We start from the raw sequence: 461,373 nt of genomic DNA on the forward strand, positions 1-461,373 counted from the left end.
CAGTCATCGGCATATCGGGCGAATCGATGTCCCCGTTTCTCCAAAGCCTTATCCACTTCATCGAGCAACACGTTGGCCAGAAGCGGCGACAGCGGCCCGCCTTGTGGCGTCCCCTGTTCTCGCTCCATCACCATACCCTTGGCCATGATCCCGGCTTGTAGATACCGCCTGATCAGCCGTAGAACGGCCTTGTCGGCAATACGTTTGGCAAGCCTGTCCATGAGGATGTCGTGATTAACCAGATCAAAGAATCTCTCTAAATCCACATCGACCACAACCCGGTAGCCTTCTTGCGCGTATTGCTGTGCTTTGAGCACTGCATCATGCGCACTTCGGCCAGGTCGAAAGCCATAGCTGGACTCTGAAAAAGTCGGATCGATCAGCGGCTGCAAGACTTGCAGCAAGCCCTGTTGGATCAGTCTATCGACAACCGTCGGTATCCCCAACTCCCGCGTACCACCTGCCGGTTTTGGAATTTCCACGCGCCGCACGGCTTGAGGCCTATACGTCCCGTTTAAAAGCTCTGACCGGATTCGTGGCCAATGGGTCTTGAGGAATTCCGGAGTCTGCCCGATAGTCAGTCCATCGACACCAGCACTTCCCTTGTTGGCTTTGACGCGTTTCCACGCCGCAGCCATGTTCTCACGCGAGAGAGCCTGAGCAAGCAAGTCCTCCCGCCCCAAGCCTTCTTGTTTATGAAACGCCGGACGTGTTTCATCGCGTGCCGCATCGGCTTGGGCTTCACCCTTGCCGGTCACGACCCGCTCCGGTTTCCCGGACTTCTGATGCAGTACATTTCCAAGATTCATAACTTTTCAGCTCTCCTTCTCGTTTGGCCCTTCGCTGGTCACCCAGCTACTATGGCCTCTGCTGACTTCTCGTCCCGGCTTACGCCGTCGCCCTTTCAGGCGTAAAACGAGATCTCCCCAGGTAAGAACGTGATCCTTCCCCGCACAACCGCCAGATCTACGCCACCTCTCATTGACCACAAAAGCTTCGCAGTAATGTGCCTGCTCGCCTTGATTGGACGCGCCTCATATCTGATTTTTGTTCATCGGCTCACGGTTTCTTTCCACGCTTCCTTCCCACGCTCAGTCACCTTTGCGCAGTTGCGCTTCCATTCGCTCGCTGTGGTCAGCTCACGGGAGGACTTTCACCTCCGAGATCGCGCCCATGCTGGGCGCACACATCCTCCCCGACCTAAAGGACGGGGATTCCTACCGCTAGACGCTTATGCCCAAGCGCGAGAATGTTCATAGCCGCATTCATATCTCTATCATGCGTCGTGCCACACTCGGCACACGTCCATTCTCTTATTCCAAGTCCCGCTCTACCTTTCGGACTACTGGCGCTTATGCAGCCGCAGCACGAACAGGCTTGGGTAGTGTACGACTCGTTGACTTCTATAAACACGCCTTGCGTCGCTATCGACTTATATTCAAGTTGTGTTTTCAGCATCGCCCAGCCTGCATCTAAAACGGACTTTACCATTTTAGTTTTCGCAAGGCCGGACGCGCTGACGTTGCCGACGACGATTAAACTGTTTTCTTTAACTACTTTGTTGCTGAATTTATGGATTGCATCCTTGCGTCGATGCTTAATCTTGGCGTGAATCGCCTTAATGCGCTTTTTATCCTTAGCCCGTTGCGCCATACCCATCTTTGACTCTAAATTCCGGTAGCAGCCTTGGCGCTCCAAAGTATCGCCATTGGAACAGGTGACGGTGGTTTTTAAGCCAAAATCAATGCCTATTTGACCGCCTGCCGCTGGCCTTATGTCAACGTCAACATGAACGACAATATTGAAATACCAGCGACCGCGTGAATCTTGGCTAAAACAGCCGGAACGAAGATCAAACTGACTTAATCCGTAACTATCCCATACCTTGAAATAAAGCCCCGCGTATCTGATTTGACCGTTAACCCATTTGGCCGCGCCGGACTTGAACGGAACCCAACCTAATGCGCGTCTGGCTCCACCAGAGCAGCGCCAATTAAGCTTGTTTTTCTTGAATTGCTTTCTGGCTTTTGCATGAACGGCAATAACTTCTTGAACCGCCGTCGAGTCGATGATCATGCCGCGCTCTTTGCGGATACCTTTCAAGTCTTTCATCAACTCAAACGCCGAGGTGCCACAGTTGATGTGGCCGACTTCCGGCACGAACACCCACGAAAACTCAGCCGAATACGCATTAGCATCATTCCATACTTGATTCACATCAAACGCCATACGGTTCAAAACACGGGCGTGTTTATCGCGAACTCTGACTGCTAAGGTTTTAATGATAGGTTTCATAGCACCCAATGGTACCTCATTCATTTTATGGCTAAACAGCTTAAGCGGTTTCACATTCGGATGATACCCGAACTATTCTCAATATGACATGACCAAGGCCAGCAAAGATCCATTTCAATCGCTAAGTGGATAACATTGGCATTAACGCAATGGCTGCAAACAAAATAGATCAACAGCATCCTTACATCCCCCACCTGAAGGAAGGGGCTTTACGGACTCTTTGGTAACATTTTGCAATGCAATCTGATAAATTAATATTATCCGATAATCCGAGCGGTTTTGCTTTGCTGCTACAAAATCTCAACATATTCATAAGAAAATTCCTTGCAAAGCAAGCCAGGGTCTAACGAACAACAGCAACAGGCCCGCCACACCGCAAGCACCGATAACCGGAATAACACCCGCCTTGTAACGGAACAATGCCAGCAAGGCACTCGCCCCAACCAACGCGGCAATGCCGTCGAAACTCCCTTCGAAACCTTGCGGCCAGAAGACATGATAAGCAAAAAATACCGCAAGGTTGAGAATCACGCCCACCACGGCAGCGGTAATCGCCGACAACGGCGCGGTGAATGTTAAGTTGCCGCGAGTGGACTCCACCAAAGGGCCGCCCGCCAGGATAAACAGGAAGCTGGGCAGGAAGGTGAAATAAGTGACTACGACCGCCGCGACCACGCCAGCCGTTAATAACCCATCGGAACCGAAAGGCAACTGACTCCAGCCTCCCAGAAATCCGACGAAAGTGACGATCATAATCAGCGGACCAGGCGTGGTTTCGCCCAGCGCCAGACCGTCGATCATTTGCGCGGCAGTCAGCCAGTGGTAATGCTCCACCGCACCCTGATACACATAAGGCAACACCGCATAGGCACCGCCGAAAGTCAGCAGCGCCGCCTTGGTGAAAAACCAGCCCATTTGCGTTAGCGCACCGTTCCAGCCGTAGTGTCCACACAAGAATCCCATCATGCCGCCCCACAATATCAACCCTGCCGCTACGATTTTAAGCAAGTGCGTCCAACGAAAACGGGCATGCTCGGGGATGGGCGTATCGTCATCGATCAGCGCGGGGCCGTAGCTTTTTTTGGCCGAGCCATGACCTCCGCCAACAGCAAATTTATCAGGGACGATGCGCCCGCCGACAGCTCCGAGACAGGCTGCAATCAATACGATCAACGGAAACGGCGCGTGCAATACGAAAATAGCGACAAAGGCCAATGCCGCCAAAGTCCACAGCAGGCCGTTTTTTAAAGCCCGCGAGCCGATGCGATACGCCGCGAACAGCACGATGGCAGTGACGGCGGGCTTGATACCGTAAAGCACACCGGCCACCGCCGGAACCTGGCCGAAGCGCAGATAAATCCAGCTTAGCAGGATCAACAGGAACAGCGACGGCAGAATAAACAAAAGCCCGGCGACCACGCCGCCCCAGGTGCGGTGCATCAGCCAGCCGAGATAAACCGCGAGTTGCTGCGCTTCAGGCCCCGGCAATAACATGCAGTAATTCAACGCATGCAGAAAACGCTTTTCGGAAATCCAGCGCCGCCGCTCGACCAGTTCCTGATGCATAATGGCGATTTGCCCGGCAGGCCCGCCGAAGCTGATAAAGCCAAGTTTGAGCCAGAAGCGGAAGGCTGTGCTAAAGCTGACGGGTTGTGGTTGTTCCATGGGGTTTCCCTTCGATCAGGTTTGTACTCCGGTTAATGGAGATTAAGCTCTTTAGCCGCAACCAGCAACTCGTCGATAAAGTGCTGCGTGTACACAGGCAGGTAATTGTTTTTCAGATAGGCGATCTTGGTTTTTGAACGGGGAATAAGATGCGATAAATCCCGCACAACCAGATCATGATCCATGACCGAATCATATGCCATGCCGGCAATAATGCCGACCCCCATCCCCAAACGAACGTAGGTCTTGATCACGTCGGTATCGGCGGCAGCCAGGATAATATCCAGCTCCATATCGGTGTTTTTTAATGCGGTCTCGATATTTGAGCGTCCGGTAAAACCGAAGCTGTAAGTGAGTATCGGATAAGAAGCTAGCCGCTCAAGAGAAATTTCACCCTCACTCAGCGGATGATTTTTCGGCACCACCACCGCATGATGCCATTCGTAGCAGGGCTTGACGATCAAACCGGCATCTTCGCCGACTTTTTCGGTGCAAATCGCAATATCCGCTTTGCGGCTATGCAGTTTATTAATCAGCTGTTCGGGCGACGCTTCCACCATATAAATCCTGACGCCCGGATATTTTTCCCTGAAGCGCAGGATAGGTTTCGGTAAAAAATACTTGGCCTGGGTGTGGGTGGTCGCAATGTGCAAAACGCCTTGGTTGCTGTCGATAAAGTCGGCCGCTATGGTCTGGATATTGTTTTTGGCCATGTTAATGGTTGCGACCTCCTCCATGATGCGGCAACCCAAAGAGGTCAAGCCTATCAATCTTTTACCCTGCCGTTCATACAAGGGGGAACCCAGTTCGGCTTCGAAAAGCTGCAATTGCCGACTGACCGCCGATTGCACGATATGCATTTTTTCCGCCGCTTTTGAAAGGCTGAAATCATTTTCCTGAAGAACGCGAAGCAATTCAATTTGGCTTAAATTCATTGTTGGGGATGTTTCCTTGTCTAAAATATCCGGTAAAAAAATTTACCACGGAGAACACGAAGGACACGGAGAAAACAACCGCATTAATTCGATGCATTAAAACCTTTGTGTTCTCGGCAACTGCTCCTGCGTTGCTCCACCTCCTGCATAATCCACAGGGATGTGGTGAATGCAGATATTGCGTAACGCCATGGATGGCGTGTAGTAGAGCAACGCAGGAGCAGTTGCCGAGGAGCAAATATCTGTCCTTGCAGTCGTCCGTGTTCTTCGTGGTTATTCTTGTGTTATTCGTGGTTATTCTTGTGTTATTTTAAAATTTTTAACCTGACATGGCTATTTATGCATCCAGGCCACTGGCAATAAAAATAGCACTAGGCTATTCAAACTCACGTCCTCTTGCTTGGCTCACACCGCTAATTGCGCATGGATCGACTAGGCACTTGCCGTACAAATTTACCCGATGATTGCGCAATTTTACCGTCAAGACCAGTACTACGCCTAATGAAACCAATGCGCGTGGCGTATCCGCAGCTCAACCTTGTCGCCTCTATTCAGCTGCAAGCGTCTGAACTGGTCATTGGGCATTTCTGCATAAACGCTCGCAGCCTGTCCATTCGCGCCGCTCTTGACCAACTCAATGCGGATCAGGGAGCCCAAATGCTGCCAGTCTTTCAGGGTTACAAAGGTATCGGTACCGGCAGTCGACTTTTCAATGACAATATCATGCGGGCGCACATGGGCAATTTTGCCTTTTTGCTGCGCGGCGGATAAGCCGGCTGTTTGCAGCCAATCGGCATCATGTTCATCCAGATCGAAAACATTGGTTTGTCCGATAAATCGGGACACGAACGCATTGGCCGGATGATCGTAAATATCGCCGGGCGCGCCTTGCTGCTCAATGCGGCCATGATTGAGCACCACCACCTGACTGGCGACTTCCATGGCTTCTTCCTGATCATGGGTGACAAAAATGCTGGTGACATTCAGGTCGTGATGCAGGTTGCGCAGCCATTGGCGCAAGTCCTTGCGCACACTGGCATCCAGCGCGCCGAACGGTTCATCCAGCAATAACACCGAGGGTTCCACGGCCAAGGCGCGAGCCAGAGCGATACGCTGGCGCTGGCCGCCGGAGAGCTGGTCGGGATAGCGGTCGTGCAGCCAGTCAAGTTGCACCAGCTCCAGCAGTGCATGGACTTTTTTTGCAATCACTTCATTGCTTAGCCGTTCGCGGCGCGGCTTGACCTTTAAGCCGAACGCCACATTATCAAACACGGTCATATGCCGGAACAGCGCGTAATGCTGGAACACAAAACCGATTTGGCGGCTTTTAACCGGTTTATCGGTAACCTTGTCGCCTTTCAAAAAAACATCGCCCTGGTCGGCTTGTTCGAGACCGGCAATGATGCGCAGCAAGGTGGTTTTACCGCAGCCCGAAGGCCCCAGTAAGGCAACCAATTCGCCTTCGGGAATGTCGAGGCTGATATTGTCCAGCGCGGTAAAGGCGCCGAAATGTTTGCTGATATGGTTTACGCTAATGCTCATGATGGGTTCCTGATATAAATCTTTAAATACGCGAATTCAAAAAAATTATCCTCGAAAAACACGAAAGAAAATGTATACCAAAGTAAGCTCTTTAGCCGCCACAAAGTTTCATTCTTCGTGTTCTCCGTGCTCTTCGTGGTGATAAGTTTTTTCTTGGCTTTGGTGATTTTGGTGGCTTCTATTTTTACCGGCCACTAAAATTTAATGCACTTCAACCGCCTGCCGGGTCGCTTTTAATTCCTGGTTTTGCTTCCATTCCAGGACGGCCTTAAACACCAACGTCACCACGGCCAAGGCGGCGAGTACCGACGCACCGGCGAAGGAACCGACGAAATCGTATTCGTTGTAACTGACTTCGACATGCAGCGGCAGCGTATTGGTGAGTCCGCGGATATGCCCGGATACCACCGAGACCGCACCGAATTCGCCCATCGCTCTGGCGTTGCACAACAGCACGCCGTTCAGCAGGCCCCATTTGACGTTCGGCATCGTGACTTTGAAAAAAGTTTGCCAGCCGCTGGCACCCAGCGATAAAGCCGCCTCCTCTTCTTCATGGCCGATTTCCTGCATCAGCGGAATCAGTTCCCGGGCAACGAACGGAAAGGTCACAAACAAGGTCGCCAGAATAATGCCCGGCACGGCGAAAATGATCTTGATGTCATGCGCCGAAAACCAGGGCCCCAGCCAACCCTGAGCGCCGAAAATCAGCACATAGACCAAACCGGCAATGACCGGGGACACTGAAAACGGCAGATCAATCAGGGTAATCAACAGGCTTTTGCCGCGAAAGTCAAAACGGGCTATCGCCCAAGCGGCGGACACGCCAAACACGGTGGTCAGCGGCACGGTGACTACGGCAACCAACAGGGTCAAGCGCATCGCTGCCAGCGCGTCGGGATGCGTCAGGCTGGCACTGTAGGCCGTCCAGCCTTTAGCAAAGGCTTCAATGAGTACGGTCAGCAGCGGCAACAACAAAAACAAGCCGATAACGCCCAAGGTGGCTACGATCAAGGCATAGCGCACCCAGTCGGGGTCGGACAGCGTCAGTTTTTTTGAGGCCAGAAAAGAGGTAGCGGAAATGGCATTCATCAGAGTTTCCTCACAATTGTCCTGAACGGCGGCGCACCCACCATTGCAGTCCGTTAATCAATAATAATAATAGAAACGACAGCATCAGCATGGTCAAACCAATCGCGGTTGCCCCGGCGTAATCGTATTGTTCCAGTTTGGTAATAATCAACAGCGGCACGATTTCCGAAATATACGGCATGTTGCCGGCAATAAAGATCACCGAGCCGTACTCGCCGACGCCGCGCGCAAAAGCCAGCGCAACGCCGGTAATGGTCGCCGGCAGAATATTGGGCAGAATCACTTTGATAAAGGTTTGCAAACGGGTGGCGCCCAAGCTGGCGGCGGCTTCTTCCATCGCGGTGTCGAATTCCTGCAACACCGGCTCAATAGTGCGCACCACAAACGGCAAACCGATAAAGATCAAAGCGAAGACAATGCCCAGCGGTTTGTAGGCAATTTGCACATCAAGACTATCCATCACCAGCTTGCCGATCCAGCCGCGAGGTTCGTAGATTGCGGCCAGCACGATACCGGCCACGGCGGTCGGCAGCGCAAACGGCAGATCGATCAACGCGTCGAACAGGCGTTTGCCGGGAAAGGTATAGCGCACCAGCGACCAGGCGATGATAAAGCCGAACACCCCGGCAACAAAGGCGGCAATCAGCGCCGCGCCAAAGCTGATACGGAACGAGGCCTGCACACGCGGGTTGGTCAGTATCGCCCAGTACTCGTCGAGGCTGAGTTCAAACGTTTTCAGCAGCATCGCGCTCAGCGGAATCAGCACGATCAAGGCCAGATAAACCAGGGTAAAACTGATGGCCGGGCGAAATCCCGGCATGATGTTACTTTGCGGCATATCAATAATCTTTTATGTGTTGATCTGTATCGTTTCGCAACCCATCCAACAAATGGTGCGGTAAATTGGAGTGCAAGCTTTGCTTGCGCAGCAGGCGGAGCCCGCACTCCGGTTAACGGCCTTGGGTTAACGGAAAAACCGTTAACCCAAGGCCGCATTTCTTATGGCGCGTAAATTTGATCGAAATAGCCGCCGTCATCGAAATGGTCTTTTTGAGCCTGCGCCCAGCCGCCGAATTTTTCGTTGACGGTAAACAGCTCCAGTTTCGGAAAGCGTTTCAAGTCTTCAGGATCGGCATGTTCCGGTTGGTAAGGACGATAAAAATGCTTCGCCGCCAATTTTTGCCCGACCGGTGAATACAGGTACTGCAGATAGGCTTCGGCCAAATCCAGGTTGCCGGTCTTTTTGGCAACCTTGTCCACAAGCGTTACCGGAGTTTCGGCCTTGATACTGACCGGCGGCACGATGATTTCAAACTCGCCGGAGCCCTGCTCTTTAAGCGCCAAAAACGCTTCGTTTTCCCAGGTGATCAGCACATCGCCGATACCGCGCTGGATAAAAGTGGTGGTGGAGCCGCGCGCACCGGAATCCAGCACCGGCACATTCTTGTAGACTTTTTTGACAAAATCCTTGGCGGCTTCCTTGCTGCCGTAATTCTGTTCGCCAAACGCCCAGGCGGCGAGATAGTTGTAGCGTGCCCCGCCTGAAGTTTTTGGATTGGGCGTAATGACCGAAACGCCTTCTTTGGCCAAATCGTCCCAGTTTTTAACCGCTTTGGGATTGTCTTTGCGCACTAAAAACACGATGGTGGAGGTGTAAGGCAGGCTGTTATTGGGCAATCGGCTTTGCCACTTTTCGGGCAATATGCGCGCTTTTTTGGCGATTTGATCGATGTCGTAAGACAGGGCCAAGGTCAGCACATCGGCTTCCAGGCCGTCGATCACCGCACGGGTCTGCTTGCCTGCGCCGCCGTGGGATTGCTGGACCTTAACGTCTTCGCCGGTTTTATCTTTCCAGTATTTGATGAACTCTTTGTTGAAGTCCTGATAGAGCTCCCGGGTCGGGTCGTAGGACACATTCAGCAGCGTTCTGTCTGCCAGGGCCGCACCGCTTGACAATAAGGCCAGACTGAAAAACACGAGTTTTAAGGGAATGGTAAATTTCATGGTTTTTCCTTAAATTAAAATGATTTAGGTTTTTATCGCAATAGTGCCGAACCAGGGTCATGGTAAGCACCTTAGCTAACTTATGAAAACGATATATTTAGAACTGCTTATCTAAAAATTAGATAACAACTGCGGCAGCCGCATAGCTGCCGCAGTTATCGCGCTAATTTACTTGATCTTGCCGTCGCCAAACGCATTCAGCGACACTTCGAAGTAGAAGAAATTGCTGGCCTCCGACGTGAAGGGGCCGTTGGCCGTGCTGCCCTTATCGAATGACTTGGTAAAGCTGCCCGGTTCGAAGCGGGCATAACTCAAGCTCCAGTCGACATACGGATTGAGTTTATGGCGCATACGAATGTCGAGTTCATGCCCCAGGAAGTTGCCGCTATTACCGCTCCTATCTCTCAGATTGGCGCGGTTCCAGGCATCGGTTTCGCTTTGCACCCAGAAAGCGTTATAACCGGTGTCGACGCGCACATCCTTATACGGGGTGAATTCCAGCCGGGCTTTAGGGGCATGAACGTTATCCCAGGAGAAATAATCGTTGCGCGACCACGGCTGATTAAAGCCGTAAAAAGCATCAAATTTCTGGTTCGTATTGTCAGTGGAATTTTTGTCGCCGGTGCCGTAGCCGTAATACAGGCTGGCCCGAGGCTTCCAGTCATGGTCGAAGGTATAACCGGATTCCAGCGAGTACGCCAGAGCATCATGCTGGCGCAAGGTCTGCGTTGTACCCGAAAGCGAACCGGAGCGGCCAAACTGTTTGTTGATATCCGCGTCAAAATCAAAGCCGCTATCGCCGAAAAGTCCATAAACCCGTAAACCCGGCGCATAAATATCAATATCGGCTTTGCGGTTGGCGGCTACGGTATTGGTTGGATCGCCATTTTGCTTGCGGCCCAAAAAGTACGGCTGGATGGTGACATAATCCGACCACTGGCGAATGCTCAGCACGCCGCCGTAAAACCAGGTGTCTTCATCAGCTTGGTCAAAATCATACTTGGAGCGTTCAACCGGTTGATAGGCGAAGGTGTCCAGGTCCCAGTTGTTTTGCTGTTTGCCAAAACGGACGCGAAAGCCTTCGAAGTTATTGGTGGTGTTGCGGAATTGGTTGCTGCCCACCAGACGCCGATCCAGCAATTCCAAAGCCTGACGGCCGGCGCGGATGCTTAGCGGCCGGTTATGGCCGAGCGCATTATCGAAATACAGCTCGGCGTAACCCTGAATCAGTTCGAATTCGTTGATGTCGGAGTCGGTTCTTTCATACAGGCCGTTGTAACTGCGGGCGTCTTCAAATTCGACCGCAAAGCGTAACGGGTCGAGAATGTCTTTTACGCCGATATAACCGCGCGTTCTCAATAGCCATAGATTGTCGGGGTCGTTGCGATAGGTATTTAGCGTAGCATTGGTTGTAGGATCAGTTCTGCGCCGCAAATCGTTTTCCCGATACTCATAACGGGTGCGAAAATCCAGGCCCACATCCAGCCAGTCAACATCGCGAAACTGCTCGAATTGGGTTTTGCTCAAATTACGCACATAAGCCGGTGGATCGGTGTCCGGCTCGACACGATAACCTTTGGTTTTGACGTAATAATCCTCGGCGCTTGCCAGACCTGGAAACGCCAGCAGCAAGCTCAAGGCACCGGTTACCGACGCAATATTGACGAAATTACGCTTCATAGTTTTACCTTCTTTTAAAAATCTTTTTTGATTAGTAACTTCCGGTGATCCGGTCGGTTCATGTTCACGTTATAGTGTTGTTTTCGCCGCTTTTTTTTGCGGTAGAAATTTATAATTATTATTTATATATCAAAGCGTAACTTCTCCTTACGTTCGATCTGCACCACCTTGTGGTCATGAATGATAATTTCGATTGAACCATAGTTAATTTCTTGCAAAATACTGGCAATCTGACCAGAGATTTCAGTTATCTGTTGTTCTTTGCTGCGGTTTCTCGTATCAGATGCCATAAAAACACTCCTGCAAAACTTACCGTTGATGTTGAAGCGCCGCTTAAATCAGGCATTATCTTCAATAAACCGATAAGCTTAAAATTGAATAGAGAATAAAAAGATTACCAAATAAGCAACACAAGTTGCTCAGGTGCAATAGTAGAGAAGATCAGGGTTTTAATGAAACGATATAATTAGATTATAATATCTAATTATAAGATATTTAGCTTCTGTCGCCAGTACTGACCTTGTAAAATCAGTTGCTTAAACTGCAAATTATTGCAATGTAATGGTGACAGACTGTTTGACGGGACTGAATAAATTAAAATTATTCCGGGCTTGGCTGAGGAGGTTATGCGAAAGGCGGAAAATAACAAATAGCCGGGGAATCGCTATTTTTGCGCAAGTTTTTATGGCATTTTGAGCCACCTAAAAACATGAAAGTCGGTGGTGGGAGGATGTCCTCGTTGTTACGCAGGCGTCGCTCCCACGAAATGTGTGGCTACACTAAACCGGACACACTCTAAAGTAACCTGAAATATAAGAGCTGCGTCGAACATGAATCAAGAAAAACAAAAAGCGAACAGCAAAGCACTGCGTGTTCTACGCGTCCATCTTAACGTTCCCGGCGAGCCAGTCTGCCCAGGCGGAAAAATTATCGCCCTTGGTTGATGACAACTGGATGATGTGTATGTCTGGATTGACCTGCCTGGCGAAGTTAATACAACGCTGTACATCAAAATCGACATAAGGCAGCAAGTCGGTTTTATTGATGATCATCAAATCTGCGGCATGAAACATGTCCGGGTATTTAAGCGGTTTATCGTCGCCTTCAGTCACTGACAGCACCACGACTTTATGCGCTTCGCCCAAATCGAATGAAGACGGGCAAACCAGATTGCCGACATTTTCTATGGCCAAAAAACTGTGGTCTTTTATGCCCAGCGCCTGGAGCGCATGACCAATGCCGTGGGCATCGAGATGGCAGGCTCGACCGGTGTTGATTTGCAACGCAGGTACGCCGGTGGCTCTGATTCGATCCGCGTCATGCTCGGTCTGCTGATCGCCTTCGATGACGGCGATAGGAAACCGGTCTTTTAAGACTTTAATCGTCTCGACCAGCAAGGTGGTTTTGCCCGCACCGGGACTGGAAACCAGATTCAGTGTGAAAATATGATGCTGCTGAAAGTAAGTTCTGTTTTGCTCCGCATAGGCATTGTTTTTACTGAGCAAGTCCTGCTCGACTTTAACCAGGCGCTCTGTTTCGTGATCATGATGGTGATGACCGTGGTCATGGTCATGCTGATGAACTTGCCCGTTTACAGGCTGGAGTTTGTTAATTTTGCCTGGTTGGCTGCAACCGCATATTCCGCACATACATAGTGGCCTGTAAGAGTAAAAGTATTTTATGTTTTACCTGTTTGCTTAAATAACAATCAAGTCTTTAATTTTCATGTCCGCGCCCTGAATGATTTTAACCTTAGGACTTCCACAATGGGAGCATGGATCATGCGAAGTTTCCAGTTCAACTTCTAGTCCGCATTGCCGGCAAATTCCCAGTCCGGCTATATCGGAAATGATCAATTCGGCATTTTCCGCCAGCGAGTCTTTCATCACCACATCGAAACCGAAGCGCAACGCATCCGGCTCAACGCCGGAAAGTTTGCCGATTTCCAGGGTCACTTTGGTGACCTTGCTGAACTTTTGGCTCACGGCATGATTTTCCAGAATTTCCCTGACGTTTTCCAGGAGGGAGAGTTCATGCATGGCTGTCCCTGCCATGCACCCTTCGGGCAAGTGCAAATCTGCTCCCGGCAGATTTGTCATGCATGATAACCCAGCTAGGCACCCTTCGGGCTAGTGCAAATCTGCTCCCGGCAGCTTTGTCATGCATGGCTTGCCTGTTTCAGCCAAAAATCAACATCGGGATTGCCCAATAATTGCCCTGCAAATGAACACGCTTTTGCCAAATTATGTTCAGCGTTAGCACTTAAGCCTTCGCCTAATTCAAATTTCTCGGCTTTGATGCTCAGCAGAAAACACGGCGGCGGCGTTTGCTTTTTTATCGATTGATACACGTCTAAAACCGCCGCAGGACTCATCGCATGCGTCGTGTAGCTTTTATCCCTGGCTGGCTCCAGCACGGTAAAATCAAACGCATCAACGCTGGCTACGGAGGCATCGACAAATAACACTAAGCGCCTGTTTTCCAGATCCAGCGCATGTTCGATTTGTAATTGGAAATCGGTCAATATTTCAATCGCGCCCAAGTCGCAATGAGTTTCGGCGTATTCCAACAATAACGGCCCCAGCGCATCATCGCCGCGACTGAGATTGCCATAGCCGAACAACAACACCGGTTTACCCATGTTCCCGCTCAATCTGACCATCACTGTGTTTGACCAGCTTATCGATCAGCTTGCCGTCAACATCGACCAACTCAAGTTGCAGCGGCATTTTGCCTACCGCATGGGTCGCGCAGGACAAACAGGGATCGTAAGCGCGTATCGCCACTTCCAGATTATTCAATAAAGGTTCGGTCAGTTCCCGGCCGGACAAATATTCCGCCGCCACTTGCCGCACCGATTCGTTCATCGCCATGTTGTTGCTGGTGGTCGAAACGATTAGGTTGGCTTTGGTGACAATGTCGTTTTCATCGACCTGATAATGATGGAACAAGGTACCACGCGGCGCTTCAATCACGCCCACGCCTTCATAGCGTTTTTCACCTTGCGCGACCAAATCATGGCCCATGATGTCCGGGTCATTCAGCAACTGTTTAATGCTTTCGGCGCAATGCAGGATTTCAATCAAGCGCGTCCAGTGAAATGCCAGGGTACTGTGTACCATCGCTTCGCCGCTGTGCGCCTTAAACTCGACTCTGGCGGCTTCGGCCAGCGGCGTGTCGATATAGTCGCAGTTATTGACCCGCGCCAATGGCCCGACCCGATACCAGCCATTTTCCTGACCCAGCGATAACAGGTAAGGAAATTTCATGTAGGTCCATGAGCGGACTTCTTCATGGATATAATCGTTATATTGGCAATAATCGACCTGATCCATAAGGGTTTCGCCGTGCTCATTCTTGGCGCGGATACCGCCGTGATAAAGCTCCAGCGCACCGTCTGGCTTGGTCAGACCCAGATAATTGGTACGTATAGTCGCAAATTCATCGTAATAAGGCAGGTTGGAACAGTGTACTTTCTTGATCAGCGCAACCGAACCTTCCGCCCAGGTTATCATCTGGTCGATATCTTCGAGCAGGTAGTCGCGCTCGGCTTTGGTCAATGATTTATTCATGCCCCCGGCAATCGCGCCGGTGCCGTGTATGCGTTTGCCCGACACCATGCGAATGACTTCCTGGCCGTATTTGCGCAGTTTTACGCCCTGTACGCCGATTTCTGGATACTCGGCCAATACCGCGATAACCGAACGCTTGCTGATGTCGCTTTCAAAACCGAACAGCAAATCCGGGCTGGATAAATGAAAGAAATGCAGGGCATGGGATTGCATGACTTGTCCGAAATGCAGCAAGCGCCTTAATTTGTCCGCTGATACGGGCAGGTTCTCAGGGTCGACACCCACCAGTTGATCTATGGCTTTGGCGGCGGCCAAATGATGGCTGACCGGACAGATGCCGCATAAGCGCTGCACCAGAACCGGCAATTCCCAATAGGGCCGACCTTGAATGAAGCGCTCAAAGCCGCGAAATTCAACGATATGCAAGCGGGCCTGCTGGACTTTATTATTTTCGTCCAGTAGTAAAGTGACTTTGCCGTGGCCTTCAACGCGCGAGACAGGATCGACGACAACACGTTTTAAACTGTCCCGGTTTTCAGCTGTTTCTAAATGTTCGTACATGATAATTCCCGTATTTGTTATTTCTTATAATGATACTTACAGCTAATAACAATCAGCCTATCGGCTTCAACTTTGTACACTAAGCGATGCTCATCATTGATGCGGCGCGACCAATAACCTTGTAACTCATGCTTTAAGGCTTCGGGTTTACCCAAGCCTATGTATGGATTACGCGACGTTTCTTTAATCAAACTAACAAGACGTTTATAGAGTTTTTTGTCCTCGCTTGCCCAGCGGGTAAAATCATCAAAAGCACCTTGTTCAAAAGCAATATCCATTACAGATCGTTTAAATGGGCAGTTATCAATCTACCCTTTTTAACATTGTCTATCGCTTCTAATAGATGCGCCTTGTTAGCAGGGTCACGCAATAAATAATCGGTCTCATCCTGTTCGGCTTGCGCCGTTTCACAAATGGCAATCTCAATCTCTTTATGTTGAAACTGCGCTTTGATGGATGCTATAAAATTTTCGTTTAGCTCATCAGCATTGATTTTATAAACTGTGTACATAGTTTTCCTCTCACTTGTGGGTCGCTCAATCGTAATGAACCAACTCGTAAGGCAATGAAGGTTCACGCCCTTCGATCAAATCGGTCAGGAATTTCCAAAACACGTCCGCTGAAGGCGGGCAGCCGGGCAGAAAATAATCTATTTTGACCACTTCATGAATCGGCCGCACTTGATCCAACAGTAAAGGCAATTCTATATCGCTGGGAATCTGCGGATTTTCCACGCCAATTCCGTCGAGATAAGCCTCATTCAGGCATTCTTCGAGGGGGATATGATTGCGCATCGCCGGCAATCCGCCGTTAATAGCGCAAGCGCCGACCGCAACCAGGATTTTGCAGTTGTTACGAAACTCCCGCAATACGTGGACGTTTTCGGAATTGCACACGCCGCCTTCAATCAGACCTATATCGCAATTGGTGCAATGTTCTATGTCGGTGAGCGGCGAGCGGTCAAACTCGACTACTTCAACTAATTGCAGCATGCGCTCGTCTATATCCAAAAAAGACATATGACAGCCGAAACAGCCTGCCAGCGATGTTGTTGCTACTCTAATTTTATTTGCCATGTTTAGGATGCTCCTTGCCGACTGCCAGGGATGGCGGAAGTGTCGCAACCGGTCGGGAACCGAATGCGGCCAAACTCACTTGATCAATTTGTTGGTGATCGTAAATACGTTCGCCAATCGGCACCCGATAACCGGTACGTTTAACCAGAATCGCGCCGGTAGGACAAATGTGGACAGCCTGATCGTTCACATCCACGTCAGTATCTTTCAGTAACCCGCTTTCAGCATTGACGATCAAATGCTTGTGGATGCCGCGCCCGCTGAGCGCAAATACGTTTTTACCGTCTGTTTGCTGGCTGGCGCGAACGCACAAGGCACAAAAAATACAGCGATTATGGTCAATCATCACCTCGGCATGAGAGGCGTCCACTTCCCGATTCGGGTAAAACAACGGAAAATGGTTGTCGAGCATATTCAAATGATAGGCCACGGCTTGTAACTGACAGTTACCGGTTTTTTCACAGGACGGGCAAAAATGATTGCCTTCCACAAATAACATTTGGGTGATTTTCTTCCGGTCGTCAATCAGCTCTTTAGTTTCACTGAGCACATCCTGCCCGTCCATGGCCGGAAAGGTGCAGGCCGAACAGTTGCGTCCGTTGACCTTGACTGTACACAGTTTACAACTGCCGTGCGGGGTAAATTCCGGCTGATGGCATAAGTGTGGGATATAGACGTCGGCTGCCATCGCCGCATCCATAATAGTCTGCCCCTCTTCAAAAGGAATGGTTTTGCCGTCGATGGTAATGGTTTTACTCATGTTCGTTCACCTCTATTTGAGCCAAATGCGCACCGGCATCATCGCGATTGGCCATGCGCCGCGCTGTTTCCAGTGCGCCATCCAAATCGAATCCCGGTTCATAACTGATTTCTTTTAATCGGCTTTGATACAAATCGGGATAGCGCTCCAGCGTGGTTAAGATCGGATTCGCCGCCGTTTGCCCGAGGCCGCAATGGCTATAATTTTTAACCAGTTGACACAATTCTTCCAACGCAACAACATCGCCCGCCGAACCATGGCCGTCGACAATTTTATCCATCTGTTTTTGCAATAAAGAGGTGCCGACCCGGCATGGTGTACAAAATCCACAGCTTTCATGGGCAAAAAAGTGCGTGAAGTTATGCACCATGTCGAGAATATTGCGACTGGTGTTGAAAATAATGAATGAGCCGCCGGTGGCTAAATCTTCAAAAGCCAGCTTGCGCTCGAACTCCTGATCGGAAATAAAGCTGCCTGACGGCCCGCCAACCTGAACGCCCAATACATCGTCCGCGCCACAGTCATGCAGAATAGTCTGAACCGTTACGCCAAAGGGGTATTCATAGATGCCGGGACGTGCGCAATCGCCGCTGATACTGAGTATCTTGGTGCCTTTCGATTTTTCGGTGCCGATACCGGCAAACCAGTCACCGCCATTGACCGCAATGCTGGCAGCCGCCAGAAACGTTTCTACATTATTGACCACGGTAGGTTTGCCCAAATAGCCCTGGGTGACCGGATAAGGCGGACGATTGCGCGGAATACCGGCCTTGCCTTCCAGCGACTCGATTAGCGCGGATTCTTCGCCGCAAATATAAGCGCCTGCACCTAGACAAATTTCAATATCGAAACTCCATCCTGCCCCCAGAATATTGCTGCCCAGCAAACCGTTTCGGCGACGCTGCTCCAAAATGTTTTGCAGCTTATCGTGTAGATGCAAATACTCTCCGCGCAAATACAAAAAACCCTGTTTGGCTCCGATAATCGCCGCGCACACCGTCATGCCTTCAAAAACCTGATCTGCGTAAGTATTCAGCAATACTCTGTCCTTGAATGTGCCGGGTTCGCCTTCGTCGGCATTGCATACCACATAACGCTCAGCCTGTTGCTCTTCGGAACAAAATTGCCATTTCATCGCCGTTTTAAATCCAGCCCCGCCCCGACCCCGCAAACCTGATTTATCGATTTCAGTCAGCGTTTCCTTGATGCCTCGCGTTAAAACCGCTTTGAGTACCGCGCCTTGCTCAAGCCGCTGATTCAGCAATAAACCGGATTTATGAATATTATCATCCACCTGAAATAATTCGCTAGGCCATTCGCTCAGGGGTTTTTGTTGATTAATCAGCGCCGCGATTTTATCAATTGAAGAATGATCCAGGTGAGTCAACGCATAGCCGTTAACCAAACCGGCCGGGCCTTGGTCGCACATGCCGGTACAGGAAGTATTATCCAAGCTAACCACGCCATCTGGCCTGACTTCGCCAACGGCAACAGCCAATTTATTTTCCAGATAGCCGAGCAGGTCTTTCTTACCCAGCATATGATCGGTTATCGAATCGCTGATCAACAGCTCATATCGCCCTCTTCGGGTCAGATGGAAAAAACTGTAGAATTCAATGACGCTGATAATTTGCGTTCGGGGAATGTTCAGCAAGCCGGACAGCTGTTCTATCGCCTCTTCCGGGATATAATGAAAACGGGATTGAATCTGCCTTAGAATTTGCAACAAATGTGTTGCCTGATGATTATTTTCTACGATATCCTGAACGAATTGTCTCACTTTATCTCCCCGGCTTTATCTTTCTGGATGTTTGTGGATATGATACTAATGAATGATTACATTGCCTATATGACAGTGATTGCTCCGGGCAATTATTCTGTATTCCCTCCATCCATAGAGATCAGATGTCGATAAGGGGCAGGAACTGAAGCGTTAAAATGGCTAATCCCTTACAGAAACTAACTATATCTTACTCTCTTAGATAAACCAATAATTAGCTAACAGAACTTCTCGTCAAGCACTCATGGCAAAAAAACCAACTTCATTTAAAGCGGCCTTGTCGTTCCCAAATCGCACTATGGCTCATTTTTATAGCCAGATTGAGCAACAAAAACAGGTTCTACGGCGTATTCATGACATTTTACCGGCGGCTATAGCTAAACATGCACTGCACTGTGTTATTAACGGCAAGAAACTGCTGGTTTATACCGATACGGCGGCTTGGGCATCGCAACTGCGCTTTTATAACAGCGTAATTCTCGCAGCCATCGCCCCGCTAACCCGGGAATCGGTCTCGATTATGCAGATTAAAGTGAGGGTAGAGATATTGCCTGCAACATCGCTACCGGGCAGGACACCGATCATTCCATCGGCAGAAAAAATAGCGTTCATCCATAACCACAGTCTTACGGTTTCGGATGAACAATTGAAGCTCGCGTTGCTGAGGTTAAGCACAACGTTGGAAAAACTTTCAAATCAGCAAACCCCCGCCTAGTATTCAGTCAGATGCTGACCGCTGCCAGCGGTGTATTATGCCTCTGGCCTAGGGGTTTCCGCTGAACGCATAAAAGAAATTGGGGCGTTTTCTTCATCGTCAAAGGTAACCATTTCCCACGCATCTTTATCATTTAATAAAGCGCGGAGTAATTTATTATTCAAGCCGTGACCCGATTTATAACCGGTAAATTCACCTATTAAGCTGTGCCCTAACAGATATAAATCGCCTATCGCATCAAGAATTTTATGTTTAACAAATTCATCCGCATAGCGTAGACCGTCTTCGTTGATAACCTTGTCATCATCGACCACAATGGCATTATCGAGACTGCCACCCAAAGCTAGGTTGTTTTGTCGCAACATCTCAACATCTTTCATGAAGCCAAACGTTCTGGCTCGACTCACTTCCTTGACAAAAGTAGTCGATGAAAAATCCATCGTGGCGGTTTTAACATGCTCTTCAAAAGCCGGGTGCTCAAAATCAATCGTAAAGGTAACCTTGAAGCCTTCAAACGGCTCAAAAGCGGCCCATTTATCGCCCTCTTCAACTCTTATGCTACGTTTTATACGGATATACTGTTTCGGACAATCCTGCTCTTCGACCCCCGCAGACTGAAGCAAAAACACAAAAGGCCCGGCACTACCATCCATAATCGGAACTTCTGCTGCACTGACATCGATAATTGCATTGTCTATGCCTAATCCGGCAAATGCCGAAAGCAGATGTTCTATCGTTGATATTTTTACGTCACCCGCAACCAGGGTTGTCGAGAGTATGGTTTCGCCAACATTTTCCGGTGTTGCTAGAATGGTCACTGGGGTGTCCAGATCGACTCTGCGAAACCGGATGCCCGTATTCGCTTCAGCCGGGCGTAAAGTTAAATAAACTTTATCGCCCGTGTGTAGTCCTACACCTGTTGCCCTAATTGTGTTTTTTAAAGTTCGCTGTTTAATCATAAAATCAATAACGCTAAGTAAAGAGGGCAAAAGGCGCAAATTTTATCACAATCAGACCCGAAAACTGAATCCATTATTAACTAAACGCGCACTAATCTGCTTGACGCCTTAGAAAGGCTGGAATATCCAGATAGTCTAAATCCATATCTTTCTTTGGTTGAGCCCCAAAACGCGTTTCTCTACTTTCTGTTTTATTTTGGCGCATGACTGTGGGTGTATCCAGGCCTTCATAACTGACTTCGCCTGCCGCATTCTGATTGACGTAGCCTACTGACGCTTTGGGAGCAAGCTTAACCGCCCTGGACGGCAAACCCATTCCTGTAGCCACTACCGTCACTTTAATCTCATCGCCTAAGTCAGGATTAATAGACATGCCGATTTTTATAACGGCATCTTCCGAAGCAAATTCATGAACAATATTACCCACTTCATCGAATTCGGCAATGCCCATATCGGCCGCAGAAATATTAACCAAAATGCCACGGGCACCTTGTAAATTAATGTCTTCCAGTAATGGACAGGCAATAGCTTTCTCAGCCGCCTCCCTAGCCCGATACTCCCCCTCGGCTGTAGCGGTACCCATAATCGCAGCGCCCATACCCGACATCACGGTTCTGACATCGGCAAAATCGACGTTAATCATGCCTGGATGAACAATAAGTTCGGTAATTCCCCGAACGGCATCCAGCAATACATCGTTAGCCGCTTTAAACGCATTCACCAAAGATACATCGTTACCCAGCACCGGAAGTAATTTTTGATTGGGGATAATAATCAATGAATCGACGAACTTTTCAAGTTCTGCTATGCCTTGCTCCGCAGTGGCCAGCTTCTTTTTACCTTCAAATGCAAACGGTTTAGTCACCACGGCAACCGTCAGAATACCCATACTTTTGGCGATTTCTGCAATAACAGGAAGCGCTCCGGTACCGGTACCGCCGCCCATCCCTGCTGTCAGGAAAACCATGTCAGCGCCCTCTAAAACCTCTTTGATACGATCCTTGTTTTCGTCTGCCGCCATTCGTCCAACTTCGGGATTGGTACCCGCGCCCAGACCTTTGGTTAATTCGACACCTAATTGAATAATCGTATCAATGTTTAACTTTCTTAATGCCTGCGCATCGGTATTTGCACAGATAAACTCAACCCCCTCAACAAGACTACCCACCATGTGATTGACCGCATTGCCGCCACCGCCGCCGACACCAATAACTTTGATGACTGCATGTTCGTTGCTCATATCCATTAATTCATATTTCATTGCCATTACCGCTGCCCCTTATTCTATTAATAAACTATTAAAAGTTACCCTGAAACCAACTCTTCATTCTTGAGAACACGCTGGGGCCATTAGAATCAATTCTGACGCCGACGCCCTGATGTTCTTTACCATACATTAACAATCCGACCCCGGTAGAGTGAATCGGATTTTTTACCACTTCCGTTAAACCCGTCACATTTTGCGGCCCACCCATACGCACCGGCATATGGAAAATTTCTTCCGCCAAATCGATCAATCCCATGACTTTTGAACTGCCGCCTGTTAACACTATCCCGGCAGCAATTAATTCTTCATAGCCGCTGCGCCTTAATTCCGATTGAACCAACAGCATTAACTCTTCATAGCGAGGTTCAATAATCTCTGCCAGATTTTGCGTTGAAATCTTGCGCGGCGCTCTATCGCCGATACTAGGTACCTCAATAATCTCATCTACATTCGCCAACTGCGTTAAAGCGCACGCATATTTGCGTTTAATATCCTCAGCATTAAGCGTGGGCGTACGCAACGCAACAGCAATATCATTGGTCACCTGATCACCCGCTATGGGGATCACCGCCGTATGCTTGATGGCGCCTTCGACAAAAATCGCAATATCCGTAGTACCTCCGCCAATATCAATCAAGCAAACGCCCAATTCTTTTTCATCTTCGGTAAGTACCGAATTGCAGGATGCCAATTGCTCCAGCACAATATCATCGACTTCCAGGCCGCAACGCCGAATGCACTTGACGATATTTTGCGAAGCGCTAACACTACCAGTGACCATGTGAACTTTAGCCTCCAGACGAATGCCCGACATTCCGATAGGCTCTTTGATGCCTTCCTGAAGATCAATCACAAACTCCTGAGGTAAAATATGTAAAATCTTCTGATCCGCAGGAATTGCCACAGCGCGAGCGGAATCGATTACTCTATCTATATCATACTGAGTCACTTCCTTGTCCTTAATGGCCACGATGCCGTGAGAATTAAGGCTACGGATATGACTGCCGGCAATACCGGCATAAACCGACTTGATCTGGCATCCCGCCATTAATTCGGCCTCTTCAATAGCGCGCTGGATGGATTGCACAGTCGACTCCAGATTGACCACAACACCTTTTTTCAGACCGCGCGATGGTGTTGAGCCAATGCCTATGATTTCTATATTGCCGTCACTGGTAAGTTCACCAACAATAGCCGCGACCTTCGACGTACCTATGTCCAATCCGACTATCAAATTACGCTCTGTTCTTTTCGCCATTTTATTTACTCTGTATCATTTTTTTATGATTAGCCATCTATTTCACGCTGCCGATTAGCCCATTTTTCCGACCGCCAAGGATGGTGGAAGTGTCGTTATCGGTAAGGAACCGATGCCGACCGACCGCCAAGGATGGTGGAAGTGTCGTTATCGGTAGGGAACCGATGCGACCAGTCAATTTCTTCGGTTCCAGGTTTCCATGAAACCGCATATCCATTGGGATATCTCAAATCAACTATGGCTATTCGCTCAACTTGTTCTTGCCCTAATACTTCCAGCGTTTCCAAAAATCGCTGTAATTTCTTTAATTGTTCATTTCGTCCCAACAGTATTTCCAGTCCTGTTGTTAATTTTATCTTCCATGCCCATCGATCATTAATCGTAAACTCCGCCATTTTCATGGACTGATCCGCTAATGCTGTGTTGACGCCCTTCATAATTTCCAGCGTCTTTGCCTGTTTCAGCTCAGGTCCTTGCAAAATGGGCATATGCTTAAATTGATCTATATTCTTCGGCGTAATGATCTCGCCTCGTACGGTAATCAGACTTTTTTGTCCCCATCGCACATAGGGTTTCTTTTCGCGTATCTTGATGTCTATCGCATCAGGCCAGACCCGTTTAACCGTAACACTATCAACCCAAACTAGTTCGGAAATAGCCTGATGTATAGCTTGCATATCGGCATCAAAAAAGCCGGTCATCACCAAGGGCTGTAAAGCCTCTTTTATCTCGTCTTTCCCGAGGTATTGAAAAACCCCTTCGCTTCTTACATATTTAATCGGTATGCTCTTAACACCTAAAGCTGCCACCCAGAGTAGGCCCGTCATCAGTAAAACAGTGATTATGATTTTTGCAACAGTCATCCACCATTACCCGCAACTGGTTTCCAGAATACGCCAAACCAATTCATTAAAATCGATACCTGCCTGCCTAGCCGCCATCGGCACTAAGCTGTGGTCGGTCATGCCGGGGACAGTATTAACCTCTATCAACTGATACTGTCCCAAGTCATCGATAAATACATCCACTCTTCCCCAGCCTTTAACACCGACTACCTTGCAGGCCGTTACCGCCAATTCCTTCAACGACTGCTCCTGATCGGGACTCAGGCCGCATGGACAGTGATATTGCGTGGTCGTCGCCTGATATTTTGCTTCGTAATCATAAAATGCATTAGGCGTTTCCAGGCGAATAACCGGCAGCGCCTCGCCATCCAGCACCGCAACGGTATACTCTTTGCCAGTAACCCAAGCTTCTGCATAAACATCGCAACGATATTTTTCCGCCACGATTAAGGCTTTTTGCAATTCATCCCGATTACCGGCCTTGCTCATGCCGATGCTGGAACCTTCCTGCGCCGGTTTGACGATAACCGGAAAACCCAATTTTTCAATACAGCCATCCAGATCGGCTTCGTCTTCCAACAAACACCATTTGGGCGTGACCAGACCGAAACCTTGCCAGCACAGCTTGGTTCTGAGCTTATCCATAGTCAATGCCGATGCCATCACACCACTACCGGTATAGGGAATACCCAGCACTTCCAGAACCCCTTGCAGCACACCATCTTCACCGCCGCGCCCGTGGATAATATTAAATACCCGGTCAATCTTTAGTCCGGCCAACGCTTCAATCGGACTTCCGGTGACATCAATGGCAATAACGTCAACACCTTTGCATGTTAAAGCTTCGTAAACGGCTGCCCCGCTTTTTAACGAGACTCCTCTTTCCGCCGCCGACCCACCCATCATGACGGCGACTCGACCGAATTGTTTCGGTTTATTCATCACCAATGCTCTCATATTGCTATGCCTACCATACAAACCTCAGTCTGCAAGACTACCCCCTGCTGTTGTTTAATTTTATCCTGTACGTAATAAATCAGAGCTTCGATCTCCGCTGCCGTTGCATTGCCGGTATTGACAATAAAATTTGCATGCTTTTCCGACACACAAGCACCACCGATTGCGTAGCCTTTTAAGCCGGCTTGCTCTATCAACCTTGCCGCATAATCGCCTTCCGGGTTTTTAAATACCGAACCGCAACTGGGCTGATTAGTCGGTTGCGTTGCCCCTCGCTTTTCCAATAAGCCCTTGATTTTCTGCTGACTCGAGGCCGTATCGCCTTGCTGTAACGTTAACAGACAGGATAGAAACCACTCGTTATTTAAGCCCTTTACCGACCGGTAACTCACCGTAAAATCCTGTGGCTTTTTATGCGTTACCTTACCCGACGCATCCAGCATGTCCACACCGTTAACAATAGCCCAGGTTTCTCCATCAAAGGCTCCGGCATTCATCTTCAAGGCTCCGCCCATGGTTCCGGGTATGCCGGCCAAAAACTCCGCACCCGTTAAGCCCCGTTCCCCACAAAATCGCGCCACATGTGCGCAGGGAACTCCCGCTTCGACATAAACCAAGCCATCGTCGGTCAAGCTCATCTCTTTTAATCGTCCCCTGGTATTAATCACCGTACCACGGATGCCGCCGTCCCTGACCAATAAATTACTACCCAGTCCCATCCAGAACACCGGTTCGGACTCCGGCAAAGCCTTTATAAAATCGATCAAATCCTGCCGGTCTTGCGGGATGTACAGCTGATCCGCCGGACCGCCAACACGCCAACTGGTATACTTCGCCAGCTTTTCATGCTTAAGTAAGCGCCCTTTCGGTAATTGCTCCTGCATTACTGTACCTCCTGCAACCATGCAGTCGTCAGCAACAGCTTTATGCTATCGTCCTGCGCCCTTGCAATCGTTAATTCAATTGTCATTTCTTGTAGAGACCTCACACTGAAAAGTGTGTACTAAGTTCTGTCACTACAAAACAATAATTCGTCAGTATTTTCATAATTTGCTAAAAATAAATTTAATTAATTTTGGCCATTAACTATCAGAAAAACCTACTTTATTTTGTCTATTTCAGGGATTCACCAAAAATGTACAACATGACTTCCTATTTTATTCGTTAAGCAATAACAATGTACGGCATTAATTAATAGAATGACATAAGCAGAACTACATAGACCAGGCTGACAGACTAGGGAGTCACATCAAAACCAATAGCTTATCAATAGGCAAAAATTACTTACCGGGTTTTATTACAGAGAGAGAATTGTTGCTAACAACTGAGGTAACTGTGACGCAATCTGCCCGACATTACCTGCCCCCATGGTCAGTATCACATCCTCAGCTTTTACGATGCCTGCCAATATTTCAGGCAATTCTTCCCAGTCTTCAATAAATACCGGATCGACTTGTCCGCGTACACGGATGGCTCGGCTTAATGCTCTCCCGTCCGCACCGGGAATAGCTGTCTCACCGGCCGGATAAACATCCATTAAAATCAGTACGTCAACGGTTGACAGCACTTGCACAAAATCTTCGAATAAGTCACGAGTTCGGGTATATCGATGCGGCTGAAAGACAACGACCGCACGCCGATCCGGCCATGCCTGATGCAAGGCCTCAAGCGTCGCCGCAATCTCTCGCGGGTGATGCCCATAATCATCTACCAGTGTCAGTTTGCCTTCACCCAGCGGCAAGTCGCCGTTAATCTGGAAACGCCGACCTATGCCTTTAAACGCCCCCAGGCTTTTGATAATGGCCTCATCATCTACCGCCAACTTGGTTGCGACACTAATCGCTGCCAGTGCATTGAGCATGTTATGCCAGCCTGGCATATTTAAAATTATATGCAACGGCGGATAGTCGCCCCTGCGCATGACTTCAAAAGCTGTATGCATGCCCTGCTGTTTGATATTTATTGCACGGACATCGGCATCTTCATGGACTCCGTAAGTCATTACCGGTTTGGATATTTCCGGCAGAATCGCTCTTACGCCTTCATCATCCAGACACATAACCGCTAATCCGTAAAAGGGAAGATGATGTAAAAATTCGATAAAAGTATCTTTTAATCGCTGATAGCTGCCTTCATAGGTCGCCATATGATCCTGATCAATATTGGTAACTATAGCCATCATCGGCTGCAAATATAGAAACGACGCGTCACTTTCATCGGCTTCGGCAACCAAGTAATGGCCTAATCCTAACTTAGCATTACTGCCTGCGCTGTTTAAACGCCCACCAATGACAAACGTAGGATCAAACCCACCTTCGGCCAGAATACTTGCAGTCAAACTTGTGGTTGTAGTTTTCCCATGGGTTCCTGCAACGGCAATGCCAAACCTGAAACGCATCAACTCGGCCAGCATTTCCGCGCGCGGTATGACCGGTATCCTATTTAAATAAGCCTCATCAATCTCTTCATTATTACGATCTATTGCACTGGATGCTACCACCACATCGACCTGCGCAATATTCTCTCGCTTATGCCCAATATTGATAGTCACGCCCAAGTCAGCCAGTCTTTTCGTTACCGAGCTTTCTTTAATATCTGATCCTGAAACGTGATAACCCAGGTTCGACAATACCTCGGCAATCCCGCTCATACCCGTTCCGCCTATACCGACAAAATGTATCCGGTCAATATTACCTAATGCTTGGGTCGGCATCTGATTACTTGGGCGATTCATAGACCCGCCTCCGCCATGCAAATACCGGCAACGATTTTTGTCGCATCCAAGCGTGCGTATTTTTTTGCAGTTTTACTCATCACGTCCAATTGCTTAATTACCTTTGTTATCTGTTCTAACAGCGTTATTGCATTCAAATCTTTTTGCCTCAATAACTGCCCTGCACCGGCATCGGTTAAATACCGGGCATTAGCTGTTTGATGATCATCGATAGCGCCCGGTAACGGTACAAAAATGGCGGGCAATCCTACCGCTGCAACTTCGCTAACGGTCATTGCACCCGATCTGCAAATCACCAAATCGGCCCATTGGTAAGCTGACACCATATCTTCTATAAAAGCACTCACTTCGGCGTTCACGCCTAAGGCTTTATACCGACTCTCGACCTGCTGTTGCATGGCCGCGCCGGTTTGGTGCCTTACTGTTGCATTCTTTAATTCTGCCAGGGCCCCAGGCACGACTTCATTCAATATTTGGGCTCCCTGGCTGCCGCCAACGACTAATATGTTAATGCCCGGATGCGTTTCTCTGCGTGAAGCGCATTCTACGAACTGTTTTCTTAACGGGTTTCCGGTAAATTTAGCATTCAGCTTCTTATCAAAACTACCCGGAAATGCTTCCAGCACCTGATTAGCCATGCGTGCCAACAACCGGTTCGTGGTACCGGGCACCCGATTTTGTTCATGAATAATCAGAGGTATACCTAATAATTTTGCCATCAGTCCGCCCGGTCCGGCTACAAATCCGCCCATACCCAACACCACATCCGGTTTGCGCTTTTGCAATATTATCAAAGCCTGTATGCAGGCCTTCATCAGCAACAATACTGCCGTTATTTTCGACAGCCATCCTTTGCCGCGCACTCCGGCAACAGACAACCAGTCTATATCTATACCCTGGTCAGGAATCACTCGGCCTTCTAAACCTTTCTGCGTACCAAGCCAACTGACCTGCCAACCTTTTTCGATCAGCTCTTGGGCGACTGCCAACGCAGGAAACACATGCCCGCCGGTTCCTCCAGCCATAATAACGATACGCCGCCTATAGGGCATAGGCAAGGCAGATAAGGCTCCTGCTATATCTGCATTCACCGCATCCCTGTGGTTCGGGCGTGAGCAGGAGCTTTTAACCATATCGGTTTCTCGTTCCGCCGCGCCGCGCCGCAGCTGTACCCGCATTTATCTCCATGACTTCACTTTGTACCCGAAATAACAACCCAATCGCACAGCACATGATCATCATGCTGCCTCCGCCATAACTCATCAACGGCAAGGTCAGACCTTTGGTTGGCAAAATTCCCATATTAACGCCCATATTGACGAATGACTGAAAGCCAAACCAAATACCCAATCCATAGGCAATAAATGCGGAAAACCGTTGCCCTGCCTGTTCGGCGGCGACTGCTATTGCAAAAGTGCGCAAGACCAATAACGAAAATAAACCAATAACAATGACCACGCCCACTAAACCCAATTCTTCTGCTATCACTGAGAATAAAAAATCCGTGTGAGCTTCGGGCAAATAAAATAGTTTTTGTACTCCGCTACCCAAGCCTACACCCAACCATTCTCCTCGACCGAAGGAAATAAGCGCCTGGACTAATTGAAATCCGCTGTTCAAAGGGTCGGCCCAAGGATCCATAAAACTGGTAACCCGAATCAAACGGTAGGGTGAAAAATAAACCAGTAATATTGCCAATACGCAAAGGACCGACAATAATCCTATAAATTGCAAAAGCCTGGCCCCGGCCAGAAACATGATGCCCATAGCTATCATTATAATAACGACGGCTGAACCGAAATCCGGTTCCAATAACAGCAACAGGCTGGCAACCGAAAACAGCCCCAACGGTTTGAACAATCCAAAAGGCGCGTTCTGTATTGACTCCTGATATCGAGTGACATAACCAGCCATATAGATGACGGCAAAAAACTTGACTACTTCGGATACTTGTATCCTTACTCCACCTATCGACAACCAACGCATACTGCCGTTAACCTTTACGCCGAGACCGGGTATCAGCACAATAATCAGCAATAGCAATCCTGCGACAAACAACGGCGGGCCATTCCGTTCCCAGACTTTCATTGGCACTGCTGCCACTAAGCCGCCAAAAAATAATCCCAAGCCTATGTGCATTAACTGCCTGACAGGATAATACAAACTATTCCCAGTCATTTTTATGCCCAGATGCAATGATGCGGATGCAACCATTACATAGCCGATCAGTAATAAACTGATACTCACGGAAAGCAACACCGGATCAAAATAAAACCGACCGATCCGGGTTTTCATTGATGCTTTTGACATTGTTGATTGCTCATATCGCCGCCACGGATGGCAAAACCAAAGTAGGCGCTTTAGGCGATGCCGCACGGTCAACCAACGCGAACACAGCTTTGGTGAATTTATCACCCCTATCTTGATAATTTTTATATTGATCAAGACTCGCACAAGCAGGGGATAGCAAAACGCTGTCACCGGCATCGGCAAGATCCGCTGCAATCTGCACGGCTTGCGCCATATTGCCTGCCGAATAAACAGGCACACAATCGTTCAACGCTTGCTTGATCAGTCCCGCATCCTTACCTATCAACACCACGCTTTTTGCTTTTTCTTTGATTGCGGGTGCCAATTCGTTCATATCGGCACCTTTCGCGTCACCACCGGCAATCAAAATCACCTTGCGCGCATAACCCTGCAAAGCTGCAATGCAGGCACCGATATTGGTTGCCTTCGAGTCATTAACCCAGGTAACACCCCGTATTTCTGCGACACGTTGCATTCTGTGGCTTAGCCCTTTGAATTTTCGCAAGGCATTGCACATGACCTGCTCATCCAAGCCCACAGCCACGCCCAAGGCTAATGCCGCCAAAGCATTTGCCGCGTTATGCCGGCCTTCAAGCGGCAATTCAGCCAACGGCATCAACCAGGATTCATTATGCATTAGATACTCTGTGTTCTCCTTAAATGCCAGGTGGAAATCGGCTTTCTTATTAATCGAGAAGGTAAATGTCTTGCTGTCTTTATCCCGCATGGCATAAACAACAGGATCATCCACATTAATGATCATGACGCCATCGCCTCTAAATATCCGTTGCTTTTCTCGTGCGTATTCGGCTAAATCGACATGCCTGTCCAGATGATCGGCGCTGATATTGAGTACCGTCGCGGCAACCGCATTCAAGGCTGAAGTTCGTTCCAGTTGAAAACTCGACAGTTCCAGTACATACATTTGCGCATTTAACTTCAGTAAATCCAAGGCTGGCGTACCCAGGTTTCCACCTACGCCCACTTCTATCCCCGCAGCTTTTGCCATTTCACCCAACATTGTGGTCACTGTACTTTTGCCATTGGAACCACTGATGGCAACGATGGGCGCATCGACGGAACAGGCAAACAGGTCAATATCGCTGACTATTTTCGAGCCATTAGCAATGGCTTTAATAATCGACTGCTCGTTCAGCGACACGCCGGGACTGACCACCAGATGCGTCGCTACTTTAAACGCGGCCTCATCAAAACCTCCGGTAAACACCGGTGTATCGGGCATTTGCTGAAAAAATTCCTCCATCATCGGCGGCTTGGCGCGACTATCGATAATGGCGAATTTGAAATGTAAGCCTTGTAGATAATGCGCAACCGAAATACCCGTACTGCCTAGACCTACGACCAATACTTTGGCCGTTTGCGGATCCAACGCAAAATTCTTTGTTAACAATGCTGTAATTGCTGCGCTATCCATTTCTTATCTCAATTTCAAAGTAGCCAAGCCAATTAACACCAAAATGACGGTAATAATCCAGAAGCGCACGATAACGCGAGGTTCCGGCCAGCCTTTCAATTCAAAGTGATGATGTATCGGCGCCATACGAAAAACGCGCTTTCCGGTCATTTTGAAAGAGGCTACCTGAATAATCACCGATACCGTTTCCATGACAAATACACCACCCATAATCATCAATACGATTTCCTGCCTGACCAGCACCGCCAATACGCCTAAAGCCGCGCCCAGCGCCAGCGCCCCGACATCGCCCATGAACACCATCGCAGGATAAGCGTTAAACCACAAAAAGCCCAAGCCGGCGCCGACCAAAGCCGCACAAAATACGATCAGTTCCCCGGCATTGGGCAAATAGGGTATCGCCAGATATTGTGAAAAAGTCACATTTCCAGATAAATAGGCAAAAATTCCCAAACCGGTTGCTACCATCACCGTCGGCATAATCGCCAATCCGTCCAACCCATCAGTCAAATTGACTGCATTGCTGGTTCCAACTATCACAAAATAAGTCAGAACTATGTACATCCACCCCATATCCAGCATGATGTCTTTAAAGAAAGGGACTATCAACTGTGTTTCTGCCGGCAGAATTGCACTTTTGTATAAAAAAACAGCAGCCAGTAAACCTATGACCGATTGCCAGGAATATTTAGCCTTAGCCGACAAACCGTCACTGTTGCCCTTGATGACTTTTCTATAATCATCGACAAAGCCGATGATGCCGTAACCCAGGGTTACCAACAAAATAACCCATATATAGCGGTTGCCCAGATCAGCCCACAACAGCGTGCTGAATGCAATTGAAACCAGTATCAAGGTTCCGCCCATAGTCGGCGTACCCGCCTTCTCGTAATGCGACTGAGGACCTAGCTCACGAATACTTTGCCCGATCTTATTGCGGCTTAATTTCCTGATCATGACCGGCCCGATAATAAAAGAAATGACCAGTGAGGTTAAGGCCCCAAGAATGGCGCGAAAGGTCAAGTAATGAAATACCCTAAAACCGCCATCAAAGGTCATCAAATAATCTGCAAAATAAAGTAACATTCTATATCCTGAAATTTTGCCTACATGGATGTAGGTGGGGCAGATAAGGCTCCTGCACTATCTGCATTCACCATATCCCTGTGGTTCGAGCGTGAACCGGAGCGAAAATTTTCAACCAGTGCGGCTGCTACGTTCTCCATGCGCTGAGCCCTTGATCCTTTGATCAAAATCGCTTCATTACCTTTGAGTTCATGCTTTAATGCGTCAATCAAATCATTTTGGTTATCAAAAAAATCAGCCCCTTTGCCGAAAATCTTTACCGTATTGCGGGCATCAGAGCCTATAGCGAGGAGACGCACGACACCACTTAATTTAATTAGCTCCCCCATTTCTTCATGTATTTTTAAACTGTCAGGCCCCAGTTCGCCAAAAGCCCCTAAAACTAACCAATGTTCACCGGCGCAGTTCGCCAACACATCCAGACCTGCTTTAAGTGAGGCTGAATTGGCGTTATAAGTGTCGTCTATCACGATATTGCCTAGACGACTTACCAGCGGCTGCAATCGCCCCGTGACCGGCTTTACACTTTCCAGTCCCTGTTTAATCTGTTGCAGATCGATGTCGAGCGCCAGGCATGCGGCAGTCGCTGCCAAGGCGTTGACGACGTTGTGCCGACCTGCCAACTTCAGTTTTACCCTCAACTCGCCTGCCACGGTCACTAAGTCAAAGGCAGTAGCAAACTCATGATCAATAATTTCTGTTTTAACAGAATGCGCCGTTACCGTCGCCGATCTATCTAGCCCAAACGATATGATCTTTCTTGTCCCCGCTACCGATTTCCAGTAGTCAAAATAGGCATCATCGTGATTAAGAACTGCCACGCCGTCCTGTTTAAGCGTCTGAATTATTTCCCCTTTCGCTTTGGCAACACCGTCGATACTGCCAAAACCTTCGATATGCGCGGCTCCCACATTGGTAATAATCGCAACATCAGCCTGCACATATTTGCTGGTATATTCAATTTCGCCCGGATGGTTTGCGCCCATCTCGATGACCGCATACCGGTGCTGTTCGTTCAAACGCAATAAAGTTAAGGGCACACCGATGTCATTATTCAAATTACCTTGAGTAAACAACGTATTGCCTACAGGATGTAGGCAAGGGGCGTGAGTAGGAGCGGAAGCTTTGCCATTGACACTCAATATTGCCGCCACCATTTCCTTGACTGTGGTTTTGCCGTTACTGCCGGTAATACCCACTACCGACACGATCGCTTTTTTTCGCCAGGCGCCTGCCAGTTCGGCCAAGGCCAAGCGCGTATCGTCAACCACGATATACGGTATGGTTGGTCGCATCAGTTCCCCACTGATTGCGACACTTCTGACCTCCAAGGATGGAAGGAATGCCGACGACTGCAGGGAGCAGTCGCGGCCACCATCCCTGGCGGTCGCCTTAATGCCCTTATGAACAATGGCTGCCGAAGCTCCAGCTTGTTCTGCCTTATCTATAAATTCATTGCCGTCAAAGTTATGACCGTTAATCGCAACATAAAGCTGTCCCGACTTTATCGCTCTGGTGTCGATACTGACCGATGAAACCACAACATCTTCGCCGATCAATTTTCCCTGCACACACGCTGCAATTGCACTTAGCGTCATATTCATTCTTGAGCCTTGCGCCTGTCCAATGCTTCCATCACCGCCTGCCTATCGCTAAATGGCTGTTGTACGCCGTTGATTTCCTGATATTGCTCATGGCCTTTACCCGCAATCACAATGCAATCATTTTTAGCCGCAGTTGCTACCACTTTTTGTATCGCCTGCTCTCTGTTTTGTATAACTTCAACCTTTACCGATCGGCATCCGGCCAAAATATCGTTAACTATATCCAACCCGTTTTCGTAACGCGGGTTGTCATCGGTAATCACCACATGATCCGCCCAATATTCGGCAATTTTTCCCATTTGCGGGCGCTTACCCGTATCTCTATTGCCGCCACAACCGAAAACCACCCATAGATCCCGTTTGCAATGCTTACGCAAACTGGATAAAACCTTGTCCAATGCATCCGGCGTATGCGCATAATCCACAAAAATTAATGGATCACTCTCTGTCCCCAGGAGCTCCATACGGCCATCAACCGGCTTTATATCGGCCAATTTTTTGATCGCCGCATACAACGAAATCCCCATAGCCAGCATTACGGTCAAAACAGCCAGGACATTTTCTACATTAAAATCGCCAAACAGAGGGACTTTTACTCGCTGAATCTCAGTCATCCAGCGTACATCAAATTCGATTCCGTCCGCTTTATGCAAGATGTTTTCAGCTCTTACACACTCGCCTGAATGCGCTGCTTTCCCTTTAACACTAAACTGCCACAGCTGTACTGATTTAGGGCAGGAGGCAATAATCTGCTCACCGTATTCATCATCCAAATTCACTACGGCGAAAGCTAAACCTGGCATTTTTAGTAACGCCAGCTTGGCCTGCACATAAGCGTCCATTGTGCCGTGATAATCCAGGTGGTCACGGCTGATATTGGTAAATACCGCGCCTTTAAATACCACGCCATTGACCCGGCCTTGCTCCAGACCATGCGAGGAAACTTCCATCGCCACCGTGCGTTTTTTGTCCTTTAATAATTCAGCCAGTATTTTCTGAATTGCCAGGGCATCGGGGGTGGTATTCAAGGTCTTATTGAGCTTGCCCCACTCGCCCCAGCCGAGAGTCCCTATAATTCCGCAGTCCTCCAGCATCTGCCCCAAAAACTGACTGCAAGACGTTTTCCCATTAGTGCCGGTAATGCCGATAATTGTCATAAACTGGGATGGGTCGCCATAAAATCGCGCAGCCAATTCGCCCAACTTCAAGCCCAGATTTTCCACTGGAATCATCGGTGTTTGCACCGGCGAATTCATTCTCCTTTGAGCGGACAAATTCATCCCTATACGATCTGCCAGCTGCCAACCATCCCCGGCCGGATCAAAAATGACCGCACTTGCTCCATTATTAATAGCTTGCTCAACGTGCGCCAAGCCATGCTGTTTAGCACCGGCTAAAGCAATAAATGCATTACCACCAACAACGGCCCGACTATCCAAAACTAATCCAGTAATCGGTATATCGTCCTGATCAGGAAACGAGGCGAATCCATGTAATAAATCTTTCAGCAAAAACTCACCGTGTCTTGGTTTCTCTGTAGCCGACACGTTAAGACTCTTGCCGTGTTAACAAAATGGGCATGTTGTCCTGTTGGTCAGGAGCAACCTCCAACACTCTCAAGGCTCCTTCCATCACTTTGGAAAATACCGGAGCCGAGACTATACCTCCGTAATATTGCCCTGCAGACGGCTCATCAACCATGACGACGACAATCAATCGCGGATTCTTTGCCGGTGCCATGCCCGCAAAAACAGAAAAATAATTTTTCTCGACATATCCACCCGTACCGGCTTTTTTTACCGTGCCGGTTTTGCCTGCGGCGCTGTAGCCATCGACTCTGGCCTCGTAAGCGGTGCCGCCTTTCATGAGTACAGTTTCCATCATGGCCCTGACTCTCTTGGCAGTCTTGACTGAAAACACCCGTTGCGCATCAACATCCTCATCCCGTCTTAACAAGCTAACCGAGTGCAAAATACCGTTATCCGCTAATGCCGTATAGGCTCTTGCCAATTGCAATGCCGATGCACTCACGCCGTAACCAAATGACAAAGTCGCCGTTTCAAAGTCGCTTCTGTGCTGGTAATCAAGCAAGCTTCCGCTGGCTTCCCCAGGAAAACCGGAACCGGTCGCAACACCAAAACCCAGTCTATGGTAAGCATTCCAAAAATATTCAGGCGGCATGCTCAATGCGATCTGACTTACCGCAACATTACTGGATTTCTTCAGCACTCCGGTCAAATCCAGTGTTCCATAATCATGTACATCCCTAACCACATGGCTACCGATAGGATAGACTCCGTGGGTTTCAAACAAATCATCTGGCTTGATATAGCCTCCGTCTAAAGCGGCGGCGACAACAAATGGCTTGATCGTTGATCCCGGCTCAAATACATCGGTTATCGATCTATTCCTGTACCTGCTTTCCTTTAAACTCTTTCTGGTATTTGGGTTAAATGAAGGCTGATTCACCGCCGCCAGAATTTCTCCGCTCTTTGCATCCAATACCACTAGCGCCGCCGATTTTGCCTTATGAAGATTAAATGCCAATTGCAACTCCCGATACGCTAAGTATTGGATGCGCTGATCGATACTTAACTCCAGATTCCTCCCGGCAATCGGTTCTTTAATATTTTCTACATCCGCAATAATTCGGCGCTGCCCATCCCTGATAACCCGTTTACTGCCAGGAATACCTTTTAATAATTTTTCATAACCTGATTCAAGTCCCGCCTGACCGATATCGTCAATATTGGTAAAGCCGACTAAATGCGCGGAAACCTCTCCTGCCGGATAAAAACGCTTGAATTCCCGTTCAAAATAAATACCCGCAATCTTCAATGCCTTTACCTGATCAGCAATCACCGGACTCACTTGGCGCGCAATATAAGCAAACTGCCTATGCACATCAGCTTTAATAAGCTCGCCGGTTTTCCCCTTAGACAAATTCAGCAACTTTTCCATTTGCCTGATTTCGGATTCTTTTCCCGGCTTAATCTGTTGCGGATTCATCCAAATAGACTCGACCGGCGTACTGATTGCCAGCGGCGCACCATTCCTATCTTTTATCATGCCTCGATAAGCTTCTACCTTCACATCACTGACATGACGAACATCGCCCTGATCTTTAAGAAACTGTTTATTCAGCACCTGTAAATCGAAGGCCCGACCCACCAGCGTCGCCATACAAGCCATTATAAAAACGACGACTATTTTTCTTCGACTGTCATGGATGGCGGAAGTATCGTGATCGGCAGGGAACCGATGCGACTGGCCTGAAAAATTGTTTCCCAACTTTCTTGCCTTATTTTTACCTTGAAAATGTATCATTTACGGCTTTATATAAACAATTCTTTCCCGTAACGGCATAACCAGCTTTAATTGCTCACGCGCCACTTGTTCGACTCGATTCTGTTCTGCCAAGGTTGTCAACTCCAATTGCAATTGCCCCCATTCCACCTCATACTGATCCAGCGCTCTTTCCTGCTTTTGAATATCAATAAAAATTAATCGCGACTGATATTTGCTGTAAATCACTGCCAGAGCAGATACCAACAGCACCAAAATCAATCCGCCTAACCCTAAATAGCGACCTGTTACCACTTAGACTCTCTCGGCTACTCGCATGATTGCGCTTCGCGCCCTAGCATTTTGAGTCACTTCCTGCCGCCCTGCTTTCAAGGCTTTAGCTGTTTTCTTCAAGATACCCTTGGCTATATCGATTTCTTTAATCGGCAACTTGCCCGGATTGTATTTCGCACCAGACTCAGCCCTGATAAAACGCTTGACAATGCGATCTTCCAACGAATGAAAAGAAATAACCGCCAAGCGCCCACCAGGCTTCAAAATCCGTGCAGACTGTTGCAAAACAGCCTTTAACTCATCCAACTCACTATTGATTTCAATACGAATCGCTTGAAAACTTCGGGTTGCCGGGTGCTTATGTTTCTCTCTTATCGGTATGACATCTTCAATTAATTTTGCCAATGCCCTGGTTGTTGCAATTGGCGCCTCAACTCTTTTTTCAATAATCGCATGAGCTATGCGCCGTGCAAACCGCTCTTCACCATATTCAAATAAAACCTTTACCAGTTCCTTTTCATCAACGCTGGCCAGCCATTGTTCAGCTGTAACACCCGCATTGCCATCCATTCGCATATCCAATGGTCCGTCGCGCAAAAAGCTAAAGCCTCTTTCGGGATTGTCCAATTGAGGCGATGACACACCCAAGTCCATCAAAATACCGTCGATTTTTCCGGCTAAACCTTCACTGGTAATTATATTTTCCAACTCAGAAAAATGCGTATGTTTTAACTCAAAGCGTTTATCTTCAAGCATGGTCTGAGCATAATCCGAGTTAATCGCATCCAAGTCTCGATCAAACGCCAGTAAACGACCAGATGAACCCAGTAAATTTAAAATCCCCTGACTATGTCCGCCCCGACCGAACGTACAATCCAAATAAATACCATCTTCTTTAATAGCCAACTGTTGCAAAGCTTCTGCAAACATAACGGGCAAATGTTCCACTAACAAATCTCCCGTGTTAAAAGGATAATGAGCCTAAGTCTTCCAAGCCTTCATTATCATCACTATTCAGCCATTCAGTTTCCTTTAATCCCCAGGCTTGTTCATTCCAGAGTTCAAATTTATTGAGTTGGCCAACCAAGACAACTTTCTTGTCTACATGTGCAAATGTTCTCAACTTTTCCGGCAGCAACAAGCGCCCCTGCCCATCCATCTCGCATTCAGATGCATTACCGATAACAAACCGTCTTAACTTCCCGGCCATTTTATTTAGCGTAGGTAATTTACTGATCGTTTGCTCAAGCCTTTCCCATTCAGGCATCGGATAAAGCCATAGACAACCATTTTCTCCAACACACCGTTCATTGACGGCGACCGTCACGACCATCTGACACTCGCAACAATCCTGTAACTCCTCCCGATAACGGGTAGGAATTGCAAGACGCCCCTTACTGTCTAGATTGACTGAACTAATGCCTCGAAACAAGATTTACCCCAGATATCCTAAAAAATCCTATTTTTCCCACTTTTTTCCACTTATGCCCACTATAGTTTTCTAATAACCCCTAGTCAAGGATGATTTCATTTAGACTTCTTTCTTTTTTGACAACGACTTACACTACAGTCAGGAGGGCCTATAACCACATAAAATATAGAAAAATAATTCCCATTTTTTATCAATAAAGTGTGTAGTCTTAGTGAGAAAATACTTTAAGTATGAAGCCGCCGGAAATTTCCAGTTTTTTTGATCGGAAATGAGAACTAGATCCAGAATACCGCTACTGAAATAACTTAATGTTTTTTACGCGTTTAGGGGCACAGCGACAACGGCATGGATAAGGGGGGACAGCAAAAGCAGGTACTTTACGACTGCATGGATGCAGAAGCAATGCTGGATACCGAGCAGAATACTCGGAAAAAGAAAGAAAGAGTCGGCCTGTAAGCCGGGTTTTGTCGAGAACAGTCATTCATCTAGGCTGCAAGTCACCCTGCAGCTCAAGCAATCTACCCAGGAACCGCGCGGGCCACGCGTCTGTCCCTCTATTTGATCTTGCTCCGGGTGGGGTTTACCATGCCACTTCTGTTACCAGTTGCGCGGTGCGCTCTTACCGCACCTTTTCACCCTTACCGATCACCTAAGTGACAGGCGGTATATTTTCTGCGGCACTTTCCGTAGGCTCACGCCTCCCAGGCGTTACCTGGCACCCTGCCCATTGGAGCCCGGACTTTCCTCCATCTTATCTTGCGATAAAACAGCGACTGCTCAGCCGACTCTTTCAGCGAACAAGTATATCATACATCCACATCATGATGATATGCCCATCGCTTTTTTATTAGCAATAATAAGACCAGAAATAAATCCCAATTCACCTTAACGTGAATGCTAAGCCTCTTTCGCTTTTTCCATATCCAACGCCGCTTGATACAACAGCTTTCTCCTAACTCCGGTAATTTCCACAGCCAGTGCAACTGCCGTTTTAATAGAGCATTCGCCCAGCAACACGCGCAGTATCTTTTCCTGCTCAGGTGTAATAATTTGCTCTTTTTTATCGATGGTAGCGCCATCGACAATCACCACAAACTCGCCTCGCCTCATGTTCGCATCTTCTTCAACCAACTTAAGCGCCTCAGCCAAGCTGGTCTTTACGATAGTTTCGTGCAACTTGGTCAGTTCTCTGGCTATCACGATCTGCCGATCCAACGGCAATATCTCGGCCATATCCTGCAAAGAGGCCAAAATCCGGTGACTGGACTCATAAAATACCCAGGTGGTCGGACGCAATAATCGTTCGCTAAAAAAGGATTTTCTGGCCGATGAAGTTCTTGGCGAAAAACCTTCAAACGCAAACTGCGTAACCGGCAACCCCGCTGCAGACAATGCTGCAATCAATGCACAAGCGCCCGGCACCGGCACCACATCGACCCCCGCTTCTTTGACCATTTTTACCAACGGCATACCAGGATCGCTTAACAGCGGCGTTCCTGCATCGGAAACCAGCGCAATAGATAAACCCTCGCGTAGCTTTTCCAGCAGCCCGATTGAGGCTTTATCTTCATTATGCTGATGCAGCGAAATCAGCTTATTGCTAATACCGTAATGCTGCAGCAGCATTTTTACATGCCGGGTATCTTCTGCGGCAATCAAATCGACCTGTTTTAATATTTCAACCGCCCTGAACGTAATATCTGCTAAATTACCTATCGGCGTAGCAACAACGTATAATTTGCCGCATTCACTTGACATTCGATACACTCACTTGAAATCCTCTAAAAAGATGCGACCAAAATATAAGCCGCCATTATTATTCGTCCTGCTGCCTTTGTTTTTTTCCGGTTGCTCAACCACGCCTGCAAGCAATGCCATCGCTGAACAACCAGCACTGACAACACGACCCTTGATAAGAAACGACCGGCCGGAACAGATGATTGAATTATACCAGCATCCTAATGCCCCATCGTTTTCGGAACAACATCAGCAACACTTACAGGCCATTGAGTCCCTAATCCAGGTCGGCGACGGCACTACGGCAAAAAAGTCTGCCGATACGATTAATCCTGATGATCTGTCGACCGAGCAACGCACTCATCTGAGTCTGCTTTACGCCCAGATCCTGCTCAGCTTCGGCGAGGCCGAACAGGCCATTGAAAGTCTGGCGCAGATTCAGCCGCAACGGCTCAACGCGGACAATCAGATCAAATATTTTCAATCGCAGGCCTTTGCCTATTCGTTGACAGGAAATTTGCTAGACAGCGCCAAATCCAGAATCGAACTGCATAAACTATTAACGTCTGCTGATGAGCTCGAAAAAAATCAGGCTGCCATTCTTGAAGCATTACGCCTGCTGCCTGATACCGACTTGCAGACTGACCAAACAGACGCTTTAGCCGGCTGGATGTCATTAACCCAGATTCTAAAAACCATAAACCAGCCTGATTTTGATAGTCAAATAAGCCAATGGCGCGCAAACTTTCCAACACATCCTGCCGACTTACGTTTTTTAGATAGCTCTCAGGACGTATCGGAAAATGCGCACTCACAACCCAAAGTCATCGCGCTGTTGTTACCCGAATCAGGGGCTTTTGTTCAGGCAGGCAAAGCTATCCGCGCCGGGTTTATGGCGGCTTACAACCATGCAGACAACACCACCAAACCTACTATTATCTTTTACGACAGCGAACAATCGACACACCAAGCCTTATACAACCAAGCCGTATCAGAAGGCGCCGAATTAATCATCGGCCCGCTGGCTAAAGAACAGCTCCAAAGCCTAGCCGATAGCGTTAGCTTTACTATACCGGTACTGGCATTAAATCATATTCCAGGCCTGCAAAAAAACCGACTCTATCAGTTTAGCCTCAGCCCGCTAGATGATGCCGACCAAATCACCCATAAAGCATGGGAGGATGGACATCAAAAAGTGTTGCTGCTCGTTCCTGAAAGCGCGCCAGGCAAACGCATCGCCAGTTATTTAGCCGAAGACTGGGAAAATCAGGACGGCACGATTCTGGAAACACAGACCTATAACCCCAAAGAAAAAGATTTTGCAACACCTGTGCAAAAATTGCTTAACCTGGATGAAAGCGAACAGCGTTACCATAAAATCCGTGCATTGATACCTGAAGTAAAATACAGCCCACGAAAACGGCAGGATGCTGATGCTATCTTGCTAAGCGCCTATAGCTCCGAGGCACGTTCTATCAATCCCCAGCTCCAATTTTATCAGTCTGAAGACCTTCCCGTTTATGCGATGCCTGCTGTTTACACCGGACAAATCAACGTGTCGCTGGATGCCGATCTTAATAAAATAATATTTTGCGACATTCCCTGGTTATTCAATAAAGCCTATCAGGGAGAACTTGGGATCGATGCGCTACAAGAAACCTGGAAGCAATTTCCCCGCGCTTATTTACGTCTGATTGCGATGGGCATTGATGCCTACAGCTTGGCTACCCGCCTGGACAATCTGGAAACCTATCCCTATCCCGGCGCTACCGGGAAGCTATCACTGACCACCGACCAGCGCATCCAGCGCGAACTGACCTGCGCCAAGTTCATCGACGGACAGCCCGAAATAACCGGTTTTACTAATGATTACGGAAACACCGCCCCGACAGCGGATACCGGGCAAAAACAGTCTGATCATGCCGTTTACTAAGCTCAAGGCGAAAGCGGCGCATTTAATTCGCGGCGAAAACGCCGAAGAACAAGCCCACAATTTCCTGATCAATAAAGGGCTTAAACCGGTCAGCCGGAATTTTCGCTGTAAACAGGGCGAACTCGATTTAATCATGACCGACAAGCAGTCGCTGGTTATTGTCGAGGTCCGGTTCCGCAAAACCGATAAATACGGCAGCGCCGCTGAAAGCATCACCCGCGCCAAACAATCCCGCATCATAGCGGCAACGCATATATACCTTGCCTCCCAGAAAACCGACCGCCCGATTCGATTCGACGTGATCGCCATTTCCGGTAATGGCAGCATCGACTGGATACAAAATGCATTTTAACGACAGCAAACCCTCAAGCTGTTGAACTTAAAAAGTGTCGCCGACTGGTACGATAGTCTTTATAATCTTTTATCATGAGCTTACAAAATCGCATAATTAACCATTTCACCCACAGTATTCAGACCCAACAGGATACGCTGACTAACCTCTCTGATCTCATCGAGTTTGCCTCGCAACGGCTGGTCGCCACCTTGCTGAATGATAAGAAAATAGTCACTTGCGGCAATGGCCGTTCGGCCGCCGTCGCCCAATTGCTGTCCTCGGCCATGCTTAATCAATACGAACGTGATCGACCGTCGTTACCCGCTATTGCCTTAACCACCGATACCGCCACCATCACCGCCATAGCCAATGACTATCATTTTGATGATATTTTTGCCAAACAACTCAGGGCCTTAGCGCAAAGCGGCGACATATTGGTCGCTTACACCGACGGCAACAATTCGGCCAATATCGCCAAAGCCATTACCACGGCACACGATAAAGACATTACCGTCATCGCGCTGACCGGCAATAATGGCGGCATGATTGCCCCGCTACTCCATGAAACCGACATAGAAATTCGCGTACCGTCAAATTCCAGCATACATATTCAGGAAGTACACGCAATGGTTACCCATTGCTTATGCGACTTAATCGACCATCAATTATTTGGCGGCTAGGTCATGAAAAAGCTTTTATTATTACTGTTGGCGCAAAGTTTTTTTATTTCCGGCTGTTCGACGATTGCGACGGGCGGTGCGGAAATAACCGGCTTGTCATTATTAAATGATCGCCGTAGCCACGATGCCATTTTGGCCGATGAAGCTATTGAAGATCATGCCGGAGCCCAGCTGAATGCCTATTACGACTTGCGCGAAAAATGTCACTTTAATATTACCGCCTATAACGGCGCGGTGCTGGTCACCGGCGAGACACCCAAAGAAGAATTTCGCGACAGAATTATCGACATCGTTCGCGTCATTCCCGGTGTAAAACTGGTGCATAACAAGTTGATTATTGCCAACCCCAGTCCTTATAACTTCCGTGCCAGTGACTCGCTGATTACCAGCAGAGTAAAAACCGCACTCACTCAAATACCTGAGCTCGATGCTTCCTGGGTCAAAGTTGTTACCGAAAAAAACACGGTTTACCTGATGGGTCTGGTGCATAGAACCGAAGGCGCTGCGGCCATCGAAGCGACCCGATATCAACCCGATATAAAACAAATTATCACGATTTTTGAATACATTGACTAATATTGCCCCCTTACCTGCCGATTTCTTAACCTTGCTGGCTGAAACTTTTACCGCCGGCGACCTGTTAACTGCGCCTGAAGACTGCTGGACTTACGGCTATGACAACAGCCGCCGCCATGTGCTGCCTCAAGCCGTGGTTTTTCCGACTACGCATGAACAAGTCGTCAGCGTCGTTAACGCCTGTAACCGATTTAACATTGCGTTGACGGCCAGAGGACGCGGCACCGGAACCACCGGCGCCACCGTCCCGCTTAAAGGCGGACTGATTGTGTCGCTGGAACGCATGAACAAGCTGGTCGAGTTTTCTCCCGATAACCGCTACATCATCGTGGAACCGGGCATGACCAACCAGCAGGTGCAGGACATCGCCAAAGAGGGGGGCTTTTTCTGGCCGCCCGACCCGACCAGCGCGGCATTCTGTAGCGTCGGCGGCAATCTGGCCTATAACTCCGCAGGCCCCAGGGCGGTAAAATACGGCACGCCCAGGGAAAACACGCTGGGCTTGCGTGCAGTCACCGGCGCGGGCAAGGAAATCCGCGTCGGCGTTCATACCAGCAAAGGCGTGGTCGGCTATGACCTGACCCGGCTGATCCTCGGCTCGGAAGGAACGCTGGCGATTATTACCCAAGCCACCTTAAAACTGACGCCGTTGCCGGAAGCCACCAAAACGCTCAGGGCCATCTACAATTCTGTTTTCGATGCGGCCAAAGCGGTTTCCGCGATCATGTCGCAGCCGGTCATTCCCTGTGCGCTGGAATTTATCGACGGCAATGCGATCAACATGATCCGGCAGTATTCGGAAACCGATCTGCCCGAACATGCAGGCGCAATGTTAATGATCGAAGTCGATGGACAGCTGGAAGGTTTGGATACGGCGGCCGAAAAAATGGCTGCCGCCGCCAGAAACGACGGCCTGTTGGATATTAGACTGGCTCAGACTGACGCCGAAGTCAAAGCGCTCTGGCAAACCCGGAAAGCGCTGTCTCCGGCGTTGCGCAAGGTGGCGCCGAAAAAAATCAATGAGGACGTGGTGGTCCCGGTTACCGAAATGCCTGCGTTAATAGCGGGATTAGGCGAGCTGTCAAAAAAATACGACCTACCCATTATTAACTTCGGTCACGCGGGCAACGGCAATATTCATGTGAATTTATTGCTCGATCCCGATCAACCCGAACAAGGCAAAAAAGCCCACGACTGTCTGGACGAAATTTTTTCTTTGGTGTTGGCACTAAACGGTACATTGTCCGGCGAGCATGGCGTGGGCCTGGAAAAACGGGATTTTGTCGATCGGGAACTGGATGCGAATTCTTTGGAGCTGATGAGAAATATTAAGCGCCAATTCGATCCGAACGGCATACTTAATCCGGATAAAATGTTTCCGCTGGTTTAGCTTATCCGTATAACTCGGCGCTGCCGTCCATGTCGCCGGTCTGGCTATACAATAATGGCTTCCCCTGATTGAGTTTTGCGGCAGCAACGACTTTGCAAACGGCAATTTTATGATCACCGGCATCGGCATAATGGCTGACCTGGCAATCAAAATAAGCCAAACTTTCGGATAGAACCGGCGCGCCGCTTTCGGCTGCCTTCCATTGAAATCCTGCCATCTTGGCTTCCGCTGGTCGGCCAAAATGCTCCGCTAGCGCATACTGATCCTGTGCCAAGACATTAACCGTGCAAACGCCGCTTTCCTGCAACAATTGATAGGAATAATGCTTGGGATTGATGCTGATCGCCAGCATCAAAGGGTCGAAAGACACCTGCATCACCCAGGCCGCAGTAAAGGCATTTTGACGTTCGCCAACACCGACGCCGATCACGTAGACGCCATGACTGATCTGTTTTACCAACATTTCCGCATGTTCAATCATGTTAATGTACCAGTTTAATACGCATGGATAAATCGACCGCCCGGACATGCTTGGTTAAGGCGCCGATCGAAATAAAATCGACGCCGGTCTCGGCAATTGCCCTGATATTGTCCAGGCCGATATTGCCGGAAGCCTCAAGCTCTATGGCTCCGGAGTTTAATTTCACCGCCTCGGCCAACATTTCAAGGCTGAAATTGTCGAGCATAATCCGGTCAGGCTTTGCCGCGACAGCCTCCAGAAACTCCTGCATGGTTTCAACCTCCACTTCCGCCGGAACCGAGGTCAATTCACGCGCCGACCGGATTGCCTGGGCTATGGAACCTGCGGCTATGATGTGGTTTTCCTTGATCAAAACCCCGTCATACAAGCCGATCCGATGGTTATAACAACCGCCGCAGGCTACTGCATATTTTTGCGCATTTCTAAGGCCCGGAATGGTTTTTCGGGTATCCAGCACTTTACAGTCCGTGCCGGAAACCGCATCGGCATATTGCCTGGCAACCGTGGCTGTTGCCGACAAGGTTTGCAGCAAATTCAGCGCGGTACGCTCACCAGTCAGCAATCCTCTAGCTGAACCCTTGAGTTTACATAAAACCGTATCTTTACCGACCGCTTCGCCTTCAGCAGCTAACCAATTGATATTAACGCCAGCATCCAAAGATCTAAATACTGCATCAAACCAGGCCTGACCGCAAAGCACCATGCCTTCCCGGGTAATCACTTCAGCTTCTGCCGTCATGGTTTCAGGAATGATGGCGGCGGTTATGTCGCCGGAACCGATGTCTTCTTCGAGGAAAGGTTTTATGTCGACCCGGTTCAATTGTTCTGTCATAAGCTCATTAACTCTGAAAGTACTCGTTCACTGATTGTTTTTTGGTCAAGTATAACAATGGACGCTTGCCCATGGCGCAGCTTTTCTGCCAACGCGTCTATTTGAATCTCAAACATTTTCCTGATTACCCATAATCCTCAGCCATCTTCAGTAGCCGCATAGGCATAGGTGGTGTTCTGACTGCAACGTAACATAGGCGGGGCAGCATATCCTCAAGGACAAATCGCCGATTGAAGCGATAACAAAATTCTGCCAAATAGCGCGGAAGGTGTTTATGATTGATAGCGTGATAAGTCCTGTCAATCGACCTTTTGACATTACCTATCATCGTATTGACCCAAGTGAAGGGTTCCAGCGAGACACATTCAGGGCCTCCACCGGTTACGATGCTGGTATGCTGGCATCCTGCCTTGGTAACAAGGCCAGTCCGTCCGAGACCACGTGACTGTCGGTGCTAAGATGGCGCTTCGCCCAACGAGTGATTTCTTTGGAGCGGAACCCGTTGACCACAGTCATGTTCATGGCAATAGGATGTCCTTTTTCGTTGACCGACACAGCCGCCACAAAAGGTGTTTTGTTGGGTGAACCCCGTCCACGCTTGCCTCCCCGATGTTCGCCGCCCCAATACACGTCATCCAGTTGGATGACGCCGGATAACGGCTTACTATCATCACGCTCCTTCATTACTTGCATCAGCTTCTGTTTGATGCTCCAGGCGGTATTGTATGAAACACCTAATTGACGGCGCAGTGAAAGGGCAGAAACGCCAGTTTTTGCTTGTGTGGTCAAGTGGATCGCGAGAAACCAAGTTGTTAACGGGAGCTTCGTCGCAGAAAAAATGGTGCCACTAATGAGGGAATGTTGATGGTGGCAGTGATTGCACTGATAAACCACTCGTGTTTTCAGGGAGCAGTAGCTTTGCCCACCGCATTCAGGGCAAACATAGCCTTGAGGCCAGCGCCACTGAAACAAGGCTTTTCGGCATTGCCCTTCACTCCCATAATTTTTCATGAACTCGCCCAGGCTATAGCCTTTTTGAAATTGAACTTTGTTTTTCATGACGTTATCCCATCCGTATGGTAGATACTGTCAGTATAGACATTCTTGTAACATTGGCTGTTCTTTATGGGTAATCAGGAACATTTTTACTCCGTTTTTACCAGAAAACAGCCTATTTTCGGCGTCTTTCCAAATCAGTTTTCCCCATTGCGTTGCTGATCCCCTGGAAAATGCGACCCAGCTATCCACAGCAAGATTTTTAGCCTGCTCCAGGCTGGCATCTGCTAATGTTACAGCTTTTAATTTCTCGCCCTTAATCCGTTGCTCACCCACATCATCCCGTACTTTTTTATCCATTAAAATAATATGCCATACGGCAAGGTCTTTAAAAAAACGCGCCTGTGCAGGTTTATCGTATGAAATTTGCTTCAAGCCTTTTCTTAAGGCTGCAATCAACCCCGGCAACAATGTTAATATCTGTTTTCTTTGATGGTCATCTGCCGGAGGCATGACGCTTACAATCAGCTCATCCATAGCCCGCACCGTTTTTTCCCACTGTTCCGGCAACTCATCTTTACCTGTATAGGCATCTAGCAACACCTCCGACCAAACATCATGCAGAAACTCGACTATTGCTGTCGGCACCTTTTTGCCCATCAAGCTGTTTTCAATAGTTATAGCGACAATTTTTCTGCTCGTCCTTAATGCCTGTTCATTTATCATCAACTCCTTGGCAGTCTCTTCGAGATTCTGACTATGCTGCTTTTGTTTGCTCAGATAAAGCGAAAACTCACTCGCTTCTGCGGTCCAACCGGAAAGCTCGAAACCGCTATCCCGGGTTATTTTTTTAACTGTGCTGGCAATACGCTGTTGAATTAGCCGATCGTCACACGCTTCCGTATTTAAAAACCTCCCGGCTGCAAACACATCATCAAGCAACTGTCTGACCGGATTTTTCGGGTTGAAAAAAATACCGCATCGTCCTAAAGAGGCCGCCGAAAAAGGAATTTCCATCTGTAAAATAGCCATTTTTACAGACTTTTGAAGCGACTCATCTTTGTTTATTTCGCTAAAAATCAAAGCCACCAAATCCAGTGCATCCTCATCCTGTTTGGCCAATATTTTGTCATCAACACTAAAACTCAGTTCCTTCAGTTTTTTAAGGACTTGCCATTTTAACGGCCGCTTGTTTTCCCCCGGATCTGTGTCGTCATTAAACTGTTGAAGTATTTGCAAGGCATTTTTTATTTCAACCTGTTCATAAAACGCATGTCCGGTAACTGAAATTGAACCGTAAGCAGAGGGAAAATGCGCCCATCGCCATAACTCCAGTTTGTCCTGTAACAGGGTAAACTCAGCACTGATCTGCTGAGCGCTCTCGGAAGCAGGCTTGGCGTTTTCCTTGATCTCGCCTACTACGTACAACGGCGCAGGCATCGGGACACCCCTATACGGTTCTACCGCCACTTTCTCTGGGATCACATCAGCTTCACACTGTTTAATCAGTTCACGATAAATAAATCCCAACTGACTAAAGACAGCCACTTCAAAGGTTTTATATAACGCAATCCGGCCATCTGCATTTAATTTCAGCGGTTTAACGACCTCGACCAAGGCTCGAACCAATTTTTCCGGAACTATCGAATTTTGACTGTCGGCAATCGTTTGTTTTCCCGACTGAATTGCCATCAGCTTATTAAGGCTAGTCAGTTCTTCATAAAATAAATGCTCACACTGTCGGATAATTGCAGTAACCGCATAGCCTTCTTTTACCGCATCGCCACTGATTAGCGAGACAGTAGAAAAATCTACTTTCTGGTTTTTTGCAGCTTTCCGATCACTGTCGTCGAAAAACTCATTAACTTTTAGCAAATAATCTTGTTTAATATCTCTACGAACTGAACGAAGATATTCCAGTAATTTTATATACTGCTCTTTGTTCGTTTTTTCGCGATTTTTACCTAACTGCAAGCCGAATTCAACATCGATACACAGACAACAATCATCGACTGCCTGCTCAAAATGCTGAAAAAAATCAGCTTAATTTTGCTTAATATCGTAGTATCCTTCACTTTATCCAAACCTGAATTTAGTTGCTGCCGGTTACCCGTAGCAATAGTTCTGCCGTCGATTAAAGATATAGCCTAGTACTCCCCTAGTATTTTGACTAATAATAGGCATATTCAGCCTAAATACTGTGCGTTATTTCCGTTTTTTACTTTTTTTGCTTAGCCCATGAAAATAGACCAACACTGGTTAACTGACATTAGCCGAATCCCTACACCCAACTTTGATAAGCGCTCCGACCCGGAGGACATTTCATTACTGGTTATCCATTGCATCAGCCTTCCGCCCGGCGAATTTGGCAATCATTATATAGACCAGCTGTTTTGCAATCAGCTTGATCCTGATCAACACCCCTATTTCAAGGTCGTTTATCAATTGACTGTATCGGCACATTTACTGATTAAGCGCGATGGGAATTGTATTCAATACGTGCCATTTGATAAGCGCGCTTGGCATGCCGGCAATTCGGCATTTGAGGGTCGGGAACGATGTAATGATTTTTCTATCGGTATAGAACTTGAAGGCACTGAATTGGTCGAGTATACCGATCAGCAATACCTGCAACTCGCCGCAGTGATCAAGACCTTGCTTGAAGCTTATCCCAAGCTATCGGCACAACGCATTACCGGGCATAGTGATATTGCGCCTGGACGAAAAACCGATCCGGGCGCATCGTTTGACTGGCAAAAACTTTTAGGGTTATTAATGTAACCGGAAAAATAGAACCCCGATTAGACTGATTAACGCTGATAATCCAATAAAAATCTTACACATCATAATTATCTGCGTTATCAACGTTCCATTTTCCTAACCGCTGATTAGTCGCCTCTACAATACATCCGACTCTTTCGAATGCACCAAGCCGAACGACTCTGCCAGCATTAAAATCACTCCCAAGGTAATGGCGGAATCTGCGACATTAAAAGCAGGCCAATGCCAGGTACCGTAATACACATCAAGAAAGTCGATCACATAGCCGTAAGCCAGCCGATCAATCAAATTGCCGACAGCCCCACCCAAAACCAGTGCTAAAGCCACTGCCAGCAAAGTCTCGTGCTTCTTTAATCGAGTCAGCCAAACCGCTATCACCACACTGATCGCCAAAGCCAATCCGGCAAAAAACCAGCGTTGCCAGCCCCCGGCTTCGCTTAAAAAACTGAAAGCCGCACCGGTATTGTGCACATAAGTCAGCTTAAAAAACGGCATAATCTGGATCGACTCATAAAGCTGCATAGAACTCGCTATGGCAAGCTTGCTGCCTTGATCCAGAATTACCGCCAGCAATGACAGCCATAACCATTTCACCATAACGACATCACGCATAGTGTCGAATTTCGCCATCACCCGCTACGTTTTCCACGCAACGGCCGCACAGTTCGGGGTGTTCTACTGCAATGCCCACATCAGCTTGCTGATGCCAGCAACGCACACATTTTTCATGTTCGGAAACAATAACGTTTAATTGAATACCGTCGATTTCCGTCTGAATGGCTGCTGCCGGGGCATCGGGGGCGGCCATAAGCGAGACATTGGACACAATAAAGATAAAATGCAGTTCGCTCGCTAATTGATTTAAAACCTCAAAATATTCGGCATTACAATACAGTTCGAGTTCCGCATTCAGCGATGAACCTATATCGCCTTTGGCTCGACTCTTTTCCAGCTCCTTGCCGACAGCGGCTCGAACGGCCATAATTTTTTGCCAGCATTCGCGATTCAAAACGGCATCATCGTCCAGCTTGACCAAGCCCTGATACCAGGTTTCCAAAAACACCGACTCGCTACGCTCACCCGGCAAATATTGCCAGAGTTCATCAGCGGTATAGCTGATGATCGGCGCCAGCCAGCGCGTCAGGGCTTCAAGCACATGATACATAGCCGTTTGCGCCGAACGCCGCGCCAAACCGTCGGCTTTTGCGGTGTATTGCCTATCCTTAATGATATCCAGATAAAACCCGCCTAGATCAATCACGCAAAAATGATGCACTTTCTGATAAATATGCTGAAATTGATAGGTGTCGTAGGCCGTCTTGACTTCTTCCTGCAACGTGTATGCCCTATCCACCACCCAGCGATCCAATGCCAGCAAATCTTTATCTGCAACCGCATGTTGCGCCGGGTCGAAATCGTCCAGATTGGACAGCAAAAAGCGCGCGGTATTCCGGAGGCGCCTGTAGCCATCCGAGGTGCGATTAAGAATTTCATCCGACACGGTCATCTCACCGCGATAATCGGTCGCTGCAACCCATAAACGCAACACATCGGCACCCAAATTCTTCATCACCGATTGCGGCGCGACCACATTGCCCTTCGATTTTGACATCTTTTTACCTTCAGCATCGACGGTAAATCCATGCGTCAACACGGCCTTGTAGGGCGCAACCTCGTTCATCGCAACCGAAGTCAGTAATGATGACTGAAACCAACCGCGATGCTGATCTGAGCCTTCCAGATACAAATCGGCCGGAAAGCTCAGCTGCTCGCGCTTTTCCAACACGCAGGCGTGAGTAACGCCGGAATCAAACCAGACATCCAGGGTATCGGACATTTTTTCGTAATGCTCGGCTTCATCGCCCAACAATTCAGCCGCTTCCAGTTCAAACCAGGCTTCTATGCCTTGTTGTTCGATGCGCTGGGCCACCTGCTCAACCAATTCGGCCGTGCGCGGATGCAATTCGCCGGTTTCTTTATGGACAAAAAACGTGATCGGCACGCCCCAGGTGCGCTGACGGGAAATACACCAGTCAGGCCGGCCTTCCATCATGCTTTCGATGCGCGCCTGACCCCATTCGGGAATCCAGGCGACGCGCTTGACTTCATCCAGCGCCTGCTCGCGCAGCTTGTTTTTATTCATCGAGATAAACCACTGCGGCGTAGCCCGAAAAATAATCGGGGTTTTATGCCGCCAGCAATGCGGATAGCTGTGCAGTATCGCGACGTGATGCAGCAGTTTGCCTTTTTCCTCTAGCACTTCCAAGACATGGGCATTAGCGTTGAACACATGCTCGCCGGCAAAGATTTCGGTATTCGGCAGAAAAACGCCGTCATTGCCAACCGGGTTGTCGACCGGCAAGCCGTATTTCAAGCCGACGATATAATCGTCCTGGCCGTGTCCGGGCGCGGTATGCACCGCGCCGGTACCGGCTTCGGTGGTGACATGATCGCCCAGAATGATCGGCACTTGCCGGTCATAAAAAGGATGTTGCAATAATTGATGTTCCAGTTCGGAGCCTTTGCAGTAGGCAATGACATGGTAGTCCTCGATGTCGTACCGCAACATTGCATCTTTAAGCAGTGCTTCGGCGACGACCAAGCGCTCTTTGTTGTCGTCTTTTTCGCATTGCACCACCGCGTATTCCAGCTCGGGGTTTAACGCAACGCCCTGATTTGCCGGCAGCGTCCACGGCGTGGTTGTCCAGATGACTACCGATAATGGCCCAGATCCTTCATGTTCAGGCACATGATGACACCGACTCAAGAATCCGGTTTCGTCGACAACCTGAAAACGCACATCGACCGCAGGCGAATGTTTATCTTCGTACTCGACTTCCGCTTCAGCCAATGCTGAGCCGCAATCGGTACACCAATGTACCGGCTTGGCGCCTTTTACTATGTGACCTTTTTGGCTGATTTTGCCCAACGAGCGCACGATGTCGGCTTCAAAGGCAAAATCCATGGTTAAATACGGATGTTCCCAATCGCCTAAAATACCCAGCCGGATAAAAGCTTCTTTTTGGATATTGACTTGTTTTCCCGCATATTCGCGGCAAGCTTTGCGGAACACGGCAGCAGAAACCTTAACCCCCGCTTTACCGATTTTCTTCTCTACCTGCAATTCAATCGGCAAACCGTGACAATCCCAACCCGGCACATAAGGTGCATCGAAACCGCTTAACGATTTCGATTTAACGATGATGTCCTTTAACACCTTGTTAACCGCATGGCCGATATGAATTTCGCCATTAGCATAAGGAGGTCCGTCATGCAGAACAAACTTAGGTCTACCGGCAAATTCTTGCCTGATTTTGTGGTACAAGTCAGCTTCGCTCCATTTTTTGAGGCGTTCCGGCTCGCGCTGAGCCAGATTGCCTTTCATCGGAAACGCAGTATTAGGTAAATTCAGTGTTTTTTTATAATCCATCGTCATAACAGTTAATCTCGGCAAAAATCTTTATCACCAGGGATGGTGTGTATGCCGCTAGCCGGTAAGGAACCGGCGCGGCGATCACCCACAGGGAGGGAGGGTGTGCTGCAATTGCGCAGGGAGCAAAGCGCGGCTTTGGCCTTAGCCACATCTTTTATAATCTGGAATTTAAGCTCATCCAGCGACTGAAAACGCATTTCATCCCTAATTTTTTGTTTAAAATGCACTTCCACATAGCGGCCGTAAATTTCTCTATTAAAATCGAATAGATGCGCTTCCAGTATAACCTTTGAACCACCGTCGAATGTCGGTCGGGTACCTACATTCGCAACACCTTCAAATTCGTTACCATCAATACCGGTCATGGTAACGGCAAACACCCCATTAATAGGCGTATTTTTTCTAAACATCTGTATATTAGCAGTAGGATAACCGATAGTTCTGCCGCGCTTGTCGCCATGTGCCACACGCCCGCAAACAGAATAGCAGCAACCCAGCATTTTTTCAGCCAGGGCTAAATCGCCATCGCCCAACGCATCCCTGATTAGCGTACTGCTTACTCGAAGCCCGGTTACTTGAAAAGATCCGGTATCTTCAACCTCAAAATCGAATAGCTTGCCCTTCTCCTTGAGCATGGCGAAATTGCCGCGCCGGGTCTTACCAAAATGAAAATCATCCCCAACCACCAGATGCTTTACATTCAGTTTTTTCACTAAAATGTCCTCAATAAAGCGCTCCGCATCACAGTCGGCAAAATTTTGATTAAATCGCAATATCAATAAATCATCAACGGGTAATTTAGAAAATGCGAGCACTTTTTCCCGCAAGCACATCAACCGTGACGGCGCATTTTCTCCCAGAAAATATTCCAGCGGCTGTGGCTCAAAAGTCATAACAACCACAGGCAAAGATAATGCCGCGCCTCGTTCAGCTAGCTTGGCTATTACCGCTCTATGCCCTAAATGTAAGCCGTCAAAATTTCCAATCGTCAGTACACAGCCCGATTTTAACGGTTTTAAATGAGGCAATCCTCTAATAAGACGCATGAAATGTAGCAAATTTAAAAAAGCCTGTATTCTACCACGCGGAAGCATGGCTTGAATTCAAAACATGATAACTGAAGCATATACTCAAAAAAAAAGCCCGGTGGAAAATTCCACCGGGCTTTTTATTTTTAAATCAGCGATGATTTATTTCATCATTGATTTTTTGAACATGCTGTCCAGTTTGCTGTTTGTGTCTTGAGCATACTGAGCTGCACGATTAGCAGCAGCTTCAGCAGCAGCAGCTTGTGAAGAAGCAGAGTCAGCAGCGCTTTTTGCGCTAGCTGCATCAGCAGATGCTTGTGCAACAGAAGTTTTCAAGCCATCAACTTGTGATTGCAAATTTTCGATATCGGAAGTGCTTGCACAACCAACAGCCAAACTAGCAACCAGAGCAATCATTGATAATTTTATTACTTTTTTCATATTTATTTTCCCTTCTAAAAGTTATTACACAAAAAAAAAACTCACCAAGTTTGAATTTTGAACTGTTTTCAAACTATTTTCCAGTTTTATTTTTGGAAAGCTGAAATAATAATTCTCCCTACAACACAAACAAATACAAGTCATTGTTTCTTATTTCAAACACACTTTTAACACCAACTTAATAATGGCAGTTTTTTATTTTATTTTATTTTCACTACCGTTCCCTTGCCTAACCATTGGCTTAAATGATCAATCTGTCCGTTAGTTAACGCAATGCACCCATGAGTCCAATTCATAGATTTATGAATTTTCTCATCTGCTCGACCCAAGCCATGAATACCGATTCGTCCACCTAACGCTGTGTTTTGCGGGGGCACTTGATGATACCTGTGAGCAATCATAATACTATTGTAAGCTACCCGATCAATAACGCCCTGTTCCAGGGCTTTTTGAGCATCCTCCGTAGACGGATAAGTTAAACCAAAAAACTTTCGAAAGGAACTTTGTTCGCCAACCCAACCTATTCGGTAACTTCCAAAAGGCGTGACGTTATCTCCCCGATGGTTTTTAAACCCGGCACCTCCTTGACCAATGGCAATATCATTTAAGACCTCAAGCGTTTGCTGGCCTTTTTTTACCTCAATAGTGAGCGCTTTCGTATCTACTAAAAGCCAGACATCATCGCCTGCGATGACAGTAAAAGAAAAAACACTACAACACAACAATAAATAGATTCGCAACATAAATGTTCTACACTAGAGAAGAATTTTGGTGTACTTTAGTCCACCAGGTTAATTGTCGAATTAAGGATCTAACATGCAAATAGAAACTATCACAACGCATCCATACAACGACCAAAATCCAGGAACATCTGGACTCAGAAAAAAAGTTAAAGTGTTTCAGCAGCCCGGTTACCTGGAAAATTTTGTTCAAGCAATTTTTGACTCGCTAGATGGCCTTACCGGGAAAACCTTGGTGCTGGGCGGAGACGGGCGGTATTTTAACAGACCAGCTATACAAGTCATCATCAAAATGGCGGCAGCCAACGGTTTCGGCGAACTTATTATAGGTCAAGGCGGGCTACTGTCTACCCCTGCGGCCTCACATATCATCAGAAAATATAACGCATTTGGTGGCTTGATTCTTTCTGCCAGCCACAACCCCGGAGGGCCTGACGAAGATTTTGGCATTAAATATAATGTTAGCAATGGCGGACCTGCCCCAGAAAAGGACACCAACGCGTTTTATCAGCGCAGCTTGGTTATCGACAGCTATAAAATAGCCTCTATCGAAGACATAGACCTGGATCGCATCGGTACTCACCAAATAGACAACCTTAGCATCACTATCATCGATCCAGTAGCTGATTATGCTGAACTGATGCAGTCTATTTTCGACTTCAATTTGCTTAAGCAAAGTATCAGCTCAGGCTACATCACCCTGCTCTTCGATGCAATGCATGCCATTACCGGTCCTTATGCAAAAAGAATATTCATAGACATATTGGGCGCAACGCCTGACTCGGTCATTAATGCCGAACCGCTGGAAGATTTTGGCGGCCATCACCCCGACCCCAACTTGGCGCATGCTCAAGAACTTGCCGAGCGCATGTTCGGTTCAGCCCCCCCTGTTTTTGGCGCTGCATCTGACGGCGATGGCGACCGTAACATGATTACCGGCAGCAATATTTTCGTAACACCCAGCGACAGTCTAGCCATTATGGCGGCCAACGCGCATCTAATTCCGGCCTATGCCAAGGGATTGCGCGGAGTGGCTCGTTCCATGCCTACCAGCCAGGCGGTTGACCGCGTCGCAGCCCATTACAACATTCCCTGCTATGAAACCCCGACCGGCTGGAAATTTTTCGGCAATCTTCTGGACGCGGGAAAAATCACCTTGTGCGGCGAAGAAAGTTTCGGCACCGGCTCAGATCATGTGCGAGAAAAAGATGGACTATGGGCGGTATTATTCTGGCTGAACCTGATCGCCATAAAACGCCAGTCTGTTGCCGACATTGTCAATGAACATTGGCAAAAATTTGGCAGGGATATTTATTGCAGGCATGACTATGAAGCTGTAGAAATAGATATAGCCAACGACATTGTTGATCACCTTAGAAGTCAGTTACCCACATTACCAGGACAAACATTCGCTGAATATACCGTTAAATATGCCGATGAATTCAGTTATGAAGATTCTATAGATGGCAGCATCAGCAGCAATCAAGGCATACGCATCGGTTTTGAAAACGGTTCACGCATTATTTTTCGTTTATCTGGAACAGGAACAGTCGGGGCAACCTTAAGAATTTATTTGGAACGCTTTGAAGCTGATGCCTCCAAACATAATCAGAGCGCTCAAGTGGTACTAGCAACGTTAATCAACCTTGCCGAGCAGTTTTGTGAAATTAAAAAACGCACCGGCAGGACTGAGCCTAATGTAGTAACTTAAAATAGGCACAAGGGTAATGATCATCAGCGCCATGATATGCTTTGGCGACTTGAGAAACAGAGAATGTGCCATAAACCAGGAGTCTTTCAAAAAGCGGAAGCCGCATCGATCTTTTGTTGTCTTGGCGTGTAGTGGTCCAGCATGTCTTCGTGGCTGAGCTGGGCTTCATCCAGTTGGTTACCGGCGATAGATAATAAAGCAGCTTTTCTGTTGAATTTTGCAATACCGCATGTCGATCATGGAGACTACGCCCACTTCAATACGATAGCTGAGGGCTCGGGAGTGCGGCCTTTACGAGGTCGATCTTGCTGTTGAAATGTTCAATTTCGACGATACCTGAATCGTGTAAGGTGACGAACTTCAATTTCTTTTGCAAGAGTGCCAAGGCCGCTTCGACAGCTGCAATACAGGTAAACGTTCAGATACTGTTGGCGAATTGGTCGCACAATCATAGAAAACAATAGTCTAAAATTATTTATCTGACATTCCACACCTGAAAATTAAGCATTTAGAATCAATCGGTTGAAAATTATACCGCTAGTTAGCAAAAAATAATATCATTTAATTTCAATGAATTGGCATGAGTATGCAGGGGTTTTGATTCAAAATAATGTGAATTATGCACAAACAAGAGAACCGTATTGATCAATCTTACCCCCGAACCACAAAGTCGTTACGTCACCAGTGTTTTGCAGGCGGCTTCGGTAACGCCTGAGCCAATGGGCAAGTTTTTCTACATGTCCGGCATAATCCATCATCTCCCGATGATCATTAAAACAAGTTAGCGTGGCCCGCAAGTCTTCTTTGACCGTTTTGCTCAGGCTATTTTTTGGCTCAATTTTTCCATTTTGCTGATGAGTGCTTCGACGGCACCCGGTGTACGTTTGAGCTGTTTACAGCGTTTATCCAGCAAAGGGTGCGCTTGGGTTTGTCCGTTTTTCCTGGGTAGGCAGCGTAAGAGATGGAGGCCAAATACTCAGTGACGTAAAAAAGTCCAGTAATTGACTGGTGGGTATGTTGCTCTAAGAAGGACCAGTTATTTTTTTCACCATCGGCAATACCTAAATAGAGGGCATCGGGGTAGTGTTTTTTGACCGTGGCAATTTCTTTTTCAAGCGCTGAAAAAAAGCACCCTTTATGTATTCCGGGACTTCACCGATATAAACGGTATGCAGACGTTCGCCAGTCACCGCGTAAAGCGAAATATTACCCACCATGGATTTCTCGATAACCCTCGTCGCGCATTAATACGTAAGCACCATCAAGGACTCACCACGACCGTGGTAATGGCCTCGTCAAGAGCAGGCGTCTTATATTCCCACACTTCTTCTTTGGCTTGGGCAATACTCCCGACACAATCGCTCACGTCTTGCAGGTAGGAAATGGGCAATTTTGCGATGATGATTGTCTGCCAAATCCTGGCAGACAGAGGGCACATTCATATTGGCATATTTATGCGATAGTTATTACTCGAACTTCGGCGTTGCACTTCGGATGATCCGGGTCTGCTGTTCCAGCGGGGCAATAAATCCTGCCGCCTTTTGAGCTTTGATAAACATACCGTTCCACGTCCACACTACCATAAGGGCTATGGTAAGTTTTGTTGTCTTTGCTCCGTGCGGTCATTTTAGTGTCGCCCAATTTTAGGGAACTGCCATCGGTGTCAAATCGTTGCAGCCATCCAATATGATATTCTCCATCTCCAGTAAACTGCCGGTCAGTTTTAGGGCAAAGCTATCCACACAAATATAGTAACAAATTAATATTAATGAGACTTTATTAAAAGCCATCTTTAATAAATTTCAATGCAATCAATTGGCTGTAAAGATGTGTAGATAGCTTTGGTTTTAGGGTGACTTGGAAGATTAATTCATTGTCGTTGCGCGCTACGATTTCTGCCATGGATTTTCATCGTTATGTTTGAAAGGCTAATAGTTTATCTTAAATTCTGACATTATAAAAAATCAGCCCACTCCCCCTACAAAACACTACAGCAGCAAGCTATTGAACCAATTAGGATTTGGTAAGCAATTACTTCCCGAAATTGAGTTGGCATACCGAAGCCAGTTAAGTGATAATTACTGGAAAATTCACCTTGAAAAAAAGTCATCGAGTGACGGCATACCCAAAAGACATTGGGCTAAAAATGCAACGGTTGCTTGCTAGGTTTTCAGGGAAAGATAAGCGAAGTTAAGCGGCGATTCAGTCAGCCAGATTAGGGCATCATGGAATAAAATAGATGTCCGGGCTTTTGGCATTGATCCCAAAACGATGCGGCGTGGATTGTTCGAATTGAAGGAGGAGAATCCGGCGCCTAAACATATTCGAAAAAAAGAGCGGACGGAAAGGTATAAACGGACAGAGTAAATCGTTGGAGAAACGGTAATATTGCCGTACCTGTTGTCAACAGAATCATCCATCATTCACACATTTTTATGCTGGAAGGGGAAAGATATTGACTGAAATTAAAACTGAATAAGTGATTTTTCTCTGGAAAAGTGGCTCAAAATTAATGGCCGAAAATGGCTTAATTCTGCTAGCCATTGACAAACGAAATACTCTGATACGTCGCTTTTAATTTCAGCCCCTTAAAAAAATTTATGGTTTAGGTCAGGGGCTGAAAAAATTAATAAAATACGTACCTTTTACTGATTTAATCTTCAATAAGAGCAGGAGGTCTATCAACTAACTCGACATAAGCCATAGGCGCATCATCACCGGGTCTAAACCCGCATTTCATAATACGTAAATATCCACCAGCTCTATTTTTGTAACGTGGACCAAGCTCATTAAACAGCTTAGTAACCACATCACGATCACGTAATCGTGAAAAAGCAAGACGCCTTTTAGCAACGCTATCTTCTTTAGATAGAGTAATTAATGGTTCAGCATAACTTCTTAATTCTTTTGCTTTTGGTAAAGTTGTTTTTATTAATTCATGTTTAAATAATGAACTAACCATATTACTAAATAGCGCCTTACGGTGACTGCTATTTATATTGAATTTTCTTCCGGATTTACGATGTCTCATTGTAAGAAGACCTAATGTTAGTGTGTTATTGCGTGGGTTTGATCTGCAAGGTTTTCAGGAGGCCAATTTTCCAACCGCATACCCAAAGATAAACCTTTTAAAGCAAGAATGTCTTTTATTTCTGTTAATGACTTTTTACCAAGATTTGGAGTTTTTAACAGCTCAACTTCAGTACGCTGAATTAAGTCTCCAATATAGAAAATATTCTCAGCTTTTAAGCAGTTAGCAGAACGTACTGTTAACTCAAGATCATCTACAGGACGTAGAAGAACAGGGTCAAATATTTCTTCGACTTCTACCTCCTCCTCTGCAAGCTGATCATTAACTTTTTCAAAATCGACAAAAACAGATAATTGATCATGAAGTATAGTAGCAGCAAGTTTTATAGTTTCTTCTGGATCAACAGTTCCATTTGTTTCTAACTCGATTATTAATTTGTCTAAATTAGTGCGCTGCTCTACACGCGTACTTTCAACCTGATAGGCTACTTTAACAATCGGACTGTATGACGCATCAAGTTGAAGAGCTCCGACAACGAGGCTATGTTCGGAATTTGATTTCCTAACACTTACAGGCTCATAACCTCTTCCACGACGCACCCTAATCTTCATATTTAAGACGCCAACTTGTGTCAAGTTGGCTATTACCAAATCAGGATTAATAATTTCTACGTCATGCGGGATTATTATATCAGCCGCAGTTACACAACCAGCACCATGCTTAGAAAGTGTAAGCTCAACTTCATCTTTAGAGTGAAGCACAACAGCTAACTTTTTAAGGTTAAGCAAAATATCAATTACATCTTCTTGAACACCATCTATAGTAGTGTACTCATGAAGAACGCCTTCAATTTCAACATCGGTAACCGCACATCCAGGAATTGTAGACAACAATACGCGCCGCAGGGCATTACCAATAGAGTGACCAAATCCTCTTTCAAGGGGCTCAATAACAATCTTAGAATGATTAGGTGTTTTACTTACAACCTCAACTAAACGAGGCTTCAGCAAGCTAGAAATAGAATTCTGCATTTATATCCCTCAAAACCGCGATTATTTAGAGTAAAGCTCAACTACCAACTGCTCATTTATATCACTACCTAAATCTACACGATCTGGAAGGGAACTAAATGTACCTGTCATTGCTTTAGAATTTACCTCAACCCAAGAAGGAAAGCCATACTGCTCAGTTACAACCAAAGCATCAACAATTCTCTGTTGTTTTTTTGCTTTCTCTCTGATAGTTAGAATATCTCCCGGAGAAACTTGGTAAGAAGGAACATTAATTAATACATTATTTACTTGAATAGATTTATGACTAACCAACTGACGAGCTTCAGCCCGAGTCGAAGCGAAACCCATACGATAGACAACGTTATCTAATCTTGACTCCAAAAGATTCAACAAGTTTTGACCAGTTGCCCCCTTCTTCAAATCCGCCGATTTATAATAATTTCTGAATTGTTTTTCTAAAATGCCATAAATTCTGCGTAAGCGCTGTTTAGCTCTCAACTGAATTGCATAATCGGAACTTCTTGTGCGCTTAGTACCATGTTGGCCAGGACGCTGATCCAATTTACATTTATTTTCTAAGGACTTTCCTCTGCTTTTTAAAAACAGATCAGTTCCTTCTCTTCGACTTAATTTACAGGTAGGCCCAAGATATCTTGCCATAACAAACTACTCCAGATTTTTTATACGCGGCGTTTTTTCGGCGGACGACAACCATTATGTGGTATTGGCGTCACATCAACAATGTTATTAATTTTGAATCCCAAATTGTTCAGAGAACGCACTGCTGATTCGCGACCTGGACCTGGACCCTTAATCATAACATCTAGGTTTTTCATACCAAATTCTAAAGCTACTGACCCAGCTTTTTCAGCTGCAACCTGAGCAGCAAATGGTGTGCTTTTTCTGGATCCACGAAAGCCCGATCCTCCAGATGTAGCCCAAGAAAGGGCATTTCCTTTCCTATCTGTGATAGTTATGATTGTGTTATTAAAAGAAGCATGGACATGAACTATACCATCCACAACTTCTTTTTTTATACGTTTTCTAGAACGATTTTGACTCGCCATTTACTTCAACCTCTTAAAGGAATATCTTATTTTCTGATTGCCTTGCGCGGGCCTTTCCGAGTACGAGCATTTGTTCTCGTTCTCTGCCCTCTTAAAGGCAATCCTCTGCGATGTCTTATTCCGCGATAGCAACCCAGATCCATCAAACGCTTGATATTCATAGAAACTTCACGACGCAGATCACCTTCCACTGTCATCTTGGAAACCACATTACGAATAGCTTCTAATTGCTCTTCAGTCAGTTCTTTTATTTTTGTCGAAGGCAATACACCTACTTCAACGCAAATTTCACTTGCAGTTTGACGACCAACACCATAAATAGCAGTTAAAGCAATCACCGCATGTTTATGATCTGGTATATTTATCCCGGCAATACGTGCCATCTAGATACTCCCCTTGGTAGCACTCTAAAGTAAAGCGCCAAATTATAGCACTGCATTAATTATGACGCAACAATTATTATCCTTGTCGTTGTTTATGCTTTCCGTCTTCACAGATAACTCTAACAACACCATTTCTTTTTACAACCTTACATTTTCTACAAATTTTCTTAACAGAGGCACGAACTTTCACTACTAACTCCTAGATTGCTCTTGTGCAATAATTTATTTTTTTAGATTAGCTTTTTTCATTAAGCCATCATATTGCTGGGACATAACATGCGTTTGCATCTGCGAGATGAAATCCATTACAACCACGACAATAATTAATAAAGATGTCCCGCCAAAATAAAATGGAACATTCCAGTAAACAATCAAAAATTCAGGCAATAAACAAACAAGTGTAATATAAAATGCGCCAATTAATGTTAATCGAGTCATCACTTTATCAATGTAAGAACTTGTTTGAAGTCCAGGTCGTATTCCAGGCAAAAATGCACCAGATTTCTTTAAATTTTCAGCAGTTTCCTTTGAATTAAACACTAAGGCAGTATAAAAAAAACAAAAGAAAATAATAGCTGTCGCATAAAAAATAACATAAACCGGCTGCCCAGGCGATAGCATAGTAGCCACATCCTGCAACCAAGTAAAGCCTTCGCTATTACCAAACCAACCTGCAATGGTCGCTGGAAACAGAATTATACTTGATGCAAAAATAGGTGGAATTACGCCAGCCATATTAAGCTTTAGAGGTAAAAAACTACTTTGCCCCGCATACATCTTTCGTCCTTGCTGCCTTTTTGGGTAATTAATAAGAATCCTTCTCTGCCCTCTCTCAACAAATACCACCAGAGCTGTAACGGAAATTGACAGCAAAAACAATAAAACAATAAAAGCTCCATTCATTTCACCAGTTCTTGCAAGCTCAAGAGTACCGCCTATTGCTTTGGGCAAACCAGAAACAATACCTGCAAATATGATGAGTGAAATACCATTTCCAATTCCGCGCTCGGTAACTTGCTCACCTAACCACATTAAGAAAATAGTACCAGTGACCAAGGTTACCGTAGTAATAACAATAAAGCTAATACCAGGACTCAATACAACTGAGAGACCACCAGCAGTTTGATTCTGCAATGCCAACGAAATCCCAATTGCTTGAAATGTTGCTAAAACTACAGTACCAAAGCGAGTATATTGAGAAATTTTACGCCTGCCTGCCTCGCCTTCTTTTTTTAGTTGCTCCATCGCTGGAATAACAACAGTCATTAATTGCATAATGATTGACGCAGAAATATAAGGCATTATTCCTAGCGCAAACAGACTTAAGCGCATCAAAGCACCACCTGAAAACATGTTAAACATGTCCAGAATTGAACCACCTTGCTGCTCAAACATAACAGCGAGTGCTTTTGGATCTATTCCAGGCACAGGAATATGGGCGCCGACTCTGTATACAAAAAAAGCACCCAAAACAAAAAGTAATCTAGCCTTAAGCTCTGAAAAACCGCCGACTTTGTCAGCCACCTGCGCTCTTGAAGTACTCACTTAAACCTCTACTTTGCCGCCAACAGCTTCTATAGAAGCTTTAGCCCCACCAGTTACTTTTAACCCTTTGATAGTAACAGCGCGGGTTATTACCCCAGACATAATTACTTTTGCTTTTTTAGTAAAAGAAGGAACAATATTAGCATCAATTAATAGTTTAAGATCAATTACGTCAGCTTTTAAGCTGTCAATCTCATTCAATCTAACTTCAGCCGAATACTTACTCATTAAAGAAGTAAATCCAATCTTAGGCAATCTACGTTGCAAGGGCATCTGACCACCCTCAAAACCAACTTTATGAAAGCCTCCACTACGAGATTTTTGACCTTTATGACCTCTTCCACAAGTTTTACCAAGTGTACACCCAATACCTCGACCTACTCTTTTAGATTTTTTTCGAGCCCCTTCACTTGAACGGATGGTATTTAAAAACATTACACTTCCTCAAATTTTAGCATGTATGATATTTTATTTATCATACCTCGGTTTTCAGGTGTATTGAGCACGACAACCGTCTGATTAATTTTCCGCAACCCTAAACCTTTTAAGCAGGCCTGATGGCGAGGTAAACGGCCAAACCTACTTTTTATCATCGTAACACTTATTTTATTGTCAGCCATTACCACTACCCAATAATCTGTTCAACTGATAAGCCGCGTTTTGCAGCTATTTGATTAGCACTATGCATTCCTGTAAGACCGTTAATAGTTGCTCTAACAACATTAATAGGGTTACTAGTCCCGATGCACTTAGCTAACACGTTATGGACTCCAACCACTTCAAATACAGCTCTCATTGCTCCACCAGCAATGATACCTGTACCTTCTGAAGCAGGTTGCATATAAACTTTAGCTGCACCAGTAGTATTCATAATAGCATACTGCAAAGTATCGCCTTTTAAGGAGACTTTACGCATATTTTTACGCGCCTGTTCTAAAGACTTTTGTATTGCAATAGGCACTTCGCGAGCCTTACTTACACCATAACCAACTCGCCCCTCACCATCACCAACTACTGTTAGCGCTGTGAAACCGAAAACCCTACCGCCTTTTACAACTTTTGCAACACGTCTTACATTAACTAATTTTTCTTGCAAACCATCTGCACTAACCTGAGAAGGTGCTGTAGACATATTATTCCCCTAAAATTTCAAACCGGCTTCACGTGCCGCATCAGCTAATGCCTTGACGCGACCATGATATTTAAACCCTGAACGATCAAAAGCAACTTCAGAAACACCTGCGGCAATTGCTTTTTGTGCAATAAACTTTCCTACTGCAGCCGCAGCAGTTATATTTCCAGTATTTTTTAACGTAGATTTAATTTCGGCCTGGGTTGTTGAAGCACTTGCTAGAGTTGTCGTTCCATCAGCACTAATGATCTGGGCATAAATATGTTGCGCAGTTTTGTGAATTGATAAACGTGTTGCACTTAATTTCTTAATTTTACTGCGCAATTTTAATGCGCGCTTCATACGAGATTGTTTCTTATCCATTACGCTACCTTACTTCTTCTTAGCTTCTTTTCTTGCAACATGCTCATCAGCATATCTGACACCTTTGCCTTTATAAGGTTCTGGTGGGCGATAAGCTCTTATTTTTGCAGCAACTTCACCAACTAACTGCTTGTCACTACCTTTGACAACAATTTCTGTTTGCGTAGGTGTTTCGACAGAAACTCCAGCAGGCACTTCAAAATCAACTGGATGTGAAAAACCAAGAGCTAAATTAAGTATATTCCCTTTGGCTTGAGCTCTATAGCCCACTCCAATCAAGGTCAATTTTTTTTCAAAACCTGCTGATACACCAATAATCATGTTGCTTACGATTGCTCTAGCCGTTCCAGCTTGAGCAGTAGCTTTTTTATCATTCTTATCCCACTGGACTTGGATCACGTTATCCGTAATATCTAGACTAACAGCCGAATTAATAACATAAGATAATTGACCATTATTTCCTTTTACAGTCACATTATTACCCACTAGCTTTATATCCACACCACCTGGGACAATTACTGGAGCTTTAGCAATTCTTGACATAACCTGACCTACACCTTAACAAACAGTACAAATGACTTCACCGCCATGTCCAATTGAACGGGCAGCTCTATCGGTCATAACACCATTTGATGTTGATACAATAGCAATCCCTAGCCCGCCAAGAACTTTCGGCAACTCATCCTTAGATTTATAAATACGTAAACCAGGTTTACTAATTCTTTTTATATTTTCAATTACTGGAGCGCCTTTAAAGTACTTCAACTCGATAGTCATTTCTGTATGACTACCAATTGTTTCCATAGAAAATCCCGTAATAAAACCTTCTTCTTTTAATACCTTGGCAATAGAAACTTTTAATTTTGACGAAGGCTGCTTAACAATTTTTTTACCAGCAGATTGACCGTTTCTAATTCGGGTCAGCATATCTGCAACTGGGTCTGTCATACTCATTTTATAATCTCTCTAAACTTGATCTAAAAGATCTTACCAACTTGCCTTTACCAAGCCTGGCACATCGCCACGCATTGTTGCTTCTCTTAGCTTATTTCGACTAAGACCAAACTTACGGTAATAACCGTGCGGACGCCCGGTTAAGTTACAACGGTTACGAACTCTCGATGCACTAGAGTCTCTCGGTAGCTTCTGAAGTTGTAAATGAGCAGATTCTTTATCTTCAAATGAGGCATTCGGATCCCTGATAATTTCTTTCAAAGATTTACGCTTAACATCATATTTTTTTACTAAAATCTTACGCTTTTCTTCACGCGCAATCATTGATTTTTTTGCCATTTTAATGCGCCCTTTAGTTCTTAAATGGAAAATTAAACAGCTTCAACAAAGCCAAACCTTCTTCATTAGTTTGCGCTGTTGTTGTGATAGTTATATCCATACCACGCAGAGTGTCAATTTTGTCATAATCAATTTCAGGGAAAATGATTTGCTCTTTAACACCCATGGAATAATTACCACGCCCATCAAAGCTTTTAGGGCTCAATCCTCTAAAATCGCGAATCCGAGGAATAGAAATACTTATTAAACGATCTAAAAATTCATACATTCTATCGCTACGCAGCGTTACTTTACATCCAATAGGCATATCATCACGGATCTTGAATCCCGCAATTGATTTTCTTGCCAACGTAACAACTGGTTTTTGACCTGAAATTTTTTCCATGTCGCTAACAGCCGATTGCAGGACCTTTTTATCGGCAACAGCACCACCAACACCCATATTCAGGGTAATTTTTGTGATTCGTGGAGCCTGCATTACAGAATTGTAAGCAAACTGCTCTACCAATGCTGGAAGGATTTTTTCTTTATATACAGTTTCTAGTCTAGCCATGATTTTTATCTACACCTTATACATCAACAACTTCATTTGTTGACTTAAAATATCTGACTTTTTTTCCATCTTCTAGAAACTTAAAGCCGACACGATCTGCTTTTTTGGTCTCAGGATTATACAATCCTATATTGGAAATATTAATCGGCATATCTTTGACAACAATTCCGCCCGAAACTCCAGCATTTGGATTTGGTTTTTGGTTCTTTTTAACTTGGTTTATTCCTTCAACCAAAACCTTATTATCCTTTAAAACCTTACTCACCCTACCACTTTTACCTTTATCTTTACCGGTACGAACGATAACTTCATCGCCTTGTTTAATTCTTTGCATTTTAAACCTACCTTATAAAACTTCAGGAGCTAGTGAAATGATTTTCATGAATTTTTCACCTCTTAGCTCACGTGTTACAGGGCCAAAAATGCGCGTACCTAGTGGCTGTAAATTATTATTCAGAATGACTGCTGCATTCCCATCAAAACGAATAAGTGAACCATCGGGCCTACGTACACCTTTACGGGTTCTTACAACTAATGCGTTATACACTTCGCCTTTTTTAACTCTTCCTCGTGGAATAGCATCTTTAATACTGACTTTGATGATGTCACCAATGCCAGCATAACGCCGATGTGACCCACCTAATACTTTGATACACATGACCCTTTTTGCGCCGCTGTTATCGGCGACGTCAAGGTTAGTTTGCATCTGAATCATGATTTATTCCTAATTATATGTTTATTAAATAGCTTAGTAATGCTATTTGTTGGCACTTTCCAAGACCTGAACCAACTTGAACGTTTTATTCTTAGACATAGGCCTACATGATGTAATGGATACTACGTCGCCTTCTTGGCATACATTCTGGTCATCATGAGCCATCATTTTAGTAGAACGCTTAATATATTTACCGTAAACAGGATGTTTAACAACCCGCTCGACTAATACTGTAATGGTTTTATCCATTTTATTACTAACAACCCGACCAGTGATCGTCCGCAACTTAGTTACATTTTCACTCATTTTATGCGCTCGCCATTTCGTTTAATATGGTATGAATACGTGCCACATCGCGCCTAACCTTTTTCACTTGATCCGGCTTTGACAACTGCCCAGTACCCTTTTGCATTTTAAGATTAAATTGTTCACGCGATAATTCGAGTAACATTGACCCTAATTCATCTTTTGATTTTTGGCGTAATTCACTTACTTTCATTACATTATTGTCCGAGCAGTAAAAAGTGTCTTTAAAGGTAACTTGGCTGCACCTAAAGCGAATGCTTCACGAGCTAATTCTTCAGAAACACCTTGTATTTCATACAACATGGTTCCTGGCTTAACCTGAGCAACCCAGTATTCTACACTACCTTTACCTTTTCCCATACGAACTTCTAATGGTTTTTTAGTAATTGGCTTATCTGGGAAGATTCTTATCCAGATTTTGCCGCCACGCTTGACGTGCCGAGTAATTGTTCTACGAGCAGATTCAATCTGACGAGCTGTTAACCTACCACGTTCAACTGACTTAAGGCCAAAATCACCAAAACTCACGGATGAACCACGTACGGCAGTACCGTTATTTCTGCCTTTATGTTGCTTACGGAACTTTGTTCTTTTAGGTTGAAGCATTTTCTCTATCCCTTCAACTATTTCTTAGAATCTGAATTAATAGATGCTATATGCGCATCCATATCGAATACCTCGCCTTTAAATATCCACACCTTGATGCCGATAATTCCATAGGTAGTATGCGCTTCAGCAGTTGCATAATCAATGTCCGCTCTTAATGTATGCAAAGGGACTCGACCTTCTCTATACCATTCACTACGAGCAATTTCAGCGCCGTTTAATCGACCTCCGACATTAATCTTTATACCCTCAGCACCTAAACGCATTGTATTAGTTACAGCACGCTTCATAGCACGACGATACATAATTCTTTTTTCGAGCTGCTGAGCAACACCTTCAGCCACCAATTGAGCATCTAATTCAGGCTTTCTTATTTCCTCAACATTAAGCTGAACAGGAATACCCATTATCTTAGACACTGCTTGTCTCAATGCTTCGATGTCTTCGCCTTTTTTGCCTATTACAATACCCGGCCTTGCAGTATGTATTGTAATATGCGCATTATTCGGAGGACGATTTATTTGAATACGGCTTACAGAAGCATGAGCTAATTTTTTCTTAATGTAGTCCCTGACTGTTAGATCTTGGTGCAGGAAAACTGAATAATCCTGACTATTCGCATACCATCGCGAATTCCAATCTTTTACAATACCTAGGCGTATACCTGTTGGATGTACCTTTTGACCCATTTTCTGCCCCTACTCGTATTCTGCGACTTTAACTGTAATATGGCAGGTTCTTTTAAGGATATGATTTGCATTTCCTTTAGCTCTTGCCTTGAATCTTTTCATGGTCGCCCCTTCATTTACATAAACGGTTGACACTTTTAATTCGTCAATATCTGCGCTTTCGTTATGCTCCGCATTAGCGATGGCAGACTCCAGAATTTTTTTGATAATTGCTGCTGCTTTTTTTGAACTAAACTTCAAAATATTCAGTGCTTTTTCAACTGGCATACCACGAATCTGATCACCTACTAACCGCGCTTTTTGCGCAGATAGCGGGGCATTCTTTAATTTTGCTGAAATTTCCATAACACAACCTATCTAGATTTCTTATCAGCCACGTGGCCTTTATATGTACGAGTTGGCGAAAACTCACCTAATTTATGCCCGACCATATTCTCAGAAATCAGAACAGGTATGTGCAGTCGTCCATTATGGATTGCAATAGTCAAACCCAGCATATCTGGAATAATCATTGATCTTCTTGACCATGTTTTAATCGGTTTCCGATTATTTGTACTTACAGCATCTTCAACTTTTTTAAGCAGATGATGGTCAATAAAAGGACCTTTTTTAATTGAACGCGGCACGCTAATTCCTCTCTATTTGAGCTTACGACGTCTGATAATCATATTATCAGTTCGTTTGTTGTTTCTGGTTTTATAACCCTTAGTTGGCATACCCCAGGGAGATACAGGGTGTCTACCGCCAGATGTACGGCCTTCACCACCACCATGCGGATGATCCACTGGATTCATTACAACACCTCGAACAGTGGGTCGAATCCCACGCCATCTTGATGCTCCAGCCTTACCAAGAGATATCAAATTATGCTCTGAATTCGAAACCTCTCCAATCACAGCACGACAATCAGCCATAATCTTACGCATTTCACCAGACCGCAACCTAAGGGTTGCATGAGCCCCATCTTTCGCAACCAATTGCGCGGACGTACCGGCGCTACGAGCAATTTGCGCTCCCTTGCCTGGCTTCATTTCCACACAATGCACTGTAGTACCCATTGGAATATTTCTCAAAGGCATACAGTTACCTGGCTTAACAGCTGTAGTTTCCGAAGAGAGAATCTCCTGACCAACCACAAGCCCTTTAGGGGCGATGATGTATTTACGTTCACCATCCTTAAACAATATCAAAGCGATATTGGCAGTTCTGTTTGGATCGTACTCCAGACGCTCAACAACAGCAGGAATATCAATTTTATTTCTTTTAAAATCAATGATTCGGTAGTGCTGTTTATGACCACCACCCACATGACGTGTTGTTATACGCCCATTATTATTACGCCCGCCACTTTTGCTATTCTTACTCAACAAAGGCGCATAAGGTTTACCTTTATGCAAATCATCATTTTTGATCCGCACTACAAACCGTGAACCAGGTGACGTCGGTTTAGACTTTACAATAGCCATGCTTTCTACCGTTTCCTATTGATCTTTTAAAACTTAAATTATTAAGCAGCGGAGAAATCTATATCATGGCCAGACTTAAGTTTTACATAAGCCTTCTTCCAATCAGATCGTTGCCCCAATGAACCGCCGAATCTTTTCTGTTTGCCTTTAACGTTTAAAACCTGAACTGAATCAACTTCAACGCTAAACATTAGTTCCACTGCATTTTTAACTTGTTTTTTCGTTGCCTGTTTTTGCACTTTAAAAACAAATTGATTATTTTTTTCTGCAGCAATAGTGCTCTTCTCAGATACAATCGGAGCTTGTAGCACACCTGCTAAGTGGTATTTATTTAAACTCACGCCAAGCGCTCCTCTAGTTGCTTCAACGCACCAGGTGTAGCAATAACTTTATCAGCTGAAACCAATAACACTGGGCTTAAATTAATTGCTTCAATTACTTCTACATAAGGTATGTTTCGTGACGCTAAAGCTAAATTTGCATCCACACTCTCAACTACAATGAGAATACGCTTTGCTTCAATAGCTTTTATTCTTGCATTCAATTCCTTTGTTTTAGGACTGGACGGCAAAATATCATTACTAACAACTAAGCGATCCTGCCTAACTAACTCAGACAATATTGACCGAACACCAACACGAAACATTTTCTTGTTTAGTTTTTGCTCGTAATTTCTAGGCCTTGCAGCAAATGAAACACCACCTGTTCTCCAGATTGGACTACGAGTTGTACCCGATCTTGCACGCCCCGTTCCTTTTTGTCTCCAAGGCTTTGCACCACCACCACTCACATCAGAGCGTGTTTTCTGAGCCTTAGTTCCGGCACGAGCCCCAGCTAAATGCCTAACAACCAATTGATGAACTAAAGTCTCATTAAATGACTGCCCAAATATAGCCTCAGCCACTTCTACACTTCCAGAAGAGTCTTGTTCGTTTAAAGCTGGTATTTGAATACTCATGGCTTAACCTTTATTTCGCATTTTCATAGCGGGAGTAATTACAACATCACCGCCTTTAGCACCAGGAACTGCACCTTTTACTAAAATTAAATTTCTTGCCATATCAATGGAATGAATAGTCAGATTCTGAACTGTAACTTTTTCAGCCCCCATGTGACCTTCCATTTTCTTACCTTTAAAGACACGACCAGGTGTTTGACACATACCGATAGAACCCAAAACCCTGTGTGAGCGCGAGTTACCATGAGTAGCATCTTGCATGCTAAAGTTGTGACGTTTTATACCACCAGCAAAACCTTTACCAATACTTTTCCCTTGAACGTCAACAACTTGACCCTCAGAAAAAATATCTAATGATAACTGAGTTCCAGTTGTTAAACCTTCACCTTCCCCATCATCCAGCCTGAACTCCCAAAGGCCGCGTCCAGCTGTCACATTTGCTGCTGCGTAATGACCAGCCATTGCTTTATTGACTCTAGATGACTTCTTATCGCCCGCCGCTACTTGAATAGAACGATACCCATCAACCTCAATACCTTTAACCTGAGTAACTCTGTTTGAGTCAATCTGGAGTACAGTAACTGGTACTGACGAACCATCTTCACAAAAAACTCTGGTCATACCACATTTACGACCTATAAGACCTATTGACATCTGCCAATTCCCCTGCTTCTTAATTCAATTTTATTTGAACATCAACACCAGCTGCAAGATCTAACTTCATCAATGCATCTACGGTTTTTTCTGTTGGTTCAACGATATCCAATAATCTTTTATATGTTCTTAATTCATATTGATCTCTTGCATCTTTATTAACATGCGGAGAAATAAGAATTGTAAAACGCTCTTTTTTAGTAGGCAATGGAATAGGTCCTTTAACTTGGGCACCTGTTCTTCTTGCTGTTTCTACTATCTCACCAGCCGATTGATCAATCAATTTATGATCAAATGATTTCAAACGGATTCTGATAGTTTGATTAGACATATATATTACTCTATTATTGATGCAACGACGCCCGCACCTACTGTACGACCACCTTCACGGATTGCAAAACGCAAACCATCTTCCATGGCAATCGGTGAAATCAGCTTTACTTTTACTGAAATATTATCGCCAGGCATCACCATTTCAACGCCTTCTGGTAACTCTACCGCACCTGTTACGTCGGTAGTTCTGAAATAGAACTGCGGACGATAGCCATTAAAGAAAGGCGTATGACGACCACCCTCTTCTTTTGACAAGATATAAATTTCCGAATTAAAGTACGAATGCGGCTTGATGGTACCTTTGTGCGCCAATACCTGCCCACGCTCAACGTCATCTCTTTTGGTGCCTCTCAAAAGAATCCCGACATTATCGCCTGCTTGACCTTGATCAAGTAATTTACGGAACATTTCTACGCCGGTGCATGTTGTCGTCACTGTGGGCTTAATGCCGACAATTTCAATTTCCTGCCCAACCTTAACAATACCGCGCTCAATACGACCTGTTACCACTGTACCGCGGCCTGAGATTGAGAATACATCTTCGATAGGCATCAGGAATGCGCCATCTACCGCTCTTTCCGGCAAAGGAATGTAGGTGTCTAATGCTTCCACTAATTTCACCACCGAAGGAACCCCGATTTCGCTGGTATCGCCCTGCAATGCAAGTAAAGCTGAGCCTACGATAATTGGCGTATCATCACCTGGAAATTCGTACATATCCAATAATTCTCGAATTTCCATTTCGACCAATTCGATCAACTCCGCATCATCAACCATGTCCGCTTTGTTTAAGAAAACCACTACGTATGGCACGCCTACTTGCCTTGATAACAGAATGTGCTCTCTTGTTTGCGGCATTGGTCCATCAGCTGCCGAACAGACCAGAATAGCGCCGTCCATTTGCGCCGCACCGGTAATCATGTTTTTTACGTAATCAGCATGACCTGGGCAGTCAACGTGCGCATAATGACGCACCGCTGATTCATATTCGACGTGTGACGTGGAAATAGTAATACCACGCGCACGTTCTTCAGGTGCATTATCAATCTGATCAAAGGCCTTAACTTCTCCACCCTGGAGTTCAGCCATTACTTTTGTTAAAGCAGCAGTTAAGGTGGTTTTACCATGATCGACATGTCCTATTGTGCCGACGTTTACGTGGGGCTTACTACGCGAGAATTTTTCTTTGGCCATGAGTTAATACCTTTAATTATATTCAATTTTATGAAGATTTTTTAATGATCGCTTCCGCAATATTTGCAGGCGCTTCATTATATTTTTCAAACTGCATACTGTATGTTGCCCGCCCCTGTGTTGCCGATCGCAAATCAGTTGCATAACCAAACATTTCAGCCAACGGTACTTCGCAGTTAAGCGTTTTCCCTGATGGAGTATCCTCCATACCCTGAATTATCCCACGCCGCCTATTGATATCACCTACAACATCACCCATATATTCTTCAGGTGTGGCAATTTCAACTTTCATTATCGGCTCAAGTAAAACAGGATCTGCCTTCCTAGCCCCCTCCCTGAAACACATGGACCCGGCAATTTTGAAAGCTATTTCGTTCGAATCCACATCGTGATACGAACCATCAAATAAAGACACCTTAACATCCAGTACAGGATAGCCAGCTAGAATACCACTCTTCAACTGCTCTTGGATACCTTTATCTACAGCGGGTATAAATTCTTTTGGGACAACACCACCAACAATTTCATTTACAAACTCATAACCCGCACCAATTTCTTGCGGCTCAATGCGCAACCAAACATGGCCATACTGCCCCCGCCCCCCAGATTGTCGAATAAATTTACCTTCTTGCTCAACTGTCTTTCGAATTGTTTCTCGGTATGCGACCTGAGGAGCACCAACATTTGCCTCAACATTAAACTCCCTCTTCATGCGATCGACAATGATCTCTAAGTGCAATTCCCCCATTCCCGAGATAATTATTTGACCCGACTCTTCATCCGTATGCACTCTAAAAGAAGGATCTTCTTGAGCCAACTTGCCCAATGCAACCCCCATTTTCTCTTGATCTGCTTTTGTTTTCGGCTCCACCGCAACCGAAATTACTGGATCCGGGAACTCCATGCGCTCAAGAACTATGACACTATTAAGATCACAAAGCGTATCTCCTGTAGTTACATCCTTGAACCCAATTGCAGCAGCTATATCTCCAGCACAAACCTCTCTTACTTCTTCTCGGCTATTTGCGTGCATTTGCACTATGCGTCCAACACGTTCTTTTTTCTTTTTTATTGGATTATAAATGCTATCCCCAGAATTCAGAACACCAGAATAAACCCGAAAAAAAGTTAACGTACCCACAAAAGGATCGGTAGCAATTTTAAATGCCAAAGCCGAAAAAGGGGCGCAGTCGCTAGCAGCACGCACCTCCACCTCAGAACCATCTTCAAGATGACCTTTTACAGCACCAACATCAGTTGGAGCAGGCAGATATTCTATTACCGCATCCAGCATTGCTTGAACACCCTTATTCTTAAAGGCTGAACCACAAAATGCAGGAACAATTTGATTAGCTATAGTCCGCAAGCGAATTCCAAGCTTAATATCTTCGTCTGATAAACATCCCTCTTCAAGATATTTATTCAATAAATCTTCGTTTGCCTCTGCAGAGGCCTCAACCATATATTCTCTCCATTTCTGGCAGAGACCCAGCATACTTGCAGGAACATCCTTTTCCTTAAAGGTCATCCCCATATTGGCCTCATCCCAATATATAGCCTTCATCTTAATAAGATCAACAACCCCTTCAAAACTATCTTCAACTCCAATCGGCAACTGCATTGGAACTGCTTTACCGCCTAATCTCGACTTAATTTGCTCAATGACACGAAAAAAATCTGCGCCACAGCGGTCCATTTTATTCACAAAAACCAATCGAGGAACACTATACTTGTCCGCCTGACGCCAAACCGTTTCAGACTGAGGCTCAACCCCTCCAACAGCGCAAAATATCGCGCACGCACCATCTAAAACTCGCAATGAACGCTCGACTTCAATGGTGAAATCCACATGCCCAGGCGTATCTATAATATTTATACGGTGCAAAGGAAACTGACTTTCCATTCCACTCCAAAAACAGGTAGTTGCAGCAGAGGTAATGGTAATACCCCGCTCCTGTTCCTGCTCCATCCAATCCATTGTTGCAGCACCATCATGCACCTCACCTATCTTGTGAGATACACCTGTATAGTAGAGTACACGCTCTGTTGTTGTGGTTTTACCCGCATCAATGTGCGCCATGATACCGATATTTCGATAAAATCCAATTGGAGTTTTACGAGCCACAACTATACAGTCTTCAATGTAATTCGCTGATTACCAACGATAATGAGAGAAAGCTTTATTTGCTTCCGCCATTCTATGAGTATCTTCACGCTTTTTAGCGGCAGAACCCCTGCTTTCAAAAGCATCCATTAACTCGCCAGCTAACTTTGCAGGCATATTTCTTTCATTTCTTTTTCGTGAAGCATCAATCAACCACCGCATCGCCAAAGCCATACGCCTTGAAGGACGGACCTCAACTGGAACCTGATATGTTGCACCGCCAACACGGCGAGATTTAACCTCTACCCTAGGCTGAACATTTTCCAAAGCCTTAGATAAAACTTCTAATGGTTCACTATGCCCTTTGCTTTCAATTACATCTAAAGCACCATAGACAATCCCTTCAGCAATAGATTTTTTACCACTTTCCATAATCATATTCATAAATTTGGTCAGCATAATACTGCCAAATCTCGGATCTGGAATAATTTCTCTTTTTGTAGCGACTCTTCTTCTAGACATTTATCTCACCAACCAACGTTTAGCCTTTAGGCCGTTTTGTTCCATATTTAGAGCGACCACATTTTCTGTTAGTCACACCTGATGCATCCAAGCTACCACGAACAACGTGATATCTCACACCGGGCAAATCCTTGACACGACCACCTCTTATCAGAACCACGGAATGCTCCTGAAGGTTATGACCCTCACCACCAATGTAGCTACTCACTTCAGCTCCATTAGTCAGTCTAACCCTGGCTACTTTTCGTAACGCCGAGTTTGGTTTTTTAGGCGTTGTCGTATAAACACGAGTACATACCCCCCTACGCTGAGGACAAGCCTCTAATGCAGGAACATTGCTTTTTTCTATCTTTTTAGCACGAGGCTTACGAACCAATTGGTTGATCGTGGCCATAACTTTGTTTACTCCGATGTACAATTTAACTGCCAGACAATAAAATAACCGCCGCACTTAATAAATACAAACGGTTAATTACGATTCGACCCGACCTAAGCATGTCTGCTCATTTGAGCAGAACATAATACTTGCTAATACCTAGCAGGTCAAGTCCATATTTAAAAACGATTTCCTAAATATTCAAAGCCTGCTTAAGGGCTTCTTCCACATCCCCAGCATCCACCGCCAGAGGCGCCTCACTCTCAACCAAATCATGCTGAGCAAATCTGTTTTTTCTGCCTTCATGAAAAGCCAAGCCAGTTCCTGCTGGGATTAAACGACCAACAATAACATTCTCTTTTAATCCTTGTAAGCCATCACTTAATCCACGCACCGCTGCATCAGTCAATACACGGGTTGTTTCCTGGAATGACGCCGCAGAAATAAATGACTCCGTCGCCAATGATGCCTTAGTAATCCCTAACAACACAGAATTGTAACTTGCCGGAATCTTTCCTTCAGCCTCCATCTTGTCATTTTCTTCTCGCATTGCGGCACGCTCAACCTGATCCCCTTTCAGGAATCCTGTGTCACCTGACGCAGTAATCTCAACCTTTCTGAGCATTTGACGAATGATAGCCTCAATGTGTTTATCATTGATCTTAACACCCTGCAAACGATATACATCCTGGATTTCCTTAACCAGATAGTTAGCTAACTCCTCAATTCCTCTTAACCTGAGAATATCGTGTGGAGTCAACTCACCTTCTGCAATCGTTTCACCCTTTTCAACATACTCACCCTCAAAGACCGTAATATGACGCCATTTGGGTATCAGGGTTTCAATTTGCTCACCTGCAGGGTCGGTAATTATGACCCGCTGCTTGCCTTTGGTTTCTTTCCCAAAAGCAATAGTTCCACTGGTCTCAGCAAGGATCGCAGGATCTTTTGTTTTTCGCGCTTCAAATAAATCAGCAACCCGCGGCAAACCACCGGTAATATCTCTCGTCTTACTAGACTCCTGAGGAATCCTCGCCAAAACATCACCGACCTTAACTTCTCCGCCGTCTTTGATCCCGGCAATCGCACCGGCTGGCAAGAAATATTGCGCAGGTATTTCAGTACCCGGCAAATAAATTGAATTCCCATCACCATCAAATAGCTTCACCATTGGCCGTAATTCCTTACCCGCACTTCCCCGCTGCTTTGGATCAGTGACGACCAATGAACTCAAGCCGGTAACTTCATCAGATTGTTTTTGTACGGTGACACCGTCGACAAAATCAACTAACTCAACCACACCATCTACTTCAGTTATTACCGGATGCGTATGAGGATCCCAAGCAACAATTATATCACCGGCATTGATTCGAGAACCTTCCTGTACGGAAAGTACCGCCCCATAAGGAATTTTATAACGCTCTTTTTCCCGGCCATAATCATCAACCACACCGACCTCACCCGATCTTGAGACCGCAACCAGGTTTCCTTCACGATTCATGACCGATTTCAGATTATTAAGACGCACAGTTCCCGCAGACTTAACCTGAACATTACTGATTGCAGCAGATCTAGATGCCGCCCCACCGATATGGAAGGTCCGCATAGTCAACTGCGTACCTGGCTCACCGATTGACTGCGCCGCAATAACACCTACCGCCTCACCAATATTCACCAGATGACCGCGACCCAAATCACGCCCATAACAAGCAGCACAAACACCATGTCTGTTTTCACAGGTAATGATTGAACGAACCAAAACCTGATCAATACTATGCTCATCAAGAACAGCCACCCAGTGCTCATCCAATAACGTACCGCCGGGTACCACAACAACATCTCCAGCCGGATCCATGATGTCATTGACAGCAACTCGGCCTAATACGCGCTCTGACAATGGCTCAACAACGTCACCACCTTCAATAATTGGGGTCATGATCAGACCATTAGTCGTACCGCAATCATCACCGTTAATGACCAGATCCTGCGCCACATCGACTAATCTACGTGTCAGGTACCCTGAGTTTGCAGTTTTTAATGCCGTATCCGCCAGACCTTTACGGGCACCATGAGTAGAGATAAAGTACTGCAATACGTCCAAGCCTTCCCTGAAATTAGCGGTGATCGGCGTTTCAATAATAGAGCCGTCAGGCTTAGCCATCAAGCCACGCATCCCAGCTAACTGACGAATCTGAGCCGCAGAACCCCTTGCCCCTGACTCAGCCATCATAAAGATAGAATTAAACGATTTTTGTTTTACCGTCTTACCTTCAGCATTAACAACCGACTCTTCACCCAGCCCATCCATCATGACCTTAGCTATCTGGTCGTTAGCATGCGACCAAATATCAACAACCTTGTTATATCGTTCGCCGTCAGTTACCAAGCCGGAAGCATATTGACTTTGAATCTCGTTAACTTCAGCATCGGAAGCTTTAATAATATCGATTTTTTTAGCCGGTATTACCATATCTTCGATACCAAATGAAATTCCTGAGATCGTTGCATACCTGAAACCCAGATACATCAACTGATCGGCAAGTATTACCGTATCTTTGTTACCCAAATAACGATAACTGTAGTTAATTAACCGCGATATATTCTTTTTGGTCATATCACAGTTAACCATCTCGTAAGGCATACGATCTGGAACGACTTCCCAGATTAACGCACGACCCACGGTAGTTTCTACGCGATGAGTTTTATCTTCAGTTTCGCCATTTTCATTCACCACCTTTTCCGTGATGCGTACTTGAATTTTAGATTGCAATTCAACTGTTTTAGTTAGCAGAGCCTTATGAATTTCACCGACACTGACGAATATACTGCCATCACCTTTTGCATTAATTTTTTCACGGCTAATATAATAAAGCCCTAGAACCACGTCTTGAGACGGATTAATGACAGGCTCACCATTTGCAGGAGACAGAATGTTATTCGTCGCCATCATTAACGTTCTGGCTTCAATTTGAGCTTCAATTGATAACGGAATATGCACAGCCATCTGATCGCCGTCAAAGTCAGCGTTAAATGCACTACAGACCAACGGATGCAACTGGATTGCCTTGCCTTCAATCAGCGTAGGCTCAAATGCTTGAATACCTAGTCTATGCAAGGTAGGCGCACGATTTAATAAAATGGGATGCTCACGGATAACTTCTTCAAGAATGTCCCAGACTTCAGCGCCTTCTCTTTCAACCATTTTTTTCGCAGCTTTAATGGTTGTGGCCAGGCCGCGAAATTGCAGCTTGCTAAATATAAATGGCTTGAATAACTCCAATGCCATTTTTTTCGGAAGTCCGCATTGGTGCAGCCTTAACGTAGGCCCGACAACAATGACCGAACGCCCCGAATAATCAACGCGCTTACCTAACAAGTTTTGTCTAAAACGACCTTGCTTGCCCTTGATCATATCTGCTAATGATTTAAGCGGCCTTCTATTGGTTCCGGTAATCGCACGACCACGACGGCCATTATCAAGCAACGCATCAACAGATTCCTGCAACATGCGCTTTTCGTTACGAACGATAATGTCAGGCGCATTCAAGTCCAGCAACCGGTTTAAACGGTTGTTTCTGTTGATAACCCGGCGATAAAGATCATTCAAATCAGAGGTTGCAAATCGACCGCCATCCAGAGGCACCAGCGGGCGTAACTCAGGAGGCAATACGGGCAACACTTTCAGAATCATCCATTCAGGGCGATTTTTTGAACTCAATAACGCATCCATAACTTTCAGGCGCTTTGAGTACTTCTTGATCTTGGTTTCTGAATTGGTAGAATTTATTTCTTCACGAAGAATTTCAACTTGTTCTTTCAAGTCAATCGATTTAAGCAAATCATAGATCGCTTCTGCACCCATTTTTGCGACAAAATCATCGCCATGCAATTCAACTGCATCTAAATAATCATCATCGGTAAGCAGCTGCCCTTTATCTAAAGGTGTCATGCCGGGATCTAAAACCACGAATGATTCAAAATATAACACGCGCTCGATTTCGCGTAGCGTCATATCCAATAACAACGCTATTCTGGAAGGCAGTGATTTTAAAAACCAAATATGTGCAACGGGACTGGCTAAATCAATATGCCCCATTCTTTCACGACGAACCTTGGACAACGTAACTTCAACACCGCACTTTTCGCAAATAACGCCGCGATGCTTCAGTCTTTTATATTTACCGCAAAGGCACTCATAATCACTGACCGGGCCAAAAATCTTAGCGCAAAATAAACCATCGCGCTCAGGCTTAAAGGTCCGATAATTAATCGTTTCCGGTTTTTTTACTTCGCCATATGACCAGGAACGAATCATATCCGGTGATGCCAGACCAATGCTGATTCCGTCAAAATCATCGGCACGACCTTGGCGTTTTAGGAAATTCATTAAATCTTTCAAGAACTTGTCCTCTTTAAATGCTTTCTGGCGTATACCAGAACAGGCTGTAGGTTAGGTTGCGACTGCGTAAATGCAGGAGGCAGAGCAATTGCTGAGACGCTTTATTTCTGCATCGCAACCCAACGGGTACGGCATTGGTTTGTCGGATTAGACTATGCTACCAACAGTAGGCGCTTTAGGCGACCCGACCTACACACCTAATCCCGCTGCAATTCTATATTGACAGCCAATGAGCGGATTTCTTTAATTAAAACATTAAATGATTCCGGCATACCGGCTTCCATTTTATGATCGCCATCGACAATGTTTTTATACATGCGCGTTCTACCGGTCACGTCATCAGATTTAACTGTCAACATTTCCTGCAGGGTATATGCCGCACCATAAGCTTCAAGCGCCCAGACCTCCATTTCCCCGAAACGCTGACCGCCAAACTGCGCTTTACCGCCTAACGGCTGCTGCGTAACCAAGCTATAAGGTCCTGTTGACCGTGCATGCATCTTGTCATCAACTAAATGATTCAACTTCAGCATATACATATAGCCAACCGTGACTTCGCGTTCAAACGGTTCGCCGGTCAAGCCATCATAAAGCGTAACCTGCCCATGCTCAGGCAGATCTGCCAACTTCAACATAGTGCGAATTTCGTCTTCACTTGCGCCGTCAAATACAGGAGTCGCCATAGGCACACCACCGACAAGATTAGTCGCCATTTCCAGGATTTCTTGATCGGTAAATGAATCTAAATCTTCTTTACGCCCACTGCTGTTATAAATTTTGTCCAAATAATCCCGGATCGCAGTAACTTTGGCTTTTTCTTGATCATATTGAGCTTCCAGCATTTTACCTATCTTAATGCCCAGACCTTTTGCTGCCCAACCCAAATGCGTCTCAAGCACCTGCCCGACGTTCATCCTCGAGGGTACGCCTAATGGGTTCAAGACTATATCAACCGGATTTCCATCAGCCGTATAAGGCATGTCTTCAATTGGCCTGATCATAGAAATAACGCCTTTATTTCCATGACGTCCGGCCATCTTATCTCCAGGCTGTATGCGTCTTTTAACCGCCAGATAAACCTTGACCATTTTCAGAACACCAGGCGCCAAATCGTCACCCATAGTGATTTTTTTGCGCTTGACTTCAAATTTTTCATCAAAGTCTTTTCTTTGCTGCTCTACCTGACCAACTACGGTTTCCAGCTGAAGATTAATCTCTTCATCCTTCATGCGGATTTTCAGCCACTCTGAATGCTTCAAGCCATTAAGATATGATTGGCTTATTTCGGTTCCCGCTTTTAACTGCCCTGGACCCGCTTGAGCAACCTTGCCAACCAAAAGTCTGGCAACACGCGCAAAAATATCTTCTTCAAGAATTTTCAGCTGATCATCAAGGTCTTTCCGGTAACGCTTGATTTCTTCCTGCTCAATATCCAGAGCTCGCTTATCCTTCTTTACGCCATCACGGGTAAATACCTGAACATCAATAACCGTACCTTCTATACTTCCAGGTACACGTAACGAGGTATCTTTAACATCGGCCGCTTTCTCGCCAAAAATCGCACGTAATAATTTTTCTTCTGGTGTTAACTGGGTTTCACCTTTTGGCGTTACCTTACCCACCAAAATGTCGCCGCCTTTAACTTCAGCACCAACATAAACTATTCCCGATTCATCGAGTTTGGATAACGCTTCTTCGCTGACGTTAGGAATATCTGCAGTAATTTCTTCCGGGCTATGCTTGGTATCACGCGCTACGCAAGTTTTCTCTTCGATATGAATCGTGGTGAAACGGTCTTCTTTAACAACGCGCTCTGAAACCAGAATCGAATCCTCAAAGTTGTATCCATTCCAAGGCATAAACGCAACCAGCATGTTTTGCCCTAACGCTAACTCACCCATATCCGTAGACGGCCCATCTGCCATAATATCGCCGGCATTAACAATATCGCCTGGCCTTACCAGTGGTTTTTGGTTGATACAGGTATTCTGATTTGAGCGTGTATATTTAATAAGGTTGTAAATATCAACCCCCGGCGTACCTGTTTCGGTCTCCGTATCATTTACACGCACCACGATTCTAGCCGCATCAACTGCTTCAATTTTACCGCCACGCGCGGCAACCACGGTCACGCCTGAATCTTTAGCAACTGTTCTTTCCATGCCTGTACCCACTAATGGCTTTTCAGCCCTTAGCGTAGGAACAGCCTGACGTTGCATGTTTGATCCCATCAATGCCCGGTTAGCATCATCATGCTCCAGGAAAGGGATAATGGACGCCGCTACCGATACAATCTGCTTAGATGACACATCCATATACTGCACAGTGTCAGACATGGCCAAGGTAAATTCATCTTTATGCCGACATGACACCAAGCCATCAACCAGCTTTCCGCTTGCATCTACAGCAACACTGGCCTGAGCAATGACAAACTCGCCTTCTTCAATAGCCGACAAATAATCAACATGATCGGTTACTTTGCCATCGACTACCTTTCTATAAGGTGTTTCCAAAAACCCATAATTGTTGGTGCGCGCATATACCGACAATGAATTTATCAAGCCAATATTTGGTCCTTCAGGTGTCTCAATAGGACACACACGACCATAATGCGTTGCATGTACGTCACGAACCTCAAATCCAGCGCGTTCTCTTGCCAAACCGCCAGGTCCCAAAGCCGATACCCGGCGTTTATGAGTTACCTGGGATAATGGATTATTTTGATCCATAAACTGCGACAACTGACTGGAACCGAAAAACTCTTTTACCGCTGCAGAAACCGGTTTTGCATTGATAATTTCCTGCGGCATCAATCCTTCTGAATCGGCAAGTGTTAATCGCTCCTTAACCGCTCGTTCAACCCGAACCAAACCTACACGGAATTGGTTCTCAATCATTTCTCCAACCGAGCGTACACGTCTATTGCCTAAATGGTCGATATCGTCAACATTACCGTTACCATTACGAATATCAATTAATTCTTTGAGTACATCAATGATGTCATCTTTAGTTAAAGTACCGGGACCTGTTATTTCTTGACGCCCCAAACGACGATTAAACTTCATTCTTCCAACTGTTGATAGATCATATCTTTCATCAGTAAAGAACAAGTTCTGAAACAAATTCTCAGCAGAGTCTTTAGTCGGTGGTTCGCCAGGACGCATCATTCTATATATTTCAACCAATGCTTCAAGACTATTGGAAGTTGGATCCAGCCTCATCGCATTAGACATGTACGGACCTTTGTCTAAGTCATTGACGAACAAGGTGTTAAGGTCGGTTATGCCGCTCTCAATGCATCGATCTATTATCGGTAAAGTAAGCTCGTCATTCACATTGGCGACCAACTCGCCTGTAGATCGGTCAATCAGGTTATGTCCTAATATCTTACCAAACAAGTATTCTTTGGGGACTTCGACTTCAGTCAAACCGGACTTGTTCATTTCACGGATATGCTTAGCCGTAATTCGTCGACCCTCTTCAACCAGTACCTGACCATCCGCAGTCTTAATATCAAACGCTGCAATTTCGCCACGCATACGCTCAGGAACGATATGGAAAATACATTTTTGCGTATCAATGGTAAATTTATTCATTTCGAAGAAAATCTTGATCATTTCTTCGTTGTCAAAGCCTAAACCTCTAAGCAAAATAGTTGCGGGTATTTTTCTTCGTCTGTCTATTCGAACAAATACACAATCTTTATGATCAAATTCAAAATCTAACCACGAACCACGATAAGGAATAACCCGAGCATTAAATAACAGCTTTCCTGACGAATGGGTCTTGCCTTTATCATGATCAAAGAAAACGCCAGGCGAACGATGCAACTGAGAGACAATTACCCGCTCTGTCCCATTAATGACAAAGGTTCCATTATCCGTCATCAATGGCAACTCACCCATGTAAACTTCCTGTTCACGGATATCCTTGACTACTTTTGCATTCGCAGAGGCTTCTTTGTCATAAATAACAAGACGAACCAATACCCTTAAGGGGGCGGCGTAGGTTGCGCCTCTTTGTTGACACTCTCTTACATCAAAAACAGGCTCCCCCAATCTATATTTCACATACTCCAGCACCGCATATCCGGAATGGCTTTCAATGGGAAAAACACTAGAGAATGCAGCATGCAAACCCCTGTCTTCACGCTTTTCAGCCGTAACACCTGATTGCAAGAAGCCCGCATATGAATTAATTTGCGTTGCCAGAAGATAGGGAACATCAAGCACCTCAGTACCTTTCCCAAAGTTATTTCGAATACGCTTTTTTTCTGTAAAAGAGTAGGACATATCGCTTCCAAACCTTTTCGTCATAGATAATTTTCTACCGTGCAATTAGTGCAAACAGTAAAAGGCCGGTGACAAGGTTGCCACCAGCCATACTTGGCAGGCGCGTCAGATTTCAACGCCTCTGCAATCGAGTCAAAATTTATTTAATTTATTTAATTTCGACAGTAGCGCCTGCATCAACAAGCAGCTTTTGTGCTTCTTCTGCTTCAGCTTTAGAAACGCCTTCTTTCACTGTTGTTGGAACACCTTCAACAGCATCTTTAGCTTCTTTCAAGCCTAATCCAGTAAGACCGCGCACTGCTTTAATAACTGAAACTTTGTTTTCGCCGAAAGACGTCATAATAACGTTAAATTCAGTTTGCTCTTCAGCCGCAGCCGCAGATGCAACAGGTGCAGCTGCAGCTGCAACTGCCGCTGATACACCGAATTTTTCTTCCATCGCTGAAATCAAATCAACGATTTCCATAACGCTCATCTTTGAGACCGCTTCCAAGATATCTTCTTGCGAAATTGCCATTGTGTATTCCTCTAAAATAATAAGTTTTAAACTGGTTGTAGCACTAGAAACGTTGCATTGCAACGCAATACTATGCCGCTTCTTTCTGTTCTCTAATTGCAGCCAAAGTACGCACAAATTTCTCTGTAGGCGCTCTCATTACTGACATTAACAGAGCAATACCTTGATCGCGAGTAGGCAGACTAGCTAGTCGAGCAAGCTCAGACCCATCAAACGACTGTCCGCCAATAGCGACTATCTTGGTAATTAACTTGTCGTGAGTCTTAGCAAAATTACTGATTAAGCGCGCCGCAGATCCTGGATCTTCCATAGAAAATGCAATCAATAACGGACCTACCAGTCCGCTCTGCATACATTCAAATTCTGTTCCTACTACCGCTCGTTTTGCCAACGTATTTTTTACTACACGCAGATAAACACCTGTCTCTCTCGCAGTTTTGCGCAGCTCGGTTAATTCCGAAACTGTCAATCCACGATATTCTGCTGCAACTGCAGAATGAGCTTTAGCGGCGAATACAGCGACTTCTTCTACGACAGCTTTTTTGCTATCTAAATTTAGTGCCACAGCTTACCTCCGGAATTTATCCCCAGAATTAATAAAAAGCATTCATTCGAATACCCCTTACGGTCCCTTTCCCCAGTTTTTTTAGGTTCCAGCTTCCGTCTACGCAGGACATATTAAGTTTTACAACTCCTGCGGTCTTTGACGGTTACCGAACGGGTCGGCAACCCAAAGTCTTTTACTCGGTAATTGCTCCTGCATTACTCTACCTTCTGCGTCCATGCAGTCGAACGTTAAATTGAAATACTACTCTGATCTATACACAAACCAGGACCCATCGTCGAAGATAAGGTTATCTTTTTAATGTATATCCCTTTTGCAGCAGTCGGCTTTAGTTTTTTTAAATCTGCAATCAACGCCTCCAAATTACCCTGAATAGCTGTTTCATCGAACGCAACTTTACCCAGTGTGCAGTGAATAATCCCTGACTTATCAGTTCGATACCGAACCTGCCCTGATTTAGCATTTCTTACTGCTGTGGCAACATCAGCGGTTACAGTTCCAACCTTAGGGTTAGGCATTAAACCTCTAGGACCCAAAATTTGCCCCAACTGACCTACCACTCGCATAGCATCTGGAGAGGCAATAACCACATCAAAATTCATTTCACCTTTTTTTACTAGATCGCCTAAGTCATCCATACCGACTATATCTGCGCCAGCTTCTCTTGCAGCATCTGCATTAGGTCCTTGCGTAAAAACTGCAACTCTGACTGTTTTTCCGGTGCCGTTTGGAAGCACTGTTGCACCACGAACATTTTGATCGGACTTACGAGGATCAACGCCCATATTAACGCTAACATCAATCGCTTCATTAAACTTTGCAGTACTCAATTCTTTCAATAACTTAACCGCTTCAGCGATTGAATACTGCTTGGTTTTATCAACTTTTCCTTTGATAATTTTCGCTTTTTTTGACAACTTAGCCATTATAATCCCTCCACATTCAGGCCCATGCTATACGCACTGCCTGCAATCGTTTTTACTGCGGCTTCCAAATCTGCCGCATTCAAATCTTCCATTTTTGTTTTAGCAATTTCTTCCAACTGTGCCCGGGTTACCGTGCCCACTTTCTTAGTATTAGGATTGCTGCTGCCACTTTTAATACCCGTCGCTTTCTTCAAAAGAATTGAAGCTGGCGGAGTTTTTGTAATAAAAGTAAAACTACGATCACTATAAACAGTGATAACCACAGGCAAAGGCAAACCCTTTTCTGTGTCTTGTGTTTTAGCGTTAAAAGCCTTACAAAACTCCATGATATTAACACCTCGCTGACCCAATGCTGGACCGACTGGTGGACTTGGATTTGCTTCGCCCGCTTTAACCTGCAATTTTATATACGCAGTTATTTTTTTAGCCATTATTTACTCCAAATATGGGTACAGACGCCTTTCAGCTCCCCTAGACACAAAAAATCACTGCCTTATTCAGACAGTGATTTTGTAAACACAAAATACCTAAATTTAATTAACTTTTTTCTACCTGCCCAAACCCAAGCTCAACTGATGTTGAACGCCCAAAAATAAGGACCGAAATTTTTATTTTACTTTTTTCGTAATTAACTTCTTCAACGACACCATTGAAATCCTTAAATGGCCCATCAATAACTCTAATCACTTCACCAGCCTCAAACATAGTCTTAGGACGAGGCTTATTTATCCCATCTTCTACTCTATTAAGAATTCCCAGCGCTTCTTTTTCTGATATTGGCGCTGGACGATCAGAAGTTCCGCCGATAAATCCCAACACCTTTGGCACATCCTTGACCAAATGCCAAGTTTCGTCGGTTAAATCCATCTGAACCAAAACATATCCCGGAAAAAACTTTCGTTCACTTTTTCTTTGCTGCCCCATCCGCATTTCCACAACTTCTTCGGTAGGCACGAGGATCTTTCCAAAATATTGTTCCAGACCTTCTCGTTTTATCCTTTCCTCTAACGCTTGCTTAACTTTATTCTCAAAATTTGAGTAGGCGTGAACAACATACCAGCGTAGAGCCATTCCTTTATCCTCCTTGACCAGTTAAAAAACGCACACCCCAAAACAGGAACATATCCAGCAACCACAAAATTAAGCCGACAATGAAAACCATTGCAAATACCAGCAATGTAGTACGGACAGTCTCTTCACGCGTAGGCCAAATAACCTTCCTGACTTCCTGCTTGGCCTCCAAAACGAAACCCAAAAGATTCTGTCCCAGTCCCGTAGTGAGTATCAGACCCACCACAACAAGAATCACCACAACTAACCCAAGAACCCGGTATAAAAGTGATATTTCTGAAAAATAATAGAATGCAGCCACACCAGCGACCACAAAGATGACGGAAAATACTTGCTTAACAACATCAGAAACTGATGCCGACGCTTCTACCTGAGTGTTCATGTGTTATTTACTATGAAAATAGATTTGATACGCTTTAATCTGAATGGCAGGCCAGGAGGGTCTCGAACCCCCAACCCGCGGTTTTGGAGACCGCTATTCTACCAATTGAACTACTGACCTATTCAGACAAGCCTTACGTAAACTGCTATACTATACTAAATAATATTATTATTCAAGTATTGATGCAACGACGCCCGCACCTACTGTACGACCACCTTCACGGATTGCAAAACGCAAACCATCTTCCATGGCAATCGGTGAAATCAGCTTTACTTTTACTGAAATGTTATCGCCAGGCATCACCATTTCAACGCCTTCTGGTAACTCTACAGCACCTGTTACGTCAGTAGTTCTAAAATAGAACTGCGGACGATAGCCATTAAAGAAAGGCGTATGACGACCACCCTCTTCTTTTGACAAGATATAAATCTCTGAATTAAAGTACGAATGCGGTTTAATGGTACCCTTATGCGCCAATACCTGCCCACGCTCAACATCGTCTCTTTTGGTACCTCTCAAAAGAATGCCAACATTGTCGCCTGCTTGACCCTGATCAAGCAATTTGCGGAACATTTCCACACCGGTGCATGTTGTTGTCACTGTGGGCTTAATGCCGACAATTTCAATTTCCTGCCCAACCTTAACAATACCGCGCTCAATACGACCTGTTACCACTGTACCGCGGCCTGAGATTGAGAACACATCTTCGATAGGCATCAGGAATGCGCCATCTACCGCTCTTTCCGGCAAAGGAATGTAGGTGTCTAATGCTTCCACTAATTTCACCACCGAAGGAACCCCGATTTCGCTGGTATCGCCCTGCAATGCAAGTAAAGCTGAGCCTACGATAATTGGCGTATCATCACCTGGAAATTCGTACATATCCAATAATTCTCGAATTTCCATTTCGACCAATTCGATCAACTCCGCATCATCAACCATGTCCGCTTTGTTTAAGAAAACCACTACGTATGGCACGCCTACTTGCCTTGATAACAGAATGTGCTCTCTTGTTTGCGGCATTGGTCCATCAGCTGCCGAACAGACCAGAATAGCGCCGTCCATTTGCGCCGCACCGGTAATCATGTTTTTTACGTAATCAGCATGACCTGGGCAGTCAACGTGCGCATAATGACGCACCGCTGATTCATATTCGACGTGTGACGTGGAAATAGTAATACCACGCGCACGTTCTTCAGGTGCATTATCAATCTGATCAAAGGCCTTAACTTCTCCACCCTGGAGTTCAGCCATTACTTTTGTTAAAGCAGCAGTTAAGGTGGTTTTACCATGATCGACATGTCCTATTGTGCCGACGTTTACGTGGGGCTTACTACGCGAGAATTTTTCTTTGGCCATAAAAATACACCCCTAACAATCAACACAATACATGGAGCTCATAACCGGATTTGAACCGGTGACCTCTTCCTTACCAAGGAAGTGCTCTACCTACTGAGCTATATGAGCTTAATTTTACGAATATGGAGCGGGTGATGGGAATCGAACCCACGTGATCAGCTTGGAAGGCTGGAGTTCTACCATTGAACTACACCCGCAGATACTTTAAATAGATGGTGGAGGGGGGAGGATTCGAACCTCCGAAGGCAGAGCCGGCAGATTTACAGTCTGATCCCTTTGGCCGCTCGGGAACCCCTCCGTTATTGAATAACCCGTTTATTATCTTTTATTAACTTACCAGTGTCAACAACCAATTTAATTATTTAACAGCTAAATGCACAATCTTTAATTAATACCATTTTTAAATGATCACCATAAAATGCATCAAATGACATCAACCCCAAATAAATACCGTACAATAATTGTCTTATCCCGAATTCAATTTATTCATCACTACCGACATATCACCCGCCACCATCTGCACTAAATAGCTACGAGCAAGATCAAAAGCTGACGACATTGAATTCAGCTCATTTTTAGAGGGATTTGACAACACAAAATCTGCCACAACTTTTCCAGCCTGAGGCCGCCCGATGCCGACTCTTAATCGATAAAACTCTTTTGACCCAAGATGCGCAATAATGTCCCTCAAACCATTATGCCCGGCGTGGCCTCCGTCTTTTTTTAACTTCACCACGCCAACATCGAAATCCAACTCATCATGAATGACAAGTATTTCCTCCGGAACCAATCTATAGTAGCGAGCAACCTTACCCACAGCCTGACCGCTTCGATTCATAAAGGTAGTCGGCTTTAACAGCATTACTTTATTGCCCGCAACCCTAATTACAGCCAACAAACCATCAAATCTGGACTCATTTACCCAATCACAACCGAAATCGGATACCAATTCATCTAAAAACAAAAACCCGGCATTGTGCCGGGTTTTTTCGTACTGCTGACCAGGATTTCCCAAGCCAACTATAAGTTTTATCATGCTAAATTATTCAGACTCTTCCACAACATCATCTTTACTAGCTTTTGAAGCCATCATAGACGCAATAGGATGATCATGCTCAGGACCTTGCGCCAGAGCCACAATTTCAACGCCTGCAGGCATAACAATATCCGAAAGATGCAACGAGTCACCAATATCTAGGCCAGTCAGATCCACTTCGATATAATCAGGCAGTACAGGCGGCAAACAGGTAACTTCAACATCAATCATGGAATGAGCCGCAATACCGCCCTTTTTGCCGCCGATAGATGTATCCTCATTAATAAAATGCAAAGGCACATGCACTTTTAGCATCTCCGCCATATTTACTCGAAGGAAATCCATGTGCAAGACTTGAAATTTAGCAGGATGACGCTGCACAGCCTTCAGGATTACTTTCTCTGTTTTTCCATCGACCGTCATATCCAAAACGTGCGAATACACCGCCTCACGCGCAAGATGTTTAATTACTTCATTATGACTTAGCACAAGCATTTGAGGCTCGCTATGTCCACCGTATATTACCGCAGGCACATTACCTTTATGACGCGCTCTTCTGGCTGCGCTTTTACCTGATTGCCCACGACTTTCGGCAACAAACTCAAATACGTTAGACATTTTTCTCTCAACCCCGTGCCATTAAGCACAACAAATTAAATTTTTATCAATCTACAGCTATCAATCTACATAGAGCGAACTAACTGACTCGCCAACAGCTATGCGCCTAATGGTTTCAGCCAGCATTTCTGCAACACTTAACTGTCTTATTTTACCTGACACAGCCGCCTCATGGCTCTGCGGAATAGTGTCGGTAACAACTAATTCATCAAGCTCTGAACTATTTATATTTTTTAAAGCAGAACCTGACAACACCGCATGAGTACAATATGCAACTACTTTGATAGCGCCATGTTTCTTCAATGCCTCTGCTGCATGACAGAGCGTTCCTGCGGTATCGACTAAATCATCGATCAACACACATGTACGACTATCTACATCGCCAATTATATGCATAATTTCCGCTACGTTAGCTTTTGGTCGACGCTTATCTATAATCGCAAGATCGGCATCGTCCAAGCGCTTTGCAAGCGCCCTAGCTCTGACAACGCCGCCAACATCCGGCGAAACAACAATCAAATCTTTATATTTTTGCCGCCACACGTCACCAAGAAGAATTGGCGAAGAGTAAACATTATCCACAGGAATATCAAAAAAACCCTGAATTTGATCAGCATGCAAATCAACTGTTAATACTCGATCCGCACCTGCTTGCTCAATCATTTTTGCAACAAGTTTCGCGCTAATGGGGACTCGCGCTGAACGCGACCTTCTGTCCTGCCGAGCATAGCCATAATAGGGCATCACTGCTGTTATTCGTGACGCTGACGCCCTATTTAAAGCATCCATCATCACCAACAACTCCATCAGATTTTCATTTGTTGGCGAACAGGTCGGCTGAATAACAAAAACATCCTTACCACGAACATTTTCTTCAATCTCTACCGCGACTTCTCCATCACTAAATCTTCCGACGGTCGCCATTCCAAGACGCATATTGAGCTTCTTTACTATACCCTCTGACAAAGCCAAGTTAGCATTTCCAGAAAACACCATCACAGAGGTGTCACTCATCAAGCACTCCCAAATAGAATTCAACTTAGCGAGGTAAATGGCTGGGCCGCAAGGATTCGAACCTTGGTATGCGGAGATCAAAACCCCGTGCCTTACCGCTTGGCGACGGCCCAATAATTATGATATTCAGTTACCAGTCTTCAGCTTTGAAAACAAAGGAGATTCATTTACACCCTTCACCAGATAAACCCGCCATTTCTTTTGAAGTGACTGATAGGCACTGACTGCGGCTTTTTCAGAATCAAACTGTGCAAAAACACAAGCCCCTGTCCCGGTTAGCCTTGCCTCAGAAAATTCAGACAAATCAACCAAAGCGTCTTTAACAGGTTGGTAACGTTCGCGAACCACCCCAAGACAATCGTTTTGGTGCTGACCCGCTATAAAGTCGACTATTCTGATTGATTTACTAGTCCGTGTCAAATCTTTAGCTAAAAAAACTTCTTTCGTATCTACATGACAATCAGGCTTTATTAATACAACCCACTGTTCCGGAACATCTATTCTCTCAAGCTTTTCACCAACTCCTTCCGCCCATGATGAATAACCATATACAAACACCGGCACATCTGCTCCCAATGTCAAGCCGAGTTCCGCCAACCTTTCTCTTGATAAATTCAGATTCCATAGCTCGTTCAGCACAACCAAAGTCGTTGCCGCATCTGAACTACCGCCACCAAGTCCGCCCCCCATAGGCAGGTTTTTTTCGACCTCAATGCATACGCCTTGCTCGCAGCCAGTTTCTGCTTTTAACAGCTTTGCCGCCCTGATCGTCAGATCATCGGCTTCAGCTACACCAGGTATTGTTTTCTGCAAACTAACCACCCCGTTACCCACAGGATGAAATGTTATCCAATCACATAAATCTATGAATTGAAATACCGTCTGCAGCAAATGATACCCATCACTTCGTTGTCCGGTAATTCGCAACATTAAGTTCAATTTTGCCGGCGCCGGCCATCTTTCTGTCCAGACAGCCCGATTAATTTTTTTTAACGTCATTTACAACCCAGCGATCGATAATTAACTTTAACTTGACCTGCTTATTCATAACCGTCATTTTGTGCGGCATAGTACCATTATCAACCGGCTGCATTTGCTTATATTCGCTCAGCCATCCGGCCTGATTAAAGCCGGCATCGGTCTCCTTGTATGAGGCCGATGGCTCCGGCAAACCTACCACCCAATACCGCAGAGACAGCACAGGAACAAGCATGCCCAATTGCCGTTTAATAAACTCTTCAGGTTGCGTTGATGATTGCACATCGTCCCCACCTCGATCTATGGTGACAACATTACCTGCTAATGAAATAACAACTGCCCCCTGCCCCATGGGACCGGATAACCTTATTTTCTCTGCATCAGGACTATGCTCCCAGCTTATATTGGCCGACCAGGGATCACCTTCCCCCGTCAATGCCAATCGCCCTTCAAACGACCAAGATTCCAACTCATAGAGATGGAGCATTGCAGCCCTTGAATAACGCGCATCCGGCTCAACAGGAACAACGGAACAAGCCGACAATAAAAATATCAAGCACCCACCAACCAATAATCCTATTTTAAAATGCAGCACCCTATTTTTCACTACTCAATATTCTCTTTTGGAACTCCAGTAAATATTCATCTTCTGGTGCTTTTTTAATAGCCTCATCAAATATTTTTCTGGCCGCCTCTTTTCTATCCAAGTGCCACAACACTTCAGCAAGATGAGCTGCTATCTCACCTTCCTGCTGCTTTGCATACGCCCGCTCAAGATAACTCTTGGCTTGCTCAAGCTTTCCCAGTTTAAACTGTAGCCAGCCAAAACTATCCAAAATTACCGCCTCATCCGGCTGCAATTTAAGCGCATGCAGCAGATATTTTTCTGCCTCGACATAACGACCCGCATTAGCTAGCAAGCTATAACCCAATGCGTTTAAAGCCTCCGCATCATCGGGATATTTGATTAATATTTTTTTCAGGTCAGCCTCCAGTATATCCAACTTATTAATCCGCTCCGCCATTAACGCACGCGTATATAACAAGTCCCTTTGATCTGGCTGACTGGCCAATGCACCACTCAATAACCCAAAGGCTTTTTCATATTGCTTTTGCTGACTGAACAACCCAGCCTGCATCAAAATGATGCGCAGCCTCTGTTTTGGAAACTGACCCGCCAACAGTCCCAACCGCGAATCGGCTTTCTCGAATTCATTGTCTTTTACCAGCAATGATACTGCCGCAATTGCCGAGTCAAAAACCAACGGCCCGTCAGTTACTTTATCAAACCATGTCAACGCTTTTTGCGTATGCCCACGCTTTTCTTCTATTTTTCCCAGATAAAAACTCGCCTGATTTTGCCATTCAGGCTGACCAAGTAATTGTTTAAAGATATCCTCCGCCTTCTCGTCACGATCCAACTGCAAATGCACTAATGCCAGTGAAATCTGACTCTCAGCATCCTTCGGATCAGCCAAAACAATACCCTGATAAACCTCACCCGCCGCCTCGTATTCAGCCGCTTTTATTAACACCTGAGCCAGTAGTTTTTTAAACTTATCATTTTCAGGATATTTAACGGATGCATTTCTCAACAGGATTTTTGCTTTATTCAAATCCCCCGAAATTACCGCTATCTGGGCCTGGAATATTAATGCCTTATCCCAGCCGGGCTGAATACTCAAAGCCTGCTGCACTTTCTTTTCAGCAAGCGCATTATCTTTCATTTCCATAGCCAACAACGACTGCACAAAATAAACCACAGCCTGATCAGGATTTTTCGCCGCCAAGGCATCCAACACCCCATAAAAAAAATTCGTCTTGCCGTCTCTTTGCAAAACAGTGAACAATTCAAGCACTGTCTTTTCAAATTCAGCAGGATCCATTTTTAACACCGCATCCAGATGATCAACAGCAGCCTGTTTATCGCCGGTTCTTAATGCAGATAATGCGGCTATTTTTCTTGCCGTTGGATTCTTAGGATCTTGTTTTAACCATAAAGAAACCGCCTCATCCGTTTTATTGCCATCCCTCATATACATGGCAATCTTTGCCGCTCTTTCAGCAAACCTGGGATCATTAACACGCTTGGCGGCCTCCATGTAACCCTCCAACGCAATGGCATATTGACCTCTTTGTCCCGCAAGCTCTGCCGCCATTAGCATGTACATCACGTCTGGATCTATCGATGTTTTTACTTCACTTTGTTGCGTTTTTTCCTTGGGTTCGTCTATTGTTACAGGTTCAATCACTTCTTCCTGCGCACTCGGCTTCTCAGGTGAACTGGCGCAACCATTAAGAAACACGAGGATTAACACTGAAAACAATCTAAAAATTAACACACAGTCGTCCTATTAATTGCCCACATATATTTTGCCATAGATTATCAGAAAAACCAGTTGAGTCAGACAGCTGGTTTATTCCATTTGGATAAAGCCGTTATATTTCTTAGAATATACTTACATAATACAGTCGTTAAGGCCCAAGGTAAAAGGTTAGCCATTTAAAAAACCAACCTTGACCCTTGATCCTTGGATCTTTTTACCTTGAACCTAATCACATGACACTTCTTGCAGTTGGGATTAATTATAACACCGCGCCGGTCTCAATCCGTGAGCGCCTTTCATTCCCTGCCGAAATCCTTGGATCTTCGTTGCAGGAATTGTGGCACATCAAAGAAATCAGCGAAGCCGCGATATTGTCTACCTGTAACCGCACCGAATTTTACTGCACCTCAACTACAGCAAACAAACAAATCCTGATTGACTGGGTAGCCCAAAGCAAACAAATCAATGCCGACGATTTTATGCCTTATTTGTACTGCTATACCGATAGCGACCTGATCCGCCACATGTTTCGCGTAGCATGCGGCCTCGATTCGATGATTTTGGGAGAGCCGCAAATTCTTGGGCAAATGAAAACGGCTTATCAGACCGCCTATGATGCAGGGACCTTGGGTAAGCGCTTGGGCAGGCTTTTTCAACATACCTTTACCGCCGCCAAAAAGGTGCGCACCGATACCGCTATTGGTTCCAGCCCCGTATCGGTTGCCTTTGCCGCCGTGCAACTGGCACAGCAAATCTTCGATAAACTCAGCGAGCAGACTGCCCTTCTCATAGGCGCAGGCGAAACCATAGAACTGACCGCGCGGCATTTGTCGCAACAAGGCATCGGACGTATTATTATTGCCAACCGCACCTATGATAAAGCCCACGCCTTGGCCTTACAGTTTAACGGCTACGCGATCGACTTAACCGAACTGCCTATGCATCTGGCCGAAGCCGACATCGTTATCTCATCAACGGCAAGTCAACTGCCGATACTGGGCAAAGGCCGCGTTGAAAGCGCTCTAAAAAAACGCAAGCATAAACCGATGTTCATGGTAGACCTTGCCGTACCCCGGGATATTGAGGCTGAAGTTGAGCAACTTAGCGATGTGTACCTTTACACCATCGACGATCTGCAAAACACCATAGATAAAAATATGAATACCCGCCGACTAGCTGCTGAACAGGCCGAAGAAATCATCGACACCCAAGTCGACTACTTCTTAGCTTGGCTGCGCGCCCAAGGCGCTCAATCGACTATCCAGGATTATCGGAAGCAAGCCGAACAATCCCGTGATGCGGCCTTGCAGAAAGCCTTAGGCCTACTAAAAAGCGGCGTCCCCGCCGAACAAGCCCTTAACCGACTAGCCCATAGCCTGACTAACAAACTCATCCATACCCCCAGCACCCAAATCAGAGCCGCCGCCGAAAACCAACGCCACGATTTGATCGCCGCCGCCCGCGAAATTTTTAAATTAACTAACTCTCAATGAAACAATCCATACAACATAAACTCGAAAACCTGTGCGAACGCTATGACGAAATCGCCGCCTTACTTTCAGACCCTGAAGTACAAGGCAATCAAAACAAATTTCGCTCCTTAAGCCAGGAATACGCCCAAATTAATCCGCTGGTTGATTGCTACAAACGCTATCAACAGACGTTGGAAACGCTAGCATCAGCCAAGGAAATGGCCAATGACAGCGACCCGGAATTAAGGGAAATGGCCAAAGAGGAAGTAAACGACGCTGAAAACCAGCGGGATGCAATCGATCATGAAATGCAAGTGCTGTTACTGCCTAAAGACCCTAACGATAATCGCAATATTTTTATCGAAATCCGCGCCGGAACTGGCGGCGACGAAGCGGCGATCTTCTCCGGCGATCTTGCCCGCATGTATCAGCGTTATGCCGAGCGCAAAGGCTGGCAAACAGAAATTATCAACGAAAGTCACGGCGATCATGGCGGCTACAAAGAAGTCATACTGCGCGTTACCGGCAAGGATGTTTATTCCCAGTTAAAATTCGAATCCGGCGCACATCGGGTGCAGCGCGTGCCTGAAACCGAGTCGCAAGGACGCATCCATACTTCGGCCTGCACCGTCGCCATCATGCCGGAAGTCGACGAGGTTGACGCCATCGACATAAACCCAGCAGATCTTAAAGTCGACACCTTCCGCGCCTCAGGAGCCGGTGGACAGCACATCAACAAGACCGAATCGGCAATACGCATTACCCACATGCCAAGCGGCGTAGTGGTGGAGTGCCAAGATGAACGCTCGCAACATAAAAATCGCGCCAGAGCCATGTCTTTATTAGCATCGCGCTTGCTATCCGCCGAACAGGAAAAACACCATGCAGAACAATCGGCCACCCGAAAACTGCAAGTCGGCAGCGGCGACCGTTCCGAACGCATCCGCACCTACAACTACCCGCAAGGACGCTTAACCGATCACCGCATCAACCTGACCCTGTATAAACTCGACGACATCATGCAGGGTGGACTAGAGCATGTCCTGCAACCCCTGATCAGCGAACACCAAGCCGAACTGCTCACCCAGTTGGGCGAAGACTAAATCACATGCGCAGCATAAAATCCGTGCTGACAGACGCCGCCGACACACTGGCATTAGTCACCGATTCAGCCTTACTGGATGCGGAAGTTTTACTGTGCCTGGCAATTGACAAACCGCGCTCCCATCTTCGCGCCTGGCCGGACAAACCACTACAGCCCGAGCAACTGGCAACGTTCAGGGCGTTGCTTGAACAACGCCAACAAGGCACACCCATTGCCTATATCACCGGCAACAGGGAATTCTGGTCGCGGGATTTTCAGGTATCGCCTGACGTATTGATTCCCAGACCCGACACCGAACTGCTTATTGAGCTCAGTTTAAAGCTGATACCGGCAGATGAACCGGTCAAGATCATTGATCTGGGTACCGGCTCGGGCATTATTGCCATTACGCTGGCCGCTGAACGCCCTCATGCACAGATCAGCGCCACCGATATTAGCGTGGCCGCGTTAGCTATCGCCCGACTCAATGCTGACAAACACCACATCAACAATGTTCAGTTTTACCAAAGCAACTGGTATGCCGATGTTCCCGATAGCAAATTCGACCTAATTATCAGCAACCCGCCTTATATTGCAGAAGATGACAGCCATCTTCAGCAAGGCGATGTCCGGTTTGAACCGCAAACAGCCTTGTGCGCCGCAGAGCAGGGACTTGGTGATATTAAAATCATCGCCACCCTAGCTCGAAACCACTTGGAACCAAAAGGACACTTGCTGATTGAACATGGCTACGACCAGCAACAGCAAGTCCAAACCCTATTTAAAAATTTGCATTATGATAAAGTACAAACCTATAAAGACTTATCCGGGCAACCCCGAGTGACTTATGGCCTATGGAACCCTTAACTATCATGACCCAAGAACAGATCCAAATTCCGCGCAAAATCATCAATCAGTTATTGCATCTTGCGCAAATCTCGCCGGATCTTGAAGTATGCGGACTTATCGGCGCTAAAAACGGCCTGCCGTGCAGCTGTTATCCCGTTAAAAATATCGCAGAACACCCGCAGCTGAGCTTCCAGCTTGATGCTGCCCAACAAATCTCAGCCATGGCTAAAATGCGAGAGCAGGATGAACAACTATTTGCTATCTATCATTCTCACCCGACCGCACCGGCAACACCATCAATCACCGATCTAAAACTCGCGTCCTACCCCCATGCGCTGTACCTGATCATTTCACTCGATACTAAAGGTATTTTAGAAATGCGCTGTTTTAAAATTGATCATCAATCAGCCCAAGAAATAGCGCTGTCCTTAAGCGACGATGCGTAAATTATAATAACAAGTCCCACTTTAAGAGAGAAAACACCCGATGGAACCATTTACCAACATACGCGCACTCATCATCGACATGGATGGCGTTTTATGGCACGGCGAGCAGCCGATGCCCGGATTGACTGATTTTTTTCAAACCTTACGCGACCAACAAATACCCTTTATTCTGGCAACCAATAACGCCAGCCTGACACAGGAACAGTATGTCACTAAGCTGGCACTGATGGGCGTAGAAGTAACCCGCGATGAAATCCTAACCTCCAGCATGGCAACGGCCCTATACCTGAACGAGCATAACAACCCGACGAACAGCCGCGTATTTGTGATTGGCGAAGATGGCGCTAGACAGCCGCTTATTGAACGCGGATTTACCCTAACCGGACTGTATGAATTAAATGATGACAAAACCAATCCCAATAAGGGTGCTGACATTGTTGTCTGCGGCATGGATAAAACCTTGTCTTGGGACAAACTGGCGACCGCTACGCTGAATATTCGCGCCGGAGCCCAATTCATCGGCACCAATGCCGATACCACGTTGCCGACAGAACGCGGCCTCACCCACGGCAACGGCGCAATTCTGGCCGCATTAACGGCTGCCACCGGCGTAACGCCGACCATCATCGGCAAGCCCGAACCCATCATCTATCAGCAAGCCCTGACGTTGCTGGGTGCTGACCCTGCGCAAACAGTGGCTATCGGCGATCGACTGGAAACCGACATTCTTGGTGCCGTTCGTACCGGCATACGCAGCCTGATGGTTTTATCGGGCGTGTCCACCGAAGAAGATATTACAGCAGCGGATTATCAACCAACCTGGGTTATGCCCGACATCCGCGCGGTAACCCAAGCGTTGAAAAACTGATGATTAGTGCTCTTGATACGCATTACCGCTAATTGCCCGGACCTACCATAAGCGCTATCATAAAAAAACCTGAATCTACCGGAGCCGCTGCAATGAAAAAATTCATCAATAACATTGATAATCTGCTAGCCGAAAGCCTCTCAGGCTTTGCCAAAGCCCATGCCGATATAGTCCAACTCAGCAGCCAACCTAATTTTATAAGACGCATAAAACCCACTGCGCCTGGCAAAGTTGCGCTGATTTCCGGCGGCGGTTCAGGTCATGAGCCGTTGCATACCGGCTTTGTCGGTTTGGGCATGCTGGATGCCGCCTGTCCAGGCCAAGTATTCACCTCCCCTACCCCCGACCAAATGTTGGCTGCGGCGCAGGCTGTTGAAAACGGCGGCGGGGTTTTGTTCATCGTAAAAAACTATGCCGGCGACGTGATGAATTTCGAAATCGCCGCTGAAATGCTCGACTGCCAAAACGAAACCCTACTGGTGAGCGATGACGTTTCTTTCCCAAAAACCCACAGCACCGGGCGGCGCGGCGTTGCAGGCACGCTGATTGTGGAAAAAATCGTCGGCGCAGCCGCAGAAGCCGGTGCTGATTTGGCCGCCTGCAAAGCATTGGGCGATCGAGTCAACCTTGCCACTGCGTCCATGGGCGTGGCCTTAAGCAGTTGCACTGTACCTGCCTTGGGCAAACCTACTTTCGACATGGGTGACAACGAAATCGAAATGGGGGTCGGCATTCATGGCGAACCAGGACGTGAGCGTATAGCCATGCGCAGCGCCTCCGAAATTGTCGACTATCTGGCAAACATGATTAATGACGATCTGAAGCCGCAAAAAGGCCAATCCGCGTTATTGCATGTCAACGGCTTCGGTGCGACACCGTTAATGGAGCTGCACCTTATTTATCAACTGGCCTCCGAATACTGGGAAAAACGCGGCGTTAACATCTGCCGTTCCCTGGTCGGCAACTACACCACCTCACTCGATATGGCGGGCTGCTCTATCACCCTGAGCCTGCTTGACGAAGAGCTGCTCCGCCTGTGGGATGCTCCCGTCCATACGGCGGCCTTACGCTGGGGCTGTTAAACGCTCCGCAGCACGCCGACCAGCGCACCAATCATTAACTGACTGGTTTTAGCGCCTGCATCAATATGGCCCCGACTGCGCTCCTCCAAAAAAGAAGCGCGCCCCTTGGTAGCCAACATGTCCCGGGTAGATTCCATGCCCACAATGGCTGTCTGTGCGACATTGCCCAAAACATCAGCTAATGCAGCCCCATCAGCTGCGCCCTGCCGCAAGCTTGCCGCTACCGGAATCAACACATCCAGCATCGTTTTCTCACCGGCATCGGCCTTTCCTCGCAGCTTTACCGCATCCACGCCGCTGCTGAATATCTCGGCAAAAGCCTGCAAATCCAAAGTCCGTTCGGCTCTGCTCACGACAGGCCGGTCGCGAGCAGCCTTGCTCATCGCAACAAACAGCGTACCGTATAAAGAACCCGACGCGCCGCCTACCGCCGTCATCATAGTCATACCGATTTTCTGCCAGGCCGCAACCCAATCAAGTTGCGCCAACTCATCGCTTTGCGCGACCAGCGCCTTGATGCCGCGCTGTAGATTAGTCACATGATCGCCGTCGCCTATAGCCTGATCCAGGGCAGTCACTTCTTCGGCATTCGTTTCGATTACCTGATCTATTGCCTGAATCAGGCTGGGTAATAATGCTGGAACAAATTGCATGGCATTCTCCAAGTCAAAAAAGTCATTAGGTGATGCCCATCCCTCACCCGTCTTACAAATCATACCCCAAGGCGCACATCCTAAGTTAGTGCGCATTTATTCGACGGTCATATTCGTCTGTCGACTAATACAGCTTGAATTAATCATCGACAAAAGCTATGGTTTGCCCGCAATTATAACGAACATCCATCATGCCCGATTTAAATGCCTATTTTCTTGATGTGCAAAGTCACTCAGGAGAACGTTAAAATCTGATTACAAACCTGATGTTATGGTTACCCAAAAAAGTCTTGCCTAATGCTGTTTCCGATATAAGGATATTTTCTATAGAGCAATACTTATCTGGATTAACGATACTCTCACCCTCTTATCGACAAGGTTACTATAAATGTCCATTTCACAGACCGTTCTTGAAAACATCATCCGCGAAGCCGGGTCGATTGCGATGACTTACTTTAAAGACCTGAAAAACTTAGAAGTGACAAAAAAAAGTCCCCGCGACCTGGTCACCGATGCCGACGTGGCGGTTGAAGCTTTTTTACAGGAATCACTTGCCAAACATTACCCGCAATTCGGTTTTTGGGGAGAAGAAAGCGGACAAAGCGCCAATCAAACTAACCGCTGGATTGTCGACCCGATTGATGGAACGCACTCATTTTCAAGAGGCCAGTACTTCTGGGGCATCAGCGTCGCTCTGGAAATTGACCAAGAACTCATATTCGGCGCCGTCTATGCGCCGGCACTGGATGATTATTATGCCGCCGAAAAAGACAAAGGAGCCTGGAAAAACGGTCAAGCCATTGCCGTCTCCAACGAAAGCAACCTTGCCGATGCAATGGTCGCAACCGGATTCGCCTGCTTGCGCTCTTACTTAAAAGAAAACAACCTGCAACGGTTTTGCCGGATCGCCGAGATAACAACCGGGCAGCGCCGTTTCGGCTCGGCGGCAATCGATTTATGCCTGGTTGCGGATGGCCAAGTTGATGCTTTTTGGGAACAGGAGTTGAACCTGTATGACGTTGCCGCCGGCGCATTGATTGCCAACGAAGCGGGAGCCACGGTTACCGACTTTCAAGGCAATAAAGGGCTATTTCCCAAGCAAATCCTGGTAACAAACGGCAAGATTCTTAAACAGATACTGCCATTGATGTAACTCCCAGCTAATGCAATGCCAGATTGAAACCCCAAACAGCACGCATAAAAAAACCACCCAACCCCGCGAAAGATTGGATGGTTTGTGCCGGGATGCGATTTGACAGCTTATGCAGTTAATCGCGCGGGCAGGAAACATTGCCCATATATACGCTTACTTTAACTTTTCTTTCAGCATCTTGTTAACTTCGCCGGGGTTGGCCTTGCCCTGCATTTCTTTCATCACTTGGCCGACAAAAAAGCCAAAGACCTTATCTTTACCGCTACGGTATTGCTCAACCTGACCCTGATTATCGGCAATAATTTTATCGATAATGGCTTCTATCGCGCCGGTATCGGTGATCTGTTTCAAGCCTTTGGCTTCGATAATTTCATCGGCTGTCGCTGTACCCTGCCACAGCTCTTCAAACACTTGTTTGGCTATTTTGCCGGAAATAGTGTCGTCGCTGATGCGCATTAACAACCCGGCAAGACGCTCGTGACTGACTGGCGAGTCGATGATTTCCAGACCGGCTTTGTTAAGCGCCGCTAATAGATCACCCGTCAGCCAGTTGGCGCACATTTTTGCTTCGCAGCCCGACTCTTTAACCACGGTTTCGAAATAATCACCGAGCTGCCGCGAGGATGTCAGTATCGTCGCGTTCTCTTCATCCAACGCATAGCTATCTTTAAAGCGCTGTTTTTTTGCTTGGGGCAATTCCGGTAATTGGGCTTTTATTTGCGCTTTAAAGTCTTCATCGACCAGCACCGGCAACAGATCTGGATCGGGAAAATACCGGTAATCGTTAGCCTCTTCCTTGCTGCGCATGGAACGGGTTTCATCCTTGTCGGAATCATAAAGCCGGGTTTCCTGAACCACTTTGCCGCCGCTTTCTATCAGCTCTATTTGCCGCTCGACTTCGTGATTGATGGCTTTTTCGACAAACTTGAACGAGTTGATGTTTTTGATCTCGGCTCGTGTGCCGAATGCTTTCTGGCCTTTGGGACGCACCGATACGTTGGCATCGCAACGGAACGAGCCTTCCTGCATGTTGCCGTCGCAGATACCCAGATAGCGCACCAGTTCGTGCATTTTGCGCATATAAGCTACAGCTTCCTTGGCCGAACTCATTTCCGGTTCGGACACAATTTCCAGCAACGGCGTACCGGCACGGTTTAAATCAATACCGGTCAAGCCGTGAAAATTTTCATGCAGCGATTTTCCGGCGTCTTCTTCCAGATGAGCGCGGGTGATGCCGATGCGTTTGCTGGCGCCATCAACGTCAATATCCAAATGGCCGATGCCGACAATAGGCAGTTCCATCTGGCTGATTTGATAGCCTTTGGGCAAGTCAGGGTAAAAATAATTTTTTCTGGCAAACACCGAATACGGCGCGATATGCGCCTCTACAGCCATGCCGAAGATGACCGCCATGCGCACAGCTTCTTTATTCAATACCGGCAGTACGCCCGGCAAGCCTAAATCGACCGCACAGGCCTGGGTATTGGGTTCCGCGCCGTAAGCGGTAGAAGCACCTGAAAAAATCTTTGATTTGGTGGCGAGTTGGGCGTGAATTTCCAAGCCGATTACTGTTTCCCATTGTGATCTCATCTGTTTACTCCTTACTCGAAACCTTTAGGTATCTGTGTATGCCAATCAGTGACTTGCTGATACTGATGGGCGATATTCAACAACTTATCTTCGGCAAAATAATTGCCGATGATCTGCAAACCAACGGGCTTGCCTTCGGAAAATCCTGCGGGAACCGACATCGCCGGAACCCCGGCAAGATTGATTGCAATCGTGTAAATATCGGATAAATACATTTCAATCGGGTTGTCGATTTTCTCGCCGATGCCGAAAGCGGTGGATGGCGTGACCGGCCCCATCATCACATCGACTTCCGACAGCGCCCTTTTGAAGTCTTCGCTAATCAGACGGCGGATTTTTTGCGCCTTAATATAATAAGCGTCGTAATAACCGGCTGACAGCGCATAAGTGCCCATCAGGATACGACGCTTAACTTCCTTACCAAAGCCTTCGCCGCGTGAACGGGTATACAGATCGGCTAAATCCGCCGGATTTTCACAACGATAACCGAAACGCACGCCGTCAAAACGCGACAGGTTGGCGGAGCATTCGGCCGGAGCAATCACATAATAAGCGGGAATGGCTAGCTTAAGGCTGGGCATGGAAACTTCCGCAACCGTAGCACCTAATTTCCGGTATTCGTTAATAGCAGCTTCAAGCGTTGCCGCCACATCGCTATTTAATCCCTCGCCGAAAAATTCTTTGGGCAAGCCGATTTTTAAACCTTCAAGACTGTTGCTTAAGCCAGCTCTATAATCGGGAACCGGCAAATCGACGCTGGTTGAATCCTTGTCATCAAAACCGGCCATAGTTTGCAGCATGATCGCAGCATCTTCGGCGTTGCGAGTCATCGGACCGCCTTGATCCAGACTGGAGGCATAAGCGATCATGCCGTAACGGGATACTCGTCCATAAGTTGGTTTTAAGCCGGTAATGCCGCAAAGTGCGGCAGGCTGACGTATCGAACCGCCGGTATCGGTACCGGTTGCACAGGCTGCAAGCCTTGCTGCAACCGCTGCCGCCGAACCGCCGGAAGATCCGCCGGGTACGGTATTGGTATCCCAGGGATTTTTGACTGCGCCGTAATAACTGGTTTCGTTGGAGGAACCCATCGCAAACTCGTCCATATTCAGCTTGCCCAGCATCACCGCACCGGCACTATTAAATTTATCCACCACTGTTGCATTATAGGGTGCAATAAAATTATCCAACATTTTTGAACCGCAGCTGGTTTTAATGCCTTCGGTGCAGAAAATATCTTTTTGCGCCATCGGAATGCCGGTTAACAACTCTGCCTTGCCTGTTGCCAACCTTAGGTCCGCGGCTTTGGCTGACTGCAAAGCTTGTTCTTCGGTAACCGTGATATAAGCATTAAGTGAGTGGTGTTGTTTGATTCTGTCTAAAAAAGCCAAGGTCAAGTCCACGCTGGAAAACTCACCGGAACGCAAACCCTTGGCTAATTCTGCAATTGTTTTGTTATACATATGTGTTATTTTTTCCCGTTACTCAATGACTTTGGGTACTAAATAAAGCCCCGCTTCTACTTGTGGCGCAATAGCCTGAAATTTTTCGCGGTCGACTTGCTCGGTGACTACATCGGCACGCAATCTTTGCACTTGATCCATCGGGTGAGCCATAGGTTCGACGCCATCGGTGTCAAGATCGTTCATCTGCGTCATCAAATCCAGCATCCCGGACAAATCTTTTGCATAAGAGCCAATGTCCCGCTCCTCTATTCCCAGTCGCGCTAAATGTGCACAATCTTTGACTTCACTTACGGTTAAAGACACGATTAACTCCCAATAAAAATTTCAGAAACTCTATAATTAATACGTTTATAATACTTTATATCTTGCTCAAATACCCGCTTGATTGATAAAGTAATACAATTTTTATTCCCCAAAGGATACAGCTAAAAATGTTCAAAAGAATTCGCGGCCTTTTCTCAAACGACCTCGCTATTGACCTAGGAACCGCCAATACCTTGATCTACATTCCCGGCCAGGGGATTGTGCTTAATGAGCCATCGGTTGTCGCTATCAAAGAAGACCGAGTTCGGGGCAATAAAACTATTGCTGCCGTGGGCCTTGATGCAAAACGCATGTTGGGCCGCACACCGGGCAATATTACCGCAATCCGTCCGCTAAAGGACGGAGTCATCGCCGATTTTGCGGTCACCGAACGAATGCTGAGATTTTTTATCGAAAAAGTCCACCAAAGCAAGTTACTGCGACCCAGTCCGCGCATTTTGATCTGTGTGCCTTGCGGATCAACACAAGTTGAACGTCGTGCCATTCGGGAGTCTGCGGCTATGGCAGGGGCTCGCGAGGTTTATTTGATTGAAGAACCTATGTCTGCGGCTATCGGTGCAGGCTTGCCAGTCGATGAGGCAGTCGGTTCTATGGTTTTGGACATTGGTGGCGGTACCTCTGAAGTGGCGGTCATTTCAATCAACGGCATCGTCTATTCCTCGTCTGTCCGTATCGGCGGCGATCGCTTTGACGAAGCGATCATTAATTATGTACGCAGAAATTACGGCACCTTAATTGGTGAAGCCACCGCAGAAAGAATAAAACATGAAATCGGCACGGCTTATCCCGGCAGCGAAGTCAGGGAAATAGAAGTAAAAGGCCGTAATCTGGCAGAAGGTGTACCGCGCAGCTTTTCCTTGAATAGCAACGAAATTTTGGAAGCGCTGCAAGAACCGCTATCCGGCATAGTCGGCGCAGTAAAATTAGCCTTGGAGCAAACCCCACCGGAACTCGGTTCCGATGTGGCAACTCGCGGTATATTTTTAACCGGTGGCGGTGCATTATTAAAAGATATAGATCGACTGATAGCGGAAGAAACAGGCCTGCCGGTCTATATCGCTGATGACCCGCTAACTTGTGTCGCTAGGGGCGGTGGCATGGTTCTGGAGATGCTAGATAAAAAAGGCATCTCAACTTTTTCCTTAGAGTAATCAAGGTCATTCTTTAAAGCACTTATTTAGGCGGCGCGTAGGTCGGATTACAACTACACGGACAGATATTTGCTCCCAGGCAACCGCTCCTGCGTTGTTCTAGTGCACGCTATCCATGATGTTATGCCATATCTGCATTGCCTCGTGGATGTAGGCAAGTGGCGTGATCAGGAGCGTAAGCTTTCACCGCATCCGTGTCGATTATGCCGGAGGTACGACCCCAAGGATAGGGAGGTAGAGCCATGCAGGAACAGCGTAACGGTATGCCGAACCTAGTGTAACCCGACAAACTCATGCCGTCCCCCCGTTGGGTTACGACGCAAAAAAGACGCGCCCAACCCAACCTACATAAAGAGGCATCCCGCTATAAAACTTCTATTTGCTACCGGACCTTCGATCAACACCCGCCTGCTTGTAGCCATAATTGCTTCAGTGGCTTTACTGATAACCGAATACAGAAGTCATCGATTGGACTCACTCCGAGCCACATTATCCGTTGTTGTTGACCCGATAAAATATTTGGTCAACTTACCGTCAGTATTGATCGAGCAAACCGCTTACTCGGTCAGCTCATATTCGACTTTAAAAAGCGAAAACATCCGCTTACGCAAAGAACAATTTATCGATAAAACGCGATTACTTAAATTTGATTCTCTGGAAAAAGAAAATATTCGTTTGCGTGCATTACTGGAAAACTCCTTTAAACTGGGCGAACAATTACTGATCGCAGAATTATTGTCCATCAATATGGCACCCTACGAACATATAGTGGTAGTCAACAAAGGTACGCGTTTCGGCGTCCACCCCCAACAACCGGTATTAGATGCAAATGGCGTGGTCGGACAGGTTTTTCGCGCCTTGCCATTCAGCTCTGAAATCATGTTAATTACCGACCCGAATCATGCGATCCCCGTACAGGTCAATCGTAACGGCCTACTGACTATCGCTGTAGGCAGCGGTCAACTGAACCGACTTAACTTGCCTTTTTTACCCAACAATGCGGATATTCGCCCTGGCGACTTGCTGATAACATCGGGTCTAGGGGGTACTTTTCCATCGGGTTATCCAGTAGCCGTGGTCGACGATTTCACCCCGATAACAAACAAACCTTTCGTCAACATTACCGCCACTCCCAAAGCCATGCTGGATCGTAACAGGGAATTGCTGATTGTCTGGGGCGACTCATCCCCGGTTTCGCTGACCACAAAGCCAACACCGGAAGCCTCCGTACTCCGCCCCAATAACCAATCTTCCGGGAGCGGGTTAGTAGGCGAAGCACCCGCAAAGACAGACCGTAAACCGGCCGAGAGCAGATTAACACGCAAAGCGCCCGCAGGGGCACAGACAGGAACAGACAACGATGAATAACTACTCCGGCTTTGGCCGCATTATTTTGACTGTTGTCATGGCAATGTGCTTAAGAATTGCACCTTGGCCGGGTTTTTTGACCAACATAAATCCAGATTGGATACTTCTGGTGCTTATCTACTGGGCAATCGCCGTGCCGGAACGCGTCGGCATCTTTCATGCCTGGACAATCGGATTATTGACAGATGTATTGACGGGAAGAGTTTTCGGTCAATATGCACTGGCCTATTCATTGATCATCTATGTTTGCCTGTTACTGCATAAGCGCTTGCGTCAATTTCCATTACCGCAACAAGGCTTATTTATTTTCTTTTGCTTGCTATTTACCCAAATACTGCTTTTCTGGCTTAACAGCATTCAGCACCCAACTCAACCGCACGCTTCTTTCTGGCTGCCTATTGTTACCGGCACCCTATTCTGGCCTCCGATCTATACAGCACTCCGTCGCGTCCGCTTGTCACGACGCACCCAATAAAACACGCCAAAAACCGATATGTCTCGTATCTATACTGTTAAAAATAAGTTAGTAGAGAGCCGCCTATTTCTCAACCGCATTATCGCTGCATTTATCGTCATATTACTATTAACCTCGGGTCTGATTGTGCGTCTGGTTTACCTGCAAATTGTAGGTCACGAACATTACACAACACTGGCGAAAGACAACAGCATTAAAATAGAGCCCCTGGTACCGACAAGAGGCATTATTTATGACCGACATGGCAAAGTCTTAGCTGACAACACACAATCTTTCAGCCTGGAGCTCATTCCCGAGCAAATCATCGATCTTGATGACACCTTACTACGCTTAAAAAAACTACTCGACATCTCTGACGAAAAAATCGACCAATTCCAGAAACAACGCAAACGACAAAAACGTTTCGTCAGCACCCCGTTACTAATAAGCATGAGCGACGAGGAAATCGCCAAATTTGCGGTAGTCAGGCCCTATTTTCCTGGCGTTGATATTCAGGCTCGTTTGGTTCGACATTATCCCTATACCGAATTAGCTTCTCATGTTATCGGTTACGTCGGACGCATCAACGAAGCGGAAATGAAGACGCTGCCTATCGCCGAATATCGAGGCTCTAGCCATGTCGGCAAAATAGGCATAGAAAACTCCTATGAATCCGAACTGCATGGCAAGACCGGCTATGCAGAAATAGAAACCAATGTACAGGGACGCGCTATCAATGCGGTAAACTCCGTCCCTCCGGTGCCGGGTGAGAATCTTTATCTGACACTGGATATAGATTTACAAAAAACCGCTTATGACGCATTAGATACTTTCAATGGCGCCGTAGTCGCCATTGACATTAAAACCGGCGGCGTGCTGGTCTTCGCCAGTCGCCCCGGATTTGATCCCAATCCTTTTGTGGTCGGCATCAGCAATGATGCTTATCAAGCGCTACAGTCCTCCGACAACCAACCGCTGTTTAATCGTGCGCTACGCGGCTTATATCCGCCGGGGTCAACACTCAAACCGTTTATTGCGCTGGCCGGACTTGAATACAACGCCATAAGCGCCGAACACAAAACCTTCTGCCCCGGCTATTATCAGCTGCCTAATGTCAGCCACCACTATCGGGATTGGAAAAGAGGCGGTCATGGCTCGGTGAATATGACCGATGCCATTACCCAATCCTGCGATGTGTATTTTTACAGTCTGGCATTAACGCTGGGCATAGACCGTATGCATGATTTTTTACAGGACTTTGGTTTTGGCGAAAAATCCGGCATTGATCTGTCCGGGGAAAAGCAAGGATTAATGCCGTCGCGCGAGTGGAAACGCAATCGACGCAATCAGGCCTGGTATCCGGGAGAAACCCTGATCACCGGAATAGGCCAGGGATTTCTTCAGATTACGCCGATACAGCTCGCCAGAGCCACCGCCACATTGGCAAATAAAGGCAAAGTAATCACACCCTTTCTGGTAAAAAAATCTGCCAGCCCGGATTCCACCGCCCCGAACATAGCCACCCAGGAAGACCTTGGGTTTAAACCGGAAAATATTAATAGCATCATCTCGGCCATGGTCAATGTTATTCATGATCCACACGGCACAGCCAAAAGCATCGGTAAAGACATTAACTACCAAATCGCCGGAAAAACCGGGACTGCGCAGGTTTTTAACATCAAGCAGGATGCCAAATACAACGAAAACGACATTGATTTCAAATTACGCGATCATGCCTTGTTTATTTCTTTTGCCCCGGCCGATGATCCCAAAATTGCAGTTGCCGTTATCATTGAAAACGGCGGTCACGGCGGCTCAGTCGCGGCACCCATCGCAGGCAAGGTTATCAAGCAATTTTTAGGAACCAATAATGAAAACTGAAACCCGAAGTGAACAATTTCATCCTCCGTCGGTTCTCGGCAATATCCTCAGAAAACTGCACATAGACATCCCCTTATTTATCGGCTTGCTGCTTATCTCATTGTTGAGTTTCATTATTCTTTACAGCGCAGGCAGTCAGGATATGGATGTGCTGATGCGCCAAGCGGCTAGGGTTGGCTTGGCTTTTCTTTTAATGACCATACTGGCTCATGTTAACCCTTATCAGTTTAAACGTTATTCAGCCCTGCTTTTTGGCTTAGGACTCTTGTTACTCATTGCGGTACTGGTATTGGGCCAATTCGGTAAAGGCGCACAACGCTGGCTGGATTTGGGCATTTTTCGTTTCCAACCTTCGGAAATGATCAAAATCACCACCCCCATGATGGTCGCCTGGTATTTAGCGGAACACGCATTACCGCCAAAACCGAAACAATTGCTGGTAGCCGGCATACTGATCATCATTCCGACCCTATTGATCGCCAAACAACCCGATTTAGGCACCGCATTGCTGGTTGCCAGCTCCGGTGCCGGCGTACTGTTTTTTGCCGGACTCTCCTGGCGCTTCATGTTCGCAATTGGTGCCACACTAACAGGACTGACGCCCATAATCTGGCATTTTATGCGCCCCTATCAGCGCGACCGGGTACTGACCTTCTTAAATCCGGAAGCCGATCCCTTAGGCAGGGGCTACCATATCATTCAATCGAAAATCGCCATCGGCTCCGGCGGCATCTATGGCAAAGGCTGGCTGGGCAGTACCCAGTCAGAATTGGACTTTTTACCGGAAAGCTCTACCGACTTTATATTTGCAGTCTTTGCCGAAGAATTCGGTCTTTTCGGCTGCGTAGGCCTATTGGCCTTGTACTTGCTTATCATCAGCCGCTGCCTGTATATCGCCTCACAAGTTCAGGACACTTACAGCCGCTTATTAGCCGGCAGCCTAGCTTTCACTTTCTTTGTTTATGTTTTTGTTAACATAGGCATGGTTATTGGCGTACTCCCCGTAGTCGGCGTCCCATTACCCTTAATCAGCTATGGAGGCACCTCCATAGTGACGCTGCTATCCGGTTTTGGCATTCTTATGTCAATTCATACCCATAAGAAATTCTTACCACACTAAATTGATACCAAGCCCATGAATCTAAAATCGACTTTAACCCCTATCGTACTCGGTTGCGCTTGCTTATCCGTTATATCCTGCGTTTCTGAGCAAACCACTCCCACTCCTGATTCTTACCAACATCCTGTAGGTGCCGCAGCTTCCACTCCTGCTCACGCGCCTTACCAACGTCCTGTAGGCAAGGAAGCGGAAGCGATGAATATCTTTATTGAGCAGATGGCAACAAAACACCAGTTCGATAAATCCGAACTTGATGATTGGTTTGAAACCGTCCAGATCAAGCAAGATATTCTCAAAAGAATTTCCTCACCCTCGGAAGCCATGCCTTGGTACAAATATCGCAAAATATTCCTGACCGAAGCACGCATCAACGCCGGCGTACAATTTTGGCGGGACAACGCCTCAGCGCTAGCGGCTGCAGAACAACAATACGGCGTTCCCGCTGAAATCATTACTGCGATTATCGGTGTTGAAACCTTGTTCGGAAAAAACACCGGCAACCACCGCGTAATCGACGCTTTATCTACATTGGCCTTTGCCTATCCTCCACGCAGTAAATTCTTTGTTAGCGAACTTGAAAATTTCTTACTGCTCTGCCGCGATGAACACATCCACCCCACCGAGCCCCTTGGCTCTTACGCCGGAGCCATGGGCTTGCCCCAATTCATGCCCAGCAGTTTCAGAGCCTATGCCGTTGACTTTGACAAGGATAATCGTCGTGACATCTGGCACAACAACAGCGATGTGATCGCCAGTATTGGCAATTATTTTGCCAAACATCACTGGCAAGCAGGTAAAACTATTGCTATTCCCATTACAGCTAAAGACCAAAACTATAAGTCAGCACTCAATAAAGACCTTAAGCCGAATTTAAGTCTTACTGAGTTAGAATTACTCAACTTAACAATATCGAGGCAATTACCTTTAGACAGTAAAGTAAAACTGCTTAACTTTGAACTACAACAAGGCGAAGAACTCTGGGCGGCGTTAGACAATTTTTATGTCATTACTCGCTATAACCACAGCCCTTTATATGCCATGGCCGTTTATCAGTTAAGCCTATCTATTTTAAATAAAAAAGGCTCTTACCCATGAGTAAAATCATACCGATACTTTTCATTTTTGTGTTATGCAGTTGTACCACCGAACAATTAAAAACGAACGACATCTCAAGCCTAACATCGGCTACAACCGCATCCACAGCTAGACAACATTTCATATTAAACAGGGGCGCTCCTGATATACCGGACATTGCCGACGAACAAGACCTTTTACCCCGCATTACCCGCTACCTGAAACAAGGCATCGCCTCATGGTACGGCCCAAGATTTCACGGCAGAAAAACCGCATCCGGCGAAATATACGACATGTATGCGATGACCGCCGCACATAAAACACTGCCGCTTTCCTCTTACGCTCGGGTCACCAACCTGAAAAATCAACGTAGCGTTATTGTTCGTATCAATGACCGGGGCCCTTTTTACGGCAACCGGGTTTTGGACCTGTCTTACGCAGCCGCCAAAAAACTGGACATTGAACAGGCCGGATCAGCGAAAGTTGAAATTAAGGCGATAGCACCTGAACAGGCATTGGCTCAACTGCAAAAAACAGCGCAGAAACAAGAAAAAAGCGTCTATTTACAAGTAGGCACTTTTGGTAAAAAGAAAAAAGCGTTGATATTGCAAAATAAAATTGCCGCCCATCATCTACCCCAGCCTGAAATACTACCCTCAACCCACAAAGGCTCTACGCTCTACAGGGTTCAAATGGGGCCTATCAACTCTTCGGCGAGTGCCCACAAGCTGAATGCACAGTTGGCAAAACTGGGTATAACAAAAACCCAATTTGTTACTGAAACTGATCAAAATCAAATCTCCATGATACAATAAAACCATGTTTTACTAAGTCCACCCCATTAGAGAGCAATGATTCTTTTTAAAAATCTCCCCGTTTTTTTATTTTTTAGTTTAATTTTAGCCGCAATCCCGGCAAACGCAGAAGATGCCGGAATCTCAACCCCCGCAGCGCCTACTATTGCTGCCAGTAGCCATATATTACTTGACTACAACACCGGTAAAGTACTGGCGGAAAACAATGCCGATGTTAAGCTCGCCCCTGCCAGTCTCACCAAAATCATGTCTGTTTATGTGGTGTTTCGCGAAGTCGGCAATGGTCACTTACATTTCGACGATATGGTTACCATCAGCAAAAAAGCTTGGGAAACGCCCGGCTCCCGCATGTTTGTCGAAGTCGGCAAACAAGTTAAGATCCAAGATTTGCTATTAGGTGTCATCATTCAATCCGGCAACGATGCCAGTGTTGCTCTGGCTGAACATATCGCAGGCAATGAAACCACTTTTGCCGACATGATGAATCAACATGCCGAACGTCTGGGCATGAAAAACAGCCACTTTGAGGATAGCAACGGACTACCCATCGAAAACCATTACACCACCGCGCGCGATCTGGCCATACTCACCCAGGCGTTAATCAAAGAATTCCCCGACTACTACCGCTGGTTTTCACAAAAAGAATTCACCTTCAACAATATCGTTCAGCATAATCGCAATAAACTGCTGTCGCGTGATGAGTCAGTGGATGGCGTTAAAACAGGATTTACCGATGCCGCAGGCTATTGCCTGGTCGCCTCTGCATTAAGAAATGACATGCGCCTGATTTCTGTCGTCATGGGCGCAGGCAGTCCCAACTCCAGAGCCAGCGAAAATCAAAATCTGCTCAATTATGGCTTTCGTTTTTTTGAATCACACAAACTGTATCAAGCAAAAACGGTCTTATCCGAAGCCAGAGTATGGAAGGGCGACACTAAAAATCTGCAAATTGGCCTAGCCGAAGATCTTTATGTGACTATTCCCCGCCGCCATTACGATGACCTTAAAGCCATCATTACCATTGATAAAAAAATTGTTGCCCCCGTTAAAGCAGGTACCAAACTGGGTAAGGTCAACGTCACACTTAAAGGCGAAGTGGTCGCAGAAAAAGACCTGATAGCGCTAAAATCGGTAGAACAAGGCAATATCTTCCAGCGACTCTATGACAGCGGAATGATGTTACTAGAGAAGCCGGATGGACAATAAAACCGTCTATCTAAACGGTCAGTACCTACCGTTAGATGAAGCAAAAATATCGGTGATGGATCGCGGTTTTTTGTTTGGCGACGGGATTTATGAAGTCATCCCGTCCTACTCGGGTTTGCTGTTTCACTTCTCTGAACACATGAAGCGACTGGAAAACAGCCTGTCTTCCATTCGCTTGGTTAATCCACATGACCGAGCTCAATGGCTGGCAATTCTAACGCCATTGTTGGATACGAGCCTGGATCAGTCTATTTACCTGCAAATTACCCGTGGCGTCGCCGCCACAAGAGATCATGCTTTTCCGGCAAACGTTACGCCTACAGTGTTCGCGATGTGCTCAGACATTGCGCCTTTTGCAAACCAGGATTCCGGCGTGAAAGCCATCAGCATTGACGACAGCCGCTGGGAACTGTGCAATGTTAAAGCCACCACGCTGCTGGCCAATATTTTGCTCCGACAACAGGCGGTAGAAAAAGGTTGTGCCGAAGCCATCCTGGTTAAGGACGGCTATGTGACCGAAGGAGCCGCAAGTAATATATTTGCCGTCATTGACGGCATTCTGATCACGCCGCCGCAAGGTTCCGAAATATTGCCGGGCATAACTCGCGATGTCATTCTGGAAATCGCCCGGCAAAACAACATTCCCTACAGTGAAGACATCATTGCATTGGATGCCTTAAAAACAGCCAGCGAAATCTGGTTAACCAGCTCTACACGGGAAATCGTACCGGTTGTTCAACTCGACAATGAAATCATTGCCAACGGCAAGCCCGGCCCCGTATGGAAAACCATGAATCGACTATTTCAGGCTTACAAGCAATCCCGGCCATGAGTGAAGAAACCCTATTAGAATTTCCCTGCCAATTTCCAATCAAGGCAATGGGCAAAACCGAACTGAAACTCGACCTGCTGATTATAGAAATTGTGCGTCGTCATGTGGCCGACATTAATGAAGGTGCGATAACTACACGCTCCAGCAAAGACGGCAATTACATCGCCGTAACCGTTATTATAGAAGCCTCCAGCAAGCAGCAACTGGACGCTATTTATCAGGATTTAACTGACCATCCGCATATTTTGATGGCTTTGTAGGACGTTATCGTCCCCATGCCGATAACCATCCGAAACCTGGGTATCCAGCCCTATGAATCCACCTGGCAAGACATGCAGCGATTCACCCAAAATCGCGATGCCCAAACCGCTGATGAAATCTGGATTACAGAACACCCTGCCGTTTATACGCTGGGTCTAAACGGCAAGCGTGAGCACCTGCTGAATACCGAGGCCATACCCGTCATTAATTCCGACCGGGGCGGACAGGTTACCTATCACGGCCCCGGCCAGCTGATTATTTATACCCTGATCGATATTAAACGGCTGAATCTCGGCGTCCGCCAACTGGTCACAACGCTGGAACAGGCCATGATCTTTGCGTTGGCACAATACGGCATTATCGCGGTAGCCAGAGCCGATGCCCCCGGCGTTTACGTAGATAACAAAAAAATCGGTTCCATCGGCCTACGCATTAAAAGAAATTGCAGTTATCATGGCCTGAGCATTAACAATCATATGGATTTGCGCCCTTTCGACCACATCAATACCTGCGGTTATTCAGGACTTGAAGTTACCCAACTGGCCGATCTGGGCGTGACTGTCAGCAATGCTGAACTCTCCATTCCTGTTACCCAAGCTATCATTACGGCATTACAAAAATGACTTATCAAGCCCCCTCCCGTTCCACGCCCGATTCTCACCAGCGCAACACCGAAAAGCTGGCAAAAATCCCGATCAAAGTAGAGCCGGCCGAAACTACTTTGCGCAAACCGGAGTGGATACGCATAAAAATATCGGCCAGCGACGAAGTCACCCGCATCAAGCAACTGCTGCGCGAAAACAACCTGCATACTGTTTGCGAAGAAGCCGCCTGCCCCAATCTAGGAGAATGTTTCCAGCACGGCACCGCCACCTTCATGATCATGGGCGATTTATGCACCCGTCGCTGCCCTTTTTGCGATGTCGCGCACGGCAAGCCGCTGGCGCTGGACAAAGACGAACCCCAGCATCTGGCCGATGCGATACAGGTCATGGCCTTGAAATACGTGGTCATCACCTCGGTAGACCGCGATGATTTAAGAGACGGCGGAGCCGGACACTTTGCCGAGTGTATCGAAAAAATCCGTCTGCAAACGCCCTCCACTAAAATAGAAATCCTGGTACCCGACTTTCGCGGACGCATTGAAAAAGCCGTAGCCATATTAGCCGAACATCCGTGCGACGTGTTCAATCACAACCTGGAAACCGTCCCCCGGCTGTACAAACAAGTCCGCCCCGGTTCCGACTACCAAGGCTCGCTGAATTTGTTGCAACAATTCCACCAAGCCCAGCCGCAAGTCCCCACCAAATCGGGCCTGATGCTCGGCGTAGGCGAACAGCCGGACGAAATTCATCAGGTCATGAAAGATTTATTAGCCCACGGCTGCTCAATGCTGACCATAGGCCAATACCTGCAACCCAGCAAAGCCCATTTGCCGGTTCAAAACTACGTCACCCCCGAACAATTCGATGAATACGGCGCAATTGCCAAAGCACTGGGGTTTAAGCAAGTCGCCAGCGCGCCGATGGTTCGATCGTCTTACCATGCTGATCTTCAAGCTAAGGGTGTTATTCAGGTGTGAATGACAATTCCAACGATAAATCGTACTGAACATCGCTAATTTGTACTCTGCATCGCTAAACGCTACTGAGTAACAATTATGCGAAAGGCAATCCCAAGAATCAAGGAATTTCCAGATGATGGGCGTATTTGGCGAGTAGATTGGTTTGGCGGTGTAGAACGTAATCACATGGTTCCCACCGAACCTAAAATTCAGCTCATCATCAGCCCGCTGCTGGACGGCGCAACAGACTACGCCGCCTCTAGTGCGGTCAATCACGAAGAGCGCCATACAATCAGCATCGGAGTTGGCCAACTCCCTATTGTCAGCATCGGATCGCTCTGGCTCAACCGCCACTGCCTCGTTGAGGCGGCGGGCAAAGATAAAATCTTCCATAACCTCACAATTTCGCCTGATACGGTTCGCTTAGTTAAGTCCGATACCAAGGTAGACGGGCATCCTCTCATCCTCAAGCGCTTCCATCAAATCGGAGCTGGACTCGCAGCAAACTGTCTAGCCATCAAATGGCGTGACGACCCCTACGGCATCATTGTACCTATTACCGAGGTTATCCGGTTTTACTATGCCACCTCTACCGAGCTGGCTAAGGCCATCTTTGCTGGCGACTTCCGTCACGACCTTGGCTCAATCGTGAACCCGGCTGAGTATGCTTTCAACGAACAGGAAAATCGCTGTTTGCTTAAACTGCGCAAAGAGTTCGCCGATGCAGACGCTTGGATTATTGGCCGCATTCTGAACAGTCAGGAGGCATTTGCAGGAGCTACTCTTGTGCATGACTCGATGATCAAGGAGGCTGTGCAAAACAAACCACGCTTATATCCCGAGGCCGCATTCCCTTTCATTGGCTCAACCAACATGCGAGCACGGGTGAAGCCAATGCGAACGCCAGATGACCGCAACTGGCGTTATATAATTTTTGCCCTGGAACATTGCACGGGGCCGTTTCCTTTTAATGCAATCACCTGCGATCGAGATAATAGCAACCTGCGCCCAGAAAAGGACGAGGATCTGCCAGACGATCAGAAAAGACCAGCATTCCCGGTCAAACAAGCTTCTGATAAGGACATTACCGATGGGGAATTGCAGAGCGATAACGAACCTTCCAATAACGTGCAATCAGCAGTTGTTACGCAGCCAGAGGAACGTTTTGGTGCATTGGCCAACATGGAACTGGAAAAGCCAGAAAAGGAGATGTGTCATTACATTAGCGCCGATGTTGTTCGACCACTCGCTTTGCCAACAGATTTACTCGGTACTGGTGATGGCACCTATTCGGACATCGGAGTAACCCCAACAGCGATGGAAACTGAACGTGTGCGTCAAGCTCCACTACCGGCCAGCTTCGAAAATTTCGAGGCGATGATACGATACCTGAATGAATTACCAAGATACCAAGCTAGAATCCGGCCAATAAAAGACCCCATAGCGTACATTCCACTAACAAAGCCTCGCTGGACTAGACAATGGAGTTACCTGGATTCTGGACGGAAAATCAAACGCGCAGTCGTAATCGCCGACGTAATTTATGAACAGCGAGTCTACAGTTTGATTGAATTTCAGTGGCGTGAAGGGGAGTCGTTTAAACTTGCCTTGATGTCTTTACCCAATGGCATGAGGATGAGTGATGAACTGATGAACAAATTACTCTATATGCTGGCCAAGAAAAATGGACGCTGGGAAAATGCAGCACCACTGCCAGCAGATGCTTGCCTCGCAACGCTAAAACATACGTGGCCATGTGTGGAAGCATACGCTGATGCAGTGGAATCAAAAATAAAATGCGGAAACAACATTTAGGTCTTTTCGAAGGGAAAAACTATTCTGTTTGAGTGTGCAGTGAACGAAGTTAAATCCAGCCTTATACTTATCACTACCACAACCTTAAAGCCTGTGTCGCCTGATTGAAAGCTTGTTCCGAATTCTTCGTAATTGCTCAATCTGCTCATAAGTAATGTTTGGGAATGAATGCTTTAATATAAACTCATCATACTTTAAACAAATTTTTTCAATTGAGTCTTTATTATCAAAGTTCAGAGCAAACTTAGAAAACTGCGAATTAGTTATTGATACATATGGAATCGGCAGCCCCTTAAACTCACTTGGGGTTAGTTCTAATACACCTCCACCATAATAACGACCATTAAGCTCTGCAAATGCCAAAGTAAGAGAGTTATAGAACGAATGAATAATACTATTTATATCGAAACCGTCACGAGAATTAACAAGATACGCACTGTCAGTTGCTAAAGCAGTTGCTTCATTTTTAATGAATTTTGGATAGTCGTGGCATCTTTTGAAGAAAAGAGCAGGTGCTGGTGTGCCGATGTTAGGAACCTGAAACCACAGTTTTCTGCTAAGCATTTTATACCGAAGATGTATTTGCCTAGAAGTACCTTCAAAAAGATAATCTTGTAAAATTCTATTTTCCTCAACACCTTTTTCATTTAAATCCAAAAGAAAGCATGGAGTATTAGTTTCAAAAAGGGCATTTAATTTTTTTGAGCAGAAGACAACACTCGCATCCACAATCGAAGACTTCTGAATTATTGGTTTTGCATACTTTACCAAGGATAATCTTTCTATTTCAGCTTTATTGAGAATAAAGAAATTATTTGCAGCAGTGACTATCCCAGTCCTAGAAAAGCACACATCATTTATTGTAGGCAGGTTCTTCGCTAATTGTTCAAGCAACCTACGTTCTGAAGAAGTTAATGTATGACTGGTCCACTTTAATGAATCTAATGCTTTGTGATGATTTAGTTTTAAACGAGAAGGGGATTTTCCTAAATCTTTAAGATTCTCAACATTACAAAAAAAAAGACCAGGCGCGGTTGATTTTTTCTCGGCTATCAAAATCAAGGTATCTTGCCCCTTGCACTCATGAAACAATAGCTCGTTAAATGTAAAAACTTCTACTCGTTGAAATTGATTCAATAGTAGTTCTCGAAGCTCTTTTGCATATTTAACCTGAAGCAATTCGGCTGGGAGCACTAAGGCTAGGACTCCATCGTCAGCTAAAAGCCTGATTGACCTGACTAGAAAGGCACTCCAGATATTTTTTACAGTATTTTTAGACAGCTCTGGATATGAAGCATGAATTTTTGCTGATAGTTCTATTTGCCTATCGCTAAGATAATTCCTTTTAATATAAGGTGGGTTTCCAATGACTAAATTGAAATCAAAATCCGTTAATTCGGATTGAAACTCTAAAAAGTCATTGCAAATGACTTCAAGCTTATTAAGATCATTTTCGGCTGAAATCTTCTCAGCTTCAGCTGCAGATATTTCTACAGCAAATAACTTATCTACATTAAATCTGATTCGATCAGATCTCGATAGTGCGCGTATAAATACCCCGTCACCAGCACTCGGTTCAAGAATTTTAAGGGTTCTTCCATCTAACTTTTCCGCTACTCTTTTAACAACAAAATCAGCTATATAAGGTGGAGTATAAAAAGAGCCAGTATATTTCTTTGGGCTCATAGATCCGTACCCAAATACTCAAAATAATTATCAAATTCACTGTCCAGAAGTAGATATGCTTCCAAAAGCTCTGCCCTCGTTGGATGCTGCGAATGAATAGCTCCATTTAGCAACGCCCTGATTTCCATTTTCTTCATGCGTAATTGATCTAGCATCCATATCAAACCATACCGACTCAAACCTAACTTGAGTTTTTTATGCATATAACGTGCTTCTGCACTAGCAGATATTGGTTGAATGTTGCCTTCATCGTCGCGAAAAAAATGCTGATTAAAATCAGTATCGCAAGGATCTAAATACATCCCCTCATCATCACTCTTTTGTATGTTTACATAAGAACATGAATACACCAAGTTTGAATATGATGTTACCAAAGAAGGATGCTTACTTTTAGGTTTAAAGTGGTCAATATGAAAACATCTTTTCCCTCCAAACCAAATATCAGGGCAATCTGTATAGCCACATCTATTATTAAAATCGCTCCTCAGAAAATCCTTGTATCTTCTGTAGTCGTTATAGGGATTACCGACAAATGTTCGCTGGGGAGTGGCTTCTCTAAATTCATATTTAATTTGCATTCTTCACTTTCTCTAGAAGCTCATTAACTGAATTAATAAGGTTATTTAACTGTTTTGAATTCGAACTTTTCTTAAACTCTTCTGGAATAGCTGAAGGAGTATCAAGAGCGCGTTCCAAGAATGAATCAAGCCTTATTAGCTCATCCTCTTCTTTTAAACTAAGATTATTCCCTTGACGTTTGCGAGCATGCAATTGCTCTAGGCTCTCTTCTGCTTCGGTGATACGGGCTCTGTACTTTTCGATCTGCAGCAAAATTTTTTGGGGGAATGTAAGATGCTTGTCCTGATTATCCTTATGATGCTCAATGTCTAACTCTTTGGAATAAACTAGATTAACGTCTTTAGTGGAATTTGATCTGGATGCATCGGAATCAAAAGATGATGCGATAAAACATGGAAAACCTTCTCTAATACGCAAGAACGCTTCGACTAACTCAGATCCATAATAAGAAACATCATAATATCTTGGTAGATCTTCTTTAAAATCGTTCAGACTCCAATCTGAAACTAAAGCATCTGGATTTTCTTGACGAATCCTTTCAATCATCTCATCTAGATCTTCAGCAGGAAATAGCGTTATCACATTCACTTTACCTGCCCGAATAAACTCAGCAAAAGCAGCTTTGAAATCATTTTGCTCATCCCTTTGTTCATCAACAAATATAATTTTATAGCCCATTAGTAGCTTCCTTCACTTTATATTTTGATGGAATAGAAATTCTAAGACCAAAACCACTCTCTTGATCATTATCCGCATTAAATAAAAGTTTTACGTTTCCTTCATACTCATTAACAACAGTTCTTACAATCCACATTCCCAACCCAGTACCAGTTTCCTGTCCTGTATGATCACGCTTAGTTGTGTACATTGGGTCAAATATAACTTCTGGATCAAGGATGTCTTGAGATATTCCCGGTCCATTATCTCGATATTCAATTAGTATTTGGTTGCCGATTTCTTCGCATTTTATCCAAATTCTACGAGGCACTTGCTTTGTTGAAGGGCGCGTGAAAGCATCTAGAGAATTTGTTAAAAAATTAACGAAGACGCTATCAAAATCAATCTCAAAAGCCCTAAGCTCAATATTAGTTGCGCAATCAATCGAAAACTCTATTCCTCGCTCAGACAAAGTACTAAACCAACTTGATCTTAACTGCTGGAAATAAGTTTCTAAAAATAACTGCTTTCGTTTACGTTTATCTTTTCGAGTAAATCCCAACGAAAAACCCAGCCATGTTGATATCTTTCTATCTGATTTCTTCATTTGATCGATATAGACAAAAGGATTTTCATAATCCTCAACACCATCAAAATTTTCTTTAGTTACCTTCAGACTTAATAAGTTTATGAGTTTATCTGACCTTGATTGGAGTTTTCCCTGAATTTTACTTAAATCATGCCCCAAAGCTGCTGAGAGAATTCCACTGCTAGCCAACCCTCTTAAAAGTTTATGTTCACTTGTTAATTTTTCAATTGTTTCTTTTCTCGACTCAGCCAAATGAGCAAGGGCTACAGCCTCTTGATTCTCAATTGATTTTTTCTCATCATTGGCCGGTGAGCCGTCACTTTTATTGCTGTTAGCACTACTAGCATGATTTGTCTTATTTTTCTGACGATCTCTTTCCAAAATAGATTGAGCTAATTTATCTGCCTTCTCAAGATCTTTTTCCGCACCGAATTTTTCATTGTCATATTTACTAAGTTCCCTAGCCATGAATGATCTATCTTCCTCAAACTTCGCTATTACTGCCGTAATTATCTGTTTGAGCAGTTGAAATGCCTGGGTTTCTTGCAACCCCTCACGACTAGATTTATCCACAAACTCAAGGTTTGTTAAGCGAGATATTTTAATCACACCTGCTATATTCTCTAACTCAACTCGATAACCACCTTCTGGTTTACCAATACCTGCAGGGCTAGCCGCTTTCCTAGATCCTAGACCAAGCCAATCAAATGCAGGCTCATTTACTTCCCCATACGGACGTACCCGAAAATTATCTCGATAAATCTTTATCCCACCAAGCTTATCTAACCACTCCTTTCGGGTATGTGACGTGATTGGCTTATAAAAGAATCTGGCAGAATCAACTGAAGTCGTGGTTTTTTTTAAAAAATAAAAAATAAACTCAAATGGACCTATCTCGCTTAATAAACTATTGTCATGATTACTTGGTATTAGCTGACTAAAGGTTAAATGTTGAATATATTTCTTAGTTAAAAACACCGACCTATTTGCAAAATTAGAGTTCTTAACCATATCCCGCTCAAAAAAATCATGTGGAATGATGGATGTATCGTACTCTTCTCTCTCAATTGTAATTACCACATTTTGATCTGAGTCAGCTTTAGCCGTTAGCTTATAATCAAAATCATCACAAACTGAGCTTAAGACTTCACCATAATCATTAGGCTTCAAGCGAGAAATCATATGTATTGAAAACTCTTCAGTATCTCTGGGCGGCACTAAGACTTCCAAATCAGTAAAAATCTGCTTTACAAGATTATCATTCCAAACATCATGTAATTTTGATATTTTTAAAATTGTGCCATGAGAAAACGTTTCATTTAACATACTAGGCTGCAAGCCATTTATTTCTGAACTGCTACGCTCGCGTACTATTTTTGCTATGTTTACCAGATCGAATGAAGGGTCAACTGCATTTGAGTTCTCCATCAACCCACCAGACTGGATTATTTCGAGATTGGCTTCAACCTGACTAATAGTTATATTTTTCTTTTCGAAATCAGCCCAATTGACATGCCAAACAGCACCTATACCATCATCACTTTCTGATAAATTGCTATAAACCTCAGGATCTGCAATTGTAACCATTCGACATTCTCGTCCAAGTTTATCAAGAGCAAATCGACCAATACCTTTTGCGCCTGACTTTACTCGCTTGGAATTGGTCATATAATCTTGTAATTTATTATCTGTACCAATAGTCATCCAATGTTTTTGAATGATTTCTTTGGTCATTCCATCCCCAGCATCAATTATGTATAAGACAACTAGGTCACGTAGTCGTTTTTCAAATGCTTTAAATATCAATTGTCGAGGCGAATTAACTAGCTCATACCTACCGCTATTCAGCGCATACAGCCTCTTTATGTAGTTCCAACTAATTCCTTTCTTTATCAGTTTATCTTGCTTTTCAATTGCTAAATATTTTGGAACTTCTGCGAATTCATTATCTATTTTAACGATGCAAAAAGGCGAATCAGCATCATAACAATTTTTGACAAGCTCAATAATTGCTCCTTTCGAATTTGCAATATTTTCCCGTCCAATTAGTATTGCTGCCCTTGCGGAGACAGTAAAAGGGATTTTAGTCATTATCATTTCCAGATGAGGTTGGCCTCAATGCATACCATTGTTAAGTCACGCACATCCACTTGTTCCAGTTATAAAATCGACTAGCTGTGTACTTGGACATGTTGCCTACTATAAGCGAGTTAATTCATTCACTCATTCATTATAATTATTTGTTCACTTACTCCCTAGTCGACTCTGTAAACAGAATCGAAGGCAAATCCAGAGCACTTCACGAAGCCTGAGACGCTCATATGACTCAGTTACCACTAATTAGTCGCTTAACTTCAGCGAGATACCACTCAGGTGCGCTATCAAAATCCTTCCCGAGCACATTGTAACGCACAACCTTATGTTTCCAGACGTTTCGAAGACGAGAAGGCCAACGGCTGATCAGCCACCAAGAGAGTCCCAGAACATGATGCCGTTCTATAAGCGGTCGTAGTTCGAAGGCTATATGCCCTTTGGCCAGAGGGATTGATGATTGGTTAGTTCTTTCCTGGACATAGGCCATCAGTTTTGGCGCACACCTCCTTGAAACCATCAAAGCACAAAATTGATGTAACACGGCAAGCTTGGAATAGTCGAAAACCGCCGAGTCAACGTCTCCCCTATCAATCAAACGCAGGGTTCTGCTCCAAGATAAAAACGTGCGGTCATTCCATTTATTTACCGGCACGGCTGACGCACAGCACAAATCAAATCCACAAAACCAACAGCACCGCAACGACGGCCCATCAATTAAATCAGGCCTGCCCAGTTCAAGTCTATGAAGGCAACACCGTTCCCACAGTTTGGACAACGATCCAACAGCATCACATCATGCTTCGAACAGAAGGTGTAAAGCGCCACACGCCACGATCTACGATAGTAAGGTTCCCATCCCTCTGCCAAGCACTTTGGGCAAAATTGGAGACCGTATCCTCGCCGTTTCCGATGGTATATCTGTAACGGCAGTATCCAACGCAACTGTCCGGCCGCATGGTACTTGTCGTATAATTTCCCTTCGTAACCTAGCAACGTTGTTTCCCAGGCCCGCTTTAGCGGTGTGCCTGTTTTCGCACTCATGCTTTCAATTAACCAAGCTGGAGCCAAGCGGTCGATATCACGATTCCAAAGCTGGCGGTTGTTGCCGAACTCTTGAGCGCAGAAAGTTTGAACCTTGAGTCCGTTCGCATGCGCCACTCGCACCAGCCACGACGACAACAGCTCTTCACGGTAAGGATGTGGATGCGCTGGCCATAACTCACCAGAAAGCATGCTCAACCGCCTCGATCGATTTGTCGCTTGCGGTCGGAAGGCGATACCCAATCAATGGCATTGAGAACTTTCTCGTCGATACGCTCCTTTCCTGACTCGACAGCGTATGCACCAGCCATAGTCAGCAACCGCGACAGCTCGCCGATATAACCTTCGCACATCGAGAACAATTTTGTGGACAAGGTCGTATCGTGTAATAAGGATGGTTCGCGCAGAGGCAGCATGCGTTCAAAGCTCGCAAGCAGGCGCAGAAAATCGGTATCGAACTCCCATCAAGGCAACAGCACTGGTTCGAAACGATTGGCCAGTTGTGAATCGGTCTGGAGAGCACGAAAAGCATCCCGCGTTCCCACTGTCACGATTGGCACTTGCAATTCGTTGCCCAAGTACTTAAGTACATTCAGAAACGTACGCTGCTTGTTCAGGTTACCTGCCATGATGTGGTGGATTTCATCGATCACCAACATACGCAGGCCAACATATTTCAACAGCTTGATGACTTGGAATTGCTTTCTGTCCACCCGGTCGTTCGGTTTGTAAGGCGCAAATAGCAGCTCAAGGATGGCATTGTAGAAGCGGCCTTCATCCGGGACTGGCGGTGCCTGCACGAAGAGCACAGGTACGCGCACACCATCACCATTGGGGTTATTGTCGGCCGGGTGGAGAGCACAGAATCGCTGCACCAACATGGTCTTGCCGTTATTGGTATCCCCAACCACCAGCATGTTAGGCATCCGATGTGAGCGGGGATAGACCAACAGATCTTCCAGCTTGGACAAGACGACCTTGGCCCTTGGATAACCGATCCAGCGGGGAGATCGAATCTTTTCAATTCTCTCTGCATTGCTCAATTCCAACTGCTTGGCTGCCGAGTCGTTCAAGTGGCTCACGTCAAGTCATCCATCTCGTCGAAAGGCTGAATGACAGGAATCGTGATCGGTGCCGGTGCGGGCTCAGATTTGTCCAACGCTTGGGTGATACTTGGGCGGATTACCTCTTGCCCAAATTTGCGGCGTTGGGCTGTCCGTCGAACCGCTACGGTCTTGGCTTGGGCACTCTGCTCAATTTCGCGCATCCGCCCGTAAGCATCAAAGATCGTCCGCTCATCAACATGCCTGCACCCATCTGCTTTAACCTGGCGTTTTGCTTCTCGTAGCTCCCAAATACTGATCGGCGGGTGGGATGTATTCCGGTATGGCACTGGGTAATAGACATTGACCTCGGGATCATAAAACCAAATGGTGCTGATATCGCGCGGGTCACGCCTGAACATAAATTTACGTTTATATTTTGAGGCCGCCGGATCTGGAGCATTGATCCAGCGCCGCAAAACATCGTGGTAGTAGTGGATTTCATCGATCACCACGCCATAGTCCTGAATCGTTCGCTCTTCGAATGGCATCAAATCGAGTCGCAAACGATCCTCATCCATAACCCGTGTGGGCAGCCCTCGCCCCGGCATATCCTTAGTACCAAACACACCTTGCCGGTACTTTTCCAGGGGAGGCATGTTGATGCCCGAATGGAGACGCTGGTGATAGACGTTTACGATAAAAATCACAAACCATTCCTCGAACTCTGTCAGAGTCAGAACTGCCTTGGCTTCGGAATCGTAGTCGCCGCGCTCACGCGGATTAGAAAATGTGGTGCCAGGCAACGTATGTATTTCTTGAGCAAATGAGCCAAGCAATCGTTCGATATGCCCACCAAAATGCGGCCGGGCTACCGGACGCCATTCGATATCAATGCCATACTCCAGGCAAGCACGCTGAAGCATGTTGCCACGAAATTCGTGGGCATTGTCCATGTGCAGTTTTCCTGGCATACCCCAGCAGGGCCAGTCACCCTTGATATCATGTTTCGATAGCCAGACATCTTTTGGCAAAATTGCATTTGCCAGACATTGGCCCGCAGACAAAGCACCTGGAGGATCGAACGACACGTAGAACCCAGCGACCATCCTGCTGAAAACATCAATTGCCAGAGTGATCCAAGGCTTGCCTACCGGCCGTCGATAGACGTCATCCACTAGAATAATATCTAGTGGGGTGTGATCGATCTGCAACACTGCGAATGGCCAATCAGCGCCCGGAAACTTCCCTTCGACTGGCGAGTAAGTTTGGTCGGCTGCTTTCCAGCCTTTCCGCTTGACCATTACAAATTCGTCAGCTAACGCCTTGAGGCGGTTGCGTACGGTATTGTTATGCGGAGGATTGATGCCCGCATTAACGCAACGCCGCCGAATTTCATCACAAACCTTTTGTTGGGATTTGCGCTATTTAGTTAGATAGTCACTTCCGACCACAGCCTGAATGATGGTTTCAACTTCGGCCGTCAGTTTAGTCGTACCCTTATCGTTCCGGCTGCGCGGCAGTAGCGACGTGAGCAACCCGGTGGCTTCATAACGCCGAATCCAGTCATAGAGCGTGTTTTCATGGCGCTCGAATGCTTTAGCCCGAGCAACGACATCCTGCCGACTGCGATTTGGCATATCAAGTAACGGCCGAATGATCTCGAAGCGCTTGGTTGCTTCCTCCCACGCCTCATCTTGAACCAAAACTAAATCAGGCCTGGCTTCCGGTGGCGTAACAACAACTGCTGGAGCGAGATCACCTACTTTGGCGTGGCTAACTTGCCGAGTCTCATCGTCCACAACAAGCACTTCATTTAGATCGATAACATGAGTAATCCGGTGTAAACGATCTCGATAAAGAACGGCGGCACCGGGCTGAAGCTGCAACAGCTGATGTGACGTACTCATTTGTGCAAGCTCCAAATTGGACTATTCATGGTGAGCTTGGTATCCATGTCAAACCCTATTTGCCGAGTTCCTACCATATACCAAAGTGATGGCAATAACCTTGCTTGGTTCCATTCGTCTTGAAATACCCTGCCAAGCAATTCCGCCGGGGTCGTATTGCGCAACTGTCGTATCTGTTCATCCAGCATATCCATGTGCGCTTCCTCAGCCGGCCCTTGTCTTACAAAAGAAAGTAGGAATTTCGCATTCTCCAGATAAGGCGTACGGGTTTCAACTTCAGTGATAATCTTAAACCGCCATCCATGAGAACGAGCGAATTTTACTGCTGCGCGGAATTTTGGCCGCAGCTCAGACCAATGCTGTACCAGTTCAGAACGGTATTTGACCTCGTACAACACCTTGCTGTGGTAGTCATGCAATTTGAACGTGGCGAGGACATCGGGCGTATAACGATGCGCACCACCGGCATCATCAATCCAGCTCACAACCAATGGTTGAACTTCGAACGTTTCAATAGCGGGGTCAAATTCCAGTAAAGCGATAAAGTCACGTTCCAGCGTTGATTCGAACATTGCTTGGCCTTCGGCCTTACGATGTGCCGCGATACCGGTCACGTTGCGATAGTTCTTGGGGATTTTGCGCACGGGCATGTCATACCTCACTGAGTACACTATAGCACTGTAAAATGCATTCTAGTACGAAACATCGGTGTGCGATAGTAGCGCTGATCGTTGTAAAAATAGAAGAATAATGGCTCATCAGTACAATTTAGCGTTGGAATTCACAGACTGACGCACCCGACTCTGCTTGTTATTCGCTATCGATAAAGTGATAAACCTAAAATCCACAGTTGGTTCGTGCGGAATAGTTGAGTAACAAATGCCGGTCCGATTCTCTGATTTGTATGGCAGGCCAGCCTTGATGCCGAACCCGCCAAGCGGGACAAGCAGTTCGAACACTTCGTCAAATGGTTTCTCAAAGCTGATTCTGAATGGGCAACGCAAGTTGACCCAGTGTGATTGCGGGATGAATGGTCACTGCCATTATGTTAAGCGCTGTAGGAGCGGACCATGCCCGCGATGAAGAGGCTACAACTTTGCAATCGCTGCCCAAATGTCGCGGGCATGGCCCACCCCTTACGGTCTCTTGTACTGCTTAACGTAATGGCAGTGACGCGCTACGTGGGAACGAGAAACCGATAGCTGATAAGTACATTGAGAAAAACATCTTGAGTTATCTGGGATGGTCTCAGTCAAGCTAAAAAACTTGAACTCGAGTATCAGGATATTGAATCAATCCGACTAATAATCGCACTAGACGCCAACTCCAGGCCCTGCTTATAACATTCACTGGCTCTGTCTTTATCGCCTTGGGCAAACAGCAAATCGCCGAATAGTTGATAAGCCGGAACGGTAGGCTCTATTGAAATACTTTTGGTCAGGTAGGTCTCGGCTTTTTGCTTATCGCCACATTTCATGCTCAACTTACCCAGTACGGCCAGGAATACGGCATCCCTAGGGTGCATAGGCAACCACTGCTCGGCAGTTTCAAACTGTCTTGAATTATTAAGCGACTGTACATTACCAAATAATACCACCAGCGTTTGATCCCAGGTTGTCGACAAGGCTCTGGCCAAGCCGCCTTCAACCTTTGCGCCCGCTCCTGCGTCTATCATCGCGGCAAAATAGATAGCCGAAACGCCTTTCATCTGTCTGATGTAATCAGGAATTTCCGACCATAGCAATTCAATGTCCTCAACACTGCCTCGCTCGGCTGCCTGCTTTAACAATTTACTGAATGCTTCGGTCTCCAGCAGTTTTATCTCGGCTTCCATCAACACTTTATGGGTATTCAATGACGGAATCAGTTTACGAATGCCTTCCCAATCACCGGCTTGTTGATAAGCTTGGTGTAACAATCTTAATACGCTGGCATGAGTTGGATTGATGGAATGCAGTCGCGCAAGCGTTTCCAGGGCTTGTCCGAACTGTTTTTCCGACAAATGCAATTCTGCCTGTGTCAGGCCTATCGCCACATCGGAACCCGGCGCGCCATCTGCTGCCTTTTTTAGATATTCATCCCTTTTGTCAAGCGCACCGCGAGACTGTGCGGCTCTTGCTGCGGTCAAATAGTGAATTAACGGAGCACCGCTTTGCGAGGCATGCTTAATCAATACTTTTTCGGCTTTTTCCCAATTACCTTCTGCAGAATCCACTAGACCTGCAATCAGGGCTTCTTGGGAACGGTTAAATTTTATGTTTTTGCCGCGATTTTTAACTTGGCCCGGCAATCTGAACAGCCAGCCTAAAAATCGGAAGGAGACATAAAACACAAAAAACGCCATGATCAAGCTAACCGAAAAAACGATTAGCGATGTTTCCAAGGACCAATGTCCTATGCCTATCAAGACATAACCGGGATTCTCAAATCCGCCCAGCCATTTATTGGCTAAAAAAGCAGCAATAATGGCAACAAGCAGCGAACCCAGAAAATACATTATATTTTTCATCATGTACTCTCTGGATTATTGCGCGGCAGGTGCGGCTTCAACCGGTGGTCGCGCCGGTTCCTTCGGCAACTGCTCCTCCTTGCGTTGCTCTACCTCCTGCTTCCGTGCAGTCGTGCCGGCTTCGACACTTCCGTCATCCTTGGCAGCCGGTGGCTCAGCGGGCGGAGCTGTCTCTGCGGGTTTTACCTTTTCGGCTGGTTTTTCAAGTTTAACGGGTTCGATTTTTTCAGCCTGCGGCATCGCTTTATCAGCGTCCAGTCTCAGCTTGGTAATATCTCTAAGCATTTTCAGCGACAAACTGATGTCGGGAAACTGGCTGCGGATCTTAATGGCATTAAATTTGTCCAGTTCGGCAATAAAATTATTCGTCTGTGTGTCCTGGGCAAAATTTTTCTCAGCCCATTTTTTTGCATCAGCCAGACTGGATTGATAAAGTTGCTCATGTTGCTGAACGAGGGCAATTTTGACCATTTCCAGCTTTACTCTTAACTGCTCACGAATAAACTGGGCTTGTTCCGGTGTTAATATTTCCTTAATGGGATGTTCGGTGTGCCTAATAGTGACTATCCCTTCCAATTCCATCATTGCAGAATCCAGCAGATTGTGGGCTGCCTTATCGGTCGGTTCTTGTACCGCTTCGGGTTGAGTCAATTCTTTTCCGGTATACGGCAAAAACAAGACCAATGAATCGACCTGGGTTTGCAGTGATTGAATCGAAGCATAAATACCCACAGTATCGGCGACGGCAACACTACGGATTGCCGCGATGTCCTTGGCGATTTGTTCACGTATTTTAAATACTCCGGCATCGCCACTTTCTCTCAGGCGTTGATCCGCCGCTTCCAACGCTTCGTAGGTGGTATTCACATCGCCGACTAAATGCAGGCGTTGATTGGCTACGCTTAACAGATATTCCGCATCGGCAATTAACCAGTCGCTGCGGGTCTTGCCCAATTGACGCTGTACTTGCGAAATTGCGCTGTTTAATTCATTCCGTGTGCTATCCAGTTTTTCGCCATGCAGACGCGAAAAATCTGCCAGTGTTTTGGTAAAATGGGCATCTTTTCCGGCAACATCAGACTCTACTGTTGCCAATTGCGATTGCATAGCGGCAAGTTGCATCTGATAGCCGCTAATCTGTTTTGACAGCTCGATTAGATGCATATCGCCTTTATTAACTTCACCACCTAAATTATCCTGTTGAGAGCGTAATTGCTGAAACAGATAAAAACCGGCACCAACCACACTTATTATAATGAGCAGCACAATAATGCCAAGCCAGAGTCCGCTACGCGACTTGCGAGGGGCGTTAGCAGGAACGGAAGTTTTGCTGCTATTGTCACTCACATTTTGTTCTTGTTGTTCACTCACTTCGGCCACTCTATTCCCCTGTCACACACGTTATTACTGTCTCAAGAATTGCTGTATCGATAGGTTTATCGGTCACAGTAATTCGATTAAATCCTATATCGGCGGCTATACGCCTGATTCTATCGCTAACTACCACCAAGGGTATTAAGGACAATAGCTCGTTGTTTTCTTCACCCAGCATGAAATGCAGGTTTTGCAAGGCTTCTGCACTGGTTACGGTAATAACATCCAGTCGATGTTGCTCAAGCAACTCGACAACCGGTGAGTTATCAATACGGGGAATTATTCTTTTATAGACTTCCAGATAGTTAACGGTTGCGCCTCTGCTGCGTAACGCAGTTGCCAGCTGCTCGCGTCCGCCTTCACCACGAACGATTAAAAAATTCTGTCCTTCGACCTGCTGTAGTTGTGGCATTGCCAGCAATGCTTCACTGTTATAACCTGCTTCAGGCACTAAATCGACGGGCAACCCGGCCATTTTCATGGCTAGCGCCGTTGACTGCCCTACTGCGGCAAAACGCACAGATTCCATAAATCTTATTTTGCCACCATTCGCCTTTAGAGCAAAATTTACTGCATTAGCACTGATGAAAATAACCCAGTGAACGCTATCCAGATTCTCCAACGTGGTTTTTATCGGTTCGGCATTATCCAGCGAAACAATCTCCAGCGTTGGAAACCGAACGGCGATGCCACCCCGCTGTTCAATTAAACGACTCAGGTTTTCCGCCTGATGCTCAGGCCGAGTTACTAAAACATGCACGCCGTTTAAAATCATAATTCGTTAAACAGCGCCTGCAGAATTTTATCTGCGCCTTGAGCTAATAAGTCTTCGGCAATCATTTTGCCGATAGCTTCAGCTTGGTCGCGTCCGCCTGTTCGCTCAGACCGATAGATCACACTACCATCAGGACTGCCGACCAATCCGCGCATGAACAATTGCTCACCCTGCAGCTCTGCGAAACCGGCAATCGGCACTTGGCAACCGCCATTCAATCGCGCGTTCATGGCTCTTTCTGCCGCCAAACACAGCCCAGTTTCGCTATCATGCAACACGCTCAGCATCTGATTGAGTTCCCGATCATCAACCCGGCATTCAATGCCTATGGCTCCCTGGCCGATCGCAGGCAAACTGATACCGGTATCCAGGCATTGGCTAATGCGCCCTGCCATGCCCAGTCTTTTTAAACCGGCTGAAGCCAGAATAATGGCATCGTATTCCCCTGCGTCCAGCTTGGACAAACGGGTATTCACATTCCCCCTTAACGACAATATCTCGGCATCAGGGTAAAGCTCTTTAATTTGGCATTGTCTGCGCAAGCTGCAGGTACCGATTCTGGCATTAGCCGGTAAATCCTGTAAGGTCGGATAATGATTGGAAACAAAAGCATCGGTCGGATCTTCACGGGGCAAAATAGCCGCCAAATGCAAACCCGCTGGAAATTCTACCGGCACATCCTTCATGGAATGCACCGCAATGTCGGCAGAACCGTCCAACATGCCTTGCTCGAGTTCTTTAACAAACAAACCTTTACCGCCAATTTTGGCTAAAGGCGCATCAAGGATCTTATCGCCCTGAGTAGTCATTTTAACCAGCTCAGTCCGGCAACCGGGAAACGTCCGCTCCAGCAGCTTTGCAACGTGCTCCGCCTGCCACAAAGCCAGAGGACTCCTCCGCGTTGCAATACGAATAATTTTTTCAATCAAAAGAACACCATTCATTATTCAACAATAAATGCCATTATTGTAACCCGTGTCAGTTAATGACGGTTAATCGAAGTTGAATTCGACCGTATCGATGCGGGAGCTTTGCCTACAGGGATGTAGGTAAGGAGCGTTAGCAGGAGCGGAAGCTTTAGAGGTATAATTTTGCACAATAGCCAACTTACAATGAAGCCATCATGACCAACGTTAACGCCGACAAACTTTCCAGCGCCCGATTTGCCCAAGCAACCGATGCCTTTGTCGAGGTATTCACCGCCTCTGTCGACTTTGACCAGCGCATGGCGCAGCAGGATATTGAAGGATCAATTGCCCACGCAAAAATGCTTTGCTCTTGCGGAATCCTGACCGAACCGGAACGTGATGACATTATTAATGGCTTGACCCAAATCAGCCAGGAAGTCATTAAGGGTGAGTTTGTCTGGTCGATCAAACAGGAAGATGTTCATATGAACATTGAAGCCCGCCTGACTGATTTAATCGGCATTGCCGGGAAAAAACTGCATACCGGACGCTCCCGCAATGATCAAGTGGCAACGGACATTCGTCTTTACCTGCGCAGTGAAATTCAGCAGATCACTATCCAGCTTACGCGCTTGCAAACCGCCATTCTGGATTTGGCAGAACAACATGCCGACACCATCATGCCGGGCTTTACGCATTTACAAGTCGCTCAGCCGATAACCTTCGGCCATCACCTGATGGCATGGTTCGAAATGCTAAGCCGCGATAGGGAAAGGCTTGAGGATTGCTACAAGCGCGTCAATATTATGCCGCTGGGTTCAGCGGCGTTGGCGGGAACCAGTTACCCGATAGACCGTCAGATGACTTCTGATTTACTGGGTTTTAGTCGTCCGTCAGCTAATTCGCTGGATTCGGTCAGCGACCGTGATTTTGCGATTGAGTTTACCGCAGCAGGCAGCTTAATCATGATGCATTTATCGCGTTTTTCTGAAGAATTAATCTTATGGTCCAGCGCCCAGTTCAACTTCATTGAAATGCCTGATGCCTTTTGCACCGGCTCTTCAATTATGCCGCAAAAGAAAAACCCCGACGTACCCGAATTGGTTCGAGGCAAATCCGGCCGGGTAACCGGCCACTTAGTTTCATTGCTGATGCTGATGAAAAGCCAGCCATTGGCTTACAACAAAGACAATCAGGAAGATAAGGAGCCGCTATTCGATACTGTCGACACCTTAATTAATTGTCTGCGGGCCTATGCCGACATGGTCCCTCACATCGAAGCCAAAAAAGCCAATATGTATAATTCAGCTAAACGCGGCTTTGCCACGGCAACCGATTTAGCCGATTATCTGGTACGTAAAGGTATGGCTTTTCGTGATGCACATGAAGTTGTCGGTCTGGCTGTGCGCCTAGGATTAGAAACACAACGCGATTTATCCGAACTTCCCCTGTCAGAACTACAGCATTTTTCGAGCTTAGTTACTGATGATGTTTTTGATTATCTAACCCTGGAAGGTTCGGTCGCAGCGCGTAAACATATTGGCGGCACGGCTCCCGATACCGTCAGACTCGCCATTCAGACGGCAAGACAAAGCATTCACTTCTTGCCTAAAGTTCTGTAGGCAATATTTAACTTGCCTAGATTTATTTCCTCGGCTACATCCGTTGGCATACTCAACAATCAACAGTCGCTTTCCATGTCAATAGACTAATCATCATAGTTTTTGGTACAATTGCCAAGTTTCTCGGAAGCTTTAGGGCTATCCGTTTTTGTAAGTTTTCTTTTCATCAATCTGGAGAATATCTATGCCAATTAAAGTTGCAATCAATGGTTATGGTCGTATTGGACGTAATATCGTTCGCGCATTATACGAATCAGGCCGCACCAACGAAATTCAAATTGTTGCAATCAATGATTTAGGCGACGCTGCAACCAATGCTCACCTGACTCAATATGATTCAGTGCATGGAAAATTTCCTTTCGAAGTCAGTGTTGATGGCGATTACATCGTTATTAACGGCGATAAGATCAAGGTTTTCTCAGAAAGAGACCCATCAAAACTGCCATGGAAAGACCTAGATATTGATGTCGTTCATGAATGTACTGGTTTTTTCACCAGCAAAGCCAAGGCATCTGCTCATATCACTGCCGGCGCAAAAAAAGTTATTATTTCAGCACCCGGCGGCAACGATGTTGATGCCACTATCGTCTATGGCGTCAATCATGATGTGCTGAAAGCGTCCGATACCGTTATTTCCAATGCGTCATGCACAACTAACTGTTTATCGCCCTTAGTTAAGCCGCTACTCGACACCATTGGTGTGGTCCATGGCTTAATGACCACGATTCACTCTTACACCAACGATCAAGTTTTAACTGACGTTTATCACAGCGATTTACACCGCGCTCGTTCAGCCACACAATCCATGATTCCTACAAAGACCGGTGCCGCTGCCGCTGTTGGCTTGGTACTACCTGAACTGGTTGGCAAAATGGACGGTTTCGCTATGCGTGTGCCGACGATTAACGTTTCTGTTGTTGATTTAACTTTTCAAGCGGGCAGAAATACCACCAAAGAAGAAGTTGACCAAATTCTGAAAACAGCCTCTGAAAGCTCATTAAAAGGCATTCTGGAATTCAACACTAAGCCATTGGTTTCAATTGACTTTAATCATAATCCTGCGTCATCTATTTATGAGTCGTCATTGACCAAGGTCATGAATGGTAACTTTGTAAAAGTTCTAGCTTGGTATGACAACGAATGGGGCTTCTCAAATCGTATGTTGGACACCACAATTGCTTTAGTCAACGCTAAATAACGGATTTTCCACATAATGTTAAGAAGAACCAAAATTTTAGCCACACTAGGTCCCGCTACAGACAAGCCCGGCGTACTCGAAGGCATGTTTGCAGCGGGCCTTGATTTTGTTCGCATGAACTTTTCACATGGCTCTGCTCAAGATCACATCAACAGAGCCAACGCTGTCCGTGAACTTAGCCTGAAAACCGGCAGACTGGTGGGTATTTTAGCGGACTTGCAAGGCCCTAAAATTCGTATTGCCCGCTTTAAAGACACCAAAGTGTTTTTAAATGAGGGACAGGATTTTGCTTTGGATATCAACCTGGATCCACTGGCTGGCGATAATACTCAAGTAGGCATTACCTATGAACCCTTAGCCTTAGAAGTTAAGCCGGGAAGCAGGCTGCTACTGGATGATGGCCGTATCGTACTTGATGTGGTCAACGTTGAAAATATGCGCGTTAACTGCACGGTTATCGTGGGTGGCGACCTGTCTAATAACAAAGGTATCAACCTGATGGGCGGCGGTCTTTCTGCCGCAGCATTAACCGACAAGGACAAGGAAGATATTAAAACGATTGCGATAATGAAATGCGATTATGTCGCCATTTCATTCCCGCGCACCGCTGAAGATCTTCATGAAGCACGTCGTCTGTTAGTGGCTGCAGGTTGTCATGCCGGCATTGTGGCAAAGGTTGAACGGGCTGAAGCCCTCGATGTTATTGACGAAATCATTTTGGCATCGGATGCCGTCATGGTTGCTCGCGGCGATCTTGGCGTCGAAATTGGTGATGCCAACCTACCTGCCGTGCAAAAAATGTTGATTAATCGTACCCGGTCGCTGAACCGTGTTGCGATTACCGCCACGCAAATGATGGAATCAATGATTGATAACCCGATTCCTACTCGCGCTGAAGTTTTTGATGTTGCCAATGCGGTTTATGACGGTACCGATGTCATCATGCTATCGGCAGAGACGGCCTCCGGCAAATACCCGATTAAAGCCATTGAAGCCATGCATCGCGTTTGCGTTGAAGTGGAAAAACAATCCCAAGTCCGTGTTTCAAAACATCGTGTTGACCTCCAGTTTGAGCGCGTCGACGAGGCCATTGCCATGTCTGCAATGTACCTGGCTAACCACTCCAATATCAATGGCATTGCTGCGCTAACCGAATCAGGCTCAACACCCTTATGGATGTCCAGAATTAGCTCAGGTATTCCAATTTTTGCGTTCAGCCCTCATCAAGAAACGCTGGGGAAAGTCACCTTATATCGTGGAGTTTTTCCAATACTTTTTATCCATGACCTCAGTGATCATGCCGAAGTAAACCGAGCAATCCTAGCTGAATTAAAAAGGCGCGGCGTAGCTGCGGATGGTGATACATTTATCATCACTCAAGGCGATCTGGAAGGGATACCGGGCGGAACCAACGCTTTAAAAGTCATCACTGTTGGACCTGACACAACCGCTTAAAGCCTTATTGCTACTGGATAGCAGCTCTCTCCGAGAATAACGCTTTTCAGCAGATAACTCACCTAAATGGCCTGAAAAAACTTTACTTTTTCAGGCCATTTTTTTAATAGCTTACCTCTGTCAATAGCCATTTTTGGATTGCTTATTAGCATAATAAATATAGCGATTCAATAAGATACGCGATTAATAAATATCCAATAATCGTACCTACTCAGCCATCAATATAATGATAGAACGCAGCTTCCGCTCCTCGGCAACCGCTCCATGCGTCGCCTAAAGCGCCTACTTTTGGCATCTGCGTTCTATTTTTCTAACTACTGAGTAGTTACGCCAAATCTTAGCCTTTCAAAAACCGCAAGGTCTCATGTTCAACATCCACTTTTATGGTATCCCCGGCGACAAAGTTACCGGCCAATATATCCTGCGCCAGCGGGTTTTCCAGCTGCTGCTGGATAGCCCGTTTCATCGGCCTTGCTCCGTAAACCGGATCAAAACCCGCCTCGCCTAATAAATCCAGCGCTTCTTCGGTTATTTCAAAGCCGATTTCTCGATCCAGCAAACGTTTACGCAAGTATTCGATTTGAATGCCGGAAATAGCGCGAATCTGTCCGCGACCCAAGGAATGAAACACCACCGCTTCATCGATCCGGTTGATGAATTCCGGGCGAAACTTGGTGCTGACGATGTCCATGACCGCCGCTTTCATCACCGAATAAAGCGCTTCGCCGGACAGCGATTGAATAATGTCCGAGCCCAGGTTAGAGGTCATCACGATGATGGTATTCCTAAAATCAACCGTTCTGCCCTGTCCGTCGGTCAAGCGGCCGTCATCCAGCACCTGCAACAGGATGTTGAACACATCGGGATGGGCTTTTTCAATTTCATCCAGCAAAATGACCGAATACGGTCTGCGCCTGACCAGTTCGGTCAGATAGCCGCCTTCTTCATAACCGACATAACCCGGAGGCGCACCGATCAGCCGCGCCACCGAATGCTTCTCCATAAACTCGGACATATCGATGCGCACCATCGCATCGGGCGTGTCGAACATAAACTCGGCCAGCGCCTTGCACAGCTCGGTTTTACCGACGCCGGTCGGCCCCAGAAACAGGAATGAACCATTGGGACGATGGGGGTCGGATAATCCGGCTCTGGAGCGACGGATCGCGTTACTGACCGCTTTCAGCGCTTCTTCCTGACCGATCACCCGCTTACCGAGTTGCTCTTCCATGCGCAACAGCTTGTCGCGCTCGCCTTCCATCATTTTCGACACCGGAATGCCGGTCCATTTTGACACCACTTCGGCGATTTCTTCTTCGGTGACCTTGTTGCGCAACAAGGTCATTTTCTGTGCTTCAGCTGGTACGTCTGAATGCAGTTGCTTTTCCAGCGCCGGAATAATGCCGTATTGCAACTCGGACATCCGCGCCAGATCATTGGTACGGCTGGCCGCTTCCAGCTCGGTTCTGGCCTGTTCCAGCTTTTCTTTGATCGATGCCGAACCCTGCAACGAGGCTTTTTCGGCTTTCCAGATTTCTTCCAGATCGGAATATTCTTTTTCCAGATCGGCGATTTCTTTTTCCAGAATTTCCAGGCGTTTTTTCGAAGCGGCATCTTTTTCTTTTTTAAGCGCCACCTGCTCAATCTTTAATTGAATCAAACGCCGATACAGTTTGTCCATTTCCTCCGGTTTGGAATCGATTTCCATGCGGATACGGCTGGCCGCTTCATCGATCAGGTCGATGGCCTTATCCGGCAACTGCCGGTCGGCGATGTAACGGTAGGACAGGTTTGCCGCCGCGATGATGGCCGGATCGGTAATATCGACGCCGTGATGCACCTCATACTTTTCCTTCAAGCCGCGCAGGATGGCGATAGTGTCTTCAACTGAAGGCTCATCAACCAGCACCTTTTGGAAACGGCGCTCCAGGGCCGCATCTTTTTCGACATATTTGCGGTATTCATCCAGCGTCGTGGCGCCCACGCAATGCAATTCGCCGCGCGCCAGAGCCGGTTTGAGCATATTGCCTGCATCCATTGCGCCTTCGGCCTTGCCCGCGCCGACCATAGTGTGCAGCTCGTCAATAAACAAAATCACCTGACCTTCCTGTTTGGCAAGATCATTTAACACGGCTTTCAGACGCTCCTCGAATTCGCCGCGAAACTTGGCTCCGGCAATCAGCGCCGCCATATCCAAAGCCAATACCCGCTTGCCTTTGATGCCTTCCGGCACTTCGCCGTTGACGATGCGTTGCGCCAGACCTTCAACAATAGCGGTCTTGCCCACGCCCGGTTCGCCGATCAACACCGGATTGTTTTTGGTGCGCCGCTGTAAAACTTGAATGGTGCGGCGGATTTCATCATCCCGTCCAATAACAGGATCAAGCTTGCCTTGTTCCGCGCGTTCGGTCAGATCAATGGTGTATTTTTTCAAGGCCTGACGCTGCTCTTCGGCATTGGGATCATCGACCGGCTGACCGCCGCGCATCGCATCAATGGCTTTTTCCACCGCTTGTTTAGTAACTCCGGCTTTTTTAAGCAAGTCCTGAAGCAGGCCTTTTTCTTCAAAAGCCGCCAATAAAAATAGCTCACTAGAGATGAATTTGTCATTGCGCTTTTGCGCTAATTTATCGGTTAAATTCAGCAAGCGGTTTAATTCATTGGAAAGCTGCACGTCGCCGCCGGAACCGCTAACCGTTGCAATACGACCCAATTCCCTGACCAGCTCGGTGCGCAGCAACTGCGTGTTGATGCCCATCTGGGTCAGCACCGGCCTGATACTGCCGCCTTGCTGATCCAGTAAGGCCAGCATTAAATGGGTCGGCTCGATGAATTGATGGTCTTTGCCCAAGGCCATACTCTGTGCATCTGCCACTGCCGTTTGAAATAGGCTGGTTAATTTGTCCATACGCATAATAGTTGCCTCATCTGTGAGTTTTTTAAGATATGACTAGCATGGGGGATAGTGCGATTGTTTTCAAGCCGAATGGCTTGGACAGAGCAAATAACAAACCGTTGAGGAATGAGAATTAAATAACTCATACCTTTGCGCAAGGGGAGATCGGCCCGCGTCTCCCTTGCAATTTATTGCGTGGTAGCAACAAAAGCTCTAAAGTGGCCCCTGAAATCCGAACAATAGTCTAAGCCATGCGTAAAGGGGAAGCTCCAAAAGCTTCTTTTTATCCCAAATATCCAGGAGGAGCAATGACTCCAATCCATAATCGAAACAAACAGGCTGTTGTCCGGCTAAATGACGTACGCACAGGCGTCATTAACAAGGAGAGCGCCTATCCTGCAGTCAGCCTAGAGGTCACGGATTGAGCCTGGACTATGCCACCCTTGATCTGCTACGCCAGAGCCACCCGGCCTGGCGGCTGCTGAATTCGCCGCATGCGCCGCTGGTCGCGAGCTTTCTGCAACGCGTATTCATTGCTCCCAATGTCAGGGTAATGGCGCAAGCGGATTTAGCCGAAACACTGGAAGACGAACTGTTCGCCCTGCGCGAACGGTTGGGTGCAGAAGTATTCCCGAAACCGGCGCTGGACTACCTCAACGACTGGGCGGCCACCGACAAGGGTTGGCTACGTAAAGTCTATATCCACGGGTCGGATGAACCGCATTTCGACCTGACCCCGTCCACCGAAAAGGCGATTGCCTGGCTGGCAACGCTCACCGAGCGCAGTTTCGTGGGTACCGAGTCGCGCTTGCTGACGCTGTTCGACCTGCTCAAGCAGATGAGCGAAGGCAGCGAGACCGACCCGGAGGCGCGTATTGCCGAATTGCACAAGCGCCGCAATGAAATCGATGCCGAGATTGCACGCATTCTGGCAGGGGACATTCCGTTGCTGGACGACACGGCGCTGAAAGACCGCTTTCAACAGTTCATTCAACTCGCGCGCGAGTTGCTGACCGATTTCCGGGAAGTAGAGTATAACTTCCGCCGGCTGGATAGACGTGTGCGGGAACGTATCGCGCTGTGGGAAGGCTCAAAAGGCGCATTACTGGAAGACATCATGGGCGAGCGCGACGCCATAGCGGACTCCGATCAGGGCCGCAGTTTTCGCGCATTTTGGGATTTCCTGATGTCAAGCAGCCGCCAGGAAGAACTCTCAAGTTTGCTTGACCGCGTCCTGGCCCTGCCGCCTGTTGCCGAACTGAAGCCCGACGCCCGCACCCGGCGTGTGCATTACGATTGGCTGGAAGCCGGAGAACACACGCAGCGCACCGTGGCCCAGCTTTCGCAACAGTTGCGCCGCTTCCTGGACGACCAGGCCTGGCTGGAGAACCGCCGTATCATGGATATCCTGCACGGCATTGAGGCCAAGGCGTTGGCGCTACGGGAATCACAGCCTCCGGGAATAATAACGGATATTGCCGATACCGCTGCCGACATCGAGTTGCCGATGGAACGGCCGCTCCACATGCCGACCGTTAAACCGTTGATCGCCGATATAGAACTGGAATCAGGCGATGCCGATATGGACGCAGCAGTGCTGTATTCACAGATCGTCATCGACACAGCGCAATTGGGCAGGCACATCCGCCACGCCTTGCAGGATCGCGCGCAAGTAACCCTGCATGAGCTATGTAAGATGCAGCCGCTACAACATGGCCTAGCAGAACTGGTGGCGTACCTGCAACTCGCAGGCGATACTTTCAAGACAGTCGTGGATGAAGGAACAATCGATACCATCGCCTGGAAACGCACAGGAACAGATGGCCTGGAATATGCGAAACAGGCGCGTTTGCCGCGCGTAATCTTTATGAGGTAAAAATGACAGAACAAGAACTTGAACCCCTCGCAGCAATGCATGACGTGCATGGATGCACTAATGTCGCGGCGGCAGGATGCCGAGGAGCGACTGACTTGTCGGCCCAAGTCATACTTTTGCTCAAAGGCGTGATCTATCAGGAAGCGGACGCCGACCTTTGGAATGCCTTGCTCAACCTGCAAGCGCGGGTGCGCGACTATGTGGCGGTACTGGACCTGGAGCTCGTGCTTGACGAGGCTGAGGGCTATGCCTTCCTTCGTTCGCGTCAGGAAACTCACGATGACGCAACGCCAAAGCTTCCCCGCCTGATTGCCCGACGTCCGCTGTCGTTCCCGGTCAGCTTGTTACTGGCATTGTTGCGCAAGAAACTGGCCGAGTTCGACGCAAGCGGCGGCGATACGCGGCTGGTGCTGTCGCGGGATGAAATCGTCGAACTGGTTCGGGTGTTCCTGCCCGAAAGCAGCAACGAAGCCAAACTGATCGATCAGATCGAGACTCATCTGAACAAGATCGTCGAACTGGGCTTCCTGCGCAAGCTTAAAGCGGCTGCTGGACAAACTGCCGCGTTCGAGGTGCGGCGCATTCTCAAGGCCTTTGTCGATGCGCAATGGCTGGCGGATTTCGATATGCGGCTGGCGGCCTATCAGGCCCAACTCAGTACGGTCATCGCAGAAGGCGGCCCAAACAGTGACAAACAAGGAGCTGCCGCATGACAAATCGACAGGACAGCCGATTTGCACCGCGAAGTGGCCCGAAGGGCGCCGCACAAGGAGGTGCGACATGAATGATCAGCAATTGAGCCTGGATTTCATGGACGATGATGCGCTTTCCGGCTTCCGCCTGCATCGTCTGGAAGTCTTCAACTGGGGCACCTTCGACGGCCGAGTGTGGGTACTCAATCCTGACGGGAAAAACGCCCTTCTTACCGGCGATATTGGCTCGGGAAAATCGACGCTGGTAGATGCCGTCACCACGCTACTGGTGCCGGCTCACCGCATCGCCTACAACAAGGCCGCCGGGGCCGACAGCAAAGAGCGGTCGCTACGCTCCTATGTGCTGGGACATTACAAGTCCGAGCGCAACGAGGTAAGCGGAACCGCCAAGCCTGTGGCGCTACGAGACCACAACAACTATTCGGTGATACTGGGCGTTTTTCATAACGCGGGCTACGACCAAACGGTAACGCTGGCGCAGGTCTTCTGGATGAAAGATGCGCAAAGCCAACCGGCACGCTTCTTTGTTTGCGCGGAACGCGCTATGTCGATTGCGACAGACTTCGCGCAGTTCGGCTCGGACATCGGAGGACTGAGGAAGAAACTGCGAGGCTTAAACGCCGAGCTGTTTGACAGCTTTCCGCCCTACGGCGCCTGGTTCCGCCGCCGTTTCGGCATCGATAATGAACAGGCACTGGAACTGTTTCATCAAACCGTGTCGATGAAATCGGTCGGTAACCTGACCGACTTTGTTCGCAGCCATATGCTCGAACCTTTTGATGTTGCGCTGCGCATCGCGGCCTTGATCGGTCACTTCGATGACCTGAACCGAGCGCATGAGGCGGTGTTAAAGACCAAGCGACAAGTGGAATTGCTCACGCCGCTGGTTACCGACTGCGAACACCATTCGTCTCTTGCGGCGCAAGTCGAAGAACTGCGCACCTGCCGCGAGGCATTGAGACCCTACTTCGCGAATCTGAAACTGGTTTTTCTGGAGAAACGCATCGCCGGCCTTGCCGATGAATGGAGAAAACAGGATGCCCACGTCAAGCGCCTTGAACAGTTCCGTGACGCACAACGAATCGAAGTGGATGAACTCAAGCACAGCATTGTCGATAACGGCGGCGACCGTCTTGAGCGCTTGACGATAGACATTCGCAATAAGGAGCAGGAACGCCAAACGCGTGAACGTAAAGCACAACGTTACACCGACTTGGTGCGCGCTGTCGGCGAAAACCCGCCCGGCGATGAGGCCGGTTTTCTCGGTCAGCATCAGCGTTTTTTGGACCTGGCCGAAACCGCTCGGACACAAGACGACCGGCTGCAAAACGAGCTGACCGAACACGGCGTAAGCTTGCGCCAAGGCATGCAAGAGCACGAAGGCCTGACCGCCGAAATCAACAGCCTGAAAGCCCGGCGCAGCAACATTCCCGCCGAACAGGTAGCCATGCGCGCCGCATTATGCAACGCCCTCAAGTTGCCCGAAGCGGATATGCCATTTACCGGCGAACTGCTGCAGGTGCGTGACGATGAGCGCGACTGGGAAGGCGCAGCCGAACGGCTGTTGCGTAACTTCGGCTTGTCGCTGCTGGTGCCTGATCAACATTACGCTAAAGTCGCTGAGTGGGTCGATAGAACGCGCCTTAAGGGACGCTTGGTCTATTTTCGGATACGCCAAGGCGCTCGCGGCGAATTGCCCAACCTGCACCGGGATTCCCTGGCGCGCAAACTGGCCATCAAACCCGACTCGCTGTTTTACGATTGGCTGGAACGCGAACTGGCACACCGTTTCGACGTGGCCTGCTGCGCGACGCATGAACAATTCCGCCGTGAGGCGCGCGCCATCACGCACGCGGGCCAAATCAAGGCACCCGGCGAACGCCACGAAAAAGACGACCGCCACCGGCTGGATGATCGCAGCCGCTACGTGCTGGGCTGGACCAACGCGGCAAAGATTGCCGCGCTCGAAACCAAAGCAAGGCAGTTGGAGGCAAATCTGGCTGGACTGGGCAGCCGCATCGGCAAAATTCAGGCCGACAGGGACGCGCTCAAGGACCGTCTCGATGCGCTGTCGAAACTCGACGAATACGCCGATTTTCGCGAACTCGACTGGCAGTCCCTTGCCGTGGAAGTGGCTAAATTAACGGACGAGAAACAGAAGCTGGAATCCGCTTCCGACGTGCTCAAGCAACTGACCGAACGGCTGAATGAGGTCATTGCAGCATTGAACAGCGCAGACGCCCAGCTGGAGGATCGCAAGGACTACCGTTCCAAGGCCGAGCAGAAGAAATCCGATGCGGAAACCCTGTATGCCCAAACGCAGGCGGTTATCGATGAACCGGCCTATGCAAGCCACTCTGCATATTTCGAATGGCTTGAAAACATAAGGGCTGAAGCGTTGGGAGAGCATCAACTCACCGTCGAATCCTGCGATAATCGCGAACGCGACATGCGCGACTGGCTGCAAAAGAAAATTGATGGCGAAAACAGGAAACTCAGTAATCTGGGAGAGCGCATCGTCAAAGCGATGACCTCATACAAAGAGGAGTTCAAGCTGGAAACAGCAGAGGTCGATGCCGCTATTGCCGCGGGTTTCGAATACCTCAGCATGCTCGACAAGCTGCAAGCCGACGACCTGCCGCGCTTTGAAGCACGCTTCAAAGAGCTGCTGAACGAGAACACTATCCGCGAGGTAGCAAACTTTAATTCGCAACTGAACCGGGAAAGAGAAACCATCAAAGAACGTATTACCCGCATCAACGAGTCGCTGACCCAGATCGACTATAACACCGGCCGTTATATCGTGCTGGAAGCCCAGCCGACGCCGGATACCGACATCCGCGATTTCCAGACCGATTTGCGCGCCTGCACCGAAGGGGCGTTGACCGGTTCCGACGACAGTCAATATTCCGAGGCCAAGTTCCTTCAGGTCAAACAAATTATCGAACGCTTTCGCGGGCGAGAGGGACAATCCGAACAGGATCGCCGCTGGGCCGCCAAGGTCACCGATGTACGCTACTGGTTCGTATTTGCCGCCAGCGAGCGCTGGCGCGAGGACGACAGCGAGCACGAGCACTATTCCGACTCGGGCGGCAAATCGGGCGGTCAAAAAGAGAAACTGGCCTACACCATCCTGGCCGCGAGCCTGGCCTATCAGTTCGGCCTTGAATGGGGAGCGATGCGTTCCCGCTCTTTCCGTTTCGTGGTGATCGACGAAGCGTTCGGGCGCGGTTCAGACGAGTCCGCTCAATACGGTCTGCGGCTGTTTGAACAACTCAACCTACAACTCCTGATCGTCACGCCCTTGCAGAAAATCCACATCATCGAGCCTTTCGTCTCCAGCGTGGGATTTGTCCACAACGAAGAAGGCTGCGCATCCAAGTTGCGTAATCTGTCGATTGAGGAATACCGCGCCGAGAAAGCGCGGATGTCCTGATGACGCGCGTCAACTGGACCACGCCGACCGATTTGCGCGCCCAGGTGCTCAAGCTGTGGGATCGAGGCGAATTGCCGGCCAGTCTTGTCACCGGCGCACCACTATTCCCGAAGCGTTTGGCGCTTAAATGCCCTACGTCGGCCCAGATGGCCTCCCGCTTTGACGAGGTGCGCGCCTGGATCGGCGAGCTTCGAATGATGTCTCACTGCCGGGTAGAGATGCGCGAGTTCAAACACAGGGTATTCGGCGCAAATACGGTTCCCCAAGAGGCATGGATTGATACCCTGGAAGACGCCTTGGCACTGATTGGTAAGCGACGAGACGTCGCTCGCTTCACTGCATTGATTGATATGACATGCGAGAAGCAACCGTACGCACTGAAGTGGCTGGCCAAAAGGCCAATGCGCGCACTGGAGCTGTCCGACGACTGGAGCCTGCTATTGGAAATCGTTGCTTGGCGGCTGGCTCATCCATGTCCTGACGTGTACCTAAGGCAGATAGATATTCCGGGCGTACACAGCAAGTTTATCGAAGCCCATCGCGCTGTGCTCGCGGAATTACTGGACATCGTCTTACCGAAAGAGGCAATCAATCAGACGACATCCGGCGTAAACCAATTCGCCAAGCGTTACGGGTTTCGCGACAAACCAGAGCGTATCCGCTTTCGCGTTCTTGATGCCGAGCAAGCCTACCGGGTAACCGAGTACAAGACATCACTCTGGATGCCGAGAGCTTTGCCCGGCTTGAACCTAATGTCACGCATGTATTTATCACCGAGAACGAGATCAACTTTTTGGCTTTTCCAGAGATCAAGGACAGCTTGGTCATCTTTGGAGCGGGATACGGGTTCGAGATGTTAAGTAAGGCCGAATGGCTTTCACGCTGCCACATTCATTATTGGGGCGATATTGACACCCACGGCTTCGCTATTCTCGATCAGCTCCGCAGACGGTTCGACCATGTACAGTCGTTCCTGATGGATCGCGCCACCTTGCTGGCATTCGAATCGCAATGGGGTGAGGAAGAGAAACAGGCATTGCGTGATTTGTCCAGACTAAACCCTGCGGAGATGGGACTTTATGATGATTTACGGGACAATCGGATAGGCAAAAATCTGCGTCTTGAGCAAGAAAGAATAGGCTTCGGTTGGATAGAATCCGTGTTATCGGCGCTTATATAACCTCATTCAATAGATGTCAGATACCCACTTATTCACAGTCGACCTCTACGCAAATCGACCCATTTCATGAGATATTTCCACAAATTAATCTTCCTGTTATTGCCTCAAACTAAGCGTAGCACCGGCTTATCGTACTAATGACAAACCCGCTTAGCCGGAAAATGACAACTGAATCGACTGCCCTTGGCCAATTCGCTGGTAATGTTTAGCTTGGCATCGTGCCGCATCAACACATGTTTGACGATAGCCAAGCCTAGCCCGGTACCACCCACTTTCTTGACGCGTTTGACTTCAGATCGGTAAAAGCGTTCGGTAACACGGGGAATATCGGCAGCCGCAATGCCTTCGCCCTGATCCTCAATATCCAACATGATAGTATCGTTGGACCGATACCAGCGCACTTTTACCACGGAATCATCCGGCGAATATTTAAGTGCATTGCCCAGCAGATTGGTAAAGGCACTACGCAACTCCTGCTCTTCACCCATTATATTCACGTCGCTTTCCAGGCTTAATTCGATCCGGGCAGAAGCGGAAGCTTTGCCATGTATCGTCTCTGCCTCCTTGCAAATCTGATCTAATAAAACCGGGACATTAACGCACTCGGTTTTCTTCTGCTGAGTTTCCAGGCGGGTCAACAACAGCAAATCATCAACCAGATGCTGCATGCGCTCAGTCTGCCCCTGCATTTGCTGAAACGAAGTGGTTAATAGCGGCGACTCGCCGTCATCCATGTCCTGCAAGGTTTCCAGATAGCCTTTCAATACGGTCAAAGGTGTTCTGAGTTCATGCGACACATTAGCGACAAAATCCTTACGCATCCTTTCCATTTTTTTCAGCTGGGTAACGTCCTGAGCCAATAACAGCCGCAAGCCCGCGCCATAGGTGATAATTCGAACCGCCAGCGTTATGCGATTGTTTATCGGGGAAGGCAATATGACCGGCTCGTTATAATTTCCGGATTTAAGGTAGCGGATAAATTCAGGGAATCGAATGAGATTGGGAATGCGTTGGCCTTTATCCGATTGCTGCAAGCCGAAAACTTCTCTGGCCGCTTTATTCGCCCACTCAATCTCGTCGTTGGCACCCAAAACGACTGCCGCATCCGGTAACGCTTCGGTGGACTGGCGAAACTGGTCAACCATTTTTCCCAGTTTCTTTTTGCGTTTTTTTTCGTTCTTTTTAATGCGGTAAACATGGTAATAAATTTCTTCCCAAACGCCGGATGTCTTGGGATATTTGGCCCTGCCCCCTGTTCGTATCCATCTTTCAAAGCGATTAATCTGGTACAGTTGGCGCATTAACATGCCCAGTGTCAACACCAGCACCAAGGGCATAAATAACCCGGTCATGCCACCCATTATCGATACGGCTAAAAACAGCAGCAGTCCTATAATGAGTTCTTTTTGCCAGATACCCATATTATTTGGTTACGACCGCATGAACAAATATATCGCCTAAAGCGCCTACTTTGGGCGCTTCTGCAATATTTGCATTGCCTACAGGATGTCGATAAGGGGCGTGAGCACGACTTGCATTGACAGGAAATGATCCATTCATTTCTCTGCGTTCTCCACATCCCTGTGGGTCATGCAGGAGGTACGACCCCACGGATGGGGAAGGTAGAATCGCGTCTGGAACAGCGATCGAGAGCAACGCAGGAGCAGGAGCAGTTGCCGAGAAGCGGAAGCTCTCACCACAACCCTGTGGATCATGTAGAAACGGTTGCTGAATCCGCTATGGAAAACCGGTAGCCAAAGCCGCGCACAGTTTGTACTAGCTCTTCCCGCCCGTATTCCGCCAGAATTTTTCGTAACCTCCGTATATGTACGTCAACGGTTCGTTCTTCAATGTAGACGCTACGTCCCCAGACCTGATCCAGTAATTGGGTGCGATTGAAGACTTTATCGGGATGGGTCATAAAAAACTGCATTAAACGGAATTCGGTCGGACTGACATCCAGTTGTTTATCGCCGATACTGAGCCGGTGCTGTTCGGTATCAAGAACCAGATCGCCTACGGTGATTTGCGCCAAATCGTTTATTTTTCCGCTACGGCGTAAAACTGCGCGGATACGGGCCACCAGTTCTTTGGGTGAAAAGGGTTTGGTCATATAATCGTCGGCGCCGATTTCCAAGCCTTTAACCTTATCTTCTTCCTCGCCTCGCGCGGTCAGTAAAATAATAGGCAGTCCCCGATACATGGGATCTTTTTTTAAGCGTCGGGCCCATTCGACACCGCTGACTCCCGGCAACATCCAGTCCAATAAAATCAAGTCAGGCAAGGCATCATCCAGAACTTTTTGCGCGTCTTCCGCATCCGCTGCCGCAATCGACCTAAAGCCGGCCTGCTCAAGAACCATCACCAACATCTCCCTGATGGCATCTTCATCTTCAACAACGAGAATATTTAAACTAGACATATATCAAATAGCATAATAATAAACGGGATATTTTAACAAACCACATGTTACCCTTTTATGACAATTAGGATTTGCTTATTATATGTTGAAATTGACACTCTCCCTGTAAAAAAGCCGTTAAAATAAATTCCAATACTCAACTATTACGGGTATCATTTGGCCCGCTTATATCTACGTAATAATACTTACCTTATTGATAACCGTAGCTTAATCCGCCAACCTCAGTCGCAGAGCTTCGACCTATCATGATTGCAATTTTACGCCGATATAGCTTCATAACGCTGTTGCTGATGTTCAATTTTTCTGCTTTTGCTGACGCGCCGCCCTTGGAAGCCTTAGCAGACAACGCCAAGACGACCGCCCCAGTATCTAAAATCGATTCCGCGTCTCAAGAAACAACTATCACAAAAAAGTGGCAATTATTGTTGAGTTTCCCGTTACTTGCGGGCTGGAACAAACAGGCCGATGACATTTATAAACCCAGCTTCAGCGCACACAGTAGATCTAACGCGACCAAATATGTGATTGGCATCCATCCCTTGCATAACCCCAAACGGCTGTTTGAAGTTTACGGCCCCATTGTCGATTTTCTTAACGTAAACATACCCGAAGCCAATTTTACCCTGGAAGCATCGCGCAATTATGAGGAGTTTGACAAAAAACTCTACAGCGGACACTTTGATTTTGCAATGCCCAATCCTTATCAAACCGTCAACGCGCTTAAACATGGCTATCGCGTATTTGGCAAGATGGCCGATGACGATGATTTTCGCGGCATTATTCTGGTACGTCGCGATAGCGGCATTAACGCCGTCACCGACCTCAAGGGCAAAGCAGTATCCTATCCTGCCCCGACTGCGCTGGCTGCGACCATGATGCCCCAGTATTATCTGCATACCCACGGCATTGATATTAACCACGACATCGAAAACCGCTACGTCGGTTCCCAGGAATCATCGATCATCAACGTGTTGCGCGGACATGTCGCGGCGGCCGCAACTTGGCCGGTGCCATGGAAAACATTCAGCAAGGAAAATCCCCAACTAGCTAGCCAGCTTGAGGTTAAATGGCAAACCGAGCCGCTACAGAACAACGGCTGGGTGGTGCGTACAGACCTGCCGACGCAGGTAGCAGACAAGTTTGCTACACTGCTGTTTAATCTCGACCAACATCAGCAAGGCCGGAAAATGTTAGCCCGGATTCCGGTTACTCGTTTTGAACCGGCTAATGATGCCAGTTACGAAGCTGTGCAGGCATTTATTGCGGCCTTTATAAAAACAGTGCGGCCTTTAGAATAAATGAATCATCATCGAAGCAAAGCGAAGCGGGCTTTTTTTAGCGGCTCCATTCGGCGTCAATTAGCATGGTCTTTTGGCAGTGTTGCGCTGATCATAATGGTAGGACTTGCCGGCCTTTTATATGACCGACAACGCAATTTTCTTTATAGCGCCGCATTGCAGCAAAGTAAATCGCTCACTATGTCGCTGGCCAGCAGCACATCATGGGTATTAGCTAATGAGACTGAGAAAGAATACAAAACACCAACTTTCCCTATAAATACCCCGGCGTTTTTTAAAAAAATGGTCAGTACTTTAAATTTCATTTGGATTAGTTAGCCCACTATTCCGCATCTTTATAGCCATGCTCCAGTTGGGTTCTAGATTAGCCGCATTACGGAGCATTAGTCGACATTATTCTATGCGCACCCAAGAATAATTGCCTTATTTTCACTGCGTTGGACGCAATAATCCCTTAGGGAATCCATGCCAAGGATATTCAATACGCGCGTAAAGTTATAGCCCAGCACCATTAGGCTGAATTCTCCTTTCGATTTTTCCAATCCTCGCATCAAAAAATGATCCCATCCTGCCCTTCGCTTTAACGTGCCGAAAGGATGCTCAACCAGCGCACCGCGTTGACGCATGATGCCTTTGCTGTTTTGCATGCGGACTTGGCGACGCTCGGCAACTTCCTCATGCTCCCAGCGCATCAGTTGTTTAGCGGCGGCTTTGTCGGTTAAACACTGGCTACGCACCGGGCATTGTTTGCAAGCGGAAACTTTGCTTTTGTATCGGTCGTAGCTTTTGTTATTGATCTGGTGTGGTGTGCCATAGCGAGTGAGCGGCATACCTTGCGGACAGGTATAAATGCCCGTTTCTGCATTAAAATTGAATTGATCCCTGGTGTAGCGGCCTTGCGCCTTAATGCCTTTGGATTTATCGGGAATGGCGACGTAGGCGATGATCTGCTGGTCTTCGCATTGCTTGATTTGGTTGCCTTCGTAATACCCGCTGTCGGCCAATACGGTTAACTTCGTTGATTCCAGTATGTCCTGGGCTTTGTCAATCATGGGCGTGAGTTGTTGGGTGTCATTACCGTCTTGTCACCGCTTCGGCAACAATGAGTTTATGTTTCGCATCAACGGCAATCTGTACGTTGTAGCCGGCAATGGTTTGTCCGCGCTTGCTGAGTAGGCGGGCATCCGGATCAACTGTGGACAGCTGTTTACTGTCATTTTCTTGCAAGCGTTTTTGCAAGGCTTTCTTGATCGCTTGTTTTTCTTTTAGCGCCGTTATTTTCTCGTTCAGTTGCTGGTCTTCAATCAAGCTGCCAAGCCCTGCTTGGTTATCGGCTTCATCCTGAAGGGCAAGTTGTTCCTGATAGGCATTGATTTTTTGTTCCAGTTGCTGAAGTTGCTTTTCCAGTTTGCCTTCGGTGTAGATGCTGTCTTTGCTGGCATCGGCCTTGAAGAAACGGCCATCGATACCCAGCGTTTCACCGCCAAAAAGCTGCAATTCTTTGCACAGCAAAACGAAATCACGGTTCGTGGCTGTTAATGCTTTGCTGTTGTTTTTGCGGAAGTCGGCAATGGTTTTATAGCTGGGGCGAAGGGCTTCCACTAACCGGATAACGTCGAGATTGCGATAGGTTTCACTTTCCAGCCTGCGACTGCTGCGGACTTTGTTGATGTAGCCATAAAGGTACAATTTGAGCAGAGCTTCGGGCGGATAGGCCGGTTGTCCAGCAAGAATAACGCCCGAGGTGTTTTGAAAGCCCTGTTTTGCCAAATCCAATGTGCTTACATAAGCATCAATGGCGCGTACTGGATTTGTTTCTTGTACATAGTCTTCTATGCTGGGCGGCAGTAGGCTGATTTGGTGTCTGTTTGAGACTGCTTTGTAGCGGCGCGGTGTCATTATTTTATATAAAATATTATATTTATCAATCAGATGCATTGTATCACACTTGTGATAAATATTACTTTCACAGTCTCTATCGCTACCAACACCGATTCCCCTTACTTCAAAGGCGGCAAAGTCGACGCTTTCTACGATCGTAAAGATAACGGCGATTTTCAGGTCAACAGCATTTTATGGAGTCCGAGTTTTAAAGGCGGCTACGGCGTGCAAGTCTCTGAAACAGGCGGCCAGGATACCCACTATTTAGGCGGTTTTGTCCGGCTCTTACTGACCCGACCCGAACTTGGCGATTTAATTCTGGGCGCTCAGGAGATTCTTCGCGGCGATGCCAAACAAACCGAAGTGCAAGGCGAATACCGCTTGCCGTCGGGCTTAGGCTTTGGCGGCGGCTTTGTCGACAGAAGCCTCAGCGACCAGGATATTACATTCGCCAAAATTTCCTACCGGAACCAATGGCAGTCCATTAAATACATCGTGTCCACGCAATGGCAGCGCTTTCAGGAACGGGATTACCCCGGCGGCTACCTCGCCTTGTACAACAAACAATTGATGGCGACCTGGGGCAGCGATGGCGAACAATGGCGCGGCACTCTGGGCTATGTGGCACCCGATCAAGGGGCAAGCGAACTGAGACCGGCTCTTGAAGTGTTTTATATGGATAATACCCTAGGCAAAATCAACGGCTCCAAAGATGTGTGGGTAACCGGTAGCCTGGGCTTTCGCAAAGGTTTTTTAGGTCATGAATCCCGACTGGGACGAGGCATGGGACCGACCGGTGTGGAATTCGCCAATCCGATAGGCTACCTGAATCCCAACTTCAACCGTCGTCTGACCGCATGGGAAGTTGGCGATTTTGTCAATTTCCGTTTTATTCACCGAATCCTGCCGAATGGCGCTCACGAACAAACTCTGGAAACCGCCGTTTATCCCGGCCAATTTCTGGGAACCGACAGCCTGATCAACGCCCTATTTATCGGCCTCGGCGTACCAGTCCGAATCCGGGACAAGACGGCATCAGCGGCCTATTGAGTTACCGCAAGCGCATTGATAATATTGAATCGAGCTTTAGGCTGCAACATGATTTCGACCGCGACGACACGTTGCTTTTTTTCAGCTTGATACACTGGTTGTGAGTCAAAAAAACTGTCGCAGCCAACTTTTGCTAAAGCATCACTAGGTATTTTAACTTATTGAAATACGATTAAATACACCTAGAATGACAGATGTTATTTTTCCGTTCGTCAATAACAATACTTTTGCTTCTTTAGACCGTTAATTGCACATACAATTGACCCTTAACCCCCCCCATCAATCTAACCAAGGTGATCCCGATGAAACATCTCTATAAATCAACTGCTGTGCTATTACTATTGCTGCCCATAAGCATGATGAGTTCCGCCGCAGATCCGAAAAAAGCCGATAAGCCAACGCAAGAAATGGGCATGCATCAAGGCATGGGCATGATGGGCGGCATGACCGAAGAACAAAAAACCGAAAAGATGCGCTCCATGCAGGAACATATGCTGCTAATGCATGACCTCTCAAATCAGATCTTGTCAGAGAAAGACGCCACCAAAAAAGAAGCGTTAAAAAATCAGCAATTGGAGCTCATGAAAGGGCACCATGCTCAAATGATGGAGCACCACCAACAAAAGATGGAACAGCATCAACAAAAGAAGCAAGAACTTAAAAAATAACCGGAGTGGAGGCAGTAGTACTTACGTTATAGCCTTCAAGCCAAGGAAAAGCTGATGTGTCCAGCTACTGATTTCCAGGCTTTCTATCTGGGGAACTCAGGCCAAAAGTCGCCTCGCGGGTACCGTCAGAAAATAAAGGAGATGAATTATGGGTATGTTACAAGAATTTAAAGAATTCGCCATCAAGGGCAATGCTATAGATATGGCCGTGGGCATTATTGTCGGCGCCGCATTCGGCAAAATCATTTCATCCCTGGTTGCCGATGTGTTTATGCCGCCGATTGGCGTATTAATCGGCGGCGTAGACTTTAGCAAGCTGGCATATACCCTAAAAGAAGGCGCTGAAAACGCGCCTGCCGTGACGCTTAATTACGGCAATTTTATTCAAAGCATGGTTGATTTTACGATTATTGCCTTCGTTATTTTCATGGCCATAAAATTCCTCAACAGCCTTAAGAAAAAAGAAGCTGCGGCTCCCACAGCAGTTCCAGAACCTTCCAAGAAAGAGCTATTATTGACCGAAATTCGAGATTTACTCAAAGACAGAAAATAATAATTACCTCTGCCGGATGGGGCATGTTGCCCCATCCGGCATGTTGAGTGTAGCCTCGTAGTTCAGGCATCATAAAAACGTTAAGGAATGAAATTACAGCGTTTTCAAATTCAGTTGATGACTAAATATAGGCACGCTGGGAGTGCAAGCTTTGCTTGCCAGAGCAGGCAAAGCCTGCACACCAGCGGCAATATTTTGTTGATGGCTACCAACATTGAAACCGCTGTCAATAACCCATGCCTTTACGCAGGTCGACCGGCCGGTCGACACTACAATTTATCTTAAATTTCCATACTATGAGCAATGCCGTGCAAGGTGCAGATCAGCAATACACCCATAGCAATCAAGCTGATCTGTTGCAACGATGTCTTCATATCGGTCTTTTTATGTAATGACGGGATCAAGTCGGCTACCGCGATATAAATAAAGCTTGAGGCCGCCAACGTCAGGAAATACGGCAAACTATCGTGCAAATCTTCCAACCCGAAATACGCCAACACGCCTCCCAAAACCGTAGTTAGACTGGCGAGCATATTGTAAAAAAGTGCTTTCTTTTTGGAATAACCGCTGTGCAGTAAAATCGCAAAATCGCCTACTTCCTGCGGAATTTCGTGCGCGGCAACGGCCAGACTGGTGACTATGCCCAATTGTACATCGGTCAAAAACGCTGCCGCGATTAAAACCCCATCGACAAAATTATGGATGCCGTCACCCAAAATAATCAATGCGCCTGCCGACTTAGCCGTGCCGTGACTGTGACTATGCTCGTGATCGTGATCGTCTTCATCGCCATGCGCCTCACAACTGCCGGAATGGCAATGCCGCCAAATCAGTAATTTTTCCAACACAAAAAAACCGAGTATGCCCGCTAAAATTGTCCCGGATAAGGCTTGGAATTGCTCAGGTTTAACTTGCTCAAATGCCTCGGGAATTAACCCCCAAAAAGCGACCGCCAATAAGGCGCCAATCGCAAAGCTGATTCCGTGCGGCAACACCGCATTCCTGAGATGATCAGGCAACAACAAGAAAACTGCAGCTGCCATAACGCTTAATACGCCGCCAACCGCGGTAAAGATGATAATTAATAGCAATAAATCCACTAGCTTATGCTCTCCAAATTAGCGTAGCCATACGCCCTGTTTGTTTATCCCTACGATAGGAATAAAAACGTTCCTGTTCGGTGACCGTACAAAAACCGCCGCCGTAAACTTTATCTATACCCAACAGACCCAGATCAATTCGGGCCAGTTGATAAATATCTGCCAGCCACTTGCCGTTACTTTGCGGTTTAAAAGCCGGAATGAATATTGCCGATTTTGCCAAAAAAGCATCCCTGACTTCAGCGCCAACTTCAAAACAGTCCGGGCCGATTGCAGGGCCCAGCCAAACCAGTAAATCGCTCTGTTGCATTGCACTGACAGTATTGCTAATCACGCCTGTCAGCAAGCCGCGCCACCCTGCATGAACGGCTGCTACCTGGCTTCCGTCAGTCGAACACATCAACAACGGCAAACAGTCCGCCGTCATCACCGCACAAACAATTCCGGACTCGGAGGTATAACTGGCATCGGCTTGTTGCAAGGGTTCGGATGTCACCGCCTGCACTGCCCGATGACTGTGGATTTGATCCAGCCAAACCGGATCGCTAGGCAATCCCAACAAGCCCTTAATAATCTGCCGGTTTTGCGTGACAAGATCAGCATCATCGCCCACATGCATGGCCGGATTAAGGCTACTGTATGCGCCGACACTCACCCCGCCGACACGCAAGGTAGTCGCCGCATGAATATTTGCCGGTGCAGGCCAATCAGGGGTCAGCCAGTGCTTAATCCCGCTCATTTTTCGCTAAGGCGTCCAGCAGTCGAGTCATATCATCGGGCAACGGCTGCTCCCACTCGATATATTCATCGGTAACGGGATGCTGTAAACCCAGCTTTGCCGCATGCAAAGCCTGACGCTTGAAACTGCGCAATTCTTTTTCCAGTTGTTCACCGCAATCCGGCGGCATTTGAAACCGACCGCCATAAACCTGATCACCCAGCAGCGGAAAACGGATATACGCCATATGAACCCGGATCTGATGGGTACGACCGGTTTCCAGCTTAACCTGAACCAGCGTATGGCGAGTAAAACGCTGCCCAACCCGGTAATGGGTCACGGCATGCTTGCCGTTCTCCCTCACTGTATAGCGTTTGCGATCCGTAGGATCTCTGCCAATCGGCTCATCCACTGTACCTCCGGCGGTCATACGGCCTCGGGTAATCGCCTGATATTCTCGCGTAATTGTCCTGTCCTGTAGCTGCTGCGTCAGACTGTTATGAGCTTGCAAGGTTTTTGCAATCATCAACAGTCCGGTGGTGTCCTTATCAATTCTGTGCACGATACCGCCTCTGGGCAAAGTTTCCAGATGCGCATCATGATTCAGCAAGGCATTTAATAGCGTACCGTTCCAGTTTCCTACCGCAGGATGTACCACCAAGCCTGCCGGTTTATTGACAATGAGCAGACTGTCATCTTCAAACACAATTTCCAATGGAATGGGCTCCGGTGCGGCGGTTATCACTATTTCCGCCTCGGCATCCAGTTCTATCGTTTCGCCCCCGACCAACTTGTCTTTTGGCTTGAGTGTCAGCCCATTGACCCGCACCCGACCGGCTTTAACCCAAGTTTGCAGTTTGCTGCGTGAATAATCGGTAAATAGTTCAGCCAGCACCTGATCTAAGCGCATACCAGCCATTTCAAATGGCACTTCTTCTTTCAATCTTGTCATCAAGTTCTTCTGATTAACCCATTGTTAAGTTATACTCGCGGGATATTTCCAGCCATTTCAAGTATCGCAGTTATTTCCAGCGAGAAAACTCACAATATTACAACGTGTCGTTAATACTATGCGATTAATTTTAATTAAATTTTTATTTATCTGTTGTTTAGGCCTATCTCTTCAAGGTTGTGAGACGCTTAAAAGCCTCGGTCTCGGCAGCAGTGATTCCGAAACCGAAGACGAATACGCCGACTGGAATGCCGAAAAGTTTCGCGACCAGGCCAAGACGGCGCTGGATAGCGGCAATTATGACAAAGCCATCAAAATTTACGAAGCGCTTGAATCGCGCTATCCATTCGGCGATGAATCCGCTCAAACCCAGCTGGATATTGCTTACGCTTATTATAAAAATAGTGACCCTGAGGCCGCAATCGCCGCCGCAGACCGTTTTATCAAAATCAACCCACGCAGCTCTAGCGTCGATTATGCTTACTATTTAAAAGGCCTGGCTAATTACAATCGCGGCATTGGCTTTATCGATCGCTTCCTGCCCACCGATACTTCGCAACGCGACCCAGGGACAGCGCGTGATGCTTATGACAATTTTTCCGAACTGCAGCGCAGATTCCCAAACAGCAAATATGTAGCCGATGCCCAACTACGCATGGTTGCGCTTAAAAACAACCTGGCTATGTATGAAGTCCACGTCGCCCGTTTTTACATGAAGCGCAAGGCGTATATTGCCGCCATCAACAGGGGCTCTACCGTCGTTGACAAATACCAGCGCACGCCGGCAGTGCCTTATGCCTTGCAAATCATGCAAGAGGCATACACTAAACTTGAACTGCCGGATCTTGCCAAAGATACTGCCCGGGTTTATGAGCTAAACTATCCTGATGGTCCGCCGGTGCCCGAACATAAAGACGCAACCCTTTCGCATAAGATTTGGGATTTTATCGGCTTGGAAAAATAGCAGAGCTGTCCACAAAGAGCAACCCAAGCTCAATACAAATCCACCGGATCAACATCCAGCGACCAGCGTACTTTGTTTGCCTGCTTAAGTTTTTCAATTTTCGGCATCAGCACATTGAGCAAGGCATGTAACTCCGGCCGCTTGCTGCTCTGAAACAGCAACTGATAGCGATAAAACCCCGCACGCCTGGCCATAGGCGCCGCAACCGGCCCCAAAATATGGGTATGTCCCTTGCTGTGCTCCTGCGCCAACTTGACAACCGCATCCAGAAACAGCTTCGGCATCTCGGCATCTGCGGCCTGCACTCTTAATAAGGCCTGATAACTGAACGGCGGCAATGACGCATCCTTGCGCTCCGCCAACGCGGTTCTGGCAAAACAGCTGTAACCCTGAGAGATCAGCGTTGTTAATAAAGGATGCTCCGGCTGCCGGGTTTGCATGATGACTCTGCCGGGTTTTTCCGCACGACCGGCGCGACCTGAGACCTGCACGATCATTTGCGCCAGTTTCTCGGGCGCATGAAAATCAATGCTGAACAGGCCGCTGTCCACATCCAGTATCGCCACCAAAGTCACATTGGGAAAATGATGGCCCTTCGCCAGCATTTGCGTACCCAGAATAATATCGACTTCACCCTGATTGATTCGCTGCAAATAATTTTCCAATGCGCCTTTGCGCTGAGTGGAATCGCGATCCAGGCGAACAATCGTTTTATCGGCAAATAATTCCGCCAGCACTTTTTCCACCCGCTCGGTACCCAATCCTAACGGCGTCAGCGCCCCTGTTCTACAGGCAGGACATTGCCTGATCAAACGCTGCTCTTGTCCGCAATGATGACAACGCAATATCCCTTCATCCTGATGAATCACCAGATTGGCATCGCAGCGTCGGCAACGTGCAACCCAGCCGCAGCCATGACATATCAGCGTGGGCGCAAACCCTCGCCGGTTCAAGAATAATAAGACTTGTTCGTTTTTGGCCAGGGTTTTATGCATCTCGGCAACCAGCGCTTCGGACAGACCTTCCTGCATCCTCTTGTTTCTGATGTCCAATAGCTGCAACACCGGCGCGGTGGCATTCCCCGCCCTTTCCGGCAGATGCAGCAAGCGGTAACGCTTGTTATCGACGTTATGCAGGCTTTCCAGCGCCGGCGTTGCCGAACCCAGCAATACCGGAATATTTAACAGCTTGGCGCGCACCACCGCTACATCGCGGGCCGAAAAACGAAAGCCTTCCTGTTGCTTGAACGAGGCATCATGCTCTTCATCGAGAATAATCAGGCCGGGCTTTTTTAACGGCGTAAACAGCGCCGACCGCGTGCCCAACAAAATCGAACATTCACCGCTCTGCAGGTTAAGCCAGGCACTGGTCCGCTGCCGGTCGGTCAGCTTGGAATGGGAAATGGCAATGCTGACGGTAAAGCGTTGCCGGAACCGCTCTTCAAGCTGGGGCGTCAGCGTGATTTCCGGCAACAACACCAAAACCTGCTGCCCCCGTTCCAGCACGCTACGGATAATCTGCATATACACTTCGGTTTTGCCGCTGCCGGTGACGCCTTCCAGCAAGAACACACCAAACTGTCCCAGACTGTCGGATACGGCATCTATCGCCGCTTGCTGTTGCGGATTACAGTGCAGAGCACCATTCCTGATGATCGGCTCTCGGCTATTAATCCCGAGCGCTGTTGCGGCAAGCTGTAGTAACTGCTTGTCCATCAGTTGCTTTACAGCGCTGCGCCAGTTTTGATTCCATGCGGAAAGCTCCGCTTCGGACAAGCTGTTGGGATGGGCTTGAAATTTTTCCAGTACGCTTTTTTGTTTGGGCGATCGCTTCAATTGCTCGCTAGCAAGCGCCTTACCCAGCTCGGTCAAGGCATAGCGTTTTTCTGTTTGAATAACAGCCGATTTGCCCTGGCGTAACGCCACAGGAAATGCAGCACTGAAAACTTCGCCCAACGGATGATGGTAATAACGACTGGCCCAATGCAGCAAAGCCAAGTCTTTTGTTGATAACAGCGGTTTTTCGTCGAGTATCCGTTCGACGCGTTTTAATTTACTGATGTCTATATTGCTATGTTGAACGCACTCAACCAGAAAGGCTATTTTTTTAGTATTGCCAAAAGGCACTTCCAGACGAATACCCGGTTTGATAGCCGTCATCTCGATATTATCCGGCGCCAGATAATCGAATTGTCGATAAACAGGCAGTGCAATAGCCACCCTGAAAATCAACTCGCTCCCACTTTGCAACTTAGCCATAATATTTGAATTATTTGTGATGTTTTAAGACTAAGTGGTTATACATATTAAACAATTTAAGTTAGCCACAGAAGCCGTGGATAACTTTGTGGACAAGTGATTCTTAACAATCCTTACTAGCGGTTTTTATTACAGTTTTGTTACATTGAATCATTTTTATACATTAATTAATTTCCTTTTACTTTCAATTGCTTATTATTTTTGCATGGAAAATAATGTCCGTCCTATCGATTATATTTTAACTTGACTTACAGAAAATCCATATTGTGGATTAGCCGCGCCAAGTTGAACGCCATCTTTTGCAATCCAACACCTTGACGCCCCAAGCGACTGTTCAGTAACGCCCATTTTATTGCGGTTTGATAAATTTAATCGTCATTCTATCGCTTTCGCCGATAGCCAAATATTTCTTTCTATCCTTATCCTTGAGCCTTAAAGCAGGCGGCAAAGTCCAGACGCCTTCGGGATAATCCTTGGTGTCTTTGCTATTGGCATTGATTTCGGATTTATCCAGAAACTCAAAGCCCGCATTTCTTGCCAGCGCAATCACATAGTCCTCGGTGACGTAGCCTGATACGGCCTTGGTATCTTGCTGCCTTAACGTTGAATTTCTATGCTCCACGACGCCTAAAATCCCACCGGGCTTTAATGCCTTGTACATCGCCTTAAATACTGCGGCGGCCTGATCGTTTTTCATCCAATTATGCACACTACGAAAGGTTAAAATCCTGTCGGCCGAGCCATCGGGAGCTATTTGCAAAAACGTAGGCGGCTGCAATACGCTTAGCTCAACTTTACCGTAAACTTTCGGCCGACTTTTTATCTTTTTAACAAATTCATGCAGATTTTTTTTGAAATGAGGCTGCTCGGCATCGGCTGAAAAATGTGCGGCATACAACTTGCCGTGATCTTTTAAATACGGAGCAAGGATTTCTGTATACCAGCCCTCGCCCGGCCAAACCTCAACCACCGTCATATCGTTCTTCACATCGAAGAATTCCAAGGTTTGCCGTGGATGCCGATATTTATCCCGATTCTTATGCTCGACAGAGCGCTGCTTTTCGGCAATGACTTGCGGCAGGGATGTTGATTTTTCTACCGCGTAAGACGATGAAAAACTGCTGACCAGCAACAGTGCCCATAAAATATATTTCATGCTATTTTCCTAATGAGTGATTTTTTATGACAAGACGATAACCTGATTTTCAGGCGCTACGCGTGGAAATGCGAAAAACCCTGAACTCTGAAGCATGATCCCTGAACCTCAACTTAACACTCCTGAATCAGTACCTTCAACCGTTCAAGAAAAGCATCGCGCAAACTGTAGAGTTCGCCTAAGCGCGCCAGCGCTTCAGCTGCCCGATTGCATCCACGAAGTTCATATAACTCTGTCGCCAGTACATGCACCTGGCAGTGTAGCGCTTCGATGCTCTGAAAAGCAGGTCGCCCGGCATATCGGGGCAATCCCGCTGCATCCAGCCACTGGCCGAAATGACACTGCTGAAGATCCAGCGACGGTGGAAAGTTGCGCCTGCCTTCGAGAAAAGCCTCTATGGCGATAATCCAGGCACGATGCTCCACGCCGACGAAAAGCAGCGGCAAATCATCGCGACTCAACGAAGACAGGTTCGCCCAGCGCGGATCAGGATGCCAGTCGGTCAACCAACCAGGCATGTTATGCGCCGGCATGGGACGGGCTATGCTATAGCCCTGAGCCAGCTCGCAGCCGAGTTGCAGTAGCATTTCGCCATGCTCAATGGTCTCTACACCCTCGGCGATGACTTGCCGCTGAAAGGCATTAGCCAACCCAATCACACCTTGCAAAATAGCCAAATCATCGGGATCGTCGAGCATGTCGCGGACAAAGCTCTGGTCGATTTTAAGCAGGGTCACCGGCAATTGCTTCAGATAGGTCAGCGACGAATAACCGGTACCAAAGTCATCCAGCGCAAACTTCACGCCGATTTCACGGCAGGCCTTGATAACCCCGGACACATGCGCCAAATCTTCCAGTGCACTGGTTTCCAGCACTTCCAGTTCGAGACAAGCGGGATTCATGTCCGGATGCGCCGCCAGAATCCCGCGTAGTCGCTCGACAAAGTCGGTTTTCTGTAATTGATGCGCGCCAATATTAACGCTGACCGGGATGTCGACGCCAACTTCATGCCAGAGTGCCATCTGTGTCAATGCGGTGTCGATAACCCATTCACCGATTTCGATAGCCAGCGGATGATCTTCAATCGCCGGTAAGAACAGCATCGGCGGCAATAAGCCTCGCTCAGGATGCTGCCAGCGAATCAAGGCCTCGGCACCGATAATCTCTCCGGTGCGCATATTGACCTTAGGCTGATAATACAGCACAAATTCGCGATTGATCAGACCTTGGCGGATATGTTCCAGACTTTCATGATGCCCACGAATGCTGCGATCCGCCTCGGCATCGAAGATGTAATAGCGGTTCTTGCCGGCCTGCTTGGCTTTATACATCGCCTGATCCGCCTGGCGTTGCAGTTGATCCGCATCAAGGTCTTCCGCCTGCGGGTAAAAAGTAACGCCCAGACTGGCCGAAATCCGTAGGGTAATGTCGCCTAACTGCACCGCTTCGGCGGCAGCGGCAAGCAGCCGGGTGAGCATCGGCACACAGGCCTCAATATCGACCAGATCAACCAGTACCGCAACAAATTCGTCGCCGCCAATGCGGGCCAGCGTGTCGCCTTCGCGCAAGGCCTGCTTCATACGCCCGGACAGGGCAATCAGCAACTGGTCACCGACTTCATGCCCATGGTGGTCATTAATATCCTTGAAGCCGTCAAAGTCAAGAAAGGCGACCGCCAGCAATTGCTTATGCCGTTGCGCCTGAACCATCGCTTGGCGCAAGCGGTCAGCTAACAGCACACGGTTGGGCAGATTAGTCAGCACATCATAGTTAGCGATGTATTCGAGATATTCCTGGCGCTCCTTGAGCGCCGTAATGTCGGAGAACAGAGCCATGTAATGCTGAGTATTGCCTTGCGCATCACGCACCGCACTGATGGTTTGCATTGAGGCATAGACTTCGCCGTTCTTGCGTCGGTTCCAGATTTCACCGTACCAGTAGCCGTGCTTGATCAATGAAGCCCAAAATGCGTCATAGAACTCTTTACTATGACGACCGGAAGTCAACAAGCGCGGATTTTCTCCCAGGACTTCGTCGTGACTGTAGCCGGTAATTTCGCTGAACATAGCGTTGACATCGACAATCGTACCGTCCGGTTCGGTTATCATAATACCTTCGCGAGCATGAGTGAAAACGCTGGCGGCAAAACGTAGTTTCTCCTCGTCTTGTTTACGCGCAGTGATGTCAATATCACAGCCACGGTAGCCGCGCACGGTACCATCGGCATTTAACAGGGGCATGCCGCTACTCGAAACCCAAATCAAGCGGCCGTCCTTGGTGAGTATTTGATTTTCCAGATTAACCGACATTTCCTTGCGTTGGGTCATTGCAAGTCGCCTGTCTTTTATCTGCTCGCGCTCCTGTTCAGGGTGCAGATCATAGAAATATTTCTTACCTACCAGTTCGTCAGGATAAAAACCTAAAACCGCCTCGGAGACAACACTGGCATAAGTGTACCGCCCTTCTATATCGACATCCCAAGTAAAGGTTCGACTCTGTCCTGCCAGCTGATCAAAACGCTGTTCGCTCTCTCGCAGTGCGGCTTCAGCTTTTTTGTATTCGCTCCGGTCGCGTAAAATCCCGAGCATAAGTCCGCCCTCAATTAAATGCGCACTTACCTCTACCGGCAATTCGGTCTTGTCTTTGCGCAGATGAATCCATTCGGCCTGATGCGTGACGCCCGCCTTCAGCTGGCAAATAACCGCGCTCAATCTAGGATGTTCGTGTACTGCCAGAATATCGGACAAACTCAGCTCGAACAACTGTTCACGGCTATAACCGAGCATACGCAAGCTGGCGGGATTGGCCTCGACAAAGCGACAATCCTGGTTGACCACCAATACCCCGTCTTCCGCCAGCGCGAATAATTGCCGGAACCGACTCTGCGCACGCGCTCCCCGTGTCAACAAAAACCAGGTCATTACGCTTAAGACCAGCGTCAACACAACACCGACGACACCAACCAGAATGAGGCGCTGGTGAGATGATACCCGGGCTTCAAAAGCCGGAGTCGTGCGCATCGACAAGATCCAGCGACGACCGCCAATAGCCAGCTCGCGGCTGATTTGCAGCAGACCCTCGGCACTGCTGCTGTCGTGCGACCGGTACAAAGGGGACTGGCCTAACTGCGGCTCGGCGTCATAAATTTCGAGAACAACATCAGAGTTGACTTGATCGCCTAGACCCGCCATCAAGTCATTGATACGAAAAGGCACATCCACCCAAGCGGCAATGGCAGCACGGCGCTGGGCCAAGCTGTCGGGTTTGCTGCCGCCTTGGTAAATAGGCAGGTACATGACAAAGCCGCTAACATCCGGTTTGCCGGCATCTTGCGCCAAAGTAATGCGTGCGGTGATCGCGACATCGCCGGAATCTCGAGCCCGCGCGGCCGCAGCGAGGGGTTCAGGAAAGGCCAGGATATCCATGCCCAGTACCTTGAGGTTCTCCGCATTTAAAGGCTCCATGTAGATGATCGGTGAGTAATAAGCACGCTCGCCTTCCGGTTTGATGCGATAACCCGGTAATTTTTCCTGCTGACGCATGTCGGCAATATGGTGGTCTTTATCGACATGAGCGATTATCTTAGCCAAGCCGATACCTTGTGCACCTGCCTTATGATCAAGATGTAAAGCCTGAATGTAAGTCCGGAACTCATCGGCTGAAATATGTTTTGAACTATCGATAAAACCTTTGACCCCGCGCATGATCGTCACATAAGCATTGAAACGGCTGCGGATATTACTGATGGCTTGATCGGCGGCAAATCCGAATGCAGTATGCAGGTGCTCTTTATCTTGTTGCTGAAAACGCCGACATACATCGGCCGTAATGCCCAAACCAACCAGCAATATGAGGCCTGAAAGCAGCCAAGGTGCAAAGCGCGGGCGACATAAACCGGCTAAGTATTTTAGGCGTTGAAAATTCATAAAGTAGCGATTAAGTAAGTTCTTAGGGCTACCCACCTAAGCCGGAACAGCCATTTAAATTCGATAGCACTGATGTGATATCAATGTGGGAGCGGCAAATAGTTTCGCTGAATTAATATCCGCGAATAATAAGAGTTACTTCGCCTGTTTGTCATTCCAGATTTGCAGCAGACTTAAGCTTGCCAGCATTAAAAAAGCCAGCAATGTCCAGGCAGGCATACTAAAACCCAACAGCGTCCAATCCACTTTAGCGCAATCACCGGTACCGCTAAGCATTAACTTGACTGTTTCAAACAACGGAAAATTTTGCAGCACATAATCCAGGCCGGGGCCGCATTCCGGGACTTTATCAGGCGGCAAATGCTGTATCCAGACATGGCGGGTTGAAATCGCCGCTCCGCACAAAGCCGTTACCGCGCCTGAAATGGCATAAGCGGTTACCCCAGTTTGTCCCGGATTATGAATGGCGGCGCTTAAAAAAACCAAGCCGGTCAGCAAAATGGCAATGCGCTGGGAAATACACAACGGACAGGGATCGAGGCCGCCGATAAACTGGAAATAAGCGCCCATCGACAGCAAAAAAACACAACCAATAAAACCCAGAAAAAACCAGATTCTCGAATTAAATTTTAACCATGCCAACATAATCGACTGTCCTTTTTAAAAAATTCATTGTAACTATTCAGCTCCTCGTTCCCGCGTAGCGCGTCACTGCCATTAAGTTTAAGTTAGGCAATTGAGTCTATTCTGGGGTGGGCGCGAATTTATTCGCGCTTTTAATATCTACCGCGCGAATAAATTCGGGCCCACACATAGACAATCCCAATATAAGGTTAGCTCAGTCTTTCGCCCTTTGCTTTAGTTTATTTTACAAGCCTTGTACATTCCATCCAGCACCAGCGAATTAGGGCTGACCATACCGATAATTTTGCCATGCTCAATGACCGGCGCTCTGACCAAATTATACTGGGCAAATAAACGCGAACAATAACGGATGTCCATATCAGGGCGTACCGAGATCACCGGCTTGCTCATCACTTCGTAAACGTTAACCCGATCCGGCGCACGATCCTTGGCCAACACATGGCGAGCAATGTCGCCGGAATTAATCATGCCGTATTCGTCGTCGTCATGACGCTTATTAACGATAAGTACGGCGGTTTTAAGCTTTTTCATCTTTTTCAGAGCATCTTCTATGGTGGCAATACCGTCGATGGTGCCAAAATCGGTTTTCATCACATCCCTAACGCGAACGATAATACGTGGCTCAATCATATTTTTTATCCTCAAGTTCTTGGGTTAATTGTTCAACCTGATGCATAACGCCGACGGCATCTTCAACGTCAATCTGGATGGCAATGCCGGTACCGGGTTTGCTGTCGAACTGCGCGACCTTGGCAATGGTTTCCAGAATTTGCCGACTAAGATGTTCTTCAACCAAAAACAGCAGCACATCGCGCTGGGTCTCCAAGCTCAAGCCAAAAAAAGTTTTCGATTGTTTCATGCCTTCGCCGCGAGCATTATTGACCACGGTTGCGCCTTTAGCGCCATTTTTGCGGGCAGTCTCAAGCACCAGGTCAGTTTTGTCATCTTCGACAAAGGCGATAATTAATTTGAAATGCATAGTTTTCCTCAGGGTTTGGATGAAAGACTGCTTTTATTAAGCCATTGCGCAATTTGCGCATAAGCTAAGACAGCAATAATGGGCGATAAACAGGCAAAAGCGATCAAGCCAAAACCATCCAGCAACGGGTTGCGGCCGGGGACGGCAGCGGCCAGTCCCAAACCCAATGCAGTCACCAGCGGCACCGTGACCGTTGACGTGGTGACCCCGCCAATGTCATAAGCCAGACCAATCATCAGTTTTGGGGTAAACAGGGTTTGCACAATGACAATGATATAACCCGCAATTATAAAATAATAAAGTTCAATACCGACAACGATTCTATAGGTACCCAAGGCCAAACCTAAGGCGACGCCGATAGCAACGGTAATGCGCAAGCCCCAAGCACGGACAGTGCCGCCGGAAATCTGTTCGGCTTTCATCGCCACCGCAAGCAACGAGGGTTCGGCCAAGGTGGTCGCAAAGCCGATGCTGGCAGCAAAGATATACACCCAGTAATACGTCTGCCAGGCTACGTTTTGCTCAGTCGGGGATATACCCAAAAATTCTGGCGTCGTCAGCTGATTGGCCATCAGCGTCCCCAACGGAAACAGTGCCATTTTCAGGCCTTCCAGAAAGAATGCAATACCGAGCAACACATAAATAAAGCCGATCAGCATTTTTTTCGGGTGCGCCACCGGTTTACGGATAACCAGCAGCTGAAAGCCGATAATAATCGCGGCAATCGGCAAAATGTCCCGGCAGGTTTCCAGTAATACCTGCCCAAATTGGTTCATCCAATTCATCATATGATCATCCCATATGCCATCACAAAAATAATAGGCATTAATGAGGCAAAGGCAATCAGCCCAAAGCCGTCAGTCATCGGATTGCGTCCTTTAATGGCGGTGGCCAAACCCACGCCCAGCGCAGTCACCAGCGGAACGGTAATGGTCGAGGTGGTGACGCCGCCGGAATCGTAAGCGATGCCGATAATTTCAGGCGGCGCAAACGGCGTTATCACAATGACTCCGCAATAACCGCCGATAATCAGGTAATACAACGGCCAGCCCCGAATAATTCTTAATACGCCGATCAAAATAGCAAAGCCGACCGACAACGCCACAGTAAGGCGCAGTCCCAAGGCATAATCGTTAATCGCCTCATCGCTGGGTTCGATAATGTTGGCCTTACCGGCAATATTGGCCGCTTCCTGAGCGACGGCGATCAACGCGGGTTCTGCCACCGTGGTGCCAAAGCCCAAACAAAAGGCAAACGCCAGCAGCCAGAACACACTGCCTTTGCTGGCAAACGCATAGGCCATCGACTCGCCAATCGGGAACAGGCTTTGCTCAAGCCCCTGAATAAACAGGGTAAGACCGAGAACAACGAAAAGAGTGCCGACGATTAAGTTGCCGACATCGGGAATAGGCTGACGGATCACCAAAACCTGGAACACCAAAACAACCGCGAGAATAGGCACTAAGTCTAAAAAACTGCTGAACAGTTGTTTAATAAAAGCGTTTTTTAACATTCAATCTCCTTGTTTGACTCGTCTTTGCCAATCCCAGCATTACTCACTCTCTCTTTTAAAATCGAATTTCATCATATAGTGTAAGTTTGATTATTTCAATGTTGAGGTGGCTGTTGGTAGTTGAACTCAATTTGCCGTGTAAGGTAAGGTTTTCTTTTGAAATACGACGACTGGGTATATTTTTAATTTTTCACTGGCTTTGCACCGGCAGTATTTTGAGTAGGCATGATGCATTCATCAACAACATGGTCATGCGGACAATCATGCCTTATATTAAGGGCTGTTATGAATAACGTTATGCTTTAATCCTGCCTGAAACTGTTTTGTGTACACCCATCATTAAGGAGAACACCATGAATTTTTCACGTTTAGCGCTACTGGCCTTTATCGTCGCCCTGATTGTCGCTTTTTTTGCCTTCGACTTGGACAACTACTTGACTCTGGAAGCACTGAAGGCTCAGCAAGACGCTATCGGCAGTTATCGCAGCACTCATCCCGTTATGGCCGTTGCCATTTATGCGCTGATTTATATCGCCGTAACCGGCCTGTCTTTGCCGGGCGCAGCCATTCTTACGCTGGCCGGTGGCGCTGTGTTCGGTTTGCTATGGGGAACATTGATCGTTTCTTTCGCCTCGTCGATTGGCGCAACCCTGGCCTTTCTGGCCGCCCGCTTTCTGTTTCGCGATGCGGTTAAAGCGCGCTTTGGCGAGCGTCTGCAAGCCATCGATGCCGGTGTGGCTAAAGATGGCGCTCTGTACCTGTTTACCCTGAGGTTGGTGCCGGTTTTTCCGTTTTTCGTAATTAACCTGGCGATGGGTTTGACCCATCTAAAAACCCAGACTTTTTATTGGGTCAGTCAGGTGGGTATGTTGGCCGGTACCGTGGTTTATGTGAACGCCGGTACCCAGCTGGGTCAACTGGAATCCTTGTCGGGTATTTTGTCGCCCGGCCTGATCGGCTCTTTTGTGCTATTAGGCATTTTTCCGTTGATCGCCCATAAAATCGTCGAAGCCATTCAGGCCAATAAGATCTATGCCCAATGGCCTAAGCCTGCCCGGTTTGACAACAACATCGTGGTGATTGGCGCCGGTTCCGGCGGCCTGGTTACGTCTTACATCGCCGCCGCCGTCAAAGCCAAAGTTACCTTAATCGAAAAACATAAGATGGGCGGCGATTGCCTGAACACCGGCTGTGTGCCGTCTAAAGCCTTGATCCGTTCCGCCAAACTGCTGGCTCAAATTCGTAACGCGTCGGATTTCGGCATCAAAAAAGCCGACGCTGAATTTGATTTCGCCGAGGTGATGAACCGGGTGCAAGCGGTGATCAAAACCGTCGAGCCGCACGATTCCGTACAACGTTATTCAGACCTGGGCGTGGAGGTCGTCGAAGGCGAGGCTAAAATCCTTTCTCCCTGGGAAGTCCAGGTCACCGCAGCCGGTGAAACCCGCACCATCACCGCCCGTTCCATCGTGATCGCCGCCGGTGCGCGTCCGTTGGTACCGCCGATTCCGGGTATCGAGGACATCGCTTATCTGACCTCCGACAACCTCTGGGCGTTGCGCGAACTGCCCAAACGTCTGGTTATACTGGGCGGCGGGCCTATCGGCTGCGAACTGGCGCAAAGTTTTGCCCGGTTCGGCAGCAAGGTGGTGCTGGTGGAAATGTTGCCGCGTCTGTTAATCCGCGAAGACAGTGATGTTGCGGACATCGTCATCGCCAAGTTCCGTCAGGAAGGTATCGAGGTGCTGGTTGAACATACCGCCAAACAGTTCATCATCGACAACGGTGAAAAAATTCTGCTGGCCGAGCATCAGGGTCAACAAGTGCGCATTGCGTTCGACCAAGTGCTATTGGCGCTTGGCCGGGTTGCCAATACCCAAGGTTACGGCCTTGAAGAACTGGGCGTCGAACTATCGCCCAAGCGCACTATTGCCATTAATGCGTTCCAGCAGACTAATTACCCGAACATTTTTGCCGTCGGCGACGTATCCGGCCCGTTCCAGTTCACCCATACCGCCGCCCATCAGGCCTGGTATGCTGCGGTGAATGCCTTGTTCGGCGGCTTTAAAAAATTTCGTACCGATTACTCGGTGATTCCCTGGGCTACGTTTATCGATCCTGAAGTCGCCCGGGTCGGTCTGAACGAGCAGGATGCCACCGAACAAGGCATTGCCTATGAAGTCAGCACCTATCACCTTGACGATCTGGATCGAGCCATTACCGACGGTGTAGCGCAGGGCTTTGTCAAAGTGCTGACCCAGCCCGGCAAAGACCGGATACTCGGCGTGACTATCGTTGGCGAACATGCCGGAGAGTTGCTGGCTGAATTCGTGCTGGCGATGAAGCACGGCCTCGGCTTAAACAAAATTCTGGGCACCATTCACATCTATCCCACCCTGGCCGAGGCCAACAAATATGTCGCCGGCGTCTGGAAACGCAACCATGTCCCGGAAGGCTTGCTGCGTTGTGTTGGCCGTTTTCACGCATGGCGCAGGGGCTGAGTCGCGGTTGGGCAGAGCACCGCGAAGCTCAACATGTTAGTCCTTGAAAAGGCGATAGCTTTAATGGCACGTTGCGTGCTGAATAACATGACTGCAGAATCAACCCATCCTGTAGTCATCCTCCAGCAATTTCGCATGGGCCGCAGCCAGCCTGGCGATGGGTATGCGTGGCGCCGAACAGGACACATAATCCAGTTTGATATGATGGCAGAAGCGAATCGATTGCGGATGGCCGCCTTGTTCGCCGCAGATGCCTATTTTGATATCGGGCCGGGTAAGGCGTCCTGAATCAGCGGTCATTTTCATTAATTGGCCGACACCTTTGGCATCAAGCACTTCAAACGGGTTGTCTTCAAGTAATCCGGTTTCATTGTAAAGCGGTAGAAATTTGTTTTCTGCATCTTCGCGCGAAAAGGAGAAGGTCGCCTGGGTTAAATCATTGGTACCGAACGAGAAAAATTCCGCCACTTGCGCTAATTCGCCGGCACGGGTACAGGCCCTGACAGTTTCCACCATGGTACCGAATTTAAATTCCAGCGCAATACCGTACTGACTTTCGACTTCCTGTTGAATTTGATCGACGAAAGATTTTACTTTGATCAACTCTTGCAAGGTAATCACCTGAGGCACCATGATTTCAGGCAGAATCGGTGTCCCTTGTTGAGTACACAGCGCCACAGCCTCAAGAATGGATCGAATTTGCATCTGGTAAATTTCCGGATACGACATGCCAAGGCGCACACCCCGGTGACCCAGCATCGGATTGACTTCATACAATTCCTTGACTTTCTTCAGCATCAATTCCTTTTTAGCAATCGCTTTATTGATGACGTCCTCATTCAGATAATTGAACGGTGTCGGCAATAACGCCTGTAGACCCAAGGTCTCCAAGGTGACCTGCTGACCCTGTATCATCAGCTTATAGAGATTCAAAGCTTTGATGTCATCTTCAAGCTGATGCTCACTGGGCAAGAATTCATGCATCGGCGGATCCAGCAGTCGGACGGTCACAGGATAAGGCGACATCGCCTCAAATAGCTGTTTAAAGTCATCACGCTGAATCGGAAATAACCGCGTCAACGCTTGCTGCCGAGCTTCCTTGTTGTCAGCCAGAATCATGTCAATCACTAAAGGCAGGCGGTCGGACGCATTAAACATGCGCTCGGTACGGCACAGACCAATACCGGTTGCGCCATAGCTGAGCGCCATGCGTGCGCGTTCCGGCGTATCGACATTGGCGTGAACTTCCAGTTCGGCAAACTCATCGGCCCAAGACAACAAGATTTTTAATTCTTCGGAAAATGAAGGTTCAATCATGGCGATTTCGCCTAAATAAATGAGTCCGGTACTGCCGTCAATAGTAATGGTATCGCCTTCGCGAATATGCAGATCACCGATAATTGCCTGGTGGGCGCGCACATCTATTTGCAGGTCTTCGGCGCCGGCGATGCAGGCTTTACCCATGCCTCGGGCAACCACGGCCGCATGCGAGGTTTTGCCGCCGCGACTGGTCAAAATACCCTGGGCGGCAAAAAAGCCATGAATGTCTTCGGGTTTGGTTTCTTCTCTGAGTAAAATGACCCGCTCTCCGGCACGGCCCATTAATTCAGCGGTATCGGCATCAAACACGCATTTACCGAAAGCGGCGCCCGGCGAAGCCGGCAAGCCTTGAGCCACAGACTGGGCTTTATTTTCAGGATCAAGTTGCGGATGCAGCAGCTGTTCCAGCAACTCGGGGTTGATGCGCAACAACGCCTGTTCCTTGCTAATCAGGCCTTCGGCCATCATCTCCACGGAAGTACGCACCATCGCCGTCGCGTTCATTTTACCGTTACGGGTTTGCAGGCAGTACAAGACGCCGCGTTCGATGGTGTATTCGTAATCCTGAACTTCCTGGTAATGTGCTTCGAGTCTGTTACGCAAATCGACCAACTGCTTGTACAGATCCGGCATTTCCTGAGCCAATTCTTGCACCGGTTTTGGCGTGCGAATGCCGGCGACCACATCCTCGCCTTGCGCATTAACCAGGTATTCGCCATACATTTCATTAACGCCGGTGCCCGGATTGCGGGTAAAGCCGACACCGGTTGCGCAATCGTTGCCCATATTGCCAAACACCATGGCGACTACATTAACGGCGGTGCCGTTGGCCATTTTCGGCGTGATATGGAATTCGCGCCGGTAATCGACTGCGCGTTTGCCCATCCAGGAATTGAATACCGCTTTAATAGACAATTCCAGTTGTTCATAAACATTTTCAGGAAAAGGCTTGCCGGTTTCTTCCAGAACGACCTGGAGAAACAGCTCGCTGATTTGGCGCAGATGTTCGGCATCCAGACCCACATCGGATTTTATCCCTGCCTGTTTTTTGACCGCAGCGAAATGCAGATCAAATTTTTGATCATCAATGCCCAAGGCTACCTTGCCGAATAACTGAATAAAACGGCGGTAGGCATCATAGGCAAAGCGCGCATCGCCGGTCTGCTCGATCAGGCCGGTCAGGGTTTGGGCATTAAGCCCCAGATTGAGAATAGTATCCATCATGCCGGGCATTGAGATAGCCGAACCGGAACGTACCGATACCAGCAATGGATTACGGCGGTCACCAAACTGTTTACCCGAGAGTGTTTCAATTTCGCCAATATGGGCTTTAACGTCTTCCAGCAAACCGTCGGGCAATTGATGGTTTCCGAGATAATCCAGACAAGTTTTGGTAGTGATCACAAACCCCGGCGGTACATTAAGCCCAATCTGGGTCATTTCGCACAGATTGGCACCTTTGCCTCCCAACAGTACTTTATTTTTTCCGTCGCCTTTTTGGAATGAATAGATATATTTTTCAGTCATGTTTTTTCCCAAAGTTGAGTAGATGCATAGAACAGAGCTATTTTACGGTTTGCGATTCAGCCTGCTTTTTTGCAGTATTGCTTGCCGTGCGCGGATTGATTCAGGCATGACAACTTGCTTTGCCTGCACGCTCAACACCCTTTGGCCTGTTGGAATCAACATTTTATTAAACTGATAGTTTTTAAACCAAACTGCAAGACGAAAACCCAATAATAAAACGACTATGATTAAATAAAATAAAGGTTCCGCCAGATTACCTTTGAGTTGCCAGTAATAATGAATAATGGCGGCAACCGCTGCAATATAAATAAAGCGATGGAGTTTTTTCCAGGTTTTACCCATGCGCTTTTTAGCCCATTTTGGCGAGCTAAGTGCTAATAAAAAAACAATGCTGTAAGCCAGTAGCCCAAACCAGATATAAGTACTTTCAATAATATCAATGCCAATAATGCGCCAGATTAGGGCATGATCTACCAGCAAATAAGTGAGTACATGCAAGGTTGCATAAAAGAAAGCATACAACCCCAACAGTTGCCGATAATTCGCCATGCCCCGCCATTTTGTCATCGTTTGAATCGGCGTAATAGCCAGTGTCAGCCATAAGAAACGTAATGACCAATCCCCTAGGCGAATATGCAGCGCTTGAATGGGATTGGCTCCGAGATGATTAAAAGCAATGTCGATCAATATCCATAGCAAGGGGATTAAGCAAGCGACAATAGTTAAGGACCGCAAACTGTTAAATCGTAGAACCATCAGAAAAAATGCCGTAAGTCCATGCCGCTATACAATGACGCTACTTGCTCGCCATAGCCGTTAAATAATTCAGTTTCTCGACGCGGAGTAAAAAAACCGCTGCCTAATTGGCGTTCGCTGTTTTGGCTCCAGCGTGGATGGGCAACAGCCGGATTTACATTGGAGTAAAAGCCATATTCGTGGGGTGCAAATTTATTCCAGGTTGTGATTGACGGTCTTTTTAACAACTCAATTTTTACAATCGCCTTAATACTTTTAAAGCCGTATTTCCAGGGCACAACCAAACGCAAGGGGGCGCCATTTTGTTTTGGCAGAATATCGCCATACATGCCAACAGCCAATATTGTTAAAGGATGCATGGCTTCATCAATGCGCAAACTTTCAACATAAGGCCATTCCAGCATCGCATGATGCTGTTGCTTGGGCATTATGTCGGGTTGATACGTAGCCGTAAATTTCACAAAGTGTGCCGTTGATAAAGGTTTAACCGTTTTTAATAAACTGCCCAGAGAAAAACCAACCCAGGGTACAACCATAGACCAGGCTTCCACACAACGAAAACGATAGATAGACTCTTGTAGCGTCTGCTGACGCAGAATATCTTCCAAATAATAGCTACCCGGTTTTTCGACTTCACCGCTTATCTCTATAGACCAAGGATCGGTCGTTATATTTTGCGCCAGCACCGTTGCATCTTTTTTATTAAATGAGAACTCATAATAGTTGGTGTAATTTTTAATGAGCTCAGCAGGCGTAAGTGTTAAAGCGTCGACAGAAAAATCGCTTTTTGGTATATCCGCCCAAATCGACTCATTGTTATTAGCCAATACAGGCGAAATACCCGCACCGGTAAGCGTAGTCGCCAACATAGCTTTAATTATCTGACGCCGCTTCTTAAAAACCAAAGGGTCGGTAATCTCACTGGCAGGAATATCTTTTGTTGTTTTAATGATCATCGCTAACGTTATCTAATGGTTAATCAATGCGAGCAAACCGACACCTATCTATTATCTTTTTCCCTTAGGAATCCAGCTAAATAATTTTCTGATTTTAAGTTCAGTAATAAAGGCCAGTGAAAACAGCTGGATAAAATTTTCAGCTTCAATTAAATCGAGTCCAATATATTCAGGAACCCGTTCTTTTCGAGTTCCGAACACACGATCCCAGAGTGAAAAAACAACGCCATAATTACTATCGTGTTCTTGGCGTAAGGTCGAATGATGAGTTCGGTGTAATGAGGGAGTAATAAATACTTGCGAAATAGTCTCTTCGTTCGGAACGCGAATATTGGCATGATGAAAAAATATGAAAAACAGCTCAACAATCTCAATAGAAAGTACCAGATACGCGTTCACGCCAATAACGACAACAAATACGCACTTGTAAATAACTTCCAGCAATAAATCGAAAACGTGGAAGCGAAAGCCGGTAGAAACATTAAAGCCTTTATCACTATGATGCACTTTATGAAATCGCCATAAGCACTCGTATTTGTGACTGGCAACGTGCCAAATATAAATGGCCAGATCAAAAAAAGCGAACGCCAGCAACCATTTGACCGGGCCATTATCTAAACCGCTTAATAAGCCGTAAGAGGCAAATTGTTGGGCGACAAGAAACAATGATGATGCCCTTAATACCGTCAGAATCACATTATTAACCAAAAAAGCCGTGGTATTGGTCACCAACGATTCTTTATAAACCTTCTGAGGAAATTGACGGTAAGGATGACGCTTCTCAATGACTAACAATAAAATAAAAGCCAGTATCGCAAGACCGAATAAGGCTTCATTAAAAAACAGGCCATCACTGGTATTCACATTTTCAGTCGAGCTCATAAACGTACCTTTATCTATTGCATCATAGTATTCAAGCGAGGTTATTTTTTCGGCATGGCATTTAATAAATCGTTTAATTCTTTAATTTCATTGTTAGCATTAACCTGCTCGGTTATATCGTACTGTACGCCCAGATAATAAATAACCCTGTGTTTTCTATCGAACAAAGGTGTTATTTTCAAGCGATTGAAAAATAACGTACCGTCTTTTTTATAATTATGTAACGTGACTTCAACGGACTCATGATTTTTCATGGCTTCGGCAATTTGATAACGTCCGGCTTGTTCTCTATCTTCGCCTTGAAGAAATCGGCAATTGTGACCGATGATTTCTTCTTGGTTATAACCTGTTAAACGTTCAAAGGCTTTATTGGCATAAACAATGGGAGAATCGTCTAAATCAGGATCAGCTAAAGTTACACCATTAACACACTCATCTAAAATAGCGGAAAGCACTTGCGGAATAAGGCCACTATCTTTTTCAACAATAAAAGGCATAATTAAACTCCAATGTTTTTGATAATTACAAATAAACTATAGGTTAATGAGTATCAACGTCGACTAAATTTTTAATGTTTTCAACGGTATTTTCTGCGCCCTCTTCAATCGCAGAACGTATTAGTTTCTGAAATGGACGCATAAAGACGTCAATTTCAGATAGTTCAAAACGGAAAGTCAAACGCGTGGCTTGTTTTTGTTCGCTACTTTCTAATAGATAACTGTGTATATACGGCTCAGTCAGTCCTTTAAAAATAAGTTTCATCGAGGGTTGATAATCGGTAATCTCAAAAATAGATTCGACTTTTGAGCCGTTGTCTTCACGAATTTGCTTGGCTTTCGAACCGACAAAAACCTCTTTACCGTCCAAGGGTTCAAATTCAACAACTTCTACCGCCCATTTAGGATAGTTATCATAAAAATGTTCACCAATATAAGAAAAAACATCTTGAATCGATTTGTTGATCTCAATGCTCGCTTCACCAGCAATTGGCTGGGATGAATCAAACGAAAATTTAATTTGCACTGCAATACCACTCCCCGTTGAAATAATTATTCAACTTAAATGTTGTTGTTTTCTGAAGCTATCTGCGGCGATAATATTATTACTATAGGTTTTTTGTAAATGAGCCTTTATTTCAGGTCAATTTTATTATCTTGATACCAAGACTTATTGAAACCATAGAGATAACCATAGGCTAAATTAGATATCCCCATATACAGAAAAAACCAGCGATAATTTTCATCTATCGATATCTGGTTAATCATGCCGTAATATTCGATAGACCCCATCAGCATCAACCAGAATAGGCCTACCAGGATTAATAGGCGGTAGCTTTGACAGTAGCTGCAAAAACAGTACACCGCAAATTGGCTGAGCGTCAAATAAATCAGCATCAACCGCAAGTTGCTGGCCAAGGGGCCATAAAGATCGCTGTTATTGTCAAAAATTAGGCTGCTACCGGTTGCTGAAATAACGCTGATAACCAACAGAAAAATAACAGCGGCATTAAAATTGATTGCCGATAACATCGTTAATGAGGACAGTATCTTCTGATTAAAGATTGTAGCATTCATAAGATCTCTCAAAAAATTCCCTTCAATAATACAGATTTTGAAGGGAGTATAGAGGAGTAGGAAATAGTCGTGGCTCAACCATCGACCTAATAAGTTAGCCTCAATTAACGCTGAGTTTTGACGTTTCTTGATTTTTACTGCTGCCATCATCCAACGCAATCTCGCTGACAAAAGCTATATCTGCATCGACGATCGGCTCGGGCAAGGCAATTATTCGGCCTTGCATCAACTTATCGATCTGATACTTATCCAAGGTCTCCCAAGCCAGCAAGGCATGTGCCATGTTATGTAGAATATCGATATGGTCTTTCAAGAGTTGTTCGGCACGCTGATAATTGGTGTCGACAACATGACGGATTTCCTCGTCAATTATTTGCGCCATTTTTTCTGACATCGGCTTGGCTTGGGGTCCCATGTAACTGCCTTCGTTATCGCCGTAATCCATAGGGCCGAGACGATCCGACAGGCCCCACTTGGTCACCATGTTGCGCGCCAACTGCGTAGCACGCTCAATATCGTTGGAAGCGCCGGTGGTGACTTTGTTTTTACCGTAAATCAACGCTTCCGCCACCCTGCCGCCAAACAGGCTGGAAATTTGGCTCTCGAGCTTATCCTTGCTGGCACTGTATTGATCGCGTTCCGGCAGAAACATAGTGATGCCCAGTGCGCCGCCGCGCGGCATGATACTGACTTTATACACAGGATCATGGTCGGGTACCACCCGGCCCACAATCACATGCCCGGCCTCGTGATATGCGGTCATCAACAGGTCGTCTTTGCTCATGACCATGGTATGTTTTTCTGCGCCCATCAGCATTTTGTCACGGGCCTTGTCCAGGTCGTTCATGGTGATCTCGGTCTGATTGTAGCGTGCAGCAAACAAGGCGCCCTCGTTGATTAGATTGGCGAGTTCGGCACCGGAAAACCCCGGCGTTCCACGCGCCAGATCGTTGATATTGACATCATCGGCCAGCGGAACCTTGCCCGCATGAACTTTGAGGATTTGTTCGCGGCCCTTGATGTCGGGCAAGCCAATCTGGACCTGCCGATCGAAGCGGCCGGGTCGTAATAAGGCTTTGTCGAGCACATCAGCCCGGTTAGTCGCGGCGATCACAATAATGCCTTCGTTGCCGTTGAAGCCGTCCATTTCGACCAGTAGCTGGTTCAGGGTTTGTTCGCGCTCATCGTTACCGCCGCCCGCGCCGCCATTGCCGCGATGTCGGCCTACCGCATCGATTTCGTCGATAAAGATAATGCACGGCGCCCGCTGTTTGGCTTGATTGAACATATCCCGCACCCTGGAGGCGCCGACGCCGACAAACATTTCCACGAAATCGGAACCGGAGATCGAGAAGAACGGCACGCCGGCTTCACCGGCAATTGCCCGCGCTAGCAAGGTTTTACCGGTTCCCGGCGGCCCTACCATCAATACTCCGCGCGGTATCTTGCCGCCCAGCACCTCATATTTCCCGGGATTTTTAAGGAAATCCACCATTTCCACCACGTCCTGTTTGGCTTCTTCGACCCCGGCGACATCGGAAAAACGCACCTTGATCTGATCCTCGGCCATCAACTTGGCGCGGCTTTTACCAAAGCCCATTTGCCCGCCCGGTCCACCGGCTTGCTGTTTGCGCATGAAGTACGCCACCACGACAATGAATAACACCATCGGCGCCCAGGAAATCAGGATCTGCATAATGGTCGAAGACACTTGCGGTTTTTCCACCTTGATCTTGACGCCATACTCCAACAACTCGTCGATCAGGCGAGGATCGTTGGGGTTGTAAGTGGTAAAGCGCTCGCCGTTGCTGCGACGGCCTTCTATATGGGTGCCACTGATCACCACCTCGGAAATACTGCGACTGCGTATGCTCTCGATAAAATCGGAATACGGCACCGCATAGTTTTCTTCGTAATCGGACGAGGTTCGGTTGAAAACGCTAAACAATATGGCGGCGATTACGCTAAGCGCCACGATACGAAAAATATATATTTTCATGGTTTTTGCTGCTCCGCTTAACGGTCAATTTTCATGGTTAAAATATTTAAAAAAATCGGAATCCGGCTTCAGCACCAAGGTATCCTGAGTTTTTTCGAATGCGACCTGATAAGCCTGCAAGCTACGGTAGAAGGCGTAGAACTCAGGATTTTTACCGAAACTTTTTGCATAAATATCGGCAGATTTGGCATCGCCCCGACCCCGGATATTGTCGCCGTCGCGATGGGCATTGGCCAGCATCACCTGTTTTTGCTTGTCAGCCTCGGCGCTGATTTGCTCGGCGCTTTCTGAACCTTGCGAGCGAAATTCTCTGGCCACCCGTTCACGCTCGGCGCGCATACGCTGATAAACCGAACTGCTGACTTCCTGAGGCAAGTCAATGCGTTTGATACGAATGTCGATCAGCTTAATGCCAAACTTACTGGCCATCGGCGACAATTTGTCCAGCAAGGTACGGCGCAGTTCGCTTCGATCTTCCGAGATCAGCTGTTTGATGGTGCGTACGCCGAATTCACTGCGCAGCGCGTCCTTCATGATTTGATCGAGGCGTAAATTAGCTTGATATTCATCGCCACCGACCGTGGTGTAAAAAAGACCCACATCACCGATTTGCCACTTGGCAAACGAATCAACGATTACATTCTTCTTTTCGGAGGTAAGAAAACGCTCGGACTTAGCATCCAAGGTCAGCACACGCGCATCAAATGTACTGACTTTATTGATGATGGGGGTCTTAAAATGGAGTCCGGGCTGAAAGTCTGATTCGATCATTTCACCCAGACGAAATACAATCGCTTTTTCATGTTGATTGACATAAAAAATTGACATATAAGCCAGCATTAACAAGCCGAAACTGGCGGGCAACACTATTTGGGTTCTGCTCATGATTTGCTCCGACTGGGACGTAAAGCGTTACTGTTGATATGTTGATCGTTGTTTTTTTTGATTTCGGCCGCTTCGGTCGTGGTTTCTGCTGCCGGCGGTTTGCTCTCCGTGGGCTGGTGCGAAACGACATTTTGCAAAGGCATATACAGTTGCGGTGCGCTTTGACCGGCTTCCACGATGACCTTGTTGGTGCTGCTAAACAGTTTTTCCTTAGCTTCCAGATACAAGCGTTTACGGGTAATGGCCGGGGCTTTTTCATATTCGGTCAGCAATTGCTCAAAGCGCTGGGTTTCGCCGGTGGCCTTAGCGACTTTTTCCGCTTCGTAGGCTTCCGCTTCCAGCAACAATCGAGACGCGGCGCCTCGCGCTTTCGGGATAATCTCGTTACTGTAGGCTTAGGCTTCATTAATTAAACGTTGCTTGTCTTCCCTTGCGCGTATCGCGTCTTCAAAAGCGCCCTGCACTTCTTCGGGTGGTTGCGCATCCTGCAGGTTAACGCTGGCAATGGTAATTCCGGCTTTGTAGTCATCCATCCCGGACTGAATGTCCTGTTTGATCTGGGCGACAATATCGCTGCGCCCTTCGGTCAATACATAGTCCATATTGTTACGGCCAATGACCGCGCGCTGAACGCTTTCGGTCAGCTGCTTCAGCGTTGCCTCATTGTCCCTGACGTTAAAAAGATAATCGCCGGCATTATTAATCTGATATTGCACCGCGAGACGCACGTTGACGATATTTTCATCCGTCGTCAGCATTAATGACTCTTGCGGAATCAATTCCGGCTTGCTGCCTCGGCTATTGCCACGATAGCCCAGCTCAATAAAACGTTGCTGCTCGACATTAATGACGGCCACCTTCTCGATCGGCATGGGGATGTGCCAATTCAGCCCAGGCGTGGTGGTCTCGCTGTAGGCGCCAAAGCGGGTAACCACGCCGCGATTACCCTGGTCGATAATGTAAATGCCGCTTGCCAGCCATAGCAGCAAAGAGCCGCCACCCACAATACCGCTAATATTCGACAGCGAGAATTGCTGTTTATGCTGGTGAAAATAGTCTAGCGATTTCTGGCAAGCCGCTTTCCATTGTTGGTCAAAGTCAAACTTCCAGTCTGGCTGTGGGCTTTGTTCGCTGGCGTTGTGTTTTTCTGATGACATAATCACTCCTGTTGGCGATGGGCTGGTGCAACCTTGTTATTATTCGTTTTCGTAGCTGTCATTGGGTTCAAGGAACAGCGCCAGGTCGCAACCAAACTGGTTTTTAAGTTTTTTTAACGCTTCATTTTGTATTTGTCGGACGCGCTCACGACTGACCTGCAGTTGATCGGCAATGACTTGCAAGGTGGTTTCGGTGTGATTTTTCAGTCCAAAACGCATATTCAGAATGGCCGCTTCCTTTTCCGGCAAGGTCGCAACAACCCGATCAAGATATTGGCGCAAATTGCGCTCAATCAAGTCATCCATCGGCAGTGCAAATTGTTGTTGTTTCATGCGCGCCATTAACGCCTGGCCTTCCTCTTCCTGGTTATCCCGAACCTCATCCAGGGAATGGGTCGCCTGATAGTAATTTCTGATGGTTTTGATCTCGTCTTCGCTTAAATCGCAGAGTCGCTTCAATTGCTCAACACTGGGCCAGCGCTCGGTTTGCTGATAGGCGTTGCGCATCGCTTCAAACACCGCACAGGCTCTTTCGGCCAAAGCCACCGGCAGGCGCACGATTTTTTCCTGTTTAACAATCAACCGCGAGATCGCCTGTTTGATCCAGGGAATCGCATAGGTAGAAAACTGAAAGCCGCGATAAGGGTCGAAACGGTCTACGGCTTTGATCAGGCCGATCACGCCTTCCTGCAGTAAATCGTCAAAACTCAGCACCGTGGTTTTTTGTTTATAAGCAACAAATGCAACCAAGCCGGTATTGCCGGCAATCATTTTTTGCCTGGCAACTTTCAAGGTTTGAGCGGCTTGGCCAAGCTTGTGCAGATAGCTGTTAAAGGCGGGGTCATGATAAAGAATCGACTGACACAAGCCGGAGACTTCAATTAAAAAATTGGATAAAAAACGCAGACTGAGTAACGAGGATCTGGCAACAGGATTGTTCAGCAAAGATTGCATAGTCTGAACAAGATTAGGCTGTACAAAATCTACACCTTGTACAATAATTTGAGGGGACGCTTTATCGCTGACCATTTCCCAAATATCCAGGCCATTATCTAACTGAGACAGGCAATGCTTCAGCAATAACACCGTCGCTTGATCTTCTTCCAGCAACAGCAGATGCAGATTCTGCCTGGCCTGTTCCAGGTTCATCGCCAGCGCAAGCGGTTCGGCTTTGCTTAGCGTAGCGGTTGGAAGAGCTCGATTGGGTGCTGTTTCTATCATGGCTGGCCCTGTTAATTTTTTTTAACCTGGCGATAAAATTACGCTGATGTATAATTATTGTCAATATATTTTCTGTACAAAACATAAACAATGTATTCAATTAAAGCCATTACCTTATTAACCGGACTGCCTGCAGAAACCCTGCGGGCTTGGGAGCGCCGCTACGCTTGCGTCGCCCCGCTGCGTAGCGACAATAACCGCCGTCGCTATTCGCAGCTGGATCTGGAAAAACTGACGCTACTCTCACAACTGACCAGCAGCGGCCACACCATCAGCAAGATCGCCAATTTGAATGGCGATGCATTGCGCGACCTGCAACAACAAGTACAAGTTTCAGCTAAAGACAGTCAGCATCCGCTGCTGAAGCAGATTATTGACGCCGTCATGGACTATCGCATTGACCGTTGCGAGTTGCTGTTGAAGCGGGCTCTGGTGGCTAGCGAACCCTTGGAATACGCCCGTGACATCTTATTGCCGGCGCTAAAAAAAGTCGGTGAACTTTGGCATGAAGAAAAATTGAGCATCGCCCAGGAGCATATGTTTACCTGCTGCGTTAATCGTATCGTGTTCAGCATGGTCAACAACCTGCACAACGCCTCAGCGAATAGTCCGGCGATACTGTTCGCCACCCCGAGTGACGAACCCCATGAATGCGGCATCCTGTTAAGCTGTTTGCTGGCGGCCTCGCAGCAATACCGCTGCTATTTCCTGGGCGCGAACTTGCCCGGCAAGGATATTGTCGAAGCGGCCCAGCATTTACAGCCCGACATCATCGTGATCGGTTTGGTTAAAACACCACCGGAACCGACAACGCTTGAACAATTGCGCATTATCGCCACGGCGCAACAAACGGCGACTTCGGCTATCTGGATAGGCGGTAGCGGAGCCACATACTGCCACCCACAGTTGCTACCGACCTTACCACGCTGCGAACTGATCACCGACATTACCCATTTTCACAACAAGGCTCAGCAGTGGATGCTATTAGACCGCTCAGGCAATCAAACCTCCTCATGAAAATTTATCAACTCTATCGCCGACAACAGCTCAATCTGACGGTCCAGGAAGCCTGGGAATTTTTTTCCTCGCCCTATAACCTGAATGACATCACTCCGGCATTTTTTCATGTGGCCATCACCGCTAAAGTGCCGGAAAAAATTTATGCCGGTTTGCTGCTCAGTTATCAAATGCAAGCCGTATTGGGCATTAGTATGACCTGGCTATCCGAGATCAGTCACTGCGACGAACCCAAACGTTTTGTCTATGAACAGCGCATTGGCCCATTCAAATTTTGGAGTCATGAAGTGTGTTTAACTGAAATGCACAATGGCATCGTGCTGGAAGACATCATGTTCTACGCCATGCCTTTCGGCTGGCTGGGGCAATTAATAAACTCAGTCCTTATCGCCAGTAAACTTGAATGCATATTTGATACGCGGCGCGACTATTTGCAACACAAATGGGGAGATAACGGTTAAATGGCAGCCTCTAAACCCAAAGTCACCTGCTTTCATGATGGCGAATGCCCTATCTGCACGATTGAAATCAAGGCGATGAAAAGACTCGATAAACACGGCAATGTGAATTGGGTAGATATTACCCGGGACAAAACTGCATTGGCGCAAGCGGGCTTAACCTACAAACAGGCAATGGAGCGCCTGTATGTCATCGACGAGAATCAGCAGCTGCAATCTGGAGTGCTCGGGTTTTTAACCGTGTGGAAACAGCTCCCTTATTACCGGCGCGTGGTGCCAATGATAGAAAACCTGCCCTTGGCGGTGCCGATCATGGAGTTTTGCTATCGCATTTTCGCCCGCTATCGTTTGCCGCTGACCGGCAAACCGCCAATAAAGGAATAGCCATCATGTTTCAATCCACATCCGACCTCATCCGTCGAATGACACCCGCCGACGGATAGAGGTCGGTGGATTGTTCCTCCCCGTGAACGAGGAGGTTACCAAAAAGGATAACGATGCCAGTGCATTGTTGTCAAACTCAAATAATCCCCCTGAAGGGGGAGGTTTCAGACCAGCGAAGAAATTTGATGAATCGAATAAATCCGCATAAACTACTGCTGTCAAAATGGACGGCAGTAGAACCCAAGCAAAAAGAACGTCATTTTATGGTGACCAAACTGATTCGCGCAGAAAATGACGATATTATTGCTTGCGAGTTGGAAGCCGTCATCAACAACACTATCTACGAAATAGAGTGGCAGGCGCTTAAAGATTCATCTTGTTGGCTGATGGGTTGGCAATGAATTGTTTATTTTAGCAGCGGGTTTGTCACGTCAAAAACCTAATCGCACGTCTAACCCGGCGATAGCTGATGGCGACTAAGCCAACGTTAAATCAATATGCCTGCCTAATGCTTTGGCTGCGGCCTCAAGCTGATCGAGCCGAGACGCATGGCCTAGATCGAACAAGCGGTCAACTTGTGGCGCCTTCCATCCTAAGCGCCTTGCAAGATCGGCTTTACGGATGCCTTGCAGTGTCATTTCACGGTATATAGCCAACTTAACCCCCTCCAATACTGATGGCCTAACGGTGGGTAAATCGGCAATTATAGACGGCTCTGGCAATTGTTTGCGCGCATCGACATAGAAAGATAGCGCAGTTTCAAGTGCATCAATGGCGTTAAGCATTGCGTCTTCTTTATTGGCGCCAAAGGTTAGCGCTTCGGGAATATCAGGAAACGTCACTAACAGTGTGTCGTCGTCAGGAGTCAGGATAACGGGATAATCAAACATGAGTTTTCCTTATTTTACATCAAGTTGTCGTTTAATAGCGGCTTCCAAGCCCTTACCAAGCCCTGTTGTGCCGTGCATTGGTAGTGTGGTTTGCTTACCGTTTAAAAATACTTTCAAGTGTGAACCCTTGCCCGGCTGAAAAGTAGCGCCTTGTTGTTCCAACCATTTTTTCATTTGTTTTGAGTTCATGGTTAAATTATAACGGTTCTGTTGTGTTTTTCAATAAAACAAAACAGTTGTGTTGTTTTTATTTTTAGGCCAAATATCGGACAAAACTACGCTTAATCATAATGTCTCAAATTTTTTTTAACGATCGCAGTTCAATAACTTAACCCTGCTCTAACGACTATTCTGGACGCCTGTCGAGCAGGCAAATAAGCCGCCAGCAATGCCAGAATCAGTACAAAGCCTAACCAGAATCCTACCGATACCAGGGAAAAAACAAAATCCAGCTGTATGCCCAGCATCGTAGTTCCCAGTTGTTTGGCTAACGGTTCGGCAAGCACAAAGGCGAGCGGAATGCTGATGAGCCAGGCCAATAAGCCATGAAATAAACCTTCGAGCATGAATAATTTAAAAATAGCTGACGAGCTTGCGCCGATGGCGCGGAGTACGCCTATCTCCCGGGTGCGTTGCAATACGCCTATAGCCAAGGTTCCTGACAGGCCAATCCCGCCGACAGCGGCAATCATGACCGCCAGTCCCAGCAACATGCTGGTCATCGGACGGAATTGATTTTCGGCAAACTGGCGTTGTTCCAGTTTGGCCAGCGTGGTGTAAAAATCCAGTCTGATGTGTTGCTGTTCGAAGGCGGTTTTTAACGCATCGACATAGGTTTTTTCTGCCGCCAGGGAATGAATGTCGGCGGACAGCAGCGCAAACGCATGCTTGTGTGCGTTCAGGCTATCCGGCTGCATCGCGCTTAAGGGAGCATAAACCGCTTCCACCGCATAGCCGGAACCGGCAAACCCGCGATATAAACCGATGACCTGCCATGCGCGGGCCGGTTGTTGCATCAATTTGGCGTTAACTATGTCGCCAACCTGTATGCCGTTGAGTTCGGCGGTTTCGGCATTGATAACCAGCCGGTTTTGTCGGTCGTCGCTTGGCTCGAACCAGCGTCCGGCGACGATCAGCGGGCGGTACATCGTGGTGTCTGCAGGCAGTCCGATCATTTGCAGGCCCAGACTGCCGGATTGCCGAATCAACTTGTCGCCCTGTAACAGTTCGGCGGGCAGGCGATTCCAAAATTCCACAGCGGCGGTGGGCGGGATAGTGCGCACTATGTCGTTGACGAGATCGGCAGACTGGTCTTGGGCAAAGCCGATACGGACCGCATAGCGGCTGCGCGCCAGTTCGTTATTCAGGGTCAGGTTAACCGAGGCAATCAGGCTCATGATAACGATGAACAACACGCCGGCAATAATCAGCACGCTTTGCGTCCAGAGCAATCGCGCTTTACGGCGTAACAAATTGCCCAGCGCGACCGCGTAAAGTGTCGGCAACCAAGCGGCTACGGTGTGTTCAAGCCAGCGGTCAAAGCCGTGGCTAACAAAATCCGCGCCTAAGCCGTAACTGGCAATGGCCTGGCGCACCGACATCGACGCGCCTTTCCAGATAGGCCACAATGCCGCCAGCAACGGTGCGACTAATCCGCCGGCAATCATCAACGACAACGCTTGCGCTGAATAGACAAAGCCGTTCAGCTCGATATTGAACACATCCAATAACCAGCGACTGCTGTAAAAAGCGCCCGCCCAGCTCAACGGTATCGCGATCAGCAACGCGATTAGCGACAGGATAAACACTTCGGATAAATAGAGGCTGGCTATGGTTCGGCGGCGCGCGCCCAGTGATTTCATAATGCCGATCTGGTCGGTTTGCTGGGTAATTAAGGCGGCCACGGTGTTCAGAATCAGTACCGAACTCAAGGCCAGCGATGCCCATGCCATCACGGTCAATACCAGGTGAATGCCGGAAAAAATCGCCCGCCCCCAATGCCGGTCGGGATGTTGCAATAAGGTGGCGTTGACGGCTATGCCCGATACTGCCAGTTGTGCGCGAATTTTACCGGCGATAGATCGGGCTTTTTCCTCGCTGTACGGCGGTTTTATTTGCACTAGCAACTGTCTAAACGTGTGCGCGGGTATGCCGAAAATGGGTGCCGATTCCTCTGCGATAAAAAAATGCAATTGCCCGCCAAACGCAGGCGGTTTAACGAACGGATGCCGGATAATGCCGTCGATAACCCGTTTTTCGCTACCGTTCGCGGTGCCAAATTCGATGCTGTCGCCAGCGTTAAGCCCGGAAAATCGTGCCGACAGGCGTTCGATGGCAATGCCGTTGTCGCGTGGAAAACTGCCTGACACCAAGGTCATCCGGTCGTAGGCTTGATCCTGATAATCGGCCCGGAACAACACCGTTCCGGTTTGCCATTGCGCCGATGGAGACGTTTTAAATTGCGCGGTAAACTGCGTCAAGGTGTCAATATCGGCAACGCCGTCGATATTTTTGATGGTTTTGGCAACGGCAATATCGGCGTCCTGTCTCAGTATCAAATTAATGTGCGAGGGTTGCGATTGCCGATGCGCGTTATCCATGCTGCCCAATTGCAAGTCCATCATGCCCAGCAAGGTGCCGATCACAAACAGGCCTATCGCAATGCTCGAGATTGCCAGCACGCTGCGGGATTTATGGATCAGTAAATCGGCGCTGACTTTTTGCCAAAGATTGGAGTTGAAAAACATAGTGTTTATTGCTGTTTGGACAGGTACTGATCGTCATGAATGCGTCCGGCATGAATGGCGATGCGGCGCGACGCGGATTGCGCGAGGTCTTCATTATGGGTCACGATCACCAGCGTTTTGCCTTGCTGCTGCAAGGCTGAAAACAGCGCGAACACCGCATCGGCAGTGGCAGAATCGAGGTTGCCGGTCGGTTCGTCGGCGACAATCAACGCCGGATCATTGGCCAGGGCTCGGGCAATGGCGGCGCGTTGCTGTTGTCCGCCCGATACTTGCCCCGGCAACTGTTTGGCTTGTTCGTCCAAGCCGACCAGGTTAAGCAAATAACGCGCCCGTTCCAGGCGTTCCCGTTTGGGCAGTTTGCCGACAAAATCCATCGGCAGCAGGATGTTTTGCAATAGGTTCAGCGAAGGCAATAATTGAAAAAACTGGAACACAATGCCGACATGGGCGCCGCGCCAAATCGACAATTGTTCTTCGCGCAAGCGGTGCAAGGCGCTGCCGTTCACCATGACTTCGCCCCGGCAAGGACGATCGATGCCGGTCAACAGATTCAATAAAGTCGATTTGCCGTTCCCGGAAGGGCCGACGATGGCGACAAATTCCCCGGGGCTAATGGTCAGAGAAATGTCATGCAACACCGGCTGCTTTAATTGCCCCAGCGTATAGGCTTTATGAACGTGAGTGAGTTGGATGATATTGGGCATGGCAAGAAGCGTTTATAATTGGCGTTATCCAAAAAAGAGGGTAGATTCTACCACGCACTGATTTTAACCGCTGACACACAAGAATGACTTCTATACAACAACTTTGGCTGCTGCTCGGTAGCAGTTGGGCGATGCTGGAAATGGCTATCGTTTATAAAACCCGCGTGCCTTGCAACCGCCCAGACCGGCAAAAATACCGTTCGGAACAGTTGATTTGGCTGGTTGTCATCGCCTCGCTGATCTTGGCCTTGGGGGTTAAACAACTGCATCTGGCGGTGTTGCCGATGGCTTATCTCCCGCGTCAGGCTATCGCACTGGTCTTGTTGGCTATCGGTCTGGGATTACGCTTTTATGCGGTCGCCAGTCTGGGACGTTTTTTCAGTACCACGGCAATGACGCAGTCTCGGCATGTTTTGATCGACTACGGCCCTTATCATGTCATTCGTCATCCGGCGTATACCGGGCTGCTAATCAGTTTTTTTGCGGCGGGACTGGCCATGGGCGATCTATTGGCGATAGCGTTGCTGCTGTGCCCGCTGACTTATGTGTTAAATCAGCGCATTCTCGTTGAAGAACAGGGACTCATCGAGCATTTCGGCCAAGTCTACGGTGCTTACTGTCATCGCACCCAGAAGCTGATTCCCTGGCTTTATTAAGATTTTTTAGCTCTATACTAACCCCACCCGTTAAACCTTAAAAAACCCTACCCATGCCTGAAAAAAAACATATTGTCATCATCGGTGCCGGACCCGGCGGCCTGTGCGCAGGAATGCTATTGAGCCGACGCGGCTTTAACGTCACTATTTTCGATAAAAATGCCGAAGTCGGCGGACGCAATCGCCCCATTCGCCTCGGTAAATTCGTCTTCGATACCGGCCCTACCTTTTTGTTGATGAAACATGTACTCGATGAAATGTTCGAGTTATGCGGCAAAAACAGTGCCGATTATCTGGACTTCATCAAACTCGATCCGATGTATCGCTTGTTGTTTTCCGACCGCGCCGTCAATGTCTTTTCCGACCGCGATAAAATGCGCGCCGAATTGACCGAGGCCTTTGCTGAAGGCAGCGCAGGCTATGATTTTTATTTGCAGCAGGAAGGTAAACGCTTCGAAAAACTTTATCCGTGCATTAAGCGCGATTACAGCAGCCTGAAAGCCTTTTTTTCGCTGGACTTGCTACGCGCTTTGCCGAGTCTTGCGCTCAATCACAGCGTCTTTTCCAATTTGGGCAAGTACTTTAACGAAGAGAAAATGCGCCTGGTATTTTCTTTCCAATCCAAATACTTAGGCATGTCGCCCTGGGATTGTCCGGCGCTATTTACCATGCTGTCTTATCTGGAGCATGAATACGGCATTTACCATGTCAAAGGCGGCCTGAATAAAATTGCCGCCGCGATGGCGAAAGTCATCACCGAGCAGGGCGGGCTTATTCATACCGGCACGGCGGTTGAATCGCTGATGATTAAAAACAAGGTGGTAACAGGCGTGCGTTTGCACGACGGCAGCGAGATTATCGCCGATGAAGTCATCGTCAATGCCGACTTTGCCTACGCGATGACCCATCTGGTCAAGCCGACTGAATTAAAGCAGTACAGCCCGGAGAAAGTCAAAAATCTGGAGTATTCATGCTCGACGTTTATGCTGTATCTGGGGTTGGACACCTGCTACGATTTGCCGCATCACAGCATCGCTTTTGCCGATGACTACAGCACCAACATCAGCAATATTTTCCATAACAAAATCCTGAGCAAAGATTTCTCGTTTTATGTGCAAAACGCCTGTGTCAGTGATGAAACCCTGGCGCCTGCCGGAAAATCGGCACTGTATGTGTTGGTGCCTATGCCCAATAACGACAGCCATATTGACTGGCAAACCGTCTGTGCCGACATGCGCGAGCAAGTGCTGGATACGCTGGAAACGCGGCTGAATTTAACCGGTATTCGCGAGCATATCGAATGCGAAAAAATCATCACCCCCCAGACGTGGGAAACTGACGAGCATGTATTCAAAGGCGCGACCTTCAGTTTATCGCATAAATTCAGCCAACTGCTGTACTGGCGGCCGCACAACCGGTTTCAGGAACTTGGCCAGTGTTATCTGGTTGGCGGCGGCACCCATCCGGGCAGCGGCTTGCCGACCATTTACGAATCGGCGCATATTTCTGCGAAATTGATTTGCCGCAAGCATGGGGTCAGTTTTGGCTTGGCTTCATGACCGGTCAGCTAAGCGCTATCTCGGCGCTCAATGAACAGCCATTAAAAAACTATCCGATCAGCAGCAGCGCAGAGATCAGCGCGGCAATCGCCAGCGCCAGGCGTGTCGCCGCTGTCTGGGCACAAACCGATGTCAAGCAACGCGTTAAGCAGTTGGCGCCATTAGAAAGCGTCATTCTGGCTGAGATTGACCACATCACCGACGTGATTATGGCCGCGACCGGCAAGGTAAAAACCGAAGTCCTGCTCGGTGAAATCTATCCGGTGCTGGCCCTGTTGCGCTATTACCAAAAAAATGCCGGACACGTGCTTGCTCCGTGTCCGGTGCAGACCCCGCCGCTGCTATTTCCACAAGCCAGCGCCGAGATTGAACGCCGCGCTTATGGCGTGGCGGCGATTATTTCACCGTGGAATTTTCCGTTTCAACTGACCTTAAGCCCGTTATTGACCGCGTTGATTAGCGGTAATGCCGGTATTGTTAAAATGTCCGAACTGAGCCTGCCGGTCGGCGAACTGATCATGCACTTACTGGCGCGTCTGGCCTTGCCCGAGGGACTGGTGCAGCAGGTCATCGGCTTGGCGGCAGCCGGAGAGCAATTAATCGATGCCCGACCCGATTTGGTTTTTTTTACCGGCGGGGTAAGCGCAGGTCGGGCGGTGATGGCAAGGGCCGCGCAACATCCGATACCGGTGATTCTGGAACTGGGCGGCAAGGATGCGATGCTGGTGTTCGCCGATGCCCATCTGGAACGGGCGGCGAAAGCGGCTATGTATGGCGCGTTCAGCAATAGCGGGCAAGTCTGTGTAGCGGTCGAACGCTGTTATGTTGAAGCCGGTTGTTACTTGGAATTTGTCGGCATGCTAAAAGACGCGGCGGCTAATGTCACCGTCGGTCATGACGCCATCGGCGATTTAGGCGGACTGACCACATTGAAGCAATTCGCCGTCATCGAAGCCCACTACCAGGATGCGCTGGCCAAAGGCGCGCAAGCCTCATCGCCGTTGCGTTTAGAAGGCCGTTATTTGCATCCGGCGGTGTTATGGAATGTGACCCATGACATGCGCATTATGCGTGAAGAAACGTTCGGGCCGCTGTTGCCGGTGATGGCGTTCGACTCGGAACAACACGCCGTAGACTTGGCTAACGACAGCGATTACGGCCTGAACGCCAGTGTTTGGAGCCGGGACATCAATAAAGCCGAACGCGTCGCCAGACAATTACAGGTCGGCAACTGGGCGGTCAATGATGTGATCAAAAATATCGGTCATGCCGGCTTGCCGTTCGGCGGCGTTAAAAACAGCGGTTTTGGCCGCTATCACGGCGCCGAAGGCTTGCGTCAATTTACCTACACCGTCGCCGGATTGACCAGCCGCAGTCGTCTAAGCGACGAACCCAACTGGTTTCCGTATTCGGACAGCCGCTACCTTGAAATACGCGGCTTTATTGATTTCATGTTCGGCAGCGGTTTGTTACCTCAAAGAATTGCCAGGAATTGGCGGGCATTGCAGGCGTTTCGAGGCTATGCGTCGTTGAACTTGCGCCAGCACTGGCATAATTTACTGATTTTGATAGTTAAAAAATCTGTCGGCTGAGCGGGATAAACTCAGGCTTACGCTTTCTACAATGAGAGGATTGAATGAACAACAACAATAAACCCCATGTCGTCGTTATCGGTGCCGGACTGGGCGGCCTGTCTGCCGCCATTTCACTGGCAACCGAAGGCTTTAGCGTCGATTTGCTGGAGAAAAACGACAAAGTCGGCGGCAAGCTGAATGTGCTGGAAAAAGACGGTTTTAGCTTTGATTTAGGCCCGTCGATCCTGACTATGCCGCATATTTTCCGCAAGCTGTTTGAGCGCGCCGGTAAAAACATGGACGATTACGTCAGCATAGAAAGCGTCGAACCGCATTGGCGCAACTTCTTTGAAGATGGCAGCACCCTGGATTTAAGTTCAGACTCGGCGCGGATGAAGCAGCAGCTGGACCGGCTTGGCCCGAATACCGCCAAGGAGTTCGAGCAGTTTTTGGCCTATTCGAAAAGGCTGTGCGCAGTAACCGAGGAAGGTTATTTTGCCCAAGGCCTGGATTCATTCTGGGAATTGCTCCGGCATTATGGCCCGGTAAAAAGTTTGCAGGAATTTGATGTATTCCGCTCTATGGATCAGGGTGTCAGGCGTTTTATCAAAGACCCGAAGCTGGTCGATGTGCTGAATTACTTTATTAAATACGTGGGTTCTTCGCCGTATGATGCGCCGGCATTAATGAATTTACTGCCGTATATCCAGTTCGGTTATGGCCTGTGGTACGTCAAAGGCGGCATGTACGGCATGGCGCAAGGCTTGCAAAAGCTGGCGCTTGAGTTGGGGGTGACTATCCGGGTTAATGCCGAAGTCGCGGAAATCCAGCATCATGCCGGACGCGCGACTGCGGTGCGCTTGGCCGATGATAGCGTGATTGCCGCCGATATTATCGTCTCTAATATGGAACTGATACCGGCTTATCAAAAGCTTTTTACCGGTCAGGATAAAGAAATCCGGCGGCTAGAAAAATTTGCGCCGAGTTGTTCTGGACTGGTGTTGCATCTGGGTGTCGATAAAATTTACCCGCAACTGGCGCATCATAATTTCTTTTATTCCGCTCATCCGCGCGAGCATTTTAAGGCGATATTTCACCAGCACCGCTTATCGGAAGACCCGACTATTTATCTGGTCGCTCCGTGCAAATCCGACCCTGAGCAAGCGCCTGCCGGTTGCGAAATCATTAAAATTTTGCCGCATATTCCGCATCTTGATCCTGAGCATCCGCTACAGCCGGAAGATTACGCGGCGATGCGCGAGCGGGTGTTGCTTAAACTGGAACGGATGGGTTTGACCGATTTACGCCAACATATCGTCTGTGAAGAAACCTGGACGCCGGTTGATATACAACAGCGCTATTATTCCAATCAAGGTTCTATTTACGGCGTTGTTGCCGACCGGTTTAAGAATCTAGGCTTTAAAAATGCCCAGCGCAGCAAGGTATTAAAAAACCTGTATTTTGTCGGCGGCAGTGTCAATCCGGGCGGCGGCATGCCGATGGTGACCTTATCCGGGCAGTTAGTGCGGGATAAAATCCTGGCTGATCTGGGCAAAGAGTGAAAAAATAGCTTTCGTCTTTTGCCTTGCACCTATAGATCAAAAAGCGCCTTACATCCTCGCCGGGTTTTGCGCTACAGTCGGAAAATGGTAGTCCTTCGGAATGACGGTGATGCCGGATTCCGAGACAGTGAAGCGGACTGCATCGGCGGTGGCGTCAAAGCCAATCCGCTCGCCAGGCGGTATCTGCACGTTTTTGTCGACGATGCAGCGTTTCAACTGCGCACCCGTTCCGACATGTACCCCGTCAAATAAGATCGAATCTTCGACTACGGCAGTTTCATCGACCTGGACTTGGGAGAACAGGATCGAATGCCTGACCGTACCGCCGGAGACAACCGTCCCGCTGCCGAGTAGCGAATTGAGCAGTTGCCCTTCGTGTCCGAGAGCTCCGGGGGCCATCCGAGCCGGCGGGTTTTGTCCATGGTAGGTGCGGATGGGCCAGTCGGACTGATACAGGTTCAGCGGCGGAACCTGAGCCAGTAGATCCATGTTCGCGGCGTAATACGAATCTATCGTACCGACATCGCGCCAGTATTGATCCGGGGTGACGCGTCCCGTTTTTCCGCCGAACCGGTATGCGCATACACAATAGGTTTCGATCAGACGCGGAATAATGTCCTTGCCGAAATCATGGCTTGATGCGGCGAAATCGGAGTCGGCTTGCAATTCGCGACAGATCAGATCCATGTTGAAAATGTAGATACCCATTGATGCCAGTGCACGGTGCGGTTCGTCCGGCATGGGCTTTGGATTTTTCGGCTTTTCGTGGAACTCGCGAATTCGATAGGCGTCATCCACTGACATGATACCAAAAGAGCTGGCACTGGCGAGCGGCACCGGCATGCAGGCAATCGTCAGCTCCGCTCCCTGGTCACGGTGAAACTGGAGCATGGCGGCATAATCCATCCGATAGATATGGTCTCCCGACAAAATCAGCACGGTGTTGGCATTGCTGCGCTCAAGCAGGTACAGATTTTGGCGGATGGCATCGGCTGTGCCGGAGTACCAGGATTCGCCGGTTCGCATCTGTGGCGGCACCGGCGTGATGTATTCGGAGATTTCCGGATTGAAGATGGACCAGCCATCGCGCAAATGCTTTTGCAATGAGTGCGACTTGTATTGCGTCAGCACCAGCACACGTCGCAATCCGGAGTGGAGGCAGTTCGTCAGCGTAAAGTCGATGATTCGGTAATTACCGCCGAATGGCACCGCCGGCTTGGCCCGGTCGGCCGTCAGCGGATGCAGCCGCGAACCCACACCGCCGGCAAGAATGATAGTTATGGTTTTATCGAGCATCAGTCACCTCGTCAATTCGATCGATAAGCATCAGGCTTTCCTGCTGGATTGAGGCAGCCCAGTCGATTCATTTACCGCGACAATAAAGAATCAGCATTATTTATGCCAATAATTGACTGTAAAACTCGGCTATTGCTAGCCCATGACGGCCATGCTTTTGTAACAATGACTCAACAATCGCAAGCCTGGATATTCTGAAAAATTGAACCAAAATAGTATTTTCGACTGCCACTCTGCACTAGAGCAGTGCAGAGTGACGCTTGCTCAGCAAACCGCCAAAAAACCGGAATGACACCCCTAAAAAAACCACCCAAGCCGATGAAGGATTGGATGGTTTGCGTGGGCGCGATTTGACAGCTTATGCGTTGTGCCCGTGGGCAGAAAAACGTTGCCCACCCTTATATCTACATGACTTTTATTTATCGGGAATATCAGCGGACCGATCTTGATCTGTCGAAATCGCTGCACGGGGAAACCAATGCTTTGTCCGCTTGCAAAAACCCACCAAAGCCAACATTAAAGGCACTTCGATCAATACGCCGACGACGGTTGCCAGCGCAGCGCCCGACGACAAACCGAACAGCATCACCGACGTGGCAATCGCGACTTCGAAATGATTGGACGCGCCGATCATCGCCGCCGGCGCGGCATTTTCATAGGAAAATCCCCAAAATTTGGCGGCCACATAGGTCATCGCAAAAATCAATAGGGTCTGTATCGCCAGCGGTATCGCAATCCATACAATCGTCAACGGATTGGCGGTGATCACGTCGCCCTTAAAGGAAAATAGCAACACCAAGGTCAGCAGCAATGCAATAATCGTAATCGGGGTCAGCAGATGCAAAAATTTCTGTTCGAACCAGATCAGACCTTTATGGGCGACGATCCATTTCCGCGAAAAATAGCCTGCGAATAACGGCAACGCGACATAAATACTGATCGACAATAACAAGGCTTCCCAGGGCACCGGCAATTGCCCGACGCCGAGCAAAAAGCCGCCGATCAAGCCGTACAAAAACAGCATCGCCAGCGAATTGATCGCAACCATGACCAGGGTATGGCCGGCATTGCCTCCGGCCAAATAACCCCAGACCAGCACCATCGCGGTACATGGCGCCACGCCCAACAGGATACAACCGGCCAGATAGCTGCGCCATAACGGCACCTCCAGCATTTTGACGCCTTCGTGCATGACTACTGTGCCGGAGCCATAGCCGCTACCGAGCGGCAAATCCAGACCGAACGGCATTTTGACCAGATCGACCGCATCAACGCCGATCAATTGCTGAAACAGCACGCCTAAAAAAAGATAAGCGATGCCGTACATCGTGAAGGGCTTGATCGCCCAGTTGACGATCAAGGTCAGCGTCACCGGCTTGATGCTTTTACCGGCCTTGACGACCTCGGCGAAATCAATCTTCGCCATGATCGGGTACATCATGAAGAACAGGCAGACGGCGATCGGGATCGATACCACCGGAGCGCCGTTGACATCGATGCTCATGCCGTCGAGCGTCCTGGCAAATTGCGGCGCATAAGCCCCGAGCAGAATGCCAATGACGATACACAAGCCCACCCACAGCGTCAGATAACGCTCAAAATAACCCATGTCATGTTTATTTTCAGTCATGCTGTCCTCGCTGGCTTAAGCCGTCAATGTGCCGATGGCGTTGAGCTCGGCGGTCAATTCTTCGGGCGGCATCGTTTCCAATGGCAGAGCCAGCATTGCGTTAATGCGTAGTTCCAATGTCCGGTAGGTCTGTTCAAATGCGGCAATTTTTTCTTCCTCGCTACCTTCCGCATGCCCAGGGTCCGATACGCCCCAATGCGCCCGAACCGCCTTGGTCAAATAAACCGGGCAGGTTTCACCGGCAGCGTTGTCGCAGACGGTAATGACAATATCCATCGGCTGGTGTTCAAATGCCTCCCAGAACTGGCTTTGATAACCTTCCGTCGGCAAACCATGATGCTTCAGGGTAGCCAAGGCGCCTTGGTTGATTCTGCCGAGCGGATGACTGCCGGCCGAAAAGGCTTGAATACGGCCTTGCCCCAGATGGTTGAATAAGGCTTCCCCTATCACACTGCGGCAGGAGTTGCCGGTACAAATCACAAATACAGTTAACATCGTGGATTCCTTATCATTGAAGGTTTTTTAGGATCGTCTTGATTTCCCCGGGCGACGAGGTTTTGCCGGAAAGCACCGCGGTATCGTTAATGGCCAGCGCGGGCGTCATCATCACGCCCATGTCGGTTATTCTGCCAATATCGGTAATTTTCTCGATCTCGTAGTCTATGCCCAGCTCTTTGGCAGCCGCTTCGGCATTTGCCGTTAACAACCTATACATTTTTTACACGTCGCCGCAGCACGATGAAGCTGTCTTCCCGGCTGTAGGACAGCAGGCCGTTGTTGTCTCCTCGGCAGGACGGCAGGCAAACGGATTTTCGCCGTCGGACAGGGCTTTTTTATCGTTAAAGGTGGGCACTTCGGTCAACGAATGAAACGACTCCCAGGCAATGCCTTGCGGATCGGTAATCCAGTATTTGTCGGAACGCATATAGCAGCAAGCCGCCTGTTCCTGAGTTTCGATAGGCTGTTGCGTGGCGTCCAGACGCTGTTTGATCGTCTGCAACTCCTGATCGTCCTCGGCCTGAATACCCAGGTGATCAAGGCCGAGTTTGGCGCTACGATTGGAAATCGCAAAATTCACTCGTGGATCGTCCAACATCCATTTTGCATAATCGTCATGCTGTACGGTAGGTTCGCAGCCGAACAGCGTACTGTAAAAATGAATGTTCTGTTCGAGGTTTTCTACCGCAAGGTGAATGTGAAGTCTTTTCATGTTAATACCTATAAAGTGATATGCGAATAAGTGAATATATTGGCGCTAAAAAATCAGCCACAAGCTGCCATTTCAGGCCGGTTTTCCATGTGATGCAAACGTTCCAAATCGTTTTGAAACTGGCCGGTTATTTCAATAGCCGTTAAGGCGTTTGCCAGTATCGGAAAAGCCCAGTCAGGCAGTTTCGGGTTGATTTGATAGAAAACCCATTGACCCTCACGACTGTCCAGCAATAAACCGCATTGACGCAGCAACGCTAAATGTCTGGAAATTTTAGGCTGAGACAAATCCAGCGCCGCCGTTAATTCGCAGACACAAAGCTTACCCTGCTTCTGCAGTAACGCAACGCAACGCAGGCGCGTTTCATCGGACAAGCATTTAAAAAATTGAGCCGGAGACATTATTTTTAACTCGGTTATAAATATATGCATAATCATATATAAGAATAGTTAACTATTCAACTTGTTTCAGTCTTCCTGATTTCGCTAATCGGATTGGTGCGCCTAAGTCGGCGCGGATTTTGGCTGGATGCTGATTCTTTTCCCGTGGCTATTCCTTGCCATCAGGTCATCGGAAATAACGGCGCTTTGTCTGGACAAAGACCGGTGAAGCTGGGATACCCTAAATTAACAGACAAGATCATTCGTCATAATCTTGAGTGCCTCGTGTTTTCTTAAATTGGCGAGATCGCGAGGCAAAAAAAAGCGCCCTAGTCGAGAAAATAGGACGCCAAAAGGACCAGCTCAGGAGAGCAACAATGTTTCAATCCACATTCGACCTCATCCGTCGAATGACGCCCGCCGACGGATAGAGGTCGGTGGATTGTTCCTCCCCGTGAACGAGGAGGTTACCAAAAAGGATAACGATGCCAGTGCATCGTTGTCAAACTCAAATAATCCCTCTGAAGGTCGAGGTTTCAGACCAGTGAAGAAATTTGATAAGATGATATGCCTATAAAATATAAAGCATTAACAGTGCCAACAATTAATGTTCTTATTTTTCAATGACTCAGTATTTTTTAGTTGCTTTTATCGTTCATACTTGCACCAAAGATATGCATTGATACGATTTGAATGTACTAACGCAGTGCATTTTCTATAGGTTTCGTCAGATTTATTCCTGAGCTTATTTAGCACAACTTATGGACCCGGCACGTTATTGTGGATACGGGCACAAGTGCCTGTTACTTGAGCTCGTTCAAGTATTTTTCGGCCACGTCTGCAGGCAGAGGAATATAACCGCCCTTGATCACGATTTCCTGACCTTCCTTGGATAACACCATTTTCAGGAATTCCCTTTCGGGCTGCGGCAACGCCTGATTAGGCTTCTTGTTTACATAGACGAACAAATAACGAGTCAACGGATAAGTGCCCTTCAGCGCATTTTCAGCCGTCGGTTCGACGTAATCGGTGCTGCCTTTTGGGGCTAATGGCAGTATTCTGACACCGGAAGTCGAATAACCGAGACCGGAATAACCGATGGCGGTTTGATAGGCGGAAAGACTCGAGTCAACCGTCAACTTGTCCGCTTGGCTGCCTAGAGGCGCCAACGACATTGCCCCTAGGGCCAAAACCAGCGATGTTTGTTTAAACGATAATTTCATATTAATTCTTAAATGGATTTATCAATCAATCCGAAAACGCCTGGTTGACCAATAAGCAGAAGGTTAAAATAGCGCTCAACCGCATTTTCACTATTTAAGACTTAACGTCTAACACATCGGACCGAATCATCGCATGAAAATAATTTCCTGGAATGTCAACGGCATTCGCTCGATACAAAGCAAAGGCTTTGCCGATACGCTCGCACGGCTTGATGCCGACTGCATTCTGCTGCAGGAAACCAAGGCGCAAGCCGACCAGATCGATAAGGCACTTGAAGGAATCCACGGCTATCACATTTATTCCAACTGCGCCGAACGTAAGGGCTATTCCGGCGTTACGATCCTATCGCGACAAGAGCCGCTGCAAATCATTAACGACATCGGCATTGCCGAGCACGACCTTGAAGGTCGCGTGATCGTCGCCGAATTCGAGCAGTTTTTTCTGCTCAACGTCTATGTGCCCAATTCGGGCGCAGAATTGGCCCGCCTGGATTATCGGCAAGGCTGGGATCTCGAATTTCTAGCCTATTGTCAGCAACTGCAAAGCAAAAAACCGCTGATCGTCTGCGGCGATTTCAATGTCGCGCATCGGGCAATCGATATCGCCCGTCCGAAACCGAATTACAATAAATCGGCCGGTTATACCCAGGTCGAAATTGATGGTTTCAGCGGTTTTCTCGACGCCGGACTGGTCGACACCTTCCGGCATTTCCATCCCGATACCGTCGCCTATAGCTGGTGGAGTTACCGCGCCGGGGCAAGGGCAAGAAACGTCGGTTGGCGGATCGATTATATGCTGACCAGCAAAGCGCTGGTCGATAAAGTCAAGCAGGCCTTTATTCTGCCGGGCATTACCGGATCCGATCATTGTCCGGTCGGCATCGACATCGATTTTTGAGGGTTCTTAAGCATGCCTACACGCGAACAAATTATGCGCGACCACCGCGCTGCATTGTCGAATTGCACTAAATGCCCCGCGATGATCGGCCCGGTTGTAAGCGGAAATCCGGTATTGTCGCCGATTTTATTGATCGGTCAAGCGCCTGGCGATAAGGAAGGGGGCTTTGGCAAACCCTTTGCCTGGACAGCCGGTAAAACCCTGTTCAAATGGTTTGAGCGCATTGGGCTTGATGAAGAGGCTTTTCGGCAGCGTGTTTACATGGCTGCGGTGTGTCGCTGTTTTCCGGGGAAAAAACCCAAGGGCGGCGATCGTGTGCCGAGTCCGGCCGAAATCGGTAATTGCGCGGGCTGGCTGCAAGCGGAAATCGATTTGCTTAAACCCGATCTGATTCTGCCGATCGGCAAACTGGCGATTGGCCAATTGATGCCGGTCAATAGACTCAACGATGTGATAGGTAAACTTCACCCTATTACTTTTCACGGCCACCACACAGAAGCGATACCGCTACCCCATCCGTCCGGCGCGTCGACCTGGCACCGGACCGAACAGGGTTACGCGCTGCTGGAATCGGCATTGACAACCCTGCAGCACCATCCGGCCTGGCAACAAATTTGCAAAGCACGTTAGCAATAGTGCAGTGGCGTTAAGATTAAGCGAATATTTTATTTAGTGTTACAAAGTTCAAGCTCATTCTTTTGATCAATCTATATAGCCCTAGCTATTTGCTGCTTTCTGACGATGGAAAAAATGCAGACAACGATAACAGCGCCAAAACTATCCGCCAGCCAATCATCAAAACCGGGTGAGCGCCCCGGTAGTACCATTTGGTGTAACTCATCTACCGCGCCCAACGCAACTGTCAACATAGCGGCATATTTGAGTGGCATAATATCACTCATTACTATAAGGAAAGTGAAGGTCGCAAAGTAGAAAAAATGTACCAGCTTATCAACAGGGGGCTCAAACAAACCGACGGCTTCCGGCTGTGAACCACCTATAAACAACGCCAGAACCAAACACAGAAAAAATATAATAAAGCCAAATCGATAAATATACGTTATTGTCATAGGATAGCAATTGCCTCTCGCATAAGGTTATGATTTAACAACGTTAAAAAGTTAACCCTAATTTTTAGGGATTTTATGTTGCAATGTATTTCCATAATGAGAACTGCTGATCAAATCCCTATTTAATGTTAAATAGGGGGTTGTTTCGGTGATTTGTCATTTATAGTTGCTGAAGAATCTCCAGCGCATTGCCGTCCGGGTCGCGACAAAATAATGCTTTTCGTCCTGATTTGCTCAAGGTGTAGGCGATACCGTTTTTGTCCAGCACCGCCTTAACCGGTGCCAATTCCTGCACACTTAAGGCGATATGCCGATCACGGCCGCCATGTTCGGGGCGACCGGTTGTCGGATCGAAATTTTTCAGTTCCAATAAATGTATCTGCTGAGCCCCTAACTGCAACCACGCGCCGGGAAAGCCCAGATCAGGCCTGTCGACCTGTTGCATGCCGAAAACATCGCAGTAAAATTTCAGCGATTCTGCCGTATCGGCAACAATAAGGCTGGCATGATGGATAGTGAAATTAAAGTTTGTCATTGCTTACAAGATTTTCACTTTTTCCAATATTTCTTGAGCATGACCTTCAGGCGTGACGCCATAGGCTGCTTCAACCAATACGCCTTGCTTGTCGATAATGAACGTGGAGCGAAGCATAGCCATGCTTTTTACGCCATTTTTTTCCCGCTCCTGCCATACGCCGTAGCTCTCGCAGAGTTCGCCATCGACATCCGCCAGTAAATCCAGTTTCAAATCGAATTTGTTAATAAAATCAGCATGGCTGGCGCAGGAGTCCTTGCTCACACCGATAACCACGGTATCCGCTTTGGCAAATTCTCCGGCTAGCTGGGTAAATTGGTTGGCTTCTATGGTGCAGCCCGGGGTGTCGTCTTTGGGATAGAAATACAAGACTACGTTGTTTTTCCCGAGGTAATCAGACAAATTAACCGATTCATTAAATTGATTTTTTGAGCTGAACTGGGGGGCTTGTTGGTGTTTTTCTAACATGGGAAGTTCCTCACGGACAGTTAAAATATGATCTTGCAGTGTAAGCGCATCAAAGCTTCACTGCAAGCTACCCTCTCGCACATCGCGCTGGTCTTTTTGAGCGGCGACGGTGGCGAGTTTGTCGGCAGAAGCTTACGCTTTATGCTCGCCGCCGAATAACTCCAGCAATCGCGGCAGGAAGTTTGCCAGTTCCAACGACATAATCGAAAAATCGACATCGAATTGCTCGGCTTCGGAGTCGGTATTCATATCGGATGCCTGATCCTGAATCAGATCAAGAAACTTCAGGCGCTTAACGGCCAGATTCTCATCGAGAATGAAAGAAAGACGGTCTGACCAATTCAGCGCCAACTTGATGACTTCTTTGCCGGTATCCAGATGGTTTTTAATTTCAGGCAGACTCAGGTCATGGCGTTTACAACGGATAATACCGCCTTCTTCTTCCGGTGAACGCAATTCACATTCGTCTTCAATAGTGATGTCGTCCGGCGCCTGATGGTTGATCAGCCACTCGGTCATAACTTTAACCGGTTTTTCGAGGGTATTGAGCGGAACAGCCGGCAGCGAGCCTAAGCATTTGCGCAAATTGCTCAGCAAATCTTCGGCTTTTTTGGCAGAAGCCGCATCGACTACCAGCCAGCCGCCTTTAGGGTCGATATAGGCGTAAGTCTTGTTCGAGAAGGTGAAGGCTCTGGGCAATAACTCAAAGATAAGTTCATCCTTGATCGCGTCGCGTTCTTTTTTGGCTAATTTACGCCCTTGTTGTTCTTCGGTTTCAACAATTTTTTCCTGCATCATTTCATTGACGACAGACGCAGGCAGGACTCTTTCTTCTTTTTTTCCGCACAGCATTAAAAAACCGTTCGCGCTATGCACCAGCTGATCGGACGACTTGCCCAACGGTGAAGCCCAACCGAAAGTAAATTCTTCATGACTGCCGCAAGGACGAAAAGCCATTTGTTCAAGTTTGAGTTCCAGGTCTTCTGGAGCCAAAGTGAATTCTTCAGTAAGACGGAAAATACTTAGATTTTTAAACCACATGTGCAACGGAACCCTTGTCAGTAAAATGATTGTGCATTATCGCAAATTTGGCGGGATAAAAATAAAGTAAATTTTATGGCAACCGGTGTTCAAAACCAGATCAACTTGGCCGCCATCACAAACAGCAGCAGCGAGAAATAGCGTTTTAATTTTTCCGCAGGCAGTTTGTGAGCCAGCTTTGCGCCTATCGGCGCGGTATACATGCTGGGCAGCACTATGCCCAAAAAGGAGGGCATATAGATATAACCCAAACTCCAGTCCGGCAGCTGCAACGCATCCTTGCCCAATATCGCATAGCCTATCGTTCCGACTACGGCTATCGGCAAACCGCAGGCGCTGGCCACGGCTACGGCATTGCGCATCGGCATTTGAAAATGGACTAAAAAAGGCACTGTAAGCGTGCCCCCGCCTATTCCCAGTAATGACGACACCAGCCCCATTATGCCGGATGCAGCTAAATCCAAGGTTTTGGAAGGTTGCTGCTGTCCGGGTTTGGGTTTTAGCTGTAAAGCCATTTGTATGCCCACGCCTAGCAGATAGATGATAAATATAACCCGCAATACGCCGCTGGACAGATGATCCGCGATGACGGCCCCGACAGCTGCACCGATCATGATCCCAGGCCCCAGGGCCAGTATTCTATTCCACAAGACGGCATTCAAGCGATGGTGTGCCAGCACCGAAGAGATAGAGGTAAAAATAATGGTCGCCAGTGAGGTTGCCACCGACATGATCATGATCAGTTCCGAGGGGAATCCTTGCGCCGCAAATAATAGGGCTAATACCGGCACAATAATCAGGCCGCCGCCTATTCCGAAAAGTCCGGCCATTAATCCTCCTGCCGCGCCCAATAAAATACTGGCTAAAAAAATGACGATCACTTGATTCTCCTGATAATGTGCTGATTGCCTGTGTCGGCATTATGCCTTTTTTTGCCTACGGCTGTGCTATTCTAGGCGCACTTTTAAACGACTGAGAGACTCTGTGGAAATATACCTTGTCGGCGGTGCGGTGCGCGATAAATTACTAGGGCTTCCGGTCAAGGAGCGGGACTGGGTGGTGCTGGGCGAAACCCCGGAATCCATGGTGAAGCATGGCTACAGGCCGGTGGGCAAAGATTTCCCGGTGTTTTTACACCCGAAAACGCATGAAGAATATGCACTGGCCAGAACCGAGCGAAAAACCGCACCCGGCTATAAAGGTTTCACCATACACGCAGCCCCCGATGTCAGTCTGGAACAGGATTTGATTCGCCGCGATCTGACCATCAATGCGATGGCAATGACGCCGGAAGGCCGGCTCATCGATCCTTACGGCGGTCAGATCGATCTTGAGAAACGCATTTTCCGGCATATTTCACCAGCCTTTGCCGAAGATCCGGTGCGGATTCTGCGTATCGCCCGCTTTGCCGCCCGCTACGGGCATTTGGGTTTTACGCTGGCCGAAGAAACCCGAAGTTTGATGCAGTCGATGGTGACCGCAGGGGAAGTGGATCACCTGGTTCCCGAGCGGGTCTGGGCAGAACTGTTTAAGGCACTGAATGAGAAATCGCCCAGCGCTTTTTTCTATACCTTAAAAGCTTGCGCGGCACTGGATAAAATCTTCCCGGAAATACAGTGCTTATTTGGTGTGCCGCAGCCGGAACACTATCATCCGGAAATCGATACCGGCATTCATGTGATGCTCTGTTTGGAGCAGGCGGCGCTGTTGTCATCTAGCCCCGAAGTCCGGTTTGCGGCGCTAGTCCACGATCTGGGCAAGGGCGTAACGCCCCGTACTAATTGGCCTCATCATTACGGGCATGAAACCCAGGGGCTGCGGATTCTGGAACAGCTATGCATGCGTTTGCGTGTGCCGAATTCGTTTAAAACCTTGGCTATGCAGGTGATGCAATACCATACGCATTGTCACCGGGCTTTTGAACTACGCGCCTCAACAATAACCGATATGCTGGCCGCTCTGGGAGCCTATAAGCCTAGGCATAAATTGTCTGAATTTTTGCAAGCTTGCGAGGCCGATGCCAAAGGCAGAACCGGATTTGAAAATACGCCCTACCCTCAGGCCGAACTGCTGAGCGGCGCAGCCAAGGCCGCGGCATCCGTTGACACCTCGTCTATCCTGAATGGCGAACTTAAAGGTTCGCATATCGGCGAGGCGATACGCCGCTTGCGCATTAAGGCCGTCGCCGAGTTTATTAAAGCCGAATCAGCGCCGGCTGAAAGTTGAATAATGCTTTAAATACCCTTATAGTAAAATTTCTTTGTAATTACCCAGTAGCTAAAAAAATGGAACGCAGATGACGCTGATCATTAAGATCGAATAAGATTTTTTTCGAGTTATCTGCGTTCTATTATTATATTGATGACTGAGTAGCTACCTTTCTTTTTACCTTATTTCTTAATGATAACCATGCCTACTTTCGACATAATTTCCGAATTCGACAAGCACGAGATTAAAAACGCCGTCGACCAAGCCAATAAAGAAGTGACCACGCGCTTTGATTTTAAAGGCACGGACTCCAGCTTTGAATTGACCGACGATAAACTGATTATGGCCTCCGAATCGACGTTTCAGTTACAGCAAATGTTCAGTGTGGTCTGCTCAAAACTCAGTCGACGCGGCGTCGATATTGCCTGCATGGAAGTTGGCGATCCCAAGCCCGGCGGTAAATCGGTACGCCAGGAAATCATCATGAAGCAGGGCCTGGATTCGGTGCTGGCCAAGAAAATCGTCAAATTGATTAAGGATAAAAAACTGAAAGTCCAGGCGGCTATTCAGGGCGATCAGGTCAGGGTGACCGGTAAAAATCGGGATGACTTGCAGGAAGTGATTAAGATGCTCAGAGAGGAAAAACTGGAAATGCCGTTGCAGTTTGATAATTTCAGAGACTAGGGTCAAGCCCGATAACCTTACCCCGAACCTTTTTATACACAAAATAGCCGACGATGGCGAGGCTGAGCCATCCTGTGACTAAAGGCCCGACAACATGATTATAACTGCTGACCAGATAAAGATATTCCGAGCTAAAATCGGTATTGAACAGGCTGCCGTTCATTTTTATTTGCCACACCCAACCGGCATGGCAGCCGATACATAAGCCCAGACTTTCCTTTACCTGCGTCCTCAGCACCGCAAGAAAAATACCGACCACCAACAAGGAAAGAAATGCCGATAGATTTTGCGGATTCAGCACATTGATAAATGCGTTACCCAATAAGATAAAGCCGCTGAATACAGTAAATTCCTGCGCGGGTATTTCGGTTTTGCTATCCAGAAAATGCAGCGCTGCAAAATAAGCTGAGCTGATTACAATGGCGGCAATCGTCGGCAGCTTGTTTTTTAAACCGGCCAACAGCATTCCTCTAAAAACGGATTCTTCGACCACTGCAATTAACAGCGCCAGCAACAATGAAAGCCCTGTTTTTTTAGCCAGGAAACCGATTGTCCATTGCTGCGGCTGATCAATAATATTGACTCCCAGAGCATACAGAATAATAAATACCGGCAGCAAGGTCAGCAATCCCAGCCCTAATCCTTGCGGTAACTGTTTTAAAAAAATCGAGCTTGCGGTATATCCTAAGTCCTCTTTTTTAAAGTTCAGATAAGCCATTGCCGGAAAAATGCTCAACAGCAGACATATTTGCGTCAAGCGAATAATCAGTTTTCGTAACATCGACTGATCATCCAGTCCCAGCGCGATCAAATAGCCTAGCAGACAGGCGATTGACGTCACTGTCAGCAATACCAGCATGGGCACTATTGAATAAATAAGGTATTTTTTCATCATTAACTTCCCATTTCCGGATTAGGCACCCGGCCAAAATCGCCCCATAACAGCTGTACGGCGGCTAAGGCGGCAATCGATGCGGTTTCGGTTCTTAATATGCGAGCGCCTAAACGGACCGGGATAAAGCCGGAAACTTTCGCCAGCTCCCGTTCCTGATCGGAAAAACCGCCTTCGGGGCCGGTAAGCAAGGTCACCCTTCGACTGCGCTCAGGACAGGCTTTCATCGTTTCGGGTTTTAACTCGGTTAATGTGGTTTCTGCATAAGGGTCGAGAAACACCTTTAGCCCCTGTTGCTTGCCTACCCAGTTTTGTAGCAGCTCAACTTCCGGCAAGGCAGGCAAGCTGGTTCTGCCGCTTTGTTCGGCCGCATGTTGAACGATTTTTTGCCAATGCAACAAACGCTGCGGCTTTTTTTCGCCTTTAAATTGCACCAGGCAACGCTCGGTTAATAACGGCGTGATCTGATTGACGCCTAATTCCACGGCTTTTTGTACGGTCAAATCCATTCGGTCGCCTCGTGAGATACCCAGCCCCAGGATGACCTGCAACGGCGATTCCACGCTACGGTCAATCCATTGTTCAACGGCAACCAGCACGGCTTTCCGGCTGACCTCGCTAACCGTACACAAATATTCGCCGCCCTGACCGTTAAATAAAATGACTTCGGCGTCTTTTTTCAGTCGCAACACGGTTCTGACATAATGGCCGTTGTCATCATCCAGTTCGATCAGTTTGCCTGTAACCAGGGGCGCGGGTGTATATAATCGGGAAACTCGCATAATCAGTCCTTAACCGCCTGTTGTATGCCTTGCCAAGCGACCTCGGCGATTAACAAAAGCTCATCCTCGGTCGCAATGTAGGGCGGCATGAAGTAAATGACGTTGCCCAAGGGCCGCAATAAGACACCTTTGGACAGTGCGTATTGATAGACTCTAAGCCCGCGCCGTTCCTGCCAGGGATAAGGTTCGCGGGTGTGTTTGTTTTTGACCATTTCAATCGCCAGGATCATGCCGGTTTGCCGGACTTCGGCGACATTGGGATGGTCATGAAAACGTGCCGCCACTTTCGCCATGCTATCAGCCAAGAATTTGTTTTTTTCAATGATGTTATGGCGCTGAAAAATCTCTATCGTCGCTAACCCTGCCCGGCAAGCCAGCGCGTTTCCGGTATAACTATGGGAGTGCAAAAAAGCACTCATGTTCTGATAATCCGCATAAAAAGCCTGATACACCTGATCGGTGGTCAATACCGCCGACAACGGTAAATAGCCGCCGGTCAAGCCTTTGGACAAACAGATAAAATCGGGGCTGATTGCCGCCTGTTCACAGGCAAATAAAGTTCCGGTGCGTCCGAAACCAACCGCAATTTCATCGGCGATTAAGTGTACATGGTATTTATCGCAGGCTGCTCGGAGCAAGGTTAAATAGACCGGATCATACATGCGCATATTACCGGCGCATTGCACCAATGGCTCGATGATGACCGCGCAAACCGTATCGCTGTGTTGTTGCAGTGTCTGCTCCATCAAGGCAAAACGGCGGGTGGAATAATCCGCCCAGGATTCGCCGGGTTCACACTGATAACAGTCCGGACCGGGCACGGTGATCACGTCCATTAATAACGGCGCGTAGGTTTCTTTATACAGCGGCACATTGCCGACGGCCAGCGCACCCAAGGTTTCGCCGTGATAACTGTTTTCCAGCGTGATGAATCTGGTTTTTTGAATTTGTCCAAGGTTGCGCCAATAATGAAAACTCATCTTCAGCGAGACTTCTACCGCAGAAGAGCCATTATCGGCATAAAAACAACGGTTCAGCCCTTCCGGCGTTATTTCGACCAGTTTTTCTGCCAGCTTGACGGCCGACTCATGGGTGAATCCGGCAAAAATCACATGCTCCAGGGTATCGAGCTGGTCTTTTAATGCCGCATTGATGATGGGATTAGCGTGTCCGAATAGATTCACCCACCACGAACTAATCGCATCAAGATAGCGATTGCCGTCAAAGTCTTCCAGCCAAATACCCTGGCCTTTTTTGATCGGAATAATCGGGAAAGTTTCATGATCTTTCATTTGTGTGCACGGATGCCACAAAACGGAAAGATCTCGATTGGAAAGGGATTGATTAGACACAGGCGACATGGTGAAAGGTTAAATGAAAGCTGAGCCCTTAGGCGATATCCGGTAAAGAATGTACCCTGCATATCCGGTTCTGTTATTCACCACGAAGACACGAGGGACGCGAAGTTTATATTTTTCCTTCGTGTCTTAGTGGTGAATATAATACTTTTAATCGCCTGTTTATCGGTATTTCGCACTTAAGCAGTTGGGTTCTGATGCCACCTGTGGGGTATCAGAAGTTATTTCAGGTTCTCCAAAATCGCCAAGGTAGGCGCGGCCTGATTCATCGTATAAAAATGCAAGCCCGGCGCGCCGCCATCCAGCAAACGCCGACAAAGTTCGCTGACCACCTCCAGGCCGAATGCTTGTACAGATTCCCTATCATCGCCAAAGCTTTCCAGGCGTTTGCGCAGCCAGCGAGGAATGTCCGCGCCGCACATTTCTGAAAAGCGGAACAATTGCGTATATTGGGTAATCGGCATAATGCCGGGCACGATAGGAATCGTTATGCCGCTTTTCTCACAGGCATCGACAAAATAAAAATACGCTTCGGCATTGTAAAAATATTGAGTGATGACCGCATCGGCACCCGCAGCGACTTTACGCTTGAAGTTTTTAAAATCTTCCGCGCCGCTGGCGGCTTGCGGATGTATTTCTGGATAGGCGGCAACATGAATCTGGAAATGATCGCCGGTTTCCTGGCGAATAAACTCGACCAGTTCATTGGCATAGCGAAATTCTCCGGCTGACATCATGCCGGAAGGCAAATCGCCTCTTAACGCGACAATTTTACTAATACCATGATCCTGATAGTCTTTCAGTATCGCGCGAATATTGGCTTTGGTTGAGGCAACACAGGATAAATGCGGGGCGGCGGCGATACCTTTGGCTTGAATATCGATGACCGTAGTGAAAGTTTTATCGCGGGTCGAGCCCCCTGCGCCGAAGGTAACGGAAAAAAAATCGGGATTGAGTTTGGCCAGTTTGCTATGGACAAGCTGCAAGTTTGCCGCGCCTTCTTCGGTTTTTGGCGGGTAAAATTCAAAACTGAATAATTGGGGATGTGTTTTTTGTGATTGCATTTTTTGGGTCTCACTGACGGGAATCTATACTGTATCGTTCCCACGGTTTTTGTCGATACCGCTGTGGGCGCGAATTTATTCGCGCAGTGAGTTAAAAAGCGCGAATAAATTCGCGCCCACACTATAAAATCAGTGACAGTGACTATAGGGAACGATGATTAATCAATAACGATAATGATCGGCTTTAAACGGGCCTTCAACCGGAACATTGATGTACTTGGCTTGCGCATCGGTTAAGACCGTCAAATTCACGCCCAATTGTTTCAGATGCGATCTTGCGACCTTTTCATCGAGTTTCTTAGGCAGGATATAAACTTTGTTTTCATACTGCGCCGCATTTGCCCAAAGCTCCATTTGCGCCAGAACCTGGTTGCAAAATGAATTAGACATCACAAAACTTGGATGCCCGGTACCGCAGCCCAAATTAACCAGACGGCCTTCCGCCAAAATGATCAGGCGTTTGCCGTCAGGGAAAATCACATGATCCACTTGGGGCTTGATATTTTCCCAGGTATATTGACGCAATGAGGAAATTTCAATTTCCGCATCGAAATGGCCGATGTTGCAAACAATCGCCTGATCTCTCATCGCAACCATGTGTTGATGAGTAATAATATTAAAGTTGCCGGTCGCGGTCACAAAAATATTAGCCAGAGGTGCCGCATCTTCCATGGTGACTACGCGGTAACCTTCCATCGCCGCTTGCAGTGCGCAAATCGGGTCGATTTCGGTAATCAATACCGTTGCCCCCAAGCCGCGTAAAGACTGTGCGCAGCCTTTGCCGACATCGCCGTAACCGCAAACGACGGCGATTTTACCGGCAATCATCACGTCGGTGGCGCGCTTAATGCCGTCAACCAGGGATTCGCGGCAACCGTACAGGTTATCGAATTTTGATTTTGTGACCGAATCGTTCACATTAAATGCAGGAACTTTTAACGTACCTTTGGCGACCATTTCATACAGACGCAATACGCCGGTAGTGGTTTCTTCGGACAAGCCTTTAATATCGGCCATTAAATCAGGATATTTGTCATGCATCATAACGGTCAAGTCGCCGCCATCATCCAGGATCATGTTCGGACGCCAGCCATCAACGCCGTCAATGGTTTGGGCGATACACCATTCGGCTTCTACTTCGGTTTCGCCTTTCCAGGCAAAAACAGGAATTCCAGCCGCCGCCATTGCCGCCGCGGCATGGTCTTGGGTAGAAAAAATGTTGCAGGAAGACCAACGCACAGTTGCGCCCAATGCAGTCAGGGTTTCAATTAATACCGCTGTCTGAATAGTCATGTGCAAACAACCGGCAATACGCGCGCCTTTTAAGGGCTGTGCTGCGCCGAATTCTTCACGCAATGCCATCAATCCCGGCATTTCAGTTTCGGCGATATTAATTTCTTTACGGCCCCATGAGGCTAAAGTAATATCGGCAATTTTATAATCTGCTTGGCTCATTATATTTCCTGTATTTAGTTAAAGGCCGACTGCATCTTTTAATGCGTCAACTTTGTCGGTTTTTTCCCAACTAAAGGAGTCTTCGGTGCGACCAAAATGGCCATACGCAGCCGTTGTTTGGTAGATAGGCTTCAACAAGCCCAACATGGAAATCAGGCCTTTGGGTCTTAGATCAAAAATATCTCTGACAATTTCCACCAGTCTGTCTTCACTGACCTTACCGGTACCAAAAGTTTCAATACTGATCGACGTAGGTTCTGCAACACCAATGGCATATGAAACCTGGATCTCGCAGCGCTCAGCTAATTCGGCTGCAACAATGTTTTTTGCTACATAGCGTGCCATGTACGCTGCAGAACGATCAACTTTTGATGGATCTTTGCCGGAAAATGCACCGCCACCGTGTCGTGCCATGCCGCCGTAAGTATCAACGATAATTTTACGCCCGGTTAAGCCGCAGTCGCCGACGGGACCGCCGATAATGAATTGACCGGTTGGATTAATGAAATATTTGGTCTCTTTATGCAGCCATTCTTTGGGCAGAACCGGCAAAATAATTTCGTCCATCACCGCTTCATGCAAGGCTTTTGCACCAATGTCAGGCGAATGCTGAGTCGACAAAACAATCGCATCAATAGCGACGGGCTTGTTGTTTTCGTAGCGAAAGGTAACCTGACTTTTGGCATCAGGACGCAGCCAAGGCAGGGTTTTATTTTTACGTACTTCGGCCTGACGCTTGACCAACAGATGAGCGTAGGTAATCGGAGCCGGCATCAGCACATCGGTTTCATTGCTGGCATAACCGAACATTAAGCCCTGATCGCCTGCACCCTGCTCATGATTAGCGGCCTCGTCAACACCCATCGCAATATCCGCCGATTGCTTGCCGATAGCATTTAAAACCGCGCAACTTTGGCCGTCAAAACCGATGTCGCCGTGATCATAACCGATGTCGCAAACAACTTTGCGTACCAGGGCTTCAAGGTCAACCCAGGCATCGGTAGTGACTTCTCCGGCCAAAATGACCATGCCGGTTTTTACCATGGTTTCGCAAGCGACACGTGAATGTGGATCTTGAGCCAATAAAGCGTCAAGTACCGCATCTGAAATTTGATCGGCAACTTTATCAGGATGCCCTTCTGACACTGACTCTGATGTGAAAGTATAATTATTGCTCACGATACCACCTTTAAAATGTAAAACCCTGATGTACAAAAGGCTGCCGAGGCAGCCTTTCTTATGTATGGTGGGCCCTGTAGGACTTGAACCTACGACCTGCCGATTATGAGTCGGACGCTCTAACCAACTGAGCTAAGGGCCCTTATGTTTATTTATTCACCATCAAGGAAGCATCTTAATTGCTCCGATCTTGATGGATGCCTGAGTTTTCTCAATGCTTTGGCTTCAATTTGACGGATTCTTTCACGCGTCACATCGAATTGTTTGCCTACTTCTTCCAGCGTATGATCGGTATTCATATTGATACCGAACCGCATGCGCAGAACTTTAGCTTCTCGTGCCGTTAATCCCGCCAACACGTTTTGTGTCGATTCGCGTAAGCCGGCAATCGTTGCTGCTTCCACTGGGGACAATACTTTAGCATCTTCTATGAAATCTCCCAAATGAGAATCTTCATCATCACCAATGGGGGTTTCCATAGAAATAGGCTCTTTGGCAATTTTCAATACCTTACGAACCTTATCTTCAGGCATTTCCATGCGCTCAGCCAATTCTTCCGGCGTTGCCTCCCGTCCTAATTCTTGAAGTATCTGCCGAGAAATTCGATTCAACTTATTGATCGTTTCGATCATATGCACCGGAATACGAATAGTTCTGGCCTGATCCGCTATGGATCGGGTGATCGCCTGTCTGATCCACCAGGTTGCATAGGTAGAAAATTTGTAGCCGCGACGATATTCAAACTTATCGACCGCCTTCATTAAACCGATATTGCCTTCCTGAATCAAATCCAGGAATTGTAATCCGCGATTAGTGTATTTTTTAGCAATGGAAATGACTAGCCTTAAATTAGCCTCAATCATTTCTTTTTTCGCGCGTCTCGCTTTAGCTTCACCGATAGACATGCGCCGATTAATATCCTTTAATCCGCTAATGTTCAGGCTATATTCCGCCTCTATATCGCTTAATATTCTTTGCGCTTTTCTGACTTCTTTTTCGCGCTCTTTCAATGCAGCCGAGTACTTGCTTCCGGCATTCAAATACTGATCGAACCATTCTAAACTGGTTTCCTGTCCAGGAAAAGAGGCAATAAACTCCTTACGAGGCATCTTTGCATGATTGATGCAAACATCCATAATGAGCCTCTCCTGCTCACGCACAGCAGTAACGCCATTAGGAATAATAGCTGTCAATTTCTTTAAATACGCGGGAATCCATTTAAACTCCATAAACAGATCAGCTAACGCATCAAGCTCATGCCCTGCTTTGTCACTCGAATAGCCATGCTTTTTGATCGTAGCAGCAGCCGATTTCAACTGTTTTCGGAGCACTTCTACTTTTTCTTTAACTTCCTCGTAATTAAGCCCCTTCGGCTCTTCTTCAGCATCAGTCTCTTCGGCATCGTCGGTCACAGGCAGTGCGGCGACAAAATCTTCGGGCTCAGATAAATCGACAAAACCGGAAATTAAATCCGTCAGGCGAATACTGCCTTCTTCACCGGTAATACTATCAAATGATTGTAAAAAATTTTCAACTACTATGCAGGAACGAGCAATGGCTTTAACCAGTTGCTGCTGACCTTCTTCAATACGTTTAGCAATTTTTAATTCGTCTGCGCGAGTCAGTAATTCCACTGAGCCCATTTCCCGCATGTACATGCGCACTGGATCCGTGGTTCTGCCGAACTCACTATCAACAGAGGCTAAAGCGGCCACTTCTTCAGCATCTTCATCGTCCGCAGATGCGGCCGCTGAATCAGTAATAAGGGAGTCTTCATCTGGAGCAACTTCGTAAACCTGAATCCCCATATCATTGATCATGCCAATAATATCTTCAATTTGCTCAGGATCAACAATATCACTAGGCAAGTGATCATTAACCTCGGCATAAGTCAGGTAACCCTGCATTTTGCCTTTGGCTATCAATTGTTTAAGTTGGGACTGCTGTTGTTCTTGATTCATATTTACTCACGTAAGACTCTGCTCGACCTAACTTCGCCGAACCGAAAATTATACTACAAATTCCTGTTATTTTGCACCACAAATCTGTCTGAAACAGATTTGCATTTACCCGAAGGGTGTCGGGCATGAAACTATTTACCTGTAAGCATTTTACGCAACAGCTCTTTTTCCTGTGCATCCAATCCCTTGGTCTTGTCTTTATCCAGCAATCTAGCTAATCCAGCCTCCCTGGCTTGAATTAGCAACCTGTTTACTGCGTCACAAAATACGACATCTACCTTGTCATCGGAAATCTGCAGATCCAAAAAAGCCAATGCTTTTATGGATTTTTCTTCAGCAGCATCTCGATAACACTCCATCAAAACAGCTGCATTTGCCGGATGTTTACCCGCAATCATGTTTAAAATATTTTTAAACAGAGGCGCCCCTGAAAATTCAAGCCCACTCCAGTCTATTTCTCGTTGATCAAGCAACTCAGCTAGCCTGGGATTCTGAACCAGCAAGGCGACTGCAACGCGCGCCGACGACAATCTGCCATTATCCTGAGGCCGCTTTCCACCTATTTTTGACGGAGACTTAAGAGCAAGTGTAGCTGCATTCTCCAAAATATCCAGGCGATCCCACCCAGACAGTTCTTTTAGTCGTGCAAACATCATCTCTTTAAAAACACTCTCCGGCAGCTTCTCCAGATAAGGCTTAGCCTTACTGACTAATTGCGCTCGACCTTCCATTTCGGACAGATTTAACTCATTCGAAAAATGCCCGAAAAAATATTCCGACAAGGTTTCGGCTCCCTGTACGCGACCAACAAACCCATCAACCCCTTGCTCTCGTATTAGCAAATCAGGATCATAATTTTGCGGTAACAGCATAATACGAATCTGTCGCCCATCTTTTAAGCTGGAAAAAGCGGCATCCATCGCTCTCCATGCCGCTTCCCTGCCTGCCTTGTCACCATCGAAACAAAATACCAGTTCCGAGGAAAACCGGAACAATAAATCCAGATGCGCCTGCGAAGCCGCCGTTCCTAGGACTGCAACCGCGTAACGAATGTCAAATTGAGCTAGGGCGATAACATCCATATAGCCTTCAACAATCAAAATCCTCTGGGGCTTGGCATTTTTTTCCAGAAGCTCATACAAGCCATAAACTTCTTTGCCTTTGTGAAATAGGGATGTTTCTGGAGAATTCAAGTATTTGGGCAAAGAATCGTCAAGTACCCGTCCGCCAAAGCCAATAATTCGGGCACGCTTATCCCTGATAGGGAACATGATTCGACCGCGAAAACGGTCGTAGGTGTGCCCGTCTTCTTTACTGACTAGCAATCCAGCATCGAGTAATAATTTTGGGTCAAATCGAGACGCCAAGGCGTTCCATTCGTCTGGCGCATAGCCCAGCATAAAATCACCGGCACAATCGCCGCTGACGCCTCTATTTTTTAAATACTCAACGGCTTTTTTTCCTTCATCGCTGATCCGCAGCTGCTCTGCATAAAAATTAGCTACCTGCTCCATTAGCAAATACAAACTATTTAAGTCTTCTTTCTTCTGCCCTGGTTGATATTCGATTGATTCCCTGGGCACTTCGACCCCGGCAAATCCGGCCAAGTCTTCAACCGCCTCAACAAAATCAAGATGGCTAAAATCCATCAGAAAGCTAATCGCGTTACCGCTAGCGCCGCAGCCAAAACAATAAAAGAATTGTTTCTTTTGGTTTACAGAAAAACTGGGCGTTTTTTCAGCGTGAAAAGGGCAGCGAGCGACAAAATTGTTACCCGTTTTTTTTAGAGGGACGTGCGAATCGATTAAGTCGACAATATCAACTCGCACCAAAAGCTCATCAATAAACTCGCGAGGGATTCTACCGGACACACAATGCTCCCACTGCCGATCTAATGGAGAAGATTGGCAAAAGCAGGCGCTTTACGACTGCATGGATGCAGGAGGTAGAGCAACGCAGGGAGCAGTTGCCGAGACGGCACAAGAGTCGTTGCCGCACAAAGTCAATAAAAAAACTATCCAGCTAGTGCAGCCTTAATTTTGACACTCACAGCCGACATATCCGCGCGCCCTTGCATTTTTGCTTTAAGCAAAGCCATGACCTTGCCCATATCCTTAACCGATTCTGCACCGGACTCTGCAACCGCGTCTTTAACCATTAAGTCAACTTCGGCTTCAGTCAGAGCTTGCGGCAAAAAATCCTGAATGACTGGAATTTCAGCCTCTTCAATAGAGACCAAATCTTGTCGACCCGCATCAGCAAATTGACGAATGGATTCGCGACGCTGCTTGAGCATCTTATCAAGAACCAGGATAACCCGTTCATTATCCAAAACAATGCGCTCGTCGACCTCAACCTGCTTAATGGCAGCCAAAATCAAACGAATCACCCCTAGTCTTGCCTTATGTCCACCTTTCATGGAGGCCTTCATATCTTCCTTGATACGATCTGTTAACAAATCCATCGTATTAACCTTAATATTTACAGTGCAGGACGTCCGCGACGTAAGTTTTTCAACGCATAACGTTCACGCGCTAATTTTTTCAAGTGACGTTTAACGGCAGCAGCGCCTTTACGTTTGCGTTCTGCAGTGGGTTTTTCATAAAACTCACGACGACGCACTTCTGCCAATACACCGGCTTTTTCACAAGCGCGTTTAAAGCGACGAATTGCAATATCAAAAGGTTCGTTTTCTTTGATTTTTACTGAAGGCATTATAATGACCTGAATATGTTAATATTTAAAAAGTTAGGATTTTTCAATCCACTGAACAAACAGAACCCTTAATTATACCTTTACTTTTATAAAATTCAAAAACTCAATGTACGTTTTAGGCATAGAAACCTCTTGCGACGAAACCGGCGTCGCTATTTATCACTCCGAACACGGCCTGTGCAGTCACCTTTTATACAGCCAAGTCGAAATGCACAGCGAATATGGCGGCGTTGTTCCTGAGCTGGCATCACGCGACCACATCCGTAAATTAGTGCCGCTGATCAAGCAATGCTTGCAGGAAAGCCAGCTTGCCAGCAGTGCGATTAACGGCATTGCTTACACCGCAGGACCCGGCCTGATGGGAGCGTTATTGGTTGGTGCGGCCACAGCCAGAAGCCTGGCTTGGGCATGGCAAGTTCCCGCAATTGCCGTTCATCATATGGAAGGGCATCTGCTGGCACCGATGCTGGAAGAAAATCCGCCGGAATTTCCTTTTGTTGCGCTGCTGATTTCAGGCGGACATACCCTGCTGGTACAGGTTGAGGGTATTGGCCGCTATCAACTATTAGGCGAATCCTTAGATGATGCCGCCGGCGAAGCTTTTGATAAAACCGCGAAAATGCTGGGCTTGGGCTATCCAGGCGGACCAAGACTGTCCGCACTCGCCGAACAAGGCACAGCGCAGATTAAATTTCCTCGTCCGATGACCGATCGCCCCGGATTGGACTTTAGTTTTAGCGGCTTAAAAACATTCACCATGAATACCTTTAACGCTTCCGGCAAAACCGAGCAGGACAAAGCCGATATTGCCGCCGCATTTCAACAGGCAGTTGCGGAGACGCTGAGCATTAAATGCAAGCGGGCTTTACAGCAAACCGGCCTAAAAAGACTGGTTATTGCCGGCGGCGTCAGCGCCAATCAGCAAATTCGCGCCAGTTTGGCCCAAATGGTTGCCAAGGAGAATGCCCAGCTCTATTTTCCGAGACTCGAATTTTGTACCGATAACGGCGCGATGATTGCCTATGCAGGCTGTCAGCGTTTAATGGCAGGCCAGCAGCAAGGACTGGAAATTTATGCGCGTCCTCGCTGGCCGATTAGTGAATTAAATTAAATCAGGCGAAAGTCAAAATGTCGGGCAACGAAAAGATGTTGCCTGACCTATTCAATTATAGCGGCTTGTTTTCAGGAATTCCATTTCGTGCTATCCATGTTAGATATTCTACGCCTTTGTTTGTAATATGAATTTGGTTGCTTTGAATGGTGATAAGTGAATGTCCAAACATAAAATTGAGATATTGATTAACTGACCAATCATCAAACGTATCTGGATATTGCAATTTAATGCGATCAAAATGGTCATCAACAAAAGATGAAGCTCTGCCTTGCCCAGCAACTTCATTAAGCTTTTTAAGTAGAAAAATTTGGCTGCCAAAAATTAGATTGTGAATTTGTTCAAAAGATAAAAGTAGTTGGGTGCCTGCTAAATGTCTAATGAGAACTTCTATGCTGTCTCCATCCGTACTTAATCCTTTTGTTTTTAATTCATCCTTAATACAATCTTCAATCGCTGTGATTACTATTGAACTACCTATAGCATCAAGAAGTTGCTGTACCGCCTCAGGTTTTTGTTTTTCACGCTGAGCTTCAGGAGCTGAAATAGCAGTTACTCCGTCTTTATCGATTTTTATGGTTCGGTTAATAAAGCCTGAAATTGGTTTATGGAATAATAGAGCTACACCCCCACCAAATATTGGCCACGTTAGTGTTTTTGTTATGTCTGCAAAAAAAGTTAACCAATCCATTCTAGTAAGCCCTATATTTTTTATGATTTTGACAACGATTGCGGTATTTACGAGGTGGAATATTGACTAAATCATTTTCCAAAAGGGATTAGGTTATCGATATGATTTTTAGCCTTTAGCCTTGCTCGACTCTTCCCCAGCCAGCAGCCGCTGAATATTGCCCTTATGCCGCCACAACAAGAAAACCGTCATAATCAATGAAGCGGCAACGATAGCCTCGTTCCCCGCTATAAGCCAGGCAAAAACCGGCGACAGGATCGAGGCGATTAAGGCAGACAAGGATGAAATCTTGCCCAGCTTGTAAATCAGAAACCAGGTTGCCATGAAGGCAAAGCCGAGCATCCAGGAAAATCCGAGCAACACGCCGACCGAGGTCGCAACACCCTTGCCGCCTTTAAAGCCGAAAAACACCGGATAAAGGTGACCTATAAACGCCGCCAAGCCGGTCGCCGCAACTAATTCGAAAGGCAGTCCCAATGCATTCGCGGCATAGACCGGAATTAAGCCTTTCAGCGAATCGCCCAGCAGGGTAATCGCTGCCGCTTTTTTCCCGCCTATGCGCATTACATTGGTCGCGCCGGGGTTTCCCGAGCCTTGCTTTCTAGGATCGGGCAAACCCATCAGGCGACAAATTATAATTGCACTGGAAATTGAGCCTATCAAATAGGCAGCCGGAACAAACAACCATTCAATCATTAGGTAACCTTTTCATCATTTTGAACTTGTCAGCAGGGGGCGTTTCCCTGATACTGAGCGCTTTTTAAAAAACACGCATCATAACCGGAAATCATTATGGACATCATATTTTTAGGCGGCTTGGAAGTTGAAACCATCATCGGTATTTTTGACTGGGAACGAGTGACCAAGCAAACCGTCGTCCTTGATATTGAGATGGCTTTTGACATTCGGAAAGCCGCGGAAACCGACGATATTCAATACACGCTTGATTACAAAACAGTTTCTCATCGCATTATTTCTTTTGTTGAAGCCAGTCAGTTTTTGCTGGTTGAAAAATTAATTTCAGAAATAGCCGATATTATCCGCAACGAATTTAATGTGCCTTGGGTGAAAATAACCCTGAATAAAAAAGGCGCTATTAGCGGCGCCAGCGATGTCGGCATTGTGATTGAACGTGGAGAATTGAATCCATGACCCGAGGCTACATCAGCATAGGCAGTAATATAGATAAGGATAAATACATTCCTGCCAGCCTCAGAGCGCTTGAGCAAGTCTTTGGCGAACTGACTATTTCAAGTATTTATGAAACCGAAGCTGTGGGTTTTACCGGCGACGCTTTCTACAATCTGGTGGTCGGTTTTGATTCCGATTTGGAGGTAAAGGCAGTCACTAAACTGCTGCGGCAAATCGAGCTGGATAATGGTCGTACCCGCGACAGCCGGAAATTTGCCGCACGCACCCTGGATTTGGATTTGATTCTATACGGCGACCTGATTATCAACGATGGCCGCCTGCAAATACCCCGCGATGAAATTGAGCATTACGCTTTTGTGCTCGAGCCTTTGGCGGAAATCGCCCCAGCTTTAAAGCATCCGATCAGCCGGCTTAGCTACGCCGAGCTTTGGGAACAATTCGACAAGACCGATCTTAAACAAAAACGCGTCACGCCATTCTGGGCCTCAACAAAATAGGGTGCGCCCGCCATCGACAGTCAGTATTTGACCGGTGATATAGTCGGCATCCTTAATCAAAAACAGCACTGCTTTGGCAATATCAACTGGCTCACCGCTACGCTTTAAAGCCACTCGTTGCAGGATCTCCGATTTGACCGGTTCGGATAAATCGTTATCCGGCCAGAGTATAGCGCCCGGAGCCACCCCGTTGACCCGGACTTCCGGCCCCAATTCTTTGGCTAAAACCTTGGTCATGGCGACCAATCCGGCTTTGGCGATACTGTACACCGGATAACCGCTTAAGCCCCGTTCGGCATGGATGTCGACAATATTGACGATACAGCCCTTATTGTCGACTAAGGTCTTTGCCAAGGCTTGCGCCAGAAAAAACGGCGCTTTTAAGTTACTGCCCAATAACTCGTCCCATTGCTGTTCGCTTACATCAGCCATAGCCGTTGGGTAAAAGGACGAGGCGTTATTGACCAGCACATCTATGCCGCCCCAGGCCAGACTGGCCGCTCTGGCAACAGCCTTCAACTCGGCCATGTTCAGCAAGTCGGCCTGCATGATTCTTGCCGAGTCGGGTCGAAGTCGATTCAGTTCATCGCAAAGCTGCTGCGCTTCTGCGACCGAAGACCGATAATGCAAAAAAACATTACAGCCCTCGCTATGCAGCAGCTTTGCGCAAGCTGCGCCTATGCGCTTGGCGGCACCGGTAATCAATACATTTTTTGCAGCAACATTCATTGATTTTGTAGGGGCGACCGGCCGGCCGCCTCTACGGCCAGACTTTTACTCGCCACTTCGTAAACATCTTTGGAAATTGCCTCGGTGGTCATGATCCGTTCCAGTTGGGTTTTGATCAGGGCTTGCCTGCCTTCATCAAATCTGCGCCAAGACGTTAACGCACCGACCATACGCGAGGCAATCTGCGGGTTCAAGGTGTTCAGCGCGATAATCTGATCGGCGAGGAAGCGATAGCCTCGCCCGTTGGCGGCGTGAAAATGCAGCGGATTGGACTGGCTGAAAGCGCCGATTAACGACCTGACCCGGTTCGGGTTTTTTAAATCGAATGCCGGGTGTTGCATTAACGCCTGCACAGTTGCAAAGGTTTCGGGCATGCTGCTGGAGGCTTGCAGCGCAAACCATTTGTCGATAACCAGCGCTTCCGCTTGCCATTGATGGTAAAAGCTGTCCAGACACTGTTGTTTGGCAGGATGCGGGTTATTGACGATAACCGTTAATGCCGCCATTTGGTCGGTCATATTTTTAGCTTGGTTAAATTGCTGTTGGGATAATTGATAAATAGGCTTATTTTCCAGCTTACTGAGATAGCTTAAACAGGTGTTTTTGATGCGTCTGCGGCCGATTGCGCCGGAATCAAACTGTCCGGACTCATCCCGATGATTATTCCGATATAAAGCCTGAAATTGCGCCTCAAGTTGTTCGGCTAAGGTCAGTAGCACAAATTCGCGGGCGGCATGAATCGCTTCAACATCGACAACCTGCATTTGTTCGGCCAGATAGGTTTCCGAGGGCAGACTTAATAATAAAGAGAAATACGACAAGTCATCCCAGGGTTGCTCCAGCACCTGTTGAATGGCGGCGACCATGATAGGACTGACGTGCATGTCTCTGCCGTTTTGCCAATCGGCAATCAGCCCTGAAATAATCTGTCCGGCCAGTTGCTGCCCGGCTTCCCAGCGATTAAAGGTGTCGCTGTCGTAGCTTAATAAAAACGCCAGCTCATCCAGACTGCGTTCCATGACCAGTTTAACCGGCGCTGAAAAGCCTCTTAGGATAGACACCACCGGCGGTTCGGTTAAGTTTTCAAAGGTAAAGGCTTGTTCGGATTCGGTGAGTTGCAGTATGACTTCGTCAGTCTTTGGGCAACAACCAACAGCAGGCGCTTTAGGCGAAGTCTCTCCACAACCCTGTAACTTGCAAGGCGCTACAGAGCCGTCTTTATTGAGCAAACCCACCGTTACCGGAATATGCAGCGGCTCTTTAAGAGCTTGTCCAGGCGTTGGCGGGCAGTTTTGGCTCAAGGTTAACGTCAGGGTTTGTGCGGATGGGTCATAGTGCTGTTGAACGGTCAATACCGGCGTTCCAGCCTGCGCATACCAGCGGCGAAATTGGCTTAAATCAATATTATTGGCCGCTTCCATCGCGTTAACGAAATCATCGCAAGTAACCGCCTGTCCATCGTGACGCTCAAAATACAAATCGCTGCCTTTGCGAAAGCCGTCAGCCCCCACCAACGTGTGGATCATGCGCACCACTTCAGCGCCTTTTTCATACACGGTCAAGGTGTAAAAATTGTTGATTTCTATATAGGCGTCAGGGCGTATAGGATGCGCCAGCGGTCCGGCATCTTCGGCAAACTGGCGGGTACGCAGCATGTTGACGTCTTCGATGCGTTTTACCGCTTTTGAGGTGCGGTCGCCGGTAAACTCCTGATCGCGAAACACGGTAAAGCCTTCTTTCAGGCTGAGCTGGAACCAGTCCCGGCAGGTGATGCGATTACCGGTCCAGTTATGGAAATATTCATGACCGATCACGCCTTCGATATGTTCATAATCGGAGTCGGTTGCGGTATCGGGCCGTGCCAGCACAAATTTGGTATTGAATACGTTCAGCCCCTTGTTTTCCATCGCGCCCATGTTGAAGTGGCTGACCGCGACGATCATGTATAAATCCAGATCGTATTCGCGGCCATAGACCTGTTCATCCCAAAGCATGGCGTTTTTCAGCGACTGCATCGCATGGTCGCATTTATCGACATCGTGTTTTTCGACAAAGATTTGCAGGTCGATGTCGCGACCGGATTGCGTGGTAAAGCGGTCTTCAACGCATTCCAGTTGTCCTGCAACCAGCGCAAATAAATAACAGGGCTTGTTGAACGGATCTTCCCAGGTTACCCAGTGGCGATTATCCGGCAATTCGCCTTGGGCGACTTTATTGCCGTTGGATAACAACACCGGATAACGGTCTTTGTCGCCGACCAGCGTTGTGGTGAACAAGGTCATTACATCGGGCCGGTCCAGAAAATAAGTGATTTTTCTAAAGCCTTCCGCCTCGCACTGGGTGCACAACATGCCGCTGGATAGATACAGTCCTTCCAGAGCGGTGTTGGCTTTCGGGTTGATACTATTTTCGATCGTTAAGACAAAACGTTGCTGCTGCGGAACCTGGTTAATGATTAACGCATCCTGGGTTTGCAGATATTGATCTTTGCTTAAGTCATTCACTCTGGGCTGTCCTGCCCAGAGCCCTTCGGGTAAATGCAAATCCGCTCCAGACGGATTTGTGCCGTCATCCAGATTGATGCGGATGAGTTTCATATTTTCACCCGATAAGGTCAGCGTTGTGTCTTTGGACTGACTGGCAGGGTTGCGGCTTAGAGTGAGCCGTGAACTCACCCTGGTGTTTTCATCATCCAGCGCAAAATTCAAGCCTACGCTATGAATCAGGTATTCGGGTACGGTGTAGTCTTTCAGATAAATGGTTTGGGGATTTGCGTCGCGCATTATTGTTACCTGTTGTGGTGATCGGAAGCCCTGATGTTTTTGGCTGCGAAAATTGTGATGAGTAACCAGGCTGTTAAAAAACAAACACCGCCGATGGGGGTGATCATGCCTAGCCATTTAAGATTAAGGAAAGCCAGTAAATACAAGCTGCCGGAAAATAGCAGTATGCCGGTGAACATCAAGCGACCGGCCCAGTGCAATAATTTGGAATCGGGTGCTTGCCGGTTGATCAGAGCAACGCCGATCAGGCCTAGTGCATGGTACATTTGATAGGTCACGCCGGTTTGGTAGACAGCCAGCATCTCCGGGCTGATGACGGCTTTTAAGCCATGAGCGCCGAATGCGCCCATGCCGACGCCGATTAAGGCGCTTAGCGCGCCGAGCAATAAAAATCTCATCTACTTTTCCAATAGTCTGGGCATTAGCTGTACCAGATTGCAAGGGCGGGTACGATGATCCAACTGCTCTTTAATTAATTCATCCCAAGCGGTGCGGCAGGCTCCCGATGAGCCGGGCAGGCAAAAAATATAGGTCGCATTGGCGACGCCGGCAATGGCTCTGGACTGGATGGTTGAGGTTTTAATGTCCTGATAGGAAAGCATCCTGAAAATTTCGCCAAAACCGTCCAAAACCTTGTCCAGCAACGGCGCAACCGCCTCAGGCGTACCATCCCTGCCGGTGACGCCGGTGCCGCCGGTGGCGATCACGACATTAACCTGATCTGCGGCAATCCAGTTTGAAACAGCCGCCCTGATTTGATAGATGTCGTCAGCGACTATTTTCTTTTCGGTAACCTGATGTCCTGCATCGGTTGCGCGTTCCGCCAGTATTTTTCCGGATACATCGTCGGCATCGGTGCGGCTGTCGGAAACGACCAGGATAGCGATGTTTAGAGGAATGAATTTTCTGTCTATAGTCATATTTAAATAGAGGTCAAAGGTTCAAGGTTCAAGGTTCAAGGCCCAAAACTGAGAAGCACACACCTTGAACCTTGTATCTTACTACTTTAACACAACAAAGAATCCTTCCTGTCCCCGCTGAATATTAATCAGCAGCGCGCCGTTTGGGTCAATAACCCGTTTTAACTCTTCAATATTACGAACGCGATAACGATTTGCCGACACGATAACGTCACCGGGACGCAAGCCTAGCCGCCAAGCATTGGACGTCGCGTCGACTTTTTCAATTAAAACACCTTCGTTCTGAGTCTTTAGCGGTACGCTTAACAGCGTACCCTGTAAGGTGCGATGCAGTTTATCCCCGGCCAATTGCGGCAACTCCTGCTTGCCTATTGTCGCCATCACTCGTTTTTTCTCATTGCCACGAAAATATTCCAACTCCACGTTATCGCCAATCTGCATTAGGCCGACAATATTGCGCACATCATGACTGTTTTTAATGGCGCGGCCATTAGCGGTAACAATAATATCGCCCGGCTCCAGTCCGGCTTTTGCTGCTGGCGAACCGCTTTCAATCCGGCTAATCGCAGCGCCATGCTTGTTTTTTAAATTAAAAGCCTTGACCAGTTCAGACGTCAAATCCTGCGTGGTAACGCCTAACAATCCACGGCGGACTTCACCGTGCTTAACCAGCGACTCTTTAATGGTCATGACCATATTGGATGGGATTGCAAAGCCGATACCGATATTACCGCCGCTGGGGGCGAGAATTGCAGTATTCATGCCGACAAATTCACCGCGTAGATTAACCAGGGCCCCGCCTGAATTGCCAGGGTTAATGGATGCATCGGTCTGAATAAAATCTTCGTAGCCTTCTATGCCAAGGCCGGAACGACCCAAAGCGCTGACTATGCCGGAGGTAACGGTTTGTCCCAGGCCGAATGGATTACCGATGGCGACAACAAAATCACCGACTCTCAGTTGACTGGAATCAGCAATAGGCAGCATGGTTAAGTTTTCTGCAAGAATCTGAATGATAGCGACATCCGCTTCAGGATCGGCGCCGATTAGTTTAGCCGAAAGCTGACGACCATCATTCAAGGTCACCATAATTTTGTCGGCTTTATCGATAACATGGTTATTGGTCAGAATATAGCCTTCGCTGCTGTCAATAATGACGCCGGAACCCAAGCTGTTCCTTTGTTGCTGACGCAGCTGATTGGGAATATTAAAAAACTGGCGAAAAACCGGATCCTGCATCAGTGGATTTTCACTGACCATAATCTGGGTCGACGTTGAAATATTAACCACCGCCGGCATGCTGCGCTCAAGCATAGGAGCCAGAGACGGTAATGGCTGACCGTCAATGTAGGACGGCAAGCCAGTTTGCGCAACAGAAGCCGTACAAAAATAAGCAGGTAGCAACGTTATACCTATAAATAACAGCTGTTTTACTAATTTTGTGCTCATCATGATTTTCCGGAACTTGTTAAATAGACACAACCAATAATATACGTGCAAAAATGTTTAATACAAGGTGTGTTAAAGTAGTTTTTTAAACAATCAACACTGTCATTTAACGCTGATCTTGCATAGAATATTCAAATGGCCGTAGACGTCAATTCTGAAGATGGACTGATTATTCGCAAGCTAATCCCGCTCGCAACCTTACCCGGCGTTCAGTTTGCTGCGTTATGCGCTGAAATGACCGTCGAAGAAGTTCAGGACGGTTTTTTGTTTAAAAAAGGCGATATAGCCCCCCATTTTGTTTATCTGCTAAGTGGCGAGGTTACGCTTCAGGCAGCCGGGTTGGTTGTCGAGGTGATTGCCGCGAGTAGCGATTCTGCGAAGTTTGCATTGGCGCACCAGATCCCAAAAAAAATTGATGCAGTCGCGAACGGAAAAGTACGTTTCTTGCGCCTGCACACTGATATTGTTAATAATCCCCTTCCTATTGCTTACCACGAGAACCACAGTTACATGGTCATTGACGAGACTAAAGATGATCCAGAAGATTGGATGACAGCGTTATTGAGATCGCCTATTTTCCAACGTCTCCCCCCCGCCAATTTACAAAAAATATTGATGAGTTTGGAGGCCATTCATTATAAAAAGGGCGAGCACATACTCGAGCAAGGCGGCACAGGAGATTATTATTACCTGATTAAAAATGGACGATGCCTGTTAACGCGTAAACCATCACCTAATGCCAAAGAGATTACATTAGCTCAGCTGGCAAACGGCGACACTTTTGGCGAGGACTCATTGCTTTCCGGCGCGCCCAGAAACGTAACGATTACGGCAGCGACCGATATTACTTTGTTACGCTTGGACAAAAAACAATTTGTATCGTTAATAAAAGAGCCCTGTTTAAAGTTTATTGATTATGCGGAAATGCAGGCGGCGATAATAAAAGGCGCTGTTTTGTTGGATGTCCGCTCGCAGGATGAATATGACGCTCAACATCTTGACGGCAGCATCAATGCGCCTTTTTTCTCCTTAAGAATACAGATTAAAACCTTAAGCCATGAAAAGCTTGTCGTTGTTGTTTGTCGAGATGGCAAGATTAGCGAGGCGGCCGCATTTTTACTGCTCAGGCATAAGATAGAAGCCATGATTTTGAGAGGCGGGATGGAAAGTCTTGCGCCTAAACCGGAAAATGAAGCGCCTATTTCTGCTGATGCTGATCCGGAAAGCTCTGATCAACAACAAGCTGTCGATAATTCGGCAACGGCGTCTTCATCAATACAGTCGTCAGCAAACGCCTCTGTTAGTATCCTCGAAGATCAAGTCAACACGCTTAAAGTGGAAAATGAAGCCCTGAAAAACACCAACCAACAGCTTAATGATAAGTGTATGAAGCTGGAATTTGACCGGCAAAATGCTGAAAAACAATGTCGAGTATTGCACAAGCAAGTGGAGAAGCTAACCCAGGTGCTGGATAAACTAAAGCAAGCGTGAGGTAGGGCAGGTGAGCTTTGTCCACAGGGAAAAATGCGGCAACCTAACCCGACAGTCAAAATTACTGACGTCGGGCCATGCTACGCGTGGCTTGAGCTCGTAGAGTACAAGCCGGAAAAGAGCGTTTAAATCAACTAATTATTTGATTTTAGCTTCTTTATAAATAACGTATTTACGAACCACAGGATCAAATTTTTTGATCTCCATTTTTTCGGGCATAGTCCGTTTGTTTTTTGTAGTAGTATAAAAGTGCCCGGTGCCTTCGGTCGAAACCAATTTAATTTTATCGCGCATTTTTCTATCCTCTTAAGCGTTATAGCCGGATTTACGCAAGTCGGCAAGAACGGCATCAATGCCATTTTTGTCAATGATACGCATACCTTTGGTGGAAATTCTGAGGCGAACCCAGCGGTTTTCGCTCTCTACCCAGAATCTGTGATGCTGCAGATTCGGACAAAAGCGTCTTTTAGTTCTGTTGTTAGCGTGTGAAACGTTGTTACCTGTAACCGGGCGTTTTCCTGTTACTTGACATACTTTGGACATGATTAACCCCTAATGCGTGCCTAAATTCAAAAGTTAGCCGGTCTTTATACCAAAAATTCTTTTCAAGGTAAATAAGAATCTATAAAATGAATAAGATAAAAGGCGCAAGGCGAAGAGCAAAAGACGCCTCATTTTTTAGCCTTGCGCCTCAAACAATTACCAGGAAAAAATAATGCCCATTAAACTCGGCATGGTCATGGACTCCATAGACCATATCAACATAAAAAAAGACACCAGCTTTGCGATGTTACTTGAAGCACAGGCTCGAGACTGGGAGCTGCATTATATGGAGCTCAACGATTTATTCCTGAGAAACGGCAGGGCTTATGCCAGAACACGAACGCTTAAAGTTCAGCGAGATGAAAAAAGCTGGCACGAGTTTACGGCCGAGCAGGACATTCCTTTGGATCAGCTGGATGTCATTATGATGCGCAAGGACCCCCCTTTCGATCAGGAATATATTTATGCCACCTATTTGCTGGAACGCGCGGAAAGTATGGGGGTTTATGTGGTTAACAAACCGCAGTCGTTGCGGGATGCCAATGAAAAGCTTTTTACCGCCTGGTTTCCGCAGTGTTGCGCAGAAACTTTGGTCGCTAGAGAGCCGGCCAGAATCAGGCGTTTTTTGCTGGAGCAAGGCGAAATTATTTTAAAACCGCTGGATGGCATGGGCGGCACTTCTATTTTCCATTTGCGCCAAAACGATCCCAATCTTAGCGTGATTCTGGAAACCATGACCCAGTACAACAGCCGCTATGTGATGGCGCAAAAGTATCTGCCGCAAATTGTAGACGGCGATAAACGCATATTGCTGGTTAATGGCGAGGTCATACCCTACTCTCTGGCACGCATTCCTGCACAAGGCGAAACCCGCGGCAATTTGGCGGCGGGTGGGCGGGCCGAAGGCCGGGAACTCACCGAGCGAGATCGCTGGATTGCGGGTCAGGTCGGACCTACCTTACAGAAAAAAGGCCTGGTTTTTGTCGGAATCGATGTGATTGGCGATACGCTGACCGAAATTAATGTGACCAGTCCTACTTGCGTTCAGGAACTGGATCGCCAGTTTGGCTTGAATATTTGCGGTCAACTCATGGACCATATTGAAACCGTCCTGCTGCCGCACCTGCTCCCGGCAGGTTTGCGGCATACACACCATCCATGATGATAATGAGCACACATCAGCCAATATTTGATCCACCTGCAGAGTTGTCTACCAATGATTCATTATTGATTGCCTTATTTGTAGCGACTGTCATTCATGTTGTTATCGGACTGGGCATTAATTTCACCGCGCCGCAACCGGAGAAAGTCAGCCGTGCTATCGATATTACCCTAGTCAATATACCGACACCAAAAGTGCCTGAAAAGGCGAAGTTTTTAGCGCCGGAAAGTCAGCTGGGCGCGGGTGAACAAAGTAAGAAGCCGGAACAGCCGCCACCACAACAACGGCCCAGCCAGGGCAAAAACCCGCCCAAACAGCTAAAAAAGAGCGTAGCGGAACACAGCGAGCCTAAAGCAGCGAAAAAACTGATCACCCAAAAAAAGGCAGAAAAGAAAATCGTTACTGCAAGCAAGCCGGATACAAAGCACCCGGCTGAAAAGCACCCGCAATTGTCGCCTGAGTTGCTACAGCAACAAATTGCGCAATTGGGTACCGAAATCAGGCTAAACCAGCAAAGTGCCGAGCAAACTAAGATAAAATTTGTCAACTCGGTGAGCGCCCATAAATACGTCGCCGCCCAATACATGAAAGATTGGGAATCTAAGGTGGAGCGTACCGGCAATCTTAATTATCCGGAAGTGGCCATCAAGAAAAACTTTTCCGGCATCTTAACCATGGATGTCGGCATTAAAGCCGACGGCAGCATTTACAGCATACGCATCAACCAGTCGTCGGGAAATCCGGCATTGGATGAGGCGGCTAAAAGAATTGTTCGGATGAGCGCGCCATTTCCACCGTTACCTGCCGACTTGCTGAAAGAGCTCGATGTTTTGGTCATTACCCGGGTTTGGAAATTTTCTGATGAATCGGGTATGACCTCGCGATAAACAGTTGCTTAAGTGACTATAAACTTTGATACTAAGATCCATGAACCAAGCTACTTACTTAACCAACCAGTTTATTATCGCCATGCCCAATCTGGCGGATCCCAATTTTTTTCATACGGTTACCTATTTGTGTCAACATAATGAAGACGGTGCACTGGGTATCGTCATTAATCGATCAACGGACATGAAACTGGGCGAAATTTTTAAACAGATGGGTATAGACGTCACCTCGCCCGCTGCCGCCGAAATGCCGATTTTTGCAGGTGGCCCGGTGCAACAGGAACACGGCTTCGTGATACATACTTCCGGTGGCGATTGGCATGCAACCATAGCCGTTTCAGAGACCATTTCCCTGACAACTTCACGTGATGTACTTGAAGCCATTGCCACAGGCGTAGGCCCAGAACAGTATCTGGTCGCGTTAGGCTATGCCGGTTGGGGCGCCGGGCAATTGGAAAAAGAGATCCTGGATAATGCGTGGCTTAATACGCCTTGCGGTAAACAAGTTATATTTGATACGCCCGTTAACTTGCGCTGGAGTGCGGCAGCCGACCAGATCGGCATTGATATTAATCAATTGACTGCCCCGGCAGGACATGGCTAATTTTGGGTAACTGTATTGCCTGTGACCTTCAGCCAAATCTTTCTTTGAATACCAATCAGACGCCGCACCTGCTCCCTGCAGGTTTGCGGCATACACACCATCCCTGGCGATATAAATTATGCAAGACCCCTTACTAGCCAAAACCAACATCGATACCTATTTGGGTTTTGATTTTGGCACTAAAAAGATAGGCGCAGCCGTCGGCCAAACGACCACAGTTAGCGCAAGTCCGCTGCAAACCATACGCTCGATCAATCAAATCCCTAACTGGGAAATCATCGGCAAGCTGATACAAGAATGGCGGCCGGCCGGTTTAGTGGTCGGCATATCAAAGCAGGCCGACGGCTCGGACAACCCGGTGACGCCGCGTATGTTAAAATTTTGCCGGCAGCTGGAAGGCCGTTATCAACTGCCGGTTTTTCAGCAGGATGAAACCCTGTCGACCTATGAGGCCAAACAACTGCTGTTTGATGAAGTCAGCGTCAGTGCAAGCAAACTCTGGGAAGTGCAAGATCAACTCGCCGCCCAGCTTATCTTGCAAACCTGGTTAAATGACCGTACAAGAAAGGACTATTAAGTGTTAGCAATACCCGAATTATTAAGTCACCTGGAAGCTGAGCTAAAACGCATTATCGATGAACGACAGCTGGTTAATCCGCTGATGATAGGCATCCGTACCGGCGGCGTCTGGATTGCCGAGCACATGCACCGCCGTTTAGCTATCAGCGAACCTTTGGGGCTGCTGGATATCTCATTTTACCGGGACGATTTTTCGCAAATCGGCGTTAACCCCAATGTAAAGCCGAGCCAGCTGCCGACTCACATTGAAGGCCGCGACCTTATCCTGATCGATGATGTTTTTTATACCGGCAGAACGATACGCGCGGCAATGAATGAAATTTTCGATTACGGCAGGCCGAACCAGATCGTGCTGGCGGTACTGATAGAGCGCGACGGCAGGCAAATCCCGTTAAATCCCGATTGTGTTGGTACCAGTATTACCTTAGATCCGGATCAACGGATTAAATTGACCGGGCCGGAACCCTTGGCCGTTCACCTGGAAACTATTGAAGCAGTGGCATAAGCAATGACTGATAACCTGCAATTAAATACGGAAGGCAAGCTCAAACATTTTTTGACCATCGAAGGCCTGAGCAAGAGCTTATTAACCGAAATTCTCGATACTGCCGAGTCATTCGCCGGGATGTCCGAGCATCAGGTTAAAAAAGTTCCGCTATTGCGCGGCAAAACCATCGTCAATCTGTTTTTTGAAAACAGTACCCGCACCCGAACAACCTTCGAATTGGCAGCGACGCGTCTGTCCGCCGACGTGATCAATATGAATATCGCCACCTCGGCCACGTCAAAAGGCGAAAGCCTGCTCGACACCATCCGCAATCTGGAAGCCATGTTTGTCGATATGTTTGTGGTGCGCCATGCACTCAGCGGCGCGGCGCATTTTATCGCCCAGCAGACCGCGCCGCATATCAGCGTAATCAATGCCGGCGATGGGCAGCACGCGCACCCGACGCAGGCGATGCTGGACATGTTTACCATACGCCAGCTCAAACCGGATTTTTCCAGTCTCAGAGTCGCCATTATCGGCGATATATTGCATTCTCGAGTGGCGCGCTCGGAGATCCAGGCCTTAAATACCCTGGGTGCCGCCGAAGTCAGAGTGATCGCGCCCAAAACCTTATTGCCGACGCATGTGGAAAGTTTAGGCGTGAATGTTTCCCATAATTTAACCGAAGGGCTTAAAGATATTGATGTGGTGATGATGCTGCGCTTGCAGAAAGAACGCATGAGTTCGGCGCTACTGCCCAGCGAAAGCGAGTATTTCAAGTGTTTCGGACTGACCGAAGAAAAACTCAAAATCGCCAAACCCGATGCTATCGTGATGCACCCAGGCCCGATCAACCGGGGCGTAGAAATTGATTCCAAAGTCGCGGACGGCCCACAGTCGGTAATACTCAAACAAGTCAGCAACGGCATCGCGGTGCGCATGGCAATCATGGCAATGGCGATGCAAATCGCACCGGCTCCCGTCAGGCTTAGCGGCATACACGCCATCCCTGGCGATAAATCAGGAGTTGCATGATGAAAATTCACATCAATCACGGCAGGATCATCGATCCGGCCAACGACATCGACCGCATCGGTTCCGTGTATATCAAAGGCGGCAAAATTGTGTCGGTGACTGACGAACCGGCTGGATTTAAACCGGATACGGTTATCAATGCCGAAAATCAAATCGTCTGCCCCGGTTTTATCGACTTAAGTACGCGTTTGCGGGATATGGGACACAGCCGCAAAGCGACCTTTAAAAGCGAAGTGCGTGCCGCTGCCGCTGCCGGTGTTACCACCCTGTGCCTGCAACCGGATACCGTGCCGGTCATCGATACCACCGCCGTGGTCGAGCTGATCAAGGAGCTGGCGGAAAAAGCCGATTACCCGCAAATTTATGTCATTGGCGCCCTCACCCAGAAACTGGAAGGCACCGAACTCAGCTCGATGCTATCGCTGAAACAAGCTGGCTGCATAGCGGTCGGTAATGCCAATCGGCCGGTGAAAAATCTGTTGATCTTAAGACGAGCCATGGAATATGCAGCCAGTCATGATTTGTTATTGATGTTCCGGCCTAATGATTTTTGGTTGGGCAATAACGGTTGCGCCCATGAAGGCGTAGTCGCCACCCGCTACGGTTTGCCCAGCATTCCCGAAGCCGCCGAAACCATCGCTCTGGCACAATGCCTGGAACTGGCCGAGCTGACCGGCTGCCGGGTACATTTTGGCCAGTTAAGCTGCAAACGATCCGTGATTAAAATACATCAGGCCAAAAAATATGGCTTGAAAGTCAGTGCCGATGTCTCCATCCATCAACTGCATCTGACTGAAAACGACATGAAGCCGTTTGACAGCGCTTATCATGTGTTGCCGCCATTGCGTACCGAAGAAGATAGGCAGTATTTAAGACGAGGGCTAGCCGTCGGCACGATCAACAGCATCTGTTCCGATCATCAGCCGCATGATCTGGACGCCAAGCTGGGGGCGTTCCCGGAGACCGAACCGGGGATGTCATCCTTGGAAAACCTGTTGCCGTTAATGCTGAAACTGGTCACACGGCACGCGATAACCCTGAAACAGGGCATCGCCTGCTTAAGCGCCAATCCGGCGCGGGTGCTGCGCTTAAACAGCGGCGCGTTAACGCCCGGTTTCTCAGCCGATGTGTGTATTTTCGACCCGGAACTCGACTGGCAAATTAATGCGGAAAACTGGAAAAGCCAGGGCGTTAACACGCCGTTTTGGGGGCAAACCCTGAAAGGCCGGGTAACCCATACTTTGCAGGCAGGCAAAATCATTCACCGACTATAGAATGAGAAGCTATTTATCCACATAAAATCAATTAATAACGGAAAATTAACATGATGCAAAAAAGAACCGCTCACCAGATAGCCGATGTGCTGATTGAGGCTCTGCCCTATATTCAACGTTTTAAAGGCAAAACCATCGTGGTTAAATTCGGCGGCAATGCGATGATTGATGAAGAACTCAAACATAGCTTCGCACGAGACATCGTATTGATGAAACTGGTCGGCTTAAACCCGATAGTGGTTCACGGTGGCGGGCCGCAAATCGGTCAGTTGCTGGAAAAACTGGGTAAAACCACAGGCTTTGTCGACGGCATGCGCATCACCGACAGCGAAACCATGGATGTGGTTGAGATGGTGCTGGGCGGACTGGTCAATAAAGAAATCGTCAATTTAATCAACATGCACGGCGGCAAAGCGGTCGGCTTGACCGGCAAAGACGGCAATTTTATTCGGGCTAAAAAACTGCATCTTACTCCTCGCGAGGCCTTGCCTGGAGCGCTGGCCCCGGAGATTATCGATCTGGGCCATGTCGGCGAAGTCAGCAGTATAGATCCGGCGGTACTCGATATGCTCGGCAGCAGTGATTTTATTCCGGTTATCGCCCCGATCGGGGTTGGTGAAGACGGTCATTCCTATAACATCAATGCCGATCTGGTTGCCGGAAAAATTGCCGAGCAGTTAAAAGCCGAGAAACTGATTTTGCTGACCAATATACCGGGCATCCTGGACAAACAGGGCACGCTGCTGACCGGTTTATCGATCAAAAAGACCGAGGAACTTATCGCTGACGGCACCATTTCCGGCGGCATGATCCCCAAAACCCGCTGCGCTACCGATGCGATAAAAGGCGGCGTCACCAGCGTGCATATTATTGACGGTCGCGTCGACCATGCGGTGCTGCTGGAACTGTTTACCGATCAGGGGGTTGGGACTTTGCTGCTGGATGGGTGATTTTTTAAGAAGATTTATCACGAACGACTATATGGATGCAGTAGGATGTGCTGAACGCAGTGAAGCGTATCAATACCAACATTCATCACGCGAGCGATGCGCTTCGTACCAGCGCATCCTATGGCTCTCCCTTTATTCCGTTTTTGGGTTTAATTATCTGATGGGCGGGAATTTGTTCAGCAATTACCGGATATGAAACTTAATGATTTCAACAATACGGGAAAGGCCTTGCGCTTGGGCCAGTTTTTCTGCCGTATTGCCTTGATAATCGGCTAAATCCGGTTTAGCTCCATGTTCCAACAACAGTTTAATAATAGCTTCCCTGCCAAACAGCGATGCCATCATCAATGCGGTTTGGCCTGCCTGATTTTGATGATTGACATCGCATTGAGTATGTTCCAATAGCCATCTTACCGTTTCATCATATCCTTTAAAAGCAACGCCCATAAAAGCATTACTGCCCTTTGCATCAAGGGCGCAGGGATTTGCACCCTGCTGTAACAATGTTTCCAAAACCTGATTATGACCATAATAGGCTGCCAGGATAAAAGGCGTGTAAAAATCACTGTTTGTCGAATTCACATTACAACCTGCTAAGACACAGGTTTTAATTGCATTGACATCACCTTCCCGTGCTGCTGTAAAAATGTCTATTTCTTCAGCGCCAACGGGTAACGCTACCATTAGCGACCATAAGGTAAGAAATATTGCTGTGCTTCTGTTCATTGTGTTACCTCATCCATCACTCAATCTAAAATCCGGGTGGCGGAATTTCGTTCCGCCACCCGCCGTACCTTATTCCTTATAGCTTTCGGCCCTCTGTTTTACATCATCAAAATTAACATCGACCTGGTCGGCAACGCGCTTACCGTATTCACTATCGGCTTTATAGAGAAAACTGGTGATAATGGTGCGGATTTCGCGGTTCGCGACCGTTTTTAAATCGCCCGCAAACGCATTGACCAAGAGGGTTTGATCGGCTTCGGAAAATGAACGATACAACTCACCTGCTTGCGTGAAGTTTTGCGTTTTCTCAAACGGGATTTGCTGAGTGCTTCCCTCTAATGGCGACTGGCAATATTCATACTGTTTATCATCAACAAAACCTTCACCGCTGCGGCTGGGTTGATAATTAACCGTACTTGTTTCCGGCGTGGAGTAACCGGCCCCGTCCTGATTATGTGAATTCACCGTCACTTTGGGCGCATTAACAGGCAAACTCAAATGATTAATGCCCAATCTATAGCGCTGGGTATCGGCATAAGAAAACAATCGCCCTTGTAGCATCCTGTCTTCTGACGGCTCTATACCTGGAATCATGTTACTGGGCGCAAACGCCGACTGCTCGGTTGATTGGAAAAAGTTGTCCGGCACCTTGTTTAACGTCAATTCACCCACTTTACGCGAGGCAACCAATTCTTCCGGCCAGATTTTAGTGTCATCCAACGGATTAAAATCAAAATCATCCAATTGTTTAGGCTTCATGGTCTGGATATATAAATCCCAAACCGGATACTTGCCCTGCTCGATGTGGCTATAGAGGTCTGCGGTCAGGTGATTAAAATTTTTAGCCTGTATCGCCGATGCCTGTTCAGGCGATAAGCCTTTATTACCTTGACGTGACTTCCAGGTAAATTTCACATAGGTTTGCCGGCAGTCCGCATTGGTAAATTTAAAAGCATGAACACCGGCACCATCCATTTCCCGATAACTTGCTGGAATGCCTAACGGTGAATACAGCAGCGTTAAGGTTCGCGTACCTTCCGGAATATGAGAAAAAAAGTCAAAAACGCGCGACGCTTCCTGAATATTGGTTTTGGGGTTCGGTTTAAACGCATGCACCATATCGGGAAACTTGATCGCATCACGAATAAAGAAGGTAGGGAAATTATTACCGACCAAATCCCAATTACCTTGTTCGGTATAAAATTTCACGGCAAAACCATGCGGGTCGCGTAAGGTTTCGGGTGAATGCTTGGAATGCACGACCGAGGAAAAGCGTACAAAAACCGGCGTTTCCTTACCCGTTAGCTGAAAAGGTGCAGCGCGGGTAATGTCGGTCAAATCCGCAGTAGCCTTAAATATCCCAAACGCTCCGGTTCCCCGCGCATGGACAACCCGCTCAGGAATGCGTTCACGATCAAAATGCGCCAATTTTTCTATCAGCTGATGATCCTGCAACAAAGTCGGCCCCAATGGCCCGGCAGTTAATGAATTCTGGTTATTGCCTACCGGCGCACCGGTAGAGCGTGTCAAAGTAGACTCTACCGCTAATGCCGAACCCGTTATAGCGATGCTAACGCCAACTGCAATGGTATTGGCTATCAATTTATATTTGGATTGCTTTTTCATAATGACCTCCTGAGGCCTTGGTTTTCTTTATTTGACTGATAAAGACCGAATTTTGATCTTTAGCCGATAGAAAATAAGCTGGCTTTCATAGATATTTTTCTGACTTACCTCTATTGATTTCAGAATAACAATTGATGCCATCAATGTATAATTGATTGTTTATATCTCATCAATTGACTTGGCCTATCGTAAGGAGCTGTTATGAACCTCAGAGATTTACATTATTTGGTTGCCGTAGCCGATTTGCGCAGCTTTATTCAAGCGGCCGACCAATGCTGCATTAGTCAACCGACGCTTAGCACGCAAATAAAAAAAGTGGAGGAACGCCTGGGCGTGCAGATTTTTGAACGCACCAATAAAAAAGTATTGCCGACCGAATTAGGCGAGCAGATTATCGCCTCAGCCCGACGTGTCTTGCTGGAAATCGATACAATCCAACAGCTTGCCGGAAACGCCCAAGACCCCCTGACGGGTAATTTCAGGCTGGGTGCATTTCCGACACTTTCAACCTATATTTTTCCAGGGTTGGTTCCGTTAATTAAACAAGCGCTACCGAAACTACGACTGATCCTGATTGAAGAAAAAACCGATATTCTTGTTGCGCAGCTTAAACAAGGACAACTTGACGCCGCTTTGTTGGCATTGCCGATACACGATGACACTCTGGAAACCAGACAGTTGTTTGAAGATGAGTTCTTCCTGGCCGTAGCCATTGATAACCCGTTAGCCGAGAAAAAATCGATTGCGCAGTCGGACTTATCCCATCAACAGTTATTGCTGTTGGATGAAGGGCATTGTCTGCGCGGACAGGCTTTGCAGATTTGCCAGTTGAACGGCGCGGAAGAACAGCAGGATGTCAGAGCTACAGGACTTGAAACGTTAAGACAAATGGTCAGAGCGGGAACCGGTATAACGTTTATGCCCAAAATCGCCATTCATGAACCTGAAGACGGTATTCGCTATATTCCGTTTGAGGAACCTGTCCCCAAACGTACTATCGGTATGGTTTGGCGTAAGACCAGCGCGCGAAATGAATTGTTTGATCTGCTAACAAAGCTAATATCTGATTAAGGGCATCTCTACTCCCATCTTACTCTAAAACCGTTTAACTTTAGAGCGAGCTATAAAGTCAAGTAGTCTGCGCATTTGCAAATCGGTCATGGGCGAACCTCGTGCTAGTTGATTCTGAATACGCACGGCCTTTTCCTGTACTGATAATGTATAGGGCACGTTATATAAACCCTTTCGCCGTACTTCGTGAATAAGGTATTCAGCCGGATTGAGTTGAGGCGAATAGCTGGGAGTATGCCAAAAGCCAAGGCTAAACGCTGGCAGCGCCACATGCTGTGCGATTTCGGCAAGCAACTCATGTACTCCTGTTTCCATTCGCTTGCCGTGAATTCTGGCATTATCAAGCAAAAAAGTTAACTGGCTGAAGCCTTTTTGCAGGTAAACCAACACAGTGAGTACAACGACCCTTACGGCTTCTTCAGTTGTGCTTTGCCCGTTAAAGTCAACACGCGTGGCTCCTCGTTGTACATCAACGGTCAGGAAACCGTTGAGTTTTTGCCGGTGGCGCTCATCGCTCGGTATTCTGGGCTTGGTATTTTTCTTAGCCCAAGCGTAATGTGTGTAAGGCAAGCTCTATTCATCCAAAGCAATCAACGCACTATCTTCACTGAGCAGTGCCGTTTTTTTTTAAGTCAGTGATGCATTGAGCCTGTTCATGTGCATCAGTAGGGCCATAGTCGCGATGTGCTTTTTGTAACGACAGGTCCCAGTGATCAAACAATTGATACAGGCGAGCACTGCTAATCTTGATCTGCCACTTTTGCTCAATCACTGTACGCATTCGATCAGCAGTCCACTGATAGCTGTCAATGCCATAATCAGCCGGTGTTTTATGTAACATCATATAGCGCACGATACGTTGCCGCTGTTCAGACAAAAGCTGCTTCCGATGCACGGATGCTTTTTTAAGCAATTTATCAAAGCCACCGTGTAAATAGCTGTCAAGCCAATAAACCAGCGTCTGCCAACGTACCTTTTGTTGGCTGCAAACTTCGGACAGGTTCTGTCCATCCCAAATGGCTTTCAGTGCCAAAAGCCGTCTGCGCTGCCATTGCTTTTGATGCTCATAATACTGCTTTTGCCAAGCTTTCCGGTCTTGAGGCGCTAGGCGCTGAAGGCGTATTCTGCGAATCATGTCTCCCCCTTAAAGTTTGCTGTTTCACTAACTTAAAGATAGACGATTTTTTAATCAAATGGGAGTAAATAAATGCTCGAAAGTCTGATAAACGGTTTCTCTTTTCTCAATAATCGCAATTAACAGTAATTTATCCTGAAGCGTATAAATAAGCCTGAATTTCCCAACTCGAATTTTTTTAAACTTACTGTAACCTTGTAAGCTTTCGCCAAAGATTAAGTCTTCTCTTAAATTTTCTATGACTTCTTTTAGTTTTTTTGCTGTTTTCGGGTCATTTTTTGCCAGCGCGGTTAACGTTTTAAAGGCCTACTTCGTTAATCTATACGCTCGCATTTTTACAGGCTATCAAGTAAATCTTGCGCTTCTTTATCGGAGGCAAATCCTTCTTTAATAGCCAGTTCTGCCGCCTTGGCATATAAAATATCTTCCAGCCTTGCTAATTCTTTATATCTGGCCGACGATAAAATTACGGCGATACTTTTATCTTGTTTTAAGATGGTGACAGGTTCTTCATCTACTGCCGAGATAATAGCGCTAAAATTCTGTCTGGCTTCTGTTGATGTGATGGTTTTCATGGTAAGTGACCCGTATCAGCTAAAAATGTACAAAACTACAATCATTTTGTACATTAATTCTAGTGTGTTTTTGGGCTATGTCAAATTAAGCATGTGGACGAGGCAGAGATTTTCTGCCTACCATATCAATTACTCTTCGTGTGTTCGTGATGAATTTACAGAATGTCGCCGCACCCGTTACTCACCCACCGCAGCCTCAATAAACGGCCTGAATGCCGTCCTTATGTCACGCACTTTCTGGCTGGCGCAGAGTTCAGTGCCTGCCGATGATTCCCAACAGCGAATGTTGAGAAAAATCTGCTGTTTTTTGTTTTCATCTTCTATTTTTGAAATCGCCAAGCTCAGGTCGCTGTCGGTTGCCGGTGCCCTGCCCAGAATCAATTTGTCAGTATCGGTATCAATCGGTGTTGTGGCATGCGTTTTGATGAACTCATGCGCGCTCATCCAAGCCTTTACGCAAAGCTCATCAGTCCGGCAGGTGTATAAACCCATGTCATCGGCAACTTTATTCTCTGCAATCTTGTCAGATTCTTTAGAGGGGTCTTTATGATCCCGGGTTAAAAATGTAAAACGTTCGATGTCGGCTTCAAATTCGGCCTTGGCCCGATTCTTTTTTTCGATCTGTTTGTTTATTTCGGCATAAGCGACTTGTATCTGTGCTTCTGTTTGTTTGATGTCACTCAGCAAATCTTTTGTCATTTTTTTGCCGTTACGTTCGAGTTCTGCGGCTTTCTTTTGCTGTATTCCCAGTTGATTTTCTACCCGTTTTAAATTGCCCTGAGCCACGTTTCGTTGAGCATCCAGAGACTGTAGGGTTGCGTCAATGCTCTCTTCCATGTCCTTCACATTACGGAAGGTGCTGAGCAGCACTTTGTCGTTAGCTTGTTGCTGGGCGATGATTTCTTCCTGAGCTTTTTTCAGGGTACTCAGTCGTTCATCCATCGCCTGCTGTTCTTTTGTTTTTGCCTTTTCGGTGACGGCAAGAACCCGGCCTTTGTCGCTTAGCGATTCTCGCCGATATTGAGACTGTTCCGGCGGAACCTGATCGGAGAAAACGGTTTCGCCATTTTCATTTACCCAACGGTACATTTTTTTGGCAAGTGCAGACTGGCTGCCACATAAAAAAAGAAAACAAACCAGAAAAATACTGGCTGAAAAAGTGCGTGTTTGCATGGCTGAGGTGTGGTTTTTTCCAGGAAAAATAAATGATAGGGCAACGATACTGGAAGAGCAGGCAAAAGGTGCAAGACAAAAAACCTTGGCTTCATCATGGCCGTTTTTTAGTCTTTAAATCGCCATCGTAACAAGGAAGGATCGAATGGCAGCGCATCAGACAGGTATGGGGATTTCTTTGGCGAACTCATCGGCTATAAACCCGATCAGATACGGATGACTTTGCCGTCGACTGGCGCCGCCTTGATCCTGAGTTTTAATCTGTCGCCCTGCAGTCCCGACCATTCATCCTTGCTGGCCTTGGGTTGAACAGGGAGCTTCTGCGTCAAAACGCGATGTTGCCAGCGGTACCCGTTCAACCGATCACCGGTTTAACCAATCAAATTGGCTAATTGATGCAGCGGCGGCAGCACCACCATTTTTGCCAGTTGCAATAGCATTAACGCGGCTAAAGGCGACAAGTCAATGCCGCCCAGATCGGGAATGAATTTGCGGCAAAGATCAAGCACAGGTTCGGTCAGGCTGTTCAAGATAGACGATGCGGCATTAAACGAGCCGGGATTCAGCCAGCTGAGAATGGCTCTGGCAAATACGGCATAGATGAAGATGTTGATCAGCAACGAAACCAGCTGGGTCAACGATAAAATCGTCAATGCGCCGATACTGATAGCGATGCCTTTCAGCAGTAATATGGAAAAATCGGCCAGCATTTGCAGGCCAAAGACCAGAACCAGCGACGACGTATCTATTTTTCCGATAGACGGAACAAAGCGGCGTAGCAGTTTTAACGGCGGGTGCGTCACTTTGACCAGAAACTGGGAAATTGGGTTGTAAAAATCGGCGCCGCACCATTGCAATAAAAAGCGCAGTAACACCGCTAAAATATACAGAGAAAACAGCGAATCGATGATAAAAATAGCCGGATCGGCCATGTAGCTTGAACCCATTAGAAATTCTCCATTTGTTTAGACATTTCAATAGAACGGTCTCGTGCCGCATGTAAGGCTTTTGCAACCAGCTCGGTAAAACCGCCTTGCTCAAACGTTTCTATAGCCTGCTGGGTCGTGCCGCCGGGAGAGGTGACGCGCTTGCGTAACTGTTCTGGCGATTCGGCCGATTCCAGCGCTATTTTGGCCGCGCCCAATGCCGTCTGTTGTACCAGTAAACGCGCGGTCTGTTCGCTCAAACCCAGCTCTAATGCGGCTTTTTCCATGGCTTCCATCAGTAGAAAATAATAGGCGGGGCCGCTGCCGGAAACAGCGGTCACCGCATCCAACTCGGCTTCATCCTTAACCCACAACGCAATGCCGACCGACCGTAAGATGTTTTCCGCCAGATCGCGTTGTTCAGCCGTCACCTTGTCGTTGGCATGCAAGGCGGTAGCGCCGGTCAATACCAGCGCCGGAGTGTTGGGCATGCAACGCACTATCGCGGTATCAGCGCCTAACCAGCGGCTTAAACTGTTCTGGTTTATACCGGCGGCAATAGAGACCACCAGCGATTTTTTTTGCTGAATCAGCGGGGCGATGCTTTGCGCTACAGCGCTCAGTATCTGCGGCTTGACCGCTAAAACCACGACATCGACCGCATTAATGATGTCGTCATTGTTAACCGAAGTATTAATGTGCAGTTGTTTCGCCAGGTCAGTCAGCGTGTCCGGGTTAATATCCGACACCCAAATCTGCTCCGGTGTATGTCCGCTGGCAATCAATCCGCTAATCAAACTGGATGCCATATTACCGCCGCCGATAAATCCTATTTTATGTATTTTCATGCTGGTTAATGTGTTGGTTGAGTTGAAAGTATTTTACCCTATATGAGGTCGGCATAATAAATCACAAGGCTTTTGATCTGGCAAGCTGTGCTACATTACCCGTACCAAACGATAAACAGAACTTATGATTGAAACCATTTATATAGAACAAGCTATCTTGCAGCACCCACGTGTTCTCGATATTGTGGCGCGATTTCCCCAAGCCAGAAAAATAACCTGCGGCCGTTACGGCGAAGTGTTTAACCCCAAAGCGCAAAACTTTCGCCTGCAAAAGCAACAGCCTGCCCTGATACTGGCGGAAAAATATAAAAACTTTGCGCTGCCTGCCCCGCTGGGTTACGGCATCGGGGCGACAAGAAATTATTATTTCTCGCACATGCTCAACTGTCTGTACGATTGCCGCTACTGTTTTTTGCAGGGCATGTATCAGTCGGCCAACTACCTGCTGTTTGTCAATTACGAGGATTTCCAACAAGACATCCGGCAACTGTGCGCCGGGTCGCCGAACGAAAACCTGCATTTCTTTTCCGGCTACGATTGCGACAGCCTGGCTTTGGAACCGGTCACCCGGTTTGCCGAGCAGTTTTTGCCGTTTTTTGCGACACTGCCCAATGCCTGGCTGGAACTAAGAACCAAAAGCACCCAGGTCAGAAGCCTGTTAAATCGCGAACCGCTTCCCCGCTGCATCGTGGCATTCAGCCTGTCGCCGGATGAAATAGCCGCAAAAGTCGAAGATAAAGCGCCATCGGTACAGCGGCGTCTGGATGCACTGTGCAAGCTTCAGCAACAAGGCTGGCAAATCGGACTGCGCTTCGACCCGTTGCTTTATCAATCCGGCTACCAGCAGCAGTATCGGCAATTATTCGAGCAGGTTTTTTCCCGCATCGATCTAAACCTGTTGCACTCGGTCAGTCTGGGCGTGTTCAGACTGCCGGAGAATTTCTTTAAAAAGGTACAGAAACTTTATCCCGAAGAAAAACTTTTTGCAGGCCCCTTGGTGAGTCAACAAGGTATGGTTTCGTATAAACAAGAACTGGAGCAGGAGATGATGCATTACTGCAGCAAACAAATCTTAACTTACATACCATCCGACAAATTTTTTCCATGCACGCTATAAAACGTACCATTCTGGTGACCGGGGCCAGTTCCGGCATAGGCCGAGCCATCGCCAGGCATTTATTGCAACAGGGGCATCGGGTGCTCGGCGTATCCCGCGATAGCGCCAAGTTTATCCGACCGATGGATAACTTCACTCCCGTGCAACTGGATTTAAGCCGGTTAACCGATATAGCGCAAAAAATCGGCGAACTGGAACAAGCCTTTCCCGAAATCGATGCGGTGGTTTTTTGTGCAGGGAGAGGACAGTTCGGCTCAATAGAGGAGTTTTCCTACGCTCAAATTGAAGAGCTGATGACGCTGAACTTTACCAGCCAGGCCTTTTTGGTGAGAGCGTTACTGCCTGCGTTAAAACGTAAAGAGCACAGCGATTTGGTTTTTATCGGCTCGGAAGCCGCCTTAAAAGGCAGCCGCAAAGGGGCGATGTATTGCGCCAGCAAGTTTGCGCTGCGCGGCTTTACCCAAGCCTTGCGCGAAGAATGCGGCAAAAGCAAGGTGCGGGTTTGCCTGATTAATCCCGGCATGGTCAAAACGGCATTTTTTGAACAACTGTCTTTTGAGCCGGGCGACGAGGATAGCCATTTTATAAAGCCGGAAGATGTCGCCGAAGCAGTCTCCTATGTGCTTAATTCGCGAGCCCATATCGTGGTCGATGAAATCAATCTGAGTCCTTTGAACAAGGTGGTAAAATTCAAAAAATCATGAGAATTTTTAACCCAGCTAATCGAGGATGAATTGAGCAGTTTGCGGGACAATGGCTTGAATATGCTTTCTCGTGAGATGTATTCCGGGCGCGGCGGGTTAGTCGAGAGCGGCTCTGCAACCCGCTTACTCAGCGCATTATAGACAAAAAAGACATTCGATTAGTCGGCAACGGCCTCTGAAATCAACTCATAAGCGCCATCAGCATTGTGTACTTCCTTACCGCTCAAAGGAGGATTAAACACACAGGCCGGTTTCATTTCCTTAAAAGCACGCAATATATGCTTATCGTGTTTATCCAGGATATAAATCGTACCCGGAGTAATGGCATGTTTGTTACCGTCAGTCAGGGTTTCAACCTCACCTTCCCCGGAAATGCAGTAGACAGATTCCAGATGATGTTGATAATGCATCTGAAAATCAGCGCCCCGGTAAATCGTGGTGATATGAAAGGAAAACCCCATATTGTCATCTTTCAATAACAACCGGGTACTTTCTCAGTTGTTATCCGGTGATACGATACGGCGTCCGGTTTTTTCGGCTCTTCCCGATTTCGTGGGGTGACCACTACATATAGTGTTAGGCATAGCCAAATAACCGCCTACCTTCGACATCAAGCCAGATATGCTGGAATAACCGACCTAAGTCATATATCCCATAACAACGCCGCTTGATGACTTTGATTTTGTTATTGAGACCTTCGACAAAACCACTCGATTGCCGTTGAATGAAATAATTGGTGATTTCATCCATCCACTTCCGTAATGTTCCCACAAACGAATCAAAGCAACTCAGTTCCAGTTTTTGTACCTGCTTAATCCAGGCCTCCAGTTCTATTACAGCCTGCGCTTTAGTCAAGGGCCTATTAAAAATAGAGGTCATGACTTCTCTGAAAATATAAACTTGCTGAAGCATGGGTGAATAACGGAACAACATTAACAGCGGCACCTGTTGCTCCTCGGTTATATCCGCCCAACGCTTCCGAAATATCCACATCACGCCTTTGAGTTCGGCATACTCTTTATCGGACAGGGTCTTTTTAAGGGCACGTATTTCCTGCTTTCTGGCCTTGTCTGCGCAGCCTCGGTAGTTCTTAGCAACATGAAACCGATCAACGATGACCACAACCCCTGATAAAGCCTCGTACACAGCATTGCTATAACCTTCATACATATCAACGCAGACCCGCTGGATCGTTGCTTTTTGTAATACTGGAATAGCCGCCAAAAAAGCTTTGACGGTGTCTTTCTTTCGATCAGGTAGTACCGCCAATATGTGTTTTTCTCCCTGCTCATTAATGGCTGAGACAATCACGACAAAATCCTTGTGGCCTTTCTTCAACGCAATCTCATCAATGCCGAGTAACGGTATGGCTTTAATAGTCTGCCAGTAAACCTGCTGATGAATATGGCGGTTGATGATCCCTTCCACAGCGGCTTCACCGATACCACGCTTCATGCTGACATCGGTAATCGTGCTATTAATCAAGTCGCGCAATAGCCATTGTTCATAGGCCTTGGTATGCGGACTTTTACTGTCATACCAGCTGCAGGTCTGCGTGGTCGTGGGACCGTTATCGCAATCAGGGCATTGATAGCGTTTAGGTTTTATTTTAAGCCAAACGGTTTTGTCTAATATTGGCAAATGCCGTAACGTGATCTCTTTGCTGTACCCATAAAATTTATCAATCGGTTTGCCGCAGCACTTACAAGTTGTGCCTTTTAGCGTACTGGTAAGCGTTAGCACAAAACCTTTTTTTGAGGACGTATCCAGTTTTTCAATTTGTACATCAGGAATATCCAGGGGAATTTGTATTAGCATGGCTCTCTTATTGTCTATTTCCTGATTACAGGTAGGTCGGTAAGCTTGTTGGCGTTCAGCTATCTTATACTACATGTAGTAGCTACCCCACGAAATCGGGAAGAGCCAAATTCATCAGGCAAAATTTGGGTTGGATTGCCGGAAATACGGCAATTTAATCTACGCAGCCAGGTTTGATGATAAAGAGGGAAACGGGAGAAATCAAAGGCACATGATGACATCTGTGCCGTAAAGGCAGCCAGACGGTCGCCTTTACGATGGAACTTGTTGCTCCGACAGTCTCAAGGACTGCCGGTAAAAATCAATTAATTTGGCAAGGCAGCTAATTTTTGTTGAACTTGAGCCGTGACATCAATTTGGTCGCTGGCATAAATAACACCATCAGTAAGCAGCAAATCATAGCTTTGATCTTTGGCTATGCCGCGAATAACTTCAACAATACGATTTTGCAACTTACCCAATTCTTCATTACGACGAACATTAAAATCTTCGCTAAATTCTTGTTGAGCTCTTTTTGCATCCCTTTTCTTGTTGAGGATATCTCTTTCCATGTTTGTTCGCTCTGACGCACCCATTACGGCGGAATCTTTGGCTATTCTATCATCCATGCTTTGAATTTCTTTTTGCTGAGCAACTAACTGCTTATCGCGCGGTGAAAACTCTTGTTCCAATCGTTTTTTAGCTTTTTCAGCTTGGGGGGCTTTTTCAAGAACGGCAGGTATATTGACAAAACCAATCTTTAAATCAGCAAAGCTCACATTGGTAATGAGCAACAATCCTAAAAATAGAGCAATTTTCATTTTCATTGTTAAACAGGTCTCTGGTTGTAGTGAAATAGGGGGAAATAATAAAAAACGTGGACGTTTTGACGAATTATAAGTGGGAGAAGCTATTTAACCAAAAAGATTTGAAAAAATGGCCTTGCAACCTCCGTTTTTCATCCTAAAACGTAACGATTCAGCCGTTAGAAAAATAGAACGCAGGAGTAAATATCTGTCCCTGTAGGCGACACAGATAAATAGGATAAACGCGGATAGTTTAAGAAAAAAATCTTATTTTTATCTTAAACTATCCGCGTCGCCTACAGGGATATAGATGCTTAGCGTGAGCACGACTTGCATGGACGCAGGAGGTACGACCCCATGGATGGGGGAGGTAGAATCGCGTTGGGAACAGCGATCGAGAGCAATGCAGGAGCGGAAGCTGTATCTGCGTTCGACTATATTGATGGCCGAGTAGTGACCCTAAACCGACTTTTATTGCTTAGCGCCCACTTGGCTGGCGCACTTTATACACAGAGTGGAATAAGGTATGGCTTTTAATCGCTCCTTACTGATCGGTTGCCCACAAACCTGACACAACCCGTATTGGCCCTTATCTATTCTGGCGATAGCCTGCTTGACCATTTCTATTTCCGTTCTGGCCGCATTGCCCAAGCCATCCAAAACCTCATCATTTTCCGCTTGGGTCGCCTGCTCTTCAAAGTCTTTATCTAAAGGCTCTTTAACATCATGCGTAATCTTAGTCAGTCGATCATCAAGATCTTCCAGCATGTCGATTAGACTGTGGCGTACTTCTTCATATTCTTTCATAAAAAACGTCCTTTTTTGTCCGGCCTTAGTGGCGTATAAAGCCGATTTTCATTGATAACCTATAGCATCCTATCACTCACCCTGTAAAATGCAATTCGTCAGCCTTTAGATTCAGCCCATCAGATCATATTCGGCAACCTTATCAGGTTCGGCTTGCATTTTGTTGTCTGCTGGCCCTATAAAACACCGGAATGAGCTAGAGCGAGCGTATGGAAAGCGCTATGCTGAAAAATATAACCCATGCCCGTGTGCAATAGACATCTTTCCCAAATACCGCTATGTAGGCAGGAATAAGACTACCCAAGCGTAGTGCGTGATAGCGTTTCCGGCAGATTCGACGTGTGTTTGCCGGAAATACGGATTCTTGCTATCGCTTCAACCCGCTTATTTCGGTCTGCATAACCGTAGCGACTATTTAGGAAAGATGTCTAACATAGTTCAATTATCAACCTCAAATCATGTCTACCTTCCGCTTTCAGCAGTTTTCAGTCTTACAAAAACACTCGGGCATGAAAATATGCACCGATGCCGTTTTATTCGGCGCAATGGCTCCGGTCAAACAGGGCGACCAAGTGCTGGACATCGGCGCAGGAACCGGCGTGCTTACACTAATGGCCGCCCAACTGGGCGCGGCAAAAGTGACTGCCGTGGAGTTGACCCAAGAAGCTTATCAAGAGGCCAATATTAACGTCAGCAACAGCCCGTGGGCCGAACGACTTGAGGTTGTGCATCAGGATATTCAAAGCTTTGCCTTAACCGCCGACCGGCAATACGACCTCGTCATCAGCAATCCGCCGTTTTTCGAAAATCATCTCAAGACCGCCGATACCCTGAGAAATACCGCCCGGCATACCGATCAACTGCCCTTTGCCGATCTGATCAGCGTTGCAGGAAGTTTATTAGCCCCGCAAGGTTTGTTTTACCTGTTGCTTCCCGCCCATGCGGCAGCAAAGTTTTCCGCTCAGGCATTAGCGTCGGGGCTTTATTTGATCAATCAAACCGATTTTCGAGGCTATGCGCATAACGAAGCCAAAGTATCCGCGCTGACATTCAGTCGCACCGCGGCTGGGCTGCAAGCAAGGTTGTTGACGATCTATGAAGCCCACAACGTTTATAGTTCAAACAGTGCGGCTTATTTAGCGGATTTTTTATTGAGGTTTGCTAGAGACCGACTTAAGCGGCCAAGCTAAAAGACGAATCAAAACAGCAAGTAGCCTGGATGGAGCTTGCAAAATCCAGGGCTTGGTGGCGCCGATCGCCGGTATTCCGCTATGCTACATGCGGGCTACGAGATTTTCATACACGTTGATAGTGCGGCTCTGGCCTCCCTTTATACAACCTAAGCAAACACGTCCCTGTGTTGCAGTGTTGCAGATTTTGAATGTTAATCAAATTATCTGACAACGTTGTGTCCGCGGCCGCTCATGCAGTTGTTATAAGCATTCTTGAATTTATCTTCCGAACTAACTCCTTTGACTGCACCGCCACCAAAACCACCCGCCGCAGCGCCTATGGCTGCGCCCGTGCCCGGATTTCCAGTGAATGCGCCAACAATTGCACCTCCGGCCGCTCCAATTAAACCGCCGACTCCCGCACCGATAGCGGTTTCTTTTGCAGTGCCACCGGAAGCATGACTAGCAAGCTCTTTACATTCAGCCATATCCTGATTAATTCGATAGGCATTACGATCATTAGAGGAATCGACTGTGGGCGTCCATCCTCCGTAGCTGTAGCAACCTGAAATTAATGTGCTGCCTATCAAAACGATGCTGGTTGTTAATTTTTTCATATCAATTTTTCCTTTAGTAGTGAGATTTTCTGCAATGGTAGTTCAATGTTTATGAATAAAAAATGAACAGAGACCACTTCTAAAACCAACCATATTATAGTTCTCTTAAGACTTGTAGTGGAGATTTATTCACCACATCTTTCACCCCCCAACATCCGGCCAGACCAACAAATACAGCGCCGGTTAATGGAATAAGCCCCCACAAATAAACATTGATACTGTAATCCAAATGCATAACTTGTGTATATAGAGCATAGAGGATCGCTTCTGCAATGATTACGGCTAACAGACCGGAAATCAATCCGAGCAGGCTAAACTCAATAATATGGGTTTTTCTTAAAAATGAGCGATTAGCGCCCAGCGTTCTCATCAAAGCACCCTCATAAATCCGGTTATCCAACGTGGAATAAACAGCGGCGAACAATACCGTAAATCCGGCCATTAACGCGAAGTAAAGCAGGTAGTTTATGGCTTGGGTCAGTTGGGTCAGAATGGTTTTAAATTGCTGCAAAATTAAATCGACTTCCAGAATGGTGATACTGGGATATTTTTTTACCAGCGTGTTTAGGACGTTTTTTTGCGCTTTGGGCAAATAAAAACTGGTGATAAAGGTGCTGGGGTAGGCATCCAGCGTGCCGGGCGAGAACACCATATAAAAATTCGGCTTCATCGTATCCCACCGAAGTTCGCGGATACTGGATACCGTCGCTTTAATCTGTTCACTGCCAACGGTGAAGGTCAAGTGATCGCCCAGCTTTATTTTTAAGCTTTTGGCCAGTTTCTGTTCAACAGAAACCAGTCCGGTTTGGTCATTCTGCCACCAGTTTCCGGCGGAAATTTTATTATCTTCAGGCAAATTTTTAGTCCAGGTAAGGCTTAATTCGCGATGCGTGGCGCTTTCTCCCTGCGTTTCCTTACTGACCACCTGTTGCACCGGCACGTTATTAATTTCTACCAGACGGCCTCTAATCACAGGATAAAACTGACTGCCGTTGATGTGCTGCTGTTGCAGTTCTTGCTGAAAAGCGGGTTGTTGATCGGGAAAAATATTCAGCGCGAAATGGTTGGGTGCATTATCAGGCAACTGCTTTTGCCAGTTATCGATTAAATCGGTGCGCACGGTAAAACTGAGCACCATAGCCACCAGCGTAATGCTGAAAGCCAGTATTTGGCTGACGCTGGCGCGACTGTTTCTTAACAAGCCTTGCAAGCCAAAACGCCAGGTCAGGCTCATGTGCGGCAGCAGTTTATGGCTTACCCTTAGCAGGCCATAAACCAGCAAGCCAAGCAGCAGCATGGTGCCCAAGCCGACACCAAGAATAGTCGCCGTCATGTTAAGATCATCGGTATAGCGCCAGATTAATACCCCAATAATGCCGACTGCCAAGCCATAAATCAGCCATGCGCTGCTGGGTAAAGGTTCCAGTTCGCGGCGCAACACCCGTAACGGCGAAACTTTTTTAAGGCGCAATAACGGCGGCAGCGCAAAACCCAACAGAATAGCCATGCCGACAATAAATCCGAATGAAACCGCCAGTAGACTTGGATTAGCGACTTGCTGGGGCAATAACGATCTTAATAAATGGAACAGGGCTTCCTGCGCAAACCAGCCCAACACGCAACCGATGGCGCTGGCCAATAAACCCAAGACAACCAGCTGACTGCCATAAAGCCAAAGAATTTCCCGCTGTTTACAGCCCAAGCAACGCAGGATAGCGGTGGCGTTAAAGTGCCGTTCGGTATAACGCCGGGTCGCCATCGCAATTGCCACGCCGGAAATTAAAATAACGACAATGCTGGACAAGCCCAGATACCGTTCCGCACGTTCCAGCGCTGAACCCAGTTCCGGCCGGTCATCATGTATATCCATGATGCGCTGAGACGGATTCAACTGCGGTTTGATCCAGCGATTGAATTGGGTTAATGCTTTGCTGTCGCCGCTAAACTGAAAGAAATAATGCACATGGCTGCCCGGCTGCACTATGCCGGTCGCTGGCAAATCGTCTGCATTCATCATCACTCGCGGGGAAAAGCTGTAAAAATCCCCGCGTTTGTCGGGTTCGTAGGTGATGATGTGACTGACGATGAGATGTTTTTCTCCGACCTGTAAAGCATCGCCCAGGTTGAGTTTAAGCGCTGACAAAATGCGTTTTTCAACCCAGGCATTTCCAGGTTTTGGGCCAGTGTGTGTAACAGTTTCTGTCAGATAATCCGCCGTCGTGGTTTTTAAAAAACCGCGTAAGGGGTAAGCGGAACTGGCGGCTTTAATACCCGCCAATAACAACTCATTATGCTCAATTAACACGCTGGAAAATTCAACCGTTTGCGCTTGAGCGAGATTAAGTTGCGCTGCCTTGGCCAGCCATTCGACTGGAATCGTGGTCGGGCTTGAGATCACCAAATCCGCCGCCAAAAACTCTGCGGCCTGAGTGCTCATGGTGCGTTGCAGGCGATCTGCAAACAGCGATATGGCGGTTGAACTGGTGACCGCAATAATCAAAGCCAATACCAGTATGGTTAATTCGCCGGAACGGCTGTCGCGCCATAACAGCCGCAATGCCAAATGAAAACGTGTCATAAGTTTGCCCATACAAATTTAGTTACTATATTTTCGGTTTTTATACATCGTCAAGTTCCTGTGGGAGCGACTTCGCCCCCACAATTCGTAGACTATGCTTTTTCATTGGACGTGACTGCCACTATGCGTCCTGCATCCAGTTTAATAGTACGTTGGCAACGTGCAGCCAAAGCCTGATCATGCGTCACCAGAATTAATGTGGTGTGGTTTTCCTGATTAAGTTCGAACAATAAATCAACAATACACGCGCCGGTTTTGCTATCAAGATTGCCGGTCGGCTCATCGGCAAATAAAATCGAGGGCCTGGTCACAAAGGCTCTGGCCAAGGCGACACGCTGCTGCTCGCCACCGGAAAGTTGCTGCGGTGTATGCGACAAGCGATGCGACAAGCCGACTCTATCCAATAATGCCGTAGCCGAGGCGTTGGCGTTTTTATCGCCGCTTAATTCCAAAGGCAACATGACGTTTTCCAGTGCGGTCAGTCCTTGCAGCAATTGAAAAGACTGGAAGACAAAGCCTATCAGCTGATTGCGCATTGCCGCCCTGCCGTCTTCGTCCATCGCGGTTAATGATTTTCCGTTCAAACTGATGGATCCGGAAGTTGGCGTGTCTAATCCGGCCAGCAGACTGATTAAGGTAGATTTGCCTGAACCCGACTCGCCGACAATCGCAATACTCTCACCGGATTTGATTATCAAATCTATGGATGACAAGATATGCAATATTCCATCGGAGGTAATAACCGATTTACTCAGCTTTTCCGTTACTATATCGCCAGGGACGGCGTGTATGCCGCAATCCTGCCGGGAGCAGGCGCTGTTAATGTTGTTTAATGATTGAGTTTGCATAATGACCCGTTTTTTATTTGCTGTAATTGTTTCGTTAATGTCGATGACCGCTACGGCCAAATCCATTGTGGTATTGGGTGATAGTATCAGTGCCGGTTACGGAATTGAAGTGGCACAGGGCTGGGTGGCCTTATTACAGAAAAAATTGGCTGAAAAAGCTGCAGGCTATACTATCCATAATGAAAGCATTAGCGGAGATACCAGCGCCGGCGGTTTAGCGCGGATAGACCGGGCCTTGACCCTGCATAAGCCGGATATCGTCATCATTGAGCTGGGTGCCAATGACGGCTTGCGCGGTTTGCCGCCGACATTGATAAAAAGCAATCTTGCCGAAATTGCCCATCGCGTACAGCTTGCCGGTGCAAAGGTGTTGTTGCTGAGCATGAGAATTCCGCCCAATTACGGCAAGCGCTATACCGATCTTTTTTACACTATTTACCCGCAATTAGCTACGGAGCTGGGCGTCCCGTATGTGCCTTTTATTATGGAAGATGTCGCCCTGACCAAGGATATGATGCAACAAGACGGACTGCATCCCAATGCCAACGGGCAGCCGGTCATTGCAGATAAAGTATGGCCGCAGCTGCTGCCGCTATTAAAATAACAACGACGTCAACAGGAAGAGAACGATAGATGAAATCACTAACACTTGAAAAAGCCAATATCATTATCAATGCCGCAACCAACAAGGCCCGTAAACTAAACATGGCGCCGCTTACCGTAGTGGTTCTGGATGAAGCCGGGCATCTAAAAGCCATGCAACGGGAAGATGGCGCGACCATGATCAGACAGCAAATTGCCACCGCAAAAGCCTGGGGCGCGGTCAGCATGGGCATATCATCGCGAAGTTTAGCCAGCGTTGCCGAAAAACGGCCCGATTTTATGAATGCCTTGATCGGCATAACCGGTGGAAACTTAATGCCGGTTCCGGGCGGCGTTTTGATTCGTGATACCAAAAACAATGTTATCGGTGCAGTAGGTATTAGCGGTGACAGTTCCGATCAGGACGAACGTTGCGCCATTGAGGGCATCGAGGCCGTGGGATTTATTGCCGGAGTTTGACGTTGGCATCGGTGCAGCTGGTTTTGATGGAAATATCTGATCGCGCCTAAAAAGCTACAGCCGGTAGCAAAAAAGTTTTGTGCTGCGTCGATCATCGATCTGTACTATCGATTCCGGATTCCAGCCTGGAATCGGGAAGGATGAAGAGATGAATAAGCTTCCGGAGCGCATTTCAGCTCCGACCTTTTCGCCAAGCTCCGCCATGACCGCCGGGGAAAGAAACGCAAACACCACATCATAACCGGCAAGATTGCATCCCCATAAACTGGCGCGATTTACGTACGCATTCGGCAGTTTGCGGCAGCGACTAGCGGCGATCAGCCACGGTAGCGGCGCGCGTTCCCACGCATCGACCCTAACGGCTCGACGTTGCGCCAGCGGCACTGCCACCGAGCCGACTCCGGCGCCGAGGTCAGCAAACGCATGGGCGTTTTCCTGTTCGACAATGCTCGCTACCGCATCAGCTACCGCGCTAGAAGACAGGAACAACGGCACATCGCCCTTAACCGTACCCCAGAACACCAGCGCCAGCAGCAGCACAATCGACAGATACAGCCAGGAAGACAGCTGCAAGGTGAGCATCGCGATTGCCATGGGCAGAAACAGCAAATGGATAGGAATCCACCAGTACCGCTGGCGCAAAACGGTTGACCACAACGCAGCCGCAGCGCCTTGTATCAGTGCCAAACGCCATGCGCCGTGAAACAACGCAGGCGACATCCAGGCCAACGTGATGGTAACCGTCAAACCCATCGTCTGTGCCGCAAGCGCTTTCAATAAAGTTGCCAAGCCATCCTCCCTGAGATTTTGACATAGTAAGAGGCCGGGAATATCTGCAGCGAGGTAAATCACTGCCATTAAGTTACGATGAAAATAGTGATGATTGAATGCCGTGGGCGCGAATTTATTCGCACGGTAGGCGTTAAAAAGCGCGAATAAATTCGCGCCCACGATAGACTAAATCCTTAACTCAATGGCAGTGAGTTGAGTGGATGCGTTAATTTTTTGGAGAATCTGGTTTGCTCACAGGCGCCGACATAGGTACAGGCACAGGTACAGGAACGGGAGCGGAAGCCGGATCGAAGCTTTCAGCAGCAGCGGGTTTAGGAGCCTGTGCCAGCTTGGCTTGCCGGTTGCCTTCACCGTAAAGCGTAGCGGAAATCATAAATAGGATGGTCGATATAATCAGAATTTTAAATCTGTCCGGTTTTTTCAAAAAGAATAAAGGCCATCTTGGCTTAATCATTCCGACAATAAAAAAAACCAGGGCCCAAATCCCAGTGTGAAAAGCGGCGTTTATCAGCATTATAATTACTCGTTAACTTACATTTAGATAGATTTATATTATTATTAGTTATGCGGTTGTTTGCAATACGCCGCGATGTTATTTTAACGGTTTTACTTTAATTGTTAGCATTGCTTTTTTCAGTCAGCCGATAAAATAAGATTTGTTAGCTGTTTATTGACACATTCCGTGTCAAAAAAACTCTTACATATAGAGTTTTTTATATGAAAATCAGGGACTTGTATGGATAATTTTGTTTTAGCATTGTTAATTTTCGCTGTCTTGATGGTGTTTATGAGTGTCAAATCGGTTCCCCAGGGCATGGAATACACCGTTGAGCGTTTTGGTAAATATATCAATACACTGACGCCCGGCCTGAACATTATCGTGCCGATTATTGACCGTATCGGCAACAAAATGATCATGATGGAGCAAGTGATGGATGTGCCGTCGCAAGAAGTTATTACCAAAGATAACGCGATGGTCACCGTAGATGGCGTGGTTTTTTACCAGGTAATGGATGCTGCCAAAGCCGCTTATGAAGTCCGCCAACTGGATTGGGCCATTCTGAATTTGGTGATGACCAATATTCGTACGGTCATGGGTTCCATGGATCTGGATGAATTACTGTCGCGCCGGGATGACATCAATGCAAAGCTGCTGTCCGTTGTCGATGACGCCACTACGCCGTGGGGCATCAAAGTCACCCGGATCGAAATAAAAGACATTGCGCCGCCTAAAGATTTGGTCGAAGCCATGGGCAGACAAATGAAAGCCGAGCGCTTGAAACGCGCATCGATTCTGGAAGCCGAAGGTTTAAGACAATCCGAGATTTTACGCGCAGAAGGCGCGCAACAGGCCGCCATTTTGGAAGCGGAAGGCCGCAAAGAAGCCTCCTACCGTGATGCCGATGCCCGTGAACGCTTGGCTCAGGCCGAAGCCAGAGCGACGTTAATGGTGTCGGAAGCCATCGGTAAAGGCGATGTCCAGGCGATCAATTATTTTGTCGCGCAAAAATACATAGAGGCGTTAAAAGATATTGGCGCATCTAGCAATAGCAAACTGGTTTTTATGCCGCTGGATTCATCCAGCGTGATTGGCGCCCTTGGCGGCATTGGCGAACTGGCTAAAGAAGCCTTGAGCAAAAAAAGCTAAGATGACGGAGCTGGAGATTTTCTTTTGGAATTGGTGGGAGTTAGCTTTAGTCCTTCTGGTTATAGAACTGTTAGCCCCCGGCTTCTTCTTTATGTGGTTGGCGGCTTCAGGCTTTGTAACCGGATGCCTGCTGTTACTGATACCCTCAATGAGTGTCGAATTGCAGGCATTGATTTTTTCCGTACTCTCTATTTCTGCTATCACCTTCTGGCGACTTTATGGCAAAAAATACCCCGTGATAACAGATCACCCGTTGTTAAATAAACGCGGACAGCAATACATCGGCAGGGTTTTTAGCCTATATAAGCCGATAGAAAATGGCGAAGGCAAAATAAAAGTCGATGATTCTATCTGGAAAGTTCATGGACAAGATTGCGATATTAACACCAAAGTAAGAGTTATTGCGGCTCGCGGCACCGTGTTTGATGTCGAACGAGCCGAGTAACGTCGAATAGCACTATTTTACGAGTCCTTCGCTTTCCAGAAATTAAAATATAGGAGCGGGCTTTTGCCCGCTCCTATATTGGCGATAATGTTTAATGCTCATCATCGGCTAGCCATTTATCTTCCTGCTCAACAACTACCGCTTCCTTCTTAGCTACGCTTTTATGCCAAAGCCCGTTATTTGAAAAACACGCCCAACCCCATTTCAGCCAGTTGAGCAATGACACCGCCAACCATAGCGACCAGGCCAGCATCAATAACCGGTACACGATCAGCGGAACCGAGATCAGCGTCGCAATGGGCAACGTCGCGGGGCTTCTATCCTGGTACCAGTTCAGGTTGAACGCCGAGGACTGGTTGCCGATGATCTGCATATCGGGCGAACCCAACAAACCCTGCTCGACCGCCAAAAACAGCAGGCTCAGCGAGACCAAGGTTAAGCCGCCGATAATAATTTGCACGGCATTAAAATAACGCAAGTCCGAAGCCTGCTGGGTCTTACGCCAGCCTAACAGCATTAACCACGCAATCACCAGACCTGCCGACAGCAGCGGAATCTGGCTAAGCCCTACCAACAACAAAAACCAGTGCCGGTTTCTTAAAGGCGTCAGCGGGATTTTGCCCAAACCTAGCGACACCATAAAAATAACCATCAGCACACCCCAAAATAACACAGCAGGCCCCATTTTCGGCCCCAGCGTAAATAATACCCAACGGTCCTGACCCAGGCCGATAGTCAGGTTGGCGTTGACACTCGCCGTTCCCAAGTCGACCTGCGGCGTCCTCATGATGCCGCTTATGCCGGTCGCTTCCCGCCAGCTGATTGAGACTTGCTGCTTTCCGGGATTAATCGGCAGGGTGAGCTTGCTGCCGTCCTGCCTGATCGGCTGAATCTGTCCATTGATGGCGACACTTTGCAATACCGCATTATCCGGCAGGATCAGCGTGTGCTGCGAGCCTTGCGAGCTTCTTAAGTTAAGGTTTAATTCGGCTTCCTGGCTGCGCTGTCCCGGCTTGATGCTTAAGCGGCTGTTGTCGATGGTTAGGGTTTGCCCTTCTACCGCCTCCGGCCTGGTTATTTGCAGAGTGATTTTCTCTCCGGGCCAGGGATGCCATTCAGGCAGCCACTGCCCTTCGTTATTCAGGTGGATCATCGCGATGCCGGAAGTTTCAATATGCCAGATGGGGCTTATATCCGCTTGCAACACTTCTATCCATTGCTCGGTTCGAGTGGCGACAACATCGATTTGTTCCGATTTTTCCAGCGTGGATTCCCATTGCAGTTCGGTTTGCCGGGCAGGGATATTGACCTCGACTTTGCCGTCTTTAACGCGGACGCCTGCACTGGTAACCGACTCGCCCGGCAACAAGGGCACGGCCAATACCACGGCGGAATCGGCCGGCGAAACCCGGATGATCCGGGTGATAACGCGCCAGTCCAAACCCAGTTGCAGGATGCGCTCAATCCTGACAAACGGCGGCAACGCGCCCGGCTCCAGGACGAATTCGCTTATGCGCTCTAGCGGGTCGCCTTGTTGCTGGGTTTGATTTATCCGGCTAAATTGCAGTTGATCGTCAACCTGGCTGTTTTCCTGTAGGCCGATGACTTGCCAACCGCTATTCTGAATGCTGACCCAGTTCGGTTTTAACGGTAACGGCAGCGTGAATTTGCTTAATAAGGGCACAGCTCCGCTCAGCACAACCTGATGTTCGCCTTCGCCTAAGTTAATCCACAAGCCGTTATTATCGCGATACAGCCCTGGCGCTGTTTTGCCGTCAACCAGAATTTGGTTAGGAAACCATTGCTCATATTCGGCCGGTAACGGAATCGCCACGGATTGCTGGGCATGAATCTGCAGGGCAATAGTCAGTTCCTTGTCGGTAATGGCTATTTTCATCTGCGGGATTTGCGCGCAACCCGGCAAGCAGTCGGGCGGCAGCGGTTTTTCCAGCAGGCGGCTTCTGAGTTCGTCCAGTAAAGCCTTGTCCGGAAGTTCGGCATAGGTTTTAGCTGACGGCAACGACAGCATCGGCAACAGCAAAAACCACAGCAGCAGCGGCGTTGCTGTTTTGACGGTTTTAAACTTGAATTTTTCGGCAACGCCGAACATCAGCAAGGCCAGCGCAGCGACTAGAATCACGCGGACGAAGTTCAGCAGCAGGGTCAGCGTCGGCGTTAAATACCATAAGTGCAGCTGTTGCCGGGCATCAACCGAACCGTTCCATGACAACATGACCTTGTTCCATTGCCATTGCGGCAAGCCGGGGCCGGTCTGCACTTTGGCTTTAGGGTCGATGCGGTCGAAATCGACCGCTTGGTCTGTAGCGCCGTAATGCGCTGCGGAATCGGATGGCATCGATCTTCTTAATACTTTTGCTTTCATCTCGTTAATCGCTTCAGAGGCTGGTGCCGGTACACTCATTTGTGCCACCCTTCCAAGCATACCGCTATCCTGGAAGCCGGGCATATTGATCGCTTGGTCGGATTTTTCCAGTTGCGGGTAAAGTCCGGTACGCACCTGCGTCACCATAAAAGGCAAGGTGATCATGATTAACGCCAGCCAGAAAGCATAGCGATACCAGTTGATGAATTTTAAGAACCTGCCTTGCGGTAATACCCTAATCAATGCGGTTGCGGCCAGAATATTCAGCCAGACGAATTGAGGCGCGCCCGGCTCATGCCAGATCAATACCAGTGTTACCAAGGCGAGAAAGCCCCAATAGGGATTCCACAGCCTGCCTGTTGCCAGCGCGGCAATTAACACCACAAACAAGTCCAGCAATGTCCAGCGGGAAATCCAGCTGTCAGGCACATTGTCCACGCCGCCGGCCGCCAGCAAACGCCAACCCGGCGGCAGGTTCAGTTCGGCGCTGACCGTGTGAAAATCCTGCTCCCAACCCACCGCGCTGACAGAGCTGACGGCACCGACGGCGCGGCTGTCGGCATCCAGCGTTATCGTGCCGCTTCTGACTTCAATACCTTGCTTGCCGGATTTGTCCTGGGTAATAAACTGGTTGCCGCCGTTTAAAGTCACTCTTCCCAACTGCGTTTGCGGCAGGGTATTCAGCCGCCAGCCGCGGGTCATGTTGCCGGTGATGATGTCATTGACGGTATAACCTTCGCCGTCAAAATCCAACCATAGCTTTCTGCTTAAATTGAGTTGATTCGGTTCAGGCTCCGGATCGCCACGACGTATAGTTTTAAAACCCATAGTCTGCCCTTGGTTGATTTTATAGGCCGGGAGGTTTTTCCAGTCGTCAGGCAAATTGGTCAGACTGGGATCTATGGCGCTGAGCTGTTCGATTTCAACGACGCGCAGTTGCGGACGGGCTTCAAACGACCAGATTTCCGACTCCGGCCAATGGATGCCTTGCTCAGTAGCAACGACCGGCGGTTCGGTAGAGGCGACCGGTGGTTCGGTAGAGGCGACCGGTGGTTCGGTAGGGGCGACCGGCTGGTCGCCCTTGAGCGGGAGTTCATTCAGTTCCTTGCTGTTTCTGGCCAGTATGTCGATCTGCCAGCGGCCGGGTCGCAGCTGAACCAATAACTGTCCGTCAGGTTCCAATCGGGCGGGCAACGGACTTTGCAAACTCAGCGGGATAAAACCGTCCAGCAGGGGCCTGGGCAATTTGACTTCGCGCTGCTCGCCGGAGACTTCCAGCACCAGCCGGGTTAAAACCTGCACGGGCACTTCGTCGGTGATTTTCCGAAATACTTGTATATCCAGATTGTTCTGGATATTTTCCGGTTTTTTTAGGCCTATATCGCTTTCTTTTAGCCACAGCTGTCCGTTTCTTATGGTCGGTGTCGGTATGATCGCGCCATGAATACGCAGCTCAATCAGCCCGATATCGCCGGGTACTTTTAAGTTATCAGGAATAGCGGCCCAGAAGAACTCGCCTTTAATTTGGTGCTGGCCTGCCGCCAGTTTAATCGAGGGGTCGCCGTTTTTATCCATGACCAGCGCGGTTTTGTTATCAACCGTCACATTCAGCGGCCAGTGGTTTTTATCGCCCGGCAAACTGATCCAGCTGTCCTGGTAGACTAGCCAGCTTATCGAAAAAACGCCTTTTTCGGCCGTTAAATCCAGTTGGGTTTGAGTCGGCCAGCTACAGCGTTTTTGCTCGTAACTGTTGTAGATGAAAGGGCAGACGGGTTCAGGGCTATCCTGCAACACCCAGGCTATCCAAGGTTTAAGCGGTTCCGGCACCTGTTCCGGGGTTAACGGTTTTGCCTGAGCGGCGGATGTAAAGAATGCTACGCTTAAGAATAGCCAGATTATTCGATTCATGTTGCGTTCCTGATTAGTTAATCGCGAAGACACGAAGTTTTTCATATCTTAAGTCTTAAGTTGATGCCTCCTTGCCATGGTTAGGGACTCTTTACACAATTATCTATGTGGTGCTACTCACTACCCACATTCCACTCAAGCCCATTCATTGACCCCATTTCAACAACCAGTGGGTGTGCATCAACAGGTTTTAGCAGTTGACGAATTTTTTGTTGCACATCCACAGGATTAATGGCGCGTGGACGGAGTTTTGAATGCTTCGCCGGTTGCTCAAGATGCAAGACTACTCTCAACTTACGTGAAGCCGATACTGCACGGGCTAATTGCTTTTCATCAGGGTCAGTTGCATGAATTTTTGCCGGAATGATTGCCGCCAATGTATCAAAAACCTTGTGTGCTACTTCTATTCCCAACTCGGATGGTTTTGTGCGTGGATGAAGGCGATAATCTTTAACTTCGATTAACCAAGCGGTTTTATTCAAGTCAACTGCCAGCAAATCCAACGATTTGATGCCGTTTTTTATTGTTATAAATTGATTTCGATAAAATGACCTGTCATCGTATTTGCTGACCAGCCAATCATCAGGAAAATCAAAATTTAATCCATCCACGTTAAAACGTTGCATGATCAATCGACCGCCAGAAAGCGGTCAGATTGTGCCAACTCTTCGTCTAATGCAGCTATATCGCCTATGTCGTCAACAGTAGATCCTTGATCAATGCTAACGCCATCCTGGGTTTTGTGAAGCCCAAAGAATTTTGTTTTAACCTTTTTATGGTTTTTATCAGATAGCAATATTTCAAGCTCTCGCAGCAAGAAAAGGCTGTGTGTAGCAATAAAAACTTGGATACCGGAATCGCACAAATCCAAAATACTTTTTGCTACTTGTTTTATGAGTATGGGGTTGAGATTAGCTTCAGGTTCGTCCCAGAACAGGTAGCCTTTATCCAAAAGCGCTCCCGTTGCAATCAAGCGCGCAAGCATCCCTAATTTACGCAAACCCTCGGCAACTAATGGCATTTCCATGCGACCGCTATCATTTCTTAAATAAAATCGTCCGTTTTTATCAAGTTCTATTGCTCCACCCATTGCTGATTCTAAAGGTTCAAGAAGCTCACGAATTCGTTTTTCCTTAGGGCCTCTTTGCATTAATGCACCGAGTAAAAGACAGGTATCCCGCCAGGTTTCTTCAAACTCAAGATAATGCCCTTCGTAAACCGAAATGAAATTAGGGTAGATGGTTAACAATTCACGCGTTGGCAGATACACTGGAGAAGCGTCTATCCAGGTCTCCGGTAACGTTTCAATATTGACTTCAGATTTACTGTTGGTGGCAAAATTGAATGCTATGTCCCACTCACTCTGCTCAAACGCTAAGCGAATATCGCAACGGTCACGTCCTTGTTTTCGCTTTACTAAACGGCCTAGCGATTCGGGGCGAAAATTATTGACCAACTTATCAGCCAGTCGCGATTGTAAAAATGATTTAGTGGGCGCTAACGACGTGGATTGAGCAAGCATTCCTCTCGGTTTACGTCCTTCTTCTGCGCTTACGGCTAATACCGAATAAATCATCTTAAGCAAATGGGTTTTACCGGCTCCGTTTTCGCCGATAATCACATTCAAATTCTGCCCGAATTCGAGATATGCCTCTGTAAAAACAGTCAAATTTTTGAGGGTCATCCGTTTTAGCATTGCTTTCTCTCCTCAGAAATAAACATAATTTTAACCATTTGTGGCTCTCTAATCGAGGGATAGGGCAAACACACTCACCTTTCCAAAAAATTCCTCAACAAATCATGCCCATGCTCAGTCAAAATCGACTCGGGATGAAATTGCACGCCTTCGATATCCAGCTGTTTGTGCCTTACGCCCATGATTTCATCCAGCTTTCCCGCTTCGTCCTGCGTCCAGGCGGTTATTTCCAGGCAATCAGGCAAGGTCGCCTGTTCGATGACCAGCGAATGATAACGGGTGGCTATAAACGGGTTATTAAGCCCTTTAAATACGCCTTGATTCTGATGATAAACCGGCGAGGTTTTACCGTGCATGATGCTTTTGGCATGGACGATATTGCCGCCGAATGCATAGCCGATACTTTGGTGTCCCAGACAAACACCCAGGATAGGAGTACGTCCTGCAAACTTTAAAATCGCTGCAACCGAGATACCGGCTTCCTTGGGGGTGCAGGGGCCGGGGGAAATCACCAGTTTATCGGGCGCAAGATTTTCTAGGTCTTCGATACTCACCTGATCGTTACGCACCACGGTCACGTCAGCGCCTAACTCGCCGAAATATTGCACCAGGTTGTAAGTGAACGAGTCGTAGTTATCGACCATGACCACTTTAACTGCACTCATGATTGCTCTCCGTCCAAACCTGCTTCGACCATACTCACAGCGCGGAATATTGCGCGGCCTTTATTCATGGTCTCATCCCATTCGTTTCTGGGCACTGAATCGTAAACGATACCGGCACCGGCTTGTATATGTAACATGTTGTTTTTGATGACGGCGGTTCTGATCGCGATAGCGGTATCTAGGTTGCCAGACCAGGCTATGTAGCCGACTGCGCCCGCATAAACGCCGCGCTTGACCGGTTCGAGTTCGTCGATAATTTCCATCGCGCGTATTTTCGGCGCGCCGCTGACGGTACCGGCGGGAAAAGTCGCTGCCAGTACGTCAAAGGCGTTGTCGCCTTGCTGCAATTGTCCGGTGACGTTGGAGACGATATGCATGACGTGCGAATAGCGCTCGACGATCATTTTATCGGTCAACTGCACCGTGCCGATTTCCGCGACCCGGCCCACGTCATTTCGGCCCAAGTCGATCAGCATTAAATGCTCGGCCAGCTCTTTGGGATCGGCCAACAGGTCTTTTTCCAGGGCAATATCCTGTTCCGGCGTTTCGCCGCGACGGCGGGTGCCGGCAATCGGGCGAACCGTGACCATATTGTCTTCCAGCCTGACCAGGATTTCCGGCGACGAGCCGACGATATGGAAATCGTCCAGGTTCAGGTAAAACATGTACGGCGAAGGATTCAGGCAGCGCAAGGCCCGGTATAAATTAAGCGGCGAGGCTGTGTAGGGGATGGACATGCGTTGCGATAACACCACCTGCATGATGTCGCCGTCGGTGATATATTCCTTGGCTTTCAATACCGCATCTTCAAAGCCCTGTTGGGTAAAGCCCGAGATAAAATCGGACTCTTCGACTTTTTTGTGCGTGTGGTTCTTTGTCGGCTTGACTTGCAATTCGCGCAGTTTGACGGCCAAATCATCCACCCGTGCAACCGCACGGTTATAGGCATCGGTTTCTTCAGGATTGGCGTGAGTCAGCAGCAGCATTTTCCCGGACAGGTTATCGAACACCAGCATTTCTTCCGACACCATCAGCAGGATGTCGGGATTGCCCAGCGGGTCGGGTTTTGCCGTGCCACGCAGCTTCGGCTCGATATAGCCGATGGTTTCATAGCCGAAATAGCCGACCAAGCCGCCGTTAAATCTAGGCAAGGTGTCAATATCGGGAACGTTGTAGCGTTCTTTAAACTGCTCTATCCAGATCAGCGGATTATCGTGATTGAGCGTTTCCAGCAGCTCGCCGTCTTGTTCCAGACGGATTTGATTGCCGGTAATTTTGACGATGGTAAGGCAGGGCAGGCCGATGATCGAATAACGACCCCATTGTTCGCCGCCATGCACCGATTCAAATAAATAGGAATAAGGGCCGTCAGCCAGTTTCAGGTAGGCGCTCAAAGGCGTATCCAAATCGGCCAGCACTTCGCGGCAAACCGGGATGCGGTTGTAGCCCTGCCGGGCATAATGATTGAATTGTTCTGGGGTCATGGTGTTAGGCGAATAATTGTATGTCTTCAATCACCTTGTTTAAAAGGTGAAAATGCTTGTCCAGTGAATAAATCTTACAATTCTGTTGTTTTGAATTTTGAGCAATCAGCAAATCAGGAATGCCGACGCCATTATGACCATTACTTAAACACATAGTTTGCCAGCCAATAATTTCAGCCCAGTCTATCTGTAAGGGCAATAACGTTATGTTATTGAGCAATTCAATAACTTTATATTGCTTTTTGAGGGCTAAAAAAGGAACCAACTCTGCAAGAATAATATTGTTGATAACAACCAAATTATCATCCAGCAAGCCATCTAACCCGCTCGAATTGGCGCCACTTTTAAAATAGTCTATCCAAACAGACGTATCAATCAAAACGCGCATTACGGTTTCTTAGCGTATTTATGTCTATGTCCAAATCAAATGCGCCCTTATATGATTTCAAATCCGCTACTTTATTTTTTTTAATAAGCTCCTGCAATGCTAAAACAATGACTTTAGTTTTTGTTTTAACATCGGTCAACTGCATGGCTTCTTTGATTAACTCATCGGGTAAATCAAGCGAGGTTTTCATAGACATAACTCCATATAGTGTAATTGGAATGTTGGGTTACGTTAAAGGCAACCCAACCTATAACCAATTTTTAAACTGCCTTAGCCAATTCAGCGCGCATTTCATCGATCACTTTCTTGTAATCCGGCTGGCTAAAAATCGCCGAACCGGCGACGAAAGTATCGGCGCCGGCTTCTTTAATCGAACGGATGTTGTCGGTTTTAACGCCGCCGTCGATTTCCAGACGAATATCCAAACCGCTGTCGTCAATTCTTGTTCTGACTTGACGCAGTTTATCCAGCGCTGAGGGTATGAACGACTGACCGCCAAAGCCCGGGTTAACCGACATCAACAAAATTATATCCAGTTTATCCATCACATAATCCAGGTAATGCAACGGTGTGCCTGGGTTAAATACCAGTCCAGCCTTGCAACCGCAATCTTTAATCAATTGCAGGGTGCGGTCGATATGCACAGAGGCTTCGGGATGGAAAGTAATGATACTGGCACCGGCTTTGGCAAAGTCGGGAATAAGACGGTCAACCGGCTCAACCATTAAATGCACATCAATCGGCGCGGTAACGCCATGTTTTCTCAGCGCTTCGCAAATCAAAGGCCCGATAGTCAGATTGGGCACGAAATGGTTATCCATCACATCGAAATGTACAACGTCGGCGCCCGCGTTTAAAACGTTATCAACTTCTTCACCCAGTTTTGCGAAATTGGCTGACAAAATGGAGGGAGCAATCCAGTTTTCGTTCATCTTCTGATCCTCTTAAAGTAAAAATTATTAATTATATCTTTTTTTTGCACAAACTCTTACGTTTACACTTGAGTTTATAATAGGTGCACTTGAAATCGTACGGAAAAGCTTAACTGATGAAACTGGTAACCTTTACTCATAATCACGAAACCCGCGTCGGCGCTGTCGTTGATGGCCTTGTAGTTGACGGCAAAAATAATACTAAAATCCCGGTAACCCTGCTTGAATTTCTGGGCGCAGGATCCAGGGCGCTGGATGCGATGCAGCAGCAAATCGACAGTGGCAACGACCGTATCGCGCTGGATCAGGTCAAGCTGCATGCGCCGGTGCCCAGGCCGGGCAAGTATCTGGGTATCAGCCTGAACTATGCCGACCATATCGAAGAAACCGGTCGGGATAAGCCGGAATATCCCAGTTTTTTCACCAAACAAAGTACCTGCGTGATCGGGCCTGGCGATGCGATACACCGGCCTAAAGTCTCCGATAAGCTGGATTATGAAGGCGAACTGGCGTTTGTTATCGGCACACGTTGTCGGCATGTGCCTGTCGATAAGGCTCACCAAGTCATTGCCGGATTTACTATTGCCAATGATGTGTCGGTGCGCGACTGGCAGTTTCGTTCGCCGACCTTTACGCTGGGCAAATCATTCGATACCCATGGCCCGCTGGGGCCGTGGCTAGTGACTTCCGATGAAATCGCCGATCCGCATAACCTGGATCTTAAAACCTGGGTTGGCGACGAACTGCGGCAACAGGCCAATACCGGACAGATGATTTTCAACTGCTATGAAATGGTCGCCTATTTATCGCAAGCGATGACGCTGGAACCGGGCGATGTGATTGCCACCGGCACACCGGCCGGGGTCGGCGTAAAAATGAAACCGCGCGGTTATCTGTTGCCGGGACAAACCGCCCGAATCGAAATTGAGGGCATCGGAACGCTGATTAATCCGGTTATTGAGGAACCGGATGATTTTAGTTAACGCCTACATTTGCGAATAATCACGCTCGCCAAACAACGCGGTGCCGATTCTGACGATGGTCGAGCCTTCGGCTATCGCGGCTGTTAAATCGCCGGTCATACCCAATGAGAAGGTATCCAACTCGGGTTGCCCCAATTTTGCAACGGCCTGATAAAGTATTTTATAGGGCCGGCGTTGTTGCTCAAAATCCTGTTGCGGCGCGGGAATGGCCATGACGCCGCGTAATTTGAGATTCGGCAGTTTGGCGACTAACTCGCACAATGGCGGCAATTCGGCCAAGGTAATGCCGGACTTGCTGGGTTCATCACTGATATTGACTTGCAGGCAAATATTTAACAGCGGCAAATGAGACGGGCGCTGTTCGCTAAGGCGTCGGGCTATTTTTAAACTGTCCACACTGTGTACCCAGTCAAAGTGGGTCGCCAACGCCTTGGTTTTATTGGATTGTATCGGGCCGATAAAATGCCAGGTAATAGCGTAAGCACCCAGTTCCTGTTGTTTTTTCAATGCTTCCTGCAAATAGTTTTCGCCAAAATGACGCTGCCCAAATTGATAGGCACAGGCAATCGCTTCGGATGGCTTGGTTTTGCTGACCGCCAATAACAGCACCGATCCGGGCTGACGGTTATAGGCTAGTTCGGCATCGTTGATTTGCGAGCGTATTTGTTTGAGTCTTTGCGCTAGGGTTGCCATGGTTTTTCCTCGGTTATTCGTCGGTTATTATAGTGTTTGCTGTTCATTGTCGGTTTTTTTAATCATTATTTCATGGCGATCTATCGGTAAGCGGCTGGCTAACAGCATTTGCCAGACGGCTAACACAACATCACCGTTTCAAAAAAACAACCCGATGATCTATGGTATAAAGATATTTTTATTTTTTGTCTTCCTGAGGATGTTATGGATATTGCCGAATTACTGGCTTTTTCAGCTAAAAACAAAGCGTCGGATTTACATTTATCGGCGGGACTCCCGCCTATGATCAGGATTGATGGCGATATTCGCCGGATCAATATTCCTGCTTTGGATCATAAAGAAGTGCATGCGCTGATTTATGACATTATGAATGACAAGCAACGCAAGGATTATGAGGAGTTTTTGGAAACCGATTTTTCATTCGAATTACCCGGTGTTGCCCGGTTTCGTGTTAACGCATTTAATCAGGAGCGTGGCGCCGCCGCTGTATTTAGAACGATTCCCTCGGTCATCATGAGTCTGGAAGAGTTGAAAGCGCCCAAGTTTTTTGAAGAATTATGCCAAAAACCACGCGGCATGGTTCTGGTGACCGGCCCTACCGGCTCCGGCAAGTCAACGACGCTGGCGGCGATGATTAATCATATTAACTGCAATGATTATGCGCACATACTGACCGTAGAGGACCCTATCGAGTTTGTTCATGAGAGCCAAAAATCGTTGATTAACCAACGGGAAATCAAGCGCGACACCCACGGCTTTGCTGAAGCGTTGCGTTCAGCGCTACGGGAAGATCCCGACATTATTCTGGTCGGTGAAATGCGCGACCTGGAAACCATCCGTCTGGCAATGACGGCGGCGGAAACCGGCCACCTTGTGTTCGGCACTTTGCATACCACGTCTGCCGCAAAAACCATCGACCGTATTATCGACGTATTTCCTGCCGCCGAAAAAGACATGGTTCGATCCATGCTGTCTGAATCATTACAGGCGGTTATTTCGCAAACCCTGCTGAAGAAAATCGGCGGCGGGCGTGTTGCCGCCCATGAAATCATGGTGGGTACAGCGGCGATTAGAAACCTGATCCGTGAAGCCAAAGTAGCGCAAATGTATTCTGCGATTCAAACCGGCCGCAAGGACGGCATGCAGACGCTAGACCAAAATATGAAAGAGCTGGTTGATAAAGGTATCATTACTGCAAAAAGCGCCATGGATAAAGCGGTGAATAAGGATATGTTCCGTTGAGGAATGAAAATTAAATAACCCGAACACATGATAAAATTATTCTATTTGACACCCAGCGAGAACCTATGACTGCTCCAGAAGCGCTATACCAATCAACACTGTCGTCTTTAAAGCTCAGAGCACGCGGCAAAGTGCGCGATATTTACGACATTGACGACAAACACATGCTGATTGTGACCACCGACCGGCTGTCTGCATTCGATGTGATTTTGCCTGACCCTATCCCTGGCAAAGGCCGGGTTTTAACCAGCGTATCCAATTTCTGGTTTGAAAAAATGAAGCACGTTATGCCCAATCACCTGTCTGACATTCCGCTGGAACAAGTCGTTCCCGATGCCGCCGAGCGCGCACAGATTGAAGGCCGCGCTATCGTCGTTAAATTGTTAAAACCGCTGCCGGTTGAAGCGATTGTGCGCGGTTACCTGATCGGCTCCGGCTGGAAAGATTATCAAAAGTCAGGCGCTATCTGCGGCATTAAACTGCCCGAAGGTTTACAGCAGGCACAGCAATTACCGGAACCCATTTATACGCCGTCCACAAAAGCCGAAGTGGATCAGCATGATGAAAACGTCTCTTTTGACAAAACCGTCGAATTGATGGGCCGGGAGTTGGCCGGAAAAGTACGCGACGCCAGCCTGAAGCTGTACAAGGAAGCCGCCGCCTACGCCAAAGAACGGGGCATTATTATTGCCGATACTAAATTTGAATTCGGCGTCGACGATGACGGCGTTTTATACCTGATCGATGAAGCTTTAACACCAGATTCATCACGCTTCTGGCCTGCCGATCAATATCGGGTCGGCATCAGTCCGCCCAGTTTCGACAAGCAGTATATCCGTGATTACCTGGAAACGCTGGACTGGGATAAAACCGCGCCAGGCCCGCATTTGCCTGCTGAAGTGGCCGAGTACTGCGCGGCAAAATACCGCGAAGCGGAAGTCAAGCTAACGCAGGGATAATTTTTAAACAGGCACTCAAGCTCCCCATTCGTGGCTGGCCGCGCATGGGGAGATTATCAGCCGGATATTGATCCGGCAACATCAAAAAATGGTCTCAATTGAAGCCGACATTGACCGTCCTGTTTCGACCCGAAACCACCCTTCAGAAGTAATTCCTAATTGTTCGTTTTATAGAGCGCCCTGCCCCACGCCCGTCGGCGGCTAAAGCAGTGGCTGTCCTATCTATTTAGAGACCGTTAAGAAACCATTAACAAAACACTTTTAAGATTGATCCTGCTCGTTTGAAGCTGTCATGAATGAAGGGCTAATAAAAGCTCAATTCAAAACAATTTAATACATCATATCTCCGGATCAATATCATGAATCGTAACCACATTTTTAACAAAGCGTTAAATCTGACACATCAAGAAATCAATAGGAAAGTTGCTATTCATGAAGCTGGGCACGCAGCAGCTATTTATCTCGGCAACAAACAAAAAAAATTACCACCGATCTTTTTTCAGATTTTTATAACTTCGGTGAATGATGATTTTCAATCATCACGGTTTTCTAGTAAATCTGACACTAAATATATTGCCAACATAGACGGTGGCCGCTTAATTCATACATTGCCCTCATCAATTGAAGAAACAACAGACGGCTTTTCTTTAGCCCAGAAAATTGCTTATCAATGCGCTTTTGAAGCGGATATGATCAATATCCTGGCCGGACCTTTGGCTGAAGCAAAATATATCGCACAACGGGACAGAGAACTGATTAACTCTGGTCTCATACAGTTAAATGACCTGCATTACTTTGGCGGCACTTCCGATTTAGAAAAAATCCGCGAATATCTTGAATGCTTTATTGCAAATTCAGCGCTGAGAGAACAAAAAATCACCGCGTTATTTTTGGCGGCATTCAGCTTCGTTAATGAAAGGTCAAATTGGCGGGCAATTACCGCGTTGGCGGACTATATTGTCAGTGAAGGCAAAAGCGTCATAGAATGCAACGAAATTATCGACGTTCTGGAAACGGCTAATAATGAACCAACCGTTTAGGTTTTCGATCTAGCTCCGGTTAAATTCAAACTATTGAGCTGTGCGTACGACCGGTCAAATGCTTTAACCTTAAGCCCGTTACCAGCAATGTTGCGCCGTAAATGGCCAAGCCTAAGCCTATCCATTTCATCAAATTGATCACGCGCGCTGTCGAATCCCAGTCATTCCACCAGGCCGTATCGACAAAATAAAAGAGGCCTGCCGCCATGGCTGCACCGGCCAGAGAGATTCTGGCAACAAACAACCACCAGCCGTTAGCCGGTTGATACACCTTGTCTTTGTGCAATTTTATCAGCAACAAGGCCGCGTTAAAAAAAGCGCCCAAGGATGTCGCTAAAGCTAGCCCCGCATGTGCCAGCGGGAAAACCAGCGCTAGATTCAGGCCTAGACTGACTAGCATCGCGTAAACCCCGTAGCGTACCGGCGTTTTCATGTCGCCGCGCGAGGTAAACCCCGGCACCAGTACTTTAATCAGAATAAAGCCCAGCAAACCCAATGCATACGCCTTCAGGCTCTGCCCTGCCAAATGCACATCGCTGACGCCGAATTCATTATATTGGAACAGTGTCGACAGCATTGGCTCAGCCAGTATCACCAAGCCAATGGTGGCGGGCAAGCCTACCAGAACAACCCAGCGCAAGCCCCAATCCAGCGCATTTGAAAAAGTTGCCGTATCTTCTGCTGCATGACTTTTGGATAAATTCGGCAAAATAACCGTTGCCAGCGCAATACCCAAAATGCCTAATGGAAATTCCACCAGTCGATCGGAATAATACAGCCAGGACACGCTGCCTACGGTTAAGAATGAGGCTATCAAGGTATCCAGCAACAAGTTGATCTGCGTCACCGAGACGCTAAATATCGCCGGTAGCATCAGACTTATAATCCTTTTAACGCCCGAGTCATCAAAACCTAATCTAGGTCTAGGCAACAGACCCAAGCGCATCAACGCGGGGAACTGAAACAACAGCTGCACGATGCCCGCCGCAAAAACGCCCCACGCTAAAGCCGTAACCGGCACCTCCATCAACGGTGCCAGCCAGATGGCGGCGGCAATCATGCAGATATTCAGAAAAACCGGCGTTAATGCGGGGATCGCAAATTGTCCGTGCGCATTTAAAATGCCTCCGGCAAAAGCCACTAACGCGATAAAAAACAAGTACGGAAAGGTAATTTGTAACAGTTGCACGGACAGCTCGTGCTGAGTTCCTTGCCACATAAAACCGGGGGCCAGCAGCATGATAAGCACCGGAGCGGCAACGACGCCGATCACCGTAATCAGCAGTAAAAAAACGGACAGGGTTCCGGCGGTTTTATCGATAAACTGTTTCAATGCGACTTTGCTGCCACGTTCTTTGCAATCGGACAGCACCGGAACAAAAGCATGTGCAAAAGCGCCCTCGGCAAATAATCGCCGCAAAAAATTGGGAATCTTGAACGCCACAAAAAAGGCATCGGTTGCCGAATCCACGCCGAAAATATGCGCAATCAACATATCTCGGATAAATCCGAGTATACGCGAGATCAGAGTCATGCTGCCGACAGCTACTGCGGATTTGAAAAGTTGCCTGCTCAATGCTACTCCTGCTGTGTTGCGTTAAAAACGTTTGACAAAATTACCACTTCTAATGATAATACACGGTTTAATTAACTTACCACAAGAATCGAGACACTATGGCTAATACAGCACAAGCTAAAAAGCGTGCGCGACAAGCGGAAAAAAGCCGTATTCGCAACGCAGGACAACGTAGCAACTTACGCACCTTCATTAAAAAAATCATTGCCGCAGTTAAACTTGGCGACAAAGAAAAAGCGCAAGCCGCATACAATACTGCCGTTCCGATTATCGATTCAGCAGTTACCAAAGGCATTATTCACAAGAATAAAGCCGCACGCGGTAAAAGCAGACTGAATGCAAAAGTAAAAGCTATCGCTTAACAGCTTTAGCCTTACTCAATAAAAAAGGCCGGACTCATTGAGTTACGGCCTTTTTTATTGCCTAGCTAATCACACTAAATCAGCACCAGATTATCCCGATGTATCAGCTCTGCGTCATCGAAATAGCCCAGAATACCTTCAAATTCAGAACTGCTCCTGCCCGCTATTAATTGGGCATCGCCATTGCCGTAGTTAACCAGTCCACGCGCAACTTCAAAACCGGCTTCATCGACACAAGAAACCAACTCGCCACGCCCGAACCGGCCCGACACTGCTTTAACGCCGACCGCCAGCAGGCTTTTGCCTTCGTTTTTTAACATCATGACTGCGCCCGCATCCAGAACCAATCGCCCTTTGATCTGCAACTGCCCGGCAAGCCAACGTTTTCTGGCCACCATGGGCTCTATGTCAGGTAATAAATAGGTGCCCAACTCGGCCCCGGCAATTACCGCAGTAATAACATTATCGACCGCGCCCGCAGCAATCACTGTTGCCGCTCCGGATCGGGATGCCAGCCGCGCAGCTCGAACTTTGGTGCACATGCCGCCTCGACCCAAGCCGCTGCGACTATCGCCGGCCATGACATCCAGCCGGTCATCGTTAACACTGATCTCGGAAATAAGTTTCGCATCAGGATGCAAGCCGGGATCGCCGGTAAACAAGCCCTGCTGGTCGGTCAGAATAATCAGCAGCTCGGCCTCGACCAGATTCGCCACCAATGCAGCCAGCGTATCATTATCGCCAAAGCGAATTTCTTCGGTCGCAACTGCATCATTTTCATTAATAACCGGCACTACACCAAACTTCAGCAAGGTCAGCAACGTGCTTCTGGCGTTTAAATAGCGCTGCCGGTTCGATAAATCGTCATGCGTTAATAGCACCTGCGCCGCATGCAACTGATGCCGCTGAAAATTATCGTCAAAAACGCGCACCAAGCCCATTTGCCCCACCGATGCCGCAGCCTGTAGCTCATGCAAGGTCTTGGGTCGCACTTTCATGCCCAAGCGACACATGCCTTCTGCGACGGAACCCGAAGAAACCAGTATCACATCGATAGATTGCCGCCTTAAACCGGCCATCTGCTCAACCCAGGCTGCAATGGAGGCTTTATCAAGCCCCCGTCCACCCTTGGTTAACAAAGAGCTGCCTATTTTGACGACAACCCGCTTAACCTTGGCAAAATCAGCCCTGCTCACTTTTTTCCCGCCGCTGCTGTTCCAAAAAGCTCATGATGGCGAACATCAGCTCTCGGGTACCGCTGCCGTTAATGGCTGCAATTTTAAATACCGGACCAGTCCATTCCAGCTCATCGACAATAGCCTGGCATCGCTCGTCGACGTCATCAGCAGGCAGACGGTCTATCTTATTCAGCACCAGCCAACGTGGTTTGGCGGCCAGTTCATCGCTCCATTTTTCGACTTCATGAATGATTTTTTTAGCCGCCTGTACCGGCGACTCCATGCTTTCGTAAGGTTCGACATCAATCAGATGCAACAACAATCCGGTACGCAGCAAATGCTTTAAAAACTGCAAGCCGAGACCCGCACCTTCAGCCGCACCTTCAATCACACCGGGAATATCGGCAATAACAAAACTGCGCAAATCGTCAACCCTAACCACGCCCAGATTGGGATGCAAGGTTGTAAAAGGATAGTCGGCAACCTTGGGCGTTGCCGCCGATACCGAGCGTATCAAGCTGGATTTCCCGGCATTGGGCATACCCAGCAAACCGACATCGGCAATCAACGTCAGCTCCAGATTAAGCCTGCGATGCTCGCCCTCACTACCTTTACTGGCCTTTTGCGGCGCTCTATTAATACTGCTTTTAAAACGCGTATTGCCTAAACCATGAAACCCGCCTTGAGCAACCAGCAGCGTTTGATCGACTCTGGTTAAATCACCTATGACCTCACCTGTTTCCGCATCAGAAACCTGGGTCCCTAGCGGTACCGGCACATAGCAATCATCGCCTTTTCTGCCGGTGCAATTTCGACTCATCCCCCTTTGTCCGCGCTCCGCCCTGTGTACGGCATGATAGCGAAAATCCACCAGGGTATTTACATTCTCTGCTGCAATCAGATAAACACTGCCGCCATCGCCGCCATCGCCGCCATCCGGACCGCCCATAGGAATGTATTTCTCGCGCCGAAAGCCGATAGTACCATTGCCGCCATCGCCCGCTTCTACGCGAACTTCTGCTTCATCAACAAATCTCATAAATCACACGCCGCCAAACTTAAAACTCAACCGATAAAAACAAAAAAAGCCCCGCCATGAACGGCGGAGCTTTTTTAAGTTGCCGGGTTAAACTAACCCGACCTAACTGCCTCGCCATATTATAGCGCGATACAGCCGTATGTCTTATGCAGCAACAATACTGATAAATTTGCGGCTATGAGGTCCTTTGACCTGAAAAACCACTTTGCCATCAGCCGTTGCAAACAAAGTATGATCTTTTCCGCAACCTACATTATCACCAGCATGAAACTTAGTTCCACGCTGACGAACAATAATATTGCCTGCCGTCACACTCTCACCACCGTAACGCTTAACACCTAATCTTTTCGCATTAGAGTCACGTCCGTTACGAGTACTACCACCAGCTTTTTTATGAGCCATCTGTAACTCCTAATATCTTAAGCAGAAATACCAGTAATCTGGATTTCTGTATAGTACTGACGATGCCCCATTTGTTTCATATGGTGCTTACGTCTTCTGAATTTAATAATTTTGACTTTTTTATGTCTACCTTGAGACAGGACAGTCGCTGTAACTTTTCCGCCTTCGATAAAAGGCATCCCGACCTGAACAGCATCGTCTGACTGAATCATCAGTACTTTATCGAATTCAATGCTGTCGCCTTCGCCTAGCTCCAGTTTTTCTATTTTTAAGTAAGTACCTTCTTCTACGCGGTACTGTTTACCACCTGTTTGAATTACCGCATACATCGGCGCAAGCTCCATCAAGCATTAATCTGTTTAAAGTGAACAAAAAATTATATTTATAAATCAAAGCTAAGTCAATCTAAATTAAACTTACACCCTAAATATCTTTTAAAAATAATATAAAAAAGCCATTATCATCAACCTACCACGTCAATAGCATGGGCGATTAAGGTTTTATTAAGCTATAATAGCGTAGCAGAATTTGATTTTCATAGCTATCGCCATGAAAAGTAACCCAAACTTACACGCAACACGACATGATGGCATCGCACTCACAATCCCCCGCTAACACGCTCGCTCCCATTGATTTTGACTCAATTAAGCAATTAACTACCGCTGAGGCAAAAGCCGTCGACCAGCTCATTATTGGCGAGTTAAGTTCAGATGTTGTCCTCATCAACCAGATGAGCCATTATATCGTCAGCAGCGGCGGCAAAAGATTACGCCCCATGCTGCTGTTATTGGCAGCCAAGGCCTTAGGTGGTGCCAGCGACAACCACCTGCTGATGGCTGCGGTCATTGAATTTATCCACACCGCCACACTGCTGCATGATGACGTTGTTGACGACTCCGACCTCAGACGCGGCAAAGAATCCGCCAATGCCGTCTGGGGCAATGCGGCCAGCATATTGGTAGGCGATTACCTTTATTCCAGCGCGTTTGAAATGATGGTGCGTACCGGCAATATGCGGGTAATGGAAATCCTGTCGAAAACCACTACCGCCATTGCCGAAGGCGAAGTGCTGCAACTGTTAAACTGCAATAATCCCGAGACCACCGAACAAAAATACCTCGAAGTTATTGCCAGAAAAACCGCTATTTTATTCAGCGCCGCGACCAAATTGGCCGCCGTTATCGCTGGAGCGTCAGCCGAAACCGAACAAGGCCTAGCGCTATACGGCCAACATCTGGGCATCGCCTTTCAGCTGATTGATGATGCCCTCGATTACAAAGCCAGCAAAGATGAACTGGGAAAAAATCTCGGCGATGACTTGGCAGAGGGAAAGCCAACCTTACCGCTGATTTACGCGATACAAAACAGCAACGAAAGCGAGGCCAAAATCGTTATTGATGCAATCAAAAATGGCGATCGCGATGCCTTCAACGAAGTTTACGCGATCGTGCAACGCACTAAAGCCATTGATTACACAGAACAACGTGCCGATGAGGAAGCTCAAAAAGCGATCAGTGCATTAAGTGTGCTGCCTGACTCCGAATACAAACAAGCATTGACTTTATTGGCGAAATTTTCTGTCCAACGTAATTATTAAAACCGCACTCGCCTAGCTTTTAAGCAGCGCATTATAAGCATGCGCTTTTTCAAGCAGCCGGTTATATTTACGCTCAACCTTGTCCATGACCTCGGTTAAAAACTGCGTGACCTCGGCATCTTCTATACCTTCTGCCGCCGACAGCATATAAGCCTCCAGCTCACTCACCGCATCGGCATCGACAATCTCATCAAGCAGCGTCGACGCCTCGGAAGCATTAACAGCCCTGGCCAACTTATTGGCATCCAAGCCTTGTTGCAATAATTGTTGCAACATATCAACCGCCTGAGCCATTTCCCGCGCTTTTTCATTAACCGACTGAAGTAGCGTTAAATTTTCAGTGAACTCAATAAAATCGTTCACCGCTTTTTTAAGCTCATACAAGCGCAACTCGTGTTTTGCCTTAATTGCTTGCCGCATAGTTATTCCAATTCGCCAAAAATTACGTCAATTATAATTCAAATTGGATTTATCGATCGATTGCCGATGCAGTAGGCAACAAAGATAGTACCGCTTAAATTGTCTTGTTGTGTTCATTTTAACTTGGGATTATTATCAAAATCGGTCAGGGCTAACCTTAAAAATACCGTTGGATATCTGCTTGACCGTTTACCTTATAGGTCGCTGCAAGTCACCGGCAACAAAACACCTATAAACCACCCTAACAACACGATGAGGCATGATGATGAAACAACGCTATAACTTCTTGTGGATTTTAGTTTTAATGATTGTAACTAGCACTTCATGGGCTTACGGCAGCAGCAGTAGCTCAAAATCCTGTACCAAACCTAAGTTTGCCGATTTTACTCCGACTGAAAATACCGAAGTTGCAGCAGGCTCAGACTTTTCTTTTTTAGCGTCTGCAAACACGTTGCCAAATACCATCAAAGTTACCGTAAAAGGCCTACCCACCAACCTCAAAGTCACCGCAAACAAAGGTGGTTTTCAGGCAAGCGGAACCATTCCAATGTCGTTAAAAGGCGTATACGCCAGAATTGCTATCACTGCTGAAGGACAAAACAAGTGCAAAGGCGATGACGGCTGGCTGGTAAAAATTGCCGATTAATATTCAAAAGCTCACTGCCGGTGTTCAACCCTCTCGTTCCACACCGGCCATTACCTTTAGCTTACACAGCAGTCTGTTAAGCTACAGACTCTTTTAGACTAGCCAAATCGATAACAAAGCGATACTTCACATCGCTTTTCAACACGCGCTCGTAGGCTTCGTTAATCTGCTGGATAGGGATGATTTCGACGTCTGAAGTGATCGCGTTTTCAGCACAGAAATCGAGCATTTCCTGGGTTTCTTTCAATCCGCCAATCAAAGAACCCACAATACGGCGACGCTTGAAAATCAAGTTGCCGACAGCAGGCGACGGATGCGGGTGGTCAGGCACACCCAGCAGACATAACGTACCATCACGTTTCAGCAAGGCGGTGTAATTATCCAGATTATGCGGTGCCGCCACGGTGTTCAGGATGAAGTCAAAACTGGCAAGATGCTGTTGCATCTCATCGGCATTTTTGGATATGACTACTTCATCAGCACCTAGCCGTTTGGCGTCTTCTGCCTTGCCGGGTGTTGTGGTAAAAAGCACGACGTGTGCGCCAAACGCATGGGCAAACTTTATTCCCATGTGGCCCAGTCCGCCCAAGCCGACAATGCCGACCTTGTCTCCTTTGCCTACCTTCCAGTGCCTCAACGGAGAATAAGTGGTAATTCCCGCGCATAACAACGGGGCTACAGCCGCCGGATCAAGTTTATCCGAAACATGCAGCACAAAATCCTGATTGACGACGATCTGCCGGGAATAGCCGCCGTAGTTACTACCGCCGGTATGCTTATCGGGACTGTTATAGGTAAATACTGCGTTATCACAGAATTGCTCCAGATTATCATTGCAATCAGGGCACGCCTTACAAGAATCAACCAGACAACCGACACCAACGGTATCCCCGGGTTTAAAATTGCTGACCTCACTACCCACTTGGGTCACTTTGCCAACAATTTCATGACCGGGCACCATCGGAAATACCGAACTACCCCACTCGTTACGCACTTGATGAATATCGGAGTGACAAACCCCGCAGAACAAAATCTCAATCCGGACATCGGTAGCCGTAGGATCACGCCGTTCAAAACTGAACGGCACCAGCGGCGTATTGTGATTATGGGCCGCATAACCCAGCGTTTTTTTCATGATAAACTCCGTGAATTAATGTTTCAATGCGCACCCGACCTCAGCCATCGAATGACAGCCGCCGACGAATAGAGGTCGGCGGATTGTTCCTCTCCGTGAACGCATAGCTATCTACACAAGTTAAATTGTAGGGGCGATCCGGCAGGTCGCCCATTATCACCTTAGTCTGATATGGCGCAGCATCTCGTTTAGTGGGAGCGACGCCCACGTCGCGATAAAGGCGCGTGCCAACTTAGCCATGAAAATTAACTAAACTATAGCGTTACACGATGGGCGACTTGCCGGATCGCCCCTACCCTTTATCGCGACAACGGGCCAATAACTTGTGTAGATACCTATGCCGTGAACGAGGAGGCTATCAAAAAGGATAGCGGCGCGGGTGCCTCGTTGTCAATCCCAAATAATATCCCTGAAGAGGGCGGTTTCAGACCAGCAAGGAAATTTGATGAACCATATCGACTTTTTAACGTCCGCTTACGACGTACGGATACCCCGGATCATTTACCAAAGCTTCTGGACGCTGACCGGCAATTCCCAGGTTTTGGCACATGCCGCTGTTCAATCTCTAGCGGCAAAATACCGGCGCAGCGCGGCCCAAGTATTTTTCCGCTACCTGAGCCAAACCGACATCATCCCCTTAACCGGCACTACATCGGCAAGCCATATGCGAGAAGACCTTGCGATCTTCGATTTTGAATTGACCGCTGACGAGTGCAACGCTGTGGCAACGTTGCTTTGATTAGGCAACCGTCATCCTCTCCGTTGGCCTAAATCCCCTCCTCCTTATCCTCCTCATCCGTAGCCATGTCCGAAATCTCTTTCAACCTTGAGATAGCTTTAAAATTAATGCTGTCTTCCGGATACAGGCCTTCGCTATCTAACGCACCAGCCGGTTTCCCGGTCAATAATTCCAGCGTTTCATCGACGCTGGACACAGCATAAACCGCAAACAGCCCCTTTGCTACCGCATCGATCACTTCCTGTTTCAGCATCAGGTTGCGCTTGTTGGCTGCTGGAATAATAGCGGCGTGTTGTCCGTTAAGGCCTCGCGCCTGACACAACCTGAAGAAGCCTTCTATTTTCTCATTAACGCCGCCTACCGCCTGAACTTCGCCGTACTGGTTGATCGAGCCGGTCACCGCAAAAGTCTGCTTAATCGGCGTCCGGGTCAGCGCCGAAATAAGACAGCAAAGCTCGGCCAGCGAGGCGCTGTCGCCGTCGATATAGCCATAGGATTGTTCTATGGCGATGCTGCCCGATATGGCGAGCGGAAATTGCTGGGCGTAGGTGTGTCCCAGATAGCCGGTCAAGATCATCACGCCTTTGGAATGAATGGATTGCCCCAGTTCTACTTCCCGCTCGACATCGACAATGCCTCTGGAGCCGGGATGAACGCTGGTGGTTATACGCACCGGCGCGCCAAAGCTGCTGCCGCCGACTTCCAGTACGGTTAAGCCGTTGACTTTACCTATTGCGACACCTTCGGTATCGATCAGAATGGTGCCGACCAGCATTTCTTCGAGGATATTCTCGGGCATTCTGCCGTTGCGATGCTCTCTTGCGGCCAAAGCCTGTTCGATATGCGCCCGGTCGCACACTGGCTGATTGTCGCGCTGACAAAACAGGTTGGCTTCGGCGATAATTTCCAGCGAATCTTTGATTCGGGCGGAAAAATGATGCTGATTTTCGGCAATGCGACAGCTGTGCTCAATCAGGCATCCAATAGCTGTCCGCGTTAACGGCTTGACACCGGAATCTGCCGCCTGCTTGATCATCAGCAGTATAAAGCGTTGCATCGACTCGTCGTTACGCGGAATGTAATTGTCAAAGTCGGCAAGGATTTTGAACATCTCGTTAAACTCATCATCCAATTCTTCGAGCAGATAATAAATATCTCTGGAACCGACCAATATCACCTTGACGTTTAACGGGATGACTTCGGGCTTGAGGGTGATGGTGTTAATGCCTAAATCCGAATAGGGCGATTCGATTTCGATGCGTCCGGATTGCAGGGCGCGTTTAAGGCCTTCCCAGACGAACGGATAATTCAGCAGTTTTTCGGCATCGAGAATCAAATAACCGCCATTGGCCTTGTGCAATGAACCGGCGCAAATCCGCCGATAATTGGTGACCAGTGCGCCCTGATCGCTGACATATTCAATGCGCCCGAACAGGTTCTGATAAATCGGATGCGGCTCGTAAACAACCGGCGCACCGCTTTCCTGCAGGTTATCGACCAGAATATTGGGCGCATACAGCTCGGTCAGCAACAGCCGTTTTGCGGTGTTATCCTGGGGTTCCGGCGTTCGCCCGGGCATCAGATAATCGGCAATGGTGTTGCTGAGGCTTTTTTTAATTTCCACTAAAAAGGTAATCACGTCATCGATATTTTGATAACTGTCATTCAGTTCGGCAAACAACGGCTCTATCGCCAGACTGATGGTGTCAGTATCCAGCTGCTTGATTTTCTCGACCATGGCTCTGCGCCACTGCGGTAATTCCAGCAATACGTCGCTCAGATATTCTTCCAGTTCCTCAACATGCTTATGAAAGATTTCCCGTTCCGGCAGCGGCAATTGGGTAAACTGATCTTCATTCAGCGCCTTGTTGTCCTGGATAGGTGCAAAAGAAATCGATTCGCCTTCCCTGAATAACGCAATACTCAAGGTTTGAGCCTTTTTATCGACCAGATCGATGGCATCGTTATAGTACTGGTTGTAATGGCGCTCAATAGCCCCTTTTTTTTGTTGATAAGTAGGGCTTTCAAAGACGGCAGGAAAGGTCGCCAGCAGGTTATCGATTAACTTTTCAATATCCTTGCTGAGCGTCAATCCATGCTCTGCGGGCAGCTCAACGGCCACCGGCTCTCTCGGGTTAGTAAAGTTATCGACATAAGCATAGGACGGCGGCGCGGGCAGCGTTTTTGCCTGAGCATTCAGATGGTTGGTAATCATCGACAACCGCCCCAATCCCGGCTCGCCCATCACAAAAACATTGTAACCTGGGTTGCGCATTGCAACGCCAAACTCCAGCGCCGACTGGGCTCTGGACTGTCCTAAAATGGTAGTGGGCAGTTCAGGTGCTGCTGGGAACTCAAAGCCCGTTAGATCGACATTTAGTTTCAGTAACTCAAGGGGGAGCTTCAGGGAATTAGACATGAATAGGGGATGTTCTCGGATTACACAAAAACGGCAATTCTACCATTTTTTACCGCGTTGTCCGATTATCCCCAAAATGGGGCTTGAGGCCCGTAGCCAATAAATAACAGGGTTGATGATCCTACTGTCATATAAATTTAATCAAGTTGTTGCATAATCGGCAACAAGCTAACAAAACAACAAGGTGTTCTGATGATTATCAATTGGGTTGCAGCCAAGGCACAACAACTTTTACCGGCACAAGATACCGGACTCGACGAATGTAGCGCCAACTTTGACGTTGCGTTGAGCGTTGAAATTAGGCGTTTTTTGTATACACAAAATGACGACTGCACGGATGCAGGAGGTAGAGCAATGCAGGGAGCAATTGCCGACGACTGCACGGATGCAGGAGGTACGACTCCATGGATGGAGGAGGTAGAGCAACGCAGGGAGCAGTTGCCGAGAGCAATGCAGGGGGCAATTGCCGACGACTTCATAAAGCAGCGAAGCGGGATGCCGAGAGCACCTCAACAGGCTGAAATAGCCAATGTAACGACTCTAGCCCAACCTGCATTAGACGAGCATGAACTGGCATTAACCTGATGTAGATGTACAAATAGACGACTGTCTGGGCAGATATTGCGGGAATAATATCTGCCCAGACACCCCTGCTTACTTCACAACTAAGCTATTATTAACCGACTTGACTCCCTTAACCTTTCTTGTCAGTTCCACCGCTCTGGTGGCGGCGTTCTCAGAGTCCACAAACCCACTTAGCTGAACGACGCCCTTGTAGGTTTCAACGCTGATTTGTAGCAGCTTAAGCCTGGAATCACCTAATATAGTGGTTTTAACTTTGGTAGTCAGCACAGAATCGTCTAAAAATTCCCCGGTGCTTTCATGTGTAGGCCCTCCAGCACATCCGGCAATTAGCATGGCGCATACAAAACCTATTATCAACTTGAACTTATTCATAATGTTTAACCCTTATAGTTTAATTAGGCGTAAGTTTTAAAAACGATTATTTCTGGCGTTAATAATGACAACACCGCTACCCGATCGACTCATACTGAAACAATCCCTACATTTTAATCATACAATATTATCGAACAGATGTATTCCTCACACTCCATGCTGATGACTGCGGGATTTTGACGAGGCGAACAGTATTCTAAAGTCAGACTGATTTTCTTCCTGCTGAAAAACTTCAAATTCTGATGCAAAGTCCTTGCGGGCACGGTATCGATGAGCATCAAGATCTTGAATCAAGACGCCCATGGCTAAAAAGGTATTGGCAGGGATATTAAGCGCCATCATTTCTTCGCTAAACAGCTTTAGGGTGTGTTCTTGAACGGCATAATCCTGAAAGTCACCCAAAACTTCTTGCAGGCCTTTCAAGTTTTTAATCAGGTGTTTTATTTGATGCTCCGAATAAAGGCTTTGGAAAAATTCCATCAGGTAGCGCAGTTTTTTACAGGATTTTCTTAAATCATGTAATGCTTCATCCGCTGATGAGCCGTTAATCGCTTCACCTTCCTGCAATACCCGGGTAAAAGTTTTCCATATTCTCCTGTCGGCAAGTTCTTTAATGCTCAGCTTAGCATTTTCCTCAAGCGGTTTTTTATATGAGGGCTCTTTAAGGTACAGCTCCCATTCAGCCAGGGTGGATAAATACTGGGTTGACTGCAGTTTTTTTGCCAATTCCTTCCGGGCTTTTTGCTGTTTGATGAGTAAGAAATCATATAACGGATTGAGGTCTTTCCTGATTGAGTCCGGCAGACTGCTTTTATAGCGGTCAAAACTCAGCAGATAAACGTCCAAGTCTCGAGCCGGTCCGGTAATCTGCCCCAGCCAGCAGAAAAAATCGGCATAATGCGCGCTGATATTTGGAGGTAGTATGCCCTTGATCTGGCTGAGCCCCGCGCGGGTTCTTCTGACCGCAACTCTAAAGTCGTGCAAAAACTCGCTGTCGGTATGGGCAATAGTCCCCTGTTCGTTGACTTTAATGGCTTTTAACAGGTGACTGTAGATATATTTGCCGGCAATATCGGCACGCATTTCGGGGTCAAGATTGATATTCAATTTTGATGAGTAATCTTTAGGCTTGCGGCCCTGAATCTGCAGAGCTGTTAACAAAACAGATTTATCCGTCGCTGTTAAGCCCAGTGTTGCGGTCAATAGTTCGGCAATATGTTCGGCGGCCTTGTCGTAGCCTTTTACTGGCTGCAGAAGAACGCGGCTATTGAATTGACTGTATGCTTCGATTAACAGCCGGACTATGATTTTTTCATTTTTATTAACGATATTGAGGTGATAAACTTCATATTCCAGCGTGCAAACCGGCAATAATGCGCGCATTTCCAACAGCGGCGCCACGATATCGTGTATTATTCCGGGTTCGAATTCTTTGCTGAATAAAGGAACTGTCTTACGCTCTGATTCGGCAATAACCGAACCATTTTTAATCGATCTTAATGTTAAGGATGAAGCCGATTTTGCTTGGTTAAACTCGCCAGTGATGTCGTTTGAATACAATCGCCAGTCAAAGCTGTCGTAATAGGTTTTGCAGGATGACTGCCTTGAAGCCAGTTGCGTGTCGACCTCATGACTTAATGCGGCAATAAAATTTTCAGCCGTTAAATTCGCGGGGAATTCAAATTGTAAGGACATATTTATCACAAAGTAGGGATTCAGGAGTCATTTGGCGGTTAATTTTTTAGCATAACAGCTTAGTATTAATGTTTAATGACACGGCATAAGGATAGATCAAAAAAGCTGCATCAGCGGATATTCGCCGAAAAAATAAGTTAAGATAAACAGCCATTTTGCGCTGAAGCCTTAGCATAGCAAAAAAAACCGCACTGTAATATTGTTGTCATATTCTATTTACATAATAGAGCCACTTTAATTTATTTGAGAGTTAACCATGAAAGTATCTTTTAAAACTAAATCGTTGGTGACTGCGATCGGTTTTGGTATCGCTGCATTAACCAGCAGTGTTGCTGGTGCCGTACAGACTGTTGATGCCGGTGTTCCCGAGTATCAAAAAGCCAGCGGTATTTCAGGCAACCTGTCCAGTGTCGGCTCCGATACGCTGGCCAATCTGATGACACTGTGGGCTGAAGAATTTAACCGCGCTTATCCTAATGTAAACATTCAAATTCAAGCAGCGGGCTCTTCAACAGCGCCTCCTGCATTGACTGAAGGCACATCAAACCTCGGGCCTATGAGCCGCCAAATGAAAGATGACGAGCTTGAAGCCTTCGAAGATAAATACGGCTACAAGCCTACCGCTATTCCAGTTGCTATTGATGCGTTGGCGGTCCTTGTCAACAAGGACAACCCGATTAAAGGTCTGACCATGGAACAGGTTGATGGTATTTTCTCTTCCACCAACAAATGCGGCGGCACAAACATTGAAACCTGGGGCGACGCCGGTGTTGCCGCTTGGGGAGCAAAAAGCATCCAGTTATACGGACGTAACTCGGTTTCAGGTACTTACGGCTATTTTAAAGAGCACGCTTTATGCAAGGGTGACTTAAAAAGTAACGTAAATGAGCAGCCTGGTTCCGCGTCGGTTGTTCAATCAGTCACTTCCTCGGTTAACGGCATCGGTTACTCCGGCATGGGCTATACAACGTCGGGCGTTAAGATGGTGCCTTTAGCAGCCAAGGGCAGCAAGACATTTATTGATCCAACACCCGAAAATGCAGTTTCCGGCGCTTATCCTTTGACTCGCTACTTATATGTTTATGTCAACAAGAAGCCAAACCAACCTCTGGCACCGTTAGAAAATGAATTTATCAAAATGGTGTTGTCAAAAACAGGTCAGCAAGTGGTTATAAAAGACGGCTATATTCCTCTGCCTGCAAAAGTGGTTGATAAAGTATTGGCTACGCTTAAATAGGATAAGGATTTAATATCGCGCAGGGATGGGTAGGACAAGGATGTCAGTCCGAATGTGTTATTATCTTCCCCCTCAGTAAGTAAAAATGCATCTGACAAAAAACGGCCAAGATTTGCTTTGTGAGTCTTGGCCGTTTTTTGTTTTTTTGTTATATCATTGTTCTATTTAATTTCTAGTCTCTTTAGCATGTCAGAAATAAACGCCCCCATAAAACAACCTCCCGCGACTGCCAAGGATGGCGGAAGTGCCGCAAGCGGTATGGAACCTAAGCGACCCATAAAAATCAGTTCCGGTGAATATCACCAGCGCTGGCGACTTATTAAAGATGCTCTGGCTCGCTATGGCGTGGTGGCGGGCGGCCTGGGTGTCATCGTCGCCATCGTACTGATTTTCTTCTATTTACTGTATGTGGTGTATCCTCTATTTATATCGGCTAGCGCAACGCCGGTCAGCGAATACCCGGTGCCCGAGCAGGCACTGGGCAATACCTTGCTGCTGGCAATAGAAGAACAAAATGAGGTCGCAGCCCGGTTTACCGACAGCGGGCAAGTGGTGTTTTTTAATGCCGCTACGGGTAAAACCCTATTGACACAAGCTGTAGCAATACCCGAAGGCGCACATATCACCAGCTTTGCTCAGGGCAGCCCTATCAAAGAAGGCGCAGTCATTTACGGTTTATCCAATGGCCGGGCCATCATCGCTAAACAGCAATATAAAGTCACTTATCCGGACAATGTTCGGCTTATTACGCCGTCGCTTAAATACCCATTGGGCGAGCAACCTTTGGCACTGGACGAGTCCGGCGCCGCTTTGGAGACAATCGCGGTTAAAGTGGGCTCTGATTCAACGACTATCGTTGCCAAAACGGCCGATAAAATACGCCTGATCAATTTTAAAAAAGAACAATCTTTATTTGCTGATGAGGCGGCTTTAACGCGTACGGATTCGGTTCTGGATCTGCCGACTGCGGGTATTGCCGAAATTTTAATCGACAAGGATGAGTCCAATCTGTATCTGATCAACAACGACGGACAGTTGGGCTATTTCGATATTAGCGACAAGAGCAGTCCAGACCTAAAGCAGCAACTGAATGTGGTTGATGCGGGACAAAAGATTACCAGCGTGACTTTTTTAAATGGCGATCTTTCGTTGATGATAGGCGACTCCAGCGGCTTAGTGTCACAGTGGAGCATGGTTAGAGACAAACTGAATCGCCCTGCCATGCAAAAAATCAGGTCGTTTAAGGTCTCTGATAAAGCGGTCATTGCGATCAACTCAGAACAGCGTCGTAAAGGCTTTATGACCACCGATGCCGACGGCATCGTAGGCATTTATCATTCAACCGCTGAACGGGAAATGATTAAAGAACGGGTCAGCGATGCCTTACCATCGACAGCGATTTTGTCACCGAGAGCCAATGCATTGTTGTTGCAGTCGGCAGCCGGCAACATGCATTTCTGGCAAGTCGATAATGAACATCCCGAAGTTTCGATCAAATCGCTTTGGCAGAAAGTCTGGTACGAAAGCTATCCGAAACCCGATTATATCTGGCAATCCTCTTCGGCAAATAATGATTTTGAGCCTAAATACAGCTTAACGCCATTGGTTTTCGGTACCCTGAAGGCGTCATTTTATGCGATGTTGGTCGCCATTCCACTGGCACTGATGGGGGCGATTTACACCGCTTATTTTATGGCTCCGGGGATGCGACAGTACGTAAAACCCTCTATTGAAATTATGGGTGCGTTGCCGACGGTTATTTTGGGCTTTCTTGCCGGCCTTTGGCTGGCTCCGTTTATGGAAGAGCACCTGACCGGAATCTTTGCCCTATTGATGATCGTTCCTGTCGGCGTGATGCTGTTTGCCTTCGCCTGGCAATTTCTACCCAAAACCATTGCCGAAAATCTCCCTGAAGGCTGGGATGCAGCCCTATTAATCCCGGTTATTTTACTCAGCGGCTGGCTTGCCTTTCAGGTAAGCGTGCCATTGGAAACTTACTTGTTTCACGGCACCCTACAGGATTGGTTGAAGGCTGAAATGGGCATAGGCTACGACCAGCGCAATTCCTTGGTGGTCGGCGTGGCGATGGGCTTTGCGGTGATTCCGACTATTTTCTCAATCGCCGAAGATGCGATTTTTAGCGTGCCCAAACATTTGACCGTAGGCTCACTGGCATTGGGCGCGACGCCCTGGCAAACCATGATCAGGGTAGTGCTGTTAACCGCAAGTCCGGGAATTTTTTCTGCGGTGATGATCGGTTTCGGCCGAGCCGTCGGCGAAACCATGATTGTATTAATGGCAACCGGAAATACACCGGTCATGGATTTAAGCGTTTTTCAGGGCATGCGTACCCTGGCTGCCAATATCGCGGTGGAAATGCCGGAATCGGAAGTTGACAGTACCCATTATCGAATCCTGTTTTTAGCGGCTCTGGTTTTGTTTATGTTTACTTTTGTTTTTAATACGCTGGCCGAAGTCATTCGTCAGCGCTTACGTGAAAAATACAGTTCATTATGATGAGTCTATTATGATTAAAGCATGGTTTAAAAGCGGTACTCCCTGGGTATGGCTCAATGCGGCGGCAGTCAGTACCTGCCTTATTATGGTAGTCGGTGTGCTGGGCTTAATTGTCGTGCGCGGAGTCGGTCACTTCTGGCCTGCCCAAGTGGTGCAGTTCAGCTATCAGGAACCGGGCGGGCCAGTCCAAACCATTATCGGCGAGCATATCGATACCAGTATTACGCCAGCCGCGATGGCAAAATCAACGGGTTATATCATGGCCGATGACGAAGACACGCTGGTGCAATACCTGATTAAAACCGGCAACCGGGATATTACCGGCGCTGATTTTCGTTGGATATTGGAGCGCAATATCCAACGGCAACAGACGCCTGCCGAACTGATGGTAGTGGAACGACGTGAATGGGGTAATTTCTACGGCCAATTGCTTGCGGTCAAGGAAAGCGGCAAGATTATCGCTGAAGGCGATCAAGCTTGGCCTGCGGCTCAAACCCGAATAGATCAAGCTTTAGCGATTTTTAAGGAAATAGCCCACCTGGAAAAAAAGGAAGTCGGTGCGATCAACTACAGTCTGGAACAGCTAAGGCTTGAACAGAAAAGGCTGCAACTGAACAATCGCTGGGATGCGGCAGCTGAGCAACGGTTGGCCGCCAAAAAAGCGGAGTTGGAAATTGACTATAAAAAATATCAAACGCAGTTAAGCGAACTGTATCGACAAATAAGGCGGGATAGCCTGGTCGCAAAAACTGAAGGCGGCAAGGAAATTGAAATACCCGTGTCCAAAGTCGTCAGGGTTTTCCAGCCGAACACCATGAGCCGGTTCGATAAAATCTGGCATTATGGCGCTAAACTGGTTGAATTTTTAACCGATGATCCGCGCGAGGCTAATACCGAAGGCGGTATTTTTCCGGCTATTTTCGGTACGGTGATGATGGTCATCATGATGTCGATTATCGTCACCCCGTTCGGCGTTATTGCGGCAGTGTATTTACGCGAATATGCCAAACAGGGATTTATCACCCGCTTGATCCGAATCGCAGTCAACAACCTAGCAGGCGTACCCTCGATTGTTTACGGGGTATTCGGCTTGGGCTTTTTTGTCTATATCCTGGGCGGCAATATCGATCAGCTGTTTTTCCCGGAAGCGGCTCCTGCCCCAGTCTACGGTACGCCGGGATTGCTGTGGGCTTCCATCACCTTGGCTTTACTGACCTTGCCGGTGGTTATCGTGTCAACCGAAGAAGGCTTGGCGCGTATCCCCAAATCGATACGCGAAGGCAGTCTGGCCTTGGGCGCTACCAAACTCGAGACCCTGTGGCTGACGGTATTGCCGATGGCAAGCCCGGCGATGATGACCGGCTTGATTCTGGCTGTGGCGCGGGCGGCCGGCGAAGTGGCTCCGTTAATGCTGGTGGGTGTGGTAAAAATGGCGCCCACATTGCCGCTGGACGGCAATTATCCGTTCTTGCATTTAGACAGAAAATTTATGCATTTAGGATTTCATATTTATGATGTCGGTTTTCAAAGCCCGAATGTCGAGGCGGCGAGACCCTTGGTTTATGCGACATCATTATTGTTGGTACTGGTCATTGTTGGGCTGAATTTATCAGCCATTTTAATCAGAAATCATCTGCGAGAAAAATACCGGGCACTGGAAGGTTAAAGAAATGACAGATCAACACGTACGTACACATGCCATTGATGTAAGTTCAGTTTTACGCGATCAGAAAAAAACGGGTGAGCTGAATGAGACCTGTATCAAAGTAGAAAATTTAAATCTTTTCTATGCGGACAAGCAGGCTTTGCATAACGTTAATATGGAAATGCCGAAGAAAAAGGTAACCGCTTATATTGGCCCCAGCGGTTGCGGCAAATCGACACTGCTGCGCTGCATCAACCGAATGAATGACTTGGTGGATAACGTCACCATCGAAGGCAAGGTTCTGCTCGATGATGAAAATATTTACGATAAATCCGTCAATGTCGCCGCTTTACGCAGGCGCGTCGGCATGGTATTTCAAAAGCCGAATCCCTTCCCTAAATCCATCTTCGAGAATGTCACTTACGGCCTTAGAATTCAGGGCATTAACGACAAACGGGTTTTGGAAGAAACGGTTGAAAATGCGTTGCGCGGCGCAGCGCTGTGGGATGAAGTTAAAGACCGCTTGAATGATAACGCCCTAGGCTTGTCAGGCGGACAGCAACAGCGACTGGTGATTGCCAGAGCGATTGCGATAGAGCCGGAAGTCCTGTTACTGGATGAACCCGCATCGGCGCTGGACCCTATTTCAACCTTAAAAATTGAAGAACTGATCAACGAGCTTAAAGAAAAATACACGATAGTTATCGTCACGCACAATATGCAGCAGGCCGCACGGGTTTCGGACTACACCGCATTTATGTATATGGGCGAATTGATAGAGATGGGTACGACCAGCGAGTTGTTTACCAATCCTCAAAAGAAACAAACCGAAGATTACATTACCGGTCGGTACGGCTAACCAGGAGCAAGCAATGGACAACAGCAAAATAGGACACCACATATCAGGCCAGTTCAATAAAGAACTGGAAGACGTGCGTAACAAAGTTTTAACCATGGGCGGACTGGTTGAACAGCAAATAGAGCTAGCCGTTACCGCTTTTGCAACCGGCGATATGGAAATGGCCGAACTGGTCATCAAACAAGACAATCAGGTCGATGCGCTGGAAATGGCTATCGATCAGGAATGCATGCAAATCTTAGCGTTAAGGCAACCTGCCGCATTCGATTTACGATTGTTAATTACCGTCATCAAAGTGGTTAATGAGCTTGAACGCGTCGGCGATATGGCCGAACGCATCGCCGAGATGGCCATACAACTGGCCGGAGCCGACAGCAACAAACATGACCAGTATTACGAACTGGAACACATGGCCGAATTGGTTCAGGAAATGCTGCACGGTGCACTGGATGTATTTGCCAGGATGAACATAGAAGGCGTCACCACAATTACCGGTTTGGATGAAAATGTCGATCGCGAATACGGCAGTATCATCCGCCAGTTGATCACCAAGATGATGGAAGACCCAAGAAACATTACCCGGATGTTGGATGTGCTTTGGATTGCCCGTTCATTAGAAAGAATCGGCGATCACGCCTGTAACGTCTGCGAACATTTGGTTTATATGGTCAAAGGCGAAGATGTGCGGCATTTGACCCAGGAAGAACTGGAAAGGAAGATGAAGCAGTAACAGCCATTTCCGGCGCAACTCCCTTATAATCAACCGGTGATTATTGCAAGACAAAAGCCATTCACCTGTTTGTGAGATTGTCCGACACCTGCTGTCTGGCGCAATCATCGGTTGTATTTATCATCAGTAGCGTAAAACCCCGCCGTTTTCGGTAACCGCTCCTGCGTTACTCTACCTCCTGTATGACCCACAGGGATGTGGGGAATGCAGAGAAATGAATGGATCATTTCCTGTCCGTCGAGGGCGGGAATGTAAGCGGCTCAATTCGGTAGTGCTCCGCTATCTTCGATATTCGTTTAAATTTGTTTAGCAAAACAAGCCCCCTGTTGGTAAAATTTTGTCAACGGTAAAAGCCTTATCCCCATCCCAAAATATTTACACGGCAATGAGTCTATAACTTGTTTTTATCTACCGCTTACTACCGAAAGGTATCGATGTAAAGCAGGTTAAAGACTGGTTTCAAGATGAGACGCGAGTCGGACAACGTGGGACAGTCAGTCGTATTTGGGCACAAAAAGGCACTCGCCCCGTATTGTTCAACAGCAACAATTTACAGCGGCTTATATTTTTGGCGGCGTATGTCCTAAGAATAGCAAAACCGCAGGCTTGATCATGCCAAAAACCAATACTGAAGCTATGCAGCAGCATCTTGATATTATTTCGGCGGCGGTGACTGTGGATAAACAGGCATTGCTCATTGTAGATCGAGCCGTTTAGCACTTAAACATGCCGACTAATATTACCCTGAGCCACTGCCCTTTATTCGCCAGAACTCAATTCAGTCGAGCAAATTTGGCAGCAATTACGGCGTACAGACTTCTCGAATCGGTGTTTTGAAAACTATAATGGAATTGTAGCGGTATGCGGCCAAGCATGGAATATTTTTGCTAAACATCGCGAGGCTACTCATTCTCTATGCTCCCGCCAGTGGGCATCATTGAAGTAAATGTTTATTTGGATGGGTATTACTCACAAACCTTACCTGCTTTTTACCCAGGCTTTCGATGTTGACTGTAATAATGAACGTGTTCACCGTATCAATCTCTAAGAGGAAGCAGCGATGAGTTATTGGATTCCCAGACAATGGGGCTGACCTACCTGGTCTACGGTCTGGCTTTTTTCGTGCTGGGTGTGGTTGCCTTGATGCTGCCCAAGCGCAATACGACGTGGTACCACTTCGCCCCGCAGTTGTCACTGCTGGCCGCATTCGGCATTCTGCACGGCATCGTGGAGTTTGTTGAACTGCAGAAGCTTAGCCATTCAGCCGCGTGGTTAACTGGGTTAAGCCGTTTGTTGCTGGCCGCTTCCTATCTGTCGTTACTGGAGTTTAGTCGGCGCACCTGGATAGCTATTTCGGGATCGACCCGCCTGTCTGCGCCTTGCGTGCACGGCATTGCGATCCTCGGGGTGGTAATGCTGTCGCAATGGACAAGCGACCCCTTTATAGGTCTGGCGATAGGAGCGCGTTGGTTTATCGGCGCCCCGGCTGCGATGCTAACCGGTCTGGCACTGTTCGCCGTCCAGCGGAAAATAAAAACAACCGGCCGCCAGGCCAACTGGCTGCACCTGGTTGCGCTGGCATACATCTGCTACAGCGTGCTTAGCCTGGTTCCGTTACAGAGCGACCCGTATCTACCCTCATGGCTGCCAACACAAGCGAGCTTCCTCGCGCTGTTTGACATTCCCATCCTGTTGTTGCGCACGCTGTGCGCAGTGGCGGCAACCTTTGGCTTAGTGTCGCTGGTACGACTAGCCGGTGATAACAGCCAAGTGGACGCTACCATCTTCGAGTCGCATGAACCGATAGTCATCACCGATGCCAATTCGGTCATTTTACGCATCAACAAAGCCTTTACCGCCTCCACCGGCTACACTGTCGAGGAGGTGGTAGGCCGTAAAATCAACCTGCTCAAATCAGGGCGCCATGACCACGCCTTTTATGTGGCAATGCGGGAAAGCATCGATCAAACCGAAACCTGGCACGGGGAAATATGGGATCGACGTAAGAATGGCGAAATCTTTCTCAACCAGTTAGCTATCTCTGCGGTAAAAGATGCCGCCGGTACAGTCATTTATTACGTTGGCATGTATCTTGACATCACCGAACATAAAAAAATACAGCAACTGTTACAGGATAAAGAGCAGATGTTGTCCGAAGCGCAGCGCGTCGGCCATGTTGGCAGCTGGTCTATGGATTTGGCAACCGGTTATCTTAGCTGGTCGGAAGAATTGTATCGAATTTATGGCGTTACGCCGGAAACATTCGGACACTCCGAGCAAGCATTTCTCAATTTGATTCATCCCGATGACCATGCCTTGATGAAAAGGTGGGTCAGTGACTCCAAGTCCGGAAAGGAGTGGCGGGAACTGGATTTCCGCATTATTCGGTCGAACGGCAGCGTTCGTTTTATTCGCGGTAGCGGCGGATTGCAAGGCGATGAAATGAACCATCCGCTACGCATCGTCGGAGTCTCGCAGGACATCACCGCGCGCAAACGCATGGAAGACGAGCTTAAATCCAGCGAGGCAACATTCCGTTCGATTATCGAGGTTTCCCCGGTGCCGATGGTGTTGGATGATGAGCGGCTTAACATTACCTTTCTGAATCCGGCGTTTGTGCAAACCTTTGGTTACAGTTTTGATGATATCACGACCATAGCCGACTGGTGGCTAAAAGCCTGTCCTGACCCGGACTATCGACAGTGGGCCAAGGATACTTGGTACACGGCACTGAAAAAATCCAAAGGGGAACAAACCGACTTTCCGCCTATGGAAGTCACTATTCACTGCAAGAACAGCAGCATTAAAACCGTATTGGTATCTGTCGCTGCTGTTTATCATAATTCTGCTAATTTATATTTGGTCATACTGTATGACATTACTCAACGCAAACAATTTGAAGCCAAGCTCAACGCCATTTTTAATGCGGCAGCGGAAGGTATTATCACTATGGATATGGCAGGCAATATCGTATCGGCTAATACTGCAGTAGATACTATTTTCGGTTATAAGCCGGAAGAGCTGCTGGGTTGCAGTGTTAACACACTCATGCCGTCATCGCCAAGACTCATAAATGATGGCGGTTTGTCTCCTACCATGCAATCTGCCGGACAAATTCTGGAGATTGAAGGTCAACATAAAAATGGTTCTGCGGTACCCCTGGATTTATCCGTGGCAGAATTTTCAATCGATAATACGCAATATTTTACCCATATTGTGCGCGATGTGAGTTTGCGTAAATATCAGGAGCAACAAGACAAAGCGCATCTTGACGAACTCGCCCATGTCACTCGTCTCGGACTGATGGGCGAAATGGCTTCGGGCATTGCTCATGAAGTCAACCAACCTTTGACCGCGATTTCCAGCTATACGCAAGTGAGTTTAAACCTTGTTAACACCGAAAATCCTGATCTGGTAAAACTCACCGAGATCTTATCCAAAACTCAGCAGCAGGCTTTAAGAGCAGGAAAAATAATTCATCGGATGCGGGAGTTTGTTAAATCTCATGCTAAACATCGCTCAACCGTCGACATGAATAGCTTGATTCATAATACTGTCGATATGTGTATTGCCGAGCTTAAACAGAGCGACATAGAGTTGACAATTGAACTGGAACATAATCTGCCGCCTGTCTATGTCGATCATATTCAAATTGAACAGGTGCTCATAAATCTGATCCGAAACAGCGCTGATGCCTTAAAAAGTTTACCCGCAAGACAGCAACGTCAATTAAGCATCCACAGTCACTTGGTTCCCAACCAAGGCATACGGGTCAGGGTGAAAGATAATGGACCGGGACTTGATAAAGACCAACAACAAAAAATATCAACGCCTTTTTACACCACCAAGACAAACGGCATGGGCATGGGACTATCTATCAGTCGCTCACTGATCGAAGCCCATGAAGGTACGTTGCACTTCAACAGCGAACCGGGGAAAGGCACGACTTTTTATTTCACATTACCGACAGCTGATCATCTATGAATTTTTTGACATCCTCCCCGACCTAAAGGCATAGCTATCTACACAAGTTATTTGCCCGTTGTCGCGATAAAGGGTAGGGGCGATCCGGCAGGTCGCCCATCGTGTAACGCTATAGTTTAGTTAATTTTCATGGCTAAGTTGGCACGTGCCTTTATCGCGCTGTGGGCGTCGCTCCCATTAAGCGAGATGCGGCGCCATATCAGGCTAAGGTGATAATGGGCGACCTCCCGGATCGCCCCTACAATTTAACTTGTGTAGATAGCTATGACCTGAAGGACGGAGATTCCTACAGCTAGACGCTTATGCCCAAGCGCGAGAATGTTCTTTGCCGCATTCATATCTCTATCATGCGTCGTGCCACACTCGGCACACGTCCATTCTCTTATTCCAAGTCCCGCTCTACCTTTCGGACTACTGGCGCTTATGCAGCCGCAGCACGAACAGGCTTGGGTAGTGTACGACTCGTTGACTTCTATAAACACGCCTTGCGCCCTGATGGACTTATATTCAAGTTGTGTTTTCAGCATCGCCCAGCCTGCATCTAAAACGGACTTTGCCATTTTAGTTTTCGCCAGACCGGACGCGCTGACGTTGCCAACGACAATTAAACTGTTTTCTTTAACTACTTTGTTGCTGAATTTGTGGATTGCATCCTTGCGTTGATGCTTAATCTTGGCGTGAATCGCCCTAACGCGCTTTTTATCCTTAGCCCGTTGCTCTATGCCTAGCTTGGCTTCGCTATTCCGGTAGCAATCCTGGCGCGCCAAAGTATCGCCATTGGAACAAGTGGCCGTTGTCTTTAAGCCAAGGTCAATGCCTATTTGACCGCCTTCCGCTGGCCTGATGTCAACGTCAACATGCACTACGATATTGAAATACCAGCGACCGCGCGAATCCTGGCTAAAACAGCCGGAACGAAAATCAAACTGGCTCAAGCCGTAGCTATCCCAGACCTTGAAGTAGTGACCGGCATAGCGGATCTGACCGTTCACCCATGTAGCCGCGCCTGATTTGAATGGAACCCAGCCTAATGCGCGTCTGGCTCCACCAGAGCAGCGCCAATTGAGCTTGTTTTTCTTGAATTGTTTTCTGGCTTTGGCATGAACCGCAATGGTTTCCTGAACCGCCGTCGAGTCGATGATCATGCCGCGCTCTTTGCGAATGCCTTTCAAGTCTTTCATCAACTCAAACGCGGAGGTGCCGAAATTCATGTGACCGACTTCCGGCACGAAAACTCAGCTGAATACGCATTAGCATCGTTCCAGACTTGATTAACATCAAACGCCATATGATTTAACGCGCTAGCGTGTTTGTCGCGAACTCTGACTGACAAGGTTCTGATTACGGGTTTCATGGTCGCCACGATACGGCCTGTCGATTGCGCTGTCAAAAAAAATCAAAAGCACACCTTACATCCCCGCCCTCGACGGACAGGAAATGATCCATTCATTTCTCTGCATTCCCCACCTCCCTGTGGGTCATACAGGAGGTAGAGTAACGCAGGAGCGGTTACCGAAAACGACGGGGCTTTACGGTGCTCTTTGGTAAAAAAATTTATTCTTTGCTAAAAATAAGGCGATGTCACCGTTAGCTGTGGAATGTTAAAAAACTTATGTTCCATTGCTTATCGATGGGGATTTAGAGAAGGTGTTGATGTAATAGAGAGCAAACGTAGTATGGGCAAAGCGATAGCATGCCCATCAATTAAGGGTATCGGCATTGCAAGAGTGATTGCCAAGATTGAGCATAAAATAGGCGCTTTTTGGCAATGCATGAAGTAGCGTGGCTGTGAGGCCGAGAAATACAGGCACTTCCGTGTGCCAAAACCCGCATCTGCCGTTTACGGACGGACGCTGGTCTCTATATCTCGTTTAGAAGTGGTAATGCGCGCCCAAGCCGACATATTCCACCTTATCTTTATAAAATTGGCCGCTAGGCGTGTAGCCGTTATAGTATTCCGCCAGAATTTGAAGTTTCCGGCCCAATACCGTCAAATTTTCAAACTCAACGCCTGCTCTGGCTGATACGTCGGTACTCCAGTTATTTTCGTCATAATTCTTGATGTCAGCTGCAACGATAGGCCGCATTGACCCGAAATCTATACGCCAAGGGCTTCGAAACTCAATACCGTATTGCGCCGACCATACCTTAAGGTCTGCGGGTTCTCTGTGGAACAGTCCGCCGCCGCCGCCATACAAGCGCACGCCATAGGGAAGTTCATAAGACAGTTTTAAATCCGCACCTTCGTAACTGAGGTTCACCCGTTCAAATTTAGAATTTGCCTGGCGCAGCAGAAATTCGTCGCCAAGATGTGAACTTTGGTGATAAATACGGCCAAACGCGGAAAACTGACCGACGCGCGCACTTGAATACATTGCTGCAATAAAATCGGTATTAACCAGATCAGACGATGAGGCGCCCAGATTGAAGTCACTAAAGACTCCGGCTTGCAATCCTGCTTCCCATTGCGCAGTAGATTTTCCGAAGTTACTGCGGTAGAAGGGTATCGTTTCACCGAAGCTGACAGAGCCTATATCTCGGCCATCGAAATTGTCGCTCTGGTAATTGCGGTAAGCAGCAGAGAAATGAGCCCAGCGTGTATCTGCCAATAACGGCTTGAATAAATGCCCATTGGGTAGAAGTCCTGTTGGTAATATGACTGATTCAGTTACTGACGTAGTCCCATCATCGGAAACCTGAACAGCGGTTAAGGTGTTGTCCGTAGGCAGCTCGCTAGTGGTTTCCGCTGTCTTTACAGAATTAACACCAGGAATTTCCCATAATAACTGTACCGCTTTGGCTCTGTCAGCATCTTCCAGGCCAGCTACCGGCAAAGTAATTACGCCATCTTTCACCGTTACCGGTATTTCAAGCTTTAAATTTTGTTTTAACGCGCCAGCGGCGTAACCGGCAATATAAGCGTCATCCGACGGTGCGGCATAAGCTAAAGATGTCGACGCCAGCATAACTGCCAGAACAGCCGTAAACCGTAAGTAAACCATTATTATTCGCCCGTTGTACTGGTATTGACAGTCAGATCAGATTGTACTGATTGCACATTTTCCTGGCTACCGGCTACTTCCATCGCTCTGGCGATGTTTTTCTCGGAATCAACTGTGCCGCTCAGCTTCACGATGCCTTTATCTGTAGTCACTTCGATATGAGATGAGTAAAGAAAGGGATCGTTTAAAATTGCTGTCTTAACCTTTGTGGTAATAACCGAGTCATCAATGTATTTTCCAGCGGTTTCGGCTTTATCAACAACTGACTCTTGTGCACCTTCAATTTGTTCTGCTGCTTTTTCTGTCGCCTGATCAAGTTCTTTTCCAGCCTTTTCTAACGCTCCTTTAGAGACGTCAGTTGACTCATCGATGTATTCTCCGGCTTCGTCGGCTTTTTTATCCAATGACTCCTTTGCAGCTTCAATTTTTATTTCTGCTTTCTCAGTCGCTTGTTCAATCTTCTGCTCAGCATTTTCAGCGGCACGATCAATTTTCTGCCCTGTCTTTTCTGCTGTGCCTTCTTGTTGGCAACCCGCCAACCCGAGTACAGCGGATAAACAGGTAATGACAAGAGCTCTATCTACTAAAATTGTTGTTTTCATAGGTTATTCCTTAAGGTGTTGATTTTTTATAAAAGTGTACCAGGTGACATAGTGGCAAGCACGATAGAGAAATAAATATCTCTTTGCAATAAGCGTAACCAGTTTGAAGGTCATTCAAATTCTAACGACAAGATCAGGGTCGGTCTGTACGGTATCGTACATAAGACCCAAGTGACTGCTAGTTGAGGCCGGTTTCAACGCTGGTATGCCCCTAAACCTCAATGTCCTTTTTCTGAGGATAGGGAACATCGTCAGCGCACCCTGTCTGAATGTGCGGTACCGTACCGATTGAGACAAGTTTTGCCGTTAAAGTGTTCCAAGGTTTTAACGCGATCCCGTTTCGCCTCGTAACAAGACTCTTAAGCTAAGGTGACTTGCTGTTTGTCAGCAAATGGCAAATATTCAGCACCAGACATATAACCGTTGCGGGAACAGCACCTGATCGTTAGTCGAATCTTAGCTGGCTGGTTTTTGTATTTAGAATCTATCCCAGTAGACCGTTTACCCTAAAGCCTGTCCTGAGCCTGTCGAAAGGTAGCGAAAGGGTTCTTCAGCCTACCGGAGTAGACACTTAAATTGAAGATCAAGTCATAAAACAGCCTATTAAATTTTTCCCATTAATTGGAGATTTACTGATGAAACACCTTATTAGATTTTTTGCTGCATTTTTTCTGGCCCTGACATTACTAACTGCCGCAGGTTGCGCATCGGTGGAAAAGCGCGAGGGAACAGGGGAGTATGTTGACGACAGTGTCATTACCACCAAGATCAAAGCCCTGTTACTCGATGAGCCCAACCTGCGATCTGGTCAGATCAATGTTGAAACCTTCAAGGGCGTGGTGCAATTGAGCGGCTTCGTGAACTCCAGCGCCGATATTGACAGAGCAATCGAAATCGCACGCAGCGTCAAAGGCGTGGAATCGGTAAAAAATGACATGCGGCTTAGATAAGCAGGAAACCAAAAGTTTTTTAACAAAGCGAAAAAAATATTTACCACGGAGGACACGAAGAAAAGCAGTAACTTCGTGTCCTCGGCAATTGCTCCTGCATTGCTCTACCTCCTGCATAATCCACAGGGATGTGGTGAATGCAGATATTGCAAGGAGCAAATATCTGTCCTTGCAGTCGTCCGTGCTCTTCGTGGTGAATAAGAAAGGTGAAAAGACTTTTGAACGGCCACTTAGACGTGGGGCGATATTTTTGCCGTAAAGCTTATTTTGGGGGAGTCCATCCAAGCAAGCGTAAAAATCAATCAACCAATTAGGGATGAAAATTAAAACTCAACCCTTTGCGCAATGGGCGACCGACCGGTCGCCCCTACAATTTATCATGCACTCAAGTTATTTAGGCTTCATTCACTTGAGACGCATTGCCCGCCTATCGCCGACAGCGGCTTTATGTGTGACAGCGTACAGACAACGTTCGACTTTTACACTAAGGTTTTTATTCTTATAAGTTAATATCGTAAATGCGGCGATCGAGTCCGCAGTAGCGCTTACTGATTTTGAATCTTAATTTTACCGGTATCAAGGTTTTCAAACTATTTCGTCGCAACGTATATAAAGTTAATAGCCATCTTTCCTAAATGCAGTCGTAGCGCAAGTTAACAGCGGTCGCCACTAAATTCGATGTCGGCGAATAATATGGCTGTCCCTGTTTTTAAAGGTCGATTTGCTGATTTAATCCTATCAACAGATTAATCCTGTATCGTCTATTTAGGAAAAATGGCTAATGCACCACAGTCTTACGTGGGAGGTGATCCCAAGCGTTAAATCCGCCAACATAAGCTAATGAGGTTAGTCAATGTCCACGCTCAAGAATCTTCCCGTGGAAGCAGTAGTTCATGCCAGCCTGCTGACGGATCTCGATATTTATTTGTTTAAACAAGGCAGTGATTTTCGCCTGTATGAAAAACTCGGCTCGCACAGCATCACCGTTGATGGCGTAAAAGGGACTTACTTTGCGATATGGGCGCCCAATGCCGCCGCCGTTTCGGTCATCGGCGACTTCAATCAGTGGGATGCAACAGTGAACGCCCTCTATCTACGTGGCGACGACTCGGGAATTTGGGAAGGATTTATTGCCGATGTCACGGTCGGGGCACTCTATAAATATCGACTTGTTTCCCGCGACGGGAACATAGCCGACAAAGGCGACCCCTTTGCGCTCTGTTGGGAAATGCCGCCGTTAACCGCTTCCCGTGTCTGGGACACTGGATTATGCCTGGAATGACGAGGCATGGATGACGCAGCGCGGCGAGAAAAACCGGCTGAACGCGCCTTGTTCCATTTACGAAGTGCATCTGGGTTCCTGGCGCCGTATTCAGGAAGACGGCAACCGCTTCCTCAGCTACCGCGAGCTGGCAAAATCGCTGCCAAGCTACGTCGCAGCGTTGAATTTCACCCACGTCGAGTTCCTGCCGCTGACAGAACACCCTTTTTACGGCTCCTGGGGCTACCAGACCACCGGCTACTTTGCGCCGACGGCACGCTATGGCACTCCGCAGGATTTCATGTTTCTGGTGGATGCCTTACATCAGCAGGGTATCGGCGTGATCATGGACTGGGTTCCTTCGCATTTTCCCGACGATGCCCACGGCCTTGCGCATTTCGATGGCACCTTTCTGTTCGAACATGCCGACCCGCGCCAGGGCTTTCAACCGGACTGGCATAGCTTCCTGTTCAATTACGGTCGGCACGAGGTACGCGCATTTTTGACCAGCAGTGCCTTGTTCTGGCTTGATAAATATCATATCGATGGACTACGCATGGACGCTGTAACGTCGATGCTTTATCTGGATTATGGCCGCAAGGACGGCGAATGGATTGCCAACCGCAATGGCGGCAGGGAGAACCTGGACGCGGTTACTTTCCTGCGCCACCTGAACGAGGCTATCTATCGGGATTACCCCGATACCCAGACTTTCGCCGAAGAATCGACTGACTGGCCGATGGTCTCCCGTCCCACCAATACCGGAGGCCTGGGCTTTGGCCTGAAGTGGAATATGGGTTGGATGCATGACACGCTGCAGTATTTTGCAGAAGATCCGCTTAACCGGAAATATCACCACGCACAGCTTATTTTCAGCATCTGGTATGCGTTCTCGGAGAACTTCGTGCTGCCTTTGTCGCACGATGAAGTGGTCTATGGCAAAGGTTCGCTGATCGGAAAAATGCCGGGGGATGAATGGCAGCAATTCGCCAATCTGCGCTTATTGTATGGCTATATGTGGGGGCATCCGGGCAAGAAGCTGTTGTTCATGGGTTGCGAGTTCGGCCAGAAACGCGAGTGGCAGCACGACCAGAGCCTGGAATGGGAGCTGCTGCAACAGCCTCAGCACGCCGGACTGCGGCTCTGGGTCGAGGATCTGAACCGTGTTTACCGCAATGAAGCGGCGCTCTATCAACAAGACTTCAGCCGCGACGGCTTTCAATGGATGGATTGTCACTACGCGGAAAAAAGTATAGTGAGTTTTATACGTCGTGGCTACAACCCTGCAGATACGGTGTTGGTAATCTGCAATTTTACGCCTATCGTCCGCGACAATTACCGGGTCGGAGTGCCGAGCAGCGGTTACTGGCATGAACTGCTCAACAGCGATACCGAACTCTATGGAGGCAGCGGCGTGGGCAATTTTGGCGGCGTTGAAGCGGGCCCTATCTCTGCCGGTGACATGTTTTATTCACTGATGCTGCGTCTTCCGCCACTGGGCGTGTTGTTCTTCAAACGGGGCCGGAAAGCATGACCGGCAGCATGCAACCGCTCTTGACGGCAGACGACGCGTCGTTAACTGCGGAAAGCGTTTTCGATAAATTGCGGCAAGGGGATTCGACAAGGTGTATTTATCGCCCATTCATCCTATCGAACACGACTTCGATTATTTTTTGTAAGAGAGCTATGAACAAAACCAAAGCCAACAATTATGGCCATATTGATTCATCACCCCAAACGGTGAAAGCAAACCCTTGCAGAGGCGAATTCATTCGCCCAAGCGTGAGATGCCGACCAAACAGGGCGAATGAATTCGCCCCTACGGGAAAGAGAAAACCATGAACGAAACAAAATCCAACGAGATAAAAAAACCGCTCGTGGACAATACACAATGGATGGAAGACCCGCTCTGGTTTAAAGATGCCGTTATTTACGAACTGCACATCAAAGCTTTTTTTGACAGCGACAATAACGGCACTGGGGATTTCGCCGGGTTGATCCAGAAGCTCGATTATCTTCAGGACTTAGGGGTAAACACGCTGTGGCTGTTACCCTTCTATCCGTCGCCTATGCGCGACGACGGTTATGATATAGCCGACTATCGCAATATCCATTCCGAGTACGGCACCATGGCCGATTTCAGGCAATTCATGAAGGAAGCGCACCGCCGCAGTTTCAAGGTCATCACCGAACTGGTCATCAATCACACTTCCGATCAGCATCCGTGGTTTCAGGCGGCGCGCCGGGCGCCTGCCGGATCGAGCAAGCGTAATTTTTACGTATGGAGCGATACCAACCAGAAATTTCCCGAGACGCGCATTATTTTCGAGGATGCCGAAAAGTCCAACTGGACCTGGGACGATGAAGCCCATGCCTATTACTGGCATCGTTTCTTCTCCCATCAACCGGACCTCAACTTCAATAACCCGCAGGTGGTCAAAGCGGTTATCAAATTGATGCGCTTTTGGCTGGATCAGGGTGTGGACGGCATGCGTCTGGACGCTATCCCCTATCTGTGTGTACAAGAGGGAACCCAAAACGAAAATCTGCCGGAAACCCACGCCGTGATCAAACAAATGCGTGCGGTGGTCGATGCGCATTACCCTCACTGCGTGTTTCTGGCCGAAGTCAATCAGTGGCCGGAAGACGTACGCGACTACTTCAGTGACGGCGATGAATGTCAAATGGCTTACCATTTCCCGCTGATGCCGAGGATGTACATGGCCATCGCCCAGGAAGATCGTCATCCGATCGTCGACATCATGCGCCAGACGCCGACTATTCCGGAAACCTGCCAATGGGCCATTTTTCTGCGCAATCACGACGAGCTTACCCTGGAGATGGTCACTGACAAAGAACGTGATTACATGTACCAGATGTATGTCGGCGATCCGCGTGCGCGCTTGAACGTCGGCATTCGGCGCCGATTGGCGCCGCTGATGGACAATGAGATAGACAAAATCAAGCTGATGAACAGTTTGCTGCTGTCGATGCCGGGTTCGCCCATTATCTATTACGGCGACGAAATCGGCATGGGCGACAATTTCTTTCTGGGCGATCGCAATGGCGTGCGTACGCCGATGCAATGGAGTCCGGACCGTAATGCCGGTTTCTCGCGCGCCGATCCGCAGCGCCTGTATCTGCCGCCTATCATGGATCCGGTGTATGGCTACGAATCAGTCAATGTGGAGGCGCAGTTGCGTGATAGAGCCTCACTGCTGAACTGGATGCAGCGTGTGCTGGCGTTGCGTAAAAATCACCACGCATTCGGTCGCGGGACACTGGTTTTTTTGCATCCCGGAAATCGCAAGATACTTGCCTATTTCAGATTATACCAAGACGACATTATTTTGTGCGTTGCCAACCTGTCGCGTGCCGCACAAGCAGTCGAGCTTGATCTTTCCGCTTATAAGGGCTGCGTGCCGGTGGAATTGATGGGCCGCGCCGCTTTTCCGCCTATTGGCGAATTGCCCTACCTGCTTACTTTGCCCGGCTATAACTACTATTGGTTCCGGCTGGCAAGTAGCGAAGAAGTTCCGGCGTGGCATGAGCAACATCTATTACCGGAGGAATTGCCGATGCTGGTGCTGTTCGATGGTTGGCATAGCTTTTTCCGTCATCAGCTTGAATCCTGGCGTATTGCGATGGCGGAAAAGGCGCGTACCCAGCTCGAAGAAGGCGCATTGCCGCGTTTTGTCGCAGCGCAACGCTGGTATGGCGGCAAGGGCGAGGCGATAAAACGGGTGATCATGACCGACTATGCCGAGTGGGTCAATGCGCAGGATAAGTGGCTGGTAGCCCTGTTCGCTATTGAAGGCGCCGGAGGAAAGCCGCTTACCTGTTTTTTGCCCCTCGCACTCGCGTGGGAAAATGGCAACGAGGATCACCTGCACGCCATGTCGCCTGTCACTGTTGCCAAAGTGCGCCAGCAGTCTCAAGTCGGCATTCTGGGAGATGCCTTTGCTGACGGGGCATTTTGTCGGGCGGTGGTACAGGCCATCGGTGCGCGTCAAACACTAGCCTGCGAGCAAGGCACCATTCGCTTTTCCCCCACCGACGCTTTCGCTGCACTCGACGGGCAGACCTTGGCCAAGCTACCGGTACGACCAACCGCTATTCAGGGCAGCAATACCTCGATGGTGTTGGGTGAACAGTTATTCCTGAAAGGCTATCGGCATCTGCACATCGGTGCACGCCCGGAATTTGAGATCGGACGCTTTCTAACCGATGTGGCGAAATTCCCCAATACGGTGCCCGTGCTCGGTGTCGTCGAGTATCAAGGCAACGACGGCAACATGACGCTTGCGTTACTCCAGAGCCATATCGAAAACCAGGGCGACTGCTGGAGCTACACCCTGAATTACCTGGGGCGATTCATGGAAGAATGCCGCACCGCAGTCGAACCGGCAACAGAAGCGCATAGCGCCTATCTGCTGCTAATGCACACGCTCGGTCAGCGTACCGGTGAACTGCACAATGCGCTGGCTAAGGCGACCGGGGATTCGGCCTTCGATCCCGGAGCGGTTACCGACACCGATCTCGCCGACTGGGTACAGCAGGTGCAGGCAGAGGCGGCAACCACGCTGGATCTGCTTGAGCATCGAATGGAAGGACTTGCCGGGACGGCTCGCGAGTTAGCACCGCTCTTGCTCACGCAACGCAATACCCTTAAGGATCGTCTCAACGCCTGTATTTGCGGACAGCTTAACGCGGTCAAGACCCGCTACCACGGCGATTTTCATCTGGGACAAGTGCTGCTTACCCAGAATGATTTCGTGTTTACCGATTTTGAGGGTGAACCGGCACGCCCGTTCGCCGAGCGTTGCCGCAAACACTCGCCCTTGCGCGATGTGGCCGACATGCTGCGCTCGTTCAACTATGCCGCCCATACCGCGCTTGGGCAGGCTACCGCAGAACGACCCACGGATTTGGCAAAGTTTGAGCCTTGGGTCTGCGACTGGGAAGCCGAGGTTGGACGCGTTTTCCTCGCCGCCTATGATGAAGCAGTACCCAGCTCCAGACTGCTCGCAGCGGATGCATCGCTACGCGGCTTACTCGACCTGTTTCTGTTGGAAAAAATGCTTTGCGAGCTGCGCTGCGAACTTGACGGCCGCCCGGATTGGGTAAGCATTCCGCTGCGCGGCATCCTGTCGCTACTGCAACCGGTAATCTAGCGATAGACAATAAAGCGGGTCGGGGATTGTAACCCCAACCGAAATATTTTTAAGACATCAACGGTTACAAAACATGAGAGACAGGGGTTGCAATCCCACTACCATTAAGCTAAACCGACAAAAGTTAGGGTTGAATATCGTGGGCGCGAATTTATTCGCGCGATAAGTATTAAAAAGCGCGAATAAATTCGCGCCCACACTATATTAAATCCTTAATTTAATGGCAGTGGCTTACAAACCCCGATTAACTTCAGATGTAATGGGCGACCAACCGGTCGTCCCTACAATTTATCGCGTGTTCACGTTATTTAGATTTCATTCCTTAACGTGAATATGTCAAACCAGAGGACTCAACATGATTAAACCGATAACTTCAGTATGGCCGGGCCGTCCCTATCCGCGCGGGGCCTATTGGGACGGCGAAGGCGTGAATTTTGCCATTTTTTCCGAGCATGCCGAAAAATTCGAGTTGTGCCTGTTCGATGCCAAGGGCAAGAGCGAAGTCCAGCGCATCGAACTGAAAGAGCGTACCGATATGGTCTGGCACTGTTATCTGCCCGAGCTTCGTCCAGGAATGCTTTATGGCTTCAGGGTGCACGGGCCTTACCGACCGCAGGAAGGACATCGGTTCAATCCGCACAAGCTACTGCTAGAACCCTATGCGAAAGATATCGTCGGAACGCCGCGCTGGAGCGACGCCCATTTCGGTTACAGCATCGGCAGCAAGCACGCCGATCTTTCTTTCAGTCGCCGCGACAATGCCAGCGTGATGCCGAAGTGTCGGGTTATCGACCAGACCTTCACCTGGGGAAACGATCAACCCCCCGATATTCAATGGCAGGATATGGTGATTTATGAGCTGCATGTCAAAGGCTTTACCATGCAACATCCCGATATTCCGCCCCAGTTTCGCGGCACTTATGCCGGATTGGCGATGGCTCCGGCCATCGAACACCTCAAGCGCCTGGGCGTGACCACGGTTGAACTGATGCCGGTGCATGCTTTCATCGATGATCGCCACCTGGTTGAACGAGGGCTGCGCAATTACTGGGGATATAACTCGATTGGCTACCTGGCGCCCGATTCCCGTTATTCGGCGAGCGGCCAAATAAGCGAGTTTAAAACCATGGTCAAGGCGCTCCATAAGGCGGGCATTGAAGTCATTCTGGATGTGGTCTACAACCATACCGCCGAAGGCAATCAGCTGGGGCCGACGCTGTCCTTCCGCGGCATCGACAATGCTTCCTACTATCGCCTGGAACCTGATAATCCTCGCTATTACAAAGACTACACCGGCTGCGGCAACACCCTGGACATGCAACAATCGTGCGTACTCCAGTTGATCATGGACAGCCTGCGCTATTGGGTGCTGGACATGCATGTGGACGGCTTCCGTTTCGATCTAGCTTCTACATTGGCAAGAGAGTTGCACGAAGTCAACCAGTTGGGCACCTTCTTCAATACCATCCGTCAGGACCCTGTGCTGAGCACCATCAAGCTGATTGCCGAACCCTGGGACCTGGGCGAAGGCGGCTATCAAGTGGGCAATTTCCCGCTGGGTTGGTCGGAATGGAACGATAAGTATCGCGATAGTACTCGCGCCTATTGGAAAGGCGATGACGGATTGCTTGGGGAGATGGCGCAACGGTTGACAGGATCCAGCGACCTGTATGAACGCAGCGGGCGGTCTCATGCCAGCATCAATTTCATCAGTGCGCACGACGGCTTTACCTTGCATGACCTGGTGACCTACGACACCAAGCACAACGAGGCCAATCAAGAAGCTACCCCCAATGGTAACGACAATAACCAGTCATGGAATTGCGGCGTCGAGGGAGAAACCGACGATCCGGAGATTAATGCCTTGCGTGCCCGCCAGAAACGCAATCTTCTCGCGACCCTGCTGTTTTCACAGGGAGTTCCCATGCTGCTTGCAGGCGACGAGATGGGGCATACCCAGCAGGGCAATAACAACGCCTATTGTCAGGACAACGCAATTAGCTGGCTGTCGTGGGAACTGAAGCAACAGGATCAGGATTTGCTTGCATTCACCCAACGTATTATCAGTTTACGCAACGAGCATCCCTTGTTCCGGCGACGTTATTTCTTTCAGGGACGCCCTATTCGCGGCGCCGAGGTAAAAGATCTCGTCTGGCTCAATCCGGATGGGTCGGAAATGAGCGGTGAAGACTGGAATCAGTCATTTTCGCGTTGCCTGGGCGTGCATTTTGTCGGCGATTCCTTGTTTGAAACCGACGGGCGCGGACGGCGTTTAATCGACGATAATTTACTGTTGCTGATCAACGCACATCATGACGACATTGCCTTCACGCTGCCGGAATTCGATGGGCATCACGCTTGGGATGTATTGCTGGATACCTTTGATGCCACCGGTAAACCCGAATCTTCCCGCTACCAAGCCGGACAAGGCTACCCCGTGCATGGACGATCACTGGTGCTGTTGAAACAAGGCAAAAATCGATGAGAAGAGCGCACGCTATGCCTTTTGGCTCCTGCCTGCTGCCAGATCGCAGCATACGTTTCCGCCTGTGGGCGCCGGCGGTACGGCAGGTCGAGCTCATACTGGAAAATAACACCGGCAAAGAAATTAGCTTACCGATGCAGTCGCTTGCAGACGGCTGGTTCCAGCTCGAGACTTCGCCGCAACTGGCGGCCCCCGGAACCTTATATCATTACCGCCTGGACGGCGGGCTGATCGTACCCGACCCGGCATCGCGCGCCAATCCCCAAGACGTGCACGGCCCCAGTCAGGTAGTCGATGCGACCGCCTTTATCTGGCGGGACGATAGCTGGCAGGGCCGTCCCTGGCATGAAGCCGTCATCTATGAACTGCATCTGGGCACCTTCACCGATGAAGGTACCTTTAGCGCCGCCATCCCGCGCCTCGACTATCTGGTGGAATTAGGCATTACCGCCATTGAATTAATGCCGGTGGCGGATTTTCCGGGAACGCGCAACTGGGGCTACGACGGCGCACTGCTGTTTGCGCCCGACCACAGTTACGGCACTCCGGACGCATTGAAGGCGCTGGTGCAGGCGGCGCATGCGCGCGGCTTGATGGTGCTGCTCGACGTGGTGTACAACCACTTCGGGCCGGACGGCAATTATCTCCATACCTATGCGCCGCAGTTCTTTAGCGAGCGCCATCACACGCCGTGGGGCGCAGCCATTAATTTTGACGGCAACGACAGCCGCATCGTGCGCGATTTTTTCATTCATAACGCGTTGTACTGGCTTGAGGAATACCATTTCGACGGGTTGCGGCTCGATGCCGTGCATGCCATTGTCGACGACAGTCGGCCGGACATCGTCGAAGAACTGGCGGCAAAGGTACAGGCGGGGCCTGGGCAAAGCCGACAAGTGCACCTGATACTGGAGAACGACGCCAATGCAGTCGGCTATCTGCAACAGGGAACCATTGCCGCCCAGTGGAACGACGATATCCACCATGCCCTGCACCTACTGCTGACCGGCGAACGCGACGGCTACTATGCCGATTATGCCGATCGGCCGACGCACCATCTGGCGCGCTGTCTGGCTGAAGGCTTTGCCTTCCAGGGCGAACCGTCACTATGTCGCGAGGGTCGGCGGCGCGGCGAGCCAAGTAGAGATCTGCCGCCCGGCGCTTTCATCAATTTTTGCCAAACACACGACCAAATAGGCAACCGCGCTTACGGCGAGCGCATTGCGATGCTAACACCACAAAAGCCGTTGCAAGTTGCGCTGGCTGTGTTGCTGCTGGCGCCGTCACCGCCCTTGCTGTTCATGGGCGAGGAATTTGCTGCGGCAACGCCGTTCCAGTTTTTCTGCGATTTCCACGGTGAGTTGGCCGACGCCGTCACCGAAGGGCGACGGCGCGAATTCGCCGGTTTCCGAAAATTTTCCGATCCCGCCGCACGGGCGCATATTCCCGATCCTAACGATCCGGCTACCTTTGTGCGCTGCAAGCTTAATTGGGACTGCCTGGACGAGCCGCAACACCAAGTTTGGCTTGAGCATTACAAGAATTTACTGACGCTACGACGTACCCATGTGGTACCGCGTTTGCCGGGCATAGCCGGCGGCGAATTCGAATTAATGGGAACTTCCGGACTGGTGGTGCGCTGGCGTCTGGGTGACGGTGCCCGGCTGACGCTGTTGGCCAATCTGGGCGATAGCCCGGTCGAAGGTGTCATCGATTTTGCCGGTACGGCTTTCTATCTTAGCCAAGCCGACCTGCCGGAAATTTTTGCCGCCGGGCGTATGCCGCCCTGGTGTGCGGCCTGGTTCATTGAGGAAGCCGCTAGATGAAATATCCCAAGACGCCTGAAAACGCACCGGCTGCGCTGCCGTCTGCACTGTCGGATAGCGGCTCTCGCTGGCTATTGGCACAAGAACACAGCGAGCATGAAAAGACCTTATCCCAGCCGCCCGAACCGCGCATTCCATTATCCACCTATCGTTTGCAATTCAACCGCGATTTCACTTTTAATCAGGCGCGCGACATTGTTCCCTACTTGAGCGCGCTGGGCATTTCGCACCTGTATGCCTCGCCCTATTTTAAGGCGCGGCCGGCCAGCCGGCACGGCTACGACATCATCGATCACAATACGCTGAATCCCGAGATCGGCACGGACGAGGAGTTTGAGCAGCTTTGCGCCACCCTCGCCGAGCACGGCATGGGGCAGATACTCGATGTGGTGCCTAATCATATGGGCGTACAAGGCGGCGATAATGCCTGGTGGCTGGACATACTGGAAAACGGTCCGGCATCGGTGTATGCCGGGTTCTTCGATATTGACTGGGCGCCGATCAAGGCTAAGCTGCATGGCAAGGTGCTATTGCCGGTGCTGGGTAACTCTTATGGTGCGGCGCTGGATAATGCCGAATTACAACTGCGCTTTGCTGCAGAACACGGTGAATTTGCCATTCATTACCACGAGCACCACTTTCCGGTAGATCCGGCCAAATACCCGCATATCCTGGCCTATCGCATTGATGCCTTGAGCGCAACCTTAGGTCGGGACAATGCGTTACTGATGGAATACCAGAGCCTGGTAACGGCATTCCGTCATCTTCCGCGCCGTGACGAAGTCTTGCCTGAACGTCAGCTTGAGCGCAGGCGCGACAAGGAAGTGTATAAGCGTCATCTTGCCGGTCTCGTTAAGCAATCTGCCGACATCGCCGGTTTTCTGCAAGAAAATCTGTACCTCTTCAACGGTACGGCAGGGCAATCATCCAGTTTCGATCAGCTCCACCACTTGCTTGAGGCTCAAGCTTACCGACTGACGTTTTGGCGGGTAGCCGCGGACGAAATTAATTACCGGCGGTTTTTCGATATCAACGATCTTGCCGGGCTACGCATGGAAAACGACGACGTTTTCGATGCAACCCATCAGTTAGTGCTGCGACTGGTTCGGGAAGGCAAGCTGGAGGGTCTGCGTCTGGATCATCCGGATGGACTGTACGATCCGGAGGCGTATTTTTGCCAGCTGGTCGAGCAATGCCGTCGCGTCGGTCACACGCCTTATCTGGTGGTGGAAAAAATCCTGGCGGTACGCGAGGATTTGCGTAACAGTTGGCCGGTGCAGGGTACTACGGGCTACGAATTCACTAATCTGCTCAACGGGCTGTTTGTGGTTACCGGCGCCGCCGAGCGGATGACGCGCCTGTATAACAGCTTCATCGGGGAGCCTATCAATTTCGATGATCTGCTCTACCGTTCCAAGCAGCTTATCATGAAGACCGCGCTGTCTGCGGAGCTGAATGTGTTGGCCAACCAGCTCTCGAAAATCGCCGAAGCCGACCGTCATACCCGCGATTACACGCTGAACGGATTGCGCTCGGCATTGGCTGAAATAGTCGCGTGCTTCCCGGTTTATCGTGGTTACATCAGCGGCAGCGACGTGGGAACGGAAGATCTTCGTAACATCGAACAGGCAACCTCAGCGGCTAAACGCAGGAGTACAACGGCAGATACCAGCATCTTCGATTTTCTGCGTGAGGTGCTCACCCTTGCCGCAGCCGAGCGGAAATCACCGGCGTACTATCAGCAGGTGCTTGCCTTTGCGATGAAATTCCAGCAATTCACCAGCCCGGTTATGGCGAAAGGACTGGAGGATACCAGTGCCTATATCTATCACCGCTTGCTGTCGCTCAACGAAGTCGGCGGCGACCCGCGTCGGTTCGGGGTGACGCTTACCGCATTCCATCGAGCTAACCAAACGCGGGCAAAACACTGGCCGCATGCGATGGTAACCACGTCCACTCACGACACCAAGCGCAGCGAGGATGTGCGTGCGCGTCTCAATGTGCTGTCTGAAATACCGGCGGCCTGGCGACTGGCGTTACGACACTGGAGTCGCGCCAATCGCAGTCTCAAGCTCACGGTGGACGGGATGCCGGTGCCTACGCCGAACGATGAATATTTCATCTATCAAACCTTGTTGGGTATCTGGCCGCCCGGCGAACCGGACGCCGATGAAATGGCGCGTTTTAGCGTCCGGATGGCGGAATATCTGGTTAAGGCGGTACGTGAAGCTAAGGTGCATACCAGCTGGATAAATCCCAATACGGCGTATGAAGATGCCGTCGTTGCCTTCGCCGATAGGCTGATCAATGCGCCTGAGGACAGTGCGTTTCTGGCCGATTTTCTGCCTTTTCAGCGGCGGATTGCGTGGCTCGGGCTATTCAACAGCCTGTCGCAGACCTTGATCAAGCTCACCGTGCCGGGGGTGCCGGATATTTATCAAGGTTGCGAATGTTGGGATTTCAGCCTGGTCGATCCCGACAACCGGCGACCGGTCGATTTCGGTCACCGCCGAGGCTTGCTTGATGTAGTGCAGACGCTTGCCGCGCAGACACCGGAACAACGGAGAACAGGGATGCGCGCATTATGCGACACGCTGGAAGATGGCAGGGCAAAATTGCTGGTGGTCAGCACGGCGCTGGCGTTGCGACAACGCTGGCCGGAAGTGTTTTTGCAAGGAAGCTATGTGCCGCTGGCCGTCAAAGGCGAGCATGCGACTCATGTGTGCGCCTATGCACGCCTTGCCGGTGAGCGTATCGTCATTACAGTGGCGCCGCGTTTCTTTGCGCGGCTGCTGGATGACGCCGACAGGCTGCCTCTGGGAGAAAAGATTTGGGGCAATACCACAGTGGACTTACCTTTTCATCGGCCCGATAGCCAATACTCATGCGCCTTTACCGGGAAGATGCTGAAGCCGCAACCGCATTTATCCGGATGGCGCTTAGCCGTTGCACAACTGCTGGCAGAATTCCCGGTAGGGCTGATCACCGGTGAAACGAAGTGAAGTCCAAGGGTATCGGATAAATGCTGTACCTCATCAAAAACGCCGGAACAAATGGGTATATCACTATCCTATGACCCCGTTCGGTCATGCAGTCATGATCAACAAAGCGTAACTGGCCGCTGTATTGAGGAACAGTCGGATTCGCTGGATTGTTTTCTGACGGCTTTATCGCCATAAACCATCCGGATAATTTCTCTTTTGGCTTCCAGCCAGTCACGAAGCTCGTTCCCAGGTGCAAAAGCGCGTTTTTCCGCTTTGTAATAGGCCGCTTCGGCGATCATCGATTTAAGGCTCAGGTCAAGTTCGTAGACAGGAACGGGATGCTCCGGTGTAAACCCAAACTTAACAAGGCCAAAAACGGTTTGCGGCGAGTCGTTTTTAATGCCGATTTCCGCAGGCTCCAACTCGGCCAAGGTGCCGAAAAGACGATCCCATAACGAAAAGACTGCGCCGTAGTTAGTATCATGCTCGTTACGCTCGGTCGAATGGTGCGCGCGGTGCAAATAGGGTGTGATGATGAGCTGCGCCAAACGCTTCTCACCGCGAAATGAAATATTGGTGTGATGAAACATGATGAACAAGGTCAACAGAGCTTCATTAGTGAGTGCCATCGTTTGGTTCACGCCCAGGATGATAATGTACGCCGATTTCAGCACGGTGATGATGACCAGCTCCACAATGTGCAGCCGGAATGCGGTTGAAACATTCAAGTACGGATCGTTGTGGTGCACTTTATGAAACATCCACAGGCAATCGAAGCTGTGACTGGCTTTATGCCAGCAATAGAGCATCAAATCGAGCAATAGAAACGACAGCAGGGCTTTCCATGCAGGATTGGCGATATAACTTAGCAGCCCCCGATCTGAATAATGTTCGGCCACCATCAACAAGGGTGTCGCCGACAGTAACGAAATAACGATACTGTTAAAAATGAACAATCTGACATTGGTTTGATAAGATTGACGCGATTGTTTAAGGGACAATCTGCGCTTGGGATAATTAAGCTCAATAGCCGCTAGTACGACAAAGGCAATAAGCAGGATAAATGCTGCCAATTCTCCTGACATGCTGGATAGCCATGTTAAATAGGACTTAACCAAGGTGATTAATGACATAATTTCGCTGGACATTGACTTTTCCTCGAGATAAAACCGCATAAACCTAATGCAACGATATTCTAAGTGCGGCTAGTGACAATTTGATGAAAAAGGGTTGCTGATAATGGCGATATGCTCTGCTTTTTTACTTAATCATCACTTAAGAACATGCTGTGATTACCTTGATTAAATCACAGCAAAATCCACGCCATAAACTTTTTTAGTCGAGCAAAGTCGTAAGGCGGCTGCCAAAATGCCTCTACAGGTCATAACTGTCAAAGGTTTTTAGTCTGCGAAGAGGACGGGGGACGGCAAAACAGCGTTGGGGAAAGTGACTTTTTCAGCCCCTGGATTGCCTCAGCCCGGTGCAATTGTTGTTTTCTACGCACCTTTTCAGCACCAAAACAACAAAAGCAGGTGAATTAGCCGTTACACATTAAATTTATCTTCAATTTTTTGTTTGTAGTTTAAATAATGGATGGTTTGTAGTTGCTCGGGGTTGTCGATTCGGAATGCGGAAAGAGGCAAGTCTATATCGGTGATGTGAATGGGATAATGACTGTTAGCGTTCCTGAATTGGAGTATATGTTGATAAGCGGCATAAAAGATTTGATTGCCGTGATCCAGCGAAGAGAACTCTTTTTCATTGCAGTAGATGGTATAGGAGATGCCCTTGTCGGTATCTTCCCCCGTTATGCGTAAGTTTAATTCCTGATTTGAAGAGCTTGTATTCAGTTGCACCGGATTAGATGAAAAGATGCCGTCAGGACTTTTCTCGATTGCGTAATATTCAAGGCTCAAAAAATTTTCAAACAGGGCGCGACTGATGATCGACTCTAAAAAAATGGCGTATTGTTTTAGCAGATGACAGGCACTAGCCTTGCTATGCAGCTGGGTATACAAGGCGCCTTTTTCATCAACGATATAGACGCTAATATCGGCATTATATTCATAGTAAAAAAGCTGGATGACTTGCGGCCTATTCAGCGAGTAAATAAGCGGGATCGGCGTATTTTCGAGAACCACGCGGTCAAAATGAAGGGTGCTAAATTGCTCCTGCGGACGGGCTAATTCGTTTAACAGTAGCTTTTCAGAGGCTAGTGCTTTGTAATTTAGCGTTCTATTCACCGACTGAAAGACATAAAACGAGGTTCCTCCAGGCAAAATATAACGGGGCGAAAGGTTATGCTGCGGCGTGGAGAAAAGTTTAACCAAGATGCTAAAAAGCACCTCAACGCGGAAGACAATGTCTCTAGCCCGATTCGGCGTGTGACAAACAAACTTGACGTTGCTCAAAGACAGTGGTTTTTGATGGGTATTAATGATATCGGTTAAACACTTAAATAAGCCATCCAAGCCGTTCTCATGACTGGTGGTAATCTCGCTCCAACTGGACAATGAAACCCGACTGATGGTTTGAATAAAGCACTGTCGGGTTACGCCATAACTCAGCGGGTCAGAGCGCTCACTCATCACGCACAGGCGCTCGTTATCTGAGATTCCCATGTTGATCAGGATCATGGAATGTAGAGGAGTCTTTTGGCTTTGGTAGACATCCAGCGGCGCGTCGAAAATAAAGTTCTGGGTTAAAAATAGGTTGATCTGCCTCAAGATTGAACGCAGTTCTGGGTCCGACATGTTAAGCGAATGTGAGCTGAAATTGATCAGCAAATGTTTGTGATAGAGGCCATTGATGACCAACCAGCAAAGCGTCTCTATTAAAGTCCGGCATTTTTGTATCGGCTCAAAATCTTTAGCCGTCGCCGTCTGCACGTATTTCAGATATAAAGCCCACCCACTGTTGTTGCCTATAGGGCTGTTTTCTACGATAGATAATGCATTTTCTTTTGAGTGAACCTCAGAATGGGTGGTAATGATTTCAATCTTACCCGGTTTTTTTTCTAAAACTGAATGCAGCTTCCTGCCTAGCAATTTAAGATCATCGCTATTTTCCTGGTTTGGCTTCACATGCTCCCTGGCGAAACCCATGATCATGCGGTAGCATTGCGTCAATTGCTGCACAATAATGGCATGTTCTGCTGTGGCTTTTTGTATATCCCATGACCGTATATGCTTAAGGCCATCAATCGTAGTTATGGGCCAACTCCAGCATTTAGCAATATGCTGGATGTATTGCTCTCTGGATGCACGGATTGATGCATCCAGAGCGTTATCGGATGAGCCCATCACTTTTAAATAAAAATTTTGGCGAGCCAAGGCTAATCTGTCGTGACTATGCGTTTTTTGTAAATATTTTTCGACTTTCTGATAAATGAGAAAATACGGATCCAGATCGGTTATTAGAAAAGTGCCCTGAAAAACGGCTTTTTTGATGTCTCGGCATAGCCATTCGGTCACAGGGTATTCGCTGGCATAGCATTCCATTAATAGCAGTTTCAATAACGACTTGTGCGGAGAATGTAAGGCTTTATAAAGATGCCAAAGGGTTGCGCTGATAAACTCCTCGGCCGGGACTGCTTCGAAACCGCCAAAATCGATAAGCTCATGTTCGGGAATGAAGCGATTACTGGTCAGATGTTCGATATAGCGAGTGTAATTGCCTTCTTCATGAGCAGGAACCAGCCACCATGCCGGACTTTTTCCGGCAATATAAATTGCCGTTCGGTAAAATTCTTCAAGCAGCAGATAATGCTGCGATTGACCACTGCTTTCAGTAGAAATCGGCGTGTTTTGGCCGAGTCGAAATTGTCTACTGTCCATTAGGAAAAAATGGACTTCCAGCCCTAATGATTCGGCCCAGATTTCTATCGCCGACGCTTTTTGTTGCAGCTCATTAATGGCGCTGGTTGCTAAGTCGGATTGATGACATAACCAGATGTCCATATCGCTGGTTTTTGAAAAGGCAACGCTACCGACACTGCCCATTAAAAACAGCCCTTCAATAGAATAAATATGGGCTGGTGCCCAACTATAATTGAAATTTCTTGCAAACTGCCTAGCGGCATTTATTGTCTGAATATCCGGTTTGTATTCCGATATACCTGCGGGGGTAGTTGAGGAAATAAATCCCGGCAACATGGCAAAGTTACCATGAAAAAGCAAGGGCAATAACTCTAAGAATATTCGCTGACGAGGCTGCAAAAATTCTTGAATACGCTGTGCACGAAGCTGATTCAGCTGCTTAAAGCGTTTTTTTATCGTTTGGAGGTCTTGTCTGCTGATTTCTTCGCCGGGCGAACCTAAATGGATGACCGGCTGTTGGTGAGATTTGATCATGGTGAAAATAAAAATATAGGCTAGATTTTTACGGTTTTCTATCTGAATTATAACGATAAGCCGAGCTCTGATTAAGCATAATGTCAGGCGAGAACATCAACGAACGCGTTTAAATAAGATATCTGCAGAGACTACGTGCATTCGCCGATGTCTTCAAACCAAAGCTGCGGCGATTGCTCGATAAAGCGCCGCATCAACGCGACACAATCCGCATCGTTCATTTCGATAACCTTCACGCCGGCATCTTTGAGCCAATCCAAATGACCTTCAAAATTGACCGACTCTCCGACCACGACGGTACCGATAGTAAATTGCCGGATCAAACCCGAGCAATACCAGCAAGGTGCCAAGGTCGTCACTAAAATCTTGTCGCGATAATCGGTTTGACGACCGGCGTTACGAAAGGCATCGGTTTCACCGTGGGCGGACGGATCGTTGTCCTGCACCCGGCGATTGCGCCCGCGTCCAAGCAGCTTGCCGGTAGCATCGAACAATGCCGCACCGACCGGTACGCCGCCTTCAGCAAAGCCGCTTTGCGCTTCGGCAAACGCCACTGACAGCATGTTTGCATAGTTCATCGAGAGTTCTCCACAGTGGGGTTATCGGCACAGGACAGCGATTCTACAGTGAATCGGGCTACCCCAACAAAATACCGAGCAACAACTCTAATAGAAAATAAATCGCCTGTTATAATGGGCAGCTTTTTAGACGCATTAAAACAAGGGTTAGTAAGATGAATTGGGGATATTCTGTTGCCGGTTTTGCCGTAGGAATTTTGGTCGGATTGACTGGCGTAGGCGGCGGGTCATTGATGACGCCGTTACTGGTGTTCCTGTTTGGCTTTAAGCCTGCTATCGCGGTGGGTACCGATCTTTTGTTTGCAGCGATCACTAAAACCGGTGGCGTGTGGGTGCATCACAATAAACATAGCTCGGTTGATTGGAAAATCGTCGGTTGGTTGGCGCTGGGCAGCCTGCCTTTTGCGGTGGCTACCTTATTTGTACTGAAACATTTAAGCGCAATCGGCAAGGAAACTTCGGGGGCGATTACTTTCACCTTGGGGGTCGCGCTGCTGCTGACCGCTTTCTCGCTGATCGTGCGCAGCGTGTTATTAAACCGGGCGGCAAAGCTTAAGCCTATTGAGGACGAGCAGAGCACGCCCGAAAATGCCGGACGCTTCAAGCATCTGCAAATACCCGCCACCGTATTGATCGGCGCAGTGCTGGGCATATTGGTGACGCTGTCGTCTGTGGGCGCCGGTGCGCTGGGTACGGTCGCGCTGTTATTTCTTTACCCCAGAATGACCACGCTGAAAATTGTCGGCACCGATTTGGCTCATGCTATTCCGCTCACCGCAGTCGCTGGATTGGGTCACCTTAGTTTAGGTAACGTCGATCTGATTTTATTGGGCAGTCTGCTGATCGGCTCATTACCCGGGATCTGGATCGGTAGCCACTTGGGTGCCAAAATTCCTGAAAGAATTTTACGGCCGATTTTGGCGATTATTCTGATATTAATCGGGCTTAAATTTGTGTTGCAGTAACAATGTGTAGAAACTACATTTTCCGCTGAACAATAAGAGGATCAGACCATGACCGACACTATCCGTCCACCCCTGCCGCCCTTCACTGCCGAAACGGCAGCGCAAAAAGTACGTGCCGCCGAAAACGCATGGAATAGCCGCGACCCGGAAAAAATCGCGTCGGCTTATACCATTGATAGCCAATGGCGTAACCGTGCCGAGTTCCTGACTGGCCGCGACCAGATTGTGCAATTTCTACAGCAAAAATGGGCTAAAGAACTGGATTATCGCCTTATAAAAGAGCTGTGGGCTTTTCATGAGGCACGTATTGCCGTGCGTTTTGCCTATGAATGGCACGATGCTTCCGGCAACTGGTTTCGCTCTTACGGCAATGAAAACTGGGAATTCGACCACAATGGCCTGATGAGGCGGCGCATAGCCAGCATCAACGACTTGCCGATAGCCGAGGCGGAGCGAAAATTTCATTGGCCGTTGGGGATCAGGCCCGCTGACCGCCCCGGACTGTCCGAACTGGGTTTTTGAGCTTATTTGAAGCATAAAATGAGTTCGGTGCCAGTTGATTTGCCTGTATTAAGGCGTATATCTAAACGTTAAAGACCGCCGCTAGTCGCGGTTGTCATCATTAAAAATTAACAGGTGGGTGAGTTATGAAGGATAAATTAACCAATCAAAGTGACGCTGAAAAATTACAGCCATTAAAACGTCTGACAGCTATCGTCTATCTGTGTCAGGTGCTGGCTTTCGCATTTGCCGGGTTGCCATTGCTGATAGGAGTGGTTATCAACTTTATAAAGCGAGCCGAAGTTCAGGGAACTTGGCTGGAATCCCATTTCGACTGGCAGATCATAACCGTTTGGATCGCTCTGGCCGGTTTCGCCTTGGCTGGATTAACTTTTGAGTTCGGTGTCGGATTTTTTATTCTGATTGCCACGTTAATACTGATGGTATACAGAATCGTCATCGGCTGGACTGCTTTAAATGCCGACCGGGCGGTTAAGGAATAAATACTGTTGCGCAAGGGCGACCGGCCTGTCGCCCTTACAGTGTATCGCGTGTTCGGGTTCGCTCGTTGCCCCGTATTTAATCATTTCTTAATATTCCACTCGTTATACTGGGCGTTTGTCACCCTACGCGTAGCTTATGTATATGACTAGTCAAGAAAACTTCACTATTAAAAAGTCAGCCCTGCCGCTTATGCTGGCGTTTGGATTAATGTTGCTTAGCGGCTGTCAGACTATGTCGTCACTTTTCTCTGATCAAGAAACAACGGCAGCCATCAAGCTTCCTGAGCCTCAACCCGAAACTGTAGCCACCCACGAATTCGAGCTGACTGACGATGACAACATGGTTGGCACGATTGCCGCAATCGACACCCGCGAGAATGATGCGTTGCCGGATATTGCCCGTCATTTCGGCCTAGGCTATAACGACATCAGCATAGCCAATGCCGCTGTATCCCCGTGGACACCCACGCCGGGCAGTCGGGTTTTGTTGCCGGTACAATTTATTCTTCCCGATTCGCCTCATCAAGGCATAGCCTTAAATCTGGCGAATATGCGATTGTTTTACTATCCTAAAAAACAGTCGAGCAAGGTTTACACCTATCCGGTCGGCATTGGTCGCCAGGGATGGAGTACGCCGATGGGCTTGACCCGCATCGTCGCTAAAAATGCCAATCCAAGCTGGACCGTTCCCGAATCCATTCATCGCGAACACGCCAAAAAAGGCGATGCATTGCCTAAGGTCGTCGGCGCCGGGCCTGATAACCCGCTGGGGCTTTATGCGATGCGCCTGGCTATTCCCGGTTATTTAATCCACGGCACCAACAAGCCTTACGGTATCGGCATGCAGATCAGTCACGGCTGTGTACAGATGTATCCCGAGGATATTGAAATGCTGTTTAAAAAAGCGGCGGTCGGCATGCCGGTGCGGATACTGCATCAGCCTTATCTGACCGCCTGGCATCAGGGCATGCTCTACCTTGAAGCGCACGAACCGTTACCAAAATGGGCAAAAAATAAAGCCCCGTTAAAAAAACAGCTCCTCAAGCAATTGCATGACCTCAGTGACCAAAAAAATGCGGCAGTCGATTGGGATAAAGTCGAACGCATACTCCAGCTTGCAAATGGTGTGCCCACGCCGATACTGATAAACAGCGCCGATGTGGCGGAAATTTCGGCAAACGCTGTGCAACTGAAACATCCCGGGCAGTTCTACGATCAGCCCGTTGTTGGTGCATTAAAAGACAGTGACTGGTCCATTTTGGTGGCCAGTTTTAATGATGAAACTCAGGCACAACAGCTGGCAACGATGTTGAATCATCAAGGGCCGATCATACCTGCCCGTAAAATCCAAAAAAATGATGCCTATCAAGTTATCGCCGGGCCTTTTAAAAATAAAACGGAAATGAAAGCCGCCGCAAAGCGTATCAAAATGGATTTTGAAATTAATGCTGAGCCGGTAAAGCCTCGCGTGACTGCGGTGAATTAGGCTAAAAAAATTATTTACCGCTGAGAATCATTCAATTCACTGGCTTTTCTAAATCTGCATCAATAAGCCATTGGCCTACACATTTAAACCATAGGTATCTACACAATAAGCTTGACAGTTTTCCATCGTTACGACTTATTGCAACGGGAGTGCAAGCTTTGCTTGCGCTTGCAGGCGAAGCCTGCACTCCAGATGCTAAAATTCAGGACGACTGGTATGCATTCCCACGCGGGAGCGATGAGGGCATCGCTCCACAATGGTCTATCCTCAAGTGCTATGTTTCAATCCACATCCGACCTCATCCGTCGAGTGACACCCGCCGACGGATAGAGGTCGGTGGATTTTCCTCCCCGCGAACGAGGAGGTTACCAAAAAGGATAACGACGCCAGTGCAGCGTTGTCAAACTCAAATAATCCCTGAAGGGGGAGGTTTCAGACCAGCGAAGAAATTTGATCAAATTTCAAATGACCGTCACGGCTTAAATCAGCAAGCCAGCCATTGAAAGCAGACTGCCACAGCTAACGGCGACATAGGCTTTTTGTTCGCTTTATTCACACTCGACTAGCCCCCGCATTTTTACGTGCGTTACCGTACCGACGCCACTAAGTTTTACGATTAGACTATTTTTTAGCGTCTGAAATGATGCAGTGATAACCTAAGCGGAGGCATACAAATGCTGAAATTACAGGAGCATAGACGAAAAAAAAGGCTTGCTGACCCCGGTGGCGAGGATCACCCAATACGCTTTGAGTTGTTTAGCAACGAACGCCTGGCGCAGCATGCCGTTAGTTTAGCAAAAGCGCAAAAAGCCGAGATCCGTCCCGATGGACTCAAACTGATGCCAAGAGTCCGCGAGAATTCGAGGGTGTTGTTTGAGGCTTACAAAGCTACAGGTAAGGCGGCGCGTGAACATCGCGCCATTACACCGGCCGCAGAATGGCTACTTGACAATTACCATGTGGTTGAAGAGCAGATCAATAATATCAACCTCTACCTGCCTGAAAAGTTTTATCGGCAATTACCCAAGTTAACCGATGGCTTCCTTATCGGTTATCCGCGTGTTTATGGCATTGCCTGGGCGCTGGTCGCTCATACCGACAGTCGTTTTTCTCCTGAACAGCTGACTCTTTTCCTGAGCGCCTATCAGGAAGTTCAGCCGCTCAGTATTGGCGAGCTTTGGGCCATACCGATCACGCTACGTATCCTGATGATCGAGAATTTGCGCCGCTTGGCATTAAAAGTCATGCGCTCACAAGCCGGGCGACAGCTGGCTGATGACTTTATTAATCAAGCCGACAATCCCGATTTTTCGGCCAAGACCGCTGTACTACCCGCCGCGCCTTTGCGCCAGGCCTTTGCGGTTCAGATCATACAGCGCTTGCACGAACCGCATCCCGGTACCGCACCTGCACTCGACTTCCTGAATCCGTGGCTGAGCGAACTGGGCGTTACCCTGGATGAAATCGTACACCGTGAACACGCCGGTCAGATTGCAGCCAATCTGACCGTACGCAATATCATCACCAGCCTGCGAGACATATCGGCGTTCGATTGGCCACAATTTGTTGAAGAGTCGAGTCTGGTGGATAAATGTCTGCGCACTCATCCCACTTACAACGCGATGGATTTTCTTACCCGCGACCGCTACCGTCATGCGATTGAAGATCTTGCCAAACGTTCGTCGTATTCCGAGGTAGAAATAGCCGCTAACGTCATCGACAAGATTGATCGTGTCGATAAAGAATCTGGCGCTGGCCGGCAAATACTCGAGCCCGGCTATTATTTGATTGGCCCCGGTCGGCGCGAATTCGAACAAGAAGTCGGCTTTCGTCCTACTTTCAGCCAGAAACTACTGCGTATTTATATCGCCCATGCGGCCTATACGTATCTGGGCAGTCTCACTGTGGCTACGCTGATGTTGCTGGCCCTGCCTCTGAGCGCCGCTTTTGAGGCTGGACTAGGCAGCTTGCCGCTTGCCCTGATGGCGCTGTTTGCATTATCTCCTGCTTCGGATATTGCCACGAGTTTGGTCAACCGCTTCGTTATTAGCGTGGTGCCGCCACGCCATTTACCCAGACTCGAATTGAAACAAGGCATTGCTGATGCCTTACGCACCTTTGTGGTGGTACCGACCCTGTTTGTCAACGAACAGAACGTGAAAAAACAATTCGATGAATTGGAAGTTCACTACTTATCCAATCCGGGCGGCGATGTTCGTTTTGCGCTGTTATCCGATTGGCTGGATGCGGATCAGGAAACCCTGCCTGAAGATGATCTTTTGTTGAGCGTTGCCATTACCGCCCTTGATGCGCTTAATGCCAAGTATGGAGAACAGCGGTTTTTTCTGTATCACCGCAAACGTAAATGGAACCCAAGCGAAAAAAAATGGATGGGGTGGGAGCGCAAGCGCGGCAAGCTGCATGAATTTAATCGACTGCTGCGCGGTGCAGACGATACGTCTTTTATGCCGATTCATGGCAAACCTGCGTTTGCTCCTCCGGGTGTCCGTTATGTGATAACCCTGGATGCCGACACCAAATTGCCTATCGATTCGGTGCGTCAATTGGTGGGTACAGCCGCACATCCGCTCAATTGGCCTGTCATTGATCCGGTCACGAATTGCATTATCAGCGGCTACAGTATTCTCCAACCTAGAGTGACAGCGACCCTGCCCCACCGGCGGGAACACTCGTTGTTTCATCGACTTTTTTCCGGTGCGTGCGGCATGGATGCTTATTCGACCGCAGTGTCCGAAGTCTATCAGGACCTGTTCGGACTCGGAACCTATAGCGGCAAGGGCTTATATGAGGTTGATTCCTTTGAAGCCGCTTTGGCCGGACGCATTCCCGAAAATACCTTGCTCAGTCACGACTTGCTTGAGAGCGTGTTCGCCCGCTGTGCCTTTGTCAGCGATATTGAGTTGTTTGAAGAATTTCCTTCGCATACGGAAGTTGCCGCGTCTCGCTCGCACCGCTGGGCGCGTGGCGACTGGCAGTTATTGCCCTGGATTTTCGGTGCCCTCGGCCAAGGTATGCCGCTGATCGGACGCTGGAAAATGCTCGATAACTTACGCCGGACTTTCTCCGCGCCTGGCGCCTTTTTTACCCTGTTGGCGGCTTGGGCTATTCCAGCCGCGCCACAATGGATACTGATGGGTATGGTATTCGTTGCGCTGAGTATTCCCGCCTTACTGGCTATCGTCGCCGGAATAAGACTGCGCGCCGACATTCCGTGGCGTAATCAGCTGCGTTCCACCGCAGAAAATGTCGTCATGGGCATAAGCCATAGCCTGGTCTCGTTAACCCTGCTGGCGCAACAGACTGCGTTGATGACTGACGCGATCGTCAGCACCTTGGTGCGGCTGTTTATCACCCGACGAAAATTGCTTAGCTGGGTTACTGCGCTGCAAGCCAAAACGGCGGCGGGGCAATCGGTGAAAAATCTTATTCGGCCCATGATTAGCGTGACTATCGTGGTCGTTTGCGCGGGCTCGGTCGTGCTGTTATTCAATCCCGCGTCGATGGAGCTTGCAGCGCCGTTCCTGCTGTTGTGGTTATTGTCTCCGGTCATTGCCCATATCCTGAGTCTGCCGCCTAAACCGGATCAGGCTGAAGCATTACTTCCTGAGGATGCTTTGCAGTTACGACAAGTCGCCAGACGTACCTGGCGATTTTTTACCACGTTCGTGACCGAGCAGGAAAATTATCTGCCGCCGGATAACTTTCAGGAAGATCCTGATCCGGTTATCGCTCAGCGCAGTTCGCCGACAAATTTCGGCCTTTATCTGTTATCGGTGCTCGCCGCCCACGATTTTGGCTGGCTAGGGCTTATAGATACCATTGACCGGCTGGAGGCAACCCTAAACACGCTAAACAAACTGCCGCGACTGCATGGACATTTTTATAACTGGTACGACACGCGCAGTTTGCACCCGCTGGAACCCAGGTATGTATCGACCGTGGATAGCGGCAATTTGGCAGGACATCTGCTGGTGCTGGTGCAGGGATGTAAGGAGTTGACGCAGCAACCGTATCCGTTTGCCACCGTGTTAAACGGTATTGCCGATACTCACCGACTGCTCATATCTGCACTTGCCAAAACCAACGATGACCAGCGTATGCTGATAGTGACGCAGGAAGAACTGCAGAAAAAAGTAGAAAAACTTGGCGGCTTGTTGGCCGACAGTCCTGTCGGCCATGCGGAATGGCTAAGTTTGTGGCGGCTAATCACGCCATGCGCCGATAACCTGTTGGATTTGGCGCGCACTTACGCCGCTGAACGCGGCGAACTGCTGGATGACAGCGAAGTGCTGGCATGGGCGACTATGCTGCACGATGACATCCATTCTCATCAACGTGACCTCGAAAACCTAGGCTCATCGATACCTGTCGGGCTTCCGCTTGATGACCACCCGCAAGCGGAAGTGCAACGCTGGAAAGTACTGGTTCGGCGGATACATGCGCTGGAAGAACAAGCGCATCAACTTTTCGTCAACATGGATTTTCGTTTTCTCTATGATCAAAACAGGCACTTGTTTTCGCTTGGCTACCGCGTTGAAAGCGGTGTTATCGATGACAGCTATTACGATCTGCTCGCCTCGGAAGCGCGCCTGACCAGCCTTATCGCTATCGCCAAGCGTGAAGTGCCGAGTATTCACTGGTTTCACTTAGGACGGCGGGTGACACGTACCGCGAACGGCACCGTATTGCTGTCCTGGTCCGGCTCGATGTTCGAATACCTGATGCCGTCACTGGTGACTTATACGCCGCGCTACAGCCTGCTCGATCAGACTTGTCGTCTGTCCGTGCAAAGCCAGATTGAATACGGGGAAGAACACAATGTGCCGTGGGGCGTCTCCGAATCGGCATTTAACGGTCGCGACCGTTGGTTCACTTACCAGTATTCCGCTTTCGGCGTACCCGGTCTGGGGATGAAACGGGGACTCGCCTTTGATCTGGTCATCGCTCCTTATGCCACAGCCTTGGCGGCGATGTACCACACGCATGCGGCGGCGATGAATTTCGAGCGTCTGGAACAACTGGGCGCTTTGGGGCGTTACGGCTTTTTCGAGGCGCTCGATTTCACGCCGACGCGACTGGCGGAAAACCAAAAGGTAGCGTTTGTGCGCTGCTATATGGCGCATCATCAAGGCATGTCGTTGGTGGCTTTGGCTAATGTCATGCTTGACGCGGTCATGCGCCGCCGTTTCCATCGTACCCCGATGATTCAGGGCGCTGAAATGTTATTGCAGGAACGGGTTCCGCAGGGTTCTGACAGCGGCATTCCTGACTTTACCCAAGCGGAGGCTGAAGTCAAAGAAATAGTACAACCGTCAGTGCGCCGCGAGCCTTCGCCGATGTCTCTCGTACCCTCAGCGCAGTTGCTTTCCAATGGCCGTTACGGGGTGATGGTCACCGCCGCCGGTTCCGGCTACAGTGTTTGTAAAAAGCTGGCGGTAACCCGCTGGCGCGAGGATGTGACGCGCGACTGCTGGGGCAGTTATGTCTATTTGCGCGATATGGCTAGCGGCAGGATTTGGTCTGCCGGATACCAACCGACGGCGGCGGTTCCGGATCAATACGCGGTAGTTTTTCTCGAAGACCGGGTGCGCATCTCTCGCGAAGACGGCGCTATAGCCAGTCACTTGGAAATCATTGTGTCGCCGGAGGATGACGCAGAAATCAGGTGTTTAAGCTTGACCAATAACGGCTCGCATACCCGGGAAATTGAGCTGACTTCCTACTCGGAAATTGTGCTGGCGCCACCTCTGGCCGATAGCGCTCATCCCGCATTTTCCAATTTGTTCATCCAAACCGAGTTCCTGCCGCAGGCATGCGCACTCATTGCGCAACGGCGGCCTCGGGCAGCACATGACCCTCAAATTTGGGCGGCTCATGTGCTGGCGTGTAGCGACATCGGTGAAGGCGTTCAATATGAAACCGACCGGGCAAAATTTTGCGGTCGCGGTCAAACATTGCGCGCACCTGCGGCCGTGATCGACGGTCGTCCGCTCAGCAATACGGTCGGCGCAGTGCTTGATCCGATTTTCAGTTTGCGTACTCGGGTCAGCATCGAAGCGGGCGCGACGGTTCATGTGACCTTTACCACCTTGGTTGCACCGTCACGGCAAGCCGTTGAAGAGTTAGCCGACAAGTATCACAACGCGGCTACATTTGACCGGGTTTCCAATCTTGCCTGGACCCATGCGCACATCCAATTGCGGCATCTGCGCATCAAGCCTGACGAAGCCCAGTTATTTCAATCCCTGGCCAATCGCTTGCTGTATGCCGATCCTTGGCTGCGAGCGAGCAGCAAGCTTATGCAGCTGAACCGGTTAAATGTCACCGGTTTATGGCGATTCGGTATTTCCGGTGACCGTCCGCTAGTATTGCTGCGGGTAATGTCAACCGATGACCGGGCTATTGCCGATCAGTTATTGCGCGCCTACGAGTATTGGCGCATGAAGCGTTTATCGGTCGATCTGGTGATTTTGAATGACAAAGAAATTACCTATGCCAATGAATTGCAGACCTTATTGGAAAGTATGGTTCGCGAAACTCAAGCGTTTACCGCGATTCATGAATGCGACGGGCAGGGAGAGATTTTTGTGCTGCGGGCCGATCAGATCTCAGAGGAAGAGCGTGTGCTGTTGAAATCCTCGGCTCGCGTGGTGCTTTTGAGTAGCCGCGGCACCTTGGCCGAGCAATTGATGCGGCATCCTAAACCAACGCCGGAGTTTATCCCAAGCAAAGCCTTGGCAGCATCCGGCGTTGACAGCAGTGGACCGTTAATCGCGCCTACAGAGCTCGAATATTTTAACGGGCTGGGCGGCTTTGCCGACGGCGGGCGCGAATATGCGATCGTGCTGGGTAACGGGCAATGGACGCCGGCACCCTGGATTAACGTGATCGCCAACGCCGAATTCGGCTTTACGGTCTCGGAGCTGGGCAGTGGCTGTACCTGGAGCCTTAACAGCCGGATGAACCAGTTGACCCCGTGGTCGAACGATCCGGTCAGCGATCCGCCCGGCGAAATATTTTATCTGCAAGATGTCGAAACCGGCGATTTGTGGAATCCGACAGCGTTACCGATTCGAGTGGATAATGCCCGTTATGTGATTCGCCACGGCCAGGGCTACAGTCGTTTCGAGCATGCCTCTCACGGTATCCATAGCGAGCTGCTGCAATTCGTCAGTCCGGACGATCCGGTTAAAATTTCGGTTCTGACCTTGAAAAACACGTCCGGTCGCCCGCGTAAACTGTCGGTTACCGCCTATGTGGAATGGGTGCTCGGCGCTTCTCGAACCAGCACCGCGCCTTATATTGTTACCGAATTGGATCAGGCGACCGGCGCCCTGTTTGCTTACAACCGCTTGGATATGGATTTTGGCCGGCGCATTGCTTTTGTCGATATGGTCGGCCTGCAACCTACCTGGACGTGCAATAGAACCGAATTTATCGGCCGTAACGGCAGCCTGGATGCGCCGCTGGCCTTGAGCCTAGCCAAAGCGCTTAAACACCGCGTTGGCGCAGGTCTTGATCCGTGCGCGGCATTAACGACGCCGATAGAACTGGCAAGCGATCAATGCATCGAAATCGTTTTTCTGTTGGGGCAAGGCAATGACCGCGACCATGTTCGCGAACTGATCACGCGTTATCGGTCTGCGGATATGCAAAAAACTTTCGTTGAGGTGAAACAATTATGGTCCAAGACACTCAGAAAAATTCAGGTAAAAACGCCGGACAGAGGCTTGGACTTGATGCTGAACGGTTGGCTGCTGTACCAGACCCTGAGTTGTCGAATGTGGGCGCGAGCCGCATTTTATCAGGCAGGCGGGGCTTTCGGTTTTCGCGATCAATTACAAGACAGCATGGCGCTTGCGGTAGCCCGGCCCGATCTTGCCCGCGCTCATATCCTCCGTGCGGCGACGCATCAGTTTGTCGAGGGCGATGTGCAGCATTGGTGGCACCCGCCTTCCAATCGCGGTGTGCGCACCCATTTTTCCGATGACCTTGTCTGGCTGCCTTATGTGACATCCCACTATGTCAAGGTGAGTGGCGACAGCGCGGTACTCGACGAAATAATGCCGTTCCTGGAAGGGCCTATACTCATGCCGGAACAGGAAGATGCCTATTTCGAGCCGACGCAATCGGAGCTGCAAGCCAGCCTGTTTGAGCACTGTGCGCGGACGCTGGATTTGAGCTTACAAGTCGGCGCACACGGTCTGCCGCTGATGGGCAGCGGCGATTGGAATGACGGCATGAACCGCGTGGGTCATCTGGGTAAAGGCGAGAGCGTCTGGCTCGCCTGGTTCCTGATAGCTACGTTGACGGAGTTTGCCGATCTGGCCCAAGTGCGCGGAGACACCGAGCACGCCGCACGCTGGCGCGAACACGCTGCCAAGCTAAGAGTCGCAGTGGAAGCGGAAGGCTGGGATGTGTCTTGGTACAAGCGCGCCTATTACGATGACGGCACGCCGCTGGGGTCTGCGGCCAACGCCGAATGTCGCATCGACTCGCTGGCGCAAAGCTGGGCCGTTATTTCCGGCGCCGCCGACCCCGAACGGGCGCGGCTGGCGATGAATTCGGTTCGTGAATATCTGATACGCTATGGCGACGATCTGGTGTTGCTGTTCACGCCGCCTTTCGATAAGACCCTGCTGGACCCCGGTTATATCAAAGGCTATTTACCGGGCGTACGGGAAAATGGCGGACAATATACCCATGCGGCGATCTGGTGCGTTATCGCTTATGCGATGCTCGGCGACGGCGATCAGGCGACCGATCTTCTGCACATGCTGAATCCGATCAATCGCACCGCTAACCGGACCGGCGTCTATGCCTATAAAGTCGAGCCTTATGTGCTAGCGGCCGATATCTATGCGGTACCGCCTCACGCGAGGCGCGGCGGTTGGACTTGGTACACCGGCGCTGCGGGATGGTTTTACCGTGCCGGTCTGGAATGGCTGTTGGGCCTGAATATCCGCGCCGGCAACATGCATTTCAATCCATGTATTCCGCGTGAGTGGCGCAGTTACCGCTTAAGCTATCAGCATGAAGAAACCGGCTATGAAATTACCGTCAACAATCCCGACGGAGTGTCGAAGGGCATCGTGTCGATTGAGTTGGACGGCGTAGCGCAAGCAGAGGGTGAGGGTATCCCGCTGCTGAACGATGGACAGAACCATCAGGTGTTGGTGCTGATGGGGTGATTACCGTTCCCACACAGCGCGTCACTGCCATTAAGTTAAGCACAATAACGTCGTAGGAGCGGGCCGTACCCGCGATGAAGCAGCTGCAATTCTGCAATCGCAGCCCAAATGTCGCGGGCACGGCCCGCTCCTACAACACTTAGCTAATGGCAGTGATACGCTGAGTGGAAACGAGGTAAGGTAACGTTTAGCCTGCAACCAACAGCTTCTCGAATTCATCAGCGGCCACCGGTCTGGAAAACAGATAACCTTGCCCGTAATCGCAACCGGCGGCCATCAGTAAATCGCACTGCTCCCGGGTTTCTATGCCTTCTGCGATAACCTTGATGCCCAATTTATGCGCCATCACGATTATCGCTTCGCACAGCGCCAGCTCATTGGCATTGGGACCGAGGTTGCGAGTAAACGACTGGTCAATCTTCAGATAGTCGATATCGAATTTTTTCAGGTAGGATAATGAAGAATAGCCTGTGCCGAAGTCATCCAGCGATACCTGAATACCGGCATCCCGAAAAGCCAACAATTGGTCGATAATCAGGGTTCCGGCATCCATCAGCAACCCCTCGGTAATTTCTACGACTATGCTTTGTCCGGGCAGGCCGAGTTCGCGCAAATATTCGAACCAGGCAAGATGTCCATTGCCCTCTTTTTGAAATTGTACCGGCGATTTGTTAATACTGACCTGGAAATCGTCATGGTGCTTTCGCCATTGCGCCGCCTGTTGCGCCGCCTCGCGAAACACCCACTCGCCGATGTCGATGATCATGCCGGTTGCTTCGGCGACCGGGATAAAGTCAGCCGGGCTGATCAATCCGCGGGTCGGATGCTGCCAGCGAATCAGCGCCTCCGCTTTGCGGATAAAACCGGTTTTCAATTCCACAATCGGCTGGTAAGCCAGCCAGAACTGGCGTTCGGCCAGCGCATGACGCAAATCATTGATCAGCCGCATTCGGGTCAGTGCGGCTTCCTGCATGGAGAGGGTAAAGTAGTGACGACAGTTGCGGCCCTGATCCTTTGCCGCATACATGGCCTGATCGGCATTTTTGATCAGCACGTCGATGTTATCGGTATCTTCAGGATATAAGGTGATACCGATACTGACCGATACATAGGCAATTTCGCCCGCTAACTCGAACGGTTTGGTCAGTTGATACAGGATGTCCTGAGCGATGCGTTCAATACTGTCTTGCTCTTGCAATTCAGCCAGAATAATGGTGAATTCATCGCCGCCCAGACGTGCGACGGTGTCGGTATTGCGTACGCAATTGAGCAAACGTTGCGCCATCTCCTTAAGCAGCAGGTCGCCTTTGCCGTGTCCCAGGGTATCGTTAACATCCTTGAAATGATCGAGATCGAGAAACAGCAATGCCAGCGGCAGGCCCACCCGTCGGGATTTCTTCATTTCCTGCGCCAGTCGTTCGTAAAACAGGTGGCGGTTGGGCAGTCCGGTCAACGAGTCGAAGTTTGCCTGCTGCCAGATGGTTTGTTCCGCATGTTTCTGATCGGTGATATCCGAGAACATCGCAACCCGATGCCGTACCTTGTTTTGGTCGTCGTAGACAGTGTTAATCGTCAACCATTCAAGGTAGGTTTCGCCATTCTTGCGCCGGTTCCATATTTCACCCTGCCAATGCCCCGTTGTTTCCAGTGTATGCCACATGATCTGGTAGAACGCTTCGTTTTGGTGTCCTGACTTGAGCAGCGTTGTGGATTGACCGATAGCCTCCTGCAATGAGTAACCGGTCAGTTCTGTGAAAGCCGGGTTGACGGTGACAATCCGGTTATCGGCATCGGCCACCATGATGGCCTCGCCAATCGCCTGATAAACCAGGTTCGCGAGTTTCAGTTTCTCTTCATTGACTTTACGCTCGGTAATATCGACGAGTATCACGCGACAGGTCTGGTCGTCATCGTTGGCAATGGCTTCGAACTGTACAATCAGCATCGGGCTCCGGTCGACAGGGAGCAGGGTCAGCTCACAGTTTTGAGCCGTTCTGCCGACAAATACGCCGGATAGGAAATCGTTAAAAACGGGCAAGGAATCAACGCTGATGAAGCTTGAAAAGCGTTGCTGTTTTAGCTGTGAACGGAATATGCCCAACTGCCTGGCGGCCTTAAGATTGGTCTGCAAGATAGCGCCATCGCGCCCCAGCGTAAGATAGCCGACCGGCGCCATGTCATAGAGTTCGGTGTAGCGTTCCAGGCTCGCTTCCGCTTCAAGCTGCGCTACCAACAGCTCCTCATTTTGCATTTCCAGCTCGATCTGGTGAACCTGTAATTCGTGCAGCAGTTTTTTTGCGTCCATTTCAATGCCGGATACGCTTGACTGTTGTTGGGCAAGCTGTTGATTGGCGCGGCGGCGCAGCTTGTCGGTATCGGTAAATGGTTGGTTTGTTTTTGTCACACGTTCTCTCTGTACATTGTGAATATCCCAATATTTTTGCAAGGTATTATAGACTGATGTCACTCACGCCAAGTGCGTAGTGCGTAGGTCGGGTTAGCGATAGCGTAACCCGACATTTTACGCGTGTGTGTCGGGTTACGGCTAGCGCCTAACCCGACCTACGCTTTTACAAATAAATGCCGTGCGTGGAATTATTATTCGCCTCCGAATTCCCCTGCCGTACCGAGCCGGCTTTCTGCTTATGGTGGGTAATGACCGTGCGGATAGCGACATATTGATACGGCTTGCCTTTCGCATTAAGAAAAGGAACGATGGTGGTGTCTACCCAATAAAGCGAACCGTCTTTGGCGCGGTTACGGATTTCCCCCTTCCAGATATGCCCGTGGGCAATGGTTTGCCACAGGTTGCGCATAAACTCTTTGGAGTGATACCCCGAATTGATAATACGGTGATCCTGTCCGAGCAGTTCGTCGCGCGCATACTTGGAGATGGCGCAGAACTTGTCATTCACATAGGTGATCTCGCCTTTCCGATTGGTCATCGCTACAATCGCATGTTCGTTTAGCGCCAGCTCAAGGTTTTTGGCGAGACTGATGTCGACAAAGGTGATAACCACGCCGTCTATGACATTATCCATGGTGCGGTAAGGCATGATGCGCACATCAAACCAGCGACTGTCATGAGTCTGGATTTGCTTATCCGAAACCACTAGCGTGCGCAGTACATCGATTGCATCCTGCTGTAGCAGAGGATAGTCCAGATCGGTCGTAATGTCGGATAACGGCCTCCCTTCGTCTTGCGGCAACAGCCTGAATATCTGCGAGGTATGGGCGGTAAAGCGCCGCAGATGCAATTTGTTGTTCAGAAACACGGTGGCAATTTCGGTGCTGTTAAGCAGGTTCTTCATGTCGTTGTTGACCCACAGCAGCGCATCCAGTTTGGCTTGCAGTTCCGCGTTCACCGTCAGTATTTCCTCGCTCATTGACTGCATCTCTTCCTTGGAAATAAGCATTTCCTGATTTGCCAACTGGCGCTCTTCATGGCTGGCTTTGAGTTCTCCCTGCAAAAACTGTATTTCATCGCGCAAGGTCTGTATTTCCAGCTGGGCCTGTTGCAGTGCCTCGGGCTGAGGGAGCTTGGCGGTGCGTTTGCGGGTGCGCGCTGTGGCGACGTCGGTAAACACGATAATGACCTTGCCGCGCAATGCCTCGACCTGCTCGATAGCTTGCACGGTCACATTGACCGTATGCGTGCCGCTTTCGCCTGTTATCTGCAAGCCGTCCAGGTGTACCGCTGTTAATCGCTGCAACGCTAGGCGCACCGAACCTGTCAGCGCCTGACGCAAGCCCTCGCGCGCCATCGCATGGATATTCAGGTTAACTTTACCGGCAGAAGGCTCCAGGTATTTGCCGGTGTGACCGCTGAAATAAAGGATGTCGCCCCCGGCGTTAACCAGCACCGCTGCCGGAGCATAATGCGCAAGCAGTGTGTGATCCATCAGTTGTTGCAAATTGATCGGTAGACCCGCGTCATCGACTGTCTGCCTGACAGCAGGCACAGCGATAAAATTTTTATTTGGAAAATCCACTTCGGGTTTCGGCAAAGGATTGTCAATACGCCGGTAGAGCCGTACCTTGGCCTTCAATGGCGTGAACAGATAGCTAAAGTTGCCGGTGCTTTCGGCAGTACCCAGCAACAGCAGGCCATGCTGGTTTAACGCATAGTGAAACAACGGCAACAGTTTTTTCTGCAAATCAGCGGAAAAATAAATGAGCAGGTTACGGCAACTTATGATGTCCAGCCGGGTAAACGGCGGATCATTGATGATGTTCTGAGGTGCAAAGGTGATCATCTCGCAAATTTCATTTTTTATCCGGTAACCGTTATTTTCGGCGTTAAAGTAGCGGGCCAAATGCTCCGGTGAAACATCGGCGACGCTATGAACTGCGTAAAATCCCTGGCGTGCATGAGCTATCGCATCTGCATTGAGGTCGGTAGCAAAAATCTGCAGCAAATAGCGGGCGCGAGGCTTGGCCTGTTCGATCGCTTCGATGAAGATGATTGCCAGCGTATAGGCTTCCTCGCCGGTAGAACAGGCCGGCACCCAGGCTCTTATAGTCTTGCCCTCCGGGTAGTTTGCCAGCAGCGCGGGTATGGCGTCGGTCTTTAGGTAATCCCATGCCAACTGATCACGAAAAAAGCCGGTAGCGCCGATCAATAGTTCCTTGAATAGTAAATCCTGCTCATGCGGGTTTTCGCGCAGATAACGGACATAACTGGCGATATGATCGAGCTGGTGCAGTTCCATACGACGCTCAATACGGCGATATAGCGTACTTTTCTTGTACAGCGAAAAATCATTGCCGGTTTGAGCGCGCAGCAGCACGGCAATTTTTCCGAGAGCGCTCAGGGAATGGTCTTCCAGTATCGGCTCTGAACAGGCGAAAGCTTTTCTGGGGGAATGTTGGAGATAATTGATGATGTGCAGAGGCAGCTCTGCCGCAGTGCCGATAATGTCAGCTACTCCGGCATCAATAACACTGCGCGGCATACTGTCGTATTTGGCATCGGCAGGATCCTGTACCAGTACCAAACCGGATTTTTCCTTGATGGCGCGCAGGCCCAACTTACCATCCGAACCCATCCCCGACAGCAGGACACCGATGCTTTGATCGCGCCGGTCTTCGGCCAGACTACAAAAAAAAGCATCGATAAGCAGGCGCAATCCGCGCGGTGCAACCGAGTCGTGCAGGTAAAGCGTGCCATGCAGGATGGACAGCTCTTTATTCGGAGGATTGACATAAATACAATCCGGTTTTATATGCATGCGGTTTTGGGCTTCTAATACCGTCATCGCCGTCGTGCGTTGCAACAACTCGGGCATCATGCCTTTGTGGTTGGGATCGAGATGCTGAATGACGACAAAAGCCACACCCATGTTATCAGGCACATGGCTGAAAAAATTTTCTAGCGCTTCAAGCCCTCCGGCCGAGGCTCCGATACCTACGATCGGCAGTAACCTGTCCACGCAGAGGTAAGCGAGATCGGTCGTGATGTCTGGAGAGAATGGGCTGTGGGCGGCAGTTGATTTATCCATGCAGTATTCCTAATATCTTTATGATTGTATGGCTGCTAATGCTTATGCCGGTCAAAACCCGGTTTTTTAGATCGCCCCTTCTGAGGCTGTTTAAAAACAGGAAACTCAAGCTCGCAATAGTTTCACTGAACCCAGAAAATCATGCCTATTAATGCCCGCCAAAAGCCATGTCAACTTTACCGTCGATCAATTTCAGCTTGGCTTCAAACTCTGCGGATTTAAAGCCTTTCAGTATCAACGGTGCGGGGCAGTAGGCGATCGAACTCCGTTCTGACCACCTGGTAGCATTCACAGACTCTCGCTTCCAATCCCGGCCTATCCAGTACCGTGATATGTCCACGGCTGTAATCAATCAACCTGGCTTGCTGCAATTTTCCTGCGGCCTCGGTTACGCCTTCCCGGCGCACACCCAGCATATTAGCGATCAATTCCTGAGTCATGGTCAACTCATTCGATGTGAGTCGGTCGATGCTTAACAGCAACCAACGGCAGAGTTGTTGATCCACGGAATGATGCCGGTTACAGACGGCCGTCTGTGCCATCTGGGTAATCAGTGCCTGGGTATAGCGCAGTAATAAATTATGTAACGTCCCGTAGCGACGTCCACCAAAGCGGTCGAATTCCAGCATGAGTTGCGGCGCCCGCAACCGATAGGCGTAACCTGCGCTTTGTACGACGGCTCGATTAGGCATGGTTCCTCCGCCCATGAAAAGAGCGACACCAATAATGCCATCGTTGCCAACTACGGCGATTTCTGCTGAAGCGCCATTTTCCATGACATAAAGCAGCGATACGATGCAGGTCGTCGGGAAATAGGCGTGATGCAACTTATCACCCGACTCGTAAATGACTTCGCCCAGCGGCATCTCAATCAGTTCCAGATCGGGGCAAAGGCGCTCATATTCATCTGAGAGCAAGGTATCGAGGAGGTAGTTTTGTCGAGGACTATGTGAGACAGTCATAAGTAATCTTTATATATTTATGGTTAGCCGGTAGCGGGTGAAATTTGTAATGACAGCATTTCAGATTGCATCTGTAACGTTAACTCCAAATTAAATCGATATTGAAAACCCTGTATATGCAACTATTGAGCCCAAATCCGGCCTTATTACTCGGTAAGCCGATGCCCCTGTCTCGTATCAATTCGAGTTTCGCAAAGCAAATAGCGTTGCATAATGGGACTATTGATAGATTTTCCTCGCGCGACGTAATAGAAAACAGTGATTAAATATCTGTAAAAAATGAGCGACTAGACCCTGTTAGATATTTAGGTTTGTCATCTTTCCGATTATAAACTGATTCGATTTATCAAAATATGGCAAAAACTTGCAGTTTATTGCATGACTGTGCTTTTATCCACGAGTATAGCGTAAAACCCCGCCGTTTTCGGTAACCGCTCCTGCGTTACTCTACCTCCTGCATCCATGCAGTCGAGGGCGGGGATGTAAGCGGCCCAGCTTCGTATTTCTCATAGTATTAAATCTTTCCATAGTGTTAAAATGGACCTGTTGCTACCAGAGGACGCTATCGGCTCGCTCCATGACGGCAACTTAGTTTTAAAAAAGACTTCAAATTCACTTTCAGCGAAAACCAAGCAACCAGTGTGAGGTCTTGAATAAGCGCTTAAAAAGTACAAAACAACCGTCGGGCTGACGGGGCTAGTCTGTGAAGTGAGCGATGCAACAATGTCGCCAGCAGCAGACGGCATGCTCCATGACGGCAACTTAGTTTTAAAAAAGACTTCAAATTCACTTTCAGCGAAAACCAAGCAACCAGTGTGAGGTCTTGAATAAGCGCTTAAAAAGTACAAAACAACCGTCGGGCTGACGGGGCTAGTCTGTGAAGTGAGCGATGCAACAATGTCGCCAGCAGCAGACGGCATGCTCGAATTGTTTCATGGCAGCCTCGATAAGGGATCAATTTAATATCAGTACGGTGCGGTAGCGTACAGACTGGAACGACAGATACTGTATGTTATTCAGAAAGTTGTTCTTGCCTATAATTTAAGGAATCATTCTTATGAAACGAATACACTTAACGCTTATCTTTCTCTGTATTTTGTTCAGCTTCCCTGCTGTTGCAGAACAGGAGCTGATCAAATCACAAATCCAAGGCGAGGTTACGTTCATCAGCGGTGGAATAGGGAGCGATGAACAAAATGCGCTGCAAGCCATACGGGCCGACTATAACTTGCACCTGCTATTTTCGATAAAGGATACCGGGGAATATGTCAGTGACGTGAGGGTTCGTATCACCGACTCAAGCGGTAACATTTTGATGGAAACAGTAGCTGACGGCCCTATGCTATTCGCCAAACTCAAGCCCGGCCGTTACACCGTTACCGTTGAACGCCGAGGTCAGGTAGCCAAACAGTCGGCAACGATCGGAAGTACAAAGAGAACGTCTCTGTCGTTCGCCTGGCCTCAAGAGCAGGATAACTAGCTCGTCAGTAACCGATGTTACGCACCGACTACAAACTATCAATAACTTACGGTCATTTTTTTGTTTCGTAAGTTATTGATTTTTTGATTTACTGCATAACATCAGTCAGTGTATCGAACACTATCAATACGACGGTATTTTTATCTACTTTTGGCCGCTGCCTAATGATTCACTGTTGACCTGACCATTCTTTTGTAAGGGCATGTAAGATGTCAATGAAGTCTGTTGGCGATAGCAATGCAGACGATCGAATTCTGTTTTGACCACATGGTAGCATTCACAGGCACGCGCTTCCAATCCCAACCGATTCAGTACCATGATGCGTCCCCGGCGGTAATCAATCAACTCTGCTTGCTGCAATTTCCTGGCAGCCTCAGTAATGCCTTCGCGGCGCACGCCGAGCATATTGGCGATCAATTCCTGGGTAACGATTAATTCGTTCGAAGGCAGTCGATCAAGGCTTAACAGCAGCCAACGGCAAAGCTGCTGATCGATGAAATGATGACGATTGCAGGCCGACGTCAATGCTATCTGAGTAATCAGTCCCTGGGTATAACGCAACAACACATTGTGCAGCGCTCCTTTGCAGCACCCTCCAGAGCGACTGAACTCCTGCATAAGGTAATGCGCCCGCAACCGATAGGCGTAACCAACGTTCCGCACCACCGCCCGATGAGGCATGGTTCCGCCGCCCATGAACAGGGAAACACCTATGATGCCATCGTTGCCGACCATGGCGATTTCTGCTGGCGCGCCATTCTCCATGACGTAAAGCAGCGATACGATGCTGGTCGTGGGGAAATAAGCGTAACGCAACTCGCTCCCGGGCTCGTAAAGAACCTTGCCGAGCGGTAATGCGACCAGTTCTAAATGGAGGGAAAGGCCCGTGTATTCGGGGGTCGGCAGGGAGTCGAGAAGATGGTTTTGCCAAGAGTTATGCGGTTCAATCATAAGTCATGTCCAGGGGATAAGCATTAAATAGCACCATCAACCATAAAAGAACAGCTGGAGCTACCAAGGAACATGAAGCATAAATTGTTCAGTTTATTGAATCAATAAGTGTGAATACTTAACGATACGGCGATCAATCGCGACCGTATCAGGACGCACGGTTATGCTGACGTGCAGCTAATTGCCGCCAACGATGGCGGCTAATCGTCAATTGAATCGTCGCGTGGAAATAATCCTCTCCAACGAAAACACCCACATTGATCCACGCCAGGCATGATCGGTCTTCAGCAAAGACGTTTTTTATGTTCGATGCCGTACAGACCCTGTTCAATCTCGCCGATAGACTTTTATTTGGCTTACTGACTGATGTTACGCAAGCCTTCACAGGAATGGGCAGGCGTAGCCAATTGCAATATTTGTAACGCCTTGAGTTTTCATTATGGGTACGTAACATCCCATTTACCCTTTTCAGGGAGCATTTTATGTCGACAATTTTCTTTGCAACCAACCGTAATCCTAATAACGCCGAACCGCCGACCGACTTCGGCAAAGGTTTTTCAGATACCGGATTGGGCGATCTTCGTTTTGGCCAGGCGAAAGTTAAAAAAGGCGTGTTAGACCACAAATCTATTGAGGTATTGCCGGATAATTCGGCTCAAGGATCGGAGGCTCTATTTCAGCAATTACGCGACTCAATGAAGACCCAGTCGCTAGATTCCCTACTGTTTATCCATGGTTTTAATGTCTCTTTTAAAGCGGTTGTCGAATCGGCTGCAAAAATCGGTGAGCGATACGCAAAACTTTCCAATAAAGCCTATCAACCGAACATGTTTGTATTTTCTTGTCCATCGGATGGTGAAGTGATCAGTTATATTAACGATCGCCATGATGCCGAAGCCTCCGGCTACGCCTTCGCTCGCGGCTTGATGAAATTGGCGACATTTTTGAAAAGTGGCCATCCAGACGAAGCCTGTCAGCAAAAAGTGAATCTTATGGCTCACAGCATGGGTAATTACGTGTTGAGACATGCGTTGCAACAGGCCCAAAAAATTGCCAGCGGAAAATCGTTATCACGTATCTTCGATAACATCATCTTAACGGCCGCCGATGAAGACAATGACACTTTTGAGTTCGATCATAAACTGGCAAAGTTGCCAGAACTTGCGCAGAGAATTACGGTTTACTTCAACAACGGTGATTTAGCGCTTACAGTCAGTGATGTAACGAAAGGCAACCCTGATCGCTTAGGGCATGACGGCCCAAGCAAACCGCATCAAATAGCCGCAAAAGTAGTTATCGTCGATGCAAGCGATGTAGTGAAAGGCATTAGCGAACATTGCTACCATGTAGAAAATGATACAGTTGGCAAAGATATTGTTGCGGTATTACAGGGTGAAAGCTCGGATACAATCCCCTCTAGGCTGTATGTGCCGCATGCCAATAAATTCAGACTGCTCTGAGATTGCAATAGCGTCGGACCTTTTCGGTCTGTTCCTTGCCGGACACACAGGGTTCAAAAAATTGCATTGCTAAAGCTTCTCTATTATCTATGTGCGGTGCCGCACCGACTGCGTTTAGTTTTACTCGTATCGTTATATATGAGCAATGGGGAATATTTTCCTTGCTTTGTCCATAAAAAATTAATTATCAGGAGACGCTCATGAATAAAGATCAAATAAAAGGTCGAGTCGAAGAAGCCAAAGGTAAGGTCAAAGAAGCTGCCGGCGTGATACTGGACGATGAAGGTTTAGAGGTAGAGGGCAATGTCCAAAAGAACGTCGGCAAGGTACAAAAGGGCTTTGGTGATCTCAAGGAAGATGTCAAGGATGCCGTTAACAAAGACGACTAAAAGGGGGTGCTGTTGAGCCGTACAGCCGAGTCCAGACAAACTGGCCTGCTGTACGGTTGCAACGGGATGCTCTTAATTATCTCCGATGTTACCTTTTTAACAGAAGATGATCATAATCTCGCCGTTTATGGGTTAGCGTCGCTTTAACCTTTGGTAACCTCCTCGCGTTCACGGAGGAGGAACAATCCGCCGACCTCTATCCGTCGTCGGCGGGTGTCATTCGACGAATGAGGTCGGATATGGATTGAAACATCTGTTTATCTGTGGTTTATTTCGTTGTCATATTAACGGCCTATTAAACGGGCTATTAAGGAGAAGCACACATGTTAGAAACTCTCGCAATCCTCCTAGTCATCCTTTGGATACTGGGCTTGGTCTCATCATACACATTGGGCGGGTTCATTCACATTCTGTTGGTTATCGCGATTATCGTGATCGTGTTACGTGTCATTCAAGGCAGAAGAGTCATGTAAAGACACGGGGATGCGTTTATACAACGTATTATCAGCCGACGCTGATCGGTTCAGGCATCCTGGAAACCCTCAGTCAGACTTTGTAATAACGGTTTCCGGGCTTGTCTTTAGGCTACATTGCTAGGTTGCAGCAGTGAAAATTTATGGAGAGACTAAATGAACACAGTCAAGATTGTGGCAATTATGCTGATCGTAGCCGGGGTATTAGGATTGGTCTATGATCGTTTCAGCTATACCAAGGAAACCCAGGAAGCTAAGTTAGGTCCGTTGGAATTAACGGTTAAAGACACACAGACAGTTTATGTCCCGGTCTGGGTCGGTGTAGGGGCGATAGTGGCTGGCGGCGGACTCCTGCTTTTTGCTGGCAGAAAGAATTAGCAGCTGCGTCTGATGAGACGGTCCGGGTTAAGCGCTACGGTGGTTTTTTAGCCACTGGAGCGTTCACGTTCCAGCGGGCGATAGCAGACAAGACGAGAGTGGCATCAATCAATGCGATATAAATCCCCCCATTCTTGGTAATAATTTTCACGGCTCCAGCTTTCAGTCAGCGACTCTCATTATGATTATAATCTACAGATTGAAGCCATTACCCAAACATCGAACCACATAATAAAAAACCGGCAGTCCCAGAGAAACTACCGGTCGCTTAAAGTACCTACCAATAATCTACTTGGCTTTTTCGCCTGTCTTTTTATCCGCGATTACGGCATCGCTTAACAAGATATCGTTTTTGATTTTTTCAAGGGATTTCTCACCGATACCCTCAACATTAACCAAATCTCCCGCAGTTTCGAAAGGGCCCTTTGCTTCCCTGTACTTAACAATGGCTTCAGCTTTTTTAATACCTATGCCCGACAGGGCTTCCCCTATGGTTTTTGCATCAGCGGTATTGATATTTACAGGAGAGGCAATGACATTGAATGAACAAAAAACGGCCAATACTACTAATAATCTTTTCATCTTTATTTTCCCGTTGTGAATAATTATAGATTTATGAATAGTTTTTTATAGATAGCCAAGTAATTATTAACCATTCGCCCCTAAGTTTAGACGCTTGCTCTGCAAATACAACTTAATTTATCGCCCTATCGCGTATAGACCTATCCGCTACGCTTAAAACCCTGTCTGGTTCATATCGGTAATGCCCGTCAAAAATGACTTTATGCTCACCCTATAAACATTGTGAGCAATGATCCATTGCGGAAAGTGGAGCTTGGCTTGCTTGCAACCTAATTATTGCGATAAAAACTTGTGTAAATACTTACGCCCGTGTGGGCAATGATTACTTGTTAGATTAACCGGCATTGACCTATCATAACCGCCAAGTTTTTAAATTATTGACTAGCGTTTGATGCAAAAAAATACCGAGCCCAATAAACAACTTTTTAGCGGATTTTCTGCTCCCGATACCGAACAAATAAATCGGGCACTGGCGATTATCGCCAAAATCCCTGAAGATCCGCAATACTTTCGCCCCAAGGGAGTTGAGGTGGCGGCCATTTTGATGGACTTTAATGTCGATCTGAACACCATCTTGGCTGCGATCTTAAGCGATCCGCGCTTAGCCTATTTACATCCAAAGCCTGACATTAAAGAACAGTTTGGCGAAACCGTTGCAACGCTGGTTAACGATGTTAACTGGCTGAATAAGTTAACCGTTTATTCTCTGGAAATGACGGATCAACCCAGCCAAACGGAAACCTTGCGTCGAATGCTGCTGTCTATGACCCAGGATGTCCGCGCCGTGCTGATAAAGCTGGCTTACCGGATTCAACGACTTAAGGTTTTACCCAGAGAATCTTATGAGCTCAGACGTTTTATTGCCCAGGAAACGTTGGATATTTATGCGCCGATTGCCAATCGTATGGGTATTCACCAGTTAAAATGGGAACTGGAGGACATGGCTTTTCGCTATCTGAAACCCCAATCCTATCGCCGTATTGCCAAGTCTCTAACCGATAACCGTATGCAGCGGGAAAACTGTATTAACAACTTCATTGCTCTGCTACAGAAAAAACTCGCCGAAGAGGCGATTTCTGCCCAGATTCACGGCCGCCCTAAGCATATTTACAGCATCTGGAAAAAAATGCGGCGCAAACAATTGGACATAGACGAGCTTTATGACCTGTTAGCGATACGCGTTATTGTCGACAACCTGACCGCTTGTTATGCCACTTTAGGTATCGTACATAGCCTGTGGCAAACCATTCCCAAGGAATTTGACGATTATATTGCCAATCCCAAAGAGAACGGTTATCAGTCTTTGCATACCGTCATTATCGACCCCGACGGCAATCGTATCGAGGTACAAATCCGCACCCAACAAATGCACGACTTTGCTGAACTCGGCGTCGCTGCACACTGGTCTTACAAAGAAGGCGGCAAGCATGATTCTGCGATAGAAAAAAATATCGCCTCGTTGCGTAAATTATTGGAAGAAACCAGTCCTGAGCATAGCCGGAAGGAAGGCAGTGACGAAGCGCTGTCCGAGAGTTTCCGCAGCGAATTATTTAATGATCGCGTCTATGTTTTAACGCCGGCCGGTAAATTAATGGATATGGTTAAAGGCTCTACGCCTCTGGATTTTGCCTATGCGATCCATACCGAAATTGGACACCGTTGCCGGGGGGCAAAAATCAATGGTCGTATTGTACCGCTGACCTATACCTTAAAATCCGGCGAACAGGTAAAGATTTTAACGGCAAAAGACGGAGGCCCCAATCACAACTGGATTGATCCTAATCTAGGCTATTTAAAGACATCGGCGGCGATCAGCAAAGTTAAAAGCTGGTTTAAAAATCAGCAACAAGCCCAAAATATTGCCACAGGCAAAACTATTCTGGATAAGGAAAGCCAACGCCTGGGCTTAAAAATGCTTAACTTAACGGAGTTGGCTAAACATTTTCATCAGCCGGATACCGATAGATTACTTGAAGCCATAGGCCGTAGCGATATTAATAGCCGTCAGCTTGCGGCGTTTTTCAAAGTGCCTGAATTGGAAGCCCCTGCCCCCATTCAGCGCAAAAAGCCCGAAGCTAAATCCGTCATTTCTGTAGCCGGCATTGATAATGTTCTGACTTCTTTCGCTCACTGTTGCTCCCCAGTTCAGGGCAATGACATTATCGGCTATATTTCCCACAAAAAAGGCATTACCATCCACCGCAAAAATTGCGAAAACATCTTGCACCTTGACCACGAAAAGCAGGCTCAGCTTATTTCGGTGAGCTGGGGCGCAAAAAAGGTCAACTACGCTGTTCCTATTGTTATCGATGCTTTTAACTCTCATAATTTGCTGACTGATGTTACCCAGATTTTGGCACAGGCTAAAATCCATATTTCCAATGCCGCACTGGATACCCATCCCGATTTTTCAGCGCGACTCAATTTGACCATTCAGATTGAAAATACCGATCAGTTAAGTCAAGTGCTTAATAAAATTAATCAATTGCCTAATATCGCGGATGTTAAGCGTAAAACCTAACGCCGGGGCAATTGTTGCTCATGTGGGCGCGGATTTATTCGCGCCTAGTCAACAACGCGAATAAATTCGCGCCCACAGCCTTTAACCTTTAACCTTGCACCTAATTTTATGCCCCTACAAACCCAAACCTGCCCTGAGCCTAGCCAAAGGAAACGCCTGATTCTGGTTGACGGTTCCTCTTTTTTATTTCGCGCTTATCATGCCATTCCACCGCTAACCAGCGCCAATGGCGAACCCACCAACGCCATTCACGGCGTAACCAGTATGTTGCGCAAACTGATCGCCGACTATCACAGCGACTACATCACCGTAGTCTTTGATGCGCCCGGTAAAACCTTTCGCAATGAGCTTTATGATCAGTACAAAGCCCATCGTCCGCCCATGCCTGATGATTTGCGGGTACAGATTGCGCCGCTGCACAACGTGATCCGCGCTATGGGTTTGCCGTTGATTATGGAGTCCGGCGTGGAAGCCGACGATGTGCTGGGAGCTTTGGCTCAACACGCCGAACAACAAGGCCTAGATGTCATTATTTCCACCGGCGACAAGGATATGGCGCAGCTGGTTACCGAGCATATTATTCTGGAAAATACCATGTCCAATACCCGCATGGATATTCAGGGGGTTTACGACAAATTCGGCGTCAAGCCGGAGCAGATTATCGATTATCTGGCCTTAATCGGCGACACCGTCGACAATATTCCCGGCGTACCCAAAGTCGGCCCTAAAACGGCGGCAAAATGGCTGGCGCACTACCAGACCTTAGAGAATCTGGCGGTCCACGCCGATGAAATCACCGGAAAAATCGGCGAAAACCTGCGCGCCAGCTTGGATCAACTGCCGTTATCCAAACAACTGACCACCATAAAATGCGACCTTAATTTACCCTACAGCATCGAAGACCTGAAACAGCGACCGATGGACAAGGCGGAACTGAAAAATTTATTGGCTGAGCTGGGCTTTTCGTCCTGGTTAAAAATGCTGGATAATCCTCCGGCTACCAGCAGGACAAGTTCCATTGAAACGGCAACCGCTCAAATTGATGATAAACCCGCACCCATTGAATCCAGTTATGAGACGGTATTAACCGAACAGCACTTTAACGACTGGCTGGCTCAACTGGAAAAAGCCGAATTGTTTGCCTTCGACACCGAAACCACCAGCCTGGATTACAGCAAGGCGCAGATAGTCGGCGTATCGTTTGCGGTAACGCCGGGAAAAGCCGCCTATGTGCCTTTGGCTCATGACTATCCCGGCGTACCGGATCAACTGGATAGGTCTGAAATACTGGAAAAACTCCGGCCTCTGCTGGAAAATTCGCGCAAAGCCAAACTCGGGCAAAACCTGAAATACGATATGCATGTATTGGCTAATCACGGCATCGCCTTGCGCGGCATTAGCCACGACACCATGCTGGAATCCTACGTGTTAAACAGCACCGCGACCAAACACAATATGGATGATCTGGCTAAACACTATCTGGGCGTTGAAACCATCCATTACGAAGATGTGGCCGGTAAAGGCGTAAAACAGATAGGCTTTCAGCAAGTGCCGATAGAGCAAGCCGCCCCTTATGCCGCAGAAGATGCCGACATTACCTTGCAACTGCATCGGGTGCTGTCGGCAAAACTGGCACACTATCCAGAATTGCACACACTGTATACGGAAATGGAAGTCCCGCTAATCAGCGTACTCGCCCGCATTGAAAACAATGGCGTATTGATCGACACCGCGATGCTCGCGCAGCAAAGTCTTGAGCTGTCCAGTCAGATTATCTCCCTTGAACAATACGCTCACGATTTGGCCGGACAGACCTTTAATCTGGGTTCGCCCAAGCAGATCCAGGACATACTTTACGATCAGCAAAAACTGCCGGTGTTAAAGAAAACCCCTAAAGGCCAACCCTCAACCGAAGAATCGGTACTACAAGAATTGGCTATCGATTACCCGCTGCCCAAGCTTATCCTGGAGTACCGCAGTTTAAGCAAGCTGAAATCGACCTATACCGATAAACTGCCGCAACAGCTTGACGAACAAACGGGACGGATTCATACCTCATACCATCAGGCAGTAACCGCAACAGGCAGACTGTCTTCATCCGATCCCAATTTACAAAACATCCCGATACGTAGCGAAGAAGGGCGAAAAATTCGACAAGCGTTTATCGCCCCCGAAGGCAGGAAAATAGTCGCCGCCGATTATTCGCAAATTGAGTTGCGTATCATGGCGCATTTATCGGCTGATTCAGGCTTGGTAAAAGCCTTTAGCGAAGGACAAGACGTGCATAGAGCCACAGCGGCTGAAGTGTTTGGCGTTGCTCCCGAGCAAGTCACCAGCGATTTGCGGCGCTCAGCCAAGGCGATCAATTTTGGGCTGATCTACGGCATGTCGGCCTTTGGTCTGGCACAACAATTAGGCTTGTCGCGCAACCAGGCGCAATCTTATATCGATTTATATTTTACCCGTTACCCCGGCGTCAAAAATTATATGGACAGCATCAGGGAGCAAGCCCGCGAACACGGCTATGTTGAAACCTTATTCGGCAGACGGCTGTATTTGCCGGAGATCAACTCACGCAACGCGGCGCGCCGCCAGTACGCCGAGCGCACCGCTATCAACGCACCGATGCAGGGAACGGCGGCCGACATCATTAAACGTGCGATGATTGCCGCCGACCGGTGGTTATTTAAGGAAACCCCGGATGCTAAAATGATTATGCAAGTGCATGACGAGCTGGTATTTGAAATTGCAGCAGATCAGGTAGCGGACTGCGCGGCGCATATCAGAACCTTGATGTGTGCGGCCGCCGATCTTGACGTGCCGCTGATTGTCGACATAGGCACGGGTAATAATTGGGACGAAGCCCATTAGAAATAAAAATTAAATAACTCATGCCTTTGCGCAAGGGGCAGACCAGGCCGGTCGCCTCTACAAATACTCTATTTTTTTTGTTGATTATTGCTTAACGACACACAATGCTAAACTCAAAAAACGAAAAACTTATCACTCTCGTTGAAAAAATGCCCGCTTTTCCTAAAAGCGTCCAACAGGTGATGCAATTAACGTCAGACATCAACGCTTCGGCAAAAGATATTGTCCGCGTTATAGAATGCGATCCGGTCATGACCGTTAAAGTCCTCAAGGCGATTAATTCATCTTTCTACGGCTTGCCGCAAAAAATCACCTCGGTGCAACGAGCCGTCGTCCATATCGGCATGAACACCATAAAGAACATAGCGTTAGGTGTTGCCGCAATGGGCATGCTGAAGGCCACCAACAAGGCCAATTTCAATACCTCCGATTTCTTGCTGCATTCTTTAACCACCGCCGCAATCAGTAAGCTGCTTGCTGAACGCCTAGGTCTATCTTCAACACAATGTGGCGATTGTTTTGTTGCCGGGTTACTGCATGACTTTGGAAAAGTGGTCTTCGCCGAGTTTATGCCTGATGAATTTAAACTCGCCTTGGAAAAGAGCAAGGATCAACAACTGCCCCTGCATCAGACCGAACTCGAATTTATCGGTTTGAGTCATTCACAGGCCGGTAAAATGCTGGCCGAGAAATGGGAGTTGTCTGATGAGCTCATTGATGCCATCGCTCATCATCATAATCTCGACCCCAGCCAAAATGTCTTAAGGGACTGCGTTTTTGCCGCCAATCAAATCAGCAAACAGATGCAGTTCGGCGATGGCGGAAACCCGCTGACAGAAGACTTTCCCGAAGCCATTAGCACCCGTTTTGGCTTGTCGCTCTCCGCCATGTGCGAGGCATTAGGGGACTTAGCAGCCGTCAAAACAGAAGCACAATCATTTATTCATGTGTAGTGTTCTGCTTGTGCTCCTACATCTACATCCACGCAGTCGAAGGGCAAACAATGAAATTTAAATTCTGGGGCGTTAGAGGATCCATACCCACACCGGGACCCACTACGGTTAAATATGGCGGCAATACCACCTGCATAGAAATCAGAACCGATGACCATGATTTGATCATTCTCGATGCCGGTACCGGCATCCACGCTTTAGCACAAAATCTGCTGAAAGAAATGCCGATTAAGGCGCATATCTTCATTACCCACACCCATTGGGATCACATACAGGGCCTACCCTTTTTTATCCCCATTTTTATCCCGAACAACCAGATTACCATTTACGGCGGAATTGACCCGATAACCAATGAAACCATCAACAGGGCACTTTCCGTACAGTTGCAATACAGTTTCTTTCCGATACGGGAAGCACAGTTAAATGCACGAATTGAATACGCTACAGTCAAGCCGGGTGTACCGGTCAAGGTTGGCAGCGCCACTATCACCCCCATTATACTCAGTCACCCGGTACTCAATTTCGGCTACCGAATCGATTGTGACGGGCAGTCGCTTTTTTTTACCGGCGATTACGAGCCGCAGCTCAACATCTATAATCCGGAAGATGATGAATATGCCGAATTCCAGTCCTTTGTCGATGAAAAATGGGACGAAGTGGTCCTGGCCATGAAAGATGTCGATGCGTTGATTGTCGACTCATCCTATACCAACGAGGAATATGCCTCCAAACAAGGTTGGGGGCATGGCACTTATGATTCAGGGATAAAACTGGCTATTGCCGCAAACGCAAAAAAACTGTTTTTCACCCACCATGAGCCTACCCGTAACGATGCAAGCCTTGAGGTCATTTATCAAAGCTTATTGCAAAACAACCCAAAAAGCCGCTGCGAATTATTGCTCGCTCAGGAAGGTGTCGACATTTCACTCTGATCCGGCTCAACCGGGGTAAACAATTGATCAAGAGCCGCATGCACCTCATCAACACCGGTTTTTTTCAACGACGAAAACAGCTGTATCGTCAAAGGGAAATTCGCATCCCTTAGCTCCTTTTGTATCTGCAACAAGGTATTTTTAGCCGCGCCGTAATTCAACTTATCCGCCTTGGTTAACAATATATGTAGCGGCAACCCGGTATGTTCGCACCACTCTATCATCTGCCAGTCAAATTCGGTTAACGGATGGCGGACATCCATCACCAGAATAATGCCGCATAATGATTTGCGACTGGTTAAATACGTTTCCATCAACTCATGCCATTGTTTCTTCACCGCTAAAGGCACTTTGGCATAACCGTAACCCGGCAAATCGACAAACCGTTGGCGTTCATTAATTTCGAAAAAATTGAGCATCTGGGTTCTGCCCGGTGTTTTACTGATCCGGGCCAATCCGTTTTGCCGGGTTAGGGTATTAATCGCACTCGATTTACCCGCATTAGATCGTCCGGCAAACGCGACTTCCATGCCCTGATCCTGCGGCGTGTCACTGAGATGTGGCGAACTGTTAATAAATTTTGCTTGATGATAAACTGGATTCATCGTTGTCTCGCTTAGAATTACTATTTAGAGTAAAATTTAAAACTATAAAGGCAGGCACAATGCCTACTTCTACGTAAAACTGATTAACCATTCCGAAGGGGAACTTGATGAAGAAAAAATTGCAGATACTTTCAATTTCTCTGGTGTTGACCAGCGTTACCAGTATTTTACATGCAGAAGGCAATATTAACGCAGGAAAACAAAAAACAACTACCTGCACCAGTTGTCACGGGGACAACGGCAACAGCATAATGCCAACATTTCCCAAGCTTGCACAGCAACACGCATCCTATCTGCAACAGCAGTTGCATGCATTTAAAGACGGCAGCCGCAATGACCCGATGATGTCTGCGGTGGCGCTGGCATTAACCGATGAAGATATAGCCGACATTTCCGCATACTACGCCGCACAAAAGATTTCTGAAAACGCCTTGCCTGTTTTAAACGCTGACGATGAAGACGAAAAACCGACCGCTAACAAAGACATTCAGACCCTCATTGCTCAAGGCAGCGATCTGTACCGCAACGGTGATCTGCCCAGAGAAGTCTCAGCCTGCATAGCCTGCCATGGTCCTTTTGGCGAGGGTAACAAACCGGCCTCATTTCCAGCACTAAAATCGCAACACGCCGACTATTTAATTAAAGCGCTCACTGACTTTAAATCCGGTTCTCGCGGTAATAATCCGGAAAGCATGATGCACATGATTGCTAAAAAAATGACCGATGAGGAAATAAAAGCCGTTTCTTATCGTATATCGATGATGAAATAAACCTCATCTAAGGCATACCAAAACTCCGCAGGTTTGATTACGCTCTAGTCCTCGCGGGCAAAATCGACCTGCAAAACCTTATAGAGAACCTTAGCCATGCTTAAAAAAATCGCCCAAACCAGTTTATTAATCTTGTTGTTTTCCTGCTCAACCTTGTTAAAAGCCGAATCGGTTGGTTATGAAACCCTGTCGCCGGCACAACCTACCCATAATCCCGATAAAATTGAAATCATTGAGTTCTTTTGGTACGGCTGTCCGCATTGCTACAGCCTTGAACCGCTACTGGAAAAATGGGTAAAAAGCTTGCCTAAAAATGTTGAGTTTATCCGTCAACCCGCTGTATTTAGCGACCTTTGGGGCAAGCATGCCAAAGCCTATTTTACCGCTGAAGCGCTGGGCGTAGTCGATAAAATTCATGCCGACTTTTTCGATGCCGTCCAAAATAAAAAACAAAATCTTGAGACCGAAGATCAGCTGGCTAAATTCTTTGTTGCGCATGGCGTTAATAAAAATGAATTTCATGATACTTACCATTCATTTCTAGTCGACGCCAAAATGCGTCAGGCAACCACAATGGCCGGTCGTTACGACGTAACCGGCGTTCCTGCCGTCATCATTAACGGCAAATACAAAACTAACGGCCCGATTGCCGGTTCTCATGAAAAAATGCTTGAAGTCGTTGATCAACTGATTAAACAGGAAAGTGCTACAAAATAATCGCGCCCTATCTCAACAGATGACATCCTTGCTCACTATTTGATAGCTTGAACAAACCCTACCTAGATGCGGCGGCTTGCAGGCCGCCGCTTGCACAAAATAGTCACAGTTTAATCATTGACAAGGTCTATCATGAGTTTTTTTAATAAGGTAGCCGAACAGGATAAATGGAAAGAGAAATATTTAAATCTACTTGATGAGCAGGAACAATCTGAACAAGCCTATAAAGAAACAGAAGACCTGCTTGGTAAAATCATCATACGCCTGACTATCGCAACTACTGGGCTAGATCCTCTTCTTGACCCGCATTTGCTGAGTATTCGCGATCAAGTAAAAAACGGTATAAACAGCCCTGCACTTAAAGATGAGCTTGAGAAATTTACCCATTCCGTCACTCAAATCAGACACGCTCCACCTAAAAACCAGCCAGTAGAAGCAGAACTGCTACTTGATTTTCTGCTTCAGCAATATCGAACCGAGCAACATCAAAATGCACTAAAACAGCTAAAGAATAAAGCTGAGACCGTAAAATTTGAAACCGCCAATCAATTATTTATCGCCATACTTGAAATTATCGAGCCTGACGACGGCATTTCCCCGACCAATATCATCGTCAACCAGATTGATATAGACATTGTCAGTCGACAGTTATTGCTGTTACTGGAAGGCATCGAAATCCCCAGCATCTTTGATCAACAGGCTCAAGCCGCAAAACAGTTGCTAGCCGCATCCAATCGAACTGCAACGGCTTTTGAAGCCATTCTGGACAAGTCCTTTAAGTTGTTGCTTAAAATCAAACAACACAACCAATCCGAACAGCAAGACATTGATAAATTTCTCGCTCATATTACCGAGCAACTGGCTGCACTGGATGTGAGCCTGATCGGGGCCAGTACGGCTGCCATTGAATCGGCCGAAAACAGAAGCAAATTCGATCAATCCGTTTCTGAACAGATGGAAGCATTAAAGTTAAGCTCGACCAGCGCTACCAAACTGGAGCCTTTAAAGGGAATCATCAACAGTCGCTTAGCCAATATTGCCAAAGAAATTCAGGACCACAGCCAAAAAGAAGCTATCCAACGCCAAAAGACACAACAGCAACTGGATGATTTAGCGAATAAAATCAAAAATATGGAAGCGGAATCCTGCGATCTCAAATCAAAACTAAAAATTGCCAATACCCAGGCATTACGCGACACCTTAACCGGCCTGCCAAATCGCCATGCCTATAACGAATGCCTGGAAACCGAACTAGCTCGCTGGAAACGTTACCATTCACCTTTAAGTCTGATCGTCTGGGACATTGATCATTTCAAAAATATCAACGACAGTTATGGTCATAAAGCCGGCGATAAAGTGTTGCAGTTAATCGCCAAACAATTATCCGAGCATTCCCGCACAACTGATTTTATCTCCCGTTTTGGCGGCGAAGAATTTACTATGCTGTTACCCAACACCGACAGCCAATCGGCGTTAATACTGGCCAACCAACTACGTCAAACTATTGAGAAAACCGGCTTTAACGCCAGCGGCACCTCCGTTGCCATCACCGTTTCCTGCGGGATCACAGCGTTCATCACTGACGACACCGATGAAACCGCATTCGAACGCGCTGACCAAGCGCTTTATCAGGCTAAACAGCAGGGCCGGAATCGGTGTTGCGTTTTTTAAAGACCTAACTTCCGATTATCCACAAGCAGCATCAAACTCAAATTGATTGAGTGCAGCACACTGATAAACCCGCGAGGAATTCAGCGACTCGGGTTTGAGCAAATTAATGCCTTTTCTTGCAATTGGGCTTATTATATTGACCATTCTTGCTATGAGTGTAGGAATGACCGGTCGCCATTACACTCATGCTTAGCCACGATGATTTATGATAACGCGCCATGAAACCTTATAAAATAGTAATCCTTTTGCTGCTACATTCAGCTATCGTCGGCTGCGGACAGCCCGGTCCGCTTTATTTACCGAATCAAGCGGCACCGGTTCATGTAGAGCCGGTACCCGCCCAAAAACCAGAACCCAAACCCGACTAATCTGCCAGGAAGCAGATTTGCATTTACCCGAAAGGGGCATGGCAGGGATGGCCATGCATGACTAAAATGAATAACTATGGATTACTTTAATTACCGAAACGGTGAGCTGTTCGCCGAAGACATTGCTGTTTCCGATATCGTCTATAAATACGGCAGCCCATGCTACATCTATTCACGCGCCACGCTGGAGCGGCACTGGAAGGCTTTCGACCGAGCTTTTGGCGATCAAGCGCATTTAATCTGTTATGCGGTCAAAGCCAATTCTAATATTGCGATACTCAATCTGCTATCCCGCTTAGGTTCAGGTTTCGACATTGTTTCTCTGGGCGAATTAGAACGGGTGATTGCCGCCGGCGGCGAGCCTGAAAAAATCGTGTTTTCCGGTGTCGGCAAACGCGAAGATGAAATTCTGGCTGCGTTAAAAATCGGCATACGCTGTTTTAACATTGAAGTCAGCGGCGAACTGGACCGGATTAACCGGCTGGCCGGGCAATTGGGCGTTATCGCGCCGGTATCTTTTCGGGTAAACCCGGATGTCGATGCCAAAACTCATCCTTATATCTCTACCGGTTTAAAAGAAAACAAGTTCGGCATAGACATTGAACAGGCTTTGACCGAATATCGCCGTGCTGCGGCCATGTCCAATATCAAGGTGATCGGTATTGATTGCCATATCGGCTCACAACTGACCGAAACCCGGCCTTTTCTGGATGCGTTGGATAAGATTCTCGATCTGGTTGCCTCGCTTGCGGCCGAAGGGATTAAACTGCATCATCTGGATCTGGGCGGAGGCTTGGGTATTTGTTATAAAGATGAACAGCCGCCTGAACCTGCCGACTATATCCAGGCGATTTTGGCACGACTGGGCCGAACCGATATTGAAATTCTACTGGAACCGGGCCGCGCTATCGTCGGCAATGCCGGCATTCTGGTCACCCAGGTTGAATATCTTAAACCGACGGCGAATAAAAACTTCGCTATCGTCGATGCGGCGATGAATGATCTGGTGCGGCCTGCTTTATATAACGCCTGGCAGGCTATTATTCCGGTAAATCTGCAAAGTGATGCGCTAGAAACAACCTGGGATATCGTCGGTCCGGTCTGTGAAACCGGTGATTTCTTGGGCAAAGACCGTACGCTTAAAATTGCTCAGGGCGATTTGTTGGCGATACGTTCATCCGGCGCCTATGGTTTTACCATGAGTTCGAATTATAATTCCAGACCACGCCTGGCTGAACTGCTGGTTGATGGCAGCAGTCTGCACCTGATCAGGGAAAGAGAAACGATTGCCCAGCTTTGGGTAGGCGAGCATTTATTGCCATGATCAATTTCACAAAAATGCACGGCCTCGGTAATGATTTTGTGGTCATTGACGCGATCAATCAGCACATCGCCTTAACCCCAGAGCAAATCCGACGGCTGTCTGACCGGCACTTCGGTATTGGCTTTGATCAGCTGCTGCTGGTTGAAAAAGCGGTAAGCGTCAATGCCGATTTCAAATACCGGATTTTTAACGCAGACGGCAGCGAAGTCTCCCAATGCGGCAATGGTGCGCGCTGCTTCGCCCGTTTTGTCCGCGATAAAAAGCTGTCGGATAAGAATGAAATCCGCGTCGATACCAATTCCGGTCAATTGTTGCTACGTTTTGATGACGACAACCAGATCACCGTCAATATGGGCGTTCCAAGACACGCCCCCGCCGAAATCCCGCTGCTGACGGAAGAAGAATCCCGCTTTTATACGGTGCTGGTTAACGATACTGAAAAGGCCTTCGGCGCGGTTTCGATGGGCAATCCGCATGCGGTTATTCAGGTTACCGATGTTAAATCCGCACCGGTGGCTGAATTGGGCAAAGCCCTGGAAAGCCATGCTTTTTTCCCGGAACGGGTTAATGTCGGCTTTATGCAAGTCGTAGACCGCCAACATATCAAGCTGCGCGTGTATGAACGCGGCGCTGCCGAAACTCTGGCTTGCGGCAGCGGCGCTTGTGCTGCCGTGGTCATCGGCATCGAACACAATCTGCTGGATCATACAGTCTGCGTTGAGCTACCCGGCGGAACGCTAACCATTAACTGGCCTGGCCGTGGCGAACCGGTTTTAATGACGGGGCCTGCCATTTCTGTTTTTGAAGGACACCTACTGCTATGAATGAATTAATCACGGAACTCACTCCAACCCAGGTTGAAAATTATCTGCGCAAACATCCCGAGTTCTTTCACCAACACTTGAATTTGCTGGAACACCTGAGCATCCCTCATCCCTCCGGCACTGCAGTCTCACTGATTTCAAAGCAGCTGGAACTGTTTAGGAGTCGGCATCATGACATGGAAAACCAGCTCACTGCGCTGATTGAAATAGCCAGAGACAACGATGCTTCCCTGATCCGTATGCACAAGCTCACTCTGGCACTGCTGGAGGCTACAACGCTGGAAGACGCAGTGGCTAATCTTGATGTCGTCCTGTCAGAATATTTTCTGGTCGACTTTGTTGCGGTACGCATCATCAAACATCACCCAGACTCCGCGACTATGACTAATCTGTTTATTGAGCCGGACAGCAAAGACCTGGAACCGTTTGCCAGCGAACTGGCCGGAAATCAGCCTAAATGCGGTCGCCCGACTCTGGCTCAAGCAAAGGTTTTATTCGGCGAATCAGCATTTGAAGTGAAATCTTGCGCGATTATCCCGCTGGCTTTTACCGAATTGGAAGGTATTTTAGCCATCGGCAGCCGAGAGGACGGCCGCTTTCATTACAGCATGGGCAATCTGTTTTTAAACCACATGAGCGAAATCATAGGTACTCGGCTGATCAACTTGTTACAAGAGCGCAAGCTTAACCTACAGGACGTAGCCGAGGTGCGCGAAGAAGCCGAGGCCTTCAATTGATTCCCAGCAATGAATCGACTAAAAGTATGGTCGACGAAAGACACAAACAGCACCAACAACGCCCAAAATTTTATATTTCCCCTGGCTTTCATCGATGCTATTTACCCCCATCGGTCAAATTTTTGATGGGCTATTTTTACTCGGAAATCGCCTATCATGCACGCTGATGCGGAGTTAATACTGGCTGACTTTTTCACCCAGCTTACCGTTGAAGTGCGTGCTTCGGAACACACTATAAAAAGTTATCGGCGGGATATTAAGCATCTATCCCGTTATTGCACAGACAAAGCCATAGCCCAGTGGGCAGACCTGCAACATACCGATATTCGTGCCCATATAGCCGGTCGGCACCGGAAAGGCCTGAGCAGTAAAAGCCTGCAGCGCGAGTTGTCTGCGATACGCAGTTTTTATAACTACCTGTTAAAAAAAGGTCAGGCCAGCGCCAATCCTGCCCAACATATTCAAGCACCCAAACAAGATCGAAAGCTGCCCAAAACACTGGATGTCGATCAGTTATCCGGTTTATTGGAAGCAGGAGCAAGTTCGCTGCTCGAAATCCGCGACCTGGCCATGTTCGAATTATTCTATTCATCCGGCCTGCGATTGAGTGAGCTATCGGCGCTTGATGTAACCGACCTGGACTTGCCGGATAACACCCTGACTGTCCGCATCGGTAAGGGCGGTAAATCCAGAGTATTACCGGTGGGCAGCAAAGCCGTTACCGCTATTGAAAACTGGTTACAACAACGCGCCATAAAAATACCCACCATCGATTCCGCTTTATTTGTGTCAACGCGCGGAACTAGGCTCGGCCAACGCAACATCGAATTAAGGCTGGAACAGTGGTGCAAAAAAAAAGGTATTGCCGAACATATCCATCCGCACATGCTCAGACACTCTTTTGCCAGTCATTTACTTGAATCCAGCCAGGATTTAAGGGCCGTCCAGGAACTGCTCGGCCATAGCAATATCAGTACCACCCAAATATACACCCATTTGGACTTCCAGCATCTGGCTGAAATTTATGATAAAGCCCATCCAAGAGCCAAAAAAAAACCCTTATAGCGGCTTGTACCATAAGCAAATCGCTAAAAAACCTGCTACTATGCAGTTAATTTTTCATATAAAAAGCAATAGGGTGAAAATTTTTTCAACCCTACAAAAAACCTCTTTACGGGATTTCAAAAATGGCGGCAAATGAAGCACTGAACGATTTAAAATCGAAAGGAATACTCTGGGGATTTGGTGTTTTCATCCTCATCGTAGTAGCCATCTTGCTCTTGTTAGGCGCCTGGTGGGGCAGTGAACCCGGACAATTTAATATACAAGACGAAGCGGTAAAGCGCGCGGAAGAAACCCACACCACGGAAAATATGCCTGTCGGCTATGTTTACACCAACACCCTGGCCCATATCGCCGAGGTTCTGCTGCATAAAAGCGGCGGCTATATTACTAATGATGTCGCGCCTCCAGGCGTATTTTTGGACAACATTTCCAATTGGGAATATGGCGCGTTGGTGATGCTGCGCGATGCCACTACCGCATTAAGAAATCACTTTGCCAGAGACCAGTCGCAATCCGCCGAAGATCCAGACTTGGCGACGGCTGAACCCTACTTTTATTACGAACATAACTCCTGGGCTTTACCTTCAACGGAAGCTGAATATCAAAAAGGTATTGATGCCCTGCATAAATACATGGAGCGCCTGCAAAAATACGGCGGTCCAGTCAAAAAGGCGCAATTTTATTCCAGAGCCGACAATTTGTGGCAGTATACCGAAGTGGTGATAAAACGCTTGGGCGGTTTGTCTACCCGATTGAGCGCAAACGATTCCAGTAACTATGGGCCGGGACTAACCAAGCTTGAGCAACAGGCCGCTGAAGAAAAAGGAACGCCCATAGCTAAAGTGACATGGCTGGAGATTGACGATGTCTTCTATGAAGCGCGCGGTGCAAGCTGGGCGTTATTGCATATCCTCAGAGCGATCAAACATGATTTTGCTGACATTTTGTTAGATAAACGGGCCATGCGTACCGTTGACATCATGATTAAGGCGCTGGAAAATGCGCTGACCCCTATTTTAAGCCCGATGATTTTAAACGGTAGCGGCTATGGCATTTTCGCCAACTACTCCCTGTCGATGGCTAATTATATAGCTCGCGCCAATGCAGCGGCGCTTGATTTACGCGATATTATGAACAGAGGCTAATGACGATGGACGAACAAATTAACTACAACTTGAAACAACTATCCAGCTGGAAAAGAATTTTCTTTATGCTGATTTTTGCGGCGATCGGCAGTCTGGTCAGAATGTTGCTTTGGGCCGTTATTATCTTGCAGGTGGCCTCAACGCTGATAACCGGCAAAGCCAACGTCAACACGCTTAACTTTGGACGCAGCCTGTCCATTTATACGTACCATATTTTATTGTTTCTGACCTTCAATACCGAAATCCTGCCGTTTCCTTTCTCCGACTGGAATATGACCGCAGAACTAAACCTGCCGGAACCGAAAAAATCCGCAAAATAATACGGCATGAATGCTACCCGAAAAATCATTCATATCGATATGGATGCATTTTTTGCGGCAGTAGAGCAGCGCGATTTTCCACAATACCGTAACAAACCGCTGATCGTCGGCGGCGCTCCAAACTCTCGGGGCGTAGTCGCAACTTGCAGCTATGAAGCAAGGCAATACGGCATCCATTCTGCGATGCCTTCGGCTCACGCATATCGTTTATGTCCGCAGGCTATTTTTGTAAAACCTCGCTTCGACGCTTATCAACAAGCGTCAATGTCCATTCGAAAAATCTTTGCCGACTATACCGACCTTTTTGAGCCCCTTTCTTTAGACGAAGCCTATCTGGATGTCAGTCAGTCATGCTTGCATCAAGGCTCAGCCACATTAATCGCCAAAGCCATCAAGGCGGCGATCAAGCAAGAAACCCAGCTGATCGCTTCGGCCGGCATTTCTTATAACAAATTTCTCGCTAAAATCGCCTCGGATATCAATAAACCGGACGGGCTTTATGTCATCACCCCGGAACAGGGCGCAGACTTTGTCGGACGCCTTACGATCGACAAATTTCATGGCATAGGCAAGGCGACTTCGCTAAAAATGCGAGCGTTGGGCATCAACACCGGCAAGGACTTAAAGGCACTGCCGCTGGCAATGTTGCAGCATTATTTTGGCAAGGCCGGGCTGTATTATTACAGTATTTCCAGAGGCATAGACCACCGCCCCGTCAACAACTGCCGCAGCAGAAAATCGGTAGGCGTGGAAATGACTTTTCAACAGGATATTCAGCTTAAACAAGAGGTCATTGCACAACTGCAAAGCCTGCTGGAAAAAGCCTTAAATAAAGTCGCCGAAAAACAGCTGGTCGCCCATACCCTAACCATAAAGATTAAATATCATGACTTTGTCCAAATCACCCGCAGCCGGACATTGCCGCATATCATTACTGCGGCAACGACTATAGGTGCCGTTCTTGAAGATTTGGTAAAAAACACCGAGATAGGCAGGCGCAATGTCCGACTGCTGGGAATTACGCTGTCGTCACTGGATGACAAGTCTGGACAGACTGATTACCAGCAACTGGATTTGTTTAGCGATTGCTAGGCTGATGGAAGGGCTACCGCCGGTAGCCCCTACTCTATCTCCTGCTCATCCTCCAATCCTGATTCATCATCCAACTCGCCTTCAACCTGAAATAATAATTTCAGTTGACGATATAATTGACGGGAAGATTTGGGCGGTTTACCGGCTTCGGCTTCTTTTTGAGCATTACGTGATAATTGCCTTAATACTTGCCGATCAGCCTGCGGTTGCTCGGCAAGCAATGCCAGCAATGCATCATTACCCTCGCTAATCAGCCGATCTCGCCAACGCTCTACCGCATGATGCTCGCGGACGGCATGAGCGCTTTTATTTTTAATGCGCGACAGTTTCTCTAAAATAGGCTCTAGGTCTATCTTATGAAGCTGGCTGGTAATGAATTTAAGTAGCCGCTTTCTCGCGCCTTTATGCGGCATACCCGATACTTCTATAACCGCTTTATTGATGATCTCAGGAAGCTCAAGCGTTTTTAATTGCCCCGCAGGCAGCTCTGACATTTCTTCGCTTAACGCAAAAAGAACGGCCATATCTTTCTTTATTTGTGTCTTATTCGGCCGGATTGCATAAAATTCTTCGGCCTCATCATCGTATTCGTATTCTTCACTCATTTTATATCAAACCATTGCGATTAAAAAACAACCCATCTCACTACGCCTGCACTCTACGTCCAATCCGCTGTTACTTTTTGCTCCATTGGAAAGCCAGGTTGTATTGGTAACACCCTATATCGCACCCAGACTCGTTGTCTTTGTGGTGAATTAATTGCCAACTTCTATAACGAGCACATCAATACCATTGCCTCTTAATCGGGCTCGAATGGTACTAACGCTGGCCATCTGAGTATAAGGCCCCATTTTGACCCGATTCCAGACCGTATTACCGACTTTTGCTTTCTCAACTTTCGATTCAATCCCCATTAAAGCCAGCTTGGCTCTTAAGGCATCGGCATCTTTAAATTCCTTAAACGAGCCGGCTTGCAAAATATAATTAGCGGTTTTTGCCTGTCCAACCCGTTCTTCTCGGGTACGCGTGTTAATTTCATAATCCGGTACGATGACTTCTTTTTCAGGCAGGATAGTATAAAAATCAAATTGCGGCAGCATCGGTCCCGGCTCAGGATTTTTCTCCTGCTGGGGTACTTCAGCTTTTGTTGCCTCAGGCTTTGTCGATAACGCCGGCGAAGGGGACGTTTGTTTCGATCCGGTGCTACTCAAATAAACCAAAAAGACTACAAACGAAATAATCAATGCCGTCATCAGCATCCATCGCCACAGACTAAGACTTTCTGGTTTTTTTCTGTACGATGTGGACGCAGTATTCTTATTCTGCGTTCTGTGTTTGTAGTCTTTAGCCATTACATTGCTTCAGGTGTGTTGATATTCAGCAAGTCCAAACCGTTTGCCAATATCTGTTTTACTGCGCAAATCAGATTAAGTCTTGCATTACGAATTTTTGCATCATCAACTAAAAATTGATGCGCGTTGTAGTAAGTATGAAACTCGTTGGCCAATTCGCGCAGGTATTGAATCAGCTGATGTGGTTCGTATTGCAATGCAGCACGTTCCAGCATTTCAGGATAGCGCGCCAGTGTACTCAGAAGATTGGTTTCGTGCTCTTCGGTCAATAGCGTTAGGTTTGACATGCCCAACAGCAAATCCCGATCCCAGTTTTTTTCATCCAGTTGGCGTAATACGCTACATACTCTAGCATAAGCATACTGCACATAAAATACCGGATTTTCGTTGGATTTAGAGGTCGCCAGTTTCAGGTCGAAATCCATGTGCTGTTCCGATCGACGCATCACATAAAAGAAGCGCGCCGCATCTTTACCCACCTCATTGCGTAATTGCCGTAAGGTCACAAATTCGCCGGAGCGGGTCGACATGGATACTTTTTCTTCTCCGCGCCAAAGCGAGGCAAACTGCACCAGTAGCACTGTTAACTTGGATTCATCAGCACCTAAGGCCTGAAGGGCCGCCCTGACTCGGGGAATATAACCGTGATGATCGGCCCCCCAAATATTGATGATCTGGTCGAAACCACGGTCCAGCTTATTCATGTGGTAGGCAATATCCGACGCAAAATAGGTGGACTGCCCATTATCGCGAATCACCACCCGGTCTTTTTCGTCGCCCAACTTGGCGCAGGCAAACCAAGTCGCGCCATCTTGCTCATACAGGTGCCCGGCAATACGCAAACGCTCCAATGCTTGCTCTACCGCACCGTCGTCCATCAATTGCCGCTCTGAAAACCACTCTTGATAGTCAACGCCAAACTCGCTTAAATCAATCTTGATGTCTTCGAGAATATTATTCAAACCTATTTGAAAAAAGTCCTGGTATAACGATTTTCCCAGCAAGGTTTTAGCGCGGGCGATCAACGCATCGATATGTATTTCTTTATCGCCGCCTACAGGCGCATCAAGGGGTATGTCTTCAAACACAAGCTCAGAGGGTCTACGATAGTCATTATTGGCATTTTTATGAATGTCATTGGCAATCTCGCGCACATAGTCGCCTCGATAGCCATTGCAAGGAAAATGCACCACTTCGCCGCATTCTTCCAGGTATCTGAGCCAGATACTGGTGGCGAGTATATCCATCTGCCGACCGGCATCATTGACATAATATTCACGATGCACCTCAAAACCGACTGCCTCCAATAGATCGGCAACGGCCGAACCATAGGCAGCGCCACGCCCATGACCGACATGCAAAGGCCCGGTAGGATTGGCGGATACAAATTCGACTTGAATTTTTTTACCGGCACCGACATGGCTTAAACCAAACTCTCGACCTTGATCGTGAATTTTCTGGATGACCTGATATTGGGCTGTGGGATCGATAAAGAAATTGATGAAGCCGGGACCTGCCAGCTCAACTTTAGTAATTGCGGCATCTTGAGGCAGCGCGGCAATCAGTTTTTCCGCCAACTGGCGTGGGTTTATATTGGCCGGTTTTGCCAGCATTAATGCCAGATTAGAAGCAAAATCGCCGTGCTGTACGTCACGGGTACGGTCAATAGTAATATTCGGGGTAATTTCCTGAGGGAGAACACCATCTGATTTAAGTGTTTCAACGGCTTGCAGGATAAGTTCCTCTATCTTTTTTTTCATTGCTTCGCTGCGTAGGTTAGATCAACTAAATAGACGTGCATTATCCATTAAAATCATTCGATTATCCATTCAACCTAAAAAATCATTTGATCCACGAAAATCAAACGTAGGCGGCACGAAAAGCAGGAAAATTATCAAAGAGATAACAAGTTATAGGTCGTCACCCAAAACGCGAATGATCACATCACCACAACATACTCATTTATTTCGTGTATTTCTTGATTTTCGTGGGCTGACTGTTGTTTTTAGGATAAAGCGTGTCGGCTCAATTCAACGGCGTGACGAGACTTAAAGGATAAGTCTCATCAGAGAGGAAGGGTAAACTTACTTTTTGATAAAATACATATAGGTTCCGTACTTATTATCTTTAAGTACCATAGACTTATCGGTTTTTTCCACTAATGAGTAAACGTCAAACTTACCCGCTCTGCCCAGTATGCTGACTTTTAAAGTGCCATCTTCCACAATATAATCAACCGCAGGCGCATCATAAGAAGCGCCTCTAACTTGCGGAATGTCTTTTTGGGTCAATTGATTATTATTAAGCACCCAGGTCATGCCCATAGATTTTTTTGCAACATCTTCAGGTGATTTTTTGGTATATTCCAAAAACCAGCTACCGATAATGTCCTTATCAGAACTCAGCGCATCGGCAAATACAGCCGAACTTGACAAGCCAAACAACAAAGAGAGCGTGAGTAATATTTTTATTTTGTTCATTATTTTTTTCCCTGGATTAAGAAACCGGATATAAACCACTATTTTATTAGTGTAATGCTATTGTACAAGAAACTGAAGATTGCTCCCCGCTTTAACTTTATAGGGTCGCTCTGGCGAGACCTTTAGTCAGCTTCTTGCCGACGACGCCCCGACTATCGTAAGCCAGAAAAAAAATGCCTGTCTTCGCTATTTTTTGTTTACCGACTGAGGCATGTCAAAGGAGTCGAGTACGGCATGGTCAACTATTTCCAGCTTGGCGGGTTGAGTTTTTTCCGTAACAGCTTTATTAAAATTAACGCCTTTGATTTGAACTCCTGCGGTCACCAAATACTCAGGCTCATCGAAAAAACGACTCATTTCTAAATCAATAGCATTATTGCCACTGATCACATCGTCGCCCTGATTATCCATAACCCGTTTAAACTGCACCAGCGTTGAAACAACCGCATTCATTTCAGTCAACTTAACGGGGTAAGTACCCTGTAACTTATTCTTCATCATATCTTTATAGGCTTTCAGCACACTGCCCAGATCTTGTGTCAGCAGACTTGAAAGCTTCCGGTATCCCATAAAAAAAGCCAGCAGCGCCAGTAAGGCAGGAACAGCGATCATCCCGACGATGAAAGTCAGTCCAGTAGAACTTGCACTGTCGGCAACCTGGTAATGCAATTCCCAGCCGGTGTTAGCTACTTTTATTTGCGCGTCATCGCTCAATGCTTCACTGACCGGTTCACCGGCTGCACCTAATACCAGTGCAGCCTGTCTTAATTCAAGGTGCCCATTTTTTAGTTCCGCTGCCTGTAAAGCTTTACTAATAAAGTCATAGTTCAAACTGGCCAGAATGACGCCAACCACCTGATCATTGTGCATAATCCTGCGTGTTATCGCCAGATGCCTGTCAGGCCCGTTATCGCCTTGTATTGCCGGCAATTGATTGTTGATAACGGTTTCCCGTACCATATCCAGATCGGCATAACCCATTTTAGGGATGTTTTTATCATCAAGCTCACTGACGCCCGGCAATAACAGCCGCACTTTCAGGGCATCGGGCAAATGCTTTTCAAGTGTTGCGGCCACTGCGGTTAATTCGGTTGTTTCTGCACGAATAACCGCAGCCGACACGACCGGATCCAGCGCCATTTTTTCAAGCGTATGGGTCAGCAAATTGACCTGTGCGCTAATGCCTACTGCGACACTTTTTGCAACGGCCGTCGCTGAGTCCCGCTTTGCTTGGGCGATTTGGGCCGCACTGATCCAGTAAACGCCCACACCGGCAGTCAGAACCATTAACACAGCAAACGCTGACAATAAAGAAAATAGTCGTACCATGTTTATGCCTCTATCCTCAAGAACAACAGCTTAATGACGACCGGTATGACCAAAGCCGCCGGAGCCGCGCAAACTTTGATCAAACTCGGCGACTTGTTCGAATTCCACCTGCACCACCGGCACAAAAACCATTTGGGCGATGCGCTCGCCTATATTAATGGTAAAAGCAGTGTCGCCTCGGTTCCAGCAGGAAACAAAAACCTGTCCCTGATAGTCCGAATCGATCAGCCCGACCAGATTGCCCAAAACAATGCCGTGTTTATGTCCCAGACCTGATCTGGGCAATAAAACGGCCGCTAATTGGTGATCGTCAATATGGATGGCCAGACCGGTTGGAATTAACAGCGTTTCACCCGGCTTTAACTCGATCGCCTCATCCAGGCAGGCGCGCAAATCCAGCCCTGCTGAACCCGCTGTTGCATAGTCCGGTAACGGAATGTCTTTGCCTAAGCGGCCATCCAGGATTTTAAGCTGTATTTTTTTCATGTAATTTTGTATTCCATTCTCTCTGAAATCAAGCGGATTAATTGCTCGGCCAATTGGTTTTTAGTCGTCATTGCCAGGTTTTTTTGGCCTTGTTGCCAAAAAACCTGCAATGCATTTTGTTCGCTATCGAAGCCGCCTATATCACGCCCTACCCAGTTTGCCGCAATCATATCCAGATTTTTTCTCGCCAATTTATCTTGCGCATAGTGTTCAAGGTCATGGGTTTCAGCGGCAAATCCGACCGTGAACGGACGAGGAGTCAGTTGTGCCACTTCCGCCAAAATATCTCGGGTCTTTTGTAACGTTAGCGTGATTTGTTCGCTTTGTTTTTTTATTTTCTGCCGTTCCAACATGACCGGGCTGTAATCGGCAACAGCCGCGGCCCCTATGTAAATATCATATTCTGCGGCTTTGGACATAACCGCCGTATACATTTGCGCCGCAGTCTCTACGTTCACCAGATCGACATTATCAGGTGCTGTCAGCGCCACCGGGCCGCTGACCAGCGTTACTTTTGCCCCGGCTTTTAAAGCCGCATTGGCCAGCGCATAACCCATTTTCCCGGAACTGCGATTGGTGAGGTAACGCACCGGGTCTAAAGGTTCGCGGGTGGGTCCGGCACTGATTAAAACCTTAAGCCCGCTTAAACACCGAATGCCGGGGTCAGCCAGTAAACATCGGCAAATTTCCGCAGGTTCGGACATTCTGCCGAAGCCGGTTTCACCGCAAGCCTGCTCGCCTGGTTCGGGGCCGATCACGGTAACGCCGTGGCTGTTGAGTTTATGAATATTTTCCTGAGTGACGGTTTTATGCCACATAGCTTGATTCATGGCCGGGGCCACGTAAACCGGACAGGTCGCCGCCAGATACAGCGTTGATAATAAATCGTCAGCCAAGCCATGACTGCATTTTGCCAGCGTATTGGCCGTTGCCGGAGCAATAATCAACGCATCGGCCCAGCGCGCCAGACTGATATGCCCCATCGCATGCTCTGCATCCGCATCAAGCAATTCGCTATGCACGGGATTTCCGGAAAGCGCCTGAAAAGTCAGCGGACTCACAAACTGCATGGCGGAATGGGTCATCACCACGCGCACCTCTGCACCTTGCTTGCGTAACAACCTGACCAGCTCAGCCGACTTATACGCAGCAATGCCGCCGCTGACAGCCAATAAAATATGCTTGTTAATAGTAAGGTCCTGAAACGTGAACAAAGCTGGTATTATGGCAAGTCTACAGCAATTCTTCTACGCTTAAATCGCAACCCTATAAGGTAAGACGGATGTCCATTAAGGATTGGTCGGCAGAAGATCGGCCCCGAGAAAAATTACTGCGCCGTGGCTCAGCCGCTCTAACCGATGCAGAACTGCTGGCTATTTTTCTGCGCACCGGATCCCCCGGCAAATCGGCGGTTGACTTGGCGCGTGAGCTGCTAGCCGATTTTGGCTCACTGGGAGCCTTATTGGGTGCCGAACAGCAACGTTTTTGTGAGGCCAAAGGTTTGGGCGATGCCACTTATGCCCAGCTCCAGGCCGTATTGGAAATGGCCAGACGGCATTTTAAAGAAGCGCTGCAACGCGGCGATGCGCTAACCAGCCCAGAACTCACCCGCTCTTATCTTAGCGCTCAACTGCGCGGCTACAGCTACGAAGTCTTTGCCTGTTTATTTCTTGATAATCAGCACCGGGTCATACAACTGGATGAATTATTCAGAGGCACCATAGACGGCGCCAGCGTTTATCCCAGGGAAGTCGCCAAGCAGGCGCTGCGCCACAATGCGGCAGCAGTGATCTTTGCCCATAACCACCCGTCCGGTATTTCCGAACCCAGCCAAGCCGATAAACACATAACGGAGAAACTTAAGCAGGCATTAGCCTTGTTCGACATCCGGGTGCTGGATCATTTTATTATCGGTGACGGGCAACCGTATTCGTTTGCGGAACATGGCTTGCTGTGAGACTGGGCTAATCGTCTGATTTGCCGGTGCTGATTATTACTTTCAGCCTATTATTTCGGCCTGGTAGCGGTAAATGCGGATATTTTTCGACCAGTAGTCGGGCGCTAATCCGGCTTTTTGTTTTAAATGCCGCAAAAATTGCTCAGGCTCCGGCAATGACTCCCATACCGACGGCAAAAAAGTGCCGCGCCGATGACCTTCTTCTAAAATCAGACCATCAATGCCGGGCCGCAATTGGGCTAGCAAGTCCCGTTCGGAATCAAACGTTACCGGTTCAGCAGGCGTGAGTATCGATAAATGGATGTCCAAATTATCCAGTTCATCAGCCTCCACCGGCGGGAATCGCGGGTCTTTAAAGGCGGCGGAATAGGCATTTTCGGCAATATCTTCAGCCAGCGGCCTGACCGCTTCCAGCATGCCGATACAGCCGCGCAGTTGATGGCTTATTTCCAAGGTCACAAAGGTAGCGCGCAGCTCTGTTAATTCTCTAGGATAGTCCGTCAAGTCGATTTTTATCGGTCGACCGGTTTGCGAACCCTGCCGAATGGAGTTTTTCGCCAAATCCAGCAGCCGTTGCTGATTTTCCTTATTCAATGACATAAGCACCGTAGCCTACCACGCTGGCTTTATCGCCTGCGGTATCGCCGGAATTACGCAGGTCGATGGTTTTAACCGACAGCGATTTTTCCCGTGCCAGTTTTAGCAGTCCGCTGACCGGCACTTTACCGCAGGCGGATTCGGAGGCGAGATGCTCATATTGCAACTTTTCTATCAGTCGGCTGGTGGCTTTATCCATCTGCTGAGCGCTTGCATAATCATGATAATGGCTTAGGTCGGAACTGATCACAATCAGCGTTTCATCGCCGCCCCACAGCATATCAAGCACTTGGCTGACTTGTCCCGGCAAGGCGTCACCGGCCACAATGGGCACGATTTCAAAGTTATCCAGCACTTCCTGTAAAAAAGGCAGATGCACTTCCAGGCTGTGTTCAAAGGTGTGCGCCTGCTCGAGATATTCAACAAAAGGCAGTTGGACTATGGTTTTCACTGCCTCCTGATCTACCGGGACGTTACCCAAAGGCGTGGTAAAGGTTTCCGCTCTGCTGACTGCCAAGCCTCTAAAAGCGACGCGATGAGAGGGGCCGATCAGCACCACGCGGGTTATTCGGTTATGGGCTTTTATTAACCGGGCATAGGCGCTTGCGGCAATCGAACCGGAATAAATATAGCCGGCATGAGGCACGATGATGGCTTTTGGAACCTTTTCACCGCTTGCGGCATCGTTTAAATACTGATCCACCATCAGATGGAGCTGTTCTGGATTTGCAGGGTAAAAAGAACCTGCTACGGCGGGCTGTCTATTCATTAGCTTGTCCTGTTAGTTAATCCGGACAACGGCATTAAGATAGCCATTGCCGGAAAGTTCTGGCGGCAGTTCCGGTGCTTCAGACCGCAAAATAGTAACACTTAAGTGTTATTGACTGATTAACAAACCATTCAATCGCGAAAACGCTTTACAGCGTCAACCTTCACCCTATCAATGGCACAGGATAATAGAGTCAAAGCCATCTGACAGCTATACGTAGCATTACTTAAACCGACGAAAATCATTTATTTTATCCCGTTGATCAGTCATGCTGAATGATGAAACTTTTATAAAAAAGTAATACCCACAGCTCGCCCCCTGAATCAAAATAGTTGCCGCATCAGTAGAGCGGCGTTTATCAACGAAACCAGGAGAATAATGATGACTGAATTTGTTAGCAAAGATACCGTAAAAACCCGTTACTGGCATACTCTGGACGATGGTCGCGTGCAATGCGACCTTTGCCCCCGGTTTTGCAAACTGCATAAAGACCAGCGCGGCCTGTGCTTTGTCAGACAGAATCTGGACGACCAGATTGTGATGACCAGTTACGGCCGTTCCAGCGGTTTTGCGATTGATCCTATCGAAAAGAAACCGCTGAACCATTTTTTACCCGGCACCTCGGTGTTCTCTTTCGGTACCGCCGGTTGCAATCTGGCCTGCAATTTTTGTCAGAATTGGGACATCAGCAAATCGCGGGAAATGGATACCCTGATGAGCAAGGCATCGCCCGATGCGATAGCCCAGTCGGCATTTGATCACGGCTGCGACAGCGTCGCTTATACCTATAACGACCCAGTAGTTTTCCATGAATATGCGATTGACACCGCGCAGGCATGTCGGAGCCTGGGTATAAAATCAGTTTCAGTATCCGCAGGTTACGTCTGCGCTGAACCCAGGGCCGAATTTTACCAATGGATGGATGCGGCGAATATCGATTTAAAAGCCTTTACCGAGCATTTTTATTACAAGATTGTCGGTGGGCATCTGGAGCCGGTCTTAGAAACGCTGAAATATATCAAGCATGAAACCTCGGTCTGGCTGGAACTGACGACGTTGATTATTCCTGACGAGAACGATTCAGAAGCCGAGTTGGAAGCCATGACCCAATGGGTCGTAGAGAACCTGGGCCCGGATGTGCCGATGCACTTTACCGCGTTTCATCCGGACTGGAAAATGCGCGACAAGCCGCCTACGCCGCTTTCATCCTTATTGCAGGCGCGAAACATCGCGATAAAAAACGGCGTGCGTTATGCCTATGTCGGCAACGTGCATGACAAGTCCGCAGACAGCACCTATTGCCACAAGTGCAAAAAACTGCTGATAGGCCGCGACTGGTACGAATTGTCCGAATGGAATCTGGATGCGTCCGGAAATTGCCGTTTTTGCGGTGAACATTGTTCCGGAGTGTTTAAGCCAAAGCCGGGAAACTGGGGGGCGAAGCGGCAAGCGGTGGTTATGGGCTGAGTTGCGAACCCCATTAGCCACGTTTTCTAAACGATTTCTGAAACAAGGAGTACTGATTTTATAGCACTGACTTCTGCTGACGAATCACCGCCAAAGCATTCAGATAACAAGACATGATCATATCTAAAAATCCATCAAAGGCGACAAGAACCGTTAGCCATGACCGAAATTATACTCGAAGCGATAGCCCTTGGTTTTCAGTGTATTATTATTCTCAGAGGCCATCCAATGTAACCTTGTAATTTAATATACAGAATCGGCTAGCTAAAGAATACATTGCATCCAGTAACGGATTCGCCTCGTTCATTCATCAAACCCTGCCAGAAGCGCCGCGCACTTTCTTGGGTTCGGTTAAAGTGGAGTTTTAATCGGCAATTAGCCGTGTCGGGTTGCCTGTTTTTCGCAACCCAACATTTTGTCCTCTGGGTTTGTTGGGTTAGCGATTCTAACCAGAAGGCGCTTTACGATTGCATGACGCTATGCAATATCTGCGCCCCCTTCAACTCCATCTTTCGAATCCCTCTTTGTTGAATTATCCGTACTCACGCTTAACGTACCCATTCGGTTCAGATTAATTTTAACTTGAAGGTGCGGATTTCTGCATCTTCAAACGTCTTATTAGTGATGCTTGTTTGTAGCACACAAAAGCTTGATTCAATGTACGGGAAAAACATGAAACGATTTGCCATTGATTTGCCACGCGGGGAGGCATTTAACGGAGCAGATGCCGGGCACCAACGCCTGTTACGCTTAAAAAAACGCCGTAAACTTTGGCTCAGCGTACATTTGTGGCTGGGCTTGCTGTTGGGTTTTTTCCTGACGGTGTTTGGACTCACCGGCAGTATTTTGGTGTTTTACGAAGAAATCGATAATGTCTTGAATGCCGATTTAAGAATTGTCCAGGCACAGGCGCAAGGCGAGACGGCTTACCATGCTCTTGCGGAAGTCCAGGCTGCGGCTATCGCTGTCATGCCTCCGCAGGCTAAACTGGGCTTCGTCGATTATCCTGCCGATGCGACGTTTTCGTATAAGTTCGGATTTAACATACCTACCGCGGTTGCGGATGAAAAAGACGAATGGCAGGTGCATGTTAATCCCTATACCGCGCAAGTGCTGGGCAAGCATTTGATCAAGAAGGCTGAGAATATTTTCCCCAGCGCCTTTATTCCGTTTGTTTTCCGGCTGCATTTTGCGTTGCTGGCCGGCGAAACAGGCGGGATTATCGTCGGCATCATGGGTGTCATCCTGTTGTTTTCGGTGCTTACGGGCCTGATTGTGTGGTGGCCGTTAACGGGGCGCTGGCGACGTGTGTTGAGCATTAAACGCCGCGCCAGTGTCGAACGTTTTAATCATGATCTGCATCAAACCTCGGGGTTTTACATCTTCCCGATTCTATTCGCGGTGTTGCTTTCAGGCGTTTACATGAATCTGCCAGATCAGTTTATGGCGCTGGTCAAGCAGCTTTCGCCCGGCACTGAAGGTTTTATGGATAGTCCGCATTCGTTGCCGGCGCACGATAAACAGCCGATAGCTTTGACGCAGGCGCTAAGTATCGTGCAAAGCCAGTATCCTGAAGGCCGCATCGATTGGCTGAGTCCTCCCGCTGACGAAACCGGCGTTTATCGCATCAGCATCAGCGACGTGCCCAAGCTTAGCCGGTTTTGGTCGGAGCGGCAGGTTGTTGTCGATCAATACCAGGGTACGGTTTTAAAAGTACAAGACCCCAGCACCCGCGCCACCTTCGGACAAACCTTTGTCGAATGGCAGTGGCCGTTACACAGCGGCAGGGCGTTCGGTTGGACCGGGCGGATTTTAGTGTTTTTGTCCGGTCTGGCGTGTCCGGTGCTGTTTGTTACCGGCGTGATTCGCTGGCTGCAAAAACGCCGGGCTAAATTACATCGTTATATAAATTAATACGTGCAATAACCAGCTCTGGCGGTAGGGGCGACCGGCCAGTCGCCCCTACAAGACTCCGAAAATCAGTTTAAAACTTACTTTGCCTGCATGGCGCGCCAGCGCTGTCGCCAAAACTAGGTGATATGCCACAGTGCCTAAGGCATATAACACAGCAGTCCGAATCCATTGGCTGCACCACAGTCTACCTTAGTCCCCGACAGCACCGGCCTCAACGCTGCTGGCATAAAGTTTGCTTTTAGACTTGATTACAAAAAGCCTAACTGCCTTCTTTTACCCTATGAGCAACGTTGCCGCCATCACCCAACTTATCAAAATCTATGATCAGGAATTGCGCCGAGTGATGTACAAGCGCTGCGGCTGTATTGAAACGGCTGCCGACATTGTTCAGGAAACTTACCAACGCATGATGACGGGCAACCTTTGGCAACAAGCGGAAAATCCCCGCGCCCTGTTACACCGCATCGCCGCCAATTTGGCAACCGACCATGAACGTCGCTACAAGGTTCGCAATCGCTATGTCGATAACGTCGATTTCCTTGATAGGGAGCTACAGTCCAGCAACGGCATTGATCCTGAACAAATTATCGCGGGGCGTCAGCGTCTGGATCGGCTGGTCGAGGCTGTCAACCTGCTGCCGCCCAAATGCCGAACCGCATTTGTATTGCGCAAGTTTGAAAATCAGAGCCATGCCGACATCGCAGAACGTCTGGGCATATCCCGCAATATGGTGGAAAAGCATTTACGCAGCGCGATGCAGAAATTACAGCAACTTGATGATCTGTAACCGGACGAGCTCCTATTTTTATAGGGTCATGCGTCCTATAATAGTAATTGCTTGAATCCAGGACTTTCTCAGATGAAATCAACATCAAATGCTACCGATAACCCCGCGATCAAAGCAGCCGCCAATGCATGGTGGGTCAGGCTGGATAGCGATACGGTCAGCGCCCGGGAACGTGTCGAATTTGCAGATTGGCTAGACGCCGATCCGCAGCACCGGCAGGCTTTTGATGCTGTTTGCGCATTGTGGGACGAGCTGGATGCTGTCAAACAACGAATCGTCAAACCTGAAATCATTGCGCCCAAAACACCGTGGTTCCGTAGATTATGGGCTGCGCCGACTTTAACAATGTGCTGCCTGGCGTTGTGGCTGTTCAGCCCGTTACCAATGTTGTTGCGGGCCGATTTCCATACCGGTTACGGCGAAATGCGCGACATTCGCTTGAGCGACGGTTCCATCGTACATCTCAACAGCCATAGTGCGCTGTCGGTACACATCGACGGCAACCAACGGCAATTGACTCTGCTACAGGGCGAAGCCTGGTTCGAAGTCAGTCCCGACTCGACCCGGCCTTTTCAGGTACATGCCGAACACGGCACCGTTACCGCATTGGGAACCGCTTTTAATATCCGCTTGCGCAATAGCCAAGCCGAAGTCAGCGTCACCCAGCACAGCGTTGCCATCGATGTGGAGCAGACTGAAGGTCGGGGGCTGCATGCAGTGGTCAACGAAGGTCAGCAGCTTGTTTACGATCAGCAAACAGGCCTAGGGCGCATTAAAGCTATCGATAGCCAGACGGTGACCGCCTGGCAACGCGGCAAACTGGTGTTTGAAAACCAACCGCTGGGCGAAGTGATGGCCGAACTCAACCGCTACCATCGCGGCTATCTGGTCAGCGATGACAGCATTACCCAACGGCGCGTCAACGGCGTGTTCCGTACCGATCAGCCGCTGGCTGTCATCGACGCCTTGGAAAGCTCGCTGTCTGTGCATTCGACCCGAATCAACGATTATCTGATTTTGCTGCATCGCTAGGATTTTACTGTTGGGCTAGCAACTTAAGACTGGGCAGCACGGGTTGAATCTCGTCCATTGCTCCGCTTTAAATTAGCAATCTAATATTTTATCGTTCCGACACCGGAGCGCGGGAACGATGCTGATAACAGTCTCTTACGCCGTAGCAAAATAAATCTCTCTCCACCTCCTGTTTTGCGCAGTCCATGCGTCACATTACTGTTATTCACAAAACAACAGCATAGAGAGACATATGATCTTGAAAAAATCAAAGGCATGCGGTAAACGCCGCATTGCCAAGCACGCATCGGCGGCGCTGCTGCTCGGCGCGGCGATTGCCGTTTGCGTATCCGGCGTCGCGCTGGCCGATAGCCAGCAATACAACATCCCGTCCGGCTCGTTGGCGACCACGCTGAACAAGCTGGCGGAAACCGGCGGCCTGCAACTGGTTTACGACACGGCAATTGCCGGAGACTTGCAAAGCAAAGGCCTGAATGGAAAATACAGCCCGGAAGCTGCACTGCAACAGTTGCTGGGCAACAGTGGTTTAAGCTACCGGATGACCGGTAATAATGCCGTTGTGATTGAAAAGCTGCCGCCCTCGTCTAAACAGGAGCCTACTATTTTGAAAGCGATGACGGTGGCTGGGAACACGGTTAAAGACGTGAATGCTCCCGATAACAAGGACTATAAAATTACCAACGCCATTACTGCGACCAAAACCGACACGCCGCTTATGCAAACGCCGGTGTCGGTAAAAGTGGTGTCGCGGCAAGTGATGAAAGATCAGCAAGCCATCACCGTCGATCAAGTGTTGAGAAACGTCAGCGGCGCGGTTAGCGGTGTAGGCGGATCCGGGACGTTTTTTCTTCGAGGCTTCGGTAATTACAACGTTTACAGAGACGGCTATAAGAATCAGAGCCAGTGGGCGCATACCGAAGATCTCGCCAACGTGGAGCGGGTGGAAGTTTTGAAAGGCCCCGGTTCAATACTGTACGGGCGAACTGAGCCCGGCGGACTCATTAATTTCGTTACCAAGCAGCCGCTGGATACGCCCTACTACAGTTTAAGCCAACAATTCGGTTCCTTCGATTTATATCGCACCAATGTCGATGCCACCGGCCCGCTGACTGCGAACAAAGATCTCGCCTATCGCTTTAATCTGGGCTATCAAACCAACAACACCTTTCAGGAATTCGGCAGCGAGGAACGCATCTTCGTTGCGCCGAGCTTGCGTTGGAATATTTCCGACCAAACCACCTCGACCTTGAAAGTCGAGTACAGCGACATTAAAGAAAATGGCCGCGGCATGGTGCCTTTATTAGGTAATCGCCCAGCCAATATTCCGCGCGAACGGAATTTGGGCGATCCGTGGAATTTCCAAGAAGACGAATATACGATGGTGTCTTTAAATACCGAACATGCCTTTAACGATGCCTGGAAACTGCGCCATCGCTTCAATTTCAGCAATTACGCTTTAACGATGTCGGGTAGGATGGCTGCCGGCGGCGGTACCGGTAGCGCTGCGCCGGCAACAGGGAATGTGTTTCGCGCTTTCTTCGCTCAAAATATTGACGGCGACGATTACCAACATAACTTTTTTAATGCACTGGAATTGACCGGCAAATTCAAGACAGGTTTTGCCAAGCATACTTTATTGGTGGGCGGCGATTACTATCGTTCCGATTATCGGGCGACATCGGCGGGTTTTAGTCTGGCTACCCGTGATACGACTAATCTCTACACTCCTGTTCACCAGACTGGTGCTCCGACAATTTTGCCCGCCACCGTTTCCACCGCAAACTTCACATTACCCTGGTTCGGTCTTTATGCGCAAGATCAAGTCGAGCTGCCTTATAACTTCCATCTTTTGGGAGGATTGCGTTATGACAATGCCGAGACTTCCGGAACCAGCATCGGCCCCGATGGAGGGCCGGTTAAAGAGACCAGCTATGACCAGGTTTCGCCGCGCGGCGGACTGGTGTGGCAACCGATTCCTGAATTATCCGCTTACGGCAGCTATACCGAAAATTTTGGCGCGGCGAATAATTTTTGGACAGCTCAGCCCCTGCCGCCGCAAACCGCCCAACAATGGGAGACAGGCATCAAGACCGAACTGTTCGACGGTCGTTTCAGCGGCACTATCGCTTATTTCGACCTGAAGAAGCAAAATGTGCCTGTCCAAGTGGACCCGCGGACCACGCTGGCGATTGGGGAGGCCGAAAGCCGAGGGATCGAGCTGGACCTAACGGGCGAAATTCTCCCTGGATGGAACATTATCGGCGCTTATGCGTACACGCCTTTTGCCAAAACTCTAAAGGGTAGCGTTGGGGCCGGAATGGATGGCAAGCGTTTGCATAATGCGCCGGTGAATAATGGCAGTTTATGGACGACTTACGAATTTCAACAGCCGCTGCTACATGGGCTGAAAGTCGGCGCAGGCGCGCAAGCGGTGGGCCAGCGTGAAATCGGTTATATCGAAACGGCGCAAGCTCCCGGTTATGTAACAGCCAATCTGATGGTCAGTAAACTATGGAAAGTGGGAGCCTCCCGCCTCACCACCCAACTTAACGTCGATAATCTGCTCGATAAGACCTACACCGCCAGTACGCAATCAAATGGGCTAAGTTCATACGGCGCGCCGCGCACGTTTATGGGGTCGATTAAGATTGAGTATTGATGTATTAGCTGCATCGGGTTGTCGTATTTTGCACAATCCAATATTTACGACTGCCAGCCGGGTTGATGCTGTTTTCAACCCAACATTTACATCGCCAATGTATTGGGTTGCGAAAAGAGCAACCCAACCTACGACCTGCCAGCCGGGTAGGTCGGGTTAGCGATAGCGTAACCCGACATTTTTGCGCGAATGTGTTGGGTTACGGCTAACGCCTAACCCAACCTACGGACCTTATTTATATTTTTTTTATCTTTTAGGTGAGGATTTATTGCCGCTGAAACGTCTTATAGTAGAAGCTCGCAATTTGTTGTTTTTCCCTTAAAACCGGCCGTTCAGTTAGACGCTGCAAATTCTGGGCTTCGTTGTCTTCCTCATTAAACTTGTCAGGTAGGACGAACTTATTCCAGGGATGGTTTTTTTAACGTGATCATGATAATTGAAGACTTGTTTACAAAGACAACGCCGTTTAGTCCAAGTGAGGACTTATGGCGCTTATTTTGTCTTTATCACCCAGAGTAAAGACGGATGCAAAATAAACTAACTAAATAAGGAAGGAAATATGAAAGCATTAAAACTGGTACAAAAATATAAGACTGAAAAGATCACGGCAAAGACGCCTAAAGATCGCAGTGTTAAGAAAGATGACGATTTAATTGATTTATTTCCGCTACCCCGCTATTTTCAGGTGCATTTTCAGCATGTTCATGAAAACACCCATGACCTTAAGGGCGAGCTGGCTCAACTGAAAGATTATGTGGCAAAAGTCGATGATAAACTTGAACGTATGATGACGCTGTTAAGCCGTCCTCCAGAACATGCGCTTTGATTGGCAAACGATATTCTCTATGTATTTATTCAAAAGCCCCAAAGGCGGCCTGACTGTTCGGGGATTAACGCCTTTTGTGGGCGCGAACTTATTCGCGTCTACAGCAGCAACGCGAATAAATTCGCGCCCACTGTTTACATTCTTAACCCGTCAAGAAAAGCCGTACTCAATAGGCGGTTTGTTATTGATTTTAGTGCTGTCACTGCATCTATGGGCAGCTATCTGGATGCTGCAACCTGCCGAAGCCTTTACCAAGGCCCAACCGATGATCATGGAAGTGTCGCTGATTTCTGCGCCGAGTCAACAGGCAGCAGCTGCGCCGATTGCGCAACCCAAACCGGTGGAGCCGAAAAAACAGCCCGTAAAAAAGCCGGTCAAGAAAAAAAAGCTGGTTACCCGCAAGCAAATGGAGCTTCCCAAACCGCAACCTATGGCCGAGGATATGCTGCCTGCGCCATCGACTGCCGAATCCGCACCGGCTCCGGTAGCGACTAGCGCTGCCGCGAATACCTCAAGCAAGGCGACGGCAGAGACCGCACCCTTTACCGAAGCGAATTTCAACGCCAATTACGGCTCCAATCCCAAACCGAAATATCCCGGCATTGCCACCAGCCGCGGTTGGGAAGGTACCGTGCACCTGCGGGTGAGAGTATCCGTCGAAGGCGATAGCGAGGATGTCACCGTGCAACGCAGCAGCGGTCATGACGTACTCGACGAGGCCGCCATCGAAGCGGTCGAAAAATGGAAATTTATGCCCGCCAAACGGGGCGGCACGGCGGTGGCCAGTTCGGTGATCGTACCTATTGAATTTGTTTTGAATAACTAAAAAGGAAACTTAAATGCCCTACCATATTGAGCCGAAAGTCATCATCGACGGTACCTTATACACACTGCTGGCTTTCTCGGTGGCCACCTGGACGGTGCTTCTTTTTAAAATCTGGGAGTTCGCCAATAACAGTTATCGTAACCGACATTTTAACGCCGCGTTCTGGGAGGCATCCGATCTGGTTCAAGCCCAATCGCTGCCCGCAGATACCGCCATCGGTCCTCAGGCTCGAATCGCACAGCAAGGTTTTTCCTGGCTGAACGAAAGCCAACAAGCTGACGGTAAACGCCTTAAATATATCGGCTCTCCGGCCGAGTTGCTGGAACACTCGCTGCTGGTGCAAATGCAGAAAGAGCAACACCTGATGGAAAGCGGCCTGACACTGCTAGCCAGTATCGGCAGCACTGCGCCGTTCGTCGGCCTGTTCGGCACGGTGCTGGGTATCATGCATGCGATGCATGAAATTACCGCCAGCGGTTCGACCAGCCTGGATGTAGTGGCGGGTCCGATCGGCGACGCGCTGGTCGCCACCGCAATCGGTATCGCGGTCGCCGTACCTGCGGTGTTGGCGTATAACTTTTTCCTGCGCCGGGTCAAGCAACACCGTGCCGGCTTGGAAAACTTTGTCGCCAGTTTTCTGCATATCGCGTTAAGTGCTGACAGCAAGGCTAAGGTATAAACATGGCTTTTAAACCGCAATCGGAAGACGAAGGCGCGATGAGCGAGATTAATGTCACGCCGCTGGTCGATGTGATGCTGGTGTTGGTGATTATTCTGCTGGTGACCGCGCCGCTGCTCACGCAATCGGTGCATGTGACCTTGCCGAAAACCGCCGAGACCACGGCGGATGTTAAGGAACAGCCGCTACAGCTCGGTGTCGATGCTCAGGGACTTATAACGCTGAACAAACTGCCGCTGGTCGATCTGGCTGCCCTGGAAACGGCTTTGAACGATGAACTGTTGAAAAATCCTGAAATAGGCCTGCATTTATACGCCGACCAGGACGTGGTTTATTCAAAGGTTGCCGAAGTGATGGCGACCGTTCAACATGCTGGAATTGCCAAAATAGCCTTTGTGAGCATACAGCAGTAGCGTGATTGCATAGCTTTGAAATCCATATGAAATCGCATCCCGCTTGGCGGATGACCCAATTAAGGCTAACGCGATTGAAAATAGCTGAGGAGTGAAAATGATAAAACGACTATCGCTTACTGCGACAATGATGCTCACTGCCGTCTCCGCTGTGGCGGGCACTATCACCAACGGGATCTGGTCGCCAAGCGGTTGTGGCGCCGAACCCTCGGTTCCCGTTATTGATCAGGCGAGCGTTGATGCTTACAACAAAAGCGTCAACGCAATCAATGACTGGCAGCAAAAGGCCAATGCCTATAACAGTTGCATGATTAACGAGGCCAATTCAGATAACGCAATTATCGCCAATGCCGCAAATAACCAACAAGCCCGATTGAAGGCAGCCATAGAAAAAATTCAGACTGAAACTACCGCTATCAAAGCCAAACTGGATAAAAAGTAAACACTTAATAAGGCGACACCTTACGCTGAATATTGGAGCTGGATATTTTTTATAGACCACACATCCTACGTGCTTTTTGCTGCATGGTAGTTTTGTTGACGGCAAGCTGCGCGACGACACCGGAGCGTAACGCCATCGACATCACGAAGTCGCCGCCGCAATGGGCAACCGCCAATAACCCCATCGCAACACAATGGCTAAGCGCTTTTGCCGACCGCACGCTCAGCGCATTGGTGCAGGACGCACTGAACCATAACTATGATCTGAAAGCCGCCGCCGCACGCGTGGATTCGGCTCGGGAGCAAGCGCGTATCGATGGCTCGATGCGTTGGCCGCAGTTATCTTTTGCGCCGGGATACCGTCGCGACACCCTATCAGCCGACAACACAAGCGCGTTTGAAGCGCTGTTCACCATGAGCTGGGAAATCGATGTCTGGGGACGCATCAAGGCTGCACAGCAAGCAAGCGCGCAGGAAGCAGAAGCCGTAGCTGCCGATTATCACGGCGCTAGACTGTCCCTGGCGGCGCGCACCGCGCAAAGTTATTTTGAGCTGCTGGAGGCCAATCTTCAGGCCGAGGTCGCCGAACAATCGATCAAGGATCGCCGCGTCATTGTCGAACTGGTGCGCGGTCGATTTGCCCGGGGATTAACTCGCGGCCTGGATTTGCGTCTGGTGCTGACCGATCTGGCGAATGCCGAAGCGCAACTTGCCGCCTCCCGTAATCAGGTGCAAATCGTCACCCGCAGGCTGGAAGTGTTGCTGGGCCGCTATCCGGGCAATAGCCTGAAAAACCTTTCAGCATTGCCGACACCGCCGAGCATTTTAGCCGCCGGATTACCCTCGGAGCTGCTGGCACGGCGACCCGATCTGGTCGCCGCGTTGTCGCGACTGCAAGCGTCCGACTCCCGCGTGGAAAGCGCGAAGAAAACGCTCCTGCCCCGGATCACCCTGACCGCCTCTGGAGGCACCGGCAGCCCGGCATTGATGGAGCTGATCGATCCTCGCGCCGTGGCCTGGAATTTGGCCATGGGGCTGGTGCAACCCGTTTTTACCGGCGGTCGCCTGAAGGCGGGCATACGCCTGAATGAGGCGCGCACCGAAGAAGCCTTTAACCACTATCAAAGCGCCGCGCTTAACGCTTTTCGGGAAGTGGAACAAGCGCTGGCCGCAGAATTTTGGCTAAGGGAGCAGGAGCAGGCGCTCAGGGAGGCCGTGGAGCAAACCCGAGCCAGCCGCAAGCTCGCGGTCTACTCGTATCGGCAGGGCCTGATCGAAATTCTCACCTTGCTGGACAGCTACCGCAGCACCCTGAACGCCCAAAGCGCGCATCTTTCCGTGCAACGGCAACTGCTCAGCAATCGTATCGATCTTTATCTGGCCTTAGGAGGCGGGGTTTGATGATGGAAAAAAGCCGGTTGAAAATCCTCCTGCCTATTGCACTGTTGCTGACCGGCATTGCCTGCGCCTGGGCGGTTATTGCCACGCGTCCGCAACTGGTGCCGCAAACGCCGAACGCCGAAGTGCCGCTGGTTACCGTGATTCAGGTCGAACCGCAAACGCTACGGCTCAATGTGCATTCTCAGGGTGTCGTTACGCCGCGTAATGAAATCGATTTGATACCGGAAGTTTCAGGCAAAATCATCCAGCTTCATCACGATTTTGTCGCAGGCGGTTTTTTTGCCCGCAACGACGTGTTGGTGTCCATAGACCCGCGCGATTACGACTACGCTATCGCACTAGCCCAGGCGCAAATCGCCGAAGCCAAACGTCAACTGGCGATGGAAGAAGCCCAGGCCGACCAGGCGCACAATGAATGGCAAGCCTTGGGGGAAGGTATCGCCACGTCGTTGGCGATGCGCGAGCCGCAACTGGCCGAAGCGCGCGCCAAACTCAAAGCCGCCGAAGCCAACCTGCTGCAAGCCCAAATCAAACGCAGTCGCTGCGAATTGCGCGCGCCTTTTACCGGACGCTTGCAAACCAAGCTTGCGGGCTTGGGGCAGACTATCCAATCCGGCGAAAAACTCGCCCATATCTATTCCACCGACCTTGCCGAAATCAGGTTGCCGTTGCCGACCGACCAGCTGGCCTATCTCGATTTGCCGTTGGGAGCGGGAGGCAAACAATGCGGTGCAGCGTCCCTGCCCTGCCCTAAAGTCACGCTCACCGCCGATTTCGCAGGAGCCTTGCAATCAATCCTGGGAAGGCCGCATCGTGCGTAGCGAAGGACAGCTGGACGACACCACCGGCGTGCTCTATGCGGTCGCCGAAGTCATCAACCCCTACACGCAAAAAGACGATCATCCGCCACTGCTTGCCGGGCTGTTTGTGCAGGCGCAGGTACAGGGAAAAGAGCTGCAAAACCTGTTCGTGCTGCCCCAAAATGCAATCAATGCCGCTCAGCAAGTGTTGACGGTCGATACCGAGCGACGCCTGCACATCCGCCATCTTGAGGTGCTGCGCAACGAGCCGGATCGTATTCTGGTGAAAGAGGGATTGAACGCAGGCGACCGGATTGTGACCTCCGGTATCCAGGTGCCTGTGGAAGGCATGAAGGTTAGAGTTGAATAATCGATGAATTCATCACAATATCGCGCTACCGGCCTGTTGGCCTGGTTCGCCTCCAATCCTGTGGCCGCCAATCTGTTGATGATACTGATCATTATCGGCGGCATCGTCGGTTTTAGAGTGATGGACAAAGAGGTATTCCCCCGTTTCAGCCCTCAGCAGATCGATGTTATGGCAGCGTATCCGGGTGCAGGCCCCCTGGAAATCGAGGAATCGGTGTGTGTCCGTATCGAAGAGGCTATCGTCGATATGCCGGGCATCAAGAGGCTGAACAGCGAGATTCGCGAAGGCGAATGCACCGTCAAGGTATCGGTGTTGCCGGATTATGATCAGGAGCAGATCATTAACTCTCTGCGCGGGCGCATTCAAAATATACCCCGATTACCGAAAAATCTGGAAAAAATAGATATTCAACCGGCTACCCGTAATGGCGATGACGGCGTAATCTGGGTGGCCTTGCACGGGCCCACCGATCCGCTCACTTTGCAACGCTTCGGTGAGCATATTCGCACAGACCTTGAGCAGATTCCCGGCGTGCTAAGGGTGCGCAATTACGGCGAAATTTCTTATGAAATCGTTATCGAGGTGGCTTCCGCCAAGCTGAATCAATATCACCTGTCCTTGCACGATGTCACCGAAGCCGTGCGCCGCGCCTCGCTGGATCAATCGGGCGGACTGGTAAAAACGCCGTCGGGCGAATTGCAGCTTAGAGTCAAGGGAAAAGCGCAGGATGCGGCAAGCATCGGCAACCTGGTGCTGCGCACCCATGCCGACGGCACGCGACTGCGCCTTGGCGAAGTCGCCGTGATCCGCGACGGCCTGGAAGAGCGGTTGTCGGAATGGCATCATAACGGCGAGACCGCCCAAGGCTGGGAAATCCATACCAAATACAGCGCCGTCGAAGTGGCGCGCCGCGTTAAGGACTATGTCGCCGACATGCAGCCGCAACTGCCGGAAGGGTTGCTGATGACGACCTGGTGGGATGATTCGCAGGCTTACGACGAACGGGTGCGCACACTGGTGGAAGACGGCCTCGGCGGTTTTGTGCTGGTGTGTTTGGTGTTGACCTTGTTTTTGCGGCTGCGTGTGGCTATCTGGGCCGGTGTGGGCATTTTTACTTCCGTGCTCGGCGCATTGTGGCTAATGCCCGCACTGGATGTGTCGCTCAACATGTTGTCGTTGTTCGGCTTTCTGCTGGCGATGGGCATCTTGGTGGACGACGCGATTATTATCGGCGAAAGCGTATATTCGCATCAGCAGGACGGCCAAGATGCCGAGGCCAGCCTTGCCGGTGCGATTCGCGGCGTACAGGCGGTGGCTTTGCCGGTGATTTTATCGGTACTGGTGGCGTTGGTGGCATTCTTGCCGGGGCTGTTCCTGCCCGGATGGGCGGGGCAGATGATGAAGCCTATCTGTCTGGTGATGATTTTGACCCTGGTCTTTTCGCTGATTGAGGCGCTGCTGATTCTGCCTTCGCATCTGGCTGCGCCCAATCGTGTTGGAACAGCTGCTTCCGGACTGGAACGTTTGCGGGAAAAGCTTAATCTCGGCCTGGAGCGATTTGTCGACCGCTACTACCGCCCGTTTTTACAACGCGCGCTGGACTGGCGTTACCTGACCGTCACCGTTTTTATCGTGTTATTGCTGTTGTGCGGAGCCTGGCTGGACAGCGGACGATTACGCATGTCCCTACAGGCCGACGTCATCAAGGACAGTTTTTGGGTTTCCCTGGCCTCACCGCAGGATATGCCTTACAGCGAAGTACGCAACCGGGCGCAGCAGGTGGAACGGGCGTTTTTTGCGTTACGCGATGAACTGGATGGCATAGGCGAGGAAAACCATAAACTAAACCATGACAGCATCGTGGTCGGACTGGAAACCATGATCTATGAGCATGGCGCCGGTTTCTGGACCGAATTTTCAGCAGAAGGGCGGCAACGGATAGTCGTCGAGGATTTTATCAACGAGTGGCGCAAACGGGTCGGCGACTTGGGCCGCACCAAGATCGATTTTCTGTACAAGGAAGGCGATGTGCCTTACGACATCGAGTTTGATCTGGGTGCCGTCGACTCCGAGCTGCTGCCCAAAGCCTCAGCTGAACTCAAGCGCACGCTTGAAGGCTATCCGGGCGTTTACGATGTGGTCGATTCCAGCGAACCGGGCAAGCCGGAAATCCGCTTGACCTTAAAGCCGGAAGCGGAACGCTTAGGGCTACGGCTTGAAGATTTATCCGAGCAAGTCCGCCATGGCTACTATGGCGATGAAGTGCAACGCTTGCAGCGCGGGCGCAATGAAGTCAAGGTGATGGTGCGTTATCCGCGCGAGGAACGCCAGTCGCTGGACAGTCTGGCGGCGCTGCCGGTGCAATTGCCGGACGGCCAACACGCGCCTTTGGGCACGCTTGCCAAAGTGACCTTAACCCCCGGCGTCGCCAAGCTGATCCGGCAACAAGACCGCCGCCGGGTGCTGAAAGTGCAGGCGAGGGTCGATCCGCAAAAAGCCGATGTCAACGCCATCTATGCCGGACTGGAAACCGGGGAATTGAAAAACCTGCGCTTGAATTACCCCGGCTTGAGCATCACCATCGGCCAGGAACAGCAAGCTATGTTTGAGGCGCTAAAACAAAACACCCTGATCTCGCTGTTGGTGATCTACGTGCTGATTGCGGTGCCGTTCCGCTCGTATTTAAAACCGCTGATTTTCCTGCTGGCCGCACGGTCGCTTGGTGCGGCGCGGTCATCGCGCACGGGCTGGCAGGTTTGCCTTTGTCGATGGAGTCGTTGGTCGGGATGATCGCGGCGAGCGGCGTGGTCGTCAACGACAGCCTGGTGCTGCTGGATTATATGAAAGAACACCACGACCCGAAAAAGCCGATTGCGGAACTGATTTGCGAAGCCTGTACCTCACGATTTCGACCGATATTTTTAGCCTTCCTGACCAATTTCGCCGGATTTTTACCGGCGCTGCTGGAAACCAGCCCGCAAGCGCAATTCTTGGTTCCAATGACCTTGTCCCTGTCGGCAGGCCTGTTGCTGGGCATGACCGCCAGCCTGATATTAACGCCGGTTTGTTATGCTATTTTGGGTGATTAAACTTTCGAACAGGACGCGGTCGAACTGAGCCGACGGTAATACCCCGCAAGCGTATCAGTTCAATCTAGACCATTGCGATAGAGCAGGTATACTATTTCCGTTAAACTTTCTTTCGGTTAGATTATGAAAAAAATCATGCTTTCGTGCTTGGCTGTCGTCCTGATCATCGAAGAGTGGCTTTGGGATGCTCTGTCGGCATTTGGACACTCGCTAATCAGATGGCTGAACCTGGAAACCGTCGAACAATGGCTCAGTCAAACATCGCCGCCTCTAGCGTTGGTGGCGTTCAGCATTCCGCTCATCATTGTCACGCCGATCAATCTCGTCGCCTTCGGATTGCTAGCCCACGGCTTGATTCTACAAGGCATTCTGCTGGAATTATTGGCAAAATTACTGGGCACCGTGCTGATAGCCAGAGTATTTGCGTTAACCAAGCCCCAGCTTTTGACCTTTACGTTCCTGCGGGTTATTTACACCACCGTCACCGGTTGGCTGCAATGGGCGCATCAGAAAGTCACTGAAACTCCTGTCTATCGCTGGTCGAAGCAATTCAAAGCCGAGGCTAAAGCGAGATTCGCTGCCTGGCTTAACTAACCTTCAATCCCTGTAGATTAAATCGCATAAATCAGTTATTTCAATGAGTAACTGATGTTACGCAGCCAGTAATTTTTGCAACTCTTCATAAGCTATCTGGTTCGCTTTGATAAACAGCTTAGTTCTTAGCGCAAAATGATTGGCCTTGTGTTTTATCTTCAGACATTCCAGCTTGAACACCGCATAGATCGACATGAAGACATGGTTGTTCTGGGTAGTGACCGTACGGGTTGGTGATTTTGCCAACCCCGCATTGGATTTTAATGACTTGTGGAACTCCTCAACTTTCCACCGTTTTTGGTAGATCGTGGCGGCTTGTTCGCCATTGCACGCTAAATCACTGCATACCAGATTCAATAGGCCGATGCTGCCGTCTTTGTTTGTAAAGACCCGGCGGACGAAAAGCACTTCCTGTTGAAAGCCTTTCATCCAACCGCGCACCGCCTGCTGATCCGCCAATTCCAGCTGACTGATTCGTACAAAACGGCCTTCTTTCTTGTCTTCTTCTGTTAAAGCCACCAAGCGGTTATCCTTTAGGGCGCTGATGAAGTGCTTGCCTTTCTTCAGGATAAACTCAAAGTTCTCCTTGCTGGCAAACCAACTGTCCGTCAACACATAGCGGAACTTGATGGCATTCGCCACACTGGTCGCTATCATCTCCCGCATCAGCTCATTTTTGGTGAACTCACTGGCCCGCTTGACCTTGCGGGTCTTCACATCACTGAACTGGTAAGGCTTGCGCACCACTTCAAAGGCGACGGGAATTGAAACTTCCCCACTATAGTATAGGGCGTTCAGCAAATTGATTCCTTTGACCGAACGCCCTTTGCAGTGATCATAGTGCCAGCACATGATTTCGTTCTCATCCGTCCAGGTCTTCTCCTGAATGGTATCGTCAAATATCAAGCAACCATCTTCCCGTTCTATCTGGCGTACTGTCGCTTTAACTTGCCCCCACAGGTCTTTGGAGGTAAATGCTTTCGATGCCAGAAAACGCGTCATCTGGTCATGGCTTATATCCCCTTCCATCATTGCCGACAATCCGGTCGCCGTCGCAAACCCGTTATTGCAGATCAGGTAGTCTGTGTATAATTCTAGTTTTATTTTTTCCATCCCGAAATAATACGCTTTTTGAGGGGTGGGTGCGTAACATCAGTGAGTAACCCCAATACATAGGGATATATCCATGACAGCAACAAACCACTCTACATCGCTAGACAGCGGCATTGCCGTGATTCATTCCAATCAGCTCGAAGAACTGCGTGATGTCGTCGAATACTGGCTGAAACAACATCCTTTATCACCCCTGGAAAATGATGTATTTCTGGTGCAAAGCAATGGTATGGGGCAATGGTTGAGGCAAAGCCTGGCGCAAAACAATGCCTTGGGTATCGCGGCGGCGATTGACCTGAAATTGCCCTCGTTGTTTATCTGGAGTATTTATCGTGCGGTCTTGGCCCAGAAAATCCCCAAAGAACAATTATTAGCAAAAGCCCCGCTCACTTGGCGCTTGTACCGTTTATTGCCTACGCTCATCACCCAATCAGAGTTTGAGACCCTGGCGACATTTTTGGCTGACGATAACAACAGTCGGAAACGCTATCAACTTGCGGAACAACTGGCTGATCTTTTTGACCAATATCAGGTTTATCGTTCGGATTGGCTTTCTGATTGGGCAAATGGGACGGATAGTTTGCGTAACGCACTGGGGAAAATACTGATTTTGCCCGAACAGCAACGCTGGCAGTCGGCCTTGTGGCGGGCAGTGCTGGCCGATTTGGGCGATGCCTATACCGCATCTGCCAGCCGCGCATCGGTGCATGCGCAGTTCATGGCGAATATTGATGATCTGGATCAGCCTCCTGCTGGCATACCGCGCCGGATCATATTGTTTGGTTTATCGTCTTTACCGCAGCAATCTCTTGAGGTGTTGGCTAAATTGGGCAAATTTTGTCAGATCGTGTTGTTTGTTCATAACCCCTGCCAGCATTACTGGGCGGACATTATTGAAGATAAAGAGCTGTTAAAAGCCGAACGCCATCGCCAAGCCTATAAAACAGGAATGACCGCCTCATTGACCGAAGAAGAGTTGCATCTTCACGCACAACCCTTGCTCGCTGCCTGGGGCAAACAAGGCCGCGATTATATTCGTTTGTTGGATCAGTTTGATGAAACTCAAGCCTATGCAAACTGGCATTGGCCCGACAGCAAAATCGATCTGTTCAAGGATTACGGAAAACCGGGTCAACGTAGCCTGTTGCAACACTTACAACAATCGATCCTGGATTTAGAGCCCATACCCGCTGAACCCCTGGTGCTGGCTGAAGCCGATCAATCCTTGGTGTTTCATATTGCCCATAGCCCGCAACGCGAAGTCGAAATCCTTCATGATCAATTGTTAGCCCGCTTTAATAGTGCCGCCAAAAACGGCAACTCCCTGCATCCGCGCGATGTCATTATCATGGTGCCGGACATCAATAAATACGCGCCGCATATCCGAGCGGTATTTGGCAACGTGAAGCCCGATGATCCTCGCTACATCCCCTACAGTTTGGCCGATCAGCAACAGCGCGGGCAAAATCCATTACTGGTGGCGGTTGAAGCTTTACTCAATCTGCCTGATTCGCGTTTTACCGTCAGTGAGTTTCTTGCCCTGCTGGAAGTACCGGCATTAAGACAGCGCTTTGCGATTGATGAAGCCGCTATCCCCACATTACATCAATGGGTAGAAGAAGCCGGAATCCGCTGGGGTTTAAATGCCGAGCAACGTTCTCAGTCAGTGGATATGCCGAAGGATTTGGAAGCCAATACATGGCAATTTGGTTTACGGCGAATGTTGCTGGGTTATGCGGTCGGAGCCGGTGCCGCCTTCAAAGACATCGAGCCTTACTCAGAAATTGGCGGGCTCGATGCGCAATGGGTTGGCGGCCTGTCATACCTGCTGGAAACGCTTGAACGCTATGCGACATTGCTGCGGCAAGAGCAAAACACGGATAACTGGCAACAGCTGCTGTCTGCTCTACTGGAGGATTTTTTTGTTATCGGCGACGAGCGGGACAGAAAAATGCAGGAGACGCTTACCCGCTCTTTAACAACCTGGGGTCGATGCTGCGAACAAGCCGGATTAACCGCAACGGATACCTTGCCCTTGTCTGTGGTCCGGGAAGCCTGGTTATCTGAAGTGGACGAACCCAGTCTTCACCAGCGCTTTCTCAGTGGCCGGGTCAATTTCTGCACACTGATGCCGATGCGTGCCATCCCCTTTCATTTGATTTGCTTGTTGGGCATGAATGACGGTGATTATCCACGCAGCCAGCAACCACACAGCTTTGATTTGATGAGTCAGCGAGGACATTATCGTCCCGGTGACCGCTCACGCAGACACGACGATCAATATCTGTTTCTGGAAGCCTTACTTTCGGCACGGCAACAGCTCTATGTCAGCTGGGTAGGCCGCAACATTCGCGACAATAGTGCGCAGCCGCCGTCGGTGCTGATCAGCCAACTGCGCGATACGCTGACTCAAGGCTGGCAACTGCCAGACAACTCTCCTGCGCTGCTGCAAGCGATAACGGTTGAACACCCGCTGCAACCTTTTAGCCTGCAATATTTAGCAAAAAACCGTGATGTCCGCTTGTTCACTTATGCGCGGGAATGGTTCGAAGAATCGGATGCAATCCGCTTAACCGACCCAATCATGATAAGCGCGGATGAAAAATCCTATACGCTAACGCTAAAATCTTTAGCGCGTTTCCTGAAAGCGCCGGTCAAAAGCTTCTGTAATCACTCGCTCAAATTTGGCTTCGATCAAGAAACGGTCACCAGTGAAGATAACGAACCGTTTGGTTTTAACGCACTCGAAAGTTATGGGCTGCGTAACGACTTGCTAGATGCGTTGCAGAGCGAAAAACCGGATGACACCCGGACGTTTTTTGAACAGCAGCGCTCGGCAATGGCGCGTAAAGGCAAACTGCCACTGGGCGGCTTTGCTCACGCGGCCTATGCGGGCATTGCCGATCCAGTCAATCAGGTCTGGCAGCAGTATCAGGAACTGTTTGCTTTCTGGCCTGCTGAAATCGACGCGCGTGTCGTTGACTTGAGTTTTTCGTTCGCTGACAGCATCACCGTCCAGTTAGCCGGCGATCTGAGTAATTTGCGGCAAGGTAACGATCATCAACACAACGCTATGATTCATTTAACCGCACAAGCTCTGCTCACCAACGCGAAAAAAATAAAATACCCTAACCTGTTGCTGTACTGGGTGCAGCATCTGGCCGGCTGCGCCATCGGCATGGATCTGCAAACTCGGGTGATCGGTTCAGATACCGTGATTGAAATTGCCCCTATAGTTCAAGCAGAGGCGATAGCTCAGCTCAAAACGCTGGTCGAAGCTTGGTATCTAGGTATGCAAGCTCCGTTGCCTGTTGCTTGCAAAACGGCATTCGCCTGGTTAAGTGCAACACCGGACAAGGCGATGGAGACCGCCCAAGCTCAATACGAAGGCGATGACTGGAACAGTGGCGAAGTCGATTATGATGCCTACCTGGGACGTTTTTTCCCCCGTTTTGCCAGCTTAATAGCCGAGGCGGCAGAACCGGATTTTGTGACCTGGACCCACACGATTTATCGGCATGCGTTTAATCAAATCAAGCAACAAGCGGCGCAGGGAGCGCCAGCATGACGTCCGCCCAGCCATTAAATACACTCGATTTTCCGTTATCAGGCAGCCGCCTGATTGAGGCCAGCGCCGGTACGGGCAAGACCTATACCATTGCGGCCTTATATGTACGCCTGATTCTGGGTCATGGGTCGGATAATAACGTGCCGGGGCGTGAATTATTGCCTCCCGATATTCTGGTCGTGACCTTTACCGATGCATCGACCAAAGAATTACGCGATCGCATCCGGGCCCGTCTTATCCAGTCGGCACGCTATTTCCGTCAACAACCGGTAGCAAGCGATGACTTTCTGGAACCGCTGCGCGACAGTTATGACCCCAGTACCTGGGACGGTTGTGCCCGCCGACTGGAACTGGCCGCCAACTGGATGGACGAGTCCGCCGTGTATACGATACACAGCTGGTGTAATCGCATGTTGCAACAACATGCTTTTGATAGTGGCAGCCTGTTTCGTCAACAAGTAAACACCGACGATGCAGAGCTTTTGAATGAAGTGGTGCGGGATTATTGGCGCACTTTTTTTTATCCGCTCACTGAGATCTCGTGCCAGTCAGTCGGTAAACTGGCAAAGTCGCCGGAAGACTTGACCAAATTACTCAAACCGTTGCTGTCAGAAACCGAAGCGTTGGGGCTTGAATGCGCTGACGCCGATATAGCGGTTGTCTTCAAAATCTGGGAGGACTGGGAAAAACAACGGCGCGACCTGGAAACCCAAGCGCGCAGTCTTTGGTTCAGCAACCAGGTACAGATCGAGATGCTGCTAAAAAATGCCTCAGGGTGTGGTTGGCTAAATGGAAATCAATACCGAGTAACGACTTTCAACAGCAAATTGGGGGAATTGGCACTATGGGCGAAAATTGGCATTAGCCTGGATAGTGATTCCCTGGCAAAGTTCGGCCAACAAAAATTGCTGTCGGGACGGGTCAAAGCCCATCAAGACAAAGCCGGTGAATTGCACCACGAGGCTTTTCAGGCCCTCGATGACTTAGCCAGCCATGCCCAACAAGAACCGGACATCAGCGAAAAACTCACCTTGCACGCCATCCACTGGATTAGAAACGGCTACGACACCGAAAAACAACGCTTGGCGCAGATGACTTTCGATGACATGCTGACGCGTCTGGATAAGGCGCTGCTGGGCCCAAATGGCGAGCAACTGGCAAGCGTGATCCGCCTGCAATACCCAATCGCATTGATTGATGAGTTTCAGGATACCGACCCGGTGCAATATCGGATTTTCGAGCGTCTGTATGCTGACCCGTCCAATACCGACCTGGGCTGTTTCATGATCGGTGATCCCAAGCAGGCGATCTATTCGTTCCGGGGCGCCGACATCTATACCTATCTCAAAGCCCATAAGGTCACGGCGGGGCGGCATTACACGCTGGATACCAATTACCGCTCCACCACAGCGCTGGTGGACGCCGTTAATCAGGTGTTTGTTCGCGCGGATCAGCAAGACGAAGGTGCTTTTCGTTTCAAAAGCGGCAATGACAATCCGCTGCCGTTCATTCAGGTCAAGGCCCAAGGCCGTAAAGATGAATGGGTGATCGACGGACAAGCGGCTACCGCCTTGACGCTGTGGCATCATGAAACACCAGAGCCCCTCGGCATGCCCGTCTACAGGAAAGAGATGGCCGAAGTTACCGCTAGCGAGATTGTGCGCTTGCTGAATTTGGCCAATCAGGGGGCAACCGGGTTTAAAACTCAAGCTGGCGTTATTCAAGCCTTGCAACCCGCCGACATTGCCATTTTGGTGCGTACCGGCACTGAAGCTAAAGTCATGCGCAATGCTCTGGCAAGCAGGCAACTACGTAGCGTTTACCTGTCCGAGCGCGAGTCAATTTATCAAACCGGCGTAGCCGACGACCTGTTAATTTGGATTAAAGCCATGGCCGAACCGCGCAACGAACGCAAGGTTCGGGCCGCACTAAGTACTGCCACTTTAGGTTGGCCCTACCAAACGCTGCATCATCTCACCCAAGATGAACCCAACTGGGAGCAGCAGTTGGAACGTTTTATCGGCTACCAACAACGTTGGCAACAGGACGGCATCCTGCCAACCTTGCGGCAGATGATCAGCGACTACGGCTTGCATCGGCAACTAACGCAAGCCAATGAAGGCGAACGCTATTTAACCAATCTTCTGCACCTGGCCGAACTGCTCCAACAGGCCAGCAGTCAACTAGAAGGTGAACAAGCTTTGATCAGGCATTTGGCGGAAGCCATTGCCGATCAAAGCAATCAGGCCAGCGATGAAAAGGTGATCCGCCTGGAAAGCGATGCGAATCTGATCAAGATTATCACCATTCACAAATCCAAAGGCCTTGAATATCCGCTGGTGTTTCTGCCCTTCATCTGTAGTTTCAGGGAAGTCAGCAGTCGCAACACTTTCTATAGATACCACGATGAAAACCGGCATTTAGTCATTGATTTGAGCAAGACTGACGCGATTAAATCCCTGAGTGACAAAGAACGGCTGCAAGAAGATTTACGTTTGCTCTATGTCGCTATGACACGAGCACAGCATGCTTGCTGGTTAGGTATTGCACCGATTAAAGTCGGCAATGCCAAAGACTCTCATTTGGAAAAAAGCGCCTTTGGCTATGTGTTGGGCTGGCAAGCCAAAACACCTTCCAGTGCATTAGCCGGGCATCTGACCCAACTGAAAGGTGACTGTGCGGCAATCACGCTTGCCGAATTTCCTGCTCCCAACCAGGCGCATTATCTTCCTGCGCAACAGCCGGAAACATTGGATTTACCCAGCGCGTCAACGGTCAGGGTTGCCGATAACTGGTGGATAGCCAGTTACAGCGCCTTGCAGACTGAAGATAAAATTATCATCCAGGGTGATTTTTCCAGCACTCCCGAAACCGCTCAGGATGATAAGCAGAGCGACGAAGCGGACACCTACATTAGGTCATTAACCACAACGCTGTCCGGCATTCATAGTTTGCCAAGGGGCGCAGGCCCCGGGGTGTTGATCCATGCGTTATTGGAACAGTGCGCCTATCAGGGTTTTCAAGTCGTGAAGGAATCGCCGGCTCAACGCCAACAATTGATCAGCAAGATTTTTAATCACGATGTCTGGGATGACAAACGCGACATCATTGCTGCGGCCTTAACGCAATGGCTAACTTTGCCATTACTGGAAGGCAGCGATTTTTGTTTAGCGGCTCTTGGCATTGACCAGTATCAAGCTGAACTGGAATTTCTTATCGGTGCCGACGACGTCAATGTTCAGGATTTGGATCGCTTGGTCACCGACCATACCTTTTCCGGCAAACCGCGTCCTCGCTTGTTATCCGGTCAAATGAATGGTTTATTGAAAGGCTTTATCGATCTGGTATTTGTCCACAACCAGCAATACTATATCGCCGATTATAAATTTAATGGCCTTGGCAACAACGATGCCGCGTATACCGAGGAAGTCATGGAAACTGCAATGCTGTCCAAACGCTATGATCTGCAATATGCCCTGTATCTGTTGGCCTTGCATCGTTTACTGAAAGCACGGCTGGGGACGAGTTACGATTACGATACCCATGTCGGCGGCGGTCTTTATCTGTTTTTGCGCGGTTCGCAAGCGACAACGGGTGGCAGGGTGTTAGCTAAACCGCCTAAAATCTTGATTGAACGCATGGATAGCCTGTTTTCCGGCGCGGTCCTTAACGGAGAGCACGCATGACATCAGCATCATCGGTACTTGAGAGCATTAAGCTATGGATCAGCCAAGACTGCTTAAGCCAACTGGATCGGGCTTTTGTGCGCTTTTTGCTGGAGCAAGATCCTGCTGCGAGTGACTTAGTACTTTGGGCCGGTGCACTGGTCAGCCATCAGCTGGGCAGCGGCGAAGTCTATCTGGATCTGGAAAAACTCTGTAAACAACCCGAGCTGACGCTGGCTATTTCCGGTTACGAGGCTTTGCAGCCCGAAACTGACGAAGCGCTGAACGGTTTATCTTCGCTAAAAGCCTGTACCCTGGAACAGTGGCAAGCGGCTCTGAGCCAATCATTACTGGTTGGTTCAGGCTACGGCAATACACCCCTGGTTCTGGACGGCAACCGCTTATATCTGCGACGCTATTGGCAATATCAACAAACCCTGAATATCGCCATTCAGCAACGTTTGCAGCCGGTCAGAGACAATCTTCCCGCCGCTTTGCAACAACCATTACAGGTCTTGTTTCCTGCCAGCCCAGAAAATCCCGATTGGCAGAAGATTGCCTGCGTGCTGGCACTGCGCTCTCGTTTTGCCATTATTACCGGAGGTCCTGGCACCGGTAAAACGACTACCTTGACCAAGCTGCTGGCCTTGCTGATTGAGTTGGCTAACGATGAATCCAACAATAGCCGATGCCTTACTATTTTACTGGCTGCACCGACCGGCAAGGCGGCCGCCCGGGTCAGTGAGTCCATTAGCCAGGCTTTGGGGAAACTGAATATCGCTGATGACATTAAACAGCACATCCCAAAAAAGGCCAGCACCCTGCATCGCTTGCTGGGTAGCCGTCATGACTCACGAAGCTATGTCCATCATCGGGATAATCCCTTGGTCGCCGATATTGTGATCGTTGATGAAGCCTCCATGATCGATTTGGAGATGATGTCGGCCTTGCTGGATGCGCTGCCGGAATCCGCCCAATTGATACTGCTGGGTGATAAGGATCAATTGGCTTCAGTCGAAGCCGGATCGGTGATGGGTGATTTATGTCACGGCGCCGAAAACGCGGCTTATGATGATCAAGCCAGGGAGTGGATCAGACAACATGCTGGCGTAACGCTTAGCAATCCTGTCACCGCGGGCTCTGCGCTAAACCAGCAAACCATCATGCTTCGTTATAGCCACCGCTTTGATGAACATAGCGGCATCGGTCAATTAGCCAAGGCCGTCAATAACGGCAATGCTACACAAGCACTGGCTATCTTAAATGATCCCGTTCAATATCAGGATCTCAGTCACCTCGTATTGAACCATCCAGCCGATAAGCTATTAAAACACTTGGTAACGGCAAATGTCGGCGTGTCAGTCGATGGCAGGCCTAAACAACGCCAAGGCTATGGTTATTATTTTGACGTTATCAACAAAAAACGACCCACGGATAATACGCAATACCATCAATGGGCGAAACAGGTGCTGGAAGCCTTTGACACCTTCCAGGTTCTTTGCGCCCTGCGTCAGGGTCCCTGGGGTGTAGCAGGCTTGAATCAGCGCATAGAGCAGTGGCTGTTTCCCAATCAAAAGCCAACGCTTTGGTATGAAGGTCGACCGGTCATGATTACGCGCAACGATTACAACCTGGGCTTGATGAACGGCGACATTGGTATCGCGCTTAAAGATAGCAGCGATAAATTGCGGGTGGCGTTTCCTAGCGATGAATCGGGTGACGAGGTGATGATTCGCTGGATCTCACCGATGCGCCTGCCGGATGTGGAAACGGCGTTTGCGATGACGGTACATAAATCCCAAGGCTCCGAGTTTAACCATGTCGCCATGGTTCTACCGGAGACCAGAAGCCTAGTGTTGACCCGGGAACTGGTCTACACCGGTATTACCCGTGCAAAAGAAAATTTCACCTTACTGGAAAGTCAAAAAAATGTTTTTAATCAAGCCGTATTGGCTACTTGCCAATAAACCAGTTAAAAACATTTTAAAATTTGATAGCACTGATGTTATATCAATGTGGGAGCGATGCCATCATCGCTCCCACAAGGGTCTCAACTGTCCCGATTTAGGTTAGAAGCCAGCTTTGACAACTCATCTGACTGAGTTGTGGGTGCGAATTTATTCGCGCCCACTACCAGATCAAATCATCAGGAACCTGATACGCCGCATAAGCATCATCTGCCACATCTGCCGCTTTATTTTGCTCATTAAAAACAATCACACTGGCGGCATCACGCTGCTGTATTTTTCTTGCCGCATCGGCTGGAATCACTTCATAGTTTGTGCCGAGCTTTACAATAGCCAGCCGTCCCTCGGCAATTTGGTCGCGCATTGTCTCAGAAACATACAGCCGCTTGACCTTGTTACTATCGGTAAAATTATAGGCCAGTCCTTCAGCGTCTCTGGGCAGCCGGTTTAACTCAATAATCTGTTTTATTTGAGCGACCAACTGTTTTTTCTCGTCCTGCTGCTGGCGCAACTGATTAAGCTCCCTGTCCCTTTCGATTTTCTCAGCCTGGGCTTTTTGAGCCAGATTTTTAGCCTCATCAACCACCTCGACATTATTCTTGCGCTGCTGCTGGGTTTGTTTGCGCTTATCGGATTTAACGCTTTTGGCTTGAGCAGAGCTGACTAAGCCGGATTTTAATAGTTGCTCTTGCAGTGATAATTTTGCCATTATCTATTCCACTGTAACCGACTTCGCCAGATTCCTAGGTTGATCGACATCCGTGCCTTTCAAAACGGCGACATGATAAGCCAACAGTTGCAAAGGAACGGTGTACACGATCGGTGAAGTTTCATTGTCGACTTGAGGTACTCTCACAATCTGTATATTTTCATCATTGACTGTGGCTAAGGTCTCATCCATAAAAACAATCAATTGCCCACCTCTGGCGCTAACTTCCTGAATATTTGATTTCAGTTTTTCCAGCAGACTGTCGTTGGGCGCTACGGTCACCACCGGCATGTCGGCATCGATTAAGGCCAAGGGACCGTGCTTTAACTCGCCAGCTGGGTAAGCCTCTGCATGGATATAGGAAATCTCCTTTAACTTTAACGCGCCTTCCATGGCTATCGGGTAATGAGTACCCCTACCTAGAAACAAGGCATGCTGTTTTTCGGCAAATTGCTCAGCCAAAATCCTAATTTCATCATCCAGCTGTAACACTTGTTCAATTTTTCCGGGCAGGCTGAATAATTCCGAAGTAATTTTTTGCTCGGCTATTTCGGTTAGGTGAAACCGTCTGCCGACAGCAATGACTAACAGCATTAATGCTGTCAATTGTGTAGTAAACGCCTTGGTTGATGCAACGCCAATTTCAGGGCCGGCGCGGGTCATTAGCACCAGATCGGATTCCCTGACTAACGAGCTTTCCGGCACGTTACAAATGGCTAATGAATATCTTGCGCCCAGCTTCTTGGCCTCCAGCAATGCCGCCAGCGTATCTGCGGTTTCGCCTGATTGCGAGATCGTGACTATCAGCGTATCCGGTGCCAATACCGGATTTCTGTAGCGAAATTCACTGGCTACTTCGATATTACAGGGGATATGGGCTAACTTTTCAAACCAGTAGCGCGCCACTAAACCGGCGTGATAACTGGTGCCGCAGGCTAAAATCTGGATGGCTTTTATGTTATCGAACACTTCAGCGGCGTTATGTCCGAATGCATTTTCCTGCAGGCGATTGTTGACGAATCGACCTTCCAGGGTTTGTGAGATAGCAAACGGTTGCTCATAGATTTCTTTGAGCATGTAATGGCGGTATTCACCTTTATCAACCGCGTCTGCGGTCAATTGGCTTTGTTTGATCGGACGTTTGACCAGTTGATCTTGCGCATCATAGATCAACAATTCATTGATACTGATCTTGGCGATGTCGCCTTCTTCGAGAAAGATAAAGCGTTGCGTAACCGGCAATAAAGCAGCAACATCGGAGGCAATAAAGTATTCACCAAAGCCAACGCCTATCACTAACGGACTGCCTTTTCTGCAGGCTATTAAAGTATCGGGTTCATCAACACTCATTATTCCCAGAGCATAGGCGCCTTCCAGTTTTTTAAGGGCCTTTTTAACGGCATTCAGCAATCCATCTGTAGATTCCATCGCATGATTGATCTCATGTACGATAGCTTCGGTATCCGTTTCTGAAGTGAATTCGTAACCATTTTTCTGCTGTACTTCGCGTAAATGCTCATGGTTTTCAATGATACCATTATGAACCACTGCGATTTTGTTTCGACTGATATGAGGGTGCGCATTAGCCGTGCTGGGTTTTCCGTGAGTAGCCCAACGGGTGTGCGCTATACCAATAACACCCGAGACGGGATCGGCCTCCAGCAACAATTCAAGGCCTTTTACTTTGCCCAGCTCTCGTTTCCGATAGATTTGCTGATTGTTGATGACCGCAAGTCCTGCCGAATCATAACCGCGATATTCCAGACGCCTCAAACCCTCCAGTAAAATAGGGACTACATTTCGTTGTGCTATACCACCTACAATTCCACACATATTATTTCTCCAATTTAACGGGTCGTTGCCATCCTGTAACAGAAATCTGTTTGGCTCGGCTTAAGGTCAGCTGATTTTCAGGGCTATCTTTGGTGATGGTTGATCCCGCGCCTATTGTGGCATTTTTGCCTATAATAACCGGGGCGACCAACTGGCTATTTGAGCCTATAAAAGCGCCGTCTTCGATAATGGTTCTGAACTTATTAACGCCATCATAATTACAGGTAATGGTCCCTGCGCCAATATTGACTTTTGCGCCCACCGTGGTATCGCCGATATAACTTAAGTGATTTATTTTGCTGCCTGCGGCTACCGATGATTTCTTGATTTCTACAAAATTTCCAATATGGACATTTTCTGCCAACAGGCTTTCAGGCCTTAATCTGGCGTAAGGACCGATCCGGCTGCCTTGCCCAATGACTGCATCCTCAATAACACAGTTTGCAAATAGGGTTACATTATCGCCAATAATAGAGTTTTTTATATGCGTATTAGCACCTATTTTGACATTGCTGCCAATACTGTTGTTCCCTTCTAAAATCACATTAATATCGATTATTATATCTTGCCCCAGACTATCTATTGAGCCTCTTTGGTCAAAACGCATCGGATCTTTCAGGGTGACGCCTTGTTCCATCAAGCTATTGGCTTGCTCTTGCTGATACACGCGCTCCAGATGACTGAGCTGTATACGGTTATTAACCCCCAGCACTTCATCTTCGGTTTCCGGCTGGCTGGTAACGATAGTGATGTGATCGGCAACCGCCATTTCAATCACGTCCGTCAAATAGTATTCGCCTTGGACGTTGCTATTATTTAACTGGCTCAGCCATTTTTTTAATTGCTGGCCCTGCACCGCCATGATGCCGGTATTGACTTCATTAATCTGTTTTTCAGCCTCTGTCGCATCTTTTTCTTCGACAATTTTTACAACCTGCCCGGCCGTATTTCTGACTATTCTGCCGTAACCGGCCGGATTAATCAGCTTGACGGTAAGTAAAGCCAGAGACCGGTCGTTGACATTGTTGATCAGTAACCTCACGGTTTCTAATTTCAATAAAGGCACATCGCCATACAGTATCAACACATTATCAGAATCGGCAATTTGATCGCTCACTTGTTGTACTGCGTGACCTGTACCTAACTGTTGCGTTTGTTCTACCCAATCGGCATCCAAATTCTTTAAGGCTTCAGTGACCAGCTCTGCACCGTGACCGACAACAATCTTGATAGTATTATTTTCCAGGTGTTTAGCTGTATCGTATACATGCTGCAACAAGGGTCTATTGGCAATTTCATGCAAAATTTTGGGAAGTTCCGAGCGCATACGCGTTCCTTTACCCGCAGCCAGAATAATAGTCGTTATTTTCATTTGATATTCCGTTAAACCAAAAAAGCCCGACAGCGTATGAATACGTTACCGGGCTTTCAAAAAAGGTAAAAATGTGGCGCGCAATATCTCAATTACCCACCGCGTTTTCTAAGTCTATCCAAAGTTCTTAATTGCATCACAGCTTGCTGCAATTGCGCCTGAGCCGTCACAAAATCAATTCGACCCGATTTGTCTGCCAAGGCTTCTTCAGCTCTGGTTTTGGCCTCTATTGCGGCCGCCTCATCAATATCTTTCGCTCTTATCGCCGTGTCCGCCAGGATGGTAATCAAATGCGGCTGTATCTCCAGCATACCTCCTGACACATAGAACGAATAAATTTCCTTGTCGCTGACTTTTACCCGAACTTCGCCGGGCTTAAGTCTGGATATTAATGGCGCATGCCGAGGCGAAATGCCCACTTCGCCAAGTTCGGCAGGAGCAAATACCATTTCCGCCAATCCGGAAAATATTTCCTTTTCTGCACTAACGATGTCTACATGTACGGTCATGGTCATAATTATTGCCTACAAGTTTTACTTCATGCCTTTTGCTTTCTCAAGCGCTTCGTCTATGGTACCTACCATATAAAAAGCCTGCTCAGGAATAGCATCATACTCACCAGCGATAATACCTTTAAAACCGGCAATGGTATCTTTCAGTGACACATACTTGCCGGGAGAACCGGTAAATACCTCGGCAACGAAGAAAGGCTGGGACAGGAAGCGTTGCATTTTGCGTGCTCTTGATACGGTTAATTTATCTTCTTCAGATAACTCATCCATACCCAGAATCGCGATAATATCGCGCAATTCTTTGTAGCGTTGCAAGATGCCTTGAACCTTACGAGCGACGTCATAATGCTCTTGTCCGATGACCAAAGGATCCAGCTGACGGCTGGTAGAATCCAATGGATCAATCGCAGGGTAAATACCCAATTCGGCAATTTGACGAGACAATACCACGGTCGCGTCCAAATGCGCAAAAGTCGTTGCCGGCGACGGATCGGTCAAGTCATCCGCTGGTACGTATACCGCTTGGATAGAGGTAATAGACCCCGTCTTGGTTGAAGTAATACGCTCTTGCAACACGCCCATTTCTTCGGCCAGTGTTGGCTGATAACCTACCGCTGAAGGCATACGACCTAACAACGCCGATACTTCAGTACCCGCCAATGTGTAACGATAGATGTTATCAACAAAGAATAGTACGTCACGGCCTTCATCACGGAAGTATTCCGCCATGGTTAAACCGGTTAACGCTACGCGCAGTCTGTTTCCTGGCGGCTCGTTCATCTGGCCGTAAACCAGCGATACCTTGTCGATTACGTTTGAATCGGTCATTTCGTGATAAAAATCGTTCCCTTCACGAGTACGCTCACCCACGCCGGCAAACACCGAATAACCACTGTGTTCAATCGCGATATTTCGAATCAGTTCCATCATGTTAACAGTCTTGCCAACACCGGCACCGCCGAACAAGCCGACTTTACCGCCCTTGGTAAACGGGCAGACTAAATCGATAACCTTGATACCGGTTTCCAATAACTCGGTTGCCGCAGCCTGTTCAGCATAACTTGGCGCATCACGATGGATACCCCATTTTACTTTTTCGCCGATAGGGCCTTTTTCATCGATAGGCTCGCCCAGGACATTCATAATGCGGCCTAGAGTTTCCTGACCGACCGGTACGGCAATAGGCGCGTTGGTATTACTAACATTTAAGCCTCGGCTTAAACCATCGGTAGTTCCCATAGCAATAGTTCTGACCACGCCATCGCCTAATTGCTGCTGAACTTCCAGCACCAAGCCTTTGCCTTGTACATTTAAGGCATCATATACTTTGGGCAGGTCTGCACGTGAAAATTCCACGTCAACGACCGCGCCGATAATCTGAACGATTTTACCCGAACTCATTGAGTTGTCCTCTTGTGTTGTGTCATTTTTAACTTGGGTCCTTCGACTAGCTCAGGAACGCCTTAAACAGCTGCGGCACCGGCAACAATTTCTGAAATTTCCTGAGTGATCGCAGCTTGTCGGGCTTTGTTATAGACCAGCTGTAACTCGCTGATAATATTTCCGGCATTATCCGAAGCACTCTTCATCGCCACCATTCTGGCCGCCTGTTCACAGGCATTATTTTCAACCAGTCCCTGGTAGACGATGGATTCGACATACCGGGTTAGCAGGTGATCCAAAACTTCCTTGGCATCAGGTTCATAAATATAATCCCAATGACCGTTCAAGCTTTCGTCCAGCTCACCGGCTACGACAGGCAATAATTTTTCGACAGTAGGCTTCTGAGTCATGGTGTTAACAAACTCATTGCTGACTACATGCAATTCATCGATTCGACCCTGCTCATAGGCATCCAGCATGATTTTAATAATGCCGACAATGTCATGCTGGTGCGGAGTGTCACCCAATTTAGAAACCTGACCTATTAAATTAATTTCTTTCAGATTACCAAAAAAACCAAACGCCTTAGTGCCTATCGTACAAATGTCTACTTCAATATTCGCTTTGTCCCATTGAATTATTTGGGCCAGCGTTTTTCTGAATAAATTTGAATTCAGTCCGCCGCACAAGCCCCGGTCGGAACTAATCACAATGATCCCAACCCGCTTAACTTGGCGTTCAACAAGAAAAGAGTGCTTATACTCAGGATTTGCTTGAGCCAAATGTTTGATAATCTGGCCAATTTTTTTTGAGTATGGCCGTGTTGCCAACATTCTGTCTTTTGTTTTACGCATTTTACTCGCGGCAACCATCTCCATTGCCCGGGTGATCTTCTGAGTGTTTTTGATACTCCCGATCTTGGTGCGTATTTCTTTACCAACAGCCATCTTAAGACCCTTTTACCAGCTATGCGTTTTGACGAAAGTCTGGATAGCACTTAGCAGACCCTTTCTTATATCATCACTAAAATCGCCAGTTGCATTAATATTGTTCATTAATTCAGAATGCTCTGACGTCATGTACGACTGTAAAGCAGCTTCAAAATCAAGTACCTTGTTAACTTCCAAGCTATCAAGGAAACCTTCATTGGCAGCAAACAATGAAACCGCCATTTGCGCGACTGACATCGGCGAATATTGATTCTGTTTCATCAGTTCGGTTACGCGTTGACCGCGTTCGATCTGCTTACGAGTGTTTTCATCCAAGTCGGATGCAAACTGGGCGAAAGCCGCCAACTCACGATATTGCGCCAAATCAAGACGCGTACCGCCACCCAATTTCTTGATGATCTTGGTTTGAGCTGCACCGCCTACACGGGATACCGATAAACCGGCATTCACCGCAGGGCGTATGCCGGAGTTAAACAAATCACTTTCCAGGAAGATCTGACCATCGGTAATGGAAATTACGTTAGTCGGTACGAAAGCCGAAACGTCACCGCCTTGCGTTTCAATAATTGGCAATGCAGTTAATGACCCTGTTTTACCTTTTACCTTGCCGCCGGTTAATTTCTCAACTTCTGCGGCATTAATGCGTGACGCTCTTTCCAGCAAACGGGAATGCAAATAAAACACGTCTCCTGGGTACGCTTCGCGACCTGGCGGACGGCGCAATAACAGGGAAATCTGACGATACGCCCAGGCTTGCTTGGTTAAATCATCATAAATGATCAACGCATCTTCGCCACGATCCCTGAAGAATTCGCCCATCGAACAACCGGTATAAGGCGCGATAAACTGCAATGCCGCCGATTCCGATGCTGATGCCGCGACTACAATAGTGTGTGCCATTGCGCCATGCTCTTCGAGCTTGCGAACCACGTTGGCAATCGATGCGCGTTTTTGGCCGATAGCCACATAGATACATTTAATGCCTGTACCTTTTTGATTGATAATCGCATCAATCGCGATAGCCGTTTTACCGGTTTGTCTATCGCCGATGATCAACTCGCGTTGGCCACGGCCTACAGGAATCATCGCATCGATAGATTTCAATCCCAATTGAACGGGCTCGTCAACTGATTGACGAGCAATTACACCGGGTGCAATTTTTTCAATCGGCGAAGTTTCGGTGGTATCAATAGCGCCTTTACCGTCGATTGGATTACCCAGCGCGTCTACAACGCGACCCAGTAATGCTTCCCCAACAGGTACTTCCAGAATTTTACCGGTACACTTTACGGTGTCGCCTTCGGAGATATGCTGGTATGAACCTAATATCACCACACCCACGGAATCTCTTTCCAGGTTAAGCGCCATGCCGAAAGTATTGCCGGGAAATTCCAGCATCTCGCCTTGCATCGCTTCCGAAAGACCGTGTACGCGTACAATACCGTCAGTCACGCTGACTACGGTACCTTCTGTATGAGCCTCAGCGCTCAGGTCGAAGTTTTCGATCTTCTTTTTAATCAGATCACTTATTTCAGATGGGTTTAATTGCATGTTCTGTTTCTCGCTCTAGTTTAGAGTCGTTTTGCTAATTGTTGAAGCTGGCCTTTAATGGAACCGTCAATCACTCTGTCGCCTGCACGTACCAGCACGCCACCAATTAATGATTTATCCACGGTCACATTCATATGGACTTTTTTGCTTAGCGTTTTTTCCAGCGTTGAAGTAAAACGTTGCTTTTCTTCTTTGGAGAAGGCGTAAGCCGTAGCGACTTCAACATCGACATAACCTTCACTTTCTGCCTTATAGACTTCGAATAGCTTCGCAATAGTCGGCGCCAAAGTGAGTCGGTTGTTTTGAACCAGTAATTTCAGAAAATTTTCACCTTCTTCATCTACCTGCCCCTGACAAATATCGAGCATCAGCGCCGATAACTTCTCTTTACTAACTTTGGGGTTATCCACTACAACAGAAAATTCTTTGTCATTCAGGACAGTCGATATAAACGCTAAACCTTCCGACCACTTTCCAGTCGTACCGGTTTCTTGGGATCGTTTAAACACCGCCACTGCATAAGGCCTTGCCAATGTTGCCAGTTCGCTCATTATGCTTAACCCAATTGATTAGAGATTTTGCTCAGGATGTCCTGGTGCTTGGTTTTATCGATTTCCGCGCTCAGAATCTGTTCCGCTGCCCGCAAAGCCAAGGCGGCAACTTCTTTACGCAAACCTTCTTTAGCCTGCTGTTTTTCTTGTTCAATTTGCGCCTTTGCCACAAGAATCAATCGATCACCTTCTTTTTTAGCAGTGTCTTTTGATGCTTCAACAATTTCAGTGGCACGTTTTTGCGCAAGATTGACAATCTCTGAAGATTGTTCTTTGGCTTGTTTTAAAACACCCGTGGCTTTTTTCTCTGCCAAGTGCATTTGTTCCTGACCTTTTTCAGCCGCAGCCAAACCATCAGCAATTTTCTTTTTACGTTCTTCTAAAGAGTCAAATAAAGGCGGCCAGATGTACTTCATGGTAAACCATACCAGAAGTGCAAAGGTAATCATTTGCCCAATCAGAGTAGCATTGATGCTCACGATGCGTTCCTCTTGTTGCTAGTAAAGTTAAACAGCCTATTAACCCGCTGCTGCAGCTGTTACCGCAGACAGGAATGGGTTAGCAAAAGTAAAGAACAATGCCAAACCAACACCGATCATGGTTACCGCGTCTAACAGACCGGCAACAACAAACATTTTTACTTGCAGCATAGGTACCATTTCAGGCTGACGAGCTGCGCCTTCCAGGAATTTTCCACCTAACAGACCAAAGCCTATCGCTGTACCTAAAGCGCCCATACCTAGAACTAGACCCACTGCAATAGCAGTCATGCCTTGTACATCAGCAATTAATCTTGCAATTTCCATGAAACCTCCAAACGGTTAGTTAATGATAAAAAAGTTAAAAAATTAATGGTCTTCGTGCGCCATGCCCAGATAAACAATGGTCAATACCATGAATATAAAGGCCTGAAGCGTGATAATTAAAATATGAAAGATAGCCCAGGGGAAACTCAACACCGGCTGAATATACCACGGCAATAAAGCAATCAAAATAAAGATCAACTCACCCGCATACAGGTTTCCAAATAAACGAAGCGCCAATGAGATCGGCTTGGCAATTTCTTCGACCAGTTTCAATAGTAGATTGAACGGCAACAACCAAGGGCCAAACGGCTGAAACATCAGCTCCTTGGCAAAGCCCCAAGGGCCTTTTATTTTGATGCTGTAGAAAATGATCAAACAGAAAACCGAGATAGACATCGCGAATGTTGCATTTAAATCGGTACTTGGCACCACGCGCAAATACTCAATGCCCATCAGCGAACCGACTAACGGCAATATATCGACCGGGAATAAATCCATGAAGTTCCACAGAAACACCCAACAAAAGATAGTCAATGCCAAGGGGGCAATTAACTCATTTTTACCGTGGAAACTGTCTTTAACCTGATTATCGACAAATTCAATCAGCATTTCTGCAAAATTTTGCACCAAACCCGGCACGCCCGCTGTGGCTTTGTCTGCAGCCATCTTAAAAAACCAGACAAACAGGCCGCCCAAGACTGCGGAGAAAAACAAAGTATCCAAATTCAACGCCCAGAAACCCTCGCCCACCGTCAGCGGAGTTAAATGGTGAATAATATAACCGGTTGCACCTTCGGCGGCATGAACTTCGGTAGCCATCGTTCCTCTCTAAATATGTGTATGTCAGCGCATCAACAGCGCAAACCAAAAAACCGATAATGCTGCTATGTATACTGCCAGCAGCGGTAATATTTCTATGTTTGGAAGTTGGAAAATCATAAAAAACAACGCGACGGTTAGCAATAACTTGCCTGACTCCCCCACATAGAAAGAATTTACAATCTTTCTTGCTTCCTGCCCTGCGGATTTATGTATACGCAAGGCAAAATACAGGTTGGGAATAAATGCCGCCGCCCCGCCTAAAGCCGCCGATAGGGCTCCAGACTGCCCCTTTGCCAGAGCAAATCCTGCCGTCATAATCACTGTCATTAGAACTTGATAACTCATGATTTTACTGACAGTAGAGCGTTTTCTATCTACCACACCCAACTCCATGCATAATAGCTCGGGGATTATAGCTAGCGACCTTCATTAAATCAAGGAAGATTAAATTCAACCCACGCCTTTTGTTGCCCTTCATCTGTCAGCGCCTTACCTATTACCCTATTTAATTTGCTCAAGAATCCCATCCAGCTCTTCTAAACTGGAATAAGCGATGACCAGCTTTCCGGTGCCGTTTTCTTTATGATCAATCAGCACTTTTGCACCCAGTTTTGCAGTCAAGTCTTGCTGCAAACGTAAGGTGTCGTTATCAACTTCCCTGGCTTTAGTTATTTTAGGTTCGGACTGACTGTCTTTAACCAGACGCTCTGTCGCCCTTACCGTTAAACCTTCTCTGACAATCTTGTTAGCCGCTGCCACCTGTTTTGAGCCGTCCAGAGGCAACAGCGCTCTTGCATGCCCCATTTCCAATTGCCTAGAGATCAATAGTTTTTTCACTTCAGGGTGCAAATCTATCAAGCGCAATAAATTAGTCACGGTAGCGCGCGACTTGCCAACGGCATCGGCAACTTGTTGATGGGTCATTGCAAACTCTTCCAGCAACCTTTTTAAGGCTTCCGCTTCTTCCAAAGGGTTCAGGTCTTCTCTTTGGATATTTTCTATCAGCGCTATCGCCATCGCGGCGCGATCGTCTATTGCTTTAATGACCACCGGAACCTGCTGCAATCCGGCTAATTGCGCAGCACGCCAGCGGCGCTCCCCTGCCACTATTTCGTATTGATCCAAGGCAATCTTGCGCACCACAACCGGCTGTATGACCCCCTGTGCTTTTATAGAATCCGCCAACTCCTGAAGCTTTTCAGGGTTCATATCTTTTCTTGGCTGATACTTGCCTCGCTGCAAATACTCGATGGGCAAGGTGTGCAGCTGATGGATTTCACCATCGTCTCCGTGATTGCCTTTATCGGTAATATTGCCTAATAAAGCATCCAGCCCTCGATTTAATCCCCGTTTTTTCACAGCCATAACTTTTAACTTTTCTCTTTATTTAATCATTTAACCGGCTAATGCCACTTGCGCTGATTTATGACTGATCAGCGCGAAGTATCGATTCAAACTCTTCAATCAATCTTTTTAAAGCTTCCGCCTCCTCCAGTAGAAGCAGGTTTTCTCTTTGAATATTTTTAAATAACGCAACCACCATTCCCGCTTGCCCATCCACTGCCTCGATTATCTCAGGCTTAGACTGCATTTCATCTTTAGCTGGCCGATTATCAGCCGATGGCTTCGTTTGCGGCGGATGCGTTTCTTTTTTAGCAGAATCATCCGCTAGCAAGGCTTCAAGCCCACGACCTAACCCACGTTTTTTTAAATTCATGCGCCGTCGTGCTTTTCTTTTCTGATCATTTCACCCGCCAAGGTAATATAGGCTACAGCTCCTCGCGAGGACTTATCATAGCTCAGCACTGGCAGACCATGGCTCGGCGCTTCGGCCAAGCGGACATTTCTGGGGATACAGGTTCTAAAAACCTTATCGCCGAAATAGCGAATCAACTGCTCCGAGACGTCTTTGGTCAGCCGATTCCTGTCGTCATACATGGTGCGCAGGATGCCTTCCAAATACAGCTCCGGATTGACGGTGTCCTGAATATTTTTCAAGGTACTCATCAATGCCGACAAACCCTCGAGGGCATAATACTCGCATTGCATCGGAACCAGCACACTGCTTGCCGCGACCATCGCATTTAAGGTCAGCATATTCAATGAGGGAGGACAATCAATCAGGATATAATCGTAATCCGATTTTATCGGGATTAAGGCATCGGCAAGCCGCCGCTCCCTGTGATCTGCCTGCATTAACTCCACTTCAGCCGCAGTAAGGTCGCCATTACCGGGAATCACCGAAAAACCGATATCCGGAATCTTAATGACTGTTTCCGACGCAGGCACTTCTTCCATCAACAAATCGTAACTGGAATATTTAACCGTCTGTTTATCGACACCGCAGCCCATAGCCGCATTGCCCTGCGGATCAAGATCTACCAGCAACACGCGCCGGTTAGCCGCAGCCAGTGAAGCTGCCAGATTTACGCTGGTGGTGGTCTTTCCTACGCCGCCCTTTTGATTGGTTATTGCAATTACTTTTCCCACTACCTTACCTCTGCCTCTTCAGGCAATTCTATTCGCACTAAACATCTGTCAACATCAGTTCCCGGAACACTGACCGGGATAACCGATTTTTTTTCTGCTATCAGTTCCAGCTCCGCATCCAGATTCTGCCCCTTCATTGCCAGCAATACACCCTTCCTGGCCAACAGGTGAGAGGTCAACCTCACTATATCGGATAAGCTGGCAAACGCCCTGGTAAGGACGGCATCATAGGCTTTTTCGGGATGATAATTTTCCACGCGACTGTGAAGAACCTGTACATTTTTAAGCTTTAATTCCAAGACAACCTGCTGTACAAATCGAGTCTTCTTGGCATTACTATCGAGCAAGGTAAAGTGGATTTCAGGCAAGCATATCGCCAACGGAATACCCGGCAATCCTGCGCCAGTGCCAATATCGATGACCCGCGCGCCTTCAATATAAGGAAGAATCGCCAAGCTATCCAGTATATGCAATCGCGCCATTTCCTCCCTATCCCGTATCGCGGTCAGATTATAGGCTTTATTCCATTTTTCAATCAGCTTTATAAAACACAGTAACTGTTCTATCTTCTGATCGGTTACGTTTACATTTAATGCTGCTATCCCGGAAACCAGGATTTTTCGACATGCTTCCATCAGGCGCTTTTCTTCTTTAAATAAACCAATAACAGGGAAATAGCCGCCGGTGTAATACCAGGGATACGTGATGCCTGACCCAAAGTTTCAGGCCGCTGTTTTTTAAGCTTTTCACTCACTTCATTGGAAAGACCGGGGACGCCGTTGTAATCAATAATCTCCGGCAAGCGCAGGTGATCGTAACGCAAGGCCCTGTCTATCTCGGTTTGCTGCCGGTCTATATAGCCTGCATATTTGGCTTGAATCTCAACCTGTTCGGCCACCTGCAGATCCATATCCTCAACGCCGACCATAAATGACAACAATTGCTGAACATCGACTTCCGGCCGACGCAGCAAATCCATCAAATTGGCTTCCCGCAATAACGGCTTACCCCAATATTGCTCGACCTGAGTTGCCTCTACCGTTTCCGTTCTGACCCATTGCTTTTTCAGATCGTCCTGCAATTGGGATACGGCTGCCCGTTTAATTTCGAAAGCCTGCCAGCGTTGATCATCAACCAAGCCCAATTCCCGGCCTTTTTCGGTCAGGCGCAAATCGGCATTGTCTTCCCTTAGCAGTAGCCGGTATTCAGCGCGACTGGTAAACATCCGATACGGTTCCTGAGTGCCCTGGGTAATCAGGTCGTCAATCATCACGCCGATATAGGCCTGATCGCGTCCAGGACACCAACTGTCCAGCCCCTGAACCAAACGCGCCGCATTCAATCCTGCGATTAAGCCTTGCGCCGCCGCTTCTTCATAACCGGTGGTGCCGTTGACTTGCCCGGCAAAAAACAGCGCATTCATGTGCTTGGTTTCCAGCGATGATTTCAAATCTCTGGGATCGAAAAAGTCGTATTCAATCGCATAACCGGGGCGCACGATTTCGGCATTTTCAAAGCCCAGCATCGAGCGCACAAACTCATACTGCACATCGAAAGGCAGGCTGGTTGAAATGCCGTTGGGATAAATTTCATGAGTACTCAAACCCTCCGGCTCGACAAAAATCTGATGCGAATCCCGGTCGGCAAAGCGCACAATTTTATCTTCAATAGACGGACAATAACGCGGCCCGATACCCTCAATAATCCCCGAATACAGCGGCGAACGATCCAGGCCGGAACGGATAATATCGTGAGTTTTACTGTTAGTGCGCGTTATATGACACGGAATTTGTCGGGGATGCTGCTCCCGTTTGCCGATAAACGAAAACACCGGCACCGGATCGTCGCCATGCTGCTCTTCCAGCTTGCTGAAATCAATCGTCCGTCCGTCTATACGCGGCGGCGTGCCGGTTTTCAAGCGGTCGATTCTAAACGGCAACTCCCTTAAACGCTGGGCCAGCGCAATCGAGGCCGGATCGCCGGCACGACCGCCGCTGTAGTTTTCCAGGCCGATATGTATTTTGCCGCCTAAAAAAGTGCCGGTGGTTAACACCACGGCTCTTGCGGTAAAATTCAAGCCCATTTGGGTTTTAACGCCGACAACCCTATCGCCCTCGACCATCAAATCGGATACGGTTTGCTGAAATAAAGCCAGATTGGGCTGATTTTCCAGCGCAGTCCTTACCGCCTGCTTGTAAAGCTGACGATCCGCCTGAGCGCGAGTCGCCCTGACTGCAGGGCCTTTGCTCGCATTCAAGGTACGGAACTGAATACCGCCATGATCGATAGCCCTAGCCATCACCCCGCCTAAGGCATCGACTTCTTTAACCAAATGGCCCTTGCCTATGCCGCCAATGGCAGGATTACAGCTCATTTGTCCCAGCGTGTCGATATTTTGCGTCAGCAACAGGGTGTTCGCTCCACATCTTGCCGATGCCAGCGCGGCTTCTGTTCCCGCATGTCCGCCACCCACCACAATGACATCAAAGTCTTTTCTAAATTTCACTAGCGCTATGTACCCTTAAAAAATGATATATTACTGCCGTGTGGATTCACACAAACTTGTCCTATTATAAGAGGTAAATGATGAAAAAACGTAAAAATCAAACAGCAACCGATGGCGCTCCCAACCAAAACCCGGTCGCGAAGTACGCGCACCTGTTTAATAAAGCGCAAACTTTTTGCGATAAAAGCAAATACAGCCGTAAAGCAAAACACACAAGGCAGGAGGCTACTCCAAGGGTTCCGGACAGAATTATTGGAATAGCTTCTTGTTTTATCGTTCAGGCCTGAGGTATCCAACAAACTCTGCACACTATATCTGAAGCCATATCCGATCATCAATAAATGAACCAGCCGACTGATTATCCCTAAGCTGAACAGGAACAAATAATCGTTATTATTCTTTCGGATAAAATTTTTTCTACCGCACTCTTTAGGCATCAGCCTTCTGCGCACATCGCAAGTAAAGATAAAAACCTCGACGATATCCTTACGTAAACAGCTTAGTTTTAACGCTGAAAGATAGACCGTAGCGCAGAAAACCAGCTAATGATCTATTGACGGATAATAGCAACAATTGATGGTGAAAATAGCCGATGACAATAAATATAATTCATTTTATTAAAGACGATATTTGGCTGCTAACCGAGCATGAATTCCCCCTACTTAAAGCAACCTTTATAAAGTCGTTAAAAATAGTTTTACTGGCTATTCAAGACTTTATGCGCGACCTGTGCCCGTTGCGCGCCTCCGCTCTAACACTTTATACCTTACTTGCCGTTGTGCCGGTAATCGCCATGCTGTTTGGCATCGCCAAAGGTTTTGGTCTTGAAAAAATGCTGGAGCAACAGCTGCTTGAACAAATACCTCATCAAGATACCACCGTACTTAAATTAATTGGCTTTGCTCGGAATCTCCTGGAAAAAACCCAAGGCGAAGTCATTGCGGGGATTGGCGTGGTTGTGCTGCTCTGGTCGGTGACCAGCATGATTGGCAATATCGAGGATTCGTTCAACCATATTTGGAAAATCAGCAAAGGCAGGCCATTGAGTCGGAAATTAAGCGATTACATTGCGTTTATGTTGCTAGGACTGGTCTTATTAATATTATCGAGCAGTATTACGGTATTTTTAAAAACTAAAATAACCGGATTGAGCACGGTCATTGCCTTACCGGAATTCGGTGAAAGTTTATTGCTTAGCGCCTTGAGCTTATCACCCTTGTTGCTGATGATAAGCTTATTCTCGATTACCTTTATTTTTATGCCTAATCATAAAGTCGCTGCTGTTCCCGGTATCATTGCCGGTGTGGTAACGGGGGTTATGTATCATGTTCTGCAGTGGCTCTATCTAGGCCTGCAGATTGGCGTATCCAGCTATAACGCAATTTATGGCAGCTTGGCCGCGCTCCCGTTATTCGTGATATGGGTGCAAATAGGCTGGATGATTGTTTTATTCGGTTGTGAACTGGCTTTTTATATCCAGAATTACCCGAGTTATCGGCATAATCATACATTTTCGGAATTCAGTTTCGCCTTAAAAAAAATCGTCGCGCTACATGTCACCTACCTGATTGTTAAGAATTTTGTTAATTTAGGCAAAACGCTAACGGCTGATGCAATCGCTTTAGAATTATTGCTCTCCAAAGCCATTGTGCAAAGTCTTTTAGACTTTCTGGTGGCCAGTCATATTGTTATCAGGCTAAAAACCGAGGATGGCGATGATGTTTATTTGCCCACTGTTGGCACCAATAAGTTGACAGTTGCTTTTGTGATTAATGCCTTGGAACAGTGCGGTCAAAACAATCTTCCGAATTTCAAGCAAGAACCTGTGTTTGTCAACATGCTTAACAATTTCGGACAATGGCTGGAAACTTCAGAGCAAAACCGTTTGCTGAAAGATATTTAACAAAATATATGCTGGCAACAGTAAAAGCAACAGCGCCTAGAATAAATAGGCTAACCGTAACGCATCAATCTTGGGATGTCTCCGCACCCAAAGTATTCACTTGGCCTGATTATTTTCATTTCAGCGTTGACAGACCTGCACTATATTTATTCCCGTTTTTCAGTCAAGACCTCTAAATCATTACGAACATTTTATTGGATGTTAGAATACGATTAGAAATGTGCATTGCATCGACTTATCCCCTAAAAAATGCACTAAACGAATTAAAAATATTTTTATATAAGAGGACACTATGCGGAACCTGAAGCCTTTACCCGCGCTGATTGGAACGACACTTGCAATTGCTATCATTATATATGTCGCTTTCTACTTCATATTTCTTGATTTATTTGTCGACTTATGGTGGTACAAATCATTAAAACTTGAAGCCTATTTCTGGCTACGATTGCTGTACAAATTTTTCCTTTCCGGCGGGGTAACCCTGGCGTTCTTTGGTATTTTCTTTTTTCACTTTTGGATCGCCTCACGTTATCTGGGCTTAAACCCGCCGGATGAGATTCTCAACAATGCTGATAAACGCCGACGCTTCCAACGCTTTGCCGATATTTTCATGAGCGGCTCGGCAAAAATATATACGCCGGTTTCTTTAATTCTAGCCTTTTTTATCGCCATTCCTTTTTATCATCAATGGGAAACCGCGCTGCTGTATTTTTTCGGTAGCGCTTCGGGAGTGACCGAGCCGGTTTACGGTCAGGACGTCAGCTTTTATCTGTTGTTCTACCCGATCTACATGCTGATCCAACAAGAACTGCTAACGACTGCCAGCATGATCTTCTGCATGGTTGGCGTATTGTATTGGCTGGAACATATTTTTGTACCCAACCAGAGCAAAGAATTCCCTCTGGGTGCAAAAATTCATTTGGTCATTCTCATCGGCTTTGTGGTTTTATTCGTGGTCTGGGGATTCATGCTGCAACGCTTTTCGCTGCTGTATACCGACAGCCACGAGCCTATATTTTACGGCCCCGGTTTTACCGAACTGCGTTATCAATTGCCGTTGATTTGGCTAGGCATCATTACCTTTCTGGCGGCCGCCATTTCCGCTGGTCTGTTTATTTTTTCAGAAAAACACCGCATTAAAGCGCCGTTGTTAATATCACTTGCTGTTTTTCTCGTTGTCCTGGGCCTACCCAAGGTTCAGTTTATCCCTAATTTAATCCAAAAATATATTGTCAACCCGAATCCGGTTAGAACGGAAAAGCCGTTCATGCAGCACAATATCGATGCCACCATCGATGCCTATGATTTAAAAAACATCAAAATCATTGACCTCCCGATCAAACTCAATGCCTTTGACGACATTGAAACATGGAGTACGCAAAAACATTTTGAAAACATTCCGGTTTGGGACAGGGAAATCCTGATTGATACTTATAAACAGTTGCAATCGATAAGGCCCTATTACACCTTCCTGTCTGTCGACGAGGATCGTTATTTCCTTCGCGACCACGTCAGACAGGTCAACCTTGCCGCCAGAGAAGTCAATATATCGAAATTGCCGCCTGAAGCGCAGAACTGGGAAAACACCCATTTGCGCTATACCCATGGCTACGGCGCCGTGGTCACGCCTGCCGCACAAGATGCAGGTCGGCCTCTGCTCTGGTATTTGCGCGATTTAAACCTGAGCTCAAATGTCGACTTAAGCGTTAAATATCCGGACATTTATTATGGCCAGGAAGAATATAAATACGCCATCGTACCTAACAAGCTGAACGTGGTCGGCATTTCCAAATCCCTGTCGGATCCCGGCATGGAAGGCCCTTATAAAGGCAAAAGCGGCATACCGATTCCTTCACTGTTCAGAAAGGCGTTATTTGCCTTCTATTTCAAGGATCCAAAAATATTCTTTTCCACCAATATCTCGAAAGAAAGCCGTGTATTAATACGCCGCAATATCACTGAACGTATTAATACCGTGACCCCCTTTCTGCGCTTGGATAGCGATCCCTATCTGGTCATGACCAACGACCGGTTTTACTGGATACAAGACGCCTATACCTTGTCTAACCGCTACCCCGTTTCCAAGCCTGCAGGCGACGATTTCCTGGACGGCAAACAGGAATTCAACTATATCCGCAATTCTGCCAAAATAGTGGTAGACGCTTTTGATGGCGATATTCAATATTATATTTCCGATCCTTCAGATGTCATCATTCAGGCCTACAACATCGCCTATCCCAGCCTATTTAAGGACATTGAGGAAATGCCCGCCGACCTGAAATCGCATTTGCGTTATCCCAGGGATCTGTATTATCTACAGATGAAGGTGTATGCCAAATACCATCAACAGAAACCCGAATTATTTTACGAACAGGCGGAAACCTGGCAATTTGCTAAAGTCCGAGGTGAACCGGTAAAACCTTATTATCAAACTATCGATTTTGGCAACTGCAATAACCAAGAAGAATTTGTCATGCTGAACCCAATGACACCGGTCAACAGTAACAACCTCAGCGTGATAGGCGTCGCCGGCATATTGGATAGCCAGACCTGCAGCACCGACTATAAACCCGGCATCACGCTGTATAAATTCCTTAAGGACGTCCAGGTCAACGGACCGGCGCAGGTTGAATCGCTGATCGAGCAAAATCCGGAGATTTCCGCACAATTCACGCTCTGGGACCAGGGCGGCTCTAATATTCGCTTGGGCCGCATGATCATTATGCCGATGGGCAACAGCGTACTCTACGTGCAGCCGGTTTACATCGTCTCAATCACAAATGGCATCCCCGAGCTCATCAGGATTATCGTTTCCATCGGGAATGAAGTGGTCATGGACACCAACTTCTGGTCGGCGTTTAATCGGTTGAAACAAATTCATTTCAAAACCGCCGCCGAAAGTGACGGAACAGGGACTTCTAAAGCCGTTATAGAGCTGAAACAGAACGAATAAACACAGATGAAATACCCTGCGCAAGCAGGTGAAATAATTTTTCGGTGTAGTTGCGAATTTATTCGCAACTACAGTTATTGGCTACCCACTTAAATCGTGACAGTTGAAACCATTGTGAATTGCTAGAGCCTCTGAATATTTATGTTGGATAGATTTGTTTTCTGGGCGATGGGTTTATGCGTCAGCACTGTGAGATTGAAACCGAACTTGACACCCTGATGGCGTCGGGTCTAGTAATGGCTACCTTTGACGTGTTGACCAGCCGATGAAGATCAACAAAGCTGGCAAGTTACCCGAACATTCAACATCTGGTGCTTCACGGCGGTAATTGGACTGTTCAGGGTTTACTATTTTTCAGATTTTCGAATATTGAGATTGTTTGAACGGCGGACTTTTCAGTATAACGCTAGTCATTTTGGCAAAAAATATGCACTTAAATTCATTTGATTATTTTAGAGGCTTGGCAATATTATTTATAGTTGCGGGTCATTCTTCTGCCTATTGGCCTATGGAATCGTTTTACGAAAAAATATTTGTCAACTTAATTACAGGCGGCACCACTTTTTTTGTTTTTATTTCCGGCTTCTTTTTTCATCATGTTTTTTATCCTAAGTTTCAGTATAAGCAATTCATGTTGAAAAAATCGACCTATGTTTTGTTGCCGTACACCCTGCTCTCCTTCACCGCAGTTGCGTGTTTTGTTTTTTATTTGAATCGCCCGCCTTATGCAGAATTTTTTATCACCGACCCCATAAACAATTGGTATCAATATATCTGGCTAAGCGTTCAGTACTGGTGGGCAGGAAGTATATTGGATGCTTATTGGTATATTCCTTTCATCATGATTATTTTTGCTCTTTCCCCCTTATTCATCAAACAGATACAACTACCGATAAAGGTTCAGGTAGGACTGTTTATTGTTCTGTTATGCATTTCTGCCGTTGTTCATCGACCCGCTCACAATTTATCGCCCCTACATTCTGTCATTTATTTTATGCCTGTTTATATGTTGGGCATTATTTGCTCTATAGAAAAAGTTCGGGTATTAACCTTTATAGGAGGAAAGAGCATTATTTTAGGGCTTGGTGTTGTTTTTATGTCCGCAGCACAAATTTTAATCTATAACACGCATGGCAACTTTCATAAGGAAGCCCTATTTTCATATGAAAGGATTGATATCATCCTTTTCCAAAAAATACTGATGTGTTTTTTCCTGTTATCTGTAATACAGAAATTTGAGCATAAAGATATGTTTTTTTTAAAATATATAGCGTCGACAAGTTTTGCCATTTACTTTATACACCCCTGGATTCTTTATTTTTTTGATTATTTATCAGTGTTTAAACACGTCAATTTTCTTCCCGGATTTCTGGGTTTCATGATTACCGTACCGTTAGTTATAGCGATAAGTTTGTCCATAGCAGCCATGCTTAAATGGGCTCTCGCGAGTAAAAGCCGCTTTGTTATCGGCTGGTAAGATCATGATTTATTTGTAGTTTGGCTCTGGCGGTTACTTTCGAGCCGATCAAGTCAGTCAACATGGCTTACTAGGCGAAACGGTGTTAGGCGAATCGAATCTGTAGACGTATATCTACTCTTTTTTTGACTCAAACAGCATGTGTGCCATTTTTTTTGCTTTGGTTTTTAAATAACCGATGTTGTCATCGTGAGCCACGGACTCAACCGGAATTCGGCCTGTCACGTTAATGCCGAGTTTCTTTAACTCTTCGATTTTATTGGGATTATTGGTCATTAATTCGATGGACTTTATCTGCAGGTTTTCCAGCATTAAAGCGGCGATGCTGTATTCTCTTTCGTCGGCAAGATGCCCCAGATGGATATTGGCATCAACGGTATCCATGCCCTGATCCTGCAAATTATAAGCCTGTAGTTTTTTCAACAAGCCGATACCGCGTCCTTCCTGGCGCAAATAAATCAATACGCCGAAACCGGCTTTATTGATAAGTTGCAGCGCCATCTCCAGCTGTTCGCCGCAATCGCAACGCCTTGAACCTAAGACGTCGCCGGTAAAACACTCTGAATGAATGCGTACCGGCACATTTTTTTTGCCCGCAACATCGCCTTTGACTAGGGCGACATGCTCCTTTTCATCAATGGTATTGCTGTAGTAATGCAGGATAAACTCGCCGTATTTGGTCGGGATCGGCGTCTGTACCAGATTTTCTAATTGTGGCTTCACGTAAATAACTAATCCAAAAAATCATTCTATTTTACCCAATTCAACAGCTAAGCCGTTAAATAATTTGCCTATCCCTGGCCCGCTCGGCAATTGTTCCTGCATTGCTCTACTCGCTGCGTCTATGTAAGCGTTTACGGAGAGGGCCGATAAAGTTGCCGAATTTTGGCGTGCAATGAGCCTATCCAGCCGCTATTTTCGGGCTTCAATCAGTTTGATAATATCGCCGCTACGTTCGTCGACATGCACCGAGATAAATGCGCAGGCTTTAATGTTTTTAACGGTATTCCGGTTAATGTTCGCTCCAAACAGTCGGACAACAACCGGATTAAGGAAATTCATCACGGCGGCAATCACCGGATTTGCACTGCCGACATGTTCCAGCAATAACACTTGTCCGCCCGGTTTGCATACCCGATAAAGCTCTTTTAATCCCTTGACTGCTGACGGCACCGAACAAAAAACAAAGGAACCAATCACCGTATCGAAACTGTTATCGGCAAAGCTCAACGACTGAATATCCATCAGTTCCAGCTCAACAGGAATATTTTTTCTGTCGCGCTTGCCCACCGCCTGCTTTAACATTTGCTCACTAAAATCAATCGCCGTTATTCGGACATCCTTGGGGTAATAGTCAAAATTTTTACCCGTGCCTACACCGACTTCAAGAATATGATGGCCCTCAACCTTAGCCCATAATTTTTTCCGCCAGCTTTTAAAAAACAGCCCTTCCATCACCGCCTCCATGCCCTCAAAAAACGGAGCGATCCGGTCATATCGTTTTTTAATCGCGGCACTGTCTGGCTTCATAATGGCTTCTGGTAGTTAATCAACTATTGCATAGTACAGTGCAAACTGGGCTGTTATCAACCTTAACTGAAGGTAGTCATGGCAGCCCATCCGGCACGATTTTAATGCCCATGGGCATTATGGATATTAAACCGGCACAGGCACAGGCACAGGATCCAACTTCCAGATGTCCCTGTTATAGTCATTAATAGTTCTATCTGTGGAAAATTTGCCGCTGTTTGCGCAATTTAATATGCTCATCCGGGTCCAGTGGTCTTTATCCTGATAGGCGGATTCCACCCGTTTTTGCGCATCGATATAGCTTCTAAAGTCTGCAATAGTCATCCACGGGTCATACTTGCTTTTAATGGATGCAATAAGGTCGTCGAAAATCCCCGGTTCAAACTGATTAAAATGCCCGCTTTCGAGGAGGTTCATCACCCGTTGCAAATCTTCATCCTGATCAATGATGGTAATAGGATCATAATGCTGCCGCCTTGCCTCGATCTGCTCTTCGGTCAGGCCGAACAAAAAGAAGTTTTCATCGCCGACTTCTTCCCTTATTTCAATATTAGCGCCATCCAGTGTTCCTATAGTTAACGCGCCATTCATCATCAGCTTCATATTGCCGGTACCGGACGCCTCTTTGCCTGCGGTAGAAATCTGCTCGGAAAGATCGGCCGCAGGGCAAATCATTTCCATGCCTGAAACCCGGTAGTCGAGCAGAAAAAACAGCGTCAATTTGTCGCCGACATCGGGATCCGAGTTAATAACATGGGCGACGTTATTAATCAGTTTAATGGTTCTTTTTGCCATCGCATAACCGGGGGCAGCCTTGCCGCCGATCAACACGCACCGCGCAACCCAGTTGGTGCTCTCGCCGCGTTTAATGCGATCGTAAAGATGAATCACATGCAGCACATTTAAAATCTGCCGCTTGTATTCATGAATGCGCTTAACCTGTATATCAAACAACGCATCGGGATTTAAATGGATATCCAGATATTGTTTTTTATGTTCAATCAGGCGCTGCTTTGCGCTTTGTTTTATCTCCCGCCAACGATTTCTAAACTCGGCATCTTCGGCAAAAGGCTCCAGTTTTTTTAATTCGTCCAGATGAGTTATCCAACCATCGCCGATGGTTTCGGTTATTAATGAGGCTAACTCAGGATTGCACGAAGCCAGCCAGCGACGCGGAGTTACGCCGTTGGTCTTGTTGTTAAACTTGTTCGGCCATAATTCATAAAAATCGCGAAACAGGCCTTGTTGCAATAACTGGGAGTGTAATTGAGCAACGCCATTGACCGAAAAACTGCCGACGATGGCAAGATAAGCCATACGCACCTGCTGTTCCGGGCCTTCCTCTATAATCGACATTCTACTCAATCTGGCTTTATCGCCGGGCCAATGCGCTGCAACTTCCGACATAAAATAGGCATTGATTTCAAAGATAATCTCCATCAATCTCGGCAACAAGCTTTGCATCAGTTTGACCGACCATTTTTCCAGTGCTTCAGGCAGCAGGGTATGATTAGTGTAAGCCATGGTTTGCCGGGTAATTCCCCAGGCAGTAGTCCATGACAGGCCGTGCATATCGATTAACAGGCGCATCAGTTCGGCAATAGCGATGCTCGGATGGGTGTCGTTTAACTGAAAGCAGCTTTTCTTGGCAAAATTGCCGAACTCATGGCCATGTTGTCTGATCCAATGGGCGAAAACATCCTGTAAGCTGGCAGAAGCCAAAAAATACTGCTGGCGTAGCCGTAATTCCTTGCCGTTTTCATTCGCATCATTCGGATACAGCACCATGGTAATATGCTCTGCGGTGACTTTTGCGGCCACCGATTCGGCATAATCGCCGGCATTGAATTCGTCCAGGTTAAATTCCTCAGTCGCTACGGCTTTCCATAATCGCAAGGTATTGACGGTATTGTTTTTAAACCCGGGTATCGGTGTGTCAAAAGGAACGGCCAATACATCATTAGTGCTGATCCAGCATACCCGCTGATTGCCTTGTTCATCGGTCTGTATTTCGGTATGGCCGCCAAGCTTGATACGTAGCGAATACTCCAGCCGCTCAACTTCCCAGACATTGCCGTAGCGCAGCCAGTGATCCGGCTTTTCGACCTGTTCGCCATTGACGATAGTTTGAGTAAACATGCCGTATTCATAACGCAAACCGTAACCTACGACCGGCAATTGCAGTGTCGCACAACTGTCGATAAAGCAGGCCGCCAATCGCCCCAACCCGCCATTACCTAAGCCGGCGTCGAGTTCCCTGTCAACCAGTTCTTCGATTTCAATGCCCAAATCATGCATAGCCTGAGTGGCTTCATCAGTTACACCCAGATTAAGCATGGCATTGCTCAAGGTTCTACCCATCAAAAATTCCATTGAAAGGTAATACACCCGCCTGCTGTCCATTTTGTTATAGGTTTTATAAGTGGTTTTCCAACGCTCCATCAGTCGGTCACGAATAGACAGCGACAACGCCTCGCAGGCATAGAAAGGCGATGAACGAGAATTCTCGTCCCGGCCCATTAAATGAACGTAATACCGTTTAAAATCATTAATAAAATCTTCTTTTGTTATGCCCAATTTAGGGACATCAGTGATTGAAGATTTAGGCTTGCTCGTAACAAAGCGTTTATTAGGCATGATTTACTCCAAGAGCTTGAGCGGATAAAGTGATAAGTACGTTTGTTATTGTTTGTTATATTTATGAGCCACGCGAGCCAGAATTTCTTGCCACAAAGCATCGTAAGCGGCCAAGGATTGGCTTTTCTTGATATAGCCTCCCAGCGGCATACGTTCCAGGCCCATGCGTTCAATGTCGCTGGCATAAGGAATCGCGGCTGTTAAGATCTCAGGATAGCGGTTACTCAGGCCCTCCATGATGTCCCTGTGCATTTTTTTGCGCCGGTCGGCCATCGAGAAAAACGGAATCAGCGCCAGTTTATTCAAGTCATTATCCTCGATAAACTTTTCCAGTTGTTCCAGTGTCCTTAACGATAACGTGGTAGGAATTATCGGCGACAACACTATATCTGCGGCCTCAAAAATGGCTTCGGATAATAACGAAATATTGGGCGGACAATCCAGAAAAATAAAATCGTATTCTTCTGCCAAGGGCTTCAGGAGTTTTTTAAGCTGCTGGGTCGGCTTTTTCTTGGCATCCAGAACCAAATCCAGATTTCTGAAAGAGAAATCGGCCGGTAATAAATCCAGATTTTCAAAATCAGTGCCTTTAATCAGGCCGTCCAGTTCGCGTTTTCCGGCGATTAAGTCTTTGCTGCCGCCTTTGATCTTGGGCTTGATACGAAAATAATAACTGCTGGCTCCCTGCGGATCAAGATCCCAAACTAAGGTACGGTAACCGTTGCGAGCGGCCATGTAGGCCAGGTTGACTGCGCTTGAGGTTTTACCAACACCACCCTTGATACTATAGACAGCTAATACATTCATTGTATAGTCTCACGCTTATACCGATAAAATTGGAACACGATAACACAACCGCTGCTATTGACAAGACGTGGGGAATGATCTCGAATTCATCCAACCCTAGGAGAATAAGGCAAAGCTTCCGCTCCTGCTAACGCTCCTTACCTACATCCCTGTAGGCAAAGCTTCCGCTCCTCGGCAATTGCTCCTGCATGGCTCTACCTCCTGTGTAATCCACACGGATGTGGTGAATGCAGATATTGCATAACGCCATGGATGGCGTGTAGTAGGGTAATGCAGGAGCAATTACCGAGGAGCAAATATCTGTCCATACAGTCGTGCTAACGCCCCTTGCCTACATCCCTGTAGGCAAGCTGTACACCGTTACGATTGCCCTGCTTAACCCGATATAACGCATCATCAGCCCATTTCATCAATTCTTTCCAGCCTGGCTTAGCGTCCAAAGAACCTGCCACGCCAATACTGACAGTGATCGGTCGAGGTAATACCAGTCCCCCGAGCTGGTTTTTTTCGATGGCGTTGCGGATGCGTTCGGCCAACAACAAAGCCGTGGCACCGTTGGTGTTGGGGGCGATGACGAGAAACTCTTCTCCGCCCAATCGGCAGACAATGTCGTTGCTGCGCACGTTTGTCCGCATCAGTTTGGCAGCATGGGTCAGCACCTGATCACCGACCTCATGACCCAGCGTATCATTGACTGACTTAAAATAATCCAAATCCAGCATTAACACACTCAACGGTTGCTTGGTGCGTAGCGCGGCCGCCGACTCTTGTTCCAGGCGGCTTAACGCATAACGCCGATTGGGTAAGTTAGTCAAAATATCCGTATGCGCCATTAGCTTAAGACGGCGGTTAGCTGTCGCCAGTTCGGCAGTATAGCGCTGGATGTCCTGACTCTCTTTTTCCAGTTCATGTTGCAGCGTGACGATACGCTGTCCGGCCCGAATACGCGCCAGCAGCACACGCAAGCTGACCGGTTTGGTCACATAGTCATCAATGCCGGCATCGAAGGCTTCAACCAGAGCATCCTCATCTTCCGTGGAGGTCAGCATAATAAGATAAATGTTTTTGCCAAAGGCCGATGCGCGTAGCGTCTTACAAAGGGTTAGTCCATCCATGGGTTTCATGCGCCAATCGGTAATCACCAATTGAGGCCTGCGCTCAATCACATGCTTCAGCGCGGATTCACCGTCACGGCATACCGCAACCTGATGCCCCGCCGCTGCAAGCTGCTTGGAAAGACGCGCCAGCATCATCGGGTCGTCATCGACCAGCAACAACTCCAAGCCAGACAACGCCGATCTCAGGGTAGCGACAGTTTTTTGCCATGCCTGGCGCGCATCCGTTTTCACATCACACACTTTCCCCCATTCGTGCCAAAGCTCGATGATTTGATCGACAAACGTGAGCAGCTCAGCTTCGTCCAGAGCATGAAGACTGGCCGCTGCGATTAAATTCGGCAACAACGCGGCTTGTTGGGATTCATCAGCCACGCAGTAGTTGCCGATCAATCGGGCAAAAATGAGTTGCCTGGCAAATTGATCGGTTCGATTAATGCCGGGTACTTTTGTCTCAAAACTCAGTTTCAGGGCATTCAGGAATATCACCGGAAATCCCCAGTCTGCGAGCAATAGCAGGCTTAACGCGTTATGGTCGATGGCAAAATGCTCACGCTCCAGTTCAAGAAGCTGCCTGCCCTCTGCCGCGCCAAGACATTCGCCATAGATCTCCGACCAAGCGGTTGCCAAAGCCAGGCTGCCGATTTCACCAAGCAGTCCTAAGGTAAAGGATTCTGCAGATACCACCGTGACTTCTTTGGTGGTGATCGCGGAGATAGCCACCGATATTGCTAAGGATCTCGACCAGTACGCGTCGTAATCGAACCCCGGACAATGTCCCTTGCTGTGGTTGCCAATCAGCGAAAGGCTCAGCGCGAAGTTGCGCACTGCCTGCATCCCCATCATGATCACAGCCGTTTGCACATCGGCGACAGGCCGCCTGGCGCCGAAGGCGGCCGAATTGGCGAAGCGCAAGATACGTCCGCTTAAAGCGGGATCGACTTTAACCAGTTCGCTTACTTGGTGGACGGTGGCATCATTTTGCTGCACGAGTTGCATGATAGCCAAAGCCGTACCCGAGGGGGAAGGCAGGCGGTCTGCGGCTTTTAGCTCATTAAGATTGAATTCAATATTCATTTATCAGTTTGTCCGTAAAACCCCTTCCTTCAGGTCGGGGATGTAAGAATGCTCTTGATTTTTCTTTTTCAGAGTTGTATGCTCATTTCGTGCTGATGGCGCTAGTCGCCCTAAGTTAGCATGATACTTCCATAGCGGCGGGAATCGCCGGTACTGCTAGCTGAGGCACTGTTAGCCAAGTCAGGGGACGTAAATCCTCTGTTCTTGCTCGTACCGTTGACGTTAGAAGCTCCGTCCTTTAGGTCGGGGTAATTCACTGTGTTCTTTTCTTACCTGCAGATTTTTAACTAAATCCACAGTGGCCTGGGCCAGGTTACGGGTCATCAACTGAAAATCAACCTCTGCGGCATTGCCTACAGGACGTAGGCGAGGGGCAGGAGCGGAAGCTTTACGGGCAGAGTGATCCAAGTTTGCCGCCAAAGTCATTATTTTTTCAGCGCAAAAATGTCCGGCCATGCCTTTAATCCCATGAGCCGCCTCGGCCAATGCCAGGAGATCGGAGCAAAACAGGGCGGCGTCCAGGGCCGCTAATTGTACAGACGCCTCTTCGAGAAATAAATCGATCATCTCGGCCAGTAAATCATGGTCGTCATCCAGCTGCTTAAGTGCTGCCGCTTCATCCCAGCAAACTGTTAACACCGCCCCGCCTGTCTCCTTTGTCAAACGTGGACTCAAAGGGATTTCACTGCCAAGCGCATTATCATCGGCTATCGGTGCAACAGACGGCAACCCCAGCCAGCGCGCTAAAACCGCTACCAGCCCGGTTTGACTGACGGGTTTACTCAGATAATCGTCCATACCGGCGGACAGGCACTTTTCACCCTCGCCTGCCGATGCATGGGCGGTAAGCGCAACGATCGGCGTAGGTGAATGGCCTCCTGCGGCCGCTTCCCGTTCGCGCAAAGTTTGCGTAGCTTCATAACCGTCCATGATGGGCATTTGGCAATCCATCAGCACCAGGTCGTAGGTCTTTCGTCCCAGCAACTCAAGCGCCACTTGGCCGTTATTGGCCAGGTCGGGCTTAAGCTGGAACTTGGCGAGCTGGGAAAGTATCACTCTTTGATTGACCTTATTATCATCAACGATCAACACCCGTTTGCCGCTGTAATCGGGCAAGACTTGTTCTGGCTTGGCTGCTATCGCAGTTTTCTGGCCGGGAAGCTGCAACGCATCGATGATGGCATCAAAAAGCTGCGATTGCCGTACCGGTTTTAACAGGCTTTGCGCGTATCCAGCCCTGCGTCTTTCGGCTTGTGAACCTATGCTGCCTGAAGATAAAAGAATACGCGGTATATCGGCAATGGTGGGTTGTTCGATCATGGCGCGAGCCAGGGCAAAACCGTCCATATCCGGCATTTGCCTATCCGACAGCAGTAAATCATAGGGTTGGTTTCGTAGCACCGCAGCTTCAAGTTCGACAAGCGCCGCAGGTCCGCTGTCTGCGTCGCTTAAAGTAAAACCCCAGTTGCTTAGGTAATGCCTCAAAATCATACGGTTGGTGGCGTTATCATCAACGATTAAGACACGCTTGCCGACAAAGTCAGCTTGCGGAACCGGAGCATCGCTATCCACCGCCATCAATGGCAGAGTAAACCAAAAAGTCGAGCCCTGCCCCAAAGTGCTTTCAACGCCAATTTCGCCGTCCATAAGCGTCACCAGATCCTTGCTGATCGATAGACCCAAGCCGGTGCCGCCATAACGCCGGGAAGTGGAGCTGTCAGCCTGGGAAAAAGCAAGAAACAGGCGCGCTTGCGTCTCAGCGGTAATGCCGATACCGGTATCCACTATCTCAAAACGTAATGTGGGTGCGGCTTTAGCCGCGCTTGTCGAGACTAAAGTCTCAGCCACAGATAATGCCGAGACTGTTACCGAAACCTCTCCCTGCTCGGTAAATTTAACGGCATTGCCAATCAGGTTGGTCAACACTTGCCGAATGCGGGTGGGATCGCCCTGCCAACGTAGCGGTAAATTCGACGGAAGAAAGCAGTTTAATTCCAGGCCATGGGCGTGGGCGCGGCTGGACAGCAGCGTGCAAACTTCTTCGACCAAATCCGCCAAATTAAACTCAAGCCGTTCCAACTCGACTTTACCCGCCCCCAACTTAGAAAAATCCAGAATATCGTTGATGATGGTTAACAAGGATTCTGCCGAATTTGCGGCGATATGTATCAAATCCGATTGCTCGCGAGATAGCTCGGTATCCAGTAAAAGATCCAGCATGCCCAAGACACCGTTCATCGGCGTGCGAATCTCATGGCTCATATTGGCCAAGAACTCAGTCTTGGCATGAGCAACCTGCAAGGCCGTATCACGCGCCGCTTCCAACGAAGCTTTGGTGCGTTGTTGTAACAGCACAAGAGCCATCTTTTCGCCCACTTGCTGAAGCATAGCAAGACGGGATTCGCTTTGTATCGGATAGGGGTCGGTGTAAAGAAACAATACACCGAGGATATCCTCGCCAAAAGCAATGGGGACAATGTAATGCCCATGGGCTTGCATACCGTCAAATTGATGTTCGTGCCGTGGATCGCAAAAGCAATCGTCGGAAACCAGCATTTTTCCTGAAATGGCTGCACGCCCACATAGGGAGGCTCCCAAAGCAATGCGTTGTTCTTTACGAATAAACTCATCGCTGAACTTGCCGTGCAACACAAACATGTCCAGATAATCCTCATCTTGCGCTCTTAAAAACACACCGCCTTTGCGCTGCAAATTGAAGGTCTTGAGATCAAATAGAATATCCAGAACCTGAACAAAGCATTCTTTGATTGACTGAGGTTGATGCAGTGCTTCAAAGATAGCCAGTCGGGCGGCAGTATCGTCAGCTTCAATTTGCAAGGCCGCCTCCTCGGCGACCAGTTTGCTGACGTCGTGCTGAATCTGCACGTACCCGGACAGTGTGCCGTTTTCCATAAAAATCGGTGTAATATTGGTCTTGGCCCAGTATTCCAGCTTGTCCAGAGCGGCTTGTCCTGAGCGGCGTCGGCATAGCAGTCGGCCGGACCAGGCTTGGCTACAACGGAGTCTGTTTTGCATCTCGGACAGGACTTGCTGATCGGCCGCAGGGCTGTCCAATAAATAGGGGTTTTGCCCCACCAGCGCATCCTCGGTCCAGCCAGTAAACAGACACAGTGCCGGATTGGCGTATTGGATGAGCCCCTCGGCATTGGTGATCAGTATCATCTCGGTGCTGGCATCGAGCGCACGCTTTAATGCCGTCAGTTTTAATTCATTCATTTTTCGGGTGCTAGTATCCTGACGTATAGAAATATATTGCTTAGGCTTGCCGGTTTTATCCAGCACAGGCGCGATCGTGCTATCCACCCAGTACAATTCCCCGTCTTTGCGCCGATTGCAAAACTCCCCGCGCCATACCTGTCCCCCGGCGATAGTACGCCACATGTTGCGGATGTAATCCTGATCGTGATGGCTGGAATTGACGACGCGATGATCCTCGCCGATAAGTTCATTCTGGGTATAACCGGAAACTTTACAGAACATATCATTAGTATAAACAATACGCCCCTGAACGTCAGTGATACTGATCAGCACATGGTTCTCCAGCGCGGCCAGCAGCTCTCTATTCGATGTTGTCTGTTCCTGAGCGATCTGCAAGGCCAGTGGTCGCAACGCCAGAAACCACAACAATGGTGAGCTGAGTACCGTCAGCAAGGTGATGCTAAAAACGGTATCCTGCAAGGGTGACAATATAATCCCCGATTGATGAGTCGCATCAAGCAGCCATGTGACCAGCATTTCGGAAAGACTAACGACGGCAATAACGATGCCTAATGAACAAAGGAAATTACGTTTCGGATATTGCGACGGCGACAATGGAGTTGACATGAATCTCTTCTGGTTTTATCTGTTTATCACGCTGCAGGATGGCTAGAGGCAATAGCCGAACCCATCAATCCAGACGATTATTGCTGGGCTTCACTGCGTTCTACCCTACGCACTGGCATATGCGTCATTTCGGCAGTCATCGAATAATAGCCGGACGATCCAACTTTTTCATATTTGCCATTATCCACACTAGAGCGTAGCTTTAAAGCCATCCTATTTCAAGGGTATTATTGAATAAGCAACGATAAGCTTTCAATCGAGGCAAAGTTATCCTATCCTTTACGCCATTCAATTAAATTTAACTTTTGTCGCAGCTACTCCCGGTAGGCTTGTGACATATACACCCTCTCTGGCAATAAAAAACACATCATGACTGAAGCAACCACGTTATTTTCCGATGCAAAACTTGTCATTCCAGGCGGCGTGAACTCGCCGGTACGATCCTTTAGCGGCGTAGGCGGCACCCCGGTTTTTATCGATCATGCCCTGGGCGCTTATATCTACGACAGTTCCGGCAAGCGTTATATCGATTATGTCGGTTCCTGGGGACCGATGATTTTAGGGCATGCCCACCCGGAAGTCATTGCGGCGGTCAAGCAGGCATGCGACAAAGGCCTGAGCTTCGGCGCACCGACCGAAATTGAAACCCTGATGGCCCAACGGGTTTGCGAGCTGATGCCGTCGATCGAACTGGTCAGAATGGTCAGTTCCGGCACCGAGGCGACCATGAGCGCGATTCGCTTGGCCCGTGGCTACACCGGCAGGGATAAAATCGTTAAATTCGAGGGCTGTTATCACGGCCATTCCGATGCCTTATTGGTCAAGGCCGGCTCCGGCGCGTTGACTTTCGGCGTGCCCAGCTCTCCCGGCGTACCGGCCTCGGTCGCTGAAAACACCATCACCCTGACTTACAACGATAGCGAGTCGGTCAAAACGCTGTTTTCAGAATGTGGCGAGCAAATCGCCTGCATCATCGTCGAGCCGGTCGCCGGCAATATGAACTGCATTCCGCCTGTACCGGGTTTTCTGGACAGTTTGCGTCAGGTTTGCGACCACTATAATAGTGTGCTGATTTTTGACGAAGTGATGACCGGCTTTAGGGTCGGCTTAACCGGCGCACAGGGACTTTACAATATTAAGCCTGATTTAACCACACTAGGTAAAATCATCGGCGGCGGCATGCCGGTCGGCGCTTTCGGCGGCTCGCGCAAGATCATGGAATGTCTTGCACCGCTCGGCCCGGTCTATCAGGCCGGTACGCTTTCAGGCAACCCGGTCGCCATGGCCGCCGGTTTAAAAACCCTGGAATTGATAGCACGACCCGGTTTTTACGAGGCGTTGAGCGCAAAAACCGAAAAACTGACCTCAGGCCTGAAAGAACGTGCCGCTCAGGCCGGTATCGCGATGACCGCGAACAGCGTCGGCGGCATGTTCGGACTGTTTTTCAGCGCAGAACAGCAAGTTACCCGCTTTGCTCAAGTCATGCAGTGCGATCAAAACCGGTTCAAGCGCTTTTTTCATGCGATGCTGGAACAGGGTGTTTATCTGGCGCCTTCAGCGTTTGAAGCCGGTTTTGTTTCGGCCGCGCACAGTGATGAAGACCTGGAAGAAACACTGGATATTGCAGAAGCCATATTCAAGCGCTTGTAACTGGGTGGGAACCATGACCGATGACATTCGCTAACAACAGCGTTTTGATAATATGAACAAATATTTTTTTCCTAAAGCGCTCCCTGACCAAAAAAGGGACATTACTCATGATTCGAATCCTCTACTTTAGCCGGTCCACGAATGCGCTATACGATGACCAACTTGAGGATATATTGGAGTCGTCGCGACGAAATAATAGTGCTCTTGGCATCACCGGCATTCTTGTGCACGCCAACGGCATGTTCATGCAAGTTCTGGAAGGGCCGGAGCAGCCGACACTCCGTACCTATGTGAAGATTCTGGACGATCAAAGACACAGCGATTGCCAAATTGCTTACATTGCGCACACAGACAAGCGAATCTTCGAGGGTTGGTCTATGGGGGCCATTGCCCGTAACGATCCGTTGGATTTTGAGAAAATCATAGCGTTGCAAAAACAGCACCGTAAAGCAGTGGTTGAGCCGAAGATTTTCATACAAACCATACGTGAATGGCTTACAATTTTAAAGGATAAGCATGGCTAATCAAATCACCTGTTTAGGTAAGCGACAGCGACCTGCAATAACTTCAGAGCCCCACGTATCGCCGCATAATTCTCAGCTGCAATTCAAATATCCAGTATCCGCAGGCGTCTCAGGTGGACCGGTAAATCAATGTTAAATTCAATTGAGACTGTTTTTTAAAGCCGTCAGGTCAACCATGAACGGATACAGATGAATTTTATCAATAACATGCCCCCGCTGGTCTGGATCTTAATCGGTTTCTTCGCTGGCGCATTCGCCATCCGCCTGTTGAGCGGCAAAGATAAAACCCTGATCCGGCAACTTTCGACCGACTTGGCTGTTTTGGCAGAAAAACTCAAGCAGTTTCAAAACCGCGACAGCGAATTCAAACAGTTGCAGCAACTGTTTATCGAGACCAAATCCCAAAATATCGAATTGCAGACGCGCATGGATGAGCAGGTGAAAAATACCACAGAAAAATTGAAATTGCTGCTGGATGCCGAACTGCGCCTGAATACCCAATTTGAAAATCTGGCCGGCAAGATTTTCGACGACCGCAGCAAACAATTCACCGAACACCATAAAACCAGCCTGGATCATATCGTCACGCCGTTACGGGAACAGCTGGGCGAGTTCAAACAACGCATCGAAACGGTTTACGACAACGAGAACAAGGATCGCAGTTCCCTGCGCGAGGAAATCGTCTCGTTGCGTCGCGATACCGCACAAATGAATCAGGAAGCCCTTAACCTGACTCGCGCATTAAAAGGCGACAAGAAAATTCAGGGCAACTGGGGGGAAATGATCCTGGAAAAAGTGCTGGAAAAGTCAGGATTACGTAAAGGTATCGAGTACGAAACGCAGGGCGCATTCCGCGATGAGGATAACCGGCTGTTCAAGCCGGATGTGATCGTTCGTTTACCCGAGAACAAGGATGTGGTTATCGATTCCAAAGTCTCCTTGCTCGCTTATGAGCGCTATTGCTCAAGCGAAGATGACCAGGAGCGCATCACCGCATTAAAGCAGCATACCGAAGCGGTGCGGGAGCATATCAAGGGTTTAAGCAACAAGGATTATTCCGGCTTGAAAGGTCTAAGATCGCTCGATTTCGTGCTGTTATTCATGCCGATTGAAGCGGCCTTCATCGCCGCTTTTCAGGCGGATGAAGGCTTATTTTCCGATGCCTTCGAGCATAAAATAATCGTAGTCACCCCGACCACGTTATTAGCCACCTTACGTACTATCGAAAACATCTGGCGCTATGAACGCCAGAACGAAAATTCCCGGGCCATCGCCGATAAGGCCGGGATCGTTTACGACAAAATCCGTGGCTTTGTCGATGACCTGGATAAACTGGGCAAACAGTTAAGCACCGTCAACACCACGTATGACGGCGTGATGAATAAATTAACCCAGGGCAACGGTAATTTGATCCGTCAGGCTAGCAGTTTTGTTGATCTTGGCGTAAAAGTTAAAAAGGCCTTCCCTAAAAGCATCGCCGAACGGGCCGGTATCGATAGCGATGAAATCTAGAAATTGTGGGCGCGAATTTCTTCGCGTCTATCATGACAGCGCGAATAAATTCGCGCCCACATAATTTATGCGATACTACGCGGCTTAAATTTATTACCTGCTTAATTAGGAGTAACACATGACCGCACTGGTTGGCATCATCATGGGCTCGACGTCCGATTGGGAAACTATGCGCCATGCAGCTGAAACGCTGGAACGACTCGGCATCCCGCACGAAGTTGAGGTCGTTTCGGCGCACCGTACGCCGGATAAATTGTTTCATTATGCCGAAACGGCCGAAAGCAAAGGCCTGGAAGTGATTATCGCCGGAGCAGGCGGAGCGGCGCATTTGCCGGGCATGACTGCGGCAAAAACCGTTGTGCCTGTATTGGGCGTACCGGTACAGTCCAAAGCACTCAATGGCATGGATTCCTTATTGTCGATAGCACAAATGCCCGCAGGCATTCCGGTCGGCACCCTGGCAATAGGTAAAGCGGGCGCGATCAATGCGGCGTTATTGGCAGCAGCCATCATCAGCAACAAACATGCCCAATACCGGGGCGCATTAAACGATTTCAGACGCGAGCAAACCGAATCGGTGCTTGCGCATTCCGATCCGCGAACAGACGACTGCATGGATGCAGGAGGTACGACTCCACGGATGGAGGAGGTAGAGCAATGCATGGAGCAATTGCCGAGAGCAACGCAGGGAGCAGTTGCCGAGGACGATTTATGATAGTCGGCGTATTGGGCGCAGGCCAGCTTGCCAGAATGATAGCGCTTGCCGGCATACCTTTGGGGCTGGACTTTATTTTTCTCGATCCCTCCGCCGATGCCTGCGCCAACAAGCTGGGCGAACCTTTAATCGGCGACTACAACGATCCGAATTTGCTGGCGCAACTGGCGGAGCGCGCCGATGTGGTCACTTACGAATTCGAGAATGTTCCGGCTGAGGTCGCAGAGTTTCTGGCCTCTCACACCCAAGTGCATCCATCACCCAAAGCCCTGGCCGTTGCCCAGGATCGATTAGTCGAAAAAAGCTTTTTTCGCGACCTCGGCATCCCTACGCCGGATTATGCGGCCGTAGACAGCTTCGAAAGCCTGGAACAAGCCATGATCACCCTAGGCTATCCCGCCATTTTGAAAAGCTGCACCCAAGGCTACGACGGCAAAGGCCAGTCGCTGCTGAAGTCGGCGGACGATTTAACCTCAGCCTGGGAACTGTTGCAGGGCGTTCCGGCTGTCGGTCGCATCGGTTCCCTACCGATTGCGACACTTCCGCCATCCCTGGCAGTCGTCGAAGCCTTCGTTCCGTTTAACCGCGAAGTGTCCATCATTGCCGTGCGCAGTGTTTCAGGGGACGTTGTTTTCTATCCGTTATCGGAAAACCTGCATCGCGGCGGCATACTGCGCGTTTCCGAATGCCGGGCCGATGACCCCATGCAACAACAGGCCGAAACCTATATTTCCCGCTTGCTGGAAGCGCTGGATTACGTCGGCGTGCTGGCCCTGGAATTATTTGAAGTGGACGGCAAGCTGGTTGCCAACGAGTTTGCGCCACGGGTGCATAATTCCGGCCATTGGACGATTGAAGGCGCGGAAACCAGCCAGTTTGAAAATCACCTGCGGGCGATTTTGGATTTGCCTTTAGGCTCGACAGCGCCGGTAGGCAATGCGGCCATGGTCAATTTCATCGGCGGACTGCCTAAGACTGAAGAGCTATTAGCAATTACCCATGCGCATTTGCATCTTTACGACAAATCCCCGCGCAAAGGACGTAAAGTGGCACATGCGACGATACGGGCGGAAAATCAGCAGCAATTATCGAAATTGATCAAGAAACTGACCGCGCTGGCCGATCAGGTTGATGATTCGTAATACCTGTTTAGCGGTTAGAAAAGTTTAAGCCGCCTCACGCGGCAAAACCTCTTTCTCGATGATGGCCAAGGCTTGTTGCTCCGCCACGCGCAAGTCGTAAGCGGTTTGCAAACTCAGCCAGGATTGAGCATCGCCGCCGAAATAACGCGCCAAGCGCAGAGCCGTATCGGGCGTAATGGAACGGCGTTCTTTGACAATTTCGTGCAGGCGAGTAACCGGAACGCGAAGTGCATTAGCCAATGCGTTTACGCTCAGGCCAAGCGGAATCAGATAATCTTCCCGCAGAATTTCACCAGGGTGAATGGGCCGCATACCGTTACCTGATTACCCATAAAGAACAGCCAATGTTACAAGAATGTCTATACTGACAGTATCTACCATACGGATGGGATAACGTCATGAAAAACAAAGTTCAATTTCAAAAAGGCTATAGCCTGGGCGAGTTCATGAAAAATTATGGGAGTGAAGGGCAATGCCGAAAAGCCTTGTTTCATTGGCGCTGGCCTCAAGGCTATGTTTGCCCTGAATGCGGTGGGCAAAGCTACTGCTCCCTGAAAACACGAGTGGTTTATCAGTGCAATCACTGCCACCATCAACATTCCCTCATTAGTGGCACCATTTTTTCTGCGACGAAACTCCCGTTAACAACTTGGTTTCTCGCGATCCACTTGACCACACAAGCAAAAACTGGCGTTTCTGCCCTTTCACTGCGCCGTCAATTAGGTGTTTCATACAATACCGCCTGGAGCATCAAACAGAAGCTGATGCAGGTAATGAAGGAGCGTGATGATAGTAAGCCGTTATCCGGCGTCATCCAACTGGATGACGTGTATTGGGGCGGCGAACATCGGGGAGGCAAGCGTGGACGGGGTTCACCCAACAAAACACCTTTTGTGGCGGCTGTGTCGGTCAACGAAAAAGGACATCCTATTGCCATGAACATGACTGTGGTCAACGGGTTCCGCTCCAAAGAAATCACTCGTTGGGCGAAGCGCCATCTTAGCACCGACAGTCACGTGGTCTCGGACGGACTGGCCTGTTTTGCCGCTGTTACCAAGGCAGGATGCCAGCATACCAGCATCGTAACCGGTGGAGGCCCTGAATGTGTCTCGCTGGAACCCTTCACTTGGGTCAATACGATGATAGGTAATGTCAAAAGGTCGATTGACGGGACTTATCACGCTATCAATCATAAACACCTTCCGCGCTATTTGGCAGAATTTTGTTATCGCTTCAATCGGCGATTTGTCCTTGAGGATATGCTGCCCCGCCTATGTTACGTTGCAGTCAGAACACCACCTATGCCTATGCGGCTACTGAAGATGGCTGAGGATTATGGGTAATCAGGTACCGTTATGTATCATGTTTTTTCTCCTCAATGGTAATCGACAATCTCAACATCAAAAGCATCGCCGTCCACCCAACGGAAACAGACACGCCATTGATCGTTGATACGAATGCTGTATTGCCCTAAGCGGTCGCCTTTCAGTGCTTCAAACCCATCCTACACGCTTTACTCTGCTGAGTTATCCAATAAAATTAATACAGTGGCTAAAATTCCTGTCAGCATAAAGGCTGATTTTTCATCTCGTATCAATTCCTTGTCCAGATAAGTGTGGTGTGCAAAATAGTTTCTTGCTAAAACACAGCACAAAAAAGCTTGTGCCAGATGAATGTCTTTTTTACTCCATTTCTTGCATTGAATTTCCATAATCTCACCAATCGGATTTGATGGCATATCTCGCAATTGAGTAAAATTATTCACATTTTCATTAAAATATTCAATCACACGGTTAGAAATCTTTTTTTGCTTGGCAAGTTCCACAATATATCCATCCAGTTTTTGATCCTTATTATCGATGTTTACCAAAGAACCATCTTTTTCCAAAGCATAACGCAGACAAACTTCAGCGCGAATCGCTAATAATGAATAATAATCGAGTGGACGTAATACACGAAAATCCAGACTGCCTTTTTGTTTTGGGTTATACACTAAGTTTTCATGTAATTGGCGAAACGCATTTAAGAAGCTATCAAAGGGATAATTAGTTGCTTGCAGGCCGCCTACTAATTGTTTAAGTTTTTCATCAGCCGGCAGCATACCTTTATACAATTTTTTATTATAAATGGGTATAAAACGCAAAAGATATTGCCGGTCTTCAAAAAACTCATAGGGTAGAACTTCATGTAATTCTGCCCAGTCGTGCCGTTCAAAATCTAACCATTTCCACTTATCCAGGTAAAAACTTAATTTTTTATCATTAAGGACACAAAGCCAGTTCAGAGCAAACATAATATCTTTTTGAAGATAAGGCCAAGCACGGAGTGTCCATTCACAGTAATGCTCATTTGCCATAACCAATCGCTTGCCAATATCAATAGTTTTTCTTTTATAGCCTGTTCCAGTATTTCGGCATCAATACCGAAATACTCCGCCAATAGTTTTGCGCCTTTATCATGTAAAACTTGATCTTCGCTATCAGGCAGCGCATCTCGAAACGCACGATAATGCGAAAGCCAAGTCATTGGTTCTGCAAGCTCTCCCCATTTATTAGGTAAACTGAGTATATGGCTCGGTTTTCTTTTATGCTCTTTGACTCTTGCGGCAATGCGCACAATACCTTGTGCTTGCTCTTCGACATCTGGCGTATCAAGAATGGGCAGAATACAATCGGCTGAGCGCATAACATCAATCAATGCGTAAGCTTGCCAATGAAAGCAATAGTCGGCATAAGGAATGACCCGATAGGAGCGAGGGTGAACAAACTCATCAGGGATAGGTGCTAAGGTTATTGCATTATCCGCTTTACGTAGCCTGTTGCCGCAGGCATCGTTGGGATGAAAAAATGGATGCAAAAACCAGAGAGGTTTTTGGTCATCATCAATGCACCATGTTGAATCCCATAAAAAATCTTCAACACCGAAGCATTGTCCGTCAGAACTTCCATACGGAAAATCTTGCCAAGTTAAAAAATAATCAGAAGGAAAAACAATTCGATATTGTGGTACAAGCCAACCCCATTCAACCAGTTTTGGCAATGAATAACGGCTTATGAAATCTTTAAGGCCAAGGGTTTCCAGCCAAGATACAAAAGTTCCTTCTTTTCCTTGCTGAACGGTTAGTAGTGGGGATTTGGCAAACATATTTGTTTTGGGGGTTGGAGTAAAATGCAAAATGCATAGGATGGGAGAAACACCATGCAGCCCATCTATCGTGGACTGTGATTGCTGGGCTTCGTGCCGCAGCCTATCCTATCGCACTAACTGCGGTTTTTTACGCTCGTTCCCAATCTCCAGATTAGGAACGCGGTCTTGGAAGCCCAGCTCCCTGTACTGCGAATTTCGTGAAGCTGGAACTTGGCAGTCGGCGAACACAACAATCCGCCTCTCAATAATTGCAGCCACTCAGGCTTGATGCAATTCCTCGCGAATGGTCTCGCGCACGACATCGGCCAGCGTTATGCCTTGGGCAAACTGCCGTAACGCCTCGTTCATCAAGGTTTGATAATTGCCGCCGCTCATTTCGGCACGGGCTTTAAAAATAGCCAAGGTGTCATTATCTACACGCATGGTTATCCGCGACTTGCCGCCATGTTCGGCTTGTAGTTTCGCCAATGCCGGAATTTCAGCGACAGGCTTGGCATCGCTAAAATCCATCTCGGCATAACGGTCAAACAGGGGATCAGAATTGTTGCTCATAACGCCTCCTTTGGGGTTGGTTGGCTTTCCAGGCAGAAATAAGACGCACCGTCTGTTCGCGTTGCGTCCAAACCACTATTAATATTCGACCTTTTGCACCCATGCCCAGCGTTATAAAACGATGTTCATTGTCTGCATCACCATTCTCTCGTGTCAGGGCGTAAGGGTCTAGCAATACTGCTTGAGCTTCATCAAAGGTCACGCCCTCGTGATTCAAAGGATTAGCAGCAGCTTTGGCAGGATCGAATTCAATTTTCATGATTTTATTATATGTACAATTGTACGCACAGACAAGAAGGAGCCGCTCGCTTTCTGTTTGTGAGTTGGTCATCTACATGGATGAGGGGAGTGCATAGGATGGAGGCTTACATTGTGCATTCCTTATTATTCACAATACAAGACTCCGTATTTCCTTTCTTGAATCGACCCAACCAAACTGACGGCGATTATTCTTGAAGCTTGGCAAACTTGGTAAGGTCTAGGGCGTAGGTTGGCGTTTCTGTTGGAAGACGAGTAAAACCGTAATGCAAATAGAAGGCTTCCGTTTCTGGAGAAATGGCATGTGCAATCAAAAGACGGGCGGATGCTTCTTTAGCCGCACGGGCCGATCTTTGTACTGCATCTTGAAGCAAGGCTTTGCCTAATCCTTGGTCTTGCCAATTCTGGTCAATGGCTAAGCGTCCAAGTATTACCGCTGGAATCTGGCGGGGCATATTCCGACGCATAGAACCAATAACCTCTTGGCTGTAAATCTGTCCCATGCAAATCGCGTAGTAACCAATAACCTTATGCGAACCGGACGGACAAATAATATAAGTTCTGCTTGCCGATGCTTCCATATTGGCGAATGCCCGCTTATGCAACCAAGTATCCAGCGTTTCCTCGCCCGAGCGGAAGCCCTCTGTATCATGCTGTACGGTTAAATGAACAGGCGCACAGATTTCCTTATTCCCACTCATCCGACCAAGGGGATTTTATTGTCCGTAATCGGTTCATCCCATCAATCTGTTCTTGTGTTGTCGGCGTGTCCAGCCACTCCAATACGTTTTGGAATGTCTTGTTGTCGACATAAATAGAGGTTCGGTCAAGGATCACATTCTTGGCTTCCTTGAGCGCTGAGGCCATCATAAATTGCGAACGATTTGAACCAAGCAACTCTGCTGCCTGGTCAATAAGCAACCTGTCATGCACTTTCGCGCGCAAGTGAATGTTTACTTCTGCGGGGGTGTGTTCTGTTCTCATAGCCTTTAATGCCAATTAACTAATTTCATGTTAAAAGTATCTGCTAAATGTGTTACACATGCCAACACAGCACTGCATGCCTTTTAATCCTGCTCAGCATTGCTTGTCAATACCGACTGATCCATTAGCCGACTCAGCCAAGCCTCCGCCGTTGTTTTGTTGATTTTCAATACACTATTCGGAAAGAAGCCGATTCCCAATATCAGCAATGCCGACACGCACAACAATGCCAGTTCTCGGGGACGCAAATCCTGCACCTGCTTGACGCTAGACTGGGTGATCGGACCGAAGAAGGCGCGACGGGTGAAGGACAGCATATAAGCCGCGCTGAGCACCGCGCCGATCAGGGCCGCGATGCTGATGCTGGGATGTGCCAGCATGGTGCTGACTATCAGCAATAATTCGGCCGGAAAACCGCTGGTGCCGGGCAAACCCATACTGGCCAGCGCAAATAAAAAATAAAAACAGGTCAGTCGGGGCATCACTTTAGCCAGGCCGCCCAGATGGATAACCTCGGTACTGCCCAGACGATGCTGGATAAAACCGGCCACCAGCATCAGGGAACCGGCGACCATCGTGAAGTTCAGCAACTGGAAAATCGCCCCCTGTATGCCCTGCATATTCAAGGATGCAATGCCGACGATAACCAGTCCCACATGGCTGACGCTGGCATAAGCCAGCAAGCGGCGCAAATTGGTTTGTTGCAGGGCGATCAGTGCGCTGTAAACCAGCGTAATCGCGCCGAGTATGCCCAACACCCAGCTGTATTCAACCGCAGCGGACGGCGCCAGCGGCATGGTAAAACGAATGATACCGAAAGCGCCGAGTTTCAAGCCGGTCAATAAGGCTGTCATTTGCGTCGGACCTTCCATAGCGACAGTCGGCAGCCAGGTATGGAAAGGCACTAAAGGGGCTTTAACAGCAAAACCGAGCAGTAATAAAATAAATACCAGCGTCTGCAAGTTATCCGGCAAGGCCGTTGCCAACAATACCGGCAAGCTGAAAGACAAGTCCTGCGGAATACTGCCGCCCACCGCAGTGGCGTGATTCATCGCCAGGATGATAATCGCAAACAATAACGGCACGCCGCCAAACAGCATAAACAGCGTGTATTTGATTGCTGCACTACGCCGTTTTGAACCTATGCCCCATAAACCGATTAAAAAGAAAATAGGCGGCAGGGTCAGTTCCCAGAACAAAAAGAACAGCGCCATATCCAACGCCGAAAATACGCCGATAGTCACGCCTTCCAGCGCCAGCAACAAGGCTAAATGAAGTCGGGGCATCGTTTGCACCGAATTCCATGACGCCACGATCACCATGAAGGTTAACAAGGCGGACATCGGCAAAAACAACACGGAAATGCCGTCTACGCCAAGCAGATATTCAATATTCAGGCCGGGTATCCAGGCATAACGCTCGACAAGTTGAAAACCATCGCCTAGGTCGGCATTAAATAGTTGCACCGCCATCAGTGTTGCGATCAATTCCAGCAGGGCAACCGATAGCGCAATGTTTTTGGCCAGTTGGCTATTGCGAATAACCGTTACCGCAATCGCGCCTGATAAAGGCAGCAAAATAAGCAGGCTTAACAGGGGGAAACTGGCATTATTCATCTGGGTCGTTGTCGTCGGTGGAGGGTACGCCGTGCATCGGATATTGCTTGCCGATTTCAGCCGCGTCCTGGTCGATAAAATTCAGCCACGGCGTCGTGTAAAATCCGGTGCCGATCAGCAGCAGACAGATCATCGCGGCGATAATGCGCTCGGTCTTGACTGGATGGTGCACGCAGCTGTAAGGCTGTACCGCACGTTTGGACGCCGCCATAAAAATTCGCTGAAAAGCCCATAACAAGAACGCGGCAGACAACAGGTTGCCGACCAAAATAGCAATGGCCAATAACCAGCCATATTCCTCAATAATGCCTTCAACGAGCAAATGCGCCGCATCAAAACCGGTGGTACCGGGCATCACCATCGTACTCAGTGCGGACAGCAAAAACAGCAAGGCCAGCGTACCGTTGGTGTTAAATAACCCGCCCAGTCGAGGAATAAAAGCGGTGCGGGTACGCTCGTAAATCAGACCGATGCTGAACAACATACCCGCCATCGCCAGGCCGTATGCCACGGACAGCAATAGGCTGCCTTCCAGGCCGTTCGCATTAAAGCAGAATGCGCCAATGACCAGCATCCCTGTTTGGCTGATGACCGCAAAAGCCAGTAAGCGGCGAATATTGATCTGCATTAATGCCAGTAAGGCGCCGTAAAAAATACTGATCAGGCCCAGTGTTACCACAAAGCCGGCCCATTGTTCTACAACCCCGGGCACCATCGGTAAGATGAAGCGAATGGCTGCATAAATGCCCAGCTTCAAGCCGACCAGAAACACCACAGCACTGGCGACCGTGCCTTGTTCGGCCAATACCGGCAACCAGCCGTGAAACGGAAATAACGGCATACGGATCGCAAAGCCGAAAAACAGCAGGATAAAAATCAACACTTCATCATGCAAATAGGCATTATTCTGTTTTAATGTCACCCAGTCGAAAGTCAATGCATGGCTGGAATCGATTAAGCCGAAAGCCAGCAGCAAAAAACCGGCCAGGGTCAACAGCAAACCGCTGACCCAATATTGCAGCAATAAGACCACAACCCAGCGCCGGTTTTGCCCGGTTCCGGCATGCACCGTCAACAGCACGACGGGAATCAATTCCAGCACACACCAAAACCAGAACTGCAAAACATTCAACGCGACAAAAGCGCCGATCAATATCGTTTCATAACCCAGCAGGCAGGCAATAAACAGCCGGTCGGTCACATGCCGGGTAATCAGCGTATAAATTAACGCCAGCAAGGTTAAGATGGCAGTCAGCGGGATAAATAAAATATTGGTCCCGTCAACGCCGACGCGATAACTGAGACCGGCAAAATGCAGCTGTTCAACCAGATGAATGCCGGGGAGACTAGAATCGAAAACAGTCAGCAGATAGAGACTCAGCAATACCGTCAACAGCGCTCCGGCAAAACCAAAACGCAACGCAACCCTCGGTGAGCGCGAAAACAGGATAGCGATCATGGCCAGCAGAGGAACCAGCGTCAGCGTAGTGAGCAGCGGAAAGGCCACAGATTCCGACCAGGGAGTCACAGTAATATCCATCAGAACCTCAAAAGGCAACGAGCAATGTTATCAACACAAACAACACCAGATAGCGGGGTCTAAGCACAGATTGCTCAAATTTATTGGCGATATGTCCAAGTTGGCGGCCATACTTAATCGTATCTTTACCGATGCCGCGCAACACAAGACGGTCTTCGAACCAGTGCAGGATGGCTGCCGTCCATTCGGTGAGTTTCCCTGCCAGTCCGCTGCCTTGGGCAAATCTGTCGGAGTCATTACCCAGTTGCGCGCCAATCATCCGTTCTTCCAGTTGCGCCAGTGACGATATCGCCTGGATAGCCGGGGCAGCTCCGCCCATAACCCGGTCGACGATATGATCGTCAAAATAGCTCAGATCGTGCGCCAAGCCACGCACCGGCTTGACCAGCGCCCAATCGGTAATCGGATCCAGCCAGAAACGCTGTACCGAGGCCACATATTTCCAGGCTGGGGTGTCGCCTACAGAAGCTTTGCGCTGCGAACTGTCTACACTCAGACCGTGCACATTATGCATCAGCGATGGCGCAGTCAGAAACAGATAACCACGCACCACCGCATGAGCGCAAAGATGCCAACCGGCCAGCTGCCAAAACCCCAGGCCGCATTCCAGAAACATCAGGCCCAGTTGGCCGGAGGTCGCAAAAATTAACGAACTTTTAACGTCGGTCTGGGTCAGCCCAACCACAAAACTGTAAACAGCGGTAATCAAACCTACGACAGCGAGCACCGCCATTGCCAAGGTTGAATATTCAAAAACCGGCCTTAACAAAATAATCAGATAGACGCCGGCATGCACCATGACCGCGCCGTAAAATACCGCACTCGACGGCGTAGGCCCTTCCATGGCTCGACCCAGCCAGGAAGTGAAAGGCAGTTGCGCCGATTTGGCAAAGGCGGCGACCGAAAAAGACAGCGCAATCGCGGTCGCTTCACCCGAGCTCAACTGGGCCGCAGCAGTATTCAAATCATTCCAGTTGATGCTACCCACCCAGGCATAAGTTAAGCCGATCCCCAGAATAAATCCGGCATCGCCGATACGATTGGTCACGAAAACACGCGTCGCATTAGCGGCGGCAACCGGGCGATCGTAAGCATAGGCAATCAAAAAATAAGAACTTAACCCGACAATTTCCCAGCCGATAAAAGTGCCGACCGCATTACCCGATAACACCAGCAGCAGCATCGCCGAAGAAAACAGGCTCAGCATAAAAAAGAAGCGGTGATAACCCGCTTCCCGGTGCATGTAGTTCATTGAAAAGCGGATAACCAGGGCTAGCAGGACTGCAAACAACGCCGCCAAACGCACATGAAAACCGGTCGTGATAAAGTTTACCGGTATGTCCAGCGTGTCGCTGTTCAGCCAATGTCCCAGCGTGTATATGCCGGTATTTTTACCCAGCAAATCGGCGCCCAGCAGGGCCAGGGCCAATAGGCAAGACATGGTAATCGCCCAGCCCACAATATCGGCGGTTATGCTTTCGCCGGTTTCGCCGTCGATGAAACCGAATAGATGTCCCAAGCCGACAGCCGCAGCTGCGGACAAGGGCATTAAGGGAATCAGAATGACTAATGCATCCATTTAGTAAGCTCCAAAGCGTTCAGGCTGTTTGATCAACATCGGCGCTATCGGTAACGTTTGATCCTGATAACAATCCGGCGAGTTATCGCCAACCGGCAAGTCTTTTGTCTGGGCTTGCCACCGCACAAAGCCCTCGCCAGGCTGGAATAAGAAAATCTCACCGCTATCGGGGTCTTTAGCGCTCAGATGCACCCAGCCGCCCCCTACCAGCTCCCGTATGCTTTCCTGGCGCTGATAAATGTGTTCCAGCACCGATGTTTTCGCCTCAACCAGCATTTGCAAGCGCATCGCTTCGTGCGTTTCAACCATCTGCTTAGGCAGACCGGTGCGCAAATCACTGGCAGTGCCCTCCATAACCCCGAACAAACCGGTTACGTTATGCGGTACTTTGGTGCCGCAACCGAAACGTTCGTTGTCGATCGAGGAAAAATAATATTCCAGATTGATGCCGGCGCCGACTGGGCCTGCGCTCAGTAAAATCGACTCGAGGATGCTGCCGTCAGGGTCTTGAGTCGGATCGTAGGAAATCAGGAATACACGCCGATCCAGAAACAATCCCTGGGTCAAGGCGCGCCGACCGATTACGGCCGCCGCATTGGTCGCATGACCGAACTCGGGACGAACCTGGCTTAAATCTTGCGCTCTCAGCGTCACATGATGAAAAGCTTCCGCTGGCGAGGCCGAGCGCTCGGCCGAGAAAAATCGTCGGCAACGCTCATGCGCGGATAATTGTTGCGCTCGACTGATACAGTCCCTGAAACGCTCGAAATCCTCACGCAGCAAAGCCGGTATCGCGTCCAGATCGTACCAGATCATGGCATCGCTACAGGTATCGTGCTGCATAGCAACGAACCAGCAGTCGTCAGGAATAACAATACCTTGCAGCGCCAGCGATGCACGCACTTCAGGCCGGTTGGCCATGGCCGCGACTACCCGCGCATTAGGTCCGCCCTTGCCGCCGCCGCAGGCGCCGCAATTATGCGCGGCTTCATGCGGGTTGTTATGACTGGTCGAGCCGTGACCTGCTAACGCGACAATCCGCGCAAAACCGGCGGTGAGCCCTAAAACACGCAGCAGCGCCGCTACCCGTTCGACTTGTTCGCTATCGGTAAATCCCAGTTTTGGACGTTCCGGAACGGCAACCGCCTCATCCGTAGCGGTAAACAGCAGTTGCGTTTTAACCTCAGGCGTAACCCGCTGAGCGATAAAGGAAACCAGCTTTTTCTGCAGCTTGGGAAACAGCGATTTAGCCAATAATCCGGCGAAGGTAAGCGGCGAAATCGCATCAATAACCACATGCGACAACAACAGATTATGGCGCAAATCCTGATGCACCTGCTTGGCAAGCCACAGGCTTAACTTACGGCCCCGGTTATGCTTGAGTAACGCCGGTCCGCTGCCGGATTGAGGCAGTTCCTGAACCTCATGAGCCGGCGTCACCACCACCGGACACAACGACATCGCCTTGCTGTCATCCAGACCTTTATAATTCATCGCAACGCCAAAAAATCCGGCTGCCCCCAAGGTTTCGATAGCCGGATTCAGCTCTTCCACATGGCGGCGAAAGCTTTCCTCTCGCTCATCCATGCAGACGATAATCTGCGCTTCGGAGCGCTTAATGCGCTTGAACCAACCGCCACGCTGATGATTGGCATGCAGCGCCTGGAAAAAGCCTTCCCGATAATGATGCTCGTAAGCGATCAGCCAGACTTTACTGCGCTCGGTCAGCGTGAACTCATCCAGCACCGCCAACATGGCCGGTAAATCCTGGGCGTCCAGCTGTTGCAGGTCGGAAGCGCTAAACCCCAGATGCTGGCATAAACGGAACAAACGCCAGCCGCTGTTGTGTGCCGTATGTTGTTCCGAATGCGTTGCCGCCGGACTGCATTGCCAAGTCCAAATCAGGTCGGCGAGTTGCTGCCAATCGCTACGGTCGTAACGCTCGGAACCGGCATGTAAGGTCAAGGCTTCGGCACGGTGAACCAGATATTCAGGCAGGTCGCCCTGATACAGGCGGCTGCGTACCATGAATTCCGACAGGTTCTTACAGAAATAACCGTGTATGGCGCTGAGCTTGGCTTCTATTTTCCAGGTATCACGGCAGACCTGATTCAACCACAGTCGATCCAGGGTCAGGCGTATCGCCAGATAATCGGCCAACGTTGGTGCTGCGTCATTGGCGGACTGATAATTGGGGTGCTGCTGCCGCCAGTTGATCAGGCCCGACCAGCCGGGTATTTCCAGCGCCAGTCGGCGAAGATAGGGGTTCCATTGGCTTTGCGGTATTTCCAGATGGCTCAGTTGCAGGATGATGGTATCGACTGCATCTTCGGGCAATTCGGCGATAATCTGTTGCCAGTCAAGCAACTCATGCAAAAACGGATTGGCATCATACCGAGCCGTTGCCCGCCAGGCGGCATAAAGACCTAAGCGGCTGCGCCCAGGCAACTGCCATGCGGCTACGCCTTCATCCAGGCCTGATGCGCAAAAACGTATCAGCTGGGGCCGAACCGAATCGAGGATGTCTATGCCGGTCAATGCCAGGATGACTCCGCGCAAACTGATGTCATTGCCGACCTCGCCCAGCAGTTGATCCAATGCCGCGCGTGCCTGTTGCTGCATTTGCTGGTGCGTTATCGCCAGGGACGGTGTGTATGCCGCAGGCCTGCCGGGAGCAGGCGCGGCGGATGCGCCAGGCTCCTGCGTGGGAATGCTGACTTGCTCCAGCCATTCTTCAGCCTGTTCCACCGACAAATCCAGCATATTTTCCGGATGCAAAGCCGCCTGCTCCAGTCCGAGCTTGGTTAAAATACTTTCCCATAAAGACCGGATAACCTTGCCATCGGCTGCAAGCAGAACCGATTTAGGCACATCGGCTTGCACCGCATCCAGCGCCCCCAACTCTTCTATTTGCCAGTTCAACAGGCTGACACTGACCGCCTGTAGATCGAATAACAGCGCAATCCGGTAAATAGCCTGCCGGGTAATGGCCTTATCTTTTACGACGCAAACGATTTGCTCTGCCTGCAAGTTCTGGCACTGCGCAAATGCAGCGGACAGATCACCGTCATCGATACGCCCCTGCCGGTAAAAATCCCGGTTTTTGGTTTCGGGAGCATAACCGCCAATACCGGTCAAGGCTTCGAACTCGGCTAAAGCCTGAGCAAACGGCAGATGCTGAAAACCATGTAAGGTATTGTGATGCACGAAATCGAGGATAGGCCCCTGCCCCGGCAAAACGTGATCCAGATGATTTAACGCGGTAATGATTTGTTCGCGTAATAGTAAACCAGTCTCTTGCATGGCTAAACCTATAAAATCCGCTGACTGATTAGGCCGTTCATCTGGCTGATGGTGGCTGCAGACAAATCAAGCAGCGGCGCGGGCAGCAGACCGAACAACACAATACCTGTCACCAGTATTCCGGCAGCCAATAACTCCGGCGCTCTCAAGTCTTCAAGCTGTTGCATCGACGACTTTACCGGGCCGGTAAATAACAGGCTGATGGTGCGTAGCGCGTAGGCGGCGCCGATTAAAATGCTGACGCTGAAAAACGCCATCAAGCCCACCCCCATGCCGACACTTGAGAACACGCTAAAACCGCCAATCAAGGTATGCAGTTCGGCAACAAAGCCAACCGAACCCGGCAGCCCCATCGCCGCCAACAAGGTTAAGGTCATCAATAAAGTAAAGCGCGGCATCACTCGAATCAGCGAGCTGTAATCCTGAATGTTGCGGCTATGAGTGCGCTCATACAGCAGGCCGACCAAAAGAAACAACGCACCGGCAATCAGACCGTGAGCGCTCATTTGCAACACTGCGCCGGTAATGCCGGCCTCGTTCAAGGTTGCGATACCCAGCAACACGATGCCCATATGGCTGACTGACGAATAAGCCACCATGGCTTTAAGATCGCTTTGCCGCCAGGCCAGCAGTCCGCCGTAAAGCATCCCGAACAGCCCCAGAAAAACCAACACCGGTTGCAATAATTTTGCGGCCTCCGGCAGCATCACTACCGCCCTGATCAAGCCGTAAGCGCCCATTTTCAGCAAGATGCCGGACAGCAAAATACTGACCGGACTGGGCGCTTCAACATGCGCCAGCGGCAACCAGCCGTGCAGCGGGAAAATCGGCATCTTAACGCCGAAGCCGATCACAAAACCGAGCAGCACCAAGACCTGCTCAACCCTGGGCATGTCTTGTGCCGCCTGGTGCATGGAGGACATTAAAGAGCCGCCATGTTCAAGATCGTACTGACTGATCGCCAACAAGCTGATCAGCATAAAAATCGAGCCGCCCATCGTATACAGCACGAAGTTAAGACTGGCGGTGTGCCGCCGTTTGCCGCCCCAGCGGCCAATCAGGAAGAACAGCGGGATTAAGGTCACTTCCCAGAAGATATAGAACAACGCCCAATCCTGAGCCAGGAACACGCCCAACATGCCGAACTCAAGCAACAAGATGCAAATGTGATAGCCCTTGACGCTGCTGGATACGGTGAATGAGGCCAGCAATGCTATCGAGGTAAGCAATGTCGCCAATACCAGCATCGGCATCGACAAACCGTCTATGCCCAACGCATAAGCGCTGCCTAACTTAGGGTTAAGCGGGAAATATTCATTAAACTGTAAATCCGCATCGTGCGCGTTATAAATGCTAAGCAGCCAGCAGACCAATAAAAAGGCGATAGTGGTAAACAGGTTCGCGATATAGCGGATTAGCTGAATGTTCTGCCCAGGAGTCAAGGCTAGCAGCAAGACCCCGGCAGCCGGAGTCCAGAGCAGTATACTGAGTATCCCCATGATTTTAGTCTTCCTTATGCTCTGTTGTTTGCTAGTTTCAAGGGTTAGCAATTGTACGTTAAGGCCGAGGCAGTGCAAGCATTAACCTTGCAAACTAACGCTGTTATTTCACCCGCGCTTCAAAAGCGTTTTGCGTCGGCCAGTCTACCATTGCAACCTTTCAGTATCCTTTCAAAGCAAATGCGGGGCACACTTACAGCGGTTTCATGTCGGTTAGCAAGCAACATAATATTGTCGCTGGAGTGCAGGCTTCGCCTGCTCTGGCAAGCAAAGCTTGCACTCCCTGTGCGCCTATATTTAGCAATCAACTGAATTTGAAAACGCTGTAATTATGGACTGCGTAGCGTTGATAGGTAGAGGGGATACCTCATTGACCTTTTACCCGGTTTATAGCTTGTTTTCTTGTTTTATGACGTCCTCTCAGAAAACAAAGTTGCGCTTTAATAATGCTTCAAACTGCTCAATCGGTACCGGCTTGCTGAACAGATAACCCTGCATCTCATCACAACCCTGTTCGCGCAGGAACGCCAGTTGCGCTGACGTTTCCACACCTTCGGCAATGGTTTGCAGGCCGAGGCCCTTTGCCAGACTGATAATGGCGCTGACAATAGCCTTGTCTTCAGGGTCGATATTGATATCACGGACAAAGGATTGGTCGATCTTGAGTTTGTACACCTTGAATTTCTTCAGATAGCTCAGCGAGGAATAGCCGGTACCGAAATCATCGATCGACAGACGAATACCGCGCTCGTGCAGATTGTTCATTACCGCGATGGCGCCTTGCGGATTGTGCATCGCCACGCCTTCGGTCAACTCCAGTTCCAGATACTCGGGTGGCAAGCCTTCTTCGTCGAGGATGCGGGTAACCAGCTCGGGCAAATCGGGATGACGAAACTGCACCGCTGACAGATTCACTGCCATAATCAGAGGGCCGAAACCCTCATCCGCCCAGGCTTTCGCCTGACGCACAGCGCACCTTAATACCCATTCCCCAATCGGCAAGATCAACCCACTGCCTTCCGCGACAGGAATAAATTCTGCCGGAGATACCCTGCCCAATTCGGGATGCTGCCAGCGCAATAAGGCCTCCGC

The 461,373-nt window shown here is 48.2% G+C and carries 425 protein-coding genes, 6 tRNA genes, 1 other RNA gene and 3 pseudogenes (2 of these 435 only partly in view); 152 read left to right on the top strand and 283 right to left on the bottom strand.

Features of this window, described 5'->3' with window-relative positions:
• From ltrA to ABXJ76_RS16505, 19 genes are all read right to left on the bottom strand, one after another.
• Positions 1–809: the 5' portion of a group II intron reverse transcriptase/maturase gene (gene ltrA / locus ABXJ76_RS16415; RefSeq protein WP_432741898.1), read on the bottom strand. Its footprint begins 562 nt before the window's first position; 809 of the gene's 1,371 nt are visible here — the first part of the coding sequence; it begins with the start codon at positions 807–809; its stop codon lies beyond the left edge, outside the window.
• Positions 810–1,200: 391 nt separating this feature from the next.
• Positions 1,201–2,295, bottom strand: coding sequence for an RNA-guided endonuclease InsQ/TnpB family protein (locus ABXJ76_RS16420; protein ID WP_432742059.1), 1,095 nt, complete (start codon positions 2,293–2,295; stop codon positions 1,201–1,203).
• Between the two features lie 309 nt (positions 2,296–2,604).
• On the bottom strand, positions 2,605–3,960 hold the full coding sequence (gene chrA / locus ABXJ76_RS16425) for a chromate efflux transporter (RefSeq protein ID WP_432742061.1): 1,356 nt from the start codon (positions 3,958–3,960) through the stop codon (positions 2,605–2,607).
• A gap of 32 nt (positions 3,961–3,992) precedes the next feature.
• On the bottom strand, positions 3,993–4,895 hold the full coding sequence (locus ABXJ76_RS16430; RefSeq protein WP_432742062.1) for a LysR substrate-binding domain-containing protein: 903 nt from the start codon (positions 4,893–4,895) through the stop codon (positions 3,993–3,995).
• A 498-nt stretch (positions 4,896–5,393) separates the two neighbouring features.
• Positions 5,394–6,437: a sulfate/molybdate ABC transporter ATP-binding protein gene (locus tag ABXJ76_RS16435; RefSeq protein WP_432742064.1), complete on the bottom strand. Its 1,044-nt coding sequence runs from the start codon at positions 6,435–6,437 to the stop codon at positions 5,394–5,396.
• A gap of 201 nt (positions 6,438–6,638) precedes the next feature.
• Positions 6,639–7,526, bottom strand: a complete 888-nt coding sequence (gene cysW / locus ABXJ76_RS16440; protein ID WP_432742066.1) for a sulfate ABC transporter permease subunit CysW — start codon at positions 7,524–7,526, stop codon at positions 6,639–6,641.
• 10 nt (positions 7,527–7,536) lie between these two features.
• Positions 7,537–8,364 (bottom strand): sulfate ABC transporter permease subunit CysT, encoded by an 828-nt coding sequence (cysT, locus tag ABXJ76_RS16445; RefSeq protein ID WP_432742068.1) that lies wholly within the window; start codon positions 8,362–8,364, stop codon positions 7,537–7,539.
• 161 nt (positions 8,365–8,525) lie between these two features.
• Positions 8,526–9,530: a sulfate ABC transporter substrate-binding protein gene (locus tag ABXJ76_RS16450; RefSeq protein ID WP_432742070.1), complete on the bottom strand. Its 1,005-nt coding sequence runs from the start codon at positions 9,528–9,530 to the stop codon at positions 8,526–8,528.
• A 168-nt stretch (positions 9,531–9,698) separates the two neighbouring features.
• Positions 9,699–11,210 carry an alginate export family protein gene (locus ABXJ76_RS16455; RefSeq protein WP_432742072.1) on the bottom strand — a complete coding sequence of 504 codons (1,512 nt, stop codon included), beginning with the start codon at positions 11,208–11,210 and terminating at the stop codon, positions 9,699–9,701.
• Positions 11,211–11,332: 122 nt separating this feature from the next.
• A complete protein-coding gene (locus ABXJ76_RS16460) occupies positions 11,333–11,500 on the bottom strand; it encodes a DUF2292 domain-containing protein (protein WP_432742074.1) in 168 nt (55 codons plus the stop codon).
• A gap of 585 nt (positions 11,501–12,085) precedes the next feature.
• The gene (gene hypB, locus ABXJ76_RS16465; RefSeq protein WP_432742076.1) at positions 12,086–12,859 is read right to left on the bottom strand and encodes a hydrogenase nickel incorporation protein HypB; all 774 of its coding nucleotides are present in this window, start codon (positions 12,857–12,859) and stop codon (positions 12,086–12,088) included.
• Positions 12,860–12,907: 48 nt separating this feature from the next.
• Entirely contained in the window at positions 12,908–13,309 is a 402-nt protein-coding gene (gene hypA / locus ABXJ76_RS16470) for a hydrogenase maturation nickel metallochaperone HypA (protein ID WP_432742078.1), read from the bottom strand.
• A 59-nt stretch (positions 13,310–13,368) separates the two neighbouring features.
• The gene (locus ABXJ76_RS16475; protein ID WP_432742080.1) at positions 13,369–13,851 is read right to left on the bottom strand and encodes a hydrogenase maturation protease; all 483 of its coding nucleotides are present in this window, start codon (positions 13,849–13,851) and stop codon (positions 13,369–13,371) included.
• Positions 13,844–15,343 (bottom strand): Ni/Fe hydrogenase subunit alpha, encoded by a 1,500-nt coding sequence (locus tag ABXJ76_RS16480; RefSeq protein WP_432742082.1) that lies wholly within the window; start codon positions 15,341–15,343, stop codon positions 13,844–13,846. The genes ABXJ76_RS16475 and ABXJ76_RS16480 overlap by 8 nt, the downstream gene beginning before the upstream one ends.
• 17 nt (positions 15,344–15,360) lie before the next feature.
• The gene (locus ABXJ76_RS16485; RefSeq protein WP_432742084.1) at positions 15,361–15,621 is read right to left on the bottom strand and encodes a Txe/YoeB family addiction module toxin; all 261 of its coding nucleotides are present in this window, start codon (positions 15,619–15,621) and stop codon (positions 15,361–15,363) included.
• Positions 15,621–15,854 carry a hypothetical protein gene (locus tag ABXJ76_RS16490; protein ID WP_432742085.1) on the bottom strand — a complete coding sequence of 78 codons (234 nt, stop codon included), beginning with the start codon at positions 15,852–15,854 and terminating at the stop codon, positions 15,621–15,623. Before ABXJ76_RS16490 ends, ABXJ76_RS16485 begins: the two co-directional genes overlap by 1 nt.
• A gap of 25 nt (positions 15,855–15,879) precedes the next feature.
• Entirely contained in the window at positions 15,880–16,419 is a 540-nt protein-coding gene (locus tag ABXJ76_RS16495; RefSeq protein ID WP_432742087.1) for an NADP oxidoreductase, read from the bottom strand.
• Positions 16,409–17,179, bottom strand: coding sequence for a 2Fe-2S iron-sulfur cluster-binding protein (locus tag ABXJ76_RS16500; RefSeq protein WP_432742089.1), 771 nt, complete (start codon positions 17,177–17,179; stop codon positions 16,409–16,411). The genes ABXJ76_RS16495 and ABXJ76_RS16500 overlap by 11 nt, the downstream gene beginning before the upstream one ends.
• Positions 17,172–18,959, bottom strand: coding sequence for an NAD(P)H-dependent oxidoreductase subunit E (locus tag ABXJ76_RS16505; protein ID WP_432742091.1), 1,788 nt, complete (start codon positions 18,957–18,959; stop codon positions 17,172–17,174). The genes ABXJ76_RS16500 and ABXJ76_RS16505 overlap by 8 nt, the downstream gene beginning before the upstream one ends.
• Positions 18,960–19,203: 244 nt before the next feature.
• Here ABXJ76_RS16505 and ABXJ76_RS16510 point away from each other — a divergent pair, with 244 nt between their 5' ends.
• Entirely contained in the window at positions 19,204–19,674 is a 471-nt protein-coding gene (locus ABXJ76_RS16510) for a DciA family protein (protein ID WP_432742093.1), read from the top strand.
• 35 nt (positions 19,675–19,709) lie between these two features.
• Here ABXJ76_RS16510 and lpxC read toward each other — a convergent pair whose 3' ends face one another.
• The 19 genes from lpxC to rsmI form a co-directional block, all read right to left on the bottom strand.
• A complete protein-coding gene (gene lpxC / locus ABXJ76_RS16515) occupies positions 19,710–20,633 on the bottom strand; it encodes a UDP-3-O-acyl-N-acetylglucosamine deacetylase (RefSeq protein ID WP_432742095.1) in 924 nt (307 codons plus the stop codon).
• A gap of 91 nt (positions 20,634–20,724) precedes the next feature.
• Positions 20,725–21,894: a cell division protein FtsZ gene (gene ftsZ, locus ABXJ76_RS16520; RefSeq protein WP_432746552.1), complete on the bottom strand. Its 1,170-nt coding sequence runs from the start codon at positions 21,892–21,894 to the stop codon at positions 20,725–20,727.
• Positions 21,895–21,931: 37 nt separating this feature from the next.
• A complete protein-coding gene (gene ftsA / locus ABXJ76_RS16525) occupies positions 21,932–23,158 on the bottom strand; it encodes a cell division protein FtsA (RefSeq protein WP_432742096.1) in 1,227 nt (408 codons plus the stop codon).
• 95 nt (positions 23,159–23,253) lie between these two features.
• A complete protein-coding gene (locus ABXJ76_RS16530) occupies positions 23,254–23,985 on the bottom strand; it encodes a cell division protein FtsQ/DivIB (RefSeq protein ID WP_432742098.1) in 732 nt (243 codons plus the stop codon).
• Between the two features lie 42 nt (positions 23,986–24,027).
• Positions 24,028–24,945: a D-alanine--D-alanine ligase gene (locus ABXJ76_RS16535; RefSeq protein ID WP_432746554.1), complete on the bottom strand. Its 918-nt coding sequence runs from the start codon at positions 24,943–24,945 to the stop codon at positions 24,028–24,030.
• An 11-nt stretch (positions 24,946–24,956) separates the two neighbouring features.
• Positions 24,957–25,844: a UDP-N-acetylmuramate dehydrogenase gene (murB, locus tag ABXJ76_RS16540; RefSeq protein ID WP_432742100.1), complete on the bottom strand. Its 888-nt coding sequence runs from the start codon at positions 25,842–25,844 to the stop codon at positions 24,957–24,959.
• 413 nt (positions 25,845–26,257) lie between these two features.
• On the bottom strand, positions 26,258–27,694 hold the full coding sequence (gene murC / locus ABXJ76_RS16545; protein WP_432742102.1) for a UDP-N-acetylmuramate--L-alanine ligase: 1,437 nt from the start codon (positions 27,692–27,694) through the stop codon (positions 26,258–26,260).
• Positions 27,691–28,746, bottom strand: coding sequence for an undecaprenyldiphospho-muramoylpentapeptide beta-N-acetylglucosaminyltransferase (gene murG / locus ABXJ76_RS16550; protein ID WP_432746556.1), 1,056 nt, complete (start codon positions 28,744–28,746; stop codon positions 27,691–27,693). The genes murC and murG overlap by 4 nt, the downstream gene beginning before the upstream one ends.
• Before the next feature lie 73 nt (positions 28,747–28,819).
• Complete coding sequence (gene ftsW / locus ABXJ76_RS16555) at positions 28,820–30,004, bottom strand: putative lipid II flippase FtsW (protein WP_432742104.1); 1,185 nt, start codon at positions 30,002–30,004, stop codon at positions 28,820–28,822.
• Between the two features lie 10 nt (positions 30,005–30,014).
• On the bottom strand, positions 30,015–31,439 hold the full coding sequence (gene murD / locus ABXJ76_RS16560) for a UDP-N-acetylmuramoyl-L-alanine--D-glutamate ligase (RefSeq protein WP_432742106.1): 1,425 nt from the start codon (positions 31,437–31,439) through the stop codon (positions 30,015–30,017).
• 3 nt (positions 31,440–31,442) lie between these two features.
• The gene (mraY, locus tag ABXJ76_RS16565) at positions 31,443–32,525 is read right to left on the bottom strand and encodes a phospho-N-acetylmuramoyl-pentapeptide-transferase (RefSeq protein WP_432742108.1); all 1,083 of its coding nucleotides are present in this window, start codon (positions 32,523–32,525) and stop codon (positions 31,443–31,445) included.
• Between the two features lie 20 nt (positions 32,526–32,545).
• The gene (locus ABXJ76_RS16570) at positions 32,546–34,129 is read right to left on the bottom strand and encodes a UDP-N-acetylmuramoyl-tripeptide--D-alanyl-D-alanine ligase (RefSeq protein WP_432742109.1); all 1,584 of its coding nucleotides are present in this window, start codon (positions 34,127–34,129) and stop codon (positions 32,546–32,548) included.
• Positions 34,126–35,676 (bottom strand): UDP-N-acetylmuramoyl-L-alanyl-D-glutamate--2,6-diaminopimelate ligase, encoded by a 1,551-nt coding sequence (locus ABXJ76_RS16575; RefSeq protein ID WP_432742111.1) that lies wholly within the window; start codon positions 35,674–35,676, stop codon positions 34,126–34,128. The genes ABXJ76_RS16570 and ABXJ76_RS16575 overlap by 4 nt, the downstream gene beginning before the upstream one ends.
• Position 35,677: 1 nt before the next feature.
• Positions 35,678–37,456 (bottom strand): peptidoglycan D,D-transpeptidase FtsI family protein, encoded by a 1,779-nt coding sequence (locus ABXJ76_RS16580; protein WP_432742113.1) that lies wholly within the window; start codon positions 37,454–37,456, stop codon positions 35,678–35,680.
• Complete coding sequence (gene ftsL, locus ABXJ76_RS16585; protein ID WP_432742115.1) at positions 37,457–37,729, bottom strand: cell division protein FtsL; 273 nt, start codon at positions 37,727–37,729, stop codon at positions 37,457–37,459.
• Positions 37,730–38,656 carry a 16S rRNA (cytosine(1402)-N(4))-methyltransferase RsmH gene (gene rsmH / locus ABXJ76_RS16590; protein ID WP_432742117.1) on the bottom strand — a complete coding sequence of 309 codons (927 nt, stop codon included), beginning with the start codon at positions 38,654–38,656 and terminating at the stop codon, positions 37,730–37,732.
• Between the two features lie 16 nt (positions 38,657–38,672).
• A complete protein-coding gene (gene mraZ, locus ABXJ76_RS16595; protein WP_432742119.1) occupies positions 38,673–39,140 on the bottom strand; it encodes a division/cell wall cluster transcriptional repressor MraZ in 468 nt (155 codons plus the stop codon).
• A 437-nt stretch (positions 39,141–39,577) separates the two neighbouring features.
• An RNA gene (gene rnpB, locus ABXJ76_RS16600) (RNase P RNA component class A) lies at positions 39,578–39,929 on the bottom strand.
• A 108-nt stretch (positions 39,930–40,037) separates the two neighbouring features.
• On the bottom strand, positions 40,038–40,898 hold the full coding sequence (gene rsmI / locus ABXJ76_RS16605) for a 16S rRNA (cytidine(1402)-2'-O)-methyltransferase (protein ID WP_432742121.1): 861 nt from the start codon (positions 40,896–40,898) through the stop codon (positions 40,038–40,040).
• Positions 40,899–40,929: 31 nt separating this feature from the next.
• Between rsmI and ABXJ76_RS16610 the strand changes: the two genes are divergently transcribed.
• The 5 genes from ABXJ76_RS16610 (at position 40,930) to ABXJ76_RS16630 (ending at position 45,790) form a co-directional block, all read left to right on the top strand.
• The gene (locus ABXJ76_RS16610; RefSeq protein ID WP_432742123.1) at positions 40,930–42,810 is read left to right on the top strand and encodes a penicillin-binding protein activator; all 1,881 of its coding nucleotides are present in this window, start codon (positions 40,930–40,932) and stop codon (positions 42,808–42,810) included.
• Positions 42,797–43,162 carry a YraN family protein gene (locus tag ABXJ76_RS16615; protein ID WP_432742125.1) on the top strand — a complete coding sequence of 122 codons (366 nt, stop codon included), beginning with the start codon at positions 42,797–42,799 and terminating at the stop codon, positions 43,160–43,162. The genes ABXJ76_RS16610 and ABXJ76_RS16615 overlap by 14 nt, the downstream gene beginning before the upstream one ends.
• Positions 43,163–43,236: 74 nt before the next feature.
• On the top strand, positions 43,237–43,824 hold the full coding sequence (locus ABXJ76_RS16620) for an SIS domain-containing protein (protein ID WP_432742127.1): 588 nt from the start codon (positions 43,237–43,239) through the stop codon (positions 43,822–43,824).
• A 3-nt stretch (positions 43,825–43,827) separates the two neighbouring features.
• Positions 43,828–44,400 carry a BON domain-containing protein gene (locus ABXJ76_RS16625; RefSeq protein WP_432742129.1) on the top strand — a complete coding sequence of 191 codons (573 nt, stop codon included), beginning with the start codon at positions 43,828–43,830 and terminating at the stop codon, positions 44,398–44,400.
• A complete protein-coding gene (locus ABXJ76_RS16630) occupies positions 44,393–45,790 on the top strand; it encodes an FAD-binding oxidoreductase (protein ID WP_432742131.1) in 1,398 nt (465 codons plus the stop codon). The genes ABXJ76_RS16625 and ABXJ76_RS16630 overlap by 8 nt, the downstream gene beginning before the upstream one ends.
• Before the next feature lies 1 nt (position 45,791).
• Here the strand turns inward: ABXJ76_RS16630 and ABXJ76_RS16635 are convergent, their stop codons facing one another.
• The 4 genes and pseudogenes from ABXJ76_RS16635 to ABXJ76_RS16650 form a co-directional block, all read right to left on the bottom strand.
• On the bottom strand, positions 45,792–46,271 hold the full coding sequence (locus ABXJ76_RS16635) for a flavin reductase family protein (protein WP_432742133.1): 480 nt from the start codon (positions 46,269–46,271) through the stop codon (positions 45,792–45,794).
• Position 46,272: 1 nt separating this feature from the next.
• Positions 46,273–47,103, bottom strand: a complete 831-nt coding sequence (gene nadC / locus ABXJ76_RS16640) for a carboxylating nicotinate-nucleotide diphosphorylase (RefSeq protein WP_432742134.1) — start codon at positions 47,101–47,103, stop codon at positions 46,273–46,275.
• A 124-nt stretch (positions 47,104–47,227) separates the two neighbouring features.
• A pseudogene (locus ABXJ76_RS16645) lies at positions 47,228–48,162 on the bottom strand (IS1595 family transposase).
• A 30-nt stretch (positions 48,163–48,192) separates the two neighbouring features.
• Entirely contained in the window at positions 48,193–50,073 is a 1,881-nt protein-coding gene (locus ABXJ76_RS16650; protein WP_432742136.1) for a DUF1631 family protein, read from the bottom strand.
• 264 nt (positions 50,074–50,337) lie between these two features.
• Between ABXJ76_RS16650 and ampD the strand changes: the two genes are divergently transcribed.
• Complete coding sequence (gene ampD, locus ABXJ76_RS16655; RefSeq protein WP_432742138.1) at positions 50,338–50,880, top strand: 1,6-anhydro-N-acetylmuramyl-L-alanine amidase AmpD; 543 nt, start codon at positions 50,338–50,340, stop codon at positions 50,878–50,880.
• 117 nt (positions 50,881–50,997) lie between these two features.
• Here the strand turns inward: ampD and lspA are convergent, their stop codons facing one another.
• From lspA to ABXJ76_RS16680, 5 genes are all read right to left on the bottom strand, one after another.
• Complete coding sequence (lspA, locus tag ABXJ76_RS16660) at positions 50,998–51,477, bottom strand: signal peptidase II (RefSeq protein ID WP_432742140.1); 480 nt, start codon at positions 51,475–51,477, stop codon at positions 50,998–51,000.
• A 7-nt stretch (positions 51,478–51,484) separates the two neighbouring features.
• Entirely contained in the window at positions 51,485–54,316 is a 2,832-nt protein-coding gene (gene ileS, locus ABXJ76_RS16665; RefSeq protein WP_432742142.1) for an isoleucine--tRNA ligase, read from the bottom strand.
• Positions 54,317–54,321: 5 nt separating this feature from the next.
• On the bottom strand, positions 54,322–55,359 hold the full coding sequence (ribF, locus tag ABXJ76_RS16670; protein WP_432742144.1) for a bifunctional riboflavin kinase/FAD synthetase: 1,038 nt from the start codon (positions 55,357–55,359) through the stop codon (positions 54,322–54,324).
• A gap of 144 nt (positions 55,360–55,503) precedes the next feature.
• Positions 55,504–55,782 (bottom strand): Lpp/OprI family alanine-zipper lipoprotein, encoded by a 279-nt coding sequence (locus ABXJ76_RS16675; RefSeq protein ID WP_432742146.1) that lies wholly within the window; start codon positions 55,780–55,782, stop codon positions 55,504–55,506.
• A 200-nt stretch (positions 55,783–55,982) separates the two neighbouring features.
• Positions 55,983–56,525, bottom strand: a complete 543-nt coding sequence (locus ABXJ76_RS16680) for a L,D-transpeptidase family protein (RefSeq protein ID WP_432742149.1) — start codon at positions 56,523–56,525, stop codon at positions 55,983–55,985.
• A gap of 73 nt (positions 56,526–56,598) precedes the next feature.
• On the opposite strand from ABXJ76_RS16680, the gene ABXJ76_RS16685 reads away from it, so the two are divergent.
• Positions 56,599–58,233: an alpha-D-glucose phosphate-specific phosphoglucomutase gene (locus tag ABXJ76_RS16685; protein WP_432742151.1), complete on the top strand. Its 1,635-nt coding sequence runs from the start codon at positions 56,599–56,601 to the stop codon at positions 58,231–58,233.
• Between the two features lie 1,061 nt (positions 58,234–59,294).
• On the opposite strand, the gene ABXJ76_RS16690 is transcribed toward ABXJ76_RS16685, so the two are convergent.
• The 55 genes from ABXJ76_RS16690 to ABXJ76_RS16960 all read right to left on the bottom strand — a co-directional run bounded on the left by ABXJ76_RS16690 (position 59,295) and on the right by ABXJ76_RS16960 (position 98,035).
• The gene (locus ABXJ76_RS16690; protein WP_432742153.1) at positions 59,295–59,450 is read right to left on the bottom strand and encodes a hypothetical protein; all 156 of its coding nucleotides are present in this window, start codon (positions 59,448–59,450) and stop codon (positions 59,295–59,297) included.
• 44 nt (positions 59,451–59,494) lie between these two features.
• On the bottom strand, positions 59,495–59,623 hold the full coding sequence (locus ABXJ76_RS16695) for a hypothetical protein (RefSeq protein WP_432742154.1): 129 nt from the start codon (positions 59,621–59,623) through the stop codon (positions 59,495–59,497).
• 389 nt (positions 59,624–60,012) lie between these two features.
• Complete coding sequence (locus ABXJ76_RS16700; protein ID WP_432742156.1) at positions 60,013–60,135, bottom strand: hypothetical protein; 123 nt, start codon at positions 60,133–60,135, stop codon at positions 60,013–60,015.
• Between the two features lie 751 nt (positions 60,136–60,886).
• Entirely contained in the window at positions 60,887–61,264 is a 378-nt protein-coding gene (gene rplQ / locus ABXJ76_RS16705) for a 50S ribosomal protein L17 (protein WP_432742158.1), read from the bottom strand.
• 17 nt (positions 61,265–61,281) lie between these two features.
• Complete coding sequence (locus tag ABXJ76_RS16710) at positions 61,282–62,295, bottom strand: DNA-directed RNA polymerase subunit alpha (protein ID WP_432742161.1); 1,014 nt, start codon at positions 62,293–62,295, stop codon at positions 61,282–61,284.
• 21 nt (positions 62,296–62,316) lie between these two features.
• Positions 62,317–62,937, bottom strand: coding sequence for a 30S ribosomal protein S4 (gene rpsD / locus ABXJ76_RS16715; protein WP_432742163.1), 621 nt, complete (start codon positions 62,935–62,937; stop codon positions 62,317–62,319).
• 20 nt (positions 62,938–62,957) lie between these two features.
• Complete coding sequence (rpsK, locus tag ABXJ76_RS16720; RefSeq protein WP_273454154.1) at positions 62,958–63,344, bottom strand: 30S ribosomal protein S11; 387 nt, start codon at positions 63,342–63,344, stop codon at positions 62,958–62,960.
• 26 nt (positions 63,345–63,370) lie between these two features.
• A complete protein-coding gene (rpsM, locus tag ABXJ76_RS16725; RefSeq protein ID WP_340121049.1) occupies positions 63,371–63,727 on the bottom strand; it encodes a 30S ribosomal protein S13 in 357 nt (118 codons plus the stop codon).
• A gap of 76 nt (positions 63,728–63,803) precedes the next feature.
• Positions 63,804–63,917: a 50S ribosomal protein L36 gene (gene rpmJ / locus ABXJ76_RS16730; protein WP_081466878.1), complete on the bottom strand. Its 114-nt coding sequence runs from the start codon at positions 63,915–63,917 to the stop codon at positions 63,804–63,806.
• 32 nt (positions 63,918–63,949) lie between these two features.
• Positions 63,950–65,251: a preprotein translocase subunit SecY gene (secY, locus tag ABXJ76_RS16735; protein ID WP_432742166.1), complete on the bottom strand. Its 1,302-nt coding sequence runs from the start codon at positions 65,249–65,251 to the stop codon at positions 63,950–63,952.
• A gap of 21 nt (positions 65,252–65,272) precedes the next feature.
• A complete protein-coding gene (rplO, locus tag ABXJ76_RS16740) occupies positions 65,273–65,707 on the bottom strand; it encodes a 50S ribosomal protein L15 (RefSeq protein WP_432742168.1) in 435 nt (144 codons plus the stop codon).
• Complete coding sequence (gene rpmD / locus ABXJ76_RS16745) at positions 65,707–65,892, bottom strand: 50S ribosomal protein L30 (protein WP_432742170.1); 186 nt, start codon at positions 65,890–65,892, stop codon at positions 65,707–65,709. The genes rplO and rpmD overlap by 1 nt, the downstream gene beginning before the upstream one ends.
• 5 nt (positions 65,893–65,897) lie before the next feature.
• Positions 65,898–66,404: a 30S ribosomal protein S5 gene (gene rpsE, locus ABXJ76_RS16750; RefSeq protein ID WP_273454145.1), complete on the bottom strand. Its 507-nt coding sequence runs from the start codon at positions 66,402–66,404 to the stop codon at positions 65,898–65,900.
• A gap of 9 nt (positions 66,405–66,413) precedes the next feature.
• Positions 66,414–66,767 (bottom strand): 50S ribosomal protein L18, encoded by a 354-nt coding sequence (gene rplR / locus ABXJ76_RS16755; RefSeq protein ID WP_432742173.1) that lies wholly within the window; start codon positions 66,765–66,767, stop codon positions 66,414–66,416.
• A gap of 9 nt (positions 66,768–66,776) precedes the next feature.
• Positions 66,777–67,310 (bottom strand): 50S ribosomal protein L6, encoded by a 534-nt coding sequence (gene rplF, locus ABXJ76_RS16760; protein ID WP_432742175.1) that lies wholly within the window; start codon positions 67,308–67,310, stop codon positions 66,777–66,779.
• Positions 67,311–67,325: 15 nt separating this feature from the next.
• On the bottom strand, positions 67,326–67,721 hold the full coding sequence (gene rpsH, locus ABXJ76_RS16765; protein WP_340121055.1) for a 30S ribosomal protein S8: 396 nt from the start codon (positions 67,719–67,721) through the stop codon (positions 67,326–67,328).
• 33 nt (positions 67,722–67,754) lie between these two features.
• Complete coding sequence (gene rpsN / locus ABXJ76_RS16770) at positions 67,755–68,060, bottom strand: 30S ribosomal protein S14 (protein WP_340121056.1); 306 nt, start codon at positions 68,058–68,060, stop codon at positions 67,755–67,757.
• 13 nt (positions 68,061–68,073) lie between these two features.
• A complete protein-coding gene (rplE, locus tag ABXJ76_RS16775; RefSeq protein WP_006890477.1) occupies positions 68,074–68,613 on the bottom strand; it encodes a 50S ribosomal protein L5 in 540 nt (179 codons plus the stop codon).
• A gap of 16 nt (positions 68,614–68,629) precedes the next feature.
• Positions 68,630–68,947, bottom strand: a complete 318-nt coding sequence (gene rplX / locus ABXJ76_RS16780; RefSeq protein WP_340121058.1) for a 50S ribosomal protein L24 — start codon at positions 68,945–68,947, stop codon at positions 68,630–68,632.
• 12 nt (positions 68,948–68,959) lie between these two features.
• Entirely contained in the window at positions 68,960–69,328 is a 369-nt protein-coding gene (gene rplN, locus ABXJ76_RS16785; RefSeq protein WP_273454135.1) for a 50S ribosomal protein L14, read from the bottom strand.
• Positions 69,329–69,370: 42 nt separating this feature from the next.
• Positions 69,371–69,634 (bottom strand): 30S ribosomal protein S17, encoded by a 264-nt coding sequence (rpsQ, locus tag ABXJ76_RS16790; protein WP_273454133.1) that lies wholly within the window; start codon positions 69,632–69,634, stop codon positions 69,371–69,373.
• Position 69,635: 1 nt separating this feature from the next.
• Positions 69,636–69,827, bottom strand: a complete 192-nt coding sequence (gene rpmC, locus ABXJ76_RS16795; protein ID WP_006890481.1) for a 50S ribosomal protein L29 — start codon at positions 69,825–69,827, stop codon at positions 69,636–69,638.
• Positions 69,827–70,240, bottom strand: coding sequence for a 50S ribosomal protein L16 (gene rplP / locus ABXJ76_RS16800; protein WP_006890482.1), 414 nt, complete (start codon positions 70,238–70,240; stop codon positions 69,827–69,829). The genes rpmC and rplP overlap by 1 nt, the downstream gene beginning before the upstream one ends.
• Before the next feature lie 17 nt (positions 70,241–70,257).
• The gene (gene rpsC, locus ABXJ76_RS16805; RefSeq protein WP_340121060.1) at positions 70,258–70,929 is read right to left on the bottom strand and encodes a 30S ribosomal protein S3; all 672 of its coding nucleotides are present in this window, start codon (positions 70,927–70,929) and stop codon (positions 70,258–70,260) included.
• A gap of 9 nt (positions 70,930–70,938) precedes the next feature.
• Positions 70,939–71,274 (bottom strand): 50S ribosomal protein L22, encoded by a 336-nt coding sequence (gene rplV / locus ABXJ76_RS16810; RefSeq protein ID WP_432742179.1) that lies wholly within the window; start codon positions 71,272–71,274, stop codon positions 70,939–70,941.
• A gap of 8 nt (positions 71,275–71,282) precedes the next feature.
• Complete coding sequence (rpsS, locus tag ABXJ76_RS16815) at positions 71,283–71,555, bottom strand: 30S ribosomal protein S19 (RefSeq protein WP_006890485.1); 273 nt, start codon at positions 71,553–71,555, stop codon at positions 71,283–71,285.
• Between the two features lie 12 nt (positions 71,556–71,567).
• Positions 71,568–72,395: a 50S ribosomal protein L2 gene (gene rplB / locus ABXJ76_RS16820; protein ID WP_432742182.1), complete on the bottom strand. Its 828-nt coding sequence runs from the start codon at positions 72,393–72,395 to the stop codon at positions 71,568–71,570.
• Between the two features lie 41 nt (positions 72,396–72,436).
• Entirely contained in the window at positions 72,437–72,736 is a 300-nt protein-coding gene (gene rplW / locus ABXJ76_RS16825; protein WP_340121062.1) for a 50S ribosomal protein L23, read from the bottom strand.
• The gene (rplD, locus tag ABXJ76_RS16830; protein ID WP_340121063.1) at positions 72,733–73,353 is read right to left on the bottom strand and encodes a 50S ribosomal protein L4; all 621 of its coding nucleotides are present in this window, start codon (positions 73,351–73,353) and stop codon (positions 72,733–72,735) included. Before rplD ends, rplW begins: the two co-directional genes overlap by 4 nt.
• A 3-nt stretch (positions 73,354–73,356) precedes the next feature.
• Complete coding sequence (gene rplC, locus ABXJ76_RS16835) at positions 73,357–74,007, bottom strand: 50S ribosomal protein L3 (protein WP_432742185.1); 651 nt, start codon at positions 74,005–74,007, stop codon at positions 73,357–73,359.
• 19 nt (positions 74,008–74,026) lie between these two features.
• Entirely contained in the window at positions 74,027–74,338 is a 312-nt protein-coding gene (gene rpsJ / locus ABXJ76_RS16840; protein WP_006890490.1) for a 30S ribosomal protein S10, read from the bottom strand.
• A gap of 5 nt (positions 74,339–74,343) precedes the next feature.
• Positions 74,344–75,534, bottom strand: coding sequence for an elongation factor Tu (gene tuf, locus ABXJ76_RS16845; RefSeq protein WP_432742187.1), 1,191 nt, complete (start codon positions 75,532–75,534; stop codon positions 74,344–74,346).
• A 28-nt stretch (positions 75,535–75,562) separates the two neighbouring features.
• The gene (gene fusA, locus ABXJ76_RS16850) at positions 75,563–77,659 is read right to left on the bottom strand and encodes an elongation factor G (protein WP_432742189.1); all 2,097 of its coding nucleotides are present in this window, start codon (positions 77,657–77,659) and stop codon (positions 75,563–75,565) included.
• A gap of 30 nt (positions 77,660–77,689) precedes the next feature.
• Positions 77,690–78,160 (bottom strand): 30S ribosomal protein S7, encoded by a 471-nt coding sequence (gene rpsG / locus ABXJ76_RS16855; protein ID WP_006890493.1) that lies wholly within the window; start codon positions 78,158–78,160, stop codon positions 77,690–77,692.
• A 19-nt stretch (positions 78,161–78,179) separates the two neighbouring features.
• Positions 78,180–78,554 carry a 30S ribosomal protein S12 gene (rpsL, locus tag ABXJ76_RS16860; RefSeq protein ID WP_006890494.1) on the bottom strand — a complete coding sequence of 125 codons (375 nt, stop codon included), beginning with the start codon at positions 78,552–78,554 and terminating at the stop codon, positions 78,180–78,182.
• A 175-nt stretch (positions 78,555–78,729) separates the two neighbouring features.
• A complete protein-coding gene (gene rpoC, locus ABXJ76_RS16865) occupies positions 78,730–82,923 on the bottom strand; it encodes a DNA-directed RNA polymerase subunit beta' (RefSeq protein ID WP_432746557.1) in 4,194 nt (1,397 codons plus the stop codon).
• A 209-nt stretch (positions 82,924–83,132) separates the two neighbouring features.
• Positions 83,133–87,227 (bottom strand): DNA-directed RNA polymerase subunit beta, encoded by a 4,095-nt coding sequence (gene rpoB / locus ABXJ76_RS16870; RefSeq protein WP_432746559.1) that lies wholly within the window; start codon positions 87,225–87,227, stop codon positions 83,133–83,135.
• Between the two features lie 148 nt (positions 87,228–87,375).
• The gene (gene rplL / locus ABXJ76_RS16875) at positions 87,376–87,744 is read right to left on the bottom strand and encodes a 50S ribosomal protein L7/L12 (protein ID WP_432742192.1); all 369 of its coding nucleotides are present in this window, start codon (positions 87,742–87,744) and stop codon (positions 87,376–87,378) included.
• Between the two features lie 70 nt (positions 87,745–87,814).
• On the bottom strand, positions 87,815–88,309 hold the full coding sequence (gene rplJ, locus ABXJ76_RS16880) for a 50S ribosomal protein L10 (RefSeq protein WP_432742194.1): 495 nt from the start codon (positions 88,307–88,309) through the stop codon (positions 87,815–87,817).
• A gap of 230 nt (positions 88,310–88,539) precedes the next feature.
• On the bottom strand, positions 88,540–89,235 hold the full coding sequence (rplA, locus tag ABXJ76_RS16885; RefSeq protein ID WP_432742196.1) for a 50S ribosomal protein L1: 696 nt from the start codon (positions 89,233–89,235) through the stop codon (positions 88,540–88,542).
• Complete coding sequence (rplK, locus tag ABXJ76_RS16890; protein WP_340121071.1) at positions 89,235–89,666, bottom strand: 50S ribosomal protein L11; 432 nt, start codon at positions 89,664–89,666, stop codon at positions 89,235–89,237. Before rplK ends, rplA begins: the two co-directional genes overlap by 1 nt.
• Positions 89,667–89,772: 106 nt before the next feature.
• On the bottom strand, positions 89,773–90,306 hold the full coding sequence (gene nusG, locus ABXJ76_RS16895) for a transcription termination/antitermination protein NusG (protein WP_432742198.1): 534 nt from the start codon (positions 90,304–90,306) through the stop codon (positions 89,773–89,775).
• A 4-nt stretch (positions 90,307–90,310) separates the two neighbouring features.
• Positions 90,311–90,688, bottom strand: a complete 378-nt coding sequence (gene secE / locus ABXJ76_RS16900; RefSeq protein ID WP_432742199.1) for a preprotein translocase subunit SecE — start codon at positions 90,686–90,688, stop codon at positions 90,311–90,313.
• Positions 90,689–90,732: 44 nt separating this feature from the next.
• Positions 90,733–90,808: transfer RNA gene (locus ABXJ76_RS16905), tRNA-Trp, on the bottom strand.
• Between the two features lie 48 nt (positions 90,809–90,856).
• Entirely contained in the window at positions 90,857–92,047 is a 1,191-nt protein-coding gene (tuf, locus tag ABXJ76_RS16910) for an elongation factor Tu (RefSeq protein ID WP_432742201.1), read from the bottom strand.
• A 32-nt stretch (positions 92,048–92,079) separates the two neighbouring features.
• Positions 92,080–92,155: transfer RNA gene (locus ABXJ76_RS16915), tRNA-Thr, on the bottom strand.
• A 15-nt stretch (positions 92,156–92,170) separates the two neighbouring features.
• Positions 92,171–92,244 (bottom strand) — tRNA-Gly (locus ABXJ76_RS16920).
• Positions 92,245–92,260: 16 nt separating this feature from the next.
• A tRNA-Tyr gene (locus ABXJ76_RS16925) sits at positions 92,261–92,345 on the bottom strand.
• Between the two features lie 168 nt (positions 92,346–92,513).
• Positions 92,514–93,083, bottom strand: a complete 570-nt coding sequence (gene pth, locus ABXJ76_RS16930; protein ID WP_432742203.1) for an aminoacyl-tRNA hydrolase — start codon at positions 93,081–93,083, stop codon at positions 92,514–92,516.
• A gap of 6 nt (positions 93,084–93,089) precedes the next feature.
• Positions 93,090–93,701, bottom strand: coding sequence for a 50S ribosomal protein L25/general stress protein Ctc (locus tag ABXJ76_RS16935; protein WP_432742205.1), 612 nt, complete (start codon positions 93,699–93,701; stop codon positions 93,090–93,092).
• A gap of 60 nt (positions 93,702–93,761) precedes the next feature.
• Entirely contained in the window at positions 93,762–94,715 is a 954-nt protein-coding gene (locus ABXJ76_RS16940; RefSeq protein ID WP_432742206.1) for a ribose-phosphate diphosphokinase, read from the bottom strand.
• A 38-nt stretch (positions 94,716–94,753) separates the two neighbouring features.
• A tRNA-Gln gene (locus ABXJ76_RS16945) sits at positions 94,754–94,828 on the bottom strand.
• 13 nt (positions 94,829–94,841) lie between these two features.
• The gene (ispE, locus tag ABXJ76_RS16950; RefSeq protein WP_432742207.1) at positions 94,842–95,714 is read right to left on the bottom strand and encodes a 4-(cytidine 5'-diphospho)-2-C-methyl-D-erythritol kinase; all 873 of its coding nucleotides are present in this window, start codon (positions 95,712–95,714) and stop codon (positions 94,842–94,844) included.
• Complete coding sequence (gene lolB / locus ABXJ76_RS16955) at positions 95,695–96,300, bottom strand: lipoprotein insertase outer membrane protein LolB (protein WP_432742209.1); 606 nt, start codon at positions 96,298–96,300, stop codon at positions 95,695–95,697. Before lolB ends, ispE begins: the two co-directional genes overlap by 20 nt.
• Complete coding sequence (locus tag ABXJ76_RS16960; RefSeq protein ID WP_432742211.1) at positions 96,290–98,035, bottom strand: tetratricopeptide repeat protein; 1,746 nt, start codon at positions 98,033–98,035, stop codon at positions 96,290–96,292. Before ABXJ76_RS16960 ends, lolB begins: the two co-directional genes overlap by 11 nt.
• Before the next feature lie 218 nt (positions 98,036–98,253).
• Between ABXJ76_RS16960 and hemA the strand changes: the two genes are divergently transcribed.
• The 6 genes from hemA (at position 98,254) to dhaK (ending at position 103,821) form a co-directional block, all read left to right on the top strand.
• A complete protein-coding gene (gene hemA, locus ABXJ76_RS16965; RefSeq protein WP_432742213.1) occupies positions 98,254–99,513 on the top strand; it encodes a glutamyl-tRNA reductase in 1,260 nt (419 codons plus the stop codon).
• Positions 99,510–100,595, top strand: coding sequence for a peptide chain release factor 1 (gene prfA, locus ABXJ76_RS16970; protein ID WP_432742215.1), 1,086 nt, complete (start codon positions 99,510–99,512; stop codon positions 100,593–100,595). Before hemA ends, prfA begins: the two co-directional genes overlap by 4 nt.
• Positions 100,596–100,600: 5 nt before the next feature.
• The gene (gene prmC, locus ABXJ76_RS16975; protein WP_432742217.1) at positions 100,601–101,443 is read left to right on the top strand and encodes a peptide chain release factor N(5)-glutamine methyltransferase; all 843 of its coding nucleotides are present in this window, start codon (positions 100,601–100,603) and stop codon (positions 101,441–101,443) included.
• Between the two features lie 5 nt (positions 101,444–101,448).
• Complete coding sequence (locus ABXJ76_RS16980; RefSeq protein WP_432742219.1) at positions 101,449–101,871, top strand: Mov34/MPN/PAD-1 family protein; 423 nt, start codon at positions 101,449–101,451, stop codon at positions 101,869–101,871.
• Positions 101,872–101,911: 40 nt separating this feature from the next.
• Positions 101,912–102,739, top strand: coding sequence for an HAD-IIA family hydrolase (locus ABXJ76_RS16985; protein WP_432742221.1), 828 nt, complete (start codon positions 101,912–101,914; stop codon positions 102,737–102,739).
• 92 nt (positions 102,740–102,831) lie between these two features.
• Entirely contained in the window at positions 102,832–103,821 is a 990-nt protein-coding gene (gene dhaK, locus ABXJ76_RS16990; RefSeq protein ID WP_432742223.1) for a dihydroxyacetone kinase subunit DhaK, read from the top strand.
• Here the strand turns inward: dhaK and dhaL are convergent.
• Entirely contained in the window at positions 103,818–104,474 is a 657-nt protein-coding gene (gene dhaL, locus ABXJ76_RS16995; RefSeq protein WP_432742225.1) for a dihydroxyacetone kinase subunit DhaL, read from the bottom strand. The two genes, dhaK and dhaL, sit on opposite strands and share 4 nt — an antisense overlap.
• 388 nt (positions 104,475–104,862) lie before the next feature.
• Here dhaL and ABXJ76_RS17000 point away from each other — a divergent pair, with 388 nt between their 5' ends.
• Entirely contained in the window at positions 104,863–105,627 is a 765-nt protein-coding gene (locus tag ABXJ76_RS17000) for an inositol monophosphatase family protein (RefSeq protein ID WP_432742227.1), read from the top strand.
• Between the two features lie 153 nt (positions 105,628–105,780).
• Here the strand turns inward: ABXJ76_RS17000 and gatB are convergent, their stop codons facing one another.
• Genes gatB through gatC form a run of 3 tightly spaced genes read right to left on the bottom strand, consistent with a single transcriptional unit; the run spans position 105,781 to position 108,986 of the window.
• Positions 105,781–107,217 carry an Asp-tRNA(Asn)/Glu-tRNA(Gln) amidotransferase subunit GatB gene (gene gatB, locus ABXJ76_RS17005; protein WP_432742229.1) on the bottom strand — a complete coding sequence of 479 codons (1,437 nt, stop codon included), beginning with the start codon at positions 107,215–107,217 and terminating at the stop codon, positions 105,781–105,783.
• Between the two features lie 11 nt (positions 107,218–107,228).
• Entirely contained in the window at positions 107,229–108,680 is a 1,452-nt protein-coding gene (gene gatA, locus ABXJ76_RS17010; RefSeq protein ID WP_432742230.1) for an Asp-tRNA(Asn)/Glu-tRNA(Gln) amidotransferase subunit GatA, read from the bottom strand.
• Between the two features lie 18 nt (positions 108,681–108,698).
• A complete protein-coding gene (gene gatC / locus ABXJ76_RS17015) occupies positions 108,699–108,986 on the bottom strand; it encodes an Asp-tRNA(Asn)/Glu-tRNA(Gln) amidotransferase subunit GatC (protein ID WP_432742232.1) in 288 nt (95 codons plus the stop codon).
• 128 nt (positions 108,987–109,114) lie between these two features.
• On the opposite strand from gatC, the gene ABXJ76_RS17020 reads away from it, so the two are divergent.
• The 13 genes from ABXJ76_RS17020 (at position 109,115) to ABXJ76_RS17080 (ending at position 122,548) form a co-directional block, all read left to right on the top strand.
• Entirely contained in the window at positions 109,115–110,158 is a 1,044-nt protein-coding gene (locus tag ABXJ76_RS17020) for a rod shape-determining protein (protein ID WP_432742234.1), read from the top strand.
• A 408-nt stretch (positions 110,159–110,566) separates the two neighbouring features.
• On the top strand, positions 110,567–111,526 hold the full coding sequence (mreC, locus tag ABXJ76_RS17025) for a rod shape-determining protein MreC (protein ID WP_432746561.1): 960 nt from the start codon (positions 110,567–110,569) through the stop codon (positions 111,524–111,526).
• The gene (mreD, locus tag ABXJ76_RS17030; RefSeq protein WP_432742236.1) at positions 111,519–112,001 is read left to right on the top strand and encodes a rod shape-determining protein MreD; all 483 of its coding nucleotides are present in this window, start codon (positions 111,519–111,521) and stop codon (positions 111,999–112,001) included. The genes mreC and mreD overlap by 8 nt, the downstream gene beginning before the upstream one ends.
• Positions 112,002–112,019: 18 nt before the next feature.
• The gene (mrdA, locus tag ABXJ76_RS17035; RefSeq protein WP_432742238.1) at positions 112,020–113,861 is read left to right on the top strand and encodes a penicillin-binding protein 2; all 1,842 of its coding nucleotides are present in this window, start codon (positions 112,020–112,022) and stop codon (positions 113,859–113,861) included.
• Positions 113,851–114,981, top strand: a complete 1,131-nt coding sequence (gene rodA / locus ABXJ76_RS17040; RefSeq protein ID WP_432742240.1) for a rod shape-determining protein RodA — start codon at positions 113,851–113,853, stop codon at positions 114,979–114,981. The genes mrdA and rodA overlap by 11 nt, the downstream gene beginning before the upstream one ends.
• Positions 114,982–114,996: 15 nt before the next feature.
• Positions 114,997–116,076, top strand: coding sequence for a lytic murein transglycosylase B (mltB, locus tag ABXJ76_RS17045; RefSeq protein WP_432742242.1), 1,080 nt, complete (start codon positions 114,997–114,999; stop codon positions 116,074–116,076).
• Positions 116,073–116,870: a septal ring lytic transglycosylase RlpA family protein gene (locus ABXJ76_RS17050; RefSeq protein ID WP_432742243.1), complete on the top strand. Its 798-nt coding sequence runs from the start codon at positions 116,073–116,075 to the stop codon at positions 116,868–116,870. The genes mltB and ABXJ76_RS17050 overlap by 4 nt, the downstream gene beginning before the upstream one ends.
• A 36-nt stretch (positions 116,871–116,906) precedes the next feature.
• Complete coding sequence (locus ABXJ76_RS17055; protein WP_432742245.1) at positions 116,907–118,076, top strand: D-alanyl-D-alanine carboxypeptidase family protein; 1,170 nt, start codon at positions 116,907–116,909, stop codon at positions 118,074–118,076.
• The gene (locus tag ABXJ76_RS17060) at positions 118,066–118,908 is read left to right on the top strand and encodes a D-amino acid aminotransferase (protein ID WP_432742247.1); all 843 of its coding nucleotides are present in this window, start codon (positions 118,066–118,068) and stop codon (positions 118,906–118,908) included. Before ABXJ76_RS17055 ends, ABXJ76_RS17060 begins: the two co-directional genes overlap by 11 nt.
• Entirely contained in the window at positions 118,905–119,168 is a 264-nt protein-coding gene (locus tag ABXJ76_RS17065; RefSeq protein WP_432742249.1) for a YbeD family protein, read from the top strand. Before ABXJ76_RS17060 ends, ABXJ76_RS17065 begins: the two co-directional genes overlap by 4 nt.
• A gap of 15 nt (positions 119,169–119,183) precedes the next feature.
• Positions 119,184–119,792 carry a lipoyl(octanoyl) transferase LipB gene (gene lipB, locus ABXJ76_RS17070; protein ID WP_432742251.1) on the top strand — a complete coding sequence of 203 codons (609 nt, stop codon included), beginning with the start codon at positions 119,184–119,186 and terminating at the stop codon, positions 119,790–119,792.
• Complete coding sequence (gene lipA / locus ABXJ76_RS17075; RefSeq protein ID WP_432742253.1) at positions 119,789–120,751, top strand: lipoyl synthase; 963 nt, start codon at positions 119,789–119,791, stop codon at positions 120,749–120,751. Before lipB ends, lipA begins: the two co-directional genes overlap by 4 nt.
• Before the next feature lie 78 nt (positions 120,752–120,829).
• Positions 120,830–122,548 carry a hypothetical protein gene (locus ABXJ76_RS17080; protein ID WP_432742255.1) on the top strand — a complete coding sequence of 573 codons (1,719 nt, stop codon included), beginning with the start codon at positions 120,830–120,832 and terminating at the stop codon, positions 122,546–122,548.
• An 84-nt stretch (positions 122,549–122,632) separates the two neighbouring features.
• On the opposite strand, the gene ABXJ76_RS17085 is transcribed toward ABXJ76_RS17080, so the two are convergent.
• The 14 genes from ABXJ76_RS17085 to hemC form a co-directional block, all read right to left on the bottom strand.
• On the bottom strand, positions 122,633–124,234 hold the full coding sequence (locus ABXJ76_RS17085; RefSeq protein WP_432742257.1) for an Eco57I restriction-modification methylase domain-containing protein: 1,602 nt from the start codon (positions 124,232–124,234) through the stop codon (positions 122,633–122,635).
• Positions 124,231–124,812 (bottom strand): hypothetical protein, encoded by a 582-nt coding sequence (locus ABXJ76_RS17090; RefSeq protein ID WP_432742259.1) that lies wholly within the window; start codon positions 124,810–124,812, stop codon positions 124,231–124,233. The genes ABXJ76_RS17085 and ABXJ76_RS17090 overlap by 4 nt, the downstream gene beginning before the upstream one ends.
• Positions 124,802–125,491, bottom strand: coding sequence for a hypothetical protein (locus ABXJ76_RS17095; RefSeq protein WP_432742261.1), 690 nt, complete (start codon positions 125,489–125,491; stop codon positions 124,802–124,804). Before ABXJ76_RS17095 ends, ABXJ76_RS17090 begins: the two co-directional genes overlap by 11 nt.
• Positions 125,481–128,150 (bottom strand): sensor histidine kinase, encoded by a 2,670-nt coding sequence (locus ABXJ76_RS17100; RefSeq protein ID WP_432742263.1) that lies wholly within the window; start codon positions 128,148–128,150, stop codon positions 125,481–125,483. The genes ABXJ76_RS17095 and ABXJ76_RS17100 overlap by 11 nt, the downstream gene beginning before the upstream one ends.
• A gap of 717 nt (positions 128,151–128,867) precedes the next feature.
• Entirely contained in the window at positions 128,868–129,386 is a 519-nt protein-coding gene (locus tag ABXJ76_RS17105; protein ID WP_432742265.1) for a TniQ family protein, read from the bottom strand.
• Between the two features lie 2 nt (positions 129,387–129,388).
• Complete coding sequence (locus tag ABXJ76_RS17110) at positions 129,389–129,568, bottom strand: hypothetical protein (protein ID WP_432742267.1); 180 nt, start codon at positions 129,566–129,568, stop codon at positions 129,389–129,391.
• Between the two features lie 90 nt (positions 129,569–129,658).
• Positions 129,659–130,276, bottom strand: a complete 618-nt coding sequence (locus tag ABXJ76_RS17115) for a TniB family NTP-binding protein (RefSeq protein WP_432742269.1) — start codon at positions 130,274–130,276, stop codon at positions 129,659–129,661.
• A complete protein-coding gene (locus tag ABXJ76_RS17120; protein WP_432742271.1) occupies positions 130,273–131,541 on the bottom strand; it encodes a Mu transposase C-terminal domain-containing protein in 1,269 nt (422 codons plus the stop codon). The genes ABXJ76_RS17115 and ABXJ76_RS17120 overlap by 4 nt, the downstream gene beginning before the upstream one ends.
• A gap of 120 nt (positions 131,542–131,661) precedes the next feature.
• Positions 131,662–132,147 (bottom strand): helix-turn-helix domain-containing protein, encoded by a 486-nt coding sequence (locus ABXJ76_RS17125; RefSeq protein WP_432742273.1) that lies wholly within the window; start codon positions 132,145–132,147, stop codon positions 131,662–131,664.
• On the bottom strand, positions 132,144–132,797 hold the full coding sequence (locus ABXJ76_RS17130) for a heteromeric transposase endonuclease subunit TnsA (protein WP_432742275.1): 654 nt from the start codon (positions 132,795–132,797) through the stop codon (positions 132,144–132,146). The genes ABXJ76_RS17125 and ABXJ76_RS17130 overlap by 4 nt, the downstream gene beginning before the upstream one ends.
• Before the next feature lie 629 nt (positions 132,798–133,426).
• Positions 133,427–134,659, bottom strand: a complete 1,233-nt coding sequence (locus ABXJ76_RS17135; RefSeq protein ID WP_432742276.1) for a heme biosynthesis HemY N-terminal domain-containing protein — start codon at positions 134,657–134,659, stop codon at positions 133,427–133,429.
• Positions 134,660–134,671: 12 nt separating this feature from the next.
• On the bottom strand, positions 134,672–136,027 hold the full coding sequence (locus tag ABXJ76_RS17140) for a uroporphyrinogen-III C-methyltransferase (RefSeq protein WP_432742278.1): 1,356 nt from the start codon (positions 136,025–136,027) through the stop codon (positions 134,672–134,674).
• Between the two features lie 10 nt (positions 136,028–136,037).
• The gene (locus ABXJ76_RS17145; protein ID WP_432742279.1) at positions 136,038–136,805 is read right to left on the bottom strand and encodes a uroporphyrinogen-III synthase; all 768 of its coding nucleotides are present in this window, start codon (positions 136,803–136,805) and stop codon (positions 136,038–136,040) included.
• Entirely contained in the window at positions 136,802–137,749 is a 948-nt protein-coding gene (hemC, locus tag ABXJ76_RS17150) for a hydroxymethylbilane synthase (protein WP_432742281.1), read from the bottom strand. Before hemC ends, ABXJ76_RS17145 begins: the two co-directional genes overlap by 4 nt.
• A gap of 179 nt (positions 137,750–137,928) precedes the next feature.
• On the opposite strand from hemC, the gene argH reads away from it, so the two are divergent.
• The 3 genes from argH to pyk all read left to right on the top strand — a co-directional run bounded on the left by argH (position 137,929) and on the right by pyk (position 141,988).
• On the top strand, positions 137,929–139,335 hold the full coding sequence (argH, locus tag ABXJ76_RS17155; RefSeq protein WP_432742282.1) for an argininosuccinate lyase: 1,407 nt from the start codon (positions 137,929–137,931) through the stop codon (positions 139,333–139,335).
• Positions 139,336–139,519: 184 nt separating this feature from the next.
• Complete coding sequence (gap, locus tag ABXJ76_RS17160; protein ID WP_432742284.1) at positions 139,520–140,533, top strand: type I glyceraldehyde-3-phosphate dehydrogenase; 1,014 nt, start codon at positions 139,520–139,522, stop codon at positions 140,531–140,533.
• A 15-nt stretch (positions 140,534–140,548) separates the two neighbouring features.
• Positions 140,549–141,988: a pyruvate kinase gene (pyk, locus tag ABXJ76_RS17165; protein WP_432742286.1), complete on the top strand. Its 1,440-nt coding sequence runs from the start codon at positions 140,549–140,551 to the stop codon at positions 141,986–141,988.
• A 337-nt stretch (positions 141,989–142,325) separates the two neighbouring features.
• On the opposite strand, the gene clpB is transcribed toward pyk, so the two are convergent.
• Positions 142,326–144,902, bottom strand: a complete 2,577-nt coding sequence (gene clpB, locus ABXJ76_RS17170) for an ATP-dependent chaperone ClpB (RefSeq protein ID WP_432742288.1) — start codon at positions 144,900–144,902, stop codon at positions 142,326–142,328.
• Positions 144,903–145,305: 403 nt separating this feature from the next.
• Between clpB and ABXJ76_RS17175 the strand changes: the two genes are divergently transcribed.
• From ABXJ76_RS17175 to ABXJ76_RS17195, 5 genes and pseudogenes are all read left to right on the top strand, one after another.
• A complete protein-coding gene (locus ABXJ76_RS17175; RefSeq protein WP_432742290.1) occupies positions 145,306–146,760 on the top strand; it encodes a DUF3375 domain-containing protein in 1,455 nt (484 codons plus the stop codon).
• A gap of 2 nt (positions 146,761–146,762) precedes the next feature.
• Positions 146,763–147,473, top strand: a complete 711-nt coding sequence (locus tag ABXJ76_RS17180; RefSeq protein ID WP_432742292.1) for a DUF4194 domain-containing protein — start codon at positions 146,763–146,765, stop codon at positions 147,471–147,473.
• 67 nt (positions 147,474–147,540) lie between these two features.
• Positions 147,541–150,909: an ATP-binding protein gene (locus ABXJ76_RS17185; RefSeq protein WP_432742294.1), complete on the top strand. Its 3,369-nt coding sequence runs from the start codon at positions 147,541–147,543 to the stop codon at positions 150,907–150,909.
• A pseudogene (locus tag ABXJ76_RS17190) lies at positions 150,909–151,415 on the top strand (DUF3322 domain-containing protein); the annotation flags it as partial. The gene ABXJ76_RS17185 and the pseudogene ABXJ76_RS17190, both read left to right, overlap by 1 nt.
• A 212-nt stretch (positions 151,416–151,627) precedes the next feature.
• Positions 151,628–152,089: a Wadjet anti-phage system protein JetD domain-containing protein gene (locus tag ABXJ76_RS17195; RefSeq protein WP_432746563.1), complete on the top strand. Its 462-nt coding sequence runs from the start codon at positions 151,628–151,630 to the stop codon at positions 152,087–152,089.
• 134 nt (positions 152,090–152,223) lie between these two features.
• On the opposite strand, the gene phoR is transcribed toward ABXJ76_RS17195, so the two are convergent.
• From phoR to phoB, 3 genes are all read right to left on the bottom strand, one after another.
• Positions 152,224–153,510: a phosphate regulon sensor histidine kinase PhoR gene (phoR, locus tag ABXJ76_RS17200; RefSeq protein WP_432742296.1), complete on the bottom strand. Its 1,287-nt coding sequence runs from the start codon at positions 153,508–153,510 to the stop codon at positions 152,224–152,226.
• 1 nt (position 153,511) lies between these two features.
• Entirely contained in the window at positions 153,512–153,649 is a 138-nt protein-coding gene (locus ABXJ76_RS17205) for a hypothetical protein (RefSeq protein ID WP_432742297.1), read from the bottom strand.
• Positions 153,650–153,800: 151 nt separating this feature from the next.
• Positions 153,801–154,511 carry a phosphate regulon transcriptional regulator PhoB gene (gene phoB, locus ABXJ76_RS17210; protein WP_432742299.1) on the bottom strand — a complete coding sequence of 237 codons (711 nt, stop codon included), beginning with the start codon at positions 154,509–154,511 and terminating at the stop codon, positions 153,801–153,803.
• Between the two features lie 245 nt (positions 154,512–154,756).
• On the opposite strand from phoB, the gene ABXJ76_RS17215 reads away from it, so the two are divergent.
• The gene (locus tag ABXJ76_RS17215) at positions 154,757–155,809 is read left to right on the top strand and encodes a phosphate/phosphite/phosphonate ABC transporter substrate-binding protein (protein ID WP_432742301.1); all 1,053 of its coding nucleotides are present in this window, start codon (positions 154,757–154,759) and stop codon (positions 155,807–155,809) included.
• Complete coding sequence (locus ABXJ76_RS17220) at positions 155,810–156,127, top strand: hypothetical protein (RefSeq protein ID WP_432742303.1); 318 nt, start codon at positions 155,810–155,812, stop codon at positions 156,125–156,127. It begins immediately after the preceding gene.
• Positions 156,128–156,207: 80 nt separating this feature from the next.
• On the opposite strand, the gene ABXJ76_RS17225 is transcribed toward ABXJ76_RS17220, so the two are convergent.
• Positions 156,208–156,861 carry a transposase gene (locus ABXJ76_RS17225; RefSeq protein ID WP_432742305.1) on the bottom strand — a complete coding sequence of 218 codons (654 nt, stop codon included), beginning with the start codon at positions 156,859–156,861 and terminating at the stop codon, positions 156,208–156,210.
• A gap of 22 nt (positions 156,862–156,883) precedes the next feature.
• Positions 156,884–157,708: a transposase gene (locus ABXJ76_RS17230; protein ID WP_432742307.1), complete on the bottom strand. Its 825-nt coding sequence runs from the start codon at positions 157,706–157,708 to the stop codon at positions 156,884–156,886.
• A gap of 51 nt (positions 157,709–157,759) precedes the next feature.
• On the opposite strand from ABXJ76_RS17230, the gene ABXJ76_RS17235 reads away from it, so the two are divergent.
• The 3 genes from ABXJ76_RS17235 (at position 157,760) to mscL (ending at position 159,961) form a co-directional block, all read left to right on the top strand.
• Positions 157,760–158,740, top strand: coding sequence for a hypothetical protein (locus tag ABXJ76_RS17235; protein ID WP_432742309.1), 981 nt, complete (start codon positions 157,760–157,762; stop codon positions 158,738–158,740).
• Between the two features lie 302 nt (positions 158,741–159,042).
• Positions 159,043–159,408 carry a hypothetical protein gene (locus ABXJ76_RS17240; protein WP_432742311.1) on the top strand — a complete coding sequence of 122 codons (366 nt, stop codon included), beginning with the start codon at positions 159,043–159,045 and terminating at the stop codon, positions 159,406–159,408.
• A gap of 148 nt (positions 159,409–159,556) precedes the next feature.
• A complete protein-coding gene (gene mscL / locus ABXJ76_RS17245) occupies positions 159,557–159,961 on the top strand; it encodes a large-conductance mechanosensitive channel protein MscL (protein ID WP_432742313.1) in 405 nt (134 codons plus the stop codon).
• A gap of 281 nt (positions 159,962–160,242) precedes the next feature.
• On the opposite strand, the gene ABXJ76_RS17250 is transcribed toward mscL, so the two are convergent.
• Genes ABXJ76_RS17250 through rluD form a run of 3 tightly spaced genes read right to left on the bottom strand, consistent with a single transcriptional unit; the run spans position 160,243 to position 162,731 of the window.
• A complete protein-coding gene (locus tag ABXJ76_RS17250; protein ID WP_432742315.1) occupies positions 160,243–161,061 on the bottom strand; it encodes a ZIP family metal transporter in 819 nt (272 codons plus the stop codon).
• Positions 161,062–161,065: 4 nt separating this feature from the next.
• Positions 161,066–161,800 carry a peptidoglycan editing factor PgeF gene (gene pgeF / locus ABXJ76_RS17255; protein WP_432742317.1) on the bottom strand — a complete coding sequence of 245 codons (735 nt, stop codon included), beginning with the start codon at positions 161,798–161,800 and terminating at the stop codon, positions 161,066–161,068.
• Positions 161,787–162,731, bottom strand: a complete 945-nt coding sequence (rluD, locus tag ABXJ76_RS17260; protein WP_432742319.1) for a 23S rRNA pseudouridine(1911/1915/1917) synthase RluD — start codon at positions 162,729–162,731, stop codon at positions 161,787–161,789. Before rluD ends, pgeF begins: the two co-directional genes overlap by 14 nt.
• A gap of 118 nt (positions 162,732–162,849) precedes the next feature.
• On the opposite strand from rluD, the gene ABXJ76_RS17265 reads away from it, so the two are divergent.
• Entirely contained in the window at positions 162,850–163,695 is an 846-nt protein-coding gene (locus ABXJ76_RS17265; RefSeq protein WP_432742320.1) for an outer membrane protein assembly factor BamD, read from the top strand.
• Between the two features lie 29 nt (positions 163,696–163,724).
• Here ABXJ76_RS17265 and ABXJ76_RS17270 read toward each other — a convergent pair whose 3' ends face one another.
• The 8 genes from ABXJ76_RS17270 to ABXJ76_RS17305 all read right to left on the bottom strand — a co-directional run bounded on the left by ABXJ76_RS17270 (position 163,725) and on the right by ABXJ76_RS17305 (position 174,172).
• Entirely contained in the window at positions 163,725–165,953 is a 2,229-nt protein-coding gene (locus ABXJ76_RS17270; RefSeq protein ID WP_432742322.1) for a primosomal protein N', read from the bottom strand.
• Positions 165,954–166,302: 349 nt separating this feature from the next.
• Entirely contained in the window at positions 166,303–167,109 is an 807-nt protein-coding gene (locus tag ABXJ76_RS17275; RefSeq protein ID WP_432742324.1) for a class I SAM-dependent methyltransferase, read from the bottom strand.
• Between the two features lie 113 nt (positions 167,110–167,222).
• The gene (locus tag ABXJ76_RS17280; protein WP_432742326.1) at positions 167,223–171,035 is read right to left on the bottom strand and encodes an EAL domain-containing protein; all 3,813 of its coding nucleotides are present in this window, start codon (positions 171,033–171,035) and stop codon (positions 167,223–167,225) included.
• A 135-nt stretch (positions 171,036–171,170) separates the two neighbouring features.
• The gene (locus tag ABXJ76_RS17285; protein WP_432742328.1) at positions 171,171–171,680 is read right to left on the bottom strand and encodes a disulfide bond formation protein B; all 510 of its coding nucleotides are present in this window, start codon (positions 171,678–171,680) and stop codon (positions 171,171–171,173) included.
• Between the two features lie 213 nt (positions 171,681–171,893).
• On the bottom strand, positions 171,894–172,310 hold the full coding sequence (locus ABXJ76_RS17290) for a CBS domain-containing protein (RefSeq protein ID WP_432742330.1): 417 nt from the start codon (positions 172,308–172,310) through the stop codon (positions 171,894–171,896).
• Complete coding sequence (locus ABXJ76_RS17295; protein ID WP_432742332.1) at positions 172,303–172,659, bottom strand: P-II family nitrogen regulator; 357 nt, start codon at positions 172,657–172,659, stop codon at positions 172,303–172,305. Before ABXJ76_RS17295 ends, ABXJ76_RS17290 begins: the two co-directional genes overlap by 8 nt.
• Before the next feature lie 8 nt (positions 172,660–172,667).
• Positions 172,668–173,447, bottom strand: a complete 780-nt coding sequence (locus ABXJ76_RS17300) for a DUF1538 domain-containing protein (protein ID WP_432742334.1) — start codon at positions 173,445–173,447, stop codon at positions 172,668–172,670.
• On the bottom strand, positions 173,444–174,172 hold the full coding sequence (locus ABXJ76_RS17305) for a DUF1538 family protein (RefSeq protein ID WP_432742336.1): 729 nt from the start codon (positions 174,170–174,172) through the stop codon (positions 173,444–173,446). The genes ABXJ76_RS17300 and ABXJ76_RS17305 overlap by 4 nt, the downstream gene beginning before the upstream one ends.
• Before the next feature lie 353 nt (positions 174,173–174,525).
• Between ABXJ76_RS17305 and ABXJ76_RS17310 the strand changes: the two genes are divergently transcribed.
• Positions 174,526–176,673 carry an FAD-dependent oxidoreductase gene (locus ABXJ76_RS17310; protein WP_432742338.1) on the top strand — a complete coding sequence of 716 codons (2,148 nt, stop codon included), beginning with the start codon at positions 174,526–174,528 and terminating at the stop codon, positions 176,671–176,673.
• A gap of 99 nt (positions 176,674–176,772) precedes the next feature.
• Here ABXJ76_RS17310 and ppdK read toward each other — a convergent pair whose 3' ends face one another.
• The 12 genes from ppdK to ABXJ76_RS17370 all read right to left on the bottom strand — a co-directional run bounded on the left by ppdK (position 176,773) and on the right by ABXJ76_RS17370 (position 188,950).
• Positions 176,773–179,520 (bottom strand): pyruvate, phosphate dikinase, encoded by a 2,748-nt coding sequence (gene ppdK, locus ABXJ76_RS17315; RefSeq protein WP_432742339.1) that lies wholly within the window; start codon positions 179,518–179,520, stop codon positions 176,773–176,775.
• 42 nt (positions 179,521–179,562) lie between these two features.
• Entirely contained in the window at positions 179,563–180,276 is a 714-nt protein-coding gene (locus ABXJ76_RS17320) for a sulfite oxidase heme-binding subunit YedZ (RefSeq protein WP_432742341.1), read from the bottom strand.
• The gene (gene msrP, locus ABXJ76_RS17325; protein WP_432742343.1) at positions 180,276–181,232 is read right to left on the bottom strand and encodes a protein-methionine-sulfoxide reductase catalytic subunit MsrP; all 957 of its coding nucleotides are present in this window, start codon (positions 181,230–181,232) and stop codon (positions 180,276–180,278) included. The genes ABXJ76_RS17320 and msrP overlap by 1 nt, the downstream gene beginning before the upstream one ends.
• A gap of 51 nt (positions 181,233–181,283) precedes the next feature.
• The gene (locus tag ABXJ76_RS17330; protein WP_432742344.1) at positions 181,284–182,114 is read right to left on the bottom strand and encodes a sterol desaturase family protein; all 831 of its coding nucleotides are present in this window, start codon (positions 182,112–182,114) and stop codon (positions 181,284–181,286) included.
• A gap of 41 nt (positions 182,115–182,155) precedes the next feature.
• Positions 182,156–182,611: a PAS domain-containing protein gene (locus ABXJ76_RS17335; protein ID WP_432742346.1), complete on the bottom strand. Its 456-nt coding sequence runs from the start codon at positions 182,609–182,611 to the stop codon at positions 182,156–182,158.
• Positions 182,612–182,654: 43 nt separating this feature from the next.
• Complete coding sequence (locus tag ABXJ76_RS17340; RefSeq protein WP_432742348.1) at positions 182,655–183,137, bottom strand: SRPBCC family protein; 483 nt, start codon at positions 183,135–183,137, stop codon at positions 182,655–182,657.
• A 107-nt stretch (positions 183,138–183,244) separates the two neighbouring features.
• Entirely contained in the window at positions 183,245–183,688 is a 444-nt protein-coding gene (locus ABXJ76_RS17345) for a hypothetical protein (RefSeq protein WP_432742350.1), read from the bottom strand.
• A gap of 100 nt (positions 183,689–183,788) precedes the next feature.
• On the bottom strand, positions 183,789–185,687 hold the full coding sequence (ftsH, locus tag ABXJ76_RS17350) for an ATP-dependent zinc metalloprotease FtsH (RefSeq protein WP_432742352.1): 1,899 nt from the start codon (positions 185,685–185,687) through the stop codon (positions 183,789–183,791).
• A 24-nt stretch (positions 185,688–185,711) separates the two neighbouring features.
• Entirely contained in the window at positions 185,712–186,572 is an 861-nt protein-coding gene (gene hflC, locus ABXJ76_RS17355; RefSeq protein ID WP_432742354.1) for a protease modulator HflC, read from the bottom strand.
• The gene (locus tag ABXJ76_RS17360; RefSeq protein ID WP_432742356.1) at positions 186,569–186,919 is read right to left on the bottom strand and encodes a hypothetical protein; all 351 of its coding nucleotides are present in this window, start codon (positions 186,917–186,919) and stop codon (positions 186,569–186,571) included. Before ABXJ76_RS17360 ends, hflC begins: the two co-directional genes overlap by 4 nt.
• 48 nt (positions 186,920–186,967) lie before the next feature.
• Positions 186,968–187,729 (bottom strand): FtsH protease activity modulator HflK, encoded by a 762-nt coding sequence (hflK, locus tag ABXJ76_RS17365; protein ID WP_432742358.1) that lies wholly within the window; start codon positions 187,727–187,729, stop codon positions 186,968–186,970.
• 39 nt (positions 187,730–187,768) lie between these two features.
• The gene (locus ABXJ76_RS17370) at positions 187,769–188,950 is read right to left on the bottom strand and encodes a sigma-70 family RNA polymerase sigma factor (RefSeq protein WP_432742360.1); all 1,182 of its coding nucleotides are present in this window, start codon (positions 188,948–188,950) and stop codon (positions 187,769–187,771) included.
• Between the two features lie 90 nt (positions 188,951–189,040).
• Between ABXJ76_RS17370 and ABXJ76_RS17375 the strand changes: the two genes are divergently transcribed.
• From ABXJ76_RS17375 to ABXJ76_RS17390, 4 genes are all read left to right on the top strand, one after another.
• Positions 189,041–189,967, top strand: a complete 927-nt coding sequence (locus ABXJ76_RS17375) for a MerR family transcriptional regulator (protein ID WP_432742361.1) — start codon at positions 189,041–189,043, stop codon at positions 189,965–189,967.
• Positions 189,964–190,428, top strand: a complete 465-nt coding sequence (locus ABXJ76_RS17380; protein ID WP_432742363.1) for an SRPBCC family protein — start codon at positions 189,964–189,966, stop codon at positions 190,426–190,428. Before ABXJ76_RS17375 ends, ABXJ76_RS17380 begins: the two co-directional genes overlap by 4 nt.
• Entirely contained in the window at positions 190,429–190,809 is a 381-nt protein-coding gene (locus ABXJ76_RS17385) for a thiol-disulfide oxidoreductase DCC family protein (RefSeq protein WP_432742365.1), read from the top strand. It abuts the gene before it with no gap.
• Between the two features lie 185 nt (positions 190,810–190,994).
• On the top strand, positions 190,995–191,210 hold the full coding sequence (locus tag ABXJ76_RS17390; protein WP_432742367.1) for a TIGR02450 family Trp-rich protein: 216 nt from the start codon (positions 190,995–190,997) through the stop codon (positions 191,208–191,210).
• Between the two features lie 75 nt (positions 191,211–191,285).
• Here the strand turns inward: ABXJ76_RS17390 and ABXJ76_RS17395 are convergent, their stop codons facing one another.
• From ABXJ76_RS17395 to ABXJ76_RS17410, 4 genes are all read right to left on the bottom strand, one after another.
• Positions 191,286–191,699 carry a type II toxin-antitoxin system HicB family antitoxin gene (locus ABXJ76_RS17395; protein ID WP_432742369.1) on the bottom strand — a complete coding sequence of 138 codons (414 nt, stop codon included), beginning with the start codon at positions 191,697–191,699 and terminating at the stop codon, positions 191,286–191,288.
• Positions 191,700–191,708: 9 nt separating this feature from the next.
• Positions 191,709–191,888 carry a type II toxin-antitoxin system HicA family toxin gene (locus ABXJ76_RS17400; RefSeq protein ID WP_432742371.1) on the bottom strand — a complete coding sequence of 60 codons (180 nt, stop codon included), beginning with the start codon at positions 191,886–191,888 and terminating at the stop codon, positions 191,709–191,711.
• Between the two features lie 131 nt (positions 191,889–192,019).
• On the bottom strand, positions 192,020–194,446 hold the full coding sequence (locus tag ABXJ76_RS17405; RefSeq protein ID WP_432742373.1) for an FtsX-like permease family protein: 2,427 nt from the start codon (positions 194,444–194,446) through the stop codon (positions 192,020–192,022).
• A 5-nt stretch (positions 194,447–194,451) separates the two neighbouring features.
• Entirely contained in the window at positions 194,452–195,150 is a 699-nt protein-coding gene (locus ABXJ76_RS17410) for an ABC transporter ATP-binding protein (RefSeq protein WP_432742375.1), read from the bottom strand.
• A gap of 83 nt (positions 195,151–195,233) precedes the next feature.
• Between ABXJ76_RS17410 and ABXJ76_RS17415 the strand changes: the two genes are divergently transcribed.
• The 4 genes from ABXJ76_RS17415 to ABXJ76_RS17430 are packed head-to-tail and all read left to right on the top strand — an operon-like array spanning position 195,234 to position 200,501.
• On the top strand, positions 195,234–195,806 hold the full coding sequence (locus tag ABXJ76_RS17415; RefSeq protein WP_432742377.1) for a methyltransferase family protein: 573 nt from the start codon (positions 195,234–195,236) through the stop codon (positions 195,804–195,806).
• 53 nt (positions 195,807–195,859) lie between these two features.
• On the top strand, positions 195,860–197,365 hold the full coding sequence (locus ABXJ76_RS17420) for a phytoene desaturase family protein (RefSeq protein ID WP_432742379.1): 1,506 nt from the start codon (positions 195,860–195,862) through the stop codon (positions 197,363–197,365).
• Positions 197,362–198,957 (top strand): aldehyde dehydrogenase family protein, encoded by a 1,596-nt coding sequence (locus ABXJ76_RS17425; RefSeq protein WP_432742381.1) that lies wholly within the window; start codon positions 197,362–197,364, stop codon positions 198,955–198,957. Before ABXJ76_RS17420 ends, ABXJ76_RS17425 begins: the two co-directional genes overlap by 4 nt.
• 44 nt (positions 198,958–199,001) lie before the next feature.
• Entirely contained in the window at positions 199,002–200,501 is a 1,500-nt protein-coding gene (locus tag ABXJ76_RS17430; RefSeq protein ID WP_432742383.1) for a phytoene desaturase family protein, read from the top strand.
• Between the two features lie 48 nt (positions 200,502–200,549).
• Here ABXJ76_RS17430 and glgC read toward each other — a convergent pair whose 3' ends face one another.
• The 7 genes from glgC to ABXJ76_RS17465 all read right to left on the bottom strand — a co-directional run bounded on the left by glgC (position 200,550) and on the right by ABXJ76_RS17465 (position 206,240).
• On the bottom strand, positions 200,550–201,797 hold the full coding sequence (gene glgC, locus ABXJ76_RS17435; protein ID WP_432742384.1) for a glucose-1-phosphate adenylyltransferase: 1,248 nt from the start codon (positions 201,795–201,797) through the stop codon (positions 200,550–200,552).
• 415 nt (positions 201,798–202,212) lie between these two features.
• On the bottom strand, positions 202,213–203,427 hold the full coding sequence (arsB, locus tag ABXJ76_RS17440) for an ACR3 family arsenite efflux transporter (protein WP_432742386.1): 1,215 nt from the start codon (positions 203,425–203,427) through the stop codon (positions 202,213–202,215).
• A gap of 15 nt (positions 203,428–203,442) precedes the next feature.
• Positions 203,443–203,922 (bottom strand): arsenate reductase ArsC, encoded by a 480-nt coding sequence (locus tag ABXJ76_RS17445; RefSeq protein ID WP_432742388.1) that lies wholly within the window; start codon positions 203,920–203,922, stop codon positions 203,443–203,445.
• Positions 203,923–203,935: 13 nt separating this feature from the next.
• On the bottom strand, positions 203,936–204,142 hold the full coding sequence (locus ABXJ76_RS17450) for a thioredoxin family protein (RefSeq protein WP_432742390.1): 207 nt from the start codon (positions 204,140–204,142) through the stop codon (positions 203,936–203,938).
• A gap of 3 nt (positions 204,143–204,145) precedes the next feature.
• Entirely contained in the window at positions 204,146–204,637 is a 492-nt protein-coding gene (locus tag ABXJ76_RS17455) for an ArsI/CadI family heavy metal resistance metalloenzyme (RefSeq protein WP_432742391.1), read from the bottom strand.
• A 53-nt stretch (positions 204,638–204,690) separates the two neighbouring features.
• Positions 204,691–205,038, bottom strand: a complete 348-nt coding sequence (locus tag ABXJ76_RS17460) for a metalloregulator ArsR/SmtB family transcription factor (protein ID WP_432742393.1) — start codon at positions 205,036–205,038, stop codon at positions 204,691–204,693.
• 782 nt (positions 205,039–205,820) lie between these two features.
• Entirely contained in the window at positions 205,821–206,240 is a 420-nt protein-coding gene (locus ABXJ76_RS17465; protein WP_432742395.1) for a PstS family phosphate ABC transporter substrate-binding protein, read from the bottom strand.
• 133 nt (positions 206,241–206,373) lie between these two features.
• On the opposite strand from ABXJ76_RS17465, the gene ABXJ76_RS17470 reads away from it, so the two are divergent.
• Complete coding sequence (locus tag ABXJ76_RS17470) at positions 206,374–207,138, top strand: exodeoxyribonuclease III (RefSeq protein WP_432742397.1); 765 nt, start codon at positions 206,374–206,376, stop codon at positions 207,136–207,138.
• A gap of 12 nt (positions 207,139–207,150) precedes the next feature.
• Positions 207,151–207,768, top strand: a complete 618-nt coding sequence (locus ABXJ76_RS17475) for a uracil-DNA glycosylase family protein (protein WP_432742399.1) — start codon at positions 207,151–207,153, stop codon at positions 207,766–207,768.
• Between the two features lie 77 nt (positions 207,769–207,845).
• Here the strand turns inward: ABXJ76_RS17475 and ABXJ76_RS17480 are convergent, their stop codons facing one another.
• From ABXJ76_RS17480 to ABXJ76_RS17500, 5 genes are all read right to left on the bottom strand, one after another.
• Positions 207,846–208,208 carry a VanZ family protein gene (locus tag ABXJ76_RS17480; RefSeq protein ID WP_432742401.1) on the bottom strand — a complete coding sequence of 121 codons (363 nt, stop codon included), beginning with the start codon at positions 208,206–208,208 and terminating at the stop codon, positions 207,846–207,848.
• Between the two features lie 160 nt (positions 208,209–208,368).
• Complete coding sequence (locus ABXJ76_RS17485) at positions 208,369–208,743, bottom strand: VOC family protein (protein ID WP_432742403.1); 375 nt, start codon at positions 208,741–208,743, stop codon at positions 208,369–208,371.
• A gap of 3 nt (positions 208,744–208,746) precedes the next feature.
• Positions 208,747–209,211 (bottom strand): peroxiredoxin, encoded by a 465-nt coding sequence (locus tag ABXJ76_RS17490; protein ID WP_432742405.1) that lies wholly within the window; start codon positions 209,209–209,211, stop codon positions 208,747–208,749.
• A 132-nt stretch (positions 209,212–209,343) separates the two neighbouring features.
• Entirely contained in the window at positions 209,344–210,252 is a 909-nt protein-coding gene (rdgC, locus tag ABXJ76_RS17495; protein ID WP_432742407.1) for a recombination-associated protein RdgC, read from the bottom strand.
• Positions 210,253–210,341: 89 nt separating this feature from the next.
• Positions 210,342–211,133 (bottom strand): sulfite exporter TauE/SafE family protein, encoded by a 792-nt coding sequence (locus ABXJ76_RS17500; protein WP_432742409.1) that lies wholly within the window; start codon positions 211,131–211,133, stop codon positions 210,342–210,344.
• Between the two features lie 103 nt (positions 211,134–211,236).
• Here ABXJ76_RS17500 and ABXJ76_RS17505 point away from each other — a divergent pair, with 103 nt between their 5' ends.
• The gene (locus ABXJ76_RS17505; protein WP_432742411.1) at positions 211,237–212,478 is read left to right on the top strand and encodes a multifunctional CCA addition/repair protein; all 1,242 of its coding nucleotides are present in this window, start codon (positions 211,237–211,239) and stop codon (positions 212,476–212,478) included.
• A 183-nt stretch (positions 212,479–212,661) separates the two neighbouring features.
• The gene (locus ABXJ76_RS17510) at positions 212,662–213,144 is read left to right on the top strand and encodes a YajQ family cyclic di-GMP-binding protein (protein WP_432746565.1); all 483 of its coding nucleotides are present in this window, start codon (positions 212,662–212,664) and stop codon (positions 213,142–213,144) included.
• On the opposite strand, the gene ABXJ76_RS17515 is transcribed toward ABXJ76_RS17510, so the two are convergent.
• The 11 genes from ABXJ76_RS17515 to rpsU form a co-directional block, all read right to left on the bottom strand.
• A complete protein-coding gene (locus tag ABXJ76_RS17515; protein WP_432742413.1) occupies positions 213,134–214,036 on the bottom strand; it encodes a CPBP family intramembrane glutamic endopeptidase in 903 nt (300 codons plus the stop codon). The two genes, ABXJ76_RS17510 and ABXJ76_RS17515, sit on opposite strands and share 11 nt — an antisense overlap.
• 2 nt (positions 214,037–214,038) lie before the next feature.
• Entirely contained in the window at positions 214,039–214,818 is a 780-nt protein-coding gene (locus ABXJ76_RS17520; protein WP_432742415.1) for a 16S rRNA (uracil(1498)-N(3))-methyltransferase, read from the bottom strand.
• Positions 214,819–214,820: 2 nt separating this feature from the next.
• Positions 214,821–216,179, bottom strand: a complete 1,359-nt coding sequence (locus tag ABXJ76_RS17525) for an adenosylmethionine--8-amino-7-oxononanoate transaminase (protein WP_432742417.1) — start codon at positions 216,177–216,179, stop codon at positions 214,821–214,823.
• 218 nt (positions 216,180–216,397) lie between these two features.
• Positions 216,398–217,240 (bottom strand): methylenetetrahydrofolate reductase [NAD(P)H], encoded by an 843-nt coding sequence (metF, locus tag ABXJ76_RS17530; RefSeq protein WP_432742419.1) that lies wholly within the window; start codon positions 217,238–217,240, stop codon positions 216,398–216,400.
• A 162-nt stretch (positions 217,241–217,402) separates the two neighbouring features.
• Positions 217,403–218,695 carry an adenosylhomocysteinase gene (gene ahcY / locus ABXJ76_RS17535; protein WP_432742421.1) on the bottom strand — a complete coding sequence of 431 codons (1,293 nt, stop codon included), beginning with the start codon at positions 218,693–218,695 and terminating at the stop codon, positions 217,403–217,405.
• Between the two features lie 18 nt (positions 218,696–218,713).
• Entirely contained in the window at positions 218,714–219,874 is a 1,161-nt protein-coding gene (gene metK / locus ABXJ76_RS17540) for a methionine adenosyltransferase (protein WP_432742423.1), read from the bottom strand.
• 65 nt (positions 219,875–219,939) lie between these two features.
• Positions 219,940–220,016 (bottom strand) — tRNA-Ile (locus tag ABXJ76_RS17545).
• A 10-nt stretch (positions 220,017–220,026) separates the two neighbouring features.
• Entirely contained in the window at positions 220,027–221,835 is a 1,809-nt protein-coding gene (gene rpoD, locus ABXJ76_RS17550; RefSeq protein ID WP_432742425.1) for an RNA polymerase sigma factor RpoD, read from the bottom strand.
• 131 nt (positions 221,836–221,966) lie between these two features.
• Positions 221,967–223,706 carry a DNA primase gene (gene dnaG / locus ABXJ76_RS17555; protein ID WP_432742427.1) on the bottom strand — a complete coding sequence of 580 codons (1,740 nt, stop codon included), beginning with the start codon at positions 223,704–223,706 and terminating at the stop codon, positions 221,967–221,969.
• A gap of 143 nt (positions 223,707–223,849) precedes the next feature.
• Positions 223,850–224,299 carry a GatB/YqeY domain-containing protein gene (locus tag ABXJ76_RS17560; RefSeq protein ID WP_432742429.1) on the bottom strand — a complete coding sequence of 150 codons (450 nt, stop codon included), beginning with the start codon at positions 224,297–224,299 and terminating at the stop codon, positions 223,850–223,852.
• 17 nt (positions 224,300–224,316) lie between these two features.
• A complete protein-coding gene (gene rpsU, locus ABXJ76_RS17565) occupies positions 224,317–224,550 on the bottom strand; it encodes a 30S ribosomal protein S21 (protein WP_006890759.1) in 234 nt (77 codons plus the stop codon).
• 106 nt (positions 224,551–224,656) lie between these two features.
• On the opposite strand from rpsU, the gene tsaD reads away from it, so the two are divergent.
• Positions 224,657–225,661 (top strand): tRNA (adenosine(37)-N6)-threonylcarbamoyltransferase complex transferase subunit TsaD, encoded by a 1,005-nt coding sequence (gene tsaD / locus ABXJ76_RS17570; protein ID WP_432742432.1) that lies wholly within the window; start codon positions 224,657–224,659, stop codon positions 225,659–225,661.
• A gap of 55 nt (positions 225,662–225,716) precedes the next feature.
• Here tsaD and ABXJ76_RS17575 read toward each other — a convergent pair whose 3' ends face one another.
• Entirely contained in the window at positions 225,717–226,352 is a 636-nt protein-coding gene (locus ABXJ76_RS17575) for a hypothetical protein (RefSeq protein ID WP_340120838.1), read from the bottom strand.
• Between the two features lie 108 nt (positions 226,353–226,460).
• On the bottom strand, positions 226,461–227,048 hold the full coding sequence (gene plsY / locus ABXJ76_RS17580; RefSeq protein WP_432742434.1) for a glycerol-3-phosphate 1-O-acyltransferase PlsY: 588 nt from the start codon (positions 227,046–227,048) through the stop codon (positions 226,461–226,463).
• Positions 227,049–227,144: 96 nt separating this feature from the next.
• On the opposite strand from plsY, the gene folB reads away from it, so the two are divergent.
• Complete coding sequence (folB, locus tag ABXJ76_RS17585; RefSeq protein WP_432742436.1) at positions 227,145–227,504, top strand: dihydroneopterin aldolase; 360 nt, start codon at positions 227,145–227,147, stop codon at positions 227,502–227,504.
• Positions 227,501–228,001 carry a 2-amino-4-hydroxy-6-hydroxymethyldihydropteridine diphosphokinase gene (gene folK, locus ABXJ76_RS17590; protein ID WP_432742438.1) on the top strand — a complete coding sequence of 167 codons (501 nt, stop codon included), beginning with the start codon at positions 227,501–227,503 and terminating at the stop codon, positions 227,999–228,001. Before folB ends, folK begins: the two co-directional genes overlap by 4 nt.
• Here folK and ABXJ76_RS17595 read toward each other — a convergent pair.
• From ABXJ76_RS17595 to ABXJ76_RS17615, 5 genes are all read right to left on the bottom strand, one after another.
• Positions 227,990–228,730 (bottom strand): pteridine reductase, encoded by a 741-nt coding sequence (locus ABXJ76_RS17595; protein ID WP_432742440.1) that lies wholly within the window; start codon positions 228,728–228,730, stop codon positions 227,990–227,992. The two genes, folK and ABXJ76_RS17595, sit on opposite strands and share 12 nt — an antisense overlap.
• Positions 228,727–231,513: an aminopeptidase N gene (gene pepN / locus ABXJ76_RS17600; RefSeq protein ID WP_432742442.1), complete on the bottom strand. Its 2,787-nt coding sequence runs from the start codon at positions 231,511–231,513 to the stop codon at positions 228,727–228,729. The genes ABXJ76_RS17595 and pepN overlap by 4 nt, the downstream gene beginning before the upstream one ends.
• 5 nt (positions 231,514–231,518) lie before the next feature.
• The gene (locus tag ABXJ76_RS17605; RefSeq protein WP_432742444.1) at positions 231,519–231,911 is read right to left on the bottom strand and encodes a DUF423 domain-containing protein; all 393 of its coding nucleotides are present in this window, start codon (positions 231,909–231,911) and stop codon (positions 231,519–231,521) included.
• Positions 231,912–232,433, bottom strand: a complete 522-nt coding sequence (gene moaB / locus ABXJ76_RS17610; RefSeq protein ID WP_432742446.1) for a molybdenum cofactor biosynthesis protein B — start codon at positions 232,431–232,433, stop codon at positions 231,912–231,914.
• A gap of 81 nt (positions 232,434–232,514) precedes the next feature.
• Positions 232,515–233,882: a DegQ family serine endoprotease gene (locus ABXJ76_RS17615; protein WP_432742448.1), complete on the bottom strand. Its 1,368-nt coding sequence runs from the start codon at positions 233,880–233,882 to the stop codon at positions 232,515–232,517.
• A gap of 135 nt (positions 233,883–234,017) precedes the next feature.
• On the opposite strand from ABXJ76_RS17615, the gene ABXJ76_RS17620 reads away from it, so the two are divergent.
• Complete coding sequence (locus ABXJ76_RS17620) at positions 234,018–235,373, top strand: cyclic nucleotide-binding domain-containing protein (protein WP_432742450.1); 1,356 nt, start codon at positions 234,018–234,020, stop codon at positions 235,371–235,373.
• A gap of 138 nt (positions 235,374–235,511) precedes the next feature.
• Here the strand turns inward: ABXJ76_RS17620 and rpmG are convergent, their stop codons facing one another.
• Both rpmG and rpmB read right to left on the bottom strand, forming a co-directional pair.
• Positions 235,512–235,667, bottom strand: a complete 156-nt coding sequence (gene rpmG / locus ABXJ76_RS17625) for a 50S ribosomal protein L33 (protein WP_432742452.1) — start codon at positions 235,665–235,667, stop codon at positions 235,512–235,514.
• 12 nt (positions 235,668–235,679) lie between these two features.
• The gene (rpmB, locus tag ABXJ76_RS17630; protein ID WP_432742454.1) at positions 235,680–235,916 is read right to left on the bottom strand and encodes a 50S ribosomal protein L28; all 237 of its coding nucleotides are present in this window, start codon (positions 235,914–235,916) and stop codon (positions 235,680–235,682) included.
• Positions 235,917–236,088: 172 nt separating this feature from the next.
• Between rpmB and gshB the strand changes: the two genes are divergently transcribed.
• The 8 genes from gshB to argB all read left to right on the top strand — a co-directional run bounded on the left by gshB (position 236,089) and on the right by argB (position 242,894).
• Positions 236,089–237,078, top strand: a complete 990-nt coding sequence (gene gshB, locus ABXJ76_RS17635; protein ID WP_432742456.1) for a glutathione synthase — start codon at positions 236,089–236,091, stop codon at positions 237,076–237,078.
• A 5-nt stretch (positions 237,079–237,083) separates the two neighbouring features.
• Positions 237,084–237,965, top strand: coding sequence for an energy transducer TonB (locus ABXJ76_RS17640; protein WP_432742458.1), 882 nt, complete (start codon positions 237,084–237,086; stop codon positions 237,963–237,965).
• A 40-nt stretch (positions 237,966–238,005) separates the two neighbouring features.
• Positions 238,006–238,569 (top strand): YqgE/AlgH family protein, encoded by a 564-nt coding sequence (locus ABXJ76_RS17645; protein ID WP_432742460.1) that lies wholly within the window; start codon positions 238,006–238,008, stop codon positions 238,567–238,569.
• Between the two features lie 118 nt (positions 238,570–238,687).
• Positions 238,688–239,146, top strand: coding sequence for a Holliday junction resolvase RuvX (gene ruvX / locus ABXJ76_RS17650; protein WP_432742462.1), 459 nt, complete (start codon positions 238,688–238,690; stop codon positions 239,144–239,146).
• On the top strand, positions 239,147–239,653 hold the full coding sequence (pyrR, locus tag ABXJ76_RS17655; RefSeq protein ID WP_432742463.1) for a bifunctional pyr operon transcriptional regulator/uracil phosphoribosyltransferase PyrR: 507 nt from the start codon (positions 239,147–239,149) through the stop codon (positions 239,651–239,653).
• A gap of 3 nt (positions 239,654–239,656) precedes the next feature.
• A complete protein-coding gene (locus ABXJ76_RS17660; RefSeq protein ID WP_432742465.1) occupies positions 239,657–240,670 on the top strand; it encodes an aspartate carbamoyltransferase catalytic subunit in 1,014 nt (337 codons plus the stop codon).
• Positions 240,667–241,944, top strand: a complete 1,278-nt coding sequence (locus ABXJ76_RS17665) for a dihydroorotase (protein WP_432742467.1) — start codon at positions 240,667–240,669, stop codon at positions 241,942–241,944. The genes ABXJ76_RS17660 and ABXJ76_RS17665 overlap by 4 nt, the downstream gene beginning before the upstream one ends.
• Positions 241,945–241,997: 53 nt before the next feature.
• Positions 241,998–242,894: an acetylglutamate kinase gene (argB, locus tag ABXJ76_RS17670; protein ID WP_432746567.1), complete on the top strand. Its 897-nt coding sequence runs from the start codon at positions 241,998–242,000 to the stop codon at positions 242,892–242,894.
• A gap of 183 nt (positions 242,895–243,077) precedes the next feature.
• On the opposite strand, the gene ABXJ76_RS17675 is transcribed toward argB, so the two are convergent.
• On the bottom strand, positions 243,078–243,620 hold the full coding sequence (locus tag ABXJ76_RS17675; RefSeq protein WP_432742469.1) for an ankyrin repeat domain-containing protein: 543 nt from the start codon (positions 243,618–243,620) through the stop codon (positions 243,078–243,080).
• Between the two features lie 69 nt (positions 243,621–243,689).
• Positions 243,690–245,246 (bottom strand): catalase, encoded by a 1,557-nt coding sequence (locus ABXJ76_RS17680; RefSeq protein ID WP_432742471.1) that lies wholly within the window; start codon positions 245,244–245,246, stop codon positions 243,690–243,692.
• Positions 245,247–245,447: 201 nt separating this feature from the next.
• Between ABXJ76_RS17680 and ABXJ76_RS17685 the strand changes: the two genes are divergently transcribed.
• Entirely contained in the window at positions 245,448–246,317 is an 870-nt protein-coding gene (locus ABXJ76_RS17685; RefSeq protein ID WP_432742473.1) for a LysR substrate-binding domain-containing protein, read from the top strand.
• Positions 246,318–246,341: 24 nt separating this feature from the next.
• Here the strand turns inward: ABXJ76_RS17685 and ABXJ76_RS17690 are convergent, their stop codons facing one another.
• The 8 genes from ABXJ76_RS17690 to proC form a co-directional block, all read right to left on the bottom strand.
• Positions 246,342–246,887: a transposase gene (locus tag ABXJ76_RS17690; RefSeq protein ID WP_432742474.1), complete on the bottom strand. Its 546-nt coding sequence runs from the start codon at positions 246,885–246,887 to the stop codon at positions 246,342–246,344.
• A gap of 34 nt (positions 246,888–246,921) precedes the next feature.
• A complete protein-coding gene (locus ABXJ76_RS17695; RefSeq protein ID WP_432742476.1) occupies positions 246,922–247,452 on the bottom strand; it encodes a helix-turn-helix domain-containing protein in 531 nt (176 codons plus the stop codon).
• 54 nt (positions 247,453–247,506) lie between these two features.
• On the bottom strand, positions 247,507–247,737 hold the full coding sequence (locus ABXJ76_RS17700) for a type II toxin-antitoxin system RelE family toxin (RefSeq protein WP_432746569.1): 231 nt from the start codon (positions 247,735–247,737) through the stop codon (positions 247,507–247,509).
• Positions 247,738–247,787: 50 nt separating this feature from the next.
• Entirely contained in the window at positions 247,788–248,027 is a 240-nt protein-coding gene (locus tag ABXJ76_RS17705) for a type II toxin-antitoxin system Phd/YefM family antitoxin (RefSeq protein WP_432742478.1), read from the bottom strand.
• A gap of 177 nt (positions 248,028–248,204) precedes the next feature.
• Positions 248,205–249,200 (bottom strand): DUF4124 domain-containing protein, encoded by a 996-nt coding sequence (locus ABXJ76_RS17710; RefSeq protein ID WP_432742480.1) that lies wholly within the window; start codon positions 249,198–249,200, stop codon positions 248,205–248,207.
• Positions 249,201–249,356: 156 nt separating this feature from the next.
• Positions 249,357–249,485: a hypothetical protein gene (locus ABXJ76_RS17715; protein WP_432742482.1), complete on the bottom strand. Its 129-nt coding sequence runs from the start codon at positions 249,483–249,485 to the stop codon at positions 249,357–249,359.
• 86 nt (positions 249,486–249,571) lie between these two features.
• On the bottom strand, positions 249,572–250,147 hold the full coding sequence (locus tag ABXJ76_RS17720) for a YggT family protein (protein WP_432742484.1): 576 nt from the start codon (positions 250,145–250,147) through the stop codon (positions 249,572–249,574).
• Positions 250,147–250,974 carry a pyrroline-5-carboxylate reductase gene (proC, locus tag ABXJ76_RS17725; RefSeq protein ID WP_432742486.1) on the bottom strand — a complete coding sequence of 276 codons (828 nt, stop codon included), beginning with the start codon at positions 250,972–250,974 and terminating at the stop codon, positions 250,147–250,149. The genes ABXJ76_RS17720 and proC overlap by 1 nt, the downstream gene beginning before the upstream one ends.
• A 124-nt stretch (positions 250,975–251,098) precedes the next feature.
• On the opposite strand from proC, the gene ABXJ76_RS17730 reads away from it, so the two are divergent.
• Together ABXJ76_RS17730 and ABXJ76_RS17735 are read left to right on the top strand one after the other, a co-directional pair.
• Complete coding sequence (locus ABXJ76_RS17730) at positions 251,099–252,091, top strand: SPL family radical SAM protein (protein ID WP_432742488.1); 993 nt, start codon at positions 251,099–251,101, stop codon at positions 252,089–252,091.
• Positions 252,079–252,795, top strand: coding sequence for an SDR family oxidoreductase (locus ABXJ76_RS17735; protein WP_432742490.1), 717 nt, complete (start codon positions 252,079–252,081; stop codon positions 252,793–252,795). The genes ABXJ76_RS17730 and ABXJ76_RS17735 overlap by 13 nt, the downstream gene beginning before the upstream one ends.
• Positions 252,796–252,953: 158 nt before the next feature.
• Here the strand turns inward: ABXJ76_RS17735 and ABXJ76_RS17740 are convergent, their stop codons facing one another.
• The 4 genes from ABXJ76_RS17740 to ABXJ76_RS17755 all read right to left on the bottom strand — a co-directional run bounded on the left by ABXJ76_RS17740 (position 252,954) and on the right by ABXJ76_RS17755 (position 256,205).
• A complete protein-coding gene (locus ABXJ76_RS17740) occupies positions 252,954–253,277 on the bottom strand; it encodes an ectoine synthase (protein WP_432742492.1) in 324 nt (107 codons plus the stop codon).
• 94 nt (positions 253,278–253,371) lie between these two features.
• Entirely contained in the window at positions 253,372–254,613 is a 1,242-nt protein-coding gene (locus tag ABXJ76_RS17745; protein ID WP_432742494.1) for an ISL3 family transposase, read from the bottom strand.
• Between the two features lie 305 nt (positions 254,614–254,918).
• Positions 254,919–255,419, bottom strand: coding sequence for an OmpH family outer membrane protein (locus ABXJ76_RS17750; RefSeq protein WP_432742496.1), 501 nt, complete (start codon positions 255,417–255,419; stop codon positions 254,919–254,921).
• A 450-nt stretch (positions 255,420–255,869) separates the two neighbouring features.
• On the bottom strand, positions 255,870–256,205 hold the full coding sequence (locus ABXJ76_RS17755; protein ID WP_432742498.1) for a TraR/DksA family transcriptional regulator: 336 nt from the start codon (positions 256,203–256,205) through the stop codon (positions 255,870–255,872).
• Positions 256,206–256,663: 458 nt separating this feature from the next.
• Here ABXJ76_RS17755 and ABXJ76_RS17760 point away from each other — a divergent pair, with 458 nt between their 5' ends.
• Positions 256,664–257,395 carry a tRNA1(Val) (adenine(37)-N6)-methyltransferase gene (locus ABXJ76_RS17760; protein ID WP_432742500.1) on the top strand — a complete coding sequence of 244 codons (732 nt, stop codon included), beginning with the start codon at positions 256,664–256,666 and terminating at the stop codon, positions 257,393–257,395.
• 203 nt (positions 257,396–257,598) lie between these two features.
• On the opposite strand, the gene ABXJ76_RS17765 is transcribed toward ABXJ76_RS17760, so the two are convergent.
• The 3 genes from ABXJ76_RS17765 to ABXJ76_RS17775 form a co-directional block, all read right to left on the bottom strand.
• Entirely contained in the window at positions 257,599–257,994 is a 396-nt protein-coding gene (locus tag ABXJ76_RS17765) for a glycine zipper family protein (RefSeq protein ID WP_432742502.1), read from the bottom strand.
• A 94-nt stretch (positions 257,995–258,088) separates the two neighbouring features.
• On the bottom strand, positions 258,089–260,572 hold the full coding sequence (locus ABXJ76_RS17770; protein WP_432742504.1) for an ABC transporter permease: 2,484 nt from the start codon (positions 260,570–260,572) through the stop codon (positions 258,089–258,091).
• A 92-nt stretch (positions 260,573–260,664) separates the two neighbouring features.
• Entirely contained in the window at positions 260,665–261,420 is a 756-nt protein-coding gene (locus ABXJ76_RS17775; RefSeq protein ID WP_432742506.1) for an ABC transporter ATP-binding protein, read from the bottom strand.
• 1 nt (position 261,421) lies between these two features.
• On the opposite strand from ABXJ76_RS17775, the gene ABXJ76_RS17780 reads away from it, so the two are divergent.
• Together ABXJ76_RS17780 and ABXJ76_RS17785 are read left to right on the top strand one after the other, a co-directional pair.
• Positions 261,422–262,024 (top strand): arylesterase, encoded by a 603-nt coding sequence (locus tag ABXJ76_RS17780; RefSeq protein ID WP_432742508.1) that lies wholly within the window; start codon positions 261,422–261,424, stop codon positions 262,022–262,024.
• Between the two features lie 29 nt (positions 262,025–262,053).
• Positions 262,054–262,482, top strand: a complete 429-nt coding sequence (locus ABXJ76_RS17785; RefSeq protein ID WP_432742509.1) for a GlcG/HbpS family heme-binding protein — start codon at positions 262,054–262,056, stop codon at positions 262,480–262,482.
• Positions 262,483–262,536: 54 nt separating this feature from the next.
• On the opposite strand, the gene ABXJ76_RS17790 is transcribed toward ABXJ76_RS17785, so the two are convergent.
• Both ABXJ76_RS17790 and ABXJ76_RS17795 read right to left on the bottom strand, forming a co-directional pair.
• Positions 262,537–263,340, bottom strand: coding sequence for a hypothetical protein (locus ABXJ76_RS17790; RefSeq protein WP_432742511.1), 804 nt, complete (start codon positions 263,338–263,340; stop codon positions 262,537–262,539).
• A gap of 139 nt (positions 263,341–263,479) precedes the next feature.
• A complete protein-coding gene (locus tag ABXJ76_RS17795; protein ID WP_432742513.1) occupies positions 263,480–263,788 on the bottom strand; it encodes a hypothetical protein in 309 nt (102 codons plus the stop codon).
• A 222-nt stretch (positions 263,789–264,010) separates the two neighbouring features.
• Here ABXJ76_RS17795 and ABXJ76_RS17800 point away from each other — a divergent pair, with 222 nt between their 5' ends.
• Both ABXJ76_RS17800 and ABXJ76_RS17805 read left to right on the top strand, forming a co-directional pair.
• Complete coding sequence (locus tag ABXJ76_RS17800) at positions 264,011–264,922, top strand: SPFH domain-containing protein (RefSeq protein WP_432742515.1); 912 nt, start codon at positions 264,011–264,013, stop codon at positions 264,920–264,922.
• A gap of 1 nt (position 264,923) precedes the next feature.
• Entirely contained in the window at positions 264,924–265,367 is a 444-nt protein-coding gene (locus ABXJ76_RS17805) for an NfeD family protein (RefSeq protein WP_432742517.1), read from the top strand.
• Between the two features lie 91 nt (positions 265,368–265,458).
• Here the strand turns inward: ABXJ76_RS17805 and ABXJ76_RS17810 are convergent, their stop codons facing one another.
• The 8 genes from ABXJ76_RS17810 to rpe form a co-directional block, all read right to left on the bottom strand.
• Positions 265,459–269,658: a hypothetical protein gene (locus tag ABXJ76_RS17810; protein WP_432742519.1), complete on the bottom strand. Its 4,200-nt coding sequence runs from the start codon at positions 269,656–269,658 to the stop codon at positions 265,459–265,461.
• A gap of 113 nt (positions 269,659–269,771) precedes the next feature.
• Entirely contained in the window at positions 269,772–270,284 is a 513-nt protein-coding gene (locus tag ABXJ76_RS17815) for a hypothetical protein (protein ID WP_432742521.1), read from the bottom strand.
• A gap of 2 nt (positions 270,285–270,286) precedes the next feature.
• Positions 270,287–271,354, bottom strand: a complete 1,068-nt coding sequence (locus tag ABXJ76_RS17820) for an AAA family ATPase (RefSeq protein WP_432742523.1) — start codon at positions 271,352–271,354, stop codon at positions 270,287–270,289.
• 74 nt (positions 271,355–271,428) lie between these two features.
• A complete protein-coding gene (locus ABXJ76_RS17825) occupies positions 271,429–272,019 on the bottom strand; it encodes an anthranilate synthase component II (protein WP_432742526.1) in 591 nt (196 codons plus the stop codon).
• Entirely contained in the window at positions 272,016–273,503 is a 1,488-nt protein-coding gene (trpE, locus tag ABXJ76_RS17830) for an anthranilate synthase component I (RefSeq protein ID WP_432742528.1), read from the bottom strand. The genes ABXJ76_RS17825 and trpE overlap by 4 nt, the downstream gene beginning before the upstream one ends.
• 4 nt (positions 273,504–273,507) lie before the next feature.
• Positions 273,508–273,891 carry a PIN domain-containing protein gene (locus ABXJ76_RS17835; RefSeq protein WP_432742530.1) on the bottom strand — a complete coding sequence of 128 codons (384 nt, stop codon included), beginning with the start codon at positions 273,889–273,891 and terminating at the stop codon, positions 273,508–273,510.
• Entirely contained in the window at positions 273,875–274,081 is a 207-nt protein-coding gene (locus ABXJ76_RS17840; RefSeq protein ID WP_432742532.1) for a type II toxin-antitoxin system VapB family antitoxin, read from the bottom strand. The genes ABXJ76_RS17835 and ABXJ76_RS17840 overlap by 17 nt, the downstream gene beginning before the upstream one ends.
• Positions 274,082–274,151: 70 nt before the next feature.
• Positions 274,152–274,823, bottom strand: coding sequence for a ribulose-phosphate 3-epimerase (gene rpe / locus ABXJ76_RS17845; protein WP_432742534.1), 672 nt, complete (start codon positions 274,821–274,823; stop codon positions 274,152–274,154).
• Positions 274,824–274,939: 116 nt separating this feature from the next.
• Between rpe and ABXJ76_RS17850 the strand changes: the two genes are divergently transcribed.
• Positions 274,940–275,806, top strand: a complete 867-nt coding sequence (locus tag ABXJ76_RS17850) for a fumarylacetoacetate hydrolase family protein (RefSeq protein WP_432742536.1) — start codon at positions 274,940–274,942, stop codon at positions 275,804–275,806.
• Positions 275,807–275,809: 3 nt separating this feature from the next.
• Here the strand turns inward: ABXJ76_RS17850 and ABXJ76_RS17855 are convergent, their stop codons facing one another.
• Positions 275,810–276,499: a YggS family pyridoxal phosphate-dependent enzyme gene (locus tag ABXJ76_RS17855; protein ID WP_432742538.1), complete on the bottom strand. Its 690-nt coding sequence runs from the start codon at positions 276,497–276,499 to the stop codon at positions 275,810–275,812.
• Positions 276,500–276,703: 204 nt separating this feature from the next.
• Here ABXJ76_RS17855 and ABXJ76_RS17860 point away from each other — a divergent pair, with 204 nt between their 5' ends.
• From ABXJ76_RS17860 to ABXJ76_RS17870, 3 genes are all read left to right on the top strand, one after another.
• Positions 276,704–277,741 carry a type IV pilus twitching motility protein PilT gene (locus ABXJ76_RS17860; RefSeq protein WP_432742540.1) on the top strand — a complete coding sequence of 346 codons (1,038 nt, stop codon included), beginning with the start codon at positions 276,704–276,706 and terminating at the stop codon, positions 277,739–277,741.
• Between the two features lie 65 nt (positions 277,742–277,806).
• On the top strand, positions 277,807–278,700 hold the full coding sequence (locus ABXJ76_RS17865) for a phosphoribosylaminoimidazolesuccinocarboxamide synthase (RefSeq protein WP_432742542.1): 894 nt from the start codon (positions 277,807–277,809) through the stop codon (positions 278,698–278,700).
• 359 nt (positions 278,701–279,059) lie between these two features.
• On the top strand, positions 279,060–279,740 hold the full coding sequence (locus tag ABXJ76_RS17870) for a hypothetical protein (RefSeq protein WP_432742544.1): 681 nt from the start codon (positions 279,060–279,062) through the stop codon (positions 279,738–279,740).
• Positions 279,741–279,765: 25 nt separating this feature from the next.
• Here ABXJ76_RS17870 and murJ read toward each other — a convergent pair whose 3' ends face one another.
• A complete protein-coding gene (gene murJ / locus ABXJ76_RS17875) occupies positions 279,766–281,316 on the bottom strand; it encodes a murein biosynthesis integral membrane protein MurJ (RefSeq protein WP_432742546.1) in 1,551 nt (516 codons plus the stop codon).
• 98 nt (positions 281,317–281,414) lie between these two features.
• On the opposite strand from murJ, the gene rpsT reads away from it, so the two are divergent.
• Positions 281,415–281,678 carry a 30S ribosomal protein S20 gene (rpsT, locus tag ABXJ76_RS17880; RefSeq protein WP_006890844.1) on the top strand — a complete coding sequence of 88 codons (264 nt, stop codon included), beginning with the start codon at positions 281,415–281,417 and terminating at the stop codon, positions 281,676–281,678.
• A gap of 74 nt (positions 281,679–281,752) precedes the next feature.
• On the opposite strand, the gene proB is transcribed toward rpsT, so the two are convergent.
• The 4 genes from proB to rplU all read right to left on the bottom strand — a co-directional run bounded on the left by proB (position 281,753) and on the right by rplU (position 284,626).
• The gene (gene proB / locus ABXJ76_RS17885) at positions 281,753–282,874 is read right to left on the bottom strand and encodes a glutamate 5-kinase (protein ID WP_432742548.1); all 1,122 of its coding nucleotides are present in this window, start codon (positions 282,872–282,874) and stop codon (positions 281,753–281,755) included.
• The gene (gene cgtA, locus ABXJ76_RS17890) at positions 282,861–283,895 is read right to left on the bottom strand and encodes an Obg family GTPase CgtA (protein ID WP_432742550.1); all 1,035 of its coding nucleotides are present in this window, start codon (positions 283,893–283,895) and stop codon (positions 282,861–282,863) included. The genes proB and cgtA overlap by 14 nt, the downstream gene beginning before the upstream one ends.
• Before the next feature lie 144 nt (positions 283,896–284,039).
• The gene (gene rpmA / locus ABXJ76_RS17895; RefSeq protein WP_432742552.1) at positions 284,040–284,297 is read right to left on the bottom strand and encodes a 50S ribosomal protein L27; all 258 of its coding nucleotides are present in this window, start codon (positions 284,295–284,297) and stop codon (positions 284,040–284,042) included.
• Positions 284,298–284,314: 17 nt separating this feature from the next.
• The gene (gene rplU, locus ABXJ76_RS17900) at positions 284,315–284,626 is read right to left on the bottom strand and encodes a 50S ribosomal protein L21 (protein ID WP_340121136.1); all 312 of its coding nucleotides are present in this window, start codon (positions 284,624–284,626) and stop codon (positions 284,315–284,317) included.
• A 257-nt stretch (positions 284,627–284,883) separates the two neighbouring features.
• Between rplU and ABXJ76_RS17905 the strand changes: the two genes are divergently transcribed.
• Entirely contained in the window at positions 284,884–285,894 is a 1,011-nt protein-coding gene (locus tag ABXJ76_RS17905) for a polyprenyl synthetase family protein (RefSeq protein ID WP_432746571.1), read from the top strand.
• A 12-nt stretch (positions 285,895–285,906) separates the two neighbouring features.
• Here the strand turns inward: ABXJ76_RS17905 and ABXJ76_RS17910 are convergent, their stop codons facing one another.
• On the bottom strand, positions 285,907–286,314 hold the full coding sequence (locus ABXJ76_RS17910; RefSeq protein ID WP_432742554.1) for a hypothetical protein: 408 nt from the start codon (positions 286,312–286,314) through the stop codon (positions 285,907–285,909).
• A 265-nt stretch (positions 286,315–286,579) separates the two neighbouring features.
• Between ABXJ76_RS17910 and ABXJ76_RS17915 the strand changes: the two genes are divergently transcribed.
• The gene (locus tag ABXJ76_RS17915; protein WP_432742556.1) at positions 286,580–286,960 is read left to right on the top strand and encodes a hypothetical protein; all 381 of its coding nucleotides are present in this window, start codon (positions 286,580–286,582) and stop codon (positions 286,958–286,960) included.
• Positions 286,961–287,036: 76 nt separating this feature from the next.
• On the opposite strand, the gene ABXJ76_RS17920 is transcribed toward ABXJ76_RS17915, so the two are convergent.
• Positions 287,037–288,095 carry an NAD(P)-dependent alcohol dehydrogenase gene (locus tag ABXJ76_RS17920; RefSeq protein WP_432742558.1) on the bottom strand — a complete coding sequence of 353 codons (1,059 nt, stop codon included), beginning with the start codon at positions 288,093–288,095 and terminating at the stop codon, positions 287,037–287,039.
• A gap of 445 nt (positions 288,096–288,540) precedes the next feature.
• Here ABXJ76_RS17920 and ABXJ76_RS17925 point away from each other — a divergent pair, with 445 nt between their 5' ends.
• Positions 288,541–288,834, top strand: a complete 294-nt coding sequence (locus ABXJ76_RS17925) for an aldo/keto reductase (RefSeq protein ID WP_432742560.1) — start codon at positions 288,541–288,543, stop codon at positions 288,832–288,834.
• A 28-nt stretch (positions 288,835–288,862) separates the two neighbouring features.
• Here the strand turns inward: ABXJ76_RS17925 and ABXJ76_RS17930 are convergent, their stop codons facing one another.
• A complete protein-coding gene (locus tag ABXJ76_RS17930) occupies positions 288,863–291,253 on the bottom strand; it encodes a Lon protease family protein (protein WP_432742562.1) in 2,391 nt (796 codons plus the stop codon).
• Between the two features lie 192 nt (positions 291,254–291,445).
• Here ABXJ76_RS17930 and ABXJ76_RS17935 point away from each other — a divergent pair, with 192 nt between their 5' ends.
• A complete protein-coding gene (locus tag ABXJ76_RS17935) occupies positions 291,446–291,838 on the top strand; it encodes a hypothetical protein (RefSeq protein WP_432742564.1) in 393 nt (130 codons plus the stop codon).
• Between the two features lie 69 nt (positions 291,839–291,907).
• On the opposite strand, the gene ABXJ76_RS17940 is transcribed toward ABXJ76_RS17935, so the two are convergent.
• Together ABXJ76_RS17940 and ABXJ76_RS17945 are read right to left on the bottom strand one after the other, a co-directional pair.
• The gene (locus tag ABXJ76_RS17940) at positions 291,908–292,210 is read right to left on the bottom strand and encodes a BON domain-containing protein (RefSeq protein ID WP_432742566.1); all 303 of its coding nucleotides are present in this window, start codon (positions 292,208–292,210) and stop codon (positions 291,908–291,910) included.
• A gap of 147 nt (positions 292,211–292,357) precedes the next feature.
• Positions 292,358–293,905 carry a CHAD domain-containing protein gene (locus ABXJ76_RS17945; protein WP_432742568.1) on the bottom strand — a complete coding sequence of 516 codons (1,548 nt, stop codon included), beginning with the start codon at positions 293,903–293,905 and terminating at the stop codon, positions 292,358–292,360.
• Between the two features lie 256 nt (positions 293,906–294,161).
• Between ABXJ76_RS17945 and ABXJ76_RS17950 the strand changes: the two genes are divergently transcribed.
• From ABXJ76_RS17950 to ABXJ76_RS17975, 6 genes are all read left to right on the top strand, one after another.
• On the top strand, positions 294,162–295,142 hold the full coding sequence (locus tag ABXJ76_RS17950) for a PstS family phosphate ABC transporter substrate-binding protein (protein ID WP_432742570.1): 981 nt from the start codon (positions 294,162–294,164) through the stop codon (positions 295,140–295,142).
• Positions 295,143–295,328: 186 nt separating this feature from the next.
• Complete coding sequence (locus ABXJ76_RS17955) at positions 295,329–297,659, top strand: ABC transporter permease subunit (protein WP_432742572.1); 2,331 nt, start codon at positions 295,329–295,331, stop codon at positions 297,657–297,659.
• Positions 297,660–297,669: 10 nt separating this feature from the next.
• Entirely contained in the window at positions 297,670–299,325 is a 1,656-nt protein-coding gene (gene pstA, locus ABXJ76_RS17960; protein ID WP_432742574.1) for a phosphate ABC transporter permease PstA, read from the top strand.
• Between the two features lie 4 nt (positions 299,326–299,329).
• Positions 299,330–300,163: a phosphate ABC transporter ATP-binding protein PstB gene (gene pstB / locus ABXJ76_RS17965; protein WP_432742576.1), complete on the top strand. Its 834-nt coding sequence runs from the start codon at positions 299,330–299,332 to the stop codon at positions 300,161–300,163.
• 13 nt (positions 300,164–300,176) lie between these two features.
• Positions 300,177–300,893: a phosphate signaling complex protein PhoU gene (phoU, locus tag ABXJ76_RS17970; protein ID WP_432742578.1), complete on the top strand. Its 717-nt coding sequence runs from the start codon at positions 300,177–300,179 to the stop codon at positions 300,891–300,893.
• Positions 300,894–301,976: 1,083 nt separating this feature from the next.
• On the top strand, positions 301,977–304,877 hold the full coding sequence (locus ABXJ76_RS17975; protein ID WP_432742580.1) for a PAS domain-containing sensor histidine kinase: 2,901 nt from the start codon (positions 301,977–301,979) through the stop codon (positions 304,875–304,877).
• A 245-nt stretch (positions 304,878–305,122) separates the two neighbouring features.
• Here ABXJ76_RS17975 and ABXJ76_RS17980 read toward each other — a convergent pair whose 3' ends face one another.
• The 3 genes from ABXJ76_RS17980 to ABXJ76_RS17990 all read right to left on the bottom strand — a co-directional run bounded on the left by ABXJ76_RS17980 (position 305,123) and on the right by ABXJ76_RS17990 (position 308,481).
• Complete coding sequence (locus ABXJ76_RS17980; protein ID WP_432742582.1) at positions 305,123–306,088, bottom strand: RNA-guided endonuclease InsQ/TnpB family protein; 966 nt, start codon at positions 306,086–306,088, stop codon at positions 305,123–305,125.
• 660 nt (positions 306,089–306,748) lie between these two features.
• Complete coding sequence (locus ABXJ76_RS17985; RefSeq protein WP_432742584.1) at positions 306,749–307,879, bottom strand: DUF1207 domain-containing protein; 1,131 nt, start codon at positions 307,877–307,879, stop codon at positions 306,749–306,751.
• A 2-nt stretch (positions 307,880–307,881) separates the two neighbouring features.
• Positions 307,882–308,481, bottom strand: a complete 600-nt coding sequence (locus ABXJ76_RS17990; protein ID WP_432742586.1) for a BON domain-containing protein — start codon at positions 308,479–308,481, stop codon at positions 307,882–307,884.
• A gap of 635 nt (positions 308,482–309,116) precedes the next feature.
• On the opposite strand from ABXJ76_RS17990, the gene ABXJ76_RS17995 reads away from it, so the two are divergent.
• The 7 genes from ABXJ76_RS17995 to treY all read left to right on the top strand — a co-directional run bounded on the left by ABXJ76_RS17995 (position 309,117) and on the right by treY (position 323,179).
• Positions 309,117–309,431, top strand: coding sequence for a BON domain-containing protein (locus ABXJ76_RS17995; RefSeq protein WP_432742588.1), 315 nt, complete (start codon positions 309,117–309,119; stop codon positions 309,429–309,431).
• An 853-nt stretch (positions 309,432–310,284) separates the two neighbouring features.
• On the top strand, positions 310,285–310,713 hold the full coding sequence (locus ABXJ76_RS18000; protein ID WP_432742590.1) for a hypothetical protein: 429 nt from the start codon (positions 310,285–310,287) through the stop codon (positions 310,711–310,713).
• A 10-nt stretch (positions 310,714–310,723) separates the two neighbouring features.
• Positions 310,724–312,226, top strand: a complete 1,503-nt coding sequence (glgB, locus tag ABXJ76_RS18005; RefSeq protein WP_432742592.1) for a 1,4-alpha-glucan branching protein GlgB — start codon at positions 310,724–310,726, stop codon at positions 312,224–312,226.
• 304 nt (positions 312,227–312,530) lie between these two features.
• Positions 312,531–315,866 (top strand): maltose alpha-D-glucosyltransferase, encoded by a 3,336-nt coding sequence (gene treS, locus ABXJ76_RS18010; protein ID WP_432742594.1) that lies wholly within the window; start codon positions 312,531–312,533, stop codon positions 315,864–315,866.
• Positions 315,867–316,221: 355 nt separating this feature from the next.
• Entirely contained in the window at positions 316,222–318,351 is a 2,130-nt protein-coding gene (gene glgX / locus ABXJ76_RS18015; protein ID WP_432742596.1) for a glycogen debranching protein GlgX, read from the top strand.
• 14 nt (positions 318,352–318,365) lie between these two features.
• On the top strand, positions 318,366–320,177 hold the full coding sequence (gene treZ, locus ABXJ76_RS18020) for a malto-oligosyltrehalose trehalohydrolase (protein ID WP_432742598.1): 1,812 nt from the start codon (positions 318,366–318,368) through the stop codon (positions 320,175–320,177).
• Entirely contained in the window at positions 320,174–323,179 is a 3,006-nt protein-coding gene (treY, locus tag ABXJ76_RS18025) for a malto-oligosyltrehalose synthase (RefSeq protein WP_432742599.1), read from the top strand. The genes treZ and treY overlap by 4 nt, the downstream gene beginning before the upstream one ends.
• A gap of 98 nt (positions 323,180–323,277) precedes the next feature.
• On the opposite strand, the gene ABXJ76_RS18030 is transcribed toward treY, so the two are convergent.
• The 3 genes from ABXJ76_RS18030 to ABXJ76_RS18040 all read right to left on the bottom strand — a co-directional run bounded on the left by ABXJ76_RS18030 (position 323,278) and on the right by ABXJ76_RS18040 (position 328,091).
• Positions 323,278–324,309 (bottom strand): sterol desaturase family protein, encoded by a 1,032-nt coding sequence (locus ABXJ76_RS18030; RefSeq protein WP_432742601.1) that lies wholly within the window; start codon positions 324,307–324,309, stop codon positions 323,278–323,280.
• 396 nt (positions 324,310–324,705) lie between these two features.
• On the bottom strand, positions 324,706–327,513 hold the full coding sequence (locus tag ABXJ76_RS18035) for a class I adenylate cyclase (protein ID WP_432742603.1): 2,808 nt from the start codon (positions 327,511–327,513) through the stop codon (positions 324,706–324,708).
• Positions 327,514–327,644: 131 nt separating this feature from the next.
• Positions 327,645–328,091: a nucleoside deaminase gene (locus ABXJ76_RS18040; protein WP_432742604.1), complete on the bottom strand. Its 447-nt coding sequence runs from the start codon at positions 328,089–328,091 to the stop codon at positions 327,645–327,647.
• Positions 328,092–328,246: 155 nt separating this feature from the next.
• Here ABXJ76_RS18040 and ABXJ76_RS18045 point away from each other — a divergent pair, with 155 nt between their 5' ends.
• The 5 genes from ABXJ76_RS18045 (at position 328,247) to ABXJ76_RS18065 (ending at position 340,758) form a co-directional block, all read left to right on the top strand.
• A complete protein-coding gene (locus tag ABXJ76_RS18045; RefSeq protein ID WP_432742606.1) occupies positions 328,247–329,056 on the top strand; it encodes a sulfite exporter TauE/SafE family protein in 810 nt (269 codons plus the stop codon).
• A gap of 48 nt (positions 329,057–329,104) precedes the next feature.
• Entirely contained in the window at positions 329,105–329,578 is a 474-nt protein-coding gene (locus tag ABXJ76_RS18050; protein WP_432742608.1) for a DUF1348 family protein, read from the top strand.
• A gap of 125 nt (positions 329,579–329,703) precedes the next feature.
• Positions 329,704–330,060, top strand: a complete 357-nt coding sequence (locus ABXJ76_RS18055; RefSeq protein ID WP_432742610.1) for a DUF4870 family protein — start codon at positions 329,704–329,706, stop codon at positions 330,058–330,060.
• A gap of 142 nt (positions 330,061–330,202) precedes the next feature.
• Positions 330,203–331,546: a L,D-transpeptidase family protein gene (locus tag ABXJ76_RS18060; protein ID WP_432742612.1), complete on the top strand. Its 1,344-nt coding sequence runs from the start codon at positions 330,203–330,205 to the stop codon at positions 331,544–331,546.
• 674 nt (positions 331,547–332,220) lie between these two features.
• Positions 332,221–340,758, top strand: coding sequence for a GH36-type glycosyl hydrolase domain-containing protein (locus ABXJ76_RS18065; protein WP_432742614.1), 8,538 nt, complete (start codon positions 332,221–332,223; stop codon positions 340,756–340,758).
• A 187-nt stretch (positions 340,759–340,945) separates the two neighbouring features.
• On the opposite strand, the gene ABXJ76_RS18070 is transcribed toward ABXJ76_RS18065, so the two are convergent.
• The 3 genes from ABXJ76_RS18070 to ABXJ76_RS18080 all read right to left on the bottom strand — a co-directional run bounded on the left by ABXJ76_RS18070 (position 340,946) and on the right by ABXJ76_RS18080 (position 347,221).
• Positions 340,946–343,162, bottom strand: a complete 2,217-nt coding sequence (locus ABXJ76_RS18070; protein WP_432742616.1) for an EAL domain-containing protein — start codon at positions 343,160–343,162, stop codon at positions 340,946–340,948.
• Between the two features lie 166 nt (positions 343,163–343,328).
• A complete protein-coding gene (locus ABXJ76_RS18075) occupies positions 343,329–346,259 on the bottom strand; it encodes a chemotaxis protein CheB (protein WP_432742618.1) in 2,931 nt (976 codons plus the stop codon).
• A gap of 218 nt (positions 346,260–346,477) precedes the next feature.
• Positions 346,478–347,221 (bottom strand): Crp/Fnr family transcriptional regulator, encoded by a 744-nt coding sequence (locus ABXJ76_RS18080; RefSeq protein ID WP_432742620.1) that lies wholly within the window; start codon positions 347,219–347,221, stop codon positions 346,478–346,480.
• Between the two features lie 1,057 nt (positions 347,222–348,278).
• Here ABXJ76_RS18080 and ABXJ76_RS18085 point away from each other — a divergent pair.
• The gene (locus ABXJ76_RS18085) at positions 348,279–348,701 is read left to right on the top strand and encodes a carboxypeptidase-like regulatory domain-containing protein (RefSeq protein ID WP_432742622.1); all 423 of its coding nucleotides are present in this window, start codon (positions 348,279–348,281) and stop codon (positions 348,699–348,701) included.
• Between the two features lie 144 nt (positions 348,702–348,845).
• On the opposite strand, the gene ABXJ76_RS18090 is transcribed toward ABXJ76_RS18085, so the two are convergent.
• Complete coding sequence (locus tag ABXJ76_RS18090; protein WP_432742624.1) at positions 348,846–349,652, bottom strand: Crp/Fnr family transcriptional regulator; 807 nt, start codon at positions 349,650–349,652, stop codon at positions 348,846–348,848.
• A gap of 482 nt (positions 349,653–350,134) precedes the next feature.
• On the opposite strand from ABXJ76_RS18090, the gene ABXJ76_RS18095 reads away from it, so the two are divergent.
• The 4 genes from ABXJ76_RS18095 (at position 350,135) to ABXJ76_RS18110 (ending at position 352,352) form a co-directional block, all read left to right on the top strand.
• Positions 350,135–351,112 carry an alpha/beta hydrolase gene (locus tag ABXJ76_RS18095; RefSeq protein ID WP_432742626.1) on the top strand — a complete coding sequence of 326 codons (978 nt, stop codon included), beginning with the start codon at positions 350,135–350,137 and terminating at the stop codon, positions 351,110–351,112.
• Between the two features lie 200 nt (positions 351,113–351,312).
• Positions 351,313–351,501: a CsbD family protein gene (locus ABXJ76_RS18100; RefSeq protein ID WP_432742628.1), complete on the top strand. Its 189-nt coding sequence runs from the start codon at positions 351,313–351,315 to the stop codon at positions 351,499–351,501.
• 323 nt (positions 351,502–351,824) lie between these two features.
• Entirely contained in the window at positions 351,825–351,974 is a 150-nt protein-coding gene (locus ABXJ76_RS18105; protein WP_432742630.1) for a lmo0937 family membrane protein, read from the top strand.
• A gap of 156 nt (positions 351,975–352,130) precedes the next feature.
• Positions 352,131–352,352 carry a hypothetical protein gene (locus ABXJ76_RS18110; RefSeq protein ID WP_432742632.1) on the top strand — a complete coding sequence of 74 codons (222 nt, stop codon included), beginning with the start codon at positions 352,131–352,133 and terminating at the stop codon, positions 352,350–352,352.
• Positions 352,353–352,640: 288 nt separating this feature from the next.
• Here ABXJ76_RS18110 and ABXJ76_RS18115 read toward each other — a convergent pair whose 3' ends face one another.
• Positions 352,641–352,934: a ComEA family DNA-binding protein gene (locus ABXJ76_RS18115; protein WP_432742634.1), complete on the bottom strand. Its 294-nt coding sequence runs from the start codon at positions 352,932–352,934 to the stop codon at positions 352,641–352,643.
• 391 nt (positions 352,935–353,325) lie between these two features.
• On the opposite strand from ABXJ76_RS18115, the gene ABXJ76_RS18120 reads away from it, so the two are divergent.
• From ABXJ76_RS18120 to ABXJ76_RS18135, 4 genes are all read left to right on the top strand, one after another.
• The gene (locus ABXJ76_RS18120) at positions 353,326–355,455 is read left to right on the top strand and encodes a RelA/SpoT family protein (protein ID WP_432742636.1); all 2,130 of its coding nucleotides are present in this window, start codon (positions 353,326–353,328) and stop codon (positions 355,453–355,455) included.
• A 108-nt stretch (positions 355,456–355,563) separates the two neighbouring features.
• Positions 355,564–358,326 carry a DNA polymerase I gene (polA, locus tag ABXJ76_RS18125; RefSeq protein WP_432742638.1) on the top strand — a complete coding sequence of 921 codons (2,763 nt, stop codon included), beginning with the start codon at positions 355,564–355,566 and terminating at the stop codon, positions 358,324–358,326.
• A 104-nt stretch (positions 358,327–358,430) separates the two neighbouring features.
• A complete protein-coding gene (locus tag ABXJ76_RS18130) occupies positions 358,431–359,279 on the top strand; it encodes an HDOD domain-containing protein (protein WP_432742640.1) in 849 nt (282 codons plus the stop codon).
• Positions 359,280–359,329: 50 nt separating this feature from the next.
• On the top strand, positions 359,330–360,211 hold the full coding sequence (locus ABXJ76_RS18135; protein WP_432742642.1) for an MBL fold metallo-hydrolase: 882 nt from the start codon (positions 359,330–359,332) through the stop codon (positions 360,209–360,211).
• Here ABXJ76_RS18135 and yihA read toward each other — a convergent pair.
• Positions 360,184–360,816 carry a ribosome biogenesis GTP-binding protein YihA/YsxC gene (gene yihA / locus ABXJ76_RS18140; protein WP_432742644.1) on the bottom strand — a complete coding sequence of 211 codons (633 nt, stop codon included), beginning with the start codon at positions 360,814–360,816 and terminating at the stop codon, positions 360,184–360,186. The genes ABXJ76_RS18135 and yihA overlap by 28 nt on opposite strands.
• Positions 360,817–360,923: 107 nt before the next feature.
• On the opposite strand from yihA, the gene ABXJ76_RS18145 reads away from it, so the two are divergent.
• The 11 genes from ABXJ76_RS18145 (at position 360,924) to dinB (ending at position 370,849) form a co-directional block, all read left to right on the top strand.
• Entirely contained in the window at positions 360,924–361,586 is a 663-nt protein-coding gene (locus tag ABXJ76_RS18145; protein ID WP_432742646.1) for a c-type cytochrome, read from the top strand.
• 96 nt (positions 361,587–361,682) lie between these two features.
• On the top strand, positions 361,683–362,303 hold the full coding sequence (locus ABXJ76_RS18150; RefSeq protein WP_432742648.1) for a thiol:disulfide interchange protein DsbA/DsbL: 621 nt from the start codon (positions 361,683–361,685) through the stop codon (positions 362,301–362,303).
• A 132-nt stretch (positions 362,304–362,435) separates the two neighbouring features.
• Positions 362,436–363,974, top strand: coding sequence for a GGDEF domain-containing protein (locus ABXJ76_RS18155; protein ID WP_432742650.1), 1,539 nt, complete (start codon positions 362,436–362,438; stop codon positions 363,972–363,974).
• Positions 363,975–364,192: 218 nt separating this feature from the next.
• The gene (gene lptM, locus ABXJ76_RS18160; RefSeq protein ID WP_432742652.1) at positions 364,193–364,342 is read left to right on the top strand and encodes an LPS translocon maturation chaperone LptM; all 150 of its coding nucleotides are present in this window, start codon (positions 364,193–364,195) and stop codon (positions 364,340–364,342) included.
• A 76-nt stretch (positions 364,343–364,418) separates the two neighbouring features.
• Positions 364,419–365,666: a diaminopimelate decarboxylase gene (gene lysA, locus ABXJ76_RS18165; protein ID WP_432742654.1), complete on the top strand. Its 1,248-nt coding sequence runs from the start codon at positions 364,419–364,421 to the stop codon at positions 365,664–365,666.
• Entirely contained in the window at positions 365,663–366,490 is an 828-nt protein-coding gene (gene dapF / locus ABXJ76_RS18170; protein WP_432742656.1) for a diaminopimelate epimerase, read from the top strand. The genes lysA and dapF overlap by 4 nt, the downstream gene beginning before the upstream one ends.
• Positions 366,487–367,227, top strand: coding sequence for a DUF484 family protein (locus tag ABXJ76_RS18175; RefSeq protein ID WP_432742658.1), 741 nt, complete (start codon positions 366,487–366,489; stop codon positions 367,225–367,227). Before dapF ends, ABXJ76_RS18175 begins: the two co-directional genes overlap by 4 nt.
• 156 nt (positions 367,228–367,383) lie before the next feature.
• Positions 367,384–368,292: a tyrosine recombinase XerC gene (xerC, locus tag ABXJ76_RS18180; RefSeq protein ID WP_432742660.1), complete on the top strand. Its 909-nt coding sequence runs from the start codon at positions 367,384–367,386 to the stop codon at positions 368,290–368,292.
• A 122-nt stretch (positions 368,293–368,414) separates the two neighbouring features.
• Positions 368,415–369,437, top strand: coding sequence for a DUF2333 family protein (locus tag ABXJ76_RS18185; RefSeq protein WP_432742662.1), 1,023 nt, complete (start codon positions 368,415–368,417; stop codon positions 369,435–369,437).
• 5 nt (positions 369,438–369,442) lie between these two features.
• Positions 369,443–369,757, top strand: coding sequence for a DUF4389 domain-containing protein (locus ABXJ76_RS18190; RefSeq protein WP_432742664.1), 315 nt, complete (start codon positions 369,443–369,445; stop codon positions 369,755–369,757).
• Between the two features lie 6 nt (positions 369,758–369,763).
• A complete protein-coding gene (gene dinB / locus ABXJ76_RS18195) occupies positions 369,764–370,849 on the top strand; it encodes a DNA polymerase IV (RefSeq protein WP_432742666.1) in 1,086 nt (361 codons plus the stop codon).
• Positions 370,850–370,878: 29 nt separating this feature from the next.
• Here dinB and yjgA read toward each other — a convergent pair whose 3' ends face one another.
• From yjgA to coaBC, 7 genes are all read right to left on the bottom strand, one after another.
• The gene (gene yjgA / locus ABXJ76_RS18200; protein WP_432742668.1) at positions 370,879–371,454 is read right to left on the bottom strand and encodes a ribosome biogenesis factor YjgA; all 576 of its coding nucleotides are present in this window, start codon (positions 371,452–371,454) and stop codon (positions 370,879–370,881) included.
• 150 nt (positions 371,455–371,604) lie between these two features.
• On the bottom strand, positions 371,605–372,201 hold the full coding sequence (locus ABXJ76_RS18205) for an SPOR domain-containing protein (RefSeq protein ID WP_432742670.1): 597 nt from the start codon (positions 372,199–372,201) through the stop codon (positions 371,605–371,607).
• The gene (argS, locus tag ABXJ76_RS18210; protein ID WP_432742671.1) at positions 372,201–373,961 is read right to left on the bottom strand and encodes an arginine--tRNA ligase; all 1,761 of its coding nucleotides are present in this window, start codon (positions 373,959–373,961) and stop codon (positions 372,201–372,203) included. Before argS ends, ABXJ76_RS18205 begins: the two co-directional genes overlap by 1 nt.
• 324 nt (positions 373,962–374,285) lie before the next feature.
• A complete protein-coding gene (locus tag ABXJ76_RS18215; RefSeq protein WP_432742673.1) occupies positions 374,286–374,681 on the bottom strand; it encodes a hypothetical protein in 396 nt (131 codons plus the stop codon).
• A gap of 186 nt (positions 374,682–374,867) precedes the next feature.
• Complete coding sequence (locus ABXJ76_RS18220) at positions 374,868–376,010, bottom strand: hypothetical protein (RefSeq protein ID WP_432742674.1); 1,143 nt, start codon at positions 376,008–376,010, stop codon at positions 374,868–374,870.
• 30 nt (positions 376,011–376,040) lie between these two features.
• Positions 376,041–376,496: a dUTP diphosphatase gene (gene dut, locus ABXJ76_RS18225; RefSeq protein WP_432742675.1), complete on the bottom strand. Its 456-nt coding sequence runs from the start codon at positions 376,494–376,496 to the stop codon at positions 376,041–376,043.
• Positions 376,493–377,710: a bifunctional phosphopantothenoylcysteine decarboxylase/phosphopantothenate--cysteine ligase CoaBC gene (coaBC, locus tag ABXJ76_RS18230; RefSeq protein ID WP_432742677.1), complete on the bottom strand. Its 1,218-nt coding sequence runs from the start codon at positions 377,708–377,710 to the stop codon at positions 376,493–376,495. The genes dut and coaBC overlap by 4 nt, the downstream gene beginning before the upstream one ends.
• Before the next feature lie 68 nt (positions 377,711–377,778).
• Here coaBC and radC point away from each other — a divergent pair, with 68 nt between their 5' ends.
• The gene (gene radC / locus ABXJ76_RS18235; RefSeq protein ID WP_432742679.1) at positions 377,779–378,453 is read left to right on the top strand and encodes a RadC family protein; all 675 of its coding nucleotides are present in this window, start codon (positions 377,779–377,781) and stop codon (positions 378,451–378,453) included.
• A gap of 42 nt (positions 378,454–378,495) precedes the next feature.
• Here the strand turns inward: radC and amrA are convergent, their stop codons facing one another.
• Entirely contained in the window at positions 378,496–379,053 is a 558-nt protein-coding gene (gene amrA, locus ABXJ76_RS18240; RefSeq protein ID WP_432742681.1) for an AmmeMemoRadiSam system protein A, read from the bottom strand.
• Positions 379,040–379,819, bottom strand: a complete 780-nt coding sequence (amrB, locus tag ABXJ76_RS18245; protein WP_432742683.1) for an AmmeMemoRadiSam system protein B — start codon at positions 379,817–379,819, stop codon at positions 379,040–379,042. Before amrB ends, amrA begins: the two co-directional genes overlap by 14 nt.
• A 381-nt stretch (positions 379,820–380,200) precedes the next feature.
• Here amrB and amrS point away from each other — a divergent pair, with 381 nt between their 5' ends.
• The 16 genes from amrS (at position 380,201) to ABXJ76_RS18325 (ending at position 397,117) form a co-directional block, all read left to right on the top strand.
• Entirely contained in the window at positions 380,201–381,286 is a 1,086-nt protein-coding gene (gene amrS / locus ABXJ76_RS18250; RefSeq protein WP_432742685.1) for an AmmeMemoRadiSam system radical SAM enzyme, read from the top strand.
• A 672-nt stretch (positions 381,287–381,958) separates the two neighbouring features.
• Complete coding sequence (locus ABXJ76_RS18255; protein WP_432742687.1) at positions 381,959–383,200, top strand: PepSY-associated TM helix domain-containing protein; 1,242 nt, start codon at positions 381,959–381,961, stop codon at positions 383,198–383,200.
• Between the two features lie 280 nt (positions 383,201–383,480).
• Entirely contained in the window at positions 383,481–383,987 is a 507-nt protein-coding gene (locus ABXJ76_RS18260; RefSeq protein WP_432742689.1) for an RNA polymerase sigma factor, read from the top strand.
• 72 nt (positions 383,988–384,059) lie between these two features.
• On the top strand, positions 384,060–385,019 hold the full coding sequence (locus ABXJ76_RS18265; protein WP_432742691.1) for a FecR family protein: 960 nt from the start codon (positions 384,060–384,062) through the stop codon (positions 385,017–385,019).
• A gap of 238 nt (positions 385,020–385,257) precedes the next feature.
• Complete coding sequence (locus tag ABXJ76_RS18270) at positions 385,258–387,678, top strand: TonB-dependent siderophore receptor (RefSeq protein ID WP_432742693.1); 2,421 nt, start codon at positions 385,258–385,260, stop codon at positions 387,676–387,678.
• A 559-nt stretch (positions 387,679–388,237) separates the two neighbouring features.
• Positions 388,238–388,504 (top strand): hypothetical protein, encoded by a 267-nt coding sequence (locus tag ABXJ76_RS18275; protein ID WP_432742695.1) that lies wholly within the window; start codon positions 388,238–388,240, stop codon positions 388,502–388,504.
• Between the two features lie 19 nt (positions 388,505–388,523).
• Positions 388,524–389,330 carry an energy transducer TonB gene (locus ABXJ76_RS18280; RefSeq protein WP_432742697.1) on the top strand — a complete coding sequence of 269 codons (807 nt, stop codon included), beginning with the start codon at positions 388,524–388,526 and terminating at the stop codon, positions 389,328–389,330.
• 13 nt (positions 389,331–389,343) lie between these two features.
• Positions 389,344–390,009: a MotA/TolQ/ExbB proton channel family protein gene (locus ABXJ76_RS18285; protein ID WP_432742698.1), complete on the top strand. Its 666-nt coding sequence runs from the start codon at positions 389,344–389,346 to the stop codon at positions 390,007–390,009.
• Between the two features lie 2 nt (positions 390,010–390,011).
• On the top strand, positions 390,012–390,422 hold the full coding sequence (locus tag ABXJ76_RS18290) for an ExbD/TolR family protein (protein WP_432742700.1): 411 nt from the start codon (positions 390,012–390,014) through the stop codon (positions 390,420–390,422).
• A gap of 97 nt (positions 390,423–390,519) precedes the next feature.
• Complete coding sequence (locus ABXJ76_RS18295; protein WP_432742701.1) at positions 390,520–390,864, top strand: hypothetical protein; 345 nt, start codon at positions 390,520–390,522, stop codon at positions 390,862–390,864.
• Positions 390,865–390,947: 83 nt separating this feature from the next.
• Positions 390,948–392,264, top strand: coding sequence for an efflux transporter outer membrane subunit (locus ABXJ76_RS18300; protein ID WP_432742703.1), 1,317 nt, complete (start codon positions 390,948–390,950; stop codon positions 392,262–392,264).
• On the top strand, positions 392,264–393,085 hold the full coding sequence (locus ABXJ76_RS18305; RefSeq protein ID WP_432742705.1) for an efflux RND transporter periplasmic adaptor subunit: 822 nt from the start codon (positions 392,264–392,266) through the stop codon (positions 393,083–393,085). The genes ABXJ76_RS18300 and ABXJ76_RS18305 overlap by 1 nt, the downstream gene beginning before the upstream one ends.
• Positions 393,078–393,434, top strand: coding sequence for a hypothetical protein (locus ABXJ76_RS18310; RefSeq protein ID WP_432742707.1), 357 nt, complete (start codon positions 393,078–393,080; stop codon positions 393,432–393,434). The genes ABXJ76_RS18305 and ABXJ76_RS18310 overlap by 8 nt, the downstream gene beginning before the upstream one ends.
• A gap of 3 nt (positions 393,435–393,437) precedes the next feature.
• On the top strand, positions 393,438–396,224 hold the full coding sequence (locus ABXJ76_RS18315; RefSeq protein WP_432742709.1) for an efflux RND transporter permease subunit: 2,787 nt from the start codon (positions 393,438–393,440) through the stop codon (positions 396,222–396,224).
• Complete coding sequence (locus ABXJ76_RS18320; protein WP_432742711.1) at positions 396,203–396,523, top strand: efflux RND transporter permease subunit; 321 nt, start codon at positions 396,203–396,205, stop codon at positions 396,521–396,523. The genes ABXJ76_RS18315 and ABXJ76_RS18320 overlap by 22 nt, the downstream gene beginning before the upstream one ends.
• Before the next feature lie 123 nt (positions 396,524–396,646).
• Positions 396,647–397,117, top strand: a complete 471-nt coding sequence (locus ABXJ76_RS18325) for a hypothetical protein (protein WP_432742713.1) — start codon at positions 396,647–396,649, stop codon at positions 397,115–397,117.
• Between the two features lie 57 nt (positions 397,118–397,174).
• Here the strand turns inward: ABXJ76_RS18325 and ABXJ76_RS18330 are convergent, their stop codons facing one another.
• Positions 397,175–398,230: an IS701 family transposase gene (locus ABXJ76_RS18330; RefSeq protein ID WP_432742714.1), complete on the bottom strand. Its 1,056-nt coding sequence runs from the start codon at positions 398,228–398,230 to the stop codon at positions 397,175–397,177.
• Positions 398,231–398,303: 73 nt separating this feature from the next.
• Here ABXJ76_RS18330 and recC point away from each other — a divergent pair, with 73 nt between their 5' ends.
• Genes recC through recD form a run of 3 tightly spaced genes read left to right on the top strand, consistent with a single transcriptional unit; the run spans position 398,304 to position 407,430 of the window.
• Positions 398,304–401,798 (top strand): exodeoxyribonuclease V subunit gamma, encoded by a 3,495-nt coding sequence (gene recC / locus ABXJ76_RS18335; protein ID WP_432742716.1) that lies wholly within the window; start codon positions 398,304–398,306, stop codon positions 401,796–401,798.
• Complete coding sequence (gene recB, locus ABXJ76_RS18340) at positions 401,795–405,484, top strand: exodeoxyribonuclease V subunit beta (RefSeq protein WP_432742718.1); 3,690 nt, start codon at positions 401,795–401,797, stop codon at positions 405,482–405,484. Before recC ends, recB begins: the two co-directional genes overlap by 4 nt.
• Positions 405,481–407,430 carry an exodeoxyribonuclease V subunit alpha gene (recD, locus tag ABXJ76_RS18345; protein WP_432742720.1) on the top strand — a complete coding sequence of 650 codons (1,950 nt, stop codon included), beginning with the start codon at positions 405,481–405,483 and terminating at the stop codon, positions 407,428–407,430. Before recB ends, recD begins: the two co-directional genes overlap by 4 nt.
• Positions 407,431–407,593: 163 nt before the next feature.
• Here the strand turns inward: recD and ABXJ76_RS18350 are convergent, their stop codons facing one another.
• The 17 genes from ABXJ76_RS18350 to mnmG form a co-directional block, all read right to left on the bottom strand.
• Positions 407,594–408,139 carry a DUF2058 domain-containing protein gene (locus ABXJ76_RS18350; RefSeq protein WP_432742722.1) on the bottom strand — a complete coding sequence of 182 codons (546 nt, stop codon included), beginning with the start codon at positions 408,137–408,139 and terminating at the stop codon, positions 407,594–407,596.
• A 3-nt stretch (positions 408,140–408,142) separates the two neighbouring features.
• Positions 408,143–409,972 carry a glutamine--fructose-6-phosphate transaminase (isomerizing) gene (gene glmS, locus ABXJ76_RS18355; protein WP_432742724.1) on the bottom strand — a complete coding sequence of 610 codons (1,830 nt, stop codon included), beginning with the start codon at positions 409,970–409,972 and terminating at the stop codon, positions 408,143–408,145.
• A gap of 1 nt (position 409,973) precedes the next feature.
• Positions 409,974–411,344, bottom strand: a complete 1,371-nt coding sequence (gene glmU / locus ABXJ76_RS18360; RefSeq protein WP_432742726.1) for a bifunctional UDP-N-acetylglucosamine diphosphorylase/glucosamine-1-phosphate N-acetyltransferase GlmU — start codon at positions 411,342–411,344, stop codon at positions 409,974–409,976.
• 92 nt (positions 411,345–411,436) lie between these two features.
• Positions 411,437–411,859 carry a F0F1 ATP synthase subunit epsilon gene (locus ABXJ76_RS18365; protein WP_432742728.1) on the bottom strand — a complete coding sequence of 141 codons (423 nt, stop codon included), beginning with the start codon at positions 411,857–411,859 and terminating at the stop codon, positions 411,437–411,439.
• 18 nt (positions 411,860–411,877) lie between these two features.
• On the bottom strand, positions 411,878–413,257 hold the full coding sequence (gene atpD, locus ABXJ76_RS18370; protein WP_432742730.1) for a F0F1 ATP synthase subunit beta: 1,380 nt from the start codon (positions 413,255–413,257) through the stop codon (positions 411,878–411,880).
• A gap of 62 nt (positions 413,258–413,319) precedes the next feature.
• Positions 413,320–414,186, bottom strand: a complete 867-nt coding sequence (gene atpG / locus ABXJ76_RS18375) for a F0F1 ATP synthase subunit gamma (protein ID WP_432742732.1) — start codon at positions 414,184–414,186, stop codon at positions 413,320–413,322.
• 12 nt (positions 414,187–414,198) lie between these two features.
• Positions 414,199–415,740: a F0F1 ATP synthase subunit alpha gene (gene atpA / locus ABXJ76_RS18380; protein WP_432742734.1), complete on the bottom strand. Its 1,542-nt coding sequence runs from the start codon at positions 415,738–415,740 to the stop codon at positions 414,199–414,201.
• 20 nt (positions 415,741–415,760) lie between these two features.
• Positions 415,761–416,291 carry a F0F1 ATP synthase subunit delta gene (locus tag ABXJ76_RS18385; protein WP_432742736.1) on the bottom strand — a complete coding sequence of 177 codons (531 nt, stop codon included), beginning with the start codon at positions 416,289–416,291 and terminating at the stop codon, positions 415,761–415,763.
• A gap of 5 nt (positions 416,292–416,296) precedes the next feature.
• A complete protein-coding gene (locus ABXJ76_RS18390; protein WP_432742738.1) occupies positions 416,297–416,770 on the bottom strand; it encodes a F0F1 ATP synthase subunit B in 474 nt (157 codons plus the stop codon).
• 39 nt (positions 416,771–416,809) lie between these two features.
• A complete protein-coding gene (atpE, locus tag ABXJ76_RS18395) occupies positions 416,810–417,097 on the bottom strand; it encodes a F0F1 ATP synthase subunit C (RefSeq protein WP_422614774.1) in 288 nt (95 codons plus the stop codon).
• A gap of 42 nt (positions 417,098–417,139) precedes the next feature.
• Positions 417,140–417,916: a F0F1 ATP synthase subunit A gene (gene atpB / locus ABXJ76_RS18400; protein WP_340120900.1), complete on the bottom strand. Its 777-nt coding sequence runs from the start codon at positions 417,914–417,916 to the stop codon at positions 417,140–417,142.
• A 24-nt stretch (positions 417,917–417,940) separates the two neighbouring features.
• Positions 417,941–418,264, bottom strand: a complete 324-nt coding sequence (locus ABXJ76_RS18405) for an ATP synthase subunit I (protein ID WP_432742740.1) — start codon at positions 418,262–418,264, stop codon at positions 417,941–417,943.
• A 156-nt stretch (positions 418,265–418,420) separates the two neighbouring features.
• Positions 418,421–419,284 (bottom strand): ParB/RepB/Spo0J family partition protein, encoded by an 864-nt coding sequence (locus ABXJ76_RS18410; RefSeq protein ID WP_432742742.1) that lies wholly within the window; start codon positions 419,282–419,284, stop codon positions 418,421–418,423.
• A gap of 58 nt (positions 419,285–419,342) precedes the next feature.
• Positions 419,343–419,636, bottom strand: coding sequence for a hypothetical protein (locus tag ABXJ76_RS18415; protein WP_432742744.1), 294 nt, complete (start codon positions 419,634–419,636; stop codon positions 419,343–419,345).
• Positions 419,633–420,409 (bottom strand): ParA family protein, encoded by a 777-nt coding sequence (locus tag ABXJ76_RS18420; RefSeq protein WP_432742746.1) that lies wholly within the window; start codon positions 420,407–420,409, stop codon positions 419,633–419,635. The genes ABXJ76_RS18415 and ABXJ76_RS18420 overlap by 4 nt, the downstream gene beginning before the upstream one ends.
• Entirely contained in the window at positions 420,409–421,044 is a 636-nt protein-coding gene (rsmG, locus tag ABXJ76_RS18425) for a 16S rRNA (guanine(527)-N(7))-methyltransferase RsmG (RefSeq protein ID WP_432742748.1), read from the bottom strand. The genes ABXJ76_RS18420 and rsmG overlap by 1 nt, the downstream gene beginning before the upstream one ends.
• Positions 421,044–422,915: a tRNA uridine-5-carboxymethylaminomethyl(34) synthesis enzyme MnmG gene (gene mnmG, locus ABXJ76_RS18430; RefSeq protein ID WP_432742750.1), complete on the bottom strand. Its 1,872-nt coding sequence runs from the start codon at positions 422,913–422,915 to the stop codon at positions 421,044–421,046. The genes rsmG and mnmG overlap by 1 nt, the downstream gene beginning before the upstream one ends.
• Positions 422,916–422,995: 80 nt before the next feature.
• Between mnmG and ABXJ76_RS18435 the strand changes: the two genes are divergently transcribed.
• From ABXJ76_RS18435 to ABXJ76_RS18450, 4 genes are all read left to right on the top strand, one after another.
• A complete protein-coding gene (locus ABXJ76_RS18435) occupies positions 422,996–423,202 on the top strand; it encodes a DUF7230 family protein (RefSeq protein ID WP_432742752.1) in 207 nt (68 codons plus the stop codon).
• A 305-nt stretch (positions 423,203–423,507) separates the two neighbouring features.
• Positions 423,508–424,818, top strand: a complete 1,311-nt coding sequence (locus tag ABXJ76_RS18440) for a YihY/virulence factor BrkB family protein (RefSeq protein WP_432742754.1) — start codon at positions 423,508–423,510, stop codon at positions 424,816–424,818.
• 292 nt (positions 424,819–425,110) lie between these two features.
• Positions 425,111–427,771 carry a UPF0182 family protein gene (locus ABXJ76_RS18445; protein ID WP_432742755.1) on the top strand — a complete coding sequence of 887 codons (2,661 nt, stop codon included), beginning with the start codon at positions 425,111–425,113 and terminating at the stop codon, positions 427,769–427,771.
• Positions 427,772–428,198: 427 nt separating this feature from the next.
• The gene (locus ABXJ76_RS18450) at positions 428,199–429,248 is read left to right on the top strand and encodes an acyltransferase family protein (RefSeq protein WP_432742757.1); all 1,050 of its coding nucleotides are present in this window, start codon (positions 428,199–428,201) and stop codon (positions 429,246–429,248) included.
• 114 nt (positions 429,249–429,362) lie between these two features.
• Here ABXJ76_RS18450 and ribA read toward each other — a convergent pair whose 3' ends face one another.
• The 7 genes from ribA to ABXJ76_RS18485 form a co-directional block, all read right to left on the bottom strand.
• Positions 429,363–429,971, bottom strand: a complete 609-nt coding sequence (gene ribA, locus ABXJ76_RS18455) for a GTP cyclohydrolase II (protein WP_432742759.1) — start codon at positions 429,969–429,971, stop codon at positions 429,363–429,365.
• Between the two features lie 189 nt (positions 429,972–430,160).
• Positions 430,161–430,778 (bottom strand): class I SAM-dependent methyltransferase, encoded by a 618-nt coding sequence (locus ABXJ76_RS18460; protein ID WP_432742761.1) that lies wholly within the window; start codon positions 430,776–430,778, stop codon positions 430,161–430,163.
• A 126-nt stretch (positions 430,779–430,904) separates the two neighbouring features.
• Complete coding sequence (locus tag ABXJ76_RS18465) at positions 430,905–433,415, bottom strand: glycogen/starch/alpha-glucan phosphorylase (protein WP_432742763.1); 2,511 nt, start codon at positions 433,413–433,415, stop codon at positions 430,905–430,907.
• A 45-nt stretch (positions 433,416–433,460) separates the two neighbouring features.
• Positions 433,461–434,222 (bottom strand): ParA family protein, encoded by a 762-nt coding sequence (locus ABXJ76_RS18470; RefSeq protein WP_432742764.1) that lies wholly within the window; start codon positions 434,220–434,222, stop codon positions 433,461–433,463.
• Between the two features lie 317 nt (positions 434,223–434,539).
• On the bottom strand, positions 434,540–436,414 hold the full coding sequence (locus ABXJ76_RS18475; protein WP_432742767.1) for a diguanylate cyclase: 1,875 nt from the start codon (positions 436,412–436,414) through the stop codon (positions 434,540–434,542).
• A gap of 222 nt (positions 436,415–436,636) precedes the next feature.
• The gene (locus ABXJ76_RS18480; RefSeq protein ID WP_432742769.1) at positions 436,637–440,260 is read right to left on the bottom strand and encodes a response regulator; all 3,624 of its coding nucleotides are present in this window, start codon (positions 440,258–440,260) and stop codon (positions 436,637–436,639) included.
• 77 nt (positions 440,261–440,337) lie between these two features.
• Positions 440,338–440,472, bottom strand: coding sequence for a hypothetical protein (locus ABXJ76_RS18485; RefSeq protein WP_432742771.1), 135 nt, complete (start codon positions 440,470–440,472; stop codon positions 440,338–440,340).
• A 157-nt stretch (positions 440,473–440,629) separates the two neighbouring features.
• On the opposite strand from ABXJ76_RS18485, the gene hemL reads away from it, so the two are divergent.
• The 5 genes and pseudogenes from hemL to ABXJ76_RS18510 all read left to right on the top strand — a co-directional run bounded on the left by hemL (position 440,630) and on the right by ABXJ76_RS18510 (position 445,803).
• Positions 440,630–441,910, top strand: coding sequence for a glutamate-1-semialdehyde 2,1-aminomutase (gene hemL / locus ABXJ76_RS18490; RefSeq protein WP_432742773.1), 1,281 nt, complete (start codon positions 440,630–440,632; stop codon positions 441,908–441,910).
• Positions 441,911–442,017: 107 nt separating this feature from the next.
• Positions 442,018–442,434 carry a BLUF domain-containing protein gene (locus ABXJ76_RS18495; RefSeq protein ID WP_432742775.1) on the top strand — a complete coding sequence of 139 codons (417 nt, stop codon included), beginning with the start codon at positions 442,018–442,020 and terminating at the stop codon, positions 442,432–442,434.
• 189 nt (positions 442,435–442,623) lie between these two features.
• Positions 442,624–443,946, top strand: a complete 1,323-nt coding sequence (gene rmuC, locus ABXJ76_RS18500; RefSeq protein WP_432742777.1) for a DNA recombination protein RmuC — start codon at positions 442,624–442,626, stop codon at positions 443,944–443,946.
• A 118-nt stretch (positions 443,947–444,064) separates the two neighbouring features.
• Positions 444,065–444,547 (top strand): annotated as a pseudogene (gene purE, locus ABXJ76_RS18505) (5-(carboxyamino)imidazole ribonucleotide mutase); the annotation flags it as partial.
• Between the two features lie 110 nt (positions 444,548–444,657).
• Positions 444,658–445,803: a 5-(carboxyamino)imidazole ribonucleotide synthase gene (locus ABXJ76_RS18510; RefSeq protein ID WP_432746573.1), complete on the top strand. Its 1,146-nt coding sequence runs from the start codon at positions 444,658–444,660 to the stop codon at positions 445,801–445,803.
• Between the two features lie 24 nt (positions 445,804–445,827).
• Here the strand turns inward: ABXJ76_RS18510 and ABXJ76_RS18515 are convergent, their stop codons facing one another.
• Positions 445,828–446,115 carry a HigA family addiction module antitoxin gene (locus ABXJ76_RS18515; protein ID WP_432742779.1) on the bottom strand — a complete coding sequence of 96 codons (288 nt, stop codon included), beginning with the start codon at positions 446,113–446,115 and terminating at the stop codon, positions 445,828–445,830.
• 86 nt (positions 446,116–446,201) lie between these two features.
• Between ABXJ76_RS18515 and ABXJ76_RS18520 the strand changes: the two genes are divergently transcribed.
• Positions 446,202–447,146 (top strand): IS1595 family transposase, encoded by a 945-nt coding sequence (locus ABXJ76_RS18520; protein ID WP_432741523.1) that lies wholly within the window; start codon positions 446,202–446,204, stop codon positions 447,144–447,146.
• A gap of 32 nt (positions 447,147–447,178) precedes the next feature.
• Here the strand turns inward: ABXJ76_RS18520 and ABXJ76_RS18525 are convergent, their stop codons facing one another.
• The 13 genes from ABXJ76_RS18525 to ABXJ76_RS18585 form a co-directional block, all read right to left on the bottom strand.
• Positions 447,179–447,292, bottom strand: coding sequence for a type II toxin-antitoxin system RelE/ParE family toxin (locus tag ABXJ76_RS18525; protein WP_432746575.1), 114 nt, complete (start codon positions 447,290–447,292; stop codon positions 447,179–447,181).
• A 24-nt stretch (positions 447,293–447,316) separates the two neighbouring features.
• A complete protein-coding gene (locus ABXJ76_RS18530) occupies positions 447,317–448,096 on the bottom strand; it encodes a hypothetical protein (RefSeq protein WP_432742781.1) in 780 nt (259 codons plus the stop codon).
• Complete coding sequence (locus tag ABXJ76_RS18535; protein ID WP_432742783.1) at positions 448,084–448,947, bottom strand: hypothetical protein; 864 nt, start codon at positions 448,945–448,947, stop codon at positions 448,084–448,086. The genes ABXJ76_RS18530 and ABXJ76_RS18535 overlap by 13 nt, the downstream gene beginning before the upstream one ends.
• A 261-nt stretch (positions 448,948–449,208) precedes the next feature.
• Complete coding sequence (locus ABXJ76_RS18540) at positions 449,209–449,502, bottom strand: BrnA antitoxin family protein (protein ID WP_432742785.1); 294 nt, start codon at positions 449,500–449,502, stop codon at positions 449,209–449,211.
• Positions 449,486–449,761 carry a BrnT family toxin gene (locus tag ABXJ76_RS18545; RefSeq protein ID WP_432742787.1) on the bottom strand — a complete coding sequence of 92 codons (276 nt, stop codon included), beginning with the start codon at positions 449,759–449,761 and terminating at the stop codon, positions 449,486–449,488. The genes ABXJ76_RS18540 and ABXJ76_RS18545 overlap by 17 nt, the downstream gene beginning before the upstream one ends.
• Before the next feature lie 187 nt (positions 449,762–449,948).
• Positions 449,949–450,461 (bottom strand): GNAT family N-acetyltransferase, encoded by a 513-nt coding sequence (locus ABXJ76_RS18550; protein WP_432742789.1) that lies wholly within the window; start codon positions 450,459–450,461, stop codon positions 449,949–449,951.
• Entirely contained in the window at positions 450,448–450,744 is a 297-nt protein-coding gene (locus ABXJ76_RS18555) for a DUF1778 domain-containing protein (RefSeq protein ID WP_432742791.1), read from the bottom strand. Before ABXJ76_RS18555 ends, ABXJ76_RS18550 begins: the two co-directional genes overlap by 14 nt.
• 83 nt (positions 450,745–450,827) lie before the next feature.
• Positions 450,828–452,360, bottom strand: coding sequence for a complex I subunit 4 family protein (locus ABXJ76_RS18560; RefSeq protein ID WP_432742793.1), 1,533 nt, complete (start codon positions 452,358–452,360; stop codon positions 450,828–450,830).
• On the bottom strand, positions 452,353–453,900 hold the full coding sequence (locus tag ABXJ76_RS18565; RefSeq protein ID WP_432742795.1) for a complex I subunit 4 family protein: 1,548 nt from the start codon (positions 453,898–453,900) through the stop codon (positions 452,353–452,355). The genes ABXJ76_RS18560 and ABXJ76_RS18565 overlap by 8 nt, the downstream gene beginning before the upstream one ends.
• 7 nt (positions 453,901–453,907) lie before the next feature.
• On the bottom strand, positions 453,908–455,479 hold the full coding sequence (locus tag ABXJ76_RS18570; protein ID WP_432742797.1) for an NADH-quinone oxidoreductase subunit 5 family protein: 1,572 nt from the start codon (positions 455,477–455,479) through the stop codon (positions 453,908–453,910).
• Positions 455,480–458,782, bottom strand: a complete 3,303-nt coding sequence (locus tag ABXJ76_RS18575) for a DUF2309 domain-containing protein (RefSeq protein WP_432742799.1) — start codon at positions 458,780–458,782, stop codon at positions 455,480–455,482.
• 8 nt (positions 458,783–458,790) lie between these two features.
• Complete coding sequence (locus tag ABXJ76_RS18580; protein WP_432742801.1) at positions 458,791–460,281, bottom strand: complex I subunit 4 family protein; 1,491 nt, start codon at positions 460,279–460,281, stop codon at positions 458,791–458,793.
• A gap of 420 nt (positions 460,282–460,701) precedes the next feature.
• Positions 460,702–461,373 carry the 3' end of a putative bifunctional diguanylate cyclase/phosphodiesterase gene (locus ABXJ76_RS18585; protein ID WP_432742803.1) on the bottom strand. The gene runs 2,457 nt beyond the window's last position, so only the last 672 of its 3,129 coding nucleotides appear in the window; the start codon falls outside the window, past its right edge — the gene reads right to left on this strand; the stop codon is at positions 460,702–460,704.

Origin of the sequence: Methylobacter arcticus (assembly GCF_050917435.1) — a bacterium.
Taxonomy (GTDB): domain Bacteria; phylum Pseudomonadota; class Gammaproteobacteria; order Methylococcales; family Methylomonadaceae; genus Methylobacter_A; species Methylobacter_A titanis.

Excerpts from the sequence above, each read along its gene's own strand:
- ABXJ76_RS16420 (WP_432742059.1), bottom strand. The coding sequence starts at position 2,295 with ATGAAACCTATCATTAAAACCTTAGCAGTCAGAGTTCGCGATAAACAC.
- chrA (WP_432742061.1), bottom strand. The coding sequence starts at position 3,960 with ATGGAACAACCACAACCCGTCAGCTTTAGCACAGCCTTCCGCTTCTGG.
- ABXJ76_RS16430 (WP_432742062.1), bottom strand. The coding sequence starts at position 4,895 with ATGAATTTAAGCCAAATTGAATTGCTTCGCGTTCTTCAGGAAAATGAT.
- ABXJ76_RS16435 (WP_432742064.1), bottom strand. The coding sequence starts at position 6,437 with ATGAGCATTAGCGTAAACCATATCAGCAAACATTTCGGCGCCTTTACC.
- cysW (WP_432742066.1), bottom strand. The coding sequence starts at position 7,526 with ATGAATGCCATTTCCGCTACCTCTTTTCTGGCCTCAAAAAAACTGACG.
- cysT (WP_432742068.1), bottom strand. The coding sequence starts at position 8,364 with ATGCCGCAAAGTAACATCATGCCGGGATTTCGCCCGGCCATCAGTTTT.
- ABXJ76_RS16450 (WP_432742070.1), bottom strand. The coding sequence starts at position 9,530 with ATGAAATTTACCATTCCCTTAAAACTCGTGTTTTTCAGTCTGGCCTTA.
- ABXJ76_RS16455 (WP_432742072.1), bottom strand. The coding sequence starts at position 11,210 with ATGAAGCGTAATTTCGTCAATATTGCGTCGGTAACCGGTGCCTTGAGC.
- ABXJ76_RS16460 (WP_432742074.1), bottom strand. The coding sequence starts at position 11,500 with ATGGCATCTGATACGAGAAACCGCAGCAAAGAACAACAGATAACTGAA.
- hypB (WP_432742076.1), bottom strand. The coding sequence starts at position 12,859 with ATGTGCGGAATATGCGGTTGCAGCCAACCAGGCAAAATTAACAAACTC.
- hypA (WP_432742078.1), bottom strand. The coding sequence starts at position 13,309 with ATGACAAATCTGCCGGGAGCAGATTTGCACTTGCCCGAAGGGTGCATG.
- ABXJ76_RS16475 (WP_432742080.1), bottom strand. The coding sequence starts at position 13,851 with ATGGGTAAACCGGTGTTGTTGTTCGGCTATGGCAATCTCAGTCGCGGC.
- ABXJ76_RS16480 (WP_432742082.1), bottom strand. The coding sequence starts at position 15,343 with ATGTACGAACATTTAGAAACAGCTGAAAACCGGGACAGTTTAAAACGT.
- ABXJ76_RS16485 (WP_432742084.1), bottom strand. The coding sequence starts at position 15,621 with ATGGATATTGCTTTTGAACAAGGTGCTTTTGATGATTTTACCCGCTGG.
- ABXJ76_RS16490 (WP_432742085.1), bottom strand. The coding sequence starts at position 15,854 with ATGTACACAGTTTATAAAATCAATGCTGATGAGCTAAACGAAAATTTT.
- ABXJ76_RS16495 (WP_432742087.1), bottom strand. The coding sequence starts at position 16,419 with ATGGCAAATAAAATTAGAGTAGCAACAACATCGCTGGCAGGCTGTTTC.
- ABXJ76_RS16500 (WP_432742089.1), bottom strand. The coding sequence starts at position 17,179 with ATGAGTAAAACCATTACCATCGACGGCAAAACCATTCCTTTTGAAGAG.
- ABXJ76_RS16510 (WP_432742093.1), top strand. The coding sequence starts at position 19,204 with ATGGCAAAAAAACCAACTTCATTTAAAGCGGCCTTGTCGTTCCCAAAT.
- lpxC (WP_432742095.1), bottom strand. The coding sequence starts at position 20,633 with ATGATTAAACAGCGAACTTTAAAAAACACAATTAGGGCAACAGGTGTA.
- ftsZ (WP_432746552.1), bottom strand. The coding sequence starts at position 21,894 with ATGAAATATGAATTAATGGATATGAGCAACGAACATGCAGTCATCAAA.
- ftsA (WP_432742096.1), bottom strand. The coding sequence starts at position 23,158 with ATGGCGAAAAGAACAGAGCGTAATTTGATAGTCGGATTGGACATAGGT.
- ABXJ76_RS16530 (WP_432742098.1), bottom strand. The coding sequence starts at position 23,985 with ATGACGGGCCTACTCTGGGTGGCAGCTTTAGGTGTTAAGAGCATACCG.
- ABXJ76_RS16535 (WP_432746554.1), bottom strand. The coding sequence starts at position 24,945 with ATGAATAAACCGAAACAATTCGGTCGAGTCGCCGTCATGATGGGTGGG.
- murB (WP_432742100.1), bottom strand. The coding sequence starts at position 25,844 with ATGCAGGAGCAATTACCGAAAGGGCGCTTACTTAAGCATGAAAAGCTG.
- murC (WP_432742102.1), bottom strand. The coding sequence starts at position 27,694 with ATGAATCGCCCAAGTAATCAGATGCCGACCCAAGCATTAGGTAATATT.
- murG (WP_432746556.1), bottom strand. The coding sequence starts at position 28,746 with ATGCCCTATAGGCGGCGTATCGTTATTATGGCTGGAGGAACCGGCGGG.
- ftsW (WP_432742104.1), bottom strand. The coding sequence starts at position 30,004 with ATGTCAAAAGCATCAATGAAAACCCGGATCGGTCGGTTTTATTTTGAT.
- murD (WP_432742106.1), bottom strand. The coding sequence starts at position 31,439 with ATGGATAGCGCAGCAATTACAGCATTGTTAACAAAGAATTTTGCGTTG.
- mraY (WP_432742108.1), bottom strand. The coding sequence starts at position 32,525 with ATGTTACTTTATTTTGCAGATTATTTGATGACCTTTGATGGCGGTTTT.
- ABXJ76_RS16570 (WP_432742109.1), bottom strand. The coding sequence starts at position 34,129 with ATGAATATGACGCTAAGTGCAATTGCAGCGTGTGTGCAGGGAAAATTG.
- ABXJ76_RS16580 (WP_432742113.1), bottom strand. The coding sequence starts at position 37,456 with ATGATACATTTTCAAGGTAAAAATAAGGCAAGAAAGTTGGGAAACAAT.
- rsmI (WP_432742121.1), bottom strand. The coding sequence starts at position 40,898 with ATGTCAAGTGAATGCGGCAAATTATACGTTGTTGCTACGCCGATAGGT.
- ABXJ76_RS16610 (WP_432742123.1), top strand. The coding sequence starts at position 40,930 with ATGCGACCAAAATATAAGCCGCCATTATTATTCGTCCTGCTGCCTTTG.
- ABXJ76_RS16615 (WP_432742125.1), top strand. The coding sequence starts at position 42,797 with ATGCCGTTTACTAAGCTCAAGGCGAAAGCGGCGCATTTAATTCGCGGC.
- ABXJ76_RS16620 (WP_432742127.1), top strand. The coding sequence starts at position 43,237 with ATGAGCTTACAAAATCGCATAATTAACCATTTCACCCACAGTATTCAG.
- ABXJ76_RS16625 (WP_432742129.1), top strand. The coding sequence starts at position 43,828 with ATGAAAAAGCTTTTATTATTACTGTTGGCGCAAAGTTTTTTTATTTCC.
- ABXJ76_RS16635 (WP_432742133.1), bottom strand. The coding sequence starts at position 46,271 with ATGATTGAACATGCGGAAATGTTGGTAAAACAGATCAGTCATGGCGTC.
- nadC (WP_432742134.1), bottom strand. The coding sequence starts at position 47,103 with ATGACAGAACAATTGAACCGGGTCGACATAAAACCTTTCCTCGAAGAA.
- ampD (WP_432742138.1), top strand. The coding sequence starts at position 50,338 with ATGAAAATAGACCAACACTGGTTAACTGACATTAGCCGAATCCCTACA.
- lspA (WP_432742140.1), bottom strand. The coding sequence starts at position 51,477 with ATGGTGAAATGGTTATGGCTGTCATTGCTGGCGGTAATTCTGGATCAA.
- ileS (WP_432742142.1), bottom strand. The coding sequence starts at position 54,316 with ATGACGATGGATTATAAAAAAACACTGAATTTACCTAATACTGCGTTT.
- ribF (WP_432742144.1), bottom strand. The coding sequence starts at position 55,359 with ATGCGTCTTATTAGAGGATTGCCTCATTTAAAACCGTTAAAATCGGGC.
- ABXJ76_RS16675 (WP_432742146.1), bottom strand. The coding sequence starts at position 55,782 with ATGAAAAAAGTAATAAAATTATCAATGATTGCTCTGGTTGCTAGTTTG.
- ABXJ76_RS16680 (WP_432742149.1), bottom strand. The coding sequence starts at position 56,525 with ATGTTGCGAATCTATTTATTGTTGTGTTGTAGTGTTTTTTCTTTTACT.
- ABXJ76_RS16685 (WP_432742151.1), top strand. The coding sequence starts at position 56,599 with ATGCAAATAGAAACTATCACAACGCATCCATACAACGACCAAAATCCA.
- ABXJ76_RS16690 (WP_432742153.1), bottom strand. The coding sequence starts at position 59,450 with ATGGTGGGTAATATTTCGCTTTACGCGGTGACTGGCGAACGTCTGCAT.
- ABXJ76_RS16700 (WP_432742156.1), bottom strand. The coding sequence starts at position 60,135 with ATGGCAGAAATCGTAGCGCGCAACGACAATGAATTAATCTTCCAAGTC.
- rplQ (WP_432742158.1), bottom strand. The coding sequence starts at position 61,264 with ATGAGACATCGTAAATCCGGAAGAAAATTCAATATAAATAGCAGTCAC.
- ABXJ76_RS16710 (WP_432742161.1), bottom strand. The coding sequence starts at position 62,295 with ATGCAGAATTCTATTTCTAGCTTGCTGAAGCCTCGTTTAGTTGAGGTT.
- rpsD (WP_432742163.1), bottom strand. The coding sequence starts at position 62,937 with ATGGCAAGATATCTTGGGCCTACCTGTAAATTAAGTCGAAGAGAAGGA.
- rpsK (WP_273454154.1), bottom strand. The coding sequence starts at position 63,344 with ATGGCGAGTCAAAATCGTTCTAGAAAACGTATAAAAAAAGAAGTTGTG.
- rpsM (WP_340121049.1), bottom strand. The coding sequence starts at position 63,727 with ATGGCACGTATTGCCGGGATAAATATACCAGATCATAAACATGCGGTG.
- rplO (WP_432742168.1), bottom strand. The coding sequence starts at position 65,707 with ATGTTTTTAAATACCATCCGTTCAAGTGAAGGGGCTCGAAAAAAATCT.
- rpmD (WP_432742170.1), bottom strand. The coding sequence starts at position 65,892 with ATGGCTGACAATAAAATAAGTGTTACGATGATAAAAAGTAGGTTTGGC.
- rpsE (WP_273454145.1), bottom strand. The coding sequence starts at position 66,404 with ATGTCTACAGCACCTTCTCAGGTTAGTGCAGATGGTTTGCAAGAAAAA.
- rplR (WP_432742173.1), bottom strand. The coding sequence starts at position 66,767 with ATGGATAAGAAACAATCTCGTATGAAGCGCGCATTAAAATTGCGCAGT.
- rplF (WP_432742175.1), bottom strand. The coding sequence starts at position 67,310 with ATGTCAAGAATTGCTAAAGCTCCAGTAATTGTCCCAGGTGGTGTGGAT.
- rpsH (WP_340121055.1), bottom strand. The coding sequence starts at position 67,721 with ATGAGTATGACAGACCCAGTTGCAGATATGCTGACCCGAATTAGAAAC.
- rpsN (WP_340121056.1), bottom strand. The coding sequence starts at position 68,060 with ATGGCAAAAAAATCAATGATTGCGCGTGAAGAAAAGCGTAAGATTTTA.
- rplE (WP_006890477.1), bottom strand. The coding sequence starts at position 68,613 with ATGGCTAGACTAGAAACTGTATATAAAGAAAAAATCCTTCCAGCATTG.
- rplX (WP_340121058.1), bottom strand. The coding sequence starts at position 68,947 with ATGCAAAGAATTAAACAAGGCGATGAAGTTATCGTTCGTACCGGTAAA.
- rplN (WP_273454135.1), bottom strand. The coding sequence starts at position 69,328 with ATGATTCAGATGCAAACTAACCTTGACGTCGCCGATAACAGCGGCGCA.
- rpsQ (WP_273454133.1), bottom strand. The coding sequence starts at position 69,634 with ATGAGTGAAAATGTAACTAAGTTGCGGACGATCACTGGTCGGGTTGTT.
- rpmC (WP_006890481.1), bottom strand. The coding sequence starts at position 69,827 with ATGAAAGTAAGTGAATTACGCCAAAAATCAAAAGATGAATTAGGGTCA.
- rplP (WP_006890482.1), bottom strand. The coding sequence starts at position 70,240 with ATGCTTCAACCTAAAAGAACAAAGTTCCGTAAGCAACATAAAGGCAGA.
- rpsC (WP_340121060.1), bottom strand. The coding sequence starts at position 70,929 with ATGGGTCAAAAGGTACATCCAACAGGTATACGCCTAGGTATTGTAAAA.
- rplV (WP_432742179.1), bottom strand. The coding sequence starts at position 71,274 with ATGGAAATTTCAGCAAAATTAAAGAATGCCCCGCTATCTGCGCAAAAA.
- rplB (WP_432742182.1), bottom strand. The coding sequence starts at position 72,395 with ATGGCTATTGTAAAGTCTAAACCGACGTCACCTGGTTCACGGTTTGTA.
- rplD (WP_340121063.1), bottom strand. The coding sequence starts at position 73,353 with ATGAGTATTCAAATACCAGCTTTAAACGAACAAGACTCTTCTGGAAGT.
- rplC (WP_432742185.1), bottom strand. The coding sequence starts at position 74,007 with ATGTCAATAGGTCTTATAGGTCGTAAATGTGGTATGACCAGAGTTTTT.
- rpsJ (WP_006890490.1), bottom strand. The coding sequence starts at position 74,338 with ATGTCTAATCAAACTATCAGAATCCGTTTGAAATCATTTGATCATAAA.
- tuf (WP_432742187.1), bottom strand. The coding sequence starts at position 75,534 with ATGGCCAAAGAAAAATTCTCGCGTAGTAAGCCCCACGTAAACGTCGGC.
- rpsG (WP_006890493.1), bottom strand. The coding sequence starts at position 78,160 with ATGTCTAGAAGAAGAGTCGCTACAAAAAGAGAAATTATTCCAGATCCG.
- rpsL (WP_006890494.1), bottom strand. The coding sequence starts at position 78,554 with ATGGCCACGATCAACCAATTGGTTCGTAAGCCTCGTGCTAAAAAGATA.
- rpoC (WP_432746557.1), bottom strand. The coding sequence starts at position 82,923 with ATGAATTTCCTAAAACGCCAAGGTCGTGCCGATGATTTTGACGGAATC.
- rpoB (WP_432746559.1), bottom strand. The coding sequence starts at position 87,227 with ATGTCCTACTCTTTTACAGAAAAAAAGCGTATTCGAAATAACTTTGGG.
- rplL (WP_432742192.1), bottom strand. The coding sequence starts at position 87,744 with ATGGCAATTTCGCAAGAAGATATCTTGGAAGCGGTCTCAAAGATGAGC.
- rplA (WP_432742196.1), bottom strand. The coding sequence starts at position 89,235 with ATGGCTAAGTTGTCAAAAAAAGCGAAAATTATCAAAGGAAAAGTTGAT.
- rplK (WP_340121071.1), bottom strand. The coding sequence starts at position 89,666 with ATGGCTAAAAAAATAACTGCGTATATAAAATTGCAGGTTAAAGCGGGC.
- nusG (WP_432742198.1), bottom strand. The coding sequence starts at position 90,306 with ATGGCTCTACGCTGGTATGTTGTTCACGCCTACTCAAATTTTGAGAAT.
- secE (WP_432742199.1), bottom strand. The coding sequence starts at position 90,688 with ATGAACACTCAGGTAGAAGCGTCGGCATCAGTTTCTGATGTTGTTAAG.
- tuf (WP_432742201.1), bottom strand. The coding sequence starts at position 92,047 with ATGGCCAAAGAAAAATTCTCGCGTAGTAAGCCCCACGTAAACGTCGGC.
- pth (WP_432742203.1), bottom strand. The coding sequence starts at position 93,083 with ATGATAAAACTTATAGTTGGCTTGGGAAATCCTGGTCAGCAGTACGAA.
- ABXJ76_RS16935 (WP_432742205.1), bottom strand. The coding sequence starts at position 93,701 with ATGTCTAACGTATTTGAGTTTGTTGCCGAAAGTCGTGGGCAATCAGGT.
- ABXJ76_RS16940 (WP_432742206.1), bottom strand. The coding sequence starts at position 94,715 with ATGAGTGACACCTCTGTGATGGTGTTTTCTGGAAATGCTAACTTGGCT.
- ispE (WP_432742207.1), bottom strand. The coding sequence starts at position 95,714 with ATGACGTTAAAAAAAATTAATCGGGCTGTCTGGACAGAAAGATGGCCG.
- hemA (WP_432742213.1), top strand. The coding sequence starts at position 98,254 with ATGACACTTCTTGCAGTTGGGATTAATTATAACACCGCGCCGGTCTCA.
- prfA (WP_432742215.1), top strand. The coding sequence starts at position 99,510 with ATGAAACAATCCATACAACATAAACTCGAAAACCTGTGCGAACGCTAT.
- prmC (WP_432742217.1), top strand. The coding sequence starts at position 100,601 with ATGCGCAGCATAAAATCCGTGCTGACAGACGCCGCCGACACACTGGCA.
- ABXJ76_RS16980 (WP_432742219.1), top strand. The coding sequence starts at position 101,449 with ATGACCCAAGAACAGATCCAAATTCCGCGCAAAATCATCAATCAGTTA.
- ABXJ76_RS16985 (WP_432742221.1), top strand. The coding sequence starts at position 101,912 with ATGGAACCATTTACCAACATACGCGCACTCATCATCGACATGGATGGC.
- dhaK (WP_432742223.1), top strand. The coding sequence starts at position 102,832 with ATGAAAAAATTCATCAATAACATTGATAATCTGCTAGCCGAAAGCCTC.
- dhaL (WP_432742225.1), bottom strand. The coding sequence starts at position 104,474 with ATGCAATTTGTTCCAGCATTATTACCCAGCCTGATTCAGGCAATAGAT.
- ABXJ76_RS17000 (WP_432742227.1), top strand. The coding sequence starts at position 104,863 with ATGTCCATTTCACAGACCGTTCTTGAAAACATCATCCGCGAAGCCGGG.
- gatB (WP_432742229.1), bottom strand. The coding sequence starts at position 107,217 with ATGAGATCACAATGGGAAACAGTAATCGGCTTGGAAATTCACGCCCAA.
- gatA (WP_432742230.1), bottom strand. The coding sequence starts at position 108,680 with ATGTATAACAAAACAATTGCAGAATTAGCCAAGGGTTTGCGTTCCGGT.
- ABXJ76_RS17020 (WP_432742234.1), top strand. The coding sequence starts at position 109,115 with ATGTTCAAAAGAATTCGCGGCCTTTTCTCAAACGACCTCGCTATTGAC.
- mreD (WP_432742236.1), top strand. The coding sequence starts at position 111,519 with ATGAATAACTACTCCGGCTTTGGCCGCATTATTTTGACTGTTGTCATG.
- mrdA (WP_432742238.1), top strand. The coding sequence starts at position 112,020 with ATGTCTCGTATCTATACTGTTAAAAATAAGTTAGTAGAGAGCCGCCTA.
- rodA (WP_432742240.1), top strand. The coding sequence starts at position 113,851 with ATGAAAACTGAAACCCGAAGTGAACAATTTCATCCTCCGTCGGTTCTC.
- mltB (WP_432742242.1), top strand. The coding sequence starts at position 114,997 with ATGAATCTAAAATCGACTTTAACCCCTATCGTACTCGGTTGCGCTTGC.
- ABXJ76_RS17050 (WP_432742243.1), top strand. The coding sequence starts at position 116,073 with ATGAGTAAAATCATACCGATACTTTTCATTTTTGTGTTATGCAGTTGT.
- ABXJ76_RS17055 (WP_432742245.1), top strand. The coding sequence starts at position 116,907 with ATGATTCTTTTTAAAAATCTCCCCGTTTTTTTATTTTTTAGTTTAATT.
- ABXJ76_RS17060 (WP_432742247.1), top strand. The coding sequence starts at position 118,066 with ATGGACAATAAAACCGTCTATCTAAACGGTCAGTACCTACCGTTAGAT.
- ABXJ76_RS17065 (WP_432742249.1), top strand. The coding sequence starts at position 118,905 with ATGAGTGAAGAAACCCTATTAGAATTTCCCTGCCAATTTCCAATCAAG.
- lipB (WP_432742251.1), top strand. The coding sequence starts at position 119,184 with ATGCCGATAACCATCCGAAACCTGGGTATCCAGCCCTATGAATCCACC.
- lipA (WP_432742253.1), top strand. The coding sequence starts at position 119,789 with ATGACTTATCAAGCCCCCTCCCGTTCCACGCCCGATTCTCACCAGCGC.
- ABXJ76_RS17080 (WP_432742255.1), top strand. The coding sequence starts at position 120,830 with ATGCGAAAGGCAATCCCAAGAATCAAGGAATTTCCAGATGATGGGCGT.
- ABXJ76_RS17085 (WP_432742257.1), bottom strand. The coding sequence starts at position 124,234 with ATGAGCCCAAAGAAATATACTGGCTCTTTTTATACTCCACCTTATATA.
- ABXJ76_RS17090 (WP_432742259.1), bottom strand. The coding sequence starts at position 124,812 with ATGCAAATTAAATATGAATTTAGAGAAGCCACTCCCCAGCGAACATTT.
- ABXJ76_RS17095 (WP_432742261.1), bottom strand. The coding sequence starts at position 125,491 with ATGGGCTATAAAATTATATTTGTTGATGAACAAAGGGATGAGCAAAAT.
- ABXJ76_RS17100 (WP_432742263.1), bottom strand. The coding sequence starts at position 128,150 with ATGACTAAAATCCCTTTTACTGTCTCCGCAAGGGCAGCAATACTAATT.
- ABXJ76_RS17105 (WP_432742265.1), bottom strand. The coding sequence starts at position 129,386 with ATGCTTTCTGGTGAGTTATGGCCAGCGCATCCACATCCTTACCGTGAA.
- ABXJ76_RS17120 (WP_432742271.1), bottom strand. The coding sequence starts at position 131,541 with ATGGTCAAGCGGAAAGGCTGGAAAGCAGCCGACCAAACTTACTCGCCA.
- ABXJ76_RS17125 (WP_432742273.1), bottom strand. The coding sequence starts at position 132,147 with ATGAGTACGTCACATCAGCTGTTGCAGCTTCAGCCCGGTGCCGCCGTT.
- ABXJ76_RS17130 (WP_432742275.1), bottom strand. The coding sequence starts at position 132,797 with ATGCCCGTGCGCAAAATCCCCAAGAACTATCGCAACGTGACCGGTATC.
- ABXJ76_RS17135 (WP_432742276.1), bottom strand. The coding sequence starts at position 134,659 with ATGATGAAAAATATAATGTATTTTCTGGGTTCGCTGCTTGTTGCCATT.
- ABXJ76_RS17145 (WP_432742279.1), bottom strand. The coding sequence starts at position 136,805 with ATGATTTTAAACGGCGTGCATGTTTTAGTAACTCGGCCTGAGCATCAG.
- hemC (WP_432742281.1), bottom strand. The coding sequence starts at position 137,749 with ATGAATGGTGTTCTTTTGATTGAAAAAATTATTCGTATTGCAACGCGG.
- argH (WP_432742282.1), top strand. The coding sequence starts at position 137,929 with ATGACCAACGTTAACGCCGACAAACTTTCCAGCGCCCGATTTGCCCAA.
- gap (WP_432742284.1), top strand. The coding sequence starts at position 139,520 with ATGCCAATTAAAGTTGCAATCAATGGTTATGGTCGTATTGGACGTAAT.
- pyk (WP_432742286.1), top strand. The coding sequence starts at position 140,549 with ATGTTAAGAAGAACCAAAATTTTAGCCACACTAGGTCCCGCTACAGAC.
- clpB (WP_432742288.1), bottom strand. The coding sequence starts at position 144,902 with ATGCGTATGGACAAATTAACCAGCCTATTTCAAACGGCAGTGGCAGAT.
- ABXJ76_RS17180 (WP_432742292.1), top strand. The coding sequence starts at position 146,763 with ATGACAGAACAAGAACTTGAACCCCTCGCAGCAATGCATGACGTGCAT.
- ABXJ76_RS17185 (WP_432742294.1), top strand. The coding sequence starts at position 147,541 with ATGAATGATCAGCAATTGAGCCTGGATTTCATGGACGATGATGCGCTT.
- phoR (WP_432742296.1), bottom strand. The coding sequence starts at position 153,510 with ATGGGTATCTGGCAAAAAGAACTCATTATAGGACTGCTGCTGTTTTTA.
- ABXJ76_RS17205 (WP_432742297.1), bottom strand. The coding sequence starts at position 153,649 with ATGAATGGATCATTTCCTGTCAATGCAAGTCGTGCTCACGCCCCTTAT.
- phoB (WP_432742299.1), bottom strand. The coding sequence starts at position 154,511 with ATGTCTAGTTTAAATATTCTCGTTGTTGAAGATGAAGATGCCATCAGG.
- ABXJ76_RS17215 (WP_432742301.1), top strand. The coding sequence starts at position 154,757 with ATGATTGCAATTTTACGCCGATATAGCTTCATAACGCTGTTGCTGATG.
- ABXJ76_RS17220 (WP_432742303.1), top strand. The coding sequence starts at position 155,810 with ATGAATCATCATCGAAGCAAAGCGAAGCGGGCTTTTTTTAGCGGCTCC.
- ABXJ76_RS17225 (WP_432742305.1), bottom strand. The coding sequence starts at position 156,861 with ATGATTGACAAAGCCCAGGACATACTGGAATCAACGAAGTTAACCGTA.
- ABXJ76_RS17230 (WP_432742307.1), bottom strand. The coding sequence starts at position 157,708 with ATGACACCGCGCCGCTACAAAGCAGTCTCAAACAGACACCAAATCAGC.
- ABXJ76_RS17240 (WP_432742311.1), top strand. The coding sequence starts at position 159,043 with ATGAAACATCTCTATAAATCAACTGCTGTGCTATTACTATTGCTGCCC.
- mscL (WP_432742313.1), top strand. The coding sequence starts at position 159,557 with ATGGGTATGTTACAAGAATTTAAAGAATTCGCCATCAAGGGCAATGCT.
- pgeF (WP_432742317.1), bottom strand. The coding sequence starts at position 161,800 with ATGAGCGGGATTAAGCACTGGCTGACCCCTGATTGGCCTGCACCGGCA.
- rluD (WP_432742319.1), bottom strand. The coding sequence starts at position 162,731 with ATGACAAGATTGAAAGAAGAAGTGCCATTTGAAATGGCTGGTATGCGC.
- ABXJ76_RS17265 (WP_432742320.1), top strand. The coding sequence starts at position 162,850 with ATGCGATTAATTTTAATTAAATTTTTATTTATCTGTTGTTTAGGCCTA.
- ABXJ76_RS17270 (WP_432742322.1), bottom strand. The coding sequence starts at position 165,953 with ATGGCTAAGTTGCAAAGTGGGAGCGAGTTGATTTTCAGGGTGGCTATT.
- ABXJ76_RS17275 (WP_432742324.1), bottom strand. The coding sequence starts at position 167,109 with ATGAAATATATTTTATGGGCACTGTTGCTGGTCAGCAGTTTTTCATCG.
- ABXJ76_RS17280 (WP_432742326.1), bottom strand. The coding sequence starts at position 171,035 with ATGAATTTTCAACGCCTAAAATACTTAGCCGGTTTATGTCGCCCGCGC.
- ABXJ76_RS17285 (WP_432742328.1), bottom strand. The coding sequence starts at position 171,680 with ATGTTGGCATGGTTAAAATTTAATTCGAGAATCTGGTTTTTTCTGGGT.
- ABXJ76_RS17290 (WP_432742330.1), bottom strand. The coding sequence starts at position 172,310 with ATGATTGAGCCACGTATTATCGTTCGCGTTAGGGATGTGATGAAAACC.
- ABXJ76_RS17295 (WP_432742332.1), bottom strand. The coding sequence starts at position 172,659 with ATGCATTTCAAATTAATTATCGCCTTTGTCGAAGATGACAAAACTGAC.
- ABXJ76_RS17300 (WP_432742334.1), bottom strand. The coding sequence starts at position 173,447 with ATGATGAATTGGATGAACCAATTTGGGCAGGTATTACTGGAAACCTGC.
- ABXJ76_RS17305 (WP_432742336.1), bottom strand. The coding sequence starts at position 174,172 with ATGTTAAAAAACGCTTTTATTAAACAACTGTTCAGCAGTTTTTTAGAC.
- ABXJ76_RS17310 (WP_432742338.1), top strand. The coding sequence starts at position 174,526 with ATGAATTTTTCACGTTTAGCGCTACTGGCCTTTATCGTCGCCCTGATT.
- ppdK (WP_432742339.1), bottom strand. The coding sequence starts at position 179,520 with ATGACTGAAAAATATATCTATTCATTCCAAAAAGGCGACGGAAAAAAT.
- ABXJ76_RS17320 (WP_432742341.1), bottom strand. The coding sequence starts at position 180,276 with ATGGTTCTACGATTTAACAGTTTGCGGTCCTTAACTATTGTCGCTTGC.
- msrP (WP_432742343.1), bottom strand. The coding sequence starts at position 181,232 with ATGATCATTAAAACAACAAAAGATATTCCTGCCAGTGAGATTACCGAC.
- ABXJ76_RS17330 (WP_432742344.1), bottom strand. The coding sequence starts at position 182,114 with ATGAGCTCGACTGAAAATGTGAATACCAGTGATGGCCTGTTTTTTAAT.
- ABXJ76_RS17335 (WP_432742346.1), bottom strand. The coding sequence starts at position 182,611 with ATGCCTTTTATTGTTGAAAAAGATAGTGGCCTTATTCCGCAAGTGCTT.
- ABXJ76_RS17345 (WP_432742350.1), bottom strand. The coding sequence starts at position 183,688 with ATGAATGCTACAATCTTTAATCAGAAGATACTGTCCTCATTAACGATG.
- ftsH (WP_432742352.1), bottom strand. The coding sequence starts at position 185,687 with ATGAAAATATATATTTTTCGTATCGTGGCGCTTAGCGTAATCGCCGCC.
- hflC (WP_432742354.1), bottom strand. The coding sequence starts at position 186,572 with ATGAGCAGAACCCAAATAGTGTTGCCCGCCAGTTTCGGCTTGTTAATG.
- hflK (WP_432742358.1), bottom strand. The coding sequence starts at position 187,729 with ATGTCATCAGAAAAACACAACGCCAGCGAACAAAGCCCACAGCCAGAC.
- ABXJ76_RS17370 (WP_432742360.1), bottom strand. The coding sequence starts at position 188,950 with ATGATAGAAACAGCACCCAATCGAGCTCTTCCAACCGCTACGCTAAGC.
- ABXJ76_RS17375 (WP_432742361.1), top strand. The coding sequence starts at position 189,041 with ATGTATTCAATTAAAGCCATTACCTTATTAACCGGACTGCCTGCAGAA.
- ABXJ76_RS17380 (WP_432742363.1), top strand. The coding sequence starts at position 189,964 with ATGAAAATTTATCAACTCTATCGCCGACAACAGCTCAATCTGACGGTC.
- ABXJ76_RS17385 (WP_432742365.1), top strand. The coding sequence starts at position 190,429 with ATGGCAGCCTCTAAACCCAAAGTCACCTGCTTTCATGATGGCGAATGC.
- ABXJ76_RS17390 (WP_432742367.1), top strand. The coding sequence starts at position 190,995 with ATGAATCGAATAAATCCGCATAAACTACTGCTGTCAAAATGGACGGCA.
- ABXJ76_RS17395 (WP_432742369.1), bottom strand. The coding sequence starts at position 191,699 with ATGTTTGATTATCCCGTTATCCTGACTCCTGACGACGACACACTGTTA.
- ABXJ76_RS17400 (WP_432742371.1), bottom strand. The coding sequence starts at position 191,888 with ATGAACTCAAAACAAATGAAAAAATGGTTGGAACAACAAGGCGCTACT.
- ABXJ76_RS17405 (WP_432742373.1), bottom strand. The coding sequence starts at position 194,446 with ATGTTTTTCAACTCCAATCTTTGGCAAAAAGTCAGCGCCGATTTACTG.
- ABXJ76_RS17410 (WP_432742375.1), bottom strand. The coding sequence starts at position 195,150 with ATGCCCAATATCATCCAACTCACTCACGTTCATAAAGCCTATACGCTG.
- ABXJ76_RS17415 (WP_432742377.1), top strand. The coding sequence starts at position 195,234 with ATGACTTCTATACAACAACTTTGGCTGCTGCTCGGTAGCAGTTGGGCG.
- ABXJ76_RS17420 (WP_432742379.1), top strand. The coding sequence starts at position 195,860 with ATGCCTGAAAAAAAACATATTGTCATCATCGGTGCCGGACCCGGCGGC.
- ABXJ76_RS17425 (WP_432742381.1), top strand. The coding sequence starts at position 197,362 with ATGACCGGTCAGCTAAGCGCTATCTCGGCGCTCAATGAACAGCCATTA.
- ABXJ76_RS17430 (WP_432742383.1), top strand. The coding sequence starts at position 199,002 with ATGAACAACAACAATAAACCCCATGTCGTCGTTATCGGTGCCGGACTG.
- glgC (WP_432742384.1), bottom strand. The coding sequence starts at position 201,797 with ATGCTCGATAAAACCATAACTATCATTCTTGCCGGCGGTGTGGGTTCG.
- arsB (WP_432742386.1), bottom strand. The coding sequence starts at position 203,427 with ATGACTGAAAATAAACATGACATGGGTTATTTTGAGCGTTATCTGACG.
- ABXJ76_RS17445 (WP_432742388.1), bottom strand. The coding sequence starts at position 203,922 with ATGTTAACTGTATTTGTGATTTGTACCGGCAACTCCTGCCGCAGTGTG.
- ABXJ76_RS17450 (WP_432742390.1), bottom strand. The coding sequence starts at position 204,142 with ATGTATAGGTTGTTAACGGCAAATGCCGAAGCGGCTGCCAAAGAGCTG.
- ABXJ76_RS17455 (WP_432742391.1), bottom strand. The coding sequence starts at position 204,637 with ATGAAAAGACTTCACATTCACCTTGCGGTAGAAAACCTCGAACAGAAC.
- ABXJ76_RS17460 (WP_432742393.1), bottom strand. The coding sequence starts at position 205,038 with ATGTCTCCGGCTCAATTTTTTAAATGCTTGTCCGATGAAACGCGCCTG.
- ABXJ76_RS17465 (WP_432742395.1), bottom strand. The coding sequence starts at position 206,240 with ATGAAATTATCGTTTAAACAAACATCGCTGGTTTTGGCCCTAGGGGCA.
- ABXJ76_RS17470 (WP_432742397.1), top strand. The coding sequence starts at position 206,374 with ATGAAAATAATTTCCTGGAATGTCAACGGCATTCGCTCGATACAAAGC.
- ABXJ76_RS17475 (WP_432742399.1), top strand. The coding sequence starts at position 207,151 with ATGCCTACACGCGAACAAATTATGCGCGACCACCGCGCTGCATTGTCG.
- ABXJ76_RS17480 (WP_432742401.1), bottom strand. The coding sequence starts at position 208,208 with ATGACAATAACGTATATTTATCGATTTGGCTTTATTATATTTTTTCTG.
- ABXJ76_RS17485 (WP_432742403.1), bottom strand. The coding sequence starts at position 208,743 with ATGACAAACTTTAATTTCACTATCCATCATGCCAGCCTTATTGTTGCC.
- ABXJ76_RS17490 (WP_432742405.1), bottom strand. The coding sequence starts at position 209,211 with ATGTTAGAAAAACACCAACAAGCCCCCCAGTTCAGCTCAAAAAATCAA.
- rdgC (WP_432742407.1), bottom strand. The coding sequence starts at position 210,252 with ATGTGGTTTAAAAATCTAAGTATTTTCCGTCTTACTGAAGAATTCACT.
- ABXJ76_RS17510 (WP_432746565.1), top strand. The coding sequence starts at position 212,662 with ATGCCTACTTTCGACATAATTTCCGAATTCGACAAGCACGAGATTAAA.
- ABXJ76_RS17515 (WP_432742413.1), bottom strand. The coding sequence starts at position 214,036 with ATGAAAAAATACCTTATTTATTCAATAGTGCCCATGCTGGTATTGCTG.
- ABXJ76_RS17520 (WP_432742415.1), bottom strand. The coding sequence starts at position 214,818 with ATGCGAGTTTCCCGATTATATACACCCGCGCCCCTGGTTACAGGCAAA.
- ABXJ76_RS17525 (WP_432742417.1), bottom strand. The coding sequence starts at position 216,179 with ATGTCGCCTGTGTCTAATCAATCCCTTTCCAATCGAGATCTTTCCGTT.
- metF (WP_432742419.1), bottom strand. The coding sequence starts at position 217,240 with ATGCAATCACAAAAAACACATCCCCAATTATTCAGTTTTGAATTTTAC.
- ahcY (WP_432742421.1), bottom strand. The coding sequence starts at position 218,695 with ATGAGCCAAGCAGATTATAAAATTGCCGATATTACTTTAGCCTCATGG.
- rpoD (WP_432742425.1), bottom strand. The coding sequence starts at position 221,835 with ATGAATCAAGAACAACAGCAGTCCCAACTTAAACAATTGATAGCCAAA.
- ABXJ76_RS17560 (WP_432742429.1), bottom strand. The coding sequence starts at position 224,299 with ATGGATTTGTTAACAGATCGTATCAAGGAAGATATGAAGGCCTCCATG.
- rpsU (WP_006890759.1), bottom strand. The coding sequence starts at position 224,550 with ATGCCTTCAGTAAAAATCAAAGAAAACGAACCTTTTGATATTGCAATT.
- tsaD (WP_432742432.1), top strand. The coding sequence starts at position 224,657 with ATGTACGTTTTAGGCATAGAAACCTCTTGCGACGAAACCGGCGTCGCT.
- ABXJ76_RS17575 (WP_340120838.1), bottom strand. The coding sequence starts at position 226,352 with ATGGATTGGTTAACTTTTTTTGCAGACATAACAAAAACACTAACGTGG.
- plsY (WP_432742434.1), bottom strand. The coding sequence starts at position 227,048 with ATGATTGAATGGTTGTTTGTTCCGGCTGCCTATTTGATAGGCTCAATT.
- folB (WP_432742436.1), top strand. The coding sequence starts at position 227,145 with ATGGACATCATATTTTTAGGCGGCTTGGAAGTTGAAACCATCATCGGT.
- folK (WP_432742438.1), top strand. The coding sequence starts at position 227,501 with ATGACCCGAGGCTACATCAGCATAGGCAGTAATATAGATAAGGATAAA.
- ABXJ76_RS17595 (WP_432742440.1), bottom strand. The coding sequence starts at position 228,730 with ATGAATGTTGCTGCAAAAAATGTATTGATTACCGGTGCCGCCAAGCGC.
- pepN (WP_432742442.1), bottom strand. The coding sequence starts at position 231,513 with ATGCGCGACGCAAATCCCCAAACCATTTATCTGAAAGACTACACCGTA.
- ABXJ76_RS17605 (WP_432742444.1), bottom strand. The coding sequence starts at position 231,911 with ATGAGATTTTTATTGCTCGGCGCGCTAAGCGCCTTAATCGGCGTCGGC.
- moaB (WP_432742446.1), bottom strand. The coding sequence starts at position 232,433 with ATGACTATAGACAGAAAATTCATTCCTCTAAACATCGCTATCCTGGTC.
- ABXJ76_RS17615 (WP_432742448.1), bottom strand. The coding sequence starts at position 233,882 with ATGAGCACAAAATTAGTAAAACAGCTGTTATTTATAGGTATAACGTTG.
- ABXJ76_RS17620 (WP_432742450.1), top strand. The coding sequence starts at position 234,018 with ATGGCCGTAGACGTCAATTCTGAAGATGGACTGATTATTCGCAAGCTA.
- rpmG (WP_432742452.1), bottom strand. The coding sequence starts at position 235,667 with ATGCGCGATAAAATTAAATTGGTTTCGACCGAAGGCACCGGGCACTTT.
- rpmB (WP_432742454.1), bottom strand. The coding sequence starts at position 235,916 with ATGTCCAAAGTATGTCAAGTAACAGGAAAACGCCCGGTTACAGGTAAC.
- gshB (WP_432742456.1), top strand. The coding sequence starts at position 236,089 with ATGCCCATTAAACTCGGCATGGTCATGGACTCCATAGACCATATCAAC.
- ABXJ76_RS17640 (WP_432742458.1), top strand. The coding sequence starts at position 237,084 with ATGAGCACACATCAGCCAATATTTGATCCACCTGCAGAGTTGTCTACC.
- ABXJ76_RS17645 (WP_432742460.1), top strand. The coding sequence starts at position 238,006 with ATGAACCAAGCTACTTACTTAACCAACCAGTTTATTATCGCCATGCCC.
- ruvX (WP_432742462.1), top strand. The coding sequence starts at position 238,688 with ATGCAAGACCCCTTACTAGCCAAAACCAACATCGATACCTATTTGGGT.
- ABXJ76_RS17660 (WP_432742465.1), top strand. The coding sequence starts at position 239,657 with ATGACTGATAACCTGCAATTAAATACGGAAGGCAAGCTCAAACATTTT.
- ABXJ76_RS17665 (WP_432742467.1), top strand. The coding sequence starts at position 240,667 with ATGATGAAAATTCACATCAATCACGGCAGGATCATCGATCCGGCCAAC.
- argB (WP_432746567.1), top strand. The coding sequence starts at position 241,998 with ATGCAAAAAAGAACCGCTCACCAGATAGCCGATGTGCTGATTGAGGCT.
- ABXJ76_RS17675 (WP_432742469.1), bottom strand. The coding sequence starts at position 243,620 with ATGAACAGAAGCACAGCAATATTTCTTACCTTATGGTCGCTAATGGTA.
- ABXJ76_RS17680 (WP_432742471.1), bottom strand. The coding sequence starts at position 245,246 with ATGAAAAAGCAATCCAAATATAAATTGATAGCCAATACCATTGCAGTT.
- ABXJ76_RS17685 (WP_432742473.1), top strand. The coding sequence starts at position 245,448 with ATGAACCTCAGAGATTTACATTATTTGGTTGCCGTAGCCGATTTGCGC.
- ABXJ76_RS17695 (WP_432742476.1), bottom strand. The coding sequence starts at position 247,452 with ATGATTCGCAGAATACGCCTTCAGCGCCTAGCGCCTCAAGACCGGAAA.
- ABXJ76_RS17705 (WP_432742478.1), bottom strand. The coding sequence starts at position 248,027 with ATGAAAACCATCACATCAACAGAAGCCAGACAGAATTTTAGCGCTATT.
- ABXJ76_RS17710 (WP_432742480.1), bottom strand. The coding sequence starts at position 249,200 with ATGCAAACACGCACTTTTTCAGCCAGTATTTTTCTGGTTTGTTTTCTT.
- ABXJ76_RS17715 (WP_432742482.1), bottom strand. The coding sequence starts at position 249,485 with ATGGTCGGGACTGCAGGGCGACAGATTAAAACTCAGGATCAAGGCGGC.
- ABXJ76_RS17720 (WP_432742484.1), bottom strand. The coding sequence starts at position 250,147 with ATGGGTTCAAGCTACATGGCCGATCCGGCTATTTTTATCATCGATTCG.
- proC (WP_432742486.1), bottom strand. The coding sequence starts at position 250,974 with ATGAAAATACATAAAATAGGATTTATCGGCGGCGGTAATATGGCATCC.
- ABXJ76_RS17730 (WP_432742488.1), top strand. The coding sequence starts at position 251,099 with ATGATTGAAACCATTTATATAGAACAAGCTATCTTGCAGCACCCACGT.
- ABXJ76_RS17735 (WP_432742490.1), top strand. The coding sequence starts at position 252,079 with ATGCACGCTATAAAACGTACCATTCTGGTGACCGGGGCCAGTTCCGGC.
- ABXJ76_RS17745 (WP_432742494.1), bottom strand. The coding sequence starts at position 254,613 with ATGCTAATACAAATTCCCCTGGATATTCCTGATGTACAAATTGAAAAA.
- ABXJ76_RS17750 (WP_432742496.1), bottom strand. The coding sequence starts at position 255,419 with ATGAAAATGAAAATTGCTCTATTTTTAGGATTGTTGCTCATTACCAAT.
- ABXJ76_RS17755 (WP_432742498.1), bottom strand. The coding sequence starts at position 256,205 with ATGAAAGAATATGAAGAAGTACGCCACAGTCTAATCGACATGCTGGAA.
- ABXJ76_RS17760 (WP_432742500.1), top strand. The coding sequence starts at position 256,664 with ATGTCTACCTTCCGCTTTCAGCAGTTTTCAGTCTTACAAAAACACTCG.
- ABXJ76_RS17765 (WP_432742502.1), bottom strand. The coding sequence starts at position 257,994 with ATGAAAAAATTAACAACCAGCATCGTTTTGATAGGCAGCACATTAATT.
- ABXJ76_RS17770 (WP_432742504.1), bottom strand. The coding sequence starts at position 260,572 with ATGACACGTTTTCATTTGGCATTGCGGCTGTTATGGCGCGACAGCCGT.
- ABXJ76_RS17775 (WP_432742506.1), bottom strand. The coding sequence starts at position 261,420 with ATGCAAACTCAATCATTAAACAACATTAACAGCGCCTGCTCCCGGCAG.
- ABXJ76_RS17780 (WP_432742508.1), top strand. The coding sequence starts at position 261,422 with ATGACCCGTTTTTTATTTGCTGTAATTGTTTCGTTAATGTCGATGACC.
- ABXJ76_RS17785 (WP_432742509.1), top strand. The coding sequence starts at position 262,054 with ATGAAATCACTAACACTTGAAAAAGCCAATATCATTATCAATGCCGCA.
- ABXJ76_RS17790 (WP_432742511.1), bottom strand. The coding sequence starts at position 263,340 with ATGGCAGTGATTTACCTCGCTGCAGATATTCCCGGCCTCTTACTATGT.
- ABXJ76_RS17795 (WP_432742513.1), bottom strand. The coding sequence starts at position 263,788 with ATGCTGATAAACGCCGCTTTTCACACTGGGATTTGGGCCCTGGTTTTT.
- ABXJ76_RS17800 (WP_432742515.1), top strand. The coding sequence starts at position 264,011 with ATGGATAATTTTGTTTTAGCATTGTTAATTTTCGCTGTCTTGATGGTG.
- ABXJ76_RS17805 (WP_432742517.1), top strand. The coding sequence starts at position 264,924 with ATGACGGAGCTGGAGATTTTCTTTTGGAATTGGTGGGAGTTAGCTTTA.
- ABXJ76_RS17810 (WP_432742519.1), bottom strand. The coding sequence starts at position 269,658 with ATGAATCGAATAATCTGGCTATTCTTAAGCGTAGCATTCTTTACATCC.
- ABXJ76_RS17815 (WP_432742521.1), bottom strand. The coding sequence starts at position 270,284 with ATGCAACGTTTTAACGTGGATGGATTAAATTTTGATTTTCCTGATGAT.
- ABXJ76_RS17820 (WP_432742523.1), bottom strand. The coding sequence starts at position 271,354 with ATGCTAAAACGGATGACCCTCAAAAATTTGACTGTTTTTACAGAGGCA.
- ABXJ76_RS17825 (WP_432742526.1), bottom strand. The coding sequence starts at position 272,019 with ATGAGTGCAGTTAAAGTGGTCATGGTCGATAACTACGACTCGTTCACT.
- trpE (WP_432742528.1), bottom strand. The coding sequence starts at position 273,503 with ATGACCCCAGAACAATTCAATCATTATGCCCGGCAGGGCTACAACCGC.
- ABXJ76_RS17835 (WP_432742530.1), bottom strand. The coding sequence starts at position 273,891 with ATGCGCGTTTTGATTGATACGTCTGTTTGGATAGACTATTTTAAAAGT.
- ABXJ76_RS17840 (WP_432742532.1), bottom strand. The coding sequence starts at position 274,081 with ATGAAAACCTCGCTTGATTTACCCGATGAGTTAATCAAAGAAGCCATG.
- rpe (WP_432742534.1), bottom strand. The coding sequence starts at position 274,823 with ATGAACGAAAACTGGATTGCTCCCTCCATTTTGTCAGCCAATTTCGCA.
- ABXJ76_RS17850 (WP_432742536.1), top strand. The coding sequence starts at position 274,940 with ATGAAACTGGTAACCTTTACTCATAATCACGAAACCCGCGTCGGCGCT.
- ABXJ76_RS17855 (WP_432742538.1), bottom strand. The coding sequence starts at position 276,499 with ATGGCAACCCTAGCGCAAAGACTCAAACAAATACGCTCGCAAATCAAC.
- ABXJ76_RS17860 (WP_432742540.1), top strand. The coding sequence starts at position 276,704 with ATGGATATTGCCGAATTACTGGCTTTTTCAGCTAAAAACAAAGCGTCG.
- ABXJ76_RS17865 (WP_432742542.1), top strand. The coding sequence starts at position 277,807 with ATGACTGCTCCAGAAGCGCTATACCAATCAACACTGTCGTCTTTAAAG.
- ABXJ76_RS17870 (WP_432742544.1), top strand. The coding sequence starts at position 279,060 with ATGAATCGTAACCACATTTTTAACAAAGCGTTAAATCTGACACATCAA.
- rpsT (WP_006890844.1), top strand. The coding sequence starts at position 281,415 with ATGGCTAATACAGCACAAGCTAAAAAGCGTGCGCGACAAGCGGAAAAA.
- cgtA (WP_432742550.1), bottom strand. The coding sequence starts at position 283,895 with ATGAGATTTGTTGATGAAGCAGAAGTTCGCGTAGAAGCGGGCGATGGC.
- rpmA (WP_432742552.1), bottom strand. The coding sequence starts at position 284,297 with ATGGCTCATAAAAAAGCTGGTGGTAGTACTCGTAACGGACGTGACTCT.
- rplU (WP_340121136.1), bottom strand. The coding sequence starts at position 284,626 with ATGTATGCGGTAATTCAAACAGGTGGTAAACAGTACCGCGTAGAAGAA.
- ABXJ76_RS17905 (WP_432746571.1), top strand. The coding sequence starts at position 284,884 with ATGGCATCGCACTCACAATCCCCCGCTAACACGCTCGCTCCCATTGAT.
- ABXJ76_RS17910 (WP_432742554.1), bottom strand. The coding sequence starts at position 286,314 with ATGCGGCAAGCAATTAAGGCAAAACACGAGTTGCGCTTGTATGAGCTT.
- ABXJ76_RS17915 (WP_432742556.1), top strand. The coding sequence starts at position 286,580 with ATGAAACAACGCTATAACTTCTTGTGGATTTTAGTTTTAATGATTGTA.
- ABXJ76_RS17920 (WP_432742558.1), bottom strand. The coding sequence starts at position 288,095 with ATGAAAAAAACGCTGGGTTATGCGGCCCATAATCACAATACGCCGCTG.
- ABXJ76_RS17925 (WP_432742560.1), top strand. The coding sequence starts at position 288,541 with ATGAACCATATCGACTTTTTAACGTCCGCTTACGACGTACGGATACCC.
- ABXJ76_RS17930 (WP_432742562.1), bottom strand. The coding sequence starts at position 291,253 with ATGTCTAATTCCCTGAAGCTCCCCCTTGAGTTACTGAAACTAAATGTC.
- ABXJ76_RS17935 (WP_432742564.1), top strand. The coding sequence starts at position 291,446 with ATGATTATCAATTGGGTTGCAGCCAAGGCACAACAACTTTTACCGGCA.
- ABXJ76_RS17940 (WP_432742566.1), bottom strand. The coding sequence starts at position 292,210 with ATGAATAAGTTCAAGTTGATAATAGGTTTTGTATGCGCCATGCTAATT.
- ABXJ76_RS17945 (WP_432742568.1), bottom strand. The coding sequence starts at position 293,905 with ATGTCCTTACAATTTGAATTCCCCGCGAATTTAACGGCTGAAAATTTT.
- ABXJ76_RS17950 (WP_432742570.1), top strand. The coding sequence starts at position 294,162 with ATGAAAGTATCTTTTAAAACTAAATCGTTGGTGACTGCGATCGGTTTT.
- ABXJ76_RS17955 (WP_432742572.1), top strand. The coding sequence starts at position 295,329 with ATGTCAGAAATAAACGCCCCCATAAAACAACCTCCCGCGACTGCCAAG.
- pstA (WP_432742574.1), top strand. The coding sequence starts at position 297,670 with ATGATTAAAGCATGGTTTAAAAGCGGTACTCCCTGGGTATGGCTCAAT.
- pstB (WP_432742576.1), top strand. The coding sequence starts at position 299,330 with ATGACAGATCAACACGTACGTACACATGCCATTGATGTAAGTTCAGTT.
- phoU (WP_432742578.1), top strand. The coding sequence starts at position 300,177 with ATGGACAACAGCAAAATAGGACACCACATATCAGGCCAGTTCAATAAA.
- ABXJ76_RS17975 (WP_432742580.1), top strand. The coding sequence starts at position 301,977 with ATGGGGCTGACCTACCTGGTCTACGGTCTGGCTTTTTTCGTGCTGGGT.
- ABXJ76_RS17980 (WP_432742582.1), bottom strand. The coding sequence starts at position 306,088 with ATGAATTTCGGCACCTCCGCGTTTGAGTTGATGAAAGACTTGAAAGGC.
- ABXJ76_RS17985 (WP_432742584.1), bottom strand. The coding sequence starts at position 307,879 with ATGGTTTACTTACGGTTTACGGCTGTTCTGGCAGTTATGCTGGCGTCG.
- ABXJ76_RS17990 (WP_432742586.1), bottom strand. The coding sequence starts at position 308,481 with ATGAAAACAACAATTTTAGTAGATAGAGCTCTTGTCATTACCTGTTTA.
- ABXJ76_RS17995 (WP_432742588.1), top strand. The coding sequence starts at position 309,117 with ATGAAACACCTTATTAGATTTTTTGCTGCATTTTTTCTGGCCCTGACA.
- ABXJ76_RS18000 (WP_432742590.1), top strand. The coding sequence starts at position 310,285 with ATGTCCACGCTCAAGAATCTTCCCGTGGAAGCAGTAGTTCATGCCAGC.
- glgB (WP_432742592.1), top strand. The coding sequence starts at position 310,724 with ATGACGCAGCGCGGCGAGAAAAACCGGCTGAACGCGCCTTGTTCCATT.
- treS (WP_432742594.1), top strand. The coding sequence starts at position 312,531 with ATGAACGAAACAAAATCCAACGAGATAAAAAAACCGCTCGTGGACAAT.
- glgX (WP_432742596.1), top strand. The coding sequence starts at position 316,222 with ATGATTAAACCGATAACTTCAGTATGGCCGGGCCGTCCCTATCCGCGC.
- treZ (WP_432742598.1), top strand. The coding sequence starts at position 318,366 with ATGCCTTTTGGCTCCTGCCTGCTGCCAGATCGCAGCATACGTTTCCGC.
- treY (WP_432742599.1), top strand. The coding sequence starts at position 320,174 with ATGAAATATCCCAAGACGCCTGAAAACGCACCGGCTGCGCTGCCGTCT.
- ABXJ76_RS18030 (WP_432742601.1), bottom strand. The coding sequence starts at position 324,309 with ATGTCCAGCGAAATTATGTCATTAATCACCTTGGTTAAGTCCTATTTA.
- ABXJ76_RS18035 (WP_432742603.1), bottom strand. The coding sequence starts at position 327,513 with ATGATCAAATCTCACCAACAGCCGGTCATCCATTTAGGTTCGCCCGGC.
- ABXJ76_RS18040 (WP_432742604.1), bottom strand. The coding sequence starts at position 328,091 with ATGAACTATGCAAACATGCTGTCAGTGGCGTTTGCCGAAGCGCAAAGC.
- ABXJ76_RS18045 (WP_432742606.1), top strand. The coding sequence starts at position 328,247 with ATGAATTGGGGATATTCTGTTGCCGGTTTTGCCGTAGGAATTTTGGTC.
- ABXJ76_RS18050 (WP_432742608.1), top strand. The coding sequence starts at position 329,105 with ATGACCGACACTATCCGTCCACCCCTGCCGCCCTTCACTGCCGAAACG.
- ABXJ76_RS18055 (WP_432742610.1), top strand. The coding sequence starts at position 329,704 with ATGAAGGATAAATTAACCAATCAAAGTGACGCTGAAAAATTACAGCCA.
- ABXJ76_RS18060 (WP_432742612.1), top strand. The coding sequence starts at position 330,203 with ATGACTAGTCAAGAAAACTTCACTATTAAAAAGTCAGCCCTGCCGCTT.
- ABXJ76_RS18065 (WP_432742614.1), top strand. The coding sequence starts at position 332,221 with ATGCTGAAATTACAGGAGCATAGACGAAAAAAAAGGCTTGCTGACCCC.
- ABXJ76_RS18075 (WP_432742618.1), bottom strand. The coding sequence starts at position 346,259 with ATGGATAAATCAACTGCCGCCCACAGCCCATTCTCTCCAGACATCACG.
- ABXJ76_RS18080 (WP_432742620.1), bottom strand. The coding sequence starts at position 347,221 with ATGACTGTCTCACATAGTCCTCGACAAAACTACCTCCTCGATACCTTG.
- ABXJ76_RS18085 (WP_432742622.1), top strand. The coding sequence starts at position 348,279 with ATGAAACGAATACACTTAACGCTTATCTTTCTCTGTATTTTGTTCAGC.
- ABXJ76_RS18090 (WP_432742624.1), bottom strand. The coding sequence starts at position 349,652 with ATGATTGAACCGCATAACTCTTGGCAAAACCATCTTCTCGACTCCCTG.
- ABXJ76_RS18095 (WP_432742626.1), top strand. The coding sequence starts at position 350,135 with ATGTCGACAATTTTCTTTGCAACCAACCGTAATCCTAATAACGCCGAA.
- ABXJ76_RS18100 (WP_432742628.1), top strand. The coding sequence starts at position 351,313 with ATGAATAAAGATCAAATAAAAGGTCGAGTCGAAGAAGCCAAAGGTAAG.
- ABXJ76_RS18105 (WP_432742630.1), top strand. The coding sequence starts at position 351,825 with ATGTTAGAAACTCTCGCAATCCTCCTAGTCATCCTTTGGATACTGGGC.
- ABXJ76_RS18110 (WP_432742632.1), top strand. The coding sequence starts at position 352,131 with ATGAACACAGTCAAGATTGTGGCAATTATGCTGATCGTAGCCGGGGTA.
- ABXJ76_RS18115 (WP_432742634.1), bottom strand. The coding sequence starts at position 352,934 with ATGAAAAGATTATTAGTAGTATTGGCCGTTTTTTGTTCATTCAATGTC.
- ABXJ76_RS18120 (WP_432742636.1), top strand. The coding sequence starts at position 353,326 with ATGCAAAAAAATACCGAGCCCAATAAACAACTTTTTAGCGGATTTTCT.
- polA (WP_432742638.1), top strand. The coding sequence starts at position 355,564 with ATGCCCCTACAAACCCAAACCTGCCCTGAGCCTAGCCAAAGGAAACGC.
- ABXJ76_RS18130 (WP_432742640.1), top strand. The coding sequence starts at position 358,431 with ATGCTAAACTCAAAAAACGAAAAACTTATCACTCTCGTTGAAAAAATG.
- ABXJ76_RS18135 (WP_432742642.1), top strand. The coding sequence starts at position 359,330 with ATGAAATTTAAATTCTGGGGCGTTAGAGGATCCATACCCACACCGGGA.
- yihA (WP_432742644.1), bottom strand. The coding sequence starts at position 360,816 with ATGAATCCAGTTTATCATCAAGCAAAATTTATTAACAGTTCGCCACAT.
- ABXJ76_RS18145 (WP_432742646.1), top strand. The coding sequence starts at position 360,924 with ATGAAGAAAAAATTGCAGATACTTTCAATTTCTCTGGTGTTGACCAGC.
- ABXJ76_RS18150 (WP_432742648.1), top strand. The coding sequence starts at position 361,683 with ATGCTTAAAAAAATCGCCCAAACCAGTTTATTAATCTTGTTGTTTTCC.
- ABXJ76_RS18155 (WP_432742650.1), top strand. The coding sequence starts at position 362,436 with ATGAGTTTTTTTAATAAGGTAGCCGAACAGGATAAATGGAAAGAGAAA.
- lptM (WP_432742652.1), top strand. The coding sequence starts at position 364,193 with ATGAAACCTTATAAAATAGTAATCCTTTTGCTGCTACATTCAGCTATC.
- lysA (WP_432742654.1), top strand. The coding sequence starts at position 364,419 with ATGGATTACTTTAATTACCGAAACGGTGAGCTGTTCGCCGAAGACATT.
- dapF (WP_432742656.1), top strand. The coding sequence starts at position 365,663 with ATGATCAATTTCACAAAAATGCACGGCCTCGGTAATGATTTTGTGGTC.
- ABXJ76_RS18175 (WP_432742658.1), top strand. The coding sequence starts at position 366,487 with ATGAATGAATTAATCACGGAACTCACTCCAACCCAGGTTGAAAATTAT.
- xerC (WP_432742660.1), top strand. The coding sequence starts at position 367,384 with ATGCACGCTGATGCGGAGTTAATACTGGCTGACTTTTTCACCCAGCTT.
- ABXJ76_RS18185 (WP_432742662.1), top strand. The coding sequence starts at position 368,415 with ATGGCGGCAAATGAAGCACTGAACGATTTAAAATCGAAAGGAATACTC.
- ABXJ76_RS18190 (WP_432742664.1), top strand. The coding sequence starts at position 369,443 with ATGGACGAACAAATTAACTACAACTTGAAACAACTATCCAGCTGGAAA.
- dinB (WP_432742666.1), top strand. The coding sequence starts at position 369,764 with ATGAATGCTACCCGAAAAATCATTCATATCGATATGGATGCATTTTTT.
- yjgA (WP_432742668.1), bottom strand. The coding sequence starts at position 371,454 with ATGAGTGAAGAATACGAATACGATGATGAGGCCGAAGAATTTTATGCA.
- ABXJ76_RS18205 (WP_432742670.1), bottom strand. The coding sequence starts at position 372,201 with ATGGCTAAAGACTACAAACACAGAACGCAGAATAAGAATACTGCGTCC.
- argS (WP_432742671.1), bottom strand. The coding sequence starts at position 373,961 with ATGAAAAAAAAGATAGAGGAACTTATCCTGCAAGCCGTTGAAACACTT.
- ABXJ76_RS18215 (WP_432742673.1), bottom strand. The coding sequence starts at position 374,681 with ATGAACAAAATAAAAATATTACTCACGCTCTCTTTGTTGTTTGGCTTG.
- ABXJ76_RS18220 (WP_432742674.1), bottom strand. The coding sequence starts at position 376,010 with ATGGTACGACTATTTTCTTTATTGTCAGCGTTTGCTGTGTTAATGGTT.
- dut (WP_432742675.1), bottom strand. The coding sequence starts at position 376,496 with ATGAAAAAAATACAGCTTAAAATCCTGGATGGCCGCTTAGGCAAAGAC.
- radC (WP_432742679.1), top strand. The coding sequence starts at position 377,779 with ATGTCCATTAAGGATTGGTCGGCAGAAGATCGGCCCCGAGAAAAATTA.
- amrA (WP_432742681.1), bottom strand. The coding sequence starts at position 379,053 with ATGTCATTGAATAAGGAAAATCAGCAACGGCTGCTGGATTTGGCGAAA.
- amrB (WP_432742683.1), bottom strand. The coding sequence starts at position 379,819 with ATGAATAGACAGCCCGCCGTAGCAGGTTCTTTTTACCCTGCAAATCCA.
- amrS (WP_432742685.1), top strand. The coding sequence starts at position 380,201 with ATGACTGAATTTGTTAGCAAAGATACCGTAAAAACCCGTTACTGGCAT.
- ABXJ76_RS18255 (WP_432742687.1), top strand. The coding sequence starts at position 381,959 with ATGAAACGATTTGCCATTGATTTGCCACGCGGGGAGGCATTTAACGGA.
- ABXJ76_RS18260 (WP_432742689.1), top strand. The coding sequence starts at position 383,481 with ATGAGCAACGTTGCCGCCATCACCCAACTTATCAAAATCTATGATCAG.
- ABXJ76_RS18265 (WP_432742691.1), top strand. The coding sequence starts at position 384,060 with ATGAAATCAACATCAAATGCTACCGATAACCCCGCGATCAAAGCAGCC.
- ABXJ76_RS18275 (WP_432742695.1), top strand. The coding sequence starts at position 388,238 with ATGAAAGCATTAAAACTGGTACAAAAATATAAGACTGAAAAGATCACG.
- ABXJ76_RS18280 (WP_432742697.1), top strand. The coding sequence starts at position 388,524 with ATGTATTTATTCAAAAGCCCCAAAGGCGGCCTGACTGTTCGGGGATTA.
- ABXJ76_RS18285 (WP_432742698.1), top strand. The coding sequence starts at position 389,344 with ATGCCCTACCATATTGAGCCGAAAGTCATCATCGACGGTACCTTATAC.
- ABXJ76_RS18290 (WP_432742700.1), top strand. The coding sequence starts at position 390,012 with ATGGCTTTTAAACCGCAATCGGAAGACGAAGGCGCGATGAGCGAGATT.
- ABXJ76_RS18295 (WP_432742701.1), top strand. The coding sequence starts at position 390,520 with ATGATAAAACGACTATCGCTTACTGCGACAATGATGCTCACTGCCGTC.
- ABXJ76_RS18300 (WP_432742703.1), top strand. The coding sequence starts at position 390,948 with ATGGTAGTTTTGTTGACGGCAAGCTGCGCGACGACACCGGAGCGTAAC.
- ABXJ76_RS18305 (WP_432742705.1), top strand. The coding sequence starts at position 392,264 with ATGATGGAAAAAAGCCGGTTGAAAATCCTCCTGCCTATTGCACTGTTG.
- ABXJ76_RS18315 (WP_432742709.1), top strand. The coding sequence starts at position 393,438 with ATGAATTCATCACAATATCGCGCTACCGGCCTGTTGGCCTGGTTCGCC.
- ABXJ76_RS18320 (WP_432742711.1), top strand. The coding sequence starts at position 396,203 with ATGGAGTCGTTGGTCGGGATGATCGCGGCGAGCGGCGTGGTCGTCAAC.
- ABXJ76_RS18325 (WP_432742713.1), top strand. The coding sequence starts at position 396,647 with ATGAAAAAAATCATGCTTTCGTGCTTGGCTGTCGTCCTGATCATCGAA.
- ABXJ76_RS18330 (WP_432742714.1), bottom strand. The coding sequence starts at position 398,230 with ATGGAAAAAATAAAACTAGAATTATACACAGACTACCTGATCTGCAAT.
- recC (WP_432742716.1), top strand. The coding sequence starts at position 398,304 with ATGACAGCAACAAACCACTCTACATCGCTAGACAGCGGCATTGCCGTG.
- recB (WP_432742718.1), top strand. The coding sequence starts at position 401,795 with ATGACGTCCGCCCAGCCATTAAATACACTCGATTTTCCGTTATCAGGC.
- recD (WP_432742720.1), top strand. The coding sequence starts at position 405,481 with ATGACATCAGCATCATCGGTACTTGAGAGCATTAAGCTATGGATCAGC.
- ABXJ76_RS18350 (WP_432742722.1), bottom strand. The coding sequence starts at position 408,139 with ATGGCAAAATTATCACTGCAAGAGCAACTATTAAAATCCGGCTTAGTC.
- glmS (WP_432742724.1), bottom strand. The coding sequence starts at position 409,972 with ATGTGTGGAATTGTAGGTGGTATAGCACAACGAAATGTAGTCCCTATT.
- glmU (WP_432742726.1), bottom strand. The coding sequence starts at position 411,344 with ATGAAAATAACGACTATTATTCTGGCTGCGGGTAAAGGAACGCGTATG.
- ABXJ76_RS18365 (WP_432742728.1), bottom strand. The coding sequence starts at position 411,859 with ATGACCATGACCGTACATGTAGACATCGTTAGTGCAGAAAAGGAAATA.
- atpD (WP_432742730.1), bottom strand. The coding sequence starts at position 413,257 with ATGAGTTCGGGTAAAATCGTTCAGATTATCGGCGCGGTCGTTGACGTG.
- atpG (WP_432742732.1), bottom strand. The coding sequence starts at position 414,186 with ATGGCTGTTGGTAAAGAAATACGCACCAAGATCGGGAGTATCAAAAAC.
- atpA (WP_432742734.1), bottom strand. The coding sequence starts at position 415,740 with ATGCAATTAAACCCATCTGAAATAAGTGATCTGATTAAAAAGAAGATC.
- ABXJ76_RS18385 (WP_432742736.1), bottom strand. The coding sequence starts at position 416,291 with ATGAGCGAACTGGCAACATTGGCAAGGCCTTATGCAGTGGCGGTGTTT.
- atpE (WP_422614774.1), bottom strand. The coding sequence starts at position 417,097 with ATGGAAATTGCAAGATTAATTGCTGATGTACAAGGCATGACTGCTATT.
- atpB (WP_340120900.1), bottom strand. The coding sequence starts at position 417,916 with ATGGCTACCGAAGTTCATGCCGCCGAAGGTGCAACCGGTTATATTATT.
- ABXJ76_RS18405 (WP_432742740.1), bottom strand. The coding sequence starts at position 418,264 with ATGAGTTATCAAGTTCTAATGACAGTGATTATGACGGCAGGATTTGCT.
- ABXJ76_RS18410 (WP_432742742.1), bottom strand. The coding sequence starts at position 419,284 with ATGGCTGTGAAAAAACGGGGATTAAATCGAGGGCTGGATGCTTTATTA.
- ABXJ76_RS18415 (WP_432742744.1), bottom strand. The coding sequence starts at position 419,636 with ATGAATTTAAAAAAACGTGGGTTAGGTCGTGGGCTTGAAGCCTTGCTA.
- rsmG (WP_432742748.1), bottom strand. The coding sequence starts at position 421,044 with ATGGAAGCATGTCGAAAAATCCTGGTTTCCGGGATAGCAGCATTAAAT.
- ABXJ76_RS18435 (WP_432742752.1), top strand. The coding sequence starts at position 422,996 with ATGAAAAAACGTAAAAATCAAACAGCAACCGATGGCGCTCCCAACCAA.
- ABXJ76_RS18440 (WP_432742754.1), top strand. The coding sequence starts at position 423,508 with ATGACAATAAATATAATTCATTTTATTAAAGACGATATTTGGCTGCTA.
- ABXJ76_RS18445 (WP_432742755.1), top strand. The coding sequence starts at position 425,111 with ATGCGGAACCTGAAGCCTTTACCCGCGCTGATTGGAACGACACTTGCA.
- ABXJ76_RS18450 (WP_432742757.1), top strand. The coding sequence starts at position 428,199 with ATGCACTTAAATTCATTTGATTATTTTAGAGGCTTGGCAATATTATTT.
- ABXJ76_RS18460 (WP_432742761.1), bottom strand. The coding sequence starts at position 430,778 with ATGAAGCCAGACAGTGCCGCGATTAAAAAACGATATGACCGGATCGCT.
- ABXJ76_RS18465 (WP_432742763.1), bottom strand. The coding sequence starts at position 433,415 with ATGCCTAATAAACGCTTTGTTACGAGCAAGCCTAAATCTTCAATCACT.
- ABXJ76_RS18470 (WP_432742764.1), bottom strand. The coding sequence starts at position 434,222 with ATGAATGTATTAGCTGTCTATAGTATCAAGGGTGGTGTTGGTAAAACC.
- ABXJ76_RS18475 (WP_432742767.1), bottom strand. The coding sequence starts at position 436,414 with ATGAATATTGAATTCAATCTTAATGAGCTAAAAGCCGCAGACCGCCTG.
- ABXJ76_RS18480 (WP_432742769.1), bottom strand. The coding sequence starts at position 440,260 with ATGTCAACTCCATTGTCGCCGTCGCAATATCCGAAACGTAATTTCCTT.
- ABXJ76_RS18485 (WP_432742771.1), bottom strand. The coding sequence starts at position 440,472 with ATGGCTTTAAAGCTACGCTCTAGTGTGGATAATGGCAAATATGAAAAA.
- hemL (WP_432742773.1), top strand. The coding sequence starts at position 440,630 with ATGACTGAAGCAACCACGTTATTTTCCGATGCAAAACTTGTCATTCCA.
- ABXJ76_RS18495 (WP_432742775.1), top strand. The coding sequence starts at position 442,018 with ATGATTCGAATCCTCTACTTTAGCCGGTCCACGAATGCGCTATACGAT.
- rmuC (WP_432742777.1), top strand. The coding sequence starts at position 442,624 with ATGAATTTTATCAATAACATGCCCCCGCTGGTCTGGATCTTAATCGGT.
- ABXJ76_RS18510 (WP_432746573.1), top strand. The coding sequence starts at position 444,658 with ATGATAGTCGGCGTATTGGGCGCAGGCCAGCTTGCCAGAATGATAGCG.
- ABXJ76_RS18515 (WP_432742779.1), bottom strand. The coding sequence starts at position 446,115 with ATGCGGCCCATTCACCCTGGTGAAATTCTGCGGGAAGATTATCTGATT.
- ABXJ76_RS18520 (WP_432741523.1), top strand. The coding sequence starts at position 446,202 with ATGAAAAACAAAGTTCAATTTCAAAAAGGCTATAGCCTGGGCGAGTTC.
- ABXJ76_RS18530 (WP_432742781.1), bottom strand. The coding sequence starts at position 448,096 with ATGTTTGCTCTGAACTGGCTTTGTGTCCTTAATGATAAAAAATTAAGT.
- ABXJ76_RS18535 (WP_432742783.1), bottom strand. The coding sequence starts at position 448,947 with ATGTTTGCCAAATCCCCACTACTAACCGTTCAGCAAGGAAAAGAAGGA.
- ABXJ76_RS18540 (WP_432742785.1), bottom strand. The coding sequence starts at position 449,502 with ATGAGCAACAATTCTGATCCCCTGTTTGACCGTTATGCCGAGATGGAT.
- ABXJ76_RS18545 (WP_432742787.1), bottom strand. The coding sequence starts at position 449,761 with ATGAAAATTGAATTCGATCCTGCCAAAGCTGCTGCTAATCCTTTGAAT.
- ABXJ76_RS18550 (WP_432742789.1), bottom strand. The coding sequence starts at position 450,461 with ATGAGTGGGAATAAGGAAATCTGTGCGCCTGTTCATTTAACCGTACAG.
- ABXJ76_RS18555 (WP_432742791.1), bottom strand. The coding sequence starts at position 450,744 with ATGAGAACAGAACACACCCCCGCAGAAGTAAACATTCACTTGCGCGCG.
- ABXJ76_RS18560 (WP_432742793.1), bottom strand. The coding sequence starts at position 452,360 with ATGAATAATGCCAGTTTCCCCCTGTTAAGCCTGCTTATTTTGCTGCCT.
- ABXJ76_RS18565 (WP_432742795.1), bottom strand. The coding sequence starts at position 453,900 with ATGGATATTACTGTGACTCCCTGGTCGGAATCTGTGGCCTTTCCGCTG.
- ABXJ76_RS18570 (WP_432742797.1), bottom strand. The coding sequence starts at position 455,479 with ATGGATGCATTAGTCATTCTGATTCCCTTAATGCCCTTGTCCGCAGCT.
- ABXJ76_RS18575 (WP_432742799.1), bottom strand. The coding sequence starts at position 458,782 with ATGCAAGAGACTGGTTTACTATTACGCGAACAAATCATTACCGCGTTA.
- ABXJ76_RS18580 (WP_432742801.1), bottom strand. The coding sequence starts at position 460,281 with ATGGGGATACTCAGTATACTGCTCTGGACTCCGGCTGCCGGGGTCTTG.